This window comes from Natronosalvus amylolyticus (assembly GCF_024298845.1).
Classification (GTDB): domain Archaea; phylum Halobacteriota; class Halobacteria; order Halobacteriales; family Natrialbaceae; genus Natronosalvus; species Natronosalvus amylolyticus.
This window is the reverse complement of sequence record NZ_CP101156.1, coordinates 2569347-3024028: the sequence shown is the minus strand read 5'-3', so window position 1 is coordinate 3024028 and position 454682 is coordinate 2569347. Positions and strand designations below refer to the sequence as shown.

Below are 454682 nucleotides of genomic sequence, written 5' to 3'. Positions count from 1 at the left end.
CACTCCTAACTACGACCCCTCCACACCCCGGATAGAGCTAACTGAGCGACCACCGACGCCCGTTGGGGTTCACGGCCGCTCGGGGAATAAACCATGACCGACGACAAAATCAACACAATTGGACTGTCCCGTCGACGCGTGCTCGGCGGCATCGGCGCTATTGGCATCGCATCCGCGGGGGCGGGGATCGGGACGACAGCGTACTTCAGCGACCAGCAGAGCTTCGAGAACAACACGATCACTGCAGGGACGTTCGCGCTCACCGTCGAGCAGTCGATCCAGCACCTCGATCAGGACGATATGGGTCCGGATCAAGACGCCTACGAAAACGGTGCGGACGGTGACGGTATCTGGGTACAGTCACCAATCGACATCGAGGACGCAAAACCCGGTGACGAGTACAAGTTCTGCTGGGACATTACCGTCGACGACAACCCCGGCTACGTGGTTGTTGTCGGCGATTCGAGCGAGATGAACGGTGTGCAGGCGGAGAACGTCAGCCTGTCCGACCTCTGGGACATCGACGATATGGACGACCTTTCGACGATCGGTGAATCGGCGACCGCGGCCCTCACGACGACCGTCGGCGGTGATGACTACTCGGTACAGTACAGCTCACTCGCCAGTCTCCTGGCCAGCCTCGAGAGCGGCATCATCGTCTCGGACGACAGCGGCAACGCAGTAACCTTCCAGCCCGGCGAGACGGTGACCGTCTGTCTCGAGATCACGATTCCAACCGACGTTGGGAACGAGATCCAGGGCGCAGTCCTGACCTCGAGCATGACGTTCTACGCCGAACAGGCTCGCCACAACGACCCTGCTGGCGTGTTGGCTGCGGCGATGGACGACTGAGAGGAACCGCTATCGACCACCAATACCCATCCAGGCACCGGGCGCTCGAGCGCTCGAGGGCCTTCACGCTCCAGTGACTGCAGCCACATTTCGTGATGCAGTGGCGGTTCGACTCCGCCGGTGGGATTCCCCGGAGGGGGACATCATCATGACGAACACAAACGACAAACTAGGGCTCTCGAGACGCCAGATTCTCGGGAGCATCGGAGCGATCGGTGTCGCGTCCGCGGGAGTCGGCATCGGCACGACCGCGTACTTCAGCGACCAGCAATCGTTCAGCGGGAACACGTTGACTGCGGGGACACTCGGAATCAAGGTTGACTGGCAACAGCGCTACTGGGGTGCCGCGCCGGACGTCCGACCGCAGGACTACGCGACGAAAGGGGAAGTACCGAACTACCCGTACGTAAACGCGTTCCCGGACGACGCGGGCGACGGCGAACAGGATCTCGGTGGCGTCGTCTACGGCGGCGAGAACGCCGTCTTCAGCGCTGCCGACGTCCCAGCGTGCTGTCCCTGTGCTGAGTACGAGTACTACGTGACCTACGAAGGGCAGTCCTACTGTATCGCACCGATCATCGACGAACGCACACCCGAAGCGTTCTACGACGACGACCGCAGTTCGGTCTCCTCGAGATTCCTCGACATTCAACGGGAGAGCGCGGCCGTCCTCTTCATCTACCGGCAGGATCTGGGCGACGGCGAACTGGGCGACCCACGCCTGTTTTTCGTCCTCGACAAGTTCGGGAACGAAGACGGTGGCGGCTACGCATCGTTCGTGATCGAGGGCGATCTCACCAATGCCAACTGGGAGAGCCTGGACTGGGAAGTCGAGGACGATCCCGGAGCCACGAGCGACGACGACTACTCGATCACCGCCAGCGAAGCGACCGCCGACTGGATCTGGGGTGACGAGCGCACCGACGGTGGCGTACTCGGCTCGCTCACCGAAAATTTCGCCCTTCGAATCAATCCCAACCTCAACGGAGCAGCAACCCTCAGCGGCGGTGGACCGAACTTCGATCCCGACTTCGACACCGGCGTCACCAGTCTCGTCATCCTGGACGGCGACGCCTCCGGAGACATCGTGCTCGAGTCCGACCTTGGAGGCCCACAGGCCGACGACGACCTCTCGGACATCGTGATCCACAGCGAGTGTGGGCTGGACATGGAGGCAGCCAGCGCTTCTTTCGGTCCGAACGAAAACTCGCTGATCGAACTCGATGACGTGAAACCGGGCGACAGTGGCGAGGTGACGTTCTCGCTCCACGTCTGTGACAACCCAGCGTACATCTGGGTCGGCGCAGCAAACTTCCCGGCCGAGAGCATCCTCGGCGAGTTCGTTCGCGCGAGGGTTCGACTCGTCCCTGGCTGTCTGAACGAGCTCGATGGGTTCGACGACATCGCCGACTACGATGGCCCCGCCGTCTTCGAGGGAACGCTCAACGAAGTGTTCGCGGCTATTGGCGACGGCAGTTTCCAGGGGATGCCACTCACCAACGAGGACGGAGACGCCTGCTTCTACCCGGTCGCAGACTCGACGTGCGTAGCCTTCGAGTGGTGGTTCCCGATCGGCCAGGACGACGTCAACGATGCTCAAGGCGAGAGCGTCTCGTTCGACGTCGGCTTCTACGCCGAACAGTGCCGCCACAACGACGATCCGACGATGGCTGCCTGAATCGCGCTGAAACAATCGGCCACGTCCGCACTCACCGACGCGGCACCTTTCCCACTTGGAACACACTCCTCGAGTCGACTCGAGGAGCATGACGCGAAACCAGTTCGCGGAACGGCGGTTCGACTCCGCCGGTGGGACTCCCCTCGGGGACACACCATGACAACCAAACAACCAAACACCATCGAACTCACTCGCCGCCGCCTCCTGGCCGGCCTCGGTGCCGTCGGGGTAGCGAGCGCTGGTGCCGGAATCGGCACGACGGCGTACTTCAGCGACAATCAATCGTTCGAGGGCAACACCCTCACCGCGGGGGTGCTCGACCTGAGCGTGACCTGGCAACAGCTCTACTTCGGGGCAGATCAGTCGGTCCGACCACAGGACTACGGAGGCGTTGGTCGACCGTTCGTCAACGCCTACCCGGACCACGACGGAGATGGGCTCCAATCGTTCGAGCGCGATGACGGCGTCCACCAGTACGTCGACCTCGGAGCGTACAACGACCCGATCGATGCGGCGAAAGCCGGCACGAACCTCGCGTTCGCCTGTGCGGAGATTGCCACGTTTGACGAGCCGTCGTTCGCACCGAACCAGGAGTCGCTCATCGAACTCGAGGACGTGAAACCGGGCGACTCGGGTGAGATAACCTTTGGTATCAAACTCTGTGACAACCCCGGATACATCTGGCTTCACGGCGATCTCGTGGCGGAAGGCGACGGGGGACATCCCGAGAGCAACGGCCCCGAACTCGCCGACCTGATGACCGCGCGTGCCTGGTACGACCTGAACGGGAACAACGTGTTCGACGTTGGCGAGCCAGGAATTATCACCGGCACCCTCAGAGAGGTCCTCGAGGCACTGAACGAGGGCGTCATGCTCGCGTACGACCCCGATTCGGACCTCGGCGTTCCAAACGACGGGACGGGGGTATCGGGAGACGGCGAGACGCTCGAATCCGGTGACGAAGAACGCGTCCAGGGAAATCCGACGTGTGAAGACCTCGGCCTGTTCCGGGCGATCAAGATCGAATCGGAGGATCTGCCGGAAAACGTGGGCGACTCCGAGACCTACCCGACGCCGGTCGGTGACGTCACGGTCACGGTGACTGCCATCTCCGACGACGACGTCCGGGAGTTCGACTTCGAACTCGACGGGTTCGAAGTGAGCGCCGTCATCGTCAAAGGCGGGCCGGTTGCGAACGTGTACAGCAAATCGGACACCGATGGGTACCTCACAGCGAACTCGGGCGAAGGACTCCAGGCCCCAATAAATCAGAACAACAACCAGCCATACGGCGTGAGCCACATCAGCTTCTGCTACGACGTCGTGCCACCGGAAGAACCACCAGAAGAGGACTCGCCCTGCTTCCAGCCGTCGAACACCCGGTTCATCGCGTTCGAGTGGAGCCTCCCCGCCTTCGTCGGGAACGAAGTGCAGGGAGATAGCGTCGCATTCGACCTGTCGTTCTACACCGAACAGTGCCGGCACAACCCGGATCCGGCGAATCCGTTCGAGCAGGAATGAGTCGATTCGTTCGGGCCGGTTTCGAGAAACAGGAGGGACCCTCGAGTACAGCCCGATGATCGCCCTCGGGTGCAGTCCACCAGGGCTCGATATCACTGGTAGGATGAGCCTGTCGGCCTCGAGGGGCGTGCTTGCGCGTTCGTTCGCGGCGGTAGTATCGCCCTGTCGGAACCGTTCACAGGCGGTAAGCCGATCATCCATATCCAGCTACACGACGCAGAAGCTATCGACTGCCCTCGCACTCGAGCACGCGAAACGGCTGTGCACCGACGCGAGACCGAACATCGCGGCCCCGGCTGCGAACACTACGGAGAGGAAACAGTGAAACCACAACTAGAAACAATCAGCCGTCGACAGGTTCTTGGGAGCGTCGGCGTCGTCGGAATGGTGGGGCTCGGGTTTCGTAGACCCGGCGTCACCGACGATGGGCCGGCGTATACCGACTACACGTACGCCCGACCCGACGACGAGAACGGGCCGCGACTTCGCGTTGCCTGGTACAGCACGTACAACGGAGCCGTGAAAAATACGACACCAGGGACCGACGAGTACGTCGACGGCTACAGCGAGACGATCTACGGCCCGCTCGTCGCCGAATCCAACGTGTTACCCGGCGATTCGGGAACGATTGCACTCAGCTGCGTAGCCGAGGAGATGGATGCGCGAATACGACTGTTTCCAACGGTCGCTGGTGATCTGAGCCAAATCGTCGAGATTGCGTTCTGGCACGACACCGGCGTCCTCGGAATCGGCGGCTGTGCCGGCACCGACCAAATACCCGACAACCCCGCCTATCGAGGAACGCTGGCCGCGTTCAGCGAGGCCTACGGCGAGAACGGCTTGCTGTTGCGAAACGGCTTCAGTAACTGCCTCTCAGAGGGCGACAGACACTGTCTGGGCTTCGCCTGGTGGCTCGACGAATCGATAGGAAACGAGTGGCAAGGGCAGGGACTCGAGTTCGGGCTCACGTTCGTTGCCACGCAGTGTGGTGGGCTGCTATGAGCCGTCGTCACATGTACCTGAGTCGCCGGCAAGTCCTCGCCGCAGTGGGAACCGTCGGTACCGTCGGTGCCGTCGCCGGTGCTGGCACCAGCGCGTACCTCAGCGATCGCGAAACCTACACGAACGCAGCTACCGCCGGCACGGTCGACATCGACGTCGCGTGTGACGCGTGTTCGGCCGTCGGCGGGACACTCGCGTTCGGTTTCGACGACCTCGACCGTGGCGCAGCCGGGACGCTCGAGGCATCCATCAGCGTCGAGTCGAATCCCGCCCGACTCTGGTTGCGGACGAGCTGTCCACCGGAAACGGACCCGTTGGGCGACGCCATCGAGGGCTCCCTCACCGCCGACGGCACACGCCTCGCTACAGGAACGCTCACAACCATCTCTCGAGTGCTCGCCACGGGCGTCCGGCTGGATAGCGACTGTCTCGAGCCGGCTACGCCGTTCGACCTCGAACTCGAGTGGGAACTCCCGGAGACAGTCTCTGACACGCTGGCAGGCGAATCGACGACGTTCGTCGTCTCCCTGGTCGCCGAACAATGTCGACACGTCGACGAAGCGTCCGTGGCCGATCCCTTCGCCGGCGTCGAACCCTGTGCAGAGCCGCCGGCGTGTGTGGAGTGTCCGCGTTCGGGTGGCAAACGAATCGCGAGTGCAACGTTCGAATACGACGGCCCGGGCGGCCCAGTTGGCCTCGAGCTCGTCCGTTCCGTCGGGACGTCGGAACCGGGTCGCACGGTCGAACCCGGTGACACGTTTACCGCGCTCTTGCACGATCCGCCCGATATCAAGGGGAATGCCGACTTCGACGTCATCGTGGACGGTACCACGATCGGTGACTTCCACATCAGCTGTTCCCGCCCGTTCGGTCCCGGACTCGAGATCACGGACGGAACGCACACGCTGACCGTCCTCGAGGCGGTCGACACCGACGGGAATCGCCTCTGTGAGGTATCCAACTAATGAGTTTCAAACGAATCGTGAACGTGCTGGGATTGCTCCTGTTGATCGCCATCGTGGTGCCGTTCGCTATCTACGGCGCGCCGTGGGTGATCGGCGGCGAGTACAGCTTCGTCGTCCTCACCGGGAGCATGGCCCCAGCCATCGAACCCGGAGACGTCGTCATCGTCGGTGAAACCGATCCAGGATCGATCGGCGACGGAGACGTCATCACCTTCCTTCGGGGGGACGCTGAAGCGCCGGTGACCCACCGCGTCACTGACGTGTACGAAAGTGACGCTGGCATCGCGTTCGAAACGAAAGGCGATGCCAACAACGAGGTAGATGCCTCGCTGGTTCCCGCCGAAAACGTTCTCGGCGTCGTCATCCTCTCGATTCCGTACATCGGCTACGTGATTCAGGCGACCAATACGCCGGTCGGCTTCGCCGTCGTCGTGTTGCTTCCGGTAGCACTGTTCGTCGGTTCCGAACTCTGGCGGCTGTTCAAAGCGGCTCGAGGAAGCAAAGTGGCTCACGCAGCGCACACAGACGTGGCCTCAGTTGCGGAGCCGGATGCGTCACCATCCGGGGAGGCTGAGACGATCCCAACCGGGGAAACCGAGACGACCCCACCAAAGGATGCAGACGCGCAAATCAACGGTGGAGAGGAGAGCCTCGCGGAAGTTGTCGCCGAAAGGCCCACCAACGCCGAGGTGTTGGATGGCGACGAACCGGTGACCTCACTCGAAGACGAAGCGGCCGTCGAACCGGAGCCAGCCTCGAGCGCGAACGGCGTGTCGATCACCGCCGCCGATCTCACGCTCTCGACCGGGCTCCTGATACTCGTCGCCCCGTATGCGATCTATGTCGCTCTCGAGTTACGAACCGGGCTCGCGTTCTCGGTCGCGTTTGGGGCGACGTTCTCGCTGCTTGCCGTCGGCGCGCTCCAGGTAGGGGCCTGGTATGGGGCCTCGAGGGGAGCAACCGACACCGAGCCGGGCGACGGGTCCGACGACCAGATTTCGGACCACTCGACTGATCGAACCGAACTCGAGTCGACGACTGCGGACGGTTCGCACCGTGTCGATCGATCAGGAGCGATCGACGATGCGTTCGACGAGTTCGAACCGGCGAGCGTCCGACCCGTTCCGGAGACCGACGGCGGCGACGAGGTGATCGACCGATGAAGGCGACTCGAGGATTCGTCGTCCTCGTCTGTCTACTGGTCGTCACCACCAGCTTCCTCGGCGGACTGGCCACCGTCGCGGTGTTCTCCGATCAGGAGCGCCTCGAGGCGACGTTTACCACGGCCGATACGTTCAGCGAGCAAGCCGCGTCGAACGACTCACTCGAAGGCTTTGGCGGCAACGAGAGTCCGCAACCGGACGCCAACGACTCGAGTGGACCTGACACCGATAACGGTTCAGCTACTGAACCACCTGCGTTTGCTGACGGGCCACCCGCTGGCACGGACGGGCCGGGAGACAGCGACGCGCAAAACGACTCAGCCACCGAGAGCAAAGCTGCAGAGAATGGCGACCAGGAGCAGAACGAATCTGAGACCGACGCCGAAGCCCAGAACGATCAGGAAGCCGCTGATGACGAGGGTGACGAAGCCACCACTCAAGACGACACTGAGGGAGCCCCAGACGACGAAGGTTCGTCCGATTCCGACGAAACGGGCGAGCAGGAAGATACTGATACGAACTCGGAGAGCGAAGACGAAACCGAGGACGCTGACGCCGAATCCGACGGTGATACCGAAGCTGACGAGTACAGCCCCGGTACTGACGACGGTGATCAGGAGGAGAACGACGAACAGGACGAGGCAGACACCGACGGGGAACAGGACGAGGCAGACACCGACGGGGAACAGGACGAATCGGACACTGACGAGGAACAGGAGGAGAGCGGCGACAACGAACAGGACGAATCAAACACCGACGACTCATTCGAGTGAGTCGATTACTCGAGTGGTTTCGTCCAAGAAAGCGTGCGTTCTCACTCGAGCAGCCAGCTCAACAGTGCTTTCTGCGCGTGGAGTCGATTTTCCGCCTGATCGAAGACCACCGAGCGCTCGCTTTCGATCACGGCGTCGGTGATCTCTTCGCCCCGGTGAGCCGGCAGACAGTGCATGATCGCGGCTTCGGGCGCACCCTCGAGCAGGTCCTCGTTGACCTGGAATCCGTCGAACTTGCGCAGTCGGATCTCGCGTTCATCCTCCTGTCCCATGCTGACCCAGACGTCGGTGTAGACGACGTTTGCGTCGGCGACACCCTCGACCGGGTCGGTCGTCGTCGTGGGCGCTCGCCCGAGTTCGGCCGCCCGCTCGAGGACTTCGTCGTCGACGGCGTGGTCTTCGGGGGTGACGACCGTGAGGTCGATGCCCGCGATGGCACAGCCGAGCACGAACGACTGGGCGACGTTGTTGCCGTCACCGATCCAGGTCGCCGAGACGGACTCGAGGTCGCCAAAGCGCTCTCGAATCGTGAGCAAGTCGGCGAGCGTCTGGCACGGGTGGGCGTCGTCGGTCAGGCCGTTAACGATCGGGACCTCGGCGTATTCGGCCAGTACCTCGATGTTCTCGTGTTTGAACACCCGCGCCATCACCGCGTCGACGTACCGCGAGAGCGTCCTCGAGGTATCTTTCAACGGCTCGCCGCGACCGAGCTGGATGTCATCAGCGCCGAGGAAGATAGCGTGGCCGCCGAGTTGAGTCATCCCCGTCTCGAAGGAGACGCGCGTCCGGGTGCTCGGTTTCTGAAAGAGCATGCCGAGCGTTTTCCCGTCGAGGTCCTCGTGAGGTTCACCGCGGTGTTGAGCGAGTTTGTAATCGGCCGCCCGATCCAGGACGGTGATGAGTTCCTCGCGGCTGAGGTCGTCGATGTCGAGGACGTGTCTGACCCCATCCGAGGCCTGGCCCCCGGCTGCATCGGGGCTCACGATCCATCACCCCGCAACGAAGCGCCGACCCCCTCGAGGACGGCGATCGATCGGTCGTAATCGGACAGTGCGAGTCGTTCGTCTGGGGCGTGATCGAGGTTGGATTCGCCCGGACCGTAGGTGACCATCGGGCACGACCACGCGCCGGCATAGAGGTTCATATCACTGGTTCCAGTTTTTCTGACGAGACGTGGATCACCGCCCGCCTGGCGAATCGCCACGCGAAACGCCCTCGCGAGATCGGTTCGCGGGCTCTCCATCACCGGCGGAATCGGCTCCCGCCAGGCGACGGTGCCCGTCTCGAGTTCGGCTTCGGCCGTCTCGCGCACGCTATCGGCGTCGAGGCTCGGCGGAATGCGCAACTGCGCCTCGAGCGTCGCCTCTACCGAGAGGCCGTCATCGCTGGTGCCGCCCTCGAGGGAGACCGGCTTTGCGGTCACCTGCTCGAAGACGGGTTCGTAATCGTCACCTTCGAACGCAGTTTCGACCGCCGACCACCAGCGAATCGCCTGTTGAATCGCGTTCGGTTCCGGCCGGGAGGTGTGCCCGGACTCGCTGGTCGAGACGTACGTACCGGCCAGAAAGCCGCGGTACCCGAGGGTGATGCCGTCGACGCCGGACGGTTCGCCGTTGACGACGGCGTCGGGAGCCTCCCGGTCTTCGACGAGGTGGCGCGCACCCCTCGAGTCGGTCTCCTCGCCGACGACACCGACGAACGAGACGCCAGTGTTGACGGCGGCGACGGCCATCGCCGCCAGCGGGCCGGTCGCATCGACGCTGCCGCGCCCCCAGAGGACGTCCTCGTCGGGGTCGGCGACCGGGTCGTCCGCAGCGGCGGGTTCGACACGCACCGGAATGTCCCCAGGCACGGTATCGATGTGTGAGGTCATGAGTACGGCGTCGTCGGCCGGCGCGCGTACGTTGCCGACCGAATCCAGCCAGACCTCGCGGTCGTGGGCCTCGAAGAACTCGAGCAATCGTCCGGCCGCCGCGGATTCATCACCTGAGGGCGACGGAATCGAAACGAGGTCAATCAGCAACTCGCGGGCGGCTTCGAGCGAGACCGAACGGTCGTCGCCGTCATCCGATTCAGTCGTCGATTCGGCGTCGGCCTCCGGGTCGGTCGTCGATTCGGCGTCGATATCCGAATTGTATTCTTCGTCGCTCTCGCCGTTCATATCGGTTTCTGCGGTCATGATTCGGCTTTCGGTGCCAGGATGTCAGAGAGCGCCGCGACCAGGTCGTCGGCGTGTTCGCGCTCGAGCACCAGCGGCGGCAACAGTCTGACGACGGTTCGACCGGCCGGCAACGCCAGAATCTGGTGTTCGAGAGCCAGGTCACGGAGGACACGATTGGCGCCACGTTTGACCTCGACGCCGACCATCAGTCCCTCGCCGCGAACGTCGCGGAGGGGAATCTCGGATTCCTCGAGTTGTGCTTGCAGGTAGTTACCGACCTCTGCCGCGTTGCCAGCCAGGTCGTCGTCGACGAGGACGTCGATGGTGGCGTTTGCAGCCGCACAGACGACCGGGTTACCAGAGAACGTCGAGCCGTGTGGCCCCGCGTCGTCGGCAATCCAGTCGGCACAGAGCGTCGCGCCGAGGGGCAGGCCGCTGGCGAGGCCTTTCGCGCTCGTCAGGATGTCAGGGGTGACGCCCGCACCTGCGACAGCCTCGTGCTGGCAGGCCCAGGTCGCACCCGTGCGACCCAGTCCGGTCTGAATCTCGTCGAAGACCAGTGCAGTGTTCGTTTCTTCGGTAATCTCGCGAGCCGTCTCGAGGTAGCCCTCGGGAGCGGGATGGATGCCACCCTCACCCTGAATCGGCTCGAGGATGAGCGCGGCGGTGTCGTCGTCGACGGCCGCCGCGAGTTCCTCGCTGTCGCCGTAGGTGACGAACTCGATATCCTCGAGCAGCGGCTCGAACGGCTTTTTGTACTTTGGTTTCCAGGTAGCCGAGAGCGTCCCCGCGGTACGTCCGTGGAAGGCCCGTTTCGCGGCGACGATTTTCCGCCCGCCGGTCGCGCTGCGGGCGAATTTGAGGGCCGCTTCGTTGGCCTCGGTCCCGGAGTTACAGAGCCACACGTTCTCGAGGTCGCCCGGGGCCAGCGCGGCCAGACGCGTGTGCAAGTCGGTGCGAGCACTCACCGGATACGAACCCTGTACGTACAGCAGTTCGCCCGCTTGCTCCTGAACGGCTTCGACGACGCTCGGGTGACAGTGGCCCGTCGGGGTACAGGCGTAACTCGCTCCCGCGTCGAGATACTGGTCGCCAGCTTCGCTCGTCAGGTAGACCCCTTCGCCCGAGGCGATGGAAATCGGTTTCTCCGAGAAGACGAAACCGCTCACGTGGAATCACCTCCAGTGGGTGCGACCGCGTCCTCCGCAACCGATGCTCCCTCGAGGCCCAACGCGCCGGGGGTCATCGTCGTCCCGTCGCCCGCGAGTGCGCTCGTGACCGGTCCGTCGGCGTTCGCATCGCCAACAACGACGCTCGTGGCCCCCGTTTCGAGTGCTTCTTTCGCGGCCATGACTTTCTTCGTCATGAACCCTTCAGCGGCGTCTTCGACGGCCTCGAGTGCCGCTTCGGTCGTCGCTTCGTCGATCTTCGTCGACTCGTCGTCTGGGTCGGCATAGATGCCCGAGACGTCAGTCAGGAGCACGAGGTCGGCCTCGAGTGCCCCTGCGACGGCCGCGGCAGTGCGGTCAGCGTCGGCGTTGACGGCTGTGTAGCCACCGCCCTTTTCGGCCCCGAGGACGGGACCGCCCACAACAGGCACGTACCCGCCCGAAAACAGCGTCTCGAGCAGGTCGGCGTTGACCTCGTCGATGGTACCCGAGTGGTCGCCGCGTTTGATCTTCTTTTTGCCGTCTTCTTTGACGCGGACGGCGGATTTGCGCTTGCCCGCGAGCAACTGGCCGTCGACGCCAGAGAGTCCAACGGCGTCGACGCCCTCGTTCTGAAGGGCCTCGACCAGGTCGGTGTTGAGCTTCCCGGGCATCACCATCTTGAACACGTCCATCGTTCGCTCGTCGGTGAACCGCCCGACGACGCCGCCGGGAGTCTCCACGTAGGTGGGTTCCTCGCCCAGTTCCTCGAGCGTCTCGTCGACGGCGGTCGAGCCCCCGTGAACGACGACGACGTTCGTGCCCGCTTCGACGAGGGCAGCCACGTCAGCCAGCGCACCGGCCGGGTCGACGGCGCGAGCGCCGCCGATTTTGACGACGACCGTCTCGCTTTCGGGAGACGAGTTCGTCGCCATCTACGGCGCCCCCACGGGATGAAGTCCCGTAAACTCGAGGCCGGCCGTTTCCTCGAGGCCGAGTGCGATGTTCGCGGCGTGGACGGCCTGTCCAGCCGAGCCTTTCATCATGTTGTCGATGGCCGAGAAGACGACGATCCGCTTGTTCGAGGGGTCGAGTTCGAACCCGACGTCGCCGTAGTTCGTCCCGGCAACCGCTTTCGGTTCGGGGTAGCGGTAGACGCCCGACCCGCCGGCGGCCATGCGGACGAACGGTTCGTCCTCGTAACACCCCCGGTAGGCCTGCCAGAGGTCGCCCTTCGAAACCGGGCCCGAAGGGAACACGTGGGCCGTCGCGCTGGCCCCACGAATCATATCCACGGCGTGGCAGGTGAACGCGACCGAAGTGCCCAGAAACTGCTCGATTTCGGCCTCGTGGCGGTGCCCCGTCGGCGCGTACGGGCGTACGATGCCAGAGCGTTCAGGGTGGCTCGAGGCTTCGCCGCCGCCGGCCCCGCCTTCGGAGGAGCCGACTTTCACGTCGACGACGATTTGCTCTCCCCCATCGAGGATCCCGTGTTCGAACAGCGGGTAAAGGCCGAGGATGGTCGCCGTAGCGTTACAGCCCCCGCCGGCGATCAGGTCCGCGCCCGGCAGGTTCTCACGGTTAATTTCGGGAAGTGCGTACTCCGCACGCTCGAGGTACTCGGGCGCGCTGTGGCCGTCGTACCACTCGTCGTACTGTGTTTCGGTCTCGAGACGAAAGTCAGCCGAGAGGTCGACGACGGTGTCTGCGACCTCGAAGAAGTGGTCGATCTGGTCCATCGAGACGCCGTGTGGCGTCGCCGTAAAGAGGACGTCGACGCTCTCGAGGTCGCCGGGTTCGCTAAATCGCAGGTCGCTGCCCCGAAGCGGTGGATGTTTCGAGCCGACGCTCTTGCCCGCAGCCGAACGGCTGGTCGCCTGTTGAATCGCAAAATTGGGGTGTCCGTCGAGCAATCGCAGGAGTTCACCACCGGTGAAGCCGGTGCCGCCGACGACGGATGCCGTGACCGTCTCGTTCCCGGTGGCATCAACAGACGAACCGGCCGCTTCCGTTGCCATCAGGCACGCACCTCCATCGACGGGGTGTCGGCTTCCGCGGCCGCTTTCTCCTCGAGCCAGTCGACGACGGCACCGGGAACGTCGATGTCGACCGCGTCGTTGAGCGCCTTGAACTCGACGGTGTGGTTGACCTCGTGGACCGTATAGGAATCACCGGTCTCCATGAGGTCGACGCCGAGCAGGCCGCCGCCGACGGCGTCGCTCGCTTTCTCGACAAGGTCGAGCGCCTCGTCGTCCAGTTCGAACGGTTCGGTCTCCGCACCTTTCGCCGCGTTGGTCAGCCAGTGCTCCGAAGAGCGCGCCATCGCCGCGATGGGCTCGCCGTCGACAGCCAGCACGCGCATGTCGCGGCCAGGTTTGTCGACGAACTCCTGGACGTAGAACACCTTGTGCTCGTAGTGACCGAGCGTGGCCTTGTGTTCGAGAATAGCCTCGGCAGCGCTTTTCGAGTCGATTTTGGCCATCAGTCGCCCCCACGAACCCACGACGGGTTTCAACACGCAGGGGTAGCCGAACGATTCGATAGCCTCGAGGGCGCTCTCTTTGGTAAACGCAACCTTCGTCGCAGGTGTGGGAACGCCAGCAGCCTCGAGTGCGAGGCTGTTTTTGACTTTGTCCGCACACACCTCCGCCGTTTCGTTGCTGTTGACGACGGGGATGTCGTAGGCTTCACAGAAGCGCGTCGCGTACAGGCTACGACTCGTGGCGAGACAGCGGTCGATGACCAGATCGAGGTCGTCGAACGCCTCGCCAGCTTCCTGGATATCGAACGCCTGCTTGCGGACGTCGATCTTTTCGACCTCGTGGCCGCGCTCGCGAAGTTCGTTCAACAGGAGCTTCTCGTCCCGGCGGATTCGCGAGTAGAGGATTCCTACTTTCAAGGTCACTCACCCCAGTCCTCTTCAAGCTCGGGGGCTTTCTCGAGGACTGGCGGCTCGACATCGATTACTTCCAGCTCGGCTCCACAGGTCGTACAGTCCACGATCTCTCCCACTTCCAGATCGGCGTGCAGGGTCAGGTCCGCCCCGCACTCAACGCATTGGGTCATTGTACTCCATCATCGGCGGCGATAGCCCTTAAACCCTTCGAAAGTGTTTGTAAAATTAAGTATCCTATGGTTGCCTCTAACGGAGTTAAAATGCTTCAGGCCGCGTTTTCGTTTTCGAGTATCATCGAATAGGTAGTTTGTCCCCGGCGGGGGACGGCGGCCGTCGTCGCGGCCGCATCCGCGGCGGTTTCCGACGCGGTTCACACATACGCCATCACCGCCGTACGGAGCGCGTCGTGAGCGGCCTCGAGGCCCGATACCCGTTCGTCGACGGCGTCGGTATCCGCCTCGAGGGCGGCCGCGGCCGACTCGATCTGGGCGTGAACCGCCTCGGGGGCGGGCCCGCCAACGGAATCACGACTCGCGACGCTGTGGTCGGGATCGAGTGCCGTCTCGAGCGTCTCGCCGTCGACGTACGCGTCGAGCGGTTCTGCGAGCACCTCGCCGGCGGCCGCCTCGATTGCTGCGGCGTCCCCGCCGCGTTCAGCCGCGAGCGCGACGAGTTCGTGTGCGGTACGGAACGGGACGCCGTTCGCTGCGAGCAGGTCGGCAACGCCCGTCGCCGTCGAAAAGCCAGCGCCGGCTTCCGCGGCCAGCGCCGCCTCGTTCCAGTCGGCCGTCCCGACTGCACCCGCCGCAACGTTCGTCGCCTCGAGGACGGCGTCGACGGTCGACCACGCGTGTGGCGTCGCACGCTGTAAGTCGCGGTTGTACGCCCGTGGCAGTCCCTTGAGCGTCGTCGTCAGCCCCTGGACTCCGCCGGCCGCATCGCCCGCGACCGCGCGGACGAGTTCGAGCGTGTCCGGATTTTTCTTCTGAGGCATGATCGACGACGTCGACGAATAGTCGTCCGAGAGGACGACGAAGCCGCGGTTCGCGAAGAGTATCACATCCTCAGCCAGCCCGGAAAGCGTCGTCGCGAGCGTCGACAGCGCCTGCACGGTCTCGAGCAGGAAATCACGGCTCGAGGCGGCGTCCATCGAGTTCTCGAGGACACCATCGGAGCGAAGCCCCGACGAGGTGTCACTCGTCCGACTCGCGACACCGCCGTCGAACCCGAGCAACGCCGCCGTACGTTCGCGGTTGATGTCGAAGGTCGTCCCGCCGAACGCCGCCGCACCGAGCGGCGAGACGTTAATCCGATCGTACGCTTCGAGCAGGCGTTCGGTGTCGCGGCGAACCGCCTGTTCGTACGAGAGCGCCCAGTGACCGACCGTCACCGGCTGGGCCGGCTGCAGGTGGGTGTACCCGGGCATCGTCGTCTCGGTGTGTTCGGCGGCTACGTCAGCCAACGTTTCTCGAAGCGTGAGCGTTGCCTCGAGGGTCGCGAGGACGTCTTCGCGAAGGCGATAGCGGATACACGTCGCCACCTCGTCGTTGCGAGAGCGAGCAGTGTGCATCCTTCCGCCGTCGGGCCCAACCGTCTCGATGACGGCCGTTTCGATAGCCTCGTGGACGTCTTCGCCATCGGGCAGGTTCCCGTGGCCCTCGACTTCGATGGCGTCGAGCGCGCTCAGGATGTCGCCTGCCGTCTCGTCGTCGATGACGTCACACTCGGCGAGCATCACGACGTGTGCGCGGTCGACCGCGAGGTCGGCCTCGAAAATCCGTTCGTCGGCCGCGAGCGAGGAGAGGAACCCTCGAGCGGGGCCGCCGCTGAAGCGGTCGCGGCGGACGACACTGTCGCTGGATTCCTCGGACATGGTTATTCCTCGCTTGCCCCGCCGTCAGTGGCGAGTTCGACCTGCTGGTCTTCCTCGGCCGCTTTGGCCGCCTTTTTCGCCAGGCGACGCTGGAAGCCGTGATACTTCGCGACGCCCGTTGCGTCCTCCTGGGCGATATCGCCGACGGATTCGGTGTCGAAAGAGGCTGCCGCAGCGGAGTAGGCCGCGTAGGCGCTGTCACGCCCGACCGCGCGTGCCTGCCCACCCTCGAAGCGGATCGTGACGGTTCCCGTCACGCGTTTTTGCGTTTCGGCGATGAAGCCCTCGAGAGCGTCCACGAGCGGCGCGTCGATGAGCCCCTCGTAGGCTTTCTGTGACCACTGCTGGTCGACCTGGGCCTTGAACGAACGTTCTTCCTGCGTTAGAACGAGCGCCTCGAGCGCTTCGTGAGCGTTGAGCAGCGTCGTCGCGGCGGGGTGCTCGTAGTTCTCACGAACTTTGAGTCCGAGCATGCGGTCTTCCATCACGTCGGAGCGCCCGACGCCGTAGGCTCCGGCTTGCTCGTTGAGCGTCTCGATGAGCGTCACGGGGTCGAGTTCCTCGCCATCGAGGGCGACCGGGTAGCCGTTTTCGAACTCGATTTCGATCGTCTCGCTATCGCCGGTTGGTGCCGACGTCCACTCGTAAATCTCCTCGCCGGGGACGTAGGCCGGGTCCTCTAGTTCGTTCCCTTCCACCGCGCGCGACCAGATGTTCGTGTCGATGGACCAGTCACCTTCGTTCCCGCCCTGGACGGGCAGGTTCTTCTCTGCAGCGTACTCCTTTTCCCAGTCGCGGGTGAGCCCGAGTTCACGGATCGGCGCGATGACCTCGAGATCCGAATCACGCCAGATTGCCTCGAAACGCAACTGGTCGTTTCCTTTGCCGGTACAACCGTGTGCGACGCCCGTACAGTCGTGTTCCTGTGCAACCTCGAGAATCTTCGAGGCGATGATCGGACGTGCGAGCGCCGTCCCGAGCGGATACCCCTGATAGGTCGCGTTCGCGCGAACGCCGTCGAGACAGAGTTGAGCGAATTCCGCTCGCGCGTCGACGACGTAGTGTTCGAGACCGAGGGCTTCAGCTGTTTCTTCGGCTTCGTCGAACTCGCTGGCCGGCTGGCCAACGTCGACGGTGACGCCGATGACGTCGTCGTATCCGTACTCTTCCTCGAGCAGCGGCACACAAATCGTCGTGTCCAGTCCGCCCGAGAACGCAAGTGCAACGCGTGTCATGTGGTACTCGAGGAAAGCGGGAGTACGGACTTAAATTCATTGGTTTAGTTTTTGTAATTTAGGTGCGTGGCGGACGCTAACCGGGAAAAACAGGGTTTCCTGCAAAGTTGCAATATACTGGGGTCAGGGGATGAAGTAAGAGTGGGCCTAGCGGCCCGGCCGTGGTCGCCGCGGTCGAACGGAGGCGTCGCTGCGTCCAGCGAGAGCGAGCGCGGAGGCAGCGAAACGGGTCATCTACACAATCGTAACGTTTTGCGACTATTAAAGGCTGCTGGATGGGCAAATGTTACATTTTCAGATTCACAAACAGGTTCGAGGAGGGGAAACGGTCACTCGAGTGTGGCGGGGCAAAACCGTGACATCACATCTGAATTACCTCGGCCACCGGGGAACAGGTGTCGCGATTTGATCTCCCGATAGCGTTCGGTGTTGTGGTCAACGACCATCTCGGTTTGCGCTTGGCTGATTCACAGTGACAACAGTTCGGGGGGACTAGTTCCCTTCATCAGTGTCAGAGCCACGTTCGCTCGAGGGCGTTGATTCGTAGGGAGTCGCATCCGTCGGACCGGATTCGCTGCCCGGCACCGCTGCCTCACCCGTTTCCGTCAGCGTCAGCACGTTCTCGCGACCGATTCGAAACGCGTCGATCGATCCGTCCTCGCGTAGCCTACCGACGACCTGACTGGTCTTCGCCTCGGTCCACTCGAGCGTCGAAACAACTTCCTGTTGTTTCATCCGGCCGCCCTCTTCGGCGAGCAGTTTCAACACCCGCTCTTCGTTGCTCAACAGCTCTTCGGGTGGTCGCTGAGGACCGGTGACAGGCGGTGTCGACGCACTCGCATCCGTCTGATGCGCCCGTTCTGTCTCCGGGCGGAACACCCACCAGCCGAGTGTACCAGCAAGCACCATCACGAGCAAGAGCAAGCCCACCAGCCACGAAACAGGGACGAGTGAGTCTGGTTCCGATTCGCTCTCGGCCTCCCCTGCAGTTCGCTCCATCAGTTCGATGAACGGCTCCCCCTCGAGAAAGTCCGTTGCCTCGCCGTTCCAGATGGCCGCCCGGTCTCGGCTATCGTCGGGTTCCGGTTCGATCGTCCGATGCTCGTAGGCCTCCGGCCAGGTGACGATCAGTTGCATCCGGTCGTCCAGAGCGAACGCACCGAACGAATCACCGACTTCGATCCGGTTGAGTTCGACTCTCGCAAACTCCTCCCACTGGAAACTAAACCGGATGTAGCCCGTTTCCTGTGGTGTCGACTCCTCGTCGATCTCGAGACGGAAGTCGCTCGCACCCATCTCACGGCCCGTGGACTCGGCCGCCGCATCGACACGATCCGACCAGTTCGATTCGAAAATCTCGAGATAGCCGTCAGGGTCCGATTCGATCTCCTCGCGGGCATCTTCCCAGCGGTCGCTCGCGTTGTTGTCCTCGTCAAGCCGATAGCGATACTCGAGACTCCAGGTAGCCGAACCGTTCTCTCGAACGTCGACGCTGACGACGAGTTCGTCGTACCCTTTTGGCGTCGGCCCGATGCGCTGGCTCTCGTTCGCCGTCGACTCCTCGTCAGTACTGACGTTCCCATCAGTAACGGTATCGTTGTCACTCGAGTCCGTCTCGTTCTCCGTACTTTCGTTGTCAGTCGTCGTCTCGTTTCCGTCCTCGAGGCCGTCATCGGTCTCGTTGAGCACAATGACGGACGGCCCGCTCACGGTGACCGATTCCACCGCTTGTTCGGTCGGCTCGAATGGGGTCGTACCGGCACCAGTGGTACTTCCGTCGGCCGTCACAAGCGATGGAAATCCTGTAATGCAGCACCCGAGCACGACGAGCGCACAGAGGAGCGCTCGGTGCTCCCTCGCATCCATCGTTCACAGTTGGTATGGCCGTACAAATATGTCTTTCCGACACGGCACTCGTTGACGTGGCAGTTGTCCGACAAACTCGAGTTGGCCGATCCGCCATCCCATCGTGATCAGCAGGCGTGTTGAGACACCCCGCCGGACACAGAGACCAGTAGAGTGATACACCGCAACGCCCTAGGCTGTGGCGTGTACAGCGTCACCGTTCCCGTTCCCGGCCGGGTCCGTGCACTCGCCGGCGAACTGTACCCAGATCTGGTCGCCTTCGACACCGTTCGAGAGGACCACACCTGTCTCCTCAAACGACTCGGTGAGGCCGAACACGGTCACGCACACCTCCAGCAGCGAACCCATCGCGCACTCGAGGGTGCGCCGGCCGTCGAAGCCCAGATCACCGGGATCGACTACTTCGAAGACCCACCGCTTGGCACCGCACCCGTCGTCTACCTGGCCGTCGAGAGCCCCGGCCTGGAGTCGATTCACCAGACGCTTAGCGAGACGTTCGGACCGGTCGACGGTCTCGAAGGCGATGCGTACGTCCCGCACGTCACCCTCGCCCGTGGTGGTGACCTCGAGCGGGCACGAACGCTTTCCGAACGCGACATCGACCCGGTCACCTGGACGGTGAGCGAACTCGCGTTTTACGACGGGGGGTATCGGCTGCCGATCAGTCGAATCTCGCTGCCTGCCTGATCGGGTTCGAGAGCAGACGCACGATGGACGCCACTGGATCTTTCTTCACCGGAACAATCATTTACTGAAAGCAGAATGGAGGGTATAGGTAACACGATCGATGTCCCGCAAAACCTCCCTTCCCCACACCACGATCGAGAGTAAAGCGAGTGAAGAGGCTGCGTTATCCTCTCAGTTGACGGAGAGGGATCAACGATGAACGGACCTGGCCTCTCACGCGGGACGGCCATACTAGCGGTCGTCGGTGGGCTTGTCCTGGTTCTTTCGGCGGGACTCATCGCACAACTTGGCGGCCTCTCCGGCGATGCGCTCTTCGCGTTCGTGCTGGGTATCGCGAGTATTGCAGTCGTCGGGACCGGAGCGATACTGACAGCCCAGACCGTTCGGCCAATCGAGCAACTACAGACGGACGTCGAGCAGTTTACGACAGGGCAAAACGCATCGCTGCCGACCGATCGGGAAGACGCCATCGGTGAGCTAGCGCGGACGATCGAAACGCTCGAGCGCGAACGGGTCGAAGCCGAGGCGAAAGCCGCACAATCAGCGTCCGATCGACAGTCAGCAACTGAGCGCCTCGAAAGCATCGAAGCGACCCTCGCCGAGTATAGGGCCGTCCTCGAGGCGACGAACACTGGCGATCTGACGCGACGGATGGACCCCGACGTCGAGAGTGACGCACTGGCTGCCCTGGGAACCGAATTCAACGAAACGATGGCCGACCTCGAGCGAACGATCGAAGAGTTACAGACCGTCGCCGATGGCGTCGCGACCTCGGCCGAGACCGTGACCGAAGAGACCCACGCAATCGAATCCACCAGCACTCAGGTAAGCCGGTCGATCGAGACGATTAGCCACGGTGCAAACCGCCAACACGAGAATCTCGCGACGGTCGGTACCAGAATGGACGACCTCTCGACGACGATCGAAGAGATCGCCGCCTCCTCGAACCAGGTCGCCGAACTCGCCGGAAAAACTGCAGAAAGCGGCCGTCGTGGTCGTGTGGCAGCAAAGAACGCGATTGACGGGATCGAACAGATCGAATCGGTCAGTGAAACGGCCGTTGGCGAAATCGAGCAACTGGCGGACGAAATCGCCGAAATCGACGAACTGATCGAGTTCATTACCGAAGTCGCCGATCAAACGAACCTGCTCGCGCTCAACGCCAACATCGAAGCCTCCCGATCGGGGTCGAATACGAGCGACGGCGAAGGGTTCTCTGTGGTCGCTGACGAAGTGAAAGAGCTCGCCGTCGACACGAAAGAGGCAGCAGAAGCCATCGAGCAGCGTCTCGAGCGAATACAACGGATGACGGACACCACGGTGTCCGTCGTTCGTGATACCGGTGAACAGGTCGCCGAAAACGCCGACACTGTCGACAATGTCGTGGAAGCGCTCGACGAAATTGCGGTGTACTCCGAGAAGACGGACGATGGGATTCGAGAGATTACGACTGCGACGGAAGCGCAGGCCGCAAACACGCAGGAGGTCGTCGCCGTCGTCGACGAAGTGACCACTATCGCCGAACGAACGAGCGAGGAAGCGGCGAACGTGGCAACGGCGGCACAGGATCAAAACGCCGCGATCAGCCGCGTTGCGAAAAGCGCCAGCGACCTCACCCATCAATCGGAGCAACTCAGCAGCAGTCTCGAGGCGTTCAACACTGACGTCGAGGTCGATGTCGACCCGTTCCCCGGTGAGTGGATCGCCTCAACCGAAACCGTGCCTGCCGAACCGGACGCAAGCTCGAGTAACACCGTCGAAGACCGGCTCGAATCGGCCGTACGAGCGGCACAGACGACCGGCCACACGTCGAAACCGGCTGATCGCGAGCGTGACACCCAGGATACCGATACGCCCGCTATTGCTGCCACTCGACTCAGACAGGCCGTCATCGACGCCTACCCCGGCGATGAGCCACCGTGGCACGCACTGGCGCGAATTCAGCTCAAAACTGGCTACGACCTCGAGGACGCCGATCCCAACGAGCAATTGCGCGGTGACCGGTATCGCGAAGTCGTCGCTGCCGCGCACGAAATCACCGATGGGAAACTCGACCTCGAGTCCATCCCTTACCGTGACGAGTGATTCGCCTCGACCGCCCGAAGCCGGTTTGATGAGTGGGGGAGCTTACGGTACCGGCGGCTCGTCCGCGTACCGGTCGTGGTCGGCGTAGAAGTTGAGCATCGCAAACTTGAGTTTTTCCGGGTCGATATCGAGTAGTTCCTCGCGCTCTTCGTGGGGAAAGGTACCGTTGACGCTGTATTTCCCGAGGTCGGATTTCATCCGCCTCGAGTAGCGTCTATCGAGCAGGATTCTGACGCCGACGTCTTCGGGCGAGCGAATCACTCGGCCGAGCGCCTGGCGCGTCTTCCGCACGGTAGGGATTTCGACGGCGTACCGCCAGCCGGTATCGGTTCCCTCGAACGCACCGTCGTACGCCGCTTGCACGGCTTCGGCCCGGTCGTCCAGGTGCGGATACGGGACGCCGATGACCAACACGGTGTGTGCGTCGTCGCCATCGAAACTGACACCCTCCGCGAGGGTGCCCCACAGCGAGGTGAAACAGATCGCGTGGTCGTCGTCGACGAACGACTGGCGGAGATCCTCGGCGGCGACACCCGGTTCGTCCAGGTAGACCGACGCCTCAGTTCGCCCTTCGAGACGTTCGGCGTAGCGAGCTGCCTCGCCGTAGTTGGGGAAAAACGCGAGCGTGTTGCCGGGCGTCATCCGAACGGCGTCGTGGATGGCGTCGGCGACCGCCGACTGCACGTCGGGGTCGTCTCGAGCGGAGGCAAACAGTGCCGGCGTCTCGACGGCGTAGGTTCGTCGCCGCGTTTCGGGAAACTGCAACCCGTAGGCCATCGTGACGCACTCCTCGAGGCCGAGCACGTTTTCGGTCACCTCGAAGGGCTGGATCGTGGCGCTCATCAGGACGGTTCCGGCCACCTCCTCGAACAGCTGACCGGTCACGTGTCGCGGGAGACAGCTGTACAGTTCGGCGCGACCGTACACCTCGTCGGTCCCCGAATCCCGGCGGACCGAGACGACCGGATACAGTCCCTCGTCGTTTCCCTCGTCCATCCAGGCGCGGACGAACGCCGCCGCCTGGAGGGCCTGACACTCGGTTCGCGTCGCGGACTCACCTTCGCGATAGGCTTCCTCGTACTCCTCGTCGAGTTGCTGGCCGAGTTGTAACGCCGCCTCGAGGTCGCCGTCGATTCCCTGCCCGGAGTAAGCCTGTAAGAAGGCGAGGGTCAGTTCGTCGCGTCGGTCCTCGTTGCTGATAGGGACGTCTTCCCAGTTCTCGCCGACTCGTTCACGCCCGCCAAAGCCCAGGCCGTCCTCGTACGTGTCGACCAGCGCCGCTCGAAACGCCGCGATGACGTTTCGGGCATCCTCAGCGCGCGGGTCGCTCGTCTCGTTCAGCTCCTCGAGAGCGCTGTCGAACGTTCGTTCGGAGCACTCACGCGAGGCGTGGTCGCGGGCGGCGTCTTCGACGTTGTGGGCCTCGTCGAAGACGGTGATGACGTCTTCTGGATCACGACCGAGCCAGCGGAAAAACTGCTCGCGGATCATCGGGTCGAGCAGATGGTGGTAGTTACAGACGACCAGGTCGACGCCCTCGAGCCCTTCTTTCAACAGTTCGTAGCCACAGAGTTCCTGTCGGTCGGCGTGTTCGTAGATTTCCTCCGGCGTGCGGACGTCCTCGAACAGCCACTCGAAGAAGTTCTCGGTCGCCTCAGTATCGAGCAAGTTGTTCCTGTAGTACGAGCAGACGTTGGCGTCTTCGAGGTCGTCGATTCGGTCTTCGAGGCTCTCGAGTTCGTCCATCACGGCTGCTCGAGCATCAGCGGCCGAATCGCTGCCCTCCTGACTCGCTTCGAGCAGTTCCCGCTGTCGGGACTCGAGTTGGGCGTGGTCGCTTTCGGCGTCCACGAGCGCCCGGGTGTTATCCCGAAGCGCTTGACACTCTTCGTAACCGACGTCGATGTGACACATCGACGCTTTACCCTTGAAAACCACCGCACGAATCGGTTCCTCGCGAGTGATCGCACGGGCTTCGGCGATGAACTGGCGCATCTGCTGGTGGACGTTCGTCGAGATAACGACGGTTTTGTCCTGTTCGCAAGCCACCTCGAGGGCAGGGACCAGTGCGGAGAGCGTTTTTCCCGTCCCACAGGCCCCCTCGAAGAGAACGTTCTGTCCCCGAACGAGCGTGTTGTAGATCCGGTCCATCGCTTCCCGCTGGTTCTCGTATGGCTGCTCGTAGGGGAAAAACCGCAGATACGAAGCCAGTTCGGACACGCTCGATGATGGGTCCGCATCGGATAAAAGGATTCCCACGATTTCGAAAAGGTCGTAGCCCCCCAGAGTGTAGGGCCCGCCATGCTCGCGATCTTCTCTGATACACACAGCCCTAGAGGCCACGAACTCGAGGGCGCGGCACTGAACGCGGCCACCGAGGCCGAGGCCGTCATCCACGCCGGCGATTTTACCAGCCAGTCAGCCCTCGAGGCCTTCAAAGAACGGTGTCCCGTCTTTTATCCCGTCCACGGAAATGCCGACAACTACGACGTCATCGAGGCGTTACCCACGACCAGAACCGTCGAGTACGACGGCCTCACCATTGCGGTGACACACCGACGTGATGGCGGTGACACCGGCCTCGCGATGTTCGGTCGCGCCGGGAACGCGGATATCGTCGTCTTCGGGCATACCCATCGGCCCCGAATCCTCGACCTCGAGGACGTCGTCTTGCTCAACCCGGGCAGTCACACCCAACCGCGAGGGAACCGGCCGGGATTCGCCACGGTCGAACGGCTCGAAGGCGCGTTCGATATCCGACTTCGGACGCCCGCTGGAGAGCCCCTCGACTCGCTCACACTCGAAGGCGACCGACTCGAGTGAATATCAAAACAGGTTCGCTTGCTGGTAGACGGAGATTCCTTCCTCGGTGATCTCGTAGGGTTTTTTGTCTCGAGAGTGATTCGCATCCCGGATTTTCTGAATCTCGACTGCCATCCGTGTCTCTCTGAAATCGTCCGGCCGGACGTACTGCAAGACGAACACGGCGTCGGTCAGATACTCGACGATACCGTAGCGCGAGGCGTAGGGACTCGACTCTGAGGCCTCGCTGGTCAACAGCGAGGTGACACCAGCTTTCTTCAAACTCCGGGTGAAATCGTAGATCTCGTTGCGGCGTTTGGCCCGGTCGTCGTACATCATCTCGAGCAGGGAAACCGAATCGAGAACCAATCGACTCGCACCGAACTCCTCGATGAGGCGGGGCAGTTCGTTCCGGATAGACGTGAGACTGTTTGCCATCTCGATCGGGTCGATGTCGACGACGGCCAGTCGCTCCTCCTCGATGTACTCGTCGAACGGGAATCCCTTCTCCGTCGCACTGTTGATGACGCGACTGCGGCTTTCCTCGAGCGTGAAGTAGACGGCGCGTTCGCCCTGTGCGAGGCCGTGATTGAGAAACTGCAGGCCGAACGTCGTTTTGCCCGTCCCGGCCGACCCCATCGCGACGATCAAACTTCGCTCGGGGACTCCGCCGTGAATCATGCGATCGAGCCCGTCGATACCGAGGTCGATTCGGGGGAGGTTGGTCTCGAGTTCCGCGTCGAAATCCGACTCGCCCTGAGGGCCGAGGTCGAAATCGAGGGCTTCGAATCCGGCGATAGCGTCCCCCGAACCGTCAGCGTCGTCGAGGTCAGGCAGCTCCACACCCTCGAGTGCGCTGCCAAAGTCATCATCGAAGAGCGGCTCTGATGACGCACCCATGTCCCTCGTTTCGTCTTCGTCGGCAGCGTCACCCCGTTCTGTCTCCATCTCGGCATCAGTCGCGTCGGACTGTTCCACGTCGTCCTTCCCCTCGCTCGCCCCCTCTCCAATTGCCCGCTCGAACCAGTCCTCCTCGAGTTCCCGCGTCATGCGCTCACCCGAAGGGTTTCGACCAGTGGTCTACGCTCATCGCGGGGAACGGTGCGTTCTCGGGGGCGTATGCGCCGCGTTGTGTGCATTACTCCCGTGGCGCAGGGCAGTCGCATCGTTTGAAGGCGTCGCGTGGCGTGGTTCGGCCAGGTGAGGAAATCTCGATACATGAACTCACTCGAGGTTCGTATCGTGGCTCTCGGCGGGTGAATCGGCTCTTTCCAAGAGCACAGAAGTGAGCCTGGGGGCGATTGGTCGACGCGGTGAAACGGTGTAAGCGACATTACCGGCTGTCTACCAGCAACGAAACGTTCCACGACGATGAATGTTGTTGCCACGATACCGTGATGGGGAGTCTGGAACGAGTGGTCGAGGGCCACGGGAGGTGCCTTTTTGCGTCCTGCGAGATAACCGGCACGTGATGGCAGTCACCGTCGGTATCGTCGCACAGCGAGAGAACGAGCGAGCACAGCAACTCGCCGAGTCTCTCGTCGGACTGGTCGAGAAACGGGGAGACGACGTCCTCGTCGACAACGCAACCGCCGAAGCTATCGACTCGAGCGGGGTCCCGGTAGACGCGATGAACGGGTGTGCGTTCGTCGTCAGCATCGGCGGTGACGGCACGTTCCTGTTCGTCGCCCGCGAAGCCGGCGACACCCCACTGTTGGGCGTGAACCTCGGCGAAGTAGGCTTTCTCAACGCCGTCGCCCCGGCAAATGCCGTCGACGCGGTCGCTGCACTCCTCGAGGAAGTCCACACCCAGGGTGCCGTTTCGGGTCGCTCGGTGTCTCGACTGACGGCACGCGGGGAAAACTGGTGCCTCGAGCCAGCACTCAACGAAGTGGTCGTTCATGGTCCTCGCCGCGGACCGGCTGGCGGCCTAACCGTCGACATCGCCGTCGACGGCGAATCTTACGCCTCGAGCTGGGCTGATGGTGCCCTCGTCGCGACGTCGACGGGGTCGACGGCCTACAATTTGAGCGACGGCGGACCGCTCGTTCATCCGACGGTCGACGCGCTCGTCGTCACGCAAATGTGTGCAGCCGACGCGAGGCCGTCACTGATCGTCGACGGAGATAGCGAAATCACGTTCACCGTCTCCGACGCTGAAACGGCCTGGGCCATCAGCGACGGACGCAACCGCCAGCCGCTCGAGCCTGGCGAAACCGTGACCGTCACCCGAGCTGACAGCCCGATTACGCTGGCCGGACCCACGGTCGACTTCTTCGAGGCGCTCGAGAAACTCGAGTGACTGTTCGTCGAGACGGTATTACCGAGTGTCCGGGTGGTTCCAGGAATCGCTATGGAGCGTCGTCAACAGCGCCTCCGTCGTCCGATGAATCATCAGTATCCGGGGCACTATCGACCGGTGGCGACCCCACATCCTGCTCCTCGCGCGCTCGAGGCAGATTCGGATCACGGTTCGGTTCACGACCGAACGCCGGCTGGGCGTCCTCGAGTTGGCGTTTGACGATGCGACGAAGGCGATTCAGGTTCGTGGTGTCGAGGCCGTGGTGTGCCGCCAGTCGCTTGAACGGTTCCTCGTCGGTAATGTCGTGGGCACGGTACCGACCGAACAGTTCGTCCATCCGTTCCGGCGAGAGCGAACTCACGTCCAGATCCTCGAGGCCGAAATACGCCCGCCGGTCGCGGTCGACGACGTGACGGATGACGACGAGCGCGACGACAGGAATCGCTCGCTGGCTGCCGAACTCGCGGAGGTCGAGCACGTCCATCACGCCCAGTGCGCGGTCGCGTTGCCAGGGTGTCAGTTCGAGGGCGTTGCACAGCGCCTGCGTGGTTCGCAGGCGGTCGAGGTGGTGGGCACGCTCGGCGTAGCCGGGGGTCGCCGGATGTTGTTCGTCGTGAAGGCGGCGCACGCTGTCCGAGAGGTCGCCGTCGGGACGCTCCGGGCGACCGATGGTCGTCGCACTCGGGGTCTGGACACCCCAGCGCCGGACGGCACCGTCGCGCTGGTGGTCAGCCCGGGAGAGCGCCCCCGCACCGGGCCGGGTCTCGAGGCGAACCGGTTCGTCCGGCCGCTGTCGCACGGTCGGTCTCACAGGTGGCGATTGGGTGGGGGCGTCACTCGAGCGCTCGCGGGACATACGAACGACTCTAACGAGGACAGGGAAAAATCCTCGCTCGGGTTTCGATAGTCATCCTGGCGCTGTCGATATAGTGATTCTTGGAACTATCGAGACACTCGAGCGGAAGCGGGACAACTCGAGTGTCTCAGGACGTCCAGGAATCGGTCATACCAGTCGTCCACCGCCGCCACTGAACACGCTGTCGTTGCTGACCGCGACAGGGACGAGAGAAGAGATACTGCGCGCTCACTGGGAGCGATGGTGACTGGCCAAAATGCCCTTCATAGCTTCACCTTGTGACGAGAACGACTTAAACCAATGGTACACTGTGGCACACCCCTCGAGCGACGACCAAAACCCGACATCCCTTTACTCGAGCCCCGAAAACGGAGGGTATGTTCATCGCCCTGCGCGCGGAGGTCGAGGACGCCCTCGAAGGGGCACTCTCCTCACTCGACCTCCCCACCGACGACCTCGGAATTGAAGAACCACCCGAAGACGTTCCCGCAGTCCTGGCCTCGAGCGTCGCCTTCAGACTGGCCGGCGAACTGGGCGTGGCACCGCCACAGGCCGCCGTGCAGCTGGCTGGAGAAATCGACGTCGACGAACTCACCTACGTCACACAAATCGAGACACAGGGGCCGTACCTTAACTTCCTGCCGAGTGACGCCTACGCCGCGGAGACGGTCGCCGCCGGGGTCGACCCCGGGTACGGAGCCCTCCCCGACCGCGAGACGAGCGTCGTGGTCGAACACACCAGCGCGAACCCGACCGGTCCGGTCCACGTCGGCCGCGCTCGTAACCCGATCATCGGCGACGCCGTCTCAAACCTGCTCGAGATCGCCGGCTACGACGTCGACCGCCACTACTACGTCAACGACGCCGGTCGCCAGATGGCCGTCTTCACCTGGGCCTACGAAACCTTCGACGAGGCCGACCTCGACGACGACCCAGAGCGCGACCGAATCGAGTACGACCTCGTCCGGTACTACCGCAAGGGCAACGCCTTCCTCGAGGACGCCGACGACGACGCCGTCGAAGCCGCCGAGGCCGAAATCCAGTCCATCATGCAGGGTCTCGAGGCCGGCGACGAGGAGGCCTACGAACGCGTCAGCGAAGTGGTCGACCAGGTGCTGGGCGGGATGAAAGCCTGTCTCGCCCGGCTCCCCGCCGAGTTCGACGCGTTCGTCAAGGAGACGCAGTTCATGCGCGACGGCTCGACCGACGACGTCGTCGCCCGACTCAAGGAACTCGAGGGCGCGGTCTACGAGGAAGACGCCTGGCAACTCGAACTCGAGGAGCAGGGCATCGACAAGAATCTCGTCTTCTTGCGCTCGGACGATACCTCGCTGTACCCGACCCGCGACCTGACACACCACGAGTGGAAGTTCGACAACTACGACCGCGCGGTGACGGTCCTCGGCGAGGACCACAAACTGCAGGCCAGACAGCTTCGGGCGGCCCTCGAGTTGCTGGGCAACGACACCGACCAGCTTCGCCAAGTACTCTACTCCTACGTGAATCTGCCGGAGGGGAAGATGAGTACCCGCCGCGGGACCGGCATCGACCTGGACGACCTGCTGGACGAGGCCATCGACCGCGCCCGCGAGGAAGTCGAGAGCCGGCTGGACGACCGCATCCGTGACGACGACCTCGACGAGGACGATATCGAGCGTATCGCCCACCAGGTCGGCATCGGCGCGGTTCGCTACGACATCGTCTCCAAACAGCCCACGAAAGCAATCACGTTCGAGTGGGAGCAAGCGCTCAACTTCGAGGCTCAGTCAGCGCCGTACGTCCAGTACGTTCACGCCCGGTGTTGTGGCATCCTGGATGAGGCTGGGGTCGGCGTTGACGGCGACATGGAAACCGACGTGGACGCCAGCCTGCTCGAGACCGAGGCCGAACAACACCTCATCGAGACTATCGCTCGCTTCCCCGCCGTCATCGAGGAGGCCGCCGACGACTTAGAGCCCCACCAGGTTGCCACGTACACCCGCGAGTTCGCGGAGGCGTTCAACGGCTTCTACCGCGAGTGTCCCGTCCTCGCAGACGACGTCGATCAGGACGTTCGCGAAGCCCGCCTGGCGCTCGTGGCGGCCTCGAGGCACACCATCGCGAACGCGCTCGGCGTCCTCGGTGTCGCCGCTCCGGAGTCGATGTAGCCAGCCGAGATGTTTCGACGGTCATAGGGATCAGTGGAGTCACGACTGCCACTCGCTGATCCTATGTTAGACGATTGATGGTACAGTGTAACACTATTCCAACTCAAATTCACCGAACCCGCCCTTCCTCGAGCGAAGTTACCCTTCGAACGTGGCGGCCAAAAACGTCCACGGATAGTCGACCTCGTCTGGGTCGTCCGGATCGAGGGACACTTTCTCATCACCGTTGGATTCAACGTCCTGCGAGATGGCCCACCGTTCCGTGATCGAAAAGCCCGCGTCCTCGAGTTGCCTCCGGGTAGTCGACGCGCCGGCGATGTCCCACTCCATCTCGACGCCACTATCGAGCCAGTCGGGGTTCTCGCCCGCCCACTCGTTTGTCCCATCACAGACCAGGATTCGGCCACCGGGCGAAAGCACGCGAGCGCACTCTTCGAGCATCAGCGGCTGTGCCGCGTTCGGAACGTGAATCAGCGACCAGTAAGCGACGACGGCGTCGAAACTGCCGGCTTCGAACGGGAGGGCGGTCATATCGGCCTGAGCGAGCGCGCTCTCGGGGGCGTTTTGACTCGCCAATCGAAGCTGTTCGCGAGAGAAATCGAGGCCGACAGCCGTCGTCGACTCGGTTAGCCGGGCCAACACCGGGGTTCCCTGGCCACAGCCCGCGTCGAGGATGACCGTCGGCTCGTCGAGGCCGTCGATAAACTCCGTCAGAATCGCCAGACTGGGACCGTCTTCGGACCGCTGGGCGGCGTACACGTCGGCGAGGTCGTCGTAAGCCCGTCGAACCCGTTCGGGGGATACCATATTGGGTCGTCTCGAGGAACCCTAAATAGTGTTCGGTCAGTGTGCGTTACATCCGCACGGACCGAGAAAAATCAGGCTCGAGCCAGATCCTCGAACTCGGCGGCAGCCGTCCGAGTTCCTTTCGCGATGAGAACGTCACCAGCCGATGCGGTCTCGTCAGCATCTCCGACCAGCAACCAGCCCTCATCGGGGCGACGAATAGCGATGACCGACATCGTCGTCTCGGTGTCGGGAACGCCCTCGAGAATCGCCCGGCCGTCGAGTGTGCTGCCGGCTTCGACTTCGACACGAGAGATAATCTCGTCGCTCTCCTCGACGGCCATCCGAACGACCGGATGGACCTCGATGTCGCGCAAGACACCTTCGCTGATCCCGATTGCCGCGTCGCTGATGACCTCCGTCGCGCTGCCGAGGTGGATGAGTCCACGGAGCGTTACCGGGTCCTCGGCGTCTGCAGCCGCCTGGAGCGTCCATGCCTCGAATCGGGACTCGAGGGCGTCGACTTCGACCTCGAGGTTGCCGACCTCCTCGGCAAGCCCTTCACTGTCGAACAGCACGCTGCTGTAAGCGAGGTCGACGGCCAGTTCGGAGAGGTTTTTCATGTGGACGATGGTGTCGACGGCGCGCTCGAGGTCGGGGATGGGCTGTGCTTCGATAACTGGGGGCTCGTGGACCGTACCAGTCATTCCCTCGTACACCTCGTCGATACCGATATCCGGCCCGCGAAGGAACGCGACGTCGTCGGCTTCGATGGTCGTCTCCGGTCCGGGGTTGAGCAACCAGTCGTCACCGCGTCGCAGGGCGATAACTCGAACACCCGTTTCGGACTCGAGGTTGATGTCTTTGAGCGTGTGACCGGTGTAGTCCGATTCCGGGACGACGATGCCCCTGACGAGGGTTTCGACGGCCTCGGGGATAGCCGCGCGCATGGCTTCGGGCAGTCCGATATCCTCGAGGACCACTTTGGCGATGTCGCCGGCAGCGTCGCTGATCTGTCCCGCCGCGGCGACGATTCCGAGCACCGGCGCGAGTCGTTCGGCATCGTCGGGATTTCTGGCAGCCATCATGAGACTCATCCGGGCTCGCATCTCGAGGAGGTCCATACGCGCCTCGAGACGGACGACTTCCCTCGCGAGGTCCTCGTTTCGGTGAAGCACGGCAGAATACGCGAGATCGATCAACAGCTCTGCGGTGTCTTTCATTTCGATCAACACGTCCTTGACGCTGACCGGTTCGTACTCGATCGGCGTCGACGGTGCCTCGTCCGCGAGTGGGTCCATACCCGTACCCACCCACCCCGTGGAAAAAAACGTTTCCCGCTTGCCTGAGCGCTCCCGTCGTATTCCCAACCGTCGAGTGGTGCATCCGAATACCCGTATTCGGTTTTCACGAGTCCCTTCGGGTTTGGAGACCCCTATCGCCTCGTGGCCTGAACCGATAGCGGTTGTCGGCTTCGTGTTATGGGTTAGCGCTTGAGGAGGCACCGGCCTATCGAATGGCGACCACTGACACACATCCGACACGGTTTTTGCCCGCCACAGAGAACCCTCGGGCAATGATCGACCGGACGATACTACGCGAGAACCCCGAGCGGGTCCGTACCGCCCTCGAGAACCGAGGCGCGGACGTCGACCTCGAGCGGATTCTCGACGCCGACGAAGAGTGGCGCGAGTTGAAAGCCCGCGGTGACGACCTTCGACACCAGCGAAACGAAGTCAGCTCGAAAATCGGCGAGTTGAAACAGGCCGGGGAAGAGGAAGCCGCCCAGGAAGCCATCGAGCGCTCACAATCGCTCAAAACCGAGATCGAGGCGGTCGAAAGCCGAGCGAACGAACTCGAGGCCGAACTCGAGGAAGCCATGCTCGAACTTCCACAGCTCCCGGACGAGAGCGTGCCAGTCGGCGCGGACGAATCGGACAACGTCGAACATCGCCGCTGGGGCTTCGAGGACATCCGTGAGTTGCCGGATACCGTCGTCCCCCACTACGATCTCGGCGAGGAGCTCGACATCATCGACGAAGCTCGTGGCGCGAAGACCACCGGCGCTGGCTTTTATTTCCTCAAGGGAGACGGTGCACGACTCGAACACGCCCTCATCCAGTTCATGCTGGACGTCCACCGCGAACAGGAGTACGTCGACGTGCTCCCACCCGTTCCGGTCAAAAGCACGTCGATGCGCGGGACGGGACAGCTCCCGAAGTTCGCCGACGACGCCTATCGACTCGGCGGGAGTAACGAGGACGACTACGAGGACGACGACCTCTGGCTCTGTCCGACCGCAGAGGTACCCGTCACAAACATGTACGCCGAGGAAATCCTCCTGAAAGACGACCTCCCGCTGAAACACCAGGCGTACTCCCCGAACTTCCGTCGCGAGGCCGGCGAACACGGCACCGAAACGCGCGGTATCGTTCGCGTCCACCAGTTCAACAAGGTCGAACTCGTCAACTTCGTCGAACCGGAGACAAGCTTCGATCGCCTCGAGACCCTGCTCGGGGAGGCCGAAGAAGTCCTCAAACAGCTCGGGCTCCCATACCGCATCCTCGAACTCTGCACCGGCGACCTGACGTTCGCGAGTGCGAAGACCTACGACATCGAGGTGTGGGCCCCCGCCGACGATATGGACGACGGCCCCGACGAAGGCGGCCGCTGGCTCGAGGTCTCGAGTGCTTCGAATTTCAAGGCGTTCCAGGCCCGCCGTGCCGGGCTTCGCTACCGGCCCGAGCGCCACGAATCGGCGGAGTACCTCCACACGCTCAACGCTTCGGGGCTTGCGTTGCCCCGCGTGATGGTGGCAGTCCTCGAGTACTACCAGAACGAGGACGGGACGGTGACGGTTCCCGAAGCGCTCCGCCCGTACATGGACGGACAGGAACTGATCGACGGGCACAGCAAGGTCGGCGAAAGCGCGCTGGGTGCCGGCGAACGCGAGTAACGGGAACGAAGTTACTTTTTTCACCGGGCAAAAGAGGTGACAATGGGAGCTCCACTGTACATCTCGGCCGGCGACCTCACGACTGATGCGATTCTGGAGGCGATGCACGAGGGACGGCGTATCGTCGTCACCGTCGAAACCATGGGCAACGAACACGACGTGACGCTTCGATACGACGACGGTATCTACTACTGTGACACGCCAACGCGACTGCACCGACACGACCGTCCGGACGAGATGCGAACGTGTATTCGAAAGATGGGGTACGCGGCCGAAGAAGCCTGACCGATGGCGAGTGGTGGGCACGTTATCGCACTCGAGACAGTTCGGTTTTGTGTGACTGTATATCGGTTTCACGGGTCGAGTCCGACTCTCCAGGGCCGAGGCGGCAGAACTCGGCCAGTACACATCGTGACGACTACGGCACCGGCTCGGGGGGTGGAGTTTTGAGACCGGCACTCCAATAGCGAGCCAGCACCGATGTCTGAGAAACCACAACACCGACTCGGGGAGTTGATGGAGCAATCGAACCCGCCGTTCCGGAACGTCCTGAGCTGTGTCTTCGGGATCGAAGATCACGAGACGCGAACCTATCTCGTTTTGCTCGACTATCCGGGCAGTACCATCGAAGAACTGGCGTCGGTACTCGAGCGCGACCGGAGTACGGTCAACCGCTCGCTATCGACGTTAGTCGACCGCGGCCTCGCCACCCGCGACCGTCGGCTGCTCGACGGCGGTGGCTACATCTACCAGTACACGGCTATCGCCTTGCCCGAGGCGAAGACGATGTTACACGAGGCACTGGACGCCTGGACCGAACAGGTTCACGGCGTGATCGACGAGTTCGACGGTTCTACAGCAAATTAACGAGCGTTCGGCCCAAGACCTACCGAACCTCCAAGCACTCGAGGTCGGTTCGAATGTCCCCTGCACTCGAGGTCGGCGCGCTCGATATCGAGTCTGCTGGCAACATCCACGACAACCACCCCACTTTTGGCTCTGCCTCCCCTCCCGGCGGATAATGAGTCAGCCCGATCGTTCCCCATCCCCGCTCGCCCTCACTGGAGAGTCCCAGCCAGCACCCGCCGCTGCCGTCGACGGCACCTGGCTCGAGTGTATCGAGTGTGGCGAGACCTTCGCTCCCTTCGAATCCGTCCGGTACACCTGTGATGCCTGTGACGGCTTGCTCGAGGTCCGGTACGACGAGTTACCGACCTTCGATGACTTCTCGGGCACCGGCGTCTGGCGCTACGCCGACGCGCTGCCCCTCGAGGAAGGCGTCACCACCCAGGAGGGCGACACACCGCTGTACCGGGTGCCCCGCCTCGAGACTGACATCGGCGTCGAAGCCCTCCGAATCAAACACGAGGGGATGAATCCGACGGGGAGTTTCAAAGACCGCGGGATGACCGTCGGCGTGGCCGTCGCCCGCGAACTCGGCGTCGACCGACTCGCCTGTGCATCGACCGGAAACACGAGCGCCGCCCTGGCCGCCTACGGCTCGCGCGGTGGGATGGAGACGCTCGTGTTGTTGCCAGCGGGCAAGGTCGCCGCCGGCAAAATCGCTCAGGCCAGCTTACACGGCGCGCGCATCCTCGAGGTGGACGGCAACTTCGACCGCTGTCTCGACATCGTACAGGAACTGGCCGGCCGCGGCGAAGTCTACTTGCTCAACTCGCTGAATCCGTTCCGACTCGAGGGTCAGAAGACCATCGGCCTCGAAATCCTCGAGGGGTTCCGAGACGATTACGGAGCCTGGCCGGATCGCATCGTCCTTCCCGTGGGCAACGCTGGTAACACCTCGGCGCTGTACAAAGCCTTCCGCGAACTGGTGCAGGCGGGCGAGTTGACGCCGGAGGAGGTCCCCAAACTGACCGGCGTCCAGGCCGAGGGGGCGGCCCCGATGGTCGAAGCCGTCGAGAACGGGGCCGACGAAGTTCGGCGCTGGGAGTCAGTCGAGACGAAAGCCACGGCGATTCGAATCGGAAACCCGGTCAACGCACCGAAAGCGTTGCCCGGCATCCGCGAAACCGGCGGGACGGCGATCGCCGTCTCCGACGAGGAGATTACGACCGCCCAGCGCGACCTCGCCGAGGAAGGGATCGGCGTCGAACCCGCCTCCGCGGCGTCCGTCGCCGGCCTCCGGAAACTCCGCGAGCAGGGAGTCGTGAGTAGTGACGAGCGCGTCGCCTGCCTGACCACCGGCCACCTGCTCAAAGACCCCGACGCGGCCGCCGCCGCGGGCCGTGACCCCGAACCGGTCCCCGCCGACACCGACGGCGTGCTCGAGGTACTGCACGAGTAAAACCACAATTCGCGTGCAGAAACGACAGAAAGTGTGCCGAGTCCGTAGCCAGCACCTCAGTAGTGATATAATAGCTCAACGATATTGTGTAGCTATTAATTTAGTTGTGTTTTTAGACCAAAATAATACAGTATCGGGAGTAAATACCACAAAAGTTATAGTATATGCTACAACAGCTATATCAATTCGACAATGCCTGTAGCACAAGGAAACCGCTCGAGGAAGCCGTTCACTCGGTCAACTCGAGGTCGGTGGTGTCGTATCGTGCCGTCTGCATCCCATCGCTGTTGAACGCCGACCCCAATCGCCCGCTCGAGTCGATGGCGATGACGCCCGCGCTCGAGCCAGTCAACTCGCCGAATTCCTCGATGGCGAGGTCCGCTGCCGCCCCCGCATCCAGCCCTCGCTCGACGTGACGAGCGACGCGCCTCGAGAGGGTCACTCGAGCGATGTCTTCGCCCGCACCGGTCGCACTCACACCCGCGGCCGGACAGCAATAGAAGCCGGAGCCGACCTGTGGCACGTCGCCGACGCGGCCGGCCAGGGCGAGCCAGCGACCGCCCGTCGAGGTCGCCGCCGCGAGCGACTCGCCGTCGAAGGCGACCGCGCCCACGGTGTCGTGGTCGTGTTCGTCACCCACACCGTCGGACTCCTCGTCCCGGCCATCAGGGTCGCTCCGGCCGTACTGGTCACGAATCCACTCGAGTTGGGTCTCAACGTCGCCCTCGGGTACCTCGAGGTCGGCCCACTGCTCTCGAGTGCGATCCGACCAGAGATCGACCGCCGTCTCGACCCCGTACGCCTCGGCGAGCGCGACGGCGTGTTCCCCCGAGACGAACCCGTGTGGCGTCTCTTCCATCACTACCCGCGCGACGCTGACGGCGTGTTCGACACCTGGCATCGAGCACGCCGCGCCGACCGACCGGTCGTCGGTCATGATCGACGCGTCCGTCCTGACAACCCCGTCGCTCTGGACCGCACCGCCGACGCCCGCATTGAACCGGGGTGACGATTCGAGGACGTGAATCGCGGCCTCGACGGCGTCGACCGGTGTCTCGGCCGTCCCACCCGCGTTCGCCGCCTCGTCGAGGACGGCCTGTCGTGGTTCGGGTTCATCCGGCGTGCTCCCAGCGCCTCCGTGGACGATTACCTGCATACTCGAGGCACGTCACGGGGCCACCATGAGCGTATCGAAGGCGCTCGCTGGAGGGGCCACGCTCACGCGTCTGAAACGCAGAAAAACTGTTGCCGGGGACCGGAAAGCTAAGCCGGGGGCCGCCCGTTAGGCCGTATGGTTTCGATTGGCGACCGCGCACCCGACTTTACGCTCCCGAAAGCCGGTGGGACCACTTACAACGACATCACCGAGTTCACCCTCTCTGACGCCCTCGAAGACGGGCCAGTCGTGCTCGCGTTCTATCCAGCCGCGTTCACCAGCGGCTGTACCGACGAGATGTGTGCCTTTCGGGATTCGATGGACGCGTTCGAGGAGCTCGAGGCGCAGGTGTACGGCATCAGCGTCGACCTCCCGTTCGCCCAGAACGTCTGGATCGAACAGGAAGATCTGAACTTCCCGATACTGGCCGACTGGAACCACGAGGTAATCCACAAGTACGACGTTGTCAGACCCGACCTGTACGGCTCCATCGAGGCTGCGAGGCGGAGCATTTTCGTCCTCGACGCCGACGGTTTCGTCACCCACAAGTGGGTCCGCTCCGGCGAGAATCCGGACTTCGACGACCTCGTCGACGGCCTGCTCGAGCATCTCTCCTGAGTCCTGAAAATCGATGACGGCTCGAGGCGGCTGTCTGCTGGTCTCGAGACACGGTGTTCCTCCGGTCGCAATACGAGATGTCTCTCCGTACTCTCGAGACGTTTCGGGAAAACGCGCTGACGGGGATTCTAGCGGTCGACGGAGACCGACTCGAGGACGACATCCTGCAGCGGCTTGTCGTTGCCGTCGGTGTCGACGGAGCCGATTTCTCGAACGACGTCCATGCCGTCGGTGACTTCACCGAAGACGGAGTGACGGCCGTCGAGGTGCGGGGTCGCATCGAGCGTGATGAAAAACTGCGAGCCGTTAGTGTTGGGGCCGGCGTTGGCCATCGAGAGGGTTCCGGGGCCATCGTGGCTCAGGTCGTCGTGGAACTCGTCGTCGAAGGTGTACCCAGGGCCGCCGCGGCCGGTGCCTGTCGGATCGCCACATTGGATCATGAAGCCCTCGATGATCCGGTGGAAGATGACGTCGTCGTACAGCGGTCGGTCGGTCACGCGCTCGCCAGTCTCCGGGTCCGTCCACTCGCGCTCGCCCGTTGCGAGCCCGAGGAAGTTGCCGACCGTCCGTGGTACTTTCTCCTCGAACAGTTCGACCGTGATATCTCCCTCGCTCGTGTGCAGCGTCGCTGTGGGATTTGCCATACTGCGCCCGACGGGCGGGGAGGTGAAAACAGTGGTGGTCTCGAGACTACGAGGTCGACAGGGATCCCACTCGACCGACAACCACTCCCAGCCCTGGGCGGTGGCTCGAGCGAGAGAGGAGAAACCAATAATGGTTACTCTAAAAGTCTTGCACCAATTTTAACAACTGATAACACTTACATATCTGGCGTTGGAATGACTTGGTATGAGTTACCTTACGTCTGACGTGTACTCCGGAAGATTTCGAGAGGGGCGGTGCCAACCACGAACCCAGATAGTCGTCAGTACTGGTTGCTGGCGATCATCGAGCGGGCCACCGAAAGCAGGTGTTGAAAGGATGTGTTCGAACGGAGAGGTGGTATTTGATGCGTGAGCGTCGGTCTGTACACGGTAGGCAAGAACGAACCAAGCCATCACAGGCAAACCTGGCTGTCAGCTGTTCGGAATGTGGCGGGCCGATCGTTCACGATCCGGACGAAGCAGATCTGGTGTGTGCGGATTGTGGTCTCATCGTCGCCGAACAGGAAATCGATGCAGGACCCGAATGGCGCGCTTACACTGCTGACGAGCGTGAACAGAAATCCCGAACCGGTGCACCAACCACACAACGGATGCACGACAACGGGCTCTCGACGACGATCGGGTGGAAAAACAAAGACGTCTATGGGCAAACGATTACAGGTGAAAAGCGCCAACAGTTGGCCCGGCTTCGGACGTGGGATGAACGGTTTCGAACCCGAGATTCCCGTGATCGCAACCTCAAACAGGCGCTGGGCGAGATCGATCGAATGTCATCCGCATTGGGCATCCCGGAGCAAGCTCGAGAAGTGGCGAGTGTCCTGTATCGGCAAGCGCTGGACAACGAACTCCTCCCCGGACGATCGATCGAAGGGATGGCAACAGCGTCGCTCTATGCGGCCTCCCGACTCGAAGGAATTCCCCGTCCAATCGACGAAGTTGCCGCAGTGAGTCGAGTCGATGATCTGAAAATCAAACGGGCCTATCGATACCTGTCTCGTGAACTCGAACTCGAAATTCCGCCAACGAGCCCACTGGAGTACCTGACACGATTGGGATCTGAAATTTCCTGTACGACCGAAACCGAACGGCGGGCAAAGGAGTTGCTCGAAAACGCGATCGAACACGGCGTTCACAGCGGGAAAGATCCCGTCGGTGTTGCAGCGAGCGCCCTGTACGCAGCCGGTCGCTTGACGAACGATCACGTAACGCAGTCCGTCGTATCGGAAGCCGCAAACGTGAGCGAGGTAACCATTCGAAGCCGATATCGCGAAATACTCGACGCCGGAACCGAGGAGGAGAGTGCGTGAATGAAAGCAAACGGGTGACCTGCTTTGCCTGCGGTCATTCCTATCGGTATCTCGGTCGAGGCCGCCATCCAGGTCGGTGTCCGCGCTGTTCGTCCCACTGTGTGAGTCAGGCTGGAAAGTTGTTGTGTGTCGCCGACGTCGATATCGCTGCACCCCATCAGCCTCCCCAGGTGACAGTGATGGCGATTGATGAACGGTATCGCCACTTCCTCTATCATTTCACAACCGATGGCACTCGAGCCGTCCTGGACACCGTACAGGTAGAAGGGCACCTCGTCCGAGCCGAAGACGTCCCGCACTCGATTCCCGTTCCAGCCCCAGTCAGGGACAGCCTCGCTCAATATGGGACGTGCCTCCCGAAAGATGATGCTGCCCGCGGGAAGCGACGACGTGACCGGAGAGCGCAGCACCTCGAGGACCGGGATGGGTAACAACCAGAGAAAGTGAGCGAGGAGCGGTTCCGTCAGTGGTTCGTCGCGCCTGAACGGGTGAGACGGAGCGATTGTGGTTGCCAGATTCGACGCAGGCGTCAACGCCTGGTGGAGTACGGGTGGTTAAAACGCCCGCAGATCCTCGAGGACCGCTTCGCCACTCCCGTCAGCGATGACGTCTCGAGCGCGCTCGAGGCCCGCCTCGAGATCGGCGACGTCGTCACGAGCGAACATTCGGAAGGCGGCGTTGAGGGCGACTGCGTCGGCGAAGTGGTCGTCGCGCTCGCCAGCCAGAACGGCCTCGGTAATCGCCGCGGAGTCGGCCGTCACGTCCTCGACCGCCAGATCCTCGCTTTCCATGTCCATGCCGTACTCGGCCGTTTCGATTTCGAAGTCGTCGAAGTCACCACTCGCCCCTTCCGAGGCCCGTGGCGCCTCGCACCAGTCTGCGACTTTGGTGTAACCGGGACGGATATCGTCGTAGCCTTCCATCCCCTGGAACATCAGGACGCGGCTGTAACTGAGTGCCTCGCTCTCGGCGACGAGGTCACACATTTTCTTCGCGAACGCGAGGTGGTAGAACGAGCCGAGGTGGACGTCGGCGTTGGCCGGATTGGCGACGGTCTCGATTGTGTTGACGAACGTTCGAACGCCCATCTGGTCGCGTCGGTCGTACAGCGCGTGGATACCGGGATTGAAATTCGGCTGGTAGTAGAAGCCGAAGCCGGTTTCGTCGACCATCCGCGCCGACGATTCGGGCTCGAGTTCCGTCCGAACGCCGAGTTCGTCGAGGACGTGTTTGTACGCCGTCGCCTTCTGGGTCGGGACGCGGTCGCCCGAGTGCGTCACGACGGGAGTGCCCGCTGCGGCGGCGACGACGCCCGAGGCCACGCCGAGGACGGCTGAAGTGTGTTTGCCGTCGTAGTTCGCGCCACAGTCGACGGGGTCACAGTCGGGTTCGGCCGTGACGACGCTCTCTTCTCGCATGACGTCCGAAAACGCCGCCAGTTCCTCGGGCGTGTTCTTCTTCCACCGGTTTGCCAGCCAGAACGCGCCGAGCGTGGTGTGATCCGGCTTGCCGGCCAGAATACGCCCGAACGCCTCTCGAGCCTGTTCGCGGTTCATGTCGTCGGCCGATTTCGGGCCGGAGCCGACGAGTTCAGTCAGCAGGCGTTTCAGCGGCCACTCGCCGAATTCCTGGGTAGCCTGGGCCATATCACGGGGTTGGGACGGACGGGCCAAAAGCGTCCCGTTTGCGGTGAGGGAAATAACAGAGACTCCTCGCTACGCAGCCGACACGCGTGGCGGTAACGCGCCGATCGAGTGTGCTAACGAGTTCGTTCCAATCACGCGATGCATCCGGTTTGGTGCACCTTTTGACCAATGATTGCCCGTACCGGGTCGACACTCACCGGGAAGAAACGTCGGTAAATCGTCTCACAGCGAGGTGCTGGCCTCGTGGCGACCCGTACACTCCGTCGGATCGAGTCGACAGAAGCTAAAGTCGATTTCGCGCGGGTGCGTCCCGAAGATGTCGATCAACGGGATTTCGACCCGTTCGAGGGCGTCCAACGATTCCGTGGCGACATCCTCGTGTTCGATGTCCTCGAGGCGACCCTTCGCGATGATACTCCACCAGCCGTCGTCGACGTCGTAGGTGACGAACGACACCGCGTGACCGTCGAACTCGTCGGCGGGCCACTCCGAACTCGTCGCGAGTCGAAAGTAAAAGTTCGACGTCACGGCGTCGTAGCCGTACGAAACCGGAATCGTCCGCGGCGGTTCGTCACCCTCGGTCGAAAACGACAGGACGCCGGTTCCGCCGTTATCGAGCAGCGATGCACGCTCCGATTCGTCCAGTGTCACGACTTCAATTCGGGTCATAGCTATCGGTTCATTCGTACTGCATGGGGATAATCCCCCTGTCGAATTCGTCGTTGGTGATCGCGTTCGAGTACATGACCAACCGATGCAAAACCCGAAAGGGATAGGTAGGGACCGTCCCTAGCCCCGATAATGAGTTCCCGGACGCGGTCGGACCCAGGCGACTGGCGCGAGGGTATCGACGCGATCGACGCCGCGATCATCGACGGTTACCAGAGCGGCTTTCCGATCGAGGAACGTCCGTTTCGTGCGCTTGGTGAAGCCCTCGAGATCGAGGAAGACGACGCCCTCGAGCGCGTACAACGGCTTCGAGAGCAGGGCGTCTTTCGGCGGTTCGGTGCCGTCCTCAACCCGCCAGTGATCGGGTCGTCGACGCTAGCGGCCGTCAAAGCCCCCGAGGACCGCTTCGACGACATCGCCGAGGTTATCAACGGATACCAGCAGGTCAACCACAACTACGCTCGAGATCACGAGTGGAACATGTGGTTCGTCGTAACCGCTGGCTCTCGAGAGACGCGCGACGACATCATCGCCGAAATCGAGGCCGAAACCGGCTGTACCGTCCTCGTGCTCCCGATGCTCACCGACTACTACATCGACCTCGAGTTCCCGGTCGTCAACAGCGACAGTTTCGCCCGCGAGGGCACGGATCGACGATCCACAGAACACGAAGGCGGCGACGCCACGACCCTCCAAGGCGGCACCGACGCCTCGGCAACCCGCATCAGCGAGGACGCCGCCGGTGACCTCTCGGCATTCGACGCCGCGCTCTTACTCGAGATTCAAGACGGATTCCCACTCACGAAGACACCCTATCGAGACGTGGCTGATTCCCTCGAGAGTCGCCTCTCCGAGTCGGTCGAGGTGGGCAGGGTGATCGAAGCCATCACCAGTCTCCAAGACGACGGCTGTATCAAACGCATCGGCTGTATCGTCAATCACGTGGTCACCGGCTTCGACGCGAACTGCATGGTCGTCTGGGACGTCCCCGACGAGAAACTCGACGAGTGGGGCGAGCGGGTCGGTTCGTTACCGTACGTCACGCTGTGTTATCACCGGCCCCGTCGACCCGACCTCGAGTGGCCCTACAACCTGTTTACGATGATCCACGGCCGCGATGAGGCCGCTGTCGACGAGAAAATCGATGAACTGGCTGGCGAGTATCTCCCGGTTACCCACGAGCGACTGTATTCGACGGCCACGTTGAAACAGACCGGCGCTCGGTACGAGAATCTGGTGGGTGACGACTGATAGCGACTGATCGAGTGATGGCTGATAGCGACTGATCGGGCGACGACTGATAGCGGTTACTGTAGTCACTCGAGCGCAGACGGTATTGCTCGAGGGTATCGAGTAACGTGCGCTGCAAAGGGCGTCCGTTGTCGATCGAACCGGCTATCGATCCGACTCCGAGCGCGAGAGAGAGAGAATACGGCGACTTCGAGAAGCGAGAAGCTGAGCGCGTGCGTTATCGGCCGATGAAATACAGCATCGGACCGACCATCACCAGCGCGACGCCGATCAGCCGGAAGATAACCATGTCGCCGGTGGTGCTAACGGGCGTCAACACGAACAGTGAGCCAACCAGCATCAGATTCAGCCCCATGATTTTCATCGACTTCAGCGGCAGCGTCCCGAGAATCGCCAGCACGAGCAGCCCGATGAGCGCGTGTCCCATGTGCAACTCGAGCATGATGTTGTCGATTGTCTGGAGAGGTACCTCGATCATTCCTGTGGATAACTCCCCGCGAATCGGCCTTTAATACTTCGATTCGAGTGTTGACTCCGTTTCGACGCCGATAATCTCGAACCGTGCCCCACCGCCGACACCACGAGTGGCTTCGATTGCCCACCCGTGGGCGTCGACGATATCTCGAACGATGGCCAATCCGAATCCGGTGCCCGCTTTCCGTGTCGAATATCCTGTTTCGAAGACCGTTTCGAGCGCGTCGTCGTCGATACCGGGGCCGTCATCCTCGACGAAAAACCCGTTCTCGAGCAACCCAACGTCGACGACCACCGACCCCTCGCTGTGATCGCAGGCGTTTCGAAACAGATTGTCGAGGGCCTGTCGAAGCCGTTTTCGGTCAGCCAGAATAACGGCATCCGCCTGAAGCCGGACCTCGAGGTCGTGTTCGGAAAGGGCGTCTGCAGCGCCACGAACGACCGACTCGAGTGATATCGGCTGCGGGTCTGTCACCGTCTGCCCCTGCTGTGAAAGAGTGAGTAAATCTTCCAGAAACGTACTCATGTGGGAAACAGTCTCGTGTATTTCGTCGAAGTGTTGTGGCTCCCCAGTCTCCTCGGCCAGCCTCGCGTAGCCATCGATGATCGTCAGCGGATTGCGAAGGTCGTGAGAAACGCCTCTGGCGAAGGCGTCGAGGCGTTCGTTTTGCCGGATAAGTTGCTGTCGCTGTTGCTCGAGGACGGTCACGTCCTGGAACACGATGACCCATCCGTAGGTGGCGTCAGCGTTCGCGAGGCGCGATCTGGTCAACTGGACCACTCGATCGTTTCCGTCAGATTCCGTTACCTGCATCGAAACCGGCTCACCCGACGCCAACCGTTCGTAGGAGGGGAGCACAGATTCGGCGTCGAGACCAACGACAGGCGTACGATCCCCGAGTAGCCGTTTGGCTGCAGGGTTCAGATCGACCACGCGTTCGGCCGTGTCGAGAATCACGATACCGTCTTCCATCTGTGCCATCGCGACATCCCAGCCTATCGGTTGCAAATCCAACAGCCGGTACCGGACGACAGCAATCCCGAACAGAACCGACGAGAGGGCGAGTGAGACGGGCGTGAGGTTGATACCGACAATTCCCAGGGGCGGGAGATCCAACACGGTCAGTACGTTTACCACGAACGGCACGCTCGCACCGGTCATGAGCAAGAGACCCTGACGTTTGATCGGTCCCGGCGAACGAACCGTGTCGAATACGATCAGTGCAAGCCCAGCCAGCAACAGAACGTACGAATAGCCCAAAAACAGGAGATATAACGGCCCAGTCGTCACGGAAAGGACGGTTATCGATCCCTGCATCTCGAGCGTGACATCCGTCAACGCCAGCGAATACGGGTTCGTTGGAATCGCGATCAACAGCGACAACGGAACGACGAGCAGTCCGGCGACGATTGGCTTCGTCAACCAGTCGTCCCTCCCAGTGTACGTCATCGCGAATGCAAACCACGCCGGCGGGACGAGAACGCCACCAACGTGTAAGAGACTGTAGACGATGAGCTTACCCTCGAGAGTCGGTATCGCGAGTTGAAATCCGTAGCTCACCGCCCAGACGGCGACGGCAGCCGACAGCACGATGAACGTCGTGACGTAGGGCTTCGGGCCGTCGCTTCGACGTATTCTGAGTCCGTACAGCGCCCACAATAGCGAGGTACCGCCCGCCAGAAAGAGCAACAGGCTATACGGCGTCGACTGCCACTCCATGGAAGATACACATGCTATACGGACACATTCTATATATCATGTTTGGATGAAGAGCTGTCATTTCACTGTCTCAACTCGCACCATATCCGAACGAAGCCAGTCTCGAGAGACGCCAGGCAACGCTCACTGATTCCAGGCAGCCGCCTCGGGGTCGATGAGTCGTTCACCCCGGTCCAGCCCTTCGATGGCCTCGAGTTCGGCCTCCGTAAGTTCGATCTCGGACGCCGTGAAATTCTCCTCGATGTGTGCCCCCGTCGCTTTCGGAATGGGGACGACGCCTTCTCGAGCGTGCTGCCAGGCGAGTGCGATCTGGAACGGCGTCGCTCCATGGGTTGCAGCAATCTTTCTAAGCGTGTCGATATCGGCCACCGACCCCTGTGCGACCGGGCAGTACGCGACCGTCGTAATGTCGTGTTCGCGCCCGTAGTCGACCAGTTCGGGCTGCTGAAGTCGGGGGTGCAGTTCCACCTGATTGGCCACGATGGGTGCCTCGAGAATCGAACGGGCCTCCTCGAGTAACTCGATCGTAAAGTTGCTCACGCCGACGTGCCGTGTCAGTCCCCGGTCGACCACCTCGTCCATCGCGGGCAACGTTTCCGCAGAGTCGTAGGCGTCGGTCGGCCAGTGGACGTACAGCAAGTCGACGCTTTCGACGCCGAGTCGTTCGAGGCTCACCTCCGTCGACTCGAGGACGTCTTCGTACGCGAGGTTCGAGGGGTGTACTTTCGTCGCCAAAAAGACGTCGTCGCGGTCGAGGTCCACGCGTTCGAGGGCCTCGCCGACCAGTTCTTCGTTGTCGTACATCTGTGCCGTATCGACGTGTCGATAGCCAACCTCGAGGGCGCGTTCGACGCTTTCGACGCACGTGTCGTCGTCGTGACCGGAGGTGCCGAATCCGGGCTGTGGGATACCGTTGACTGCCATAGGTGGTTCGAGTACGTCCGGTTACTCGAGCCCCCGGGAACCGGCAATCGAGTGAGGTCGGATTTTAAATGCGATAGGGCGGCCAGAGCGTCCATGGCACGACAGCCACTGACGACGCGACGAACCGCACTCGGAACCCTCGCCACCCTCGTAACCGGTCTCGGGTTCGCCGGTGCCACGGGCGCTACCCGAGACGACACCGAGAACCCTGACACGACAGCGAGTAACCACGCATCGTCGGCGGGAAGTGATCTATCTGCTATCGACATCGACGATCACCTGCCCGCCACTCCCTACGAGACCTACATCGGCACTGTCGATCGAATCGTCGACGGTCGCCACGTCGTCATCCTGCTCGAGGAAGGTGGACAAACCGTCGACCAACTGGTCGTCGAACGTGACCGCCTCCCGAACGTGGCAGAACGCGATCACCTCCTCGTGCTCGTCAACGAGGGCAAGTTCGTCGCTGGCTGGCCACTTCCCAACAGGGTCGTTCGGGCGATCAGGGCACATCGATAATTTGGAACCCGTACTGTGACCTGATCGCTGAAACGACCACGGAATAGCTCGTTGACGCATACCCATGGGTCACGGACGACTCACTCGAGCGCGGAATCGTCCAAAACGGGTTCGTCGACGTCTACAACAAGCAGTGTCCGTACGACGTCGAAACACACATTCGGCCCAGAGTTGAAGCCCCGAGAAACTCGATCGGTGTCGAGAACGACTCGACCTCGAGAGAGAAATCCCACGACTGCAGTCGTTTGAGAAGGCCAAGCAAACGCTTTCAGCTGATACGGTCTGCTGTAACGTTTTCTCGGCGATTGCCGACCCGGTATTGGTAATCACCGGTAAGAGACGGCGGCAGACCCGATGATTCACTGCCTCGAGAGACTACGCTGTGTCCGCACAGATTTCGACGAAGTTTCGCAGAATCCGGAGTCCCGTCTCACCGCTCTTTTCTGGATGGAACTGCGTCCCGAAGACGTTGCCCGCCTCGTTTGCGACGATGGAAGGGAACTGACGGTCGTAGTCGGTCGTCGCGACCGTCGCAGCCTCGTCGTCAGGAACCGCGTAATACGAGTGGACGAAGTAGGCATGTTCCCCATCGACACCCTCGACCAGTGGATGATCGCGTTCGACCGCGAGTTCGTTCCAGCCCATGTGTGGCACCTTTTGCCCTTCGGCGAAGCGGACGTTCGTCCCCGGAATCAGATCGAGGCCGGTCACTGCGGCGTCGCCCGCCGTTTCGGCCTCCTCGGAGGTCGTCAACAGCATCTGCATTCCAAGACAGATACCGAAGAGCGGTTGGCCGCGCTCGGCGACCGCCAGCAGATCCTCGCGGAGTGGGTCGGCGTTTTCGACCCCCTCGCGAAAGGCCCCGACGCCCGGCAGGACGACGCCGTCTGCCGCACGGAAGTCATCGGGGTCTTCGGTAATTTCGACGCTCGCACCGGCGCGCTCGAGGCCGCGAGTGACGCTGCGGAGGTTCCCAAGCCCGTAGTCGACGATGGCGACGGACGCCAGTTCCTGTTCGGAAACAGCCGTAGGTTCCATACTCGAGGCTGTGCGTTCGAGGGGTAAGTCAATTACTACCGTCACAAGCGTCGCAAAAACGGGAGAAGAGTCTTATTTCATTATCGAGTCGCCCATCCGCTTGGGGAACCCGACGATCAGTTCGCGCCAGCTCATTTTCTCCTCGTCGGAGCGGAGTCGAGCACGCAGGCGCTGGCTGAACAGTTCGACAGAGATGATCAACACGAAGATACACATCAGCGTCGCCATCGTGTTCGACCAGTTGAGCAGGTTCTGTTGGACTTCGACGACCTGTCCGAGCCCGCCAGCCCCGTACACACCGACGGTGACCGCGATGCGGACGTTGATCTCGAGGATGTATAACGTCCAGGCGATAAACGAGGTCTTTACCTGGCTCAACATGCCGAAGACGATTATCTGTGGCTTACTCGCCCCGGTCGTCTGCATCGCTTCGATCGGGCCGTCTTCGATCTCCTCGAGTTCGTCGACGAACAGCCGACCCAGGTTCCCGACGGTGTCGACGGCGATCGCGAACGTCGCCGAGACCGGTCCGAGACCGGCAAGCGGGATGAAGATGAGCGTCCACACCAGCGCCGGAATCGCGCGGATGAACGACATCGAGCCACGGAAGATGAAGTTGAAGGGGAACGGCGTCACGCGCTCGGAGCCGAGGACACCGAAGAGCAGGGCGAACGGGAAGCCCATGATCGTGCCGACGGCACCCATCGCGAGCGTGACACCTGCCTGGCCGAAGATCGAAAAGAGGCCGAGCTCCTGGATGAAGAAGGCATAGAAGTCCGGCGTCCAGCTAAAGAGCAGCCCACCGATTTCCGGGTCGAACAGTAGATTTCGGTCGGTAATAAACGAGAAGTACCGACCAAAGTCGATGAACGAAATCCCGACCGCATACTCGGTCAGAGGGAAGTAGTTGCGCAGCGATTCACCGAAGAAGCCCCAGTTGAAGTATTCGGTGAAGATGTTGATCGCTGCCAGCCCCTGTACGAAGAGATAGCCGAGGAACGAGATAATAATCGCCCCACCGATCGCTCGACGCCGGCGGGTCTGTCGTATCGTCTCGAACTGTTCGACGAGTCGTGGATCCCGTTCGACAGACTGTGAACCGTCGGTGACCGTGCCACCGTCCGTGGCCGGCGACTCCTCTCGGCTCACGGTGACGCCTCCGTTGTGTCCCCGCTGGCGTCACCGTCGACGAACATCCCCTCCGTATCGATATCGCCGTAAATTTCGTCGATCACGTCGAGGGAGAGTTCGTCGCGGTAGCCGTCGAACACTTTTTGGCCATCTCGAAGCCCGATAAATCGCTCGCCGAACTTGCGAGCGATGTTGACCTGATGTAAGCTAATAAACGTCGTCAGGTCGCGTTCGACCGAAGCGGTCCGAAGATACTGCATCACGTCCTGTGCACTCCCCGGATCGAGACTCGCAACCGGTTCGTCGGCGAGTAGAACCTCTGGTTCCTGTACCAGTGCACGGGCGATGCCCACTCGCTGTTGTTGTCCACCGCTCATGCGACGGGCTTTCTGCGTCGATTCCTCGAGGAGGCCGACGGTATCGAGCGCCTCGAGGGCCCGATACTTTTCGTCGTCATCCTGCAACTGGAGCAGGCTTTCGAAGAAGCCACTGCGATTCATTCCCCCCGAGAGAGCGTTCGAATACGCCGACAGGTCGCCGATAATGTTGTGTTGCTGGAAAATCATCGCCACTTCTGGACGCGGTGCAACCATCGGCCTGTCGTCGATGCGGATCTCCCCACTGGTCGGTTGTGTCAACGCGGACATACAGCGCAACAGGGTGGATTTCCCCGACCCGGAGACGCCGAGGATGATGACGAACTCGCCGGACGGGATCTCGAAGGAGACCTCATCGAGCGCCGTCACGTCACCGTACTGTTTGGTAAGCCCGTCGACTACGACATGAGACATTGAAACTAAATCGTGAATAGGCGAGTGTCTGATTAAATATCCTCTGGACTCAGACCGAGGTCGTCGAGCAGGTCGACGACAGGCTGATAATCGTCGTGTGTCGCTGGCTCGATGCCGTTGAACCAGAGTTCGTGGTCTTCGAACGTCTCGAGGTCCTCGAGCTGTTCGTCCGTCATGTCATCTGGGTCGGCGTCGAGGATTTCTGGGTCGAGTCCGAGTTCGTCGACGAGTTCCTCGGGGTCGTGTTCGAAGTTCTCGGGTTCGGCCTCGAGCATCAGTTCCTCGAGTTCCTCGCGAATCGGGTCGTCCCAGTCCGACCGAACCACGATCGGAGCACGCGGAATCGGGTCGGAAACGCCGAGAAGCTGGAGTTCGGGATCTCGCGTTCCAGCATCGCCGTACTCGACAGAGATGTCGACGAAGTCCTGGGACATCTCGTCGAACTGTTCCTGCGGGATATGGTGAGCCAGCGAGAACGCGCCGGCACCTGCAGCATCGACGTTCGGGTTCTCGATTAGCTGTTCGCGAGCGGTGTCGTGGTCGGACGGACTCCACTCGAAATCGTCCGGGTCGCCGTCAGGTGCACCACCAGTGTCGAGTCCAGCCTGGTTGAGCATCAGCATGGGGAACAGCGTTCCCGAAACCGACGTCGAGCCAGCCGTCGCGACGTGTTTTCCTTCGAGGTCTTCGAGCGAGTCGACATCGCTGTCGGGCGTCGTCGCGATGATCGAGAAGTACTGCTCTGCACCGAAGGCCAGTCGCATCCCGACGACGTCGATGTCATCGGGAATCTGGGCCACTGCACCTGGCGAAGTGTCCGCGAAGTCACCGCTGCCACGCTGCATCTCGAGCACGGTCGAACTGTAATCGGAGGTCTGGATACCTTCGATTTCGACGTCAGCCTCGTCCTCGAGGTAATTGAAAAGCGGGCGGTACTGCGTCTCGATGTCGATCGACTCTTCGGCCGGGTTCATGACCCACGACACCGTTTCGCCGTCGTCGCCACCTGTCAGGTCACCGAGACAGCCGGCGAGTCCGGCCGTCGCCGTAACCCCTGCACCTTTCAAAAACGTCCGCCGCTTGTTCGTCCACCGCGATTGCTCGGACATGGATGAGACTATGAACGATACCATTTAGGCGTTTCTATGTTTGCTACATAGCCATCCATTGACTCGAGAAATAATGACACACCCAGTCACAGCCCGTAGGTAAAGCAGCACAATCCACCACTAATTCCACGAAATACTGGACATGATAGCTGGAATAAAAGCGGCAACAATCGCCTTTGTAATTATCTTGAATACAACTATACAATCGTTTACACGGGAACGCCCTTCAGTAGCCGTCGAGACGTGTCTGTCCCTGCGAACGGGGCTCGCCGTCGTCGACGTCAGCGAGGTCCGCAGCGGTCTCGAGCGTCTCGAGAAACGCGTCGGTCTGGCTCCGGTCGTAGAGCGTCGCTGCCGGATGCAGACAGAGAAGAACTCGTCGGGTTTTTTCGCCGATACGAACGTCTTCGACCGTTCCCGTTTCCTTCGTGACTGCGACAGAGCGCTCGAGGAGATGCTCGCTTGGCACCTTTCCGAGCGTCACGATCACCTCGGGATCCAGGCGTTCGATTTCGGTCTCGAGGTAGCCTCGGCAGTTCGTCAGTTCCTCGCGTGTCGGGTCCCGATTATCGGGTGGCCGACAGCGGACGCAATTGGTGATGCGAACCGTCTCGCGGTCGAGTCCGACGGTCATGAGCTGTTCGTCGAGGACGGAGCCACTGCGCCCGACGAACGGCTCGCCGCGTTCGTCTTCGGTCGCACCCGGCCCCTCACCGACGAACAACACGTCGGCATCCGTCGGCCCGGTACCGTTGACGATCTGGTTGCGCGAGTCGACGAGCGCCGGGCATCGCTCACAGCCCGATACCTCGAGGCCGACCATCTCTCCGTCGTTGTCGGTGTTTTCGTCCATACCCGGAGTCAGCCGCGGGGATACTAGTGCTTTTCCAAGCCTCGAGTGGGCACTCACGCCCGAACCCACTCGGACGAACGCACAAACTCGAGCTACCAAATGAATAGTATCCGAGCGACCGCACAAATGTTACTCGAGCGACCGCACGAATCCGTCACCGGCCCGTGCGAGCACGCGAGCGACCCGAATCGGTTCCGGACGACCGCTCTGACGGGCAAACGACGTGACCACGCGGGCTGCCTGTTCGCGTTCGAGATCCACGGCTCGAAAATACACCGTCTCTCCGTCGAGATCGAGCGGGTGTCTCGGGGGCAGCGCACGATACCGGTCGAGTCGTCGTGCTCGCTCCGAGCCCGAAAAGGCGTCACGAATCCCGTCCTCCAGGCCGTCACTCTCCTCGAAGGTGACCGCGATGACCGGGCGTTCGACCGCCGAGGCGATCGCCTCGAGGTCGAGGATGTTGTACCACGCGGGCGCGATAGCGCCGAGGAACAGATACTGAACGTCAGGGCGTTCGAGGCGGTCCCAGCAATCGATGATTGCTTCGGTCCCATCGAGGCCACCAACCGCACACTGGCCAAAGATTGCGCCGTCGAGAACCCCATCCGCTCGAACGACGGCACCGGCGAGCGTGCTCTGTCTCGCCTCTCTGTCGAACGATTCGGCGATTCCGAGCGCTCTGGTTCCGGGTTTCATCCAAAAGAGTGCGTTATGTGTCCGGCCCCGTGCTCGGACGGCGACGAGCCGTCACTATTCGTCTTTGATCTCCTCGAGTCGATCGAGTAACTCGTCGCTCGAGGCACCATTTTCGAACTCGATACTCCCGTTGTGGTTCGTTTCGGCGGACTCGACGGCACTATCTTCGTCAAAATCGGCGTCCACATCTCGTTGTTCGGATTCGTCGTAACTCCCGAATCCCATACGAGATCATACAGGCGCCTGGAAAATAAGTCCAACGGCGAGACCGCACAGCCAGCCCGGACGCCAGCGTTTTTGTTCCCACCCACCGACCTCGAGGTATGGACGTACACCACGTCACCGCAGACGCCGAGACGTTCACCTCTAACGCCTTTCTCGTCACCGACGGGCGAACCACGCTCGTCGACGCCGGTGCCTGGCCCGGTGTCGTCGACGCGATCAGCGCACAGACGGACGACCTCGAGGCCGTCGTCCTCACCCACCAGCACGGCGATCACGTCGCCGAACTCGAGTCGGTCCTCGAGGCGTTCGACCCCGAAGCGGTGTACGGCTACGCACCGCATCCGCTCGTCACCGAGACGATCGACGACGGCGACACCCTCGAAATCGGCACCGAAACGTTCGACGTGGTCTACACCCCTGGCCACGCCGACGACCACGTCTCGCTGGTCTCGGCAACGACGCTGTTCAGCGGCGACGTCGTCGTCCACGACGACGGGGCGTTCGACTACGGCAGTTTCGGCCGCACCGACCGGCCCGGCCAGTCCCGCGAAACCCTCATCGAGAGCATCGAGCGTTTGCTCGAGCGCATGCCTGACGGCGTGAAACGCCTGTACGCCGGCCACGGACAGGTCTTCGAAGGTGACGTTCGGGACGTGGTCGAGACGGCCCTCGAGCGCGCCGAGAAACGAGAGCCGAAGTATCCGGACGAATAATCCGATTTTCCGGGTTCGAAATGACGGACACTAGCCCACTCGACCCAGACGATTACGAGAACCGAGACGTGCCGCGGGAACAACAGACGCTCGCCCTTCCGGCACCCCACCTCGAGGCCCTCGAGCCCTGGGCAACGGACGGGACGGCACGAACCGCCGCAGCGCGGGTAACGGACGGGTCGGGTCGACTCGCCCTCATCAAAAACGGGTGGACGGACGGCTGGTTTCTCCCCGGTGGCGCGGTCGAAGGGGGCGAATCGATTCGAGACGCCGCCAGGCGCGAGGTTCGCGAGGAGACGGGGCTCGAGGCAACCATCGAACACCCGCTGGTCGTCCTCGAGCAAACGTACGTCGACGAAACCGACGAGGAACCGTGGTTCAGCGCCCAGTTCATCGTTTTTGACGCGTCAGCGACGGGCCCGATTCCAGACGTCTCGAGCCTCGGCGTTCGCGGCGAGACGATACACGACGCTCGGTGGTTCGAATCGCTCCCCGAACGGATACACGACGGGGATCTACTTCGCCCGTATCTCTGAACGGGGGTGAATCGATTGAGCCCGCCTCGACTGGAGGCGTCGCTCGAGTGAACAGGCACCCGATAGAAGGATCTCGAGAACGCTGTCGAAACGAGAGACGAGAAACCGAAAATCAGGCCGCGCGGGCTTCTTTGGCTTTGGGGCGAAGCTTCGCGTAGCCACATTTTCGGCAGCGCTTGGCTCGTTTGGAGTTGCGAGCGTTACAGCGCATGCAGATCATCTTCTCGAGCGTTCGGTTTTCCGCGGCGTCGAAACTGGCCATGCAGGTCCTTACGCACTGGACCATATAACGGCTGTGATCTGGTGCTCGGAGTCGATACGCTTACAATTGCCTCGGCGCACCCCACACGTATGAGCCAGGAAGGGGCGTCGGTCATGGATCGAGTCGTGTATCGTGGCCTGCAGATACTCGGCGTCGGACTGGTGCTATCCGGCCTTGCCATCGTCGTCCTCCTAGGCGCACAGGGCGGTCTTTCCGTCGGATTCGCGCTCGTCCCGCCGCTGTTGCTCGCCGGTCTCGGCGGCCTCACGTTGGTCGCCGCTCGAGGGCAAGGGAACGCGATAGCGAATCCATAGACGGGAACGCCTGCAGCAGACACCTGTCGTCACTCCTCGGCCAGATACTTCGGCGTCACTCCTCGGCCAGATAGTCGTCCTGTACCGCGACGACCTCGCTCGAGTCCGTACACGCGGCGTATCGACGCAACGGCTCCTCGTTGAGCGTCAAGAAAGTCTCGCCCCAGCGAAACGGCTCGAGCAGGTCGCTCGCGGATTCGCGTTCGTCGAAAATGCAGAGCGCAGCCGCCAGCGCCTCCGCGGTCGTCAGCTGGAACGGGCGACCGTAGTTGACGGGGTTGGCCGCGACGAGAAACGGCAGGGCACGGTGGATCCCGTTCATCGAAAAAGCAGCCTCCTCGGCGGATTCCCAGGAGCAATCGAGGGCGACGAGCGTATCGAGAGCGTCGGTTTTGTCGGCCGGCGACAGCGCCTGCTCGGCGTGGGGGTTGAGCACGACGCCGTAGGGGACGCCGCCCATCGAGCGATGGAGGATCGCCCGGTCGAACTTCTCGAGGCGACGCGCCGTACACTTTTTCGGGTCGTCGTCACCCTCGTAGTAGACGTGACACTCCACATTGAGTAGTTGCCAATCCCTTATAGAAATCTTTTGTTATCCGCAATAGGTGTGAGTGGGAATACATCATAGACAACCAAATGTTGGATACATAACTCGATAGTCAACCAAATTCCCGAGTTTTCTGGGGATTGGTTTGCATTTCCACCAAATGACCGATTCATTTATATACTATACTTGAGAGAGTCGGGTATAGCAATGGGAAAGAATAACACATCGCGGAGAACGGTGCTAAAGGGTGCAGGTGCAGCTGGTGTTGCAGGCGTCACGACTGGCCTCGCTGGATGCCTCGGCGGCGGCGACGATGATAGCGGAAACGGTGACGTCGACGGTGCCGACGAACTCGGACAACAGGTACCAGAGATTCACTTCCTGGTCCCGACCGCGGGCGTAAACGCGTTCCGTAACGAACTCGCCTCGATGGTTGCAGAGAACTGGGAAGAGATCGGCTTCGAGGTCAACCTCGATGAACTCGAGTTCGGTGCCCACGTCGACCAAGCGGTCGTCCAACAGGACTTCGACGCTTCGCTCCTCGGATGGGGTGGAACGCCAGAGCGTATCGACCCGCACACGTTCATTTTCGACATGCATCACTCCTCGACGACGGGAGAGGGTGGACGTAACACACCAGGATACGAAAACCCCGAGTACGACGAACTTGCGGAGTTGCAGGTCACACAGACGGACGAAGACGAACGCCAGGCGACGGTGTACGAAGCCCAGGAAATTCTTGCTCGCGATCAGCCGCGTACCTACATCGCGAACGAAGGCGGTTTCCACCCGTACGCGAGTTCGCGGGTCGAAAATGTCGATGCGACGCTCGGAGAGGGGTTCAACTCGTTCTGGAACATGATCTCAGTCACGCCGATCGACGACGACACGGTTCGTTTTGGGTACCCCTCCGAGATCATCTCGCTGAACCCGATGCAGGATCTGGCGACGCCGGATCGACAGTTCGTTCGACTCATTTACGACCAGTTGTATCGGATCGGTCCGGACGGGATGCCGACACCCTGGGTCGCCGCGGACGAACCCGTTATCGAAGACGACGGGATGACCTACACCGTCGAGATTCGCGACGACATGACCTTCCACGACGGCGAGGACCTCACAATCGACGACGTCGAGTTCACGTACGAGATGTACGCCGACTCGCCGACCTACAGCTCGCTCGTGGAGAACATTTCGGAGATCGATACCTCCGGCAACGAGATCACGTTCCACCTCGAAGAGCCGTTCGCACCGTTCACGGCGAACGTCCTGGGTCAGGTCTACATCTTCCCCGAACACATCTGGGGTGACGTCGAACCAGACGACCTTGCGGACTTCGAGGACGAGAACTGGGTCGGCAGCGGCCCGTTCCAGTTCCAGGACTGGGAGCGCCAGTCTGAACTCCAACTTCGAGCGTTCGACGACCACTTTGAGACACCGAACGCCGACACGTTCATCCGTATCCCGGGAGCCGACGTCTCACAGCTCGTCGGCGACCTCGAGGCTGGTCAACTGGATATGCTCGGTGCAGTTCCACAGCCGGCAGCTATCGACCGTGTACAGGAGGACGACAACCTCGACATAGAAGAGTTCGCCGCCGTTGGTTACGCGAAGATTGCGTACAATATGCGTCGCAACCATCTGGACGACGTTCACGTTCGTCGCGCACTGTCTTACGGTGTACCCAAGGAGGACTGGGTCGAACTCGTCCGTGACGGCATGGGAACGGTGACCCACTCGACGATTTCGGAGGCCGTCGAGTTCTGGCACAATCCCGATGTCGAGCAGTTCGACGAAGACCTCGACGCTGCACGAGCAGAACTCGCAGAGGGCGGATACGGCTGGGACGACGACGGGATGCTCCACTACGGCGCAGACCAGTAATCGCACAGACGAACCTTTTATGTACGTTTTTCATCACATGTTAACGGCGCTGTCGACCCGCTCGAGTCGGGGTGACGTATGGGACTGAGAGAGTACGTCGTCAGACGAATCTTACAGTTGATAGTCACGTTCTGGGCGTTCTTTACAATCCTGTTCGTTCTGTTTCGCATGATGCCCGGTGATCCGACGTCGATGTTTATCCTCGACGGAATGACACCTGAGCAGCGTGAACAACGGATTGCAGAACTCGGTCTCGATCAGCCACTGCACGTGCAGTACGTCGAATACGCCAGACAGCTACTGACCGGGGACTTCGGCCAGTCGTTCATCTACCGAGACCCCGTCATGGACATCATCGTCGTCCGCTTTATGAACACCATCGTGCTGATGGCCACGGCACTGTTTTTCGCCTACGTCATCGGTATTACTTTCGGGGCGCTCATGGGTTGGTGGCGAGATTCGAAGTTCGAACGCGGCGGCATCGTGGTCGCGCTCGTGGCTCGATCCTCCCCCGAGTTCTGGGTTGGTATCGTCCTCCTGTCGGTGTTCGTCTACTGGCTCGGTTGGTTCCCCTCGAGCGGGATGCGAACCACCGGTGGCGAACTCGGCGGTGGATTCATCGCCCGATACGGCTCGCTCGATTTCCTCCGTCATCTGTTCTTGCCCGCCCTCACCGGCGCAATCGTCTATCTGGCCACCCCGACGCTCCTGATGCGGAGTACGATGCTCGACGTCCTCAACGAGGACTTCATCGAGATAAAGAAAGCGGAGGGACTGCCCGAGCGAACCGTCCTGTACAAACACGCGGCCAGGAACTCGATCTTGCCGGTGGTGACGGTCGCAGCGATTGCCACCGGTGCCGCGATGGGTGGCTCCGTCGTCATCGAGACGGTCTTCAACTGGCCCGGCATGGGCCGTGAGATGGTACGCGCGGTGAACAACAACGATTATCCGGTCGCGATGGCCGCGTTCTTCCTCATGGGTTCGGTCGTGATCATTATGAACTTCGTCGCCGACTTGGCCTACGTCTACCTCGATCCGAGGGTGGAGTACGAATGAGCACTGGAACGACATCTTCCAAGAACAACGCGATGGGTAAAGTGGGAAGGAGCGTCGACTACGTTCGGGACAAACTCGGCGTATTCGAGGGTGACCGACTCGGACAGATTGGTCTGGCCATCCTGGTCGTGTTCGTATTCGTCGGCATCTTCGCCCGACCGATCACCATCGACTTCCTCAATATAACGATTCCGGGGCTCGCACCGCACGATCCGACCGAACGAGGCATTGGCGGGCGACTCGAGTCGCCGTCGACGGCCCACCCACTCGGGACGACCGACCTCGGTCGCGACGTCCTCTCACAGCTTATAGTTGGTACTCGCGTGACGCTCGTCGTCGGCAGTCTAGCGGCGTTCATGGCGGTGTTCATCGGTACGAACATCGGTCTCATCAGCGCGTACTTTGGCGGTATCGTTGACGACATCCTCATGCGTATTACAGACATCGTGTACGGCCTGCCGTTCTTGCCGTTCGCGATCGTCCTCGTCGCGATTCTGGGCAGCAGCATCGTCAACATCATCGCAGCGATCGTGTTGATCCTCTGGCGCTCGACGGCGCGTGTGATCCGATCACAGGTGTTGAGTCACAAGCAACGACCGTACGTCGAGAGTGCCCAGGCGATCGGGGCCAGCAACCTGCGGATCATGTACCGCCACATCCTCCCGAACGTCCTGCCACTGGCGTTCCTGTATGCGGCGTTCGCCGTCGCCTACTCGGTCATCGCCGAGGCGAGTCTCGCTTTCCTCGGCTTCGGTGACCCGAACATGCTGTCGTGGGGCAAGATGATCTTCGAGGTACGGACCGCAAACGCCGTCCGCGAAGCGTGGTGGTGGGTCTTCCCACCGGGCATCGCCATCATGTTGTTCGTGATGTCGGTGTTTTTCATCGGCCGAACCCTCGAGAAAGTAGTCAACCCTGAACTGAGGCATCAAGAATGAGTCTACTCGAGATATCCAATCTAAAGACGTACTACCGGGCCGGTGACGGCTGGGTTCGCGCAACAGACGACATTTCCCTGTCAGTCGAACGGGGCGAAACTGTCGGGCTTGTCGGCGAAAGCGGAAGCGGGAAAACGACGCTCGCAAAGTCGATTATTCGACTGTTTCCGAAAAACGCCGAGATCATCGACGGCTCGATAAACTTCGACGGAACCGAGATTACAGAGCTGTCGGACAGAGAACTGCGAAAGCAGATTCGCTGGTCGCAGATATCGATGATCCCGCAAAATGCGATGAACGGATTCGATCCCGTCTACACTGTCGGCGAGCAGATCGTCGAGGTGATTCGGTACCACGAAGACGGTACCTCGAAAAAGGAGGCACGAGAGCGGGCCAGACTGCTGTTCGACGACCTCGGCATCGAAGCCGACCGGGTCGACGACTACCCGCACCAGTTCTCCGGTGGAATGGCCCAGCGAGCGATGATCGCGTTGGCACTCGCCCTGGAGCCGAAAATGATTCTGGCAGACGAACCGACGACCGCGCTCGACGTGGTGATTCAGGATCGCATCCTCGAGACGATCAAGGAGAAACAACGCGAGATCAATAGCGCGATGATCATGATTACCCACGATATGTCGGTGGTCTCTGAGACGTGTGACCGGATCGCCGTCGTTTACGGCGGCCGGATCGTCGAAGTCGCTGACGCGGCGACGATCATCAAGAATCCGCGTCATCCCTATACGTTGGGGCTACGAAACGCATTTCCGGATATTAGCGACGACGACCAGGACCTGATATCGATCCCCGGCACGCCGCCGGACCTGGTCGACCCCGATGAAGGCTGCCGGTTCGCGCCGCGATGTCCGTTCGCCGAGGACGACTGCTGGAACGTGACCCCCGAACCCGAAGAGTACGAAGACGGTCACCTGGTCGAATGTCACCGCGCCGATGAGATCGAGCACCTGCAGAGAGAAGCCAGCAAGAAAGAGACGTGGCTCGAACAGGAGATCGGAAAGCCCGGCGAGTTCGCCCCATCGGAGGTGCCAACCGATGACTGAAAGTCGAGAACTACTCGAAGAACCCGAAACGGACGGCTCGTACAAACTCGAGGTTCGAAACCTCGAAAAACACTTCCCGTTGAGTACTGGAATCGTCTCTCGGATTCTCAGAGGAGAGAGCAACGACGTCGTCAAAGCCGTCGACGGCGTTTCACTCGGCATCAAAGACGGTGAAGCGTTCGGTTTGGCCGGCGAATCCGGGTGTGGGAAGACCACGCTCGGTAAGTCAGCAATACGACTGCTCGAACCAACTGACGGGAAAATATTCTTCGACGGGAAAGAGATTACCGACGCCAGCACCCGTGAGATGAACGCGTTTCGTCGTGAAGCACAGATCATTCACCAGGACCCCTACCAATCGATCAACCCCCGTTTTACCGTATTCAAGTGGGTGAAAGAACCGCTCGACGTCCACGATATCGGCTCGAAAAAAGAACGCGAAGAGCGGGTGTACGAGGTCATCGAACAGGCAGGGCTCAAACCCGCCAAAGCGTACGCACACGAGTATCCGAGTGAACTCTCCGGCGGGGAGCGCCAGCGCGTCAGCATCGCGAGAGCCCTCGCGCTCGAGCCGTCGTTCCTGTTGGCCGACGAACCGGCAAGTATGCTCGACGTGTCGATTCGTGCGAGTATTCTCGACCTGTTCAAACGGCTGCAACGCGAGTTGGGACTGACTGCCGTCTATATCAGTCACGACCTCTCCTTGCTCAAACACATGTGCGACCGGATCGGTATCATGTATCTGGGCGAACTCGTGGAGGTCGGACCGGCAAACGAGATTATCGACAATCCAACCCATCCCTACACACAAGCTCTCGTGTCCTCGGTCCCCCGTATCGATCCAGACGAAAACCGAGAGCGAATCGAACTCGTCGGCGAAGTGCCAGACGCCGTCGACGTGCCCAGCGGTTGTCGATTCAACCCCCGGTGCCCAAAACTCGTCCAGCCCAGTGGATACCAGTTCGACCAGGGCCACTGGCGAGCAGTGGCCAACTTCAGGCGGGACCTCCTCGAGGACGATGTGACGCTTCCGAGCGAGGGCACCGAAACGCCCGAAGCGATTCGAGCCTCGTACGACATTCCGACGCCGCTCAGCGATCCGAACGCTGAACGCGTCCTTGCATCGGCGCTCACTGAAGCGACCGAGGGTGACCGTGAGGCCGCTAAATCCACACTCGAGACCGAGTTTTCGACCCCCTGTGAGCAACCACCCATACGGATGCACCAGGTAACCTCGAATCAGCAGGCAAAGTGCGTCTTGTACGACGAGTAACCCCTAATCCGACGAACGGTATTCGCTCAAGCAATCGTTTTTCATCCTTCGTGAATCGATTCGCCGCGATTGAGTCGCGAGGCGATCTGAAACGTCTGCTCGGCCTCACGCCTCGTGGGGAAGTGGGCCGCGAGGTATCGCGCCGTCGCGATCATCGGCACGCGACGGGTGTGCTCGTCTACCGGTGGGCCGCTCGCACCGTCCTCGAGCAGGTCGAACTGCCGGAACGCAGCCTCGAGGTTCTGCAGGGTGTGAAAGCCAGCATCCTCACGCAAGAGAGCGTGGCCGAGGGTGCGTTTCAGGGCAGCCGGGTCGCCACCGGCGTCGAAGAACGCGCCGACGAGGCGGCCAGCCTCGTTGACGCCACCCTCACGGTCGAAGGTCTCGAGCAGCTCCTCCAGGATCGTCTCGGGGGCTTCGCCCTCGTTCGCTCCGGGTTCCGGAATCGGTGCCGGTGGCGTGTTGAGAAAGCGGTCCAGGTAGACGTTGATCGCGACGTCGAACACCGCGCGGTACAGTTCGATGGCGTCCGTACGGCGGGTGCTCTGGTGGACCGCGTTGGCGTACGTGAACGTGTGGTGGACCGTGTTCCAGTCCGAAAACTCGTTTGCGACCCCGAACTGGGCAACTCGCGTTGCGGCGGCCCGGGTGACAACGGCCGCCAGCGCTTCCGTGCTCGCCCCCGACTCGATGGCATCTGCGAGTGCGGTGACGATGGCCTCGGGGTCGTCTCCCAGCAGCGTCTCCTGAAAGCCGGCAGGTGGTTCCCATGCTCGGTCAGCCTCGAGCGCCCCTTCACCGGTGGCCGCCAGCGCCTCGAGGCCGCTCGTCTCGGTCACGTCGCCGCCGTAGACGTCCTCGAGCAGGGCGACGAGGTCAATTGGCTGTCGCCACGAGGAGCGCTCGTCGCTCCGGGAAGCAGTCACGAGCGGGTCGACCAGCGAGGCCAGTACGTCAGCAGCGAGCGTTCCGTCACCAGCGGTCGTCCCGGATTCCCAGCCGACGTGCTCGAGGCACTCGAAGGCCGTGTTGGCGAAATCGAGGACGTGTCCCGTCGAGAGGTACGGGTGGTCCGTCGCCGCGGCAAAGAGGAGTTCGGCGACGGCCGCCTCGTCGTAGCCGGCAGCGATTGCAGTCCGGAGACAGCGTTCGGCCCCGTCGGCGTCTCGTACCTCGACGCAGTCGCGAAACCAGTTCTTGAGGCGCTCGAACGGGACGTCAGTCGTCGAGAACGAGGGCTGATCGAAGTTCGGCGCTTCGCCCGCACAGTCGTTCGCAACGTGGCGGACACCGGTGTACAGCGCCCGTTTGCGGTCGTCTGGCTCGAGATCGTCCACGACGTTCGCCATACAGCCGAGAATCGTCGCCCCCGAGGACCAGCCCATCTCCCGATAGCGAGTGGCGAACTCGAGCGTCGTCGCCATGGGTTCTCGATAGTCGACGCCCGCGTCGAGGAGCCCGATCGTCGATTTGCCGATCACGAGTCGGAGGTTCTCCTCGAGGCCCGTCTCGAGTCGGTCAGCCCAGTGGTCGGCCGGGTCGCGCTCGAGCGGTGGGTTCGGGTCGACGTAGACGGTTCCGTCACGGACCTCGACTGGATACGTCTGCACGTCGTCGGCCCAGGGATCGAACGTGTCGCCACAGGAGAGTTCGAACCGAGCGTGGTGCCAGTGGCAGGTGAGGATACCGTCTTCGACGCTCCCTTCCGCGAGCGGAAACCCCATGTGCGGGCAGCGGTTGTCGACCGCGCGTACCTCGCCTTCGTGATAAAAGAGCGCGATCGCCACACCACCTCTCGAGACGAGTTCCCGCCCTTCCGCCTCGAGTCGCTCGAGCGGGACGGCTTCGACGAACCCTTCGCTTTCGGATGACATACGGGAACGATGAACGGGGAGCCCTAAAACCGTTTCCTGGCCGACACCTTCGTCCCAATAGTAGCCAGTGAAACGTCGACCGGTGAGTGAAATCGAACCGCACCACATGATTTCAACCACAGCTGCAGGTTTGGGAAGCCACTATACCGCTCGATGCTACCGATCTTCGTAGACGACCTGGCCGTCGACCAGCGTCAGGGCGACGTCAATTTCGTCGATGGCGTCCGGTTGGTCCCACGGCGACGCATCGAGTACGACGATATCCGCTGCCTTGCCGGCCTCGAGGGTCCCCAGTCGGTCCTCGTCGAAGCCCGCGTAGGCGGCCCCGACCGTGTACGCCCGGAGCGCCTCGGTGACCGACAGTCGCTGAGCCTCTGCGGGAGCGTTGACCGCGTAGTGGACGCCGAGCAGCGGGTCGAGTGGCATACAGTCCGAGCCAAAGGCGAGCGGGACGCCGGCCTCGAGCATCGACCGGAACCGGTCCACTTCCCGTCGCCGCTGCTCGCCCAGTCGCTGGTCGTACAGCCCACCATCCTCGGCCCACTGCAGGAAGTTCGGCTGGACCGACGCGACGATACCGGATTCGGCCATCCGCTCGAGGTGGTCGTCGCTCGCCATTTCGGCGTGCTCGACGCGGTGTCGCGCCTCGTCGACGTTCGGCGTCGCTTCGAAGGTCGAAATCGTCTCCTCGGCGGCCTCGTCGCCGATGGCGTGGACGGTGAGCTGATAGTCCCCATCTTCGGTCGCTCGGCTCGCAATGTCGGTGAGTTCGTCGGGATCGACGACCCACTGGCCGCGACCGTCACCCTCGTGGTCGGCCGGGAGGTCTTCGTAGGGCTCGAACAGTTTGGCCGTTCGGCTACCGATAGTCCCGTCTGTGAACGATTTGACGGCGCCCACCTGCACGAACTCGCTGCCGCCATTGGTGACCAATCCCGCATCCAGAAGACTCTCGAGATGGTCGCTCCAGTAATCGAGTCGGACCCGACAGGTCAACTCGCCGGCTGCCTCGAGGTCGCGGTAGACCCGCGGTGCGTGTGACTCTCTGACCTTGTCGTGGACGCAGGTGACACCGAGGGCGTTGGCGTAGTCGATCGCCGCCGTCACGAGGTCGCGAGTGTCCGCGTAATCGGCCTCGAGAGCGTCCCAGACCGCTTCGGTAGCTTCCTCGACGACGACGCCCGTCGGCTCGCCGTTCGCGTCGGTTTCGACGTCCCCACTCGGCATCTGCTCGCGTAATCGCTCGAGGGCGACGCTGTTGAGCGAGGCGTTGTGCATGTCGACGCGCATGGCGACGACGGGTCGGTCCGCACTGACGCTATCGAGGTCGCTCGCCCGCAGATAACGGTTCTCGGCCCACTCGCTTTCGTCGTAGCCAAAGCCCAGAATCCACTCGCGATCGGTATCCGCCTGGGCCTCGAGCGCACCGACAGCGGCCTCGAGGGAGTCGACGCTCGAGAGGTCCGCGTGCACCAGATACTGGCCCAGGTTCTCCATGTGCGTGTGGGCGTCGACGAAACCGGGGAGCACGACCCGCCCGTCACAGTCGATGACGTCGGTTTCGACGCCCTCGAGGAATCGGACCTCGTACTCGCGGTCGACCCGAACGATCTTCCCGTTTCGAATCGCCAGCGCTTCAGCAGGCTCCGGTTCGGCGGCCACACCTGCATCAGCATCCTCGGCGTCCCCAACAGCCTCGAGCGAGTACACTCGAGCGTTGACGAGTATCGTGTCGGCAGCGTCGGTCATTGTGCGACCTCGCGCAGGGAGAGGCAAAAACGGTTGGGATAGCGGGTGGTCGCGGATACTCGGTGGACGGTGACGAGGCCCCGAGTCCGATCAGCACCTGTTAAGAGCCATGCCCGACACGTCCTATCCATGACCGACACTGATCCCGAGGCGCTCGCCGACCGGGTTCGCAGCGGCGACCTTCGATTGCACGAACTCGAGGCCCAGGCCGATCACGACACGGCAGCAACGGCCCGGAGGTTGTTGCTCGAGGACGAAACCGACGCCGACCTCGAGACCGTGGGTGCTTACGCGTTCGACGCCGAAGCCGCCGACTCCGCCATCGAGAACATGATCGGCGCGGCCCAGATTCCGATGGGCGTCGTCGGCCCGGTGACGATCGACGGCGGAGCCGCAGAAGGCGACTATCACCTCCCGCTGGCGACGACCGAAGGGGCCCTGCTGGCCTCCGTCAACCGTGGGCTCTCGGTGATCGAATCGGCCGGCGGCGCAGCAGCCAGAGTTACCAAAAACGGGATGACCCGCGCCCCGGTCTTCCGCGTGGACGGCGTCGTCGAAGCCGCCCAGACGGTGGAGTGGGTGGGCGAGAACCTCGAGACCCTGCGCGACGCTGCAGAGTCGACGACCAGCCACGGCCAGTTGCTCGACGTCGAACCTTACGTCGTCGGTGACTCCGTCTTCCTCCGCTTCGCCTACGACACCAAAGACGCGATGGGCATGAACATGGCCACCATCGCCACGGGCGAGGCCTGTAACGTCGTCGAAGCGGAAACACCCGCCTCGCTCGTTGCCCTCTCGGGGAACCTCTGTTCTGATAAGAAACCCGCCGCCATCAACGCCGTCGAAGGCCGCGGCCGGTCGGTAACCGCTGACGTCCTGATACCCGGCGACCTCGTCGAGGAGCGACTCCACACCACCGCGGACGCCATCGCCGAAGCCAACACGCGCAAGAACCTCATCGGCAGCGCGAAAGCCGGCAGTCTCGGATTCAACGCCCACGCGGCGAACGTCGTCGGCGCGGCGTTCCTCGCTACCGGACAGGACGAAGCACAGGTCGTCGAAGGCGCGAACACTATCACGACAATGGACGCGCGACCGAACGAGGAGGGCTCGAGCGACCTCTACGCCAGCGTCTCGCTGGCCAGCCTCGAGGTCGGGACCGTCGGCGGTGGGACGAAACTCCCCACTCAGTCCGAAGCCCTCGACGTGCTCGGCCTGCGAGGCGGTGGCGACCCTGCGGGTTCGAACGCTGACGCGCTCGCCGAAGTCATCGCCGTCGGGGCGCTGGCTGGCGAACTGTCCCTGTTGGCCGCGCTGGCCTCGAGGCACCTCGCGAGTGCGCACGAAGACCTGGGTCGCTAGGCAGCGCCCGCCGGAACGGGGCGATAAGCAGCGCTCGTTGGAATGTGATCGAAAGCGCCGCGAAAGTAGACTGGTTCAATTAGTAGTGTTATCATAGCGTTCGGTAGTATTTTACTATTATATCGGTGTCTAATCAATAGTATTAGTCATATCTCGAGATCACTCCGGACACTGGTCGTAATCAGCGTTCAACGCACGAGCAACCACTACTCGGACGGTCCGCCGCGAGTCACTCGCCGGCTCAAGAGCGCGATGTAGGCTCCCGAAAGTACCAGCAGGACGACCCCGAGAAACACCTGGAATCCGGTCGTGCCGACGAGGACCAGGCCCCAGCCGAATGCCGCCCCGCCGTGGGCCCAGGCGAAGTTGTACTGGCCAACCCAGGCGTGTAACACCGAAATGACCGCGAAGGTGCCGGCGAGCACCCAGAAGGCGAGCGTGAGGGTGTCGACGCCGAGAACGGTCTCACTGAGGAAGGTACCCACCGCGAGCAGGGCGACGGCCGCGAGGAGCCCGACACCGATTACCGTTCCCTGCACGTCGACCAGTTCTGCCATACCGTCACTCGCTCTCGAGCGATAATAGGGGTGGCGATCCCGCGAGAACAGCCTGACCCGGCCTCGAGTTCCGGTTTAGTGGGCCTCGAGTCCGGAAACGAACAAGCCGGTACACCGACTGTCACAACAACCGGTAGACGCCGCGGCTCTCACTCGCCTGCCCGCTCCGGACCAGTTTCTCGAGTGCTTTTTTCGTATAGCCGGCGTCGACGCCCCGGTCGTTCGCGTAGGCGATCACGTCGGCTTCCGTCGGTGACTCGAGATCTTCCAGTGCCGCCTCGACGATAGACTTCTTGCTCCCCGTTCGAGTCGGCTGGCGTGGGTCGCGGTCACCTGCCGCCTCGACTTCGTCGGGGTCGAGTCCGGACGCCTCGAGGTACTCCTCCTCGCTCACGACGCCGTCTTCGACCCACTCGAGGTCGGCAAACGAGTCGACGCGAGCGAAGGTTTCGCCCTCACCCTGTCGGTTGGCGAGCATCGACGCTCGAACCTCGCGGGCGTGGTCGGCGTCTTCGGTCTCGAGGAACTTCTTTCGTTTCTCGTAGGGCTTTCGCGAGCCACAGCGAGGACACTGAGTCGTCTTGGACCGGCCTTCGATCAGCCAGAGGTGCGAACACGAACTACAGCCGACGACCGCGTACATACCCTCGAGTGCGTGGCGACCGCTGTTGAACGTTCGGAAAGCAGGGTGGAAGTGAAAGCGGCAAAACCAGGGACGAGGGAACTGCCGACGCACAAACCGTTACGGTGGTGGCCCTCCCACTCGAGCGTATGGAACACACCCCACTCGAGTCGCTCGAGACCGCAGAGGCAGCCGACGGCGTGCGTCTGGCGCTGATGGCCGGGACGGATTCGATGAACGTCCAGCACTTCGAAATCGAGCCCGGTGCGGTCGTCGAAGAACACAGTCATCCCCACGAGCAGACGGGATTCATCTACGAGGGCGAGTTGGTCTTCATGACCGACGGCGAAGAGATCGTTTGTACGCCGGGCGACGCCTACGCGATTCCGGGCGACCAGCCCCACGCGGCCGAAAACCGGGGGAAGGACACGGTTCGCGGTGTCGATATCTTCAGTCCGCCACGGGAGAATCCGAGCTGGCAAGAGTGAACCGACGGGCAGCGACCGATACTTGACTACTGGTACCGCTCGAGGGCATCCCACTCGCGAGCCATCAGTTGGCGAATCCCTTCGTCCAGAATCCCTTCGCCGAGTGAGGACGCCTGATAGTAGGAGTAGAGGCCGCTCGAGTCGGGTTCCTTCCGTTTCCGGTTTTCGACCAGCCCGACGTCCACGAGTTCGTCGAGATGGTAGTGCAGCGTGTTCGACCGAATCTCGAGGGCATCGCGAAGTTCGCTCGCGCTGTGTGGGCCGTCCTCGACGAGGCGGTTCAGGATCCGAAACCGCATCTCGTTCCCGATCGCCCGTTGCATGTCGAGATACTCCTCGAGCGAGAGGACGCTCGACTCGGGGAGGAGGTCGTCATGAACCCGGTCGTTCGCTCGCCTGGAGTGAGCCATATTACATATATCGCCCCCGATGTGTATAAGCGTTCGCTGAGTCAGTAGCCGCTGATATCAGCCATATTTATATAGCACCCGCGAACACGGCCACCATGCGCGACCGGATCATCGACGAACTGGGCGACCTCCCCCGCTCACGATTCCTCGTCTACCTTATGGGACCGTACAAAGCGTTCGACCTCGAGCGCGCCCTCGAGACGCTCGATCCCGGCAACGTGCCGGAGTCGGTCGATTTCGGGGCGCTCACCACGGCGAGTCAAAGTACCGAGCGTCCTCGTGAACTCGAGCGCGAGGAAGCCGCTCTGGACCTCATACTCGAGGTGCGCGATCACCTCCGAACCGAGGCGGGGGTCAACGCCTTCCTCGCGATCGACGTCGACGTCCCCCTCGAGGAACTGGACGCGGCCGCCCAGTCCATTGCGTTCGCCCGGGCGAGTAACGCCGTGATCTACGTCGTTCCCGCGATGGGGGACAACCTCGGCGTCGGCATCGAAGTCGGTTCGGTACTCGAGACACTGTATACGGGCGAAGACCCGGACGGACACCGCGAACGCGTCATGTTCGTCCACGAGTCCGGCGTCCGCAGCGCGATGATCGGCGCCGTCAGAGATCGCTGGGACGTGCGAATCTACGCCTACGATGACCGCGCTGAACTCGCCCGCCAGTGTCGGCTGTTCGTCCGCGATCTGATCCGGCGGGAGCGGGTCGGCGAACTCTCGGAGCTCAAGTCAGGCGGCTCTATCGAGTAGTCACATCGATGCCCGACGCCGTTATCATTTTCCAGATCGAATACCGCCGTTAGTGAGTGTCTGGGAACCTGATACACCCGAATACGTTTAAGCGCTTGCTCGTGGTGGAGGCCTCTGTTCCATGGTCGGACACAACACACTCCAGCAGATGTACAAAGAGATGGTCACCGCCCGGTACTACGAGGAACGCCTCCAGGAGGAGTACCTCGAGGGGAAACAGCCCGCGTTCGATATCTCGGCCGGGCCGATCCCGGGCGAATTACACCTCGCGGCAGGCCACGAAGCGTCGGGGGCCGGCGTCTGTGCGCACCTTCGAGACTCGGATACGGTGACGGCACCGCATCGTCCCCACCACGTCGCCATCTCCAAAGGCGTCGACCTCGAGCGGATGACCGCCGAGATATTCGGTCGCGAGACCGGCCTCTCGAAGGGGAAAGGTGGCCACATGCACCTGTACGATCCCGAGGTCAACTTCGCCTGTAGCGGTATCATCGCCCAGGGCTGTCCACCTGCCGTCGGTGCCGCACTCACGGCGAAAAAACGCAACACCGACGACGTGGCCGTCGCCTTCCTCGGTGAAGGCGCGATCAGTCAGGGTGCCTTCCTCGAGTCGCTGAACCTCGCGGCCGTTCAGGAACTCCCCGTCGTGTTCGTCATCGAGGACAACGATTGGGCGATCAGCATGCCCAAAGAACGGGTGACTGACGTCGAAGACGGCTCACGACGCGCGTGGGGCTTCGACATGCATGGCGAGCGCGTCGACGCCGACGACGCCGTAACGGTCTACGAGGCTGCCGACGACGCCATCGGCCGCGCCCGCGACGGAAACGGTCCGAGCGTCCTCGAGGTACAGGTCCACCGGCGAATGGGCCACTTCATGGGCGACCCCGAATCCTACCGACCCGAGGCAGACGTCGAGCGCGCACAGCGACGGGACTGCATCACCCGCATGGAGACCCGGCTTCGCGAGCACGGGTTCGAGGAGAGTGACCTCGAGGGGATTCGAGAGGGAGCCCACGAACGCGTCGACGAGGCCATCGAGTGGGCGAAAGACCAGCCCGAGCCCGAGCCCGAGGCAACCTACGAGGACGTCTTTACGAACAGTCCCGACAGCTGGCCGGATCGGCCGAGTCGGGAAGTTACCGCGACCGACGGAGGTGAGGAGTGATGGCACAAGCAGAAACACCCAGTGCGAGTGAGATCGACCGCGAACTGACGATGAGTCGTGCGATGGTGGAGGCGATAGCCCACGAAATGCGCGAGGACGAGGAGGTGTTTGTCATGGGCGAAGACGTCGCCGACTACGGCGGTATCTTCGATTCGACCCAGGGCCTGCTCGAGGAGTTCGGGCACGACCGCATCATGGACGTGCCGATATCGGAGACGGCCTTCATGGGTGCCGGTGTCGGCGCGGCGATGCAGGGTATGCGCCCGATCTGTGAGCTGATGTTCGCCGATTTCTTCGGCGTTTGCATGGACCAGCTCTACAACAACATGGCGAAGACCACGTACATGTCCGGCGGTTCGGTGTCCGTTCCGATGACGGTGATGACGGCCGTCGGCGGCACCTACAACGACGCCGCCCAGCACTCACAGACCCTGTACGGTACCTTCGCGCATCTCCCTGGCATGAAAGTCGTCGTTCCTTCGACCGCGTACGACGCGAAGGGGCTAATGCACACCGCCATCCGTGACGATGACCCGGTCGTCTACATGTTCCACAAACGGCTGATGGGACTGGCCTGGATGCCCGCCCCCGAGGGCCCGAAAACCGGCGTCCCCGAGGAGCGCTACGAGATTCCCTTCGGCGAGGCCGACGTCAAACGCGAGGGCGAGGACGCTACCGTCGTCACCCTTGGCCTACACGTCCACCGCGCACTCGAGGCCGCAGAAGGCCTCGCGACGGACGGCATCGACGCCGAGGTGATCGACCTGCGAACGCTCGTCCCCCTCGATACCGAAACCGTCCTCGAGTCGGTCCGCAAGACCGGCCGACTGGTCGTCGTCGACGAAGACTACCACTCCTACGGCGTCAGCGGCGAACTCATCGCCCGGGCGACCGAAGGCGCACTCGAGGACCTCGAGGCCGTCGACCGGGTGACGGCACCCGATACGCCGATCCCCTACTCGCGGCCGCTCGAAAACGAGTTTCAGCCGAATACGGACGACATCGCGGCTGCCGTTCGCTCGATCACCCAATGACAACGGCCGAGATCGACTCCGAGGTGTTCTGGCCCGACGACGCCCAGGAAGTCGACGAAGGCGTCGTCGCGACCTGGTTCGTCCGCGAGGGCGCGTCGGTCACCGAAGGGGACACCCTCTGTGAAATCCAGATCGAGAAGGTCAGCATCGACGTGCCCGCACCCGCGACGGGCACGCTCGCGGCTATTAGCGTCGGCGAAAACGACGAGTTTCGCCGCGGCGATTCGCTCGGGCGCCTCGAGACCGAGTAAGGAGGTCCTTGGAGGCGGCTATGGTCTCTCGATGGTGGGGAAGCGCCTCGAGGTCGGGAAGAAGGATCGTATATTGGAAAACCCCCTCGAGGTCGGGGAGAACGCCTCGAGAGAGGACAGGGCCGTCCCTCGAGGGGATAAAAACAGAATAGAGATGAAACGGAGGTCCGCTTGTTCGAGAAACGAGGTTACGCGAGTTTCTCGATATCGTCAGGTTCCGTTGGAACCTGACTGCTCGAAAAGCTCTCTATGAGAGCTTTTCGATGTTCTCGACGACGGCGTCAGCGAACTCGCTGGTGGCGACCTTGGTGCCGCCTTCGATCTGTCGATGCAGGTCGTAAGTGACCGTCCCGGAGGAGATTGTCTCCTCGACGGCGTCGCGAACGAGGTCGGCGGCGTCGTTCCAGCCGAGGTAGTCGAGCATCTCGCGACCCGAGAGGATCATCGCGGTCGGGTTGACCTTGTCCTCGCCGGCGTATTTCGGTGCGGAGCCGTGAACGGGCTCGGCGAGACAGCGGCCGTGGCCGAAGTTGGCACCGGGGGCGATGCCCAGGCCACCGATCTGTGCGCCAGCCGCGTCGGACATGTAGTCGCCGTTGAGGTTCATCGTCGCGATGACGGAGTACTCGTCCGTTCGGGTCAACAGCTGCTGGAGCATGTTGTCGGCGATACGGTCTTGCACGACGACCGTGCCCTCGGGCTGTTCGCCGTCGTACTCCTCCCAGAGTTCGTCCTCGGTGATGACGTCGTCGCCGTACTCCTCCTCGGCGAGTTCGTAGCCCCAGTCACGGAAGGCACCCTCCGTGAACTTCATGATGTTACCCTTGTGGACCAGCGTTACGGAGTCGCGGTCGTTGGCGATAGCGTAGTCGATGGCTTCGCGGATGAGACGCTTCGAGCCGAACTCGGAAATCGGCTTCACGCCGATGCCGACCGGTCCGTCGTGGATGACGTCTGCAACGTCCATATCCTCCTCGAGGAAGGTTCGAACCTGCTCGACTTCGTCGGTGCCGGCTTCCCACTCGACGCCGGCGTAGACGTCCTCGGTGTTCTCCCGGAACGTAATCATGTCCATTGCTTCCGGGTTCTTGACGGGCGAGGGAACACCGTCGATGTGGTAGGTCGGTCGGACGTTCGCGTACATGTCGAGCGTCTGGCGCAGTGCGACGTTGAGCGAGCGGAAGCCGGCGCCGACGGGCGTCGTCAGCGGGCCTTTGATCGCGACGCGGTGTTCGCGGATGGCGTTGACCGTGTCATCGGGCAGGTTCTCGTCGTATTTCTCTCGAGCGCTGGAACCGGCGTAGACGCGCATCCAGGCGATGGAGCGGCCGGTCGCTTCTGCAGCGGCGTCGAGCACTTTCTGGGCGGCTGGACCGACGTCGGTCCCGATTCCGTCACCGTGGATGATCGGGATAATCGGGTTCGACGGTACCTCGAGTTCGCCGGATTCCTCGTCGGCGAGCGTAATCTTCTCTCCGTCTTCGGGAACCTCGACTTGTTCGTAGTTCATGATCGTTCGTAGGTGGATGGGTCAGGGCTAAAAGAGTGCTCATTTGCGTCTCTCCGGCAATTTTCGCCCGCAGGCGGCCCCTTCATCGGGTGAACCAAGCCGATCATATGCGGCCCGATCACATCCCACTTACCGCCCATCCATCACCACGAACACCACAAATCCGGAGAGCACCAGCGCGATACCACCCCCCAGAACCACGACTCGCAACGACCAGGAGCCCAACCCGTCCTCGAGTGCCATCCAGAACGCCGCCACGAGCGTGACACCGACGGAGACCAACGCGGCACCGATCCGTTCACCATCGAGTTCCGAATCCGTCGTGAGGAATTTGGCCTTGAAAACACGTACGACGGCGATCACGCTCATCACCCCGCAAAAGAGGAAGAGAAAGGTGATCGGCGTCATAGCAGACGGATTCTCAACGATCCATCGTAAGTGTAGGTGGTTTTCGGCGCTCGTTGTCCGGGCGTGAAAACCAGGCGACTTCGGCTCGAGTGACCGACCGTAACGCGAAAGAGGGTCGGCCACCGAGAGTCGGTCATGAGCGACCGAATCGACCGCCCGAGCGATGTCGGCTCGAGTGACGGGCCACCGATCGAGGAAAAGCCCTACAAGATCATCTTCGAGGCCAACAAGTGCTTCGGGGCGGGCAAGTGCGCCGAAGTCAGCGGCAACTGGGAGATGGACATTTCGACCGGCCTCGCTCGCGTCAACGCGTACTTCATCGGAGAGGACGACCTCGAGGAGAACGTCCGCGCTGCGGAGGTCTGCCCGGCAAAAAAAGACCAGGGCTGTATCCACGTCGTCGACCGCCGGACCGACAAAGAGATCGCCCCGGACCCACACGGCGATGGGACGTTGAGCGTAGACTGGTAGCTACCGATAGGCGAACGCAACGGCGACCAACACGACGACGCTGCTTCCGATGGCAAAGAGTGCAATCGTTTTTGCGGTGACCTCGAGCCACACTAGGGGAACGAGTGCGAAGACGAGTACACCACAGGCCATCGCAACGGCCCCGAGTCTGCGGGCCGTTTTCCGGTCGACATCTGGGGTCGTCAACAGGTCGCGACGGTCACGATAGCGGACCAGCCAGCCCAGGCCGACACAGAGAACTGCGGTCGCCACGAGCGTACCCATCGCGATGTGACGGTCGGGTGCCTCGAGGGCGATAGCCGTAGCGAGTGCGAGTAATCCGAAGGCAACGATGGCAAGGACGATACCGTTTGCCCGCCCATCAGCGTCGTCGCTCGTGTGGACGAAGGACTCCGAACGAAACGCGTCTCTCGCCAGCCAAAAACAGCCGAATGCAGCCGCTGTCAGCAAACCCGCGACGATACCCGTTCCAGCCTCCATCCGTTCATATAGCTACTCGCGGTCATATTATTTCACCCGATAGCTACCCTCGAGTCACACCGAAACGCACAACCCCTGCCGGTGGTTACCCTCGAGTGCAGTTTTGCGCGAGGGTAGCCAAGCAGGCCAACGGCGGTGGGCTTACAACGCCGGGACCTTTTGCTGTGCTCGTTCACGTCGTTCACTCGCTGGCAAACGCTCCAGCAAAACTCGTCGTCACCCTCTTCGAGGGTTCCTCGAGCCGTTCACTCACTTCGTTCGTTCACGGGGAGCGACAAAGCAAGAATCAACTCCTCGAGTCACACCGAAACGCACAACCCCCGCCGGTGGTTACCCTCGAGTGCAGTTTTGCGCGAGGGTAGCCAAGCAGGCCAACGGCGGTGGGCTTAAGACCCGCTCTCGTAGGAGTCCGAGGGTTCAAATCCCTTCCCTCGCACTGGTCACGAACAATTCGTGAGTGACCAGTATGAGATGGAGGGTTTGAACGAGAGAAGTCGCAGCGCCGAGCAACGCGAGGCGACCGTCTTCGCGTTGTTCAAATCCCTTCCCTCGAGTAACGACGAACAAAATCCGTTTTCGAATGACACCCCCAACAAACGAACGCACTCCCTCGAGCCCGGCTCGGTCACTGCCCGTCCATCCACCGCCGGAGGGCGTCCCAGAGTGCTGATCGGAACGCGTCCATATCGACTGCTCCGTCGGCTCGGTACAGCTGGTGGTTCGCTTCGCGACCGATCGCCTCGAGCACTCGTTCGTGCAGTGCCTCGAGGGTCACCGCCCCGTCTCGAGCCTCGAGGGTCGCGGCGACCCCCGCGATTCGCTCGTCGGTTGCGTACCGTTCGACCAACTGTGCTGCAGTGGCCACCTCCTGGACCGGGTCCTCGAGGTCGTCACTGGTCGGATGGAGAATCTTGGCTCGTGTGCCACGTTTGTCCCGAACGATGACCCCCTCGGCGGGACCGTCGTACCAGTGAGACTGCGGGACGGTGTACGACTCCAGGTCGAAATCGCGAGCGCGACGTTCCCGTTCGAAGGCGTTCACGGGATAGAGTCCAAGGCGCTCGTAGATCTGTTCGACGGTGTCGGGCGGATAGAACCGGTCGGTGTCGTCGTTCCAGACGTCGAAGCCGAGAAACGACGGCATCCGATCCCAGTCGTAGTCGATCCGCTGTCGGTGCATCGCCTCGCCGAAGAAAACGAGCGATTCGCTGTCGTCGACCGCGTCCCGGAGTGCCGACCGCTCGAGGTTCGCTCGAACGTGACTGACGGCGTGTTGGTACGGTTGCGGGACGGCATTCGGGTCGTCGTACCAGCGATTCCGATCCCCGAACCGGAGCAGCCCTGACGAACGGACCTGGAATCGAAACGGTTCCCCGTCGACCTTCTCGAGGAGCCAGAGATGCCCCGATTCGAAGATTCGATCCGGGGCCGCAGTCGCGTGCGGGATAGCGGGGTAGTCTTTCACGGCTTCCTGAGCGTAGGCAGTCCAGGGTATTCATAGTGTTTCCTGAAACTACTGCGATTTTCGAGGGGGAAACGGTACCGCTCGAGTGTCCCAAAGCGCCCAGGAATCGCTATCAATTTGCTCGGTCGGGGGAACAGGCCCCGAGATCACGTCTCCCGACGAATCCACTGTCGGTGTCGTTCTGTAATGGTGGCTTCCCTTGCGGGTGATTTCGACGGAGCTTTTTTGCCGTCTTCCAAAGAGAAAGCGTGTCATCCCTCCAGATTCGACCCGCACGGCCAGCTGATGCAGCCCGTGTAGCGAGGCTGTACCGTCAGGCCTATGCGAGCGCAGCTGCCCTCGGGTTTCCCTCTCGTATGACCGAAATCGACGCCGAAACCGTCGGCGACTGGCTCGAGGCCGACGCACGAACCCTGCTGGCGTTCGACGAGGAAGACGAACCCATCGCGACCGTTCGGCTCCTCGAGGAACGCGAGGAACCGTATCTCGAGCGGCTGGCGGTACGACCCGACAGACAGGGCGAGGGAATCGCTTCGACGCTGGTCGGTCGAATGGAGCGCTATGCGCGAAATCACGGCTACGCCTGTATCCAGTTGACGACGTTCGACGAGCATCCGTTCTTGCTCGAGTGGTACCGCGATCGAGGATACGAACCGATCGAATACCACGAACGGCCCGAGCGATCGTACGATTTCGTGACGATGGAAAAGCCACTCGAGTGAACGTCGATTCCCCCGTGTTGCTGATCAAATATTATTATGTCAATACCAGCTATTGAAGAAGTAGTTAGTGTGGAACCTATCCCGTCCGAAAAGACAGATCGAGCGACGGCGCGGAGTGGGTGAGCGACCCCATCGAGATGATGTCGACGCCAGTGGCCGCGTAGTCGCCGACCGTCTCGAGCGTGATTCCCCCGCTAGCTTCGGTTAGCACGTGCTCGGCGACGGCTGGCTCGAGGTCGCACTCGAGGGTGTCGACGGCCTCGCGAAGCTCCTCCGGAGTGAAGTTATCGAGCAAGATGATGTCGGCCCCGGCGTTAGCGGCCCGGATTGCATCGTCGGTGGATTCGACTTCGACGTCGAGTTTGGTCGCGAACGAAGCCGTTTCCTGGAAGTGCTCGATAGCGCGCTCGAGGCCCATCTCGGCGATGTGGTTGTCCTTGATCATGACCATGTGCGAGAGGTCGAGACGGTGGGTATCGCCCCCGCCGGCGACGACCGCCCGTTTCTCGAGGCCGCGCAGCCCGGGCGTCGTTTTGCGTGTCGCGGCGATGGTGACGGTTTCGGATTCGACTCGAGCGGCGTCGACGACTGCCGCCGTCCGGGTTGCGATACCGGACGCGTGGCCGACGAGGTTGACGGCGACACGCTCGCCGCGAAGGACGTCCCGTGCCGGCCCCTCGACACGGAGAACGACGTCACCCGGTTCGATCACGGTTCCCGAGCCGACCGTTTCGAGAACCGTCACACCGAGATACTCGAAGACGGCACGACCGGCCTCGAGACCGGCGACGGTACCGGCTTCTTTGGCGACGAGTCGACCGGTCGTTTCCCCCGGCACGTCGTTCGTGACGTCGTGGTGGCCGATGTCTTCGTCCAGCCACCGTTCGATCTGTCCGTGGGTGATCATTGGGTAACATGGGTCCGCACGATGTGATAAACGACCCCCTTTCCCCTCGGTGATCGAGAATAGACGCCTCAGACACTGAGAGAAAGAGTTAGGTCACTCTCAGTCGTGAGTAAGTCATGTTCGATTCACTTATCTCCCTGTTGGCGACTCTCTTCGAGGAGGTGCCTGCCTGGCAGGCGACACTGCTCCTGGTCGGTGTCTCGGTTGGGATCGCAGTCATACTCGAGGTCGTCGTTCTTCGGACGCTGTTACGTTACACCAGCCGAACGCGGACGGCGTACGATCACATCCTCGTCGGGGAACTCCGGGTTCCGGTCGTGTTGACGGTTGCTCTCGCCGGCGTCTACTTGCTGACCCAGATTCCGGCGGTAACCCAGAACGTGTTGCTGACCAGTGAGCAGTTGAATACCTTCTTCGGACGGCCCTCGCTGTCCGTCATCATCATCGCCTGGGCATTCGCCGCCAACCGAGTCGTCAACCGGTTCGTCGAGGAGGTCAAAGACAAAGGTTCGCGCTTCGATTTCGCACCGGTGTTCTCGAACGTCTGGACGCTCGTGGTCTTCGTCGGCACTATCGGCGCGTTGCTCTCGGTCTGGGAGTACAGCATCACCCCACTGCTCGGGGCTGCGGGTGTCGCTGGCATCGCCGTCGGTTTCGCTGCTCGAGACACCGTCGCCAACTTCTTCGGCGGTATCGCGCTGTATTTCGACGATACGTACAAACTGGGCGATTACATCACGCTGGATTCCGGTGAAGCCGGCACCGTCGTCAAAGTGGGAGTGCGTTCGACGACGCTCATGATGCGCGATGAGGTGTTGATCACGGTGCCGAACGCCGCCCTGAACGCGGCGAAGGTCATCAACCAGTCGGCGCCACAGCGCCGAAAACGGCTCAAGCTCCCCATCGGCGTCGCCTACGGTACCGACATCGACGAGTTCGAAGCGCTCGTCCTCGAGATCGCCGAAGACGAATCGCTCGTGCTCGACTCGCCCAAGCCCCGGATGCGGTTTCGAAACTTCGGCGACTCCGCCCTCGAGTACGAACTCCTGTGCTGGGTCGGCTCGCCGATTCGAGCGAACAAGACCCGACACAAGCTGAACCGGGCGATCTACAAAACGTTCCTCGAGGCCGGCATCGAGATCCCGTTCCCACAACGAGACATTCACGTGGTTCCCGCGTCCGAATCGCCCGAGGGCGAGCACCCCGGTGCTCTCGCCAGCGGCGGGACCGATGCAGTCGAGAAGCCGATCACGAACGATCACAGCTGATAGCGATCCTCGAGTGGCCCCGAATCCATCACTCGAGTGGCCCCGAACCGGCGACTACACTTAACTACTCGAAGTGATATGCTCGTGGGTATACGGAACCATGATTCGTGAACGCGGTGTGCCGAATACGAGACGCCACTGGGTGCCGGCAGCCATCGTCCTCACCGCAGTGTTTTACATCGGGTTCGCGCCGGGTGACCCCCTGTGGTTGTCGCTCGCGTTCAAAGTACTCCCGATGGTGTTGATCATCGGCTACGCGATCACGCTGCTTCCGGCGGGCCGAGACCGCGTTCACACGTTCATCGTGATCGGACTCGGGTTCTGTGCAATCGGTGACGTCACCCTCCACTGGTTTCTGGTCGGTCTTACGGCCTTTCTCCTGGGACACATCTGGTATCTGGCAGGGTTTCTGACTCGAGCGCGAGTCACGAGCGCCCGTGTCGCCAGCGCACTCCCTCTCGCTGGCGTCGGCGTCGCGATTGGAATGCCGCTGCTCTCGGCGATCCAGGGGGCCGGCGACACTCACCTGTTGCTCCCCGTTGCCGGCTACATCGTCGTCATCCTGGCGATGGCCTGGGCAGCCCTGCTGACTGGCAACCGATGGGCTATCGTCGGTAGCCTCCTGTTCGTCACCTCGGACGCCATCCTCTCGTGGAACATGTTCGTCGCGGACGTGACGTACTCGGGGCTGTTGATAATGGCCACCTACTACAGCGCCCAGTTTTGTATCGCCCGCAGCGTGGTCGATTTCGACTGATCAGCGCGCGTGGCCGGCGAGCCCGTCTCGGGCCGTATCGACGACGTGATGACACCCGATCGAATCGGGGTTCTCAGCCGCCGCTCGAGCGACCAACAGGGCCGTGACACAGGCGTTCCGGAGTTCGTAGAGGTCTCGAGACGTTCGCGTCCGCCGGTAGGCGTCGACCTCGCCTTTGAGACGGCGGAAGACGGCCCCTGCTCGAGCAACCTCGTCGGGGTCGCGCTCGAGGCCGAGTGCGTCGTCCATAGTTTGTTGCAGTCGGGTGAACTTCTCGGCGGCAAATCCCGGCGGGAGTTCGGGGTCGCTGTTGCGCAGGTCGGGTGCCTCGATTGGCTCGGGATCGACTTCGAGCGAGGCTGCGTGTTCGCCCGCCCGAAGCCCCCAGACAAGGCCCTCGAGCAGGCTCGTACTCGCGAGTCGGTTCGCGCCGTGGACGCCCGTCCGGGCACATTCCCCAACGGCGTACAGTCGGTCGAGTGTCGTTCGACCATGGCCGTCGACGGCAATCCCGCCACAGAGGAAGTGTTCACACGGGGCGACCGGGATAGCGTCGCCTTCAACTCCCTGCTGGCGGCATTTCTCGGCCAGATTCGGGAATTCGCTCTCGAAGGCGAGCGGTGAGACGTCGAGGGCGACCTCGCCAGTTCGGTCGCGCTCGCTGGCGACCGCTCGAGCGACCACGTCCCGTGGGGCGAGTTCGGCGTCGGGGTGGACGTCGGGCATGAATCGCTTACCGTCGGCGTTTCGGAGCACTGCACCCTCGCCCCGAAGTGCTTCCGAGAGCAAGAACGTGGGTTCGCGCTCGTTCGAGGGGAGCGCCTCGTTCATTGGACCCGAGCCTCTCTCACTCGAGCGGGTGGCCCCATCGCTCGCGTACGCCGTCGGATGAAACTGCACGTACTCGAGGTCGGCGACCTCGGCCCCGGCGAGTGCGGCCATGGCGATGCCGTCGCCGGTCGACCCGGCAGGATTGGTCGACCGCGCATAAAGCGAACCGATTCCGCCGGTGGCGAGGACGGTCGTTCCGGCGAACACCGGCTGTCCCGTCTCGGACGCGTCGGTCAGCACGCCGTGGACCCTCCCCTCGTGGGTGAGCAACTCGAGTACGGCGGTATCGTCTCGGATGTCGACGGTATCGAGGCCCTCGAGATGGGCGAGGAAGGGGCGAAGGATGTGTGTACCTGTGGCGGCATCGACGTGCAGGATGCGCGAGTCGGAGTGGGCCGCCTCACGGGTGTAGTCGAACTCGCCGTCGTCCGTTTCGTCGAATTCAATCTCGAGGGTCTCGAGCAGTACGTCCTCGACGGCCGTATCGGCGTGTTCGACCAGCGTGTCGATGGCGTCCGGGTCGGCCGTCCCGTCGCTGGCCTCGAGGATATCCGTTTTCAACGTGGCAGGCTCGCCCCGGGTGGTCGAGATGCCGCCCTGGGCCCAGTCAGTACTCGCATCCTCGGGTCGGGACGCTTTGGTGAGAACGAGAACGTCGGCTCCCTGGCGTGCCGCTGCGAGGGCGGCCGCACAGCCGGCGATGCCCGTACCGACGACGAGGACGTCAGCGGTATCGGGTGTCTCCGCCATGGTTAGACCTCCAGCATTCGCTCGAGGGCGACCTTCGCCAGTTCCTTCTCTTCGGGAGCGACCTCGATGACGTTTCGCTCTCGGCCAGCGACGAGTTCCTCGAGCACCCAGGTCAGGTAGTTGGGGTCGATCTGGCGCATGGCGTTGCAGTCCATACAGGCATCGCCACACAGCGGGAGGACCTCGACGTCGGGGTGCCAGCGCTGGAGGTGTCGCGTCAGGTGGATTTCGGTGCCGATTGCCCAGGTGTCGCCGGGGTCTGCCTCCTCGACGGTGCGACAGATTTCGGCCGTCGAGCCGGCTTTGTCCGCCGCTTCGACGACTTCGCGACGGCACTCGGGGTGAACGATAACCCGAGCGTCGGGGTTCTCCTCCCGAATTTCCTCGACGTGTTCGACGCGGAAGCGTTCGTGGACCTGGCAGTAGCCGTCCCAGCAGATGATGTCGGCCTCGGCGACCGCTTCGGGGTCCTTCCCCTCGGGGTCCCACGGGTCCCAGGTCGCCATCTGTTCTTCCATCCCGAGGCGGTGGGCCGTGTTCTCCCCCAGATGTTTGTCCGGTAAGAAGAGGACTTTGTCGCCGCGGTCGAACGCCCATTCGAATGCGCGGTGGGCGTTCGAGGAGGTACAGACGAGCCCGCCCTGGCTCGCACAGAACGCCTTCAAGTCGGCATACGAATTCATGTACGTAATCGGGATGATGTCCGAATCGGGGGCCGCCGCCGTGATTTCGGCCCAGGCGGCGTCGACCTGGAGGGCCTCGGCCATACCCGCCATCGGACAGGAGGCCTCCATGCTCGGCAAGATCACGGTCTGGTCGTCGTCCGTGATGATGTCGGCAGATTCGGCCATGAACGTCACCCCGCCAAAGATCACGTACTCCGCGTCGCTTTCGGCCGCCTCGACCGAGAGCTGGTAGGAGTCACCGACGAAATCGGCGTGTTCGACGATCTCCCGGCGCTGATAGTTGTGCCCGAGAATAACCACGTCGTCGCCCAGTTCCTCGAGTGCGGCCTCGATTCGCTGCGTTCGGTCGGCCTCCTCGAGCTCGCGATAGTTCGCCGGGAGCTGCTCGAGCGTGTCGTATTTGAACAGGCTGAGTTCGGTATCCAGCGCCGTCGTTTCCATTGTTACCATTTACGTCACCTGTGAGTGGTTATGGGTCATAGGCCAGTATTGAAAGTCTTTTTCCTTCAATCCCATCCAGTGAAGGCTCGTTGCTTAGAATCACACTATTGGAGTTGAAAACGCGTCGATAACGACCTCGTCTCGAGTAGTAGGTGACAGAAAGACCAATCGAGTACGTTCGTTTAGCAGAACTCGAATCGACAAGTCAACCATGACTGCGAGAGGCGGTTGCAGGCGGCTACTCGAGTGTTCACAACCAGGGTGACATCCTCGCCCGGCGTGAACGCCGGGGCTTCCCTCACAGAGGGAATACCCAGACTGACTGGGATTGAGGTTTCAAGACGTGTGCGCGTCACCGGTCTCCGGCTTCGCCCCCGCTTCCACCGATGGTGAGCTAGACGAAACCTTGTCATCGGAAGCCCGCCTCTCGGACGGGAGTCCCTCCCTCGGTGACGTGTCTTCGTGGGCCTGCCACTGGCCCCCACTCCGTAGCGAGTCATCGCCTGCCGATTTCCAAGGCAGACTCTCTCCCCACGGATTCAACCGATTGGCTATATTCGCTGCTGCGTTCAAATCCGCCTGATACTCCGACACCCAGCACTCCTCGTTCGTACACTTGAACGTGCCCTGATGCGGCCTGTACCCGATGTGTTGGCAAGCGTGACACGTCTTCGACGTGTGATGCGGATACACGTATTCCACAGAAATACCGCGTTCCGCTGCCTTCTCCTCGATACGTGACTGTAACCGAGAGAACAGCCATTTGCCGAGGCGCCGATTCCAGTACTTCCCGAGGTCCTCGTCCGTGATACCGTCGAGATATTCGAGGACGATAATCGGGTTCTCGAACTGGGAGGCGTATTCAACGGCTCGTGTGGAAGCTTTCTCGATTTTGTCTTCGATGGCGTCTTGCCACGTACCCCACACGAGGTCGTCCAAGAGGTTTGAGGCATACCGCTGTTTCAAGCGGTCTTCGGCAGAGGCTTGTTTTTGTCGGAGGTGTCGGACGCAACCTCCATCCACGAACAACGGGTCGACGGGCGTGTCGTCTCGGAGGGCACAGCCCACCAAGAGTTTCGACTCGCCCACGTCGAACCCGACGGGCGTTACGTCGTCACTTTCACACGAACACGAGTGATTTGCTTCGACTTCGTAGTTCGCGGTGACGTGCAACACCCAGCGAGTCCCGTCGCGTTGCAGGCGAATCTCGCCCGCCCACACGCACTCATCATCGTCGTCGATGAGTGGATGCCACCAGTCTTCTTGCTCGGGGTTCAGTTGGAGTGGAATCCAAAAGTTCGTCCCGCGACCGGGAAGGGGAACCTCCCAGCAGATTTCGTGGTGGCGGTTTTCATCAACGTCGAAGACGGCTGCGGTGTTCGCGTAGCGAATTGGATGATCGTCTGCGAGTTGCGTCGCGCCATACGTGCCCGCATCGAGCAAGTTGGGAACGTATTGTTTGAGTGCATTTTTCGAGTGCCAGTTGAGGTCTTCACCGCTGACGACCTCGTTAACGGCACTCATCGTGTCGCATTCGTTGTTGAAACTGCGACGGAGCAATGATTCGTATCGGGCGTGTTCGTCGTGGAGCTTGCGCTGTTTGTGCTGAGTGGGTGGGGCAAGATACGCTTCGAGTGTCTTGCACTCTTCGCTCATTCTTCAGCAGCGTCAAGTCCTTGTTCGATGAGTTCGGCGTAGGCGAAGTCCATTCGCAGGCCGTTCTCACGAGAGTATTCTTTGACTCGTTCGTGGAGGTCGCTTCCACGTTCGATGGCGATGTCAACTCGCATCCGTTTCTTCGTACGATATTATGTACCTTATGTGTTCTGACTGCGTGGGGTATTCAGAGTGCTGTAGTTCGCAGTTGGCGTAGTGGAGTGACGCGATTCACGCCCGCCGTGAACGGCGGGATTCTCTCGCTGTCTAAAGATAGCCCCTCCACCCCTACAACTCGAGAATTGTTCGTGCCTGCGCTGGCGTTGCGACCGGTCGCTCGAGTTCCGCTGCCAGTCGGGCCGTCCGAGCGACCAGCTGGGCGTTACTCTCGGCGAGGTCGCCGCGTCGGTAGTAGACGTTGTCCTCGAGGCCCACGCGGACGTGACCGCCCACGAGCAGCCCCATCGTCGTCAACGGCAACTGATGCGGGCCGAACCCGAGCGTGTTGAACAGCGCCCCCTCGGGCAGGTTTTCGATTGCGTTGAGGAGATTTCGCGGGTGCGGTGGCGAGAGCGTCCCGCCTCCGAAGATAAGTGTCGCATACACCGGTTCCTCGAGGTCACGGCGCTCGAGTAAGCCACCGACCTCATTGAGGTGACCGTCGTTGAACACCTCGAGTTCGGGTTTGATACCGCGCTCTGACATTTCGTCGTACAGTTCGTCGACCATTCCGCGCGGATTTTCGCTCGTCAGGTGGTCATAGCGGTTGAGCGGCCCCATATCGAGCGAAGCTATCTCGGGAGCCGGATCGGTTTGAAGCGGTTGCCGACGGACCGACAGCGGCGCACCCGTGCCGCCGGTCGAGTGCTGGATAATGACGTCGTCGGTCCGTTCGCGGACCGCGTCCGTCACCGCCTGAAACCGTTCGGTCGAGAACGCGCGTTCGCCGGTGTCACGCCGAGCATGGAGGTGGACGACAGCTGCGCCCGCGGCTTCGGCTGCTGCGGCAGCCTCCCCGATCTCCGCGGGCGTTTCGGGAATCGCCGGGTTGGCCTCCTTCCCGTGGACGCCGCCGGTCAGCGCAGCCGTGATGATCACCGGCTCGCCAGCGAGGTAGTCGTCGTACCCCATCTCAATCGCCCCCGCCTCCGACGTGTTCGCGATAGATTTCACAGTCGCGGCCGTGCTCGAGGGCGTATCGTCCCGCACAGATATCGGCGCGCATCGGCTGAACGAAGCGCTCGAGGACGGTGCAGAAGGGGCGCTCGGTATCGAACTCGCGGCCGTCACCCGACGAGCGATACTCGAGGTACGGACAGGACATACGGGGAATGGGCGAGCGACGAGCAAAGGTGTTCGCGTCCGGGTGGCAGTTCACCGGTTTCGAAGCCGGTCGAGGACGCCCAGTCCGCCTCCGTCATCGCTCGCTCGTGATCCTGAGCGAGCGTCCGGGTTCGCCTCCTGGCCCGATCCGGCCCGACCACTCGAGACGTCCGTTCCGTTCGGGTCCGCCGTTTCGCTCGGCCTGCTCGCGTCACTCGAGCCTGACGGTTCGCTCGAGTCACGCTTCCGGCGACGGGACAGTCGGCGTTTGATCCACGCCCGCGGGCCCCCGATACGCTTGAGCAGGTAGTTCGGGGCGAACAGCGCGAACGTTCCGAAGACGAACATCAACGCACCGAAAAGCAGGTCCCCACTCCGCGTGAACTCGACGGCTACGATATACATGGGACCAGCCATCGAGAGCCCGGCAGCGACCTGCAACATCCACAGAATCCCGGGATTTCGCATCACCCAACCTACGTGGTCGACGTACTTTACCACCGTGGAACGACACTGATAGCCCAAAGGAGTGTCACTGAGCGTGTTCCTCCAGCGAGTGGCCACAGGACATACGTTACCGCCGTCCTAACGGACGGTATGCTCGAGACAGGTGCGGTTGCACCATCGTTTACCCGACCCGGCGTCGTTGGCGGCGAGATTCGCCAGCTATCGCTGGACGAAACCATCGACGACAGCGGGGTCGTTCTCCTCGCGTTCTATCCGGCTGACTTTAGTCCGATGTGTACCGAAGAGCTGTGTTCATTGCGCGATATCGACCTCTTTTCGCTCCAGCCCAACGTGCGAATCCTGGGGTTGTCGACCGACACCGCCTACAGCCACCGGCGATTTGCCCGGGAGTTCGACCTGGGGTTTCCGCTGGTCTCGGACAACGACGGTACCATCGCCGAAGCATACGACGTCCTCGAAGAGACCGGCCTCCATGGCCATCGCCGCATTGCACAGCGAGCCGTATTCGTCCTCGACCCCGACCGTACCGTCAGGTACGCCTGGGCTGCCGACGACAGCAGCGAAATGCCCGACCTCGAGGCCGTTCGGGACGCCATCGAGGGAGTTTCCGACGAGGAGACAGCACTCGGCCGGTACCGCGTCGCCTTCGAATGGTATCTCGAGGGTCGAACCGCCTACCACGAAGGGTACGACGCGTTCGAAACCGAAGACTGGCTCACCGCAGAAAGCGCGTTCGAAACCGCCAGCGAATCCTTGACGGATGCCCTCGAGGCGTTCGACGCGGCACGCCGGTACACCGAAAGCGAACGGGTTGGCGCGATTGCGGAGGACGCCAACGAACGGGCGACCACCCGTCGAAACGCGGCCAAGTGGTTCGCTCGCGCGGCGACACACTACAGCCGTGGCGAGGTCGACCAGGGGGAGGACTATCGGAACGACGCCGAACGCCAACACGACTCGCTGACCGCGGGTGACGAACCGCCAACGGCCGAAGACATCGAGGCCCTCGCCGATATCGAGGGAGCGTAAAACGGTTCGACAACGATGACGCCCACGCCACGCGAACTCGTCCGAGACTATTACGCGGCCCTCGACGAACACGCCTACGGTGCCCTCGAGGACCTGCTCGACGCCGAATTCGTCCAGCACCGGCCGGACAGGACCTTCGAAAACCGGGCGGCGTTCATCGCGTTCATGCGCGATGGACGACCGAATCCCCACACGCGACACGAACTCGAGGACATCTCCATCGAGCGAGATCATAAGGGGGTTGCAACCGTCGTCGTCCACGGGCGAGTGCTCGACGAACCGGCCGCTGAGGAGAGTGAAACGGAAGTAGCACTGTTCGCGTTCACCGACCGCTTTTCCCTCGAGGAAGGACGTATCGTTCACCTCGAGACGAGCCTTCGGTAGCACCGAGTTGCCCCCGTACATACGCCGAGTGCTGACCTCGTATCCGTGCTGGCAGTACAGCGCTACACCACTCCGTATTAGGCCGAACAGTTGTTCGGTCCGATCTCGAGTTCGACTCGTTCGTCCGGGTCGAGTGCCCGTGCCCCCCGGTTGATCGCAATGATGGTCTCGTAGTTTTCGGGTTTGTCACCGGCCGCAGCGAGACGGTCGACGAACGCATCTTCAGCCAGTGAGAGCGCCTCGATAGCCGTCCGAGCGGTGCCGACCGTCGTCGAGATCGCTTCTCGAGGGATGCCCGTCTGGAACCGTCCGTCCGTGCTGACGCCGACGTGGCCCGGCAGGACGACGACATCGTCGGGAAGCTCGAGCAACGTCCCGTGAAGGCTGTCGTACAGCAACCGTGCACCGCGTTCGGCGTCCTCGTCACCGAACTCGAGTTCCGTGCGGCCCACCGCCTCGGCGTGCAGGGTATCGGCGGTGAGAACGGCACGGTCGTCGACGAGCAGTGAAATGCCATCGCTCGTGTGCCCCGGCGTGTGCAGAACGCGGACCTCGAGACCACCGATGGCGAGCGTCTGTCCGTCTTCGAGCGGTTCGAAGGCGTGCTCGACACCCCGACTTGCAGCCCGTTCGGGCAGATAGTACGGTACCTCGAGACGTGTCGCCAGGTCCCGCCCGCCGGAGACGTGGTCTGCGTGGACGTGCGTGTCGAGCACGCCCTCGATTCGGAGGCCGTACTCGCCCGCCGCAGCGAAGACTGCCTCGAGGTCAGCCGTCGGGTCGACAGCGAGCGCCGACCCGGTTTCGGGGTCCCCGACGAGATAGGACAGACACCCCTTCGAGCGCCGCTGTAGCTGGACAATTGTGGCACCCGGAACGTCGACCGGGGCCCGATGATAGACGCGACTCCAGGCGTTCATTCCGCCCTCGACGGCCACGACGTCGTACGCGTCGGTAGCGCGGGCGAGTTTCGCTGCTAGCGTCCCCGAAGACACGCCTTTGCCACAGATGGTCAGCACCCGCTCGTGGTCGCCGACAACCTCGCGGATTTCCTCGAGGCGGTCCGAAACGTCCTCTGTGGGCTCGAACGGGACGTTTTTCGCGCCAGGGGCATGCCAGGCCTCGTAACTCTCGGGCGGTCGCGTATCGAGCAGCGCGAACGCCGTGTCTCCGTCGAGCAACTCGCTGAAGCGGTCGATGGTAATGGTCTCGATCATAGGTACCCACTCGCTTTCTACACACCTAAATCGTCTGTTGAAAATCGTCCGTGAGGCCGACTCGAGCGACCGACAAATCTCCCGAAACGAGGGTTGGGTGGAGACTGTACTCCGTCGTGCAGACCACACTACAAAAGCACCACCATTTACTATAGAAAAAGAAGTATCTGGTAGTAAAGTGGTACTAAAGCTATCGGACGCATGCGGACCACTCTCGAGCGCCATTCCCACGGACATGGGATAATGGAGACGTTCTTTTGTCTCGGCCCGAAACACACACCTACCGATGTACGACCGGATTCTCTTTGCCACCGACGGGAGCGACCACGCATCGACGGTCGCCGCACACGCCATCGACATTGCCAACACTCGAGACGCCGACCTCCACGTCATCTCCGTCGTCGACGATCGCGCGTTTCTCGTCCTCGACGACGACCGCGTCGAGAGCGTTCGCGAGGAGTTGCGAGCCAAAGCGCTCGAGGCCGCCGAGGAAGCCGTGACAGCCGCAACAGATGCCGGCGTCTCCACCGAAACCATCGTCGACAGCGGCAGTCCTGCCGAGTGTATCGTCAGCTACGCCGAAGAAAACGACGCCGATCTGATCGTGATGGGGACCAGCGGCGACGCCTACGAGACCAACGTCGTCGGCAGCGTCTCCGAGCGCGTCGTCAGAACGGCACCCGTCCCAGTGCTCACCGTCGGCCCCGAAACCGAGCGATAAGACTCGGGCGAACGGGAGAGCGCATCTCCTCGTTCGCGATATTCATCACCGGTTCGACCACTGGCGAGTGAGTGCGAGGGCAGCGACTCGAGTTGAGGCGTCTGTGTATCCACGTTCGTGGGTGGACGGTACCCCTAGATTGATTCGGTTTGCGTGACTATCAACTTGTTACACCAATGCGCCGTTCACTGGTCGTTGCCACCGCACTCATCGCGATCGCCTTCCTCTTTGTCGGTGGGCCGTCGCTGTTGCTATCGCCGTCGACCAGCGACATCGCCCCCGAGGAAACCGAGGAGCCAGAACTCGAGATGGTCGAGTTCGAAGATTCCGAGAGTTCGATCTGGGCGTTCATGAGCGCCAGAGAGGCCCACGACAAACGGAGTCCGTTGAACGTCTTCGTCCGCGGCGAAGCTGACGAAGTCGTCGTCGCGTTGACCGAAGCGGGCGACGGTGACTGGGAAGAGCTGGACGAAGACGAGATGGACGCCGAGCCTGAGACGTTCTCGTTCATCGAGGACGAGGGCCACCACGCCACGGGCACCGAGTGGGGTGACGCCACCGGGACGACCCGGTACGCCTGGGTCGACCCCGGCGACGGCGATCCCTACTGGATGACCGAAACCCGCCAACTCGACGACGGTGATTACTACGGCGAGCGAATGCACATCCGGCTGTACGAAAGCCCCAACGACGACGACCAGTGGGTTGCGATGCAGACCCACACCGAACACTTCGACTGGTTCACCCTGCGTCACCGCGTCGACGGCGTCGAGGCTGCCCAACTTCGAGTCGAACAGGAGTTCATGGACATGCCGAACGTCGATCCACAGGAAGACGTCGTCCGCATCAACGTCGATAATTCGGGACCGTCAGACGCTGACGGCTGGGCTACCAAAGTCGACACGCTCGGCATGCTGCTCTCGCCACTGCTGTTGCTCGGCATGGCGAGTGCCAGCCAGCAGGTCGCCAAGCGTACCCCCGACACGGTAGACAAACACCTCACGGACGTGGACCGCAAGCGCCTCGAGGCCGCCTTCGACCGACTCGAGGCCCGACACCTGATACTGGCGTTCACGATTTTGGCCCTGTTCCTCGGCGTGCGCATCGGGGGCATCGCCCTCGAGCGCTGGACCGACTTCCTCACCATGCACATGATCGCCGCGATGTTGTACCCGGTGATCGCCCTGGGGATTCCGATCGCGACGTACGCCATCGCCAGCGGCCTCGAGTCCCGGCTCGACGCTGCCGTCGCGGCATCGCTATCGCTCGCGCTCGCCATCTGGCTCGATTACGGGCTGATGAACGTCAACTCGTTGCCCGTCGACGTCGTCCTCCAGCGGATGTTCGTGATCGTCGCGCTCGGACTGATCGCCGCCGGGGCTGCCAAACGCGCGACTCGAGAACGCCGGCTCAACGATATGCTAATCGTCGGCATTCTGATGTGGTCGCTCGTACTGGTGGGGACGTTGTTCGGGTATCTCTGATCGAAAAGCGCTCGAGAGCTTCGGGTGGAGTCGTTGAGAGACGAACTGGCGGCAGGACGAGCGGTCACATTTCACTCGAGATACGCGAGCAGGACAACCGATCAGTCCGCGGACGATTCGGCTTTCGTGTCGGCTTCAGCTTCCGCGCTCAGCTCGACTTCAGCACGCGGGAACTGGTCGATGGTGTCAGCACGGAACGCAGCTTCGTCGAACGTGTACTCGTCGTCGAAGCAGTCGACCACGGTCTGTGCGTCTTGCATGGCGTTTTTCAAACTCGTGGAAGCACCCGGCGAAGGCGTGATGTTGAAGATGATGTCGTCACCGACGATCTTGGCTTCGCCCATGTCGAGGGATTTTCGCTTCGTGTCGACGATCTGCGGGCGGACGCCACCGTAGCCTTCAGCGCGCTCGATATCGTCGAGCGTGGCACTCGGAACGACCTTCTGTACGTGCGGGAGGAACGATTTCGGACCGACTTCGGGGACGTCGTAGGCGAGGTTGCGCACGACGTAGGGGAACAGGATTCGGTCGGCCAGGATGTTTCCATAGCTGGCCAGTGCCGCCGGGTTGAAGCCGAACACGTCGATGAAATCCTCGACCGTCGAGAGTCGCCCGCGCTCGAGCGTCGGCACGAGTTTCGCGGTCGGGCCGAATCGCGTGATGGAGGGGTCGTGCACGTCGGCATCGCCGTGGACTGCAGCGAACGGGAGTTTCTTCATCTGTAAGGTGTAAACCTTCCCGTTGAGGAAGTTTTCTGCGAGGAAGAAACTGCCCGCAATGGGGAGTAAGACCTTGTCTTCGCCGTAGCCCATCTCCTTCGCGATCTGGAGGCTGTGTGAGCCCGCCGCAACCACGGCCACCTCACAGTCGAACTTCCCGCGGGCGGTGTCGAGCGTGAACCCGTCGTACGTTTCGGTGATATCAGTGACTTCCGTCGCCGTGAACACGTCCACGTTGGCCTCCTCGTCGGCTTGCTCGACCATCGACTTGGCGACCTCGCCGTAGTCGACGACGTATCCGTCGGGAGTTTGCAAGGCGAGTAGTTCGTCGGTCGGATCGCGACCCTCGACGACCTTCGGCTCGAGTTCGGCGATTTCCTCACGGCCGATCGCCTCGAGTTTCGGGAACAGGTCGCCAAAGCCCTCCTCGTCGTAACGGGACTCGAGTTGGGCGACCTCCTCGTCGCCGACGGCAAGCACCATCTTGTTTCGCTTGGCGTGGAGCGCTCGCTCGGAATCGTAGTGCTCGAGATACCCTGCCAGCATCTCTGCTCCCTCTTTGACTTTCTCGGCCTTCTCGAGGGTGTAGTTGGTCTCGATATCCCCGAAGTGCAGCGTCTGGGAGTTGTTCGCGTGATGGGAGTTGATCGCCGAAATCTCGGCTTCTTTCTCGAGCAGTGCTATCGACTCGATATCGGTGAACTTCGCCGTGGCGTACAACAGTGACGCGCCACTGATACCACCGCCGACGATAATGAGGTCATATTTGCCAGACATAGGTGCAATTTTGGCGTTATTCGTTCGAGAGGATTTGAGCGACATAACTCATGTTCTTTCGTCCTGCCGGAATTACGATGATCGATGGCAAGTACTTCGACGATCGTTGAACTTCGGTGAAAACCACTCAGGCACGGTATCCCTCGAGCGATCAGTCTCGACCGTGTCGAGTGAGACACGTCGAGAGGCCGATCAACTCGACGGGTTCGGAGTTGTCCGGCGAGTAGACGACCATCTGGCCTTTCTCCATGTAGGGAACCTTGGACTCGAGGTCGCTCGGGATGTTGACGCTCTTGATGGCATCCTCGTCGCCCAGGTTGAGGACGACGGTGGTGTTGATCTGTTTGAACACCGCATCGTCGATATCCTGGGGATCCTGGGTGATGAGAAAGAGCCCGAGTCGCTCCTTTCGTCCCTGTTTGGCCGCTTCGGTGAACTTCTGGATTACCTTTCGAGCCTGGACGCTGTCGGCGTCGGTCAGGAAGTTGTGGGCCTCGTCCATCCCCAGAATCAGCGGCGTCTCTTTGATCCGGTCGTAGTCGGGGTCGTTCGAGAGCTTCTGATCGATCAGAAGACTCGAGAGCGCGAGGACGACGGCCTCGGTCGCTCGAGAGTCGTTGATGTGGTAGGTGGGGACGACGCTGAGTTGGCCGGGTGCGACGAACGAATCGATCAGTTCAGTGATGGGGCGAGCGTCCTGGTCGAAGACGGCGTCGAAGCCGAACACTCGCCGACGCACGGCGTCGTAGGTCGCCTCGTGGACCCGGCCCGATTCGTCGAGTTCCTCCCGAAGCGCCGGGTCGTCGAGAAACGATTTGAACTCGCGGTAGCTCCCGCCGGCGCCGTACTGGTTGAAAAAGCGGCTGATGAGATAGGTGAGGGCTCCGTACTGGTTATCGTTGAGCGACCCGCCCGAGACGAGCCAGGGCCGCTCACGACACATCGAGAACGGGATGGTGAACTCGACCTGTTCGGCCCGGTGGTGACCCGCGGCGTAACTGGAGGTACCGACTTTCGGCACGAACGCAGTCGTCTCCTCGTGGCCCCCATAGGCGAGTCCCTCTCGCTCGAGGCGTCGGGCAAACTCGGTGTCGAGGTCGGGGTTGTCGTCGTGCATCTGAGCGTACTCGTCCTGGGGGTCGAACTGGACGACGGCCGGGTTGACCGTGCGGCCGTCGGTCATCGGATACCGGCGTTCGTCGGCCAGATACTGCCTGAGGATGTTTTTCGCGCCGTGAGTTTTCCCCGAGCCCGTGCCGCCGGCGATGAGCGTGTGCCGGAAGACGAGCGGGTCGCCGGCTTCGTAATCGTCTTTGAGCCGGTAATCGATGGTCGGCGGCGACGTGTTCGTCCGGACCTTCTCACCGCCGACGGAGAGATGTCCCAGAAAAACGCCGTTTTCGGGCATCTTCAGTCCCGTTTTGATCTCCTCGGTGTCTGTCGCCTGGCTGATTACGGTCTGGGGTTTTGGCACCCGATCGGTCATCCGTCTTTTGAGTTCGCCATCGTCGGCAGACGATGTCCCGCTGTTCGCAGAACTCGGCTCCGAGCGGTCATTGTACAACACCGCAATCGGTTCGAGTTCGGCCACGAACTTGTAGTCGGCCTCCGCATCCGGGTCGAAGCCGTTTCCTCGCATCGCTCGACGCGCGTGGATCTCGGTCGCGTCGTCGGTGTGATACTGCTGGGCGTACTCGAGGCCGGCGATCTGACAGAACAGCCGTTCGCCGTCCGGATAACTGGCCAGTACGTAACTTCCGAGACGAATCGACGAGCGGTTTTCCGCGGTGACGTACGCCCGCAGGTTCGTCTCGTCGCTGTCGGTCGCCACCCGCAGTCCCTGTGAGACGCAGATGGTCCCGATACCGGAATCGGTTCCCTGTGGCTCGAGGGATACCGTCTCGAACTCATCCGTCTCCGTTTCGGGGGTGTCTGCTGGCTCGCTCGAGTCGCTCCCGCTTTCGTCTTCGATTCCGTCCTCGCCGGTCGAGAGCGGGTCGAAATCACCCAGATCCGCGTCGGTCATACACACGTCAACTGGTGGGACGTACAAACGCGTTTCCCTCCGGCACGCGAAGAGGACGAGTATCGCTGTACGGTGGCTGGCCCCTCGAGTGGAGCCCGTTCACTGCGTTCGTCGGGAGCGAGCGAGGAGTGCAACAGTCCCGAGCAGTGTGGCAAACCCAGCGAGTGTCACGAGCACGCCGAACCCGGGAACCGGTTCGGCGACGGCGTCATCGTCCGCATCCGTGCCCGACACATCCTCGTCACTCGAGTCGTTGACGACGGCTGCCTCGAGCGTCTCCCGGTCGTCCGGGTCCGGATGGTCGAACGCCGGAACCGGGTCGTCGCCGCCGTCGATCGAAACGGTGACCGCCTGATCGAGGATGGCGAGCGGAAGGTCGTTCTCGAGGATCACTGCCGATTCGCCGAAGTCGATTTCGGCCACGCCGGGCGGTGCGTCTTCGCTCACTGTTACCGTCACCGTCGCCACCCTGCCGTCGCCCGTCGCTCCGCCGTCGACCGGCTCGCGGCGCTGCTCGAGGAGTGCCGTCCCGGCTTCGTGGGCGATGCGGTGCTCCTCGACGATATCGGTCTCGTTGCCCTGCTCGAGCCAGCCCGCGCCCTCGATGTTCGTCACCTCGAGATAATCGGGATGATACTGGGCGACCAGGGTGAGTTCAGCGACGCCGGTGCCGCCGTGACCGCCACGGCTACGCATGAGTACGTCGACCTCGAACTCCTCGCCAGGTTCGGCGTCGATTTCGTTGTCAGCAGGCGCGATCACGGCGAGCTGGTCGCCCGCACTGACGACTCCGGCCCCCAGGGCGACAGCGACGACAACGAGACAGACCGCCAGACCGACGAGTGTGATGGGCGTGCACCGGAACGAACTCGATCGACCCTGTTTGCCGGCCGAGGACGACCCCTCGCATTCGGCATTCGAACGCGTCTCGGTCGACACTCGTTCCCCGGTCATCGTGACAGTTCCGTCGACATCGCAGGCATCTCGAGAAACGCGGTTTCGTAACCCTGATGGCGAGTCACCTGCGGTGGGGTGATGACCTCGAGGTCGAGGGAAGCACCGTCGGGATCACCCTCGAGTGCGGTACCGTAGTGGTGGTGCAGTGCGTCGTCCATCGTCTCGACCAGCTGGTGGGGTTCGCCGTCGACGACGGCCTCGAGGTCCATCAACGGGAGTACACACCGGTTGTACGGCGACCGCGGCGAAACCCCGAGATACCACGAATCGTCGTCGACGAACCGGGAACCGGACTCGAGTAGCGTGACTTCGAAGACGGCGTCGCCGCTCTCGAGTGACGCCTGGTGGGTGCCGGGAAGTTCGTCGGCCGGTGGGAGTGCAGAGTAGGGGATCGCGTGGTGCTCTCCGTGGTCGTGGTCATCGTGGTGGTCCCCCTCGGTATGATCCCCGTGGTCGTGGTCATCGTGGTGGTCCCCCTCGGTATGATCCCCGTGTTCGTGATCGTCGTGCCCGTGTCCACCGTGGTCCATCGGCTCGAGTGCGCCGGGTTCGCCCCACTCTTCTTCGGGGAAGTACTCGATGTCGGTGACGAGATTCCGCAACTCATCGCCCAACTCGAACTCGAAGGAAAACGAGACCGCATCGTCGAATCGCCCCGCAAAGGCACCGGTCCGTCGCACGGAAAGCGGACTAATTCGACCCTCGACGCGATAGGTGCCGTCCTCACCCAGCGCCACGTTGTCGCCAAAGTGAAAGCCCATCTGCTGGGAGATCATGAGCCACGGTCGTTCTTCCGCGATCGATTCCCCATCGTAAAACAGTTCGAACACCGGGCTCGAGTCGAGCGGGATGACGAGCCCCGTTTCCCGGTCCCAGGCAGTCACCATCAGATGGACGTCGTCGCTGGCCGACGGGTCGACACGCTGGACGTCCCGCCCCTGAGTAAGCCAGAACGGGTGCGGATAGGTCAGCATCGGTCCGAAAAGATAGGGGCCAGCCTCGACCGGCTCGAGCATCACCATCTCCTCGCGATGTGTTGGACGGTACACAACGTCCGGGGGGTTCTCGATCTCCGGAAACGCGGGCACCCCATCCTCGCCTATCGTCTCCGTGTCATCGTCGCCGTTTCCCTCCTCGGCATCCGTCGAATCACCCTCGAGACAGCCCGCAAGTGCAAGTGCGCCTGCCCCAACACATCCGCACAACAGACCGCGCCTGGAAACGTCGCCCTCACCGTACATTTGTTGGCGGCTATAGGTGACTCGAGCGTTTACACGTTACCCTCCCGACACCGTTTGACGGGAGCTATTTTTCTGCGAGGAGAGAATCCCGCCGTTTACGGCGGGAGTGAATCCGGCCACTTCCACACAGTCCACCGCCGATGGCAGGCTGGATATTCAACGTCAATCCGAACCATTAAGTAGGTTTTTTACATAGCCTATGTATGGCGATTCAGGTCACTCGTACCTACGTTGCTTCCATCAGGAACCAGCAACAGGTCAAGAGTGATTTGGATTCGCTCGGGTTCGCCGCCTCGAAACTCTGGAACATTGCACGCTGGACGTGCGACCGAATCTGGAGTGAAACAGGGACAATCCCCGAGGATGGACCGCTCAAAGCGTACCTAAAAAACCACGAACGCTACGCCGACCTCAATTCTCAGTCGAGTCAGCGAGTCATAGAAGAACTCGCTGAAGCGTTCAAAGGGTGGTACGCCAAGCGCCGAAACGGGGACGACCGCGCAAACCCACCGAAGTACCGAAAACACAACGGCGACCACCCACGCTCCACGGTCACGTTCAAAGAAGACGGTTTTAAACACGACTCGAAGAACAACCGGATTCGCCTCTCCAAAGGTCGAAATCTGAAAGAACACTGGTCGGACTTCATCCTCTGTGAAATCGAAACCCGACCAGACGTTGTTGTTGAGAATGTTCGCCAAGTTCGAGCCGTCTGGAATGGCGACGAATGGGAACTCCACCTCGTGTGCAAGCACGAAATCGAGGCCGACTCTCCCGGCAACGAAACCGCTGGTATCGACCTCGGCATCAAGAACTTCGCCGCCGTCTCGTACTCCACGGGCGACCACGAGTTGTATCCGGGGAACGCTCTCAAGACTGACGAACGGTACTTCGCCAAGGAGATAGCGAAGTGCAACTCATCTCGGTCGAACAAGGCACTCCGAATCCGCCGAAAGCGTTCCGAGCGTCGGTCGCACTACCTCCACGCCGTCACCAGACACATCGTCACAGAGTGCGTCGAACGAGGTGTCGGAACGATTGCTGTCGGCAACCTCGAAGGCGTCCGTGAAGACGACGAAACTGGCGAGGTTCGAAACTGGGGCGACCGTGGGAACGAAGGCTTGCACGGCTGGGCGTTCGACCGCTTCACGAACTTGCTCACGTACAAGGCGAAAGCCGAAGGCATTGCCGTAGTCATAGTGAGTGAACGGGATACGTCGAAGACGTGTTCGTGCTGTGGACAGAAGCGGAAGGCAAATCGTGTAGAACGCGGATTGTACGTTTGTCGTGGGTGTAACGCCGTGATGAATGCCGACTCGAATGGTGCAGAAAACATTCGGCGTCGGTTAGACCAAGCAGAAAAGGTAACTCTGAATCCCCGGTCTTCCGGGGATAGGAGTAGCGGGCGTGTGGCACGTCCTGCGGTCAACCTGTTCCGTCGTGGAGAACACGACCCGAGTAGTGGACAGGGGACGTTCGCTGAACAAGCGAGCATCTGCAAACCGTAAATATCCCAACGCGGTACGGGAAGCCCCGCCGTTCACCGCGGGGAGGATGTCACGACGTGGCTCGAGAGCGGTATTTCGCGGACGAACCAGCCGCCTTTTCCGTGCTGGAACCCTAGTCGTCTTATGTTGTTCATCCGCGGCCGCGCCGGCGGCACCGAACTCACCGGCACGCTGTACGAACGGGGCGAACAGGCCCCCTCGTTTCGCGGCGCTCCAGACGAGGACGCCGCCTACGTCTGGATCTGTGATGCCTTCTACGAGGTCGATAGTGGCGGCACGATACAGGTGATCGACGATCGGGAAATCAACGTCGCCTTCGAGTCGCCGATGCCCCGTGGTTTCGACACGAAAGACCAGGCGCTCGCAGCCGCAACCGAGCACATCGAGACGCAGTTCGCCAGAATCGGCGTCGACCCGAAAACGGTCGAGGTCGAAGTCGAGAGCGCAGAGCCGGAAGCGGAAGCCGCAGCCGACAATATATAGCGATTCGTAGCGGAATCGGTGAAAGTGCCTGTGAACCGCCTCAGGGTCAAGTGGTTCGAGACGCTCTGCGTCTCGTCATCAAGCGAAACCATCGGTTTCGCGGACATCGCGAAGCTTTGCTTCGGTCAGTCACGAGAGACGGCGTCTCTCGAACGACCTCGAGGCACTCCCCCTGTCGTTTCTGTAGACGACAAGAGTTGGCTGCTGACAGAGAGCCATCCATCCTACGAACGAAAGCACTTACAGAACACAAGGAGAAAGCCCACGACTTTAGTCGTGTGGAGGATGTCAAACTGATTGTGTAGGTGAGAACATCTATGGACGAGCTTCAAACAGTTGGGATCTTAGGCGGCATGAGCAGTGAATCCACTATCGAGTACTACCGCCGTATTGATGCGGGCATCAATGACGTGTACGGTGACCACGCTGCAGGCGATCTGCTAATTCGGAGTGTGAACTTCGCAGAGATCGAACGGTGTATCCGAAACGAGCAGTGGGACACTGCCGCAGGAGTTCTGACTGAAGCTGCCCGTGATCTCGAGCGCGGTGGTGCTGATTTTCTCATTATGGCGACGAACACGATGCACAAAGTCGCGCCCCAACTAACCGATGCACTCTCGATACCGTTCCTTCACATCGTCGACGTCACAGCCGATGCGATACTGGCCGAAGACATCCAGACCGTCGGTGTCCTTGGAACGAAGACCACGATGGAAGCACCGTTTTACCGAGACCGATTCGCGAATCATGGCATCGAGGTCGTCGTCCCGGACGCCGAGCAGCGTGAGGCAGTCGATTCCATCATATTCGACGAATTGACGAACGGCCTTGTCCGGGAAGACTCCAAAGAACGGTATCTTTCTGTGATCGATACGTTGACCGCGAAGGAGGCAGACGGGCTTGTATTAGGCTGTACGGAGATCGAAATGCTCGTAAAACAAAGCGACCGCCCCGATGTACCGATGTTCGATACGACAGCACTGCACACCGAACGCGCAATCGAGCGGTGTCTCTCCGAATGATGCGAACGAATTACCCATGTCGCATTCGCACATTGGCTGTCTCGGCTTCAGGGAGGGATTCTCTCGCTGTTTAAAAATAGACCCGCTCGAGCGCTACGAGAGACAACAAATTGCTGCGACCAAGTGTCCGTTTACCGGTCGAAATCGTCGCCCCACCGCTTGTCGTCGTAACTCCGCCGTTGTGCCGTGTCGAAGCTCTGCTCGAGGGTCTCCCGAAGCGAACGCTTTTCCGCGGCGCTAATCCGGGCGAGTTCGTCGGCCTTTTCGATGCCCGTCGGCGGGCCGTGAGCGACGGCTACGTCCTGTAGAATCTGCATCGTCAACTGCTCACGCCAGCGCTCCTCGCGTACGAACGCGTACGGTGCTTCGACCCGATACAACAAGTCGTCTCGCGGGTCGTAGGCGACGAAAAACGTCACCTCGTAGGCTTCGGGCTCGAGTTTTCGGTCGACGCCCAGCGCCTCTCCATCGACCGAAAGCGGCCGGTCCACGCCGCCGCGCGAGCGGAACCAGCCGGTGTAGGTCAGCGAGTCGGTATCGCGTTCCCAGCGGTCGCCATCGACGTCATCGACGTACGATCCCCGCTCGAGGATTCGGGTGAAGAAGGTCGCGTCGTCGGCCCACGGGGCGTCCCCATCGTTCGATTTCACGGCGCGGGTGATGACGCGGGTGGCGGGGTTCTTGACGAAGCCACACAGCGGCACGTCGCGCTCGACGAACGTCTCCACCAGTCGAACGTAGTTCTGGACGACCTGTTTCGGCCGAGACTCTTCCTCGAGGAACGTCGCTAAATCGGGATGCTGGTCCGACCATCGAAGCAGTCCTCGCGGGTACAACGGTCCGTCCAGCACGAGCAGGTCGTCGACGTCCGCGGCGTGCTCGAGGGCGTGTTCGCTCTCGGCAAGGTACAGCGCGAGGGCGTGGACGACGCCTTCGGCGAACCGTGGCAACGGTGGAACTTTGATGGCTCGGGACCGACTGAATCCCTCGTCGAAAGTGTCCCAGGTCTCGTCGACGTGGGCCGTCGGATCGGTGGCATGGACGGTCGCGATCACGGTCCTCGAGCGGTGTAAATCGAGGTCGCTCGGCGTCGCGCTCATCGCGGCCTGTGCGATGTCGATGACCAGGCCGTTTTTGAAAATCGTCGGATTGATCGTTCCCGCATCGAGACCGTGCGTGGAATCGAAAGGGGGCTCACAGAGCGCAACGTCTTGCATATCGACACGGTGGCGAGAAACACCGTCGACCGGCTCGAGGACCACGCTCCCGTCGACCGCGAGCGGGTCGAGAAACTCGTTCCAGACGGTCTCGGCGAACGCCCGGTGGTCGCGTTCGTCAGCTCCGTGGTCGATCCGATGGGCGAGCCTGGCGATCCCGTCGTAGTGTACCGGATCGAGTGTCATGTCCGACTCCACCGACGCCATCAGCAAAAAGCCAGTGGATCAGCGACCAAACGCGGTCACGCGTCCGCGCTGTTGGCCACTCGAGGAGAGCATCAGTTGAAATGTCACTTGCGGGAGCCCCGTTGAAGTGTCACTTGTGGGAGCCCCGTTGAAAAATGACGTTCGCTCGAGCGACCACCACCAACCTGACTCGAACGGAAAACGGAGAGGCGATCAGTACCGCCCTGGTCGGACAAAGCCGCTGTACAACAGTTCGAGAGACGGATTGGCGCGTTCCTCGAGTCGTATTCGGTGTTCGATAGCGGTCGTGCCGGATTAGACCGCTTCGGGGCCCGTATCGCCCGTGCGGACCTGGCAGGCGTCCTCGACCGGGAGGACGAAGATCTTGCCGTCGCCAGGTTCGCCGGTGTTTGCGCCCTCGCGAATCGCGTCGACGACGTCCGCTGCGGGAACGTCGGCGACGACACACTCGATTTTGACTTTCTGGTGGAGGTCGACGGTGTACTCCTCGCCGCGCCACTGGCCTTTCTTCGCCGGCTGAGAGCCGCGACCGGAGACGTTGGTGACCGTCAGCGACGGGGCACCCACGTCTGCAAGGCTCTTTTTGACCGCACCGAGGCGGTCCGGACGAACGATGGCGGTAACCATCTTGATCGGCGTCTCCTCGACGCCGCCGTCGGTGTACAGTTCGCCACCGTCAGTTGCGACCTCCGGGCGGCCGAACTCTGGGTAGGTGTCGACGCCGTGTTCGGAGACGTCGAGGCCGTCACGCTCGTGTTCGGGGGTGACTCGAGCCTGACCGATCGCTTTGAAGCCGCCCCAGACGGCTGCGGTTGCGAGCACCGTCCAGATGGTGAGGACGGCGACGCCCAGAATCTGTGGGCCGAAGGCGCTGGCCTCGATAGAGAGGATGCCGCCCGCGACGAGTCCGCCGCCGATAGCGGTGCCTTCGATGGACCACAGCGGGTAGATGATCAGTCCGAGCATCCCCGCACTTCCGTGGACGGGGAAGACCGCACAGACGTCGTCGATTTTCAGGGTCTTCTCGACGAAGCTGAACACGAGCGGGAGCTGCGCGCCGGCGAGCAGACCGATCATCAGCGCGCCCATGGGCGTGATCAGGTCGGTCGGACCAGTGACACCGACCAGACCGGCGAGCATGCCGTTTGCCACGTACAGCGTGTCGACTTTGCCGTTCATGTACAGCGAGACCGCGGACGCACCGATTGCGCCCATCCCCATGCCGAGTGCGGTGACCATCGCAACGCTGCCGACGTAGCCGAAGTCACCGAGCTGGAAGACGCCTTCGGCGGCCGCGCCCGGGTCGATGACCGTCGCCGCGGTGCCGACGTTGAAACCGAACCAGCCGAAACAGAGGATCAGCGTCCCGAGTACGGCAAAAGTCATCGAATGTCCGGGAATGACGTTGCTCGAGCCGTCGTCGTTGTACTTGTCCATTCTGGCACCGATGATCCAGGCCGCCGTGAGGCCAGCGACGCCGCCCACACCGTGGACGACCATCCCGCCGGCGAAATCGGCGAAGCCGAGGTCGGTGAGCAGTGGAACGGCGTTCTCACCTGGTGCGTACCACACGAGACCAGCGGCCACCGGGTAGATAACGGCCGCAAGCAAGAACGTGTACGCCACGTACGCACGGAGCTTCGCGCGACCGGCGACGGCCCCCGAGACGATGGTTGCAGCTGTCATCGCGAACACCGCGCTGAACAGCCACATGACCCAGTCGAACGATTCGGCACCGAACATGGTCAACGGAGTCGAATCGCCACCGACCAGCGCCGCACCGACGTTGTTCGAAATCCCCATCCCGATCAGGAAGAACACTCCGATACCGACCGCCCAGGTCAGCATGTTCTTCGTCAACTGGTTCGCCACGTTCTTCGAGCGAACCTGGCCCGCCTCGAGCATCGCGAACCCGGCGTGCATGAAGAAGATGAGGAAGGTAACCACGAGGGCCCACATCAGGTTCATCCCCGTGGCGAGCGTCTCGAGGTCAGATGCTGTCGCCTCGAGTGCGACGGCGTCTATCATACACCCACCCCGGAAGCACAATCAGTTATATCACTTATTACTGGACAGTCGTCTACTTCAATCGAATGTTCCGTCATATTCGTACCTCTTATCACGTCAAATCCTAAAGCAAGACCATTGTATAAGGGTTAGCGTTGACGTATGAGTGAATTGTGTGCACAAACATAGAATAGTACAGATATTTATATTCGTATAAGGGTGTGGAAGGTTACCGGTTCGCGAGTCGGTGGCCCATCGCTCGCGAAAAATGGACAAACGGGGAGGCAAATGTTGCAACTTCGTTCGATTCGTTGGTGAAAGAGTCCAATTTCCGGGGCCGATTGGCTCCTGCGCGGTAGAATTTGCGATGTGAAAATGTCAGATGTGGAGAGTATGGACGTTCGGTCACCCTGGTGGGTAGTAGCGTCTACGATGAAATTTTTCGGGCGATATCTTCCGCGAAGTACGTCAAAATCAGATCCGCACCAGCCCGTTTGATCGACAGCAGCGACTCGAGGGCGGTCGCCTCGAGGTCGAGCCAGCCCTTCTCGCTCGCGGCGTGTAACATGGCGTACTCGCCGGAGACGTTGTAGGCCGCGATGGGATGGTCGAACTCCCGGCGAAGGTCGCTCACGATGTCGAGGTACGGCAGTGCCGGTTTGACCATCAACACGTCGGCTCCCTCCTCGACGTCGAGGGCGACTTCACGCAGTGCCTCCCGGCGGTTGCCCGGGTCCATCTGGTAGTGCCGACGGTCGCCGAATGATGGTGCGCCATCCGCAGCGTCGCGGAACGGACCGTAGAACGCGCTCTGGTACTTCGCCGCGTAGCTCATCACTGGCACGTCCGTGTGGCCGCTCTCGTCGAGTGCGCCGCGAATCGCGCCGACCATCCCGTCCATCATTCCGCTCGGGGCGATCATGTCCGCACCCGCATCAGCCTGGGAGACGGCGATTTTCTCCAGCGCCTCGAGCGTCGCGTCGTTGTCGACGGTGAGGCCGTGGTCGTGGCACTCGTGGCCGTTCTCACCCCCAAGAACATCCGCCTCGAGCGGGCCACAGTGGCCGTGGTCGGTGTACTCACAGAGACAGGCGTCGGTGATCACGTAGGTGTCGGTCTCGGCCGTTATCCGCCGGGTCGCCGCCTGGACGACCCCGTCGTCAGCCCATGCCCGCGTTCCCGCCCGGTCTTTGGACTCGGGAATGCCAAAGAGCATCACCGCCTCGACGCCCGTTTCCCGGACTTCCTCGACGCGGGGGACAGCCTCCTCGAGCGGCACGCGTTCGTGGCCTGGCATCGAATCGATAGCCACGCGCTCGTCGGTCGTCGCGTCGACGAACACCGGGGCGATAAAGTCGGACGGCTCCAGACTCGTCTCGCTGACGAGAGTTCGAATTCCGTCCTTTCGAAGGCGGCGAGGGCGGTGTGTCAGGTCCATACCCTCGAGTACCGACGGGAGAGACAAAAACGAACCGCTCGAGACGGCACCGACCGTGGAAAGGACCGGACGCGTCGACGAACGGTTACAACAGGTCCGCTATCTCCTCGGGAATCTCGTCGCTACGTTCGACCAGTTCGCTGGTGTAGTCTGGCTCTCCATCGGAATCGTAGCTGGTCGCGCTCAGGAGTAGCCCCGTCTCGAGTGAGACGCGACACTCCAGAAACGCCTGGTCGTCCTCGGCTTCGTACGCCGCAAGGCGATACCCCTCGAGACCGGCTACCGTTTCTGTGCCCTCGACGACGTACCGGAACCCGGCCTGGGTATACTCCTCACCGACAGTGAACGAGCGATCGGCGTGGTTACCGATCACTTCGTACATTGTGCCGGCGACTGTCGTCCCGAGACCCTGGTTGCCGAACAACCGCCCACCGATCGAGTCGACGGTTCCCTCGATCGAGTCATCGAAGTCGTTCCCATCGAAGGTCTGGACCGTGACGGCCGACAGTTCCTCCTCGGCCGGTTCCTCGATGGCGATCTGGAGCGGGAATGCCATCCCGTCCTGTTCACGGTCCCAGCGGTAGTACCCCGGTGTGGCCAATCGAATGGAACCATCGCTCGTCGCACCTCGTTCTGCCGGGGGGTCCGGCTCTTCTAAGGCTGGCCGGTCAGCGATGTCGATCGCCGGACCGTGTTCGACGAGCGTGATTTCTTGAATGGGCCGCCGTCGGTCTTCCTCGATACCGTCGGTGCCACGGAGCACGATCGCGTGATCGACCGAGATACAGTACTCGTACTTCGGTTCGAGATCGCTCGACGGTTCGTCCATCGTGACCTGAACGACGTACCCCTCGAGACCGGCATAGGTTTCGGTGCCGATGGCCTCGACGGTGATTGGTACCTCGCCACCGAACGTCGGCATGGGGTGCTCGTAAATCTCGCCGGCCGCCAATTCTGAGAGGTCGAACCCGCTGAGGGTATCTCCCGGGAACCAGCTCCGATTCTGAAACCCGAGGTCCATGTACTCGAACCCGTTTTCGAACGCCAAACCGAGGTCGGGGTCGGCGACCGTCGAAATCGAGTGGGTTTCTTCGGTACCGTCGTCGAATCTGACGACGGCGTCGACCGTCCCATTACGCCCGTCGACTGCGGTGACGTTCCAGACGAGATCGGTGATGCCCTGCCCGCTGTTGTCGACGACGCCGTACTGATAGTACCCCGTCTGGAGCGTGTCGTGGAGGAAGATACCATCGTCGTCGTGTGGTGATTCGCCGGTGGCCCCGGAAGTCGATCCGTTTCCATCGTCAGTCGTGTCGCCGGAGTCGCCGTCTCCGTTCGTCGAATCGCTCCCGTCGTCACTTCCCATACAGCCTGCCAAACCGAAGATACCGGCCGTGAGGCCAAACTCGAGCAAGCGACGGCGACTCGTCCGCTCGGCAGTCGGCTCACTCTTCATACTCCACCAACTCGATTTCGTACCCGCGATCGTAGTTTTTCGCGCTGATGACCATCGCGTGCTCTGGGGAGATACAGTAGGTGTACTCAACATCGCCACCCATGAGGATCGCGTCGAGGACGTAACATTCGATCCCGGCGTGTGTCTGTGTATCGACTACCTCCAGGTCGAATCCACTCCCGGCGTCGAGTTCGTCGCCAACCGAGAACGAGGAAACATCGGCCTCACCGACAATGACACCCGGAAGCCACAGTTCGATGAATCGGGTATCGACATATTCACTCAGGTCTTCGTCGACGCCGATCATATATGGTTGTGTCATGGTCGGTTCGGGAGCGTCGGGTGAGGCCGTCAGCGAGAATTCCTCGAGGCCGTGTACCCCTTCGAACGAACCCTCGACCTCGGCATCGTACTCGTCGAGCGACTGGACATTCCAGACGAACGTGTCCGTGAACTCATCCGGACCCGTGCTCCCCTCGAACACGTATCGTCCGCTTTGCCTGTTGTGGCGGAGAGTAATCGGTTCCTCACCAGTCGTGTCCGCTGCATCCTGTTCGGTTTCGCCCGCCGAATCGTCGTCGCCCGAATCCGGGGCGTCAGACCCGTTTCCATTCCCATCGTCACTTCCCGTACAGCCTGCAAGACCAGCCGCCAGGCCCACGCCACACCACGTGAGCAATCGCCGCCGTGTCGAACGTTTCTCCATACAAACGGTTGGGGATCAAATAGGTATATGTCCGCGCTAACTCTGAAGTAATCCCACAGGTTACCTCTGCGTGAGTTCCCAAACCCGAGGAGAGAGTACGACGAACCAGTTCACACCATCGCGTCGGATCCGATAACCGGATTCTCCCGCACAAACGCGACGAGTTCGTCGACGTACGATTCGAACGGCGGGCACTCGATCCCCGTCCCGGCGAGCGCTCGCCGGGTGTTCGGACAGGCGTATCGCGTCGGGTGGTCGAAGTAGTCGATGGTGGCCGGTTCGGCTGGCAGGCCGACTCCCTCAAGCGCCCCCAGCATCGGCCGGGCAACGGATTTCGGCGTGGGAATCGAGTAAACGCGATGGTCCATCGCGTTCGCGAGCGCGTCGACGAACCGTGGAATCGTCAGCGGCGTCGGGTCACACAGCTGGTATACCTCGCCGACGGTCTCCTCGCGAGCGCTGAGATGTGCGATGGCGTCGATGACGAAATCGCGAGGCACGACGTTGAGTTCGGTGTCGTCCGACCCGGGCAACGAGACGGTAAGCGAGCAGGCCCGGGGTTGTTCGAGCAACAGTCGAAGCAGGTAGTACGGTCCGTCGTACTTGCCAGTCTCTCCCGTCTCGCTGTCTCCGACGACGATTGCGGGGCGATAGATGGTCGCCGCCAATCCCGCGTCCATTCGCTCCTGAACCAGCACTTCGGCGCGATGCTTCGTCGCTTCGTAGTGGTTATTGAACGACTGGCCCTCCTCGAGGTGAGCCTCCGTAAACACACCCTCGTAGCGCCCGCTGACGTAACAGGTGCTAACGTACTGAAATCGGTCGACATCGAGCGTTTGGGCTGCGTCGAGGACGTGTTCGGTTCCCCGGACGTTGACGGCTTCGGCGAGTCCACGGTCGACCGCCAGGTCGTAGACGGCGGCGAGATGATAACACGTTTCGACCGACGACACCCCCTCGAGTGCGTCGCCACAGCCGAGATCGGGTTCCGTAATGTCGCCCTCGAGCAGTTGGATCGAATCTGGCGGCACCTCGAGGCGGTGACAGAGCGTCTCGGCCCGCGTCTCCGCCTGGGATCGATACTGCGGCTGGATCAGACAGACGACCGGTTCGTCTCCGCGAGCGAGCAGTCGCTCGAGCAACGCCGAACCGAGAAAGCCGGGGAACCCGGTGAGAAAGACGGTCGGATCGCGGGATTGTTCGCTCACGGGAGCCACCCCTCGAGTCGCCGGCGAAGCCGACGGAGTCCGGCCATGCCGCGGACGATGGGGTCTGTGGGAACGCGAGACGGTTTTCGCAGCGGCCCCACTCGAGAGGCGGCTATCGTTTTCGACTCGACGAACCGCGCCAACCCTTCCGGCCCGTGGCGACGGCCCAGTCCGGAGTCCCCGACGCCACCCATCGGCGCGTCCACGGCCGCCCAGCCGGCGACGTAGGCGTCGTTGACACAGACCGTCCCGGCGTCGATCCGTCGGGCGACCTCGAGTCCGACTCCCCGGTCGCCCGTCCAGACGCTGGCGTTCAGCCCGAAAGGCGAGTCGTTTGCCGCCTCGATAGCGTCCTCGAGGGAGTCGACGGGAGCGACGCTCACGACTGGGCCGAACGTCTCCTCACAGGCGGCTCGAGACGCCGGGTCGACGTCAGTCAGAATCGTCGGCTCGTAACAGAACGGCCCGAGTTCGGGGCGGGCCCGCCCACCCGTCAGGACGGACGCCCCCCGCTCGAGTGCATCCTCGACGTGGGCCTCGACGCGCTCGAGTTGGTCGCCGTCGATGAGTGAGCCGACGTCGGCAGCGTCGCCGATGCCGGTGCCGAGCGTGAGTTTTCGGGTTTCCCCGACGAATGCCTCGAGGAAGTCGTCGTACACCGACGCCTCCACGTAGACCCGTTCGGCGGCGAGACAGAGCTGGCCCGCGTTGGTGAAACAGCCCTGAACGGCCCCGCGAGCCGTTCGCTCGAGGTCGGCGTCAGCCAGAACGATGAAGGGGTTTTTGCCGCCCAACTCGAGGGAGCAGTCGATCAGGTTGTGACCCGCCTGTTCCGCGACGACGCGCCCCGTTTCGGTGCCGCCGGTGAAGGCCAGGTAGTCCACTCGGTCGATGAGCGCGGGGCCGACGATGGGACCCGAACCGGTGACTATCGAAAAGACGCCGTCCGGAAGCCCGGCTTCCTCGAGGAGTTCGGCGAGTGCGAGCGCGATAAACGGTGTCTTCTCGTCGGGTTTACAGACGACGGCGTTGCCCGCGAGCAAGGCCGGAATCGCGTCCGTCATCGACAGCGTCAGTGGATAGTTCCACGGCGAGATAATCCCGACGACGCCGACCGGGTCGTAGGTGACACGCGCGTCGGTCGCGAACGAAAACGCTCCATCTCGAGCCTCGTCGGCGAGGACGGCCGGCCCCTCGCGAGCGTAGTACGTACACGTCGCCGGCACGTCGAGCAGTTCTTCGGCGGCGTGCGCCCGGGATTTGCCGGTCTCGAGTTGCACCAGATCCAGCAATCGGTCCCGGTGCTCGAGGACGAGATCACCGAATCGCTCGAGGACGGCCGCTCTGTCGACTGGATCGCGGGTTTCCCAGCCAGCCTGTGCCTCGTGAGCGCGCTCGACGGTGGCGTTTACGGTCGATTCGTCGCCAGCCGGCACCGACCCGATCGGTTCGTCGGTAATCGGCGTTCGCACCACGATATCGTCCGTTTCAGCCGCTGGCACCGCCACTCGATCGGCGAGCGACTCGAGATCGGCGGGTGAAAGCGCTGTCGACGAAAAACACTGCGAGTGGGAGAGAGGGGCGTGCATACACCAGCAGTAGGGCGGCGACGTTCTAAAGGTACGCCACGACTATCACTCGGCGGGAGTACTGTTCCGTATCACCAGAGCGCAGTCGGTTCGGAGCGAACCCGCGGATGGCAAATATTGCACCCAGATAGGAGGGCTTTTTACATCGTCACACGGAGACGCAACTATGCTCGATTACGTCGACCTCGAGGCAGACCTCGACGAGGAAGAACGCCTGATTCGGGACACGGCACGCCAGTTCGTCGACGAACAGGTGCGCCCCGACATCGGCGACCACTTCGAAGCCGGTACGTTCCCGACCGAACTCATTCCCGAGATGGGCGAAATGGGCTTTTTCGCGCCCAACCTCGAGGGGTACGGCTCGCCGAACGTTTCCGAGACCGCCTACGGTCTGTTGATGCAGGAACTCGAGGCGTGTGACTCGGGGCTGCGCTCGATGGCCTCGGTTCAGGGCGCACTCGTGATGTACCCGATTCACGCCTTCGGGAGCGAGGCACAGAAAGAGGAGTGGCTTCCGCGACTGGGGGCCGGTGAAGCTGTGGGTTGCTTCGGTCTCACCGAGCCAGAACACGGTTCGAACCCCTCGGGGATGCAGACTCACGCCGAAAAAGACGCCGACGGCTACGTGCTCAACGGCTCGAAAACCTGGATCACCAACTCCCCGATTTCGGACGTCGCCGTCGTCTGGGCCAAAGACCGCTCGAACGAGGACACCGTGCGGGGCTTTCTGGTCGAAACCGACCGCGATGGCGTGACGACGAACAAGATCACCGAAAAACTCTCGCTTCGTGCCTCGATCACGGGCGAAATCGGCCTGAACGACGTCCGAATTCCCGAGGAGAACGTGTTGCCCGGCGTCCAGGGCATGAAAGGCCCGCTGTCGTGTCTCACGCAGGCGCGCTACGGCATCGCCTGGGGCGCTATCGGTGCCGCTCGAGACTGTTTCGAGACCGCCCGCGAGTACGCCCTCGAGCGCGACCAGTTCGGCGGTCCCATCGCTCGCTTCCAGATTCAACAGGAGAAACTGGCGGAGATGGCGACCCAGATCACGCTCGCACAGTTGCTTGCCTACCGGCTGGCCGACCTCAAAGAGCGTGGCGACCTGCGTCCACAGCACGTCTCGATGGCCAAACGCAACAACGTCCGCATGGCACGCGATCAGGCGCGCGTCGCCCGCGAAATGCTCGGCGGCAACGGCATCACTACCGACTACTCCCCGATGCGGCACATGGCCAACCTCGAGACCGTCTACACCTACGAGGGGACCCACGACATTCACACGCTCGTGCTCGGCCAGGACCTGACCGGGATCGCCGCGTTCGAGTGAGCGGGTAACGATTATTAGCCGCTCGGGCGAATCTCCTCGAGACGACCCGTGAGCCAGACACCGAAAGAACGACTGTTCAGAGAACCCGACGGCACGCGCACTGGTCTGCTGTGGCTCGGCTTTGCCGTCGCATTTTACGCTATCCACCTGTATTACAGCGTGCTCAAAGAAACCGATTCCGTCATCGGACTCGTCCTCGGAACGGTGTTCGTCATCACCGCGATTCCGGAGGTACTCCCGAGCGACCGCCAGCGACTGGCCGGCTTTCTGCGAATCGCGAGTATCGTCGTTGCGGTGGGTGCACTGGTGTTCCTGATTACCTGAGTACCCTCCCAAACGTCGACCCCTGCGTGAAACCATCAGTTTCACGTATCCGTGCAGGGTTGGGAAGCCACTGAGTGATGGAGTGCTGCGCGAGGCCGTTCACGCCGTGTCGAAATCCCAGCCGACACCGAAACGACCGTAGGGCCTCGAGCCCTCTCTCGAGGTATGCAGACGAGCGTCATCGAGTCGATTCACGACGAGCACGGCGCGACCTTCGGCGAGCGCGACGGCCGACGCGTCGTCGACCACTACGGTCGCCCCGAACGCGCCCACCGCGCGGTGAGAAACGGCGTCGGCCTCATCGAGTACGCCTACGGCGTGATCGTCGTCGAAGGCGACGACCGCCTCGAGTACGTCGACAACGTCGTTTCGAACCGGGTTCCAGACGCCGACGGCGAGGGCTGTTATGCCCTGTTGCTCGACCCACAAGGTCGCATCGAGAGCGACCTCTACGTGTACAACGCTGGGGAACGGCTCCTGTTGTTCACGCCACCGTCTCACGCCGACACCATCGCGGCCGACTGGGCTGAGAAAGTATTCATTCAGGACGTCGAGATTCGCGACGCGACCGACGAGTTCGCCGTCTTCGGCATCCACGGTCCGATGGCGACCGAAAAGATCGCGAGCGTCCTCACCGGCCCAAGCACGCCAGACGAACGGTTCACCTTCGTCCGCGGCTCAATGGGCGACGCCGGCGTCTCCGTCGTTCGCACCGACGGCCTCGCCGGCGAGGAGAGCTACGAGGTTATCTGTCGCGCCGACGACGCCGCCCACGTCCACGACACGCTCTCTACCCAGGGCCTCAACGCGGCCCCATTCGGCTACCGAACCTGGGATTCGCTGACCCTCGAGGCAGGCTCCCCCCTGTTTCAGCCGGACCTCGAGGGGACGATCCCGAACGTGCTTGGACTCCGACTCGCGCTGGACTTCGAGAAGGGCTGTTACGTGGGCCAGGAGGTCGTCTCGCGAGTCGAAAACCGAGGCCAACCGAGTCGGCGACTCGTCGGGCTGGAACTCGAGGGCGAGGCACTCCCCGACCACGGCGCGACCGTTTTCGACGGCGACGCTACCGTCGGCGAGGTATCGCGAGCCGGCGTGAGTCCGTTACTCGAGACGACTCTCGCCCTGGCGTTCGTCGAATACGACCTCGCAACTGAGAACCTCACGGTGCGCGTCGACGGCGAAGACGTTCCCGCTCGTCGAGCCGATCTGCCGTTCGTCGACGGCTCCGAGGAGTCGGCGCGCGTGCCAGCCTACGAGTCATAGGTCTTTTCACTCAGAGCCGACTCGAGAGCATCGCCCGGACCTGCTCGAGCGACAGCGCCGACGTCGGCCGGTCCATGTGGACCCCGATTTCGCCGGACGTGGCGGCGAGGCCGACCCGTTTCACCGGCTCTGGCAGCGAGTACGCCCGGCGAAGCCAGTGGCCCAGTCGAATATCTCGCTCGAGGTCCTCGCGCCAGGCGCGTTCGTAGGCCTCGAGCGTGGCCGGACGGTCGGGGTCGATCTGGGCGATAGCGTGGTCAGCACAGGTCATCCCGTAGAGGATGCCGCCGCCGGTGAAGGGCTTGGTCTGGGCGGCCGCGTCGCCGACGAGAAAACCGCGACGGCTCGTGACCCGCTCGGGCGGGCCGATGGGAATGACGCCCGAACAGCGGTGCGATACCTCCACGTCGTAGCCGTCGATCAGGTCGTCGAAGTGAGCACCGACCTGTTCGCCCGGCGGGGCGGCAAGCCCGTACTCGACGCCGGCCTCGCCGCGAGGGATTCGCCAGGCGAAGAACGTCGGGGCAGTCAGATGAACGTCGACGAAATCGCCGTCGTCGACCTCGTCAGAGAACGCCAGCACCCCGTGTAACAACTCGTCGGGTTCCGGTATCGAGAGCGTCTCGCGGACCCGTGATCGCGGGCCGTCACAGCCGGCCACCAGTTTGGTCTCGAACGTCTCGGTGCCATCGGGTCCGTTCGCCGTCACGACCACGCGGTCGTGGCGTTCTCGAACGTCCGTCACGGTGTGGCGTTCTCGTACGTCCGCGCCCGCCTCGCGTGCGAGGTCGGCGAGATGGCGATCCAGCCCCACCCGGTCGATCACGTTCGAGACGACCGATTCCTTGTAAAACGCGTGGGAATCGGTACCGACTCGCGTCTCGTAGTCGTGTGGCCCGCGAACGTGAAACCGTGCGCCATACACTTCGTTCTGTAACAGTTCGTCTCGAGCACCCGCACCCGTAAACGACCAGATGTCCGTACTGACGTGCCCCGAACACGCCAGTGGCTCACCGATCCGGCCGCCCTCGAGTGCGAGGACGTCGTAGCCAGCCTCGGCGCTCTGCCGGGCGACACGAGCACCGGCCGGACCGACGCCGACGACGACGAAATCGTACATACTGGATGACGTTTTTACCCGCGGACAAATAGCTTGCTCGGCTTCCGGTAGTTCGTCGTACCGGAGCAAGGATCGGGCCGATGCCGACGGAAAGCCAAACTGGTAGGGCCACATCCCCTTGTGACTCGCCGGCTGACTCCCGATATGGAACTGTGCTGGCACCGCCGAGATTTGCGGACCGTCGACGCGAGCGTACTGGCCGGGGCCACGACCGACGGATCCGTCATTCCGGTCTACGTCGTCGATCCAGCCGTCGAACCCGAACTGGGCACCCGGCAGCGCGCCTTCGTCGGCCACACGCTCCAGGCACTCAGAGACCGGTATCGAGCCCTCGGCAGCGACTTGCTCGTTCGCCACGGCCCCGCCGCCGACGTGCTCGAGGAACTGGTTACGACCCACGACGCCGAAACGGTCCACTACGCTGGGGCCTACTCGCCCGCCAGACGCGACCAACAGCGGCGAGTCGACGAACGCCTCGAGACGACCCGCTACGTCGACACCGTCCTCGTCGACCCAACGGTCCTCGAAGCGAAGTACCCTAGCTACAGCCAGTTCTATCGCGACTGGCAACGCGTCGAGAAGCCGGAGCCACGAACCGAACCGGACGCCACGTCGTTGGCCGCTCTCGAGGACGAAACCCCGATTCCGTTCCTCGATCACGACGTTTCTATCCATCTCCCAGACGCGGGACAGGTGGCTGCCCGCGACCGACTGGATGCCTTTTGTGCGAACGGGATTCGAACCTATGCGGCGACCAGAGACGACCTCTCAAACGCAGTCGAACAGCCGACGCAGGCAGTCTCACGGCTCTCGCCCGCTCTCGCGGTCGGCGCACTCGGCATCCGAACGGTCTGGCGACGGGTTGTCCGATTGTACGCCGAAACCGACGGCGACATCCGGCGAAACGTCGAGAAATTCGGCTCCGAACTGGCCTGGCGCGAGTGGGCTTACCACCAGCTACAGTACCATCCGGACCTGGCGACGACGAACTACAAATCCCTCCCCGGTGAGATCGAGTGGCGAAACGACGAAGACGACCTCGAGGCCTGGAAACGGGGCGAAACCGGCTATCCACTGGTCGACGCTGGCATGCGTCAGCTCGAAGCCGAAGGCTACGTCCACAATCGGCCGCGACAGGTCGTCGCGAGCTTTCTGACGAAACACCTGCTCGTCGATTGGCGTCTCGGCGAGCGTCACTTCCGCGAACAGCTCCTCGATTACGACCCTGCGACGAATCCGTCGAGCTGGCAGTGGATCGCCTCGACCGGGACGGATTCGGTCGACGTCAGGATCTTCGATCCGGTCAGTCAGCTCGCAAAGTACGACCCCGAGGGCGTGTTCGTTCGCAATTACGTCCCCGAACTGGCCGAGGTTCCCGCCGACAAACTGGTCGACTGGCCGACGCTCTCGAGTGACGTTCGAAACGAACTCGCACCAGCGTATCCGGCCCCGATAGTCGACCGCGGCGATGCCTACGCTCGCGCACAACGCGTCTTCGAGCGAGCACTCGGCAAACGATGACACCCTCTGGCCATTCGCCGAGCGCTGAAACCACATGGGCACTCTGCAAACGCTGACAGACTCTCCGCGGCAACGCCGTCAACAGTCGCTCGAGCCCACGATCTCGAGAAGACTCTCGTCACCGTCGAATCGCTCGAGGAGGTCGCGGGCCCTGGCTCGAGTCGATTCGTCGACGACGACGTGGACCATCCCCTCGTCGGGTTGGCCGTAGACGATACTCGACCCCTCCGGCGCGGCGAGCAATGCGGGCAGGACGGCGAGGTCCTCTTCCCCTTCGACGAATATCGTGGTTGGCTCGGGACGCTCGAGTGCACTCGCCAGGGCGGTGAGCAACGATTCGGTGAGCACGGCAGGTGGATTCGTGACAGTCACGGTCTGTCCCGTCTCGACATCCCGAACGACGCGGTCGATTTCCGCGTCGACGGCCTCGCGTTTGGTCTGTCCGTCGACCAGCGCGACGTCTGGTTGTCGGTCGGCCTGGAGGAAGTGGTAGGTGACGACGTCACCGACCGCGATGAGCGGACCCTCGACGGTCTCGAGCAGCCGCTCAGCATCGGTTTCGATCGGGCCCATCGGCTCTTTGAGTTCGTGGCGAAGCGTTGCTGGTAAAGAAAGCTGTGACTCCGGGTCAGTCGGGTCGTCCGTCTCCGTCATCGGATCACCATTCGTTGTCTGCTGGGCCGGTTCGGCCGCACGAACGAACGCTCGAGTGTCGGTTACCTGACTTTGAGGGCATACGAACCCGGTTGAGTAACCTGCATCTCGCTGGCAATCTCGCTCTCTTCGGGGTGGGCGATGACCACGTAGCCCGCCCAATCTTCGGTCAGCGAGGACGACGCACACTGGTTACACGTCGTCTCGTCGGCCGGGTTGATGGCGTGACACTCTCGACAGGCCAGTCGGTTCGACGCCACGGTTATTCACCTACCGGCACGTCTTCGCGTTTCTCGAGTTCGTCGGTGAGCCAGCCGTGTTTGCCCAGGCCGGGCTGTTTGGCCGTCAGACCGATCTTCGAGTCACGCGGGTTGCGTTCGTCGATGCTCTTCGTGACGATTCGGGCTCGAACGGCGTCGTCGACGCCGAGCGCGCGATCGGACTCGCTCGAAGCCAGTCGCTGATTCTCCCGGTCGAACGAGAGGTACTCGTCCGAAATCTGTGAGACGTGGAGCAGTCCGTCGACGGGACCGATCCCGACGAAGGCACCGAACTCGACGACCTCGACGACCGTCCCGTCGACGACCTCCTGCATCTGGGGATCGAACGTGACCGCGTCGAACTCGGCCTCGTAGTAGACTCCCGGTCGGTTCGGGAGGACGGTCCCTTCACCGATGTCGTGAACGTCGGTAACCGAGACGACGCTTCCGACCTCTTCATCCATCCGACCCTCGAGTTTGTCCTGCAACAGTCGCTTCACGAGGGCCGGCGAGACGTCGCCGAGCTCCTCGGGGGGCACTTCCACCGTATCCTTTAGTTTGACCCGTTTGTACATCTATGGTTGCGTGATTGCCAATTTGTTTCTCCCGCGTAATGCAAGTACCGGTATGTCCTGTTCGAGGACCCGGTCGCGTAGCGCGAGGTCGTTCGTGACGACGTAGTCGACCATGCCCTCACGGGCGAGTTCGACCAGGGCGTCGTCTGCGTACGATGCTTCCGTATCGACCACGAGACAGCGTTCGGTTGCCAGGTCGTGTCCGACGTTCGCCGCGGTGCCTTCCGCACCGCCGCGTTCAGACAGGCGCCTGAGTTCCTCGAGTACCGGCTGTGGGACGGTCGGTTCCAGTTGTGCGTCACCGTCCGCCTCGTTCGGTTTCGACGAGACACCACCGAGCAAGCGGTCGAGTTCGTCGAACAGTCGCACGTCGAGTTCGACCGGCATCATCAGCGCGCTCGTATCGAGTGCAACCGTCGTGGTCATCGTTATCCCTGCAACGTGCCGAGGCCGATGAGCCGCCAGCGGGCACCGATACGCCGGTTGATGGCGATTTTGGCACCAGGTTCGGCACAGACTGGTCGCTGCAGCGAAACCTCACATTCGCCCTCTCGAGCGCTGGTCACCGCGCCGACAGTCGTCGACGTGCCGACGGTCATCATCAGGGGTTCGCCCGTCGAAATCTCGTCGATGGTCTCGCCGGCCTCCGCACCGACGACGCGCTCGAGCAAGTCGACGCTCATGGTGAACTGGTCCCACGTGGGTGGGAGCGATCCCGGCGGTCCGGCTACCCGGCCCGCGAGGGCGTCACCTTTCGTGAGCGATGGGTCGAGAGCGGTCCCGACACCGAGCAATCCACCCGGTGTCGCCGTGTCGACCGACTGACCCGCCGCCTGCAACGAGCGAACCGTCGTCTCGATCGGAACGTACGTCGACTGGCCGCCCTCTTCGACCTGTCGGCCAGGGCGGATCTCGATCTCGTCGCCGACCTCGAGTTCGCCGGCCACGAGGCTGCCACCGAGGACGCCACCCATGAGGTTCTCGTGGGTAGTTCCCGGCTTGTTGATGTCGAAACTCCGGGCGACGTGCATCCGAGGGTTGGTCTCCGGATCGCGCTGTGGCGTCGGAATCTCTTGCTCGATTGCGCCGATCAGGTAGTCGATGTTGACCTCCTGACCCGCGGAGATTGGAACGACAGGCGCGTCTTCGGCGACGGTTCCCTCGACGAACTCCTGAATCTGCTGGTAGTTGTCTCGAGCGGTCTCGGCATCGACCAGATCGATTTTGTTCTGGGCGATGACGATGTTCTCGATCCCGATGATGTCGAGCGCCATCAGGTGTTCTTCAGTCTGGGGCTGTGGGACGGGTTCGGACGCTGAAACGACCAGCACCGCCCCGTCCATCAGCGAGGCTCCAGAGAGCATCGTCGCCATCAGGGTTTCGTGCCCTGGGGCGTCGACGAACGACACGGTCCGCACGGGCTCGCTTGCCGAGCCGTCCGGACACTCCTCCTCAACGGTGAAACATTCGGGTTCGTCCACGTCGGGACAGCGACGGAACGTCGCGTCCGCATAGCCCAGCCTGATCGAGATGCCGCGTTTCATCTCCTCAGAGTGCTGGTCGGTCCACGAGCCACTCAGCGCCTGTACCAGGGTCGTTTTCCCGTGGTCGACGTGGCCGACGAGTCCGATGTTCACCTCCGGTTGTTCATTTTCTGCCATAAGACGGATAGTAATTGTACTAGGGATTCCGCTCTGCGATTGATAAACCTACTGTTCTGGCCGCGCCAAATCCGCCACAGTGCGGGCGAGTCCGCAGAAAGCGACCGCGACGGTGCTCCCGAGGGAATACACTCGAGCGGTACATCGACGGTACGCTCGCAGAGGCTCACGGTACGCTCGCAGAAACACAGGGCCCAGGTGGATCTGGTGGTCCGTCAACGATTGAGACGGTCGATTGTAACTAGTGGTGATCCTTATACCGAGGTGGGCAGCCACCAGCTATACCCGGTGGACAGTCCCCGGGAAGAGACGACAACCGGCCGTATGAAGAGCTTAGCTACGGGGGCGTACTCGCCCAAGGAGAGCGGCCACAAGCACAGCCAGCGCGACCATCGCCGTCACGGTGCCGAAGCCTTGAACGGCGTCGACGATCGAAGAACCGTCCGTGTCGCCCGTTTCGAACTCGTTCGAGTCGACTCCATCGTCGGTTTCGTTGGCCCCCTCACCGACGCCCGCCCCTGATTCCGTCGGGTCACTCGCTGCCTCGAGTTCCACAGTCAGCCCCGTATCCAGTGTCGAAGCATCGCCCGAACCACCCCGAATTTCCAGCTCGTAATCGCCGGCCTCGAGCGTCTCCGGAACCGATCCAGAAAGCTCGAGCGTGAGCCGTTCGCCCGCCTCGAGCGAGACCGTTCGTGAATCGATGACCGTCTCGCCGATGACCAGAGAGATGGTGTCCTCGATCGCCCGCGGGTCGTCGTTTTCGATCACTGCCGTCACCGTCAGCGACTCCCCGGCGACGGCGGTGTCGGGCACCGATCGGTCGATCACCTCGAGCGTGCCCTCTCCCGAAAGCACGATCCGCTGTGTCGCAGTATGGGTCTCCCCATCGACGTCGGCGTGGAGCGTGACCGCGGGCGACCAGTCCCCGTCGTCGGGCAGTTCGAGGGTGGTCGTTGGGCCCGTCGCGTCGATCTCGCCGTTGCCGGTGTAGTCCCAGGCAAACGTCACTGCGGCCGGGTCGTCCGCAGGATACCACGTCCGATCGAGCGCCTCGACCACCGCGGGCGTCCGGGCATCGAGCGTGATCTCGTCGCCGGGTTCGGGCTCGAGGGGGCTGTACGTAAACGCGGGCAACACTGCCCCACCTTCGAGCAGTCGGTCGCGCTGGCTCTCGAGTTGGCCGTTGAACTCCGCCCTGAGGGTAGCGTACGATTCGCCCGTTTCCGCCTCGAGTGCGTCGACGTCGCCCTCGAGATACATGGCGTCGAACGCCGAGCGGCCGTGGTTCGCGAGAACGTACTCGACGAACAGCGCCCGTTCGGCGTACTCGGTACTGCTCACGGGATACGGCGTCAACTCGATGGCGTCGGCATCGAATCTGGCGTTTCGCTCCAAGGCATCGGGGGACGCGTCGAGGTACTTCGCAGTACCCTCGATGAACGCCCCTTCTGCCGGTTCGGGTGGCGAAAGATAGCTCAGTGGCGACCAGTGTTCGCGCAACTGAATCGTGTGGACGAGTTCGTGGTGGAGCACCGACCGCTGGTCGGTCGTGAGCCACACGCGATTGAGCGGGTCGACACAGCCGACCGCGTCACACGGCTGGTCATCCCGCGGCCCGACGATGATCCGCGTTCGCTCTGCCGGCAACTCGAGGCCGAATTTCTGGTGGAGGACGACGTAGTGGTCGTCGGCGACGGCTGCAATCGATTCGGCCGCCTGCTCGTAGTCTTCGTGATAGGTGATCGTGAAGTACGTCGTCTCGATGGTGCCGTCGTCGGCGGGGTCACCGTCGTCTGGATCGGTTGCCTCGTCGTGGACCATCCTCACGAGCGGTTGACTGGAGCCGGTATCCGTCTCGAGCGCGGTGTTCGAGTCGGTTGTCGCGAGGGCGGCATCAGATTCTTGATCGGACCACACGTCCATCGGCGCCGCCGGTGTCGCCCCAGCGGTTCCCAGGAACAAACCAGCACCAAAGAGGGCGACGACCACCACGGCCACCCACAGGACCACTCCCCCGAGTCGAGTCATTCGTCCTGATACTCAGGGCTCACTACCAAAACCGTTTGTCTCGGTTCACCGCTCGAGAATCGTCACTCCCACGCAAGAGTAGTCAATCATACTTGAAAGGAGTCAATCATACTCGAGGGTAATCAATCATACTCGAGAATCGTCACTCCCGATTCAGCAGTTTTCGATGGGCAATCATCCCCGTCACCAGCGCCAGTATGAGTCCCAACCGCGGGGTCACGAGTGCACTGCCGCCGGTTGCGATGTCACCCCTGACGGCGCTTTCTGCGGGGTCGTTCCCTTCGCTGTCGGTCGAATCTCCGAACTCGTTCGCCTCGTCTGGCGGTTCATCGTCCGCCCCGTCAGTCTTCGTCTCCTCCGTACCGCTTTCGTCTCCGCCAGTGTCACCGTCGACCCCATCGCTTTCACCGCTACTCGTGTCGTCTGTCGACCCATCAGCCGTCGACTCGAGCGTGAGCGTCACCGTATCTGTCGTCGTCTTTTCGCCGGCGGTTGCCGTCACCTCGAACGTGACCGTCGCTGGCACGGCTCGCTCCGGAACAGAAAAGGCAGGAGCCACGGTCGTCTCGTCTTCGAGGTCGACCGGCGGCCCCTCGAGTTGGGTCCACGAAACAGCGACGTCCTCGTCGTCCGCGGGCGGGTCGCTCGAGACCGTCGTACCGAGGACGAGTCGGTCGCCGGGATCGACCGTAACGCTCCGGTCGTCACCCGCATCAACTGACAGCGAGTCGGGGCTCGTGGAGCCGTCGTCCCCTTCGTCTTCCTCGTCGTCTCCACCTCGTTCGTCTCCGTCATCGTCCTCTTCATCCCGGCTCGATTCGAACACGATCTGCCCGAGCTCGTCGTCGGCCTCGAGTGAGAGCCGATACTCGAGGGTCTCACCGCCCTCGCCCTCGATTTCGGGTGTGAACGTGACCGTCGTGTGCTCGCCGCCCGAGAGCGTCACCGACTGCCGGTCGGTTTCGGTTCCCTCGAGCGTCAGCGAAAGCGTCTCGGTGCGTTCGGCCGGCCCGACGTTTTCGATCGTGGTCTCGATATCGACCGACGTCGTGGACGCGTCGACAAATCGCGGGGCGTCGACGGCGGCGATCTCGAGTGGCTGGTCGCTGGCTTCGAGGGAGAACACGAGTTCGTCGCCCGCGCCAACGTCAGTTTCCCGGACCGTTTCGTAGCCGGGTTTCTCGAGCGTCACGGTCACCGATTCGTCAACGGAGAGGTCGTCTTCCCAGGGCGTTTCGCCGACCTCCCGGTCGTCGACGAGGACGGTCGCGCCGCGAGGGTCGGAGTCGACCGAGAGCGTCCCTCGCTCGGGTTCGTCGTCACCATCCTCGAAATCGGCTCGAATCGTCTCCGGCGCGGTGACGTCAGTGTACGTCTTCGACTCGCCGGAGTCGAGTTCGACACGGATATCCACCGGGTCGTCGTACTCGCCATCGTCACGCCAGGGTGTCTCGCCGACGAACTCGCCGTCGACGTACACGGACGCACCCTCGGGGCGAGAGCGGACGTCGATTTCCTTGTCCTCGTCGAACCCGGACCGATACTGAGCGACTATCCCCTCGAGAGAGGCGGCCGAGTCCGCATCCGCTCGAGTATCCAACGCCGCCCACGAACCGATCTGTGCGACCGAGTGTGTCGTCGAGACGTCGTCGGCCTCGAGTGTGACCGCGCCTGCACCACCCACCAGGAGACTCAGTACGACCACGAGACAGACGACGCTGGCGATTCCCCGACGCCCCCATCGGTTCCCCCGACACATTGGTTGTCACAACATCAGCCCCGATACAGATACATTTTATGGATTAGTTGCTAAATTGTACGCAAATACGTTTGCTCGTAACCCACCGACAACTGCACGCAAAATGCGCCACATGGGCTCGACATGGGCGATTCCGACTCGATTCGATCGACGGCAACTGACCGGTCCAGGGGCCGGTCCGGACCCGTCATCGAGCCACATCGAAGACGTTCCGAAGCGGGTGCATGCTCGGAAAACCATTTACTCACCCGCCCCTACGTGCCGGATGTGAGCGAGTTTGCGTTCGAACTCGAGTTGTGTGCCGCTCTCGAGAACGAGCGAGACGGCATCGTCGCCCGACAGCTCGGCGCGAGCGTCGCCAGCGGGGGCGGGCGTATCCTCGATATCGTCCACATCGAACCCGGCCCGGCGTTCGACCGTCGGGCCGAGATTTCGCCGTCTGCGATTCCGGCGGCCGCTATCGAATCGGACGTGGGGACCGGTCGCGCTCGCTACTGGAAATCCTGTTTCGACTGCCATCCCGAACGCGCCAGACGGGCGGTCGAGCGCGCCCTCGAGATCGGTTTTTTCGAACGCGAACGACGGGGCGGTCGCGACTACGTCCGGCAGACGACGCGCTACCCCGAGTGGGCCGGGCGCGTACTGGCCATCGAGAACAAACCCGACCTCGCCAGTCCCGGCGACCTCGAACACCAGTTACGGCTGGACGTGAGCCTCGGCCTCGTCGACGAAGTCGTGCTGGCGACCGAGAGCTACGTTACTCGAGCACACCTCAACCGACTCCCCGATCCCGTCGGTGTCTGGCGGATCCATAGCGAATCGATCGACCTCGAACGCTCGAGCCGCGGAGAAAACACTTCAAAGGGTGGAGTTAATAGTAGTGAAAGTGGACCGAATGGCACTGATAAAAGAGTAAGCGGTATTGAAAGTGTAGCACGTAGGGCGCTCGAGATCGAGGTGATTCGCGAGCCGACGCCCCTCCCTGCCGACGGCCCCGGCGTCGAACCGGTCGCGTATCACCCTGGGCGGACCGATATCGCCGTCCTCTCAGGCGAAGAAAAAGCCCGCGTTCGCCGACGACTCCTCGAGCGAGCCTACGGAAAGGGGTGGCGAACGTACGGGTTCCCGGCGTGTGGACGCGCCAGCACTGCGAGTCTTGACGGCGCAACGGTGCCCTACTGTCCGTGGCTCGGTCGGATCGTCGACGCCGAAAGCGACTGTGGTCCGACCTGTGCTGGCTTCGAAGCACTCGAAGGCGACGGCGCCGAGATCGATCTCGAGGCCGAACGCGAGAACCGAACGGCATGGGTTCGCGATCCCCGGGGAACGAAACGACGGCAGAGTGGCCTGGACCGGTTTGGGTAACCAAAGCGGAACCACCGTGTGACGCCGACGTCCCCCGATTGAATCGGACGATATAAACGCCACGACGAAAATGTAACAGCAATGGATAGTGTCACGACATCCGACACGGATTCGTCCGGTTCGAGGTCAAACCTGGGACGGTTCCTCGGTATCCGTCTGCTTGCACTCGCAACGATCCTCGGCGGTGTCTATCTCACTCGCCCGCTGTGGCACGACCTGATTTACTCGATGGTGTACTCGCCAGGTGGGCTCGTCTTTCTCGGCGGGTCAGCGCTCGCTGCACTCGTCCTCGCTTTCTTTCCGCCCTCTCGACTCGAACGCGAAAACGGTAGCGACAGACGATTTTCGGTGTTGTTCGACGACGAAGAACTCGAGACGCTCGTCATGGGTGGTGGGACTGCCAGACGAAAACTCCGCATCTTCGCCGTCGTCATCGGCGTTCTGTTCTTGCTCGCGTTGCTGGTGAGTGTTCCCGCGGGCGCACTCGAGCAACGGACGCTCGCACAGCAGACGATGGCCGACGCGACCGAACTCGAGGAGTTTCCACAGGCAAACGCCGACAATCCGCGCGTCGTCCCTCGCCAGGTTTCTGACGTGACGACTCGTGGCTCCGTCTCGTATAGACAGCACCGACTCGGGACCAGCGACATTGCCAGGATGGAAGACGGCTCGCTCGGGTGGTCGTACGCGATCGAACCCGACGGCCCACGGAACAAACTGCTCGAGAATCAGCGGGGCGTGCTGATCGCCGACATGACCTCGATGGACGACAGAGAGACCGTCGTCTACGAGGAGGATTTCGAATACGGCGAGGGGATGTACCTCCACCGTTCGGCTGACTGGAACCTCAAAAAGACGGACTACTTCTCGAGATACGACGACGACGCCGTCGAGTTCAGTTACGACGGGGAGCCGTACATGTACTACGCGAAAACGAGCCACGAGTGGCACCTGGCCCCGTTCCCACACACCACGCCCACGTGGGACGGTGGGGCACTCGTCCACCCCGACGGGACTATCGAACACCTCTCACCGGAGGAAGCACGAGATCACGAGGTGCTCGAGGGGCAGCGACTGTATCCGTTGACGCTAACACACGCCGAGATGGATTCGCTCGGCTACCGTGAGGGAATTGTCAATCAGATGCCAGTCATCGGCGCTCACGAAGGCGAGGTCGAAATGGCGAATCTCCCGGAGGGTGCCGACAACGAACAGCCGTTCGTCATCGACCTCGAGGGCGAGCGCATGAGTTACGTGACGGCTATGGAGCCCTTCGGCGCGGACACCCGGGGACTGGACGAGGTCTGGTTCGCGGACGCCGAAACCGGCGAGTACGCCTACTACGGGAGCGGCGCGCAGACCCTGACCGGTCCCGAGCGAGCGATGGGTATCGCTCGCTCGGCCGACTCGCGAACCAACTGGGGACAGAACTTCGTCGTCACGGAACCCGTTCCAGTGACCATCGACGGCAGTCTCTGGTGGCACATCAAGGTCTCGCCGACCGACTTCACCGACGTCACCCGAAACGTCTTCGTGAACGCCGAAACCGGGACCGCCGTCGAAATCCGCGAGGACGCCGCAATCCGCGAGTTTATCCGCGGGGACGTAACCGAAGACGACCTCGACGTCATCGACGACGGTGACGTCGAACCCGCACCCGACGACTCGAACGTCGCCTACTACATCATCGTCACGGACGAAAACGGCGACGAAGTGGACCGAATTGCGGTCGAACGGGGCCAGGAAGTCACTATCGTCGACCCCGAGGACGACCGCGTGGCGACAGCGAACGAGAGCGATTCGTAACTCCGTCGAGGAACTCGAGAGGACGCTACCGGCCCGACCGACGGGTCAGGAATCACGATGAGACAGCAACTTTTCCAGGTTGAGACGTGACGTAGCCTTACAGTTCGTACACTTCGCCATCCACCGCCAGCGGTTCTTCGAAGGCCTCTGAAGCGGGGTAGAAGTGTGCCATATGGACCAGCCGCGTCCGGTCGGCCTCGAGTTCGGCCGCCAGCGCGAGCGCACCCTCTCGAGTCATGTGTTTGGTGCCGAAAGTCCGGGGAACGCCGTCGGGACCCGCATCGCGACCCCCGATCGGGTGGTGCTCACACAGGTGTGCCGGGACAATGGCTTCGGCAAGCAAGAGGTCGGGGTTGGCGAGGGCGGCCCGCGATGTTTCGGGAATCGCGTAGCTGGTATCGCCCGTAATCGAGAGTTTGACCCCCGTTTCGGGGTCCTCGATGACGAGGCCATAACAGACCAACGGCGGGTGGACCACCGGCACCAGCGTCACCTCGAGGCCGCAGGTCGAAAACGGCTCGAGGGGCGTCTGTGGACGAACGGTCACGGCGTCGAGATAGTGGTAGTCCGCCTCGACTGTCTCGGCGACGCTCTGGCCGGTCTGTGGGTCGGTTTCGTCGGCGGCAAACACGTCGAGGTCACGGAGCAGTCGGAAGACGTTGCCGAGGCCGTCCAGATGGTCGAAGTGAACGTGGGTGATGATCGCCGCATCGGGGAGCGGTACTTCGTCACGGAGGAACTGATAGCGAAAGTCGGGACTGGCGTCGACCAACAGCGACTCCCCCGTCCGCTCGTTTTCGACGTGGACGGAAAATCGCGTTCGCTCGAGCTCGCGCGCTCGAGCCAGTTCGCAGGTCTCACAGTCACAGCCAACCGTCGGCGTGCCCGTCGTATCGCCGGTTCCGAGCAGGGTTACCCGCACCAGTCGCTCACCTCAGAGGGAAACGCCGGCTTCGGATGAGACTGACGACCACGGCGCATCGTCCCCAGATAGGGGCCTGGGGGTCAAGGATGTTACTCGTCACAGCTTCAGCGCGATCCATCGTACTCGTGTTCGCGCAACAGGTCCGGTTCGACGTCACGCAACACCGCTTCGTGGGTCGCCTCGAGGATAATCGGGGGAGCCACGTCGGCCTCGACGGCTTCGAGCCACCGGCCGAGACAGAGACACCACCGGTCGCCGGGATCGAGCCCCGGGAACTCGAACTCGGGTCGTGGCGTGATCAGGTCGTTTCCCTGCGCGAGACTGAAATCGAGAAACGCGTCCGTGACGACCGCACAGATCTCGTGGCGGCCGTGGTCGCCTTCGACGCGGCGACAACAGCCATCGCGAAAAAAGCCGGTTTCCGGGTCACTCGAGCACGGCTCGAGCGGGTCGCCGAAGACGTTTCGATCATCCGATGTGGTCATACCTGACGGTGGGGCGACGAAGGGAAAAGGGTGGCTGTCGACGATCTGCACCGAGATGAAACGCTCTGGTTAGTGGTCGTGTCCGTGGTCGTGGTCGTGGTCGTGTCCGCCGTCGCTGGCGGCTCCCAAATCGCCACCAGCGACGAGGGCGTCGTGGTCGCCGTCGATCATATCCATGTTCTTCAGGTTGTCCCGCTCTTCGAAGTCTGCAACGGCATCGAGTAAGTCCGCCTGGGTGAGCGTCGTCCGGTTTTCGGTCAGAGCCTCGAGGACGGCCTCCCGGAGGACCATCCGGAGGTCGCTCCCCGTGAGTCCCGAGGTTGCTTCGGCGATGACCCTCGGTTCGAACTCGTCGATGTCCATCGCGTGCGTGATGACCCGGAGGATGTCTTCACGCATGCCGGCGTCGGGTTTGGGGAAGTTGACGATTTCGTCGAAGCGACGCCAGGCGGCCGCATCCAGCTGATCGGGGTGATTGGTCGCCCCGATCAGGAGGACGTCGTCTTGAATCAGCGAGATGTTGTCGATGCTCTTGAGCAACGTGTTGACCGCGCGTTTGAGCGCCGCGTGTTCGTCACTGCGCCGGGTTTTGGCGACGGAGTCGAACTCGTCGATAAAGAGGATACACGGCGAGAGCCGTTTGGCGACCTCGAAGGTCTTGTCGACGTTTTTCGCCGTCTCGCCCAGATACTGGCTCGTGATCATCGAGAGTTTGACCTCGACGAACGGCATGTCCATGTCCTGAGCCAGCGCTCGAGCGACCGACGTCTTGCCGGTGCCCGGCGGGCCGACGAACAGGAGCTTTCCGATCTCTCGCAGCCCGATCTGTGCCAGGTAGTCGCGGTGTTCGATCGCTTTGGCGATCTTCTCGATTTCAGCCTCCTGGTCGGGCGTCAAGACGAGTTCGTCGAGCGTCATCTCGATCTCTTCGGGTGCACGCACTTCCACGAGATCGAGCATTTCCTCGTCGTCCTCGCCGTCGAAGTACTCCTCGAGCAAGCCGTCGATCCAGACCCGGTCGGCCTGTATCGGCCGGTTTTGCTCGCGAGCCGTCTCGTAATCGACGCCCTCGGGAGCGTCCTCGTGGTCCTCGAAGTGCGCCGCGAGCGTCGGATTGGCGAGCAACCGCTCGGCGTCCGTTCGCTCGAGGTACCATCGCTCGGCCAGTTTTCGTTCGGTTAGCGAGATGGCTCCCGAGAAATCGTCTCGTTCGGTGAACATGAGATCGCTGACGGCGTTCCACGGCCGGTCGACGCCGGTCGCCGCTCGAGCCGTCGTGTTCGTCGCCGTGAGCGGCCGGGAGATGCCACCGCCGTACTGGAGACGACCGCGCGGGGGGCTGGTGGCGGTGCCGGATGCGCTATTCGTTCCGGTACCTGTGTTCGATTCCGTCCCCGGATCGGTTCCTGAATCACTCGACCCATCGCCATCGTCCTCGGATCCACCGGAACCCCCACTCCAGTACACCCGGCGGATCGCTGGCGGCAGGTCGTTCTCGTCGAGCGTTCGGTCGTCGGAGTATACGCTCGTCGTGAGCAGAAACTCCACGACCTCGAGCGCCGGATTACTCATTCGTCGCACCTACTCACCACACGCTCTTAACCCCGTCGTCACGGCGTCGGCGCTCGTCTACGCACCGTTGCGGAACGAGGCTCCGAAATTCGTCTACTCGGGATTGGTTCGACGAAGCCAACGGCTCGTTCGTACGATCTCCGCCAAAATGCCCTTCATAGCTCTACCTTGTGACGAGAGGAACTTAAATGAGTGACAAGCACCACACGCGACATCACCCAGTGACATCAGAGAGGGTCAACAGAACGCACACTCGAGCGAGCGTTCTTCCCCTTCCGAAAGGCCTAATCACGTTCTGGCCCGAGTGACGGCAATGAGTCACCAGCTTCCGGACGTCCAGGCGACCGCGCCCGACGTCACCGTCGGCCTGAGTCAGGTCGGCGTCACCGGCGTCGAAAAACTCGTCAAGATCGCTCGAGCGGACAAGCGACCGCTCGTGTTCACGGCCGAATTCGAGGTGTTCGTCGACCTGCCATCCTGGCGAAAAGGCGCCGACATGAGCCGGAATATGGAGGTCATCGACGAAATCCTCGAGGAGGCCACCCGCGAGGAAGCCTACCGGGTCGAGGACGTCTGTGGACAGGCCGCAGAACGCCTGCTCGAGAAACACGACTACACCACCAGCGCCGAAGTCTCGATGGAAGCGGAGTTCATGCGCCGCGAGCAGACCCCGGCCAGCGACCGAGAAACCCAGCATACGGTCGACATCATCGCGTCGGCGACGGCGACCGAGGACGGCACTCGCGAGGAAATCGGCGCGCACGTCGTCGGCATGACCGTCTGCCCGTGTTCCCAGGGAATGTCGGAATCCCGAGCCCGCGATAAGCTCGAAGCCCTCGAGATTCCCCGCGAAAAGATCGACGAGTTCCTCGAGGAGGTTCCACAGCCGGGGCACTCCCAGCGCGGACACGCCACGCTCACCATCGAATCGTCGGGTGCGCCGGACGTCGACCTCAACGACGTCATCGACGTCGCTCGAGACGCGATGAGCGCCCACATCTACAACCTCGCCAAACGGCCCGACGAGGACCACATGACCTTCGAGGCCCACAGCGACGCCAAATTCGTCGAAGACTGCGTTCGGGCGATGGCCGACGGCGTCCTCGAGACGTTCCCCGACCTGCCGGACGATGCCGTGATTCGCATGGTCCAGTCCAACGACGAGTCCATCCACCAGCACAACGCCCACGCCGAGCGCGTCGTCGACATGGAAACGTTGCGCGAGGAAGTTACAGCCGAGTTCGAGTGAACTCACGACAATCACCGCCACGCGCACATCGATGCTGCCGACAGGCGACGAGAAAGGTGACAGTGAACCGAATGTTTTAGGCCGATTGCTCTCTCAGCCATCGGTATGTGTTTGCCCACTATCGCCAGACAGCACGGGCGTCGCGAACCGTCTCGAGCGCGACATCGCCTCGAGAGAGATGCATGATCGCTCGAAGGGAACGGATGCCCGCTCGAGGGGTACGGGTGACTGCCCAAGAGGGACGAGTACGCACTGAGGAACGATCATGACCTCGCCGGCGCTCACCATTGGGACGACCGAGTATCGGCGAAAGTTCCGCATCGTCGTCGGAAACCGGACGAAACTGCTGTTGATGCTGGCCGTCGCGGTGTTTGCGCTCGGGCCGATGCTCGTGTTTGGTTCGTTGCTCCTCCCCGCCGTGGGCGAGGCAGTCGCCGCCGGGAACGTGGTCGCCTTCGAGACGATTACGGCCACGGACGTCGCAACTGGTGGAACCGCCCTGCTGTGGTTCGGCCTGTTCGCGCTGGCGACAGTCCGTACCGTGAGCAGCGTCGGAGACCTCGATGAACCCGCGTGCGTGCTCGTCTCGAGCCCGCTTTCAGCCGTCGTCGTCGGTCTCGTGTTCGGTGAGATGCTGGCGTTTCTCACCTGGCTCGTCCCGATCACGCTCGTCCTTTCGGGGGCCTTCGCCTACGGTGCTGGAACGCTCTGGCCCGTCGTCGTCGCCCTCCCCTTCGTCGTCGTCCTCTTCTGTTCCGCTTTCCCCGCAGGATTCGTCGTCGGCATCGGTATTCGACACCTCCTGACGGTCTACGAACCGGTCGCTCGCTTCCGGACGCCACTGCTAGTACTCGTCGGCGTCGCCTACTTCGGAACGATCGCCTTCGGTCAGTTCGACCGAGTCATGACGTTCCTGTTCGATCTCTTCAGCGGGAGCCCACTCGGATGGCCCGGGCATCTACTGCTGTTCGGCGTGCCGAACGTCTCCCCCTCGGTCGTTCTGGCAGGGGGTTCGCTGGCCCTGACTGGCGTGCTCGCCGTGGTCGCCATCCGCGCCGGTACCTGGCTCACCTCGTTTCACTGGTTCGCGGATCCGTATCGCAAACCGACCGATACGGTACCCGCGAGTGAGCCGACCTCGAGTCGCCTCTCGGCTGTGCTCGGTATGGGACTCGGTCGTCCGGTCACGACCGTCGCCCTCACGGCAATCAGACGGGCGAAACGCGCGCCGATTCGACTGCTGTACGTCGCCTACCCGCTGTTCATGGCGGCGTTTTTCGTCGACGAGATTGCCCGCACCGGAACGTTACCTGCCTCGCTGGCCGTCCTCTGTTGTCTGTACGTCGTCTGGGGTGCTGGCGCACTGTTCACGCTCAATCCACTGGGCGATCTCGGCCCCGCCCTACCGACGGTTCTCACCTCGACGGTTACCGGCCGACAGGCGGTCACCGGCCACATCGTCGCCGGAACGGTCGTGAGCGTGCCAATCGCCATCGTCGTCAGCCTCGCCGTCGGTCTCCTCAGTCCGCTCTCGCTCGAGCAGACCGCCGTTCTGCTAGTCGGGACCGTGATCGGAACGATCGCCTCCCCCGCGCTGGCGACCGGCGTCGGCACCGTCTTCCCCCGGTTCGGGAGCGTCAAACTTACCAGCAAACGCGAAGCCGTCATGCCGAGTAAAACTGCCTTCGTCGTCTACACGCTCTGTATACTCATCCCGGCCGGCGCAGCCGCAGTGTTGTACGCCGACGCGGCCGAACCGATGGCAGCCACCGCCACCGCAGTCCTCTCGCTCTCGCCCGTCGGCTCGATCACCGTCGCCGCCTCGAGGATTTCGCTCGCCGCGTGGATTGCACTTCCGGCCGGCCTCCTCGCCCCGCTGGCGTCCGCCGGCTACGCCGTCGAACGGTTCGACACGTACGTGCAGTGAGCACGCGACACGGGCGCCAGCGAACGTTACTCCCTACTGGAGCGCGCGACGCCCTCGAACTCGCCGCTCTCTGGTACCCCGCCATTCTGGGTGATTTCGAGGAATGCGTCCTCGAGGCTGCGGCTCTCGCCGGTCTCCGCGCGTGATTTGAGCGCGTCGGGTTCGCCTTCAGCAACCAGCCTCCCCTCGTGAAGTACGCCGATGGTGTCGGCCAGTTCGTCGACGACCGAGAGGATGTGCGTCGAGAGGAAGATGGTCATCTCCTGGTCGGCCAGATCCGCAATCGTCTCCCGCATGGTCCGTGCCGCGCGCGGGTCGAGGCCGCTGGTGGGCTCGTCGAGGAACGCGACCGCCGGTTCGTGTAACACCGCCTGGATAACGCCGACTTTCTGGCGCATCCCTTTCGAGTAGGCGTCGATGCGCTTGTCGGCGTCTTCGAGGAGATCGAAGCGCTCGAGTAACCGTTCGATTCGCTCGCCTGCTGCCTCGCTCTCGAGGTCGCGCAAGCCGGCGACGTACTCGAGCTGTTCGCGGCCGGTGAGTTCGTCGTAGATTGGCGGCTCCTCGGGCAAGTAACCGATGTGAGGAGTCACCGCCGAACGATCAGATATGTCTTCGCCGGCAACGCGAGCGCTCCCCGACGTCGGGCGAGTGAGCGTCGTGAGCATCCGCATCGTCGTCGTCTTCCCAGCGCCGTTTGGACCGAGAAAGCCGTACACCGTTCCCGATGGAATCTCGAGATGGAGGTCGTCGACGGCGGTTTCGTCGCCATAGCGCTTGGTGAGCCCGTCAGTCTCGATGGCGAGGGCTGTCGATGAGGACATTGCTCGCTGGTCGGTCGGCTGGCCCTAAAATATTTGCCTTATTACACGTCCTCGAGCGTGTCGTCTGCTGTCGAAGTCGCCCTCGATCGACGATTCTCGGTACGAAAGGGGTCAAAACTCGAGCGGCGTCGCTTCCTCCCACCGCGGCAGGAACTCCTCGTGGACGTCGGCGGCGAACTCGGGGTCTTTGAGGTCGATCATTCCGAACGCCTCCCCGGAGCCGAGCGGGTTCGGCACCTGAATCACGACCTCGACGTCGTCGATGATGTTGAAGGAGCCGCTGACGTCCTCGTTGGTTCGCACCGAAAAGTCTTCTCGCTCTTGTAAAGCCTCCTGATAGCGTTTGCCGACGGCTGGCGACAGCGAGTTGACCAGGCTACGGCTCATCAACACGTCGACGGAGACGCCGCGGTCGAGGGCCGCCTCGAGATTCGCCAGCACCTCGTCACCGACCGTCCGAATATCGATCTGTGGCGAGGGGTCCGCGGCAACCATCACGATATCCCGATCGGCCGCCGCGAGGCGCTCGAGCAACAGGTCGATGGTTTCATCGGGGCCGACCGCTGCCGTCCAGAACTGCTCTTCGACCGGCTCGGCCGCGTCGAGTTCGTTCGCGAGGTCGTCGACGATCGACTCGTACTGTTCGGCCTTCTCGGCCAGCTCCTGTTTTTTGTCGTCGAGCAGCCGGTCGAGTGCCGTCGCCGGTTCGACAGCAACGTACTTTTTCGGCCGGCTCGCCGTCTGACTTCGGACGAGATTGTACTGTTCGATACTGTTGAGGACGTCGTAAATCCGCCCCATCGGAACGTCACTCGCACGAGACAACTCTTTCGCGGTTGTCGGACCCGTATTTAACAGTGCCCGATAGGCTCGAGCTTCGTACTCTGACAGCCCGAGATCCCTGAGTGTAGCCATATCTTGAAGAAAGTCACCACAGAAAGATAAACGCTTGGGTAGTTTGACCAGTCGGAGAGTTCTCGAAAAGAGCCGAAACCTCACTCGAGCAGGGTCGAAACGCGCTCACTCAACTCCTGCGGGGTTGTCGCCGGAGTGGTCGTGCGCTCACCACGTACCGCGACGGCCTCGCCGGCCGGCACGTCCCCAGCGTCGGGAACGATCACCTTCTCGTGGTCGGCAACTCGGCAGGCAGCTCGATGGAGATCCGACCCGGCTTCGTCACCGACACGGACGACGAGCGTCCCCTCGAGGAGGCGCGTCGCGACGCTGGCATATCGGGCGACTGGTATCGAAAATCGGTCGCTCGCCCCGGCGAAATCCTCGAGGACATCGCGAGCAATCCGTTCGTAGCGACCCTCACCGGTAATCGCCGCCAGGTCGATCAGTGCGTCCGCGAGTTCTACGTTTCCGTCGAGAGGTCGAAGCGGGCGCTCGAGGAGTCCCGGCCCGGTTCGCGGCCCGTCGACGAACGAATCGCCCACGCGCAGGGTGTCGACCGTCGCCTCGGCGACCGAAACGGCGTCCTCGACCGTCTCGGCCCCCAGCACGCTTCGGGCACTCGTCAGCGCCTGCAAGATCCGGGCCTGATCGGACAGCAGGCCACGTTCGGCTCGACCGCTCGTTTCCTCCGTCGGCGTCTCCACCCCCCTCTCGAGCGTGCAAAAGTGCGTCGTCACGCCGTCCTCGAGCAGGCGGTCACGGAGGGTCGACAGCGCTCGTTCGGCGAATCGAGCCGCACGTTCGTCGTCGGTGTATGCGTGATAGGTGCACAGCGCGTCGATAGCGAGCGCGTTTGCCCCGGCGAATACCGTGGTGTCGACCGCCGGCTCCGGGGCCTCCTCCCGCTCGCTCGCCTCGAGGGAATAGGCCGCTGGCTCACCGGGTGCCTGGCTGCCGGCGAAGGCTCCGCTGTACCCCCCAGTCGGTTCGTCTTCGTCGGCGGCGTCGCCGTCGGTCGTCCACAGCGTCGTCGTCAGATACTCGAGCGTTCGCGCTGCCGGCTGGCGATAGCCGTCCTCGCCCGTATAAAGGTACGCGTTGGCGAAGGCGCGGAGTAACGCCGCGTTCGAGTCCAGCAGTTTCTCTCGCTCGAGGCCGGACCAGTCCCGACCCGTCGCAAACCGGTGGAAGCCGCCCGCATACTCGTCGAACAGGTTGGCCGCGACCGCGTCGAACGAGCGCAACGCCATCGTCCGGTCTCGCTTGAGCGCAAACTCGAGGGCGTCTGGATGTGGGAACTTCGGCTCCTCACCCCAGCCCCCGGCGCGTTCGTCGTACCGGTCGGTAAGCTGACCGAGCATCTGGCGTTCGATATCCGGAGAAAGGTCGCCAGCTGGGGGGTCCTCACCCTGCAGCGGCCGGGGAACCCTCCCTGCGTCGGCCCCTTTCGAATCCCACATCGTACGCAGTTGCTCGAGTACCTGTCGGAAGCCATCGGGGCCGAGATACCCTGCCCCCGTCAACACCGAGCCATCGGGTGCCAGAAACACCGTCGAGGGAAAGCCACCCATGTTGTACCGGTCGCGCACCCGCGGCTGTCGGTCGACGTCGACCCGGACGGGCACGAAGCCGTCGTTGACGTTCGCCGCGAGCGTCGGCACCGCGTACGTTTCCCGGTCCATCTCGTGACAGTGATCACACCAGGTGGCCGTCAACGAGAGCAACAGGGGCACGTTCCGTTCGGCCGCCTCCTCGAACGCTTCCTCGCCCCACTCGCGCCACTCGACACGCGTGACGTCGTCCATACTCGAGTGTCGGCACACCCGTGTGTAAGCGCTTCGTTCGGGGCTCGAGACTGCCGCCGAGAGTAAAGGGTTTTGACCCTCGACAAGCTATCTCGGGGTAATGCTCCGGTGGATCCTCGCGCTGTTGGTTATCCCGTTCCTCGACGCGGTGTTACTCGCCGTCGTGGTCACCCAGTACGATCCGTTGAGCTGGGTCGGGATGATCGCGCTGGTCGTCCTCACTGGTCTGGTCGGCATGCTACTCGTTCGTGCGGAAGGTCGGCGGACCTTACGCAAGACACAGCGCTCGCTGGCAGCCGGCACTCCGCCAACGAACCAGCTGCTCGACGGCGCGCTGTTGATCGCCGCCGGCGCGTTCCTGTTGACTCCCGGTCTCGTCACCGACCTCATCGGGTTCCTGCTCGTCGTCCCACCGACCCGAATCCCGATTCGTATGGCCCTCAAACGGTTCGTGGTCGTTCCCTACCTCGACCGCAAAACCGACGGCTTCGCCAGTGGTGTCGTCTGGACCGCAGGCTTTCCCGACGAACAGGAACACCGTGCCAGCTGGTCCGGCGCGAACGGTGGCTACGGACCGACTCGAGCGCGAAGCGATGAGTCCGCTGGGGACGGCACCTCGAGCGATGGCACGGTCGACCTCGGCGAAGACGACTATACGGTCAACACGGACGACACCCGTTGACCCCTCCGCTCGGTAGCGGTTCGCACGGGTCCTCGAGAAAGAAACGTTTAAACGTCCCTCCGCGCAACCTCATGTTGCGTAGCGGGCCAATAGCTCAATCAGGTTGAGCGCCACTCTGATAAGGTGGAGGCTCTCGGTTCAAATCCGAGTTGGCCCATGCTTTTGCGGCGAGCAATTCTGTGAGCCGTAAATATGGAATCCAACTCGGATTTGAACCCTGGAAGTCACAGCCCGCACAGTGAAGCGAGCAGGAATGGCTTCTTTCGGTTCAAATCCGGGTTGACCCGCTTCTCGAGGAAAGTGTTTCGTACGCTCTTGGCTACAGGGGTGATGATACGCCCGCCTCGAGCCTCTGGTCACAACACCTTTGAACACCCAGCGAGACGAACATGTAGACGAGAATGGCAGTGTTGGACGAGTTGTCGGGGTTCGAGTTCGAGGACGTCATGGAGGACGTGTTCCGGAATCTCGGCTACGAAAACGTTCGCCAGGCCGTCAAGACGGCCGACGAGGGACGGGACGTGACGATGGAGGAGGTCGTCGATGGAACCCGTCGTGCCATCGTCGTCGAGTGTAAACACACCGGGACGGTCGGCCGGCCGGTCGTCCAGAAACTGCATTCGGCGATTGCGACCTACCAGTACGACGGCCCGAAGCGAGGAATGGTCGTTACGACGGGACGATTCACCGGCCCGGCAACCGAGTACGCGAACCGCCTCGAGCGCAACGACGACCCGTACCCGATCGAGTTGATCGACGGGCGTGACCTCCGGGAGATCGCTGACGCAGTCGGGCTCGACCTGTACAATGGCCGCATCGAAATCCTCTGTGAGGAAACGCTGCGGCCGGTCGATCCGACCGGTGACGTGGACACACCGATTCGAGAGGCGATACGCGACGTCGGGAACATCGACTCGAGCGACCTGCCAGCGACCCACGTCGAGGCGACGTTCGAGCCGGCGGTCGCGGTGGAGGCGGGAGTGGATGCCGTCTTCGAAACCTCCGTAGGCGTGATTCATCGCATCGACGAGACGAACCGGTTCGTCGTGCACGCGAGTCGCGAGCAGCCGCGCGAGTTCGAGCCAGCGGTCCGGGATCTCATCAGTGCCAACATCGACCGGACGGTTCAACTCGAGTCGGAGTCCTTCGAAACGACGTTCGATAGCGTCACGATCAAACGGTTCGGACAGACGGAGACAGGCTACAAAGAGTGGGCCGTCGAGCGGTTGCGTCGCCAGCACACGACGACGGTGACCTACACCGGGGATAACAACGTCACCTACAACAAAACCTGCGAACCGAAGGGGTCGGATATCGTCGTCCAGTCGGTCAGTGCGGTGTACGTTCCCGAACTGCAGCATTCGATCCGTCTCGGCGAATACGGGTACACCTACGAGAGTTACGTCGCTGGCCCCTCACGTGTGACCGTCGACGACGGCATCCACCGCTGTGTCCACTGTGCCGAAGAAGGTGGCCCGTTCACCTACTGCGATAACTGTGGGAGTATCAACTGTGGGGACCACAGCAAGACCGAACGCCTCGAGGGAGAACCGGTGTGTACCGGCTGTGCAGTCACCGAACGGTTCGCGTTCAAGCGGAAGTATTTTTACGACGAATCGAATCTGGAAGCGTTCCGGGAGCAGTATTCGAAGCTGCCGATTCACCGGAAAGCGATGGAGAACAAACCGCTCGTGGCTGCTATGAGCGCGTTAGTGTTGCTCCTTGGACTGGTACTGATGGGCGGGTTCCTCTGAGTGAAAATAGTAAACCCTGCAGAAATGTGAGACTTTATCCAGCTATTGTCACGAATTATACCACCATAATACACACATTAGAGAGGAAATGTGTATAAAGAGTTTGTTGAGAATATACTTACGTGCAGAGAAGGTATCCGATCGCAAACAATGAGTAAAGCTGAACGTTCCCCAGTAGCACTTTCCGCCGATTCTGCTTCGACCGTGTGGCACACCGTCCAGCCCTTCCTCGAGGAGTCGTCCCGTCCGAAATACGAAGTGAAAGACGGTGCCGAGATTTCACAGACGACGCTCGAGGACGACCTCGTCGTCGTTCGTCGCACCTCGGCACTTGATGGGCGACAACGCGAGTACACGCTGCCAAAACCCGTTCTCAGATCGATGCTCGACGTCCTCGAGTAACAGTGAAACGTTCTCAGGCCGTGTTTTCGACGTCGCTGTTGCCCTCGCTCGAAGGCTCTTCGTCCTCGCCGGCAGTGACGTATGCCAGCACGAAGCCGACGGCCAGCATGAGGAAGACGAAGCCGATGATTGCACCGACGAGTACCTCTCCGCCGTCGGCAGTGAGTGTGTCGTTGGTCGTGTAATTCTCGCCGATCAGCATCATCGCCCCGATCATCAAGAGGACGACTGGGACGGCAACGGCGATTTCGATGAGCCGCTCGCGCTCGAGCATTATGCCGTCGCTTTCGTGGCCCCAATAAAAAGCGCTTCGAAGGGGGCTCGCCCAGTCGAAAGGTTTAGTTTCGATGGCTTACAACGAGGGGTATGGACAGAGGACAGAACACTGGCGGCTTGATGTCCAGTGCCGGGCTCGTCCGGTACTTCGACTCCGAGGACTCCAACGCCATCCGTATCGACCCCAAAACCGTGATCGCTTTCGGCGTCCTGCTGGGCGTCCTCGTACAGCTACTGACGTTCGTCTCGTAGACCGCACTCCGTTTTATCGACGGCGTCCGAGGAGCCTCGAGTGTCTCCTACCGTTTTTATCGGTCCGTTTTCCCATGCCGTTTCGAATCCGTCTACATGTTCGAGCCCCTGGATCGAGAGCACCGACCCTCATCTGGTCGAGACCGTCCCACATCCCGGAATCACTCGAGACAGGAGGTGAGAGCGGTTCGGAGGGGGTGTGGTGCTGTGACGCGTGACTTTTCTACTCGCCGGCCCCTACTCCGGGTATGTCACTGGTTGCGGGCGTCATCGGCGTCCAGGGAAACGTCAGCGAACACGCGGCGGCCATCGAGCGCGCCTGCGATCGCGACGGCCGTACCGTCGAGGTGCGCGAGATTCGAACGGCCGGCATCGCCCCCGAGTGTGATCTGCTTGCGATGCCCGGCGGCGAATCGACCACCATCTCGAGACTGATCGAACGCGAGGGCATCGCCGAGGAGATCGTCGCCCACGTCGAGGCTGGCAAGCCGTTGCTGGCGACCTGTGCCGGACTGATCGTCGCGGCGAACGACGCTCACGACGACCGAGTGTCGACGCTCAACGTACTCGACGTCACCGTCGAGCGCAACGCCTTCGGGCGACAGAAAGACAGTTTCGAAGCCCCCCTCGACGTGGCCGGTCTCGAGGAGCCGTTCCCGGCCGTGTTCATTCGGGCCCCCGTGATCGACCACGTCGGCGACGTCGAGGTACTGGCGACCTGGGACGGCCGTCCCGTCGCCGTTCGAGACGGTCCGGTCGTCGCGACATCGTTTCATCCGGAGTTGACCCAGGACGACCGGATACACCGCCTCGCGTTTTTCGAGTAGGCACTGAAGCGGTCACTCGAGTGTATTGGCTTTCTCGCCGAAGGCCTCGAGTGTGAGGTAAGCGAGACGATCCCTACAGGGGACAGGTCTCCAGTAACGTCCAGACCTGGTTCGGCTCACAGGCGACCAGACTTTTCCCCTGTCCCGTCGTTACGAGAGATATGCAGGCAGCAATCGACGCGGTCCGAATCGCGGGCACGCCACAGGGACCGGTGCCGGTGGTCGTTCTGTCGGTCGACGGCGAACAAGACGTGGTGCCGATCTTTATCGGCATCGAGGAGGCAACCAGCATCGCACGGGGCCTCGAGGCCGAAGATATCGGCCGGCCGTTGACCCACGACCTGCTGTTGGACGTGATGGAGGAACTGGGTGGCCGGGTCGACAGAGTAGTCGTCAGCGACATCGACGCACGCGAGGACGGGATGGGCGGCACGTACATCGCCGACTTACACGTCCAGACACCTCGTGAAACGGTGGTCATCGACGCCAGACCGAGCGATTCGCTAGCGCTGGCCGCCCGGACGAACGTCCCAATCGAGATTACTGAGTCGGTGTTCGAGTCGGGTCGAGACGACAGGGAGAAGTTCGAGGCGTTAGAAGACCTGCGTGAAGTCGCTGGTGAACCCTGATGGATGACACACTCGAGGACCTGTTTGCAGTGATCGAAGACCGCAAGGAGACGCTCCCGGATGGCTCGTACACAGCGTCGCTTTTCGCCCACGAAAAGGGTGAAAACGCCGTCCTGGAAAAACTGGGCGAAGAAACCACCGAACTCGTACTGGCCGCCAAAGACGACGACCACGACGAAATCGCCTACGAAGCAGCCGATATCGTCTATCATCTGCTCGTCTTGCTCTCGATGAAAGACATGACCCTCGAGGACCTCTCAGAAGAACTCGACGCGAGAAAGTAGGCCGGAACCGCGACGTAGCCTGTTTTGAGCGGTTGTTGGACTCGAGTACACAAGTGGATTTGATGATGCTATCCACCGCATTGGCACACTAGTAAAAGCGTTTTAGTTTGATTTTTTGAGTGTAACAATACATGATCAATACCATGTAGAATCCCGACGTATTTCGTAGCCAATCGATAAACAATCTCGGGAACCCGGTATTCCACAGCTAGAGAAGGCGTGCAAATATCAATTCCGGTTTAAAATACTACGTGTTTTAAATATTGATTCTTTAGAACCAATCCTAAAATTTAATAGTTTCTGTAAGAACAGGGTGTGTATGGAAATACCACGGCGAAAACTGTTACAGTCTGCTGGTGCCTCACTGGGTGCCGGTGTGGGACTCGGCACAGCAACGACCACAGCGTCGGCGGCCTCGGATCCTACCGATCGGTGGCTACCGGCTCACTCGAGTAACTACTCGGCCTCGAATCGGACGAAAAGCGACATCAACTGGATCGTTATCCACTACACGGTCGGGTCGTATGCAGGGGCGATCAACTGGTTCCGTAACTCGAGTGCGAACGTTTCGGCTCACTACGTCATCCGAAACTCGGATGGCCACACGACGAAGATGGTCGACGAGTCGGACGTCGCCTGGCACGCCTCGGGGTTTAACTCGAATTCGATCGGGATCGAACACGAGTGGGTTGAAGGGCAAAACGGCTTCTCCGACGCGCTCTACAGCCGGTCGGCCCAGCTAATCGAGTTCCTCGCCGAGAAATACGACATCCCGAAAAACTACTACACCAGCCACACGGCCCCCTGTGACGCCGACGGCGGCATTATCGGGCACATGCACGCGCCGACCAACAGCTGGTGTTCGAGTTCGAACTCGACGTCCTGTCCCGGTCCGTACGACCCCGACCGACTCATGGCCCACCTCGAGGGCGACGGCGGGGACGACCCCGAGGGCCCGTTCGAACTCGAGCAACCCGTCCGCACCACTTCGACCCTCGACGTCTACGAGGCACCGCGAACGGACAGTTCGGTCGTCGCCACCGTCGATGCCAACAGCGCCGCCAGAGTCATAAACGGCCCGGAGGCTGGCGATAAGTATCGATGGTGGGGACTGCACTTCGTCTCCGAAGGGATCTGGGCCTGGGCGGGCGAACCCTGGCTCGAGGGCTGTCCCGGCTTCTGTCACGGTACCGTCGTCACGCCGACGTCGACGACCAACGTTCGCTCGGGCCCGAGCACCTGGTACAACGTGCGTACGAGCGTCGAAACCGACGCCGTCGGCACGGTAACCCAGGGGCCACAGACGAACGACCACGACGACTACACCTGGTGGCACGTCGAGTGGAACGACGGCTCGGAAGGCTGGTCAGCCGAAGGTTTACTCGAGGTGTCGACGACCGGCGAATCCGGCGAACGCGAGACGGACACCGAGGCACGGTTCGAACCCGGCGAACGCGTCTACACGACCGACGTCGTAACCGCTCGAAGCGAACCCACCGTCGGCGACAACGTCATCCACACCCAGCCCGCCGACGTGTACGGACAGGTGTCGGATGGCCCCGTCGACGCCGACGGCTTCCGCTGGTGGCGCGTCGAGTACAACAACGACGTCGATGGCTGGTCTCCCGACCGGTATCTCGCCTCCGGTGGCGATTACGAACCGCCGTTTTCCATCGGAGACGAACTCCGCGCAACCACGACGCTCAATGTCCGGGCCGACGGCTCCCTCGAGGCAGACATCGTCGGAACCGTCGACGAAACCACGACAGGGACCGTCACGAACGGTATCGTCACCCGCGACGGCTACATCTGGTGGGAAATCGAGTGGGAAACTGGCCTGCGCGGCTGGTCGGTCGAACGGTATCTCGAGGCGGCGAGCGACCGACGTGCACCCTTGCCGTTCGACGTCGAAACCGACCTGACCGAACCGGTCGAGGTTACGGGAGCCGAACTCAATGCCGCAATCGAAGCCGAGCGACCGGACAGTCCCCTGATCGGGCTCGGAAACACGTTCGTCGCTGTCCAGAACGAGTACGGTATCAACGCCATCTACCAGCTCGCACACGCGATTCACGAGTCGGCATGGGGAACGAGTGACATCGCCCAGGACCACAACAACCTCTTCGGCTACGGTGCCGAAGACGACTGCCCGTACGAGTGTGCCGAACGCTACGACTCCTTCGAGGACTGTGTCTGGGCAGTCATGGACGACGTCTACGAACTGTATCTCACCCCCGGTAACTGGCGATACAACGGCCCGACGCTCGAGGGCATGAACGTCTACTACGCGACCGACCCGGAGTGGGACCGCAAGATCGCCGACCACTACCGGACGGTCGCGAGCAACCTGTAGGTAGGCTCGAGTCTCTCGGATCAGTCGACACCCCTCGAGCAAGCGCCTCGACCGGTCAACAGTATCATTGCGGTCACCGTCGACTGCGATTGCCACCGGTGTTCGGTGGAGACAATAAAACTCAGTCTATAGCGCAAAAAAGATCTGGGGTGTTGAGGAGTGTGAAGACTGATTGCAGAGGATATGACGTCAGCAGTGACCGGCTTCACCGCCGTTCTCTCCGTGGTTGTGCCCCGCCATGTGCTCGCTGTGGTTGTGCCCCGCCATGTGTTCGCCGTGGTTGTGCTCCGTCATGTGTTCGCCGTGGTTGTGCCCCGCCATGTGCTCGCCGTGGTTGTGCTCCGTCATGTGTTCGCCGTGGTTGTGCCCCGCCATGTGCTCGCTGTGGTTGTGCCCCGCCATGTGTTCGCCGTGGTTGTGCTCCGTCATGTGTTCGCCGTGGTTGTGCTCCGTCATGTGTTCGCCGTGGTTGTGCCCCGCCATGTGCTCTGCAATTTCGCCACTGCTACTCGCTGCTGTCTCGAGGGGAGTGTTCGTTTCGGCACTGACGAGCCCTACCGCCACGATGAGGGCTACAACGACTGTGAGTGCCACGACCAGGTGAACGAGTTTGGATGTCATTTGCTTTCGCCTCAAAAAGGACTACGGCAGATGCGAGGTTATCGGTGTGGGTGTGAACTCATCTCAGAGACTGTCCGAGAACGTTTTTACACGGCACAGAACGTTTCTTTCACGCGATATCGTTTCTCGCTCGAGAATTTGCCACGTTACTCTTGGGGAAAGAACTCACGCTTATTCTGTTTGAGTTCATCAGATGGATACACTCGATACGTCCGTCCCTGTGGTTCCCGGTACAGTAACCCTCGTTTTTCGAGATCCGTCACTGTCTGACTGACCTTACTTTTCGAGAAATCGGATCGGTCTCTGAGTTCAATTTGTGTCAGTCCCGGCGAAGAGAGTACTGGCTGCAGTATACGTCGCTCATCATCCGGAAGAAAGTCGAGGATTGGGCGCTCCGTTTTGGCAGTCTGTGTCGCTTCCAGCGCGTCGTCTTCGACCGACGTTTTTGCGCCCGAACCGTCGGACGCACCTACCTGAGCGTTTGGAGAAACGATCCGTTCACGAACCCCCAGATACAGTCCGGCAATGACGCCAGCAGCCACAATCGTTCCGATCAAATACCACACTGGATGCGTACCGTGCATTGCAGTTACGGATGTCCCCATGTGGCCATCCATATCACTGAGAGCAACCCATCGCTGGTACGCCTGCCACGTCGCAAACCCGCCGATAAGGAGAATCAAGCCGACTACAAAGGCGGCTGCGCCATCAGCGTGTTTTTGTTTCACGATTCTACGCTGATCTTATGCGGGAGGCTTTCTACCTCTTCCGGTCTCTGATAACAGCGGTCCGTGGAAGTCTTCTGATACTCGAGCGATACCGTCCCCACTCGTGTGTCACAGTCGTTCCACGAATCACTTCTCTCGTTCCAACCGCTCCCGGCGTTGCTCGAATTCTTCATCGGATATGTCGCCTCGAGCGTATGCCGCTCGAAGTTCTTCGATTGCTGGGTCCGTCCGTCGTGATTGGGATCCACCAAGGACGCTGTAGAGCAGGTATCCACCCCCAAGAATCACGAGTAACGGAACGATCGACATGATGAACCCCATCCACGTGGATCCGGTCCCAGCCCACATCCCGCCGTTCCACATGTGTCCCCAACCCCACAGTCCCATCATGGGGACCATGAGTGCCATCAGAAGAATCGGCAACAAAAGAATTGCCGCGATCACGATCAGAAGCGTTCGTACCAATGAATCATCGGTTGCCATATCTACGAGTACACCGACATCAGGGTTTAAAGTGTGGGTGTGAACTCGTGTGGGAAATTGTCCTATAGCGTTTCTACTGCGCTCTAAACGTTTTTCACCGGTGTATTCGTTCCCGAGGATTCGAGAAGGGATTGAACGACGTCGTTTGTGATTGGTAGACCTATCGAGACACTCGAGTGGAGACGGTGTCGCTCGAGTGTCGCAGGACTTTCACCGATCGTTACGCAACAACAATCTCGTTCATTGGGCGACCATTGGCAGGCATCTCCTGCCGTCAAGTCGTTCTCATCTATGTGTGCTGTCAGGCAGGCATAGTTACTCGTGTTTCTTCCACGAGACAACTGTGACAGATGGACTATGCGCTGATGTCCGCTCGTCGCAAGAACTGTGCGTTGATCGCGACGATAACGGTACTTGCTGACATCAGTACTGCACCCACCGCCGGTGACAGCAGGATGCCAATCGGTGCGAGAACACCCGCAGCAAGGGGCAACGCAAACACGTTGTATCCGGCTGCCCAGACGAGGTTCTCCTGCATCTTTCGGTAGCTCTTCCGACTCAATCTGACAAGGTGAGCGACATCCCGCGGATCGTTCTCCACGAGAACGACAGCAGCGGACTCGACGGCGACGTCAGTTCCGGATCCAATAGCAATGCCGACGTCAGAGCGTGTCAATGCCGGGGCGTCGTTGACACCGTCACCTACCATCGAGACGAGTTTGCCCTGTTCCTGTAGTTCGATAATTTTCTCGTCCTTGTCCTCGGGCAACACTTCCGCAAAGTACGTGTCGATTCCCAACTCTTCGGACACCGCGCTGGCGACGTCCTCGGAATCACCCGTCAGCATCGCCACTTCCACGTCCATCTCGTGAAGTGCGTCAATCGCCTCGAAGCTCTCTTCACGGATTACGTCCGCAAGCGCAACGGCGCCGACAGCGGCCCCATCTCGAAGCAGATAGACGACGCCCTGACCGCGTTCTCCAGCTTCATCGGCAAACGCTTCGAGTGTCGCATCCGGTTCGATCTCGAGGTGACGAAGGAGGTTCGGTCCACCGACGTACACGGTTTCACCATCACGAACAGTTGTCTGGTCGACACCTGCGGTAGCTACCGGTTCGACTTCGACAGTGGCGCGAACGCCTCGGCCTTCGAGCGCTTCGAAGTCTCGTGCGTCGGGGACGGACAGAGCTCGTGCACGGGCCTCCTCACGGATCGCTTCAGCGATCATGTGTTCGGAGTCGCTTTCGACAGCAGCCATCAACGCCAGGGTTTCGTCCTCGTCCCATCCGTCGACCGTCGTTACCTCGACCACACCCTGTTCGCCTTTCGTGAGTGTCCCAGTCTTGTCGAAGACGACGGTATCGAGGTTTCGAGCCTCCTCCATGGCAATCCGGTCCCGAATAAGCATCCCGTTCCGTGCTGCCATCGTCGTGTTGATGGCAACGACTAACGGCACAGCGAGTCCGAGGGCGTGCGGACAGGCGATTACGAGGACGGTGACGACTCGTTCGATAACGGGTAATCCGAAACCAACGGCGATGGTCCAAACGACACCAGTCACGACGGCGACCGAGATCGCGGCATAAAACAGCCAGCCTGCTGCCCGGTCGGCCAAAACCTGTGTTCGAGATCGGCTCTCCTGCGCTTCCTCGACGAGTCGCATGATTCCCGAGAGCGTCGTCTCCTCTCCTGTCGCAGTGACGCGAACACGGAGACTCCCGTCGCGGTTGGTCGTCCCACCGATGACCCCATCACCGGGTTCTTTTTTGATCGGGCGGGACTCCCCAGTGATCATCGCCTCGTTGACGTTAGCTTCCCCCTCTTCGACGATCCCGTCAGCAGGAACGTTCGCCCCTGGTCGCACGAGCACGAGATCGTCTTCCTCGAGCGTGTCTACGCGCACTTCTTCTATATCTCCGTCTTCGGTGATTCGCTCGGCAGTATCCGGCATCAACTCGGCAAGCTCATCGAGAGCGCCCGAGGCGCGCCGGACGCTTCGCATTTCGATCCAGTGACCGAGCAGAAAGATAACGATCAGTGTGACTAACTCCCAGAAGAGCGGTTCTCCGATGGTGAACACGATCGCAGCGATACTGTAGACGAACGCGACAGTAATCGCCAGCGAGATCAACAACATCATTCCTGGCTCGCGCCTTCGAACCTCGACGGCACCCATCTGCAGGAATGGAACACCTCCATAGACGAATACGACAGCCCCGAGAGCCGGCGCGACGAATTCGCTACCAGGGAACGATATCGCGGTATAGCCGAACCACTCCTGGAGCATCTCGCTATAGTACAGTACCGGTAGCGAGATGACGAGACAGGCGAAAAAACGGGTCTTGAACATCGCTTCGTGCCCCGAGTGATCGACGTGTGCCTCGTGCTCGTGGCCGGAATGATCTTCGTGCGTATGCCCTGGAGAATCCTGGTCAGGTTCCGTGCGCACCCGATGGTCGTCTTGAACCGGCGATGCTGATCGATCGCCCCGTTCGCCAGTTAATCCACAGACCCGACAGCACGGGCAATCACCGTCAGTCGGCTTCTCATGCCGTATCTTCTCATCGTGGGTATGGTACGAATCGCGTACGTCCCCTGGGTCGTCCTGTGACATGAATCGTGGCTCCGTTGCAGACGTTTCCGGGATTCATCAAGTTCTTCGGCGGAGAGGTGTCCGTGGGACCAGCCAGACCGTTTGGCACCGGCGGGTGTTTTTGTTCTTCAACGTACAGTATCTAAGTAGTACGCCATGTGCTCATTTGCCATGGTGTGAAAAATACGAGAGGCGTGCTGAACGTATCCTCCCTATTCACAGCTATGTTATCAATCGCTCAGTGCACCACCGAGTGCACCAGCCAGCGCGCTCTCGAGCGCCATCACGAAGGCGACGACCGTGGCAACGAGGAAGATACTCGCGCCGATGGCACTCGAGACCAGGCCACCACCGGGGCCGAACGCGAAGCCGGCGACGCCGACGGCGAGACCGAGAATGAGGGCACCGATGAGACCACCGAGTGCACCGGCCAGGAGGCCATGCCAGAAGCCGGAGCCGAGGCCGCCGCCAGCGAGGTAGCCAGCCACGAAGCCGCCGACCAGTCCGGCCGTCAGTTGGCCGAGGACAGGCGCTGAAACCCCGATCAGGCTCAACAAAACCATGAGGATGAAGCCGATACCGACTGCTCGCCAGTTAGTCATACCGGATATAGGCACTCGAGTCAAAAATACCCGTCGCGTAACGAACGACCTTTTATGACCGAGTCACCTATGGTCCTGTATGATTTTCGAAGACCTTCCGACCACGCCCACGTCGGAAGAGCTGATCGACAAGGCGTTTTCCCGGGCGTCCCGAGCGGGTCGGGCCCAGCGAGGGCTCGACGCCCAGCAGTCGATGCTCCAGACGGCAGCCAACATCATCTCGGACAACCTCGAGAACGTGGTCACCTCGTGGCCGGATTTCGAGTACGACGTCCACCCGTTTTATTACGAACTCGCCGACGCCATCGTCGACGTCGACCGCCTGCGACAGAGCCTCTCGGAAGTGATCTGGGCGAGTCGAAAGGCCCGCGAGATTCACGAGGAGTACCAGTCGAAACTCAGGAAGACCGACGTCGATACCGCCAGAAAGTACCGCAAACAGGCGTTCGCCCGACTCGCCGACATCGTCGAACAGATCGACGACGAACTGCTGTATATCAACAAATCGCGTAACGACCTGCGCGACCTGCCCGAAATCAACCCCGACGAACCGACCATCGTCGTCGCGGGCTACCCGAACGTCGGCAAATCCTCGTTCGTCAACAGCGTGACGAACGCGCGCGGCGAGACGGCCTCGTATCCGTTCACCACGAAAGGGATCGGTCTCGGTCACTTCACCAGCGACCACATCCGTCACCAGATCGTCGACACGCCCGGACTGCTCGACCGCCCGCCACAGGACCGAAACGAAATCGAATCACAGGCCGTCAGCGCCCTCGAGCACCTGGGCGACTGTCTCCTCATCCTCGTCGACGCGAGTGAGGCGTGTGGCTACCCCCTCGAGTCCCAACTCGAGTTGCGCGATGCCATCGCCGCCCAGTTCGACGACCTGCCGACGCTGACGGTGTGTAACAAAGCCGACCGATCACGCGACGTCGAAGCGGATTACTACATGAGCATCGAAACCGGCGAGGGCGTCGAGGAGGTCTTGCAAGCCGCCGTCGACCTGATCGACTTCCAGCCGGAGTTACCCTCTCGAGACCGGTAGCCAGGGCGTTTCCTCGATCTCGAGACAGTCGTACATCGGCCTCGAGACAGTTGTTCATTCGCCACAGGAGAGTTATTCCTCGTCTTCGGAAGCGTTGGTTACCTCGAGTAACAGGTCGTCGCGGTCCCAGCCCGCGTCCACGACGAGCGAGGCTTCCCCGTTCCCTTCGGGGACGACGACGGTCTCGTTCCGGCCGTTGTCGTCAGTAACCCCCGTATCTGACTCGAGGGTGAGTACCGAGGTGTCGTTCACTGCGTAGGCGACTGGCGTATCTTCCTGGGTCGGGTCGGTCCCCATCGTAACCGGCAGAGAGTCGACTTCGTCCGCGTCGATGACACACCGCTCGCCATCGCAGCTAACACCGTCGGCGTCCGGTTCCAGCCAGAACACGACCCGGTGGGTAAACTCGAGCGTGGCGCTGACGCCGTGGGCGGTTACCATCGCCCGGTGGGTACCCCGCTCGAGCGGTTCCTCGAGATCGGTCGTAACCTCGAGGACGCTGCCGGGCCGCCACTCGTCGCCGTCGACGACCGCGCTGCTGGCCGTGACGTACTTCCCGTCGAGCAACACGTCGAGGTCTCCCGGTTCGAGCGTGCGCGACCCGACGTTTTTGACGTAGAGCGTGACAGTCTCAGTGTCGGCGTCGTAGGTCGTCCCGGCTTCCGGATCGTTGATGATCGAAAGGTCCGTCTCGAGGGTCGCTTGCTCGCGTTCGCTCTCGCCTTCGAGCGCCTGACTGTAAAGGCCCGCCTGGGTGACGAGAAGGCCGACAGCGATGGCCGACACACTCACGACCGCGATGAACAGGACGAGATGGACGACAGAGTTTCGAGCCATGAGACGTTGTCGACACGGTGAACGAGCCGCGGTGCCGGGAAGCAGGTACCGTTCCAGTGCCAGTCACTGTCATACCGTGGCAATCGGTGAAGGCTACTGCACCGATCGCCTCTTGACAGTGGCCGTTCGCCGCTGTATGGTAGCCAGGTCGGTACCCCGATAACCCTACCGGCCGGGCATAGCGATACCCACCGGTCTACCGCCCTCGAAAACGAGCGGCCCCAGAGCCGAGGGAGTCGGTATCAGGCACTCTGTTCGGATTCGATGAGTGTTGCCATCTCGAGGTCGTTTTCGGTGATACCACCGGCGTCGTGAGTCGTCAACCGAATTTCGACGGTTTTGTACTCGATAGTAATCGTGGGGTGGTGGAACTGCGCTTCGGCGATTTCGCCCACCATCTGGGCGAAGTTGACGCCCCGGAGGTAGTCGTCGAACTCGTAGACACGAACGATTTCGTCCCCCTCTCGGTCCCAGGTTTCGGGTAATCGTGCTGCCACCTCCTCGTCGGAAAGTACATCTGACATACGCACACGAACGGAAGCCAATTAAATAACGATTGTGCCCGAGGTGATGAGAACGACGACGAATGGCTATCAGTCGTCGTCGGTCGCTCCGACGGAGATGTCGGACGTGCCGGAAAACTGGCTGGTAACGGAAATCCCATCGGGGCCGAATTCTGGGTCGAACAACTGCAGGGCCGTGTTGATCGTCGACCAGTCGTCTTCGGCGGCCGCTTCGCGAAGGCTCTGGGTCGGCGGGGCGAGCAACTGTCCAACCAGCGAATCGGCCATCGCGGCGACGACCTCCCGTTGCTCGTCGGTGAACGAGTCGTCCCCCTCGAGGCGAGAGAGCGCCGTCTCGAGTTCGCGCTGTTTGACCCGCTCTGCCGACTCGTACATCGCCGCGATGACCTCGTCCGCGCGAGTGCGTTTGTACTGCTCACAGAGTCGCTCGTACTCGTGGTCGACCATCGCCTCGACGTCGCGTGCCGCGTCAGCCCGCTGTTCGCGAGTTTCGGCGGTGATATCCTCGAGATCGTCCAGGTCGTACAACGTCACACCATCGACGTCGGCCGCACTTGGACGGACGTCCCGTGGCTGACCGAGGTCCACGACGACCTGTTCGCGCTCCCCGAGGTGGGCCGGTTCGATGAGTGGGTCGTCCCGGCCGGTTGCAGCGACGATGACGCCCGCCTTCGATGCAGCTTCCGGCAGCGCCTCGAGCGGGAGTGGTTCCCCCGGGGCGTCGATGCCCGCGAGGACGTGTCCCGCGTTCTCGACCGTCCGATTTGCGAGTAAGACCGACTCGGCGCCGGCGTCGGCGAGGTTACGGGCGGCGAGTTGCCCCATCTCGCCGGCCCCCACGACGAGCGCCGTCTCGCCCTCGAGGCGGTGTTCGCGCTCGGCGAGGCGAACGGCAGCGGAACCGAGCGAGACGACACCTTCGTTGATCGCCGTCTCGGTGCGGGCGCGTTCGCCCACGCGGATCGCTTTCGTCACGGCCAACTCGAGCAGGTGGCCGATGCCGCCCGCTTCGCGCGCGTCTTCGTAGGCGGTTCTGACCTGTCCAATAATCTGATCTTCACCGAGGATAACCGACTCGAGGCCGGTCGCCACTCGAAGCAGATGGACCAGGCTTTCGTCGTGGTGCATCTGGACGACGACGTCCATATCGACGTCGGCGAAAAAGGCCCGGAGAACGGCCAGTCCTTCGGCGGGCTCTCCCGTGACGACGTAGGCCTCCGTCCGGTTGCAAGTCGAAAGGACGAACGCCTCTTCGACGGACGGGGCGGACAACAGCGTCTCCACACCAGCAGCCTGGCTCTCGGGGCTCGCAGCGGCGATATCGTCGATGCCGCCGCTGTCGTGGGTGACGCACATGCCCGTGACGACACCGCCTCGAATCACGGCGACTCACCACCGGAGACCAGTTCGTCGGCTATCACGTCGTCGATCACTTGTCGGGGCTTGGTCGTACCGGTACGTAAAGCTGTCCAAACGGTCGAGTCCTCGACGACCGACGTCACCAGCTGGCGACGCCGGTCCTGGGGCACCGATCGGGCTTTGAGCTCACGTCGGAGTTCGCCGAGCAGTGTCGCCATCTCGCCGGCTCCCGCGAGCGTCTCCTCGAGGTCTTTCCGAAGGTACTTGCTCAGTGCCGGTGCCGTCCCGCCGGTCGCGATGGCGACGGTTACCGGCGGTTCTGCGACGGTGGCCGGAACGACGACGCTGCCGGGTTCCCGCCCGCCTGCCCGATCGGCACGATTGACCAGCACGTTTTGCGCCTGTGCTGTGTCGACGATGGCGTCGTTGACGGCTTCGTCATCCGTCGCCGCGACGACCAGGGCGGGTTCGTGTCGCTCGAGCCAGCCGCCGATCTCCCCAGGGTCGGGTGCGGCCCGAACCAGTTCGCTGTCGCCGAAGTCGCTGTCGACGAACGCGGGGCTCACGACGACCGTCCGCGCCTCGCGGGCAAAGCGACGGGCTTTCCGTGCTCCGACGGGACCGCCGCCGAAGATGAGGACCGTCGCGTCCGTAAAGTCGTGAAAGAGTGGAATCATCGTCTCGAGTACACCAGTTGGCTCACTGTGTCTGCGTGTTTGCTTCGGCCCGTTCGGCCAGTCGGATGCCCGTCTTTTTCAGAATCTGGGTCGAAAACAGCGTGTCCCAGTCGTCCTCGCCCACGTCCCAGTACTCGGCCATCCGCGCTCTGACCTGCTCGACGCGCTGGTCGCTCTCGGCTTCCGTGCGCCCGTGTGTCATCGCGAAGACGTTGTACGGCCAGACGCCGTCGTGTCGCGGCCGCTCGTAACAGTGGGTGACGAAGGGGAGGGAAGCGACGTCGGGGCCGACCTCGCTCACGAGTTCGTCCGGGACGTTCCAGACGGTCATTCCGTTCTCCGTGTAGCCGAGTGCGTAGTGGTTTGGAATGACCCCGATTCGGCGAATCTTCCCCTCAAGGTCGAAGCGCTTGATCGTCGAGAGCGTCCACTCGAGGTCACGGCCGATGGCATCGGCAACGTCCGCGTACGGGGTTGCAGTAACCGGCAACCCGCCCTGAATCTCGAGGACGAGGTCGCGTTCGGCCGGCGTGAGCGTCGATTCGTCGGTTGGCTCGACGTCCGGCCCGAGGTCGGTCAGGTCGAGGCCGCCCTCGAGTGGCCCGTCGACGTAGAATTTGGCCTCGACGCGAAACTCCTGTAGTTTGGGCAGGTTGTACGTTGGCTGGCCGGTTTCGGCCTCGATTTCCTCGAGGACTGTTTCGACGCGGGCCTCGTCGGACACGCTCACGACGAACCACACGTTCAGATGTGGATGTTCGCGTTCGTAGTTGTGGGCCACCTCGCGGTGGGAATTGACCAGGTCGACGACTTCGTCGAACCGGTCTTCGGGTGCGTGCATCGCGACGAGCGTCGCCGCGCCGCCGATCTGCTGGGCGTTTACCAGTGGACCGAATCGGGAGAGAACGCCGCGCTCGTCCAGATCGCGAACCGTCTCGAGGAGTTCGGCTGCGGTGATCTCGAAACCCGCCTCGCGCATGGCCGCTGCAGCGGGTTCGAACGGCGAGTCGACGACCGGAAAGCCGCCCTGAAAGGCGTTGACGACGGCCCGCTCGCGCTCAGTGAGATCGACGTCCGTGTTCATACGTTGTTCTCAGGACGGACGGGACATAAGCGACTCGGGACCCGAGTCTCGTCCCAACGAAACGCTGGACTCGAGTGAACAACGAGGGTGACAAAGCGAGGGTGACGGTGAGAAGAGAACTCGAGGAAGTCACGGGATGACGGTGAGAAGAGAACTCGAGTTGGTGTCGAAGGCTCGAGTCAAAAATCGCCGTACAAGCTTACTCGCCTTCGACGCCGGTCACGTCGAATCCGAGGTCCGAAACTCCCTCGAGAATCGCCTCGTGGTCGGCACTCGCTTCGTAGTAGATGACGATGTCGAAGGTTCCCTGACGCAGCAGTTGCTGGCACTCCCAGACGAACGACTCGTCCTCGAGGGTTAACCCCTGATGCTGGTTCGAGGAGAAGTCGGGGTCGTCGTTGCCCGAGTAGACGAAACAGTCGTGGGGGTCGTGGCCCGCGTGTTCGGCGATGATGTCGCCCACGTCGATGGTCGTCTGCATCATCTGGACGTCATCGTCCGAGCCGTATTCGGTGTGGACAATTGCACCGTTGAGCTGGATGTCTCCTGGCTCGAGCAAGGCTTTGGTCCGTGCGTACAGGTCCGGATCGAGGATTTCGCTCATTGGTAAGTGTTTCGTGCGACGACCCAAAGCCGTCACGATTTCCCCGAGACAGTGTCGACAGAACGGACGAACGTGGATAGTGTCACCCGTTCTCACTGCGGTAGTGTGACACACAAGAGACATACCCCTCGAGTGTGTCAGTCCCGAGTAATGCGTCAGTGGCTGTTCCGGCAACTCGAGCGAGGCTACGAGCGACTGCTCGCTCGAGAGGTCTCCGGCGCGCCCACACACGTCGCCGTCATCCAGGACGGCAATCGCCGCTACGCTCGCCAGCGTGGGGACGGCGCACACGACGGCCACCGGGCCGGTGCCCAGACGACCGAACGCGTCCTCGAGTGGTGTCAGGAGATCGGCGTCGAAGAACTCACGCTGTATGCCTTCTCGACGGAGAACTTCGACCGGCCGGCCGAAGAGCGTGAGGCCCTGTTCGACCTCCTGTGTGAGAAACTGCGCGAGTTCGCCGACGCCGAGCGCGTCCACGCGAACGAGGTCTGTATTCGCGCCATCGGCGATCTCGAGCGACTTCCACCACGGGTGCGTGACGCCATCGACTACGCGGAAGGACGAACGGAGGGCTACGACCAGTTCGTCCTCAACATCGCTCTGGCCTACGGCGGCCGCGCCCAGTTGCTCGAGGCCGCCCGCAGCGTCGCACACGACGTCGAATCGGGGGACCTCGCGGTTTCTGATATCGACGTCGACACGGTCCAGGAGCGACTGTACGCCCAGCCGGTTCGCGACGTCGATCTCATCATCCGCACCGGCGGCGACGAGCGTACCTCGAACTTCCTGCCCTGGCACGCCAACGGCAACGAGGCTGCCGTCTTCTTTTGTGCCCCCTTCTGGCCCGAGTTTTCCAGACGAGACTTCCTCCGTGGCATCCGCACCTACGAATCCCGCGAGGCCTCCTGGCGGCGCACGCGAGCCCGACGTGCCCTCGCCTTGCTCCGGGCGGTGAGCGAACCCGAACTCGCCGAAGCTCGCTCGATTCTCGGTCGCTTTCGCGATTCGCTTCCGACCGCCGAACAGCCCGAGGCCGACGCCATCGGGCAACCGGCTGTCGAGGCGAGCGAGGCAGGCGACGGCGACTCGAGTCAGGTAGCCGATTAAGTACGAAGGTGCAGTGGGTGTACTTCCCGGTTTGGCATTACCCCAATAGAAATAGCATATGCTATTAGTAGTGGAGTTATTGATTCAATTTTAATACAAAATCGCTATTGTAATACAAGTCAAGGGCGGCCCTACGTTCCGAACCGCCTCGAGCGGTTACAGAACTCCCGAACCGCCCGGAGGAAGTCCCGCCGCCGGAAGTCCCGCCAGTTGACGTCGGTGAAATACAGCTCCGAGTATACCGACTGCCAGATCATGAAATCCGAGAGCCGTTCTGCGCCCGTCTTGATCACCAGATCCGGCTCGTCGGGAAAGATCAGGTTGGTCTCGACGTCCCCGTCTTCGATTTCATCGGCCGAAAGCTCCCCATCTTCGACGCGTTCGGCGAGCGTGCGGACCGCCCGTGTGAACTCGTGCTTGCCACCAAGCCCGATACCGATCTGAATTGGGGCATCCGCCGCGTCGGTATCGTCCGGACCGCGAACCGCAGCCGGTCGCGGCGTCTCAAGATCCTCGAGTTCCCGCCTGAGCGTTGGAACGGCCGCACTGTCCAGCACACTCACGTACACCGTCACGCGCGAGGCGTACTCGAAGGCCCACTCGAAGAAGGCCGCGAGCGTATCGTAGGCGCCACGCTCGAGGAGGTCACGTTCGGTGATCACCAGCGCGATGTGTGCCGGTGGCTCACCATCAGAGCGGCTGATTCGCGACCGAAGATAACGTTCGTACAGGCCCACAGCCCCAGTTCGAGGGCGGGTTCTATACCGATTACGGAGCCGACTCGAGGAAGTGAGAGAAAACGACTCGAGGGAGCGAAAAAACGACTCGAGGCTATGGGAAAAACGACTCGAGCATCGGTCAACGGGTTCGGCGAGCGTATCGATTCACCACGTATGGACCTGCAACCCGCGTGTTTCGATGGTCCAACTCGACGTGGTGGGCGCCAGCCCCGTTGACGAACCTTCAAGTACCCCCCACAGAAAGAAGCGATAACGTGACGTCACCAGCCCGGCGCGCAGGGGCCTATGCCGCACTCTCGACACTCTCTTTGGCCGTTCCGTTTCTCGGCCCGGAGCTAGCGGCCCCCATCGCCGTCGCCGCTGCCGCCCTGGCGCTCGTCGTCACCGACGGCCCGCTCTTCGAACTGTTCGCGTTTCCCGGCGACTACAAAGACGGTCGACTCTACAGCCTGCTGACATTCGTCCTCGCGATCAGCGCGCTCGGGCTACTCGCGGTCAACTGGTCGCTCCCGATGTCAGTCTTCGTCGGTGCCGTCCTCCTCGTTGGCTACGGCGGCTTCGCCGAGCACCTGGCTCGCACACGCACCGACCGCGACATCGTCCACACCGCCGCGTTCTGTGTCGTCGGCAGCCTGGCTGCCATCGCCGGCCAGGCCGCGTCGTACGTTGCGACGGACACCACGCTCGAGGGAGCGCTCCCGGTACTCGTCTTTCTCGCCGTCGCCGGCACCTTGCTCGCAGCCTTGCTCCGGGACGTGTTGATTAACTACGACGAACCCATCGTGTTGCTCAGCGTCGGCTTTGCCCTCTGGCTCCTCTGGGCCCTCGAGCCCACGGTCGACACGACCGGCATCGTCGTCGCGCTCGGGGTCACCCTCGCGCTGGGCTACGTCTCCCACGCACTGGGGACGGCCTCCATCGCCGGTATGCTCACTGGGATCCTGCTCGCCTTACTGACTATCGTGCTCGGGGGCTACGACTGGTTCGCCGTCCTGATAACCTTCTTCGCCGTCGGCAGCCTCTCGACGAAGTTCCGCTACGAGGAGAAAGCAAGCCGCGGGGTCGCCGAGGGCAACGACGGCGCACGCGGGAGTTCGAACGTCCTCGGCAACACCGCCGCTGCACTCGCCTGCGTCCTCGGCTACGCAGCTAGCAACGCGACGCTCATCGGCGTCGACCCGCACCTGTTCCTGTTCGCCTTCGCCGGCTCCGTCGCCACCGCCCTCAGCGATACGCTCTCGAGTGAGATCGGGGCAGTCTTCGACAACCCGCGGTTGATCACCACCCTCGAGCCCGTCGACCCGGGCACCGACGGCGGGATCACCTGGCAGGGCGAACTCGCGGGTATCGCCGGTGCAGGTGCCATCGCCGGGGTCGCCCTCGCGGTCTATCCCGACCTCGGCATCGGCGGTGCAGCGGTGATCTTCGCCGCCGGTTTCCTCGGGATGACCGCCGACAGCCTGTTCGGAGCGACACTCGAGGGGGAGACGATCGGCAACCAGAGCGTCAACTTCCTCGCGACACTGACGGGAGCCGTGGTGGGAGCGGCGCTGTACCTCCTGGTGTGAGTGACAGCGTGACCCTCCCCGGGTGACCGACCAGCCACGAAATTAGCCGAATCGGCGAGCGATGGCCTCTCCGTGCGACTCGACGAGCGCCCCGAACGCGAGCGCTTCTCGCTCTTCCTGAGTCGCCCGGTCTGCCCGGTCCCGAATCCGTGATTGCAAGACGGCGAGCGTATCCGTCGGATACTCGACGATCGTCTCGGCGACGGTTCTGGGCTCGTCCTCGAGTCGCGACAGGAGTCCGGCCTGCAGGGCCTCTTCGGCCTCGAGTACCCGCCCGGTGCACGCCAACTCGAGAGCAACCCCCTCGCCGACGATGCGGGGCAGTCGAACCGTCCCACCCCACGCGCCGAACAGCCCGAAGGTCACGCCAGGTTCGCCCAGCGTCGCTTCCGGCGTCCCGACGCGAATATCACAGGCCAGCGCGAGCTCGAGCCCGCCACCCCTGGCCGGACCGTCGATCCCGGCGACGACGACCGCGTCGCTGTCCGCAATCGCGTTCGCCACCCGCTGGCCCAGGCGAGCGAACGCTTCCGCCCCATCCCGATCGAGTCCCGCCACCACGTCCAGATCAGCACCCGCACAGAACGCCGGGCCAGCACCCTCGAGAAAGATCACCGAGTGGGGCGTCTCGGCCACCGCGGACTCGAGTGCCTCGAGACCGTCGGGCGTCAACGCATTTCTCCGCGTCGGCCGGTCGAGCAGAATCGTTCGAATCCCTTCCCCGTCGTCGACTTCGATCATACGCGTCGTGGGTGTTGGCTTTCCAAAGGTCTTTGCCTGCCCCGCCGTAAAGAGCAGTTGATGGATCGGGCCGAAACCTGCCGGCGAGCCGCATACGACGCCATCGCCGACGTCGAACCGGCAGCCCTCTACGAATTTATCACAACCACGCTCGAGAACGCCTCGATGGCACCCGGGGCCCTCACACTCGCTAGCGCCGGTGCCCTCACGGACCACACCTACGTGCACAACGGTTCGGAAACACACGCACGGACCGACGTCACACACGCCGACGCGAGCGCACCCGACGAGGAACGAGCCGGCAGTGAACACGCGTCGAGCGACAGGCATCTCGAGGGAATCGCCCACCACGCCGCCGGCGTCCAGCTGATCTACGAAGGCCTCCGGCTCACTCGATCGCTCGCCCACGAGGAACCCTGGACCGAATTCGACGGCGACAGTCACGCCGACCTCGAGATCCTGGCCGCCGACATCCTCGTCGCCCGCGGCTTTTATCTCCTCGCGCGCACCGACGCCGCCGACAAAGCCGTCGAAACCGTTCGCCACTTCGGTCGCGATCAGACCCTCCGCGCGAGCGCATCCGATGCCGACCGACCGGCCTACGACGCAAACCTCGAGCGCGACGTCCTCGAACTCGCGATCAGAACCGGCGCGACCGCCGTCGACGCCACCCCAACCCCCGCCCTCCTCTCGCTCGCCACCGACATCACGGCCACCCTCGAGGGCGAGTTCCCGCCCGCAGACGACTGTGTCCCGGCCCTCGAGACAGGGGCGTTCGCCGGCCCGGACGGAGAGACGCCTTCAGGGACCGACCTCGAATCACCCGCGACCGACCGTGTACCGTCGGCGAGCGACCACTGATCGGGCCTGTTGTCCGCTCACAACCGATTCCTCCCCCAGCCATACTCGTTAGCTGCTCGAACAAGCGCGTTCCGCCTCGAGGACTCCAGCACTCACACCGAGGCGTCTCTTTCAGCGACACTGTCAGCCCGACACAGTCACGGGGGTAAATCGAAACCCATAAAGACGACTCGAGTCAATCAGCGTATGCCTGCCTGGGTAGCTTAGCGGTAAAGCGCGTCCTTGGTAAGGACGAGAGCCCGGGTTCAAATCCCGGCCTAGGCTTTTTCCTCTGCATTACGGTTGGAAGTGACAGGTATCCTCGAGCCGGCCAGCCGACGATTCTCAAACTCGTAATACGCACACAGTCACGTTCCCCTCACGGCTGAAGTCGTGAGCTTCTCGCTTGTATTATTGTGAGCCAGCGACACTCGAGGGATGCCGACTGCCCTCCTCGAGCGGGTAACTACCGGCTTTCTCGGCGGTCGGGAATTGGCCAGTTACATTACTCGAGGGAGACCCTACGTGGACGTACGAGGCAACAGCCCGGAGGGAAATTCATGACACAACTCGAATCGACGCCGGCGCAGTCCAATGTCGGTGAGTCGGCGGTTACGCTACACAGTGGTCCGGTATCAGACCGAGCCGTCCGCGCGGAGCTAGAAATCGAGCGCGGCGGAAGCTGTCCGGTCGATGATCTCGAGGCGGACATCGTCGGGTTCGACATCCGTTTTCAGGGTAACCGGTGTCTTGCCGAAGCCGAGATCCGAGAGTGCGAAGACCAAACCACCACGACGAAACAGTTCTCCAGCGACGTCTGCACCCACTGTCCGGGGATTGTGTTTTCGGTCTATGACTGCATTCCACGGTTTCTCGAGGCGACCGAGGACACGTTCGTGGTCGAGACCCACCTCGAGAGTGTGGACGTGCTTTCGGCGCTGGTCAACGATATCAGAGAGCGAGCCAACCGCGTGACCGTTCGATCGATCACCCATACCGGCGTGTCCGACCAGAACGAACGGTGTTCGATCGATCTCTCGGTGTTGACGCCGAAACAGCGCGAGGCCATCACGGTTGCACAGGAAGCGGGGTATTACGACCTGGACAGTTCGGGATCGCTCGGAACGGTCGCCGACCGAATCGGCATCTCCAAGTCGGCACTCTCACAGCGGCTCAGTCGTGCGGAGGGAAACATTCTCAGACAGCTGAACTGTGCGTGTCGTTGCTGGAAAGACGACTGATCGAGCGGTTCGTTGGACCCTGTTTTTCGTGTCGGTCTGAACTGCGTCCCACGCCTCGAGAACTCGACGTCGTTGCTGAGCGTTCGAAAAGGAAGAGATAACGTCGTTGCTGAGCGCTCGAGAATCCAACGCCATTTGTGAGCGCTCGTCTCGCGGGCGGTTCACACGGTCCCTTATAAAACCTTAACCGATCCCGAGTGTCGGTGATGGCACTGTAGAATGAAGCTATATATGTGAGCGACTATGGCACCCAAAAATTCACAGGATCCGTTGCGGACACTCGAGTCTCTGGACAGCGAACCCGAGGAGAGCGAATACGACCAGGAACTCGGACGGTCCGCCGGGGAGGCTGCAAAACGTGTAGCGGCCGGTGAGTTGTCCGAAGAGCGCTTTTACGAACTGTATCACGAACAGTTCGAGGCGGAGTTCGGTGACGACTACGTCCCACCGGAGGCGATCAGCCATGAGTAAAAGCAACGCTGGAGAGGTCGCCCTCTCACGGCGGTCGTTACTGAAAGTGAGCGGGGCTACTCTCGGTGCGATGAGTCTGGGTGGCTGTCTCGGTGTTCTCGATGACGAAACGGATCGGGATCTTGACCGACTCAGCGATGCGGAGGTCGCCTACGGGAACTGCTGGATGTGTCACCACGCCTGTGGCCAGGAAGTCGCGGTCAACGATGGCACGATCGTCGACATCACCGGTGTGGATGGCCACCCGCGTAGCAGCGCCGGCCCGGGGAGGGAGGGAACACTCTGTCCGAAAGGGCTCGCAGAGATGGAGAAAGCCCACGACCCGGACAGAATAACCCAGCCCTACATCCGGGAGGATGGTGAACTCCGCCAGGCCGACTGGGACGAAGCCTTCGAGTACGCAGCCACGCGCCTGAAAGCGTTAGACGAGCAGTATGGTGCAGAGACGTTTCTCAACGCCGCGAGCTGGGCGACGACGAACCTGCACGAAATCGTCTGGGGCAACCTCTACGGAACGCCCGAACGAATCGGTCGTGGTCGGCACGTCTGTTTCGGCGGTGCGCACCTGAGCGGAAATCTCATGGGTGTCGGAGCGGACATGCGCTTCGTCGATTATCAGAACGCCGACTACATCATCGCCTGGGGGCGAAACCTCTTCGAGTCTTTCGCAGGCCAGTGGGAACCCAAGGGAGTGCTCGAAGCACTCGACAACGGCGCAAAGCTGGTCGTCGTCGACCCACAGCACACGCCAACGGCACAGAAGGCCGACGAGTGGTTGCCGATCGAGCCACGGACGGACGGCGCATTGGCACTGGCAATGGGCCACGTCATCGTCGAAGAAAACCTGTACGACGAGGCGTTCGTCGAAGAGTGGACCTACGGCTTCGAGCGCTACCGGGAGGAAGTCGCCGACAAGACACCCGAGTGGGCCAGTGAACGAACCGGCCTCGAGCCTGGCGTGATTCGACAGATCGCCGTCGAGTTTGCCGAAGCAGCACCTGCAGCTGGAATCGCCCTCTGGACAGGCGTCGGTCAGTACGCCGAGTCCCAGAAGGCTTCCCAGGCTGTCTTCGCTCTCAACGGGCTCGTCGGGAACATCGACCGTCCGGGTGGACTTCGGTTCTGGCGAGGACCGCCGTTCTCGAATCCGTTCGAGGTTCGCGATATCGACCTCCCGAACAACGCTGCGGGGAAAACGCCCGCACTCAGGAAATACGAAGAGTACGAGAAGTACCCGTTCCGGCACACCACGGGAATCGGCCACAACCAGATCCCCGAGATGGTCGAAAACGGGCACATTCGGGGCATGTACTGTCACTACGACAATCCGCTAACTGACGGAAACACGCAGGCCTGGCTCGAGGCGCTCGAAGAGATGGAGCTAATCATTACGGTGGACGCCTACTGGAACGAACTCACGCGACACGCTGACGTGGTCTTCCCCGAGGCGATCCAGCTGGAGAAAGACACCCTCATCGATTATGCCCCGGCCTGGAGCGCCTACCACGAGAATCGGTGGGTATCCGCGTCGAAAGCGGCAGTCGAGCCACAGGGGAACACAAAGCCCGGCTTCGACATCCTGAAGGGGATCGCGGAGGCGATGGGCTGGGGCGAGTACATCCCCTGGCAAAGCGAAGCCGAGTACAACGAGGATATGCTGGCGAACATCGATTACAGCTTCGAGGAGGTCGCCCAGGAAAATTTCGTTATCCTCGACGAATTCGGCTACGAACAGTGGAAAGACAGCGGGTTCTCGACGGCGACGGGGAAATTCCAGTTCTATCTCGACGAGGAAGACGGATACAGGCGATCTATCGAGGAAGTGGACGAGCAGGTTCCGGACGTCGACCTCCACACTGGCCCGCAGTGGGTGCCGCCCGGAACGTTCGGGGACACACCTGACGGCGAGTATCCGCTGCACTTCTATGACACGCGAGCCGTGTTTTTCGCCTTCGGTGCCGACCAGGTGCTCGACCATCCACGCGAGCAGTACGCGCGGAAACACGGGCTCGCCAGCGAGGAGTACGAAGGAAACTACCTCGTCATGAACACGGCGGATGCCGACGAACGTGGCATCGAAACGGGAGATATGGTCACGGTTGCCACCGAGAAAGGCGACGGAGAGGTAATGGCATACGTCAGCGAACGAACCCCGCCCGGGTTCGTCACCGCCGAGTTCGGCTTCGGTCAGGGCAATTCAAAGGAAGACGGTATGAACACCATGATAGTACACGACGGACAGACGGATCCGATCTCCTCACAGGTGGACAGGCACATCGCTGCCGAGGTGCGGAAAACAGGGGGTGACTGATCATGGGAGAACAGTGGATGTTCTACTTCGACCCGAACCGCTGTATCGGGTGTCACGCCTGTTCGATCTCGTGTAAGCAGCGACACGATCGCGATCCGGACGCCGAGGACTGGCGTACAGTGACACACCTCTCACAGGGAGAGTATCCCGACTTCGAGGAAGTACCGGTCTCGATGTCGTGTATGCACTGTCACGACGCGCCCTGTGAGAAGGTCTGTCCGCCAAACGCCATCGAAAAGCGCGAAGAAGACGGGATCGTAACCGTCAACCGAGACCGCTGTATCGGCTGTCACTACTGTGCGTGGGCGTGCCCGTACGGCGCGCCGACCTACGGCGATGACGGGCTGATGTCGAAGTGTAACATGTGTCTCGGTGAGGGGCCCGGTAGCGGTCACGGCCAGCCAGCGAAACAAAAACCAGAAGATGGCGGCGCGAAGCCGTCCTGCGTCGACAACTGTGTCGGCGAGGCTATCAAGGCCGGGCCCGTGAGCGAGATGAAGGCCGAAGCCTCGGGTGCTGCTGCAGAGCGCTTCGAAAACGGTGCCTACGAGTCCCGCGTTATCGTCGAACCGATCGCCGAGCGGGCACCACTCCACGAAGACACCGACGAGTCGAGTGACACGGTCGATAACCGAGACGAACCTGCCACAAAAACCGAACAGTCGGACACCCAGACAGCAGGGTGGCTCAACGGGTGATCACGATGACGTTCACAGTCACTGCACTCGAGGTGTTCGTGGAATTCCGCTGGCTGTCGGCGGACTACTGGGATCTCTCGATCCCGGTCTATCTCTACCTGGCGGTCGTCGCCGGTGGGGCGTATCTCACCGGTGCGTCCGCCTGGTTCCTTCGACGATGGCGCGGGTCGGATTCGAACGGTCTCGAGACCGAAATCCTTCGCTGGGGGTTTCTGGTCTCGGTACTCAGCGCGGGCGGTGCTGGATTGGCCGTCCTCTCGCACCTGGCAGTGTACTACCGGGCGATCCTCTTCCCGGTGTATCTGACGAATTACGACTCCTGGATTACCATCGGGACGTGGATACTGGTGATGCTGTCAGTGCTCGCAATCGTCTGTCTGGTGCTCCAGTTGTTCGGAGAAGCCGCTGCGGAAGGTGACGGCGCGAGTCGATGGCCTCGGTGGTTCGTTGCCAAACTCGGACTGCTGGATGTCGTCGACCGGTTCGTCGACCGCATCCGGCCACCCACCGCCGGGCTCGCCCTCTTGCACGTCGTGGGAAGTCTCTTCGCACTGGCGACCATCTACACCGGATTCGAGCTGGCAATCGTCGAGACGGTTCCGCTCTGGAACCAGCCGGTGTTGGTGCCGCTATTGTTCCTGACCAGTGGTGTGGCCGCCGGAATCGGGAGCACGCTCGCGGTCACGATGGTGTTCGAGCGAGAAATCACACCGATGTTCGGCGGATACGCGGCAGTCGGCGGCGTCCTCTCCGGCGTCAGTCTGCTGATTGCCGGATACGGCTGGACGCAACTCGCGGCGAACAACACCCCTGCGGCGGCAGCCTCGTACTCGTCGTTAACCGACGGGCTGCTTGCGTTTGGCGTCTGGGTCGTCGCACTCGGGTTCGCGCTCGCCTTGCTCGCGGGCGTCTTCCTCGGTCTCGCCGCGGCCACTGGCCGGCTTACGGCGTCCGTCGAACGGATCGGCGGACCCGTCTTGATCGGATCGTTCGGGCTCCTCTTCGTCAGCAGCCTGTTGCTCCGAGTCCTCCTGTTGCTCGCGGCCGAGCAGGATCCGGTGGTGGTCGTCGTATGACCGAATCACTGACAACACGGGGACAGGGAGGTGCGGATATGGAGCCGGAGACGGTCGCCTCGGTGTACGGGCTGCTCGCCCGCTGTTTCGAACAGCCGGATGACGCGACCATCCACGCCCTCGAGTCGGGCACGCTCGCCGAAGCGATAGCGTCGTCGGCCAGAGACATCGACGTCGAAACAGAAGCACCATCCCCGCCGGAGGAGCCACTTGAGTCGTATCTCGAAACGTTCGAGGGGTTCGATGGCCCGTCAGCACCACCGGTCGCCTCCGTCTATAAACCGTGGTGGGATGGGACAATCCGCGGAGTCCTGTCCGGGCCACCGGCACACGATATGGAACGACGGTATCAGGCGATAGACGCCGAGATTCCACCCGAGTACCAACCCGATCACATCGCGCTCTTGCTCGAGTACGGGTCGTTGCTCCTCGAGGATGGAGCCAAGGAGGCATACAGGGACTTCCATCGAACCCACTTCGACTGGATTGAGTCGTTTCGCGAGCGCGTCGAGGAGACGTGTCGTGTTCCGTTCTACGTCTGGGCGGTCCGAACACTCGAGACAGTATTGCACCGAACGGCGAGCGCGTTCGACTGTGTACCAGCGACCGGGGGTGAACCGTAATGGCTGCCTCGAAGTACACCGCTTCCCCGTGTTCAGCTGCAGACGAGAGCGACACGGCCGTGCGGATGGTGCTCGCGTTCGAGGATTTCGAGACAGCGAGTGAGGTGCTCCGGTCATTCACTGGGGGCCAGTACGGTGAAACAGCCCGCGTCGAGCATCTCAGCCGGCCAAACGCCGGATCGTGTGTTATCACGATCGACCACATTTCCGAGAAACGGCTCGAGGCCGTCCGGACGGCTATCGAGGCGGGCTACTACGAGCGGCCACGGGCTGTGTCGCTCTCTGAACTCGCAGCGACCTTCGATATCTCGTCGTCTGCGATGTCACAGCGACTGACAGCGGTCGAACACACGCTCATCAAGACCCTGTACGAACAGGGTCTCACGAGCGACACGTCGTGCACACAGGACTAACGCGTGGACACCCGGCACTATTTTCGTTGCGAGCCACGGGCTGCTCGAGGGCTCGAAAGGGGCAAATCTGAAAGAGCGGTGGGCCGAGTGGCTTGGGAGGGGACTGGTAGGGGGTATCGTAGGCAGCCAGCGGTTTCGAAGGACGGCTGTCGACGCTGTGCCTGGGTTCTTCGTCGGTATCGATGCACGCCGACGATACTCCCTATGAGTTCAGCCGACCAGACTCGAGAACGCCGTTTCCATCCACGACCAGCCCAGAGGGTTTCGAGGTCCCTACAAAAACTCCCGAACCTCCGAGTACCACATGTCGTGATAATCGAGGTGGCCCACCCGCCGAGCGATCCACACCGCCAGCACGTGCCAACAGTGTTCGGTCGGGTCGTCTGGATCGAGGTTATACTCGCTGTCCTTACACGTGCAGCCGCCGTCTTCGACGATGTACTCGTCTTCGTAGCCGACGACGATCGTGAAATCGCGGTAGACCTTCACCCGGCCTTCCGCGACGGCTTCGATGGCTCGAACCCCGCGGTCGCCGTGGACGCGAGAAATCTGCTCCACGATCGCTGGTGTCAACTTGCCGGCTTCCTCGAGGTCGGCTCGCCAGCGGTCGACGGGGTTCGGTTCGGGCACGCTCGATACTCTCGCTTGGGCCGACAAATCGGTTTGGGTGTCGAGTCGGTGAATCGAGGTGAGATCACACCGCTTTTCGCCTCGAGGCCCCGAGCAGGGGTATATGCGCGTGACGGAAGGTGGCGTCGAGTTCGAGGTGCCCGGCGAGCAGACCGAAGGCGTCGAGGAGGCGGTGTTTTACAACCCACGCCAGGAGCTGAACCGCGACCTGACGATTGCCGCGTTGCGAGCCTTTCGCGAGCGCCAGCCCGCGGCTCGCCGGTATCTGGACGCGATGACCGCCAGCGGTGTCCGCGGGCTTCGAGCCGCCGTCGACGGCTGGGACGTCACCTGCTGTGATCGAGAGCCCGAGGCGGTTTCGCTCGCGACGGAGAACCTCGAACGGGCGGGCTTCGAACTCGGTCGCGACGTGGCCGTCGAAGCCCGAAACGCGAACGCGCTGATGCACGACAACGTGTTCGACGTCATCGACCTCGACCCCTACGGGACGCCGATGCCGTTCGCCGACGCGGCCTTCGCCCGCTGTCGACATCTGGTCTGTGTCACCGCGACGGATACGGCCCCGCTGTGTGGCGCCCATTTCAACAGCGGGATGCGCTCGTACGGTGCAGTCCCCCGGAACACGGAGTACCATCCCGAGATGGGGGTCCGCATCCTGCTGTCTGCTCTCGCCAGGAGCGCCGCCCGTTTCGACGTGGGCGTCACCCCGATTCTCACCCACGCAACCAGCCACTACGTTCGGACGTTTCTCGAACTCGAGCGCAAGCCGACCGCTGCCGACCGCACCCTCGAGCGACTCGGCTTTCTCGTCCACTGTGAGGACTGCCTGTACCGCGAACACGCCCACGGGCTGGCTCCCGACGCTGGCCTTCCACTCGAGACGTGCCCAAACTGTGGCGGCTCACGAGTGCTGGTCGCAGGGCCGCTCTGGCTCGCCGGGATGCAAGATCGGCAGTTCGTCGCCGACGTGCGAGAGCGCATCCCCGACGCCTTCGGTACGGCCTCGAAGGGACGCCGCCTGCTCGAGACCCTCGAGGACGAACTCGACACGCCGACTCACTACGACCAGCACAAACTGTGCAAAAACTGGACCCTCTCGGCCAACGCCATGGACGAGTTTCTGGCCGACCTCGAGGCAGCCGGCTACGAGGCCTCACCTGCCCACTACAGCGGGACGGCGTTCAAAACGGACGCCCACGTCGACGAGATTCTCGAGGCGACGAGAGCGAACCTGCACTGAACGCCGGACTGCAGCGGAGAGGATACGCCGCTTCCGAGGGGTACGACTCGAGACAGTCCCGACGAGCGGTACGACTGGAGTGCGCTTCGGTGTCGTGTACTGTCCACTCGAGTGCGCTTCGGTTCCGGGCAATGTCGACTCGGAAGCGTTACTTCATCGTGATAACGTAGAGGGTTCACACCATTTCCGTACGATCAGTCCTCGAGGTCGGCATACAGACGCACCAGTCCGCACTCCGGACAGCAGACGGCGTCCACCGACGCCGTCGTTCCGACGCCGAGTTTGCCCAGCAACCCGTCGCGTTTGCCGGTGTTGATTTGCAATCGAAACCCGTCGGTAGAAGTGAGTTTCGTCCGTTCCATCGTCACGCCGCAGTCGGGACATCGCCGTCGGGGCATATGGCAGCGTTCGGACAGGTGCTATTTAAACGATGTCAGAGCAACACGCTCAACAGCAGGTCGCCGTAGACGAGTGCACACACCAGTCCGAGAAAGACCGGCACCAGAAACGGCGTCCCCGGCGAAACCCAGACGACGTCGCGTTCGACCAGTACCTCGAGGCCGTCCCGCAAGGTTTCGGGATCGGTGCCGTAGGCCGTCCCCTCGATGTCCTCGAGAAACGTCGCGGCACCCCAGGGGTCGTCGGACGACCGGGGACGGGTATCCCCGGAGGGAGTCAGATCGTCCTCCTCGGATTCGTCCGCTGACTGTGTCTCCACTGCCGTGCTCGAGCCACCATCGGCGGCGATGGCGTTCACGGCACCATCCGTCGGCGGATTTGGTTCTGCCGGCAGCGAGTCCGGGTCGCGATACCGCTCGGGGTCAGCGCGCAGCGACTCGAGTGAGAGTCCCCGCCAGCGAAGATACATCCGGAGGGCGTCGAGATCGAGACCGTGTCGCGTGCCGCCCTCGGGCGTCTCGAGCAGGCGGCCGTGGGTTGTGGGAATTGCCGTCCAGTCCGTTGGCCAGCCGATGAACATGACCCGGCCGAACCGACCCGCGACGGCGTTTCTGACGGCGAGGGCAACCGGGATCAACGCACCCACCAGAACCGCGTTGGTCAGGATGGTGAGCGAGAACGCACTCGCGATGGGCGGGTCGATGATGGGGAATACCGTCGACCCGATGACGTAGACGGGATAGGTCGGGAACAACAGCGCGAGGACGAGCAACGCCTTGGCGTCCGCGCCGCCGAAACCGCCGAACCACCAGAACAGGTACGCGATGGGGACGACCAACCCCAGGCTCATCGCCGCTGGAATCACGAACTCGTGAGACCAGACGACGCCACCGGTCCGATAGGCGACCCAGCCGTCCCAGACGAACAGGAGTGTCGCGAGCGCCGTCAGCGGAATCCAGAGATCGCTCGAGATACGCCGGGTTTTGATATCCCGGATCGCCGCCCAGGCGAACACCGGGACGACGACCAGACGCAACAGGTCGGGCGTCGACGCGATGGATACGAGATCGTACACGTGCGTGTTCGCGTCCGCCGGTATCGTCAGTGTTACGGCTCGCCCGAAGCGGCTCAGCACCGAATCAGTTGGTATCGGCACCTCGAGTGCCTGTGAACGTTTTTCAGTCCCGGGTGAAACGAAAAGATATGGACGAATTCGAGGGTCGCCAGGTGACACCCACTTCGAAGGGGCTGACCCTGCTCACCGGCGCGGCGAGTGGCATCGGCCGGGAACTCGCCCGAGTGTTCGCAGCCAACGGCCACGACCTGGTACTGGTCGACATCGACGAGTCGGGCCTCGAGGCGGTCGAATCGATGCTCGCAACGGAACCCGGAACGGTTAGGGACCGTATCGTCGTCGACCTCACCGACGAGGGAGCTATCGACCGCGTCGAAAATCGAGTGAGGGCACTCGAGCACCCGCTCGCAATCCTGGTCAACAACGCGGGTGTCCCGGTGTACGGCCACTTCAGTGAGACGACGTTCGAGGACGAACGGCGACTGCTCAGGCTCAACGTCGAAGCCCTCACGGCACTGACCGACCGGTTTCTCCCCGGCATGCTCGAGCGCGGTCGAGGGCGAATACTCAACACGGCTTCGCTGGCGGGTGTCGTTCCTGTTCCCACGGCGGCCGTCTACGGCGGGAGCAAGGCCTACGTTCACTCGTTTTCGCTCGCGCTGGCAGACGAACTCGGAGACACGCCCGTCACGGTGACCGCGCTCTGTCCCGGCGAAACCGAGACCGGGTTCATGGAACGTGGCGGCATGGAGCGATCGGCCGTCGCCGACGGCGAGTTGATGTCTCCCAAAACCGTCGCTCGAATCGGGTACGACGGGCTCATGGATGGCAAGCGAGTCGTGGTTCCCGGCTGGCGAAATCGGATTCGATATCGACTCTCGAGGCTGCTACCGGCCTGGCTCGGCGGGCGACTCGCAAAGCGGCTGTGGGCCGGGTCAGGATAGTGTGAACCGATAGGTTGTGTGTGCGACCATTTCGGAAAATTTGGCTCGTGAAACGGTTTAACAGCACCATAGTGAACTACCGAGTCGAAAAACTATCGCGTAATGAGTACACACCAGGCTGTCGATCAACCCCGAAACGAGCAGGGCTGGTTTTGTGCACGACCGGTGTCTCACTCGAGTCGGCACGCTGGCAGACAGCCGTCGCCTCGTGACGAAATCAGCCGATTCAACACGGATGGCCGACCGAACCTCGAGCCTGTCGTGTGGACGGAACGTTTCTAGTCACCCTTACTGCTTTGTGATCTACAATGAGCCGAAACGTCAACAATCAACGGACGAACGCCCGATCGATTCAAACCAGTGTCCAGGTGCTACTCACCGTGAGCGGCATCGTCCTCTTGGTTGCCGGATTGATACTCGCTGCGAGCGGTGGCTCTATCGCCGGTGCGCTCGGATCGGTCAGTGACGAGTTTGACGACGGTGTCGATGATAACGACACCGGCGAGCCAGACAGCGACGGTTCGACCGATTCGTCAGACGATACCGAAGAATCCGATGGAGGAGATGATCCAGTCGATGACGATAGTGGTGATGGCGACGGTACGGAAGGTGATGACCACGAAGAAGACACTGCTGATGACGGAATAGACGACAGTGACGGGGGTAACAACGGCGACGATGACGACACAGACGACGATGGCAGTGGCGCGGACGACGACGATGACGAGACCCACACGTTGACAGTGTTCGTAGAGGACGAAGACGGCGATCCAATCGACAATGGAACGGTCGAACTCAGTAACGGCATCCTCACTGGCGATGAACAGCGTATCGAAGACGGCCAGGCGACGTTCGAGGGACTCGACGACGGTGAGTACACCGTGACGACGAACGTAGACGGCTACGAGGACGCTGAAGAAACCGCCGAGATCGATGGGGAGAACGAAACGGTCACGTTAACACTCGAAGAACGAAGTGACGACGATGACAGCGACGACGATGACAGCGACGACGACAGCGACGACGACGACAGTGACAACGATGACAGCGACGACGATGACAGCGACGACGACGACAGTGACAACGATGACAGCGACGACGATGACAGCGACGACGCGGACGAGACGCACACCTTGACGGTGATCGTCGAAGACGAGGATGGGAACGCAATCGAGGACGCTACTGTCGAACTCAACCCGACCTTCCTCGGGACGGCCGATGATAGCGGCGAAACTGACGACGACGGTGAAGTACAGTTCGAAGAACTCGAGGACGACGAGTACACGGTTGCGGCCGATACTGATGGGTACGAGGATGCGTCCACAACGGTCGAAATCGACGGTGACGACGAAACGATTACGCTGACACTCGAGTCCGAGTGAACTACCCACCTTCTCGCTCGCGGCAGACACCGTTAGCTGCTCGAGGAGTCCGTTGGACCTTGGGTCTCGCTATCCGTACGACCGGGCATTTCGATCCAGTGACCAGATGGGGTCCACCCCCAATGACGTGTACAAATTCCGTCTAACAGTCCGCGAGGTGTCGACTTCCTGCCACAGCCAAAGCCGTGGGCTCTCCTTACATTTCTGTGACCTCGCGAACGCGCTTTGTAAACCGAAGGAAACGACGGTTCGATCGCATCCACATCGTGAGTATTTCTTGACACCCACACGACGGACGGTTCCTTTGTATAGGGATTGTTGTCACTGTATATCGGTTATCGACGAAGCGAGGTTCTCGCTGACTGGGAAGAGACGACGACCAACCCTGTCAGAGTCGATGATTTTTCCATCGGGGCTTCGCAGACCACAACCAGCCAGTCCACTCTTTCGGATCGGTAGCGAGGTAGTTCGAGTCTTTCACTACAGGGGTTTGCTCGAGGAGGCCGGAAAAACGTCCCTTCTCTGCTCCCCGGCTTCGAGCAGGCCCCTCGAGTTCGATCCGACCGTACATTCGAGAGCGTCGACCACTACGAGATGGACGCCCAGTGGTTCGTCACGCCTGAACGTGAGGGCCGAACCGATAACGATTGTCGGGTTCGGTTCGCACGTCGACGCCTGACGGAGTACTCAGCCTCGGCTATGAAATCCTGTGGAAAAGGACTCGAAAACGGTGTGAAGTCGGCATGGAACTCGACGACGTTGCGTCATCGGTGTTCGAGTCGTGTGGATTCCGTGTGTGGGTTCGTTGTGAGGGCTCGAGCACACACCGCACGGGTGCCCGACCAGTTTACGTGGTCGGTAGCATCGACCTCGAGTGTGGGTTTCGTCCCGTTCACCTATTGACCGGGACCGGGCCTTTTGGTGTCTTAAAGATAGTAAGAAGATAGTGAAAAGATAGTAGCGTGCAGCGAGTGATACCGGACACGAACCCCTCGAGGTGTCGTTATTCGACGGTAACACTTTTCGCCAGATTCCGTGGCTTATCGATCGGGCGGTCGAGTTGCTTTGCGGCGTGGTAAGCGAACAGTTGAAGCTGAACGTTTGCGAGCAGGCCTCCCCAGACGGGGTACGTCTCGGGAATCGAGAGGTGGGTATCCGCGATATCAGTCAACGGCGTGTCGTCCGGACCAATGGCAACGATCGGGGCGCCACGAGACTGTGCCTCGAGGGCGTTCGTCTTCGTCTTCTCGTCGTCCCCGCCGGTCGACACGGCGATCACCGGCGAACGCTCCGTAACCAGAGCGAGTGGACCGTGTTTGAGTTGGCCAGAGGCGAAGCCTTCGGCGTGTTCGTACGTGATCTCCTTAAATTTCAATGCACCCTCCAGAGCGACCGAATGGCCGAGCCCGTTCCCGATGAAGAAGTACGACTCGCTGTCGATACTCTCCTGGGCGAGGGTTTCGGCCGCATTCTGGTCGAGGATCTGCTCGAGGTGATCCGGAAGGTCAGCAAGCGTATCGAGCATCTCCGCTCGATCATCGGTGGGTGTCGCATGCGCCACGTCGTCAGCGAGACGCTGGGTGAGCAACGCGAGGGTGACCGCCTGTGAGGAGTAAGTCTTCGTCGCCGCGACACCGACCTCCGGGCCGGCCCTGATATAGACCGCTTCATCGGCTTCACGGGCTGCCGTAGAGCCGACGACGTTCGTGACAGCGAGCGTCCGGGCACCGTGGTCAGCACCTGTACGGAGTGCGTGGAGGGTGTCGGCAGTCTCACCGCTCTGGGTGACTGCGACGACGAGCGTCGTTTCGTCGACGGGTCCGGAGGCCGACTCGTACTCGCTCGCACGAACGATCTCCGTCCTGAGGTCGGCCACGCGCAACAACTGCCCGCCGTACATCGCTGCGTGATAGGACGTTCCACAGGCGACGAACTGGACGGTTTCGATACCTTCAAAGGTTCCCGCTGGAAGGGCTTCGAACGTCACCTCCCCGTCCTGAATCCGGCCTTCGATCGTATTCGAAAGCGCAGTCGGCTGACTGTGAATCTCTTTGAGCATGTAGTGGTCGTAGGCCCCTTTTCCGGCGTCTTCGGGGTCCCAGTCGACGGTATCGACCGATCGCTCGCGCGTGTTCCCCTGCAGGTCCGTGATTCGATACGTGTCCGGCTCGAGGACGACCAGGTCGCCGTCCTCGAGGTAAATCACCTGATCCGTCTGATCGAGAAACGCCGGGACATCACTCGCAAGGAACCACTCCTCGTCGTCGAGGCCGAGAACGAGGGGTGAGCCTTTCCGTGCTGCGTAAACCCGTTCCTCACCGTCGACGATGGCGGCGATAGCGTAACTCCCCTCGAGGGTGTCGACGGCCTGTCGAACCGCCTGCTCGGTATCGGAAGCGGACCCCAGGTACTCGTCGATGAGGTGTGGAATCACTTCCGTGTCGGTATCGCTTTCGAACTCGTGGCCCTTCGCCGTGAGTTCCGCCCTGAGCTCGTCGTAGTTGTCGATGACACCGTTGTGGACGACGGCAACGTCGCCCGCCATGTCCGTATGGGGATGTGCGTTTTCGTCGGTCGGCGGGCCATGTGTACTCCATCGTGTATGGCCGATTCCAACGTTTCCGTGGGGGCGAGTCTCCAGTGACGATTTGAGGTCGGACACTTCGCCAGCCGTCTTGTGAACCTTGACACCGGAGCCGTTCTGAACGGCGATACCAGCCGAGTCGTAGCCACGGTACTCGAGGTTCTCCAGCCCCGAAAGGAGCGTGTCCGCGGCTTCCCCCTGGCCAATACGGGCGATGATACCACACATTAGCCGTTCACCTCCGTTCGAGAAGCCACCGCAAACCACGTCACACTATCTACCGACGCGGAGACAGCAGGGTGATCGACAGCTGTGCCTGGTACACCGCGGCTCGAGGCTTCGTGCCGGACTGCAGTACTGGTTCGTGTCATAGTTGTTTGTCTTCCGCACCCCATCACTGGAGTCGCGGGTCGCTATACCCACCAAAACGAACAGCGTCCATTACTATAGGACGGGTAAGACTGTCGCTATCGACGGTAGAATCGGAAAGGACGGTTTCAGCGCTTGCAATTCACGGCTTCACAACCGCTCGCCATCGACGCTTGCGTTCATCACGGAGTTCGACAGTGGACAGGGTCTGCCAGTGAGACAGGTGGGTCTGTGACCTCTCCTCGAGTCGTTTATCAGGGGGTTAAATGAGACGATGTACCGGACGAGTTCCTCTCTGACTCGAAGGGATACCCCCTCACTTGTGGCGGACGTCCGTCAGGAAACCATCGTGCATCCGTCCGATGCCCGATACGACGAACTTGCGACTGCCTTCGATACCGTTGGCAATGGCTGTCACTCGAGGTGACACCACAAGCAGAACCAGTGGTCGTCGATGCCAGGGATCGTCAGAGTGCAAGGGGACCGTCACCGGTAACGGCGGTGTGGTGGTTGGATAGCCGTCGCCGGTGACAGCCCATACCCAATCATGGAAGTGGATGCTCGACGGCCTCGGAAGCGAGGCCGTCGTCGGTAATCGTGCCTCTGGTTTCGGACAGCGTAATGACGTTCTCTCGACCGATTGACTGCTTTTCGATCGTCTCGTCTTCGTGCATCTTCGAGCAGATGCGACTGACCTTCGACTTCGACCAGCCAGTTTCTTCCGTGATCTGATGCTGGCGAATTTGACCGTGGTTTTCGACGAGCAGTCTGACCACCTTCCCTTCATCGCTCAGCAGTTCGGGTGGTGTATCGGGCGAGAGGTACTGTTCGAACTCCTGGTGAGTAGTTGTTTGTGAGTGAGTCGTCTGTGCCGATTCATCGTCGGCCTCTGGGACCAGCGACTGAACGCGGTCCTCGACCTCACGTTTCGTGGCAACTGCTCGAATACGAAGCCCAACGAGGCCACTAATCAGCAAGAATAGAACCGCGATCAGGGCTACGTCCCACCCGCTGCCAAGAAAGTGGAGCCAGGAGATCCCCCCGGGAGGGTCTCGAATCCGGGAAAGGGATGTTCCCACTACGATGGCGTGTGCGTGGAGATTGCTAGCCGAAACCGAACCCGCATCGGACAGGGTGGTGGATACGATTGCGAATTCGGTTTCGAACGGGACGTTGGATACCATATGTTGTCGCGGTTCTACCGCGGCCGGCACTTGACCGAGTCACACTGGGTGAGTTCGCCGACCGCACTCGAGAGTGTGGGGTATAGTGCCTTCATTATAGACCCATACAGGTCTGTTTAATTCCGATATAAGCGCGCACGTCCTTCCCTGAGCCGATACGCCGAAATCGGGCGCGAGAACGGCCATAAAACCCCTCTATCGAACCGTCTCACGATTGCAACAGTTTATTCGAGGTATAGTAAACCGCCCCCACTGACTTGGCGAAGTCGAGGAACGCACAGCCGATCACGTGACACCGCTGCAAGCGGGCCGACGCAAGCGGTTGTGTGAACGAATCGACACACCACCCATGACAACAACACTCACTGACACCGAAAAACGAGACGGGAAACAGGATTCTGGCCAGTACGGTATCGCCGATACTGGACCCCTCGAGTACGCTGACGAAACGTCCACACGACAGGCAACGATCTGTGTCGTTGGACTCGGCTACGTGGGACTCCCGTTGGCAGTCGGGTTCGCCCAGGCGGAGTACCGTGTAATCGGATACGATATCGACGAATCGACGGTCGAGAAATTACAGCAGGGGATCGATACGACCGGTGACCTCGAGGACGACGTGATTCAGGACGGCGACATCTCGTATACGACTAACGCGAGTGCCATCAGCCAGAGCGATTACGTCATCATCACCGTTCCAACGCCAATCGACGAGGACGACCGCCCCGACATGAGCTACGTCGAAAGCGCAGCGAGGACGGTCGGGTCGAAGATGACCGCCGGCACGACAGTCATTCTCGAGTCGACGGTGTATCCTGGCTCCACGCGCAGCGTCCTCGTTCCAGCCCTCGAGGAAGCCTCCGGCCTCACCGCTGGAGAAGGATTTTTCGTGGGCTACTCACCCGAGCGGGCCACGCCGGGCGATTCCGAGCACGGACTCGAGGACGTCGTCAAGGTCGTCGGTGCGTCGAACGAGAGCGTCCTCGAGGACGTTGCGATGTTGTACGAAGCGGTGGTCGATGTGGGCATCCACCGCGCACCGTCGATCGAAGCCGCAGAGGCGTGTAAAGTCGTCGAGAACGCACAGCGCGACCTCAACATTGCTTTTGCCAACGAACTCACGAGAGTGCTCGAACAGCTAAATATCGATCCAGCGGCCGTTTTCGAGGCGGCGAGCACCAAGTGGAACTTCCACGACTACCGGCCAGGGCTGGTCGGTGGCCACTGCATCCCGGTCGACCCGTACTTCCTCGCATACCGATCGGCACAGGAAGGATACGATCCGAAACTCATCCGAACGAGCCGCGAAGTGAACGAGTCCATGCCGTCGTACGTAGCCGAGATGACGATTAAAGCACTCAACCGCTGTGGAAAGACGCTTCGAGACAGTCGTGTGCTGGTTCTTGGCCTGTCGTACAAACCCAACGTTGGAGACATTCGAAGTTCGAAGGTCGTCAACGTCATCGACGAACTCGAAGAGTACGATGTCGATGTCGAAGGATACGATCCGTTAGCCGATGACGACGTGGTTCGGGACGCGTTCGGGATCGACGTCCAAGACTCACTCTCGTTCAACGGCTTCGACGCCGTCATGCTTGCCACACCCCACTCCACGTTCGAATCGCTCGATCTCGAGGAGGTGGCCACAGCACTCGAAGCCACTCCTGCATTGATCGACGTGACCGGCGCACTCGAGGAACGTGACGCCGCCAATGCCGGCTTCGTCTACCGGAGGTTGTAAGCCGATGAGACGACCTCGAGACAACGTCGCTGGAGCGGATGAATCGACACTCCGAGTCGTCGTTACGATCCAGCATCCGGGCCACGTCCACTTCTTCAGGCACCCGATCAGTGTCCTCCGATCACGGGGTCACGACGTGCACGTCTTCGCCCGAGAGAACGACGTCGCGATCGAGCTCCTCGAGGCCTACGGTATCGACCACGAAGTGCTGGCCGGCGAGTCGAACGGTCTCTTCTCGCTGGCAGCAGTCCAGGCCACCTACGAGATGCGGCTATTGCGTCGCACCCGACGAATCGACCCACACGTGATTACGGCTATCGGCGGCGTCGCTGCTGCACACATCGCATCCGTGTTGAACACGGAGAGTCTCGTCTTCTACGATACCGAACACGCGAGTCTCATCACCAGTCTCGGCTACCCGTTTGCAGACGTTATCTGTACCCCGGCGTGTTATCGTGACGAACTCGGCTCGAAACAGGTTCGCTATCAGGGCTATCACGAGCTGGCGTATCTCCATCCGAATCGGTTCGAAACCGATCGAGCCGTCCTCGAAGCTGTCGAGCTGGATCCAGACGATCCCTTCGCTGTAGTTCGACTCAGTAACTGGGGTGCGTCACACGATGTGGGCCACGAGGGTTTCGAAAAACCTGCACGTATCGTGGACCGACTCGAGGAGGCGGGTGTCCAGGTATTACTCGCCGCAGAAGGCGAGCCACCGGCCGACCTCGAGTCCTACCAGTTCTCGACGACACCGGAACGGATGCACGATCTGCTATCCCTCGCCGACGTCGTCCTGAGTGAGGGTGCGACGACTGCCGCGGAAGCCGCCGTCCTCGGCACGCCGTCAGTGTATGTGAACCCCCTTTCATTGGGATATACGGCCGAACTCGAAGAGTACGGTTTGTGCTTCGAGTACACCGGGCGATTGCGACACGCACGTGGAGTCGAACGAGCGGTATCGGTCCTCGACGAATCCCCAGCAACGTGGGAACGGCGTCGCGAAAAGTTGCTCGAAGACCGAATCGACGTCACGGATTTCGTCGTCGACCAAATCGAAGCGCTCGCCCATCCACGAACGTTCGATCAGCCAGCCCAGTCAGTCCCAGACCATCCATGAAAGTGCTACAGCTGGTCACCTCACCACGACCCTTCTTCGACCAGCAAGTGTCGACCCTCCAGACGCGCGGTGTCGACTGTACGGTCCTGGCCGTTCCCGGCCAATACGGTGGCGATTCCGGTCGGTCGGTGACGGCGTACGCCCGATACTATCGCGACGTGCTCTCAGTGATCAGATCGGGGGATTTCGACCTCGTCCACGCGAACTACGGGCTGGTCGCACCGTTTGCCTTCGCACAGCCGATTCGTCCCGTCGTGGTGACGCTATGGGGGACAGATCTGATGAGCGATCACGACTGGTTACGGTCGGTGAGCCGGTTCGCCGCTCGGCGAGCTGACGCCACAATCGTTCCGAGTCAGGTCATGGCAAGCGAACTGGAAACCGACTACGACCTGATCCCGTTCGGCGTCGATACCGACCTGTTCAGACCGATTTCACGACAGGTTGCTCGTGAGCGCGTCGGCTGGGAAAGCGACCGCCAGATTGCGCTCTTTCCGTACGACGGGACGCGAGACGTCAAAGACTACACACGGGCACAAAAGCTCGTCAGCGGTGCCGACGCCGACCTCGAGCTTCGACCAGTTTCCGGCGTCGACCACGACGAGATGCCCAATTTCATGAACGCGAGCGACGTCCTGCTCGTGACCTCGAAACGCGAGAGCGGCCCCATGGTCGTCAAGGAAGCCGCCGCCTGTAACCTCCCTATCGTCTCGACTGACGTCGGTTTCGTTCGGGAAACAGTCGGGAACCTCCACAACTGCACCGTCAGCGACGACGACGAAACGCTCGTAGCCGGCCTCGAGCAGACGTTCGATGCGGGTAGTCGATCGAATGGGCGCCAATCGATCGACGGACTCGGTCTCGAGTCGCTGGGTGATTCCCTGCTCGAGGTGTATCGACGGACGCTCGACCGAGAAGGCAAAACGAAGTCACGAACGGAGGTCAGCCATGGTGTATAAATCGATCCAGCGGCGACGGCCGTTTCGGCTGGATACGGTTGCTGCAATCGGTGGCCTCTTGCTCGCACTTACACTGTTCCCGCTCCGATTTTTTGCGTCACAGATCTACCTGAATACCGTTCCGATACTCCTTGGAACCGCGTGTGCACTGTATCTCATCGCTCTCTACCAGGAAAACGCACGTGGACTCCCGACCCTTCCCGCAGCGGTGTCGATGACACTGCCAAGCCTCGTACTGTCTGGACTGGCGGGACTCGTGATTCTGACAGTCCTTCAGGGAACACGTACGCCCCTTTTTTTCGGGGTCGCGAGTCTTCTCGGGACGCTGTTGCTCGGACAGATTCTCTTTACGAACGACCAGACGTTCAAACCCGGACTCGTGTTGTTGCAAGTCGTCTTGTTTGCGTTCGTCTTCCGATTTACGGCCCTGTACGTCACACCGGGCTATATCGGAATCGACATCTGGACCCACGTCGAGCTGACGGCCGCAATCCTCGAAGAAGGCTCCCTGGGTGCAATCTCCGATGACAAGCACTTCGCGTCTCCGTTGTACCACCTGCTGGTAGCGTCTTCAGCACTGCTTTATGGGGTTCCAATTCGCACGGCACTGTATCTCTCCGTCGGCCTCGTGATGCCGCTGTCAGTACTGCTGGTCTATGCGGGGACGAACCTGCTCGTTGCACAGCGATGGGCGACGCTAGCAGCCACGTGTTATGCGCTTGCGAGCCACGTCGCGATGTGGGGAATGCATCTCATCCCCACGAGTCTTGGACTCGTCTTTTTCCTCGCCGTCTTGTACGCACTACTTCGAGTGATGCGAATCGAGTACACCTTTCGCGACTTCTCACTGCTGTTACTGTTGAGTGTCGCCGTTATTCTCACCCACCAAGTCTCGACGTTCATCATGCTCGTGTTGTTGCTGGCGGCGTTCATCGCACAGATCGTATTCGTGGTGGGTCCCCTCGGACTCGACCGTCTCGATACGAGCGTCTTTCGGGCAAAGAAGCCGGTCAACCTCGTTGGACTCGTCGCATTTAATTTCGGCTTCACCATCTTCGTCTGGTCGCTTACCCCGTACCGTCAGGATTCGTTTCTGGCGACTGTACTGAGCTTTTTCACGCAGACCCTCGAGGAGAGTGCTGGTTTCCTCAACATCGCGAGTGACTCCACAGCCGACTCAACCGAGACAAGCACGGAAACGACCCAGACATTGGTCGAACAGATCGTTCCGTACGTCGACGCCCTCGGATTCCTGTTTCTCCTCGGAGCTACGTTCGTCGGCTGTCTCTACGTCGTCCATCGGCGACGTGCCGAACAATCGGTGTTTACCCTCCTGTTGGCCGCAGCGTTCATGCTCGTGTTCGTCCTCGGGCTGCCCATGTTTGGCATTCGGAATTTCATTCCGACTCGCTGGTTTGCCTTCCTGTACGCACCGATGGCGATACTCGGTGCGATCGGCCTCCGAACGCTGTACGGGAAGCTCTCTCCCGCTCTCGTCGTCTCCGTCCTCCTGCTATTCGTCCTCGTCTTCCCGGGGGCGATGATCTTCGCCGCCGAAAGCAACGCCGATAACCCGGTGTTCGCCGACCAACACGAACGACTTGCCTATAGTGACGCGGAACTGACTGCTGCAGCGTCGATCGGCGAGTTGACCGGTTCACCCAGTGGCGGTGATATTCGTCCGGACCAACGACTCCACACCGACCATCCGTATCAAACGCTGATCAGTCGAACTGGTGCGTACCCATCGACGACCGCTGCGACCGTCCCCGACGGCAGTGTAGCAAACCACGACTACGTGGTGTATCGAACCACCCAATCTACGGAGGCGACGTTCTTCCGAGATGGTGATGGGGACGGTCGGATCGAACAGATCACTCGAGATCGGCTTTGTCGCCCCGATCAGGCTATCGTCTACACGAACGGTGAGGTCTCGATGTGTACACCCTCACCGGCATCGATGTAGCTGAGCCGCTGTGTATCGACCGTTCCAATCTCGACGAAATCCATTTTCAAGGTGTATGATGACGACACCACGTCCTGAATCAACAGGAACCGACGACGACTCATCTGGCCGCACGAGTACTGCCGGAGGAGCTTGTGATCGGACCAAGAGAAGCGGCTATCACACTTTCTGATAGCGTCTGGATCGAACCTCGACGAACGTCCTTGCACTGGTGACACCACAAAAACGGTGTCGAAAGGTTCCTCGAGGGAGTGTCTTACTCCCAGGAGGCGAGAAGAAAATCACTGGAGTGTGTTCCGCACGACACGCCACCCGTCACTGAGAACCGGTGCCCCGTCCGAGAGCCAGAGACCGACAACGGCCACCCCCAGCAGAAGTTGGATCCCCAGCTGGAACGTCAGACCACTTTCTACGATGGCCGTCGTATCGCGAAGAACATAAACGACGAAATGATCGACGAGTCCGCCGTGATTACCGGTTGGCGGCGACGAAAGTGGCCAAAGAACGACGCGTGGTTCGATCGGTCGTCCGTATCGAACCGGATTCAACACATCGGTCACAAGATGTGAGGCGTATGCAAGCGAAAATCCGACGGCTGGCATGACGGTATCGGACCGGATAACCACTGCAAACACGAACACACAGATGAGCGGCGCGACGAATATCGAATGCCCAATCGAATAGCCCGTCTCCGTCAGGCCAAACGTCCAGGCGAGTGGCTTATCAACGAGGTCAGGGAGTTGTGAGCCAATTGCGACAGCGATCGTTTCACGGGTCGACGGCGACCGATGTAACCACAGGTTCGTACACAACGAGTACAGCACGTACGCAACCGCAAGATGTTCCCACGGCCACATCACGATACCTCGATCGGCAGTGTTATGACACGATAGGCGTTGTCGACAGTGGGGTCGTCTGGAGGGTCACCGTCGTAAAGCAGCACGGTGAGCCGGAGATCACCGTCTTGCATCGTCGGCGTCACCTCGAGCGTCTGTTGTTGTGTCTCACCGTCGCCGACCGTCGTCGTCTGTCGATCGAGTTCGTCGGTTTCGTGCACAGTGACGTTCCCATCTTCGTAACTCACCTGCTGGATCAACAGCACGGTTGTGTACGTCTGTTGATCGTGTTCGTGGTTCGTGATCGAGGTGTTCATGGTCGTTGTCTCACCAGACGTGTACGTCGACTCGTACATCGTCTCGACGTCACCTGTGACAGCATCGGTTTGGATCGAAAACTCCGTGTATCCATCAGGCTGTGGTGGGTTTGCCACGGCAAATCCCACACTGGCGACTACCAGGAACAGACTGAGTACGATTGCGATATTGTAGAGTCGGTAACTCGAGGCGTTGAGAAGCGATGGCCGTGACTGAAAAAACAGCGATGGAAAAGAAAGTGACGGAACGTAACGTCGTTCCGGCCGACACCGGTATCGAGAAATGATCGCGATAACGGAAAGAATAACGGTGACGATTGAAATCCCGGAGAGTACCGTTTCGAGGGTGAAACCCCCAGGGGTTGCGGACGGAATAAGGGCAATCACTGGAACGAGGAAAACGCTAAATACAGATGACAGGATGAACCGTTCGATGGGTTCCAAACCACCACTCACCAGCAGTGGGTTTCCAAGTCCGGTTTTGTGTTCATCGAAGGAGTGATACGAATCGTTCGGTTTGTCCGGAAACAGCGCAGAGACCAGTGCATACCCGGGAAGAAAGAGGACTAGTGGAATAGCGAGCCCAATTCGTACGACACCAGTTATTCCCGAAAATATGCCGAATGTGAGAAGGCCTGTGGCAGCGATGACAACAGCCTGATCGAAAAACCACCAGTTCGTGTCGCTCATTGCCCACACATACGGGCCAACAGCGGTTTATTATCGTCCAGATAAGCCCCAATATCGAGGGGTGAATGACGCCGATGCATAACGGCCACGACACTAAACCCCTTAAGTAGACTTCGGTGGTTCTAGAGCGGTAAAAACATTGCATGAACTGAATTGAAACGTTAGTTTGTTTCTGTATATTTATTTGGATAATAATGGGCTCCTCTATTTCATAAAACTCCTCCTATGGCAATTTTGGCAGCCTGTATCGCAGATTTAAAATTATATGAAAGGTTATGAGTCGGTCGTGAAATGGAATAAAATGTTCCTCGAAGAAATACACGATTTCAATACTTTATTACCCCCTCCTGTTTAAGCAAAACTGGTACGATGAAAGCAGATAATATCAGTACAGAAGAACAGGATGAGCACACCACCGATAGTGCAAACGATCCTGGTGAGACAGCGAAGCGTTTTTCCATGGACGAAATCTTTCATCTGCTGCAAAACGAGCGTCGTCGCATGGTACTCCGGTATCTTCGGGGCACCGAAGGACCCGTACGCATGCGCGATGTCGCAGAACAGGTCGCTGCATGGGAACACAACACCACCGTCGAACAACTCACGTCAACCCAGCGCCAGCGCGTGTACATCCCACTGTATCAGTCCCATCTGAAGAAACTGGATAAAGCAGGTGTTATCGAGTACCAGCAAGACCGTGGCATCGTCGAGCGAAAGCCACTTGCAGACCAGGTCGATCAGTATCTCGAGATCGAACCCACGACGGAGTCCACAGATGAAAACGGCGGACAGGGGCCTGAATGGGGCGATTATTACATCGGTACCACAGTGGTGGGTTATGCGGTGGTTTTAGGAGCCGTAATGGAATTGCCTTTTACCTCGTTTATCTCGGGTATCAGCTTGGCTGCGCTGATCTTGCTCCTCTATACAGTGGTTACTATCGGGTGGAACATCAACTAAACACAACAGTTACCCATTATGGAACTACCCACAGCGTAAACAATATTGTCACGAGAGAAACCAACACAGCAGTCAGTGTCGACAGTGAGACGAACGCAATGACTGGAACCAGGAGGGTAATCGCCACTACCCCCAGAAAGGTGAATGAGTGAAGACTCCTGTGCGATGTATTAGCTACAGTGGACTGGACGGTCCCGTCCGTTTGATTGAATTCGATGTCTCCGCTCGCATCAAGTGCTGGGAGCATTTCACACTGGAGATGTTGGTGGACAGCAGCCCACGTATCAATTGGTGGTCGTGCCGGCTCTATTAACTGGTCAGCGATTTCATCAACCGTAACAGGTGTTTCCATACTTTCGATAACAGCCAGCAGACGCTCGTCGGATCGTGGAATGTACGCATCCACGCGGCTCTCGTCCTGTGAATCACTGTTCGGGAAACCGCTTCCCGAGCACTGATAGACCGTCACACCAGACACATCGTACACCCCAGTGTCGGATTCTTCCGTGGACGTGTCAGACCGAAGCCACGACGGCGTCAGACGCATGTCTCACGTTATATGTCGGTATCATATAAGCATATTCACGGTTCACCGATGATAAACGGAATATAATCACAATAAACGGGCACAGTCAGCCATCTAGAGGATGTTTTTGCTGTTATACGACGAGCGAAAACACACTCAAACAGAGATCATGTGTGGCCAGCGAAACGATTGATGCACTACCGCGACCCTGTCTTGCGGTAGGGGGGTGTACAATCGTTTTCACTGGCTACTACAATATAACGCACGAGCAAGACAGATCGGCAGTTTGTACCCAGGGCCGATACGTTACGATCAGATCGGTACCGTTTCTGGCGGTTGCAATTCCGAGAGCGCTGGTGCATCTGATCCCCGCCACCGCTCGAGCCAACCACGAAGATCGAGAAGTCTCAGTTTGTGCCTTGCTGGAAGGCTATGGACGTGTTCGAGGTCACCGAGCATACGTTGATCCAACTGATGTCGTTCGAAGAGTTGTTGTCGGTCCGGCCACGGAGGTTCGAACGAGGAAAGAAACGGCGTCTTCCGTCGGACGAAACCTTCCACCTCATTAAATAGCGTCGTTCCGTACGGACGATCCGGTGGTCGGTGTCGAAGAATGTTCGAATCCAGTTGTTCACAGGCTCTGAGGAAGGTCTCTGTCGTTCGATGTTTCGGCGGTGTCCGAAGGTGCCACTCGATCAGTTCACGATCAGTCGCCAAAAACGAGGTCAAGAAGTGATCCGACAGCTGGCTATGAAATGGGATTGACGGCTGGTTTGCAATCCCACAACAGGTGAGTGTGTTTTGCACACTATCTGTGCGATCACGATACGACTCGAACTCCGATTCGATTGCCTCGCTGACGAACGGTTCCGGATCGATACCGAAGGATGTTCGATGGGCCAGCGATTCACTCGCCTCACGGTTGTACCCGAACTTCCCGAGAAGCGTTTCGACCGGGTTCGGGTTGGACTCGAGTTGGCCGATGGGAATCCGTTTACCGAGAACGTCGATAGTCTCCTGGGCAGTGAAATGGCCGCGGAAAAACGTATCACAGAGCAATCCATGATACATCGTATCGACGTCGATCTCGTCTGTGTATCCGGCGTGGTGGATGTGGAGTGATTCTTTGATTCCCTGTGAGTAACGCAGTTTCCTCTCTTCGGGCCGAAGGTATCGTCCATCAGGTGGAAAGGCCGTGTGAGCCACGTCGTACTGGGCCGCAAGTCGATTGGCACCCCGAACTTCCTGAGCAGCAGGGCTTCCAACGGTGTAACTCTGTTCGAGGTCGGAAACCTGGGAAAGGATAATCCGTGAATCGTAGCCGGCCGAGAGCAAGACGCCTTTTTTCCCCGGTAACGTCGACCGGCGCTCGAGCGCCCGTTCGAGTCGAGCCGCAAGTTCGTCCACGTAATCGAACGAGCGTGGCTCGTAAACGAACCGGTCAAGTCGATCAACCGCAGTGGGAGTGAGCCGAGAATCCAGCGGAAGGCGGTCGAGTTCAGCGACGGACGTCTTTTCGCCGAGAACGACGCCCAGATGCAGAAACTCGAGGATTCCCTGCTGGTCGAGGGTTGGATTGGAGATCGAGCGACCAACCATGGCGGCGTCGGTGCCAAAGACCCGGACTCCCGGTTCGTCCGTGTAGAAACACGCCCGTGAACGGACTGGGTCCGTAACGACGAACGGTTCGTCACTACTCTCGAGGTGGATAACGGCGAGATACGAACCGTTGAGCGCCGATAGTACCTCACGGCCATCTTCTATGTAGGCATCGAGCAACCACTGAGCGGCGTTCCCTTCGTCAGTTGGGGGGTACACCTCCCCCCAGATAACACAGAAACCCTCGTCGTTCGCGTGCGTCGCACTCCAGCCAGGCGTGGCGAGATCGCCATCCTTGATGCCGACGGTGAGAGTCGGGCCGCTAAGCACCGTGTCGAACTCGTCGTCCGTTCTGAATCGCTCAAACGTGTCGATACCGCCGAAGACGCCGAAAAGTTCCCTGTTCATCGATAACGACCTCCGCTGGTAGTCTGCGTACGGTCGAAAGCGGTTCCGTTCGAAAAACGGAGCCGACACGTACGCTTCACTGGAGTGGGATACGATCGATATCGACATTACTATGGTATTGTTAAGCCCGAATTCCGTAGTTTTCGGACTGGTAGACAACGCTCAGATGTGAGGTCAATTTCGACTATCCTATCTATAATAATGGGCCTCCCGTCGGTAGCCTCGGGCCGAGAATGTCACAGCAACACGCAACGCGACGACGGTTTCTCGCACTGTCGGGTGCCGCCGGTATCACCGGTATTGCAGGCTGTACCAATCGGCTCGAATCAGCAACGGACGAGATCAGCAACAGTTCGGCAAACGGAAACACGGACGACCCGAACGAATCGGCACCCACCGTTTCGGATGGCGTGCCGTCCCTCGAAACCGAGTACAACAGTCGAGAACGATTTCGACAACCAGGGACGTCGTATGACGACTTTAGCGACCTCGACGGCTGGGAGATTGTCCAGGGATCGGGAGACGCGGACGAAGATATCGTCTTCGACGGCGAACAAAGCCTCAGACTCGAATCGGAAAACAGTCAGAACATTATCGCACAGCGTTCGCTCGAGGGCGAGGATCTGACAGCGACCGATCTGTCGTTTGCCATCCGAACGACGACACCGCAGAACCTGACGGTCAACCTCCGTCTCGTCGACCAGTTCGGGAGCGAAAAGGTGTACTCACTCCGTGAAGTCACGTATCGGACGCCCGAAGTCGGCTGGTTCCGTTCGAGTCCTGGTGTGTTCCAACAGAGCGAATACGAACCGGCGATGGATCATCTGGACCGACTCGAAATCCAGGTGTTGCACTCGATGGACGAGGCAACCGTCTGGATCGACGATCTGCGAACCCACGAGACACCGGACCAGGGGTACGTAATGCTGGTCTGGGACGACGGCTTTCGTGACTACTACGACGTTGCCGCACCGTTGCACGACGAATACGGGTTCCGGACAGTGCAGGCTCCGGTTCCCCGCTGGACTGAACAGGGCCGTGAAGGAATCATGTCCGTCTCTGAGCTTCAGGAGCGCCAGAACGAGGGTGATCAGATCGTCGTCCACGGGACGCACACCCCGATTCACGAGTACGAAGACGAGGCCGAAATCGAAGCCAGACTTCGACAGGACAAACAGTGGTACATCGACAACGACTTCGAGGGTGCGAACTACATCGTGTATCCACACAATAGTTTCGACAGACGAAGCCTCGAACACAAGGAAAGCTATCACCACTGTGGCGGGTTCAATCAGGCTGGTAACGTCAACACGACGAGCGTCTACGGATTCGACCCGCTCGTGCTTCCGCGGACCATCGCCCACGACCTCGAGATATCGAAACGGTGTGTCGACCTTGCCGCAACGCACAATCAGTGTACAATCCTCAACTTCCACACCTTCGATGCGGATAATACGGTGGGGGAAGACGATTACGAGGCGTTACTCGAGCACATCGATGAAACCGACATCGAGGTCATCACGTTCGACGATCTCTGGGAGCTCCGAACGAGTCAGGAGTGACGAAGGCGTCAGCTGCGTCCGGAAGTCGACAGTACCCTCAGACGGAGAAAGAACCACTGGCGTCCTCGCGGGTACAACTTGATCATCTGCATACCCCCATGCATGAACGGTATGACGAATCTTTCTTCGAGTCGTCAGAGTGGTCGCTTCGAGGAGAATCGCAATTTCGTTTCCGATTTCGAAAATCCCTCGACGCTATCTCGCCGTTCGATTCCAGACTATTGTGTTACTCCGCCGAGAGCGTAATCTGTGCGGTGTCAGTCGCTCCCTCCTCACCAGTAACCCGCAATAGGATCGAGTGGTCGCCGTTTGCGCCGATCGTCACGTCGATTGTGTCACCCGTTTCGTCGACCGTTTCATCGCCGTTGAGTTGCCAGTCATAGCTGACGATTTCACCGTCAGTAACGGTCGAACAGGTGGCATCGAGAGTGACCGTCTGGCCCGACTCGAGTGACAGTTCGTCGGCGTTCGGTGGGTCGGTTCTGATTTCTGCGCTCGGCGATACCCCCGTCTCTCCATCGTCGTCATCACCTGGATCCGTCTCGACAGGGTCGTCGTCATCGTCCGGAACTTCCTCACCAGGATCGTCATCGACCGGTTGTTCGGGAACGTCGCCGTTCTCGGGGTCGTCGACGAACACGTCATCCGCAAGCAGTCGTTCGGTGATCGCCAGATGCCACTGGACGCGCGTCTCGAGGTCGGGGCCCCTCGAGAGGGTTTCGACCAGATACGAATCCGCCCCGAGGTCGCGAGCAGCTTTGTGGACGAGTAAGCCACTCGGTTCAGTGGCCGGCCCGGAGAACGATCCGGTCTTGAACGCGAGATCCATATCGTCGACGTAGTGTTTGGTCGCGTACGTCCCAGCGCTGTCTGCGGTTTCAGCGACCGCATCCCCGTCTGAATGGAAAATTGCCTGCCCGACACCGTCGATCGGATCGCCTGCGTAGATACCGATTGATTCGTGAAGGTCAACGACCACGTCAGCATCGAACTCGGAAAGCACGTCCCAGATAGCGCTAGCGAGGTCGGTCCGTGGTTCACTGCTTTCGGGGAACTGCCTGTTGAGGTCGATTCCGTCGTCGTCAGTTCTGGTTCCGCGCTCGATTGCGACGGCGTTGGCTTCCGGTATCGTGACGAGTGTCCCCGCATCGATCGTCCAGTCGGCGATTTCCCCGGCCGCAACGTATCCCGCTACCTCGTTGCCGTGGATCCCACCAAGGACGACGACCGTCGGTCCATCCGCCTCCGCAGTCGTGACGTAGACAGTCGTCGCTTGATCCGTGCCCTCGCGAATAACGAAAGTGTCTCGAGAAACACCATCGTCCACGTCAGGTTGCTCGTCGTCGCCCGTTTCGCCGGCCAGTTGGCCGACACCAACTGTCGCGAGTGAACAGGCGCCTGTAAGTGCTAATACGGTCCGACGTGACAATCTATCGCGTCTCATTCCGGTTGCTGGGACTCACCGCACGTGTTTCATTACAGGTATGCTAACGAATGCAACGGTTACGTTTCATTTGAGAAAGGATCGTGGACGAACGTTGCTGAGCCGAAACGGTACCTGCTGGAACAACACTGCTGGCCGAAAAATGCCATCGAGAACAGCGTCCAATCAGTGTCCGGAACTATCAGAGAGCCGATGTTTTATCGCCCACTGTCCGAAAAGCATCGAGAGGACCACCAGACCGATGGTAGCGACCACTGACAGGGGGCGTCGTCGTACACCGGTTCCGAGAGCCCAACAGAGTCCAGGCACGTGTCGTGGTGACACCGCAGCCGTACGGAGATGCCACACGCCGCGAGGGAGCCGGCCTTCCGCCAGATACCGCTTTGCCAGGATGAGTTCGTGCGTCGAGCGAATTTCGTACCCTGCCGACTCGAATCGTTCGACCTCATCCTCGTAGGTCGAGAGGTACTGCTCGCTCGCGTTTCTGATCACGTCCGCCGGCGGATGCCCGGTCGGTTCACGGCGCACGAGTGGTTCGTCGACGTACGCGAGTTTGCCGTGCTCGAGAACCCGCAGACAGAACTCCGGGTCCTGAAATCGATCGAGCGTTTCGTCGAAACCGCCAGCCTCCCTGGCGACACACGCACGTACCAGTAACGTCGATCCAGCGCCCGGCTGGACGTTATCCGCCAGAATCTCGCCGATCAGTTCCTCGCCGCCTTCCCTCGTTGGTTCCGCATCGCCACGAGCCAGCACGGATGCGACGAACGATTGAATCGGACCAGCGGGCCCCGACAGTTCGAACGTCGAGTCACAGTACGTGCCGACCCACACCTCCGATCGGTCTGCAAGGGTCTCCAGCTGTCGCTCGAGTTTCTCGGGGTGCCAGGTGTCGTCAGAGTCGAGGAACGCGATATACTCGCCGCGGGCGTATTCGATGCCCGTGTTCCGAGCCACGTTGGCGCCCCGGTTCGTCGCGTGGACGATCGGTCGTACCCGCGAGTCGTCGTATCCAGCCAGCACCGATTGGGTTTCGTCCGTCGAGCCGTCATCGACCACAACCACCTCGAGGTCGTCGACCGTCTGCTCGAGGGCGCTGTCGATGGCGCGAGAGAGCGTCTCCGCTCTGTTGTACGTCGGAATAATAACACTGACGCGAGGCATAGTCGAGGATACCCATCCGGAGCGGATTATTATCGGGTGAATAAACGCAAGTAGCAGGTTGGCACAGCGGTACCGAGCGGTCCACCGACCGGCAAACAGCCAAACTGAAACGTGCAGGCGACTCACATCGTCCGTCGCCCGGACTAATATCTCTATAAGAAAGGGACCCCGAATCGTCGTCCTGGTCGATGACGAACCGAAACCGACGATCGTTTATAACTACGATTGCAGCGACTGGAACACTCGGGCTCGCTGGATGCCTTTCGGACGTGCGCGAGTTACGTCCCGGAGACGATGAGTCCACACCCACACAGTCGCCGTCGGAAAGCGACGATGGCGGTCCCGAAGCCGTCGACGGGCCCGACTTGCCTGGTACGTCCCTCGAGGATTTCGAGGATCTGGATAACTGGATAACCATGATCGACGCGGGATCGCTCGAGGCCGAAACGGACGACCCGTACGCGGGGACACAGTCGGCACATCTCACAGCCGACGAGGAAACCGACTACGCGGCAATCTACTCGACACACGACGAGGGGATGGATCTCCGTGATTCGAACCTCTCGCTTGCCGTCAAATTCACCGGGCGCGACCAGCTCCAGCTTACACTCGAGTTGTTCGCGCCGAACTCGCGTAACGTCCACACGTTGCGTCGGACGCTCACGGGACCGAGCGATCGGTGGCTTCGCGTCGACTTCGGTACCTCGCGGGTCGATACACAACCCGACCTCACTGATGTGCGTGAAATTCGACTCACTGCCCGCAGACGCGGTAATCTGAACGGGACGCTTGAGTGTTCCGTCGACGACCTGCGGGCAGTTGACCGACCCGAGAGCGGCAAGGTCGTGTTGTTGTTCGATGGGACCCTCGAGAGTCACTATACCAACGCGCTCGAACCGATGAACGAGTACGACTTCCCCGGGGTCGAAGCGGTGATGCCCGAGGCGCTCGGGGAAGACGACCGACTCACGCTCGACCAGCTTCACGAACTCGACGACGCTGGCTGGGACGTGGCTGCCCGGCCACGAACCGGCGCACAGTTCATCCACGAGTACACGCCGGAAGAACAGGAGGGAATGATCAAGCGAACGAAAGCGTACCTCGAGAATCGGGGCTTCGAAGACGGTGCGAAGCACTTTCTCACCCCACGGAACGTGCTCGGCCCCGAGACGATCGATCTTGTCAGAGAGTATCACGAACAGGCGTTCCGGTTCGGGGGCGGACCGAACGGGCTGGAACTAACAGACCCTCACAACGTCGGGTTCTTCGCCGGAGATGCCGGCGACGAGACGAAAAGCTACGTCGATTACGCAGCGGAGTATGGACAGCTCGCCGTCCTCCACTTCGAATACATCGGTGAGAACGGCATGTCCATAGAAGCGTTCGAAGCGTTACTCGAATACATCGACGAGCAAGACGTGGCGGTCGTCACGGCGACGGAACTCCTGGAGGGGCGCTAATGTACCGAGAGAAAACTGTTGGCGTCGTTCTGCCGGCGTACAACGAAGAGGGGTTCGTCGGCGACGTCATCCGTGATATGCCCGAGTACGTCGACCGTATCTACGCGATTGACGATCAGTCCACCGACGATACCTGGTCGGAGATCCGAGCGGCCGCACGCGAGGATGGGGGCAGGACCCACCGACCCAAAGGCGAGGACATCGAGCCGATGATGGCAGACGGCGGAACCACCGCCCTCGAGAATCGAGCATTCGTCGACGATGCCATCGGTCGAGTGGTCCCGATCCAGCACTGGCACAACCGAGGTGCTGGTGGTGCAATCAAAACTGGGTATCTTGCCGCCCTCGAGGATGATATAGACGCGACAGTAACCGTCGATGCGGACGGACAGATGGACCTCGGGCAGATGTCTCGGCTGCTCGATCCGCTCGTCGAGGGGCAGGCAGACTACGCCAAAGGAAACCGTCTGCTCTCGAAAGAGTACCGGGCAGCGATGCCACGGTTCCGGTTCGTCGGCAACGCGATCCTCTCGTTTCTGACGAAGATTGCCGCCGGCTACTGGAAGACGATGGATCCACAGAACGGGTACACAGCCATCTCCAACGAGGCGCTCGAGGCGATCGCTGTCGAGGACCTCTATGAGTACTATGGCTACTGTAACGACCTGCTCGTGAAGCTGAACGTCCACGGCATGCGGGTTGCCGACGTTACGATGCCCGCAGTCTACGGTAACGAAGAGTCGAGCATCCAGTACTCGACGTACATCCCAAAGGTGTCGCTGATGTTGCTACAGAACTTCCTGTGGCGGCTGAAAGCGAAGTATCTCGTGTTGGACTTTCACCCGCTCGCGTTGTTTTATCTCGTTGGCGCCGGAACGGCTGCAACCGGGTTGCTTGGCGTCGGACTCACGTTGCTTACAGCACTCGTCGCCGTCGGGAGCCCACTCTCGGGCTCGACGGGCCTGTTGCTTTTGGTAGCAGGGGTCACGTTGCTCCTGTTCGCGATGGTGTTCGACATGGCGGAGAGCGAACACCTCGAGACACAGATCCAGTAGGTCGGTCGATCATCACGAGACAGCCGTACGACTCCGCCTTTTGCTCCATCTTTGAGTAGCCAATTACTCCTGTGACACCACTCTGGAGACAGTGAACTGCCTGTAGGTAGCGTCGACAAACCCTTACACCGTTTTTGTGCGAAGCGATCGCTGTCCGGCGTGACAATCCACGAGAAATCGATGGCTGGCCCAGGGGGCGCGACAAGTGCCTGCCCGTAATCGACCCGAGAAGGCGGATATTACGGGACCAGTTGCTGGTCGGGATGCAGGAATCCCAGTAGGAGACCGGTGAGAAACAGCGACAACCCTGCCAGAAACAGCAAGCTCTGTAGCTGGCTCGGCGCCGGCCCCCGCTCGTTCGAGGCCTCGAGGCGGCGATGAATAGCGTCGGCTTTGGACCCGATCGGATCGGGAAGCATCGCCAGCAATTCGAACGCTTCCGTCAGGTCCAGGGCACCGACGAGCAGCGCAAACGCGAGGAAGATAGCGAATCCGACCGGCGGGACGATGAGAAGGGCAAACCACAAACTCCCGATTCCCGACGAGAGGGCAAAGATTGGGACGGCGGCGAGGACGGTAGTGAGTGTGACTCGCACGAATCGAGCATCCTCGAGTGGGTCAAAGCCGACCAGACGCGCACTCAGACAGTGGAAAACGAACATCGTTCCGTAGCCGACACTGGTTGCGACGGCTGCGCCGTGCATCCCGTACCGGGGGATGAGTGCAGCGTTGAGAATCACGTTCAGCAGAGCCGCTCCGCCGGTAGCAGCGATGGGATATCTGAGCGCCCCGTTTCCCTGTGACACGGCGAGAATCGGACGTGCAAGGGCAAACCCGAGTGCACCAGGGAGCAATAACAACAGCGGTTCGACCGCCGGTTCGGCGTCGGAACCGAAGTAGATGGGAACAGCGACCTCAGCCAGTGCGGCAAGTCCCACTGCCATTACGGCCGTCAGTAAGAACGTGTATCGCGTCGTCTTCGACGCCAGTCTGGATATTTTTCGATGACGGTTCTGTGACCACAGTTCCGACGTCGAGTGGACGAACACCGTCTGAATCGCGAGCGGCACGAACCAGAGGAATTCCGCGAGTGTCAGCGCTGCCCGGTAGTTCCCTACCGCCGAACTATCGGTAAACCGCTGGAGCATCACGATATCGATGTGATACAGAGACATCAACAGAAAGACGAGGACGATGTTCAGGGAGTTGAACGTAAGCATCTGCTTTCGCGGAAACCGCTTTGTCGGGCGAGTGAACACGCACGACAGCGAAACTCGTCGGTGAACGAGCGCCAGTCCGGCGATAGTAACGAGGATACTCGCCACAAGATGACCCGCGAGCGCCCCTGCAACACCGATTCCAAGGTACGTTAACGGGAGCGCAATCGCGACGAAAGCGACCTTGTCGAGAATCTTCAGCGGTTCCGAATATCGTTCGAGGCCGAACCCCATGAGCGTCTTGCGCGCGTAGTCTCGAAACTGCGCCGAAATGACCAGCAAGGCCAGCAGATAAAAGTACGGGGCGACGCCGGACCCGAAGAGGGCAGCGACGAGTCCGGATTGCGCACCGAGGGCCAGTCCGAGTGCTCCGATAACGGCCAAGAGGAAGGCCAGCCGAAAGTAAAAGCCGACAACGTGTTCGCTCCAGTCTGCCTCGTTGCGATCTTCGGCGAGGAATTTTCGAACGCCGTCGGTGATCCCGGAACTGACGAAGATCATGTAGATTGCGAAGACCGACAGCAAAAACGCGTACTCACCGAAGGCAGAGACCCCGAGGAATCGATACAGAAGCGGCGTCGAAATAGCAGTGACGACGAGCACGACGACTTTCGCACTCACCACGGAAAAGACGCCACTCCCAATGCTCCGATTCACGGTTTCACCGACAGCGCTTCGAACGGAGAGCCGGTTCGCTCGAGGTCGATACTCGAGGAATTCATCGATTCAGGCGACGACATACTCACAGTATCGAACTGGAGGAACGACCGAGGCGTTATTATACGGGCGTTAAACGACGATAACGGCGCGTAGCGTCAGTTCACGACCCGGCAGTAGTGAGATTCCAGGTCCGAACCCGTGTGGAAAATCCTCGATTTTGCGTACGGGCCGACGCCTGGAGTGGGACTAATACGTGTTTTCCCAGGTCAACACGTCGGTCGCGCCAAGGTCTCGAATCCCGTTGACGAGGCGATTCTTTTTGAACGAGGGGCTGTGTGACTCCGGATACAGACAGACAGCGTGTCTTCCACCAGAGGATTCGAGGTCGGAGTCACGAACGAGTGCATCGGAGCCGATGTCGATGTACGGATACTGACTGGCCCGGAGTTTGCTTCGATAGACCGTCAAATCAGCGGCCATGTTGACGATAGCGTTTCGATCCACGCCGTCTCGACCGTGTTGGATCACCTCGACGTGACTGAACCGACAGTTGTCCCGTTCACAGCGAATGCCGTCACGGAACCCACCTTCGTCGCCGGCCCGGCCCGAAATAGTGAGATATTCGGCGAGCACCCGCTCGCTCCGGTCACTGTTTCTGATCCACAGCGGATACCCACCGGCCGTCTCGTGAGTTATCGCCGTATCGGCGATGGTTACCTCACCAGCATCCGGTGAGATGACAATCCCGTGGTTGACCGTCGATCCCTCGAGTTGGAGACGCGTGTTTGCAATGCGTGCACTCTCACAGGAGTTCATCACCGAAATGGCGTGACTGGTCGGCATTGGAGAGGAGATTTCGACGGCCGCACCGTAAATCTCGATCTCACGCCCGTTTTCGATGCGGATACCACGCTGGGTCTTATCTTCCGGTCGCGTGTCGTCGATTTCGACCGTCGGCCACCGTATCTCGCTATTATCACCGCCGACGCGCACGTTTGCCCCGTTACTATTACTATAATAGCCACCGTGGACGATTATTTTTCCGTCACCGCCCGCCGCGTAGAGTCCGTTGTTCGGGAACGCCCCCAACGCACACCGGCGGAATTCGAGCGTGCCACGGTTCTGATTCGCTTCGATTCCGATCGGTCCACGCCAGCGGTTTCCGGCCATCGGCGTGTTATCGACCCATTCACCCCCGTCAGGTGCACGGAATCGCTCGACGATTCCCCAGCCGTTCGGCTCGGTAATATTGAACAATCCTGGCCCCCAGGTGCCGCTATCGTGTTGGCCGCGAATAATAACGTCCCGAACCTCGAGTCGCTCGGAGATGTACGTTTCAATCGTCCGGATACCGGTATCGGAAGCCGTCTGATCGACCTCGAAACCCTCGAATCGAAGCCGTTTCCCTGGACGATAGGAGACACCGAGACGAAACAGCCGGTACTGCGGGCCGTCAAAATCGTAGTAATTCGCGGGGACTAACGTCGCATTGTCCCCGACGAAACCGACGTTTTCGAAACCCGTAAACCTGAACTGCTTGTCCATGAAGTACCGCCCCTCCGGGAAGACGAACAACGTGTTGTCGGCTCGCTCGTCCTCGAGGACGGAGGTAATCGATTCGGAGCCGGTATTGTCAGCACCGGCTTCGACGACGTTAACCACGTTTTCGTACTGATCCTCGTAGTGTGTGTACGAATCTGTCGCGCTCGCAACGGACGTCAATCCGATTCCTGCCGCACACGTCGCTGCGATTCCTTGCAATACTGTCCGTCGCGACTGCGTCGAAGCCGTCGAATCATCTAGTGTCGTCCGATCGTCAACAGTATCCGCTGGCCGAGAGCACCGAGAACGTCCACACCGCATCTCACTTCGTTCCGACATTGATAGTCATTGCTTTATAGGTATAACAAACCCCAGTATCTGTGGGTTCGGATAGCAAGTTTTTAAGTTTACTATGGTACCATAATTGATAACTTACGCACAGAACGAGCGTATCTGATAGTTGTACACATTGAAACGGTCGAGAAAGAGTGAAATGAGGCGAGAGGCGATCTCAGAGGATTGTCCGTTTCGGGGCCCTAACCACGACAATTCCAAATTGTATCACAGTCAACGAACGGTCCGGTTCCGATATACACCACCTAACAGACCCAGTGCAAAGCAGGTCAACCGCGTATGTCAACTTCACGATTATTTTCGAGCGTGCCCGCTATCAACTCGGAGACGGCTCGACGGATTCGCTGAGAGACGGCCGAATCTGAAATCTCGAGGCGTTCGGCAAGATCGTCCTGTGTAATCGTCCGTGGGACCTCGAAGTAACCGGCATAGTACGCCATCATGAGTAGTTCTCGCTGTTGTTCGGTCAGGTAATAGGTTTGCTCGTCCGCAGACGAGGAATCACACAGTTGCGTCACGCGAAAAGAGATGCCGCGTTCTCGACAACGCGCCCGAAACGCCGAAAGTGCGTCTCGATCAGGAAGGTATCCACGGACGATCCATCCCCCATCCCCGCTCGTAACGGTGAATACGAACAGGCCGTCGGTCCCACATCGGCCGGGAATTATCTCGAGATCGGTTTCGGTTTCGAGACGATAGATCGTCCGATTGTCGAACGTGGCAATCGGAGTTGGGTTCGAAATGGTGGGGTCAGCCTCCAGTGACCGCTCGAGGTCAGAACGCTCCTCACAAAAGGCAGAAACGAACAACAGACGTCGGTCCTCGAGTGTTTCCCCGTACTCGTATCGAAGTATTAGATCGGGGTGTACTTCGATAGTCGGCACCAGCGGGAGTTCGTCGTGGACCAGATGGACGGTTGTAGTAAATCCCATTGACGAGTGGTGCTGAAGACCAGAGAATCGACGGCCATATTTATACCACCGATAAGTCCAGTTTCACTGCGTCGAACCGGCACCTCTCGAAAAAATGTGTCCATTTCCGGACGTTTTCCACTCCCGTTGATAGATTTCGACCCGCTATTCTCTGCTCGTTGCTGCCTCCAGCAGGTCGACCGCGATGGCTTCAATTTCGTTTGCCCGCGAATCGGTTCGCGCTTCGGCAGTGATCCGCACGACGGGTTCGGTTCCGCTCGCTCGCACGAGCATCCATCCGTCCTCGAAAGCGACGTAGACGCCGTCCATCGAGTCGACGTCGGCGTACCGCTGACGACAGCGGTCGCGTACACGGCCGATAACCGCTGCTTTGTCGGTAACGTCGATCGATTGCCGACGAATCGGGTACGTCTCGATTGCTGAAACGAGCGTCGAGAGCGGCCCACGGTCGGCGACGAGCGAGAGGAGCTTACAGGCTGCGAGTGGCCCGTCGGGACACGGCGTTTCCTGTGGCCAGATCCACGCCCCGCTCGGCTCACCGCCGAAGACGACGTCCGAGTCCATGGCTCGGTCGGCGACGAAAACGTCACCAACGGGTGTACGAGTGGCGGCGGCACCCACGCTCTCGAGGGCATCGTCGACAGCCATACTCGTGTCGACCGGAACCGCAACGACGTCGCCGACGGTTGCCGTCTCACGGGCAAAGAGTGCCAGAAGGACGTCTTTCGGAACGAACGTTCCTGTCTCGTCGACCGCGACCATCCGATCGGCGTCACCATCGTGAGCTATACCCAGGTCTGCATCGCTCAACTCGACGAAAGACGCGAGATCGCCAAGCGTCTCCCGTGTCGGCTCACTCGGACGCCCCGGAAAACTCCCGTCCTGTTGGCCGTTCAGCGTCACGACGTCACACCCCAGATCGGCGAGGACACGAGCAGTGATCCCGCCAGTTCCGTTGCCGACGTCGACGACGACGCTCGGCGACGTATCGAGTGAAACGGCCTCACTCAGTTCCCTCGAGTGACGCTCGAGTGCGTTCTCCACCGGTTCGCTCGAGCCGTGGCCGTCCCAGGGCTGGAGCGTGAATGTACCTCGTTCGAGACGGGTTGCAATCGTCTCACACTGCTCGGGATCGAACGCCCTGCCGGAGGGGTTCCAGAGTTTGATCCCGTTGTCCGTTGCTGGGTTGTGCGAGGCCGTGATGACGACGCCCGCATCGCTTTCCGTCCACGAAACTGCTCTGGCGATTGTCGGTGTGGGAGCGACTCCAACCTCGAGGACGGTGCCACCACATTCTCTGACACCGGCCATCAGCGCGTCGGCCAGCACAGCACCGCTCGGTCGGACGTCCCGTCCGACGACGACGCGTTCGTACCCCTCGGAGGCGAGGGCTCGGCCCACATCGAGGGCGAGTTCGGCCGTGACGTCGGTGCCAACAGTACCGCGAATACCGCTCGTTCCAAACATGTGAATACCCTCTCAACCCCCCGCCGGAGGATTACTATAGAGTCGATAAGCTCGATTGCGAGACGGCCGGAGATACTCGAGCGAAACCGAACTCGAGAGCAACACTCTGGGCTACCGATCGGAGAATACGCTCTCTCCGGGCACAGTCGTCTGACCCGACGACAGTCGTACACCGGGGTTGAGACTCGTATTGATACCCGTCTTGGCCTCGTCGCCGAGGACGACCCCGAACTTCCGCCGACCGGTCGAAACACGCTCTCCCGAAACGATCATTTCGATCGGTTGATCGTCGTGGCGCAGGTTTGCGATAGCCGTCCCCGCACCGACGTTGACGTCCCGTCCGAGAACGCTGTCACCGACGTAAGAGAGATGGCCGACGCTGGTCCCCGCCATCAACACGCTGTTTTTGATCTCGACGCCGTGGCCGACAGTGGCGCCCTCACCGATGAGCGTCGCCCCCCGAACGTACGCGTTCGGCCCGACGGTCGCTCCCGACCGAATCAGCGCTGGCCCCTCGAGAACCACATCCGATCGGATTGTCGCACCCGGTTCCACGACGACCGTGCCGGAAATCTCGGCGTCGTCACTGACTGTTCCGCGGATATCGCGCTCCAGTTCGGCCAGTTTCCGCTCGTTTGCCTCGAGCAGTTCCCACGGACGGCCGACGTCGAGCCACTGGCCAAATTCGACGTGACCGACGTCGATGGTCTCGTCCTCGAGCACTCGACTCAGTATATCGGTGAGTTCGTACTCGCCACGTTCGCTCCGACGGACATCGAGACACGCGAAGGCCGCTGGAGGAAAGACGTACGCACCCGCGTTTGCGAGCCTTCCGGGTGGGTCATCGGGCTTTTCGACGATGCCAGTGACCGTTCCACCCGAGACCTCGAGGACTCCGTAGTTCGACGGTTCCTCGACGCGAGTTGACCCGACGGCCGGACCGGCCGCAAACAGGGCCGAAAGTGACGGCCGGTCGAAGACTATGTCGCCGTTGATCACCGCGAACGGTTCGCTGGGGTCGAGATACTCACTTGCCGCCCAGAGCGCCCCTGCGGTTCCGTCTTGTTGATCCTGTACGGCGTATCGAATCCGAACGCCCTGGAACCGGTCTCCGAAGTAATCACGGACGACATCGGCCCCGTAGCCGACGACGAGAACGATTTCATCGGCCCCGGCCTCGATTGCCGCCTCCACAGTGTGTGCTACCAGTGGTTTGCTCGTAACCGGCAACATCGGCTTTGGCACCGATTCGGAGAGCGGGCGCATTCGGGTTCCCTGTCCGGCCGCGAGAATAACGGTTTGCATGGGTGGCGCTCGTCCCCAGCCACGTTTTCTTATACGGTCACTAAAGGCACCGACCGTCCGCTATCCCAGCCGACTCGAGGCTGTTCGAATGAGGCTTCGTCACGAGAAGATCTTCGAGGACGAGGACGTCGAGCCCCATCCCGTAGAAGTCCTTGAGCGCCTCTGTCGGCGTATTGACGATTGGCTCGGCGTGATCGTTGAACGAGGTGTTGAGGAGAACCGGAACGCCGGTGATCTCCTCGAACGCCGTGAGCAGTCGATGGTAACGCGGATTCTGCGCTTTGGTCACGGTCTGTGGCCGAGTCGTGTCGTCACCCGGATGGACGACCGCACTTACCTCGTCACGGCGCTCGGGTTTCACGTCGAACGTCTTGATCATATACGGGCTTTCCGTCGCGTTTTCGAGGTAGTCGTCGGCCGCAGATCTGGTCATCGACGGGGCGAACGGACGCCACTCTTCTCGGTGCTTGACGAAGCGGTTGACTCGGTCGCGCGAGTCGGTCGTTCGCGGGTCCGCGAGGATACTGCGGTTACCGAGCGCTCGAGGCCCCAGCTCGAGGCGACCCTGGAACCAGCCGACCAGTGCACCATCCGCGATCAGTTCGGCGACCTGTCGTTCGAGGTCGTCCGGTTCGGTGTAGGCGATTTTGTTCGTCTCGAGAAGCTGGCGAATGTGGTCGTTTTCGTACTGTGGACCGAAATATACGTCACTCATCGGGGCGACCTCGTCCGGGTGACGGTCGATCCAGCCACCGCCCAGGGCGAGACCAGCGTCGTGAGCGACCGGCTGGATGAACAGCTCGTCGACCGACGGGAGTTCCATGATGGCCTTGTTCAACTTGCAGTTGAGGATGACGCCACCAGCGAGACCGACATTGCCCGTATCGATCTGACCGGTATACTCCTGGACAATGGACGTAACCGACTCCTCCAGTAGCTTCTGGGCGGTGTAGGCGAGGTCTTTTTCGAACTGATCGAACGTTTCGGTCGTCGTCGACCGTGGGCGATCGAACAGGTCCTCGAGGGCTCGGACGCCGTGTTCGGTTCCCCAGCGCCCGGTCAGTCCGGTCACGTCGTAGTCGACGCCCGTCTCGATCGTTCGACGGAGCAAGGCCTCGATTTCGGGGTTTTCCTCGCCGTACGGAGCGAGCCCCATTACTTTCCCCTCGCCGTTGAACATCCGGTAGCCCAGATAGTTCGTGATGGCGGCGTAGAACAACCCCCAGCTGTTCGGATGCTCGTACGTCCGGACTCGAGTGAGCCCATCGAACGTGGCGTGCCAGACGACGGTCGAATCGTACTCGCCTTTCGCGTCGGCAGTCAGTACCATCGCCTCGTCGAACGACGACGGGTGGAACGCGCTCACCGCGTGACACTCGTGGTGTGGTCGACAGTCGATCGGGGGGACCGGCGTACCGATTCCCTCGAGGCGGTTTTCGACGAGACGAGTCGGCGCGAGTTGTGCCATAAACAGGTCTCTGGCGACGTTCTGAAGGTGTGAGATCTTTCGGAGATTGCTATCGAGCTGGAACGTGTTCCGCAGATAGTGGCCGAGGATCTTTCGTCGGAGTTTCGGCTGGTATGGAAGAACGATCTTCTCCACGTCGTCGAGTTCGATAGCTTCGTACTCGAGGCAGGCCCGAATCGCCTGTTCCGGGAAGGTGTCGACGGCGTGTTTCTCCCGAGTCAGTCGCTCTTCTTCGATTGCAAATAACAGTTCGCCATCGGCGAAGAGCGCTGCGCTCGGATCGTGCTGGCCGTAGAGATCGATAGCCGGTTTCAGTGAGAGAGTATACGTCATGGTGTGGGTCTTTGTCGTGCCGTTTTGGTTCGTTGTGCCATCCAAACGATTCGTCGTAAGGTCGTCGCTATCGGAACGATCACTCCACGTACCCCAGTTCTTCGAGTCGGCTTTCGACGGCCGAATCCACGGACTTCCGTTCCGTGGATACGTACGACGGGTAGGCTATGGCCTCGGTTGGTTCAACGATTGGCAGGACGCGACCATCCATTCGGTCGCTATACGGAACGTCAAGCGACGCGAGGATGGTCGGTGCGATGTCGAACAGGTGAGCAGCATCCACGGATCGTGTCTCGTCGATTCCATCGCCGGCGGCGACGAATATGCCGTCGAGTTTGTGGTTCCAGGGCTCGGTCGTCTCGACGAAGTATTGTTCGGACGGTTGGGCCGACAGGAAATGCTGGAAGTCGTTCGGGACGGTAACGATGTCGACCGCTCGGTCGGTGTACGGCCCCTCGAAAAACGCTTCCCGGGGAGCCACCTCCTGAAAGACAGGTTCGCCATCGGGAGCGGTCACCGACTCCAGTTCTTCGATGAGTTCGGCGCGAACGGTCTCGTACTCTGCCGAAGGAACCTTTCCTGCAGGATCCCGTCCCTCGACGTTCATTCGAACGCCCAGTTCGGTTCGCGCACGAACGTACGCCGTGGACGCCGGGAAGTCCACCTGTTCGTTGCCGGTGCGGACGACGCCATCGGGGACGCGTGCTTTCGCCACATCCACGAGACCAAGTCGTTCAAGCACCTGTCCTATTCGGTGGGTCGTTATCCCGACGCTCGCCAGTGAGGCCGCGAGACGCTCGGTCGTGCTCGGCTCCCACGTTTCTGCCTGTTCGCCGTCTCGAAGGTCGTCTCGCATCACGTTCCACGTCGGCATCCCCTTGCCGCCGAGAGTCGTCTCGAGGTAGCCAGCGTCCTCGAGAAATGCGTTGACACGAAATTCGGGCTTCTCGTATCGCCCCATGCCATGATCGCTCGCGACGAACACTCGTCGCGGATCACAGGCCTCGAGAACCGCACCGATCTGTTCGTCCGTCGCGGCGTACACCTGTTTGACCTTCTCCCAGTCGCCGTCGAACTCGTGAAAGACCGTGTCGGTTTTCTGAAACTGGAGGAAGCCGAAATCAGGATGGAACCGGTCGGAGAGGTACTGAAACGCCTCGCCACGCATCCGAACGAGCGTACAGTACTCGTCCATTTTTTCGGCATCCGAGAGCGAGTCGTCACCCCTGGAATAGCGTGGATAGACACGGTACTCGCTAATCGCATCGCGTACGTCGTCGAGGATGCCCTCAGGGTGACACGGTGGGTTTTCGGGGCCGATAAATCCCGGAATGATGGCCCCCTCGATCTCGTCCGGCGGGTGTGTCACCGGGACGTTGACGACGACGCTCGAGCGGTCGTGCTGATCGAGCAGCGTCCAGAGCCGGTGGGCCTTGACGTCATTGCCTTTGACGACGTGAAAATCGTAGCCGTCGAAGCCGGTGAATCCGTAGACACCGTGCTTTCCAGGGTTCACTCCGGTAAACATCGATGGCCATGCACTCGGCGTCCATGGTGGCACCTGAGACTCGAGTGGACCGGCCACGCCGTCCTCGAGCAGCGACTGGAGATGCGGAATGACGTTTTCTTCTGCGAGGCGATCAAACACCGAGAGACACCCAGCGTCGATACCGATGAGCAACGCTTCCATTCGGTCCCCGTCCTGGGTCGGGTGCTGCCCGTCGTTCGATACGGTAGCTTTCATTGAGATACTCGAGCATCGTGGCTGCGGGGTGATTATTAATATCGAGTAAAACGACTTCCTCGGAAGCGAAAGATGGCTGAGAGACGGATGGGGAGAACGGCGAGCCACGTTCTCTCGAGGGGTTTCAGCACGGTTCCCCAGCAGATACACCGTTTAATACGTCTATAAACCCGGTTTCGGCCGTGGTGAGTTCCAAACCGGCCACACCAGCCACACTCGAGTCACCGTGACGAACTGTTCTACGAGTTGAACCGGTCTTATCCAATCCATCACCAAATGCCGCGAAGTGGACCGAACGGACAACATGAGAGAAACGATTTCCAGACGACGCGCTTTGGCAACACTCGGCGTGACATCGGCCACACTGGCCGGGTGTACAGAGTATCTCCCCAACGAAACGAGCGAGATCACCGGAGAAGAGCCGAACGAAAACACCGTGAACGGAAGCGATTCGAACGGAGAGAGTACGGCCGAAAGTAGCGACGTGCGATGGCCAGCCATCGATACCGGTGAGGTCCTCTCTGACTTCGAGAACCTCGACCGATGGGAAGCACGAACTGGCCACATCGAAGCCGCCCCGGACGAGGCACGGACCGGTTCACAGGCGGCAGTCCTGAAAAGCGACGGCGAAAATGCCGAGATGCGGCGCTTCTTTCCCGAGGGACTCGACCTCGAGGGATGGGATACCTCGGTGGCGATAAAGGCCGAGGAAGTGAGTCGCGTCGTCGTCGAGTTCATCGCACCGACGCGGGACCAACGGCTGACGACCGTCCGGCCGATACCAGACGAATTCGATGGGTGGTTCCGACTCGACTGTGGGTACGAACACAAACCAGAGGGCGAACCAGTTCTTTCGGACGTGAGCCAACTGAACATCGTCGCAGTCGGTCCCGAGGGCGGCCCAACTCGAATCGTCGTCGATGACCTCCGACGTACCGAGGCCGTCGATAACGGAAAAGCGATTCTCGCGTTCTACGGCGGACACGACTCTCACTACGAGATTGCCGCAGAATTGCTCGAGGAACGCGGCTGGGCCGGTGCAGTTCCCGTCGACCCTGGACGGGTTGGTGGTGAGGGACGAGTGGATTTCCCCGAATTACGGCAACTCCGAGACCGCGGTTGGGACGTCTGTTCGTATCCACGCTCGGAGCGAGATATCACCGAACAGCCGGAAGACCGACAACGAACGGTTATTGGCACCGCCCGGAACTCCCTTGCAGATCACGGCTTTCCGGATGGGGCGCGCCACTTCTTTGCGCCCGACTGGCGACGAATGGACGACACGACCCACACCATCGTTCGAGAGCTCCACGAATCCGGTTTCCTCTTCGGGAGTTGCCCGGCCGGTGCCCCGCCAACCGGAATGCACATGACACCAGTCATCTGGGGACCCGCACTCCGCAACGGCGTTCGTCGCCACATCAACCTCTGCGATCAGTATCGTCAACTCACCGTGATTAGAATCCCCCCGATCCTCGACGAGGAAGACGTCGAAGGTGATGCCATGTCCCTCGACGACTTCGAACATCTCCTCGATCACATCGAGCACCGAGGACTCGACGTCATCACACCCTCCGACCTCGTCGACGGAATCGAGGAGAGCGACGACAGTGATGGCGAAGCGGAAAACGAGTCGCGGCCCGAGGGACAAATCCTCGAGAGCGGACACACCCACCGGTTCGAGGGAGCAGTATCTGGCGAAACCGAGCCGTTCGACCTCTCCGAAGGGATTCTCACCGCGTCCCACGAGAGCGATGGCGAACTCGTCGTCGAACTGCAAGCTATCGACGGTAAGGTGCCAAACGAACGGCTGGTTACGTCGGCGAACGGAGACAGCGGTGAGTCGATACTGGTCGTCAGTGACGGAACCTACAAGCTCGAGGTCGATACGGACGGGCCGTGGTCGGTCAGTCTCGAACAACCCGAAGTACACAGTGACGATCTCGAGGATCCGCCACTCGAGACGAGTGGCGAAGGATCGGGGTTCATCGGCCCACTGTGGGCCGAAGGCGGACTCAGTCTCGACGTGACACACGACGGTGAAGGTCCCTTCATCGTCGACGGCTACGGTAGGGATGGAAGCTGGGAGCAACTCGTCAATCAGACTGGACCGTTCGATAACTCCCGGTCGTACGCTGCGAGCGGGGTCTGCTGGATCAACGTCGAAGCGGACGGGAACTGGACGGTCGATATCGTCACTAACGAGTAATGAAACGTCCGTACGACACCAATGCGGTCCTCGTGTCCGGTCGCTGGTACCGAGACGGCAACGCCAATGAGTGGTTTCTGACGGAGGTCGGGTAATATGTCACAACGATAGTACGTCGTCACCCGTCGCTCGAGGCGTGGGCGGACTCGGAGTCGGAATACCAGTCGTGGCCCCAGGCTGGCACAAGTATCGACAATTTACACGCACCTGTTCCAGGGCGGTTCAGCGCCAGACCCCTTCGATCCGGTCCAGCAGCGTCACGACGACGACGTGAGGGAGCGTCAACACGGCGATACCGATCAGGTAGAGCCCCAGCGTCTCATCCAGACCGCCCGGTGTCCGCGGGAGGACGAGGACGAGCAACCCGATGACGGCCAGCCCACCGAAGGTGAGCGGTGCCGCGTCGCGGGCGAATCGACGCCAGGCGCGTCGGCTGTCGCCATCCTCGAGCGCCCCGCGAGCGACCGGGTCGAGCACCATCGTTCGAAGAATGTGCCGCAGCGAGTGCCACAGACAGAAGTACAGACCGATAGCGAGGATCGGTGGCACGAGAGCGAAGTATCCGACGAGGCCGAGAGTCTCGAGGGCGTCTACGAACCAGGTCCCCCTGTCGTCGGTGCGGAGGTACCCCAGCCCGAGGGTAGCGAGAATCACCGTGCCGAGGCCGAGAGCGACGACGGTCCGGCCCGTGGTCGTGAACGCCGGTTCGAGAGCCGTCACTGCGTCTGGATCGACCAGGCCGACGATGGCCGTGGCGACGCGCTCGTACTCGCCGGGGAAGGCCACGAGCGGAACGAGCATCGGAATCGAACCACGGACGGCGAGGGTACCCGTGCGATTCAGGCCGTACTCGAGATAGGGTGTCCCTTCGAAGACCCGAAGAGCGTAGACGTCCCCCTGTCCCCAGTGGAGGGCAGTCACGAGGATGAACGAGCCGAAGGCGACGGCTGGCTCGAGGAGCCACAGGACGGTATAGGCCCCACCAACCAGGAAATAGAGGATGCCAACGCCGAGCACCGACCGCCAGCGAGGGAGTTCACCGCGGGCTCTGGGGAGAACGAGGTGATCGACCGCGCCGTGAGGGAGGCCGAAGACGACGACGCTGATCGCAAACGGGAGAAACTGGATCCACATCGGGAGCGACAGCACGACGGCGACACTCGAGAGCAAGACGCCCCCGAGGACGGTCGCGAGTGCACCCCGTCTGGCCCACGACCGGGTTCGTTCTCGAGCGTTCACGCTCGTGACGGTAGGGACGCCGTCGGTTTGACGCTCCCGATTCGGGAGTTCAGCGTCCATTGGGATCTATCGACCGCTCGACCACCGCGGCGAGTGTCGGCACCTCGTGCGCTCGCTCGAGCAGCCACAGGTAGAGGACGATTCCCTGAACGAGGAAGACGTTCGTCACGAGGAAAAACAGCGCTTCCTCGATAGGGAGCCCGAGCAGGCTGAGACCGACGGTGTGGGTGCCGGAAATGACCCAGACCCCGAGGCTGATAGCGAGCCAGTCGACGGCCCAGAGGTACAGCGTCGGCACGCCGACGGCGAGCAACCAGTGACGGCGCAGCCCCCAGAGGTAGGTGATCCCGAAGCTCCACTGGATGGCGAGAATCGGGCCGGCCCAGGCCAGGAGCCACCCGAGATAGTACGTCGACGTCCCACGGGTAAGCCAGAGTCCGACGGCACAGATGGCGAGCCCCGCGAGCCCACCGACTACGCGGTGGTGGGTCGGGATCCACAGCGACCGATCATCGACGCGCGGGATCTGGAACAGCCAGAACGCCGTCAGGATCGGCTGTAAGACGAAGAAAAGGTACTCTTCGACCGGCGTGTGCCAGATCCTGGCGATGACCGCCCCCTCGCCGTACCACCAGACGTCGGCCGGGATGAGGTGGTTGGTCCACGGCGTGGTGTAGACGACGGCGAGGACGATCATGATCGCCAGGCCCGAGAGCGGCTTTGGACCCCACCAGGCCTCCTCACGTCTGTAGGCGAGCCACCCGAGGACGAGGATGGGCGGGACGATGAACAGCATATGCACCTGCAAGTACGTGAGTGGGGCAGTCATTGGGTCGGTGGTGTGTTGATGGCTGTTTCGAGGATTTCCGTCTGAATGTTACGAGAGGCCCCCGGCAAACGTGTTGCGAGGCGGTCCGTGGGAGGCGTAACACGCGTCCAGGCATCCGTGGCCCAGGTCTCGAGCGGCCTCGAGTGTGCGTTCGCGGCTCGACGACGGTCGTGGCGAGTTCGTCGTTGTGCTGCAGCCAGCGTGATCGGTTACCCGCCGGCGTGGTTCGGGATCAGTTTCCCGCCGGCGTGGTCTCGAGTGTACGATCAGTCGTCAGCCGGCGTGAATCCGGGGAGGCTCGAGCCGTAGTCGGCGCCGCCAGTGATCGCGTCGGGTTCTTTGATCACGTAGAACATCGCGACGAAGGTCACGATGTACTTGGTGATGATGTCGAGGATGCTGTAGCCCCACGAGGTGATGGCCACGTCGAGGATTGCAAACCCTTCGACGCCGAGTGCCCACAGGATCGGGTAGCCGAACCAGCCGACGACGGTGAGCAGTTTGAGGGTGTTGAACAGGTCTCCGGTTCCGGTCTTTTGGGCCTCGGCCGTCCAGTCGACGAGGATGACGTAGACGATCACGAGGAAGAAGATCGAACTGATCACGAACCACCACCAGCGCATGACCAGACTCGAGGTGGTCAACGCGGCTGCCAGGCCGGTGATACACATCGCGATGGTGAAAGCGACGGTTGTGAGGATCTTCGTCCAGTTCGAGCCAGCGATCATCCCGAGGGCGATCAGGATGAACGGTGTCGAGAACGTCCAGGTGAGGTACCGTCCCCACATGGTCAGGACGCCGTCTTCGCCGGCCGTCACCGTCCCTTCGGCGGGGTGACCGCTCGGCATCTCGATGACGCTCAGTGTGAGCCCCGATGTGAGCCCCGTATAGCTCGAGATCGAGACGACCGAGATGAGCATCAGCGAGATGGCGATCATCTTCGACCGCGGATCGGTCAGGTTCCGCCCGAGGTAGGCGATTCCCAGGATGGTGAAACCGGCGAGGGCGATGTTCAGGACGAACGACAGGGCGAGAGCCGTGTCGTCGAAGACGTACTCGAAGAGCTCAGCCTGTGTGAGCCCGTTTTCGAGGGCAATTCGCTGTGCGGCGAACGCGAGTTCGGTTGGCAGTGACATACCTAGATGTGTTGGCGGCCCGAACAAAGTTAAAGAACAGTCCATACAGGTTTGGCTGGAGAAGGGATAGAGCCCCCGAACCGGGCATTTTCGCCGGTTAATCGAATTTCCTTGTACCCCCCTCGTTTTCTGTGTCCCGGTTCGCGAGAACCACGACGAGGACACCGCCACCGAGTATCCAAAAAACTCCCAACCCGAGCAGGACGGCGTTTGCAGTGACAGCCCCGGTGGCGGCGATCGTTCCGCCGAAGAGGACGACCGCGACGAGCATCAGTCGATAAAAGCGCTCTTGCTCGACGAACCAGCGGGCATATGCGTTCATACGGAGTGATGAGATGGCGTCGTGGTAATCATTTCGCCTTCGATAGTACGTCTCTCGCCGCGACCGCCCCCCTGACCTCCCACCACATGCTGGTCAACACCACGGCCAACCCGATGCCGATGACCGAGGTGTACCAGACGTCGACAGCCGCAACACCCGACCCAGTCATGTAAATCCGCACGCCTCGGGTGTACAGCCCCGCTGCCAGTTTTGGCGCGAGGAGACCGAGCGCCGACAGCCCCACACCGATCCAGACGAACGAGATACCCGGAGAGAGCGCCAGCAGGGTTGCCGCGTCCTCAATCCAGAGGAGTCGCTTTGCCTCCTCGAGCGTGAGTTCCCCGGTCGCCGCCCAGTACTGGAGTCCGACCAGGAATACGCCAGCCACGAACGTGACGAGCGCACCTGCGAGTGCGATCAGGGCGAAGGCCGGTTCGAGCGCACCGCCCGCGACGACCTCTCCCTCGAGCGACCCGATAAGATGGCGGCGTGCGCCGGTCGCTGGCGCGACGAAGGCGGTCACGAGGAGTGTCAGAATACACGCCCGTATCCGCCAGGGGAGCGATATCGGGAACACCTGTCGGGTCGAAAGTTTTGCACGCGTGTAGGTATCCCCGGACAGAACAGCCTCGCGGATGTCACGGTCACCCGCCATAGTCGTCTCCTGTACAACGCTGATGGTGATAAACGGTACGGGGGTTTCGATGCGACGAATCCGACGTTCAGGTCGTCGCTGGTAGTCCTGTATTACTTTTCACAGTTAGGCCAAGCCGTCTAACTCGATCAATCGCTAGCAGAGTTAGATACGGACGCAGTCGTCCGATCGGTTCAAAACCGTGCCCACAGGACTCAAACGCGACCTCGGATTGTTATCGACGATGGCTATCGCGATCGGCGCGATGGTCGGATCTGGCATCTTTATTCTGCCCGGCGTGGCGTACGTCACCGTCGACGGGCCGGCCGTGGTACTGGCGTTTCTCATCGCCGGGTTGCTGGTGTTGCCGGCAGCGTTCTCTGCCGCCGAAATGGCAACCGCGATGCCCGAGGACGGTGGCTCGTACGTGTTCGTCGAGCGCGGTATGGGTCCGTTGCTCGGCACCATCGCCGGTGTCGGTAACTGGTTTATGCTCTCCTTCAAGGGTGCGTTGGCGCTCGTCGGCGGCGTGCCGTATATCGTCTTCATCGCCCCCTGGCTCACGGAGTACATCCTCGTCATTGCCGTCGCGCTCGCAATCCTCTTCACCGTCATCAACATCGTGAGTACAAAAAGTGCGGGAACCCTCCAGTTCGCGATCGTCGGCGCGATGCTCGTCGCACTCGCGTGGTTCATCGCCGGTGGCGTCCCCGACGTCTCTCCTGAGCGCACAGCCGGCGCGTTCAACTTCGGCTCCGGTGGATTGATCGCCGCAACGGCACTCGTGTTCATCTCCTATGCCGGCGTGATCAAGATCGCTGCCGTCGCCGAGGAGGTCAAAGACCCGGGGAAAACGATCCCGCGTGCGATGATCGGCTCGCTCCTTCTCACCACCGCCCTCTACGTGGCCGTCGTCTACGTCGCAATCGGCGTCATCGACATCGACGCAGCGATCGCCGCTGGCGATCTCCGGTCGGACGGGGAGGGTGCGATCATGGCACTGGCCGCGGACGCGACGCTAGGGCTTCCCGGAACCGTCGCGGTCGTGTTTGCGGCCCTGTTAGCGCTGGCATCGACCGCGAACGCAGGACTGTTGTCCGCCTCCCGATTCCCATTCGCGATGGCCCGCGACGGACTCGCTCCGGGAGCGTTCGAGCGTGTCAGTGACCGATTCAACACGCCCGTCCTCGCTGTGTCGGTTTCGGGTGCGATCATCGTCTTGCTGGTCGTCTTCGTCCCTATCGATCAGGTGGCGAAGTTCGGCAGCGCGTTTCAGATCATCGTCTTCATCCTGGTGAACCTCGCACTGATCGGCTTCCGCGAAGGAGCGATCGACAACTACAGCCCCCCGTTCACCGCCCCGCTCTACCCCTGGATGCAGCTGTTCGGCATGGCGAGTGGCTTCGTGGTCCTCACCCAACTCGGTACGGTCCCACTCGCCGGCGCAGCGCTCATCACTGGGGTTTCTATCATTTACTTTTACCTGTACGTTCGCCCGCGAACCGACCGAGAGGGAGCCGCCCGCACAGAAGTGCGTCGGAACGTCGGTGAGGCAGCCCTCGAGCGAACTCGAGAGCTATTTGCGGAAGGACGACGGTACGACACGCTCGTTGCGATTACGGAGCAAACACCGGTCGAGACACGTCTCGACATGCTTCGAATCGGATTGGACCTGTCGGCACTTCGGGAGGGTTCGGTAACGGTCACGAACTTCAAGCAGGTTCCACCTCGTGTGTTCACCGCCAGCGACACCACCTCCCGCCACGACGAACCCCCCGAGTGGGCACGCAAAGCGCACCTGTCTCCGAACGTCGAGGGTGACACGACCGTGGCGAACGGTGGCCGACAGGGTGAGGGCGCCGACGAACCGGTCGCTCGCACGGGTAACGGTGCAGCGTCGACTGCCGAAACCGTCGCCACCGGTCCCGAACCGACGCGGAGCCCACCGATCGACTTCCGAACCGTCACCACCGAAGACGTCGGCCCCGCAATCGTGGAGTTCGCCTCGTTCGAAGACCAGTCGTTCATCGTCCTCGAGCGACGGGTCGAGGAGTTACACGAACTGTACAGTGAAGGCGTCAACGAACACGTGTTGCGGAACGCGCCCTGTGGCGTGTTACTCGTCGAGGACCGCGGCTTCGACGGCGTCGAGGAAATCGCCGTCGCAACCGAGCGTGGAGTGTACGACCCGGAGAAACTACTGGTCGCCGATGCCATCGCTGAGGAGACCGGCGCCACGCTCACACTGTTACAGACAATCCCCGAAGACGCACCCTCAGGGCGCGAACAGGTCGTACAGGAGTACCACGACGAACTCCGACGGATACTCACTGTGACGGCAGATTCCCGAATCCTTCGCAGCGACGACCGCGTGGCAGCACTTGCCCGGTTTGCGAACGCCGCAGACCTCCTCGTCACTAGCACCGAGCGTCGTGGGCTTTCCGGGGCGCTCTTTGGTAGACCCGGCGACCGGCTCGTCGACGTCGTCGATGTCACCGCGGTCATGGTCCAACCTGCCGGGAAGCGCCAGGAAGGACTCGTCCAGCGGCTGGTACTCGATCGACTGTTCGGATGAGCCGATACAGGACAGACTGTACGAACCCGTTCTCAACCCCTGGGAACTGCGAGTACCGATTAGTATCGCTCGAGACGTCGGAGATCTGTCGGGGACGATTGTTGGTATTGTAGCGTAACCGAGCCGCAAAGCACCTTTCCTCAATGAGCGAGCAGGGAGAGGACCCATAGACAATGCTTCACCTTTCGTAGTGTGACGGTAATCAGACATTGTCACTCTATCTACCCCCGCTGAAATTACGAGTGAATGCTCGAGCCGGGTGAAAATCCGAGATTCCGGTTGGTGAAACAGAACGTAGGTACAACGTGAGTATACATAAGCAGGAGTCCGTTTTAGGTCGAGAAAATACTCGGGAGTGAACGACTCGAGCGGGGGGAACAGTAACTGACGGTGGTCGAACCGACGCGACCGAAACCGAGTGATCGGCGCGGCGGATTTCCACCGTCACAAAATAGGGGGGGACGATGAGATTCAAGAGGTTCGCCGAATACACCGTGGCGTTCGTGCTGGTTGTTTTAGTGGTATCGCTCGGTTTGGGCTACGTCCTTGGTCAGCCAGTGTTGCTCGCGTACGTCGAAACGGGAAGCATGGAACCGACGCTCGAGGCGGGTGACGGGTTCGTCGCCGTCCCCGCCGCACTCGCCGGAGACGTCGAACAGGGCGACGTCGTGACGTTCAAAGCCGAAGAACTGCACGGCGGTGCGCCGACAACTCACCGCGTCGTCGACGTCCACGAAAACGGGTATATTACACAGGGTGATGCCAACCCCTTCACCGACCAGAGTCGAAACGAACCGCCGGTGACGGACGGCCAGGTCAAGGCCGTCGCACTGCAGGTCAACGGCGAGGTCGTCCGTCTCCCGCACCTCGGAACAGGTGTAATGGCGCTCCAGGACGGGATGCAGACCGTCGAAGGGACGATTGCCGGCATCTTCGGCTGGCAACGGCTCGGCTCGACGGAACTGACGTACCTCCTGTTCGGCGGCGGCGTGATACTGTTCGGTGCGAGTCTACTGGCTGGGGAAGGAAACCGCGACCGGTCGGCCTCGAGAGAACGCTCACGCGATCGTTCGGGCGTTATCGATTCGCGCTATCTCCTGGTCGCGTGTGTCATCCTCCTGTGTGCCGGTGCGACTGCAGCGATGGTCATGCCGGCGGGAACCGAGAGCTACGGCATCGTCAGCACCGAAGGGAGCGGCTCTGCGAATCCGACGATTATCCCCGTCGGGGAGACCGACGAGTTCGAGTACACGGTCCACAACGGCGGGTTCGTTCCAGTCGTTACCTACCTCGAGCCCCGTAGCGGCGGTATCGAAACCCAACCCGAACAACACAGACTGGCGGCCAACGAGTCGGCCAATTCGACGGTAACCCTCCACGCCGACGACGACACCGGCTATCACGTCGAATCGATGACCGAGTACCGGTATCTGCTGATCCTGCCGCCGAGGATAATCGATTCGCTGTACGTCGTTCACCCATGGATTCCCTACCTCGCCGTGAACACCGTCATCGGAACTCCCTTGGTCGTTTTCTGGCGGCTTTTCGGCGGTACCAGTGACAGAATACGCCTCCGCCGACGGGCTCGATCTCGAACCGGCGGCTTCTTCGATTGATAAAACACATGACACGCACACATTCACCCGACGAGTTGACGACCGACGACCGACGACAGATTCGGCTCCGTGCGCTGCTCGACCGGCGATTCCTGCTCCTGGTCGGGCTGTTCATCGCGATCGTCGTCGCAGGGGGTTGGCTGGCGTACGAACCACACGTCGCACCGGCTACCATCGAGGACTCCCAGCCGACAGGTACCTGGGAAGAGCAGCCGACGCTCAGCCACCAGGCGGAGATTCAACGGGCAAACCCCGTCTTCCCCGTTGGGGAGACCCTGCGAAACCAGGGGCTGTACTACACTCGACTCTCTCCGGAGCTTCAGGGTACGTACACATACGCCTACGAAGCGCCCGACGGCGAGCTCGATACCACCGTCGACGTGTTCCTCGTGCTGCAGTCGGTCGACGACGACGGGAACGTCTACTGGAGCGAGCGAGAACGCCTCGAACGGGATAGCATCGAGGGGCTGCAACCGGGCCAGGAAATGCAACTCTCGTTCGACCTCAACGTGAGCGATGTGGAGCCACGAATCGAGGCGATCGAGAGCGGCCTCGGGGCCAGTCCCGGGACCAGCGAAGCCACCGTCGTCGTCGAAACGACCGTCTCCGGGACGGTAAACGGCGAACGGATCTCGAACAGACACGTGGGAGAGTACGTCCTCGAGCCGACTGGCTCGACGTACAGCGTCCAGACTAACACCGAGAACGTGGGCGAGCGGACCTTCACCGAGACCGTCGAAATCGACGAACGCTACGGACCCCTCCGATCGTACGGGTCGCTCGCGCTGGTGGTATTCGGCCTGGTCGGGATTGCGACGCTCGGCTACGGACGACACGCTGACTTGTTAGCCGTCACCGACGACGAGCGACGATTGCTCGAGGCCGCCAGCCAGCGCGAGGAGTTCGACGACTGGATCAGCGTGGGCCGAGTCGAGGAAGCCGACCTCGAGGGGCCGCGCATCGAAATCGCGAATCTCGAAGGGCTGGTTGACGTGGCCATCGACTCCGATCGGCGGGTAATCGAGGATCCCCAACAGGGTGCGTACTACGTCGTCGAGGGGGACGTGTATCACGTGTACGAACCGGCGGATCGGACGCCTGAAGATGACAACGAAATTGACGAAGATGAGAGAGAAGCCGCAGTCGGAGGTGAGCAGCGAAACGAAGCGGCGGACTCACTCGAGTCGAAACAGGCCTCGAGAATAAAGATGAGTGACGGTGTCACGGATGACGTCAGCGAGAACGAGCGTCGAGCGGCAGCATCGGATGATGTTGACGAGGGCGTCGGAGATGGCGTCCTGGTCGGTGGCGACCCGCCCCTCTTCGACGATGCCGGCGATCGCCCGTTCTTCGAGAACAGAGACAGCGAGGATAGCGACAACTCGACTCGAGATGAGGCTGCTTTCGACGAGTTATCCTCCATCTTCGATGACCAAGAAGCGGAAGACTACGGCGACGAACGGCGTCTCGAGGACAACCTGAACTCGAATGGCGAAACCGATCCGGGCGTCGAAGCGGTTGACGCGAGCGACGAGGAACCAGAAGAAAACGACTAGTTGTGTTCGCTTTCGATGCGATGAGTCTCGGGTAGGAATTCAGTTGCCAGAACCCTGGTCACTGTTACTCCCTGTACCACTGCTACCAACACGAGAATAGCTACTACTGCCACCGTCCCTACAACCATCGCCACTGCCCCTGTTGCAGCCACCGGTACGTGGCGACTCTCGAAGGTCGTGATCGAGAAGATATTTCGTCTCTACCCGATAGCATGCTGGCGGTTTCTGGTAGTCGTTGTTCCGATGCGGTCTCCACGCCAGCATGCGAAACGTTGGTGTGTACCACTACAGGGTTTCATAGAACGTTGACATGCTGATCACACTCCCATCCAACCCCCCATTGTTGACACCCGTTTTCAGCCCAACCTGGGCGTAAAATGGACAATATCCGGATGCTATCGGGTCGAAATGGACAATTAGTGAATACATACGACGGTTGCAATCAACGCCTCGAGCAAGGGACACGGGCGAAGCGAAACCGTGTCTCGGAGCAAGACAATGAAACGACGCAACTTCCTAGTCGGCGTTGGCGGAACAGCAATCGGCGGCAGCGCGCTCCTCGGTACGGGCGCGTTCAGCCGCGTCGAATCGACTCGCAGTGTGAACATCGAAGTGGCACCGGACGACGAGGCCTACCTCGGACTCGTGCCGCTGGACACGCCCAATTCGAACAATTACGTCGGTCTGGACGACAACGGACACCTCGAGGTCAACATCGCAGACCAGCCAGAGGGTGACGGTGTCAACTCGAACTCGACGACGTACTTCGAGGGCATGTTCGACATCTGTAACAACGGCAAGGACACCGCGACCGTGTACATCGACGTCACCGGACTCGAGTTCCACTCGAGCGCGCCCAACGGCATTAACGCCGAGGGGACTCCAGTTGCGGACGTTCGAGACGAGGACGGAAATTCGATCGTGATGGATAGTAGCGACGATTGGGAGGCACCCGGATTCCAGGCGCTGGTACTCGAAACCGGCGAGTGCGAGACGATGAAAATCGTCACGCAGACGTACGGCGTCGATGCCACGGAGGACGAGCCGTTAGTTACCGGTGACGTGACGATCGTTGCCGACGCACCCGGTGCGGGCGAAGAACCCCAGAATCCAGCCTGAGCATTCAGGAGAAAATACCGGACTTATTCAATTATGAAACGAAGACAATTCGTAATGGGGGTGGGGAGCGCATCCATAGGCGGCAGTGCCTTACTCGGTACGGGCGCGTTCAGCCGGGTCGAATCGCAACGATCGGTGACGATCGAAGTCGCCGAAGATCCGGACGCGTACCTCGGCCTCGACAAGTGTGGCGGAGATAATCCGACGCCGAACGGCAGTTACGCACACCTCGATGGGAACGGCCATCTCGAGATTCTCATGAACGATGAGAATCCGACCCACAACGGGGAGGAAGACAACTATCTCGGAGCCGGCATCAACTCGAACTCGACGACCTGGTTCGACAACGTCTTCCAGATCTGTAATCAGGGGAAAGAAGACATCTGTGTGTGGATCTCGGACAGTGAATCCTGGCCCCGCGTCGAAGGAGGAGAACCAGACGCTGGCAAACGCCGCGTCGAGTTCTACCTGGGCGCTGACGACGGCCGTTCGCTCATCGGCGAGGAGAACGCGATCGGGATTCCGCTCGGCGAGTGCGTCTGTGTCGGAATCAAGACGCGAAGCTACGGCCTCTCGGAGGAAGCCGAGTTGCTCGAGGCGCTGGATAACACGATCGAGATCGTGGCCGACGTGGATGGACTCTGTTTCTCGGATCCCGAAGAACGATGTCCGATCTACGGCATCTCCCAGGGGACCGGTGTACAACAGATCGAAGCGATCGGCATCCCGAACTTCTCGGACACAAGCCATATCGTCGACCTAGACGGCTTCGACGAAAACGAGCAGTACTATCCGAACGGCCTGGCGTTCGACGATGATGAGGGTAACTGGTACTTCACCACGCAAAACGGTGACCTTCATGTGTACGATGGCTCCGGATTCGAAACCCTGGGTCAGATAGGAACCGGAAGCGCCGTCGCTGGTGCAGCGTGGTTCATGCAGGGCCACTACTACTTCGTCCCGAACGGATCGTCCGACCTGTGGCGAGTGGACAGGAACGGCGATGACGAAGTGGTTGGTGATCTCGGAATCGACTCGATCAACCTGGGCGACGTCGCAATTGAAGGGACCACGACCTACATTAGCACGTCCAGTTCCGGCAGTCCCGCACAGTTCATCGAGGTCGAACTGAGTGCGAGTGGCTCGAGTATCGATACCGTTGACGTGGTCGCAGACGCGAGCGACTCCGATGTCGATCTGACCTCACACGCTGTCAACAAGCAGATCGCGTTCGGTCCGGACGGGATACTCTACGCCCACCAGGCTGGCTCGGGTGTTGGAACCAACGGGAACTGGTACACCGTCGACCTCGCCAACGGAGAGCTGAGTGACGTCGTTGGTGAAACCAAAGAGTACACTGACCTCGCTCAGTGTGCGTTCCCACCGTCATTCACCAGATAAAAACGTTTGACGGCTAACTTTTTTAGTTCACGCGCTAGATAGATGTAGTCACTTCTCCATGAACGCCCCACCCTACTCCGCCGTCACGAGCGCGTCTTCGTTGCGGGTGAGGGTTCCCGCCTCTCGAACGGGACTTCGTAATCAACGTACAGTCGGTCTCTGCGAAAGTACGCGGTTAGACAGAATAGCGATGGTGACGTTCACGGGGTAGTCGTAGCGGCTACGCGAACCCTTCTCTGCCATCATCGTTTCTAGCGTGCTAACAAACAAATATCGTCTCGGCGAGTCTCACTGTTCAATCATCCGAGGGCGCTCGTCGGTCAGTTCGACGGAGCCACTGACACACTCCTTCTCGAAAAAATACCAGTAAACGCCGTTCCCATCACACTTCGTGCAGTGATAGGATTCCTCGAGCGTACTCATCTCGCCGTTATCGAATTCGATGGTGCTTTCGGTGATATGGAGAAACTGAGACGTCTCACAGTGAGCGCAGATTATCACGAGTAACCACCTGCTGTCGACTGGTTTTCCCTCACCGCTGCTGGTGCCGTTCGTCTATCGTGGGCATTGATCCCGGCGTGTCGATCGTGCTGTTTCATACCCTCTAAGCCCCCAGTACCTCGAGGAACGAGCGCCCGGACTATATCTATGCAGACGGTACCATGGCTCAAGCCTTCGTTGAGCACCCCGACGCTGTGGGCTGAAACGTTCGAGAATAGTCACGGCCACGGTCGAAATTTCCGGCGCTGGTGCTGAATTGTGGCTTCGTTTGCACGGTCTTGAGACGAGCAAAGAAAGGTTGTGTTCGGGTACGATCTGGTTGGTCGGCCGACAACGAGTGAATCCATATCTGACGGGATGGCGAGAGTCCAGCACACCACGCGCTATCGTGGGGGAATACCATGGAACGACGAAAATTTTTGATCGGAGTCGGTAGCGCCTCCCTCGGCGGGAGCGCACTGCTCGGAACCGGCGCGTTCAGCCGAGTCGAATCGAACCGGAACGTCACGATCGCGGTTGCGGAAGATCGAGACGCATACCTGGGACTCGACAAATGCGGCGGCGATGAGCCGACTCCAAACGGGAGTTACGCACATCCGGACGGGAACGGCCATCTCGAGATCCTGATGAATCCGGATAACCCGACCATCGGTGATTCGCCGCTCGGGGACGGAGTCAATTCGAACTCTCGGACGTGGTTTCACAACGTCTTCCAGATCTGTAACCAGGGGAAAGAAGACGTCTGCGTCTGGATTTCGGACAGCGAAGCGTGGCCGCGCGTCGACGAGGGACAGTACGAGGGCGACCGTCGCGTCGAGTTCTACGTCGGCGACGATGACGATCGGTCGCTCATTGGCGAGGAAAATAGGCAGGTTCTCGAGCTCGGGGACTGTTTCTGTGTCGGGATCAAAACGCGAACGCACGGGTTGTCCGACGGCGACGAGTTGTTAGCGTCGCTCGAAAACGAGATCCGCATCAACGCGGACGTCGACTGTCCCGAGCCCGACAATGGGGACGAGTTACCGGATTGTAGCGTGTGTGACCCTGATGGAGATATGGGTCGGTTGACGCAGCTGGAACTCGAGAATACGGGAGGCGATAAGGAGATCAAAGTCGAACAACGAACCACTGGTGATTCTGACAACTGGGTCGTATTATTCGACGACGACGTCGATGGTGGGAGTTCGTTCATGCTGGATTTACTCACCCAGGGCGCACCGGAAACCCGGTTTTACGTCGATGGAGAGCGAATCCGCGTCGTTCAAGACGGAGAGGAAGATCCAGACGACGAGTTCCACGTCAGTTGCTCGAGAACCGTCGAAGTTGGCCAATACCTCCACCCGGATGTGTCTCCCGGGAACGAACTGCAAATCGTCTCTGGCGGGAGAGAATCCCCTGGAAGTGGGGAGTTTACACCGATCTGTTGAGCGCTATTGACAGACTGCCCGCTGTTTTTTCGACACCATCCCGTTCCGCTATTCGCCCCTTCGCACAGACGAGTCAAGCCGTGTAACACCTGCCAGCAACGAGTAACAGAAATGTAATCGATATCCAACAAAAAACGATAGAAAATCGCGAGCCCCCTCAGCAGATACCGGGTTCTTCGCTGACCGATTCGATGTCTACCTCGACAGACACTAACTCTTCGCCATCTTCGTCAGTGAACGCAACTTCGACCTCAAGCAAACCGGGCCCGTCAGCGGTTAGTTCGAGTCCGTCCTCCCACGTTTCGTCCTCACCAGATCCGAGTTCGAGTTCGCCATCCGGCAGCTGGTGATCGATCGAGACGTCACCGCTGATGACATCGATTTCGAAGCCACCCTCGATCGTTTCACCTCCTTGGTTCTCGAGTTCGACCTCGTAGGACGACGACTGACCGTCACCAAGTGCATCAACGCCGGTAATGGAAAGCGCGACTTCGCGAGGAACCTGCACCTGGTCGCCGCCGAGGGCCGCTGCATGACCCTCACCGGCCGACGTGGAGTCAGTGTTCCACGCCAACACCTCGAGGAAATCGGGGTATTCGGTGTAGACGTCGTGCCAGCAACACCAGCTCTCCCAGTTGTTCATACCACTTCCATCAGCCTCGGCATCGAGGCCAAGCTCTTCGCCGGCCTCGGTGATTTCGATGGTGCCGGGTGCATCACCGTAGCCTGCGCCATCGATCCCGAACATTCCATCGAACTGGCCAAGTGGACCAAGGAAGCCAGCCGGATCGTCCAGCCCATCCTGAGTTTTGACGAGTAGCCCGCCTCCAGCATTGACGAAGTCAGCGATGTCGTCAGAGCGATCGATCAGCACCTCGTTCTGACTGTTGGTGAGGCCGTTACCGGATCCCCAGCCGAGTTGGTCATCTCCACTGACGACCCCGAGCATAGCGTAGTTGTCAAAGTCGACCGTTTCCATCTCGTCCTCTTCGTACACGAAGTCTACGACTTCGTCGACCTGTGGATCCTTGCCAACATCGCCCTCCCAGTAATCGATGATATTAGAGTAGGAATTAGGGTACCCACCTAACACGAGTATTCCATCCTGCCCATTGGTGACATCGTCGAGTAGTGAGGCAACCATCTCGGCATGCTCTTCCGGTGGTCCGTGACCATCCCTTCCGGGTGCCAACTCCGAATCCAGCCCCATAACGATGACTGGCCCACCAGCCTCGTCCCTCTCACCGATTTCGTCCCAGGTCGCTTCTTTCGGTTCGACACACTCCGGTGGAACATCCGGATCGGGACACTCCACGTCCGCCACAAGCGTGATCGTATCCTCGAGCTCGTCGAGGAGTGCCGCTTCATCGTTCGCGTTGATCCCGTGCGTGTTCGTCCGGATCCCGATACAGTAACACTCGCCGAGTTCGACCGCTGTGGCGTTCTCTGTACCGAGTATCGACGCCTCGTCGTCGTCCTCGAGGTAAAAGTCGACGCGGGGTTCACCCTCGTACGGACCGCTCTCGACGACCGGCCAGTTATCGTCCTGATGAATCCAGACGCAGGCGTCTTCTTTCCCCTGGTTACAGATCTGGAAGACGTTGTGGAACCACGTCCGGGAGTTCGAGTTGACGCCCTCACCGCCGTTCGGGTTCTCCGAGATGTCGACGTATAGGTGTCCATTATCGTCTAATTCGACGTAGTTGTCCCCGTGCAACGTCTCACACTCGTCCAGTCCGAGATACGCGTCCGGGTCTTCCGCGACCTGGATCGTGACGGCTCTATTCGATTCGACTCTACTGAATGCGCCGGTTCCGAGCAGTGCGCTCCCGCCGAGGGAGGCGCTACCGACTCCGACCAAGAATTTTCGTCTGTCCATAGTTGGTATCCTGTTGTCACCCATCTACCGCTGTCGAGCGGTGGATGTACAGATAGCCATCTATGTACCGCCACATGTGTATTGATGATATACCAATTAGGCATGAAATATTGTATTCCTCCATTTTCTAATTGCTTGCTTCAAGAGGAGGGCAAAACCCCTTACACGGGGAACGTGTGTCGATCAAGCATGCATTTCCAGTGTGATTTCAACCGAAGTCAATGCCTCCCTCGAGAGGCAATTCACCGGGTGAAGTGTCTCCTCGTATCAGCGTCTCCGGGCACCGACTCGAGCGTGGGTCCCTCTGATACCGGCACGTCGTTTCACAGCAAGCCGGTCACGTAATTCACCGAGTCGGTTCGAGCAAATACCCCGAGTTCGATCGAGGTAATTCGAACGAAATCGTTCACTCGAGAGGGACGTTTCCGGTCTCCCTCGATACCATACTGACGTTGCCCCGAAGTGACCGCATTCAACGCCCGGTTGTACGTTTACTACGAGTTTATGGTCAAGTACCTCGAGGGAGAAGCGGTCTCAAATCGGTTGGGGAAACCGTGGAGGGGGACATGAAACGACGGAGATTCATACTCGGAACGGCGACAGCGAGCATCGGTGGGAGTGCACTCCTCGGGAGCGGTGCGTTCTCGAGGGTCGACGGTCATCGGAACGTGCACATAGAAGTCGTGGGTGACGATGACGCCTATCTTCGACTCGAGTATCCGACGGTCGAGATCGTCGATTGTGCTGGAACAGTGACGCTGCTCACGGTCACGAACCGGTTGAAGGCCGCCATCGACGAAATGGGGTTCGAGCTTATCGACGCCGACGACCTAGACGTCGAAGCTATCGAGCTACCCGATACGCCGATCGGCGTCGGCGAACAGGGCGAAGTAACGGCGGTGATAGCATGCAACGAGGACGTCACGAGTCGCGTCGGCTTCGAAATCAACGTCGACGGGACCGACCTCGCCGTCGAAGCCCATCGGACCGACGCCGACGCCATCGACGTGGAGTGTGCATGTCCCTGTGACTCAGAAACTGCTTGGAGCGACGGCGAACCGTACAATCCGGAGGGAAGAGGGAACTGGGCGACGTATACGCTGTGGGAGGACGGGATGGCATACGATCTCGTCGCCGGGCAACACATGGAGGCAGGGGTGGTCACGTTCAGCAAGGATGATGGCCACGTGGAGATCACTATCGATCTCCACGACGGCTGGTCGTTACAGGACGTCGAAGAACCGGTGAAGATCCAGGGATATGACGAACCCCCGTCCGGGAATCCAGCACCCGGACAGTTCTCGACGTACAAAGGTGGCAAAGCGAAGATCTCCGTAGAGAACTATCCCTACTACGGCGTCCACCTCGACGTGGAGAAGTGTGGAAAAAGCTGATACAGTCTACTGTAACTTTTTACCGGTTACTGCGACTCGATAGGTCAATTACCGGGAAGAAACGACAGTAAACCGTATGGAAGAATGGCACCCACACGACGGTCGACCGCCACGATGAAAGTACTCGCTGGAGACACCTCGTTCACGAGATCGGCTGTTCAGTGAACGAGGTCGGTGACCGATATCGCTAGGTGGTATTGGCTGCGGACGTACTACAGCCGTTCATAATCGGTCCGGACGCTTCGAGAATCACTCGCCGTCGACGGGAACGAGATCGGCCGGATCGACCCACTCGAATCGAGTATCCCCAGCCCGGACCCCGAACTGATCACTTGAGTATGTCCTCCCTTCGTTTTCGGCCATCGACTCGAGGGCGCCGAACGCTTCATCGAGCTCTTCGAGTTCCACATCCTTACTGCTCGACGTGGTTGGTTCCGTCTCCCCCGCGGAGTCAGGTGATACGTCCGATAGATCACCCAAGAGTGATTCAAGGGTACTATCAGCCGGCTCGAGTTCCTCGAGCGCTCTTTCCTCACTGTTCCGGTTCGGAATCGGCTCTTCAATCGTGGTCGTGTCAGTTGCGTTCCCCGTAACTGTCGTCGATTCCCCATCAGTCGAATCGCCGTATCCAATGACGGATCGGACGCGATCGAGTCTCCCCCAAGACATGGAGCAACGATCGGCCATAACGAATATAAACCCCAGTGACGGTTCAGCGATCGTTCCGGTTTGGTCGCTCCCCTCTTCGTTTCGGGTGTGACTTCCGCCAGGAACAATACGCGGTAGCGATGGATCAACGTTAGATTGGACGAACGACGACTGACAGCAACAGGTTTCTTGGCGATTGGATGTACCTGCGTCGATCCGAGGTGCGACTCGAGAACGCTGCCGGTTGCGGTGACGTAGTTCATCCATCCGTCGTTACAGGGTATCGATACCGCCAGTTCAAGTTGTGCCGTCGCGGCCATCGGGGAGTCCCTAAAACTCTGCACGCCGTCAGAAACTGGAAAACGAGGGTCAACCGATTCGGCGACGAGAGTCGCTCTATCTAACTCACTAGGAAGAGATCAGCCACACTCACCGATACGAGCCGTTGAACACGCGGGCCCCACACACGGTGCAGTCGACGTTCACCCGCACCACATCGCTCGAGCAACACGACCGTCGAGCACTTTCGACGGTGTCGAGATCTGCCTCACAGGTGGGACACGCCTCGAGAAACGCCCGGAGTCCGGCGATCAGTTCGGTTCGGTTACGGTCTCCGAGTTCGCCCCAGGCAGTAATCCGCTCGCGAAGGCACGGTTCGACGGCGAGGTCGGCATAAAAGGCGGCGTCTGATGGCCATTGTCCGATTGGATCGCCGTCGAACGAGACCACGAACCGTTCGCCGGATTCGGTGGTGAGATGTTCAGGCGATACCTCGAGTACCGCGGCAAGTCGCTCGCTCGCTTCGTCCCCGTCTCGAAGCTCTCTGATCCGCCGCCACCACGCTTCTCGAAAATTGCGAGTGAGTCGGAGGTCGTCGCCGTGTTGTTCTTCCTCGACGATTTCGGCCGTTCGTAACCGTACCTCGGTGTCGAACGGCTCCGAACCACCGTTCGTCCGGAGCGCGGTGCTATCGTCCTCGGCGGTTTTGAGATCGGCGTGTTCTTTCGACTTATCGAAGCGATCGAGAACCCGTTCAGGGAGGTATCGAGCGGTGAGTGTCGGTGTCCCCGGAACGAGATAACCACGCAGGTAAATGACGACGGCGAACGCCAAGAGGGCGATGAAACCCGCCGGAAGCCACAGGACGGCGATCGCAGCGGCAGTAGCCGTCGCAATGATTGCGTTGACGATCGTGCACGGGATACATCTGTTCGCGCCGGTGTACTCAGCGACTCGAAGGCTGTCAATCGTTCGCGCTGGTGTAACCATCAGGCGCTCCGTTGTCGTTCGTCCTACAAAGGTATAGAGAGGTTGTTCCTCGAGAACCAGGCTCTCGTATTCGCTGCTCACCAAGCGATCAGTCCAGACGCAGATCGAAAGGAACGGTTGTCTCCCTTTACTGTGGCTGCGAAGTCGAGCACGTACTCACCGGTACCGCACGACGAGTAGCATATGAACGGCCAGTATCGCCCCCATCGAGTCCAGAATCTAGACGCCTGGAATGGGTGTCGAGCAAAACCCGCTGACAACTCGAGCGAACAGGTGTGAGTGTATTTCAAATAGCTGTGCTACGAGCGATTGTATCCGTACAACTTCCCCATAACAATAAGTGCTCGGTTCGGCTGGTGGATCGGGGATCCAGTATCCACCGCGAGCGGGTAGCGGTGGGGTATCCCCAAATCACCAACGTGATGGCGCTACAATACCATCACTGTGGGGGCGTAGTCGGCCCAGGTCCCCCCTACCGGCTACGATTCGTGAGCCGGGTACCGCCAAAGTTGAAGAGACGAACGTATCGAAAAAAGCCATTGTGAAGGTGTAGATGATAAACGAGACTCGGCTGTCGAACCACATTCGGTCGCAAGTCTCGCTCGCCACAGAGTAGGTGCTGTATCGATATGTTGGGATGCGGCGTTCATCACAACAACGGGAGTATTACCATAATGATGGGGGCTATTCATCTTCTCGGGGGAAACTGACTGACCGCATGAGAACGGACCACTGGGAAACAGCGATCCGAAGCCATCACCAACCAGCTACCAACCACCACCACCATCACCATCACGATTGACATCGTGACCGAATGCTTCGAGAGCGATTCGTCTCACCGGATCGCGTCGCATTCACTTCCCGTGGAGTCGATCCCTCTTTTGACACTGAATTCGGTTGCTACTCGCAAGAAGGGATGGAAGATCACTTTCGTATAGAGTGAGTCTCTCGAGGCGATACCCGTCACCAACACCTCCCGAACCGTGGCTGATTGCCCTTATCCCGCCAGTCGAAGGTTCATAGAACGGACGTGGACCACACCGCTATCGGCCACCGGTTGAGAGCGAAGGCTGTAACAGAGTACCGCCGAGCACTCGAAAGGGGGGTCGGCACTCGATGATACGAGACTACAACGATCCTACAAGCGGGGCGTACATACTGACGTTGTTCACCCCCGATCATCGGTTGAGATGTCCCAACGTGACTATTACCATACTGCCCGAGTGACTGATTCGAGAACGGGGGGTGAACATCCCGTTCACCACACGTCACGGGGGGCCAATGCAAAAAAATAGATGGCTGCTACGGATGGAACGCCGGCCACGGGGTGTGGTCAGATGAAACGAATCACCGGGTTGCTGCTAGCTACCGTTCTTTTGGCCGCCGGTATCGGAGCGACGACTGCGGGGGTCATCCCGCTCGAGGAAACCGATACCGTCTCGGTCGGGAGCGAAGATGACCGACAGGTTGATGCACTCGAATCAGTCGACGACGTCATCGCTCTTCCCGGAACGGGTCCAAACGGTGACTACGTCGTGATCGACGAGTACGACCGACTGGCAATCGATCTGACCGGGGAGAATCCGAACGTGGCAGGCGATGGCGTTCCACCCGCAGCGCTCACGGGGATCGACGACGTACTCGTTCTCGAGTACACTGGATCAGAATCGACGGCGCTCTGGATCGAAACCGACGACGAACGCCTGGATTTTCACACCGAATCAGGGTCGATCACCGACGAGAAAAACGCGATCGTACTCACTCCTGATGAGCGCGTCAGCGTCGGATTTTCGGTAGAGGATGACGACCTCTCCGCGGGCGATCAGTTGACCGCCTCGTTCGCCGTTAGGACGACGCCTCCGACCGACGCGCTGTACGTTCCGTATCCGGACGCTACCATCGAGGTTCTGGCACCCGATAACACGACGCGGGAAGTGACGATCGAATACGCCAGATCCCACATCGAACTCACCGGCGACGCAGAGCGGTTCCGTATCGGACCGAACGCCTCGCTCGAGGAATTCACCGTGCGTTTCGACGATCGTGGCCATCCATCGTTTACGATTGACGCAGAGACGGCCAGGCGCGATGGACTCGTCGAGCGATTGCCTTCGGGTGCCGTCGGAATCGGTGCGTACGCCGTCGAAGACGTGGATGAGGGCAAAGCGATCCGAGACCTCGAGTATCGGTTCGCAGTCGATAGGTCGTGGTTCGCGAAATCCGGGGTGGATCCGACCCAAATCACCGTCTATAGCGATGATGGAGAGCGCGAGAACTGGACGGTGACTGAAACGACTGTCGTGGACGAAACGCCGGAGACCATCTTCGTCGAGGCGAGGGTCGATACGTCCTCGAGACACGTGCTGGCGGTGGAAACCGCCGTATTGGACGTGACCGAGCTGTCGGTCAAACCTGCGACGGTCACGCCTGGTGAAGAATTCACCGTTAGGGCGACAATCGAGAACCTCGGTCTAGCGAGCGGTACCGACGAGATGGCGGTGATGGTTGACGGCGACCCGATCGGGACCATGACGGCGAGCGCTGACGCCGATGAAGCGGTAACGGAGACGTTCGAGCACACGATAGACGAACCAGGCGAATACGAACTTCGAGTCGGTAACGCCGACCCGGTAACGTTGGTCGTCGGAAACGCGGACGACACGGCACACACCGATTCTTCGAGTGCCACCAGTGCCGAAGATAGCGGAACTGAAAACGCTGGAGAGGCGGAGACGAACCACGATATCGACGGGTCGGGAGAACTAATCGATGAGGCCGGCGCGTTCGGCCCGATACGGGTTACCGCGGTTTTCGTGGCGATATCGACCAGTCTCGGGACGATCTGGCTGATCCGACGCTCGAGATACTAATCGAGAGACGGATTTCGGCGGTTTTCATACTGGCGACGAATCACCGAACGGCACCGCTGGCGCTGGGAGGTGGGAACTATAGTAGCAATTGGAAGTCATTCCATATCCTATCGCATGACGGCATCGCGATAGGTGTGCGAATCGTTTCAACTGCTACTCTATCTGTTAGTCGTTGGGACAAAAAACGGAGTTTCGGGCCGCTGGTGATCGGACTACTCGGTCAGCGGAGCGAAGTCCATATCTCGCAATCGAGACCGTCGCGACTGGTATGTGTGAACAATCGACGAGACGCCGAACATCAGTACCAGAATTCCCGTGAGCGTTCCCCATCCGATACTGAACGGATAGAGTCCGAGATGAGTCGTCAGTACCAACAGGCCGCTCAGTGCGGTCAGGCCGAGGTAGTGGACGTGCCAGGGAATGTCGTTCTCCGGCACGTACTCGAGGTACATTCGTACCTGCTCGGCACGGGGCGTGAGGCGCATCTCACCTCGAGCCTTGTCGTAGTCGATGATATCGAGGTCGTCGAGTTTCGGTAGATGGGTCTGCCGTAACGCCGTATAGACGCTCTTTCGGTTGCTGTAATTACTCTCTTCCGGTGAGTCGGACGTCTCCTGGTCGGTAACGTAATCGACGACGTCTCGTAGTTCGACTATCTCTTTATCCACGTTCTGTAAGTACTGAATGACGCAAACGCGACGATAATTACTAAGTATGTCGAAGATATCGCTCCGCGATATCCTTCTCGGTTCATCCCGTTTATGGATGCCTATTCCCCCCTTTATGTCGTGTTGAAGGCTAGTTTTCATCGTGTTTCCCCCTTCTGTGTGGGCATCGACGGCAAGATCTCCCCCCTGGTAGTTAGCGCATACCCCAGTAGATGTTGCCACCCAACAAACAGTTGGCACTGGCCAGAAACATTAAGTATATCCTACTGTTCATCGATTGAACGTTGACCGGTCAGGGACCAACATAGCATAGTCAGTGTTCAGGTATGGCCAGAAAAAGCAATAGTCGCGTTAATGTCAACCTAACCCTAATTTAGACGCTCTCCAGAAGCGTCCTCGAGACTGGCGTTCAATGAACAAAAAAGTACAAATGTAAAGAACATATTGTATCGCTATTTGTTTAATATCTCAGTCACACACCACTAAGAAGGCTCAAAAGACATTTGTAAATAATATAGTCTTCTTCGTTTATTAGTAATGTCAATTTTGCATTCATAACAGAGAACCTCCTATCCTCGAACATCACCGTCAGCACCTGCTTACTTTCAGGTACGCTAACGGTTACCCGTGAGTCACCTTTGCACTTACTTGCAGGAAAGTCGTCACTTACACGCAAGTAACCTGTTTCACCACCGAAGAGAACCGATTTTCGGCACGTTCGATCGGGATATAAACTGCGTATCTTTTCTATCGACTGGCCCGTCACGTCTTCAAAACAGGTGACGTTCCCAACCTCCGGGAACAGCGAGCACCGATTAGTATCGCTCGAGACCACTCTTCAGGTATGCACTACATCGTTGCAACCGATGGGTCAGACGAGAGCGAAGAGGCCATCCGCTACGGCGCCCACCAGGCTATCGCCCTCGACGCAGGCCTCGAGGTCGTCCACGTGTTGACTCCACAGACCGAACTGATCGACGGCGAGATCGTCATGCCCGGCGGTGACAGGGCCGTCGAGTATGGCGAGCAAACACTCGAGAATGCGACCGGATTAATCGAGGATGTCCTCGAGGCACACGATACGATACTCGAGATCGAGACGACCCTGCTAGCTGGCCATCCGGCCAACGCCATCACCGACCACGCCGACGACGTGGGTGCCGACGCGATCTACGTCGGCCATCGCGGCCTCTCGAGTGAACGCCAGCGACTTGTTGGTAGCGTCGCCAAAAGCGTCGTCGATAAATCGAACGTCCCCGTCACGATCTGTCGGTGAGCGCGAGCGAGTCGCCGACCAACAGTATCTTTTCTCCACCTCCGAAAGCCACTGTATGCGCCAGCTGGTGGTATCACTCGAGCCCGTTCGTGACTCGCCTGGCGAGTGTCGGGGGTCCGTTTCGGTGGCCGGTGATCGCCCGTGACCGACGAGTCGGCGACCTACCGGACCGTCGAATCGGCGGCCACCGCCAGCTTCGTCGTACAAGGCTCGGAGTTCATCGGTCACGTTCGCCCCGTCGAGTCAGTCGAAGGGGCGGAGTCGTTCGTCGAGTCCGTCGAAACCGAGTACGACGATGCCACGCACAACGTTCCGGCCTATCGCGTCCGCGCGGACACCGAGGGCCTCCTTCGCGAGTACTCGAGCGACGACGGCGAGCCCACCGGCTCGGCGGGGAAGCCGGCACTGAACGTCCTGACACAGCGCGACATCGAGAACGTCGCCGTCGTCGTCACCCGTTACTACGGGGGGACGAACCTCGGGGTGGGTGGTCTCGTGCGGGCGTACTCCAGAGCGGTCAAAGACGCCGTCGACGCTGCCGGCGTCGTCGAAGAGCGACCCCACGAGCGGCTGTCGATCACCCTCGAGTACGACGATTCGGGAACGGTCCGTGGCATCATCGAGAGCGAGGGGCTCGAGTTCGAAGCCGAGTACACCGCGGACGTGCAGTTCTTCGTTCGCGTCCCGGTGGCCGATGTCGCCGCGCTCCGTGACCGAATCCAGAGTGCAACGAGCGGTCGAGCGGCCATTGAGCGGATTTGAATCCGGTTTTGTTCCGCGTCAGCTGTCAGCCCGTTTTCGTGAATCGGTACACTGATTTGAAGAAATACTTGCCGATAATAACTGATTACGGCGAATATTACTGTAAAATCCGAACGTTTTCCTATCCAGCCGTCGGTCAGTCAGCTATGGAATCAGATCGCGGCTCACTGCTCGAGACCCTCGCCGTGACGGAGGGTGAAGAACCGTTCCGGACCGGCAGCGAGGCCGGCGACGTCGTGTCGCCGATCCATCTCTCTTCGACGTTCGCACTTCCGGGCCTGGACACGGAGATGAGCCTCGAAGACATCGACCCCGATGCCGGCGAGTTCGTCTACTCGCGATTGTCGAATCCGACCAGACACGCCCTGGAAAAACGACTGGCGAGCCTCGAGGGCGGCGAACACGCCATGGCGTTTTCCTCGGGCACTGCAGCCATCTTCACGACGATTCTCTCGTCTGTCGAACCCGGCGACCACATCGTCGCGTTCGACGACCTGTACGCGGGAACCAGACGGATGCTCGAGGCCGTGTTCGAGGGACGACTGGGTCTCGAGGTGACGTTCGTTGATGCAACAGACACCGACGCGGTGGAGGCCGCCGTCACCGAGGACACCGAGTTCGTCTGGATGGAGACGCCGACGAACCCGACGATTGCGCTCTGTGACGTCGAAGCGATTGCAGCGATTGCCGACAGCTACGACGCGACTTTCGGCGTCGACAACACGTTCGCCAGTTCGTACTTCCAGCGCCCGCTCGAGTTAGGTGCGGACGTCGTCGCTCACAGCACCACGAAATACCTGAATGGACACTCCGATTCGGTCGGCGGCGCGGTCATCACGAACGACGACGCGCTGGCCGAGGAACTGCGTTTCCAGCAGCAAGTCGGCGTCGGCGATATGCTCGCGCCGTTCGACAGCTACCTCGTCCTTCGGGGACTCAAGACCCTCCCGCTACGGATGCGCCAGCACGAACGCAACGCGATGGCCGTCGCGGAGTTCCTCGAGGACCGCGAGGAAGTCACGGCCGTCCATTACCCCGGTCTCGAGAGTCACCCACAACACGACCTCGCGAGCGAGCAGATGGACGGCTACGGCGGCATCCTCTCGTTCGAACTCGCAGGCGAACTCGCCGACGCAAAACGCTTCCTCGAGGCGCTCGAGGAGTTCACCCTCGCCGTCAGTGTCGGCGGGGTCGAGAGCCTGATCGAACTCCCGGCAGGGATGACTCACGAACCACTATCTCCAGAGGAACGGGAATTGCTCGGTATTTCCGACACCCTGATTCGAGTGTCGGTGGGCGTCGAAGGGACCGAGGACCTGTTAGCCGACCTCGAGCACGGCTTCGAGGCCATGGGCCGCCCTTCGATGGTCGCCGAAGACGATTGAATCAGTCCTCTGTGGCCCGCTCGTCTTTTTCTGGTGTGGGGGTTTGCTCGAGCGTCATCCCGCGCGATCTGTTCCGCTGTGAGAGTACGACGAGCATGACGAGCCCGACGGCTCTGAGCGTCCCGGTGATCGAGAAGATGAGCAGGTCGGAGGGGACGCCTGCGAGCGTAAACACCCCTTCGGCAAGTAACAGCGGGATTTCGGGCACCATCAACAGCAGGGAGGCAACGGCGTACAGGGCCCGGTTGAGCCGTTTCACGCTGGCGTACTGATAGCCGATAATCGTCACACCGAGTGCGTACACGCCAAGGAACATGGAGACGACGGGAATGACTACCTCGGGAATGAAAAACCCGAGATCGAATACGTCGGTCCAGCCGATGACCTCCCATTCCCCGTTGCGTTGTCGCAAGAACATGATGCCCGGCGAGAAGACGAACGCGAAGGGAACCAGGACCTTGTTGAGCGAGAGCAAGAACGCTATTATCGCCGTCCCGAACTCGTCCGCTTTAGCGACGCCGGCACCGGCGAAGGCCGCGACGGCAACGGGCGGTGTCACGTCGGCCATCAGCCCGAAGTACAGTACGTACAGGTGAGCCGCCAGAATAGCGATGCCTGCAGCCTCGATGGGGCCGCCGAGCATGGCGATCAGGATGATATACATCGCGGTGGTTGGCATCCCCATCCCGAAGATAATCGAAGCGACACCGGTCAACACCAGCAGCGCCAGCATCGACCCGCCGCTGACCGCATCGATGAGGGCAGCGAGGTTCGGTCCGAGCCCGGAGACGCTGATGACGCCGGGAATCACGCCCGCGGCCGCGACGGCGATGACGACCGTGGTGGCCGTTCTGGCGCCCGAGTCCATCGACTTCAGAACGAACGCGCTGAACCGGTAGGCACGGTTGCCGGCAAGCGCCGGCCGCCCCATCTTATTAGCCATCCGCTTGGCTGAATCGTCGACGGCGTCGTCGAGTTCGAGCAGTGGTGCTTCGGTTCGGGGCCGGGCGAGCAAGAAGGCCAAACTCACGATGATGACGATGGTGCCGAGACCGCTCGCCGCCGCGATCAGGGCCGATTCGATACCGCGCGGTTCGCCCGCGCTCTCGAGGCCGAGTCCCACCAGAATCGCATCGGTTACACCGCCGCCGACGACGGTGTAGCTGGCTGCCTGCAAGAGAAAGAGGAGGATAATCGTGCCGATCATCGGGCCTCGAGAGCGCTCGTCGTAAGCAGCGACGAACGCGATGAGCGCGACGACGGCGACGATGGTGAACCAGCCAGCACGATTGATCGAAAATCGGGCGATGACGAGGAAATAAAGCAGGAGGACGACTGGAACCAGGTAGAACCAGCCCGTGCGCAACTTCGACCGTGGATCGGGGAGTTCCGACCGGGGAAGGCCGCCGATGCCTCCACGAACGGCTTCGAAGTGGACCATGACCCACATGCCGAAAAAGAATGCAACTGCGGGCAAGGTTGCGGCGATGATCACGTCGGCGTACGGCGTGCCGGTGAACTCGACGATCAGGAACGCGGCAGCCCCCATCACGGGCGGGAGCATTTGGCCACCGGACGAGGAAGACGATTCGACGGCTCCCGAGAACTCGGGTGAGTACCCCGAGCGCTTCATCAGCGGAATGGTAAACGCGCCCGTCGTCACCGTGTTCGCGATTGAAGACCCCGAGAGCATCCCCATGAAGCCACTCGAGACGACGCTGGCTTTCGCCGGGCCGCCCTTTCGGGTTCCCGTCAGCGAGTATGCGAGATCGATGAACCACTTGCCAGCGCCGCTCATCTCGAGGAACGCGCCGAAGAGAATGAAGATGTAGATGAACCGAACGCTGACGGTCACTGGCGTGGAGAACACCCCGGCCTCGACGGTGTACCAGAGATTGTAGACGATATTTTCCCAGTTTTCGGGCTGGATGGCGAGCGGCCCGAGCGCTGAATCCCGAGGCACGAGATACCCCCATCGGGCGTACACGATGAACATCCCGACCAGGCTCATGAGCAAGATGCCAAGCGCCCGTCGCGTTGCCTCGAGGACGAGCAATAGCCCGAGAACGCCCAGCCAGAACGCATAGGAGGCCTCGTCGACCGGAATTCCGAGCCAGGCGATGGCCATCACCGGGGGCTCGAGGAAGGGCAACACGTCGTGAATTCCCTGTGTATCCTCGAACCGAAAGAGCGCGATCGACCGGATCTCCTCCCACTGGGTAACGATGTAGTGGGCGGGCAAAATCGCGAGCACGATCATGACCACGTCGATCGGCGTTACCCGGTTCATATTGGGGTCGAGCGCGGCCCACCGGCCGAAGGCGGCCAGTTTCGAGACCACCGTACTCAGCGCGTGGTCGGGTCCCAGTCGGTCACGGACGGCCGGTTCGATTCGACCGAGTCGGCGGGTTATGGGTCCGTTGCCGCGACTTGCCGGAAAGAGCAAGAACGCGAGCACGAGTGCGAAGGTGACGTGAATCGCGTTCACTTGCAAGAGCTGAAGCGATCCCAGCCGGACGGTCCCGTACACGGGGATAGTTACGTCGAAGATGAAACTTCTGGCGGCGATCCACATCTGAAACGCCGAAAACGAGATCCCGATGAGCGCGACGAGCATCGCCAGCCGTCCGGTAAGCGTCCGCCGTCGTTCGACCTCCTGTAAAATCTGTTCTTGCTCGGCCTCCGATAACTCGTCGGTGCCGCCAGTATCTACGCTCATATGTGCACCCTTATCCTGTCTTTTCGCCGTCGGTGGACTCGCTCGAGGTCGAGTCGGTCTGTGCGTTCGCTCGAACCGTCAGCGTCACCTGTCCGTCCGAGTGTTCGACCAGATCGTAGCGCTTTCCGTCATCTTGCTCGTCACCGTGTTGGTCTGACTCGAGAACCAGCTCGTGACCAGCAATCGCTCCGGGTGCGACGCGAACCGTTTCGTAGCGGTCGTTGCGGTCGACGACGAACCACTCGCCGTCTCGCTCGACGGACTCGTCGCTCGGCAGTCCGGCCCCGTGTGATCGAAATCGCATCTCAGTCATCTGCAGTGTCGTCCCATCGACGACGTAGACGTCTTCGACCGGCGTTTTCTCGACGCTGTGGGTGTACGCGAGCGTAACGGTGTCACCGTCTTCGACCGGGGCCTCGAGTAGCGTCTCTCCGGTTTCGGCGTCGGCGACGACGAGCGTGTACGCCGGCTCGGTTTCGCCACCCTCGCCGGGCTGGCTCTCGGTTTCGATCGCACTCGTGTCGAACGGGACGCTCGAGGCAGCGCCGAATGCGGAAACGGCGACGAAGCTAGCGACGGCGACGAAGCTGACGGTGACGATGACGGCGGCTCCCAGACGGGCTGGACGACGGGTGAACACGGGTGGCGATCGATCCGTGATTAGCCGAAGTAGGCTTCGGCACCGGGGTGGAGATCGATCGGCATGCCGTCCTGTGCGGTGTCGGCACTGATGAAGTCTGCCTTGATACTGAAGTCGTCGGTGTTGTCGAAGATAGCCGTCGTCACCTCCTCGACGATACCCTCGTCGAGGCCCTCGTGCGTAGCGATCATCGCCTGGACGGAGACTGTCTCGACGTCGTCGTCGACCCCATCGTAGGTGCCGCCGGGGATGGTATCTGCAGCCATCCACTCCGCGTCTTCCATGACGGCATCGCGGACGTCCCCGTCGACCGCAACCAGCGAAATGTCCTCAGTCGAGGCGAGCTCTTCGACCGAGCCGACGGGCCAGCCACCGACGATGACGGCGGCGTCGATGTCACCGTCACGGATCTGGTCGGTCGCGGAGGCGAAGTCGGTGTTCTGTTCTTCGAAGTCCTCGACGCCCGCGGACTCGAGGATCTGGAGCGCGTTGACCTGGGTTCCGCTGCCGAGGTCACCGGTGTTGACCGTCGCGCCCTCGAGGTCTTCGACCGATTCGATGCCCGAGTCGGCCTGAGTGATGATGTGAATCGTTTCGGGATACAGCGTGGCGACGCCACGGATGTTCTCGATAGGTTGGCCCTCGAAGTCTTCGATGCCGGTTCCGTTGACGGCGAAGAAGGCGATGTCGTTCTGGATCAGCGCGAAGTCTGCCTCTTCGCGTCCGAGACTCCCGACGTTTTCGACGCTCGCACCGGTCGATTGCACCTGCAGTCCGTGTGGGGTGTTTGCTTCCACGATAGACTTCATCTCGCCCGAAAGCGGGTAGTAGGTACCGCCCGTGCCACCCGCGTGCCAGGAGAGTACCTCACCCCCCTCGTCCGGATCGGCGTCTTCGATGTCCTCTTCCTCGTCGGTATCGTCGGTGTCGTCCGTGTCGTCGGTGTCGTCCGTGTCGTCGGTATCGTCAACGTCGTCTGCGTCGTCGACGTCGTCCGTGTCATCACCGTTTGCGTCGTCGTCGACATCGTCACCGATGCAGCCTGCGATACTTGCCAGTCCAGCAACCCCTGAGACCGCAATGAAGCGGCGTCGTTTGAGTGGTCGCACCATGACAGCGACAAAACTACACCAGTTGATTAATAATCCCTGCATAAATTGAATATTATCGTGATATAGTTCGAATTTTGAGCCACATGCTCCTTGAAAACTCAACTTATTGTGAAACTCTCCGCTGCTCGAGTAACGGTCGCCACTCGATTCGGAGACGAGGCGAGTATCTCGAATCGAAATACCTAATCACCATCTCTCGAAATGGTGACTATGCACACGGTTTCGCCGACTGATTATCACGAGATTACGCAGGTTTCTGACCCACAACTGTCGCCTGATGGTGACCGGGTCGCGTTCGTCCGCACGGTTCCAGAGGACGACGAGACGCTCGAGGCGACGATTTACGTGGTTCCTTTCGGCGGGGACGATCCTACCCAGTTCACCGTCAGTGAGGGCGTCGACAGCCAGCCACGCTGGAGTCCCGACGGTTCCCACCTCGCGTTCGTCAGCACGCGCGGGGCCGACGACGATCGGCCACAGCTGTGGCTCCTTCCCACCGACGGCGGGGAAGCCCGTCAGGTAACGAGCGTCGTTGGAGGCGTGAGCGGCCTCGAGTGGAGCCCCGACGGCTCGAAGCTCCTCTTTACGCAGTCGTCGACCCCCGAGGACCGCGAGGAGGGACGAGATATGGCCGTCGAGAGCGACTACGAACCGGAGACGCCCGACCCGCGCGTCATCGACCGCATGATCTACCGGGCTGCCCAGCGTTACACCGACGGTCGGCGAAGCCACGTTTACACCCTCGAGGTAGCGAAGGCCCTCGAACAGGGTGTCGTTACCGAGGGCGACAACGACGCCATCACGCGGTTAACCGACGGTGGCGAGGACTTTACCGGGGCGACCTGGGGTGACGGGGAAACGATCTACTACGCACGAAAGCTTGGCGAGGAACCCGACGACTCCATCGAATCAGAAATCCTGGCCCACGACCTCGACACAGGCGACGTCGAGGCGGTCACCGAAACCGTCGGCTGGGTAACCTCGCTCGAGGCGACCGAAGACGGGCGGGTTGCCTATCCGCGGACCCCACGAGAGCGGTTTACGCTCCGTCAGACGAACCTCGAGGTGTACGACCGGACGACCGAGACGGCCGTGACGGTCACCGATTCGATCGATCGGACGATTACCGGTCGTTTCGAGTGGAGTCCTGACGACTCGACGCTGTATTTCTTGACGCCCGACGAGGGGTCGGTCGTCTGCTGGTCGGTCCCGGGCGACGGAAGCGAACCGCCGACGAAAGTGTACGGCGAGGGAGTTACGGTCGAAGACTTTTCCGTGGGTCAAAACGCCGTCGCCTACATCCAGAGCGAGTGGGACCATCCCGGCGATGTCTTCGCGTCCACGCGCGCGGGCAACGAAGCGACACGACTGACTCGCGTGAACGCGGACTACCTCGAGGACAGAGCCGTTGCCCAACCAGAAGAACTTCGCTACGAGAGCGAACAGGGGCCGGTACAGGGCTGGGTTCTCACGCCTCCGAACTTTGCGGAGGAGGAGTCCTATCCACTCGTCGTCGAAATTCACGGCGGGCCACACGGCCAGTGGACCGAAAGCGGCACGATGTGGCACGAGTTCCAGAGCCTCGCGGCTGCGGGATACGTCGTCTTCTGGTCGAACCCTCGCGGATCGATCGGGTATGGCGAAGACCACGCCGCAGCCATCGAACGCGACTGGGGTGCCGTCACGCTGACGGATATCCTCGCCGGCGTCGACCTCGTTTGTGCACGCGAGTACGTCGACACCGACGAGCAGTACGTCACCGGCGGCAGTTTCGGCGGCTTCATGACCGCCTGGACGGTCGGCCAGACCGACCGGTTCCGGGCCGCGGTGAGCCAGCGTGGGGTCTACGACTTCACGAGCTTTTACGGTTCGACGGACGCGTTCAAACTCGTCGAGGGTGACTACGGTGTCACCCCGTGGGAGGACCCCGAATACCTGTGGGAGCAGTCGCCGGTTGCGCACGTACCCGACGTCGAGACGCCCACGCTGGTGCTCCACTCGGACGAGGACTATCGGACGCCGGCGAACACGGCCGAACTGTTCTATCTCGGCCTGAAAAAACACGGCGTCGACACCCGCATGGTTCGCTATCCCCGCGAGGGACACGAACTCTCCCGGTCTGGCGAACCCGGTCACGTCGTCGACCGCCTCGAGCGCATCCAACGCTGGTTCGACGGCTACAGCGAGTACAGCGAGGCCCCGCCGGCGCTCGAGCGCGGCCCGAACGAGGGACTCTCGAGTGCGGAAGATGAGGGAACGGACGCGGGTGCTGAGGACGAGAACTGATCCGGTTCGATTGGTTTCTACAGTTGCCGAAGGAGCGTGCTGCTGACGGCAGCGAGGTAGACGGCGATGGCGACGATGATGATCATCGCACCGGTTGCAATGTTCCAGGAATACGAGAGAAAGATGCCACCGAATATTGCGACCTGTCCGAGGATGACGGACAATAGCATTCCACGATTGAAGCTACTCGTGAGTTGCATCGCAGCAGCGACGGGGATGACGAGCATCCCAGCGACGAGAATCGCGCCGAGGATTTGCATCGCGGCGACGACGACCAGCGCCGTGAGGACGATAAGTAACGTATCGTAGAACCAGACGTTGAGTCGGGCGAGTCGGGCGGCTTCCCGGTCGAACGTAATGAACAGCAGTTGCTTGTGGGTCAATCCGACCGTTGCCGCGACGACCATCGTGAGGCCGACCATGAGCTGGACGTTTTCGAACGGGACGAACAGGATGTCCCCGAAGAGATAGCTCTCGACGGTCGAACTGAAGACGACGCCGTAGGAAATAACCGCAATCCCGACTGCGAAGCCGCCGGTGAGCATAATCGCGATTGGTATGTCGGCGTAGCCGTCGGTTTTGACCGCGATATACTGCATCCCGAGGGCAGCAAGTGCGGCCGCGACCAGCGCGAACAACAGCGGGTAATTCACACTCGGCACGGCAGCGCCGACGAACAGACCGATTGCCACGCCGCCAAAGGCCGTGTGGGCGAGGGCCTCACCGATGAGTGCCATCTGTCGGTTGACGAGATACGCACCGACGATTGGGGCGGTAATCCCGATCAAAATCCCGGCCGTGAACCCTCGCTGGAGGAAGCCACTACAGACGAGCCACGTATCGACGGTGCTACAGGTCGCTCCCCAGAACAGGTCGTACACCGTCGGAAAGCCGACGAACACCACCGACCACTCGCGAGGGACTGGCATCTCGAGTCCCCGCTCGGAGCCGAACGGAAACTCGAGGAAGAGCGTCGGCCACTGCTGTGGCGCAAGCGCAGGAATCCACCCCAGAATAAATATCGTGGACAGAACCGTCACCGCGATGAGGGCGCCGGAAACGGCGTACTCCTCGGGAAGCCGTCGAGTCCAGTCGAGACGGTTAGTTGCCACCATCAATCACCTGCGGCGAGTTGCTGTGAACTGACGACGCGCGCTGAACTGAACGCCTGTTCGAGCGCATCGCTCTCGAGGAACTGCCCGGTTTCACAGTGTTCGTAGAGTTCGCAGTCGAGACACGCCATCGTGCTCGCGTGCTGGGTGAGCACGCCGATGTCGTGTTCGATCAGAAGAATCGTGATTCCCTGCCCGTTCAGATCGTCGAGAAGGGTGTAGAACGCTTCGACAGAGTCGGCATCGACACCGACAGTCGGTTCGTCGAGTGCCAGCAGGTCGGCTTCCGACGCAAGGGCCCGCGCGATGTATGCTCGCTGGCGCTGTCCACCTGAGAGGTGGTTGATTCGTCGGTCGGCGAGATCCGAGATTCCCACAGTCTCGAGCGCGTCGTCGATACTCTCGCGATCCGCCTCGTTGAGGGGCCCGATTCCGGCGTGTACGTATCGCCCCATCCTGACGACTTCGCGGACGGTGACCGGCATCGTCGCGTCGGCATCCGTCGAGTGCTGTGAGACGTACCCTAGACGGGCACCGTCTTTGAACGACGATGCTGGCGTCCCGAACAGTTCGACGGTACCTGAATCGGGTGATTGCAACCCCAGCATAATTTGCAACAGCGTCGTCTTGCCGGAGCCATTCGGCCCGACTATTCCGAGAAAGTCCCCCTCCTCGACTGACAGTGAAACGTCTTTCAAGACAGGCCGGTCTTCGTAGGAGAAGGAAACGTTCTCAACGGCGATTGCATAACTCATAGTAACATCGTTTGCGTTCTTGATTTCCAGTATTTGCCCTAGCTACCCAAATCTTTCGATTAAGCTAATTCTCTTCGGCTTGCAAGGCTGTCTCGAGCGATGGGAGATTGATTTCGCGGAAGTGATCGACGTAGCCCCAGTCGGACTCCATTCGAAGCCCGGTGTCGAGGTCAGGGCTACCGTCGATCTGTGTTTCGACCGGTGACAACGGAAGAATTTTCGCATCCACCTCGTTTGCGAGGTCTTCGGCGAGCGTCGCCGGTTCGCCAACGTCGTACAGGACGTGTCCGATATCGAACTCCTCGATGAGTTCTTCGATCTCCTGTACGTCCTGCGGCGAGGCGGCGTCGTCCGGCGAGGTGCCGACGGGCGAGTAGATGTCGATACCGTAGCGCCGGTTCCACCACTGGAACGAGTCGTGGGTGCCGACAACGATCTCATTGAGCTGTGCGCGCTCGACGATGGCCTCGAACTCCTCGTGAACCGCCTGGAGTTCCTCGTTGAAACGCTCGGCATTGGCCTCGTAATCGTCGGCATGGTCGGGGTCGATCTCACTGATCCCGTCTGCAATGTTGCGAACACCGTTCTGGCACTCGATAGGGTCCATCCACCAGTGTTCGTCGTTGTCCTCTGCCGGACTATCGAAGAACTCGATCCCTTCTGAAGCCTCGATGACGACGACTCCTTCGTCTTCGAGTTGCTCCGCCGCGTCGTCTTGCCAACTCGAGAAATCACGAAGATACACGAAACCATCGGCCCGATCCAGGTCTTCGACGGTTCCCGGCTCGGGATTCCAGTCGTGACCGTGTTCGCCAACGGGGACCAGATCGATAACGTCCATGTGTTCTCCTGCAACCTGTCGAACGAAGTCCCACACCGCGGGCATCGTCGCGAAGACGGTAAACTCGCTATCGCCTTCATCACCGCCCCCATTACCGCCGTTGCCGTTTTGCGGATCGTCTCCGATACATCCGGCTAATCCGGCAACCAGTCCACCGGCACCGGCAAGCGCCTTCCGTCGCGTGAGGTTCCATGAAACCGATCGTTCGGTCTTCGAATCTGTTTTCATCAACGACGTGTTTGGCGACCCCATTAATAAATGTGACGGTACGAATATGAAGATTAGACATGCCTAATCTTTGACCGAGCCGATGTGTCGGTCGCTCATAAGCACGTACGTTCGGATTCGAAACCTCGCAGGTCTTGTTCCGGTATGCTCACTCGAGTGGCTCGTTCCAGATCGTGTGGCACAGTTACGAACCGAAAATCAGGTCGTTCGGAACGCACGGTCGCCGGCGTCGCCGAGGCCAGGGACGATGAACCCGTCGTCGTCGAGACGGTCGTCGATAGCGACGGTCAGGAGATCGATTTCTGGGAACGCCTCGTCGACGCGCAGCAGTCCTTCCGGAGCCGAGACCGCAGAAAGGACGATCAGATGTTCGGGGTCGACGGAGTTCTCGATGACGTGCTCGAGGACGGCGTTCATCGTACTGCCCGTCGCCAACATCGGGTCCGCGACGATCACCGTGTCGTCTTCGGTGATCTCTGGTAGTTTGACGTAATCGACCGTGATCGGAAACGTCCCCGTTTCATCCCGCCCCGCCTCCTCGTCTCGACTGGCGCTGATGACGCCCTGTCTGGCCCGCGGGAAGGCTTTGAGCAATCCTTCGACGAACGGCGTCGCCGCTCGCAACACGTTGATGATGACGACGTCGTCTAATCCTTTGACTCGCTCGCCCATCGTCGTCTCGAGTGGCGTTTCGATTTCGACGTACTGGGTTTCCATGCGGCCGTCGATGATCTCGTAGCCACAGATACGGCCGAGTTTGACGAGTCCCTTCCGGAAACTCACCTGTTCTGTTTCGACGTCCCGAAGCCGTGAGAGCGTATCTTTCGCCAGTGCGTGGGTGACGAGGTAGGCGTCGCCCCGATCTTCGATCGGCATACCTGAAACCCCTCGCCCCGGCCAATTGACGTTATCGGTCTTTTCGTCTCGCCGTGTGCTTCGCCAGCACGAGACGGCCAAGAGTATATATCGACCGACGCCATAGAGTGCTCTCAACTAGATGGAAGAGAGTATTTCGGGGTTCAAAGTTCGCGGTGACTGGGGCGACGTCGTCGAACACGGCGAACGCATCACCCAGGCGCTTCGTGATGCCGGTGTCGACGACCCCGATATCGACCTTGGTGCGCGCTTTGCACGCGCGTTCGAGGAGTGGGAAGAGTGGCGACCGAAAGCTCACGAACGCCTCGAGAGCGACATCAGCGAGAAAACCGCCGACCAGGCGAGCGTCGAGGAGGGCGAGGGTGAAAAAGCAGGAAAAGGACCAGACGAGGATATCAAAACCGCCGGCGAAAAGCTATCAGAATCGTACGAGGCACTCGAGAACGAAGACAGCGACGAGGTCGTCGACAACTGGAAAGAGTCGGTCGACTACGTGGCTCGAGCGGCCGATACGGCAGGCCGAAAGGCCTTGCGCCGCGTCGAGGACACGGTTTACCAGAAGGTGATGACCCAGCTCGCTCCCTACTACTTCGATAACGAACTCGTCAGCGCGAACATCCAGCAGACGGGTCGCGGAAACGGCGTCTCCTTTATTTTCGAGGTGAACGTGAACGACGACGTCCTCAAAGAGGACGTTTCGGAGTCACTGGCAGCCTACGAGGACGAAATCGACCGCTGGCACGTCGAAGTGGAGAAGGATACCGAGACCGCTGAAGCCATCGAAGGCGTCGAAGCGCCACCGGAGCCTCGAGACGCCGATGGGTCGCGGTCGACGACGAACTGATCATTTTCGCCAAGGCGATTTCCCAGCCAACGCGTGACAGCATACCGTGTTCTGCTCCCCCGAGCCGCCAGCGTCGGGTCGTCACACACTTATACTGGCTGACGCAAGGGCAGGGTAGATGGTCGAGATCGCGACGCTGCTGACGTTTGCGATAGCCGCGCTCGCGAGTCTGTTTATGGCGTGGGCGATCGGTGCTGGCTCGAGCGGGTCGACGCCGTTTGCTCCGGCGGTCGGCGCGAACGCGATCTCGGTAATGCGGGCGGGATTTCTGGTCGGGCTACTCGGGTTTGCCGGTGCCGTTTTACAGGGCGCGAACGTCTCCGAAGCCGTCGGAACGGAACTGATCGACAACGTCGTTCTGTCGCCGGCGGCGGCCACGATTGCGCTCACAATCGCCGCCATCCTCGTCGCTATCGGCGTCTTTGCGGGCTATCCCATAGCGACGGCGTTCACCGTCACCGGCTCGGTTATTGGGGTTGGACTGGCGATGAACGGTGATCCCGCATGGCTCAAATACCGCGAAATTGCCACGCTCTGGATTCTGACACCGTTCGTGGGCGGCGGCCTGGCGTACGCCATCGCCCGCACCCTTCGCGATGAACCGTTGTCCGAACGTTCGCTCATCGCGGTACTGGCAGGGGTGATCGGTGCACTCCTCGCACATATCGAGTTTGCCCTGCTCGGCAGCGGCGACGAGGGGGCCTCGATCTCCCAGGCAACGAGCGAACTGCTCCCGTTCTCGAGGCTCGTCGGTATCGCACTCGTTACCGCAGTCCTCGCGCTCGCGTGGGCACTGGTGTTCTGGTTCGATACGCGCGAAAGCATCGAACGCGGGGAACGTCACTTCCTGCTCGTCCTCGGTGGACTGGTCGCCTTCTCGGCCGGTGGGAGTCAGGTCGGCCTCGCGATCGGCCCGTTGATTCCGCTTTCCGGTGATCTCGGCCTCCCACTGCTCGCGTTGCTCGTCGGCGGCGGTTTCGGACTCCTCGTCGGTTCGTGGACCGGCGCACCGCGGATGATCAAAGCGATCGCCCAGGATTACTCCTCGCTCGGACCGCGTCGCTCGATTGCGGCGTTGATTCCGTCCTTTGCAATCGCACAGGCGGCCGTCCTCTACGGAATTCCAGTCTCGTTCAACGAGATCATCGTCAGTTCGATCATCGGCAGCGGCTACGCCGCCTCGACCGGCGGCGGCGTCAGTGCACGCAAAATGGGGTACACCGTGCTGGCGTGGGTTCTCTCGCTCGTCGGCTCGGTTATCCTCTCGTTCGTCGGTTATTCCGCGCTCGCGTGGCTCCTTTTCTGATTACACAACGACGTCGTATCGACATTTCTGGGCCTGCTGAGACGCTCGAGTAACATGCCGCTTCGGTAAAATCCGCTTCACCGTCGGTCAGTTCGTTCGAGTACGGCTCGAAGCAGACCGCGGATGGTTTGGGAACGACTTCCCCCGGCCTCTCGAGCCCTCGAGACTGACGTAATTCCCTCCTCGCTGGTACAGCGACACGTAGACTCGAGTGACAGCGGTGTCACCCGGTAACTGCAATGCCCACGAACGGTTTTGGGGCTGGCGTTCGAACGATTCAGCGATGACGACTGTTACAATCGTCGGCGGCGGCCCCGCCGGATTGAGCGCTGCACTGTTCACCGCGAAAAACGGCCTCGAGACCACAGTCTACGACACGGACGGAACGTGGATGCACAAGGCTCACCTGTTCAACTATCCGGGGATTGGATCGGTCGATGGCTCGGTGTTCATGGAGAACCTTCGCGACCAGGTTGATAGTTTCGACGTCGACCGGAAACAGGACGTCGAAGTAACCGACGTCACACAAACCGACGACGGATTCACCCTCGAGACCGGCGACGGAGCGGCGACAGCTGATTACGTGGTCTTAGCGACTGGAGCAAACCGAGACCTCGCCGAATCGCTCGGCTGTGCGTTCACTGACGACGGCGTCGTCGATGTCGGCGTGACGATGGAGACGTCGGTCGAGAACGCCTATGCGACGGGTGCGATGGGACGAATCGAGGAGTGGCAGGCCGTCATCTCGGCCGGAGACGGTGCCGCAGCTGCGCTCAACATACTCTCGAAGGAGAAAGGCGAGCACTACCACGACTTCGACGTCCCTGCTGACGCCGATCAGGTGTTCGGTGGTCTCGTCGACGAGTAGGACTCGAGCAGCATCAACGGTTCCTGACGTTGTCAGGCAGTGTTCACCGACACTCGTCGTGGGTCGCCTCGAGTCGATCCTCGCTCAACGTCTTCTTCGCCCTCGAGTGCCTTCATCCGTTTGCCGAAGATACCGATGAGGCGAAGGAGACGTATCGAACGGGCTTTAGGCCCGTAGCAGTCACTGTCAGCTATGACTGGCTCAGTCCAGTGGCGACGTGACGCCTCTACCTCCCGACTGGTTCGGGTACTGTGGGCACTCGGCGTCGGCACGTTTTTCGCCGTACTTTCGATTATCGTCTTCTGGCGGCTGTTCGATCTGACCGGCGAGGTCGGCGGGCAGGTCGTGATCGTCGGGATTGGGGCCGCACTCGTCGTCACGATCTTACTCGTCGCCCTCAGCCGAAATACCGAGGGGCACGTCGCCCGAGTCGCCCAGTCGCTGTCGCTCGAGGAACCGACCGCTCGAGGAGTCAGACGTGCCGTTGACGCCGCACTGGGAACCATCGCGATGATAGGCATTATCGGCGGCCTCATGGTCGTCGGTCGATACGTCTCTCAGGAAGGGCTGCTCGAAGTCGGTGCAGGCCCGTTTACGTTTCTGGCTGCTCTATCGATACCGCTCGCACTGGTCGCACTGGTGCTTTCGTCGTTTCTGCGCTCTGTGGGCACAATCGACGCCGAGGAGGGGGCACTCTATCTCCACGACCCCGACGAACACGTCGCCCTCGAGCACCTCGAGGGAGTCAGCGTTCGCCAGTTCGGCCAGACGGCTGTCGTCACTCTCGAATACGCGACACGGGATGGGACGTACGTTCCTGGCCCACGGCGACTGGTCGTTCCCGCTGACGTGGCTCGAGAACTCGAGGGACTCATCGATACCACACAGTGACATTCTGACCCGGCCAACGGCGCCGTCTCGAACGCTCCGTCTTCCAGTAGTTGGCTACGATAGTGGCTTCTGCACGGATGCGTGAAACCGGTCGTTTCACTCACTATTCGACGTCTGGGAGGGGACTAGGCGTCGTCGACGGCTTCGGCTTCCGCACCGTCTGCCTCCGCTTCGCCGTCTTCCTCTTCTATCGGCCGTTTCTCGAGGCGAGCTTTCATAATGCGGGTGTTCTCGACTTCTTCGACCGTGATGTCGACGGCGTCTTCGTCGTAGTGCATCTCTTCGCCTTCTTCGACGAGTCTGCCGGCGCGGTTGAAGATGAAGCCGGCGATGGTCTCGAACTCTTCGCCCTCCGGAAGTTCGATGTCGAGTGCTTCGTTGACGTCTTCGATGTTGACCTCGCCGCGAACGACGACAGTGTTTTCATCGAGGTGTTCGATCGGTTCCTCCTCCCCGCCCTCGAGGATTTCTCCGACGATTTCTTCGACCAGGTCTTCCATCGTCACCAGGCCCTCGGTGGTGCCGAACTCGTCGATGACGATAGCCATGTGCATCCGATTTTCGCGCATCTCGCGCAACAGTTCGTCGACGTTTTTGGACTCGGGGACGTGTAGTGTCGGGCGAATCACGTCGTCGATGGTGATATCGGCCGATTCGCCGTAGTTGAGATCGCGAACGAGGTCGCGGATGTGAACGACACCCTGAACGTTGTCCAGACTGCCCTCGTAAATCGGCAGTCGAGCGTGTCCGCTCTGGATGCTCGTTTCGATGGCTTCGTCGATGCCGGCATCTCGAGGCACGGCCGTCATGTCCAGTCGCGGCGTCATCACCTCCTTGACGATGGTGTTGTTGAACCGGAAAATACGGGTGAGCATCTCGTGTTCTTCTTCCTCCAGCACGCCTTCACGCTCGCCGGATTCGATCATCTCCTGAATCTCGTCTCGAGTCACGTACGGTGTCTCGATAGCCCCGGAGGAGCCGGTAACTCGGTTGACCATACGAGTCAGGTAATCGAAGAGGACGACCAGTGGATACAGCATGTACTCCGTTGCCTTCAGCGGTTTGGCGATGCGAACCGACCAGGTTTCGGTGTTTTCGACGGCGTAGGATTTCGGGGCGCTCTCACCGAACAACAACACGATAGCGGTGATTCCGAAGGTCGCGAATATCACACCGTAGAGGCCGCCCAGATGGATGGAGATGACGGCGGTGGCGATCGAGGACATGGCGATGTTGACGATGTTGTTGCCGACGAGAATCGTCACGAGTAGCCGGTGTGGGTCGTCTTTGAGTGCCTTCACTCGCTCCGCGCCGGGCACTTCGTCTTCGACCATCCCTTCGACGCGGTGTTTCGGGAGCGAGAACATCGCGATCTCGGAGGACGAAAAGAAACCCGAAAGCGCGATCAGCACGAGAACGGCGGCTCCGCCCAGAATCGTTACCGTTCGTTCGTCTATTTCGAGGCCCACGAGCGGCACTTCGTACGCGAGCGCGATCATCTCCAGCAGCAAACTCACCATTGACTCCCTAATCCTTATCATCCGACCGATTAACACTTTGCCCTTTTATGTCGACGGTCGGTCAGGGACGTACACGTGAATAACTGCTCGAGGCCCACGAACCGAGGCCGGGATACTCCGCGATAATACCGTCGACTCCGGCGGCTCGAAGGGCTTCAAACTGGCACCAGGTTTCGACCGTCCAGACGTTGACCGTTCGCCCCTCTTCGTGGGCAATTTCGAGGATGTCGATAGCTGGCTCAGATCCGTCGAGCCCGGCGTAAGCTGTTGTTACCATGTCGACACCGAGGATGGCATTTCGTGGGGGATGAATCGCCGCACAGTCGTATCGGCGGGCAATCTCGAGGCCCGCCTCGAGGTCGTCCCACACCAGCGTCCCGACGGCATAGTGGGGTGCTTTCCGGTGAAGCGAGGCGATTGCCGCTTCACAGAACGACGAAAAGAGCACTTCGCCGTCGAATTCGTCACAGTCTTCGAGGACACGCTCGACGAATGGATCCCACTTCGAGCGTTGCTGGGTCAGCGTCTCGTCATCGATCGACTGGCCTGGGAAGAGTGTCGACGTCCCCGGGTTCTTTAATTCGACGTTAACTCCGACACTCGCGGGTACCGCGGCCAGCACGGCCTCGAGCGTCGGCACCGTCTGATCGGTCCCAAGTACCTGCGCTGACTGTATCGACTCGAGTGGCGTCTCCCAGATGAGGCCTGTCTCGTCGGTCATCGGTCGCCCATCACGTCGTCCTTCGAGTCGGTCGTCGTGAAAGACGACTGGCGTCCCGTCGGCTGCTGGCTGGACGTCGAGTTCGAGCATGCCTGTCTCCTCGAGGGCGGCAGCGGCTTCCATCGCCCCGAGTGTGTTTTCGGGGGCAACACCCGCGAAGCCACGGTGGGCGATGATCGCTGGATCGTTCATATCCGGACGAACACGGCCTGCCGGCGTGTAGGTTTGGGTTCGGCCGTGGTTCCGAGTGCTCGCCTGACTGCTTTCGGCGCTCGAGGATTCTGTCGTTTCTTCGCTATCGGGTGGTACGGTCTGCTGTCGCCTCTTCCTGGTCATTGCCCTCCCGGCTCAGCAATCACTGATAAAAAGTCACAACAGATCGTATGAATCGTTCGAAACGCGGCAGGTTCGTCCGAACACCCAACGGTTAATCCCTTCCCGTCCACAGACTTCGGTATGCGAATCGCATTACTCGGCGGCACCGGTGACATCGGCGAAGGATTGGCCCTGCGCTGGGCCCACGACACCGACCACGAGGTGTTGATCGGTTCTCGAGACCCCGAAAAAGCGAGAGATTCGGCGAACGAGTATCTCGAGAACATCGAGGGCCGTGGTGTCGAAGCGAACATCAAAGGCTTCGATAACGAGATGGCGGCCGACCGCGCTGATATCGCCGTTCTGGCGGTTCCGCCCTATCACGTGGGCGACACCGTCGAGACGGTCGCCGACAAACTCGACAGCGATACGGTCCTCGTGAGCCCCGCCGTTGGCATGAAAGGCGACGAAGACGGCCTGCACTATCACCCACCAGGCACCGGCAGCGTCACGGCCCTTGTCGCGCAGAAAGCTCCCGAAGGGATACCAGTCGTCGGTGCCTTCCACAACCTCGCGGCGGCAAAACTCGCGAATCTGGATGCTGAGCTGGACGTCGACACGCTGCTCGTAAGCGATGCCGACGATGCCAAAAATACCGTTCATCAGGTCGCTGAGGAGATCGACGGCCTCCGCGCACTCGATGCCGGCCCCATCGCGAACGCTGCGGAAGTCGAGAGCGTGACGCCACTGGTCATCAACATCGCCCGCTACAACGACGACATGCACGACGTCGGTGTTCGGTTCCACTGATCACTTCGGCGGACCGATTTCGGCATACGCGACACTCGAGAACACTTCTCATCTCTTCGATACGCCTCGAGACGGTCTCGACGATATACTCTCGAAACAGCGTCTCGTCGTTACAGTAGGTCGTGGTGATACCCACACCCTCGTGCGTTGGTTCGGTTTCGGTCGTCACACACTTCGGTCCTGAGGACCCATTCGTTAATCGTCCGTGTCGCCTGTGTCGTCCGACTCACCTTCCCCGGGTGCCTCGGGCGCTTCATCGTCCCCTGCGGCTTCGTTGGGCGTGTCGTCTTCATGAACGGTATCATCATCTCCAGCCTCCTCCTCGTCTCCTGGGTCGACCTCCTCGACCTCGACGTCCTCGCCGACGATACCGCTTTTCGCGATGACCGGTAGCAGGTTGTAACCGCCGTGCCCCTTCTTGACGACGTTGATATCGAAGACGAAGGTGACCGCTTCATCTGCGGTCACTTCGAACGGTTTGACGATCTGGAGCTTCTCGCTCGGGATCTTTACCTCGGCGAGTTCGCCGTCGACGATACCCTCGATATCGGCAGCATACAGTTCGATTTTGTTGTACTGGCCCGGCTCGAGTTCGCCGTCGAAAACTTCCATCGCCTTGCCGCCGACGACCTGTGTGAGATCGACGGTCGCTCCATCGAGATCGAGTTCGAAAAACCCGCGTCCGTTCCGGTCGTCCCCGTCACCTTCATCGGTCGTGTCGTCGTCAACATTATCGTCTGCCCCCGGGTCGTCAGCAACAGTATCGTTCCCGTCTTCATCGTCGGTATCGTCACCTTCGGCATCATCACCCTCGTCACCGTCAGGGGAGCCACTCGCGTCGTCAGCTTCGGTGGCACTGGCCGAACCGGTATCGTCCGCTGATTCGCCGTCGTCGACCTCACCAGCCCCGAAAATTCGGGCTCGGTCGAACGTGACCTCGAGTGAGTCAAAATCACCGATGTCGGCGGGCAGGTCGCTGATGAGCAATCTGAAGTTCCCGACCGATCCGCTCTCGTCGCTCGAGTCGTCGTCCGTGGTCGGTTCGCTATCAGGAGATTCCGAGCCGGTATCGCCCCCGTTCGGATCGCTTGCTCCGGTACAGCCAGCGAGCAGCGCTGCACCGACGCCGCTACTCGTCCCGATAAACGTCCGCCGCTTCAGTTTATCCGGTTGCTCTCGAGTCTGTGTGTCCGTTCGATCTGTCGGGGTCATTAGATACGCAGTCGAGAGGACTCACTGTATAACAGTCAGATTCTCCAGACAATTTACAAATCGTTTATTTAGTTTGTTTGGTTCGAGGGGCGTCCGGAGGTGGACGAAGAGCTAACGGCTCAAGAGGTGTTCCAAACTGGGGTTTGAAAAGGATTACGCGCCAGCGCTCTCGAGTGCGTCTTCGATGTCTTCGCGCTGGGTGACGCCGACAAACCGTTCGACGACGCCGTCTTCGTTTTCGATGATGAGCGTCGGTAGCGAGCGTACCTGGTACTCGTTTGCGACGTCCTGTTCTTCGTCCACGTTGACTTTCTCGACCTCGAAACGTCCGTCCCAGTCCTCCTCGAGTTCCTCGAGGATAGGATCCTGCGTTTTACAGGGGCCACACCAGTCCGCGTAGAAGTCTTTTAGCGTAACAGTCATGCAGTTATGCCCTCTTTCCGCCCGTTGCGCATAAGGGTTTCCCACCTGTGTACGCTTGCCGCGAAGTCGGCACTCTCGAGCGCTGTTGCTGAAAAAACTCCTCGAGACGACCGGTACGGTCGCTCTCGGGTGAGTGGAAATTGCGTAAACGACGTAGGCCGGTGCAGAGCCCGCGTCGTCGATCGCCGCGAACGGGTTCCCGGGAGGTGCAGGCCCGGACCACCGAACGCAGCGTGGCAATGGTGGGGAAGGGTGCTGTGGTGGGTTGCTGGAAGCAACGGGTCAGTTGTGGCGTGGGATGCCTGTATGGTGGATGCGCCCGTTGACCTCCATCAGTACGTATCGGCGGGGAGGACTTCAACGGGGGTGTCAGTCCAACTGCTTCCGCCCGATTGCCCCACACTTAACCACAGTTCAATCTGCCGATATCGGCGACCAGAAAGTTCATAGAGCCATTTTTGGGATCCATGGTAATTGTTGATTATATATTAATTTCACGGAATTCCGCACCTCATACAGTTCCTGGCGACGGCTCGAGACCGATGTCTGTGATCGATTCCAGTACCAGCCTGACGGTTCGAATCTGATTCACAGCCCGCTTCATCTGGCCGATGCTGACAGCTATTCGGCTCCGTTGGCAGTCAACTCCTCGGCAAGCATTTCGACCGTGATCAACTCGGGGTCGAGTGCGAGGTCGAGTTGGCCACGGATGAACTCCGGAATCGTGTTGCGGTCGTAGACGACGGTTCGAATCTCATCGGTGAGATCACGGACGATCGGAATCGTCGTGGACTCGCTCACGTCGGTCAGCACATAGAGGTCTGCATCGACGATACCGGCTTCCTCGAGGAGCGGTCTCGAGATCGGGTCGGTACCGTTGAGTCGTTCGACGCGAACGTCGTGCGTTTCGAGTGCCCCTGCGAGATCGTCCTCGTCGGGGCCGGCGATGATTGCGTACATACGTTGAAGTGGATTCGAAAGCGGTTGTGTGTGTCGATTGCTCTGATACGGCCGATTGTAACTAGATACCGACGATCGCTGTATCGGTTGGGCGATCACCGGTAAGAGACGACAACCGACCGTATGAACGGTTGGTTCCGCGTGGTGCTCTCGAGGAGACGCGGATCTGGAGTACGCGTTCGCCTCCAGGTGCTTACTCGTATTCGATCGTTGCCGGCGGCTTGTGGGTCACGTCGTAGACGACGCGGGCGACGTTCTCGTTCTGGCCGGTGATTCGAGACTGAATGCGCTGGAGGGTTTCCCAGTCGATTTCCTGAGCGCGAGCGGTCATGCCGTCGCGGGAGTCGACCGAGCGAACGGAGACGACCCAGCCGTGGACGCGGTTGTCGCCTTTGACGCCCGTCGCCTTGCCGATGACGGCGGCGAGGGCCTGCCAGGGCTCGTACTCCTCGAGTTCCTCCTCGACGACGTGGCAGGCGTCGCGGGCGACCTCGAGTTTCTCCTCGGTGACTTCGCCGATGACGCGCACGGCGAGGCCGGGGCCGGGGAAGGGCATCCGCTCGGCGACGAGTTCGTCGAGGCCGAGGTGTCTGGCGACTTCGCGAACTTCGTCTTTGTAGAGGTCACGAACGGGTTCGACGATACCCTCGAAGTCGACGACCTCCGGGAGGCCGCCCACGTTGTGGTGGGATTTGATGCCGCCTTCGGACTCGATTCGGTCCGGGTAAATCGTCCCCTGAACGAGGTAGTCGGCGTCGGCGTCACGGGCCTCGCGCTCGAACTCCCGGATGAACTGCTCGCCGATGATCTTCCGTTTCTCTTCGGGGTCGGTGACGCCCGCGAGCGCCTCGAGGAACCGGTCTTTGGCGTCGATAATACGGAGACTATCCATGAACGAGAAGGTCTCGCTGATCTGGGCGGTTTCGCCTTTGCGCATCAGGCCGGTGTCGACGTACACCGGCGTCAACTGGTCGCCGACAGCCTCGTAGGCCAGCGCTGCGGCGACCGAGGAGTCGACACCGCCCGAAAGGGCGATGACGGCGTTGGCGTCGCCGATTTCGGCTTCTATCGATTCGGTCGCGTCTGGGACGAAGGTGTCTGTGTCTACCATCAGTGGGTTACCTCGTGTTCGTCGGTTTCGCCGTCGGTGTCTGCTGTCCGTTCGAGTGCCGCTCCGAGGAGGCCCACGAACGGTGGGCTCGGCTCGCCTGGCCGGGAGCTGTACTCGGGGTGATACTGGGTCCCGAGGAAGTACGGGTGGTCCTCGAGTTCCAGGATCTCCATCCGGTTACCCGCAGTGCCCGAAAACCGTAGCTGCTCGTTTTCGAACTGGTCGAAGTACTCGGGATTGACCTCGTAGCGGTGCCGGTGGCGTTCCTGGCAGGACGTATCCTCGTACAGGTCGTACGCCAGGGTTTCGGGTTCGATGACCGTCGTGTGCTCGCCGAGACGCATCGTACCGCCCATGTTCTCGACTTCGTACTGTTCGGGAAGGATGTCGATGACGGGATGGGGCGTCTCCTCGTCCATCTCCGCGGAGTGTGCCCCCTCGAGGCCCAGCACGTTTCGCGCGTACTCGATGACGGCCATCTGGAAGCCGAGACAGAGTCCGAGGAACGGCACGTCGTTCTCGCGGGCGTAGCGCACGGCCTCGATTTTCCCTTCGGTGCCGCGCATGCCGAACCCGCCAGGGACGATAATCCCGTCGACGCCCTCGAGTTGTCCGTCGTGGCCGTCGGCGAGGTCGTCGGCGAACACCCACTCGACGTCGACGTCGGCACCGAGTTCGAACCCCGCGTGTTTCAGCGACTCGTGGATGGACATGTAGGCGTCCTCGAGGTCGTACTTGCCGACCAGAGCGATGGTGGCGTCGTCGGTCTTCTCGGTCGTCACGACGTCACGCCACTCGCGCGTTCGCTCGCTGGCCGGGAGTGCATCCTTGGCCATCTCGAAGTGCTCGAGGACGTACTCGTCGAGGCCTTCCTCTTCGACGACGAGCGGGACGTGATAGACGTCCTCGACGTCGGGGTTCGAGAACACGGCGTCGGTATCGATGTCACAGAACAGCGCGATTTTCTCTTTGGTTTCGGGATCGAGTTTCTCGTCCGAGCGGCCGACGATCACGTCAGGTTGCAGTCCGATCGAACGAACCTCCTTGACGCTGTGCTGGGTCGGCTTGGTCTTTTGCTCGCCGTTTTTCGAGTACGGGACGAGAGTCACGTGCACGAACAGCACGTTCTCTTCTGGTTCCTCGTGGGCGAACTGGCGCAGGGCCTCGAGGTAAGGCATCCCCTCGATGTCACCGACGGTACCGCCGACTTCGACGAGACAGACGTCGGTCCCTTCGGCAGCCTCTCGAATGCGGCGTTTGATGTCGTCGGTGATGTGGGGGATAATCTGAACGGTCTTCCCCAGGTACTCGCCCGCGCGTTCGTTCTCGATGACGTGCTGGTAGGTTTTGCCCGTCGTGATGTTGTGATCGGAGTGCATGTCGATCCCCAAGAACCGTTCGTAGTTCCCGAGGTCGAGGTCGACCTCGCCGCCGTCTTTGAGGACGTACACTTCGCCGTGCTGGTAGGGATTCATCGTCCCTGCATCCACGTTCAGATACGGATCGATCTTCACCGCGGTGACGTCGAAGCCTGCGTTTTTCAGGAGACGGCCCGTGCTCGCGGCCGTGATTCCCTTTCCGAGGCCCGACATCACCCCGCCGGTGACGAAAATAAACTTGCTCCCCAACGAGGAGTCATACTGGGTGTCCGGTTCCGTCGGCATACCGAGTGTCCGAGCGAGGAGTTCAAAACGATTTCGGGACTCGCTCGCCGCGCTAGCGCGTGTCAGTCTCGAGGGTGTTTTTACCTCGCCGGTGGTATTTCGGCCGATGGAGGTTCGACTTGCAAACGAAGCCGACGCCCTCGAGGTTCGTCGCCTCATCGACGGCGCGATGCTCGAGGGCGGCGATGTCGAAGCCCGCATCGAGGCTGCTGACGTCCTCGTCGCGACCCTCGAGCGCCAGACGGCCGAGGGGGACACCCGCGAGGCTATCGGCGGAGCCATCGTGCTCGAGCACCCCCACGACTCGCCGGTCGGATCCGACGAAACGGAACCCGCTCGAGACACCAAGACGTCGTCGGCCCGCCACATTAGAGCCATCGCCGTCCGCCGTCGTCGACGCGGACAGGGGCTCGGTACTGCACTCGTCGAGGCCGCACTCGAGCGATACGGGACGGTGACGGCTAACTTCGACGCGGACGTCCGGCCGTTTTACGAGGCACTCGAGTTCGACATCGAGCGCGTTGCAGGGGACCGATACCGCGGGCAGAAGAATCGGTCGTAGGTTCGAGGCCTGCAGTCGTATGTTCGAGACCTGCAGTCGTATGTTCGGGGCCTGTTGGCTCGTGACGAAGTGTTACATCGAGTTACGCAGACACTGGCTCGAGTTCCGCGCTGAAGTGACGCAGTTCGGGAATCTCCGGTTCGCTTCGAATCGTCAGTCCGGACACCGACTCGGCGCGCTCGAGGACCGCTGCGGCGGTGTCGGCGACGTGTTCGAAGTGCTCGCGGTGGTAGGTTCGTCGGGGCACGGCGAGTCGGACGAGTTCCGGGCGATCGGTGCCTGGGAAGGCGAAACTCCCGAGTTCGACGCCGCGGACGCCGCCCTCGCGGTACAGTTCACAGACGAGCACCTGTCCGGGAAACTCGCCCGCCGACAGGTGGGGGAAACAGGCTTCGGCGTCGAGATAGACGGCGTGGCCCCCGGTTGGGGTGTAGACGGGAACGCCGCGGTCCTCGAGCAGGCCCGCGAGCGTCTGTATCTGTCCGATACGGTCGGCCACGTACTCCCGTTCGACCGCTTCCCGGAGGCCGACGGCCAGGGCCTCCATGTCCCGACCGGTCATGCCGCCGTAGGTGGGAAATCCTTCGTACAGAATTGCACGCTGTTTGCAGGCGTCGGCGAGCGATGGGTCGTCGGTCGCGACGAAGCCGCCGATGTTCGAGAGGCCGTCTTTCTTGCCGCTCATGACAAGGGCGTCGGCGTAGCCGAGTTGTTCGCGGGCAACGGCGGCGACCGAGCTTTCGGCGAACTCGTCCTCGCGTTCGGTCACGAAGTAGGCGTTCTCGGCGAACCGGCAGGCGTCGATGACGAACGTGGCGTCGATTTCGTCGGCGAAGGCGGCGACGCGACGGGTGTTCTCGATGCTGACTGGCTGGCCGGCTGTCGAGTTGTTGGTGATCGTCTGGATGACGACAGGAACGCGGTCGGCACCGACCTCCTCCACGACCTCGCGGCCGCGTTCGACAGAAAAGTCACCCTTGAAATCGCCCGAAAAACCAGGATCGGCCGCCTCCGGAACTGGGCAATCGACCGGGTCTGCTCCCTGATTGGCGACGTGGGCGCGCGTGGTATCGAAGTGCGTGTTGTTGAGCGCGACGTCGCCCTCGTCAAGCAGGGTGCCGTAGAGGACGTTTTCCGCACCCCGCCCCTGGTGGGCTGGAACGACGTGGGGAAAGCCCATGACGTCGACAACGGCATCTTCCAGACGCGCGAAGCTGCTCGAGCCGGCGTAGGATTCGTCACCCCGGATCATGGCAGCCCACTGCTCGTTGCTCATCGTGCCCGTACCGCTGTCGGTGAGGAGATCGATAAAGACGTCGTCGGCATCGAGATTGAAAGCGTTGTAGCCGGCCCGCTCGAGGGCACGCTCACGGTCGGCCCGTGGGGGGAGCGTGATCCGCTCGACCATCGTCGATTTGTACTGAACCATATCCGCATAGGGGTGTTCCGGCGTGTTGAATTCATCTGCGGATTTCTGGCTATCGCTCCACCGCAACGTACATCGACGGACGAAAGCTGTGTCTGGTGTTGACTGTTCGTTTGGACGACCGCTCTCGCTCGAGGGCGCACCGACAAATCGCACGTTTCTTATCGCCGCTCGCCTACCACTCGAACGAATGCCAAAGTCTGTCCTGCTCACGGGGGCCGGCGGGCGCGTCGGGGACGCCATCCTCGAAGAACTCGCCGAAACGTACGACTGGCGGTTGCTCGACCGCGAACCGCTGACCGGTGACTATCCCGGCGAGAGCGTCGTCGCCGACATCACTGACGAAACCGCCGTGGGGCAGGCGATGGAGGACATCGATACCGTGATCCACCTCGCGGGTGACCCTCGTCCGGAAGCCCCCTGGGACAGCGTCTTGCGAAACAACATCGACGGCACCCAGACCGTGTTCGAAGCGGCCGTCGACGCCGGCGTCGATAGCGTCGTGTTCGCCTCCTCGAATCACGCCGTCGGCGCGTTCGAAACCGAAGCCCGTACGCCCGAACTGTACCGCGCTCACGACGAGTTCCGACTCGACGGGACCGAACTCCCGCGCCCAGGTAACCTCTATGGCGTCTCAAAAGCCGCCGGCGAAACGCTCGGGCGGTACTACCACGACGAGCACGACCTCTCCGTGTGCTGTGTCCGTATCGGCAACCTCACGAAAGGCCACCCGCCAATCGATTACGAACGCGGCCAGGCGATGTGGCTCTCCTATCGCGACTGCGCTCACCTGTTCGAGCGAACCGTCGAAGCCGACTACGGCTACGAGATCGTCTACGGTATCTCTGACAACGACCGCAAATACTACTCGATAGAGCGCGCTCGAGAGGTGCTCGGCTACGAGCCACAGGATAACTCCGAAGCACACGACTAGTACGCTCCCAAACCGGTCGTCCCCTCTCACGCCTCGGAGGAAGCGACTCCGAACGAGCCAGATTTACTCGAAGCGCCCTCGAGGAGCTACAGCCAAGGGATTCGGTCACCAAGTACCCCTATGCGACTGTTCGTCAGCGTCGACTGTCCCGACTCGTTTACCGACCCGATTTCGACGATTCAGGACGACTTCTCGAGTGCTCCCGGCATCACGCTCACCGACCCGGCCCAGGCACACGTCACCTTGCAATTTCTCGGCGATGTGGAGGAACCCCGCGTCGGCGCTGTCGTCGACGCACTCGAACGAGCTGTCGACAGCGTCGATCTCGAGCCGTTCGAGGTTCGATTCGGCGGCCTCGGCGTGTTTCCGAGCCTCGAGTACATCCGCGTTGTCTGGCTAGGCGTCGAAAAAGGTGACACCGCACTCCGGGTGTTGCAGGAAGCCGTCGAGGACCACCTCGAACCGCTCGGGTACGAGGGGGATGACCACGAATTCACGCCTCACGTCACCCTCGGGCGGATGAATCACGCGGGCGGGAAGGCACACGTCCAGTCGATGGTGGAAGAACGCTCCCCGACAGTGGGGACGATGACCGTCGATTCGATTTCGCTCACCGAAAGTGTGCTGTTGCCCGAGGGTGCCGAACACGCGACACTCGAGTCGATTTCACTCGAGTGAAACTACCTCTCGTGTTCTGTGGCCGTCATGAAGGGTCGAACAGACCCTCGACGTCCGCCTCTCTCGTCTGGCGTCGTTCGACGTGGGCTTCGAGTCGGTCGACGATGAGCGCCCGTCGCTCCGGTTCGCGGACGAAATCGACGACCAGGGCCAGAAACTGGCTGGTCTCGTTCCCCGCAGACAGGTCGCTGCGGGCGTACTCGACACCCTGCTCGAGAACTGCCTCCTCGAACCCCAGTTCTTCAGCGAGGATGCCCGCAGCGACCAGTGTGGCCTCCACGTCGAGGCGCTCGAGACTGAGCGCCTGTCCTTCGTACTCGAGGGTGAGGGGACGACGTCGCTCGAGCACTTCAGGGTCGGTTCCGAGCGTCGCCAAAAATTCGCGAACGGGTGCCACGGCGACGTTTCGATAGGTGTCCGGGAGTCCCTCGAGGTACTCACCGGCGCTCTCGGCGAGGCCCACCGCTCCCTCCCAGTTGCGATTCCGGGCGTGGTACACCGCCGCGGTGAACTGGATCAACCCGTGCAACAGCCGCTCGTCGTCGGTGCCGGCCTCGAGACCCAACCAGTGGTCCTCCCAGGCGTCGTGGGCGGCGTGATAGTAGCCGTCGTTGTAGATGGCGATGCCAGCACGGAGTGCGCCACGCATACACGCTAGTATCTGACTCGAAGGATCAATATCCTGTCGACACGAGCGAAGGAGACGCCCAAACTCAAATCGATATTTTACGTTAGCCAGGCCTTTAGTGATAACTCGATGAAACACGGGGTATGAAACGCAGGACGGTTCTCCTCGCGCTCGGCTCGGCGTCGGCGCTCGCCGGTTGCCTCGCTGAAAATGGTGGTGCAGGCGGGAATGGCGACGCTGGCGACGACAACGAGAACGATGACGACGGAACGGCAAACGGGACGAACGGTGCAGGGGAAAACGACGGTGAACACGACGACGGCTCCGTCGTCGACTCTTTCGACGGCGAACTGTCGCGACCGGACTGTTCAGTCGACGCCGAAACCATCGAAATCGAGGTCGAACACGACGATGAACCGCTAACCTACCGGACTGCAGCGACGAAACCCTACCCGGATCCGCCGGATTCGCTCGACGAGGACACCATCCTCGAGTATCTCGACGCGTTCGAACACGCCTACGTCTCCAAAGAGGTGTTGTGTGGTCGAAATGGCTCGGGCCACATCCTCACGATCGCCTACAGCCGCCAGGAGCGCAAGGTGTTCGACTGGGAGACGCCGGGAACGACCATTTTCCTGTTACGGGCTGCAGGCGCGACTCGAGGAATCGAGGATAGCGGTGGCGAATGGGCAGCCGAACTCGGGTTTCACGGCGTCGTCTACACCGTCGACGAAACCGGCGTCGCTCGAGCCGATTTCGACGGAGCAGGCGGGCTCGAGGCCGACGAACTCGAATCGAAAGCTCCGAACCCGCTCGAGGACGGGGAACTGGTTGCCAGGTTCGGCTAACCACCGTTCGTCTCGCTCGTCGCTATCGCTCCTCACTCGCAAAATCTGGAGTAAACGGTGTTTCACTCAGCCTTCGAATCCGTCTTCCCAGCGGAACCGTCCGTTTCGCTGAATCACCTCGCCATCCACTTCGAGACGCGACTCCTCGCTCATATCGGTAATCATGTCGACGTGGACGGCCGACTCGTTGCCCGTCTCTCCCTCGGGGAGACAGGCGTCGTAGGCTCGACCGACAGCAAGATGAACCGTGTCGCCCATCTTCTCGTCGAAGAGGATACTGTCGGTAAAGCGGTCGATGCCACGGTTCATGCCGATGCCGAGTTCGCCCAGCCGTCGGGCACCCTCGTCGGTCTCGAGGATTTCGGTGATCGCGTCCTCGCCCTGTTCGGCCTCGTGGGAAACGACCGCGCCGTCCTCGAACTCGAGGTGGACGTTGCGGACGGCCTCGCCGTTGATCGTCATCGGGACGTCGAACGTGACGGTGCCCTCGGTGGCGTGTGGTGCGGTAAACACCTCGCCGCTGGGGAGATTGTGCGAGTCGTACCTGACCGACGCCGCACTGTTGACTGCGGTTCGCCCCTCGATCGACATCGTGAGGTCCGTTCCGTCTTTGACGAGTCGGACCTCCGAACCGGCATCGAGGACGTCTTTCATCTTGGCCATCTCCTCGGCGAGCGATTCCCAGTCCCGCAAAATCGCGTCGTAGGCGAAGTCCTGGTACTCCTCGTAGGCCATCCCCGCCTGCTGGGCGAGCGAGCGAGTGGGGTGGACCGTCGAGACCCATCGCGTGTCGTATCGAGCCTCTCGAGTCGCCGAGCGAGCCTTTCGGTACGCCTGGCGCGTTTCGCTCGGGACGTCAGCCATCGCGCTCGTGTTTCGACCGCCGCCGAGCGAGAGCACGACGTCGGCCTCCTCGTACAGTTTCCGCTCGAACGCTGGGTCTTCGTCGAAGTCGCCATCGTGGGCGCGCAGGTACGCACGAGTGAGTTCCCCGGAGGCGTACGTCGACAGGAGGTTCGCGCCGCGCTCGCCGAGCGCCTCGGCGACGGCCACCGCCAGGTCGTGGGCGTCGGGACCGACCGAGAGAACCACGTCGTCCCCGTCTTCGATCTGTGCACTCCAGTCGACAAGTACCGCTGCGTGCTCGCGTACGCGTTCGTCCATATCGACTCTCACTCGAGGGGGCACTAAACGTTCGGTGATTCGCCTCGCGGACGATCACTATCACGTTTGTAGCAAGTGTTTCACCCCCTCAGACCCTTTGGTATGTGAATGATAGTGTATAATATTAATTCAATAGTGATATGTCGAACCTGTACTAATCGGAGAAATATCGCAGAACTGGCGTCGAAACCGTTTCAGACCGTAGTGGCTCCCGTTTCGTCCCTCGAGCGAACGAAGCCAACGACGGCGTAGACGACGGGCGTATCGAGGAACGCGATCAGGAGTTTCAGCAGGTACTGGCCGACGATCAGTGCCGCAAGTTCGCTCCCCGGGAGGACGGGACCGACGCCGAGTAGCCGCGGTGCGATGGCGAACGCGATGGTGACGAAAATCAGGGTGTCGATGGCCTGACTGCTCGCCGTCGACGCGATGTTTCGAAGCCAGAGCCGGTCTCCGTTCGTCGCGTCACGAATTTCGTGGAACACCCAGACGTCCCAGTTCTGGCTGACCACGTACGCCAGCAGGCTCCCGGCGACGATGTTCGTCGACGCCCCTAGCACTGTTTCGAACATCGCCGGGTCGACGCTCGCCGGGGAGGCTGGTGCGGCAATGGTCGACCAGACGAGCACCAGGAGGACGAAGTTCATCGCGAAAGCCACGTTGACGACGACCTGTGCGGCACGACGCCCGTACAGTTCCGCATAACAGTCGCTGGCGAGAAACGTCAGCGCGTACGCGAGGGCCGCACCGGGCAAGACGAGTTCTGCCCCGGTAACGGGCAACGAAAACGGGAGGTCGAACGCCAGTACTTTCGCGGCCGTCACCTGAGCGGTGATCAACGCTGTCACAAACAGCGCGATCAACGCCACCTGTGGGACGCTCGGTCCACGATCATATTCAGACATTACTCGAGTATTCTCAAGCGAAGGCTCAAAACCACAGTGGTTTCGACTGGGCCCGCTCACTTGGTCGCTGCTGAACACCGTCTCGCGATTCTCTGTCGTTCGTATCGTCGGTTGCCCCCGCTCGAGGTGGCTGTCCGGTGCTCGGGATCGATGGGGCTGATCGACCACGATGAGTGCTCATGGAATACTATTCGGGGTGAGGTCGGATCTCCCTCGAGCTCGTATTCGCCACCGTCACCATGAAATAATGTTTCAGCGGTTCGGCCCTCTCGAGTGTCCGTTCTGGTTGAAAAAGACCGAGAAAACGCTGATTCGGCGGTTTCAGGTGGCCGTCGGGCGTGAACGCGACTCACGCAAGTCTTATCTGTGTATCGGCGCTGTGTTCAAAAGCAATGGCGAAAGGAAACGTTGATTTCTTCAACGACACAGGCGGCTACGGTTTCATTTCGACGGACGACGCGGACGATGACGTATTCTTCCACATGGAAGACGTCGGCGGCCCGGACCTCGAAGAAGGCACCGAGATTGAATTCGACATCGAACAGGCCCCCAAAGGCCCCCGCGCGACGAACGTCACCCGCCTGTAACACGGCACCCGTTCAATAGCTCGGTTTTCACTTTTCAGTATTTTTACCCCGAGAGTGACGACACTCGAGTGGGTATCACAGCCCGGTTACGTCTCCTCTCGAGTCGTACATTTTCCAAGCCGATAGTCCCGCTCGAGAGTGATACTGCCGGTCAAAGAGAGTTCGCCGAACGGTAGCGGCGAGTTCGAACAATGTCTGACAGAATGAGTAGACGGCCCCTAACGGTCGCTACGGATGATATACTCTAAAACAAGAGTGTCATCGCTCGGAATAGGTTTAGACTCGTCGCAGGCACGCAGGCGTGTCTGTCGACGGGCGACCGGAGAACTATGTCGATCGATACATCCCATTCATCCCGTTCGTCTGCACTGTTCGTGACCGTACTCGTGACCCTCACCGCGGCGGTGATCGTGGGGCTGGTAGCCGGCGCTGGCGTGGCCTCGAGTGTCACCGACGTCTCGCCGCTGGCCGGGCCGACTGGCGAGAACGTGAGCGAAGACGCCTACGTCGAGGCCGTCCCCGAACCCGGCGACGAGTGGTTCGAAGCCGAAGCCGCCGACGGCAGCTGGATTAGCTACGTCAACCCACGAGACGAGTACCGAGACCCGTATCTGGGGCAAGGCTCGGGTAAAATCTGCGTGGCGCTAGTGAACGAGGCGGGCGAACCGATCACGGGCGAGACCGTTCCGGGGACGACCGTTACGGTGCCGACCGGTGAGTCTCTCGAGTGGCACTCGAGTGCTGACCCGATGGTGGTCCAGTATCCCGTTACCGACCACTACGAGCGCCCGCTCGATGCCGACCAGTTCGGCACCGCGGACCACGTCCCCCAGGGTGATGGCTACGTGGACAGCCACTGCATCGAGTTCCACGGCCTCCATCACAATGGCGACGAGATCAGCTACGGGGAAGCGTTCGTCGAGGGTGAACACGCCGACCGTATCGAAATCGTGGGCTACATCCAGCAGGACGGCCAGGCCTGGAACACCGATATCGACCCGATCGAGGACGCCGTCTCTCACGAGGAAGCCGGCGGTGGCTGGGTGTATGAACCGGACGGTTCACACGGCCAGGTGGTCGTTGTGGCCCAGTTGACGGGTACCGATTCCGCCGACGATGGGAGCAGTGACGATAGCGACGGTGAAGATGGTGATGACGGCGACAAGAGCGAGGGTGATGACAGCGACGATGGAGATGGTGATAGCGACGACTCGAGTGGGACGGACGATCCAGGCGGAACGGATCACTCGGGTGACGACCACGGCTCGGACGACAGCTCCGGTGGTGATGACACAACGTCACCGGGAGACGATTCGACCGTGACTGACTCGAGCGATACCACTGACGACACCGATGCCGTTAGAGACGACGACCTTCCAGGATTCGGGGCGCTCGTCGCCCTCCTCGCCGTGACGGTCGTCGTCGGCGTGACGCTGCGGGACCGTCGTCGATAGGACCTGATTCGTCCCTCGAGGGGCTGTAGACGCCTGCTCGTTTGTGACGCGGGATGTCCTCGAGTCGAAAGCATAGGACCTAGCAAGACCTGCCTCGAGTCAAAAGCATTCGTTTCGAAACTCATATTGGGTGGCTCTCGAAGCTAGGGCCGTGAACGACAACCGGGCACAGTTCTGGGCGCTCTATCTCTCCCGGTTTGCCGAAGGCTTCGGTTTCATCACGCTGATCACGCTGTTGCCGTTTTACATCCAGACGCTCGAGCCCACGGATACGACGGTTTTCGGGCTGACGATCAGCGCCGGGATCATCATCGGCCTCTACACCTCGGGATACACGATCGGGAAGGCGCTCTCGATCATCCCGCTGTCGTGGCTCGGCGACCGCTTCGACAAACGACTGGTCTTACTCGGCGTGCTGGGGTTGAGTATCGTCGTCTACGCGCTGTTCCCGCTCGTCGACTCGAGCGCCTCGTTCATCCTGCTTCGTGCCCTGCAGGGAGTGGCTGTCACCGGTTCCGGGCTCATGGGGCTCTCGCTGGTCGGCCAGATTGCGGACGTGGGCACGCGAGCCAACTACATCGGAAAAGCCAACGCTGCCAGCTTTGCGGCCTCGATTGTCGGGAGTTTGAGCGCCGGCGTCCTCTACGACAGCTTCGGTTTCGGTCCGATTTTCACCATCATCGTTTGCGTGCTGTTCGTTGCCTGGTTCGGGACCTACCGATACCTCGACCCCGACGAAACGCGCGTTTATGGCTTCCCGTTTACCGGCCTTGCGTTCAATCGTCGCATCCTCACGCTCTCGAGTTTTCGCGTCCAGTACGCCTTCTCGGTCGAGATGGTTCGCGTCTGGGTCGCTATCTTCGCCGGCGTCTCCGCTGCCGAGGGTGGCCTCGCCTTCGGGGCGTTTGCCGTCTCGCTCGTCGTCGCCGCCGAGAAGTTCACGAACATGGTCTGTCAACCGTTCACCGGTCGGCTCTCGGATGACTACGGCCGAGCACTGTTCGTCTTCGCAGGCGGTGGCGCGTACGGCCTGGTCGCATTCGTCGTTCCCTTCGCACCAGCTATCGGCGAGGGACTCTCGTTGCCGGCAACGTACCCCGGACTCGGACATCTCTCCCCGGCGTTCTTACCACTGCTCGGCCTCTCGGCGTTACTCGGGGTCGTCGACAGCTTCCGGGAACCGGCGAGCATGGCGCTGTTCGCCGACGAGGGGACCAGCGAGGGCGGCGTCGCCTCGAGTTTCGGTATTCGGGAACTCGTCTGGCGACCCGGCAGCATCATCGGACCACTACTGGGTGGCTGGTTGATGACCGAGGTGAGCATGGCATCGGTGTTCTACGTCGGCGGCGCGTTCGCGTTGACCGGAGCGCTGACGTTCCTCGTGGTGTTGACTCGGTTTCACGGCACCGACGCGTTACAGTCGTGGTGAATCACCCTGGGTTCGAGCGGTCGAAAAGCGAACCGTTCCAAACGATTCCGAGAGCACTTGGTTCACTTTTACATTAGAAGGGCTGAAATACACGAATTCGATATATTTGCATGCGTAGGTCGCCCTGCTAAGTGACTGACATTGTTAGGGGCACAACGGATTGGTCCACTGCCAATACGTCCCGTTGATGTCGACAGATCAAACACGCCGACGGCTCCTCACAGTCGTTGGCTCGAGTGGTGTACTGGCACTGGCTGGCTGTCTCGGTGGGGACGACGAAGATGCTGGCGGGAACGGTGAAAGCGATGACGGGATGGACGACCACGACGACATGGGTGAGTACGACGACGAATACGACGACGAGGAAGCCGATCACCAAGACGAGGACGACGGGACGGACGCCGACGTTCGCGTCGCTCACCTCTCACCGGATGCACCGAACGTGGACATCTGGATCGATGGTGAAGCCGTCCTCGAGGACGTCCCGTTCCGCGCGGTCAGCGAGTACCTCGAGTTGCCAACTGGGACCTACGAGGTCGCGATTGCGGCCGCCGACGATCCGGATACCGTCGTCTTCGAAGAAGACCTCGAGATCCCTGAGGGGACGTTCACGGTCGCTGCACTCGGCGAACTGAGCGAGGAGAACCAACCGTTCGCACCGGACGTATTCGCCGACGACGTGAGCGACCCGGGTGAAGAGGCTCGGGTACGTCTCGTTCACGCCTCTCCCGATGCGCCGGCCGTCGACGTTACGGTCGGCGACGGTGACACCGTCCTCTACGAGGACGTCGCATTCGGCGAAACCGCGAGCGTCGAAGTCCCCGCCGAGTCCTACACCCTCGAGGTTCGACCGGCGACCGCGGACAACGATGGCGATGTTGTCGCCACATTCGAGGTCGAACCCGCCGCTGGCAACGTCTACACGGCTTTCGCCGTCGGCTACCTCGACGCCGAAAACGCCCCCGCTGACGAACCGTTCGACCTCGAGGTCGTCCTCGACGCCGAGTACGATGGAGAGGCGGCAGACGCCGAGGATGATGGGTATGCGGCAGATGCCGTTGAAACCGTCGTTGTCGGCCCTGACGGCCAGAATAGCTTCGACCCCGACACCCTCGAGATCGAGGCCGGAACGACCGTTCGGTTCACCTGGGACTCGAGCGGGCACAACGTTTCACCCGTCTCGATGCCCGACGGAGCCGACTGGGAGGGCGAGCCCTCGGTCTCCGACGCCGGGCACGAACACGAGCACACGTTCGAGGTTACTGGCCGCTACGAATACGTCTGTGACCCACACGAAGGAGCCGGAATGACCGGCGAGATTCACGTCGAGTAGGTCGTTAACTCCGGTGTCCGTGCTCCGTTGTGGTGTGCCGCGGCGCCACCCTCGTCTGTTGTGCTAAGTGGTTCGTCAAGCCTGAACATGGAAGCCGAACCGATAGCGGTTGTCGGGTTCGGCTTACACGTCATCGTTTGACGGAGTACTAAGACGGAGCCTTCTGGCCTCGTCTGTGCGTGACGGCAACGGGACGGTCACCGGTCCCCGAGGAGACGGCCACCGATCGCCGTGAAAGTACGACCCCCCGTTCGTTGGACCCTCGGCGGTAACATCCTCACCACGTTGCGTGTCTGTACAGACGAATATACTCGAGGCTGGGCTGTAACTCCTCGTGAACCGCCTCGGGGTCAAGTGGTTCGAGAGACGGAGTCTCTCGTCATCAAGCGAAACCATCGGTTTCGCGGACATCGCGAAGCTTTGCTTCGCTCAGTCACGGAAGACGCAGTCTTCCGAACGACCCCGAGGCACTCGGCCTGTCTTTTCTGTAGAAGTCCGTGCGAGGCCTTTATATGCGAGGACTCTGAATCTGCTGGTAATGAACTCCGACGAAACGATCCTCGCGGGCGAAAACAAATCCGAGGTGCGAAACGCGATGTACATCCTGATCGTCTGGATACTCGTCGTTATCATCGCTGGGCTGGCGCTAATTTTCTTCCGCGACAGCTTTAGCGGACTGTTTACGCTCCTCGGCCTGTTCTAGGCACTCTCAGCACGCACCATTCGTAGACGGACGCTCAGATAGATCAGGACGAACAGAAACGCGCCGGCAAACAGATACTCTCCCTCGAGCACTGCGAACGCGAGCGCGCCGCCGTTGAGCACGATTCCACCGAGATACAGCGGTACCAGCCGTGACATACAGGGAGGTTAGCGTGTGGGTTCGTTAACCCGTCGGCTCGAGCCACCGACGCCGGGTTGGCAAAACGAGGCTGTTTTGTGGACCCGGTGACCGTCTACGCCCATGCCTCGGAGCCTCGGGGTCACCGAAGCGATTCGTGAGGTGATCCCAGAGTGGTCTATTTCAGGGTTCGAATTGCTGGCCCTCCTCGGTGATATTCTCCTACTTATCCTCACTGTTGGGGCGTTGTTTCTCGCCGACGTGACCGGTGTCCTTCGCCCAGCGGAAAATGAGGAACGGTGCTGTTCGAACCGGACCATGTTCGTCATCGCAACTATCTTTGGTGGACTGGCGCTGGTGGTGCTGGTGAAAGCTGCGTTTTCAGCTCCGCGGCCACCCGAAACCCTGCACGCCGTTCCATCCAGCGAGTACGGCTTCCCCAGCGGGCACACGATGGCGGCGACGGTGACGTGGGGAGCGCTGGCGCTCTGGGTGCCACTGGCTACTCGGCGGACGCGAGTCGTACTGGCGTCGGCTTTCGTCCTGCTCGTTGGCCTCTCTCGGCTCGCCCTCGGCGTCCACTACCTCGTCGACGTAGTCGCCGCCGTTTCGTTTGGCGTCTTCTTTCTCGTCGTGATGGGCTGGGTCACTGACCGTCGTGCAGGTCCTGCCTTTGCCGTCGCCATCGCCATCGCCGCTCTCGCCGTGCTCGCCAGCGGTGGCTCGAGTCGCTCCCTTCTGGCACTCGTCGGAACGGTTAGTGCCCCGTTCGGTTGGTGGGTGCTCGAGCGAGCCGGTCGGCCGAGACAGCGTTCGTGAGCGACCGGTACGAAGCTATCGTGAGCGACCGATTTCGTCCATCGCCTCGAGCAACTGCGACATGCTGGAGGCACGGAGCAACGGCGGTGATGCGAGGAGTTCCTCACGAGTCCAGAACCGTGCGGCTGCGGCATCGTCACCGGCGACGACGGCTCCGGACGTGTGCGCCCTCGAGGTAGCATAGTTGAACGACACCATCGATTCGCCGTCGCTGAATTCGAGAAAGCCATCACCAATGAGCGTCAGATCCGCTGGCGAAACCGACACACCCGTTTCCTCCGCCAGTTCCCTCGCAGCCGCCGCTCGTGGCGATTCACCGGCATCGATGTGACCACCAGGGAGTGCCCACGCCCCTTCGTCACCGCCGTCTCCCATCTCGATGAGCAGGGCGCTGTCTCCGTCGATGACCGTTGCACGCGCCAGTGGGATGGGGTTACGGTACACCGTGAGCGTACAGTCGGTACAGAACGGGCGGGAACCGTCGGTAGTCTCTTTGCTGGTCAGTGACGCCCCACAAACGGGGCAGAAACTGACGTCAGCCTGTTCGATGGTCCAACCCATGTCGAGTACATTTTCAAGCGGTCGAAAATAGCTACTGGTGCGGTCACTCTCGTGGGCGACACTCGAGTCAACTCCCGCTCGATCCAGTGCCAGTACATATATACCCCTCGGCTGAATCGTCGGAAACGTGTCTCAACAAGCAACTGCGGACGGTCAATCAGATGGACTGCCCGTCAAGATTGGCGCTGCGGTCGGATTCGGCGCGTTCTTCGTCGGCTACATCCTGACGTACGTCCTCGCGACGGTCGATTCGGATCTCGATTTCGGCGGTGAAGAACACACGATGGAGTTGATCGGCTTGCTGTTTTATAACAGCCATTTCGTCGACGCGGAACTCTCGTTGGCTGGAGAGTCAGAAACGGTCAACCTGCTCTCCGAGGAGAGTACACAGATTCCCGAACTCGTGTACAACCTGGTTCCCGTACTCGTGCTCATCGGCGCCGGCTATCTGGTCGCCTCGAGGGCCGCCGCGCTGGCAACCGACGGCGACGCCGCCAAAGCCGGTGCGACGGTCGTCATCGGCTACCTGCCTGCGGCGGCGGTCGGGACGGCAATCTTCGAAATTAGCGAAGGGGAGGAGATGTTCAGGCTGACGGCTGCGCCGGACTTCACGATGGCAATCGTCCTCGCCGGTTTGGCGTTCCCGCTCGTTCTCGGAGCCGTTGGCGGCTATATCGCTCGACAGAGCTGATACTGCCGGACGAAGAGAATTCGCCGGACGGTAGCGGCGAACTCTTCTAGACCTGACAGTTCGGGAACACTCGAGGATCCACTAATCCAGTTATCTTGTCGATGAAGAGACCGGCCATGCTCCCGCCGATCACGATTGCCGCTCCCGCCTTTGCCGGGTTCCGAGTCGGTGGCTGATATCTCTGAACCGTCGCTAACGTCATACTGTCTCTACTAGTCGTCGTCTGAGTTTGTTAAATGTTAGCACGCATAATCAGGAGTGTGCACTCGAGGGACAACGCTCACGGTGACACCCGCCATACCCTGGAATATGAGTATCGGATCCGTCACCGCGATCCACATCGCTCCGGAACAGGGGAGCCCCGTCGAAGCCCGTGATACCGTCGAAGCCGTCCCCGACCGCGGCCTCGAGGGCGACCGCTACTTCCGGACGGCAGGAACGTTCGCCGATCGAGAGGGCAGCGACCTCACGCTCATCGAAGCCGAAGCGCTCGAGGGGGTCGAACGTGAGTACGATATCGAACTCGAACCGGGCGTCCACCGGCGGAATTTGACGACCGAGGGCGTCGCGCTCAACCACCTCGTCGACAGCGAGTTCCGTCTCGGCGAGGTTCGGTGTCGTGGTATCGAACTCTGTGAACCCTGTTCGTACCTCGAGTCACACCTCGAGAAACGCGGCATTCGCGAGGCGCTGGTCCACCGTGGCGGGCTCAGAGCGCGCATTCTCGAGGGTGGGACGATTCAGGTGGGCACGCCGCTCGAGATGGTCACCGACGGGTAGTCCCGTTGTGGAAAACGAGGGTCTTTGTTGAAATCGTGGCCCGGGGAGAGTTATCCCTATCCGTGCTGCAAACAGGGCGCGAATAAGGGACTCAGTAGCAGTCAATCAACGAGGTGCGTCGATTGGTTAGTATAGTTGGTCTTGTGACCAGACTATTTATTTCAGTAATGGTTCAATGATCAGTATGGACACAGAGACTGGTTTGTTACTCCGTGTTGGTCTGTATTTGGCGATATTTTGGCCGGTGGTCGGAGCTGCCATCTATTCCGATGCAAAGCGCAATAATATCTCGAATCCACAGATCATTGCGATGGCATACGGGGTATTGGGACCAATAGGGGCACTGTTTTATTGGGTTCGCTATAACTCCTCGAAAAACCAATCTGATCAGTAAAGATGCAGATCTACGTTTGGATGGGTTGCTGTGATTCAGTCGGGAACACGGAAACCGGGTGCTGCACTTATTCTCCATATTCAGCACTCAACTCTTGTCGTCTGTCGAGGATTTCAACAGCCAAACGAGGTCCGTTGTCCTTGTGGAAAACCCTCTCGAGTCAGGTAACAGTTACCCGAGTAGTACGGTTCTCGAAAACGCTCCGGAGTGGAAAGACATAGCGTTCTCGAGTCCTAAAATCCATCTATGAACGAGGAAGGCGTACAGGTACTGCTCGATCAGGACACCCTCGAGGCGCGGGTCGAGGCCGGCGAGGTTCCCGACTGGGTGGCTGCCCATTACGAGAGTTTTACCGAGGGGCTGCTCGGTACGCGAAACGACAGTCCGTTCCCGTGTTACTTCGGCGTCGAATCCGTCCGCAAGGGCTGGCCACTGTACACGGCCGTCGAGTCGATGACCGACCCCGACGCACTGTTCTCGCTGGGTGAGACCATCCTCGAGTATCTCGAGGTGTACGAAGACCACAGCGAACAGGCCTCCCTGGTCACCTTTTTCAAACCGCCTGAACGCGAGTTGAGCGAGCGAGAGTATCACGAAGCGCTCTGGCACATCTTGCAGGTGCTTCACGCCCACGACCCGGAACCCTGGCCAGCGGACATCCCCACGGACACGGACACGAACACCTGGGAGTTCTGCTTCGGCGGGGAGCCGATGTTTCCAACCTGTCGGGCCCCCTTCTACGACACCCGAAAGAGTCGCTACTGCCCCATCGGCCTCGAGATAACGTTCCAGCCGCGAGCCCTCTTCGACGGTATTACGGCCGACACGAAGGCCGGACAGCGCGCTCGCGAGGTGATTCAGGGTCGACTCGAGGACTACGACGGCGTCTGCCCCCACGCCGATATCGGCGACTGGGGTGTCGAAGGCGACCGCGAGTGGGTCCAGTACATGCTCTCATCTGACGAGAGTCAGTCACCAGACAGTTGCCCGATGCGAGTGACGCGCGAGCATCCGAAAGGCCCGGTCGTTATCGGCGATTGAGACGATCCCGTTCCAAAGTATCACTGCCAAACGAGCTACAGCGACCGGGCCGAGTTGAGCACGACCAGCGTACTACTCAACGCCATCGCAATCGCCGCGAGCAACGGGTTCAACAGCCCGAAAATCGCGAGCGGAATCGCGATGCCGTTGTAGACGAACGCCCAGGCCAGGTTCTGTCGAATCCGGCGATGGGTGCCACCCGCAATCGAAAACGTGTCGGCGACGCGCTCGAGGTCGTCGGCGACGATGACGGCGTCGGCGGCGTCGGTGGCGAGCTGGGTGCCACTACCGAGGGCGATACCCACGTCGGCGGCCGCGAGCGCGGGGGCGTCGTTGCTCCCATCGCCGACCATCGCGACGGTGCCCTGGCTGCGCAGTCGACGGACGGTCTCGGCTTTCGCTTCCGGTGGCACCCCGGCGAACACGCGGTCGACGCCCTCGACGTCGAAGCGGTCGGCAGCACCGCCCTCGTCGCCCGTAATAACCACGATTTCCCGGCCCTCACCGAGCGTTTCGACGGCCTCGAGCCAGTCCGCTCGCGGCGTGTCACCGACGACGATGACGCCTCGAGCGACCCCGTCCCAGCCGACAGCCACTGGCACGTCACCAGTGGCACGCGCACGTTCGATGGTGTCTTCGAGGTCGTTCGGGACGGACAGTCCGTTTGCCTCGAGATACGCGGGATGGCCGACGAAGACGCGCATCTCGGTGTCGGTGTTCTCGTCCGTCAGGACGCCGGAGACACCTCGGGTCGCGCGTTCGAAGTCGTCGGCGGCGACGGTTCCAGGCGTCTCAGTATCGCCGTCAGTGGTCGATTCCGCCGGCGGCAGTGAGCCACCGTCGGAGCGAACGGTGGATGCTCCACTCGCGGCTCGCTCGACGATGGCACCCGCAATCGGATGTTCGGAGAGGCGTTCGACGGCGGCGGCTCGCTCGAGGACGACGTCGGCATCTTCGCCGTTTGCCACGGTAATCGAGTCGACGGACATCGACCCTTCGGTGAGCGTCCCCGTCTTGTCCAGGGCGACGATATCGACGTCCGGAGCGTCCTCGAAAATCGTCTCGGCGGCGACGACGATGCCGCGTTTCGCTGCGGTCTGCACACCGGAGGCGATCGCCAGGGGGGTGGCCAGCCCCAGCGCACACGGGCAGGAGACGATCAGGACGGTAAGGCCGACGAGCAACGCTTCCGTGGGACTCGAGCCAGTGAGAAGCATGAGCGCGGCGACGGCCGTCGCGATGACGATCACCAGCGGGACGAAAATCGTCGCGAGTTTGTCGGCCAGTCGCTGGACGCCTGGACGCGAACTCTGTATTCGCCAGATGAGACCGACGAGTCGGTCGAGCGTACTCGCCGCGTCGGGGCCGACCTCGAAGACCAGGGGCGCATCCGTAACGACGGTGCCGCCACGAACCGGGTCGCCGGGAGCCTTTTCGACTGGCAGGGATTCACCCGTCATCAGCGATTCGTCGACGGCTGCGGCACCCTCGAGGACGGTCCCGTCCAGCGGAATCCGCTCGCCGGGTCGCACTACTAACTGTTCACCGGGTTCGACCTCCTCGAGGGTGACCGTTTCGCCGGTGTCGTGGCGTCTCGCTTCGTCTACCTGCCCTTCGGTCAGGTCGCTCAGCAAGCCGGCCGCGCGGCGCTTGATCATCCCTTCGTAGTAGGTGCCGCCGGTGACGACGAGGATGATGGCCACGGAGACGTCGAAGTACAGGTCGGTTCGTCCCTCGAGCATCGCCAGCGTACTGTAGGCATACGAAGCGAGTGCCGCGAGGGCGACGAGCAAGTCCATGTTCGGCATCCGTGCCCGAAGGCTGACGTACGCCCCCCGAAGGATGGGAAAGCCGGTGTAAAATAGCACGAACGAGGTCATCAGCCAGATGTTCGCGAACACGTAGAGCTGATCGTAGTGACCGAACTCGACGACTGGGTCGAAGCCGAAGTACGTCGGATACAGAAAGAGCACGTACCACAGCATGACCATCATGCCGAACAGCCCACCACCCGCGAGGAACTTGACGGTCGCCTGGCCATCGTCATCCGTCTTCGAGCCGACGCCGCGTTCGCGGGCGGTATAGCCAGCACCGGTTAACGCGTCCCGGAGATCCTCGTCCTCGAGTGTTTCGTCGTCGTAGACCAGGCGAACGGTGTCGCTGGCGTAACTCGCCTCCGCCGCGTGCACTCCCTCCACGCTCGCCGCTCGTCCCTCGAGGAATGCCTCACAGGTCGCACAGTGCATCCCGTCGACGGTGAAGAACGCGTCTGCTCCCTCGATTGCGTCGAGGTCGACACCACCCTCGTCTTCGATGGCGTCGCGAATCGCTTCCTCCTCTTCGGCGTCGAGCGAGCCGAGGGTTCTCGTCACCTCGAGACAGCCCCGACAGCAAAACTCGCCGTCGACGTCTCCGTCGGTGACCGGCGGGCTCGGTAGCGGGAGTTCACAGAGCGAACAGCCGGTGGCTGCTTCCACGAGGTCTCCTGGTCCGGCGTCACCACTCTCGGCGTGTTGCTCATCCTCGAGTGAGGTTTTGTCGGTCATTGCTGGTTTTTGTCGGTCATTGCTGGTCCCCGTGAACGCGGTGATTCCCGTGAACGTATTGGGTATTGTAGACGGGGTCGCTCGCTAGAGCGGCTGGTAGAACGGAATATGCGGGTGTGGCAGATGAATCCCGTACAACATCAATCCGTGCTGCAGCGGGACGTAACCGAGCACCAGAAAGCCGGCTCCGAGTGCCCGATGCAGTCGCACTCGAGTGGCTGGCGAGAGCGACCCGAGCAGGGTCCCGTAGGCAAACAGCGTCGGAATCGTTCCCAGACCCAGCGCGGCCAGTGAGAGGGCACCGCGGACGGGATCACCGAGGGCGAACGCGTACAGGTACGCTGGGTAGATGATCGGACACGGGAGCAACCCGTGGATGGCACCCAGTCCGACGATACCGGGGGAGTTCGCCAGTCGGTCGATACGTCCCGTCAGGAGCCGTGAGAGCCAGCCGAAGACCGTGCCGATGATCGGTATCCCGTGTGGGATTCCTGGCTGGCCCCGGAGGTAGTACAACCCGCTCGCGATGATGGCGATCCCGACGAGAATGCCGGTTGCGCCCCGAATCGAGTTGCCGATATCGGCGACCGCGCCAGCCGACGTGAACGCGAGCGCGCCGAGGAGGCCGAACAGGCCCCCGAGAAGCGCATAACTCCCGGCACGTCCCAGGTTGAACAGGGCGTGTTGTCGGACCTCTCTGGTCGTCAGCGTCGTCTCTCGGCGGCCGCTGCTGGAACTCGAGTCACTCGCTTTACGCATTCGGTCGGCGTAGGTCGTCACCAGCGGCCCACACATGCCGAGACAGTGGGCACCTGCGAGGACGCCGATGAGCAAAAAGACCAGCAAGTCGACGTTCGCCGCCGTCACGCTCGTGCCGTGATCGTGAGTTGTCGCGACGACGTCCTGAATACCCCACTCAGGTGCTATCGCTCCTGGCCAGTGGATGCCAGCTGTTGCAAAGAGAGGATTCACGGCTTCCGGTTCAGTGACCGTGGCCCTCGTCGGCGTGGTGCGGGCCGACCGAAACAGGCCCCGTAGCTACGTACAGCGCTGCCACGATGATGAGGACGTTGATGACCGTGATAACACCGGCAGATCCCGCCCGTCCGAAGCCGTACCAGAGCGCGGGAACGATGGCCAGCAGGCCGACCATGATGGCCCACCGAACCGGCAGTCCGTCGATACTCATGCTGGTGTCTGGGGGCCAGATGTACTTAAATCATCAACCCATTCCCACAGCGTGGGAAGGGATAAAATCTTGAGGGTCGACCCCTCATTAGCGGATACCATGTCATCAGACGCGGACGCACTGGAACGACACATCGGTCACGACGAGTTCGATCCCGTCGGGACCCTTGCGCTGATCGGAATCTACTTTCTGATCCTCGTGTTGATGTGGTTGTTCATGTACTTCGTCGAGTTCCTCGGCAACGACCTAACAGTGGTGGGGATGATATGAATATTCACAACTACGAAAAGTTGTGGCTCATCGCCGCCATGTTACTAATTATTGGTTTCATCGTTACCATCACGTATGGATCGGTCGGCCTCGGTATCGCCATGATCGACGACTCCGAAGAGACGATCGATCCGAACGCTCTCGAGGACCACGAGCGATTCGGTGATCTGGGCGTCCACCAGACCGGTGATGGAGAGTACGACGTCAACATCCGGGCCTACCAGTTCAACTTCGAACCCGGCTCCTCCGCACTCGGCGTTCACGATCCGATCGTCGTTCCCGAAAACAGTGAGGTCACACTGTACGTCACCAGTCCCGACGTTATTCACAGCTTCAGCGTCGTCGGCACGAACGCGAACACGATGGTCGTTCCTGGTGAGATATCGACGATGACCGTGGAGTTCAACGAAGTCAGAGAGTACGGTATCCTCTGTAACGAGTACTGTGGCTCCGGCCACCACGGGATGGAAGGCGTCCTCAAGGTCGTTCCTGAAGACGAGTTCCACCTATTCTCGATCGCTGACGTGGACGCACCCGAGTCCGCCGAAGCCGGTGATGAACTCGAGATCACCGCAACGGTCGACAACGATGCACTCGACGCTGACACCGCCACAGTCACGCTCGAGGTCGGTGAGGAAACCGTCGAAAACGAACTCGACGTCGACGCAGAATCGAGCGCCAGCACGACCTTCACCGTCGACACGAGCGAACTCGACCTCGAGGACGCTGCCGATATCGACTGGACGGTAACCGTCGAAGACGGCTCCGAAGCGACGCTCGAAGACGGGTCGGCAAGCGGGTCGATCGCTCTCGAGACTGACGACGATAATGACGAAAGCGATGGAGGTGACCAATGAGCGCGTACATAGACCAGTTCCCTGAAGAAGCGAAGGTGATTCGATCGGCGTTTTACGCGTCGTTCTTCGCGCTCGCGCTGGGGGCGGCGTTCGGGCTGATTCAGACGCTCCATCGGACCGATTTCGTCCGTGTCATCCCGGCCGAGATGTATTACACCGTGTTGACTGCCCACGGCGTCCTGATGGTGGTGACGTTCACGATATTCTTCCTCGTCGCCATCTTTACGTGGGCGGTGACGACGAGTCTCGATCGCGGTGTCGAAGACATCCGTTTCACCTGGTCGTGGTACGGCCTGATGACGCTTGGAACGGCGTTCGCCGCAATCGCGATTCTCGCCGGCTTCACCGACCGGACCGAGATAAGTGCGGACGTTCTCTTTACGTTCTACGCGCCGTTGCAGGCTCATCCCATGTTTTACGTCGGACTGGTCCTGTTCGTCATCGGTACCTGGCTCGCCGGGGCTGACTGGTTCCGCTCGTGGTGGGCCTGGAAACAGGAGAACCCCGACGAGCGAATCCCACTACCGACGTTCATGGTCCTGACGACGATGATCATGTGGTATCTCGCGACACTCGGAGTTGCCACCTCAATCATCGCGTTCCTCCTTCCATGGTCGCTCGGTCTTATCGATACCGTCAACCCGACGCTGACCAGAACCCTGTTCTGGTTCTGGGGCCACCCGGTCGTGTACTTCTGGCTGATGCCGGCGTACATGATGTGGTACATCATGCTGCCAAAGTTCTCCGGTGGTCGTCTGTTCAGTGACCCGCTTGCTCGCGTCGTCTTCGTGTTGTTCTTGCTCCTCTCGACCCCGGTCGGGATTCACCACCAGTATCTCGACCCCGGTATCGCGGAGGGCTTCAAATTCATTGCGATGACCAACACCATGTTCTTGCTCCTGCCCAGCTTGCTGACGGCGTTCACCGTCGTCGCGAGTATGGAGCACGGCGCACGCCAACGCGGGGGTGAAGGCTACTTCGGGTGGTTGGGCGCGCTCCCGTGGCGTGACCCGGTCTTCACCGGGATGGCACTCGCCGGACTGATGTTCGCCGCCGGTGGCTTCTCCGGGATGATCAACGCCGGGATGAACATCAACTACCTCGTCCACAACTCGCTGTGGGTGCCTGGCCACTTCCACCTCACCGTGGGGACCGCAGTGGCACTGACGTTCATGGCCGTCTCCTACTACTTCATCCCACAGGTGACCGGCCGACGCCTCGCCAGCAAACAGATCGCCCTCGTACAGGTCGTCATGTGGTTCGTCGGGATGACCTTCATGTCGAACGCCATGCACCGCGGTGGCTTGCTCGGTATGCCGCGGCGAACCGCCGAACCCGAGTACGCCGGGTTCCAATTCGAGACGGCAATCGGCACCGTCGGCGAACTCAACGCCCAGATCGCACTCGGTGGCGTTTTGCTCACACTATCGACACTCCTGTTCATCGTCAACATGTCGATCACAGCGCTGAACGACCGCGACGACGACCTCCCATCTAACACCATCCCGGAGCCACTCTCCGGCCCCAACGAGGCCCCACTCGTCCTCGACAACCTCAAACTCTGGACGGCTATCGCAGTCGTCCTCGTCATCTTCGCGTACTCCCTCCCGCTCGGGAGCATCATCGAGCGCGGTGGTCTCTTCGGCCCCGGTGGCGACGCGTTCCCGATGTTCCTCGAGTTTGCCGATTCGATCGTCTTCGCCTTCGTCGGCGAGACGCTCTCGGCACTGGTATCGAGTCTGCTCGAGACGCTGCGAACTGTCGTTTAGGGCCGAATCGTCTGTAGCGACGAACGCTGTGACCCTCCCTTTTTTCTCGCAGTTTGTGGACACCCCGCTCGAGGCTGCGAATTTTGGTTCTGTATACCGTCGGACAGATGCTTTGCTATACTGTCACCGGGGGCCTCCGGTGAATCTATCAAGCGTTCTGTCTGACGGTATAATTCGTTCCAGTTCGGGGCTTTCCCATCGCGTGGGAATGTGCTGTATCGTTCTTATCTATAGCAGTGGTATATACGAGTATGACTCAGACACAACTCATCGGTCGTTCGTTCGTCGCTGCTCCGGAGGTGAGCCACTGATGCGTATCTCGAGAGGAGCACTCCTGGTCGTACTCGCGTTCAGCATCCCAATCCTCATCGAGTTGCGGACGGTGTTGGGTTTCTTCAACATCGAACTCTCGCTGACGGCGACGATGCTGATCGGGGCTGCCGTGCTCGGCCTCATCGTCTTCTGGGCGACGTTCCCCGAGCGGAATCAGAGTAACGCAACAGCGTGAGCTTTCTCCTTGTATTCTGTAACTACTCCCACAACTGAACTCGAGGCCGTCTCTTCGAAACTCTGTAGACGACGTTCGATATTTTCATGCCGGTTCTAATCACTCCGGATAGTGTACTATCTTGGTATCAAAACTCGAGTACTGCGTTATCGGCACCTCGAGGCCAGGAGCTGCGTTCGTCCAAACCAGACTCCGTGGGAGATTTGTTCTTCGAGCCATCCGTTTCCCACGCAACGGGAATCGCCTCCCGTCCTTTTTGAGGGATAGCACCTACACAGCAGTGAGACCATGACACAGCAAACACACGACATCGGAGAAACGGTCTGGTTCCGCCTCGTGACCGGCACCATCTGGCTGTTGGTTGCCGTGTTTACCGCCGTCGGTATTTATACGATCAATCCGGAAGCGGTCACCGGCATCCTCACCTCCGGGTACTTCCTGAGTACGCTGCTGTTCGGTGGCTTCCTCCTCGTGGTGGCGTACCTGATCTTCCGTCAGTACCCGATTCGAACCCCGAGCCGCGACACCGAACGGTACACCTCCTCGAGGTAGTCGAAAGCGGCCGAAACGGGCCCTCGAGAAACTCGAACGCTGGTTTTCGATACGCACTCGAGGCAACCGGTTTTCGATACGCACTCGAGACACGTCAAAACGCCCTCGTTTTTTTACAGTCGTTCCGACAGTCCACTCTGCACAACCGATTGCTCTTTACTGCCGGAGTGATTCACCCCGAGTATGAGCAGGTTCGGTGATGTCGACGACCAGTACGACCCACACGCCATCGAGGAGCGCGTGTTCGAGTACTGGAACGAGGTCGACGCCTACGAACGGACGAAGCAGCATCGTGCCGACGGCGAGTCGTTTTTCTTCGTCGACGGGCCACCGTACACCTCCGGGGCTGCCCACATGGGGACGACCTGGAACAAGAGCCTGAAAGACGTCTACATCCGCTACAAGCGAATGCAGGGTTTCGACGTCACCGACCGTCCGGGCTACGACATGCACGGGCTCCCCATCGAGACCAAAGTCGAGGAGAAACTCGGCTTCGAGAACAAAAAGGACATCGAGGAGTTCGGCGAGGAGAACTTCATCGAGGCCTGCAAGGAGTATGCCGACGAGCAACTCGAGGGGCTCCAGTCGGACTTCAAATCCTTCGGCGTCTGGATGGACTGGGAGGACCCCTACAAGACGGTCAACCCCGAGTACATGGAGGCCGCCTGGTGGGGCTTTTCGAAGGCCGCCGACCGCGGCCTCGTCGAACAGGGCCAGCGCTCGATCAGCCAGTGTCCCCGGTGTGAGACCGGGCTGGCGAACAACGAAGTCGAGTACGAAGACGTCGAGGACCCGTCGGTTTACGTCAAATTCGACCTCGTCGACCGCGAGGGGAGCATCGTCATCTGGACGACGACGCCGTGGACCATCCCCGCGAACGCGTTCACCGCCGTGGACCCTGACCTCGAGTACGCAGCAGTTCGCGGTTTCAAAGACGGCGAGGGCGAGGTCATCTACGTCGCCGAAGCGTGCGTCGAAGCCGTCCTGAAGAAGGGGCGCTACGACGACTACGAGGTCCTCGAGACGCTCGAGGGCAGCGAGATGATCGGCTGGGAGTACGAGCACCCGCTGGCCGAGGAGGTGCCCGACCACGCCGACCACGATGGTGTTCACCAGATCTACGCCGCCGATTACGTCGAAGCAGACCGCACTGGCCTCGTTCACTCCGCACCGGGCCACGGTGAGGAGGACTTCGTTCGCGGCCGGGAGCTCGGTTTCCCCATCTTCTGTCCCGTGGGCAGTGACGGCGTCTACACCGACGAGGGTGGAAAATACGCTGGCCAGTTCGTCAAAGACGCTGACGACGAGATTATCGCGGACCTCGAGGCCAACGGGGCCATGCTGGCGTCCGAACACGTCCACCACAGCTACGGCCACTGCTGGCGGTGTGATACGGGTATCATCCAGATCGTCACCGACCAGTGGTTCATCACGATCACGGACGTCAAAGACGAGTTGCTCGACAACATCGACGACAGCGAGTGGTATCCAGATTGGGCGCGTGACAGCCGCTTCCGCGATTTCGTCGAAGAGGCTCCCGACTGGAACGTTTCGCGCCAGCGCTACTGGGGCATCCCGATCCCGATCTGGACCCCGGAAGGTCGTGACGATGGGGCGGCTGCCGCCGCCAGTCATGAGCGCGCCAGCGGGCGGGCGGATGATGAGGATACCATCGTCATCAGTACGCGCGAAGAACTCGCCGAACGCGTCGATCAGGATATCGACCCGGACACGGTCGACATCCACAAGGATACCGTCGACGACCTGACGATCACCGAAGACGGGACGACCTACACGCGCGTGCCGGACGTGTTCGACGTCTGGCTCGACTCCTCGGTGGCTTCGTGGGGGACGCTCAACTTCCCCGAAGACGACAACCAGTTCGAGGAACTGTGGCCCGCTGATTTCATCCTCGAGGCCCACGACCAGACCCGCGGCTGGTTCTGGTCCCAGCTGGGAATGGGAACGGCCGCGATGGGCGAAGTCCCCTACGACAAGGTGCTGATGCACGGCCACGCACTGGACGAGGACGGCCGCAAGATGTCCAAATCCGTCGGGAACGTCGTGGAGCCACACGAGGCTATCGATCGACACGGCTCGGATGCCATGCGGATGTTCCTGCTATCGGCGAATCCACAAGGCGACGATATGCGGTTCTCGTGGGACGGCATGCGGACGATGGAGAACAACCTCCGGACGCTCTGGAACGTGTTCCGATTCCCGCTGCCATACATGCGCCTGGACGGCTTCGATCCGACGGAGACGACGCTGGACGCTGTGGACGAGGACCTCGAACTCGTCGACGAGTGGATCCTTGCCCGGCTTCAGTCCACGAAAGCCGAGATGACCGAACACTTCGAGGAATTCAGGCAGGACCGCGCCCTCGAGGCGCTCCTCGAGTTCGTCCTCGAGGACGTCTCTCGGTTCTACGTGCAGGCAGTTCGTGAACGCATGTGGGCGGAAGCCGACAGCCCCTCGAAATCCGCCGCTTACGCGACGATTTATCGCGTCCTCGAGGAGGTCGTCGTCCTGCTCGCCCCGTTCGCTCCCTTCGTCACGGAGGAAATCTACGGGGCCCTCACGGGCGACGATGGCCACCCCACGGTGCACATGCACGACTGGCCCGCAGTCGAGGAGTACTGGGCTGACAGCGAACTCGAGACCGACGTGGCCTACGTTCGGGCCGTCGAGGAAGCCGGCGCGCACGCTCGCCAGCAGGCCGGTCGCAAACTCCGCTGGCCCGTTGGCCGCGTCGTCGTCGCGGCGAACGACGAGCGCGTCGTCGAGGCGGTAAACCGTCACGAGTCACTGGTTGCCGACCGGCTCAACGCCCGCGACGTCGAACTCGTCGAACCCGGCCAGCAGTGGGGTGAGCTGGCCTATTCCGCCGAGGCGGATATGAGCAAACTGGGCCCCGCCTTCGGCGGCCGGGCCGGCGAGGTGATGAACGCGCTCAACGAGGCCCGCATCGACGAAGCCAGTCTCGAGGCACTCGAGTCCGCGGTTGATAACGTCCTCGAAGACGGTGAGGAACTGACCGAAGGCATGGTCTCGTTCGTCACCCAGACGCCAGACGACATCGCCGGGACGCCCTTCGGTCTCGAGAGCGAGGAGGCCGGGGTGGTGTACGTGGATGCGACCCTCACCGACGATATCGAGAGCGAGGGCTACGCCCGCGAGGTCATCCGTCGGGTCCAGGAGATGCGCAAGGAACTCGATCTAGACGTCGAGGAACGCATCGTCCTCGAACTCGAGATCGAGGACGACCGCGTGGCAGACCTCGTTGCCGAAAGGGAAGACCTGATTCGCGAGGAAGTCCGTGCCGACGAACTTCGCACCGTCGACGTCGATAACGGCCAGCGAAAGACCTGGGACGTCGAAGGTGTGAGTGTGGAGTTAGCGCTCGAGCCGGTGGCGGCGGACGTCTCGAACTGATCGACTCGGAGCGAGAGCGAAGCGAGCGAGCCGTCTTTTCGTTCACAACAGTTATCACGTTGGCTAAGCATCATTTCGGTATGCTCTCCAGAGAAACAGCCGTTCACGCAGTCATCGTTGCGGTCACCATCGTTTCGTTCGTCCTGTTGGACCGCGCCGGTGTGGCGGTCTTCGATGGTCCGTCGGCCGCCGTCGCCTTCGTCGCCTTCTACGCCATTTTACTCGGCGGTGCTCACCTGGTGTTCGCTCTGCAGGGAGTCGACGGCATGATCCCCGTCGACGCCAGATGGCGCTATCTCGCCGCCCTCGTGGTCGTACTCGGGGGGAGCGCGCTCGTCTTCTACGGCGAGGGACTGGCCGTCGGCCCACTCGAGTTATCGACGCTCGGCTATGCCATCGTCGCCGTGACGGTTATCGGGTACGTCGTCATCGAAGGCGTTGCTGGCTATCGGGCGACGCAGACGCAAACATCCTGATTGGGTGCCACAACAGTCAACAGGCGGCCGTTCGAACTCACACCAGTGAACGCACTCGAGGACGCGTCGGCCTCACCACCCCTCGAGGGGTCGGTAACTCCGGCCGAGGCCTCGTCGACTTCTTCGCCATGTTCGTCGATCGAGTGGACGGTCGAACCCGAGACCTCGAAAACGATTCGCTGGCTGCTGGTCGCCCAGGTGGCCCTCGTCGACGCGGCGCTCGTTCTTGGGAGCCTCCTCGGACTGGGATGGCTCGTCCGGACGGCTCCACTGTTCGGCGGCGTCGTCGGCGTTTTCGTGGCGGTCATCGCACTCCGCTATGGCTTTGCTATCTCTCCGCTCGAGCGCTGGCGACCGGGCAGCGCGATGTGGGGACTCGAGCGCGGGTTCGTCCTGCGCGGGTTCGCTCTGGGAGCAGTTTTGTACCTTCTGGCTGCCGTGGTGTTCGGCATGTGGATCGTCGTGGTCGCCGGTAGCGCGACTGTACTGGCTGGGTTCGCCAACGTGGTCATCGGAGACGGTGCCGCACGCGGGCGACTCGACCTCGAGACCGGAACGATTGCCTTCGCCGGCCGCTACGGCGACATTTCGGCGGTCTCGAGCGTCCGAACGGTCACGGTCGGCGACCTCAGTATCGTTCGCCTCGAAGGGCAGGGATTCGACGAGCTACGATGGTTTGCAGTCCCTGCTGGCGAAACGGGTAAGTCAGTGCGTGGTACCCTCCAGCAAAATACGCTCGAAGGCGACACCTCGAGCGTGGAGGGACACCGTTAATGGGACGCCACCAGTACGGACTATCGAATGCGCCGTTTCGCGACTGCCCTCGAGGTCGACCCGTCTGAGATGCCGGCACCAACCAGCCGTCTGCAGGCCGTCATAACCGACTCTCGCTCGAGATGAGTGGATCACGGCTGACGCGGCTGGTTCGTCACGTTCGTCTCATCTCGACGGTCCATCACCGGATCGAGCTTCGTCGTCGCCGGAATCATCCACAACTGGCTGCGGCCGTCTTGCTGGGGGCGCTCGCCGGGACGATGCTGATCGTCGGGGCGCTCCCGGTGCCGGTGTACGAGCACCTCTGGCCCGAACCGGGTGCGTACTACTACGGGACGCTGGTCGGTCTCGAAAGCGAGCGGGTGCTCGCGCTCTCGCGGGAACTGGCCGCGATTGCCGTCGTGACGATTGCCGGACTTGGCGGACTCGGCGCGATTACGAGCGACAACTGGGAACGACCGCCAGCGGAAATCGTGACGGCGGTCCCGCTACCGGCCGCGATTCTCGGCATGCTCGCCGACGAACTCCTCGAGAGCAGTTGGTTCGTCGCACCGGTGGTCGTTGGCGGGGTGCTGGCGTTTACGGCCGGGACGAACACACCCTCCACCCTCGTTGGTGCCGCCGTCGGTGGCCTCGCAATCCTGTTGACGGGACTGGTCGTCGGCACGGCTATCGGACTCACTCTTCGGGCCTCGATTCGACGGTCGCCACGGCTGTACCGCGCTCGCTACGCCGTCAGCGTTGGCTTTCTCTTCGTCGTCTTCATGGGGCTTGCCCTCAGTCGACGGGCGGGGTCAACGCTGGCATCCTCCCCAATCGGCTGGTACGGTGACCTGTTGCTCGTAACGACGCCGGGCGGTGGGGCCCTCCCAACGCGAGCGGCCGTCGCGCTCCTCGCCAGTTTCGTCTTGCTCCCACTGGCAATGGCAACGGTCGTCACTGCCGGCCGGTCGCTGTGGTTCGCCGAAACCACGCTCGACGACGGCACGGTGACGCCGACACGTCGTGGCCGAATCGACCGCCTGCTCGAGGCCGGATTCGGTCGGTCGACCGCAATCGCGACCCGGACGGTCTGGCGACGGATGCGACGATCGCCACGGGCGATGGTGTACGTCGTCTTGCCCCTGGCCGTTGCTGGCCCAGTGACGGTCGAACTCTCGGCGGCGATGCCCGCGCTGTTGCCGGTCCTGTTCGTGCTGTATCTCGCCTCGGCCGTCGGCCTCGGGACGACGCTCAACCCGCTCGGTAACGAACGCGTCGCGCTCCCGCTGGTTCGGACGACCCCTGGTGGCGTCGATACCGTTCTTCGCGGGCACGTGCTGGCCGCCCTGGTTCCCGGCGTGCCCTTCGTCGTCGCCGTCGGGACCGTGCTCGGTCTCGTCGTCGGCTACCCGCCGTGGGGGCTGGTCGCGTTCGTGATGGGCGCTTCCCTCGTCACCGTCGGCGGGATCGGCTGGTCGCTGGCAATCGGGGCCGCGCTGCCGAACCTCGAGGGACCGACCGAGGCTTCGCTCGCCCCGCCGGAACTGTACGCGATGGTGGCGTTTCTCTCGACCCTCCTGATCGTTGCCTTCCCGCTCCTGGTTGGGTTCGGCCTGGGGTTCGCACTGGCACCCGCTGGCGCCGTACTCACGGTAGGGGGAACCGTCGCTACCGCGGGGGCGAGTGTAGTCGGCGGCTATCGCTTCGCTCGAAGACGGCTCGAAACGTTCGAGTAACCGGAGGGGATTCTGTGCTGACGATCAGTCGTCGGCGACGAGACTCGAGTTTTCCGTCTCGAACCACTCGGGCGGAACGGTTCCATCCGCGTTCCAGCCGCGGTGGTCGTAGTACTCCTCGAGAGCCTCCTCGAAGCCGGGCAACTCGTAGGGGAGTCGGTCGTCAGCACGGTCCATCCCGCGCTGGTTGTTGAAGTGGCGTTCCATCGTGACGACCTCGCCACCGATTTCGAGCAGATCCTCGTAGGCCGCGTCGAGCAAGGTTTCGAGACGGTCGGCGTCGACGAAATCCCGCGAGAACTTACACAGGACGGCGCTGTCTTTGATCGCGTTCAGATTCTCCTTCTCGGCGACCTTCGGCGGCTTGCCCTCGAGTCCTTCCTTGTCGAGTGCGTCCTCGGGGTCGACCAGCGGGTACTCGAGCGAGTAGAACTCGGCGTACATGTGGTCGGCACCCCGGTTCGAGGTGGCAAAGCCCAGGCCCTGGCCGTGGAGGGTGCGGCCGTCGTGGGCGGGGAACTCCATACCTTTGACCGACCAGTTGTCGACGCCCAGTTCCTCGTGGAACCGCTCGACGCCTTCTGCGAGGGTGTCACCGATCCCCTCACGGCGGGCGATTTTCTCGACCAGTTCGTGAATTAAGTCGACGTCGCCGAAGGCGTCCTCGCTCGCGAGATACGCCGAGACGACGTCGCCACAGGAGATGGTGTCGAGACCGAGTTCGTCACAGCGCTTGTTCGAGTGCATCACGTCGACGATATCGTCGACGCCGGCGTTCGAGCCGAACGCCATCACGGTTTCGTACTCCGGCCCTTCGGTCTCGAGGCCCGACTCCTCGTCTCGCGTCGGCAGTTTGCAGGCGAACGCACAGGCCGAGCAGGTTCCTTTCTTGTACTTTTTCTCCTCGACGCGGTCGCCACTGATTCCCTCGGACCCCTCGAACGACAGTTCCGAGAAGTACCGCGTCGGCAGGGCGTTGACCGTGCTGGCGAACTCGGTCATCGAGGACGTCCCCTGCCGTTTCATGATGTGATCGGACTGGGCGGCCTCACGGTGGACGTCCATCTGCAGGGACGGGATCTCTACGTCTCGCGTCGAATCGCCGTCGAAGGTGATCGCTTTCACGTTTTTTGCGCCGAGGACGGCACCCAGACCACCGCGGCCGAACGCACGCTCGCGTGAAGTCATCAGAGAGGCAAACCGAACCTGCTGTTCCCCTGCCGGTCCGACCGTGACGGTGTGTTCGGCCTCGAGGCCGTGTTCGTCCTCGATATAGGCACAGATCTCGCTCGTCTCCGCACCCTCGAGGTCGGGGACGGGTTCGAACTCGACGCCACTGTCGGTGACGTGGACGATCACGAGGTCGTCGCTTTCGCCGGTGACTTCGACGGCGCTGTAGCCGGTTGCCGTAAAGTTTCGCGAGAGAAAGCCGCCCGCGTTCGAGGAGAGCAAGCCGTCGGTCAGCGGCGAGACGGCGGTCGCGGACATCCGGCCGGTGAAACTCATCCGGGCGTGCTGGAACGGCCCCGTCGCGAAGTAACAGCGATTGGCCGGGCCGAGCGGGTCGGCGTCGAACGGAATCCGCTCGTGTGCGAGGGCCGTACAGAGCGCCCGGCCGCCGATGTAGCGCTCGAGTACGTCGTCGATCGGTTCGCTCGTCGTCGAGCGTGACTCGAGGTCGATCGTCAGGAGTGGGCCGCGAGCGTGTTTCATAATCATCCCTGACACACCGTGACCCAAAATGCTACCGGTTGGCCGTATCGACGGTTCCGTTCGACCAGTGGGTCGGCCGGTCCTCGTACAAGAGCATGCATCCGGTATCGGGGCCAGAAGAGGAGGAACTGCAGGCGCTGAACGAGTTGTCGATGTACCGTTCGACCCGCATTGCATCTGCCGCGTCGGGATACGGTGCCGAGTACTCGACCCGGTAGACGATTCGACCCGGGCACGTCTCTCCGTCTTCGTCCGCTCCGTTCGATACCTCTCCACCTACTTCCGGTTCGTTCGTGTAAACGTCGACGCGATATGTCGCGACGGTCGCATCCGACCGGGAGGTTCGCCGTATCTTCGCCCCGATTTCGGTATCCGGTGACGTGTCGTTGAGCGTTCCGACGACAGTTCCACCGCTCGAGGACATCGCTCGAGCGCGAACGTCGTCGTAGCACCCGGAGTCGACGATCGACACCGAGTCGATTTCGGGATCTGGGGGTTCGTCGTGCCCGAAAAGGAGTCCGCTCGAGACGAAGATGGCGGCACCCACGGCTGCCAGGGCAAAGAAGACGAGGGCGAGTCGTTTTCGCGTTGGATCGACGGTCATCATGACCGGTACCGAACCGATTCTCGCGGTGCCTCGAAGGTGGACGTAATCGGCCGTTTTGTCGTCGTCATTGACAACTGAACGACGTTATCGTGGAGGGCAGCCATCGAACCCATGCTCTCGGGCCGACTATATTAGTTTGTTGACTTTTTTGGGTGCGCTTTCAGGGTGAGTTTCTCACCGCACCCGAGTGTATGTGTCCCCACCACCTCGACAATATACCCTTCAGTTCACTCGAGTGCGTTCGGTGGATCTGGCAGTCGGTCCTGATCTTCGGGGTCGTGGTGGACGATGACGTCCGCATCGCTCGTCCTGGCCCGGTCTTTGAGCGCCGCCAGCGAGTCCATCGACTCCTCGAGCGACCAGACGAACGAGGCGACGAGCCCCTGTTCGTAGCCGACACGGCTGTTGGCAGCGTCGGCAGCCAGAATCGTCGTTCCGGACTCGAGGGTGACCTCGAGTGACTGGTGGCCGGGACTGTGTCCAGGCGTCGGGAACGCGACGACCGAGCCGTCGCCGAAGACGTCGTACTCGCCGGTGATGGCCTTCACGTCGGCGTCGAGCCGTCGGAGGTGGTGGAAATCACCCTCGAGGTAGAACAGGCGCTGGGGGCCATCCGGCCAGAAGGCGTAGCGAAGTTCCGCCTTCTGGACGACGACCGTGGCCTCCGGAAACGAATCCAGGTTGCCAGCGTGGTCTGTGTGCAGGTGGGACACGACGACCGTATCGACGTCCGAGGGCGCATAGCCCAGTTCCTCGAGGTGGTCGACCGGCGGCTTGCCGGCTGAGGTGTCGAGCGTTTCGACGAAATCCACCATGTGGGGTGCGCCGTTTGGCCCGTACGAGAGCGGGTCGGCGGCCATCTCGTGACTGACGCCCGTATCGAATAAGACGAGGCCGTCGGAGTGCTCGAGCAAGTAACACGGACACCGGCCCGGAAACGGCTCCCCGGGCTGTTGGAGCTGGGTCGCCGCGCTGTAATCGAGCGTCCACGTCGCCGTGTTCAGACGGTAAAGCCGTTCGACTGGCATACCTTCCATTTCGGCCGCGATCGTAAGAAACTATCCCCAAACGCGATAGGTTCCGTTGAGCCCCCTACGTCGCTCACATCGCGTCCCCCCTCCACGAACCACTACGCGTCTCGTCCCTTCGCAGCACCTACGCGTCTTCGTAGGCAGCCGCCTGTGCAGCCTCGAGCGTAAACCGACCTTCGTACAGCGCACTGCCGACGACGACCGCACTGGCTCCTGCATCCCTGAGCGCGCGAACGTCCTCGAGCGTGGCGACCCCGCCGCTGGCGATGATCGGGACGTCGGTCGCCTCGACCAGCTCCCGAACGGGTTCGGTGGCGACGCCCTCGAGTTGGCCCTCCACGTCGACGTTGGTGAACAAAATCGCGGTGGCCCCGAGTTCCTCGTAGCGCTCGACGGCCTCGACGGGCGTCATGCCAGCGCCTTCGGTCCACCCCTCGACGACGACCTCGCCGTCTTTGGCGTCGAGACTGACGACGACCGAGTCCCGCTGAGCGTCGCTGATTTCGGCGACGATATCGGGGTTTTCGACGGCCGCGGTGCCGAGAATAACGCGGTCGAGGCCCTGCTCGAGCAAGGCGATGGCGTCCGTGGCGGTTCGGATGCCGCCGCCGAGTTGCGTCGGCACGTCGACGGCCTCGAGGACGGCCTCGATGGCGTCGGCATTGGCACGCTCGCCCTCGAAGGCCCCGTCCAGGTCGACCAGGTGCAAACTCTGTGCCCCAGCGTCGATCCATCGAGTGGCGGCCTCGACGGGGTCGCCGTATCGTTTTTCCGTTCCGCGTTCGCCCTGAACGAGCTGGACGACCTCACCGTCCTGAATGTCGACTGCGGGGATGACTTCGAACGACTCGAACTGGGTGTGCATACACGACTACGGGAGGCCAGGGTGAGTAAAGTCCCCGGTTTCTCGAGGGGGAGTGATTCGGTGGAGTGCCAAAATAGTCGGTCTTTTAGGTTGCTAGCCCATACTGTTGTTCGTGTCTGAAATTCTCCTCCTCGCAGGCATCGTGGTCGCCGTTTTCGTCGGCTACAACATCGGCGGGGCAACGACCGGGCCGGCCTTTGGCCCCGCTGTCGGCGCAAACGTCATCACGAAAGTCGCCGCTGCTGCCCTGATGTCGGTATTTTTCTTCGTGGGTGCCTGGACGATCGGTCCGCAGGTGGTCGACACGCTCGGTAACAGGCTCGTCACCGACAGCGCTATTTTCACGCTCGAAGCCAACGTCGCTGTCCTCTTTTTCATCGGCGGTGCCCTCTTTATCGGCAACTACGCGGGCGTCCCCGCGTCGACGTCGATGACGGCCGTCGGTGCCATCGCCGCACTCGGCCTTGCGACGGGCGAACTCGATATGGCGGTGCTGGGCGAAATCGTGATCTGGTGGTTCGTCGCGCCGGTCATCGGCTTCTGGGTTTCGGGCGTTATCGGCCGCTACTTCTATCCCCAGATCAACGCCTGGATCGCCATCGAACCGAACCGCGACGGGGATCCGATGCTGTCGATGCAACGTTCGGGACCGGTCCCGACGGTCGGCTTCAGTGAGGGGGCCTCTCGCCGGAAGAAGATCGGCGCACTGGTCGTCGTCGCAATCGGCTGTCTCATGGCGTTCAGTTCGGGAACGAGCAACATCGCCAACGCCATCGCCCCTATCTACGGCGCGGGTGGACTCGAGATGGGACCCCTCATCGTCATCGGCTCGATTGCAGTTGCCGTCGGTGCGTTTACCATCGCCCGCCGGACCCTCGATACGCTCGGGAACGATATCACGAAACTGCCGTTGACGGCGGCTATCGTCGTCGCGGTCGTCTCCTCGACCATCGTCATTTTCCTCTCGGCGATCGGCATCCCCGCGAGTTTCGTCGTCGTCGCGACGATGTCGATCGTCGGTCTCGGATGGGGACGAGCAACGCGGACGACGCGACTCTCCGACGCTGCTAGAGGGGAGGAGCCGGCGGTCTCCGTCGGTGCACTGACGAGAGACGAAGCGGGCGAGGAACCACCCGAAATCGGGGAAGAAGACGTTTCGGATATTCCACAGGCGTCGGACCTGTTCGATCCGTCGACAACTGCACGCGTCGTCCTGATGCAAAACGTCGTCCCGCTCATCTCGACGGTGGCGGCGTTTCTCACCTTTCGATTCGTCCCCCTTTTCGGCTTTTGAATCGCGTTCCTCTCTCGAGTCGGGACTGTCAGACCTGATAAACCGTTGCAAATGAACAGCAAGCTATACCAGTACGCACCTCGAAGCCCAACGTGATGCCCACGGTAGAATACCTCAACTACGAAGTGCTGGACGACCAGGGATGGGACATGGATGACGACGACCTCTTCGAGAAAGCGGCTGACGCCGGTCTCGACGGCGAGGACTACGGCAGCCTCGAGGTCAACGAAGGCGAGTACATCCTCGAGTCGGCTGAGGCGCAGGGCTACGACTGGCCCTTCTCGTGCCGTGCCGGTGCCTGTGCGAACTGTGCTGCCATCGTCAAAGAAGGCGAAATCCAGATGGACATGCAGCAGATCCTCTCCGACGAGGAAGTCGAGGACAAAAACGTCCGCCTGACCTGTATCGGTACCGCCGAGACCGACGAGGTCAAAATCGTGTACAACGCGAAACACCTCGACTACCTGCAGAACCGCGTCATCTAGACGCCGGCGCAGTACGCCCGGTAAAATTTTTAATTTATTGTCACCTGTTAGAGGCGATTGTGAAAATATAGTGTAGCGATACACCCACAAGCCCGGATGGCGACGGTTCATTAGGCTCCGTTCCATAGTGCGGTTATGGACACCCTCTTGTTGGTTTCACTCGTGGCCATCCCGGTGTTTGTCCAGGTGTTACTCGCCGCCTTCGTCCACTACGACGCGACGGACGTCGGGATGAAAAATCCGAATCGGTGGACGGCTATCGTCTTTTTCGTCCCGATTTACGGGGTTATCGTCTACATCCTCGCCAGAAGCGAACTCTCCTACGACCCGGAAACGGACCCCTACAAAGGTGGGAAAGTGAACGTCCACCCCTCGAGAGCCGACGAGGTTCCCTGGGACGTTCGCGATGGCGACGGGGCAGACGGCGAAAACGAGTGGAACGACCCCGTCGATATCGACGACCTCGAGGCCGACGAGGAGCGAGAACGAAACGGATAGGAGATGCCGACTGGCACTCGAGCGGGCGGCGTAGCCGGAAAAGCCTTGCACTCCGGCTAACACTATCGAGACGTGATACGTCGGTTTACCGTACTCCTGTTGACACTGTTGTTGATAAGTAGCCTCGGTGTGGTCGCGGGTGTTCCCGGACCGGATCGAGACACAGCAAACGCCTCGAGTGTCGACGCGGACGTGACACACAGTACGGCCAGTGTGGCCGCCACCACGACGAGTCCCGGAACCAGCGACGAAACACCGTTGATTCGAGAATCGATCGTCCTGGAGCAACGCCCGGACGAACCCGGCGTCATCGGCGCGACCGTCACCTACGAGGTCCCCGATGCGGTGACGGAACTGACCGTGCGGCCGGACGCCCACACAACGGTTACGGACTCGAGCGGGTTCGAACCCGAAGCGGGCGGGAGTTATAAGTGGGCCGCAGGCGATGGCACTCCCTCGTTGACACTCGAGATCGCCGCCAACCGGACCAACGAGGGGCGCCATATTCACCAGCAGACTGACCGACATACAGCCCCACACGCGAACGAACACACGCAAACCGGCGCTGAAGAACACGCACGGACCGACGCTCACGAACACGCACACGACCACGAGGACGGCCACACGTTCGTCGAAACGGGCGAGTGGGGAATCGTCGCGGTACCACAGTTCGAACTCGGGTGGGTCCAGCGGGCACCCGTCGGTACCGACCGAACGGTGACCGTCGACGGCCCCGGCGTCGCCGGCACTGACATCGTTTACTTCGGCGAATCGACGACCTACACGGAGACGGTTCGCGGGGAGACCATCACGCTGGTCGTCCCCGACGCAGCCGACCTCGAGGAGTCGCCAACAGACGTGCTCGCCTCCCTCGCTGCGGCCAGCGACGAACTGCGCGTCGGGGCCCGAAGTACGAACGTGCTCGTCGTCGCCGCCCCAACCGGCACCGTCGAGTGGGGAGCAAACGGGATCCAGTACGGCGACAGCGACGCCTGGGTGAGAGACGACGCCCGACTGGACGTCCCCGGCAACGTCTGGCTCCACGAGTACGTCCACACGCGACAGGCGTTCGCCAGCAGCGACATCGACCCGACCGTCGCCTGGCTCATCGAAGGACAAGCCGAGTACTACGCGGCGACGCTGACCTACGAACAGGGGCACATCGACCACCGCGAGTTCCGACGATTCCTCGAGGAAGGCCAGGAGTCACCGTACGCAGACGGCGTGCTCGCCGATCCCGGAACCTGGCAGGACCCGCTCACCGACTACGTCAAAGGCCCGCTCGTCTACGGGGCGGTCGATCGACAGCTCCGTCTCGAGAGCAATGGCGAGTACACCATCGAGGACGCGTTTCGGGCGCTCAACCGAGCCGAGAAGCCGGTGACCGAACAAGACTGGCTCGAGGCGCTCGAGCAAAGGGGTGGCTCTCCAGTCAGGGAGTACGCGATGACCTACACGCACACCGATTCGACACCGGAAAGCTGGGACGAAGCTGCACACGAGTTGGCGTTCGGTCAGCCGACGCCGGCGTTCGAGTACTCACTCGCGGCCGGCGAACCGCTGGCGTTCGAGGGCTTGCTCGAGCGGAGCACACGCACCGAACCCAGACCGCTCGTGGTCGGCGAGACGATGACCGTCCCGATCGCCGTCGACAACCGCGGCGATCGTGCGGGGACCTACCGGGCGACCCTGCAGGTCGACGGCAGCGTCGTCGCCGACGCCGACGGCACGCTCGAGTCGGGCGGTTCGACCGTCGAACACCTCACCTGGACCCCCGAGGCACCCGGTCGGTACGCGCTGAAACTCGGCGACGAACCCGCGACGGTCGACGTCCTCGAGCCAGCCGACCTGACGGTGACCGCCCTCGAGGTGTCACCCGAGTCCGTCGAACCCGGCGAACCCGTGACCGTTCGGGCAACCGTCGAAAACGACGCCGCTCGTGCGGGACAGACGACCATCCAGTTCCGGACCAGTAGCGGCGTTGCGGACGAACAGCAGGTGACGCTGGCGCCGGGTGAGATGACGACCGTCGAGACGACGATTACCTTCGAACGGGAAGCCCACCACGAAATCGCCGTCGGCGACCGCCGGGTAACGGTGGCCGTCGAACGAAGCCTCACTTCACAAGCGAGCGGTGCCACCGATTCGATCCCCGGCTTCACCGCGGGCGCAACCATCGTCGCGTTGCTGGCGCTCGTTGTCGTGGGGAGCCGCGGGTCGTACCGACGCCTCGAGTGGCGATGAGCCACCTCGGGTGACGTGTAGCAGTACGCTTGGGTATGAACTTCGAGTGAGTAAAAACCGTCTAGAACAGATCCTGGGTGATCTCGAGCGTCTGTTCTCTGTCGTCCCAGCCGACGAAGAGGGCGACGCTCGTCGCCGAGGTGATGATGTCGTGGACGTTGATTCGCGCGTCTGCGAGGGGTCCGACGATACCCTGGATGACGCCCGGCTGGTTTGGCAGTTCGCCGCCGGTAACGCGCACGACCGCAAGCGGGGAGTCGACGGTGACACTCGAGAGTTCGTCGCGGGCGATGACCTCCCGGTGGAGGATGTTCTCGGCCCGCTCGGCTTCGTCTTCGTCGACGTAGAAGGTGACCGAATCGAGGCCGCTGGCGACGGCGTCGATGTTGATATTGCTCTCTCCGAGAGCGGCAGACAGCGACTGGAAGACGCCCGGCTGATTACGGATTGCGCGACCGGCGACGGTGAGACAGGCCAGTGGCTGTTCGCGCATATCGACGAGGCTCTGGAACTCGCCTTCGATGTTCGTGCCGCCCGACAGCAGATCGCCGTGCTGGTAGTGGACGACGCGAACGCCGAGTTGCCCGTCTTTGTACGACAGCGCCGACGGAGCGACGACTTCGGCCCCGCGGAACGAGAGGTTTCTGAGTTCGTCGACCGAGATTTCGCCGACGTTGCGAGCGCCTTCGACGACGCGTGGGTCGCCGGTCATGACGCCCTCGACGTCGGTAACGATGACGACCTCGTCGGCGTCCATGTAGTTGCCGAGCATGACGGCGGACGTGTCAGAGCCACCGCGTCCGAGCGTCGTCACCGACCCTTCGGGGCCCTCGGCGAGGAAGCCGGTGATGACCGGAACCGCGTCCTCGAGGGTCTCTGAGAGCGCTGTAGCACGGCGTTTGGTCTCCTCGACGTCGACCTCCCCGAACTCGTCGGTAACGATTGGCCAGCCCTCGCTTCCTGGTTCGTAGAACGCCGCATCGACGCCGCGTGCGGAGAGGGCAGCTTTGAGCATCCGGACGGAGGTTCGTTCACCCATACTGACGATCTGTGCGCGGTCGGCTTCGTCGGCGTCGAACGTGATCTCATCGAGTAAGTCGTCGGTGGTCGATCCCATGGCGCTTGCGACGACGGCGATTTCGTGTCCGTCGGCGACCGCGGCGGCGATAGAATCTGCGGCGCGATTGATTCGGTCCCCGCTCCCGAGACTCGTGCCGCCGAATTTGGCTACGACGCGCATCGAATCACCGGTGAGAGTTCGTGGCTGTAAATGGCGTTTCTCATGTGCCACTCCGTTACCAGAGCGGGCAAATAACTGTGTCCCTCCATCGGATTATTACCCATTCCCGCCGTCATCGACTTTATGGGCCCCTGGACCGGGGACATCCTCGCCCGTTGCCGATCCAGAGACACCATCGTCCGGAGCCGAGTCCGCTTCGGCGGCGCTGGCCTCGAGTTCCGCCCGCGGATCGAACGTGACCATCCCGAGCCCACTCGTGTATTCGTAGGTGTGCCACTCCGAAATGGCGAGCACGCCCCGCAGTTTGCGAACACGAAGCCGACGAAAGAGCGTGTCCTCGAGCACCGATCCGTCGAGGGCCAGGTCGACGACCCCGTCGACGACGTAATCGAGGTCCCGCGGGAACGTATCGCGCTCCCCGGCGACCGTCGCACCCGCGATGATCGGCACGTACCGGCCTTTGCACACCTCCGCTCGCACGTCCTTGACGAAGTCGTAGGCCTGTACGGGCTGGACGAGCGAGCCGAACTCCGCGATAGAGTCGACGACCACGAGGCCGGTCTCGACCATCTCGATGGCCTCGAGACAGTTGTCCAGGGCGTTCTGGACGGCGTTCCCGTCGCTCGGGTCCCGGACGGTGGTCGTCCGCGGTTCGACGATCTGTCGTAGATGGGTGTTCCACGCCGTCATCCGGTCGTAGAGGCGCTCGGGGTTGTCCATCCGCGAGGTGAAACAGTCGACGATCCGTAACTGACCCCTCTCGAGATACGGCAGAACGTTCCACTCCATCGCGAGGAAGTTCGTGATCAGCGACGTCGGTGGCTCGGTGAACGCGACGAGCACCGCCGGTTCACCCCGCTGGAGCGCGCGCCAGACCAGTTCGGCCTGAATCGCTTCCTCGCGCGTTCCCGAATTGCCGACGAGCAAGACGAAGGAGTTTCGCGGAAATCCCTGCGGGAGGGACGCGTCCAGCCCGGCCACACCCGGCGTGAGTTTGCGGTGCCCGTTGGCCTCAGCTATTCCCTCCCCCGCCTCCTCGTATGCCGTGCGACACGCTTTCGAACAGAACGGGTCGCCGTCCGTCTCGCCTTCGGCTGCGGCTTCGACACACTCGACGTCGTCGACGCGCTCGAGCGGACAGGGCTGGCGACAGAACCCACAGCGAGGGCGTTCTGTCTCGGTGTCAGGCGTCATACAGTGACAGGTGTGGGCAACCCACATGAACGTGTTGCCCAGCTATAGTGGCCAGTGAAACGATGTACACACCTATCGCGATGGCGTCTTCCAATAGGGTGTGCACTGACGTTCACTGGCTACGAAACCCACTACACTCCGTGGGGATCGAACCGATAGCGGTTACGGCCTCGCTCTCTGTCGACACCTGAGAGAGTACTGTCGAGCGGGAGTCGTCGGTCGGATTTATGTTCGTGCGTGTCATTACCTCTCACTAATGAACGTACGGGACGCACTCGAGGCCGACGCCGACGCACTTGCGTCGATTGCGGACTCGCCGACGGACGTGATGCGAAATCTCGTCCACGACCGAACGGTCAGGGTTGCCGAGGACGGGACGCACGACCCCAACGCGGACGTCTCGAGTTCGGAGCACTCACAGTACGGCGAGTCCAATCCCGAAGACCTGCTGGGGTTCGTTAGCTTCGACGCTCAGGGCGAGACGGTGCACGTGACACAGATCGATGGCACACAGGAGGCCTGTGAGCGCCTGCTCGCCGAACCCGTCAGATTCGCCGAGTGTGAGAACATGGCCGTCGAAGTGCTCGTGCCGATCGGGCACCAGGCCGTCGAGGACGCCGCCGCGTCACTCGGCTTCGGCGAGAAGGGCTTCGGCCCGCGATTCGACGGCGCGAAGACAGTCCGGTTCCGACTCGAGCCCTGAGAAAGCAGGCCGTAGCGCTGAACGCCAGTGCATATCTCCGATTCATTACGAAGGATACCTGTCGGTCTCGAGCGACTCGAGTCGATATTACAGAGGGAAATTCGTAAAATATTGTTGTAGTTATCCACCCAGACGGGAGTCACCGATCCCCGTCACTGCTCGAGTCCCGCTCGGACACATCCCGCTCGAGGGAATCAGACTCCGTGGTCGCTTGCTCGAGCGAGTCGGGCCCCACCGGCTCCGAATCAGCCTCCAGGCCGGTCCGTTCGTCGAAGTGATGTTCGGCGTCGTCCTGGTCGTCCAGATACGAGAGTTCGCGCTGTGGGAACGGGATTTTGATCCCGGCCTCGTCGAACGCGTCGTACACCCGGCGGTTGACCTGGTCGATGGCCCGCTTTTTCGTCAACGGGTGAGAGATAAACGCCTGAAGTTCGAACAGCAGCGCAGAGTCGCCGAACTGGTCGAACAACACTCGAGGACGCGGTTTTTCCCGAATCAGGGGTGCGTCTTCACAGGCCTCGAGCACGAGTCGTTCGACCTCGGCGTAATCGGAGCCGTAGGCGGCCGAGAGCGGAATCCGGAGGCGGATATGACGCTGTGGCGAGGTCTCGTTGACGACCTGGGTCGAGTTCAACACCGAGTTGGGGACCGTCACCAGCACGTTGTCCGGCGTGAGCACGGTCGTCGACCGAATCCCCACGTCCGTCACCGTCCCGCGCATATCGCCGTCGACGTGGATGACGTCCCCGATTTTGTAGGTGTTGTCGAAGTACAATGCGACCCCGCCGATCAAGTTGCTGATTGCGTCCTGTGCCGCAAAGCCGATGATGATCCCGAGGACGCCCGCCGAGGCCAGAAACGGCGTCAACTCGAGTTCCCAGATCGAGAGCAACACGAGGAGGCTGCCGACGACGACGCCGATAGTCCAGAGGTTTTTGAACATCGGCGCGAACTCGTACTCGACACCGGTCTGGTTGAGGTACTCGATCCAGCGAGCCCCGATTCGGACGGCAGCCCGGGCCCACACCAGCACGAAAACCGTCGCGAGGATCTTCGAGACGACGGGATAGGCCTCGCTCAACTGGACCAGTTCGACGCTAACGTAGATACCGGCGAGCCCGATCGAGAGCGACAACGGGGCATAAATTTCGGCCATGACGGCCCGGGAGAACGAACTCGTCTCGAGCCGTTCGGACGCCGCGACCTGTCGCTGACTCCACCAGGTTACGGCCCGAGCGAGGACGAACGCGCCGGCGAGAATCAACGGCACCCAGAGCAAGCGGTCGGTCTCCATGACCTCGAGCAGGTCATCGATGCTCGAGCGAATCATGCCACTTTCGGCGCCGAACAGCCCCTCGAGAAACGCGATAGTCTCGAGTGGGGTGAAGGAAGTGAGCGAGAGACTGTTGACGAGGAAAGCGACTCCTTCGAGGGTAGCGACGGCCGTGAGGGTAGCTAGCGTCGCCAGGAGTGTCTCAACGCTCATCGGTAAACACGGATTAGCCGTAATCAACGGGTGATTATAACTCTTCAGCTCTGGTTCGTTCACGAATTGCTGAACGTGACACCCACCAGTACGTGAGCGTGACTAGAGTAGCCATTGAAACGATGTACACACCAATCACGATGCCGTCTTGCGATACGTGTGCACTGACTGTCACTGGCTACTAGGGGCCCAATCAGGACTCAGTCGACTCTTCGAGAACGAACACACATCGCGTCTCGCCAGCGTCACGAGTCGTCTCGAGTCGGCGGACGCGCCGGTCATCGTCGAACACGGCCGCAACACCCTCGAGAACGCCGTGAGCGAGGGCCGGATGGTCGCGGTGTGAGCGGTAGGTCACCTGTAATCCGGTGTCAGTCCTCGTGCACGTCACCAGTGGCGGGTCGTTCTCGGCGGTCTTCGTCCGCAGTTCTTCGGCGATTCCCTCGAGATTCTCGAGGAGATGGACCAGTTCCCAATCGTCGCGCCAGTGGGCTCGAAACGTCTGTAAGAGTTCGGGTGCGAGCGTTCGTCCGAAATCGCGTTCGACCGCCATACGGTCGTGTCCGGAAAGGGCCGCGACGGACTCGAGGATAGCGACCAGTTCGTCCTCGGGATAGTGCGAGACCGGCAGGTACAGACGAGGCTCGATGCCCGCGTGCTCGAGCACTTTCGCCCAACTCGCTTCGTCAGTCCGCTCGATGACGTACGTTTTGCACGTCTGGAAGATGAGTCCGTGCATCTGGGGGGTGCAGTTGCGTGGCTCGGGGTACGTCATCGCCTTTGGCCGGGTCGCTATAGAGAGTATCGATGGTTCTCGGGCGTGTCGACTGTTGTGTTAACCTATCAATCAAGGTGAACGAAAGCGGTCGAAGGGGCATGGCCCTCGAGCGCAGATTCATCCTCGAGTCACCGGTGAGTTTCGGCCTCGAGCGCAGATTCATCCTCGAGTCACTGACCAGTTCCAAGCACGTCCGCGAGGGCGGGTGCGACCGAAACCCGGCTCACGGGGCGCTCGAGCGTGTCCGTCCCGTAGATGGCTTCGACGCCAGCACGCGAGAGTCGACTATGCGCGCTCCGAACCAACAGCGGATGGACACAGGTGACGAAAACGCGGCCGACCTCCCGTTCGTGCAAGACCGAAACCGCCTCGCTCATCGTCCCACCGGTGGCGATAATGTCGTCGGTGACGACGACGTCCCGGCCGGCCACTTCGACGTCACTCGGCGTAATCTCGACGTCAGTCCCCGACCGTCGAATCTTCTGGAAGTAGTCGGTTTCACCGTCGCCGTAGGCGCTTCGGACCGTCTCGGCGAGTTCGATGGCTCCCGAATCCGGCGAGAGAAAGACCGGGTCGGTGAGGTCGGCCGGCAACGCCCCCGCGAGGACGCCGGCAGCATCGACCGGCGTCGCCCGTGGCTCGAAAAAGTCACAGACTGCGTCCTCGTGGGGATTGACGACCACGACGTCGTCGGTCCCCGTCGAAATCGCCCGGGCAACCGCTCGAGCGGAAACCGGCTGGCCCGCCTCGAAAGCCTTGTCCTGACGGCCGTATCCCATGTACGGGATGACGGTTACGACGTGCTCGGCACCGGCCTCGCGAAGGGCGTCCTGGAGCAACAACAGTTCGATATGGGCATCGCTCGAGGCTGTCGAACCGACGAGAACAACCCGTTCGTCGCGAACGACCTCCGGATCGGTGAGCGAGACGAACAGTTCGCCATCCGGAAACCGGTCGTAGTCGACGCCAGCGAGCGGTGCCTCGAGTTCACGAGCGAGCGCACCGGCCAGTGCCTGGGATGCCGAAGCGCTCACGATGGTGGTCATATTCGATGCAAGCGTCCCCCGGGTACAACCCGTTTTCGTTCGTACTCGAGGAGTCGATAACCCACTGGACGGCTTCGAGACCACCGGCTCACGCTGTCAAACGTGTCACACCGGCCATTCGACGAACAGGCGAGAAATGGCTTTCAACCGTTCGACGGCCCAGCCTGCCACCAACCGGCGAACGGAAATCGCTCGAGTGAGGTCAGTCGTTCGTATCAGCGTCTTCAGCATCCTCGAGAGCGGCATCACCCGAGCCACATGGGCCACCGTCGGTGACGCCGGCGATTCGAATCGACCCTTCCCGCTGAACGAGAATAAAGAGGTTCACACACGAGGGGTTGCTCAATCCACCCGGCGTCACGTTCGTGAACTCGCCTTCGTCGAGGCGTGCGGTCACGCGGAACGAACCGTGGTCGTCTGGCCAGTCACCCTCGAGAGTGACGCCTTCGCTCGTCTCGTCGAACTCGTGGGTCGACCAGTGTTCGATTTCGCCGTCGAACTCGACGAGCACGTCCACCGTGTGGTCCGTATCCGCGAGGTTTTCGACCGTGATCTCGCCGAGAATCGTCCCCTCGGGATTCGATTCCGACGAACCACCATCGTCGTCGGTCGCCCCAGCACACCCCGCCAGTGCCACTGCACCAGTCAGCCCCGTTGCCGCGAGGGCCTGTCGGCGCGTGATATCCGTCATAATCGGGCGAATGGAAGCCACGATAGATAACTCCCCGTCAGACGCCCGTCAGACACGTCCGAATCGGGACCGCTCGAGACCAGACTCGACCGCAGTTATCACTCCGGGTGGAGAGGGTCGGACTCGGGCCACACTCGAGGGACGGCGCCAGCCACTATACTTTTGTGAAACTACCAACTTATTAGTAATATACAATCAAGTAGTATGGTTATAGCGATTTAGTTTTGTTTCAATATCAATCTATCTCGAGGCGAGAAACCCGATGGCACGGCCTCGAGGCCAACCGTTATTTCCCCGTCTACCCGAACGCCAGTATGCAACTCTCCGCCGTCGACCTCTCACCGGTGCCCGAGAACGGGACAGCGACCGACGCGTACGCGAACACCGTCGAGAGCGCCCGACAAGCCGAAGCCCTCGGCTATACTCGTTTCTGGGTAGCAGAACATCACGGGATGGGAAACAGACTCGCGGGAACGACACCGGAGGTCCTGCTCGGCCATCTCGCCGCCGAAACCGAGACGATTCGACTCGGTTCCGGGGCCGTGTTGCTCAACCACTACAGTCCGTTCAAGGTCGCCGAACTCTTCGGCGCACTCGACGGCCTCGCACCCGGCCGCATCGACGCCGGTCTGGGACGAGCGAACGGCTCCCCTGCCGCCGACCGTGCCCTCGAGACGCCCCGGCACATCCAGAACCCCGACCGCGACCACGCCGAGAAGATCGAAGCCGTGGTGAACCACCTCTATGGTACCTATCCAGAGGGCCACGCCTACGCCGACCTCGAGGTTCCCCGCTCGGGCGACGACCCGCCAGTCCCGTGGGTGCTCGGCTCGAGCCCCTCGAGCGCCGAAATCGCTGGCAAGCTCGGGCTTCGCTACTGTTTTGCGGCGTTTATCCGGCCGCAGTTCGCCACCCACTCGTTCGAACGGTACCGCGAAACGTTCACGGCGTCGTCACTCCCCGGCGGCCTCGAGGAACCCCAGGGAATGGTCGCCGTCAATGCGCTCTGTGCCGAAACGGACCAGAAAGCCGCACGCAGGCGGGCGGTGGCGGAAGCGACGTTCCAGCGACTCCAGCGTGGCGAGGTCGGGTCGAGACCCACCGTGGAGGAGGCCATCGACGAACTCGGCGGCGTTCCGGAGCCGACGCCCGAGAGGCTGGACGACGAAGCGTGGCCACGGGCGATTTCGGGGAGTCCGGAGACGCTCTCAGGCCTGCTCGAGCAACTGGCCGACCGCGTGGGCGTCGACGAAGTGATGATCCAACACGCCGTCGGAGAGCACGAACACGGCCTGCGCTCACACGAGTTGTTGGCCGACGCGGTGGGGTTGACGCCGCGGTGAAGGCAAGGCGCACCACTCGAAGCGATTGAAAGACGAATCGCGAAAACGGGTTACATCTCCGGAGTGCACACAAAGTTTTTACAAAAACGTACAGAGTATCGGACATGAAGCGGCGAAGACTGCTCGCCAGTGGGCTGGTAGGTGTGGCCGGCATCGCTGGCTGTCTCGGCTCTGTCGATCGGCTGGGTGGAGAGGACACGGTCCGTCCGAGCGAAATCGTCGCGACCGACTTCGAAACCGGTGTCGAGACCGAGGCGTCGGTAGGTGACGACCCGAAAATCGAGACCGACGACGAGGCCGCGATGGTCACGGTCGAAGGCGTCGGTGAGTATGGCTCGTCTTCCTGTGGCTACCTCACTGACCGCCCGCCGTCGTACGACCGCGAACACGCCGAACTGTCACTCGAGGTCGGAACTGGACGAGAGGAACCGGACGAGGACGACATCTGTGGTGACGACCTCGCTGCAGACAGCTACCGCTTCGTCGTCGAGTTCGACGAGGGAGTTCCGGTTCGAATCGAGGCTGAACACCCCTTCAGTCAAACAGCGACAAAAAAGACGGAATAGCCAGCTGTGTCTACCGTAGCCGTCTCTCAAACCCCCAGAGTGACCGCCAGTTCGGCCCGGTTATCCCCAGACGACCGCCAGACTCGAGACGCCGGGTACGCCGAGAGCCTGTGAGCGCCACCCCGAGTCTGTCCCGACGAGCACGGTGCCGTCTTCGGTCACCGCATACGTCCCCTCACCGTACCCGATATCTCGAATCGAGTCGCTCGAGACGCCCGGAACGGGTTCGTCGGTCACGAGCGACCAGTCCGTGGCCGTCGGTCGACCGTCCTCGAATCGACAGCCGTAGAGGGCGTCTTCGCCGACGGCGTGCGCTCGAGTGTGGGCAGCGCTGACGACCGTACACTCCCCTTCGAGACAGCGCATCCAGCCGTTGCCGAGTACGTAGAGGCCGTCGGCCGTCGCCGCCAGCGGCGTCACCGCCGCCGACACGTCCCGAACGGCCTCGAGGCCCGCGTAGGTGAGTCGGTCGCCCACTCGACGGTAAACGCCCCGTTCGGTCCCAACGAGCGGGCCGTCGATGGCGTTGACGGTCGACGGCGTCGGACGGTCAGCGTCGTGTGCGAGGGGGTGCCACTCGCTCACCATCGAAACGGAGTCGGACCCATCCGCAGCGTCTGTCTCCGCAGACGGATTCTCGAGCGACAGTCGCGAAACCGTGCCGTCAGGGCCGGCCGCGAGCACGGTTCCATCGTCGATTCCCACGGCGACTGCTTCGCCGTGACCCGTGGGTTCGAACGCGCCGATTCCGTCCTCTGTATCCGGATCATCGCCTGAGTTTCGAGTCGCGACCAGCACGTCGTCATCGGTTCCGACCACGACCGTCCCGGACTCGCTAGCGACGTCGCGGGCGACACACCGCTGGCACAGGCCGAACTCCCCGACGGTATCGCCGGAGACGGCGACCTCGAGCACTCCAACCTCGCTGGCGACGTAGACGGTGATCGCCCCCTTTCGGTCGCCGTAGACGCGCTTTTCGTCGATCGAGAGCATATCGAGGTCTCGAGTCCGGTCGGTCAAAACCCTGTCTCTCCCTCGAGGCCCTCGGCGTCCACTCGAGGGACGGTTCACAGACTGCCTCGAAAGGGACGCTCATCACGGAAACATCCCCGTGTAGTCTGTCAGTGAAAGCGGCACAACCTTCCCCGTCCACAACATGGAAACACACCCCCTCCTAACCGCGATTCGATGAGAGAGTGGCCGAACGTCGCCTGCCCCGTGTGTGACCAGGGACTCGCCATCGGTGTTCCGTTCGAAGCGACGGTCCAAACCGTCGCCGAAAATATCGATGGTTCGCTGGCCGAACAGACCGATTCCGGCGGCCGAGAAAAACGCCGGACGATCACCTGTCCGAACGGCCATCCAGTGGCAGTCACGTTCACGTTCTGACAGCGGTAGTTGTCGTCACGTACCGCTGATCGCCTCGAGTGAGGCCAAACTGCACAATACGTTCGGAACCACTTTGAGGCCGCCCGACGGAGTATCCACCAATGAAAGTGTTCGGTTCGAGTGGGACGCGTGGGGTTGCAAACGAAGAACTGACACCGTCGTTCGTCCTGCGCGTCGCCAAAGCCGCCGGGACCGCCTGGGGGGCCGACCGCGTCGCCCTCGCCAGAGACACCCGTCACACGGGCCGGATGCTCGCCGATGCGGCCGCCAGCGGCCTGGCGAGCACAGGCACCGATATCGATCGCCTGGGTATCGTTCCCACGCCTGGCGCACAGTTTTACGCCGAGCGAGAGGGTGTCCCGACCATCGTCATCACGGCCTCGCACAACCCGCCACAGTACAACGGCGTCAAGCTCGTCGGCGCTGACGGCGTCGAACTCGCGGTCACCGACCTCGAGGAGATCGAGCAGACGCTGCTCGGCGAGACGTTTACCGTCGCCCCGTGGCACGAAACCGGCCGCGTGCGCACCGTCGACGGTGTCCGCGACGATTTCGTCGCTGAACTCCTCGCTCACGTCGACCGCGAACGGATTGCCGACGCCGAGTTGACCGTCGCACTTGACCCCGGCCACGGCGCTGGCTCGCTCACCAGCCCGGAGTTCTTCCGCGAACTCGGCTGTCGCGTCATCACCGTCAACGGTCAGGCTGACGGCCACTTCCCGGGTCGAGACCCCGAACCCGTCAGCGACAATCTCACCGACCTTGGCCGCCTCGTCGAGACGACCGACGCCGATATCGGCATCGCCCACGACGGGGACGCCGATCGGGCCATCTTTTTCGACGAGAACGGCACCTACATCGAGGGTGACGCTACCTTCGCCGCACTGGCCGAAGCCGAACTCGAGGCCGGCGACGTCACGGTCTCTGCGGTCAACGTTTCCCAGCGACTGGTCGATGTCGCCACCGACGTCGGAGCAGACCTCGAGTTGACTCCAATCGGCTCGACCAACATCATCACCCGCATCGAGGAACTGCAGGCCAACGAGAGACACGTCCCCATCGCGGGCGAGGGCAACGGCGGTATCTTCTTCCCGTCGTTCCGCCTGGCTCGAGACGGTGCCTACACGGCCGCCCGCTTCCTCGAGTTGGTCGCCGACCGACCCGTCAGCGATATCGTCGCCCCCTACGACGGCTACGCGAACGTGCGCCGAAACATCGAGTACGAGTCGACGGCCGAGCGTGATGCGATGCTCGATGCCGCGGCCAACCAGGCCCAGGCCGCCGACGCCGAACTCAACACCCGCGACGGCTACCGCCTCGATTACGGCGATGCCTGGGTGCTCGCACGACCCTCGGGTACCGAACCGCTGGTCCGCATTTACGCCGAAGCCCGGGACGAGACCCGAGCGAACGCACTCGTTCACGAGATGTACGAGGCACTCGAGACGGCGAAAACGAGCGTATAGACGATCAGAAGGGAAACTAGGAAACGATCGTCACCGGCATCGTCGCCTCACGGGCGACCGCTTCCGCCACGCTACCGAGAATCATCCGTGAAACACCGGAACGACCTTTGCTCCCGATGATGATCCCGTCGAATTCGTTTTCTTCCGCGTAGGAGACGACCGTCTCCGCGGGCTTTCCCTCGATAACGAGTGCTTCGAGTTGGCCCGCGTGCTTGGCCGTCTCCGTCCCGATGTCCTCGAAAAACTCCGGTTCGGGCGGCTCTTCGTCGACCGCCGTCCCAGCATACGCCGCCTCGAGACTGTCGACGACGTTCAACACGGTGATGTCGGCCTCGGGAAACGTCTCGAGCGCGTGGTCGAGCGCGGCTCGAGCGGGCGGCGAGTCGTCCATGGCGACGAGCAACTGGCGGGTCATGAGCGATGATAGGGGGCACGCGGCAAAAGAAGTGCCGCCATCGGTCTGACCGCGAGCCCGATGTGGCGGATGTCGCAGATGGAGAACCCGACTCGGAACGTCAATTCACGAATCAGCTGACAGTACCGTCTCGAGACGTTCACGAATTAGCCGACAGCACTGTCTCGAGGTTCACGAATCAGCTGACAGTACCGTCTCGAGACGTTCACGTTCGGCACGCAGGTCTTCGAGTTCGGTCTCGACGCGGCCATCGGCGAGACGCTCTCGCTCGTCAGCCGAGAGCTGTTCGATGGCCGTTGCCGCCGTCTGCAGGCGGTCGAAATCGACGTCGGTCTCGAGCGTTAACTTTCGGACTGCGAGCAGTCGGTCAACAAGTTCCTGCCCACCGACGCGCTCGACCAGCGGGCGTTTGTCCCGGATCGCGTGTCGGAGGACGCCGGCCTCGGTGGGCGGCCACTCGAGTTCGAGCGGGGTCGAATCCAGTCGCTCGAGGTAGGTCTGTCTGGTTGCAATCCGACGTTTGAGTTCGCCGGCGTCGTCGACGTAATGGCTCAGCTTCGACCGGGAGTACTGGGCGTACTCGAGCAGTTTTGGAATCGAGTACTCGCCGGCATCGGTCCTCTCGACGTACTCGCGAAGCTCCTCCGGCGGTTGTTCGAAAGGAACGAACGGGTGATGGCGACTCCGCTCGAGTAAGGTAAACACCGTCCGAGTGGACGCCTCGGAGAGATACGTTTCGAACGCCTCCCGAAGTGCCTCGTTGTAGGTCTCGATCGGCTCCTGGAGCCGTTCGACGGGTGCCTCGAGGTCGGCGTCACCGAGTTCCAGCAAGCGTTTTCGGTCCTCGATTTCGGCTTCGACCGTCTCGAGTCGCGTCCGAGCGGCCGTCAGCGCCGCTTTTTGCTCCTCGCGGGCGGCCTCGTACTCCTCGAGCAGGTCGGCAGCCTCACTCGCCGGCTCGAGTGCCTGCTCGGCTCGTTCGAAGTCAGATTCGGTGAGCCGGCGTTTGTCGATCGCCTCGAGCGATGCATCGAACGCCTCTCGGTGTGGCAACTCCTCGGGCAGTGACTCGATCAACGTCGAAAACTTCCCCTCGAGTTCGACGTAGGCCTTGAACGTCTCCCGGCCAGATCCCGACGCACGGTCGACGTACGTCTCGAGGAGTTTCATCGCGTTCCGATAGGCGTCAGCCCCGGTTTCGACCCGGTCGCGACCCCCAGCCTCCTCGAGGGCTCGTTCCGCCCGCTCGAGTCGGTCGCGAGCGTGCTCGAGTCGCCTCGCCGGGTCCGTTCCGTCGCCAGCCGCCGACTCAACCGTTTCCCCACCCCCCGAGGGCTGACCAGTGTCACCCATGACTACTCGTAAACGGCCTCCGGATCGAACACCTGTTCGCCGACGTTTTCACCGTCGACCGTCCGATAGAAACACGACCGGTGACCCGTGTGGCAGGCCCCGCCTTCCTGATCGACGAGATACAACAGGGTGTCGGCGTCACAGTCGACGCGAACCTCCTGAATCGACTGGGTGTGACCGCTCGTCTTGCCTTTCTGCCAGAGTTCGTCCCGACTTCTGGAGTAGTAATGTGCGACGCCGGTCTCGAGCGTCGCCTCGAGGGCCGCCGGCGACACGTACGCGAGCATCAACACCTCGCCCGAGTCGGCGTCCTGTGCGACGGCCGGAACGAGGCCATCATCACCGAAATCCACGTCGATACCGTCGGTCATGCGTGGACGAAAGACCGAGAGGGCTATGGGTCTTTTGGAGGAGACGACGATCGGCTGTGAAAATAGCGACGGTGACCGACACTCCAGACGATCAGACCGAGACGACCGCATTGACCACGTACGTCGTCGTCGCGGCGACGATCGCACCCAGCCACGTCATGAACACGAAATGAACCAGTCCGCTCACGAGGTGGCCGCGGTCGGTCAGCCGAATCATGATCGCCGACAGCATCGCGTTGATGAAAATCGTCATGATCAACAGGTACTCGATCATCGCGAGGTTGTACTGTTCGGTGCTCAAAAGGTCGCCCACGATCTCTTGTTCCAGATCCATCTCGGCGGTGATGTCCATCATGATCTCGACGACCTCGAGACCGATGAAAAAAGCGAAGACGCTCGAGGCCGTGATCCCGTACAGCACGCCGATGAGGGTCGTCGTCGCCTGCTGGCGCTTTTCTCGAACCTTCAGCACCTGGTTCTGGTTTTTGCTGATGACCTGCCCCAGCAGCTTCGGATCACCACCCATCTGCCGGCCGACGACGTACATATCGCCGAACTTCTGAATCAGGTACGAACCGGTTTCGGCAGCAAACAGCCGCCAGGATCGAACGTCGTCGATTCGCATGTTGAGTCGCTTGTACAGCGAGTCGACGTTTTTCGTAAGCGAGCCGAAATCCTTGTGTCGTAGACTCTCGAGGACGCTCCCCGTCGATGCCTGTTTGACGCTTTCGACGGCACCGAGTGCCCGAATAAAGCTGGGAAACTCGCTGTCGCGGTTTCGAACCCGGTTTTCCTCCTGGCGCATCCGCCAGCCGGGCACCAACAGCGGCGTCACCGGAATCGCAGCCATAATCGGTAGCGGGATGCGGTCGGGGGCCATCGGTGTATAGCCGAGCAACACGACGAGGACGACCGCAGCGAGTACCAGACTCCCGACCGAACCGATCGCCAGCGCTCGCGGAATCTTTGCAAGCGGGCCCTCACCGGCCGTCTCCTCTAAGTACCACAGCGGGTCGTACGGCGAGATGACGTGCATCGTATAGACGAACGCGACCTGTACGAACGCGAACATGACGATGGTTCCGGCGATGAGCAACGTCGGACTGGTACCGATCAGAATCGGCAGTACAATAGCGAAGACGAGAACGAACGCGACCGAGAGCATCATCGACAGGTACAGCTCCTTCATCAGATCGAGTTTGGTCAGGTCCGATTCGTACCGAGTGACGAACTGCTGGATGATGGTGTCCTGTTCGTCCATCAGGAAGTCGCTGATTTCCTGCCCACCACCGACGGTGTAGGCCAGTCGCTCGAGGAAATCCGAAAGCAACGGACTCCCGCTCTGTTTCGCCCGAATGCGACAGGCGTCGTCGAGGCTCAGATTCCAGGTGTCGACGAGTGCGACCAGGTGCCCCATCTCCTCGGCGATGGCTTCGTACTCGTCTTCCTCGGCGAGGATACGAAACACCTCGACCCGGTTGACGTTCGTCATCGAGAGGATCGTAATGTGTGTCAAAAACAGATGAAAGCGCTGGCGAACCTGCTTTCGTTTGCGGTCCTGTGCGATTTTCGGGTAGATGACTGCGACCACGATGGCCAACAACCCGAACAGGACCGACGGCACGATCACCAGCAGCGACATCCCGAGCATAACCGGAATGACCGTCGCCCCGATGAACAGGCCGAACGCCGGCGCGATGACGAGCAGAAGATACCGCTCGAGGGGCATCTCCATCGACTCGTAGGCCGTGTTGAGCGACGCGAGCGCCGACCGCGTCGTGATTTCCGGCCCCTGGGTATTCGTGGACATGTTCGTAGTGGTGTGTCGGTATCGATTCAGGCGAACTGCTCGAGGCCCCGTACCTGAATCGGGAGTCCCTGGACGCCATCGCGCTGGAAACTCGAGATGGCATCGTTGGTCTCGGCGTATCCGAGCACGTCGGCGTCGATGAGCTGACGGATGATCTCGGCGCGCCGGTCCAGTTCGTTGTAGATGTCCCGGGTATCTCGGTAGCCCAGTAGCGTTGCAATCTGTTCTTCGAGGACGTAGGAGTTGTTCCGCCCGGTGAAGGCGACCTCGTCGTCCCGTGGATCCCAGCTAAAGGCCTCGCGGGTGACCACACCGCCTTCGTAGTCGGAGTAGCCCTCGATTTCCTGGACGCTCGTCACCCGACGTAAGATGTCGTCACCCTGTTTGACCCGGTTCTGGAACAACGCGACATCGCAGTTGTCCATGAACGTCTCGGGGACGTTGATCGGGTTTCCGGTGAATCGCTGAATCATCGACACGATGTCGCTCGCGTGGAACGTCAGGATGACGGGGTGGCCCGTCTGAGCGGCCTGAAACGCCATCTGTCCTTCCGCACCACGGACCTCACCCACGATGATGTAGTCGGGCCGCGAACGCAACGCGGCCGCGACCAGATCGAACATATCCACGTCCGCGTTGTCGTCGCCGGTTCCCTCTCGCGTCAACAACTGCTGCCAGGTGTTGTGCGGCGGGACGACCTCCGCCGTGTCCTCTGCGGTGTAGATTTTGGCATCCCGCGGGATGAACGATAGCATCGCGTTGAGCGTCGTCGTCTTCCCCGAGGCCGTCTCGCCGACGACGAACACCGTCTGTTCGTTCTCCATACAAAGCCAGAGGTACGCCGACAGCTCCGGCGAGAGCGTCCCCCACTTCGTAATCTGGAGGATGGTCAGCGGCACTTCCTCCCCCTGTCGGATCGTGAGCGACGGCCCCTGTACGGAGACGTCGTCGGAGTAAATGATGTTGATACGCGAGCCATCCGGTAGCGTGGCGTCGATCACCGGATCGGAGTCGGATACCGGGTGATTCATCCGCTCACCCATGTTCCGGAGCCACTGTTCGAACTCCTCCGAGGAACCGAAATCGACCGTCGCCTGGAGCATTCCGTAGGTGCCGTGGTCGATGTAACACTGGTGGGGCCCGATGACGTGAATGTCCTCGTTTGCCGTGTCGACCATCACCGGCTCGAGGGGACCGAGACCGACGATATCTCGTTGCAGCTGGTATCTGAGTTTGTCGTACTGTTCGCGCGACAGACTCACCTTGCCACCACCGAGCGCTTTCAGTCTGCCAATCGATTGCCCCGTTAGCCCCGTCGTGACTTCGGCGACCTCGCCCAGGAGTTCGTCGAGATGTTCTTCGAACTCCTCGTTGTCGGTGGGGGCCGGCCGAGTGACGCTTTTGTCCAAAATGAGTCCGCGAATACGGTTGTACAGGGCTTTGTCAGCTGCCTCGAGCGTGGGCTCAACGCAGTAGTACGTGGTATCGATCCCGACGTCACCGTGAACGTGGACGAAAATCGGCGCTTCAGCCTCATAGAGGACGTTCGGCCGGTCCGATTCCCACTCGCCGGATGGCTCCTCGATGAGCGACGGATACTCGCCGTACTCCTCGTTGAACCACTCGAGGTGCTCGCGCAGGTGTGGGTGTTCACTCGCCAGGGCGTCGAGTTCGTTCGTCAGTCGCGCCGTGCTGAAATCCGCCATGTTAGGCCACCGTCCGGCTCACGATCGACAGGCCACGGCCCTGCTGGACGTTGAAGCCGATGGAGTCGTCGACCGGGTTTTTCATATTCTGGAAACGACGCACCCGAATCTGGCGTCTGATCTCCTGACCGACCGCTGCCGTCTCGATGTCCAGGTAGATGTCGGCGACGTTCCGCAGCGGGCGCAGTGCATCGTCGGCGACGCTCGTCGGGTCGATAGTCAACACGACCGTCTTCTCCTGTAAGGTGACCTGGCGCAAGAACGTGACCAACCGCTGGAGGACGTGGTCGGCGTCTTCCGGGTCGGCCGCCTCGAAGTTCGGGTCGTTTCGCAACAGTGCCGACAGCGTATCGACGAACACGACGTCCGCTCGCCAGAGCGTCTGTGCATCGGCCAACCGCGCCAGCAACTGCCGTTCTGACCCTCTGGAGTGAGTGTCGACGTTCGCGTGTAAGAACAACAGCTGTTCGTCGAGCAACAGGTCGACCACGTCGTACGATAGCGAGTGCATCTGCTGGACGAACTCCCAGGACTCGAGTTCCGTCGAGATGTAGGTGACGTAGGTCCCCTCGGTCGCCATCCCGTAGGAAAACCGTTGGCTCAGCGCACTCTTCCCCGCGCCGTCTTCGCCTTCGATGACAACGACGCTTCCCTCCGGAAGCCCGCCACCGAAGGCGTTGTTGACGCGATCAGTCTCCGTCAAACCGAGTGAGTAGTGGTCAGTCATGGCACGTAGAATTCGAACACCTCCCTGTCGCCGCCGACGTCGACGACGACGCGATGTTCGCCCGACTCGAGCGGTTCGTCGATGGTGAACTCGGCAACCTCGCCGCGACGCCAGACCTCACCGGTCACGACCTCGATGTCGACGTTCTCACTCGAGATGAACGAGCCATCGACCAGCACGTCGATGCCGGTTCCGTCGTCGGCAAGCGTCTCCTGGCCCGTGTTCTTGACCAGTACGGTGATGTTTCCGGTATCGTCATCGTACACCGCGTCGCTCCCCGCGTCGCTGATGATCTCGATGTCGGTATCGAGTTGCTGTTGGACGTTACTGCTCTGGGTGTCAATCGAGTTGCTGATGTCGTTGACATTCGTGACGAGTGTCCCCGCGATGGCGGCCGCAAGCAACATCGCCGCGATGAACAGGATCAGACTCGAGACGGATTCACTCGCCATCGCCATCACCCGACAGATCGGTACTGACCCGTGCCAGCCCGTGTTCGGTTACGACTTTCGCACGATTCGGTTCCTCCGCCACGTTCTCGACGGTAATCTCGAGGACCTCGCCCGAGTGCAGTCGTTCCCGGGTCCCATCGTCGTTCACAGCCGTCGCTGTCTCCGTCTGTAACACCCCATCGAGCAGCAGGTCGGTTTCAGTGACCGAAAGCGTCGTCGTCCCCGTGTTGGTGACGTTCACCGACACCGTCTCCGAACCGGCGTCGTAACTCGTCTCGAGGTCGAACGCCGCGTTTCGCAACTCGAGGGCACGCTCATCGCGTTCGTCGATCGCCCCTGCGCGTCGGTCGTGGGCCGTCTCGAGGGTCGGATAGACGATGCCGACGGCCACGAGCAGGCCGATGAACAGGATTGCGACGGCGCCACTGGTGCTGAATCCCATCTGTCCACCTCAGGGGGCCACTTCCTGTTTGGTCTCGTGGATCTCCTGCAGTTTCATGATGTAGGTGTAACTGTCAGCGTGATCCTCGGCGGTCAGTTCGTCGGGCGTCGATTCGGGCTCGACGTGCATATCCAGGTCCGGGCCGCTCAGCACGCTCTCGAGGTGGGCTTTGACGTCCTCGCTGATCCAGCCGATCTCGTGGTAGTACGAAATCGCCCGCAAGGTCGCTGCGGGACCACCGGTTCGCACGAGTTCGGTCAGCCACTCGAAGACCACGATATCGCTCGCGTAGGTGCTCGAGAGACGGGCCAGGGTGACGCCTTCGTCCTCATCATCCGCTTCGTCGGCGGTTTCGTCCGGTTCGTCCACGTCGTCCGGCTCGTCCACGCTCTCGGTGGCCTGCACCTCGACGTGGGTGTCTTCGACGTCGTCCTCGTCGAAGGTGATGGTCTGCCCGCGGTCGGGTTCCTCGACGCCCACCCCGCTCGCGGCCGCCGCGTCCTCGATCATGTGTTTGAGGTCGTCGAACGAGACGGTCTCCTCCTCGGGTTCGGTTTCGAACGGATTCGATCGGTCCTCGCTCGAGGACGCTGGCTGTCCCAGCCCGAATCCCTCCGGTTCTTCGTCTTCATCGAAGACGCCGAAACCGTGTTTTTCCTCGCCAGCGCCCGTAAACGGGTTGACGTCGTCAGTCAGCCGGTCGTAAATCCCGAGCAGTTGGCGAATCGTATCGTTGACTTCCTCGACCTGCGAGGAGACGTGCTGGGTCGAATCCTCGATCGAGCCAAGCTGGGCGTCCTTCTGATTCAGGTTCTCCTCGAGGGAGTCGATCCGGTGATACAGGTCGTCGATCACTTCCTCGTCGTCGAGTTCCTCCGGGTCGGGTCGATCTTCAGTTTTAGGTTCGGGCTCCTCGTCGGCTTCCGCCTCGGCTGGCTCCTCGCCGTCGTCGTCCGCACCAGCGGCTTGCCGTTGTTGCTCGCGTTCGCGTCCGCGGCGGCCACCCGTATTCCCGAGAAACCGCTCGAGGGCGTCACGGAGGTTACCGAGCCCGAGGTTCATTCACTCTCGAGTAGGCACACTGTCCGTATAGTAGTGCGCTCGAGTTCGGACGGCGATTCGGCCCGCGTATCGAGACGTGAGTCGAGTCCTGAAACTGTACGGAGGTTAATAGCCTAACTAGACCATTTCTCGCTTGGGGTACATCCCCAGATACTGTGATGTCGACCAAATCGCCGCACGCCGATATTCGACGGGACTCATCGTACACCCGTGTACGCACGGTCCCGTCGCCACGTCCCCCCAGGAAGCGACGGGCTGTGCCCGTCGAATCGGCGGCCGTTGCTCACCGGCGAGCGACCGAGTTTCCAGTCTCATGGTTGGAAGGGTGCGGCTCGAGACGACGCACAGGGTGTACGCAATTATGTTCGAAACAATAACAGACGAAGACGAACGCGGTCAGGTGGGTATCGGTACCCTCATCGTGTTCATTGCGATGGTGCTGGTTGCAGCGATTGCAGCCGGTGTCCTTATCAATACGGCTGGCTCCTTGCAGAGCCAGGCGTCTGATACTGGTACAGAGACCCAACAGGCGGTGGCGAATCAAATAGAGGTTACAAATGCAGTCGGGATTGTAAATCCTTCTCAAACAGATAATGTTAGCGAGATAGATCTCACTATAAAAAAGTCAGCCGGGTCTGATGTCATAGACATTACTGCACTCACCGTACAATACACGAGTACAACAGCTGATCGTACTCTGGAATATGAAAGTGCCAATCTTGATGCCTTTAGTGGTTCAGATTCGTTTGCCACTGCAGATGCATCTGAGGTTATATCTGGCGACACAGATGATACCGGACTCGATGAGGCAGAATCACTAACTGAAACTAGTGATCGTATCGTTGTCCGCATTGATGTCGCTGCAATCGAAGGCGATGACGGACTGGATCAAGGGTCTAGTGCGACAATAAACTTCGTTGATCAATCTGGTGCACAGTACACGTACGGAGTTACAATTCCAGCTACGTGGGATACCGACAACACCGATGTTGTGGAGGTGTGAAATATGTTTGAAACAATAACAGACGAAGACGAACGTGGTCAGGTTGGTATCGGTACCCTCATCGTGTTTATCGCGATGGTGCTGGTTGCAGCGATTGCAGCCGGTGTCCTTATCAATACGGCTGGCTCCTTGCAGAGCCAGGCATCCGATACAGGTACAGAGACCCAACAGGCGGTGGCGAACCAAATCGAAATTGTGAGTGCCTCAGGAGATGTAAGTGACGATGGAGAATCGATTGAGCAACTCAATTTTGTTGTTAAAAAATCAGCCGGTTCTGATGTGATCGATCTGACTGAGCTAACTGTTCAGTACACGAGTACTGACATCTCGGTTGGACTTGAGCATGATAATGGATTTACCACTAGCCAGATCATTGGTGATGAAGATGGTGAGTCGCTAACAAGTACCGGTGACCGAGTAAATATCTCTGTTGACCTAACTGATGGCAACGCCCGATTCACCTCCGACTACTCGCTCGGGGAGGGTGACAGTGCTACCGTCGAACTAATCGATCAATCTGGTGCTAAATTTACTTACGGAGTAACTTCACCAGCAACATTCGGAGAAAGAGAAGTTGTGGAGGTGTAAACCATGTTCGAAACAATAACAGATGAAGACAAACGCGGTCAGGTGGGTATCGGTACCCTCATCGTATTCATAGCGATGGTACTGGTTGCAGCGATTGCAGCCGGTGTCCTGATCAACACGGCTGGATCCTTGCAGAGTCAGGCGTCCGACACCGGCACAGAAACCCAACAGGCGGTAGCGAACCAAATCGAAGTTGTCCATGCTGTTGCAGAGAGACAGAATACCGACACAGAACCCGACTTTGATGAACTTCGACTCATCGTGAAAAAGTCTGCTGGGTCAGATGTCATTGATATGACCTCCGTCACAGTCCAGTACACTAGCGATAACACTAGTACGACGATAGTTCACGAAGAAGCAGACCAATCCGTTGATGCACCCACATTCATAACGTACGATGCAGGTGAATACGACGGATATGGGGATACACCTACCACTCAGGATTCCTTAACTGAGACTGGCGACCGTGTTGCACTTATTATCGATCTCAGCGATGATAATGACCTTGATGAACCTCTTGAACCCGGAGACAGTTCATTCGTCGAAATCGTGGATCAGTCTGGTGCGAAGTTCAGTTACGGTGTGACCATGCCCCAGACAATCAACGACGACGAACAAACGATCGCTGAGGTCTAACCCCAATAGACCATCCAATTCGAGTCTTGTAATGACCCCCGATCCAACACACGACGACAGCATCCTCACGCCTGACGACCTCGAGGTCACCCCAGACAACGAAACCGTCACGCAGTTGGATGAGAATCGCTACGTCGTGCGGTCGGACTCGAGCACGGACCTCGAAAAGCTCCGGATTCCGATGCCGGACCAGTTCGACGCGGTGGACGATGACGAACGCACACGTCAGCCGCCCACCGAGTCGAGTTCCAACGCAGACGGTCCGCTCGAGACAGTCGATGACGACCCAGCGGCGGCTGCCGGTGGGACGGCAGAACTCGCCGCTGCGTCCGAGGCCCACGGGGTCGATATCACGCTGAAAACCGACGGCGAACTCGCACACTTCCGGACCGATTCCAACGACGTCCGCGAGGTGTTCGCCGAGATGCTCACCTGGTACGCCAGCCAGCTCGACGACGATATGTCGCCGACTGATGCACTGCAAGTGCTGCTGGCGACTACGGACCTCGAGCAGGCGACGCCGAGTCGCTAACGCCGTCGAATTCACGCATTCTACAACTATGAGCGACAGCTTCGGTCAATGATAGTTTTGGTGAGCGATAGCCGTACCTCGAGTGATCAAACTACGGACAACCGGAACGAGCGAAACGATTGTATACGTTGTACACATAGTATACAGTATGGGAACGATATCGACGCGAGTGCCGGACGAACTCGAGCGGGAACTCGAGGCCTACCTCGAGGAAGAACGGTTAGATCGAAGTACTGGCGTCCGCAAGCTGCTCGCGGAAGGCCTCGAAGAGTGGCGTCGCGAGCACGCCCTCGAACGCCTCGCTGCAGGGGAGATTACGTTCACGAAGGCCGCTCAACTCGCGGGGGTGTCGGTCTGGGAGTTTGCTCAACTCGTCGCCGATCACGACAGTACGTGGGTGTCCGGCGACCATCTCGAAGCCGATCTCGAGGAACTGTGAATGTGGGTTTTCGACGCGACGCCGCTGGTTTATCTGGCGAAGGCTGCACAACTCCATCTGGTCGCGAATCTCGAGGGGCAGTGCTACGTTCCCCAGGAAATTCACACGGAGGTCGTCACCACCGGTCTCGAAGCAGGATATACCGATGCACGCCGCATCCAGCAGTGCATCGAGTCCGGGCTTTTCGAGGTCATCACAGCTGATAATTCGCCGTTGGAGAGCCGGTTACAACAGAACCCAAACCTGAGCGACGCCGATGTGGCAGTCCTCGAATGTGCTGGCTCACGCGATGCGATTGCGGTGATGGACGAAGCCTATGGCCGAACGACCGCAACGGTCGAGGGTATCGAGACTCGAGGAACAGCCTACATCGTCCTCCTGTGTGCCAAACGGGGCCACATCACCGTCTCCGAAGCACGAGATACGATCGATTCGATGATCGAGGCTGGCTGGTACTGTGCGCCGGATCTGTACACGAAACTCGTTCGGAAACTCGAGGCGTTCGACCAGTGAAATTCATCGTGCCAAGCACCAAGTTCGCGTCTTTTTTCCTTCGCGCCACCGAATCCGGGGTATGACCGAGACGACCACCCCAGCCCGCGAGGCGTTTCTCGCCGGCGAGCGACTCGAGGACGTCGCGCTCTTTCTGGCAACCGACTACGTGGACGACGACCGCCTCGCAGGGTACGGCGAGGCCGTCGACGATGGCGTCGTGATCGTCGTCGATGGCGAGCGTGGGCGCAACGCGTTCAAAGCCGCGACGGGCACCGACGCGATGGGATTCGCTCGCTCTGCGATGGAACACGAGGGTATCATCGACGGCGATCTGACGGGTGGCACCTGCCCGGAGGAACCGCCGGCAGACGATGAAGTGACCGAAGAAGACGACGAACACGGCGTCCAGTTCATTTTCGCGTTCGCCGAAGCACAAAACGAGGAGGTGGGCGGGATTTACGCCGACGGCGACGTCATCCACGCCTACGCCCAGTGTCGCTGTGGGACGGCGTACTCCGACCGCTGGACGATCTGAGTGGCTTCCCAAACCTGAACGAATGCGTGAAACCGATTGCTGTTGTCCGGTTTCACGCGTCCGTCGACGGTTGGAAGGGTACGGAGTGGTTCGTCACGCCAGAACGTGTGGCGGGGTACTGAAACGACAGTCGAGGACCGACGGGTCGCTCGAGCCATCGCTCACGGGAGTTGAATGCACGCGGGGATACGATATGTGGTGGTTGGTGGTGGTATCGCAGTGACGGCCGTCTATCATATGGCAACGACAGACGCCCCCCATCCCCCGCGTACCGTGGTACAGGGGCGCAGAGAACATCAATATGGTGGGCCTTCCCTCGAGCGTACTGACACATTATTCCTCGTACTCGAGGAAATCGAACAGTCGGTCGTTGACCACACGCGACCGTTCGATGGTTGCGAGGTGGCCGGCCCCCTCGAGGGGAACGAACTCCCCGCGTGGCAAGCCACCGGCGAGGGTTTTCCCGGCCGCTGGCGACACCAGTTCGTCTGCCGTGCCGTGAAACACGAGCGCGGGCTGGGTGATCTCGAACAGCCTGTCGCGAACGTCGAACGTCTCGAGCGCGCCGAGTTGGCCCTGCAGGCCCGTTTTACCGGCATCACCCTCGAGTCGCCAGTCAACGATGCCCTCGACCACGTCGGGATGGTCGGTACGGAACGGTTCCGAGAGACCGTACTCGAGGGAGTCCGCGAGTGCGGCCGTCGTCTCGTCGTCGCCATCGTCATCGACCGGCACGAGCAGCGAGTCGAGGTCGAACGCGTCGCCGTGGGCGGCCGTCCCCACCAGGGAGAGCGTTTCGACGCGTCCGGTCCGATGGGCTGCCTCGAGGGCGATTGCCCCGCCCAGTCCGAGCCCCACGAGGTGAACGCGTCGGTACCCCGCCGCCCGACAGACTGCCTCGAGGTCCGAAACCAGTGTCTCGAGGTCGTATGGGCCCGCTGGAGCGGTGGACCGACCGGTTCCCCGCAGGTCCCAGACGACGGTTTCGAACGGGCCGGCGAGCGCGGCGTGTTGCCACCCCCAGGACCAGCCACCTAGCCCGGCATCGGCAACGAATACGACGGGCGGACCTTCGGCGTCGCCATCGGTCGCATAGTAGATCGAGGCCCCGCGATTGGAGACGGTTGGCATAGAGAGCGATAGCACGTGCTGAGTGACGGGTATTTCGATCTCGAGTCTGGCCTCGGTGGGAGTTGCTGTGGCCTGGACTCCCCCTGCTCAGTTGAGCGTCGCGTCCCGGAACCGAAGGTAGCCCACACCAAGGGGCACGATAATCCAGGCCAGCACGATCACCCAGGCGAACCAGTTCTCGAGGTAAAAAGGCACCTCGCCGGCGACCCGGCCGGCCGCCGTCACGTCGATGTCCTCTGCGCCCACGAAATCGACGAGCGTGAGCGAAATCGCCGACAGCGCCTGGCCGGGACTGAGTCGCTCGAGAAACAGGTACCAGGCCGGGAGGTTCTCGAACCCGGGGAAACTGCGCTCGAGCACCCAGTAGATCGACATGGGGACGAAACTCCAGGCGATATCGACGACGACGTAGAGGGTGGCGACCACGGCCAGTGCTTTGGCTCGGCTATCGACGCTGGCGGAGATGCCGAGGGCGATGGCGACGTACACCAGCCCCATCACCACGGTGAACGCGAAGAGGCCGAGATACGCACCGGCCGCGAACCCCTCGTATAAGAGTGCGAGGACGACGCCGCCGACCGCGAAGCCGATCACGGTCGGGACCGCCACGACTGCCGTCCTCCCCACGAGTTTTCCCAGCATGACGTCACGCCGAGTGTTCGGGAGGCCGAGCAGGAAACGGATGGTACCAGATTCTCGCTCGCCGACGATTGCCCGATAGCCCACGATGAGACCGACGATCGGGATCAGAAACCCGATCGGTGAGTACAAAAAGAGGAGGCCGCTTTCGAACGCGGGGCGGCCATCACTCGCGAGGACGTAGGGAATCGCCGACAGGCCCGCGATCAACAGGACTAACAGTCCGGTCAACACCCATAGCAACCGCGAACGCCCGGCATCCTGGAAGTCCTTCCGGGCGACGTGGAGCCAGGTCATTGGCGTACCTCCACGGGATTCCCAGCACTGCGGTCGCCGGTCGTAATCGACGCGAACAGGTCCTCGAGCGAGGCCGTCTTCGTCCCGATTTCGCCGATGGTCACGCCCTGGTCCTCGATGGTCGAGAACACCGGCGCTTTCGGTGCCTCCTCCTCGAGTTCGAGGTAGATAAACCGACTATCCGTCCGGGCGTCGATGACCGACTCGAGTCCACGGAGGCGTTCGAGCACGCCGTCCGGCACCGAGTCTACGCCGACACGCAGCTTGGAGGGTGAGCTGAAGCCCGATTTCAGGCCATCGATAGTGTCCTCGGCGACGAGTCGGCCCTCGCGCATGATGCCGACCCGGTCGCAGATAGCCTCGACCTGCTCCATGCTGTGACTCGAGAAAAAGACCGTCGCGCCGCGGTCGACTTCCTCGGTTACGATCTGACGCATCTCTCTGGCCCCGTTCGGGTCGAGGCCACTCGAGGGCTCGTCCAGGATGAGCAGTTCGGGCTCGCCCGCGAGTGCCATCGCGAGCGCCAGTCGCTGGGTCATTCCGGTCGAAAAGCCCCCCGCTTTGCGGTCGATAGCGTCGCCGAGGCCCACTCGCTCGAGCAGGGCCTCGGGGTCGTCGGCCGCCTGTTTCGTGTCGACGGCGAACTCGACGTGCTTTCGGGCCGTGAGCCGGTCGTAGACGCCGAAGTCTTCCGGCAGAACACCCGTTCGCTGGCGAATCTGCAGTGACTCCGTTTCCATATCGGCGTCGAGGATGGTCCCCGAACCAGCAGTCGGTGGAACGAACCCGAGCAGCATGTTGATCGTCGTCGATTTGCCCGCGCCGTTCGGGCCGAGAAAGCCGTAGACTTCACCCCGTTGTACCTCGAGGTCGAGGCCGTCGACGGCGGCGACCTCGCCGAACCGACGGCTGAGATTGCGTGTTTGGATGACACTCATTGGGGCGAGATTTCAGCCCTCGATAAATAAATACTCAGTTGCGTTATCTCGTTCGCTAATTTCGCTTCCGTGGAACCACTGATTCCATGGCGAGAGAGATTCCCGGACACAGCCCGGTGTCGGGCCGAAAGTCGTCGCGGTTCCGCAAGCGGATTTTTATCGGGTCCTCGAGCGGGGCAGTCAGCCACGCTCGAGCGGCCAGCACTCTCCCCTGACTACCCATTCGCTGGGATTTTGTCACCGCCGCCACGAGAGGAGCTATGCACGCGATCAAAGACGCCGTTCACGACTACGTCGAAGTCGACGGCGTCGCCCGGGACCTCCTCGACACCGCGGCGATGCAACGGCTCAGACACGTCAAACAGCTCTCGACGGTGCGGCTGGTCTATCCGTCGGCGAGTCACACCCGATTCGAACACAGCCTCGGCGTCTATCACCTGGCTCGAGAGGCACTCACCCAGCTGGGAATCGACGGCGCACGCGCCGACGCCGTTCGGGCCGCAGCCCTCCTCCACGACGTCGGCCACGGCCCCTACGGCCACCAGACCGAACGGATCATCGAGCGCCGGCTCGATCGTCACCACGACGACGTGCACGAGTTGCTCGAGACGACCGACATCGCGGGCGTCCTCGAGTCCCACGGCCTGGCCCCGGACGTGGTCGCGGACCTGATCGCCGGACGAGGAAAACTCGGCCAGCTCGTCTCGGGCGACCTCGACGTCGACCGCATGGATTACCTGCTGCGGGACGCTCACCACACTGGCGTCCCCTACGGCACGGTCGACCCCGGTCGCCTGCTTCGGGTGCTCAAGTTCGTCGACGGCACCCTCGCACTCGAGGAGGGCAACGTCGCGACGGCCGAGAGCCTGCTCGTGGCTCGAGCCCTGATGAACGCGACGGTGTATCGCCACCACGTCTCCCGTATCGCGGGGTCGATGCTCGAGCGTAGCGCCGAGCGATTGCTCGATTCGACCGACATCACGCCTGAGCGATTCGCCCGGATGACCGACGCCGAGTTGCTCACGTCCCTGCAGGCGTGTGAGCAAACGAGCGAAACGGCTACGCGACTCGCCGAACGACGCCTGTACAAACGCGCCGTCTGGGCGGAGATCGAGGCCGTTCCCGATGCCGTCCTCGAGGCCGACGACGAGGCGATTCGGGCGTTCGAAGGAGAAATCGCCGAGGCTGCCGACGTCCCCGCCCGGTCGGTCATCGTCGACTGTCCGGGTCGACCGAGCATGCCCGAAACCGATACGCGAGTGGTCGTTTCGGGGACGGTTCGCCGCCTCCACGAGCAATCGCCCCTCGTACAGGGGTTGCAAGCCGCCCAGCGGGCCCAGTGGCGACTCGGCGTCTACGCCCCGGAGGCCGACCTCGAGGGAGTCGAGCGGGCGACGAAACGAGTGCTTGGACTCGAGTGAGTGTCTGGACTCGAGTGAAGGAGGGCGGAGTATCGAAGCGGAGGGAACACCGAAAAAGCGGGGAGGTCGAAACCGAGATTCGCGGTCCGGACGGTGTGACGTCGCCCGGGTGGCCCGTCGCAGGTACCCCTACCCAGTGACAGGCACCATGTCATACCATAACATGATATATGATGCTATCGGCGTCTCTCGAGTGACGCAAATATCTGAGAAACGGTGACGAAGGCGGTCCGGCGTCGAACGTTAGGCGTCGAGGACCTGTCGCAAGATGTCAGGTGCTGCCTCGAGCGCGTCGTCGAGTTGGTCCACATCTGGCCCACCGCCCTGGGCGAAGTCCGGTGGGCCGCCGCCGCCGCCGCCCACTCTCGAGGCGAGTTCGCCGACGACCTCGCCGGCGTTCACCTCGGCACCATCCGGTACGGCAACGACGAACTGCGCGCCACTCGCCCCGGAGCCGATGACGGCGATCTGGCCCTCGTCGGCGAGCGCGTTGGCCGTCGCCCGGAGTTCGTCCATGTCCGCGTCGATGCGCTGGATGATCGCCGTCGTCTCGCCGACCTCGACCTCCTCCCCGCCCGCCCCGCCGCTGGCTCGAGCGGACGCGAGTTGTTCTTTCAACGCCTCGATTTCTTTGCCGCGAGCTTTCCACTCCTCGAAGAAGCGTTCGGCAGTGTCGGGGACGTCCTCGGGCGAGACGTCGAGGGCGTCGGCCGCCTCGTACAGTGCGTCTTCGGTTCGCTGGGTGGCCTCGATGGCGGCGTCGCCGGCGGCGAAGACCAGGCGTTCGACGCCGTCCTGAACCCGTTCGGCGTTCAGGATTTTGATCACGCCGATGTCGCCGGTGCGGGAAACGTGTGTGCCACCGCAGGCCTGGACGTCCTCGGCGACGTGGATGAGTCTGATATTGGTTCCCGGCGGGATACCGCCCTGGTAGAGGTCGAAGCCGTGTTCGGCCTCGGCCTCGTGGCGGTGGGGCCACTCCTGGGTCACCGAGACGTTCTCCATGACGAGGTCGTTCGCGACGCGTTCGATACGCTTGACGTCATTTCGACTGACGCGCGCGTAGTGGCGAAGATCGATCCGCGATGAGTCGACGCCCTTCTGGGCACCGGCCTGACGGACGTGCTCGCCTAGCACCTGCCGTGCAGCGTGCATGACGATGTGCGTCGCCGTGTGGTGTCGCATGAGCCGCCGACGGCGAGTCGCGTCGACCTGTCCGTTGACGAAGCCGCCCTTTCCGGGGTCCTCGTCGGTCCGGTGACGAATGACGCCGTTTTCGATCTGGACGTCCGTCACGTCGACGGTCGTTTCGTCGGTCGAGAGCGTCCCGTGGTCGGCCGGCTGGCCACCGCCCTCGGGATAGAACATCGTCTGGTCGAGGACGACGTCGTATCCCTCCTCGCGTTCGAACACGTCCAGCACGACCGCCTCGAACTGGGTACGGCCCTGGTCGTCGTAGTACAGTTTCTCCGTCTCTGGAAGGTCGCCAAAGCGTTCGTCGTCGCTCGAGGCCGCCGCTTCGTCGGCGGCCGCTCTGTCGTGGCGGTCGGCGACCAGGCTGTAGAAGTCGTCGGGGACATCAACGTCAGTCCCCGCCTCGGCCGCGATCTCTTCGACCATATCGGGCTGAATGCCGTGGCTGTCGTACAGTTCGATCAGTTCGTCGACCGGAATCGCCTCGCCGCGCTCTGCGTACTCCTCGGCGAGCTGTTCGACGCGACGGCCGCCACGCTCGAGCGTCTCCCGATACTTCTCGACTTCGGTACGGACGATGTCGCGGATCGTATCGCGATTGTCGTACGCCAGTCGGTCCGCTTGCATGTCCACGAGTTCGTCGAGGGGTGCGTCGACGCCGACGGTGTCACAGAGCCGTTTCGTCCGGCGCAACACCATTCGGGCGAGATATCCCGTCCCGACGTTCGATGGGACGATACCGTCCCCAAACATGTACGCGAGCGTCCGACAGTGGTCGGCGATGGCGTAGATCCGCTCGAGGGGCTCGACCAGCGTTCGAAGTTCCTCGACGTCGACGCCGAGTTCGTCGGCGATCTCGCCGCGGGCGGCTTCGACGTCGTCGACGTCGTCGATGTCGAGCTGGCCCGAGAGCCGAGCCGCGCGAGCCACCACTTCGGATTCCTCGTCGGTGTACTCGAGGCCGGCGTTGTCCTTCAGGAAGTCGATCATCTCGGGATAGATCGCTTCGTACACCGTCGGGGTTCCCTGGCTCATCCAGGTCCAGCGCTCGAGGCCGTAGCCGGTGTCGACGATGTAGGTGTCCATGAACGAGTAGGTGTTCCCGTCTTTGAGTTCGTACTCGCCGTCGGGGTCTTGCTCCATGCACATGAAAACGAGCGTCGCCAGCTCGAGGCCCTTGTAGATGACTTCGATGGCCGGCCCGGCGTTACCGCCGCCGACCCACGGGTCCTCGATGTAGGTGACGTCGGTGATGTCCGCGCCCAGCGAATCGAGCAACGCATCACAGAGTTCGACGGTGCGGTCCTTCCAGTAGACCTCGCCTTCGTACGCATACTCGTCTTCGGCGTCCTCGCGCACGTTGAACGCGTGGTGGGCCATCATCTCGAAGGCCATCGTGTGTCGGCCCGTCTTGCCCACGTTGTCGATGTCCTGCATCCGGATACAGGGCTGGCTCACCGTCAGCGGGTTCGCCGGCGGCGGCGTCTGCCCGGAGGTCACCAGCGGCTGGAAGTCGTAGATCGACGCCTGGGTCAGGAGGACGTCGTCACGCCAGCGGTTTGCCGCCACGGGGTAGGGGTCGATACGCTCGTGGTCGTGGTCCTCGAAAAAGGAGAGGAACGCCTCGCGCATCTCCTCTAAGGTGTACTCCTCGGCGAAGCCCGGACTGTCGATGAAGTCGTACTGTTCACATGGCGGTTCGCCACAGGTCTCTCGGTCGTGGTCGCGCGTCCAGAAATGCGCGCCACACGAGGGACACTCCTTGCGAGCGAATCCCTCCGCCTCGAAATACTCGAGTTGATATTCCGCAGCCAGCTCGCTCATTCGTATGCTGTGTTGGCCGTGCAGGCGGTAAAACAGTTCCGAACGGTCCCACACGCCGGTTTTGACGACGGCACTCGAGGACTGGACCCCGGCGTGGATACCCCTCGAGCATCCACACGTCGAATTACAGTAGCCGGTGAAAGTCATTGGACACCCTATAGCAAAAAATAGCCGCTCGAGACCGCTATCCCTGAGCCCGTTTCGAGAGCTGTGTCGAAATCACATCAAAAAACCTATTTTTCAGAGCGTTCGACGTTTTCGTGAATGGGCTTCGGCCGTCGTGGCGTCCTGGCAGCGCTGGCGACAGGGGTGGGGGTGGCGTTGGTCCCAGCCCCGCCCAGTCAGCCACAGCTAGGTCGCGTCCAGTCGGCTGACGGCCGCCTCCAGATCGACGGCGTCGACGCCGAGGGAACGATTCGAGACGAGCGCGACTCCCCCGTGGCGAGATACCACTACAAACGGACGGACGACGGATTCGAGCCAACCTCGCCGATCAACGTCGTGTTCGACCTCGAGCGAGCACCCGGCGGCCTCGAACGGGTGATGGCCCCACTCGAGGACGCTGGCTGGGTGCGACGGCTCGAAGAGTACACCCGATACGCCTACGACGCCGACCGCGACGTGTACGTCCGACAGCAGGCGACGGCCGCCGAGACCTATTACGGAACGAGCGGCCGCCGTCACGTTCGATGCTGGCAGTTCGGTAGCGTCGTCTCGATGCAGGCCCACGTCGACACCGGCGCACGGCCGAAACACGGCATCGAGTCCTACACCGACGCCCGCGAGTATCTCTCTCGACTGTACGCTGGCGAGGGCTGGGACGTCTCGCCGCGAGCACTGACTCTCGAGAATGCACAGGATCCGGATCACGACGGCTACGCCACCGTCATCCACGAGGTGGAGCCGTGAGCGGTGATACCGACGCCACCGACCAGCCGCTAGCGGGCAATACTTCCTCGAACACGAACCTCGAGCAGACGGGTGAAGGTCATCGCGAACGGACGACCGACAACGAGCTCGAGACGCCACTCTGGCAACATCCACTCGTCGGCCTCGTCCCTCGCAGAACGGCGGTAACGGCTCTGATTCTGGGTATCTTCACCCTCCTGTTTACCATGAGCGCACTGGGCGGCGCGGTTACCGTGGACGGACAACCGCTCGATACGACGACCGGGCTGTTCGACAGCCTGAGTGCGTGGGTGATCGCCATTGCCACCGCGCTCATCGTCGCCGGACCGTTCCTGTACGCAGCGTGGAACGGCGGGCCAACGTTAGCGGCAGCGATTCCTCTCGTGCCGGTCGCCCTCGGCGAACTCGTGACGGGCCGATACGCGTTCGGACTCGACTGGGCGATTGCGCTGACAACCAGTGTGGCTGGTGGCGTCTTCGCCGTGTACGTCCTCGACGTCCGCGAAGCGGGCTCCCTTCGTCCCTGGGACGTGTCGACGGACACACCCGACCGATTGCTCGCACTGACCGTGTTCACACTGGTCGGAGCGATCGCCGTCGGACGGTTCGTCCTCGCCGCCCCCGAAACGCTGCCGACGGCCTACCTTCCGTTTGCCCTTCTCTGGCTGGTCCCGATGACGCTCGTGACCCGATACTGGGTCGCTCGAGTACGAACCCACGGGCGAACGGCGGAGTCCTCGAGCGTTCAGTCTTAATCACCCAAAAGCCGAGGACTCGAGTGGTGAGTTAACCAACAGATTATTAATCACCGTTACCCCTTACTCTCGTACGAAACGTGTGGTGCGTGACTACGCCACACACCTATGGCACCTCGAAGGAATGACTGACACCAGATCCGTCTGCTACATAGCAGCTACTACCGCTGCGGCCCACTCGGGAGCAACCGCTCTCGAGGAAGCCGCGGAGGGGCTGTCAGTCGAACCCCTCCAGTCCCCGTTCGGAGACGGGGCCCTTCCGCCGGCCATCCAGGACGCACTCGAGGGCGCCGACTGCCTCGTCTTTGCAGAGACGCCGACGACCGCGGAGGGAGCCGACCTGTTCGACCTGCTCGCCTACAGCGACCGAACGCCGGTCGTCCTGTACTCGAGTGCGAGCTACGGACCGGGTGCCGCCCAGTCGACCGACGGCATCGACGGCTACGTTCGCCAGCATGGTGAGAGATCGTTCGCTCATCTCGCTGATGAAATCGAATGGGTCTGTCGACGACGTGAGGCCGAACGAGACGCCACGAGCGCCATCCCGAAGAGCCAGAGCGGAGGCCGACATCCTCGAAAAACCATTACCGCCCTTCACGAAATGGCGACCGAAATCGTCGCCTGCCGGACGGAAGACCGGCTGTTCGAGTTAGCTATCGAGACCGCAGAAGCCGTCCTCGGCTTCGACACCTGTTCGTTCGCCATCGAAACCGACGACGATGACAGTCGACTCACGGTCGTTGCATCCTCAAGCAGCCTCGAGAGCGGGACGCTCGAGGGCGAGAAAGCCGATACCGAAGCCGAGGGGATACCGGGAATTCTCGGCCGAACCTACCGCGAGGGGCGGTCGTTTCTCATCGAAGACGCGACGACGGAGCCGGACTCGAAACCCTACGACGACGCCTATCGCTCGGCGATCAGCGTCCCGGTCGGGAACGTCGGCGTCTTCCAGGCGATTTCGACCGAGTGCAACGCCTACGACGAAACCGACCTCGAACTGGCGAAGTTGCTGGTTGCACACGTCGAGGAGACGCTCGGACGAATCCGCCTCGAGTCGGCGTTGCGCCGGCATCGTGAACGACTCGCACAGTTACACGAGGGAGCGACCGAAATTGCCGCTGCGACGGACGAAACTGGTGTGTTCGAGCACGCACTCGAGACTGCAGAGACGGTGATCGAACTGGATATCTGTGTACTGCTGTCGGCCGATACGACGACCGACGAACTCGTTCCCAGAGCCTACTCCGAGACGATGGACGAGGCGTTTGCAATTCGCGTCCCCAGCGATTATGGAATCGTCGGCGACGCCTATCAGTCCGGAAACGCGAGCCGAATCGACGACGTACGGACGGACGAGACGGTCGAAGACGACCGTGGCTATCGCTCGGCACTCACCGTTCCGATCGGCGAATACGGCGTGTTTCAGGCGGTTTCCGAGGAGACGAACGCGTTCGACGACGACGACCAGGAACTGCTCGAGTTGCTGTGTGCCCACATCGCCGAGGCCATCGCTCGAGCCCGAGCAGAGATGGACCTCGTCGACGAACGCGACCGACTTTCGGCGCTGTTCGAAAACGTCCCCGACGCCGCCGTCCAGTACGAGCTATCCGGCGATACGCCAACCGTGAAGGCGGTCAACGACCGGTTCGAAGCGGTGTTCGGCTTCGACGAGGAAACGATACTGGACGAAGACATCGACGAGTTCATCATTCCTGAGGGGCTCGAAGACGAGGCCGAACAGTTGAACGAGGCCTTGCGCGAAGGAGAGACGCTCCGGGCGATCACTCGCCGACGAACCAAAACAGAAGTCAGGGATTTCCTGGTGAACGTCGTCCCGCTGACGCTGGGCGAACGCGGCGTCGAAGGCTACGCCATTTATACTGATATTACCGATCAGAAGCGCCGAGAGCGGGCGCTAAAAGCCCAGAACGAACGACTCGACGAGTTCGCCAGCATCGTCAGTCACGACCTGCGAAATCCGCTCAACGTCGCTCGAGGCTACCTGGAGTTGTACGAAGAAACCGGCGACCGCGAACACTTCGAGGAGGTCGACGACGCCCTCGCACGTATGGGTGAACTCATCGAGAAACTGCTCTCGCTGGCCAAACAGGGCGACGTCATCGACGAGACCGAACCCGTCGCCATCCACGATACGGCCCGTCGAGCCTGGTCGGTCGTCAACACCGGCGAGGCGACGCTCACACTCGAGCGAGACGGCATCCTCGAGGCCGACCGCTCGCGGTTCGAGGAACTCCTCGAGAACCTGTTGCGAAACGCCGTCCTCCACGGCAACCCCGATGGCTCGCCCGACGAACTGACCATCAGCGTCGGCGCGTTCGAAAGCGGGTTTTACGTCGAGGACGACGGGGTTGGAATTGCGCCCGAAAACCGAGAAACGGTGTTCGAATCGGGATACACCACGGCCGACGACGGCACCGGTTTTGGACTCTCAATCGTCGAGCAGATTGCCGACGCCCACGAGTGGACGGTGCACATCACCGAGAGTGAAAGCGGTGGTGCCAGATTCGAGTTTATCGGCGCTGCCGTCGAAATCGTCATCCAGGGTGACGAGAACACGGGATCACTCGAGGACGGGGCTGACGGTGATTCGGCGACACCCGGGCACGATGACGTGGCCACACTCGAGGGTGACGATCTCGATTCCCGTGAGGTCGACACTCAGGACACCGAAGCGAGGATAGCCTCACGAGATGCTATCGAAGGTGAAGTGAAGGGTTCGCAATTGGGAGCAAATACTATCGAAGCACAACCATACACTACAGAAAGCGAATCTATATCGGGAGACAACGACCACAGTGACGAAGCGGGGGACCAGTCCATCGACCACCTCGAGCAGACACTCGAGGAAGAGACCGAACCCGACCGCGGTGAAGACCTGGGCCTCGAGTGAAACCTGGCTCTCGAGCGCCAGCGACTACTCTTCGAGCGCCAGCGACGCCAACATCGCCTCGAGCTGGAGCCGTTCGTTCGCGCCCTCGGTGATCCGGAACTCGACTTCACCCAGGCGCTCGAGCAGTCGAACCGTCGCCATGTCATCGAGGTCGAACTCCCAGGCTGAGCGATGGAGCTGGTCGATGACGTCCCCGCCGGCCAGCCCGCGGTCGGTCAACAGCGACTCGAGGGTGGCTCTGGCGGCCGTAAAATCGCCGGCGATGGCCTTCTCGACCATCTCCTCGACCTCCTCGGGCCGGGCCGTCGCGGTGATGGCAAAGACGCCTTCCTCGTCGACGGTTTCGCCCATCACAGCTGCGGCCTGCAGTCCGTTGATGGCCTTTCGCATGTCACCTGCTGCGGCGTAGACGAGGGCGTCGACACCGTCGTCGGTGACCTCGATACCTTCGGTATCGGCGATCTCTCGCACCTGTGATTCGATGGCCGCCTCTGAGAGTTCGGTGAAGCGAAACACCGCACATCGAGACTGGATCGGGTCGATGATCTGACTCGAGTAGTTACACGAGAGGATAAACCGGGTGTTGTGTGAGAACTGCTCCATCGTCCGGCGCAGGGCCGATTGGGCGTCACTCGTCAGCGCGTCGGCCTCGTCGAGGAAGATGATTCGATAGTTGTAGCCGCCGAAACTCGAGCGCGCGAAGTTCTTGATTCGGTCACGGACGACGTCGATGCCCCGCTCGTCGGAAGCGTTGAGCTCGAGGAAGTTATCCCGCCAGTCGTCGTCGTACAGTTCGCGTGCGACGGCCTGTGCAGCGGTCGTCTTCCCGGTTCCGGCCGGTCCGGAAAACATCAGGTTCGGCAGGTCGTTCTGTTCGACGTAGCTGACCAGCCGCGGGACGATATTTTCGTGGCCCTTGATCTCCGATAGCGTCTGTGGTCGATACTTCTCGATCCAGACTTCGGTGCGGCCGGCGACCGACTCTTCGCCTGCCGACTCGGTCGTGGCCGCCGACTCGGGCTCGTCTGCGCTCATACCCTCGAGGTGGGGAGCGTCGGCAATAAAACGACCGAACTGCTGACTCGAGTGTCGAGAACCTGTCCGCCTCTTTTCGTAGGGGTGGTTGTCACGGTCTACCGATCAGCGTCGGACTGGGGAGAGACGACAGCGAACCCTCTCACACGACAGCGAACCTTCTCTTAAGCCCACACGTGTGAACGTTCCCAACACCGGAAACATAGGTGTTAGTACTATGTCGTTTCGTGACGTGGAACCGCTATAATGCTGCAAACAGACTCGAGCCGTGCGCTTCTGGTGCTGGCCGTCGTCGGGTTAGTCGTCCTCGCCACCGTGCCAGCGGGTGTGCTGGCCTACTCGGGTACACACCAAGCCCAGACCGGTGGCCAGGCTGGCGGCACGATCGTCGTCGGTCCGGGCGAAACCGTCGACGAACTCACCGCATTCGGCGGCACCGTCGTCGTCGAAGGCACCGTCACCGGTGACGTCAACGCCGTTTCGGGCACGGTCGTCATCGAGGAAGGCGGAACGGTCGGTGGCGACATCAACGGCGTTGCCGGCTCCGTCGAAATCTACGGGCAGGTCGACGGCAGCGTGGCCGTCGCCAGCGGTTCCCTCGAGATCGGAGAAAACGGAGCGGTCGCCGGCTCCATCGAGGCAGGCGTCGGCACCGCCACCATCGACGGCGTCATCGACGGCGACGTGACCATCGGTGCGGATACGATCACCCTCGGCGAGACGGCGGCGATTGCCGGCGATTTGCGCTACGACGGCAGCCTCGAGGGCGACCGGAACGCGGTTGCCGGCGAGATTACCCGAGATTCGACACTCGGCGTCGACCTCGCGCCCGTGATTCAGCCGCTTGCCGCCTGGGTGTTCGCGATGTACGCGCTCGCGGCGAACCTCATCCTGGGTGCGCTGTTGTTACTCCTGTTCCCCCGATTTTCGGCTGGCGTCGCCGACCGGGTCGCGACCGAACCGCTGCGAACCGGTGCCATCGGCCTGGTCGTCCTCGGCGGGGTTCCCCTGCTCTTGCTGGGGCTTCTGTTCACCATCGTCGGCATTCCCCTGTCGTTACTCGGAGCGGTCCTGTTCGGCTTACTCGTCTGGGTCGGGGTCGTCTACGGCCGCTTTGCCGTCGCCGCCTGGGCGCTCTCGAGCGTCGGCGTCACGAACCGCTGGGTCGCACTCGTCGTCGGGCTGGTCGCCGGCGCGATACTGGGCCTCATCCCCATCTTCGGCTGGTTCCTGAATCTGGTGATTACCCTGCTCGGCCTCGGTGCGCTCGCCAGCGGACTGGTTGCACAGCGCCGAAACGTCGGCGACACCCCTCCGAGTGCCGAACGACCTTCGGGCGGGGATGGTGACCCTGGAATCGGTGCCGCCGAAACAGATGGTGGGTCCGCTAAACCCTCGAGCGAGTCCTGAACGACGCCCCTAAGGGTCGGGCCGAACAAGGGGACGTATGTCAACGGACCCGCCCATCACCGTCGATATCAAAGGTGAAGAGGTTCGGGAACTCGAGCGCGAGGCACTCGGCCCCGACCCGACCTACGCCGACGCGCTCGCCGCCGTCGACCTCAGCCCCCACGAGGTGAGCGTCCTGGTCGACGGACGGCCAGTTCCCGAAGATCAGCCACTCGAGGCCGCCGAGATGACGGTGTTGCGACTCATTAAGGGCGGGTAAAACCGCTGCACCCAAAGCCCTGGAGGCGAAGTGAGAGTCAATGGATCTCGAGTTTCTCGGCGGGGCCGGCGAAATCGGCCGGAGCGCGCTGTTGATCGACGACAGCCTGCTGGTCGATTTCGGCATGGATTCGGGCAACCCGCCTGCGTTCCCGATTCGCGACCCTGACCCCGAGGCCGTCGTCGTCTCCCACGGTCATCTCGACCACGTCGGCTCGCTCCCGTCGCTGTTGTCCGGCGACGCTCGACCGCCGATTCACTGGACGCCACCCACCGCGGACCTGGCAACGTTGCTCGCTCGAGACACGCTCAAACTCCACGGCGGAACCTACGACTGCCCGTTTACCGAGGCCGAACTGGCCCGGATGACCCAGGTGTCACACACTCACGGCTACGAGGAACCGTTCGAGGCCGCCGGCTACGAAATCACGTTTTTCCATGCGGGGCACATTCCCGGCAGCGCCCACGTCCTGATCGACGACGGGGATACGCGCCTGTATTATACCGGCGATTTTCACACCGAAACCCAGCGTCTCGTCGCCGGGACGACCGCCCGACCGGACGCCGATATCGTCGTCTGTGAGAGTACCTACGCCGACACGACACGCCCGCCGCGAGGCGACATCGAGGCGTCGTTCGCCGACCTGCTCGAGTCGACGCTCTGGGAGGGTGGGACCGTCGTCGTCCCCGCGTTCGCCATCGGCCGCACCCAGGAGGTGATGTCCATCTGTGCCGAGCACGACCTCGAGTGTTACGTCGACGGGATGGGAACGCGCGTGGCCGAGTTGTTCACACAGCCTCGGAACATCGAGTACCTCCGTGATCCGGAAGCGTTTCGTCGAGCGAAAGGGCACGCCAGGTTCGTGGACGGCCGGGACGGGCAACGGAAACGCATCGCCGAGGGGAACACCGTCATCATCACCACGAGCGGGATGCTCCACGGCGGTCCCGCCATGACCTACGTGCCCGCAATCAGACGACACCCCACGAACACCATCGCGCTGACCGGCTACCAGGTCGATGGTACACCCGGCAGAGACTTGCTCGAGACTGGAAGCGCCGAAATCGACGGACGAGTGATGCCCGTCAGCGCCCGGGTCGAGCAGTTCGATTTCTCCGCGCACGCCGACCGACGCGGCCTCGAGTCGTTCCTCGAGCCCTATCGCGGTACCGACACGCGGGTTCTCGTCAATCACGGCGACCGCTGTCACGCCTTCGCCGACGAACTCCGCGAGGATGGCTTCGACGCCAGTGCACCCGAACTTGGGGAACCGGTGACGATCGAGTAGGGCAACGTCAGGAGTGTCCGAAGATCGGTTTTCGAAGCCCATTCGTCGCCTTCCGTTCGATCCTCGAGTGTCCTCTCGAGACCAGTCATATATTCGATGAAAGTCACGAACCGGGGCATGTTTTAGCGTCGTTAACTCGCCGTATGCCGCCCGAAACAACAGTATTCGACACATACAGCGAAAACAGTAATATCGGCATTTGTTGTAACTTCCCAGGTATGATGGGGACACAACCGAACGAATTGAGCCCGGCAGTGGTCGGCTGGAAGACGGCCGCTGACGAGCGAGCGAAGCGAGATGACAGCCGGAGGCTGCTGACGCGAGCGGTGGGATGACACCAACGGAGTCGGATGACACAGCCGCGGGCGCGACAGACGTGGACACCGCCGCGGAGAGCCAGGACACCGTCACGGAGAGCCAGTTCGGAACTGCCTCGAGTGTGGGTGCTTCGAACGTCGTCACGCGCCGGGAGATGTTGGCTGCCCTCGGCGGTGCCTCTATCCTCGCTTCGCCCGCGGAATCGACGACGGACCTCGGCGAGAGCGACGTCCACGTCCGGGTGTATCCGGGTCGGCTCCCAACCTACGCCTGGGCCCGGTACGGCTGGCGAGGCGCTCGAAGCGGTTGGGCCCCGCCACACGAGGCAGCCTACAGCGCGGTCGAATCCGCCCTCGAGCAGTTCGAACGGTACCGAACGGCACGCGGCCGACTCGAGGACGTCGATATCACCGTCGAACGCGGTGGCCGCATCGACCTCACGAGGCACGCGATTTCTTCGCCACGAGAACTGGTTTCACCGACTCAACAGCAGGTGCTCGATGCATTTCGGACCGTCCTCCACGACCGCGGGGCAATTACCGGATCGTGTTGTCACCTGCTGTTGTGGTGGGGACCGCTGCATCACGACGTCGGCTACGGCGGCACTCGCTCGCCGAACAGTCACGTCGCCAAAATCGACGGCGAAGGTGCCCAGACCGTCGCCAATATCGGCGCGACAGAACTCTGGGACTCCCGCGCCGTGACCCGGAATATCGCCATTCACGAGATGCTCCACACCTACCTCAGTTCGCGAATCGCGAACGAGGTGGTGGGGTCGGCCTGCGACCACGACCTCGGGACGGCTATCCGAACCGACGACCGAACCCTCGAGGTCTCACCGATCGCGACGGCCTACGCCGGCCCGGAAGAGATGGGGGCAGGCACTCGATTTCACGGCACCGGTTGCCACGACCACGGTTCGTTCGCCCACCACGATGGCTTCGACGGCATCAAGCGCTTTCGATACACCACGACGCTGAGCCAGACGACGCTCGAGGGAATGACCCGGTATCTCGAGGCCACGCTCGAGTGAGACGGATCGGTGTAACCGTGTACCGGTGAGCGTTCGAACGGAGCCAACGCGTACCGGTTAACCGAGACACCGGTCCGTATGATCCCACCGCGGCTGTGTCGTGGTGTCGGTTCACAGGCCGTGGTGCCCGCAGATGGACAAGATTTTAAGCCAGCGTAGGCTACGTGCGGGCACTATGGGCAAAAAATCGAAGGGCAAGAAAAAGCGGCTTGCCAAACTCGAGAACCAGAACAGTCGCGTTCCAGCGTGGGTCATGCTCAAGACCGACATGAACGTCCAGCGAAACCCCAAACGGCGCAACTGGCGTCGAAACGACACTGACGAATAACCATGAGTGCCAGTGATTTCGAGGAACGGGTCGTCACCATCCCGCTCCGTGACGTCAAGAAAGGACCGAACCACGAGGCCGCGAACTACGCGATGAAAATCGTCCGCGAACACCTCGCCAAACACTTCGCCGTCGACGAAGATGCCATCCGACTCGATCCCTCGATCAACGAGACGATCTGGGCGGACGGCCGCTCGAACCCGCCGCGAAAACTCCGCGTTCGCGCCGCTCGATTCGACGACGCCGGCGAGGCAATCGTCGAAGCCGAGGTCGCCGAGTAACTTGCTCCGCGCCGCGTTTGGCGGGTCGTCGTACATCGGCGTCTTCGCCCGAACGACAGATACCCATCTGTTCGTCCGCCCCGACGCCGACGACGACCTCGTCGCTGATCTTGCCGACGAACTCGCCGTCGAACCCGTCCAGACGACCATCGCCGGCTCCTCGACGGTCGGTGCGTTAGCCACGGGTAACGAAAACGGCCTCCTCGTCAGCGCCCGCGTGCTCGAGTACGAACGCGACCGCCTCGAGGAAACCCTCGATGTGCCCGTCACCGAGTTGCCGGGCAGTATCAACGCCGCCGGCAACGTCGTCCTCGCGAACGACTACGGCGCGTTCGTCCACGCCGACCTCTCTCGAGAGGCCGTCCAGGTCGTCAAAGACACCCTCGGTGTCCCCGTCGAACGGGGTGACCTCGCGGGCGTCCGCACAGTCGGGACCGCCGCCGTCGCAAATAACGAGGGCGTGCTCTGTCACCCCAAAGCGACTGACGCCGAACTCGACCACCTCGAGGACGTCCTCGACGTTCGAGCCGACGTCGGAACCATCAATTACGGCGCCCCGCTCGTGGGCTCGGGCCTACTCGCAAACGAACACGGCTACGTCGTCGGTCGCGACACGACGGGGCCGGAGCTGGGCCGCATCGAGGACGCGCTGGGCTACATCGACTAGCGGCTTTCTGTGCCTCGAGAGCTGGCTGCTCGAGATAATGTTACTATTCGAACTGCTTTTCACGCTGGTTGCTGAAGCGGGCCTATGAGCGAACAATACTGCCCGGACTGTGGTGCGTCGGTTGACACCGGCAACCGATACTGTTCGTCATGCGGCGAACGGATCACGGAAGTGACCCAGACGCCCACGGGGAAACCCTCGAACGCCGGGGGTGGAACGAAAACCGATGGCGATACGACGTTCGCCGCGATTACGCACATCCTCGCGTTGCTCACGTGGGTGATCGGGCCGCTAATCGTGTATCTGGTGACCGAAGACCAGTTCGTCAAAGAGAACGCGCGCAACGCCCTGAACTGGCAGATCATGTTTACTATTTATATGACTGTCTCGGCGGTATTGCTCCTGGTCCTGATCGGTTTCGTCCTCATCCTGATCCTCCCGCTGCTCGACCTGGTGTTTTGTATCATCGCCGCGATCAAGGCGAGCGAGGGAGAGGCGTGGACGTATCCCGCGACACCCGATATCCTCTGATCAGTTCACACCGTTTTCGAATACTGCCTACGACTGCCGCTCGAACCGGTGTAACACGACCTCGCTGTCGTCGTCCCACTCGAAGTGATCGTGTGCACGCTCGAGCAACTGTCTGTACGCCTCGAGGTCGTCGACGCCCTCTTTCTTTGCGTCCTCGTCGGTGAGGTCGCCCAGCGTCCGCTCGGTTATCTCGACAATCTCGAACGTGGTATCCTCGACACGAAACGTATCACCCTCCTCAGCGTAGGCGTGCCCGCGGTGGATCTGTGTGACGGTTCCCTCGAGTGCCTGCTGGCGCATTCGTGGTGTGGGAAGTAGTGTGTCTGGTTCGATTTCAGCCATACGAGAAACGTCTTGCCGGTGGGTAAAAACGATTGAGCCTACATTCCACACACGATGAGTACCTGAATGGTATCCGGTGGTCGCCTCCGACCGGTCATCAAGGGTCGCTCTTCCAAAATTGAACCATCAGATGGAGAGTGAGGTATGTCAGATTTATTGATGTTTGGCGACAAATGGTGTCGAAAAGTGATTGACGATCCATTTATTATTTCTAGATAACAGCTCCAATTGGAAGTGCGGCCAACTGTTAGATAAGTTAATTGAGGAATAAGACAGGGTACTCGGTTTTGGATAAAACGATCAGTTAAGAACGTGGGTTGAAGGAGTCCAAAATGAATAACTATTAATATTGTTCAGATAGGTTGGTATGTATAGTCTTGCCATGACACAGGTAATATGGATCATCGTCGCCGTCCTGGTGACGTTCACTGTCGGATATGTTGGCTATTCGAGATACCTCACACAGTTCGTCGAACTAGACGACGACCGAGAGACACCGGCACATAAATACGAGGACGGTCAGGAGTACGTCCCCTCAAAAAAACCCGTGTTACTGGGCCATCACTACTCCAGCATTGCGGGCGGTGCACCGATCGTCGGTCCGATCACGGCGGGGGCCATCTGGGGATGGGTCCCGGCGTTGCTCTGGATCGCCATCGGGAATCCGTTGATGGGGGCCGTCCACGACTTCGTCTCGTTGTCGGGGAGTCTTCGACACGAGGGGAAGTCGATCGGGTACATCATCGGTGAGTACGTCGGCGAAAGCGGCAAAAATATGCTCCTGTGGTTCGCGTTCCTGACGATCATACTGGTCGTGGCCGTTTTCGCACTCGTCGTTGCAATCGTGTTCCACGCGTTCCCACAGGTGGTGACCGCTTCGTTCATCTACATCATGTTGGCGCTGGTTTTCGGAGTCTACCTGTACCAGCTCAACGGCCCGTTCATTCTCGGGACCATCCTGTTCGTCGCAGGCGTCTTCGGGGCCGTATGGGTCGGCATTCAGTACCCCGTCGCGCTGTTCGCCGGCGATTATCCGGCCGGAACGATAGTGCTGATCGGCGGCGAAGGAGCGTGGGTCCCCGGTGCGGCCGAATTGGAAGGTATCGGTGGCGGTAACACCGCAGCCTGGATTCCGATCATCATGATCTACGGTGCCGTTGCGAGCGCGCTTCCGGTGTGGGTCTTGCTCCAGCCCCGCGACTACCTCTCGTCATTCTTGCTGTATACGGGGGTCGGCGGTGCGATCATCGCGATCATCGTCGGTACCATCTTCGCGACGTCGTCCGAACCGCTCGTCGTCGACGAAAGTATTGGAGCGTTCGAAGGATTCTGGGGAGTCGAAGCAGCCGGACTGGCCCCGTTGTTCCCGCTCCTTTTCATTACCATTGCCTGCGGGACGATCAGCGGGTTCCACTCCCTGGTATCTTCTGGAACGACCGCCAAACAGCTGGATAAAGAGAGTGACGCGCGGCTGATTGGCTACGGGGGTATGCTTGGTGAGGGGCTGCTCGCGGCCGTTGCACTTTCGACGTTCGTAGTGTGGGGCTTCGCCGACCCGGCTGGCGGTATCGGTGCAGCACTCCCGAACTTCGCCTCGGGTGGAGGCGTCATTTTCACGAGTCTCGGCATTCCCGAGTCGGTCGGTGCCGTGTTCATGGCACTCGTACTGGTGAGTTTCCTGCTGACATCGACAGACACGGCGGTCCGTCTGGGCCGATACATGATGGAAGAAATCGTCGGAACGCCCGCTGGAATGACCACCAAAGGACTCTCGGTTGACCCCGCCTCGTTCGTACGCGGCCGGTATACGAACCCGCTCATTCAGGTTGTTCCCGCTTATTTGCTCGTCATCTCCGGTCAGTGGGTCGTCCTCTGGCAACTGTTTGGCGGTGCAAACCAACTGCTCGCAGCGCTTGCGTTGTTGACGGCGACCGTCTGGCTCGCCAACTGGGACGATAGCAAACAGCTCGTCTCGACTGGCGTCCCGATGGCAATCATGGTCGTGATCACCATCATGGGCCTCTCGGTCCTGGTGTTCTACGAGAACCTCTACCTGAATCTGATTCAGGGCGGCGCTGAGACGACCGAAGCGACGGTGTCGTCGATCGTCCAGATGGTTCTTGGCCTCGTACTCATGATACTGGCACTCGCCCTCGTCAGACTTGGCTACAAGAACATCAGTGACGTACGCGGGGAGCCGGAGACGCCCACCGCGCCAGGCGACGACTAACGGTCGCCTGCCGACGGACTACACAGACACTCGCTGCTTTTTTCGGGACACATCGTCGAGCCACCGGTTCTCGAGTTGGTGACCCGCCACTAACACGGATGCACGTTGTCGACGGAATCCAATCTGCACAGCCATTGATACGGTCTACTGTAACTGTTTACTGGTGATTGTCGACCCGGTATGGGCACTCACCGGTAAGAGACGACAGTAAACCGTACGACTCTCTCCGCCGTGAAGAGAACGAGTCGGTTGCCGGGACGAACCTCGAGTTACCGCCAGAATCGTTTCGCGAATCGCGAGAGGACGCCTTCATCGGGTTTGCTCACGTTCTCCCAGAGGACGAACGCCTCGGCGACGTCTGCCACCTCGCTGGCAACGTGCGTTTCGTCTTCGGGAACGACCACGACGAGGTTGACGTCGTAGTGGCCGTAGTAGCCGAATTTCAGTAATGTCCGATCACGAAACCCACTGACGTACTCGCGAACCGCCGCCGACAGGTCGTCCGCGATGAGGACGATACTCACGTCGGTGCCGAAGTGTTCCTCATCCGGTACGATTCGCTCGTCGGCGACGTCGTGGCCGAACTCGACGAGCCGTTCGAGGTCCGCAACGGTCGGTCGCGGCTCACGACGGGCGAACAGGTACTCCTCTGCCTCGTGGTCGGCGTAGCTCAACGCGGGATGGAAAAACTGCTTCTGGGTTACCACACGCATCTCGCCGTAGAGGTCCCATCGGTAGCCACCCGCCCGATACTCCTTCTCGAGGTCGTAGCTATAGACGAGTCGATGGGCAACGCGGTCGATGTACCCGTCTTCCCATTCGGGGACGGCCTCACGAAGTTCGTGGGGCAGCTCCTCGGGTTTCCGTGGGGCCTTGTCGGTCATTGCTCGAGGTAGGAGGAACGAAGGATGCCAGTCCGACAAATCGCTGCCCTATATCGGTTCGTGTCAGTGCCTCGGAAACGCATACCACAGCGTACCGACCGGGATAGCAAATAGGCGTCGATGAGAGCCACCACAGTAGATTGTGATAGTGCCGATTGCAAATTCCGCCGGTATGTTTTAGCCACTGGAAGTGCAGTATCGTGTTAGAGCACCATGGGAGGGAAGAAAACCGAGTCCTGCGGGCGCTGCGCCATGTCGACAGTGGTCGACGCCGTCGAGTCCAACGACGACGCAGAAAACGCTCGGCGGGATCCCTTCGGTGACGAAGCGATCGAAATCGACGAGGAGACCATCCGCCGGGTGTCGCCAGCCGCGTGGGTGGAAGGCGTCACTCGTCGCCTCGACAACGCAGTACAGCGATTTATTCACCGTCAATAGATCCCCCTCGAGCCAGTCACATCCGGCGCGCCAATCTAAGGAATCTCGATCATGTCATCGTGACGACGTAGGTGATGGTAAACAGCAGTATCGCCGCCGTCGCGACGTTGATGAACCCAAACTGGACCACGCCCAGAAAGGACAATCCCCAGACGACCGTCCAGGCGAACAGGATCGATAGCACCGCGTTCATCACGAGGAGCACGCGAGGATCCCCCTGAGAGGACTCGATCCCCTCACTGAATCCCTTGCCGTCGTAATCCGAATCGCTCATATTTGAAAACGGTTCGAGCACCACTTAGCTCTTTGCCGCTCGAGACTGTGCGTTCCAGTATGGGGCTGCAGCCGCGAAACCGCGAGGGACGCTCCGTCGACCCCGTCCCATTTCTCGTGGTTACTGGACTGGCGTTCATGATCTTGCTATCGTTTGGCCCACTGTACGGCCAGGCACTGGGCGTCGCCCTCGAGATTGCAATCGGCGTCTCGTTTGGCCTCTTTCTCGTTTTGAGTGTCGCCGCCTACTACTGGCAGGTGTGGACCGCACGGCCCGCAGATGTCTCCGCTCCGGCCAGTGTCCGTGGCGTGCGACTGTTCTATCTGATGGCGGTCCTTGCAGCACTCGGTGTCGTTCTCGCGCTTCCCTTTCTGCGATGAGCCCTCGGTAGACCGGAGGGTTGTGCCATCGGATTGATGACCTGTCGATCGCGTCGAATGCCCGGGCTGTGGCGAGGAAAAGCGATTCGAACAATCCAGCTAGAGCGGTTGCGCGTGTTGCTGTTGGGACGAATACGCTTGCCAGAATGCGCGAGCCCTCGTCCGATCACGGTGATCGAATAACGGTCTCCTCACCCTGTTCGGACGGGAACGGACCGTCTGTTGAACGGGTTGTCCCATCTGTGTTCCACTCGTCGTCGGTGACGAGCGCCTCCTCGAGCGCGTCTCGTATCGCCGCCTCGTCGTAGTCGGTCCCGATGAACACGAGTTCGGTTCGTCGATCACCGTGGTCGTCGTGCCACTCGAGGTCGGGGCGATTCGATCGATACATGTCGCGCTCGATCTCGGGAAGGCTCGCGATCCACGGTCCCTGTGCGGTGGCTCTGATCGATGGACCGGCCTGCGCGATCGCGACCCGCATCTCGTTGTCGGCGAGCCACGCGGTTCCTTTCGAGCGAACGACCTCCGCCGGGAGAGAGCGGAGGAATGCGGCGATGCGCTGGGGGTGGAACGGCCGCCGACGGCGATAGACGAACGAGGAGACGTTGTAGACCTCGTCGGGATGGAAGTGTTCGTGGTGGTGATCCTCGTGACTGTGTCCATCTTCGGCGACATCTAGCGCCCGTTTCCACCCCGGAAGATCGGCCACCCGATCAGCTTCGAACAGCCCCCTTTCGAGAAGACGGTCGGGATCGACTGCGGCGAACTCCGTGGGAATCGTCTCGGCGTCCGGTTGGAGGGCGCGGACGAGTTCGGTGGCTTCCGTTAGCTCGCTTTCGCTACACAGATCGACTTTGTTCAGGAGCACGACGTTCGAAACCTCGATCTGCTCGACCAGCAGGTCAGACAACGGCCGGTCATCTTCTTGCCCACGGCGCTCTGGGACCGCCTCACCGGCAAACGAATCGAGAAAGGCGGGCGTATCGACGACCGTAACCAGCGTGTCGACCGTATAGCGGGCGGCGACGCGAGACTCGGTCGTGAACAGTCGCGCGACGGGCGCGGGTTCGGAGATGCCTGACGATTCCACGACCAGGTGATCGAAGGATCGATCCTGCGCCAGACGTACCACCGCCGTCTCGAGGTCATCCTGTAACTCACAGCAGATACAGCCGTTCGAGAGCTCCGCAACACCGTCGTCAAGTTCCAGTTCGGAGCCCTCGGCGACCAGTTCGGCGTCGACGTTTACCGCACCCATATCGTTGACCAGAACCGCTAGCGTTCGGTCCTCGGCGTTCGACAGCAGATGATTGAGTAGCGTCGTCTTGCCGGCCCCCAGACTCCCAGAAAGAATCGTGACCGGAATGTGATCGTCCATGCCAGAAACTGGTGTCGAAGTCCCTTGAAAGGACCCCCTCGACAGTTTTTACCTCACAGAGATGGTGGGTCTGATATGGACCTGGCAGAACGGATCGAGCGTTTCCGGCAAACGCTGGACGAGTGGCTCCGTGGACTGTACCACGGGATGATCACACACCCGGCCTACGAGAAGATCGAGAAGGAAGCGGAGGACACCGAAGACGCGTTCTTGCTCGCGTGTTTCCCTGACGCGTTTGGCATTCCCTCACCGGTCTCGTACTATACTTCCGAACTGTTGCCCTACCTCGAGGCCGAGTTCGAAGCCTGGGAGCGGCGACTGTGGGATCGCGGCTCACTCATCGAACGGAAGGGACAACAGTATCACTTCTGACATGGAGCCATTCGTGTTCTTCGGCGGCAAGGGTGGTGTCGGCAAGACGACCGTCTCCTGTGCGTACGCCGTGCGCTGTGCCCGCGAGGGAGTTCGGACGCTGGTCGTCTCGACGGATCCGGCCCACTCCGTCACCGACGTGTTCGACCAGACGTTCGACGACTCCCCGACGCCGGTCGAAGGCGTCGACGGTCTCGACGCGATGCAACTCGATCCCGAGGAGGAAGTCATCCGCCACTTGGATGAGATTCGCCAGGACCTCTCCGAACAGGTGTCGGCGGCGATGGTCAACGAGATCAATCGCCAGCTCGAGATGGCCCACGGTACCCCTGGAGCGTACGAATCAGCGTTGTTCGATCGGTTCGTCGACGTGATACGAAATTCGGATCCGTACGACAGGGTCGTCTTCGATACCGCACCCTCGGGGAGTACGCTTCGACTCCTCGGGTTGCCGGAACTGCTCGAGGGCTGGATCGACCGACTCATGTACAAACGCCGAAAGAGCATCGACCTCTTCGAAAAAGCCGCAGTCGGGAGCAACGAGCCACGACGGATCATGGAAGGCGATCCCGTTCTTGCGCGCCTCCAGAACCGAAAGGAGTTCTTCGAGTTTGCTGGCAAGGCGTTGCGAGAGGACGCCGCGTTCTTTCTCGTGTTGAATCCGGACGAACTATCGCTCAACGAGACCGAACGCTCGATCGCCGACCTCCAGGACAAAAACCTCAGCGTCCGCGGACTCGTCGTGAACAAGCTCACCCCGTCCCCAGATCCCGATGAGAACGGGCGTGGCGCACGATATCTCCGTGAACGGATCGAGACCGAACAGGCACACCTCGAGCAGGTCCGTACGGCGTTCGAGCCACCACTGATCGCCGAAATCGGGTGGCGCGTTTCGGAGGTCAAAGGGACGCTGCTCGAGGAGGTTGCGGCCGAACTCGATGTCGAAACGGCCGTCGAGACGCCGACGTACGCCTGAGAGGTATTGCAAGCCCGAGCGGTTGAAATAAATCGATTTCGGGTGGCCGCTTTCACGCAGGGGCCGACGGTTGGGAAGGTACTGGGAGAAATCGTTGCAGTCAGTTATCAACTCATTCGGACGGTGAGAACCGGTACATCGCTCTTTCGGACGACTTTCTCCGTCACGCTGCCGACGACGAGGCGGTCAGCTCCAGACCGACCGTGGGTCCCCATGACGATGGCGTCGATATCGTGATCCGCAGCGTACTCGAGGATTTCCTGATTTGGCTTCCCGTGTTCGATTGCCTCCACCACGTCGACATCCTGTTCCTGGCCGCGTTGGGCGACCGCAGCGGTTGCCGCCTCACCCTCGGCCCGTTGTTTGTCGACGACGCCATCCCATTCCGCAGAAGCGGGACCTGGGCCTGCGGAAAACCCGCCGAGCGGAATCGGTTCGACGACGTACAGCGCGTGTAGCTCCGCGTCGTTTTGCGCCGCCAGCGTAACGCCCTCCTCGATCGCAGCCGTTGCCGGTTGACTCCCATCCGTCGGAACGAGTATACGGTTGTACATCGGTATCATGTAGCAAGTCAGCAGCTCGATAAATATAGATTTCGGGAACACCGGAGTCCGAATCGTCGGTCGATTCTTGGGTCTCACACTGTACGTGCCACGCCACTCGAAATCACGTTCACAGTGTTTCTCCGACGCCCCGCCTGGTAGCCCCACTCGAGAAGCGTGTGGGCCACAGAAGGGAACATTCTTCCGACTGCCTGCCGGACCCTTGGGTATGCAATCAACCAGTACCCGTGACGTGACTCGAGCGAAAACGGCCGTCGCCGCAACCGAGGTGGCTTACTAATGGGAGCCAGCCAACAGCAGTTGCAAGAGCTCTCCCAGCAGCTTCAGGAGATCGACGAGCAGATCGACGTGCTGAAAGAAGACGTCGAGGCCGTCCGCGACGAACAGGACGCCGTCGACGAGGCGACCGACGCCATCGACCAACTCGAGAGCGGTTCGACCGTCCAGGTCCCACTTGGCGGTGGCGCGTACGTCCGCGCAACCATCGAAGACATCGACGAGATCATCGTCGAGCTCGGTGCCGACTACGCCCTCGAGCGCGACCAGGAGGGAGCCATCGACACCCTCGAGAACAAGAAAGATCGACTCGATGATCGAATCGAGGAGCTCGAGGGCGACATCGACGAACTCGAAAACGAGAGCGCGCAGCTCGAACAGCAGGCCCAGCAGATCCAACAGCAGGCCATGCAACAGCAGATGCAGCAGATGGGACAGGGCCAGCAAGAACCCGACGAGTAACTGACCGGCCATGTTCGACAACCTGAAGAAGAAACTCGGGAGCTTCCGCAGTGACGCCGAAGCAGCCGCCGAAGCGAACGTCGAGGACGTCGAAGAGGACGAACTCGAAGCGCCGGTCGACGCCGACGAAGCCGACGTTGCGGAAGCCGACACAGCACCCGCTGCGGGTGAACCGAGCGACGCCGAAGCCACCGCGCCGACTGGCGACGCACTCGAGGATGCGTCGATCCCGGAAACCGACCGCGAGGGCGACAGTGCAGACGCGGACGGACGCGAAGGAGATCAAGCAGTTGACGCTGGAGCGTCCGAAGCCGAAGACGTCAAAAGTGAGCCAACGAACGAAGCTAAAAGCGAGGGAAGCGACGACGCCGAAAGTGACGATAACGGCGTCGGATTCGGTCGAAAGGCGAAATCACTCGTCCGCGGAAAGTTCGTCATCGAAGAAGACGACCTCGAGGGGCCGCTTCACGAACTCGAGTTGGCCTTGCTCTCGAGTGACGTCGAGATGGAGGTCGCGGAGACGATCCTCGATAACATTCGCGACGAACTGATCGGAGAGACGCGGACGTTCACCACCTCGACGGGTGCGGTCGTCGAAGAAGCGCTCAAAGAGGCGATCTACGACGTCATCAGCGTCGGTCAGTTCGACTTCGACGAGCGCGTCGCGATCGAGGACAAGCCGCTCGTCATCGTCTTTACCGGCGTCAACGGCGTCGGCAAAACGACTTCTATCGCCAAACTGGACAAGTACTTCGAGGACCGTGGCTACTCGACCGTGATGGCCAACGGCGACACCTACCGCGCGGGGGCGAACGAGCAGATCGCCGAGCACGCCCGTTCGCGGGACACGAAACTCATCGCACACGAACAGGGTGGCGATCCCGCCGCCGTCCTCTACGACGCCGTCGAGTACGCCGAGGCCAACGACATCGACGTCGTGCTGGGCGATACCGCAGGGCGACTCCACACGAACGAGGGGTTGATGGACCAACTCGAGAAGATCGGTCGCGTGGTCGACCCCGACATGACCCTGTTCGTCGACGAAGCCGTCGCCGGCCAGGACGCCGTCAACCGCGCCCGCGAGTTCAACGAGGCCGCCGAAATCGACGGCGCAATCCTGACGAAAGCCGATGCGGATTCGAACGGCGGTGCGGCCATCTCGGTCGCCCACGTCACCGGCAAACCGATCCTGTTCCTCGGCGTCGGCCAGGGCTACGACGACCTCGAGCGATTCGATCCCGAGGCGATGGTCGATCGATTGCTCGAGGACGAGTAACGGTTCTGGGCGACTGACAGAGAGCTTTTTTCGTCAGCGTCCGTACCCATACAGTATGAACTCCCCGTTCCCGCCACGGCTCGTGTTCGACGACGACTGTGGCTTTTGTACCTGGTGTGCCGAGTACGCCGCCGCTCGAGGCGAGTTCGAACTCGTTGGCTTTAGCGACCTGTCGCCGGACCAGCTAGCCCGGCTACCCGACGAGTACGAGTCGTGTTTCCACCTGCTCACCCAGGAACGGGTGTACTCCTGTGGGCACGCACTCGAGGAAGTCGGAGTGCGCCTCGAGACGCCCGAACGCCTGGCTGCGAGAGCGTTTCGCCAGCTACCAAATCACGAGACGCTGCGCGAACAGGGGTACCGACTGGTCGCCGATAATCGTGTGCTGGCGGGCAAGGTCGTCAGAAAAGAGCCGCCAGCCCGAAGCGGGGACTCCTGAGCCCGTTCGTCCGTGTGACCAGAGAGACATGCAACGGACACCGAACAGACGGAGATTCAAGGATACCGAACAGACCAACACTCGAGTTTTGCGCTCGAGGCCGCGTGACAGACGCTCGTCTGACAGCCCCAGTGTATTTAATAGCCACTAGTCAGTACACTCGGGTATGAGCGACATACTCGCAGAAAACCTCTCGGGAAAGTCCGTCATGGGATCCGACGGAACGGAACTGGGAATGCTCTACAACATCACCATGGACCTCAGTTCCGGTAAACTCCGGGACCTCGTAATCGACCCCGACGAACAACTGCCCGCCCACACAGTCGAGTTCGACTCGAACGACGCCGGGCAGTTTCTCGTCCCCGTGAGCCGTGTGCAGGCAGTGAAAGACTACATCGTCGTCCAACGCTAACCGTCCTGCATGTATATTCTCGACTCGTCGGCTTTTATCCACGATTTTCACACGACCGAGCAGAAGGCAACGATTCCACTCGTCCGCGAAGAACTCGAGGGCGAGAGCGTCTATCGATACGACGCCGAGGAGGGCTCGGGGATGCACATCCACATCCCGAACACCGATACGACCGAGAAGGTCAAACGGTCCGCCAAAGAGTCCGGTGACCTCGACGTCCTCTCTGAGACCGACATTCGGCTCATCGCAGCCGCGTTCGAACTCGACGGCGTCCTCGTCACCGACGATTACGCGATGCAAAACGTCGCCGAACGCCTCACCGTCACCGTCGAACCCATCGCTCGAGACGGCATCGAAGAAGAACGTGACTGGCGCTATCAGTGCCAGGGCTGTGGGCGCGAGTACGACGAGAACAAAGACCGGTGTCCGATCTGTGGCTCCGGCCTGGCTCGAAAGAACCCGCAATAGCGACGGACGCACTCGTCAGTCGACGTACCGAGATTTTCGGCCTCCTCGAGTGATATCGTCAGTACCCACATCGAGCAGCACCGATGCTGTGCCCCCTCGAGTGATGACGGGGATCGGAAAGGAACCAGTACTCACGTCGCGCGGACGAACTCGAAGCGCGCACCGCCGCTCTTGCTTTCGGTAACGCGAACGTCCCAACCGTGGGCGTCCGCGACAGCCCGGACGATTGCCAGCCCGAGGCCGGAACCGTCCTCCTCGAAGGAGACGCCCTGCTCGAGGACGGCCTCCCGACGTTCCGGCGAGATTCCCGGGCCGTCGTCTTCGACGTAAAAGCCGTCCGAAAGCGAGCCGATTCGGATGTGGACGTCCTCGCCACCGTGTTCGATCGCGTTCCGAAACAGGTTCTCGAAGAGCGTCCGAGCACGGCCAGGGTCGACCTGCAGCGTTCGGTTGTCGACGACTTCGTAGCTGGCGGTGGGCGTCTCGACGACCGACCACGCACCGGATACCAGATCGACCAGTTGCGTCGGTTCCGGGTCCTCGACGTGTGAGCCGCTTCGGGCGACAGACAGCGAGTCTTCGATCAGTTCGTCCATTCGCTCGAGGGAGTCGTCGACGGCCTGCAGGTGTTTCGGGTCGCCCGTTCTGAACGTCTCTCGAAGGCGACCCTGGGCAACCGCGAGCGGATTACGCAAGTCGTGTGAGACGACGCTCGCGAACGCCTCGAGGCGCTCGCTCTGTCGTCTGGCCTCTCGGGCGGCCTGCCGCTGTTTGATGTCGTAAATTCCGGCGACGGTGCCGGCAGCGACCCCGACAGTGCCGCTCATCAAGGTGAGATACAACGGCGTAGCGACGCCGGTACCGTGCAGTCGAAGCACGTGTAAGTGGAGCGCAGTCACGAGCGCCGCGGCGAGAAACCCGCCGAGTCCGTACGAAAACACCGTCAACCGATCACGGATTCCGACATCCTGGGCGACCAGCCAGCGATCGGCGAAGACGACGCCCGTCGCCGCGACCAGCGGGAACGTACTCTCGAGGAGCGCCTGATTCGAGAGGTTCTCGACGGCGAGCCGAAAGCCGATGACTGCCGCGAGCACGAGCCCGAGTACCGAAAGCGGGGAAACAGGCAGTTGCTCACCGAGGCTTCCGACCCAGTCGTCGTCGGCGGAAACGCGTGTCACGAGTGCCCGGACTATTTGAGCAGGTATCAATCTACGGGACGTTCTCACAGCGACGATATTCGAATCAATCCAGATAAGGAGTGAATCAAAGCCAAGGCGTCCACACCAGCGGTAACGTAGCCACGAGTCAGAGATATTGACCAGCACCTCGAGGGTCGAATACCCGCTCGCGACCACAACGTCCGGTCCCGCGAACGATATACAAAAGTGTGCCCTCACCAAACCCCATGCCATGTACGATGGAATCAAGGGGTTTCGTGATTTCTACCCCGGCGAGATGACCGCGCGTCGGGCCGCGATGGACACCCTCGAGGAGACAGCGCGTCGCTACGGCTTCCGTGAGATCGGGACGCCGGCGCTCGAGCGCGCCGAGATGTGGACGGACAAAAGCGGCGACGACATCGTCGACGAACTGTACGCCTTCGAAGACCAGGGGGGCCGCCACGTCACCCTCACCCCGGAGCTGACGCCGACGGTCGCGCGGATGGTCGTCGCCAAACAGCAAGCGCTCTCGAAACCCATCAAGTGGTTCTCGACCCGGCCGTTCTGGCGCTACGAGCAGGTCCAGCAGGGCCGCCAGCGCGAGTTCTACCAGACAAACGTCGACATCTTCGGCTCGAGCGCGCCCGAAGCTGACGCCGAAGTGCTCGCCTGGGCCGCCGACGCCCTGACCGGACTTGGACTCACTGACGATCACTTCGAGTTCCGCATCTCTCACCGTGATATCCTCGGCGGCGTCCTCGAGTCATACGACGCCGACGTCGACGTTACCGCAGCGATTCGCGCCGTCGACAAGTCCGACAAGATCGAAGCCGGCGAGTATCACGGCCTGCTCGCCGACGCCGGCCTCCCGTACGACGACGCCGTCCAGTTCGCCGACCTGATCGCGAGCGGCGACCTCGAGGCGGTCGTCGAGTTTGCCGACACCGAACGCGTGAGCGACGCCGTCGAGAACTTACAGAACGTGCTGGCGGCCGCCGCCGATTTCGGCGCGCGCGAGTACTGTACAATTTCACTCGAGACCGCCCGCGGCCTGGATTATTACACGGGCGTCGTCTTCGAGTGTTTCGACTCGACGGGGTCGGTTTCACGGTCGGTCTTCGGCGGCGGCCGCTACGACGACCTGATCGAATCCTTCGGCGGCCAGCCGACACCAGCGGTCGGCGTTGCACCAGGCTATGCGACGCTCCCCTTGCTCATGCAACGAGCGGGCGTCTGGCCCGAGGAGACGGTTTCGACCGACTACTACGTGCTTTCGGTGGGCGACACCCGAACCGAGGCAACCCGGATTGCCCGCGACCTGCGAGCCAACGGTCACATCGTCGAAACCGACGTCGCCGGCCGTTCGTTCGGTGCACAGTTGGGCTACGCCGACTCGATAAACGCCGAAACGACGATTATCGTCGGCGAGCGCGACCTCGCGAACGACGAAATTACAGTCAAAGCGATGGATTCGGGCGAAGAAGTCCAGGCACCCGTCGATGCGTTCCCCGGTGGCCTCGAGCGGCCGACGGTCGACGATTTCGAGTAACGCCGTCGCTCGCGTGCACCAACGCTTGGACACTCGATCATCCACCCTGCACGCGACCAGCTACCAGACGACCGGCCTCGAGGGCGAAACGAAGCTGTGACTTTTTTGTGAGGTCAGTCGTAGAGCGGGTATGGCGACAATCGCTGCCTTCCAGCTACCACGGAATGGGTTTCCACTCGGTGTCGGCATCGCCGGGGATCCCTCGAGTAGCGTGGAACTCGAGCGAGTCGTCCCGACCGAGGGCGGCAACATCCCGTTTTTTTGGGTCTGGAACTGCGCTGATTTCGACGCCTTCGAACGCCGTGTCCGCGATTCCGACGCCGTTCGGTCGGTGACGGTGTTGGCCGAAGCCGAGGACGGACAGCTGTATCGCGCTCGATGGGGTGACGACCTCGAGGGCTTTCTCTCCGGAATGACGGAACTCGGGGCGACACTTCTCAACGGCACAGGCACCCGTGATGGGTGGCGATTCGAGCTTCGGTTCGACGAGCGCTCGAGCGTCCGTACGTTTCTCGAGTACTGCCAGGAGCAGGCGGTTCCAATCGAACTGACGCGCCTTTACACCCCTCAAGAAGCATCCGCCCGTGACCGCTATTCGCTCACCGACGAACAGCGAGAAACTCTCCGGCTAGCGTACGAACGGGGCTACTTCGACGAGCCCAGAGCGATAACGCAGACGGAGCTGGCCGACTCCTTCGACATCAGCCAACGGGCAGTCTCGAGACGACTCCAGCGAGGGCTCTCCCGACTGATCGGCGAAACGATTGCGATCGATGCCGACTCGAGCGAGCAATAAGACGTCGTACCGACGAGGGTGTATCGGTTCCGAGGCGAGAGTGTGTGACCCCTATTCAACGGGTTCTATTGAGACTGGGTACGGTCACATATGCGGCTGGCATCGAAACAGGTAGATGCCAAAACGAAGTCTGTTGGCAGTGTCGACGCCGTCCGATAGGGGGGACGGGAACGAAGCCATCGCGACCGTAGTACTGGAACGGGTGACCGAGCCGTGATTTTTCCCGGTGACGAATCCGACGATACCGATACCGAAGACGGAACGATCAGTTCGACATACGTCGCCGAATCGCTATCGCTCGAGTTGAGTCCCGAAACGGAGGGGCTCGCGACCAGCATCGTCGAGGCAACCGCGACGATTACCGACCAGTCGATACTTGACCTCGAACCGCTGTACACCGTGATCGACCCGGACGCACTCGAGACGCTGTTTTGTGATCGGACCGACGGGAGGAGACAGGGCGAAGTATCGTTCGCCTACAGTGGGTGTGCGGTCACCGTCACCGACGGTGAACGGGTTACGGTTAGGCGACAGCCGGGTGACGTAGCGGCCGACGATTGAGAGACGACAACGGCCCCTGCGACTGGAAAACTCTCTCCAGGAGAGCCTAGAGCCTTTTGCCACCGGTTCGCGTAGCTATCGGGGATGGCACAGACCAGACCGAACGTCCTCTTCGTGCTGACCGACCAGGAACGCTACGACTGTACGGCCCCGGATGGCCCCGCGGTCGACACTCCCGCGTTCGACCGGCTGTCAGCGTCCGGCGTCCACTTCACCCAGGCGTTTACGCCGATCAGTATCTGTACCAGCGCTCGAGCCTCGCTGCTCACCGGACAGTTTCCCCACGCTCACGGGATGTTGAACAACTGCCACGAGGACGATGCGATACAGGCGAATCTCGACCCCGACGTGCCCACATTTTCCGAAGGCCTTCGAGCCGGTGGCTACGAACTGACGTACACGGGCAAGTGGCACGTCGGCCGAGACGGTACCCCGGAGGGCTTCGGGTTTCGGTATCTGGGCGGGAGTGACGTCCACCACGATGACCTGGATACGGCCTTTCGCGAGTATCGAAACGCCAGAGGGACCCCACTCGAGGAAACCGAACTCGAGGAGGAAATACACACCCACGGCGACCAAGAAGACGGCACGCTCGTCGCCGCGAAAACCCCGGTCGACGTCGAGGATACGCGGGCGTACTTCCTCGCCGAGCGAACTATCGAGGCCCTCGAGGCACACGCGAACGGGGCCGTGAGTGAGAGGGACGACGGGGCCGAGGCACGTGGTGACGACAGGGGGACAAACAGTCCGTTTTTCCACCGTGCGGACTTCTACGGACCACACCACCCCTACGTCGTCCCGGAGCCGTACGCCTCGATGTACGACCCCAGCGACATCGACCCCTGGGACAGCTACGCCGAAACCTTCGACGGCAAACCCGCAGCCCACGAGGAGTTCCTGTCCTATCGCGGGGTCGGTGACTTCGACTGGGACACCTGGGCGTCGGCCGTCGCGAAGTACTTCGGGTTCGTCACCCTGCTCGACCATCAGTTCGGTCGTATCCTCGACGCCCTCGCGGACCTGGGGCTCGAGGAAGACACCGTCGTCGTTCACGCATCCGACCACGGCGATTTCACCGGCTCACACCGCCAGTTCAACAAGGGGCCGCTGATGTACGACGAGACCTACCACATCCCCCTGCAGGTTCGCTGGCCCGGCGTCACCGAGTCGGACACCACCTGTGACCTGCCCGTCCACCTGCACGACCTGGCCCCAACCTTCCTCGAGTTGGGCGACCAGCCGATTCCGGACACGATGCAAACCCGCAGTCTGGTACCGCTCCTCGAGGGCGAGCGACCGGACGATTGGCCGGATTCGGTGTTCGCCCAGTATCACGGCGACGAGTTCGGTCTCTACACCCAGCGAATGGTCCGCACCCCCGCGTACAAGTTCGTCTACAACGGCCCCGACCGCAACGAGTTATACGACCTCGAGGCCGACCCCGACGAACTCCAGAACCTTGCCGACCACCCCGGCTACGAGGACGTCCGAGAATCGATGGCCGAGCGGTTGCTCGAGTGGATGCACCGAACCGAGGACCCGAATCGAAAGTGGGTGCCGGATACGTTCGTCTGAGGCGAAAAGCGGTGTCGAAGACAGAGATCAGCGATCCCTCTCGAGGACGTCACAGATACCCGAGACTCGCCAACCGATCTTTCGTTCCCGGCCGCATTTCCCGTTCTGGCGCTGCCCGCTCGAGCGTCTCGAACGGCCCGAAGTGTGACTCGAGTCGCCGTCGGAGGCGACGCGCGTGTTCGGGTTCGTCCTCACTCACGTCAACCAGTTCATCCGGGTCGGTTTCGAGGTCGTGCAATCGCTCGAAACCGTCGTCGCCGCAGACGTAGGCGAATCGATCCGTACGAATGGTCCGTAACCGACGGTCGTACCGGTAGACGTGCTCGGGCAACGTGCCGAATCGAGCCTCGAGGCGTTCGATCGAGGGCTGTGGGGAGACGTACTCGGCGAAGACGGCGTCACGACTGGTTCGGGCGTCCACCTCGAGCATCGACTGCCCCTCCTGTTGGCGGGCGAACGTTGGATCGTCGATGCCGGCCACCTCGAGCAGCGTCGTTGGCAGGTCGAGCAACGAGACGAGGTCTCTGCGACGGACGCCGCCGGTAAACGGGCCGCCGTAGAAGACCAGCGGAACGTGCAAGACGGTGCCGTACAGGGTGTACTGGTGGCCGAAGAAGCCGTGATCGCCGATGTTCTCGCCGTGATCGCCACAGACGACGAGGATGGTGTCGTCCCAGTGCCCGGTGACCGACAGCGCCTGACACAGTTCTCGCAGGTGTCTGTCGACGTAGGCGAGTTCCCCACGGTACAGTCCCTCGAGTGCCGCGAACTCCGCCGGTGAAAGCTGGTAATCCTCGCAGTCGTAGGCTCGTGGGTCCTGGCGGAGTGCCAGTGCCTCATCGACGGTCCAGCCATCCGGGAGAAACGCCTCCGCGAACGCTCTCGGCGGGTCGTACGGAATGTGTGGCTCGATGTAGTTACAGAACAGAAAGAACGGCCGGTCGTCCTGGTGCTCGAGCCAATCACTGAGCCAGGATGTGGTACGGGCCGCGCCGTCGTCGCCCGCCGGTTGCAGAAACTCGCTGTAACAGACGTTCGCCAGGTTCACCAGCGGGTTCCCTTCGAACAGACGGTGCCGCGTCGCGATGAGTTTCTCCCGGCGGTCCTCACCGCGGACGACCGTCCCCATGTCCACGTCGGACTGGAGATACTGCCAGCCCCGCCGAAGGGTGTCGAAGCCGCGGTCGAACCCGAACTCCTCGGTGATCCAGGTGTTGTTCGAGACGCCGACCGTGTCGTAGCCGGCGTCACGAAACGCTTCTGCGAGGGTACGAAGACCCGTGTCGAGAAACGGGTTGCCGCCGTGGGTACCGTGTGTCGCGGTTTCGGTCCCCGTGAACAGCGAGGCGTGCGAGGGAACCGTCCACGGCGCGGTCGCATACGCGCGCTCGAAGGACGTACCTGCATCTGCCAACCGACACAGCATGGGCATCGTTTCGGATGTCACACTCGCCTTGCGAGCCGTGTCGAGGACGACGAGGACGACGTTCGGTGGTCGTGAACCGGTAGCGGGACGCGACGTCGAATCGCCCGGCGGGACGCTCATACCCCACCTGCAGCATACACCGGTAAGGCCGTCAGCCCGGCGTATGCAAGGCGCAGATGGGGTCGAACTCGAGGATGACCCCCGAAAGGACGTTTTATCTGTTTGCCCTCGAATCATCCCCCAATGCGAGCCTATCGAGTGGCCTACGATGGGACCGACTACGCCGGCTTCCAGCGCCAACCCGACGTCGAAACCGTCGAGGACGCGCTCTTCGACGCGCTCCGTGCGCTCGAGGTCCTCGAACCCGGCGAGCGAAAGCCGGCGGGCTACGCCGCCGCCGGACGGACCGACGCCGGCGTCTCAGCCGTGGCACAGACGATAGCCTTCGAGGCCCCGGACTGGCTCACGCCTCGAGCCCTGAACTCACGACTCCCCGCCGACGTGCGAGCCTGGGCCAGTGTCGACGTTCCCGAGGGCTTCCACGCGACCCATCACGCCACTCGACGGACCTACACCTATCATCTGTATGCGCCTCGAGACGGTGGGTTCGTCCCGGGGATCGAATCTGAACGGATCGCTGAAAACGACCGCACACGCTTGGACGACAGCCGCTTTCGAGATGCACTCGAGACGCTCTCCGGCCCGCACGATTTCGCGAATCTGACGCCAGACGACGACGGGACCGAACGCGCCCCGACCCTCGAGGCAACCCGCGATGGCCCGTTTCTCGTCGTCAGGGTCAGTGCCGGCGGCTTCGCCCGCGAACTCGTGCGGCAACTGATCGCCGTCGCCCGAGACGTCGCCACCGGCGTCCTGTCGTACGAGGGTCTCGAGCGAGCGCTCGACCCCGAGCCACTGCCCGGTCACGAGGGGATCGCCCCGGAACCACCCGAGCCGCTGGTCCTCTCTGCCGTCGAATACGGCGATCACGACCTCGAGTTCGAAATCGACGAGCGAGCCGCGACCGGCGCCAGGGCGACGCTCGAGCGGCGGCGAATCGAGCGACTGGTCGGCGCTCGAGTAGCCGAACAGATCCGAGATGGTATAGACGAGTGACGGCGCACCGACGGGCGAGAGTGTCAGGAATCGATACCAGTGTTTAAGCGGTCGGCCTCGCCATCTCGAGTATGGACATCTCGCCTGAGGAGTACGGCGCGTACTGGCAGTCGTCGCTCCGTATCGCCGCCGGCGTGCTCGTCATCGGGTTTGGCGACTGGTTCGGCTCGTTCTTTTTCGAACAGTCGGCGCTTGGAGCCGTCGGACTCGGCCTCGTCATCTACGCCGGGCTGGTCGTCGTCGGCTGTTTTCTCATCACACTGGGCGGCGCTCGAGCCGTCAGGACAGCTGTCGGTGCAGAGAAGCGTCGGTGAGTGGGGCCGCCTGGGCCAAAAGTCAGTTTTCCTGTTCGAGGATTCGTTCGATTAACGCCGAGTCGTCACCACCCATCGCCGACCGGACGAGCAAACTCCCGCCGATGACGGCCGGGCTCAGGACGGCATCCGCGCCGGCGCGCTCGAGTTTGGCCTGGTTTTCCCGGTCAGTTACTGCAGTGACGATTCGAACCTCGGGGGCGAGTTCGCGGGCGGTCAACACCGCCAGCGCGTCTTCGGCGTCGTTGTTCGTCGCGACGACGACCGCGTTCGCCCGCTCGATGTGGGCTCGCTCGAGCGGGGCTTCGTCGCTCGGATTGCCGACGATGGTCGTGAACCCGCGCTCGTTCAGGTCGGCTGCGACGTCGCGTTTTTTCGTGACGACCGCGAACGGGACGTCGCTGCGGCCCAGTTCGTCGATGATCGGTTCGGTCAACTCGCCGTAACCGAGGACGAGGACGTGATTTTCGAGGAGTTCTAACTGTGAGTCTGTCATTTTTCCGAGTGTCTTCGTAATTCTGGCCTGAATCGCCGGCCCGACCAGTGCCCCGATGGCGATACCGAAACTTGCCACGCCCAACACGACGACCGACATCGTAAACAGCTGTGCCTGGGGCGACGTGGGACCGATATCGCCGTAACCGACGGTGCTCGAGGTGATAAGGGTGAAGTAAAACGCATCCAGAATGTGATCGATGCCGTCGAAATCTTCTTGCAGGGCGAACGCGCCGAAAGTGCCGTAGGCCTGAACGCCGACCAGGGCACCCCCGGCAGCTAGCTGGGTCGTCGACAGCTGTATCGATCGGGAGAACTGTCGGTGAGTAATCAGCAGCGTCGGCAACGAAATCAGCGAGAGGACGACGAGCGGAATCGAGTACGGACTCGCCTGCAACAGGCCCTGAATCGCCGTCACCGGCATCAGGAGGACGGTCGCATACCAGCCCGCACGGAGTCCTCGGCGCAAGGCCAGCGCGCTGGCGAGCATGAGAAAGCCCGTGAGCGCTCCCGTGAAGCCGACCGTCTGCTGGACGACTTCCGGAACGTATCCCACGAACGGGCCGAAATCGGCGTGTGGCTGCTCGATATTGACGATACCCGTCGCAACCGACAACAACGCGACAGCGAGCGAGAGTAAAACCGCCGCTCGGGTCGTCACCACCCACCGCCAGTTTTCTGGCAACTGCTCGACCACGCGTTCGCCGACCATACGCAGACAGTCGAAGCCGAACGGGTAAATCCCAACGGTTCGCTCGAACGATCCAAACAGGATTACAGAGATCCGAGGACCGCGATTTCAGTCGTGGGAGTACTCACTCGAGCGGTAGCTACTTGGCTTCGGGGACGATATCGGCGACCATGACAACGGCGACCGCAATCGAGTGGAAACTGTTCGCCGACCTGGCCGAACACGCCGGCACGCGAACGGTCACGCTCGAGATCGATCCCGAAACCGACACCGTGGGTGACGCGCTCGATGCGCTGCTCGAGGACCGGCCGGATCTGGCCGAGCGCGTCCTCGACGGTGGCGAACTGCGCTCACAGATCAACGTGCTTCGAAACGGAGCCGACGTCCGGAGTCAGGAAGACGGCCTCGAGACGCCACTCGAGGGCGGTGACGAACTCGCGCTGTTCCCGCCGGTCAGCGGCGGATGAGAAACGGGACGCTCAGAACGCCAGATACAACAACACACGCAGCGCGGCCCCAAGTACGAGGATAGCGATCAGGATGATCGTCGTCAGAACGACGATTGGGGGCAGTTTCTCTTTCTCGAAAGTGAACAGCTGGTCGCCGATGGACATACTCGAGGGTCCGGCCCTCGAGAGTTAATCCTTTCGTCGTGGCGCTGGCGCGCCGCCCGTGAGGTCGATACCGAGCACGAAATCCGGATGTTCGGAGATGTGACCGGCCGCGAGCGAGGCGTCACTGATCCACCGGACCGTCTCCGGAATCAGGACGCGCGTTTGGTCAGCCTCGAGTGCAGCGGCATCGCGGGAAATCGCGCCGAACAGTGAGCGGGCGGCCTCGGTGTCCTCCCAGGCACTGACGCCGTACTCGGCCCACAGTTCGGTCTCACCGTCGTCGGTCTCGCGCTCGTACGTCCGGTTCCGATAGCTCATGCCGGCCACGCCATCGGGTCGGTCAACGGTGAACACCGTCGACTCGTCGACGAATCGCTCGAGGTCGGCTCGAGCGAGTTCACGCAGCGCCCAGGATTCGTCCGGGTCGAGCGCCAGCCCGCGGAGGTGTTCGCGAGCCTCGCTCGTCGTCCAGTAGCGCCAGGCACGGGCAGCGTTTCCCGACGTGGCGACCGGATCCGGAATCGAAGTGTCGGCGTCGGGCGTCGGATGTGCCCATCGGAACTCCGTACTCGGGCCGTAGCCGGCCGAGCGTGAAGCCCCCAGGGCTGCGGCGTTCCACGAGAAGATCATCAGTCGGCCGACGGTCGCCCCCTGCTCGCGAGTCCAGTCGAAACAGGCCTCGTTGAGCCGGCGGCTCAGCCCCTGTCGTCGATACTCGTTACCGACGCGCATCCCCTGGAACCACGCCTCGTCCGCCGAGAGCATGACCGCCTGCACGATACCGGCGACCTCGTCGCCAGCGTCGGCCAGAAAGGTCCGTTTGTGGTCGTCGTCGGGCCCCTCGATCCAGTCGGGATAGACGCGCTGGAGGTAATCGCCACCCCGATCGGTCCAGATCTGGCTGGTTAGCTCCCTGACGCCCGGTTCGTCCTCGAGCGTTGCCTGCCGGATCTCGATATCGCTGTCGGAGGGGACCTCGTACGTCCCGTTCGTGGAGTGTTGGTTCGCCACGAAAATCACCGACCAGCGGTCCACGGCACGGACCGTTCTTGAATCTCACCCGCCAGTGACGTTCGAATCGCTTCCTCGGTATCGTCGGCGTTGGCGAGCGCCCACATCAGTTTGACTTTCGCCGTTCCGGGCAGCATGTCCTCGCCCTCGATGACGCCGGCCTCGAGCAGGTCCCGCCCGGTGTCGTACACCCGGTCACAGACCCGGCCCTCGAGACACTGGCTGGTCATGACGACCGTCGTCCCGTCGTCGATCAGCGACTCGATTTTCGGAATCAGATCGGTGTGGACGTGACCGAGTCCCGTTCCCTCGATGATCAGTCCGGCCGACCCCTCGACGACGTCGAAAAACGCCGGGTCCATCCCGGGAGTGAACTTGAGCAGTTCCACGTCCTCCTCGAGTGCCTCGGTGACGGCGAGATCGGCCGCGCCCCGCTCGCGGTACTCGCCATGGAAGGTGACCGACTCGTCGTCGTAATCGACCGCGCCGAGGGGCTGGGCACCGACAGTCTCGAACGCGTCCCGTCGCGAGGTGTGGTTCTTGCGGACGCGCGTGCCCCGGTGAAGCGCACACGTCGTGTCGCTCTCGGTCGCGTGCATACAGACCAGTACCTCCGCGCAGTCGCTTTTGGCCGCCTCGACGGCCGAAACCGCGTTCATCACGTTGTCCGAAGACGGCCGGTCCGCCGAGCGCTGGCTCCCCGTGAACACGATGGGGACCGGCGTCTCGAGCATGAACGCCAGCGCCGACGCCGAGTACTGCATCGTGTCGGTGCCGTGCATGACGACGACGCCGTCGGCACCGGCTTCGATCTCCTCGGCGACGGCGCGAGCGAGATCCTGCCAGATAACGGGTTCCATATTCTCGGACAGTATGTTTGCGACGACCCGGCCGCGGTAGTTCGCCCGACCCGCGAGGTCAGGCACCGCACGCAACACGTCCTCGGCGTCGAACTGTGCCGTCACCGCACCCGTTCGGTAGTCGACCGTCGACGCGATGGTGCCGCCGGTCGAAATGAGCGAGATCGTGGGCAGCGAGTCGTCGAACTCGACTTCGGAGGCGCTGTCTTCGGCCTGGGCCGTTTCCACGTCGTAGACGTCCGTCTCGAGCACCTCGAGGGAAGCTTGCTCGCGGTCGATGCCGACGTTGTAGCCACCCTCGAGTTTGATGACGAGCTGGCGCTCCGTACTGGAGGGGAGCAACACGCCTTCGTAGGTCCGGTCCGCGCGCTCGACGCGGACGCGGTCGCCTGGGGCTGGGGTCTGTGTCATGCCGAGCAGTTGCGCGCCGGCAGACTTGAAAGCACGCTTTCACCGTCGACAGGAGACACTCAGCGTACGTACGCCACGACGGCGTACGCGAGAAAGATGACACCGAGTGACAGACTCGCCAGACTGATCAGCGAGCCGATGAGCCGCATCGCATCGGTCAACACCGTTGGATACTCCGGCTGGCGCTCGAGGTTACTCGTCAACACGGCGATGAACACGCCCGTTCCGAGCGCGATCAGCCCGAACGTGAGCGCGGCGAGCGTCGCCATAGGTCGACTCCGGAGGGGAACCCCATACGTGTTCTGGCGTCTCGCGTCCGCTACGTGTGCTGGCTCTTCCTCGAATTCCGGTGCGGGTCGCCGTCCCTCGAGAGCGACAGTCTTGCACTGGCTGTACCTCGAGAACGGCAGTTCTGTCGACGAAAAAAGCCATACGTTTGCCGACCCTCGAGTAAGCTATGAGCGAGCGCTCGGACGAGGTGACGAAAGACACCGATAGCGACGGGCGCGAGTCCAAGTCGACTGACGAGCTACTGGCGGAAACCGAACGCCTGCTCGAGGACGTCTCCGGGGAGCCACCGGCATCCGGTCCGGAAAGCCATGCGCAGTCGGCGGCCGACACCGGTTCAACGACCGACACTGAACCGCCGGCAGACACGGATACCGAATCCGAGTCGTGGTTCGATTTTTCCCCGGGTAGTGCCTCGAGCGATGGCGACTCGTCGCCAGCCATGGACGAGCGAACGACGGTTGATCCGGACCGTGACTCGAGTTCGGGCCGGTTGTCGTCGTTTCGCCGCCGCCTCTCGCCTGGAAAGTATCTCTCGCCGAAGGCACTGCTGGCCGTCCTCCTCACACTCACTGCCGGAATGCTGGTCGGTGGGACCGTCCTGCCGTTTTCGGGCATTGGGCGCGTCATCGGGCTCGCTCTGGCCGCGTTCACCGTCGGTCTGGTGACGAGTAAGCGTCGGTATCTCGAGCTCTCGGCCGCTGGCGTCGGCGTCGGCGTCCTGGGTGCCCTGCTCGATTTCGGAATTCTGTTGCCCACCGACGCCGGTCAAACCATCCTCGCAGTCGGTGCCGGCGCTGGCTTGCTTGCGAGCGTCGTCGGTTACTACTTCGGACGCGACCTTCGGGACGGGCTCTCTCGAGATATCGAATGAGCCCGAATCGCTGGTGAAGGGAGTGATTAATCAGTCAGTTCCCAGCCCCGGGCTGTTCGCCGGACGACGCCCTCGTCTGCCAGCACCTCGAGCAGGTCGGCGACCACCTCTCGGGGGACGCCAACGTCTCGACTGAGCGCACCGATCCCTTTCGGTTCCGAGCGAATGCTCGCTAACAGATCGGCGTGAACGCGGCTCTCCGCTCCGTTGCCGACCGACTCAGAGATGTGGTCGAGGACGTCACACAGACGACCCTGTACCCAGCGCTGGGCCAGTGAGAGTTCGTTTTCGACCTGTTCGAGTTCCTCGAGGGTTCCGAGCAGAGTCTCCAGGTCGGCATCCTCGTCGAGGGTGATATCGAGCGAGAGGTGCCGACAGCTGGTAATATCGAAGGAGTTGTTCGCCGGGTAGGCGCTCTTGCTCGCGAAGCCGTACGGCGAGACGTTTACCTCGAGGCGGACGTTGCGAGCGATATGAAAGTACTTCCGGCGCTGGTCGTCGACACGGCTCTCGATCAGTCCGGCGTCCTCGAGTTTGCGAAGGTGGCCGATGACGGCCTTGGGGCTCACGCCCAGGTATTCAGAAATTTCAGTTACGTAACAGGGTTTGCGCGACAGCAGACGGAGAATCCGCCGTCGGTTCTCGTTGCCGAGGAGGTCCAACAACCCTGCAGAGTCCATCGAGCGAGGGTTAGCGACCGAGATTGAAAAGGGTGTCTGCTCGAGGGGGTTCCTGGCCCGGGCAGAGAGTCACTGGAGCAACAGAACGAGCCCACAAACAACGGGCCACGAAACAGGGAGAACGAACTGGTGGGAACGGTAGCCACTGAAGGCCAGAAACAACAAAAAAGACGACACAGGAACGTTCAGCCAACTGATCGTCTCACGGGCCTGAAGACGTGGGTATGCGCTCACACCACGTGTCAGGCCTAGTCCGCTGTGTCGTCACTCTCGTCATCATCGGTTGTGTCCTCGTCAGTCGTCTCCGCCGCTTGTTCGTCGTCACCGTCGTCCGAGTCCTCCGTTTCGCCCGGTTTCGCCTGGTCTTCGTTGCCGGCGTTCGGTCGATTCTCCGTCGGGGTCCGCTCTTCGTCACTCTTTCCGGATTTTGTATCGTTCTGACTCCCCTGGTCGCCACTGGCGTTACTCGCCTGTTCGGGCGTCTCGCCGCCAGCCGATGGTCCGTTGGCACCCGCCTCAGCACCAGGCGTCGTGTTGTTCGTCGGCCCAGCGTGGTCCGGTGGTCCGCGTGGCGGGTCCACGCCGGCAATCTGCTGTGCGCGTTCGGCAACCTCTGGCCCCGTCAGCTCGGATGCGTTCGCTCGCAACTCCCGAACCTTGCTCATGTCGGCACCCACCGCCTCAGCACGTTGTTCAGTCACGTTCAGCGAGGAATCCAGTGCCGAAAGCTGTACCGCGAGTCTGGTGAGCCGCGTATTATACTCGGCAGGGTGTAACTCGTCGCGTTGCTCGAGTAACGCCTCGTACTCGGCCTCGAGCTCCTCGAGCGTTGCCGCCGAGTCGGTCGTTTTACTCGCGATCAACGCTCGTTGTTCCTCCGGCGAGGCGTCTTCGAACGCTGCCGAGAACATTCGTTCGTCGACGCTCGAGGACGTTTTGACGTCGTTGGTCTGCATGAACGTCGAAATCTCTTCGCCCATCGACGGACTCGCGGCCGACTCGTTCGTGACCGACGAGAGCTCGCCGTCCGTGCTGGTTGCAACGGAACTACCGCCCGCTGCAGCCAACGCTACCGGGGCAACGAGGAGCCCGAGGGTTGTCAAGACGACGAGACACACCACGGAACGGGTCGCAGTCATTATCGGAACCATAGCGGGTTTGGGGTAAAAAGGCGGACTTTCGTTCGGCACCGTTCATCCGTCGTGCGCGACCGTTTGTATCGTTTTGAGCGTTCAAATCGGGAGCCGGCGACGACTCCCGGAGAAAACGTACCGCCACTGCCGTCGAACGTTTCTCACCGGTTACCTGATGAAAAACGGTTTTCTCTGTCGACCGAAAGGAGTCCTTTCTCGCAACCCAGGCAGATCAAAAAACGCCGGCAGGGAGTTCACTGAAAGCGGATGCATATAAAAGTACTCGCAGAATAGTTATGTGTGTCACACCCATGGGTGCTAGTGACATGTTCGAGGTCTTCTCGCGGAGCTACTATCTCGGCCGTCTCTACGTGACGCCAGCCGACGGCGAGCACGCCCGAATGCACCGAACCCAGCACGAACGAATCAACGAAGCCGTCTACGCAACCGGCGACGGTATCGAACGACTCGACACCCCACTCGTCATGAAACTCGAGTCCGGCCACTTCCCGGTCCACGGCGACGACGCGGTCCCTGCAAACACCCTGGCCGTCCCGGAGTCGATGCTCGAGGGAACACGAATCCGGAACCCGCCCGCCCTCCGCGAAGTGTTTTTGGCCCGTAAAGAGCGCGCAAAACAGTTGCTCGGCCTGGGTGGTGGCCATCCACAGACGCTCTCGACTGGGACGATGGGCAACGACGACGACGGGACCAACTGGACCGGGACATAAAAGTAGTCGCCACCCACCGGTGTAGGGTATGCTCGACAAACTGCTCGGGCGAGCCGCCCTCAAATCGCGTCTCGCAGAACTCGAGGACGAAAACGAGCGGCTGCGAAAACGGTACGAGGCTGAATCCGAGCGTCGGTCGGACGCGGTCACCGACAAACAGGAAGCCGAACGAGAGCAGAACAAACTCGAAGATCGAATCGCCCAACTCGAGGGCGAACTCGATCGACTGCAAGAGCAGTCACGCGAGGGCACGGGAGGGTCGACCCTCGAGTTCCGCTGCCGCGAGCGCATGGGCCTCGTCGAAACCGAGGGGGCGCTCGAGCGGCTCGAATCGGTTCGGACGGAACCCGAAGGAGCGTTGACGACACTCGCCGGCAGCGACCATCCGCGCCCCGACGCCCTCGAGTCAGTGCTGGGCGAGCGAGCCTCGCTGGTAGCTGACCTCGAACCCTGTGTCGTCTGTGCCGACGACATGGGACTCGTCTCCGTGGCGCTGGTCCCGCCGGTCGAACCCGAACTCGAGGCGTCGGCCGTCTGGGACGACCGGTTCCGCCTCGAGCCGCGCTGGTTTCTGCCACGCGGTCGCTTCACGCTCGCGCTCGTTCGCGCCGACCTGTTCGCCCTCGGGGTCTACGAAGCCGACGAGCGCGTCGAGTTTCACGGCTTCGAGAGCGACGTCAAAGGGAGCCACTCCAAGGGTGGGTTCTCCCAGGGTCGGTTCGAACGAATCCGCGACGGCCAGATCGCCGACCACCTCGAGCGAGCGCGCGACGCACTCACCGAGGGAGTCGAGGGGCCGCTGTATCTGGTTGGCCAGCGCGAGGCGATCGACCGACTGGCCGAGAAAAGCGGTATCGACCCGACCGAGACGGCAACCGTCGATGCGACGGGGAAACCGCGGGAGGCGCTCGAGGACGCCTACAGCGACTTCTTCACGACGGAGTTACTCGTGTTGTGAATCCGATGGGCGAATACCGATGATCGGTGCCTCAATCAACAGACGAATACCGGTAATCGCTGCCCCGAATCGGTATGCAGCGTTAAGTCCCCACTACTCTATGGATCACGTATGCGACTGGCAATCCTCGCCCACGAGAAGTTCCCCGAACGCGCCAAAACCGGCCTCGGCGTGCTCCGGTACAGTGACGACGAGATCGTCGCTGTCCTCGACCGTGACAATCCCGGCCGGGAAGTCACCGACTTCGTCGCGGACGTACAGAACGCCCCTATCGTCTCGAGTATGGCCGACCTCGACGTCGAGCGCATCGACGCCCTCCTCATCGGTATCTCTCCGATCGGCGGTGCGTTCGACGAAAGCTGGCGCGAGGACGTCCGGACGGCGCTCGAAGCGGGCTGTGACCTGATCGCCGGCCTCCATTATTTCCTGAGCGACGACGAGGAGTTCGCCGCGCTGGCAGACGAACACGGCTGTGACATCTGGGACGTGCGAAAACCGCACGACGAGTTGACCGTCGCCGAAGGCGTCGCTCGCGATCTGGACGCCGAAATCATCCTGACCGTCGGCACCGACTGCTCGGTCGGCAAGATGACGACGACGATGGAACTCGCTCGAGACGCCCGCGAGGCGGGCTACGACGCGGCTGTGATTCCAACCGGACAGACCGGCATTATGATCGAAGGCTGGGGGAACCCCGTCGACCGGGTCGTCAGCGATTTCACCGCCGGTGCGGTCGAGGAGATGCTGATCGAGAAAGCCGACGAGTACGAGTATCTGTTCGTCGAGGGACAGGGGAGCATCGTACATCCGGCCTACTCCGGAGTGACCTGTGGCATCCTCCACGGCGCGATGCCCGACTCGCTCGTGTTGTGTCACCGGGCGAACCAGGACGTGATTCACAGTTACGAGTCCTATTCGATGCCACCACTGCAGACCTACGTCGATATCTACGAGAGCCTGGCCGCACCTGTCCATCCGGCGAGTGTCCGCGCGGGGGCACTGAACACTGCCGGCCTCGAGGAGGAGGCCGCACGCGAAGCGATCGAAGACTACGGTGCGGCCCTGGGCCCGGACGTTCCCGTTACCGACGTCATTCGCGAGGGCACCGACGACCTGCTCGAGGTGTTGCTATGAGTCTCGAGACTGCCTTCGAGCGCGTGACGATGCCCCTCGAGTTCCCGTTCACGATCGCTCGCGGGACGGCGACCGAAGCCGAGAACGTTATCGTCAAAATCGAAGACGACGAGGGGAACGTCGGCATCGGCGGGGCCGGTCCGTCATCGCACTACGGCGAGACTGCGGCGACGGTCGAGGCCGTCTTGCCGGACCTGCTCGCGGTCGTCGAAGACGTCGGCGACCCACACGAACTCGAGACCATCGAACGGCGATTGTGCGGGACGGTCGAGCGAAATCCGGCTGCCCGCTGTGCGGTGAGTATCGCGCTTCACGACCTGGTCGCAAAACGACTCGAGGTACCGCTGTATCGCTACTGGGGACTCGACCCCGCCGAGACGGTCGAGAGTTCCTACACCATCGGCATCGACGACACCGAGACCATGCGCGAGAAGACCGAACTCGCCCTCGAACGCGGCTACGGTACCCTGAAGGTCAAACTCGGCACCAACCGCGACCTCGAGATTATCGAGACGATTCGTGACGTAGCCCCCGACGTTCGCCTCTACGTCGACGCGAACGAGGCCTGGACGCCGCGGGAAGCCGTCACCAAAATCGACCGACTGGCAGCGTACGACCTCGAGTTCGTCGAACAGCCGGTTCCCGCGGAACAGCCCGAGGGCCTCCAATACGTCTACGAACGGGCGGCGCTGCCGATTGCAGCCGACGAGTCCTGTCTGACGGCGGCCGACGTGCCACAGATCGCCGACCGATGTGACATCGCTAACCTCAAACTCATGAAGTGTGGCGGCCTTCGTGAGGCAATTCGACTGATTCACACTGCCCGTGCACACGGCCTCCAGGTCATGTGTGGCTGTATGTCCGAGTCGAACGCCTCGATTGCCGCCGCTGCCCACCTCGCGCCGTTGCTCGATTACGCCGACCTCGACGGGTCGCTGTTGCTCGCCGAGGACCCATACGACGGCGTTCCCATGCCGGGCGGCGTGATCGACCTCGAGAATCTCGAACGGGTCGGGACCGGCGTCAGAGAGCGATAACGGACGCGATTGCAGTACAGGCAAGTGGAGTGATAACATTCGACAAGAATTTACCCGTAGAGATACAAGGACACGGGTATGTCACTCGACTGGGTTCACACCGAGACGGACAGAACCGATCGGTGGGACCGGGTGTTCGAAGCGCTCGCTGCCACACCCCGGCGACATCTCGTCGCCAGTCTCACCCGAGCGGAGCCGAGCACGGCCGTTGAGCTCCCAGACGCAGCACTGCCGCCGAATTACTCGGGTGACGAGCACTCGTTTCGAATCGCATTAGAGCATCGACACCTCCCGAAACTGGCCGATTGTGCGTACATCGAGTGGGAACGCGACCCCTTCCAGACCTGGCGTGGGCACCGCTTCGATGAAATCGCACACGTCTTGGGCGTCCTGACCGAAGGCGGGGCCGATATGCAGAGACAGACTTCGTCACCGTCCGAGGACGACTGAACTCCGTCGATCGCCGTTTGTCGCCAGTCTCGAGAGTTCTACGGGTTACTGTCGTCTCTTACCGAGGATTGCTGGCGTCGAGAGGGCAATCCTCGGTGACACGTCACAGCGAACCGTATCGGCTGTATCGATATCCATTTGTCTCGTCCGACCCTACCCCGAGTATGAACCAGCCACAACTACTCATGACGATCGCCGTCATCGTCGTGGTTCTGGTCTGTCTGGCGGCACTGATGTACATCTCGATTTACTGGGACTGATCCGAACCCGACTCCAGACGGCCGCGGGCCGGTCACCGCTCGCTTCGGTCCACCCGTAGCGGATACCGTTTTCCGTACGTGAGTACCCGCCAGAGCCACTCGAGCGGGCCGTATCGGAAATACCGCAGCCACAGGAGTGAGGCAGCGACCTGTACCAGCCAGATAGCGACGACAACGCCGAGAATCTCGACGCGCGAGACCTGTCCGAACAGACCGAGGCCGTGTCCGTAGAAGATCGCCGTTGCAAGCACCGTCTGGAGAATGTAGTTACTGAAAGCCGTCCGGCCGACGGCAGCGAGCGCTCGAGTGAGAGGGCCCTTGGGACGCCATCGACTGTACAGCATCACGCCCCCGACGTAGGCACCGGCGAGTGCGAAACTGCCCCAGTAGTTGAACTGGCGCCAGAACAGCGCCGCTTCGGGAGCCCAGTTCGCGGCTTCGATGTACCAGACGCCTGTGAGGATAGTCGCGAGGCCAACGCTGGCGCCGCCGAGTACGAGCCAGCCGTAAAATCGCGAGGAACGCCTGTTGGTCAACACGCCCCACCTGTACAGTGCCATTCCAAGGAGCATGGTTCCGCTCACCCGCAAGCCCGTGTAGCTGAGTAATCCCGTCGTCTGTCGCTGAAAAGCGGTCGGAACCCGATGCTCGAGTTGGTCGGCCCAGCTCCCCTGATAGGCCGCCACTTCTCGTTGTAGGGTTTCGGGTGCGGGCTGCCAGCTACTCGCGATCGTCGCCGGATCGACGACGAGCCCTGCCACCCCTTCGACGAGGGATGGAACGGCAACCAGAGCGATCCCCGTCACCGTCAGCGCCCACGCCGGTAACGGCCGGAGGAGAACGACGGCGAACGCACAGAGCCCGTATGCGACCAGAATGTCACCGTACCAGAGCAGGTACGCGTGGGCGAGACCGAACACGACGAGCAGGCCCATTCGTCGAACGTACAGCATCGCCGGCGAGTAGCCTCCTTTGTCTCCCTCGAGAAAGAGGATGATACCCGCCCCGAACAACAGCGTGAAAATCGTGATGAACTTCTGCTGGGCAAACACGTGACCGACGAACCAGGCCCAGTAGTTCACGCCCGTGAAGTCACCGTACACCGTCGGATTTGCCAGCGTCGCTTCCGGCATCGCGAACACCCAGCTGTTGACGACCAGAATGCCGAGCAGCGCGAATCCTCGCAACGCGTCGAGACTCACGAGCCGCTCGGATGGCGGCGTTGGCCGGGTCTCGCCACTCATCGATACACGAGCGGAGAAGCGATACGGCTCAGAACGGTTCGTCGGCGTTTCGAGACACGAAAATCACACACCCATCGCCCATCGTTGTAGAAGCGATAGCTGCCCCCTCTCAGACACCCCAGCCACGGGCGAACGAACACGATCAGGTGTCTTCTTCTTCCTGTAACTCCGCCAGTTCCGCTTCGACGTCCGCGTCGCTGACCTCGGTCTCGAGGTCCTCGGCCTCGGGTTCAACGTCAGCGTCAGCTTCGGTCCCCTCACCGCCGACTTCGGCTTTGATCGTCTCGAGTTCAGCCTCGACGCCACTGTCGGTCGACAGCGCCTCGAGTTCGCGGTCGATACTGTCTTTATCCGACAGCACGTCGTCGAACGCTCCGCTTTCGTGGAGTTCGTCGAGCGCGGCGGCGCGTGCCTCCATATCCTGGGTGCGCTCCTCGGCGCGCTCGATGGCCCGTCCGACGTCCTCGAACTCCTCGCCCGTGGCAGTCATCGCCTCCGAGACCTGCGAGCTGGCTTCGGCGGCCTGGTAGCGGGCTTTCATCGTCTCCTTTTTCGTGCGGAACTCCTCGATGCGGGCCTGCAGTTCGTCTTTCTGGTCGATGAGGCTGTCCTGCTGGCTCTGGAGGTCCGAAATCTGGCGATCTAACTCCTCGATCTGGTTCATCTTCGCCTTCTTCTTCTCGAGGGCGCGTCGAGCCAGGTCTTCACGACCCTGTTGGACCGCCGTGCGTGCCTGGCCGTTGTGTTTCTCGACGTTGTCCTCGAGACGGCGTTTTTGCATCTCGAGTCGTTTTTTCTGTGTGGTCAGGTCAGCGATACCGCGTTTGACCTGCTGGAGTTGATCGCGCATCTGCTCGTAGGAGTAATCGAGCGTCTGCGTCGGATCCTCCGTGCGGTCGAGAAAGGAGTTTATCTTCGACCGGATAACGTACGAGGTCCGCGAGAGGATACCCATACATAGTACGTGTTGCTCCCGACTCTTAAAAACTTCACATCGATTACAGGCGTAGCGAATTTCGTGGTAAGTCAGACAGCGCGGTGATGGAGCAGATCCGTTGGACAGTAGCGGCGAATTCTCACACTGTCCGGAAGTATCAGTAACGCCAATCGACGAATCCAAGCCCGGCCCGTTCGAACCCCCGATGAACCCGTGTCATCCAACATCGCTATACCGGGCGCTCGAGACGTACGGGCAACGCTCGATGAGCCCCCTCAGGAGACCGACGCCGTCGTCGTCGCCTGCCCGCCACACCCCCAACACGGCGGCAATCGAACCGACCGGCGGCTGGTCGCCGTTAGCGACGCACTGACGAGTAACGAAGACCGGCCAATCGCCTGCCTTCGAATCGATTACGGTCCCTGGGACCAGGGTCGTGGGGAACTCGAAGACGTCACACAGGCGGTTTCGTGGGCGAGCGAGCGCTACGATCACGTCGGCCTCTTTGGCTTCAGTTTTGGGTCTGCGCTGGCACTCCTCGCGGCCGCGACTATCGAAATCGAAGCCGCAATCGACGCCGTCGCCGCACTCGCACCGCCCTCGCGTCTCGGGCCCGACCTGGACGTGCTCGCTGCACTCGAGGAGCTGTCGATGCCCGCGCTCATCGCCTACGGGGTGCGTGATACGACCGTCGACTGGGAACCGGTCGTCGAACGGGCCGGAGAACTCGGACACCGACGCCTCGAACTCTCGGCCGACCACTTCTTCGTCGGCCAACACGAGTCGGTGGCCGACGAAATCCGCTCGTTTTTCATCGAGACGGTCGCCCTCGAAGGACGTGATCGGGCCTGACGGACGTTCGCCGGTTGTGCTCTCCTCGAGTCCCAGAGACCGAAGCGAGAGGTCCCTGCACAACGGCGAACTGGGGGTAGTGCACCGGCGACGTGGAATCCAATAGGGCGGCAAAGTCAGGAGCCTTATAGTAACACGGCTGCTCGAGACCAGATAGACAATGTGGCCGCTTGGACACGCCGCCGTCGCCTATCTGCTCTACTCGCTGTGGACTCGAACGACGCAGAACGGAGCCACGTTTCGCCAGCCGGGTGCCGAGGGATCGGCGTCGATTGCCGTCGTCTTTTTGCTCGTCGGCAGCCAGTTTCCCGACCTCGTCGATAAACCGCTGGCGTGGTATCTGGGCGTGTTACCGACGGGCCGGACGCTGGCACACTCGCTGTTGTTTTTGGTCCCACTCGTGCTGGTGGTCGTCGCGGCCACGGCCCGACACGACCGTCTCGAGCGCGAGTACGGGTTCCTGTTCGGACTCGGCGCCATCTCACACGTAGTAGTCGATGCAGTGCCGGCGCTCTGGGGCGGCGGCGACTGGTACCATCTCCTGTGGCCACTGACGTCCGTCGAAGCGTACGAAAGCGGCGCACCGAGCGTGGTCGACCTGTTCGTGGCCTCGCTCGGCGACCCGTACTTCCTTCTGGAGTTCGTTCTCGCCGGCATCGCCCTCGTCGTCTGGTATCGAGACGGTCGCCCCGGTCTCTGGCTGCTGAAGCGAACGGTCACTCGAGAGTCACCAACCCACGGCGACGACTAACCCCCTCTTACCCGTCGGCCGCTGGGGGAAACTGGATACGACTATTTTTCATCCACGGTGCAGGTTTGGGAAAGTGCACAGAAGATGACGGTTCGGTAGGTGAGACACCGTTTCGCTGGCGACTATCGACCCGTTCGTCGAGGGGCGCGCTCGCCCACTCGTCACAGAGACAGCGACCACTCTGGGACAACGACAACGGTTTTCCCGTCTGCGGTCACAGGGGAACACATGCACGTCTTACTTGGCCTCGAGGGCAGCGACGAATCGCTGAAGACCCTCGAGAAAACCCTCGAACGGGTCCAGGAGGTCGGCGACGAGTTGACCGTCGCCGTCGTCGGAAAGCCCGAAGCGAAACGCTCCGTCGAGGAGATGCGCGACCTGACACAGGATCACCTCGAGACCGAAGGCGTCGACGCCGATATCGAAATCCTCGACGGTGACCCAGGCAGCGCGCTCGTCGAGTATGCGGAGGCCGAAGGCTTCGACCAGCTGGTCATCGGCGGCGGCACCCGAAGCCCGATGGGGAAAGTCAGGCTCGGGCCGATCACCGAGTTCGTCCTGTTGAACGCCACGGTCACCGTCAAACTGGTTCGATAACCATGCGACCAACACGAACGCGCGTCTACCCCGACGAACCGGCCGGCCCGTTCCCGAGTCCGCCAACCACCTACGAGGACCCCGAGGGACGGGAGATCGTTCTCGAAACACCCGAGGAAGACGCCGAGACGTCCATCGACGCGTTGACCGATATGTACGTCCAGTTCGATCCGGCCGATCGCGCCCAGGGCATCCCACCGACCGGCGAAGACCGAATCAGGCAGTGGCTCGAGCCGATCGTCGCGAACGGCCACAACGTCGTCGCCCGCCACGGCGATGACTTCGTGGGCCACGCCACGCTGGTCCCCGACACCGACGACCCCGACTCGGTGGACGAGGACAGCGACATCGAGTGGGAACTCGCCATCTTCGTCCTGCAGGACTACCAGCGCGGCGGCATCGGTACCCAGTTGCTCGAGAACCTGCTCGGGGCCGCCTGCGACGCCGGCGTGGGTCGTGTCTGGCTCACCGTCGAACGGTGGAACGGCCCGGCGATTGCCCTCTACGAACGCGTCGGCTTCGAGCTCTGTGGGAGCGAGAGCTTCGAACAGGAGATGTCGATCCGACTTCAGTGACCGACTCGCGGTTCGAATCGGACACAACCTTGATGAGTCCTGTCCCGAAGGATACCGTGTGAGTCGTGCGAAAGGCCCTTCGGTCGCAATCACCACCGATTCGACGGTTATCGCCAGATACGAGTCGGCACCTGCGGTCGATATCGTCACACCCGGTGACGTGAGCAACGGTGCGAGTTTGCCTACCGACGTATCAGTAACACGTACAGCAACCGATACCGTCCAGGAACCCGCTGGTTCCTCGGCGAATCGCAATCCCTACGACACCCCCGGCCGCACCAACGCGTATGCAACTCGGCGTAATCGGACTGGGACGAATGGGACAGATCGTCGTCGACCGCGTCCTCGAGGCGGGACACGACGTGGTCGCCTTCGACCTCGATGAAGGCGCAGTCGAGCGAGCCGCGGACGCGGGTGCCACCCCCGCCTCGTCACTCGAAGACTTCTGTCAGACGCTCGGCGACGAGAAACGCATCTGGCTGATGGTCCCCGCTGGTGACCCCGTTGATGCCACCCTCGAGTCGCTCGATTCGTATCTCGGCGCCGATGACGTGGTCGTCGACGGCGGCAACTCGTATTTCGAGCACACCGTCCGCCGCGCCGAGGCCTGTCCTGCTGCCTACCTCGACTGTGGAACGTCCGGGGGCCCCGCGGGTGCCGAACTCGGCTTCTCGCTCATGGTCGGCGGTCCCCAGTGGGCCTACGAGGCACTCGAGCCGGCGTTCGACGCCGTCGCCACCGGCCCCGATGGCCACGCGCGAATGGGGCCATCGGGCTCCGGCCACTACGTGAAGATGGTCCACAACGGCGTGGAGTACGCGCTCATGCAGACCTATGGCGAGGGATTCGAACTCCTCCACGAAGGACGGTACGACCTCGACCTCGAGGCCGTCGCCTCCGTATGGAACAACGGCGCGGTCATCCGTTCGTGGCTGCTCGAGTTGTGTGAGGAAGCGTTCCGCGAGGAGGGAACCGACCTGGGTGACGTCGCCGACCGCATCGAGGGCGGTTCGACGGGCACCTGGACCGTACAGGAAGCCCTCGAGCAGGAGGTCCCGTTGCCGCTGATTTACACCGCGCTTGGCGAGCGATTCGGTTCGCGGGCCGACGACGGCCGATTCTCGCGACGACTGGCCAACCGACTGCGTTACGGTTTCGGCCGCCACGAAGTGCAACGGCGCGACGAATAGGCCGCCGAATCAATATAACTGCGAACGCCGGCCAAAGAGCAACACAAATAAATCACTGCACCCAAATCCCACACATATGGATTACAGTCAGATGGGGCTTCTCATCGGGATCGCCCTGACGGTCGGGGCGGTCGTCCTTCATTTCACCAGGGGGACGCCCTGGCGTGCCAGCGAGGACATCTCGAAAGAGGTCCTCGAGCATCGCGCAAAGAGTGTGCCGGAAACCGACTTCCCCGAGCCGATGAACCGAGCCATCGGTGGCGGCGGTGCCGTTGCGGCCGTCGGCGGCGGCGAAGGCGGGGCCGAACTCGAGGGCGGCGAGGAAGCCGAAGCCGAGCCCGGGCCTGGCGATATTCCCGAAGACGAAATCGAGTACTACGAGGTCGAGTTCGTCAAAGAGGGCGAAACGATCGAGGTCGCGAACAACGAACCGCTGCTCGACCAGGGCGAAGATCAGGGCTGGGACCTGCCGTATGCCTGCCGAGAGGGCAGTTGTGTCTCCTGTGCCGGGAAGATTTCCGGTGACGCGAACGAACTCATCGAACACGACAACCAGCAGATGCTCGACGAGAACGAGATGTCCGATGGCTACGTCCTGACCTGCGTTGCCTATCCACGCGGCGAGTTCTCTATCGAGACGAACGAAGCGCCCTGACCTGGCGGAACTATCACTCCGACCGTCTCCGTACTGTTTTCACACGCTCGAGGTGATCGCTCGAGTCCGAGGACCCGTTCTCACACGCCCCTTGCTACAGTATTCAAATCGTATCGAACAGTATTTGATTCGTATCGAATTGGTATACTAAATATAGCAAATAGTTGTTAGCTAATAGTAAGTTGCTATTAAATTTATAGTCAGGGTTTGAGACCGGGTCCCGGCTCAGGCGTCAGCCGTTGGCTCGGGATCTGTCTCGAGCACCGCTTCGAACGCCTCGATAATGACGCGCTTTGCGACGGCGCCTCGCGTGGTCCAGTGTTGGGCGTAATCGAGCATGTCGTCGTAGATATCGGGTTTACAGCCCGCCGCCTTTGGATGGCCGCCACCGTTGATGCGGCCGGCGACCTCGTGACAGCGCTGGAATGCGTCGGTTCCCCGGATGGAGGCCGATCCGGCCGGTTTGACGATGACCGAGGCGTCAGCACCCTGTTCGCGCATCGCTTCGGCCACCTCGTTCTGTGAACACCGGCCGTAGGTGATACCGACCGTATACTCACCGATTTCGCGCAGTTCCGACCGCCCGATGGCTCGGTCGATGAGGGCCTGTTTCTCGACGCGTCGCTCGGTCAGGAAGTCCTGTACCCACTCGGGAAGGTCGACGCCGTACTCCCGGACGACCTCGACGTATTCAGCCGGGTCGGTCCAGTAGGCGTAATCGGCCAGATCGTCACTGCGCGGGTCCTCGCGCAACCAGAGGTCGTGATCGCGTGTGACGGCAGCCAGGGTTTCGAAACGTTCATCGAAGTCGTACTCGAGCGAGCGCAGGGCGACGTCGGCGGTACACTCCTCCTCGGAGTCGCCGACGACGAGGTCGACGCCGGCTTCTCGAACGGCCGCGGCGACGTCCTCGTCCCACTGGTGATGGTCGTACCACGACACCGAGTCGGCGGTCTCGAGCAGCGCCTCGAGTTCCTCCTCGACGTACTCGTACCGGTCGGGACAGAGGTCACAGACGTAACAGTCGATACCGGGACGGCCGTACTCGGCGACGCGGTCGAGGGATTCCTCGACGTCGTGTGGGCTGGCGGGTAACAGCGCCACCCGGTGTGGCGAGGGCTCGATTTCGTCTATCGCCTCGAGCGGGTCGTCAGTTCCCGGTCCGTCGTCCGAATCCGCCTCGTCTTCGTCGTCGGGTTCCGGCACAACCTGTACGTCGTCGTAGGCTTCCCGAAGCAACGCGACACAGGCCAGGCCGTCGGCGTCGGCGTCAGCGACGACCGCGATGTCGGCCCCCTCGAGGGCTGCCTGTGCGGCTTTGGCCTCGAGTTCGTCGTCGACGTCGTCCGGGAGGAAAAATCCGGTACCGGGAATCACGGATTTGCGTGCGATCGGGAGATCGCGACTCGAAATGAGAGCGTCGTCCATACGGAGCGTGTGTGGCCCGTAAGGAAGAAAGCGCCGGTCGGCGTTCGTCACGTGGAACGGAGAGAGGACAGCGAGACTGTGTTAGCCGGTGGTCGACACAGCGTCGGCGCCAATCGCGTCATCGTCCGCACTCGACTCGAGCTGGCGGACCGTCAACACCGGAACCGGTGCCGTCCGGACGAGTCGTTCGGCCACACTCCCCAGCAGCAGGCGGTTTTCGCCGTGACGACCACGCGTCCCAGAGACGATCAGGTCGGCATCGACGTCGCGCGCATAGCTACTGATTTCGGGAGCGGGTCGGCCCTCACGGACGGCCGTCGTAATGCCCTGGCCAGCCTGCTCGAGAATCTGTGAGAGGGCGCTTTCGGCGTGCGTCTCGAGGGCGGTTCGAAACTCCTCGCGGAGTTGTTCGGGCGAGGCGTCGACTTCGCCCGCGTCGACGACGGAGATAGCGTGGACGTCTGCGCCGAACCGGCCAGCCAAATCGACGGCGACGGTGACCGCCCGCTTGACACTTTCAGACCCATCGGTTGCGACGACGACCGTATCGAACATAGGTGCCGATAGGCGGGGCCTCATCAAAAAGACGAGGGATCCAGACGATGACAGGAGACCGCCGCCGGAAAGAGGTTCCCTCGAGGTTCCTGAACGAACACTCCGAGAATACTATTGTGACGAATTCACGCTATACATATAGTGTAGATTTTTCTAGAGCGTATATAGATTGTCACTATCCTTACCATCATCCTCGCTGAGTAACAGGTGAGGGGTATGTCAGAGGCACCGGGTGCCGGCCCTCGTTCGCGGACGGACTCCACTCGAACGAAGCCGCGTTTCGTGACCGTGGGTCCCGCTTTCCCGTCGGACCCCCAAGCGACGGGATGACACACGTTCGCGAACGAGACCGCAGTCCACCTATCACGTCACACGGCTGCTGTCACCCCACCGACAGCACCACACTCCATTGACACACCACCATTTGCGGCCCCAGTGGGACCTCCCTGACGCCGGCGCCCAAACCCCCTCTTTTCATCGCTTCTCGAGCGTTCCCACCCATGGCGGAAAGCCTTTATGCCAAATCGCCACCCAACTGCGAGCATGGACGTTAGTGAGTCGTTTCAGGTCGACACCGTTCTCGCTCCGGTCGACGGTAGCGAGGAATCAGAGACCGCCGTCGAGTACGCCGTCGCTATCGCTGACCGCTACGACGCGTCTGTGCACGTCCTGTTCGTCCTCGGGCGAGAGGTCGTCCAGGGAATGGATTCGGGCGTCGTCCCGGTAGACGACGTCGCCGAGAACACGCAGGGCTTTCTCGAGGAACTCGCTGGCGTCGCCGAGGCCTACGACGTCGAGGTCTCGATGTCGACCGCACATGGGTTTTCGCCGTCGGTCAAAACTCGCCATCCGGGGAGCGTCGTCCTCGATTCGGCCGACGCCGTCGACGCCGATTTTATCGTGCTTCCCCGTGAATCGGTCGCAGAGGCCCCGACCGAAGTGCTCGAGAAGGCCGCCGAGTACGTTCTCTCGTATGCGAGTCAGCCGGTATTATCGGTATGATACCGTTCCCGGCGTGACCGCCAGGATCGTTCCGGCCAGCGACTGGCCACGCCCAACGACGTGGCGAAATACTGACGATACTCGCGGAGAAAACACGCTTTATGCCCTCGATTCGAAACCTGCTCTCGTCGCTGTTGCTCATCGTCATCGGTATCGTCGCGATGGTCGTGCTGGCTACCGTCGTCTTTTTCGTAACCATCTTCGTCGTCTCCACGGGCTCGAGTCTCGCCGGCTACGACCCGAGCGCCGATTTCGTCGTCCTTTCGTCGGCGCTCATCGTCGTCGCCGTCATCCTGACCGGCGGGTTCACCCCGCGACTCTCGGGCTCTGAACCAGCCGAAGACGAACCTTTCGACGACCGCACGTATCGGTGATTCGAGTGCAGTTCATTTCGGACAAGTAGTCGCTCGAGCGAGGGAGCCCCCGAGACGAGCCGCCCAGTTTAATATCGGGAACCCCCAATCGCGGGGCATGCTCGGTATACTCTTCTTGCTGGTACTCGCGGGGATCGCCCTCGCCGGTGCCTGGCGGTTCGAGGGGCGCTACGAACGACGCAGTTCTCTCGTCGTGTTCGCACTGGCGATGTATCTCCTCGTCCTCGAGGGCGCACCCGTGATGCGATCTCCTATCTCGGACGTATTCGTCCCGATGGGATTTTTGTTGGGACTGCTCTACTACGCACTACTCGACGCCACAGCACCCGAAAAGCACGGGTTCGTTCGGGTCGTCTTCGCCGGCGCGAGCCTGATATGGATGGCGTATCTGCTGTTCGTCGTTATCGGATGAAAATCACCTCGAGTGAGAACCGATCACCGGTAGGCTTCGAACTCTTTGCCAAAGAGCAGGAAGTAGCCGGTGCCGACGAGGCCGATAGCCGTCGCGATGGTAAACGCCAACACGGGGTCGCCCGTGATGAGCGTCTCGCCGGTGAGTGGGTTTGAAACTCCCTCCCACAGGATACCGCCGAGTGCCGCACTCGGAATAACCAGCAGGTTGCGAACCAGGTAGTACGAACCGGTGACGCGACCGCCCGCCCCCATTTCCGCCGGGCCGACGATCAACGCCTTGTGCGCGGGAAGCCCGGCAAATCGAAGCCCGGAGAACGCAAACAAAAGCGCGAGGACGCCAGCGGCTCCGAACGGACCGACCCCACCATCGGGGACCGAGATGAGCATAATCGGAAAGACGGCATAGACGAGAAAGCCGAGCGCGACGATCGGCTTCAATCCGACCCGTTCAGCGAGTTTCGCGGCAGGAATCATCACGAGCAGCGCGATGGCCATCTCGAGGCCCAAGAGGAGGCCGAAAAAGGCAGGTGGGGAAAGAGTGTCACCCGCGAGCGGTACCGATGTCGGTAACGAGAGTCCGACGGCGAGAAAGTCGGTCACGACGAGGACGAAAAAGATGTAGACCATGCCGTTGGCGAATCGCACCAGCGTATCCCCGATTAACAGCGGACGGAGCGGTTCGGGCAGCGAGCGCAGATCGGATGTGAGTTGGTCGATTCCCTCGAACTGTTTCCCGAAGGAGTCCTCGCTCGAGTCGTACAGTCGGTGCTGGACGAGCGTACCGAAGACGCCGAAGACGATGGCGACGAGCAAGATCAGTTGAAAGGCGAGCACGACATCGTCAGCAGCCCCGGTAAACGGGGCGAAGATGGCGGCAGCAATGAGGGGACCGACCAGAAACGCCGTCCGGCGGAAGCTCTCGGTGCTGGCGAAACCGGCAGCCAATCGCGACGGCGGAACCGACTGTTTGACGATGGCGTAGGTGGCTCCGAGGCCGAACGATTTCCACGCCTGGGCGAAAACCAGACCGACGAAAATCGCCACGATCGAGAGTTCGACGGGCCCGACGGCGACACCTGCAAGCAAGGGAGCCCCGAGCCAGATACCGAAGCCGACCGTCGCGAGTAAGCCGAAGACCGTCAGCGCATACCGTGAGCCGATTCGGTCGGAGATGGCTCCACCAGGGTACGGATACACCGCACTGATCACGTTCCCGAAGGTACCAAAGAGGCCGACGGCGATCCCGGTCGCACCCAGCGCGACCATATACTCGGCCATGTACCGATTCGTCATCTGAAAGCCGAGGCTGAACGCGAACATCGCCAACGAGAGGACGATCACGTCGCGCTCGAGGGCAAAAAACTGCCGCCAGGCGTCGAAGGGGTCGACCTCCTCGGTCGTGCCTTCCTCGAGAGACATATACTCACGACACCAGTGAACACACAAGACTGTTTTCGTCGGCGATGAGTCACAATCGTGTCCGTACGAAAGTACCTCCAGCACACCGCCAGCACGTCGAAAAATCGAACCAGTAAAGGCGAGGGCACCCCTCGTCGATGATATGACGACGACGCTCGGGACGGCAAGTGCCTCACCCGGCGAGATGGACACGGGCCGACTCGAGATCGGCGAAACACGAGATGGGAGCTCCTTCAGCCTCCCAGTTGCGGTGATCAACGGGGCACAGGCGGGGAAAACGCTCTACATGCAAGCGGTCAGTGACGGCGACGAACTCAACGGCGTCGGCGTGCTCAACCGCGTCGTTCCCCAAATCGACCCTGGAACGCTGTCGGGAACGATTCTCATCGTTGGCATCGTCAACTATCACGCCTTCCAGGTGGCCGAACACCGAAATCCGATCGACGACACGAAGATGAACCGGGCCTATCCCGGTAACGAGTCGGGCACCTCGAGCGAGCGAATCGCCCACGCCACCTTCCAGGCGGCGACCCGTGCGGACCTGATTCTCGACCTCCACCAGGGGTCGACCAGCCGCATGATCGACGAGGTGCGCGTTCGCTGTGGCCGTCGCCACCGGGTCCACGACGAGTGTCTCGAACTCGCGAAGGTCTTCGGCGTCGAGTGTGGCCACGTCCTCGACCAGAAAGGTCCCGACGGCCAGCTCGCTCGAGCCGCACCGGACGAAGGGATTCCGACCATCGACCCCGAACTCGGCGGCTGTGTTGGCTGGGACGAGACCAGTATCGAGAAAGGCGTCGCCGGCGTGTTGAACGTGTTACGCTACTACGACTTCCTCGAGGACGACGGCGCCGCAGTCCGACAGACGCGCGCCTCCGGCTTCGAACAGCACGGCTCGCCCTGTGGCGGTCTCGTCCGCTTTCACCCCGAACTGGGCGACCGCGTGGCCGCCGGCGACGTCCTCTTCGACGTGACGACCCCCTTCGGCGAACGGAAAGCAGAGGTGACCGCCGACGCCGACGGAATTTTCTGGCGGACCCGACGCCTCCCCCAGGTCGCCACCGGCGAATACGTCTGTTCGGTCGGTACCGACATCGACACCTACTAGCGGTTGGTTCGACTGGTGTGCCCCCCATACCCTGAACGGTCCCCGAACGTCGCTTCCCATCTCGAATCCTGACGATCACCCTCGAGCCCTGGCCGCCCAATGGCCATAAATACAAGTAGGCTGGGGGCCGAACGAATGGACCAGCGACGTATTCGACCCTGTCGTCTCACGTTGCGACATCGAAACTGAACGCCGCGAGGGCCACCGAACGTCCTCGAGGCGAACTGAGTATATCACCTATTCCCCCAACGTATGCCAACCTCACTCATCTGCCCCGACTGTGACGCCGAGTATGCTGCCGGCCCGGACGAACCCTGGCGCTGTACCTGTGGCCACGCCCTCGAGTTCGCCGCTGAACCACACCCAAACGGCAATCCGCTTCCGCTCTCGCAACTGAACACCACCGAAGGCCTGTGGACGTTCTTCGAGTTCCTCCCCATCGAGAAACACGTCACCTTCCACGAGGGGTTCACCCCGCTCGTCGACGCCCCCGAGTGGGACGCCCAGTTCAAACTCGAGTACGTGTTCCCGACCGGCTCGTTCAAAGACCGTGGCGCGACGACGACGCTCTCTCGAGCCGTCGAACTCGGCGTCGAGAAGGTGATCGAAGACTCCTCGGGCAACGCCGGCGCGGCCATCGCCACTTACGCGGCCCGGGCCGGAATCGAGGCGGACATCTACGTGCCGGCGGACGTCAAGCAGTCGAAGCTGATGGCCATCCAGCGCGTCGGGGCACGACCCGTTCGGGTCGAGGGAACCCGTGAGGACGTCACCGCTGCCTGTCTCGATGCCGTCGAAGACGGCGAGGGCTGGTACGCTTCACACGCCTGGAACCCAGCCTTTTTCGCGGGGACGATGACGTTCGCGTTCGAGGTGGCCGCCCAGCGAGGATGGACCGTTCCGGACGCCGTCGTCTTGCCACTCGGCCACGGAACGCTCTTTTTAGGAGCCTACCGCGGCTTCAAGCGTCTCAACGACGCGGGAATCGTCGACGGGATGCCCCGGCTACTGGGGGCACAGGCCGCCGGTTACGCACCTATCGTGAGTGCACTCGGTGGAAAGGCCTCCAACGGCGACGGCTCGAACGACATCGCTGACGGCATCCAGATCGCCGAACCCGCCCGCGGGACCCAGATCCTCGAGGCGATCGAAGCGACCGACGGCGACGCGATTGCCCTGGGCAGTGATCCGGTCGAGACGGCCCTCGACAGGCTCCACCTCAACGGCTTTTACGTCGAACCGACCTGTGCAGTCGCGCCAGCAGCCCTGCGCCGATATCGCGAGGAAGGCGTTCTCGATCCGTCGGACGACGTCGTCGTCCCGCTGACCGGCAGCGGGCTGAAAACGATGTGACCTGACTCGAGATGCCACCGGGGAAACCACTCTCGATCGCCACAGACGAAAGAGCCAACATCGAGACACGATACGACTTTGAGGGTGGCCCGTGAGTACTCACCTGATGACTGCCACTGAGGACGATGCGCGAGTACCAGTCGAATGCGAGGCGTGTGGCACCCGGACGCGGGTCGCGCTGTCCGAACTCGCCGATTCTATCGAGCGCCACAACGAAACGGTCCACGACGGCGAGCAGATTGCACAGGTCGACCCCGACCTGAAGGCACAGCTCGCAGACCTGATCGTCGACGATATGGGACTACTCGAGGAGGATGGCTGATCCGGAAGGCAACGAAACGAAGCGACAGCAGCCTGGGACCCGATTACGTGGCTCGGTGCCAGTGGACTGGCGAGTCGGCCTCTGTTATGCCACGAGTGGGTTCATCGCCCTCTCGCTGCTCGTCGACGTGCTGGCCAGTGGTTCGATTCCCTGGGCGTCGATACTGGTTGTCGCTGTCGCTATCGTGGCCTGTTTCGGCCCGCTTGCCTGGTTCGCTCGCGTTCGAATCGCGCCGACGAGACGGGCAACGCTTCGTCTCGTTGCCGGCGGCGTTTCCCTGCTTGCCCTGCCGTTCGCCCTCACCGCACTGTTACGCTTCTCGCCCTGGCCCGGCTCGTTCCAGGGGATCGTTCTCGGCGTCTTTATCGGCTCACTCGTCGTCGTTGCGCTCGAGCGCACGGCGGTTCCCGAACTGGTCGTCGCGGTCACAGGGTGACCAACCACCGTACTGCCGTTCCGCCGAGTACCCGGCCCCAACGGCGAATCCACAACCGCCAATACCCACACTCAACACGTCTCGAACGCACCCGACTCGACCGCTCGAGCGACCGACTCGAGTGCGGCCACAGCTTCGTCTTCGAGACTGGTGTTCGCTCGAAGCGTTTCGAGCGCGCAATCGACTGAATCCGCAGTTCCAGTCGCGACCCTCGGATTGGACGCCCGACCGAGCGACCGTCCGAACGACTCGAGTGAGTCGTGTGTTCGCTCTGGAACGTCCGCAGCGAGCGCGCCAAACGCACAGCCGAGTTCGGCGAGTATCGCTTCGGATGTCCCCACAGCAGGAGCGTCACCATCGGAGTGAGTACTACTCACAAAGGAAGCTACGAGAGCGCTCGAGGTCGAGGTTAGCCGTCTTTGACAGACCAGTTCGGGGCCTGAGCCCATAGCAGCCGCGGCGACTGCACCGTGCGCGCGGGCGAACAGGTAATCACTGGCAAGCAAGCGAGTCGTTCGTTTCTCCGCGAGTCCGGGACGACTTGCCGAGAGTGACTTTCGTCGAATCCGGACGTAGCCCTCGAGGGCCGTCAGAGAACCGACGAGGGCCTCGAGCGAGCGGGCACCAGTCGCTGTGGAAGAACACTCGGCCCCCACCGTGTGACAGAGCGTTGCCGGGAGTGACGCCTCGCGTGTCGGTCTGGCCTCCTCGACGACGGCTCGAGCGGCTGGTGAGAGCGTCGATACGTCGACTGTGTGCGAGCGAGACGGATGCGTGAAGGGGTCATCAGCGTGCATCTTAATCACCTGCTGGCGAAGGCGATGGCTCGTCGGTGACGACGTTTTCGGTCCAGGTACCCCGGAGGAACCAGAGTACAGTCGTCGCGGCCGAGAGGACGTACGAGAGGGCAATCGCGTACCAGACACCGTAGATCCCCATCCCGAAATAGAGGATGGCGATCGCAGAGATGGGAATCCGGAACAGCCAGAGTTCCTGAATCGAGAGCACCATCGCAGCGCGGGTGCTGCCGCTGCCCCGGAGGCCACCGAGCAGGACCTGGAAAACGCCCATAAAGACGTAGGAGGGGCCGGCGATGAGGATAAACGCCGCCCCGTAGGTGACCACCTGTGCGCTGTCTTCACCCTCGATGAAAAACGCCGTAATCGGCTCCGCCAGGGGATAGGCGACCGCGATCACGACAATGAAGATGGAGACGATCATGATCGAACTCAGTTTGACCGCGCTCCAGGCGCGGCCGACCTGTTCGGCACCGAGGTTCTGGCCCACGACGGCTTCCGTTCCCCGGGCGAGACCGAGTGCCGGCAGGAACAACAGCGAGGAGATTCGGTTGGCGATGCCATAGGCAGCCACGGCGTCGGTGCCGGCCAGCGCTACCAGCGCCGTCAACAGCGCGATACCCGAGGCGCGAAAGCCCTGCTCGGTCGCGATCGGCGCCCCGATCTCGAGGATTTTCTTCACCGTCGGCAGGTCGAGCCACAGGTCACCGAGCGTTGGCTCGAGGCCGACACGACCGCTGAAGAGCAGATACAGCCCGGCGATGGCGGCGACACCGCGAGCGAAGACCGTCGCGATAGCCGCGCCTTCGACACCGAAGCCATCGAAGCCGGTCTGGGCGTACAGCGAGGCCTCGAGGCTCGTCGCACCGACCCAGACGAACAGTGGATTGTCGGTAAATCCGAGGATCAAGATCGGATCGAGGAGGACGTTAATCGTGACGCTCAGCCCCATGAGATACAGCGGGGTGCGGGTGTCACCCCAGCCTCGAGAGAGCGCGTCAAAGATGAAAAACCAGAACATGAAGCCGACGCTGACGAAGATGATACGAGTGTAGTTGACGGCGTAGACGTACGCGTCGGTACCCGGTTCGGCTCCAACGAGGCGAATCAACCACGGCGAGAGGGCGAAACCGATCACCCCGAAGACAAGTGCAACGATGGTGACAAACGAGAGCGTCTGCCCGGCGACGTGGTGTGACCTGGTGAAATCGTCCGCACCTTTGTACTGTGAGACCAGCACGGTTCCGGCGACCGTGAGCCCGCCGCCGATGCTCACCATGAGAAAGACGATTGCCCACGAGTACGAGAGGGCGGCGACCGCGTCGCTCCCCAGGCGGCCAACCCAGTAGGTGTCGGCCAGGTTGTAGCCGACTTGTAACACCTGAGAGAGGACGATCGGTGCCGACAGGACGACCAGCGGTTTGAACAGATCGTCGTCGGTGACGTTTACCGCCCGGTCGGTTTTCTTGCTCATTCGCTGTCGTCACCAGCCATCGAACCGTCCGCTCGCTCTCCTGCGGTCGTGTCGGTATCGTTCCCGTCAGTGACAGTGTCGGTATCGTTCCCGTCAGTGACAGTGTCGGCTGCTGCGTCATTTTCGGCTTCGCTCGAGGTTGTCGACGTATTCGAGTCCCCGTCAGGTTCTGAATCCGCATCGTCTGGCGACTCCGAATCACTCGACGACTCCTGATGTATCTCCGCTCGCGCCGGGAACTCGACGCCTTCAGCGAGGAGTCCATCGACGATCGTCGCGATAATGCCGGCACGGACTTCCTCGAGGTAGACGTCACGGTCCATCGTCAGTTGCCGGATACGTGCACCGTCGAGGGCGGCGATCAGGAGGGCCGCTGTTTCGGTCGAATCGTGTTCGACGAACGCCCCGGAGTCGATACCTGCCTCGAGGATTTCCTCGAGCGTCGACCGGAGCGCGTCGTCGCTGCGTCGAAGCTGTTCCTGAAACCGGTCGTTATACGGCGCCTGGGCTCGGAGTTCGAGCATCGCCGTGTGAAAAGACGTGCGCTCTTCGTCGTCGGGATCGTAGAGGAACCAGTCGACGTACGTCGCCAGTCGTTCGACCGGCGCCAGATCACGGCTTTCCTCGACACGTTCGGCAAAGTGCTCGAGGAGAAAGTCGAAAAAGGCGGCGACCAGGTCCTCTTTTGAATCGTAGTGGTAGAATAGCAGGGATTTACTCTTGTCAGTCCGGTCGGCGATTGCCTGGGCAGTCAGCTCCGTGTAGCCGTGCTCACACAGTGCCTCGTACGTCGCGGTCATGATCGCCTCTCGAGCGGTTTCGTCGGTCACTAACTAACCAGTTAGTCAGCGGTATAAATGGGTATTACGGTTCGAAACAGAGTTGCCGTCAGTCGGGAGATGGACTGCCGTAATCAATACATAGTTAATAGCGATTTAGTTTTGAGTTGGTAGTATGGATGAAGCGGCTCAATCATCCCGATACCGACGAATACCAAACTGTCCGTAGCCGCCGTAAGCGACCTCGAGCGAGCCGATCCACCAGTTCCACCGATCGGGGGGCGTGCCGTGGGGCGCATCCGAGAGTTCCTCGATGACGACGTCGTTGGTCAACTCGTGGCCGACGTCGGCTTCGTACAGCCCGGAGTCGTCGAGGTCGACGGCCTGCCGGACGACGACACGCGACTGGCCCATCGTCCCGCCGAACTCGCGCCTGAGACGCACCTCGAGCGGACCTGGTTCGAGTGACACGCTCGAGACTACGAGCGAGACGTATTTGAGTGTTCGAGAAAAGGTCGATCGACGTATTTTTCACCGCAGACCGTTTTTCCCCGCCCATGGCAACTTTCACAGTCGTCGTTGGCGATCCCGAAACGGGGCTCGCACACCAGCTCGAGGCAGAGGGACAGGACGCAAACCGCTTTATTGGCAAATCGATCGGCGAGGAAGTCGATGGCAGCGCCGTCGGCCTCGATGGCTACACGCTCGAGATTACCGGTGGCTCGGACAACGCTGGCCGCCCGCACAACAAGACGGTCGCTGGCTCGCGCCTCCAGGAAGTGCTGATGAAAGAGCGACAGACCGGCTACAAGCCCGGCCGAGACGGTGAGCGACGCCGAATCACCGCGCGCGGTCGTGAAATGTCGGACGAAACCGCACAGATCAACGTCACCGTCGCCGAAGCGGGCGACGAGAGCGTCGCGAGCCTGCTGGGCCTGGAAAGCGACGACGAGGACGAATAACCGCCTCTTCTCTCTGATACGCGAATGGCAGACCGAATTAGCAGCGACAATCCGTCAGTGCAGACGATTCGAGCGACGCTCACCGAAACCGCGACCGGCACGCGCGTCGAACTGCCCGCCGACGCAGCCGACGATCTACTGACGGACCCGGAGACAGTCGTCCGAATCGTCCTCGACGGACACGAGCACTTCGCCCGCATTGGAAAGGACGTGATGGGCGAGACCCGCCACATCTCCGGCGTATACGACTCTCCGGAGCATGCCCGAAACCCTCGAGACGGCGTCGACCGACTCCCCGAGTGGGTCGACGAACACGGGGTTCGCGTGAACGGCTCGGTGCTGGTCGACGTCATCGAACCGGAGTTTCTGTATGGGTTTCGCGCCCCCGGTGAGACGGCCGTCTACGACGCCCGCGAGCCGCCAAAATCGAGCCTCCAGGATATTGCAAAAGGGCTCGAAGAAAGGTAAGCGAAGGCTCGAGACGGCCCCGAGTATACCACTACTCCGGTGGCGTCGCTCGAGGACAGTGAGATGGACGATGGAAGGGAACCCTGAATCGACTAGAGGCGGGGCAAAAAGGCGTACAGCAGCAAGCCGAAGGCCAGATGCTGGACCATCGTCTGCTCGACGGTCGCCCGGACGAAGTCCTCGTCGTCGATCGCGTACTCTTTGGTTCGGACCTTCGCGTGCATCGAGAGGACGTCTTCGTCCTCCAGTGAGTGCAAGCTCGGATACACCGTTCCGGGGCTAAGCTGGGCACCGAAGAGGTGGGTTAGATCCGAGAGGAGCTCTTTACCGTGTGTTTCACCGTGCAGCGAGATGAGCATCAGCAAAATCTCGTCGAGATTCTCCTTGATGATTGCCTCGTCGAACTGAACGTCGTCGGTTGGTAGCGCCCCGTTGACCTGTTCCATGAGTTCGTCGAGTTCGCGCTCGACGTCACGAGTCGTGTCCTGGCTTGCACCGATCGTAATTTCGTACTGTTCCGACTGCCCGTTGGCAGCCGCCGTGCTCGTGAACTGCTCGAGCACGGACTTCGTATTGGGGGGGTTTTCACGCATTTCCGATCACCGTTGGGGGGATTCGCGTCGACGCCGGTCAGACTTGCCCTCTCGCACAAGAGGAGAGAAGCATACCACACATACTTCCTGGCTAACCAGTCCGAAGTCGCGAATTACTCGTGAAGATGAACTACTGCCTAATAAACAACATGGCCGATTCCCGTGGAGTTAGGACAGTAGAGCCGCTGAGCGGGCCGAATCAGTGTTAAAGCGCTAACATTGGTTTATCGATTTGTTGCAACTGTGTACCGGTCAGCGACCACCGCGGTTCGTCCTCCAGGAAGCGATGACAACCGACCGTATCACTCCAGAAGGATGGGATCGATCCACGTTCCACCAGGTACAATCGAGAAACGGGGAAAACAGCTCGAGTCACACGCAGTGACACCAACCCGGATCAAGAGAGATTCGACGGACCGTCTCTGATGATGCTGACCATCTCGCTTGGCTGGTCGCTTCCGTCGTCGTCGCTTTCCTCGTCGAGACGGCGTTCGACACGACGTTCGGCCATTCGCGCGACCATCACGTGCTCTTCGATGTCGTCACCGGCAATTTTCGAGATGTACTCGAGGCTCTGGGCGTGTGCACCAAAGAGCGTGCCCGAGAGCGACTCGAGCGGGTACTCGAGGGTCGCCGGTTCGTCGTACCGACGGTTGTGAATCTCGCCGAGGGAAAGCCCGCGGAGGTACGACGTCATCTGCTTTCGCACGAGCGGGCTGATCCAGCCGAGATCCTGGTAGTACCGAAGGCAGTTGAGCGCGCCGGTCGTCCCGAAGGTCTCGCCGAGATAGCGAGCCCACTTGATCGTCGCGTCGGTCCGGCCCGTCGATTGTTCGAGTGACTCGAGATAGGGGGTGTCTGTTGGCATGCGTGGGGGGGATCGCTGCAGACACAGCGTCTGCGCTAGAAGAGTGGTCGGCTCGGGCACCCTTGAACGTTCACGTCGTTTCGAACGCTGAGTCGTGCGGTGAGTTCGGGCGTCTCGAGCGACGAAAACGCCACGATCCGACCGCCCAGCCGGCTCCGTGCCCGCCGACATCAACCCAACATCTGCACACTTCGGAAGGGTTTACCCCCTCGAGCGGGTTCACTCGCCCATGCAAGTGCTGGTCACAGATCCCATCGACGATGCGGGTCTTGACGTCATTCGTGATGCCGGTCACGAGGTCGAAACGGGCTACGAACTCGAGGGCGAAGCGCTCCTCGAGGCGGTCTCGAACGCGCACGGCCTGATCGTTCGCTCCGGGACCGAAGTCACCCGCAGCGTCCTCGAGGCGGGCGAGAACCTGGTGATCGTCGGCCGCGCCGGCATCGGCGTCGACAATATCGACATCGAGGCCGCGACCGACGAGGGCGTCATCGTCGCCAATGCGCCGGAAGGCAACGTCCGGGCAGCCGCCGAACACACCGTCGCGATGACGTTCGCCGCGGCCCGTTCGATTCCACAGGCCCACGGTCGCCTCAAAGTCGGCGAGTGGGCCAAAAGCGACTACCTCGGCGTCGAACTCAACGGCAAAACGCTGGGGATCGTCGGCCTCGGCCGCGTCGGCCAGGAAGTCGCGAAAAAGCTCGATTCGCTGGGAATGGACCTCGTCGCCTACGACCCCTATATCTCCGAGGAGCGTGCCGATCGCATCGGCGCGGAACTGGTCGACCTCGAGGACTGTCTCGAGGCCGCGGATTTCCTGACGATTCACACGCCCCTGACGCCGGAAACGGAGGGATTGATCAGCGACGAGGAACTCGAGACGTTCGGCCACGGCCACCTGGTCAACGTGGGTCGCGGCGGCATCGTCGACGAAGACGCTCTCGCCGCGAAGGTCGAAGACGGTACGGTCGCCGGCGCGGCACTCGACGTCTTCCACGAAGAACCCTTGCCCGAGGACTCCCCGCTGTTGTACGTCGACGACATCATCGTCACGCCCCACCTCGGCGCATCGACCGAGGCCGCCCAGGAGAACGTCGCGACATCGACGGCCAGTCAGGTCGTTGCCGCACTGGCTGAGGAACCGGTCGCCAACGCGCTAAACGCCCCCTCGATCGACGAGAGCGCGTTCCCCCGCCTCGAGCCGTACATCAACATCGCCGAAACCGCAGGCAAGATCGCCGCCCAGCTACTCGACGCCCGCATCGAATCCATCGAAGTGCGCTACGAGGGCGACATCGCCGCCGAAGACGTCGAATTCGTCACCGCGAGCGCGCTCAAAGGTGTGTTCGAGCCGCTCGAGTGGCATGTCAACGCGGTCAACGCCCCCCAGATCGCCGAGGACCGCGGGGTCGAGGTGACCGAATCCAAGAGCCACCAGAGCGAGGACTTCCAGAGCGTCATCTCGGTGACGGTCGCGAGTGCCGACGAATCGATCACCGTCGACGGCACCCTCTTTGCGGGTGACGATCCCCGCATCGTTCGCATCGACGACTACCGCGTCGACGCCATCCCCCACGGCAAGATGGTCGTCACGCGAAACACCGACGAACCGGGCGTCATCGGCCTCATCGGCTCCGTGATGGGTACCCACGACGTCAACATTGCCGGGATGTTCAACGCGCGTGAGACCATCGGTGGGGAGGCCCTGACCGTCTACAACGTCGACGACGACGTTCCCGAGGCGGCGAAAGCCGAACTCGAGGCCGACGAGCGGATCATCGGCGTGCGCTACATCACGTTGAACGGCCAGTGAGCGAGTCGGCTTTCGCCTCGTTATCGCTGTAAGACGGCCAAAGGTGTTCGATTTTATTTTGCCCGCTCGAGCCACGCCGGTTCCTCGAGTTCGCCACCCTCGATCGGCTCGAGCGTGATTCGTATCGTCACCGATTCGTTGTGGCTCACCCCCTCGAGTCGATACGATTCGACGTAGCCCTCCGCGTGCACGACGACCGTTACCGTCGCGTTCGTGATTGCGCCGATGTCGACGTTTTCACCCTCGAGCACGTATCGATCGCCACCGTCGGATTCGGTGATAGTGTCTATCGAGTCGTACGCCGCCTCCAGATCGGGCGTCGTAGCGAGATCGGTGAACTCGAGGGACTCGTCGGTCCAGGCGGTCGTCTCGTTGCCAGCGTGCTGGTGCAGGTGCACGGTCCCGTCCTCGAGCCACCAGTTGAGCGTCGTTCGGTCGGCCCCCGCCTCGGTGTGCTCGACGCTAGTCGTCTCACCCGTCGCGCTCGAGCACAGGCTGGCGATCGTGTGGGTTTCCGTTCGCTCGAACGCGACCGACCCGTTCGCGTCCGCTCGGACCACCGTTGCGTTGTACCGGAAGGACATGGTCTCGAGCGCGTCGAAATGGGCGTCCTGTAATGCGGAGGCGTTCGTTACCCCAGATGTGGCCAACCCGGGAACCGGTTCGGGGTCGGTCTCCGAATCGACCCCGTAGGGCTCCCGGTCGTCCGTCACGTCGGCCCCGCCACAACCGGCTAGCACCAGAACGAGGGCGACGACGATCGTGGCGATCAGTTGTCTCACAAATATGTTTATTTAAATGATGGTTTCTCATAAACCCTCGGACGTGTTGCCGGGAGCACGCCGCACTCGAACAGTTGCTCGAGGTTAACTGAACTTCTGCACCGTCACGTCGAGCGTGTCCAGATCGACGATCGGTGCGTAGCCGGAGTCGGGATCGATGTTGACGCTCTTCTGGAAATCGGTCTGGGACTGCCAGCACCCCGAGTTGATCGCCAGCACGTTGTGGTACTTGCCGAAGCCGAGTTTGTGGACGTGACCGGTGTGGAAGATGTCCGGCACCTCGTCGATCGTCAAGTAGTCTTTCTCCTCGGGAGCCAGTCGGGTGTGACCGCCGAACTGGGGAGCCACGTGACGCTTTTTCAGCAGCTGGTACATCGCCTTGTGTGGCTCGTCGTAACTCGCCTTCTCGGCCGGCAACTCGGCGATAACCTCGTCCAGACTGACGCCGTGGTACATCAGGACGGAGACGCCCTCGAGCGTGACCACGGAGGGATTGCTCACGATGCGGGCGTCGTGTGCGTCCATGATCCCCCGCAGACGCTCGTCGAATCCCGGCTGGGGCTCGGCGAGGCGAACGGCGTCGTGGTTCCCCGGAATCATCACGATCTCGAGGTCGCCGGGCACCTGCTTCAGGTACTCGTTGAACAGTTCGTACTGGTCGTAGATGTCGACGACGTCGAGTTCTTCGTCCTGATTCGGATAGATACCGACGCCTTCGACCATGTCCCCGGCGATCAGCAGATACTCGACGTGCTGGGCGTCTTCGGTGTGGAGCCAGTCGGTGAACCCGTTCCAGGCGTCGTGCATGAACTCCTGGCTGCCGACGTGAACGTCACTGATGAGTGCGGCCTGCACGTGGCGGTCGGCCGTCGACGGCTTGTGCGTCCGCGGCACGTCGGGGAAGTACATCCCGTCCACGAAGGCGATACCCGAATCGTCAGAGAGCGTCCCCTCCATCGCGATCACCTCGTCACACAACAGTTCCTCGACGAGTTCGGCGTACTCCCGGTCTTTCATCACCAGCCACGGGAACGTACCGGTCGCGTCCTCGAGTTCGACCAGCCAGTGGCCGCTGGCGGTCGAGCGGACGTCGTTGACCAGGCCGACCATCGCCACCTCGCTCCCGCTGGGCATCGACGCAATCGAGGTCGCCGGGCGATGGTTGACCCGCCCCCGGAGTTTCGAACCCAGTCGCTCGAGGCGGTCGCGAAACACTTTCACGAAGTCCTTGTACTCGCCCGTCCCGGTACTCTGGCCGGTCATGTCGTTGGCGATATCGACGACCTGGTGACTGGTATCGATCGGGCCTCTGGTTCCCGCCCCCTTCGTTTCATCTGCAACGACCCCACCATCTGGAGTCGAAGAGGGGATGTCATCTCCAGTTGAAACGGAGGGGTCTTGGCTCGCGGCAGGTGACGACGAATCAGTCCCCGCCGATGGCGGTTCCGAAGGCGTCCCAGAACCGGTATCAGCCGACGATTCCCCGCTCTCGAGCGCCGTTCGAACGTGTTCGGTTCGTAAAACGAGAGCGTCCTCAGGCGCGGTCTCGAGCGCCGCTTCGAGCGTTTTCGAGGGGTGTTCTGCACTCGCGATCAGCGTCACGGCCTCGCGTTCGGCGTTGTAGCCACGGCTCGTGAGTTCGCTCACGATTCTCGCAGGCCCCTCGAGTGGCACGTCAGAGCAATACCGCGGAGTCGATAAAAACGTGGCGAGTCCCCGTTCGCCGGAACAGAAAATTGATTGCCACCCCTCCCAAAGCCGCATGCGATGAGCGGTGACGGCGCGGATGATTCCCCCGAAACGGAGGCTGGCGAGCGCGCCGACCGCACGGAAGAACGCACCACAGGCGACTCGAGCACCGAGCAAAGCGACTCGAGGACGACCGATGACGGCCGCGTCACCGACGAGAGGCCGGTGACCGACACCGGTCCAGACGAACGGACCACCGACAGTTCGGACGACACTGCCCAGGAGAGAAACGACGATCCCGAAACCACCGACCAACCGGGCGATGGGACGACGCCTCCCGAAAACGAGACCGAACAGTCAGACGACCTCGAGGAGACAGCTGATTCGGCGTGGGCAGAGGAACGGTCGCCAAGTCGCGACGGCCGAGACAGCGAGTCAGCCGCAACTGACCGACCGAACGGGGATGCCTCGGGTGCGCCCGAGAGAACCGTTGCTGAACGGCCGGATGCACCAGCCGACTCGTCGGCGCCCCCTCGTCCACGCCCTGAACGAGAAAAACCCGACGTAACCATCGAAGACGACGGCGTCATCCGGTGGTTTCTCAAGACGAACGACGGAACGGTCGTCGCCGTTCGCGATATTCTGAGTAGCGTGGCGCTGGTCGCCGTCATCGGCTTGATTCTCTTTGGCGTCAGCGGCATCTGGCCACCGCTAGTGGCCGTCGAAAGCGGGAGCATGGAGCCGAATATGGAGATCGGCGACATGATCTTCGTCGTCGCTCCCGACCGCTTCGTTGGCGACGACCCGACCGGCGATACCGGCGTCGTCACCCTCGAGAACGGCGAAGAAAGTGGGCACGACAAGTTCGGCAAACCAGGCGACGTCATCATCTTCCTCCCGAACGGGCAGAACCACCAAACGCCGGTTATCCATCGCGCCCACTTCTGGGTCGAAGAAGGCGAGAACTGGGTCGACGAGCAGGCGAACCCGGACTACGTCAACGGCGCGAGTTGTGCCGAAATCTACACCTGCCCAGCTCCGCACGCCGGCTTCATCACCAAGGGGGATGCGAACAGCGGCTACGACCAGGTCACCCGCAGCGTCGGCGCCGATACGAGCGTCGTCAAACCAGAGTGGACCACCGGCAAGGGCATGTTCCGGATTCCGTGGCTCGGCCACGTCCGACTGCTTTTCGAGCGGATCATCCCAACGATGCTCGGGCTCGGTTCCTCGAGTCTGTTCACGCCGAACCCCCTGCTCGCCGGGTTCCTCGGCGCAGTGAGTTTCGCTGGGGTACACCAGTGGCACGCTCGTCCGTGAACGACCGACGCGAGTGAAATCCCCTCGAGTTGAACATGCTCGATTGAGAACCCTCGAGTTCCGAGTGCAGGCTCAAATATCTCGTCTGACGAAGAGAGCGATCGCGAGTCCGACCAACACGACGAACGCGAGGAGCAAAATCCCTGCATCCACAAACGCGTACTCCTCGTGCACCAGGATGGCGGTTTCGTCGTAGTATCGGGTCGGCGCAATCGCCCCGACCCACTCGTAATCCTCATTCAGCGTGGAGACGGCCTCGAGCAGCCAGAGGAACACGACGAGACTCAGGGCGACGGCTCGGGCGCGGCGAGCACGGTCGGCGAGCACGGAGACGACGAGACCCAGAGCCGCACAGACCAGCAGGTAGGGCACACTGAGCAAATGAACCATCGCCACGGCAACGGGATTCATCGCTTCGCCGATGACGACCGACCCAACGTAGACGATGAGCGCCACGCCGACGTTCAACACCACCAGCGGTACCCACAGCGCACCGATCTTCTGCACCACGATAGACTCCCTCGAGACGGGGTTCGACAGCGTCAGATCCATTCGCCGACTGTCGACATCTGCAGCGATCATGTTCGCCCCCATGTACGCGAAGTAGACCCCGATCAGGACGACCCAGAAAAACGAGTACATCTCCGCCGCGATGAAGCCCTCGACGGTGTGGAGGGCATCGATACCGAAGAACTCGAACATCCACTCGGGAAAGGCCTCAGCGATCGCTTCGGCGTCGTCGGCGAATCCGGGATAGACGGAGAAGTAAAACGCGGCCAGGACGGCGAACACGCCGGTCAAGACGAGCAGGCTTCGAACTCGCTTGCGTGATTCGACGCGCAAAATGGCGGTCATCAGATATCCCTCCGAACGAAGTACACGGTCGCAATAGCGAGCAGGACGACGAACGTCACCAGCAAAATCGCGGCATCGCCGAATGCGTACTCCTCGTGGATGAGAATCGCGGCGGGGTCGTAGTACCGACTCGGCGTGAGGTCACCCACCCACTCGAGGTCCGGGTCCATCTCCGAGAGTCCGTCGAGCAGCCAGAGCATAAACACGGCACCGAGACCGGCAGCCTGCGCGCTCGTCACCCGGTCGAGGACGACAGACATGAGGACGCCGATAGCAGCACAGACGAGCAAGTACGGGACCGAAAGCAGGTGGGCCATCGCCAGGGCGACAGGATCGATCGACTCCTCGAGGACGAACGATCCGGCGTACAACAAAACGAACAATCCGACGTTGATAGCGACCAGTGGCACCCATATCGCTCCGATCTTCTGGAGGACGATCGACTCACGCGAAACCGGATTCGACAGGAGCAAGTCCATCCGACGCTCTCGAATGTCTCCCGCAATCATCCCGCCACCGAGGTAAGCGAAGTAGATGCCGAGAAAGAGCGTCCAGATGAACGGAAACATGTACGATCCAAGAAAGCCCTCGAGCGTGTGTAACTCCTCGAATCCGAACAGACCGGCGACGTGCTCGGGGAAGGCCTGCTCGATGGTTTCGGCTTCGGCAGCCATCCCGGGAAAGACCGCGAGCATGAACACCACGAGTAGCCCGAAGACGCCGGTCAAGACGAGCGTCCCGCGAACCAGGTTTCGTGACTCCATTCGGACGATTGCGGTCATGACTCCTCCGAGATGGGGTCCTCGCCGTAATAGTGTTTGAAGATGTCGTCGAGTTGCGGGTCCCCGATGTCGACGTCCCGGACCTCGAACTCGACGAGGTGCTCGAGCAGTCGCTGTGGCTCGCCCGTATACGTGAACTGGGCGGTGCTGTCGATCAGTTCGACGTCGATCATCGACTCGGTCACGAACCGCTCTTCGACCACCGGTTCTCCGAGGTGCACCCGAACGCGTTTACCGCCGCGAGAGAGCAACGCCTCGATGTCCTCGAGGGCAACCAGTTCGCCCGACCGGATGATCCCAACCCTGTCGGCGATTCGCTGGACTTCGCTGAGAACGTGTGATGAGAAGAAGATGGTCTTGCCGGCGTCACACTCGGCTTCGAGAAACCGATGGAGGCGATCCTGTTTGAGCGGGTCGAGGCCGGACGTCGGCTCGTCCATGATGACGAGGTCAGGGTCGTGCATGAACGCCTGGACGATACCGAGCATTCGCCGGTTCCCGGCGGAGTAGGTCTCGATTGACTGGTCCAGCGGTGGCGTGAACAACTCGAGCAGTTCCTCACGACGCTCGTCGCCTCGCATCCGGGCGAAATAGTCCAGTGCCTGGCGGCCAGTCAATCGGTCGTCGAAGCCAAGCGTATCCGGCAGATACCCGACGTTCGCCTTGGCTTCGGTGAGCGCTCGCCGGTCACGGATATCCGCGCCGAGAACCGTCGCCGTCCCCGCCGTCGGCTTGATGAGACCGAGCAAGAGACGAATCGTCGTCGTTTTGCCAGCCCCGTTCGGGCCGAGGTAGCCGAACACCTCCCCCGACTCGACGTCGAAGGTGACGCCGTCGTTGGCCGCGATATCGCCGTAGCGCTTGGTGAGCCCCTCGAGGTGAATTACTGACACACGCTAACAACGTAGAAAGATTACATAAATATGGGTGACAACACCCATCTGAAGGGAGAGCAAAATAGGCAACGGAACCGAATCAGTTCTCGAAACGAGCCTGAACGAACGGCTGGACGTCGTCGATGTCAGAGAGACGCGAGTCAGAGATCAACACGGCTTCAGTTTCCTCGAGCGGGACCGAGAGGCTGATCTCTTTGGTTCGGCCGTACCGACCTTTCGAGACGACGACGGCGTTGACGATACCGAGCATGTCGAGTTCGCTGATGAGGTCGGTCACGCGCCGTTGTGTCAGAATGTCCGCGTCAATCTCGTCACACAGGCGCTTGTAAATGTTGAATACCTCACCCGTGTTGATGCTGTGAACGCCGTTTTTCTCCAGTGAGATGATAGCAAAGAGGACGAGTTTGCTCTGAGTCGGTAGTGTCCGAACGACCTCGACCACGCGATCGAGTTCGATCTTATCCTGGGCCTGTCGGACGTGTTCTTCGACGATCGTTTCCGATTGAGAGCGCTCGGCGAGTTCGCCCGCCGTGCGAAGCAAGTCGAGGGCACGCCGTGCGTCACCGTGTTCCTGGGCGGCAAAGGCCGCACACAGCGGGATGACGTCGGGCGACAGGGCTTCGCCTTTGAACGCGACCTCCGATCGGTGCTGAAGGATGTCCCGCAACTGATTGGCGTCGTACGGCGGGAAGACGATCTCTTCCTCGCCGAGGCTCGATTTGACTCGCGGGTCGAGAAAGTCGGTGAACTTCAGATCGTTCGAAATGCCGATGATCGAGACACGGGAGTTCTGCAATTCGGAGTTCATCCGCGAGAGATTATAGAGCGTGTCGTCACCCGATTTCTCGACCAGTTTGTCGATTTCGTCGAGCATGATCACGACGACGCGCTCGGAGTAATCGACCGCATCGAAAAAGACGCTATACACCCGGTCGGTCGGCCACCCGGTCATCGGTACCTCCTCGAAGTTGTCCCGGTCTTCCTCGAGTGACTCGATTCGCTCGTCGATCTCTTCGACGGTAGTCGGCCCGTCGGTAAGCGGATCCTCGTTCGTCTCATCCTCCCCGTCGGTATCCACACCTTCGGCCGCGCCCGACGATTCGAGAGACGGTGGGAACTCCTCTTCTTCGGACTCGAGCAGTTCGCGCCGGGTCTCGAGCGTCTCTATCTTGTCGTCGATACGGCGCTCGTTTTCCTCGATGAACTTGTTTGCGAGCTGTGCGAGGACGCGATACTGAGTGTCGGTTACCTCGCAGTTGATGTACTCGACGTCACAGGGGACGCTATATTTTTTCGAGGTGCTCTCGAGTTCCTTGCTGACGAACTTCGCACTGGCCGTCTTGCCGGTTCCCGTCTTGCCGTAGATGAGAATGTTCGAGGGCGTCTCCCCGCGGAGCGCGGCGACGAGGATCGTCGCCATCTTGTTGATCTGGTCGCTCCGGTGTGGGAGTTCGTGTGGTGTATACGACGGGCGCAACACTTCCTTGTTTTCGAAAATCGGTTCCCCACTGAGCAGGTCGTCAAACAGGCCCTGGTTCGACTCCTCGTCACCGTCAATCCCCTCGAACCTTGCCGCAAAGCCCGCGGGCGTGCTCGGTGAGCGATCCGCAGCGTTCCCCGAACCTGTCGTATCTGAGTCCTCGTCTGACATTCGTCGTACGCATACCCCATCGTTTCGTGTGGAACGCACCCTCGAGAACGCCGAATTCGGGAATCAGCTGCCGTATTGGCGACGTTGTGCGTTCAGTGTGTTCACGACCGATTCCAGTTGATGCAAACGAACCAGAGGAACACGGAGGTAATAAACGCTTCCCTTCAATCCGAGTGAATCTTCGACGTCAACACCGCTTCGACGGACCGGGAACGGTTTTCGATTGCTGTGGAGAAGCCCATATAACGACCCCGAGAACCTGGAATTCCCTCGATAAGTAGGTGCACAGATCCGGGGGATCGAACGTCCGATACGTCTCGAGTGGCGGCAAATCCTACCAACACAGCTCTCACACGCGCAGGAAGACACCGGAAGACCACCGCTTCACATGGAACAACTGGACAGTCTGCCGGACACGTATATACTGGGAGGGCGTACCCGCCAACGAGATGAAACCGGTTCGTGTGGCTATCGGGGGACTCACAGCCCTCTGTGTCGGACTCATTGCACTCCCGCTGTTGTACGCCTTTCCGATCGCTGGTGTCGGTTCGTTGCCGATGGTAAGCGACGATCGGGCGTTCGACCTCGTTATGCTAACACCGGTGTTGTTGCCGATCGCAATTATCTCGGCCGTCGGCCTCATTAGTTTCGAGTACGTCATTCGCGGCTCGAGCGACCGTGGAGAGAGCGTGGCCAGCGGAGTTGCCGATCGCTCGACCGGAGTTCGTACTGAAGGCGACGAATCAGAGTGGACGGCCTCACAGAGCGATCCCCTCGAGGTACTCAAAGAGAGCTACGCCACCGACGAGATCACTCACGAGGAGTACGAACGACGGCTACAGGTGTTACTCGACGTGGACAGCAGCGACGAACTGCAACAGCGACTCGAGGAGGTGACCAATGACGCTCGGACCCGGTGAGTCCCGTCGTCGGACGCTCGGCATCGTCGGACTGGTGTCCATGTTTATGCTTCCGGTGGTGTTGTTTCCGCTGTTCTGGTTCGTTCCGAGCGCACGCTTTTATGCAGGTCTGCTTGTGCCGCTGTTCATCGTGTTCGTCATCGTGGTACTCGTCTCGAGTGTCGGCACGCTGTCGAGCACGACTGTCGAAGGAACCGACCGAACGGACGACCGCGTCGAGGCCCTCAAGCGCCAGTATGCGAGCGGCGAGATCGACGAGTTCGAGTTCAAGCAGCAACTCGAGACCGGGGACCCGGAGGTCGAACGCGGTTTCGAACGGGGCGCGACGACGTCCACCACCGAGTGGGCTACGAGCGAAACGCCAGAAGAGCGGCTCAGACGACGCTATGCGGCGGGCGAACTGGACGAAAAGGAGTTTCGTCGACGGTTAGCCGTCCTCGATGAGACGGCTACCGAGCGCGCCGAGGCCGGAGAGCCCTGAGCCGAACGAGGCGTGGCGATCACCCACCAGCGCTGGCTCCCAGAAAACGCACCCCTCTCACTCGAGCGTTCTGAGACCGGTCTGCGGTGGCAAAAAGTACCTCGCCCCCTCGTCGGTCACCTCGAGGAGTTCCTCCTGTCCGAGATACCCCCACTCCGTTTCGACGCCCAACTCGAGCGTGTACACCTCGCCTGCCGACACCGTTCGCTCGGGTCGGTCGCCGTAGCGGTCCCACCGTGGCCCCAGCAGCGGTCCGGCATCGTGGGCGTTCCGGCCGACGGTGTGGCCGGCTGCGTGTTCGAACGCCGACCATCCACGGTCGGTGATCGCCTTCCGGACCGCGGCGTCGACCTCGTGGCCGGGCACGCCAGGTTCGAGGACGGCTTTCCCGGCCTCGATTGCGGCCCGCACGTCGTCGAACGCGGCCTGTAAGTCGGCTGGTGGCGCCTCGTCTTCGTGGGAACGGTAGTACAATCGCTGGATGTCCGATGCATACCCCTCGTAGCGCACCCCGAAATCGACGTGCAACACTTCGCCCGGTGGCACCGTTCGGTCACCCGGATGGGTGTGCCCGACGGGGGCCGCCGCACCCGCATCGACGGCTGGGCAGCCGTCCCAGCTCCAGGCGCTCTCGAGGCCGTCCTCGCGCATTCGGTCGTGGAGGAAATCCGCGAAACGGGCTTCGGTCCAGTCGGGTTCCCACGCCTCGACCGCCTCCGCAAGCAACTCCTCGGTCAGTTCGGCCGCGCGTTTCATCCGTGTCCGCTCGAGGTCGGTCAGCGAGTGGCGGAGAGAGCCCATAACCGGCGCGCTCGACTCGAAGCGCCCCGGATAGTCGGTTCCCTCGAGGAGCGAACAGAGTCGCCGATACATGCCGTGGGTCAGTCCGTCTGCCACCTGTTCGTTTTCGGCGTAGTTGACGGCGATTCGATCGGGGTCGAGCGCCTCGAGCGTGTCCCGAAGCGGGTCGCGTATCGATTCGTCGTACGTGTGGACCTCGTAGCGACCGACCGCCTCGACGGGGTCGGCGTCGTAGCGACCGACGATCGCGTGGTGATCGCCGCTAGCGGTGACGAGAAAGGCGCTCTCCCAGACGACGTCCGCGCCGAGAATCAGCGCCAGCGCCGGTTCGGGTATTTCACTCGTCTCGCGGGCGAAGGTGAGCCAGCAGTCGATATCGAGCGCCTCGAGTCTCGACTCGGCCTGATCCAGTTTCGTTTCCACCAGTTCGACGGTCTCCGCGTCCATACGGACAGCTCACAGCGATTACAGAAATCGATTGTGGGTGCCCGGTTTCACGCACGGAGACCGGGGACTCGAGTGGTGCCCTACAACTGGGAATCATCGATCGGTTTCGTGTACCACCAGGCCCACGCGACCAGCACGGCCTGGAACGGCAATCGAACCAGCGCGACGAGTCGAGCGAGGCGTGCCACTCTCGGTGGTAAGTCCTCATCGAGAACGTCACTCGTCGCGATGTGGACGTTCGCGGGAAACACCGCAATCAGGAGCGCGACGATTCCCCAGGCCGACACCTGTCTCGTTCGTCGACACAACACGCCAACCCCCAGGACAATTTCGATGATGCCGGAGAGATACACTAGCTCGAGCGGTCGCGGAAACTGCGGTGGGACGGCACGTTCGAACGGCTTCGGAGCGAGAAAGTGGGCGACACCGGCAACGAGATACACGGTGCTCATGACGTACAGCAGCGGTCGCTTGTACCGGTCGAGTGAACGGCTCATCGGGTGAGAAATCTGCTGCCCGCCACATGAGCGTTCGGCCTACCGTTGTCGCTCGAGAGGGTAAATACACCGTCAGTGTTCGACCGACTGTATCGTCGACAACGTTACCTGCAGGTAACCGTTCCGTTACTTTTCGGTCACCGAAAAGATATCGTATGTCCGTCTTTCTTACCAGTATGCACGGACGTTCAGGTGTTTTGACGGGGAGTAGTGTTCGTACTGTCGAGAGGTTTACATGAGTGTCGGGGGCCGACACCCGAACTCGAAAACAGTACTTCTGTTGGTAGCCGGCTGTCTCCTGGCTGTCGGCCTGGCCGGCGTCGTGGTCGCGGACGCGGCTTCCAACCCGCCGAGCGCCGACCCCGCCAGTATCGAAGACGGACTGCTCGAGGCCGACGGCGAACAGACTGTACTGGTCGTCTTCGATTCGACCCTGGTAACGGCCGACCCCGCAGATGTCGCTGCCCGACAGGAACAGACGGCTCGCACACAGCAACCCCTGCTGACGTACGCGGAAGCGAACCCGGCCGTGACCGTCGACCGGCAGTTCTGGATACGGAACGTCGTCGTCCTCACCGTCGACCTCGAGCACACCACGCTCGAGCCGATTGCGGCGCTCGAGGGCGTCGAAGCCGTTCGGGAGAACGGCCACCTCAAGGGTGAGTCAGTGACGTTCGGACCGGCGACGACCGGCGTGGCCGATTCGAGCACCGCGAACGCCGTTTCAGGGACCCAGCGTGCAGGTGAGATCGAGGCCTCCTACGGATTGAATCAGATCAACGCGCCGGACGTCTGGACGGAGTACGGCACCCGTGGCGAGGGAATCACTGTGGGCGTCCTCGACAGCGGCGTCGACCCGAGCCACCCTGACATCGAAATCGCCGGCTGGGCCGACTGGGACGTCGACGGGACACCTCGAGACACCGACCCACAGGATTACGACGTCCAGCGGGAACCGAGCGGCCACGGCACCCACGTCGCCGGAACGATCATCGCCGAGGACCGAAGCGGTATCCACCTCGGAGTCGCTCCCGACGTCGACCTGCTCGTGGGTGCGGCGCTGACCGACTGTGACGCAAGCGGCTGTGACGCCCGCGAGGCCCAGATTCTGGCCGGCCTCGAGTGGGCCGTCGAGCAAGAGCTGGACGTCCTCACGATCAGTATCGGACTCGACACCAAGGCAGGACAGTTCATCGAGCCGATTCGAAACGCCGAGGCCGCCGGCACACTCGTCATCGCGTCGGTCGGTAACGAGGGGCTGGGGACCAGTAGCGCCCCGGGCAACGAGTACGACACCGTCAGCGTCGGGGCCTCGGATGCCTGGGGCGAAATTCTGGACATGTCCGGCGGTGAAGTCGTCTTCACCGACCTCGAGTGGAGCGACCCACCCGAAGACTGGCCGGAGACCTACGTCCTGCCGACGGTGTCGGCACCGGGCTGGGACATCCCGAGCGCCGTCGTTGGCGGCCAGTACTCCCGCGCCTCTGGAACGAGTTTCGCCGCCCCGCACGTCGCCGGCGGTGCAGCACTCCTGCAGGCGGCGACCGACGAACACCTGACGCCGGCCGAACTCGAGGCCGCCCTGATCGAGACGGCAGGGAAACCCGACGGCAAGAACGAAAACCAGGACGTCCGGTACGGACACGGCATCATCAACGTCTACGCCGCCGTCGAACTGGTCGCCGAGGGCGACCTCGAGGTCGACGACGGGGACGGTGACACGAGCGGCGACGGTGACGGACCCGACGGGGACTCGAGCGACGCCGACGACTCGAGTACCGACGACGCAAGCGACACCGACGAGCCGGGTGACGGCGATCAGGAACACGACAGCGACGGAACGACTGACGATGCTACGGATGGTGACACGACGAGCGATGACGGTGCTGGGCCAGTAGCCGACGACCAACGTGAAGATTCGAGCGACGACCAGGGTGATGGAACGGCAGCACTCGAGGACGACGAAAGCCCAGGTTTCGGTATCGGTCTCGCAATTGGAACGCTCGTACTCGTTGGCGTACTCGGGGCGAGAAAACGGCGTCAGACTCGAGTTTCCTGAACGTGGACGGAGAGCGTACCGTTTCGCTCTGGTGGCCAAACACCCTTGATTTGGATTGTGTAGCTGTTTGGTAGTGTATTACTACTCAAGGGAATCCAGCGATCGTAGCCATGTTGGCGAATCTCGAGACCCAGTCGCTGCCCGGGATCTGGTCTTCGGCCGCATCCCTGATCACGTCCGAAGCCGTGCCACCGGCGACACCGCCAAGGCCGGCCATTCCAGGACCAGTCGACGGGTCGCCGCCACTGATGCTTCCCACGATAGCCGTGACCTTCGCATACAGATCAGCAAGGTGGGCGTAGTAGGCGGCGACCACGCCGAGTGCCGCACCACCTGTTTTCGAGAGCAGATTGGCCTCCTCGAGGACGTCCAGGTAGAGATCGAGTGCCGCCTCAGCCCGATCGCGGTCCTGCATGGAAGCCAGCCGCCGCCGACGAACTGCCCCGCCGGTTCCGTCAGGCATGATGCCGAGTAACGTGCCGGTTCGACGATTGACGTTCCACATGGCGTACGATGAACCGTCTCTCGGAGCGAGTTGATAGCTTCGACGGTCCAACCCAGCGTGTCGTCGGAGGTCCTCGTACTGATCCCGATCGGCCTCATACTCGTCGAGGTCATCGGTGTCGGCGAGCGGGCTCCCCTCGAGCAGGCTGAGTGTCGAGGAGTCGAACCGTGCGTCTTCCATGATCGACATCCGGGCCGTGCGCTCGAGCGTCCGATAGAAGCCTTCGTCCGGGTCCTCCGTCGCCGTCGTCGCCCGCGAAATCGGGAGAATGTCGAGCGATTCCTCGAGGTCGAGATTCCCGTTTTCGATCACGGGTTTGACCTGGTAGGCGACCGTACGCGGCCCCAGGAAGTAGGTCAGTCCGTCCTCGTTCTGGCGGTTGGGAAGCGGTGTCTGGACGAACAGCGGGTCCCAGGCCACCTCCATTCGTCCTTTCTTGTAGACCGCCAGCAGTTCGTGGAACTCCTCGTCTGTCATCTCACCCGAGGCGTCGGCACCGATCTCCTCGACCAGAGCGTGGAGTTCCCGATAGGAGTGACGCGCCTGCATCATATCGTCGAGCAGGACCGACAGCGGGACGCCGTCCCCCTCGAAGGAGATGTCGACGCCACCGAGCATCGCCATCTTCGTATCTCGAGCGAAGTCCGCCAGCCCCGGCATGCCGAAGCCGGCTTCCTCGTCCGGGTCGTCGCTGTAGGGGTCCCAGCTGTCGTCCTGTAAGGGGTCCCAGCCACCCAGCGTTCGCGTGACCGAGTGGCCGTCGTACTCGACGGTCAGGTAGAGGCCGACTAACGAGCGAATCACTCCCGTCGAGCCACTGGTCTCGTAGCTCGTGGTCGCATCGGCGACAGCCGTCACGTCTGGCGGTTCGGTTTCGTCGTCGTTCCCAGTGTCTGCATCTGCGTCGTCACCGGTTGTCTCGTCCTCTGTGCCCGGTTCCGCACCGATTGACAGTTCGACCTCACGAGTCCCCAGTCCGTCGTCGGGAACGTGATAGTCGAACCGATAGGTCGGTACCGATTCGACCACGTCGTCGACTGCCTCCGCGACCCGCTCACGAACCAGTTGCCAGTCACCCATCGGCGCGACCGTCGCGCCCGTCAACTCCGCCTGGTGTAAGACGACTTCGTCTTCGACCGGGGCCGACTCGTCGTACGCACTGAGCAATACTGTGCGTGGCGCCACCTCGAACAGCGGGTCTGCCCGCTCGTCGTAGGAGTTCGCCGGCTGGCCGTCGTGTGCGAACACGATGAGGTCGGGATTGTCGGCGATCGCATCGGGCAAGTGCGTCCACATCGCCGAGTCCACGTACCGGCGTTCGATGGTCGCCCCCGGAGCCGTCTCCACCATCAGCGCCTCGAGTTCGTCGTACTTCTCGTCGTCCGTCGCTGCGTCGACCCCTCGACCCATACTGCCGGACTCGTCTATCACATACAGGATTTTCGGCACCGGTCGCGTGTCGACGAGACTCGGGTGTACTATCTGGCCCTCGTCCGTTGCCGAAAACACCGGCCCGGGAAGGCCAGCGACGTGATCGCCGCTCGAATCCAGCACTGTCGCCTCGAGACGAATTCTCGGATAGTTGGTCGAATCAGCGTCGACCTCGACTGACTCGATCGTCTCGAGGTCGGGAACGTCGTCGGGGTCGAAAAACACCTGGCCGTCTTTCATAATGCGTTCGCTCGAGAACACGACCTCGCCGTCTTTGAATTCGAAATCGGCCGACAGGCGGTCGCCCGAGAGCGTAATCATGTCACCGAACTCGCTGAGTTCGGCTTGTTCGGCGTCGGTCATATCCGGCCCCTGGAGGGTGAGCGACGGGGTGAACATATTCATGTCGTCGATGCCAACCGTCGGGAACTCGACCGGGTCGGTCAGCGTCGGCGTCCGAACGAGGAGTTGTCGTCCGACGAGGTCCGGCACCGCCCACTCACCCGAGACGAGTTCGAACGGTTCCTCGATGGTATTCGAGGTCGCCGCCGAGAGCGTAACCCGAACCGTCTCGACGTCCGTCTCCGGTTCCTCGATGCGGTTGTCATCACCAATCACTCCAAACGGCACGTCTCCGAAGAGGTTCGCATAGTACCGGTTCTGGTCGTCGTCGAACACCTCGACGACCGGTATCGACTGGCTCGAGGACCGAGCGGAGTTCCATCGCCAGTCGAACTCGCTCGGCCCGCTACGACTCTCCGATGGCTCCGCCGGTAACAGGTCTCGGAGCGAATCCGCGAGCGCCAGACTGTCACCACCACCCTCGTCGACGACCGTCATGTCTTCCGCCGGTTCTCGCTCGAGGCGGTCGGCCCACGCCTCGAGTTGCTCGTCGGTGATGTCAGGTTCGTCCTCGACTGCTGGCGTCTGCAGCCACTGTGTGCGGATTTCCTCGGCAGTCAGCCCCTGCTCCTCGCGGTCGACCCTCGTCTCACGAACCGTCGCCGAGTAGCCAGCCTGGTGATAGAGGTTCGCGAGTGCCTCAGCTTTGTCACGTGGCGTTCCCATCCCACACCGAAGTGCGCCCCGGCCGCCCCACCGAAGCACCTCGGCCACGTCGTCGATATCCGACCGAGACGTCGGCACCGTCTGTATCCCGTCTCTGACGAACTCGAACAGTGCCTCGAGGATGTCGACGTCGTCCACAACCGGACCGAGGTCTGGGTCGGGTTCGTCGTCACCGACCGTATCGGATGGTGTCTCGTCGTCGCCGTCTTCCTCGATCTCGTCGTCCGTCACCGCCCCTGGAGATCGCAACGTGGCGGTACCGCCGTAGAACCGGTGACCATCGCTGCTGCCAGCGCCGGCGGTGATCAAAGACACGCCCTCGTCCTCCGAGGTCGATTCCTCGGCTACTCGTGCAGTGACACCGTCGTCGTCTACGGCCGCCGCCCGCCGTTCGTGGCGTTCGTTCGCCCAACCGACGAGCGTCGTTGCCCGGCCTGGGAGATGGTCTGGGCTGGTTCGGAGTCCGTGCTGCATCTCTTCCCAGACGTCGAACGGGAGGTGTTCGTCCGCATCCGCCCCGCTGACGACTCCATCCTCACCGTCGCCACGGAGGTCCGACGGCGAGAACCCGCTTCCGAGCAGGTAGCCGAGGGTCCCAGAGCCGAGGCCAACGGCTGCTCCGCCAAGCACGTTCCGGCGACTCACCGGGAGGCCACCAGCCAGGAGACCATCCGAATCCCCCTCCCCTGCCGATGTCGATGCCGAATCGCGTTGACTCGTGGCTCCGGCATCCGAAGCGCCAGGTTCGTCTCCAGTGTTCACAGCACCCCCAGGTTCGGCCGGGGATTCCTCGTCCGATGTCTCGGCTGTCGAGTCCGCAGCTGGCACTGCGTTCTCGTTCACACCCTCGTCTTCCGAGGCCCCATCCGCACTCGAGTCCGCCGCTTCTGGCGTTGCACCCGCACTCGAGTCCGCTACACCCTGCCGGCCCACATCGCTGTCGTCCCGGTCGTCAGTCATTACACCCCTCAGGGCCGGAGACCGTATGGGTTTTATTTGACTTTCAGGTAAGTTGGTTAGTTACCTCGTGGTAAGTTTGTGGTGAATCTGGAGACCGTTCAACGACACCCGGAGTCCGACCGATAAAAGTGCAGTCACAGCCAGACAGGTCGCGCCCGCCTACCGTTCGGTTGCCGGGCGTGGCTCAGCCTCGAGGTCGACAGACTCCGAGTTGGCCCTGTTTTTCGCGATTGTCTCGAGCGTCCGGCGCTGTGAGTCGTCGTAGGAAGCCCCCAGAGCGATCAGGAAGCCGGTAATTGCGGTGACGACCGCAATCGCGCCGACAGCAACGACCGCAATCGGGAGGATCGACCCCGGAAGCGCCTGTGCTGAGGTCAACAGCGCCACAGCGGTTACCGCCGCGATCAACGCGAGTAATCGGCCGAATCGGCCGGTGTCGAATCCGTCGTCGGCACCGTCGTTGGTGTCGAACAGTTCGTTCAAGATACCGGCGTACTCGTCGTCAGTCGTCGCGTTTCCGAGCGAGTGAATCGAGTGGGCAACCCACAGACCCGCGGTGAAGTTGAGCAGGGCGACGAACGAAACGAGGCCGAGTTGCCCCTCGACGAACAGACCGACCAGAACGGCGTTGGCGAACGCGAGAACCATAAATCCGTGGACGACGAGCGAGCGCGTCCCGAAATCCTCGAGCAGTGATACGTGTGCTAATCTCATACCACTAGTTGGCACGCTGCGGGTATAGCACTGGTCCCTAACCGAACAAAGTACTCGGAGGAAGGTGGATCGGTCGATCGGGCTAGAGGGTGACGTTTCGAGCACACTCGAGAATCGTGCTGAACGGTGGCCAGTGGGTCTCGGGGGTTCGTTGCCACCGCATACCGGTCACCCTCGGATCGGCGTGGTCGCTGGCCAGCACACTGTGACAACGAACCCTATCAGTCCTCACACTCCATATCCGGAGGCGAGATCGGGCTCGTCTGATTCCACGAATCGAACTCAGCCGTAATTCGCTCGGAATCGAACCGAACCGGATATCCCGTGTCTTTCTCGAGGTACCAGAACGTGTTCGCCGGGCTTGCCGGCATCTCATAGACGTACACCGACTCGCCATCGATCGTGGTTTCGGCTGCCGGTTCAGTCTCCGGAAAGATCGCATCAGGCCGCCGGTTCGGATCGAGAGCGTGTGGCTCGATATCGTCCACGTCGCCCCGGCTACAGTACCCATCGTGGACGTAGTATCCCACGTCGCCGAAGCCGTAGAATTCGACGTCGCCACCCTCCGTCTCGATTGTGTGATGAAAATCACCCTCGTAGGCGACCTGCTCGCCAGGCCCGGCAAACTGTCCCGGGTTGATTCGGCGCATCTCGAACTCGAGGGTGTAGGACGTGTCCCATGTCAACAGCGATCCAATAGATGGGCCACCGTCGACTCGGTCGTACTCCTCGAGCGGGTCGTCGCTTTCGTCAACTGAGTCGTCGTCCGTCCCGTTCGGTGAATCACCCTCGTCGTCCGTGACGTCGGCTCCGTCATCCGTCGCGTCCGTGGAATCGCCACCGTCGTCCGAAGACTCGGTGCTCGAGGATTCGTCATCACCGCTTTCCGTGGCAGGTTCGTCAGAGCCGCTCTCGTCTCCTGAACCGCTATCGCTCGTCCCCGACACCTGGGTATCACCCACCCCATTTTCGTCCGTTGCGCTCTCGTCTGTACAGCCCGCCACGGCGATCGTCCCACCTGTCGCACATACCGTGAGAAATCGGCGTCTGCTCGCCAGTTCGTGCATAGTCTCCCTATCGTGTGGCTCCGTTAATATGTTCGGTTACTTTAACATAATCTCGAAACGAACCTGGAGGTAAGTTGGGATCGAAACGAATGACTCGAGCGATTAGACCTCGCTGCCGAAGGCGTGTAATGGGCCGTCGGATTCGTTGAAATACATCGTCTCATCGGCAATCGCAATCGATCCTGGAACGCTCGAGCGAACGGCTCTGGACCACAGTCGTTCGCCCGTCTCCGTATCGAACGCGTAGATCGTTCCCCGCTCGCTGTTGACGAGGACTTCGCCAGCACTCACCGACGGCGGCCCAAGCACGCCGTCAGTGTCCCCGGAAACCCACTCGACGTTGCCGGTTTCGGCGTCGATAGAGACGATTCGGTAATCCCGTGCAGTCTGTGCATACACCGAACCGTTTCCGACGGCCAGTCGTTCCCAGTGGAACGGGCCGGGTGCAAACCACCGGGTCCGCCCCGCCTCGATATCGAGCGCTATCAACTGTGATCGAGTGAGTGCAAAAACCGTCTCGTGTGCGACAGCCGCGGCCTCGACCGGCTCTTCAGCGGCGAACGTCCACCGAACGGAGCCGTCGGTGGTCTCGATTGCCTGGAGCGGGTCACCACCCGAGACGACGACACCATCGCCGACGGCCGGTGGCCCCTCGAGCGAATCGTCGGTATCGACCGTCCAGTCGACCTCGCCAGACGTCAGGTCGATTGCGTGGAGTTCGTCGTCAACCGCGTACGCATACCCGTCAGCGAGAGTCGGGTCACCGCTCCACATCGCTCCAGCCGGAACGCTCCACCGTCGTTCGCCCGTTTCGGCCTCGAGTGCACGGAAATCCTCGGCTGTCCCGAAGACGACCGCGTCGCCGTCGGTTGCCAGCGTACTGGTACGTACGGGCTCGTCGTGAACCCACTTTTCTGCTCCATCGTCGACCGACAGCGCCCGAACCGTTCGCCCGGCAAACACGGTTTCGCCTGCGACGACCGGTCCGGAGTCTCGATGGGCGAACGAGACCGCCGACTCGGACCAGACCGTCGTCGGGTCCGCTCGAGGTGCCCCAGTCCCGGGGTTGTACGCGGTCCCGCCAGCGTCGTAGCCGACCGCGGGCCACGCACGTCCGTCATCTATCGGATCCGGCGTCGTGACTGGCACGAGCCCCGGGTAGGCCTCGTAGACATCGACGTTTCGAAAACTCGCGTCGAATTCGAACTCGCCCTCGTCCGGTTCGGCAAAGCCCTGGTCGCTCACGAACTGTGGCCGGAACGTGATGACGACCGTCCGCTCGAGGGCAGCCGCAAGCAGTACCGGCCGCTGTCGCTCGATCGACCCCTCGGCTCCTGTGTGTGAGAGCGCCAGGACGAGATCGGCCACTCGCGCTTTGTCGCCGGTGTTTTCGACGGTGACTTCGACAGTTATCGTCTCCCCGCCGTCGTCGACGCGCTCGATTACGTTCGCTTGCAACACCGCACTGCCCGCAGACTCGTCAGAGGAGCCAGTGGAGTCTGTCGAATCGTCTGCTCCCGGTTCGTCGTCAACTGAATCGAATCGATCGAGACACCCAGCAACACCGCCGAGCAGAACACCGGTCCCCGTCAGGAGAAATTGTCGGCGACCGCTCAGCTTGCCATTATCATTCATGCCAACACGGTTAGAATATTTGCTATTAAAAGTCACCGGAAAACGCGTTGTCGAAAATCAGTGAGGGCTCGAGAATTGGTCACATACCTTGACGCGAGCAACGCTGTGATAGAACTCGATCTACCTGACGCACCCAGACGCGCCAACGGTCACCCACGGCGAGGGTTACACAGCGAGCGGATTTCGCTGTCACCGGGCTGTCTGACTGCCTACGATCTTCCTCTGTTCACAGCGAGCCAAGACGCCACGCGCGGGCTGTCGGTTCGAGCAGCCGATCAGGACCGTCACTCGAGCAACCGCTCGTATCGCGTTCCGGTCTGTTTGAGTCGTTCAACCGTCTCGAGACGTTGGTGTGGATGGGGCACGATATCCGCGCCGAGTTCCTCGATCGTTTGATCGACGAGACCTGCTTTGCGGGCGTGTATCATCGTAAACAGCGTGTACTCCCAGTCCTGTTCCGGTCGACGTGGGCGATGATAGCACTTGGTGACGAAGGGATGTCGGCCCGCCCGTTCACCGACGGCATCGATCCGGTCTTCGGGAACCGCCCAGACGACCATGCAATTGTGACGGAATCCGACAGTATGGTGGTCGATAATGAGTCCGAATCGCTTGATGAACCCCTTCGACAGACAGTCCTTGATCCCCGAAACGACTGCTGACGGCTCGAGTTCGAGTTCATCCGCAAGGTCCGTATACGGCTTCAGCGAGAGCGGGACCCCATCTTGAATCGCCTCGAGGATCGTTGCGTCTCGAGCTGTCATCTCCGGAGATTCGTCGTCTTCATCCACCGGCGACGTCGGTTCCAGCTGCAGTTCCGCACGGCGATTGCGTTCGCCACGCTCTATCCGGTCACCAACAACCGGGAACTGCAGATCGAGGCGGTATTCGGTTCGCTTTGGCAATACGAGCGGCTCAAGGCCGGTTTTCGTTGCAATCTCCTCGAGGATTTCGTCCCGGCGGCCCCTGGAGGCGGCAGTCAGGACGAACCACATGTTCCACTCGTGGGTACGGCGATAGTTGTGACTGACTTCAGGATGGCCGTTGACCGCCTCGGCGGCCGCCGCGAATTCGTCCTCCGGAACGGCAAGGGCTGCGAGGGTCGACGACCCAATCACCGAGGGATCGAGGACCGGACCGAGCCGTCGCACGATACCCGCCTCGTGATGGGCACGAACACGTTCCAGCACCGCCGCGGCCTCGAGGCCCGTGACCGCTTCGAGCGCCTCATACGGTGCTTGTCGGACCGGAAACCCACATTGATACTCGTCGAGCAGGATCGCATCCACGTCCTCGAGACCTTCTCGCCACTCGCTGTTAGCGTCTGTCACTGCAGATCCTCACCCGCTGCCAGGCGTCTCTCCGCCTTCATACGGTCGTTTCCGGAATCGTTTCGGCTTGGCTCTCGCGTTTGGTCAGTTGCCATGAGGTTGTTGTGTCCCGTTATTCGGTGTTATAATTCAGTCGGCTCAATCGAGTCCGTCCAGGCGGACGTACGGTGTGCTTGGCAAAAAGTCACTCCCTGTCGCACCCTTCTGGCGCGACGTGTTCTCTTGAGCGGAGCGAACGAGAACGAGGCCCGCTCGATGGTCAATCGAGTGTTCTCACTCGAGTGTAAACCACGTGGAAAAGGCATGCCACCTCCCGGATTTGAACCAAAATCAGACGTGCTCGCTTCGCTGCGCGCGACTGATAGGGTTCAGAATCCGGTCGTGGCAGTTTCGCGGACGACGGCTCACTCGCTTCGCTCGGTCACGTGTCGTCCGCAGAAACATGCCGCCTCCCGGATTTGAACCGGGGACAGCTCGATCTTCAGTCGAGTGCTCTCCCAGTCTGAGCTAAGGCGGCCTACTCCAACATCCGCCGATCATATAAAAAAGGATTTCGAATCCGTCCCGCGGTTCCGACCGGCGACAGTAACCCATTACCCTCACGTTACAAACATCTCGAGTCTCGAGACTCACACCGAAGCCGATAGTCTGAGGTTACGCCGCTGTATGTTGGAATTTCGGATATTCAAGACACCCTTTTCAGGTCGCCTCGCCAATGGTATCGTATGGAAGCGCTTTCCACGGGTGAGGCATCCGAGCAGCTAACAGCCGACGTGATCCTCGAGCTGCTCGCCAATCGCCGCCGCCGATACCTCCTCTATGCGCTTCGCGGCCGGGAAGACCCCATCGAACTCTCGAAGCTCGCCGAGCAGGTCGCCGGCTGGGAACACGACGTCCCACCGGACGAGGTCGCACAAAACGAGTACAAAAGCGTCTACGTGTCCTCCGTACAGTGCCACGTCCCGAAACTCGCTGACGCGGGTGTCGTCGACCACGATGACGAAAACCACACCGTCGTCCTCGCCGAGAAGTTCAGCCAACTCGAGCCCTACCTGCAAGTGGTGGTCAAAGACGAACCCGAAAACTCGACGCTGTACGAGGCACTCGACAGCGGTGCCGACGAAGGGTTCTTCGGACGCGTTCGCCAGCGACTGAGTTCCTAACTTCGCTCGAGGAGGGCATCATCGCGGCGAATAGCGACCTGCACGTACGCCCTTATGAAATATCATCGTCTCGAGTAGTAACCTCGAATTGCCCGTTGTCACAGCGCGTTTGCCCGATATTGATCCACGTTCGAGACCGCTGTCGTCGGTGCCTCGAGTCCCAACCGAGCCAGAAACTCGAGCGTGAGTCCTCCGGGGGTGGACACCCGCCTCGAGTGAATCTCGGGTGCGCTCGAGCAACGATGTGACGAGGTCCTCGAGGGCTCGGGCGGGTTCGAACCGAAATCAGACGTGCTCGCTGCGCTGCGCGCGACTGATAGGGGTCGAACCGCCTGAACTTCGCTCGCTCGTTCCGTCGTTCAACCCACCCTGCGTGTAGTTCTGTGGCGAGCAATAGCGCGAGCCACAGAAATGGCCTCGGGCGGGTTCGAACCACGGTCGCAGCGAAGCTGCTCCCTGATTCGAACCCGCCACTCGCGTCACAGTGCTGGCGCTCACGAATTTGTTCGCGCCAGCAATAGTGGGCTCGGGCGGGTTCGAACCACCGGCCTCGGCCTTGTAAAGGCCGCGTCATAACCAGCTAGACCACGAGCCCGTACCCCACCAAAGCCGGTCCGTGCGAATAACCTTTACTTTCTCGTCTCGAAACCCGGGTATGTGGCCGTCTCGCAAACGGATCTATGCTGGACTTGTTGTGAGCATCGTCGCTCTCATCGTCGGATTCGGGCTGATCCAGCTCTCGATTCTCCCCGTACCATGGACCAACGACCACGGCCAGGTCACCGTCTACGGGGACGACGGCACCGAAAAGCTCACTGTCGAGGTCGAAGTCGCTGACACCTGGGAACAACGGTATACGGGCCTGAGCGATCACGACTCCCTCGAGCCGGGCACCGGAATGCTGTTCGTCCACGGGAGCGAGGGCGACCGAACCTACGTGATGCGAGACATGGATTTCGATATCGACATCATCTTCATCGACAGCGACCGCGAAATCACGGCCATCCACCACGCTCGAGCGCCCGAACCCGGTGAGGACGGCGAAGACCTGCGCTACTCCGGACGCGCACAGTGGGTCCTCGAAGTGCCCCGCGGCACCGCAAACGACAGCGCGCTCGAGGAAGGCGACACCGTCGAAATCGAGTACGAGTGATCGGTTTCCGACTCTGGTGTCGTCATCCCCACCCGAACCAGCAAGACCAGCCGGTTTCGTCGCTCACTGGACAACGATATTTCGATTCGTAGGAAACGCTTATTGCTGACCAACCATTCAGCCCGAGCAATGAGTAGTGTCGACTGGGACGAAGACGACCCGTTCGAAGCACAACGGGAAAACATCGAAAGCCCGATGTGGCGGCTTCTCTCGGAATACGGCCGCCCCTACTGGTTTTCGGTTACCGCCGGTATTTCGGGCAGCATCTTCGCACGCTTGCTCGATCTGATTCCACCCGTATTGCTTGGCATCGCTATCGACGCCATCTTCCTCTCGACGGAGCCGTTCTCACTCCCCCTCGTTCCTGACGCCTGGCTGCCAGCGGAACCGGACCAGCAGTTCGCATTGACCGTCGTGATTATCGCCTTCTCGTTCCTGATTGGAGCCGCGTTCCACTGGATACGAAACTGGGGGTTCAACTCCTTTGCCCAGGATATCCAGCACGACGTGCGTACCGACACCTACGACAAGATGCAGCGCCTGGATATGGAGTTCTTCTCGGACAAACAGACCGGGGAGATGATGTCCATCCTCTCGAACGACGTCAACCAACTCGAGCGGTTTCTCAACGACGGGCTGAACTCGGCGTTCCGACTCGGTGTGATGGTCATCGCTATCGCGGGCATCTTGCTCTGGCTGAATCCACAACTCGCGCTCGTGGCGATGTCGCCAGTCCCACTGATCGCGGTTTTCACCTACATCTTCGTCAAGAAAATTCAGCCGAAATACGCCGCCGTTCGATCGAGCGTCGGCAAAGTCAACTCGCGCCTGGAGAACAACCTCGGTGGCATTCAGGTCATCAAGGCCGACAATACCGAGGACTACGAGTCCGGCCGCGTCGATGACGTCTCGCGAAAGTACTACGATACCAACTGGGGAGCGATTCGCCTGCGGATCAAGTTCTTCCCCGGCCTGCAGATTATCTCCGGCATCGGCTTCGTGTTGACGTTCCTGGTCGGTGGCTACTGGGTGTTCCAGGGCGCGCCTGGCCCGTTCACCGGTTCGCTCAACGAAGGCGCGTTCGTGACGTTCATCCTGCTCACCCAGCAACTCGTCTGGCCGATGGCGCAGTTCGGCCAGGTCATCAATATGTACCAGCGCGCGGAAGCCTCGAGCGAGCGAATCTTCGGCCTGATGGACGAACAGGGCCGTATCGAAACCGATACCGACGCTGAACCACTCGAGGTTCGTGACGGCCGCGTCGAGTACGACCACGTCACCTTCGGCTACAACGACGAGGAGACCATCGTCGACGATATCACCTTCGAGGTTCCCGGCGGTGACACGATTGCGCTCGTCGGCCCAACCGGTGCCGGAAAGTCGACGGTGCTCAAACTCCTGCTTCGTCTCCACGACGTCGACGAGGGGGCGATTCGAATCGACGACCAGGACATTCGCGAGGTCTCACTGCCGAGCCTGCGCCAGTCGATGGGCTATGTCGGCCAGGAATCGTACCTGTTCTACGGGACCGTCAAAGAGAACGTTACCTACGGCACGTTCGAGGCCTCCGATGAGGAAATTGTCGAAGCAGCGAAAGCTGCCGAAGCACACGACTTCATCCAGAATCTGCCCGACGGCTACGACACGATGGTCGGCGAGCGCGGCGTCAAGCTCTCAGGTGGCCAGCGCCAGCGACTGTGTATCGCCCGCGCGGTGCTCAAAGATCCGGACATCCTCATCCTCGACGAGGCGACGAGTGACGTCGACACCGAGACCGAGATGCTGATCCAGCGCTCGATCGACAAACTCACCGAGAATCGGACGACGTTCGCCATTGCCCACCGACTCTCGACGATCAAAGACGCCGACAAGATCGTCGTCCTCGAGGGTGGACAGGTCGTCGAACGCGGCTCTCACGAGGAACTACTGCAAAACGACGGGCTCTACGCTCACCTCTGGGGCGTTCAGGCGGGCGAAATCGACGAGTTACCCGAGGAGTTCATCAAACGCGCCCAGCAACGAACCGCACGGACGCAGGCCCGGCAAGACGACGACTGATCCGTTTCAGTCAGCGCAAGTACTGAACGACTTCGATCAGAACGACTCGGCCTCGCCCTCGAGATCGTCCCCCGAGGGGGTTTCTTCATCACGGTCCTCGCCGGGCGCCGGCGGCGTCCGGTCGCTGTAGTTTTTCCGTCCGATTGCGTCGTCGCTCACCATGTTCATCACGGACCCCTCAACCTCGTCGTAGGAAGCGTACTCGTCCTCGTTCAACGGAGCGATGAGTTCTTCCACCGACGCCGTTTCTTCTCCCATCTCGACTTCGATGTCGCCATGTTCCTCGAGAAGATGGTCCTGTGAGATCGGATAGTCGTGATCTTCGAGGTCGGCCTTCAGGGATCCGAGTTCGACGCCACGTTCGCGCGATTCGTTGCTCATACCTGACGTTTGCTGTAAACGCCGGTAGTTCTTGAGCCTGCGATTGCACCCACCTACAAGAGGATTCGCCTCCCACCAGTCGGTATGGAACTCACCGGCGCGACCTGGACCGACGTCGACGACTGCGAGACCGACCTCGCCGTCCTTCCGGTCGGGAGCACCGAACAGCACGGCCCGCACGCGCCCCTCGGCACTGACGTCCTCGCGGCCGAGGCAGTGACAGATGCCGCCCTCGAGCGATACGACGGCGACGTCATCTGCGCTCCCGCGATTCCAGTCGGGGTGGCCGAAGAACACCGCCACTTCGCTGGGACGATGTGGGTTTCACCGGATACCTTCCGGGCGTACGTCCGCGACTGCGTCGCCAGCCTCGCCCACCACGGCTTCGACCGCGTGGTCGTCGTCAACGGTCACGGCGGTAACGTCGATGCTCTCGCGGAGGTCACCGCCACGATAACCCGCCACGACGAAGCCTACGCCGTCCCGTTCACGTGGTTCGACAACGTCGGCGAGCACGCAGACGATATGGGCCATGGCGGCCCGCTCGAGACCGCCCTCTTGCGACACTGTCATCCGGACCTCGTTCGCGAGGACCGACTCGAGGACGCACGTGCAGGGGCCGCCGAGCGATGGGGTGAGTGGGTCAGCCACACGAACCTGGCCGTCGATTCAGACGAATTCAGCGAGAACGGTGTCGTCGGCGACCCGGGAGCGGGCGACGCCGACCGGGGAGAAGTCCTACTCGAGTTGGCGGCTGCGGCGCTCGAGCGGTTGCTCGAGGCGGTTGCCGAACGCGAGATATCGACTTCGAAAGAGCCGTCCGGAGAAACCGATAACTGACAGAACTGACGTTACTCGTCGTCGGCTTCCTCGTCGTCGCTCGAGGCCTCCTCGAGCGTGCCTTTCAGGGCGGGAATCGTCGAAGCCAGTTCGCCGACCTGTTCGCCAGCACCGGAGATGTCGGTCAGCGCGTCTTCGACGGCCTCGATCTCGGCCTCGAGGTCGTCGGCGTCCTCGAAGGCGTCTGCGCGCTCGCCCATCGTGTACCACTTTTTGGCGTCGCGAAGGTGTTCTTCGGCGTCACCCGCGTCGAGTGCAGATTTGAGGCCGTTGAGAACGCCCAGCACGTTTTCGGCGTCGGTTTCCCAGATGTCATCGGCTGCTGGCAGCGCATCCCAGGCATCGGCGAGCGAGGACTCGACGTCAGAACGCATCTCGTTCGCGGCTTCCCCGAACAGTTCGTCGTCATCCAGTGAGGCTTGGCTCATACACCTCTCTTCTCGGGCACAGGGGTTAAAAGATAGCCCAAAAGTGAAAGTGAAATCCTATGATTTGGACGCTCTAAAAGCAAAATAGCGCCCTCGTTTCGAAAGGTTCCCACGATCGGTGACTGTGCGAACGGGGCACTCGAATTGCGAGTGGGTTGAACGCCAGCCGTAGCTCCCGATGGGATGTTAGTATTGTTAAGATTTTACAAAAGCACAGCTCGAGCGAACCGCACTCGAGACGGGAACTCCGAGAGTAGTCTCCCTACCCGATCGTGAGAACCCGGTCCGAACTCGTCACGACCTCGAGCAAATCGGTCATCGTCGAAATGGGACAGAGTTCGCTCCCATCGTCGTTTCGAATCTCGAGACAGGTGCCACAGGCGAGCAGTTCACCGCCTGCATCCACGAACGCCTCCATGCGGTCGCGGACGTCGAACTGCTCGTCTTCGATTACTTCCGCCTCGACGCCTTCGCCGAGGAGGAACGCCGAGACGTCGTTGCCGTCCTCGAGGGCGGTAATGCCGAGCCGAAACGCATTCCAGACCCGTTCGGGATCGCTCGTTTCGACGACGAGTCCGAGCGTTTCGACGCCATCTGTCCGTGATTGCTGGACCATGGTTGTGTTCTATACCCCCAATACTGATAAGACTATTGTCCCAGATGTGCAACGACGGGAACTCGTCTCACTCACGTACCGACTCGAGGGCCATCAACGGATAGCCGTCTTCCATCTCCATGCGGGTGACGACCTCGATTTCCTCGTAATCGATGACGATTTCCACCTCGAGAAACCGACCCGTGAGTTCCGTGTAGGAGGCGGTCGATTCCTCGAGGGCCGCCTCGAGAGCGTCTCGCTGGACCTCGACGGTGACAGACCGACAGTAGGGCTGGTTTTCGATGGCCTCCTCGATCGCCCGCTCGAGGCTGTCGGCGCTCTCGAGGCTGAGGGGCGTCCCGGCGAACTGGTGATACAGCGAGCCGAATTTGATACCGGCTTCGAAACACGCCTGTTCGACATCCATCGGTGGTCTGGAAGCGTTCGACGGCGAGTCGCTGGCGTCCGAATCGGGTGACATACTCGAGTGTTCGACCCTGGTGACGTGACCGTTGCGGTCGCGAGCGCTATGATAGCAAAATCGAACGAATCGGTCGTTTCCGGAATGCTGAGAGTCCACCATTTTTATCCGTGTTAGGTCTCACTTTCGTGGTACACATGGGAGTACTCGACTCGTTTGGCACGCTCGCAAGCGCCGTGATCGCCGCAGTTGTCATGCTCGCGTTCTCGATACTCAGCCTGTTCGTAATGGTGTTCATCGTCGACGTGGCGGCGGCAATCGGCAATATCTCGCCTGCAGATGACTACGTCATCCTCAGCGCCTCCATCATCGCAGCGGCCGCCATCATCGCCGGCAGCACGGGTTTTGCCACCCCCGAAGAGGAAGCGTAGAGACCGCCCCGGTGGGAGATTGACCCGCGCAGTGATGACCCCTCGAGTTGTAATATCCTCGCTCGAGCGAACCGATCTATTTTATCATAGCCCGCCGTCGTTCGGTCGTCACCGGACGCGTCGGACGCATTGGTATCTATTCCGTAGTGGGTTAGTATTAGTTCGATACCAGGTTCTCACACGCCTTCTACCCCCACGAGCGACCCGTCGAAAGCCGGAGAGGTGAGCAGTGTTTCCAAGTGTTAATATTCCTGTAGTATGAGAGGCCGGTATGAGCGAGTCTATCGAGACCGACGTCCTCGAGGAACTGGCACGATTGCCGACGATGGCACACCCCACGGTGAGCCCCGACGGCGACGAAGTTGCCCTCTACTACGACATTTCGGGTCGCAACGAACTCCACGTCCTCGATATCGAGAGCGGTGACCTCGAGCAGTGGTCGGCTGGCGAGGTGCCGCGAAACGCCCGCTGGTACGTCTCCTGGGGTGCCGACGGCGACCGCGTATTCTTCCACCTCGACGACGACGGCAACGAGCAAAACGATATTTACGCGCTGTCTCGAGACGGTGACGTCGAATCGGTCGTCGAGATGGACGGACAGGTAGCGATTCAGGACGTTGGGGACGACGGCGAAACCCTCGTCCTCGGCTCCTCGAGAGACGGCCAGATGAACCTGTATCGCCACGACCTGCCGACCGGTGAGACGACGAAGATCACGAACTACGAACGTGCCGCCGGCGGAGCGACCATCTCCCCCGACGGCGAACGCGTGGCGTTCACGACCAACGAATCGGATGACTACAACAACAAGGACGTCTACGTGATGGATGTCGATGGTTCGAACCCGCGGAACCTCGAGATCGGTGACGACGGTGCAGAGGCCGGCGCGGACGACTGGAGCCCGGATGGCGAACGATTGCTGGTGAGCGACAACTCGGCCGACCTCGGCCGTGCCGGGGTCTACGACCTCGAGAGCGAGACGGTCGAGTGGTACGGCACCGGCGAGTTCGAGGAGAGCGCCAGCGCGTTCCTCCCCGACGGCAAGCGAATCCTGGTGATGCGAAGCCGCGACGCGGTCGCCGTCCCCGTCGTCTACGACCTCGAGACCGGCGAGGGACGCGAGTTCGACGTTCCGGACGGCGTCGCCTCCCTCGGCGGCTACGGCCCCGGCACCGTCGTCATCGACGACGACCGCGTGCTCCTCCAACACACGACGCCGACGAGCCGATCCGAACTGCTCGTTTACGACCTCGAAACCGACAGCTACGAGACACTGCTCGAGGCCGAGTACGGCCCGTTCGATCCCGAGGACTTCGCCGACGCCGAGTATCTGCGTGTCGACTCCGACGGGATTCCGGAAACGCCACAACGCGCCGTCGAACACGACCCCTACGACGAACTCGAGATCGGAGCCCTGTTTTACGATTCGGGTGAACGACCGTCGCCGCTCATCGTGAACCCTCACGGTGGCCCGCGAGCGCGGGACGTCAAGCGCTTCAATCTCTACACGCAGGTACTGGTCTCACAGGGCTTTTCGGTGCTTCAGATCAACTACCGCGGTTCGACCGGCCGCGGCCGCGAGTTCGTCCGCGAACTGTACGACGACTGGGGCGGAGCCGAACAGGGCGACGTCGCCGTCGCCACCGAAGCCGTCCTCGAGCGATACGACTGGCTCGACGAGGATCGCGTCGTCGTCTTCGGGGGCTCCTACGGCGGCTACTCGGCGTACTGGCAGATGGTCCAGTACCCCGAATTGTACGACGCCGGCGTCGCCTGGATCGGGCTCACCGACCTCGAGGACATGTTCGAGAATACGATGCCACACTTCCGCACCGAGTTGATGGAGACCTACCTGGGAACGCCCCAAGAGAACCCCGACCTCTATGGCGAACGGAGTCCTGTCACCCACGTCGACAACGTCGACGCGCCCCTGTTCATGGTCCACGGCGTCAACGACCGCCGGGTTCCCGTCTCACAGGCTCGAATCTTCCGAGAGGCCATGCTCGAGGCGGGCTACGAGGAAGGGAAAACAGGCGACGAGTTCGAGTACGAAGAACTCGGCGAGGAAGGTCACGCCTCCTCGGATCAGGAACAGAAACTCCGGATGTTCGAACTGCTCGCTGACTTCCTCGAGCGACGCGTGAGCGGCGAATAACCGCGGTTGGCGAAACGCCCCTTCGGTCAGGAACGCATCGTGGCGCCTCAGTTCCCGTTGTACCGCCTCGAGACCGTTAGTTCATCCCCTCGGTCCCGAACACGTCGTTGGGCAATCGAACCGACGTCGGGCCCGAGCCGCGTAGCTCGAACGATGGACGGCCCTCCGTGCGCGCCTCGAGGTCGGCGAAGACCAGTTGTACGCCGCCCGTATCGGCTGCCTCGGACGTCGATGGCGACGGCTCGTCGACCGCGAACGAGACGTCCAGTTCGGTCCAGTCGGACGGTTCCTCGTCCGTGGTCGGCGTCGCTTCGACCGGTTCGACGGGCTCACTCTCGAGCGCTCGAGCGGCGTCCGCGAGATCGGCGAACAGGTCGCTGGCGAGGGTGTCATCGCCGTCGACTGCAGGATCAGTGGTCGGCGTGTGGTCCGGTTCGACGGGCGTGTCGGACTCCGCCTGTGTAATCACGTCTTCTGGCGTCTCGATACCGAACGCATCGAGTACGGCGTCCGGGTCCGGCTCGATCTCCGGAAACAGGTCCGCTGTCGTGTCAGTGTCGTCTCCCATACCCGCCATGTTAACGGCTACCACTATGGTTACGATCCGATTACCGATCGGTTGGCAGCCCCTTCCGGCCGACAAACGACCCGTTCGAACCGTCTGGAGCGCAAGGATTTACTGCCTCGAGGGCCTGGACTGTGGTAATGACACAGATGCGGATCGCATTGTTGAACGCCGCGTACGACGGCGAGGAAACCCGGCGGAACTTTCGACGCGAACTCGACGCCTCGCTGGCGGAATTCGATATTACTGACGGCGAGTTACCCGAGACCTTCGCCTACGACGGCGTCGTCGTCACCGGTTCTCGCGCTTCGGTGTACTGGGACGAAGACTGGATTGAACCGGCGAAGGATTGGGCGAGAAAGGCTATCGACCGTGGACTGCCGTGTCTCGGCATCTGTTGGGGTCACCAGTTCCTCGCCGACGTCCTCGGCGGCACCGTCGACGACATGGGCGAGTACGAAGTCGGCTACAGCGAGATCGAACACACCGGTGACTCCCGACTGTTCGAGGGAATTGACCGTCGGTTCACCGCCTACACGAGCCACTCTGACGCGGTCTTCGAGCTTCCGCCCGGTGCGACCCCGATTGCCGAAAACGCCTACTCGAACCACGGCTACCGTCTCGAACACGTCTTTGGCGTCCAGTTTCACCCCGAGTTCGATCAGGCGACGATGCACAAACTGCTCACGAACAAAGAGCTCGAAGCAGAGACACGCGAACGATTACTCGCCGAACTAACCGACGAAAACCACGCAAAAACGCGACCCTCGAGCCTCGTGTTCGAGAACTTCACCGAGTACGTGCGAGAACTGCAAGCGGCCAGGAATTCGGAGCCGCGAGACGTTTCGGCCTAACGACCTGTGTCCCTATTTCGATCCATCTTCCTCCGTAACGACCCGTTTTGCCCGAACATATTCACGCAATTCCCAACCCCTTAGATTCTGCGCGGTCGTTTAGAATAGGTCCCCCATAGCTGGGAACGTAATGAAGCATTATCGCTCGAGCGACGAAGGCATGGTTTCCCGTCGGCGCTTGTTGTCGACTGTTGGCGTCACCGGACTGGCTGCACTCGCTGGCTGTACGTCCCCGACGCCGCAACCAGATACTGGAGAGGAGACGTCGACACAGTCCACAGGAAGCAACTGGCAGGGAAGCGACGCCACGGACGTCGAAACCGACCACCCATACACCTCACCACCAGAAGTTTTCGACCTCGACGAAACGAACGGTGACGTCACCCTCTCGACGGTAGCCGCGCGCCACCAGTTGCTCGGCGACGAAACGAGTGGCGGCCCCTGGGAACTCCCCGAGGTATGGGCGTGGAAAACCGCCGACGGCGAGCCAAGCGTACCTGGCCCGGTCCTCCGCGTGACCGAAGGGACGGAGATGGAGATTACCTACGACAACACCAACCACACCCGGCCACACACGTTCCACGTTCACGCCCTCGAGAAGAGCTGGATGGACGACGGCGCGCCGACGACAACCGGCCAGCAGATTGCCGGCGGCGAGACTGGAACCTACGAGATCACCGCGAACGTGCCGGGAACCCACCTCTATCACTGTCACTTCCAGACCCAGAATCACCTCGATATGGGGATGTACGGCATCCTCCGCGTCGACCCGGTCGATTACGAGCCGCCGGACAAGGAGTTCTTCATGACGGTCAAAGACTGGGATAGCCGCCTCTCGGCCTCGATGGCCGGCGGCGACGTCGACTTCAGTCACCGCGACCGCAATCCGGACGTGTTCACCGTCAACGGCCGGGCAGCACCGTACAGCCTCCACCCCGAAGAAGGCTCCCCGATGATCGTCGAACAGGGCGACCGCGTCCGCGTTCACCTCACCAACAACGGGTACGAATCGCACTCGATGCACACCCACAACCACCGGTTCGAAATGGTGGAAAAAGACGGGAGCGTCATCCCCGACGGCGCTCGATACAAAGAGGACGTCATCCCGGTCTCACCCGCCGAACGCAAGACCATCGAGTTCACCGCCGACGCCGACCCCGGCATCTACGCCATGCACTGTCACAAAGTGAACCACGTGATGAACGGTGACCGCTATCCCGGCGGAATGCTCACCGGTATCGTTTACGAGGACGCCCTCGAGACCGAGCAGTTCGCCGACCTGATGGCGAACGCCGGCTACGAGGGATAAGCGAGCGAAAACGGCATCCTCGAGCCAACCCGACCCGAAGTATTTGTTTCGAGACGTCCAAGCGATGCTATGGGCGAACGAGCCTGTTACCGGACTAGCTGTCAATCGTGTGCCGCTATCGTCACGATAGTCGACGAGACGTGCCCCGACTGTGGCAGTCACCTCGAGCATCACGGATCGGACTCGAAAACGACGGAGAGCGAGCCTTCGTGACGACCTCGAACCTGACGGTGCTCGAGCGGACCACGCCAGCCGAGTGAAAGAGCTACCCTTACCCCTCGAGCGAAAGAGCTACCTTTACTCCTCGAGCGCGTCTGCCAGCACTTCTATCGGCGTCGGCGGTTCCTCTGTCGCTCCGGGTCGGTCGCCGAGTTGGGTTCGACAGGACGCGCCGGGGGTGACGACGCGGTCGCCGTCGCTCGCTGAGACCTGATCGTACAGCACGTCGGCGATGGCTTTGCTCATCGAGTAGTGTTCGGCCTCGTAGCCGAAACTGCCGGCCATCCCACAGCAACTCGAGTCGAGCGGGTCGACCCGATAGCCCGCCCGGCGGAGGACGCCAACTGCGTGGTGGTCTTTCGCGTGGGCCTTCTGGTGGCAGTGGCCGTGATAGACGAGATGCTCCTCGGGTGCGTCGAAGTCGATCTCGGCATCGAGGTCGAATCGGTCCAGATACTCACAGATTCCGTAGGTGCTGTCGGCGACGGCGTCGACGTCGTCCCCGACGAGCAAGTCGCGGTAATCCGACTGTACCATGACCGCGTCGGAGGGCTCGAGCAAGATCACGTCCCAGCCGTTCTCGACGTACGGTTCGAGGCCGTCGACGGTCCCTCGAGCCTTGTCACCCGCCACGTCGAGCATCCCCTTCGAGAAGGCGGGCCGACCGACGTCGCGAGGAGTGGCAACCTGCACGTGGACGCCTGCGGCCTCGAGGACGGCCAGCGCCGCCTCGCCGGCCTCGGGATACTCGTGGTTGGTGTAAACGTCGGGAATCAACAACGCTCGGCGGACGGCCTCGCTTTCCGGAACGGCCGGCTCGTGGTCGGCAGTGCGCTTGGCGAACGTTCGGCCCTGGAATTCCGGGAGGTCGCGTTCGGCGGAAATCCCGAGAGCCTTCTCCGCGAGCAGGTCAGCACCCGGTAGCGCCGACAACCAGTTCGAAACCGGCGCGGTCGCGCTGCCGAGGGCCGCCAGCCGATCGAAGTTCGCGAACACCCGGTCCCGAAGCGAAATGCCGTTTCGTTCGTGGTACTCGTGGACGACCTCGGCTTTCAGCTTCGCCATGTCGACCCCGCTCGGGCAGTCGTGTTTACACCCCTTACAGCCGATACAGAGGTCGAGCACCTCCTCGACGAACTCGTCGTCGAACTGGCTCTCCGGGTCTAGCTCGCCGCTCATGGCCCCCCGGAGCGCGTTCGCCCGCCCGCGCGTCGAAAGGATCTCCTCGTGGCTGGCACGGAAGGTCGGACACATCACGCCGCCGGTCGTCGACTGTTCGCCCCGGCAACCGCCACAACCGTGACAGAGTTCGGCCATACCCTGGAAGCCGTTGTCCTCGTCCCACTCGAGGACGGGGTCGAAGCCGGCGTCGAACGCGTAGTCAGGACCGAAGCGGTGGTTCTCGGTCATGTCGGTCGGGTCGTCGTCCCGGAAGACGACCTGGCCGGGATTCAAGAGCCAATCCGGGTCGAAAGCGGTCTTGAGTTCCTGGAAGGTCTCCCAGAGCGTCTCGCCGTAGAGTTTACGGTTCCACTGGGTTCTCGCCCGACCGTCGCCGTGTTCGCCCGAGACGGAGCCGTCGTACTCGACGACGAGGTCGGTGACGGCGTCCGCGATAGACTCCATAGCATCGAGGCCCGCCTCGGTTTTCGTGTTCACCAGCGGTCGGATGTGGAGGACACCGGGCCCGGCGTGAGCGTAGAAACTGGCGTAGGTATCGTGGTCCTCGAGGATTTCCTGGAAGTCGGCGACGAACGCCCGCAGGTTCTCGGGCGGGATACCGGTATCCTCGATGAAAGCAACGTGTTTCTCGTCGGTCGTTCGCGAGAGCAAGATCGGGAGCCCCGACTTGCGGAGTTTCCAGATCTTCGCCCGTTCGGCGTCGTCGTAGGCCTCGACCGCGTCGAACGCGAAGACGTCCGCGCCGGTCACGGTCCGTTTCTCCTCGGCGGCAGGGGCCTGCTCGGTATCGACGGTCGGACAGCGGTCTGCCACCAGGTTCGCCACCTTTTGTTTCCCTTCGGCCACGTCATCAGCGTAGAACTCGACGATCAACACGGCGGCCGTTCCGTCGGGCAGCAGTTCGGTCGTCGGGGCGAACTCCGCTGTATCCCGTGCGAGATCGATCATCACGTCGTCGATCACCTCGACGGCGGCCGGATCGTGCTCGACGATCGCCTGAACGTCGTCCATTGCCTCGAGTACGGACTCGTAAGCGAGCAAGACCATACTCTTCTCGGCCGGCACCGGTTCGAGTCCGACCGTCGCTTCGGTGACGATGGCGAGGGTTCCTTCGCTCCCACAGAGCAGTTTCGCGAGGTTGATCGTTCCGCCCTCCGCGTTGGGTTCGCCGATGCCGCGCTCGACGCCCCGGGCATCGTCAACGAGCCAATCGAGATTGTAGCCGGAAACGTTGCGCTTCAGGTCGGGGTACTGTGCTTCGATCAGGTCACCCTGTTCCTCGAGAATGCGAGCTACCTCGGCGTAGATCGCCGCCTCGAGGTCGTCGCCATCGGCGAGTTCCGGGAGATCCTCGAGGGTGACTTCGCCGAAGGTAGTGACGGTACCGTCGGCGAGGACGACTTCGACGGATTCGACGTACGCGTCGGTCTTGCCGTACTGCAGGGAGTGTGCACCCGTCGAGTTGTTGCCGATTGCACCGCCGAGTGCACTCTTATCACCCCAGGCGGGGTCGGGCGCGAACTTCAGGTCGTGTGGCGCGAGCGCCTCGTTGAGCGAACCGAGGTAGATTCCCGACTGGACGCTGGCCCGTCGACCCTCGGGGTCGACCTCGAGGACGCCGTCCATGTGCTTCGTGAAATCCAGGACGACAGCCTCGTTGACCGTCTGGCCGGCGAGGCTCGTGCCGCCGCCGCGAGGTAAGACGGGAATCTCGTGGTCGGCACAGTAGGTGACGACCGCAGCGACGTCGTCGGTCGATTTCGGGAAGACGACCGCGATCGGCGTCATCTCGTAGATGCTCGCATCGGTCGCGTACAGCTGTCTCGAGTAACCGTCACCGCGGACTTCGCCCGCTATCCGTGCCTCGAGTGCAGTGACGAGGCTCGGTTGCTCGACGTCGTCGCTCCGATAGTCGTAGTTCGCCTGCGAGTCGGTTGCAGGGTCCGGTGTGAGTGTCGTTCGTGACCGTGAGTCGGTTGGATCGGTTGCCATTGGATTTCGGAATTCGCCGCAGTTTGGTTGTCTGTCTGTACTCTCTCGATACTCAAAACACGTCGGGGAAGAACACGTACGTAAAGAGGACTGTCCACACCCCGACGAACACCGTGTAGTAGACGAGCGGAATGAGATTGAGCCGAATAACGCGACCCTCTTCGCCGATGAGGCCGACGGTGGCGAGCGCGGCGACGACGTTGTGGATCGCGACGAGGTTGCCGATTGCTCCGCCGACAGTCTGGGCACCGACGATGAGTTCGCGTGACAGGCCGAGTCGTTCGGCCGCGACGAACTGGAACGGACCGAAGGTGATGTTCGAGACGGTGTTCGAACCGACCAGTGCGGCCCCCAGGGCACCGATGAGCGCCGCAACCATCGGATAGGCCGGGCCGAACGCGTTCGCCGTGGCAGTTCCGAGGACGACGATCATGCTGTCCAGACCGTCGGCGTGTGAGCCCGACTGCAACATCACCTGCGCCATCGCGAGGACGAACACGAGCGCGATCAGCGGGGCGAGCAGCTTCGAACCGGCGCCCACCCAGGCTTCGCCGACCTGTCGACGGTTCATCCCGAACACGCCGACGGCTGCTATCGCACTCACCAGCAGCCAGGTGCCGGGAACGTAGGTGAAATTGACGCCAGTCTCGAGACTCGTTCCGAGGATGTTCGTCCACTCGAAGAGGAACAGACCGACGGTGAACTCGCCGGCCCCGGTTGCGACCGTCCCTAGAACGAGCGAAACCTGCCGTCCGAGCAGCGACACCTGTTCGCCGCGAAGCAGCGCCGAAAACGGGTCGTAGACGCGAGTCAACAACAACAGCACGACCAGCAAGACGTACGGCGACCAGGCACGGGCCAGGGAGATGTCGTGGTTCCGGGTCAGGACCGTGTTGACGTCGCTCGGCTGAATCGATCCCAGCCAGTGGTCGGGCCACTCGTCCTGGTCGGGGAACGTCCACTCGTCATCGGGCAGGAAGTAGCCAGCCCGCAGTGCAGCCACGGTAATTCCTGCGCCGACCATCGACCCCACCAGCGACGGAAACTCCGCGCTGATAAACCAGGCCGACAGCCAGTACGGCACCACGAAACTGAGCCCAGCGAACAGACAAAGCGGCACCACTGCGAGGGCCGGTTGTATCGATCGATCGGCCGGATCACCGAAGAAGTAGACGACCATCCCCACCGCGAACAACGGCATGACGAAGCCGACGAGCAGGTGATAGGTCGCGGCCCACGCGGCGACGTTGACCGCGAACTCGGTGGCAGTCAGGCCTTCCGCTTCGATCGCCTGATTGATCTCGAAGACGCTTGCCATGGGTTCTCTGATGCCGACGATGATCGGCGTCCCGACCGCACCGTAGGTGACGGCGATGATGTGTCCGATCAACGCAGCGACCACGGCGGCCAGCGCCGGAAAGCCGAGGCCGAGCAACAGCGGCGCGACGACCGCGGCGGGCGCGCCGAAACCGGCCGCGCCTTCGATAAATGTCGAGAGGAAGAACGCAATCAACACGACCTGTACGCGGCGGTCCTCGCTAATCATCGCAAAACCGCTATTGAGAACGTCGAATGCGCCCGCACGCAACATCGTATACAGCAAGACGAGCGCCCCGAAGACGATAAAGAGAATCTGAATCGCGATAACGATACCTTCGATGGTCGCCGCGGCCAACCATCTAACTGGCATCCCCCAGACAACGAACGCGACGAGGAGTGCCGAAAGCCACGCGATTGGCATCGCTCGCGTTGCCGGCCAGAGAAAGCCCACGAGTAAGACGCTCACGACGAGCAACGGTATCGCAGCGAAGGCCACGGTCGCCACATCACCCATCATTGACCCCGCCACTCTCCCGTCCTCGAGCGTTCCCCCGCCACAACCCTGTCACGATACACCATGGGTAGATTGACGGTGTATAGTTAGTGTCCCCTTTAATAACCTTGTGTACCGCCCGGGAGCCATCGCAGGAGGCTACCAACGAGGTGATACTTTCTTCCGTTCTCGACCTGACACACCGATCCTTCACAGACGAGTGTAAAGGACTATACGGTGCTTTGCACTGCCATAGACTATGGCGAACGATCGTGAGCGAAACAGCCACGGCCAGTACACGGATCGCATCCCGCCGGAGGCCGCCCTCGAGGCGTTCGACGAGCGGGATGATCTCGGCCGCCCACTCACCGCGGACGACGTCATGGACCACCTGGAGTGTTCGCGCCGGACCGCACACAACAAGCTCACCGACCTCGTCGACGAGGGCGTTCTCGAGACGCGCAAAATCGGCGCACGGGGTCGCGTCTGGTGGGTACCGATCGAAACGGAACCGGAGGAGCGAACGGCGACGGGACGAGAGACGAGAGAGCCGACCGAACGGACACCACCGGCCGTACAGCAGGCGATTCGGGACGTCGACCTCCCCGGTTCGGGATCGGCACTCGAGGCCCGACGGGAGGCCTTGCTCGCGTCCTATCAGTACCTCATCGAACACCCAAGCGCAAAGAAATCGGACTTCCTCGAGAACGTGTATCCGGACAACCCGGCGGCGTTCGAGACCGACGAAGGCTGGTGGAACGCGATACAGCCAGCGCTGAAGGAGTTGCCCGGCGTCGACCCGCCCGAAGAACGCGGGCACATCTGGAACTTCCTCGGCAGCGATCGGTTCACGCCGACGCTCGGGTGACGCCAGCGGGGTTGCAGGGCCCACACTCACAGGTTCGGACAGCCCCCCACGGACGGTTCCCCCTCGGCCGCGGCCGAGCCACAATCTCCTGATGTGTTCGTGTCGCCCACTCCCTCGAGAGCGTCGGTAACGGGCTCGAGCGAAAGTTCGATACGTTCGACGTAGACACGTTCACGTCCGATCCGTTCCGGACGAGTACGTACACGGCCGATCGTGGCGTTCGAGCCGACGACCATGGACGAGTGCCTCGAGCACCTCGAAGCCATCTGTGACCGGATTGGCGTCAGCAACGAGGGCGCTGTAGCGACGGCTGGCACGCCCTCGTCACTGCGGTCACAGGCGATGTGGTCTTCGATCGGTATGTAAATGCCCAGATTGTCAGTCGTCATTGGATCGAAACGCGCCCTTCGGACCTCAGAACAGGCCCGGGAAGAGGACGTAGCTGAACAGTGTCACGACGATTCCGACGCCGACTGCGTAGTACAGCAGCGGGATCAGGTTCAACCGCATCACGCGACCTTCCTGGCCGACGAGACCGACCGTGGCGAGTGCGGCGACGACGTTGTGGATCGCGACGAGGTTACCGATAGCCCCGCCAACGGCCTGCGCACCCACGATAATTTGCGTGGGCAAGCCGAGCTGGCTCGCGGCTTCGAACTGGAATCCGCCGAACGTGATGTTCGAGACGGTGTTCGAACCGGCCATTGCTGCTCCGAGTGCACCGATGAGTGCGGCGATGAACGGATACGCTGGGCCGGCGGCGTCGGCGGTCGCCTGTGCGAGGACGAAGATCATGCTCTCGGTCCCCTCGGCGTGGGCACCGGACTGGAGCATCACCTGCACCATCGCAATGACGAACACGAGCGCGATCAGCGGCGCGACGAGTTTCTCGACCGTTTCGTTCCAGGCTGCACGAACTTGCGTTCCGTCCATATTGTAGAGCGGAATCGCGATCAGCGCACAGATGACGAGCCAGAAGCCGGGAACGTAGACCCAGCTAATGCCGCCACTGAGGGTGGTGCCGAAGATGTTCGGCCAAGAGGTGTCGAACAGGAGCGAAAACTGGCCAATTCCAATTAGTTCCTCCTGCAGGAGTTCCGGCAGCGGATCGAGCACGCGCGTGACGACCAGCAAGACGACCAGCAGGATGTACGGCGTCCAGGCACGGAGCAAGGACAGTTCCTGGGCAGGACCCCCGTCAGCAACTGCTGGCCCGTCGCCCGTTCCCGACTCTACGCTCGCGTTGTTCGTCTGTCCGGGTTCGATCGTACCAACCCAGTGATCCGGCCACTCCTCCTGGTCCGGGAAGTCCCACTCCTCGTCCGGAACGAAGTAGCCAGCTTTCAGGGCTCCGACGACGATAGCCCCGCCGACCATCGCGCCCATGAGGGCAGGGAACTCCGCGCTGATCTGTGCAGATAGCCAGTAGGGAATCACGAACGCGATTCCGGAGAACAGCGCCAGGGGCGCAACGTCCCACGCCGGCTGGAGACTGCGCTCATCCGGGTCGCCAAAGAAGTAGACGACCATCCCCACCGCGAACAGCGGCATGACAAAGCCGATGAGGGCGTGGTAGGTCGCCGCCCAGACTGCGACCTCGACCGAGTAATCCTGCACGGTGAATCCGGCGTCGGTAATCGCCTGATTCGTGGCCGCCGTATCCGCAAGCGGGTTCTCGATTCCGATAATGATCGGCGTCCCGACCGCGCCGTAGGTAACGGCGATAATGTGGCCGATCAACGCGGCAATCACCGCGGCCAGTGCCGGGAATCCAAGCGCCAACAACAGCGGGGCGACGACCGCGGCGGGTGTCCCGAAGCCGGCCGCTCCCTCGATGAACGTTGCGAGGAAGAAGCCGACCAGAATCACCTGCACGCGGCGGTCGTCGCTGATCTTCGCGAATCCTTCGTTAATCCGGTCGAAGGCACCCGCCTGCATCAACGTATACAGTAACAACAGCGCACCGAAGACGATCCAGAGGATCTGTATCGCCGTCATGACGCCGACTATGGACGCCGCCGCGATCCATTCGACGGGCATCCCCCAGACGAAAAAGCCGACCAGGACCGCTACAATCCACGCAAGCGGCATTGCCCGCGTCGCAGGCCAGAGGAAGCCGACCAGCAGAACGCCAGCGAGAAGCAGTGGCGTCGCTGCGAGCAACAACTCGAGTGTACTAACCATGTCTTTCACCTCGTCGTGACCCGCTCAGGGTGCCCAACGAGTGACCGGTGCCGATGCCATGTGGAATCAACGGTGGCATGGGTCGAGAATTATCAAACGTGTATATATAATTGTCGACCGTTTGTATTTTCTATCCGCTCGAACGACACGTTCGACTTCCACGAAGGATTATCACAGGCAGGAATTCTCGAGATAAACCTAAATCAACGGATTACCCCACGATACGGCCACTCACACCGGAGTATAGCATGCTGTCTGACTGGTGATGGGTCCAGTGCACTCGTGTATTCTGGACTACTGCACGGGGTTTTGGTTCCTGCTCGACGAAGATCGCTGGCGCCCAAGCCGCACCACCGACAGCAAGGCACAGGAAACTGACCGAGATCGTTCCCAGTGCAGACGTATTTACAGGGAGTACAGTCGTAGATACTGGCCAGTATCTTCGTGTGAACTGGTGTCCGGGTCTGGTGCGCGGTTCCAAACGACGGGATTCAACGAGACGGTTCTGAACGAAAACTCGATATCGGCCGTACAGTCGGTTCCGCAGGCGGCGCAGCGGCGTCTCTCCGAACAGTTCCTCGAGTGGAAACACTGTTTCTCGATTGCCGAACCGTGTCGGACCTCGGTTTTCGCATGTGAACGAACAGAACAGGTAAATAGAGACGGTCGTAGCATCGGACCATGAGCGTCGAGACAGCCACGGATAGAGGTCGGTTCGAGGCCGCACTCGAGAACCTCGAAGTTCCCGTGACGGCGACCGACCCGGCCACGTTCGACAGTACCCTCGAGTCCATCGTCGACCAGCCAGTTGTGGGAACACCGCTCCCGTTCGAAGGCGTGTCGCTCCCCGACTGGGTGGACCAGGAACCGACACCAGCAACCCTCGAAACGGCGACAACGGGAGTTACTGCCGCCTCGTTCGCCATTGCCGACTACGGCAGCGTCGTCCTGCCTTCGACGCCCGAAGGCGCAGAGCAGGTGAGCCTCTTTTGTGATCTCCACGTACCCGTGCTCCGGGCGTCCGATATCGTCCCGGACATGCCGAGCGCAATCGAGCGCCTCGGGCCGACCCTTCGAAACGGCGCGAGCGCGATCATCGCAACCGGCCCGAGCGCGACCGCGGACATGGGCGCGCTCGTCAAAGGCGCACACGGGCCGAAAGACGTCCACGTCGTCGTCCTCGAGGACGACGGAGCGCTCGAACGTGAGGAGATGGGTGAGGACGATGAGTAAAACCGACCGTGAGACGAAAGCCGACCACATTCGCCACCTTCTCGAGACCGAAGGTCCCGCCGTCGAGGCGAACACCCTGGGGTTCAATCAGGGACGATACGACTCGGTCGCGGACCTCGAGGACTACGAGCGGTTGAAAGACGAGGCGCGGACGATCAAAGAAGGGGCGATCGAGCGCCTCCCAGAACTGATCGACGCGGTAACCGAGACCGTCGAGGAAAACGGCGGGACGGTCTATCTGGCCGAAGACGCCGCCGACGCCAACCGCTACATCAGTGAGATCGCGAGCGAGAACGACGCCGAACGACTCGTCAAGTCGAAGTCGATGACCAGCGAGGAACTCGAGGTCAACGAAGCGCTCGAGCGCGACGGTGTCGACGTCGTCGAAACCGATCTCGGCGAGTGGGTCTTACAGGTCGCCGAGGAAGCTCCCTCCCACATCGTCGCGCCGGCGATTCACAAATCTCGTGAAGAGATAGCCCGCCTGTTCAACAGTCAGTTCGACCCGGCCGAACCCCTCGAGACGGCCGAGGAACTCACGATGTTCGCCCGCGATCGACTGGGCGAACAGATCGCTGGAGCCGATATCGGCATGACAGGGGCGAACTTCATTACGGCCGACTCGGGGTCGCTCATGCTCGTGACGAGTGAAGGGAACGCCCGGAAGACGGCCGTCGTGCCCGATACACATATCGCCGTCGCTGGCGTCGAGAAAATCGTTCCCACCGTCGAGGACCTGGCACCGTTTATCGAACTGATCGGGCGGTCCGGTACTGGGCAGGATATCACCTCGTACGTCTCGCTTTTGACGCCACCAGTCGATTCCCCGATCGTCGACCCCGACGACCCCGAGACGCCGTTTGCCGATCGCGACGACGGCCGCGAGTTCCACCTCGTGTTGATCGACAACGGCCGCATGGCCATGCGCGAGGACGACCAACTTCGGGAGACGCTGTACTGCATCCGGTGTTCGGCGTGTGCCAACACCTGCGGGAACTTCCAGTCCGTCGGCGGCCACGCCTTCGGCGGTGAGACCTACACCGGCGGCATCGCCACGGGCTGGGAAGCCGGCGTTCACGGCTACGATTCGGCCGCCGAGTTCAACGACCTCTGTACCGGCTGTTCACGGTGTGTCGAAGCCTGCCCCGTGAAAATCGATATCCCCTGGATCAACACCGTCGTTCGCGACCGGCTCAACCGCGACGGGGAGGCCAGCCGATTCGACTTCCTCTACGACGAGCTCGTCCCCGACGAGGAAGCAACGGGAACCATCGACCGGCAAAAACGGCTGTTCGGGAACTACGAGACGCTGGCGAAACTCGGCTCGGCGACCGCACCCTTCTCGAACTGGGTCGGTGGTCTCGAGCCCGTTCGCTCGCTCGTCGACCGATTCGTCGGCATCGACAGCCGACGACCCCTGCCCTCGTTCCAGCGCGAGACGCTCGTCGACTGGTTCGACGCTCGCGGCCCCCGAGTTTCGGCAGCTGACGCCGACCGGGAGGTCGTCCTCTACCCCGACACCTACACCAATTACGTCGACGTCGAGCGGGGGAAAGCAGCGGTCCGCGTCCTCGAGTCCCTCTCGGTCCACGTCAAGATTCCGCCGGTCCCCGGCAGCGGTCGTGCCCCGCTCTCCCAGGGTATGATCGACACCGCCGACGCGAAAGCCAGCCGCGTGTACGCTGGCCTGGCCGAGCACATCGACGCTGACCGGGACGTCGTCGTCATCGAGCCGAGCGACCTCGCGATGTTCCGTGGCGAATACGAGAAACTGCTCCCCGAACGCTCGTTCGAAAGGCTTCGGGACAGCAGCTACGAGATCCTCGAGTACGTCTACGGCTGCCTCGAGAACGGAGCCGACCCGGCGGCCCTTCGGACGGACGGACCGCCTATCGCTTATCACGCTCACTGCCAACAGCGGACCCTCGGTCTCGACCGGTACACACGTGCGGTCTTCGACGACCTCGGATACGACGTCCTCGAGAGCGACGTCGAGTGCTGTGGCATGGCCGGCAGTTTCGGCTATAAATCACAGTACTACGAACTGAGCATGGACGTCGGTGACCGACTCGCCGAGCAGTTCAGCACCCCCGAGGCACACGACCGCGTCGTGGTGGCCAGTGGCACCTCCTGTGAGGATCAACTCGAAGATCTGCTCGCTCGAGAAGCCACACATCCGGTGGAGGTACTGGATCCGAACACGCGACTTCCCCGCTGAAGGCCCTCGAGACGAACTCGCGGCTCCCCAGGTAAAAGCAGACGTCCCGGAAAGAGATCTGGCAACGAAAAACGAGCTTCCAGCGTCGAAAAAGGATCTGTTCGAGACCAGCCGTCTACTCGGGGATCGCCGTCTATTCGAGGCCGGCCGTCTCCTTCTTGCCGAGCGCCTCGACGATGAGTTCGGCGATGTCGACGATTTCGATGTCGTCCTCGAAATCACCCGTCTTGCGACCGTCTTCGTACATCGTCATACACATCGGGCAGGCGACGACGAACTTTTCGACCGAAGCGCCGGCGTCGGTGTCCTCGAGTGCCTCCCGAAGCCGTTCTTCGCTGGGTTTGGGCTCCTCCTCGAAGTCCATCCAGAGCCCGCCACCACCGCCACCACAACAGAACGAGTCGGCACGGTTGCGCGGCATTTCGTACAGCTCACAGCCGGTGACTTTCACGAGTTCACGCGGTGCCTCGTACTCGTCGTTGTACCGACCGAGGTGACATGGGTCATGGTAGGTGACGGTGTACTCGAGTTCGGTACCCGAGAGTGCCAACTTGCCGTCCTGGACCAGTTCCTCGACGGCCTGGGTCCAGTGGAGGACCTCGACCTCGTCGTCGGCGTTCCAGTACTCGTCGTACTCGAAGGGCATCATCGGGTCGTCGGCGAACTCCTCGAAATCGACCTCCGGATACTCGTTTTTGAACGTGTTGTAGCTGTGTGGGTCCGTACAGACGATCTTCTCGAACTCACAGGCCTCGAACGATTCGACGTGGTGGCCCGCCAACTCGAGGTAGAGGAACTCCTCGCCGATCCGGCGGATGTCGTTGCCGTCGTACTTCTCGTCCTCGAAGAGGATACCGAAGGTGACGTCGGCCTCGTCGAGGATGGTCGCGAGCGAGCGCGCAACCTGCTTGTTTCGCTCGTCGTAACTCGGGTAGTCACCGACGTACCAGAGATAGTCGACTTCCTCTTCGCGGGCGTCGGCGACCTCGACGTCGACGTCTTCGGTCCAATCGGCGCGGTTGCGCGGGGAGTCACCGAACGTGTTGCCGTTTTGCATCACGTTCTGGAAGACGTCCTGCATGTTCGAGTCGACGTCACCCTGGTCGACCATCTGGCGGTTGAGTCGGGTGAACGAGTTCAGGTGCTCGATTTCGACTGGACAGGCGTCCATACAGGCCATACAGGCCATACAGGACTCCATGGTTTCCGTGTGAATCACGCCGCCACCGTCGGCGACCAGCGGTTTGGGTTCCTCTCCGGCATCCAGTCCCTCACGGTACGTTTTCAGGTCGAGGATAACGTCACGCGGATCGAGCGGCCGTTTCGACGCCTTCGCTGGGCAGACCGACGAACACCGACCACACTTCGTACAGGCGTCCTGGTCGAGCATCTCCTTCCAGGTGAAGTCGTCGATGGATTCGGCGTTCGTCGCGTCCAGATCAGCCGGAATGCCTGGCAGTCGCGCACCGGCCTTCTCGTCACGGGTGACGACGTTGGCGAACGACGAGAGCATGTGGAACGGTTTCGCGTAGGGAATCCAGGCGATGAAAAACAGCGCGAACAGCGAGTGTGACCACCACGCCCACCAGTGCATCGAGTCCGCGAGCGACTCGCTCATACCCATGGGCTCGAGCGCCACGAGCGCCATCGCAATCCCGTAGCCGACGAAACTCACGACCTCGAACTCGGGCATTCCGGTCGCGTAAATCCGGATCCCCTCGAGAGCGAAGCCGCCGACGCCGAGGATGAACAGCAGCCAGATGAACAGGTTGTCCTCGAACGAAGTGTGTCGTCCCCAGAGTCGCTGGTTACGAACCCAGTAGCGCCGATACATCGCCATGCCGATACCCACGACGAACAACAGCCCCATCGCGTCGACCATGAACTGGTAGGCCAGATAGAAATCACCGTACCAGAACGAGGCGTCCATGACGATGCCGTAGGCGTATTCGTCGAACGCGAGAATCGAGGTCGCGATGAACAGCGAGAGAAAGCCCCAGAAAATAAACGAGTGCATCAATCCGCCGTACAGGTCGCGATTGAACTGCTTCTCGTTCGTCAGCACGATTTTGGCGGCGCTCACCACGCGTCCGGGGAGCTCGTCGACGCGGGGGAACGAATCCTCGTCACCCTCCGTGTAACGGGCGAACCGCGCGTACAGACCGTACAGGAAAACCAGGATGGCGACGGCAGCGAGGAAGTAAAATAGGACCTTCTCCACCGAGGAGATGCCGTAGTACGTTTCCCGCGTCACCTCCGTCTGGACTGGATTTATCATGTTCTATGTCGGGGAAGGTGATCACTTAACTCTTGTCACACCACGCAATATCGACCCCTGCGCAGTCACGCAAGAATTTATATGTGGTTGAAAGTTTATCGTAACAGTCAGGCATCGATGGCTGGCAACAGAATTAAATACTCACCCACCGCCAGTGTGCAGTCATGAACGAAAAAACCGCGGAGCTTCGAGATATCTTCACCAGTGTCACCGACGGCGAGGATACCGTCACGGAATCACAGGAGGACACACGAGGGTCCCTCGAGAAAGACGAACGCACGGTCGAACAGCGTTTGAAGACCGTCGTCGGCCAAATGCAAGAGCGCTACGGCTTCGAGACCCCGCTGTCGGAGGACGAACTCCTGACCGTCGCGAAAGGGTACTACGACGACAAAAGCGACGGGGAACTCGCCGACGACCTCGAGGTCGACGAAACCGTCGTCTTCGAGGCCCGCGTCGAGTTGCACCTGGTCGACGACGAGGACGCCGAGACCGTCGACCTCGTGGCGATTCGTGACCGTGAAGAAGACGACGCGACGCTGGCCGCCGAGTACGACGTCGACGAGGCGACCATCCGCCGGGCTCGGCAGGTTGCTGCCGGGAAAGCCGAATCGCGAGCAGCCAACGATCGCTACCGCGACGAGTTCGACAGCATCCTCGGCGACTCTGAACTCTCCGCGCGAATGGCCAGTGACGTTCGCGAGGATGGCCTCGAGGACGCCACCGAAGGGATGGAGACGGACGTCTCGCTGTAGGACCCACAGAACGCACGAAAACCGGACCGAGGTCGATTTTTATATACCATGGTGCGGCCAGAGCGCCCATGGCACTCGTTCCGTTCAGCGATCTCCGGATGGCGACCTACTGCCCCCGGAAGCTGTACTACGCCCGGCAGGAAGACGACCGGGAGCCACCGCCACACGTCGGCGATATCCGAAACCTGGCGTTTCGATACGACGCCCTCCTCGCCATGAGCGACAGCGCGCTCGAGGCCGAACCCATCGGACTCGAGCCAGCAGCCTACCGCGCCAGATTGGCGCGGGCGCGCGACCGACTCCGGTGCTGGTGTGACGACCGGGGGGACCGTACGGAAACCGCCGACTCGAGTGGTGAAAACACGGAGGGAACCGGACACGCTCGAGACAGCGGCCAGGCTACGCACGCCAGCCACGGCGGCCAGGCTACTCACGCCAGCGACGCTACCGCCGCAACCACCCATGCACGCGATCGCTGGGCAGCCCTCTGTGCACCCGCCGAAACCGACCTGCTGGTGACCGGCCGCGAGTGCCGGGGTGTCGTCCACAAACTCGTGACCGACCCGCTCGAGCCGGTGCTCGTCGCCACCGGGAAGCCACCGAAAAACGGTGTCTGGAAGCCCCAACAAGTTCACGCCGTCGCTGCGGCCAAGGCCGTCGCCTGGGAGTTCGAAGAACCAGTGGGCGGGACCTGGCTCGAGTATCCAGCGTACGGCGTGATTCGGCACGTCCCGATGACGACCCGACGCAGAGCAGCCTATCGCCGGTCGATCCGAACGATCGCCGACCTCGACGGGCCGCCAGCACGGCTCAAGAATCGGGACAAATGCGAGCCCTGCGAGTACGTCGACCGATGTGGCGTCAGAACGCGGAGCCTGCGGTCGTTGCTCGGCTTTGGGTGATTATAGTGGCCAGTGAAACAATGTGCACACCGACCGCGACACCCGCTTGCGAGCGGGGTGCACTGACGTTCACTGGCTACTATAGCTGAGCCGCCATCAGCGAACCTGTTCCTCGAGCCAGTGTTCGATTTCGTCGGCCATCGCCCCGCGCCGAACGACCGTGGCCGACTCCACGTCGACGACCGTGCTTTCGGTCCCTGGCGTCTCTCCATCGTCGAGCACGACCGCGACGGCGTCGCGAACGCTCGCGTCCAGGTCCCCGACTCGTGTAACAGAGCCATGCCCGCTACGGTTTGCACTGGTCGCCGTGATGGGCGTGCCGGCCCGTTCACAGAGTCTGAGTGCAACTGGCTGGTCAGGGATGCGAACGCCGACGCGGTCGCGGCCAGCCGTCAGTTCCTCGGGAACCGCCTCACGTCGGCGACAGAGCACCGTTACGGGGCCGGGAAGGAATCGCGCCATGAACTGTCGTTCGGCCGAGCTCGCTCGGACGTACTCGAGGGCCGCCGGCACCGACGGGACCGCAAACGAAAGCGGATTCGTTCGGTCGCGGCCTTTGATCTCGAAGACCCGTTCGATGGCCTCGGGGTCGAGGGCGTCGGCCCCCAGCCCGTAGACGGTTTCGGTCGGATAGACGACGGCGTCGCCGTCCTGTATCGCTTCGGCCGCTCGCGCGAGGTCCCGTGCTTCCATACTCGGCGGGAAGTCGGACCCTCGACGGCAAAAACGTACCGCGTTCGGTCACCAGGCGGGCAAGCGGTCGTTCACGGATACTCACCCCTAAACAGGTTCACTCGAGCGAGCGCGGCGGGAGATCGGTTCCAGCAGGCCCCTCGATCACCGTTCCGTCTGGGGTGAATCGGGAGCCGTGGCAGGGACAGTCCCAAGAGCATTCGGCGTCGTTCCAGGCCAGCAGGGCATGGCAGTGGGGACACCGCCCCGAGACCGTGTGCAGGTCGCCCACGTCGTCTCGAGCGACGGCGACCGGTGAGATTCCCCGGCGACGAATCCGGCCCTCACCTGGGCGAATCGGCCGCTCGTCTCGCTCGAACAGCGTCCGAAGCCAGTCGGTCGCAAACTGGCTCGCCGCGTCGGCGTTCTCGGCCGCTGCTTTCGGCGCAGACGCGATCGGCGTGAATCGGGTCGGGTCGAACAACTCGAGTTCGGATGGTCGCTCGCGGCCCAACGACCGTGCCAGCAATTGGCCGGCCACCGTCCCCATTGTCAGCCCCCAGCCGCTAAAGCCGGTCGCGACGTGGACGTTCGGCGTGGCCGGGCCAACGGGGCCGATGAACGGCAGTCCGTCGACGGAGACGTAGTCCTGTGCCGCCCAGCGAAACGCGATCCACTCGAGCGGGAAGTGAGTTCGTGTCCAACGCTCGAGGCGACGATACCGGTCGGCAATCGACCCGCCCTGGCCAGTCTTGTGGCGCTCGCCGCCGACGAAGACGAGTGGTCCGTGTGCGTCGTGGGACGTGCGGACGAATCGGCCGTCGTCGTGATGGTAATACGTGCCCCTGGGCGGGTCGCCATCGAGGCGAATGCCGAGAACGAGCGAGCGTCGCGGGTACAGTCGTGTCGTGTACCCGGCCCGATCGAGGAGGGGAAAGCCAGTGGCGAGGACGACGTGGTCGGCCGAAACGGTTCCCTCGTCCGTTTCGACAGTCGGGTCGGTACCGGGATGGACGTCGGTCACGCGAGAGCGTTCGAAGACGGCCGCCCGTCCGTCGTCGTGCAGTGTCTCGGCGATCCCGAGGAGGTATCGCTGTGGGTGGAAGACGGCCTGCTCGTCGAAGCGAATTGCCGCACTGGCTCGTTCGAACGGCGGGACAGACCGGACGAGAGAGGCCGAGAGCCCCGCCGATCGAGCCGCCTCGAGTTCCCGTTGAAACGGGTTCGGGTCGTCGCCGTAGCAGTAGGCTGGCCGGCGTTCGAATCCGGCATCGATAGACAGCGACTCGAGACGAGTCTCGACGGTATCGATAGCAGCCTCGGCGAGCGTGGCATACGTTGTGGCCGCCTCGGAGCCGAACCGACGTTCCAGATTTGCATAACACAGCCCGTGCTGGCTGGTGAGGACGCCGGCAGATTTTCCCGTCGTCCCCGACCCCACGCGATCACGCTCGAGGACGACGACCGAGAGCCCGCGCTCGAGGCACTCGATAGCCGTCGATAGCCCGGTGATCCCCGCCCCCACGATACAGACGTCGGCCGACACGCGCCCTTCGAGTCTGGGATAGTGTCCCTCGAAGGTGCTTGCCAGCCACGGGGAAACAGGGTCGCCAGGCAGGTCGTCGGTATGGCGGATGAACGACCCGGACATAGCTCGAGATTGGGTCGGAGCGACAAAAAAGGACGCGGGCTCCAGTGGTCAGCACGGTAACCGCGGGCTTCAGTGGTCAGTACGGTAGCTCGAGGACGTCCGGCAACTCGTTGATCAACTCGAGGACCGCACTCGCACCGGCCTCCTCGAACAGTTCTCGCCCCGATCCCCCGGTCAAGCCACCGGTAAGGACCCCGACGCCGTGATAGGTTCGCTCGTCGTCGGCCGCCTCGGCGTTGACCGCCGTCTGGACGTCGTCGAGCGTGTCCCCAACGAAGACGACCGACTCGGCGTCGAAGCGCTCACCGAGCGTCGTCAGGGCGCGAGGGTGTGGTTTGCCTTCGGCCCAGTCGTCCATCGTGAACCGGTGTTCGAGCGGAATCTCGAGGCCGACGCGAGCGAGCGCGATTTCGGCTTCGGCCGCCGGTCGTCCGGTGACGATTCCGACGTCGTAACGCTCGAGGAGCGCCTCGCGCGTCTCATCCTCCAGCAGGACGGGTTCGGCCTCGATGTATCCGGCCCCTTCCAGTTCGGCGTCCGGGTCGGCGTCCTCGAGGACGGCGTACCGCTCACTCCCGAGGTACAGTTGCTGGAAGACGTCGCGAAGCCGCTCGGTGTCCCACTTGCCGCGAACCCGCTGAGTGGCCTGCCCGCCGAGTTCGTCCATGACGACCGACTCCGCCGCCTCGAGTCCGCCGCCTTCGGCCGCGATGGCATCGGTGAACGCCTCGAGCGAGCGATCGAAGCCCTCGCCGGCGGCCAACACGTAGAGCGCCCCGGCGTAGGTGAGTTCCCAGTCGTTGTTGAACCCGCCAGCGTTTTTGAACAGTTGGATGTCTTCGCGGCGGATGGTCCGGCCGTAGACGTATTCGATCGAGTCGACGATTGCGCGACGATAGGAGTCGGCCACGTCGACGAGCACGCCGTCGATGTCGAGGACGACCGCATCTGCGTTCATACGCGAGCCCTGGGGGGCCGTCGGTATGGGCGTATCGACTCGCGTGGAACCTCGAGTACCAACCACGGAGATTCCTCGAGCCCACTCGAGGGGGTCGCGGGACGAGAGGTGGGAGTGGATTAGGCGTGGGTGCTGGGGCGAGAGGTGGGAGTGGATTAGGCGTGGGTGCTGGGGCGAGAGGTGGGAGTGGATTAGGCGTGGGTGCTGGGGCGAGAGGTGGGAGTGGATTAGGCGTGGGTGCTGGGGCGAGAGGTGGGAGTGGATTAGGCGTGGGTGCTGGGGCGAGAGGTGGGAGCGGGGTAGGCGTGGATGGTGGGACGAGAGTCGGCGAACGAAGAACGAAAATCAAACGAGCGTCACGACACCGACGAACGCGCCGACGGCCAGCGCCGCCGCGTAAAAGACGTGCAGATACGCCCACGAGAGCAGGTTGACGAGATAGATCAGGAACACGAACGGGAGCCCGGCGAGGACGAGGGGGGCCGACCGCCACTCGCCTCGAGTGCGTGTCCAGAGCGTGTTCGCGTCACCCGTACTCGGGAACGCCTGCAATCCGATGACGAAGCCGAGCCAGGCGAGAACCACGAGTCCGGCCTGCGTTTCGAGTGGAGCGTCGATAACACCCTCGAGGAGGACGCGCTCGAACTCGAGCGGGCCGAGCGTTCCGAGCAGGTGCCAAAAGCCCGTGAACAACACCAGCGCGAGGATGGTGTTGACGAAAAACGGCGCGACGCTGATCAGAAACGAGGTTCGGTACGTCGAGGGCTCCTGGTGTCTGACGTAGCCGGCAGGGTCCCCGAACCGGAAGTACGACACGTCGACGACGGGAACGCCCGTCAGGTCACAGACCACTTTGTGGGCGAACTCGTGGACGACGACACCCGGCGCAGTGAGCAAACTCGAGAGATGGCCCATAGCCGGACTCTCGAGGGAGGCGTTGTAAGCGTATTCGTTCACGAGAAGGTTCGAAGAGGTAGACAGTACGGTGACATGACATGGACAGTACAGTTGAATGATGTGAATAGTACAGTTGCGTGACGTGACCAGGGTGACCGCGTGACCTGAACAGCACGGTCGACGAATGGCTATCGCGAGGTGTCGATCCCTGCTTCGGCGACGAACAGCGTCTCTCGAGGCAGCGAGAGCCGACGGACGGGGACCAGGGGCGAGTCACCGCCCAGCGTGGTAAAACGGAACCCGGCGTCGACCTCCCGAGCGAGGTCCCAGACTGGACGGTGGAGTTCGGGCGGGAGATTCAGGGCATAAAGGGTGTCTGCGTCGGTATACACCTCGAGGCTCGGCTCGAGAACGTCGTCTTCGACAAACGTGACGGTGTCCGGAACGTCTCGCGGGCTGATGTCGGTCGCGACGACCCGACAGCCTCGGTCAGCAAGCCCTTCGGCGACGTCCGTTCGGCGACCGATCCCGATCTCGACGAGGTGGTTCGCACTCGAGAGAGCGTCGACCAGAGCGGCGGTGTTCCGACGAGAGTGTGCCACGGCGGGACGTTTATGATGTGGGCGGGCATAGACGTTGTCATGCTCGTCGACATCGTGCCGGTTGGGTCCGTCTCCGCAACAGTCAAGCGGGAGGCCTCCGCGGCACTGCGATCGGTATACGACTGTGACGTCACGGTCAACGACGCCCAGTCAATCCCCAACGGCGCGTACGACTCCGGGCGCAACCAGTACTGTGCGGAGACGTTCATCCAGCTGGCCGAGCGCGTCGGACGCGGCGACAAAAATATTGCCATCACCCCTCACGATCTCTTTTATCGCCGACGAAACTACGTCTTTGGCCTCGCCTATCTCGATGGCAGCGGCAGCGTCGTCTCAACCTATCGGCTCCAGACCTCGAGCGACGGCGGCTTCTCGAACAAGTCCGCGAGCGATATCTTCGAGGATCGTGTCCGCAAGGAAATCGTCCACGAGATCGGCCACACCTACGGCCTCGAGCACTGTGACAACCAGCGCTGTGTGATGAACTTCTCGCCCACGGTCCGGGAGGTCGACATCAAAGAAGAACACCTCTGTGGGAGTTGTCAGCGGCTGATCGACTGATGGCGAAGCGAACCAACACCGCCTACTCGAGCAGTCGGTTACGAAACCGGTAGTGACCGTTGAACGATCGAGACACTCGAGTGAGCCGGGGATCGAGTATCACAGGACTTCCACGGATCGCTACAAGAGAACGATTTAATCCGCCGGAAACGGTAGGTACCGTACAACTCGTGTCCCACTCGAGCGTGCCACGTCGTGAACGCCACTCGAACGCCCAATCTGCAATCGGAGCGACGGCGCTGTTAGTCGACTGTACCGTGAACGGCATATCAATGGGCAACCGAGGCCGGCGAGGTGAGCGTCCGTGAGCGACCGAGAGATCGATGTCGAGGTCGTCGACGACGTGAACGCCGACCACGACAGGGAATCGTCCAGAGGAGCGGAAGACGGCCCGGATTCGAGTGATCGGCACGAATCGCAACCACACGAGAAGACCGGCAGTGGGACTGGGGCGCGAAACCGCACGGAGACGACAAACGAGACGGAGTCGGCCACTGCAACCGAGGCGGATGGGACCAAAACAGCCACCGCGACCGGACCAACCGACGGACCGGCAGCCGTGGGCGACGAACTGGGGCGACTCGACCTGCGTACGACGCCGGAAGGGTACGTCGAAGCCACCGTGACTGATCTGCGGTCGGTCGACGAAACGACGGTCACCCTCGAGGTTACCCTTCCACACGGAACGACGACCGAGTTTCGACTCGAGAAGCCGATCCCCTGGTCTCGAGAGTTCCTGCTGGCCCGCATCGTCGAGGACGTCGGCTACGAGGCAGCCTCGATAGAGTACATCGTGGGCGAGTCGGTCTACGTCGAGCGAATCGATCGCCTCGAAGCGACCCAAGAAGATAGCTGGGGGTGGGCCGAGTGGCGCGACGGAATCGTTCGCACGAGTGGGGACGCACTGCTCACCGCTCTCGGCGGTCGGTTTCGCCTCGAGGAACGACAGACACCTGAATGGCGACTCGTCGACCCGCTCGAGCGCGAAACGGCTCCCAGCGAAGACACCGAAGGAGGGAGGATTGCTGCGCTGATCGTCGTCTTTGGCGCTCTCTCCGCTATCGTCGGCGGTCTCGTTGCTGCCGGTGTCACGACGATTGCACCCACCCTGGTCGCCGCCGTACTCCCCGGCCTTGTGCTCGTCGTTCTCGGGAGTTACTGGCTGCGTCGGCAAGCGTGACCGACAGAAGGAACAAGCGACGAAATCGAGCCCATCGGGTATCGATTTCCCCGTGCGGGTCGCTCCCTCCGAGGCCCTGCTATGGGACGCACTGAAGTCAACAACCCCGACCGCAAGGGTCGGGGTTCTCGTCCTGCACCGCCTATAGAGACCAGCACGAACTAACCGGTTCGGTTCACAACCGTGTCAACAACCGTGACATCGTCGTCTCACTGCCCCCGGATCCCGATGGCTCGAGCGACGAGTTCGCGTCGACGGGGTCGTGCGCGCCGTCACTCGAGGGGCACCTCGAGTGGCGACCTATCCAGGCCACGCCTGGGGTGGTGGCGATGACCGACCCGCGTCCGCTCGCCGCTATCGCCATCGCGTTTCTCGCGATCGCCGTCATCGTCGCCGGCCGGCGTCGTCCAGCGGTTCGTGACGGGACACCGATCGTCGCGAGCCTGCTGACCGTCGCGGTCGTCGCAAGCATGGTCCCAGAGGTTCTCGCGGGTCGGCAGCCGACGACGAACCTCGGGGCACTCGTGGCGGGCATCGATTTCTCGGTACAGGCCGATCCCCTCGGAACGATCTTTGCCCTGGTTGCCAGTTGCCTCTGGGCCGTCACCGCGGTGTACAGCGTCGGGTACGTCCGGGGGAAAGGACTCGACCATCGTACCCGGTATACGGCCGCACTGTGTCTCTCGGTCGGCTCCGGGATCGGCGTCGCATTCGCCTCCAACCTGCTGGTGCTCGTCATATTCTACGAGTTGACCACCGTGGGGACCTATCCGCTGGTCGCCCACAGGGGAACCGAGCGCGCCCGGGAAGTCGGCTACGAGTACGTCGCCTACGTCATCGGCGGCGGGACGCTCGTCGTCGGCGGCGCAGTGATCGTCCACACCCTCGCGGGGAGCGTGACGTTCGCTCCCGGCGGAATTCCGGGTCTGGCCGACGCGGCCGCCGGCGCCCCAACGGCCGCACGTGTCGCCATCGTCGCCATGCTCGCGGGATTCGCCGTCAAGGGAGCCATCATGCCCCTGCACGCCTGGCTCCCGCGAGCGATGGTTGCCCCGACAACCGTCTCCGGAGTGCTCCACGCCGTGATCGTCGTAAAATCGGGCGTCTTCGGGATTGCGCGCACTGTCCTCGAGGTATTCGGCCCCGAAACGACGGCCGATCTGGGTGTTGGGACACCGCTCGCCATCATCGCGGCCGCGACGATCCTGCTGGGAAGCCTCCTCGCGCTTCGACAGGACGATCTCAAGCGCCGGTTGGCCTACTCGACGGTAGCCCACCTCTCGTACGTCGTCCTCGGGATCGCCGTCCTCGTTCCCGCGGCCGTCGTCGGCGGCCTGTTTCACATCGCGGCCCACGCCGTCGCCAAGCTCGCGCTGTTCTTCTGCGTCGGCGCGCTCGCCATCGAAACCGACGTGAAGAAGGTGTCCGAGATCGCCGGCGTCGGTCGACGAATGCCACTCACCATGGCCGTCTTCGCCGTCGGCGCCTGCTCGCTGGCCGGCCTTCCGCTCTTCGTCGGTTTCGCGAGCAAGTGGTACCTCCTCGTGGGCGGTGCGGAACTCAGTCCCATTGTGCCGGCCGTACTCGTGGTCTCGGGGGCTCTCAACGTCGCTTACTTCTGGCCCATCGTCTACGGTGCGTTCTTCGAGACGCCCGAGAGAGCAGATCCGAAGCCGTTGCTCGAGGGGCCGATGGGTGGCACTTCAAGTAGCGACAGGCTGGACGAGCAGGCTAACGTTACGACGGACCGGCGCTGGAAACGCCTCCCGCCCACCGGTGTCGAAGCAAGTCCAGCGCTCGTGGTCCCCCTGCTCGCCCTCGCCCTCGCGATCATCGCGCTTGGTATCTGGGCCGACCACCTGGTCGTCCTCGAGCTGGCGCGAGCGGCTGCCGACGCGAGTTTCGGGGTGATCGTCCGGTGATCGATCCTGCCACGATCTCGCCGGCGTTCGTCGTCTGGCTCGCGGCCGCCCTCGCCCTGCTGGGTCGGCGTGTCGGTGCCGTGGCCGGGATCACCGCCTGCGGGGTCGCCACCTGGTGGGTACTGACTGTGCCCGCGGGCACCTCTGGGGAGTGGACGTTCCTCGAGTTCGCGATAATCCCCGTCGCGGTCGACCCTGCCTCGCGGGTGACGGGACTAGCCTTCGTGGCATTCGGTGTCGTGGCGGTGGGCTACCTCTCGGTGACGGGAGCCGACTGCTGGCATCTCACGGCCGCCCTGACGTACGCCGGAGCCGCGCTCTGGGCCGTCTTCGCCGGCGACTGGCTCGGCCTGCTCGTCGGCTGGGAACTGATGGCGCTCGCGAGCACCCTCCTGGTCTGGCTCCACGGGGGCGACGCCGTGCGGGTCGGGTTTCGGTACGCGCTGGTCCACGCCATCGGCGGTGCACTGCTCGCAGCCGGCCTCGCGATGCACGTCGTGGCGCAGGGTGGCGCAGACGCCCTTCACTTTGGCGACGGAATCGCGGGTGGGCTCCCTGCGCTCACCGTCGCCGCCGGCGTCGGGATCAACGCTGCGCTGATCGGCGTGCACGTCTGGTTGCCCGACACCTACGCCAGCCCCCACGTCGGCGCGTCGGTCGTCCTCTCGGCGTACACCACGAAACTCGCCGTCTACGCCGCCTACCGGGCGTTCCCCGAGGGAAACCTCGCGCTCGCCTACGTCGGCGGCGTCATGGCTGTGTTCGGCGCGAGCTACGCCCTGGCCCAGAAGGACGCCCGTCGGCTACTCGCCTATCACATCCAGGCCCAGGTGGGCTACATCCTCGCAGGTATCGGCATCGGTTCGGCCCTCGGGATCGCGGGCGCGTTCGCTCACCTGTTCAACAACGTCCTGTTCAAGGGGCTGTTATTCATGGTCGCCGGGCTCATCGTCATCCGGGCGGGCACCGGCAAACTCGACTCTGGTGGACGGCTGGGTCGCTCGAGCCCCCTCCTCGTTGGGGCGTTCCTCGTCGCGGCCGCCTCGATCACCGCCGTCCCGGGCACCAACGGCTTCGTTAGCAAGGGTATGGTGCTCGACGCCGCTCTCGAGGGTGGCCACACGCCACTGCGGTGGCTCCTGCTGATCGGGGCCGTCGGCACTATCGTCTCGTTTTGTAAGTTCGGCTACTACGCCAGTCGCCGGGGCGAGGACCACCTGCTGTCGGACGCAACCCCGGCTCAGGCCATCACGATGATCCCCATCGCCGTCGCCTGTCTCGCCATCGGACTCTGGTACGACCCGTTCTTCGACTTGCTCCCCGCGAGGGGCGACTGGTCGACCGACCCCTACTCACAGCGTCACCTCCTCGAGAAGGTCGCCCTCTTTGCCGTCGGTGTAATCGCGTTCGTCATCGGCCGGCCCCTGCTCGAGCGCCTGGAGGGTGGGGTCGACGTCGACGCGGTCCGTGATCCGCTGATCTTCGAGGGGACGCGAACGCTCGCGGCCGGCGTCGCCCTCGTCTTCAGTGCAGTGAGTGCCGCCGACCATGGTCTCCGGCGACGGGCGTTCGCCGCCGCGACCGACCCCGTCCACGTGATCGCCCGTCGCCTGCCGGACGAGGCAGGTGAACGGTACCGCGAGCGGTCGCGCGAGATCGCCGGGACGATCGGGATCGGCCCCAACCGCCGGTACCGATACGCCGCGCTCGTGGTCTGTCTTGCCGTCGCCCTGCTGATCGGAGTTGGTCCCAGATGAGCCTCGCCGTCGTCCTGCTGTTCGCCGTTTTGTTGATTCCCACGATCGGTGTCCTCGCCGTGTGTCTCGACTCGAAGCGAACGCCCTGGGCCGTCGCGACCGTTTCGCTGGGCCTGACCGCCGTCACCTCGACGCTGCTCGCGACGCTCTTGATCCTCGACGGAGCAACCGTCTATCGCCTGGGAATCCAGGGCGGTCCGGGGCTCGTCTTCCGCTCGGACGCTCTCTCGGTGACGGTCGGATTGCTGGACGTGGTGTTGACCCTCGGGATCCTCGGCTACACCCGAACAGCTGGCCCGCACGGCCGCGAGTTCTACGTCCCCTACCTGCTCTTTACGACGGCCGTCTTCGGCGTGGTTCTCTCAGGAGACCTCCTCGGCATCTACGCCTTTCTCGTGCTGTTGATCTGGGCCACGGGCCGGCTCGTCGAGTGTAGCGAGAAAGCCGGCGTCGAAGCGACGGCACGGGGCTACCGTCGGACGGCTACGCTGGGTGCGAGCGTCTACCTCGTCGGCGTCCTCCTCGCGGTGTGGCTCGGCGGCTCGAGTGACGGACAACGCCTCGGATTCGCACTGGCAGAAGTGGGCTACACCGACTCGCTCGTCGTCACGTCTTTCGTGTTCATGACCGTCGGACTCGCCCTGCTCGTCGCGCTCGTTCCCCTACACGGCTGGCTCATCGAGACCCACGCGAGGGCGACAGATCCCGTCAGTGCACTGATCTCGGGAGTACTCCCGGCAGCCGCAGTGTACGCCTTCTTTCGGGTCCTCTTCGACGTGTTCACGCTCGAGTTCCTGACGGCGAATCCGGCCGTCACGAACGGCATCATCTACGGGGCAATCGGGAGTCTGCTCGTCGGAAACCTCCTGGCCTACGGCCAGCGGGACATCAAGGGCATGCTCGCATACTCGACGATCTCTCAGTTCGGGCTGATCGTCGCCGGATTGCTCGTCGCCACCGAGACGGCCGTCTTCGGTTCGGTCATCCAGCTTTTCGGCCACGGCATCGTCAAGGGCGCGTTCTGTCTCGTCGCCGGGCTCATCGCTATCCGCTTCGATGCCCGCACCATCGACGAGTTCGGCGGCCTCGCCAACCGCGCTCCGCTCGTCGCCGCCGCCTTCGCCGGCCTCGCCATCGCCATGATCGGCCTCCCGCCGACGGTCGGTTTCGTCGGTAAG

At 61.6% G+C, this 454682-nt stretch carries 431 protein-coding genes, 5 tRNA genes and 2 pseudogenes (1 of these 438 only partly in view); 218 read left to right on the top strand and 220 right to left on the bottom strand.

Translation table 11 applies throughout. The features are described 5' to 3' along the window. Nucleotides 1-93 precede the first annotated feature (93 nt). The 7 genes from NLK60_RS14165 (at nucleotide 94) to NLK60_RS14135 (ending at nucleotide 7954) form a co-directional block, all read left to right on the top strand. Nucleotides 94-852, top strand: a complete 759-nt coding sequence (locus NLK60_RS14165; protein WP_254808424.1) for a SipW-dependent-type signal peptide-containing protein — start codon at nucleotides 94-96, stop codon at nucleotides 850-852. A 148-nt stretch (nucleotides 853-1000) separates the two neighbouring features. Beyond that, nucleotides 1001-2530 carry a SipW-dependent-type signal peptide-containing protein gene (locus NLK60_RS14160; RefSeq protein WP_254808423.1) on the top strand — a complete coding sequence of 510 codons (1530 nt, stop codon included), beginning with the start codon at nucleotides 1001-1003 and terminating at the stop codon, nucleotides 2528-2530. 156 nt (nucleotides 2531-2686) lie between these two features. Further along, nucleotides 2687-4051 (top strand): SipW-dependent-type signal peptide-containing protein, encoded by a 1365-nt coding sequence (locus tag NLK60_RS14155; RefSeq protein WP_254808422.1) that lies wholly within the window; start codon nucleotides 2687-2689, stop codon nucleotides 4049-4051. 321 nt (nucleotides 4052-4372) lie between these two features. Next, on the top strand, nucleotides 4373-5053 hold the full coding sequence (locus NLK60_RS14150) for a hypothetical protein (protein WP_254808421.1): 681 nt from the start codon (nucleotides 4373-4375) through the stop codon (nucleotides 5051-5053). Further along, nucleotides 5050-6018, top strand: a complete 969-nt coding sequence (locus tag NLK60_RS14145; protein WP_254808420.1) for a SipW-dependent-type signal peptide-containing protein — start codon at nucleotides 5050-5052, stop codon at nucleotides 6016-6018. The genes NLK60_RS14150 and NLK60_RS14145 overlap by 4 nt, the downstream gene beginning before the upstream one ends. After that, entirely contained in the window at nucleotides 6018-7181 is a 1164-nt protein-coding gene (locus tag NLK60_RS14140) for a signal peptidase I (protein WP_254808419.1), read from the top strand. Before NLK60_RS14145 ends, NLK60_RS14140 begins: the two co-directional genes overlap by 1 nt. After that, on the top strand, nucleotides 7178-7954 hold the full coding sequence (locus NLK60_RS14135; RefSeq protein ID WP_254808418.1) for a hypothetical protein: 777 nt from the start codon (nucleotides 7178-7180) through the stop codon (nucleotides 7952-7954). Before NLK60_RS14140 ends, NLK60_RS14135 begins: the two co-directional genes overlap by 4 nt. Before the next feature lie 41 nt (nucleotides 7955-7995). Here NLK60_RS14135 and argF read toward each other — a convergent pair whose 3' ends face one another. The 10 genes from argF to NLK60_RS14085 all read right to left on the bottom strand — a co-directional run bounded on the left by argF (nucleotide 7996) and on the right by NLK60_RS14085 (nucleotide 19133). Continuing rightward, nucleotides 7996-8937 (bottom strand): ornithine carbamoyltransferase, encoded by a 942-nt coding sequence (argF, locus tag NLK60_RS14130; RefSeq protein WP_254808417.1) that lies wholly within the window; start codon nucleotides 8935-8937, stop codon nucleotides 7996-7998. Then, complete coding sequence (locus NLK60_RS14125; protein WP_254808416.1) at nucleotides 8934-10133, bottom strand: [LysW]-lysine hydrolase; 1200 nt, start codon at nucleotides 10131-10133, stop codon at nucleotides 8934-8936. The genes argF and NLK60_RS14125 overlap by 4 nt, the downstream gene beginning before the upstream one ends. After that, nucleotides 10130-11284, bottom strand: a complete 1155-nt coding sequence (locus NLK60_RS14120; protein ID WP_254808415.1) for an aspartate aminotransferase family protein — start codon at nucleotides 11282-11284, stop codon at nucleotides 10130-10132. Before NLK60_RS14120 ends, NLK60_RS14125 begins: the two co-directional genes overlap by 4 nt. Further along, nucleotides 11281-12198: an acetylglutamate/acetylaminoadipate kinase gene (locus NLK60_RS14115; RefSeq protein ID WP_254808414.1), complete on the bottom strand. Its 918-nt coding sequence runs from the start codon at nucleotides 12196-12198 to the stop codon at nucleotides 11281-11283. Before NLK60_RS14115 ends, NLK60_RS14120 begins: the two co-directional genes overlap by 4 nt. Continuing rightward, entirely contained in the window at nucleotides 12199-13281 is a 1083-nt protein-coding gene (gene argC / locus NLK60_RS14110) for an N-acetyl-gamma-glutamyl-phosphate reductase (protein WP_254808413.1), read from the bottom strand. Then, nucleotides 13281-14168 (bottom strand): lysine biosynthesis protein LysX, encoded by an 888-nt coding sequence (lysX, locus tag NLK60_RS14105; RefSeq protein ID WP_254808412.1) that lies wholly within the window; start codon nucleotides 14166-14168, stop codon nucleotides 13281-13283. Before lysX ends, argC begins: the two co-directional genes overlap by 1 nt. Further along, nucleotides 14165-14329 carry a lysine biosynthesis protein LysW gene (gene lysW, locus NLK60_RS14100; RefSeq protein ID WP_254808411.1) on the bottom strand — a complete coding sequence of 55 codons (165 nt, stop codon included), beginning with the start codon at nucleotides 14327-14329 and terminating at the stop codon, nucleotides 14165-14167. The genes lysX and lysW overlap by 4 nt, the downstream gene beginning before the upstream one ends. 200 nt (nucleotides 14330-14529) lie before the next feature. Next, nucleotides 14530-16032 carry an argininosuccinate lyase gene (argH, locus tag NLK60_RS14095; protein ID WP_254808410.1) on the bottom strand — a complete coding sequence of 501 codons (1503 nt, stop codon included), beginning with the start codon at nucleotides 16030-16032 and terminating at the stop codon, nucleotides 14530-14532. A 2-nt stretch (nucleotides 16033-16034) separates the two neighbouring features. After that, a complete protein-coding gene (locus tag NLK60_RS14090; RefSeq protein ID WP_254808409.1) occupies nucleotides 16035-17267 on the bottom strand; it encodes an argininosuccinate synthase in 1233 nt (410 codons plus the stop codon). Nucleotides 17268-17759: 492 nt separating this feature from the next. Continuing rightward, entirely contained in the window at nucleotides 17760-19133 is a 1374-nt protein-coding gene (locus NLK60_RS14085) for a helix-turn-helix transcriptional regulator (RefSeq protein ID WP_254808408.1), read from the bottom strand. Nucleotides 19134-19316: 183 nt separating this feature from the next. On the opposite strand from NLK60_RS14085, the gene NLK60_RS14080 reads away from it, so the two are divergent. Beyond that, complete coding sequence (locus tag NLK60_RS14080; protein WP_254808407.1) at nucleotides 19317-19820, top strand: 2'-5' RNA ligase family protein; 504 nt, start codon at nucleotides 19317-19319, stop codon at nucleotides 19818-19820. Between the two features lie 195 nt (nucleotides 19821-20015). Further along, on the top strand, nucleotides 20016-21905 hold the full coding sequence (locus tag NLK60_RS14075) for a methyl-accepting chemotaxis protein (RefSeq protein ID WP_254808406.1): 1890 nt from the start codon (nucleotides 20016-20018) through the stop codon (nucleotides 21903-21905). Nucleotides 21906-21947: 42 nt separating this feature from the next. Here NLK60_RS14075 and NLK60_RS14070 read toward each other — a convergent pair whose 3' ends face one another. Next, the gene (locus tag NLK60_RS14070; protein ID WP_254808405.1) at nucleotides 21948-24125 is read right to left on the bottom strand and encodes an ATP-dependent DNA helicase; all 2178 of its coding nucleotides are present in this window, start codon (nucleotides 24123-24125) and stop codon (nucleotides 21948-21950) included. A gap of 81 nt (nucleotides 24126-24206) precedes the next feature. Here NLK60_RS14070 and NLK60_RS14065 point away from each other — a divergent pair, with 81 nt between their 5' ends. Next, the gene (locus NLK60_RS14065; protein WP_254808404.1) at nucleotides 24207-24728 is read left to right on the top strand and encodes a metallophosphoesterase; all 522 of its coding nucleotides are present in this window, start codon (nucleotides 24207-24209) and stop codon (nucleotides 24726-24728) included. 3 nt (nucleotides 24729-24731) lie between these two features. Here the strand turns inward: NLK60_RS14065 and NLK60_RS14060 are convergent, their stop codons facing one another. Beyond that, nucleotides 24732-25757: a KaiC domain-containing protein gene (locus NLK60_RS14060; protein WP_254808403.1), complete on the bottom strand. Its 1026-nt coding sequence runs from the start codon at nucleotides 25755-25757 to the stop codon at nucleotides 24732-24734. Nucleotides 25758-26178: 421 nt separating this feature from the next. Between NLK60_RS14060 and NLK60_RS14055 the strand changes: the two genes are divergently transcribed. After that, on the top strand, nucleotides 26179-27009 hold the full coding sequence (locus NLK60_RS14055; protein ID WP_254808402.1) for an NAD(+)/NADH kinase: 831 nt from the start codon (nucleotides 26179-26181) through the stop codon (nucleotides 27007-27009). Nucleotides 27010-27058: 49 nt separating this feature from the next. Here the strand turns inward: NLK60_RS14055 and NLK60_RS14050 are convergent, their stop codons facing one another. Next, nucleotides 27059-27865, bottom strand: a complete 807-nt coding sequence (locus tag NLK60_RS14050) for a DNA-directed RNA polymerase subunit epsilon (RefSeq protein WP_254808401.1) — start codon at nucleotides 27863-27865, stop codon at nucleotides 27059-27061. Nucleotides 27866-28242: 377 nt separating this feature from the next. On the opposite strand from NLK60_RS14050, the gene argS reads away from it, so the two are divergent. After that, nucleotides 28243-30012, top strand: coding sequence for an arginine--tRNA ligase (argS, locus tag NLK60_RS14045; protein WP_254808400.1), 1770 nt, complete (start codon nucleotides 28243-28245; stop codon nucleotides 30010-30012). A gap of 138 nt (nucleotides 30013-30150) precedes the next feature. Here argS and NLK60_RS14040 read toward each other — a convergent pair whose 3' ends face one another. Together NLK60_RS14040 and NLK60_RS14035 are read right to left on the bottom strand one after the other, a co-directional pair. Beyond that, nucleotides 30151-30819, bottom strand: a complete 669-nt coding sequence (locus NLK60_RS14040) for a class I SAM-dependent methyltransferase (RefSeq protein ID WP_254808399.1) — start codon at nucleotides 30817-30819, stop codon at nucleotides 30151-30153. A 71-nt stretch (nucleotides 30820-30890) separates the two neighbouring features. Continuing rightward, complete coding sequence (locus NLK60_RS14035) at nucleotides 30891-32099, bottom strand: potassium channel family protein (protein ID WP_254808398.1); 1209 nt, start codon at nucleotides 32097-32099, stop codon at nucleotides 30891-30893. Between the two features lie 275 nt (nucleotides 32100-32374). Between NLK60_RS14035 and serS the strand changes: the two genes are divergently transcribed. From serS to thrC, 4 genes are all read left to right on the top strand, one after another. Next, nucleotides 32375-33754 (top strand): serine--tRNA ligase, encoded by a 1380-nt coding sequence (serS, locus tag NLK60_RS14030; protein WP_254808397.1) that lies wholly within the window; start codon nucleotides 32375-32377, stop codon nucleotides 33752-33754. Between the two features lie 42 nt (nucleotides 33755-33796). Next, nucleotides 33797-34039, top strand: a complete 243-nt coding sequence (locus NLK60_RS14025; protein WP_254808396.1) for a DUF8001 family protein — start codon at nucleotides 33797-33799, stop codon at nucleotides 34037-34039. Nucleotides 34040-34234: 195 nt separating this feature from the next. Beyond that, a complete protein-coding gene (locus NLK60_RS14020) occupies nucleotides 34235-34621 on the top strand; it encodes a helix-turn-helix domain-containing protein (RefSeq protein ID WP_254808395.1) in 387 nt (128 codons plus the stop codon). A gap of 154 nt (nucleotides 34622-34775) precedes the next feature. Then, on the top strand, nucleotides 34776-36059 hold the full coding sequence (thrC, locus tag NLK60_RS14015) for a threonine synthase (protein WP_254808394.1): 1284 nt from the start codon (nucleotides 34776-34778) through the stop codon (nucleotides 36057-36059). 229 nt (nucleotides 36060-36288) lie between these two features. Here thrC and NLK60_RS14010 read toward each other — a convergent pair whose 3' ends face one another. Beyond that, entirely contained in the window at nucleotides 36289-37215 is a 927-nt protein-coding gene (locus tag NLK60_RS14010) for an isoaspartyl peptidase/L-asparaginase (RefSeq protein ID WP_254808393.1), read from the bottom strand. A gap of 135 nt (nucleotides 37216-37350) precedes the next feature. On the opposite strand from NLK60_RS14010, the gene NLK60_RS14005 reads away from it, so the two are divergent. After that, on the top strand, nucleotides 37351-37833 hold the full coding sequence (locus NLK60_RS14005) for a redoxin domain-containing protein (RefSeq protein ID WP_254808392.1): 483 nt from the start codon (nucleotides 37351-37353) through the stop codon (nucleotides 37831-37833). A 128-nt stretch (nucleotides 37834-37961) separates the two neighbouring features. On the opposite strand, the gene NLK60_RS14000 is transcribed toward NLK60_RS14005, so the two are convergent. Further along, nucleotides 37962-38477, bottom strand: a complete 516-nt coding sequence (locus tag NLK60_RS14000) for a peptidylprolyl isomerase (RefSeq protein WP_254808391.1) — start codon at nucleotides 38475-38477, stop codon at nucleotides 37962-37964. Between the two features lie 365 nt (nucleotides 38478-38842). Between NLK60_RS14000 and NLK60_RS13995 the strand changes: the two genes are divergently transcribed. Both NLK60_RS13995 and NLK60_RS13990 read left to right on the top strand, forming a co-directional pair. Continuing rightward, nucleotides 38843-39805, top strand: a complete 963-nt coding sequence (locus NLK60_RS13995) for a transcription initiation factor IIB (RefSeq protein WP_254808390.1) — start codon at nucleotides 38843-38845, stop codon at nucleotides 39803-39805. A 179-nt stretch (nucleotides 39806-39984) separates the two neighbouring features. Beyond that, complete coding sequence (locus tag NLK60_RS13990; protein WP_254808389.1) at nucleotides 39985-40236, top strand: hypothetical protein; 252 nt, start codon at nucleotides 39985-39987, stop codon at nucleotides 40234-40236. 123 nt (nucleotides 40237-40359) lie between these two features. Here NLK60_RS13990 and NLK60_RS13985 read toward each other — a convergent pair whose 3' ends face one another. Both NLK60_RS13985 and NLK60_RS13980 read right to left on the bottom strand, forming a co-directional pair. Continuing rightward, nucleotides 40360-41451, bottom strand: a complete 1092-nt coding sequence (locus NLK60_RS13985) for an anthranilate phosphoribosyltransferase (RefSeq protein ID WP_254808388.1) — start codon at nucleotides 41449-41451, stop codon at nucleotides 40360-40362. A gap of 222 nt (nucleotides 41452-41673) precedes the next feature. Then, nucleotides 41674-42120, bottom strand: coding sequence for a pyridoxamine 5'-phosphate oxidase family protein (locus tag NLK60_RS13980; protein WP_254808387.1), 447 nt, complete (start codon nucleotides 42118-42120; stop codon nucleotides 41674-41676). 132 nt (nucleotides 42121-42252) lie between these two features. Here NLK60_RS13980 and ahbB (NLK60_RS13975) point away from each other — a divergent pair, with 132 nt between their 5' ends. Beyond that, on the top strand, nucleotides 42253-43371 hold the full coding sequence (ahbB, locus tag NLK60_RS13975; RefSeq protein ID WP_254808386.1) for a siroheme decarboxylase subunit beta: 1119 nt from the start codon (nucleotides 42253-42255) through the stop codon (nucleotides 43369-43371). Nucleotides 43372-43588: 217 nt separating this feature from the next. On the opposite strand, the gene NLK60_RS13970 is transcribed toward ahbB (NLK60_RS13975), so the two are convergent. From NLK60_RS13970 to NLK60_RS13960, 3 genes are all read right to left on the bottom strand, one after another. Continuing rightward, nucleotides 43589-43849: a DUF8006 family protein gene (locus tag NLK60_RS13970; protein ID WP_254808385.1), complete on the bottom strand. Its 261-nt coding sequence runs from the start codon at nucleotides 43847-43849 to the stop codon at nucleotides 43589-43591. Nucleotides 43850-43879: 30 nt separating this feature from the next. Beyond that, nucleotides 43880-45565 carry a histidine kinase N-terminal 7TM domain-containing protein gene (locus NLK60_RS13965; protein WP_254808384.1) on the bottom strand — a complete coding sequence of 562 codons (1686 nt, stop codon included), beginning with the start codon at nucleotides 45563-45565 and terminating at the stop codon, nucleotides 43880-43882. Between the two features lie 123 nt (nucleotides 45566-45688). Continuing rightward, nucleotides 45689-46489, bottom strand: a complete 801-nt coding sequence (locus tag NLK60_RS13960) for an aldo/keto reductase (protein WP_254808383.1) — start codon at nucleotides 46487-46489, stop codon at nucleotides 45689-45691. 93 nt (nucleotides 46490-46582) lie between these two features. Between NLK60_RS13960 and NLK60_RS13955 the strand changes: the two genes are divergently transcribed. Beyond that, a complete protein-coding gene (locus NLK60_RS13955) occupies nucleotides 46583-47008 on the top strand; it encodes a DUF3006 domain-containing protein (protein ID WP_254808382.1) in 426 nt (141 codons plus the stop codon). A 375-nt stretch (nucleotides 47009-47383) separates the two neighbouring features. On the opposite strand, the gene hisH is transcribed toward NLK60_RS13955, so the two are convergent. From hisH to NLK60_RS13920, 7 genes are all read right to left on the bottom strand, one after another. After that, nucleotides 47384-48046 carry an imidazole glycerol phosphate synthase subunit HisH gene (hisH, locus tag NLK60_RS13950; RefSeq protein WP_254808381.1) on the bottom strand — a complete coding sequence of 221 codons (663 nt, stop codon included), beginning with the start codon at nucleotides 48044-48046 and terminating at the stop codon, nucleotides 47384-47386. A gap of 72 nt (nucleotides 48047-48118) precedes the next feature. After that, complete coding sequence (gene phnE, locus NLK60_RS13945; RefSeq protein ID WP_254808380.1) at nucleotides 48119-49195, bottom strand: phosphonate ABC transporter, permease protein PhnE; 1077 nt, start codon at nucleotides 49193-49195, stop codon at nucleotides 48119-48121. Further along, nucleotides 49192-49968 (bottom strand): phosphonate ABC transporter ATP-binding protein, encoded by a 777-nt coding sequence (locus NLK60_RS13940; RefSeq protein ID WP_254808379.1) that lies wholly within the window; start codon nucleotides 49966-49968, stop codon nucleotides 49192-49194. The genes phnE and NLK60_RS13940 overlap by 4 nt, the downstream gene beginning before the upstream one ends. Before the next feature lie 32 nt (nucleotides 49969-50000). Then, on the bottom strand, nucleotides 50001-51077 hold the full coding sequence (locus NLK60_RS13935; RefSeq protein ID WP_254808378.1) for a substrate-binding domain-containing protein: 1077 nt from the start codon (nucleotides 51075-51077) through the stop codon (nucleotides 50001-50003). A gap of 226 nt (nucleotides 51078-51303) precedes the next feature. Continuing rightward, nucleotides 51304-51930, bottom strand: a complete 627-nt coding sequence (locus NLK60_RS13930) for a uracil-DNA glycosylase (protein WP_254808377.1) — start codon at nucleotides 51928-51930, stop codon at nucleotides 51304-51306. 129 nt (nucleotides 51931-52059) lie between these two features. Then, the gene (locus NLK60_RS13925; protein ID WP_254808376.1) at nucleotides 52060-52626 is read right to left on the bottom strand and encodes an endonuclease dU; all 567 of its coding nucleotides are present in this window, start codon (nucleotides 52624-52626) and stop codon (nucleotides 52060-52062) included. Nucleotides 52627-52680: 54 nt separating this feature from the next. Continuing rightward, a complete protein-coding gene (locus NLK60_RS13920; RefSeq protein WP_254808375.1) occupies nucleotides 52681-52851 on the bottom strand; it encodes a DUF5786 family protein in 171 nt (56 codons plus the stop codon). 98 nt (nucleotides 52852-52949) lie between these two features. On the opposite strand from NLK60_RS13920, the gene NLK60_RS13915 reads away from it, so the two are divergent. Together NLK60_RS13915 and NLK60_RS13910 are read left to right on the top strand one after the other, a co-directional pair. Further along, nucleotides 52950-53564, top strand: a complete 615-nt coding sequence (locus tag NLK60_RS13915; RefSeq protein WP_254808374.1) for an MBL fold metallo-hydrolase — start codon at nucleotides 52950-52952, stop codon at nucleotides 53562-53564. Between the two features lie 20 nt (nucleotides 53565-53584). Next, nucleotides 53585-54100: an NUDIX hydrolase gene (locus tag NLK60_RS13910; protein ID WP_254808373.1), complete on the top strand. Its 516-nt coding sequence runs from the start codon at nucleotides 53585-53587 to the stop codon at nucleotides 54098-54100. Nucleotides 54101-54212: 112 nt separating this feature from the next. Here the strand turns inward: NLK60_RS13910 and NLK60_RS13905 are convergent, their stop codons facing one another. Then, nucleotides 54213-54362 carry a 50S ribosomal protein L40e gene (locus NLK60_RS13905; protein ID WP_254808372.1) on the bottom strand — a complete coding sequence of 50 codons (150 nt, stop codon included), beginning with the start codon at nucleotides 54360-54362 and terminating at the stop codon, nucleotides 54213-54215. An 89-nt stretch (nucleotides 54363-54451) separates the two neighbouring features. On the opposite strand from NLK60_RS13905, the gene NLK60_RS13900 reads away from it, so the two are divergent. Beyond that, entirely contained in the window at nucleotides 54452-54676 is a 225-nt protein-coding gene (locus NLK60_RS13900) for a hypothetical protein (RefSeq protein ID WP_254808371.1), read from the top strand. Between the two features lie 55 nt (nucleotides 54677-54731). Here the strand turns inward: NLK60_RS13900 and NLK60_RS13895 are convergent, their stop codons facing one another. Next, a complete protein-coding gene (locus NLK60_RS13895; RefSeq protein ID WP_254808370.1) occupies nucleotides 54732-55232 on the bottom strand; it encodes a DUF367 family protein in 501 nt (166 codons plus the stop codon). A 198-nt stretch (nucleotides 55233-55430) separates the two neighbouring features. Between NLK60_RS13895 and NLK60_RS13890 the strand changes: the two genes are divergently transcribed. The 5 genes from NLK60_RS13890 to NLK60_RS13870 all read left to right on the top strand — a co-directional run bounded on the left by NLK60_RS13890 (nucleotide 55431) and on the right by NLK60_RS13870 (nucleotide 61438). Further along, nucleotides 55431-57107 carry an ABC transporter substrate-binding protein gene (locus NLK60_RS13890; RefSeq protein ID WP_254808369.1) on the top strand — a complete coding sequence of 559 codons (1677 nt, stop codon included), beginning with the start codon at nucleotides 55431-55433 and terminating at the stop codon, nucleotides 57105-57107. A gap of 78 nt (nucleotides 57108-57185) precedes the next feature. Next, nucleotides 57186-58166, top strand: a complete 981-nt coding sequence (locus NLK60_RS13885; RefSeq protein WP_254808368.1) for an ABC transporter permease — start codon at nucleotides 57186-57188, stop codon at nucleotides 58164-58166. 32 nt (nucleotides 58167-58198) lie between these two features. Beyond that, nucleotides 58199-59104, top strand: a complete 906-nt coding sequence (locus tag NLK60_RS13880) for an ABC transporter permease (RefSeq protein WP_311136945.1) — start codon at nucleotides 58199-58201, stop codon at nucleotides 59102-59104. Beyond that, nucleotides 59101-60165, top strand: coding sequence for an ABC transporter ATP-binding protein (locus NLK60_RS13875; protein WP_254808366.1), 1065 nt, complete (start codon nucleotides 59101-59103; stop codon nucleotides 60163-60165). Before NLK60_RS13880 ends, NLK60_RS13875 begins: the two co-directional genes overlap by 4 nt. Further along, on the top strand, nucleotides 60158-61438 hold the full coding sequence (locus NLK60_RS13870; RefSeq protein ID WP_254808365.1) for an ABC transporter ATP-binding protein: 1281 nt from the start codon (nucleotides 60158-60160) through the stop codon (nucleotides 61436-61438). The genes NLK60_RS13875 and NLK60_RS13870 overlap by 8 nt, the downstream gene beginning before the upstream one ends. 41 nt (nucleotides 61439-61479) lie before the next feature. On the opposite strand, the gene NLK60_RS13865 is transcribed toward NLK60_RS13870, so the two are convergent. Together NLK60_RS13865 and NLK60_RS13860 are read right to left on the bottom strand one after the other, a co-directional pair. Beyond that, a complete protein-coding gene (locus NLK60_RS13865) occupies nucleotides 61480-63312 on the bottom strand; it encodes a Rieske (2Fe-2S) protein (RefSeq protein ID WP_254808364.1) in 1833 nt (610 codons plus the stop codon). Nucleotides 63313-63468: 156 nt separating this feature from the next. Then, nucleotides 63469-65061 (bottom strand): amidohydrolase, encoded by a 1593-nt coding sequence (locus NLK60_RS13860; protein ID WP_254808363.1) that lies wholly within the window; start codon nucleotides 65059-65061, stop codon nucleotides 63469-63471. A 129-nt stretch (nucleotides 65062-65190) separates the two neighbouring features. On the opposite strand from NLK60_RS13860, the gene hmgA reads away from it, so the two are divergent. Continuing rightward, nucleotides 65191-66423 (top strand): hydroxymethylglutaryl-CoA reductase (NADPH), encoded by a 1233-nt coding sequence (gene hmgA, locus NLK60_RS13855; protein ID WP_254808362.1) that lies wholly within the window; start codon nucleotides 65191-65193, stop codon nucleotides 66421-66423. Nucleotides 66424-66629: 206 nt separating this feature from the next. Here hmgA and NLK60_RS13850 read toward each other — a convergent pair whose 3' ends face one another. Both NLK60_RS13850 and NLK60_RS13845 read right to left on the bottom strand, forming a co-directional pair. Then, a complete protein-coding gene (locus NLK60_RS13850; protein ID WP_254808361.1) occupies nucleotides 66630-66980 on the bottom strand; it encodes a hypothetical protein in 351 nt (116 codons plus the stop codon). Between the two features lie 121 nt (nucleotides 66981-67101). Next, nucleotides 67102-67623, bottom strand: coding sequence for a DUF5817 domain-containing protein (locus NLK60_RS13845; protein ID WP_254808360.1), 522 nt, complete (start codon nucleotides 67621-67623; stop codon nucleotides 67102-67104). A 128-nt stretch (nucleotides 67624-67751) separates the two neighbouring features. On the opposite strand from NLK60_RS13845, the gene NLK60_RS13840 reads away from it, so the two are divergent. Then, nucleotides 67752-68090 carry a cupin domain-containing protein gene (locus tag NLK60_RS13840; protein ID WP_254808359.1) on the top strand — a complete coding sequence of 113 codons (339 nt, stop codon included), beginning with the start codon at nucleotides 67752-67754 and terminating at the stop codon, nucleotides 68088-68090. 26 nt (nucleotides 68091-68116) lie between these two features. On the opposite strand, the gene NLK60_RS13835 is transcribed toward NLK60_RS13840, so the two are convergent. Beyond that, nucleotides 68117-68500 (bottom strand): ArsR/SmtB family transcription factor, encoded by a 384-nt coding sequence (locus tag NLK60_RS13835; protein WP_254808358.1) that lies wholly within the window; start codon nucleotides 68498-68500, stop codon nucleotides 68117-68119. A gap of 95 nt (nucleotides 68501-68595) precedes the next feature. Here NLK60_RS13835 and NLK60_RS13830 point away from each other — a divergent pair, with 95 nt between their 5' ends. The 4 genes from NLK60_RS13830 (at nucleotide 68596) to NLK60_RS13815 (ending at nucleotide 71705) form a co-directional block, all read left to right on the top strand. Next, nucleotides 68596-69252, top strand: a complete 657-nt coding sequence (locus NLK60_RS13830; protein WP_254808357.1) for a DUF7509 family protein — start codon at nucleotides 68596-68598, stop codon at nucleotides 69250-69252. 148 nt (nucleotides 69253-69400) lie between these two features. After that, a complete protein-coding gene (locus tag NLK60_RS13825; RefSeq protein ID WP_254810492.1) occupies nucleotides 69401-70420 on the top strand; it encodes a thiamine pyrophosphate-dependent dehydrogenase E1 component subunit alpha in 1020 nt (339 codons plus the stop codon). Continuing rightward, entirely contained in the window at nucleotides 70420-71454 is a 1035-nt protein-coding gene (locus NLK60_RS13820; protein ID WP_254808356.1) for an alpha-ketoacid dehydrogenase subunit beta, read from the top strand. The genes NLK60_RS13825 and NLK60_RS13820 overlap by 1 nt, the downstream gene beginning before the upstream one ends. Next, nucleotides 71451-71705 carry a lipoyl domain-containing protein gene (locus NLK60_RS13815; protein WP_254808355.1) on the top strand — a complete coding sequence of 85 codons (255 nt, stop codon included), beginning with the start codon at nucleotides 71451-71453 and terminating at the stop codon, nucleotides 71703-71705. The genes NLK60_RS13820 and NLK60_RS13815 overlap by 4 nt, the downstream gene beginning before the upstream one ends. A 247-nt stretch (nucleotides 71706-71952) precedes the next feature. Here the strand turns inward: NLK60_RS13815 and icd are convergent, their stop codons facing one another. Both icd and NLK60_RS13805 read right to left on the bottom strand, forming a co-directional pair. Further along, a complete protein-coding gene (gene icd, locus NLK60_RS13810) occupies nucleotides 71953-73215 on the bottom strand; it encodes an isocitrate dehydrogenase (NADP(+)) (protein ID WP_254808354.1) in 1263 nt (420 codons plus the stop codon). Nucleotides 73216-73344: 129 nt separating this feature from the next. Beyond that, the gene (locus NLK60_RS13805) at nucleotides 73345-73623 is read right to left on the bottom strand and encodes a hypothetical protein (RefSeq protein WP_254808353.1); all 279 of its coding nucleotides are present in this window, start codon (nucleotides 73621-73623) and stop codon (nucleotides 73345-73347) included. A 135-nt stretch (nucleotides 73624-73758) separates the two neighbouring features. On the opposite strand from NLK60_RS13805, the gene NLK60_RS13800 reads away from it, so the two are divergent. Beyond that, the gene (locus NLK60_RS13800; RefSeq protein ID WP_254808352.1) at nucleotides 73759-74094 is read left to right on the top strand and encodes a ferredoxin; all 336 of its coding nucleotides are present in this window, start codon (nucleotides 73759-73761) and stop codon (nucleotides 74092-74094) included. On the opposite strand, the gene NLK60_RS13795 is transcribed toward NLK60_RS13800, so the two are convergent. Next, entirely contained in the window at nucleotides 74095-74574 is a 480-nt protein-coding gene (locus tag NLK60_RS13795) for a hypothetical protein (RefSeq protein WP_254808351.1), read from the bottom strand. A 352-nt stretch (nucleotides 74575-74926) separates the two neighbouring features. On the opposite strand from NLK60_RS13795, the gene NLK60_RS13790 reads away from it, so the two are divergent. Then, nucleotides 74927-75010, top strand: a tRNA-Leu gene (locus NLK60_RS13790). Nucleotides 75011-75199: 189 nt separating this feature from the next. On the opposite strand, the gene NLK60_RS13785 is transcribed toward NLK60_RS13790, so the two are convergent. Next, the gene (locus NLK60_RS13785) at nucleotides 75200-76039 is read right to left on the bottom strand and encodes an RNA ligase family protein (RefSeq protein WP_254808350.1); all 840 of its coding nucleotides are present in this window, start codon (nucleotides 76037-76039) and stop codon (nucleotides 75200-75202) included. Nucleotides 76040-76287: 248 nt separating this feature from the next. On the opposite strand from NLK60_RS13785, the gene NLK60_RS13780 reads away from it, so the two are divergent. Beyond that, entirely contained in the window at nucleotides 76288-76761 is a 474-nt protein-coding gene (locus NLK60_RS13780) for a GNAT family N-acetyltransferase (protein ID WP_343233720.1), read from the top strand. Between the two features lie 76 nt (nucleotides 76762-76837). Here NLK60_RS13780 and nadC read toward each other — a convergent pair whose 3' ends face one another. After that, nucleotides 76838-77668: a carboxylating nicotinate-nucleotide diphosphorylase gene (gene nadC / locus NLK60_RS13775; RefSeq protein WP_254808348.1), complete on the bottom strand. Its 831-nt coding sequence runs from the start codon at nucleotides 77666-77668 to the stop codon at nucleotides 76838-76840. Between the two features lie 116 nt (nucleotides 77669-77784). Here nadC and NLK60_RS13770 point away from each other — a divergent pair, with 116 nt between their 5' ends. Then, nucleotides 77785-78936 carry a mechanosensitive ion channel family protein gene (locus tag NLK60_RS13770; protein ID WP_254808347.1) on the top strand — a complete coding sequence of 384 codons (1152 nt, stop codon included), beginning with the start codon at nucleotides 77785-77787 and terminating at the stop codon, nucleotides 78934-78936. Between the two features lie 118 nt (nucleotides 78937-79054). Beyond that, entirely contained in the window at nucleotides 79055-79693 is a 639-nt protein-coding gene (locus NLK60_RS13765) for a lysoplasmalogenase (protein WP_254808346.1), read from the top strand. Here the strand turns inward: NLK60_RS13765 and NLK60_RS13760 are convergent, their stop codons facing one another. The 7 genes from NLK60_RS13760 to NLK60_RS13730 form a co-directional block, all read right to left on the bottom strand. Then, nucleotides 79694-81274 (bottom strand): L-aspartate oxidase, encoded by a 1581-nt coding sequence (locus NLK60_RS13760; protein WP_254808345.1) that lies wholly within the window; start codon nucleotides 81272-81274, stop codon nucleotides 79694-79696. It lies immediately after the preceding gene. Between the two features lie 2 nt (nucleotides 81275-81276). Then, nucleotides 81277-82410 carry a quinolinate synthase NadA gene (gene nadA / locus NLK60_RS13755; protein ID WP_254808344.1) on the bottom strand — a complete coding sequence of 378 codons (1134 nt, stop codon included), beginning with the start codon at nucleotides 82408-82410 and terminating at the stop codon, nucleotides 81277-81279. A 327-nt stretch (nucleotides 82411-82737) separates the two neighbouring features. Further along, nucleotides 82738-84057 (bottom strand): IS200/IS605 family accessory protein TnpB-related protein, encoded by a 1320-nt coding sequence (locus tag NLK60_RS13750; RefSeq protein WP_254808343.1) that lies wholly within the window; start codon nucleotides 84055-84057, stop codon nucleotides 82738-82740. Next, a complete protein-coding gene (locus NLK60_RS13745; protein ID WP_254808342.1) occupies nucleotides 84054-84191 on the bottom strand; it encodes a hypothetical protein in 138 nt (45 codons plus the stop codon). Before NLK60_RS13745 ends, NLK60_RS13750 begins: the two co-directional genes overlap by 4 nt. Before the next feature lie 154 nt (nucleotides 84192-84345). Further along, on the bottom strand, nucleotides 84346-85188 hold the full coding sequence (locus tag NLK60_RS13740; protein ID WP_254808341.1) for a beta-keto acid cleavage family enzyme: 843 nt from the start codon (nucleotides 85186-85188) through the stop codon (nucleotides 84346-84348). Between the two features lies 1 nt (nucleotide 85189). Further along, the gene (locus NLK60_RS13735; protein ID WP_254808340.1) at nucleotides 85190-85381 is read right to left on the bottom strand and encodes a hypothetical protein; all 192 of its coding nucleotides are present in this window, start codon (nucleotides 85379-85381) and stop codon (nucleotides 85190-85192) included. Between the two features lie 50 nt (nucleotides 85382-85431). Beyond that, the gene (locus tag NLK60_RS13730; RefSeq protein ID WP_254808339.1) at nucleotides 85432-85881 is read right to left on the bottom strand and encodes a hypothetical protein; all 450 of its coding nucleotides are present in this window, start codon (nucleotides 85879-85881) and stop codon (nucleotides 85432-85434) included. A gap of 96 nt (nucleotides 85882-85977) precedes the next feature. Here NLK60_RS13730 and NLK60_RS13725 point away from each other — a divergent pair, with 96 nt between their 5' ends. Both NLK60_RS13725 and NLK60_RS13720 read left to right on the top strand, forming a co-directional pair. Continuing rightward, a complete protein-coding gene (locus tag NLK60_RS13725) occupies nucleotides 85978-86877 on the top strand; it encodes a redoxin domain-containing protein (RefSeq protein WP_254808338.1) in 900 nt (299 codons plus the stop codon). A 15-nt stretch (nucleotides 86878-86892) separates the two neighbouring features. Next, complete coding sequence (locus NLK60_RS13720; protein ID WP_254808337.1) at nucleotides 86893-87261, top strand: nuclear transport factor 2 family protein; 369 nt, start codon at nucleotides 86893-86895, stop codon at nucleotides 87259-87261. Between the two features lie 77 nt (nucleotides 87262-87338). Here NLK60_RS13720 and NLK60_RS13715 read toward each other — a convergent pair whose 3' ends face one another. Next, nucleotides 87339-88478: an MBL fold metallo-hydrolase gene (locus tag NLK60_RS13715; protein WP_254808336.1), complete on the bottom strand. Its 1140-nt coding sequence runs from the start codon at nucleotides 88476-88478 to the stop codon at nucleotides 87339-87341. A 286-nt stretch (nucleotides 88479-88764) separates the two neighbouring features. On the opposite strand from NLK60_RS13715, the gene NLK60_RS13710 reads away from it, so the two are divergent. Continuing rightward, nucleotides 88765-89199, top strand: coding sequence for a universal stress protein (locus NLK60_RS13710; protein WP_254808335.1), 435 nt, complete (start codon nucleotides 88765-88767; stop codon nucleotides 89197-89199). Nucleotides 89200-89375: 176 nt separating this feature from the next. Further along, complete coding sequence (locus NLK60_RS13705; RefSeq protein ID WP_254808334.1) at nucleotides 89376-90683, top strand: hypothetical protein; 1308 nt, start codon at nucleotides 89376-89378, stop codon at nucleotides 90681-90683. A gap of 101 nt (nucleotides 90684-90784) precedes the next feature. Here the strand turns inward: NLK60_RS13705 and NLK60_RS13700 are convergent, their stop codons facing one another. From NLK60_RS13700 to NLK60_RS13685, 4 genes are all read right to left on the bottom strand, one after another. After that, nucleotides 90785-92179: an FAD-dependent oxidoreductase gene (locus tag NLK60_RS13700; protein WP_254808333.1), complete on the bottom strand. Its 1395-nt coding sequence runs from the start codon at nucleotides 92177-92179 to the stop codon at nucleotides 90785-90787. Between the two features lie 151 nt (nucleotides 92180-92330). Continuing rightward, nucleotides 92331-94205 (bottom strand): ATP-binding protein, encoded by a 1875-nt coding sequence (locus NLK60_RS13695; protein ID WP_254808332.1) that lies wholly within the window; start codon nucleotides 94203-94205, stop codon nucleotides 92331-92333. 99 nt (nucleotides 94206-94304) lie between these two features. Continuing rightward, nucleotides 94305-95159, bottom strand: a complete 855-nt coding sequence (locus NLK60_RS13690; protein ID WP_254808331.1) for a hypothetical protein — start codon at nucleotides 95157-95159, stop codon at nucleotides 94305-94307. Further along, nucleotides 95156-96403, bottom strand: a complete 1248-nt coding sequence (locus tag NLK60_RS13685; RefSeq protein WP_254808330.1) for a DUF7350 domain-containing protein — start codon at nucleotides 96401-96403, stop codon at nucleotides 95156-95158. Before NLK60_RS13685 ends, NLK60_RS13690 begins: the two co-directional genes overlap by 4 nt. A gap of 203 nt (nucleotides 96404-96606) precedes the next feature. Here NLK60_RS13685 and NLK60_RS13680 point away from each other — a divergent pair, with 203 nt between their 5' ends. From NLK60_RS13680 to NLK60_RS13670, 3 genes are all read left to right on the top strand, one after another. Continuing rightward, a complete protein-coding gene (locus NLK60_RS13680; RefSeq protein ID WP_254808329.1) occupies nucleotides 96607-97911 on the top strand; it encodes an RNA-guided endonuclease InsQ/TnpB family protein in 1305 nt (434 codons plus the stop codon). A gap of 123 nt (nucleotides 97912-98034) precedes the next feature. After that, nucleotides 98035-98394, top strand: coding sequence for a DUF7113 family protein (locus NLK60_RS13675; protein WP_254808328.1), 360 nt, complete (start codon nucleotides 98035-98037; stop codon nucleotides 98392-98394). 317 nt (nucleotides 98395-98711) lie between these two features. Further along, nucleotides 98712-99416: an aspartate/glutamate racemase family protein gene (locus NLK60_RS13670; protein WP_256530375.1), complete on the top strand. Its 705-nt coding sequence runs from the start codon at nucleotides 98712-98714 to the stop codon at nucleotides 99414-99416. A gap of 131 nt (nucleotides 99417-99547) precedes the next feature. Here NLK60_RS13670 and NLK60_RS13665 read toward each other — a convergent pair whose 3' ends face one another. From NLK60_RS13665 to NLK60_RS13635, 7 genes are all read right to left on the bottom strand, one after another. Next, a complete protein-coding gene (locus NLK60_RS13665) occupies nucleotides 99548-100819 on the bottom strand; it encodes a DNA double-strand break repair nuclease NurA (RefSeq protein ID WP_254808326.1) in 1272 nt (423 codons plus the stop codon). A 315-nt stretch (nucleotides 100820-101134) separates the two neighbouring features. Then, on the bottom strand, nucleotides 101135-102868 hold the full coding sequence (locus NLK60_RS13660; protein WP_254808325.1) for an ammonium transporter: 1734 nt from the start codon (nucleotides 102866-102868) through the stop codon (nucleotides 101135-101137). A 406-nt stretch (nucleotides 102869-103274) separates the two neighbouring features. Next, entirely contained in the window at nucleotides 103275-104285 is a 1011-nt protein-coding gene (hemB, locus tag NLK60_RS13655) for a porphobilinogen synthase (protein ID WP_254808324.1), read from the bottom strand. Between the two features lie 85 nt (nucleotides 104286-104370). Then, the gene (locus NLK60_RS13650; protein ID WP_254808323.1) at nucleotides 104371-105741 is read right to left on the bottom strand and encodes a hypothetical protein; all 1371 of its coding nucleotides are present in this window, start codon (nucleotides 105739-105741) and stop codon (nucleotides 104371-104373) included. Then, nucleotides 105731-106447, bottom strand: coding sequence for a hypothetical protein (locus tag NLK60_RS13645; protein WP_254808322.1), 717 nt, complete (start codon nucleotides 106445-106447; stop codon nucleotides 105731-105733). The genes NLK60_RS13650 and NLK60_RS13645 overlap by 11 nt, the downstream gene beginning before the upstream one ends. Nucleotides 106448-106557: 110 nt before the next feature. After that, entirely contained in the window at nucleotides 106558-107655 is a 1098-nt protein-coding gene (locus tag NLK60_RS13640; RefSeq protein ID WP_254808321.1) for an SDR family oxidoreductase, read from the bottom strand. Then, entirely contained in the window at nucleotides 107652-109244 is a 1593-nt protein-coding gene (locus NLK60_RS13635; RefSeq protein ID WP_254808320.1) for a succinic semialdehyde dehydrogenase, read from the bottom strand. Before NLK60_RS13635 ends, NLK60_RS13640 begins: the two co-directional genes overlap by 4 nt. Nucleotides 109245-109410: 166 nt before the next feature. On the opposite strand from NLK60_RS13635, the gene NLK60_RS13630 reads away from it, so the two are divergent. From NLK60_RS13630 to ygfZ, 3 genes are all read left to right on the top strand, one after another. Next, nucleotides 109411-110571, top strand: coding sequence for an acyl-CoA dehydrogenase family protein (locus NLK60_RS13630; RefSeq protein WP_254808319.1), 1161 nt, complete (start codon nucleotides 109411-109413; stop codon nucleotides 110569-110571). 48 nt (nucleotides 110572-110619) lie between these two features. After that, nucleotides 110620-110895 (top strand): DUF8011 family protein, encoded by a 276-nt coding sequence (locus tag NLK60_RS13625; RefSeq protein ID WP_254808318.1) that lies wholly within the window; start codon nucleotides 110620-110622, stop codon nucleotides 110893-110895. A gap of 165 nt (nucleotides 110896-111060) precedes the next feature. After that, complete coding sequence (gene ygfZ, locus NLK60_RS13620; RefSeq protein ID WP_254808317.1) at nucleotides 111061-112161, top strand: CAF17-like 4Fe-4S cluster assembly/insertion protein YgfZ; 1101 nt, start codon at nucleotides 111061-111063, stop codon at nucleotides 112159-112161. Nucleotides 112162-112171: 10 nt separating this feature from the next. Here the strand turns inward: ygfZ and NLK60_RS13615 are convergent, their stop codons facing one another. After that, a complete protein-coding gene (locus NLK60_RS13615; protein ID WP_254808316.1) occupies nucleotides 112172-113281 on the bottom strand; it encodes a geranylgeranyl reductase family protein in 1110 nt (369 codons plus the stop codon). A 144-nt stretch (nucleotides 113282-113425) separates the two neighbouring features. On the opposite strand from NLK60_RS13615, the gene NLK60_RS13610 reads away from it, so the two are divergent. Beyond that, nucleotides 113426-114802, top strand: coding sequence for a cryptochrome/photolyase family protein (locus NLK60_RS13610; RefSeq protein WP_254808315.1), 1377 nt, complete (start codon nucleotides 113426-113428; stop codon nucleotides 114800-114802). 78 nt (nucleotides 114803-114880) lie between these two features. Here the strand turns inward: NLK60_RS13610 and NLK60_RS13605 are convergent, their stop codons facing one another. From NLK60_RS13605 to NLK60_RS13575, 7 genes are all read right to left on the bottom strand, one after another. Continuing rightward, a complete protein-coding gene (locus NLK60_RS13605) occupies nucleotides 114881-115456 on the bottom strand; it encodes a GTP-dependent dephospho-CoA kinase family protein (RefSeq protein WP_254808314.1) in 576 nt (191 codons plus the stop codon). A 62-nt stretch (nucleotides 115457-115518) separates the two neighbouring features. Continuing rightward, nucleotides 115519-115716 (bottom strand): transcription elongation factor subunit Spt4, encoded by a 198-nt coding sequence (gene spt4 / locus NLK60_RS13600; RefSeq protein ID WP_254808313.1) that lies wholly within the window; start codon nucleotides 115714-115716, stop codon nucleotides 115519-115521. A gap of 2 nt (nucleotides 115717-115718) precedes the next feature. Continuing rightward, nucleotides 115719-116291 carry a DNA-directed RNA polymerase gene (locus tag NLK60_RS13595; protein ID WP_254808312.1) on the bottom strand — a complete coding sequence of 191 codons (573 nt, stop codon included), beginning with the start codon at nucleotides 116289-116291 and terminating at the stop codon, nucleotides 115719-115721. Continuing rightward, nucleotides 116292-116717 (bottom strand): type II toxin-antitoxin system VapC family toxin, encoded by a 426-nt coding sequence (locus NLK60_RS13590; RefSeq protein ID WP_254808311.1) that lies wholly within the window; start codon nucleotides 116715-116717, stop codon nucleotides 116292-116294. Between the two features lie 2 nt (nucleotides 116718-116719). Further along, a complete protein-coding gene (locus NLK60_RS13585) occupies nucleotides 116720-117952 on the bottom strand; it encodes a translation initiation factor IF-2 subunit gamma (protein ID WP_254808310.1) in 1233 nt (410 codons plus the stop codon). Between the two features lie 333 nt (nucleotides 117953-118285). After that, a complete protein-coding gene (locus NLK60_RS13580; RefSeq protein ID WP_254808309.1) occupies nucleotides 118286-119983 on the bottom strand; it encodes a COG1470 family protein in 1698 nt (565 codons plus the stop codon). A 142-nt stretch (nucleotides 119984-120125) separates the two neighbouring features. After that, on the bottom strand, nucleotides 120126-121742 hold the full coding sequence (locus tag NLK60_RS13575; RefSeq protein WP_254808308.1) for a PEGA domain-containing protein: 1617 nt from the start codon (nucleotides 121740-121742) through the stop codon (nucleotides 120126-120128). Nucleotides 121743-122009: 267 nt separating this feature from the next. Between NLK60_RS13575 and NLK60_RS13570 the strand changes: the two genes are divergently transcribed. Next, entirely contained in the window at nucleotides 122010-123107 is a 1098-nt protein-coding gene (locus NLK60_RS13570) for a DUF5787 family protein (protein WP_254808307.1), read from the top strand. A gap of 81 nt (nucleotides 123108-123188) precedes the next feature. After that, a complete protein-coding gene (locus tag NLK60_RS13565) occupies nucleotides 123189-124913 on the top strand; it encodes a hypothetical protein (protein WP_254808306.1) in 1725 nt (574 codons plus the stop codon). A gap of 97 nt (nucleotides 124914-125010) precedes the next feature. Here the strand turns inward: NLK60_RS13565 and NLK60_RS13560 are convergent, their stop codons facing one another. From NLK60_RS13560 to NLK60_RS13550, 3 genes are all read right to left on the bottom strand, one after another. Then, nucleotides 125011-125835, bottom strand: coding sequence for an MBL fold metallo-hydrolase (locus NLK60_RS13560; protein WP_254808305.1), 825 nt, complete (start codon nucleotides 125833-125835; stop codon nucleotides 125011-125013). A gap of 107 nt (nucleotides 125836-125942) precedes the next feature. Then, nucleotides 125943-126323: a DUF2237 family protein gene (locus NLK60_RS13555; RefSeq protein ID WP_254808304.1), complete on the bottom strand. Its 381-nt coding sequence runs from the start codon at nucleotides 126321-126323 to the stop codon at nucleotides 125943-125945. Nucleotides 126324-126392: 69 nt separating this feature from the next. Further along, a complete protein-coding gene (locus NLK60_RS13550; RefSeq protein WP_254808303.1) occupies nucleotides 126393-127895 on the bottom strand; it encodes an ATP-binding protein in 1503 nt (500 codons plus the stop codon). 313 nt (nucleotides 127896-128208) lie between these two features. Here NLK60_RS13550 and mptA point away from each other — a divergent pair, with 313 nt between their 5' ends. After that, nucleotides 128209-129144: a GTP cyclohydrolase MptA gene (mptA, locus tag NLK60_RS13545; protein WP_254808302.1), complete on the top strand. Its 936-nt coding sequence runs from the start codon at nucleotides 128209-128211 to the stop codon at nucleotides 129142-129144. Nucleotides 129145-129409: 265 nt separating this feature from the next. Then, complete coding sequence (locus NLK60_RS13540) at nucleotides 129410-131071, top strand: hypothetical protein (protein WP_254808301.1); 1662 nt, start codon at nucleotides 129410-129412, stop codon at nucleotides 131069-131071. A gap of 26 nt (nucleotides 131072-131097) precedes the next feature. Here the strand turns inward: NLK60_RS13540 and NLK60_RS13535 are convergent, their stop codons facing one another. The 3 genes from NLK60_RS13535 to NLK60_RS13525 all read right to left on the bottom strand — a co-directional run bounded on the left by NLK60_RS13535 (nucleotide 131098) and on the right by NLK60_RS13525 (nucleotide 134597). Beyond that, the gene (locus NLK60_RS13535) at nucleotides 131098-131895 is read right to left on the bottom strand and encodes an ABC transporter ATP-binding protein (RefSeq protein ID WP_254808300.1); all 798 of its coding nucleotides are present in this window, start codon (nucleotides 131893-131895) and stop codon (nucleotides 131098-131100) included. 111 nt (nucleotides 131896-132006) lie between these two features. Continuing rightward, a complete protein-coding gene (locus NLK60_RS13530) occupies nucleotides 132007-132810 on the bottom strand; it encodes a TrmB family transcriptional regulator (protein WP_254808299.1) in 804 nt (267 codons plus the stop codon). Between the two features lie 80 nt (nucleotides 132811-132890). Next, entirely contained in the window at nucleotides 132891-134597 is a 1707-nt protein-coding gene (locus tag NLK60_RS13525) for a DUF255 domain-containing protein (protein ID WP_254808298.1), read from the bottom strand. Nucleotides 134598-134697: 100 nt separating this feature from the next. On the opposite strand from NLK60_RS13525, the gene NLK60_RS13520 reads away from it, so the two are divergent. From NLK60_RS13520 to NLK60_RS13505, 4 genes are all read left to right on the top strand, one after another. Beyond that, nucleotides 134698-135279, top strand: coding sequence for an FxsA family protein (locus NLK60_RS13520; protein WP_254808297.1), 582 nt, complete (start codon nucleotides 134698-134700; stop codon nucleotides 135277-135279). 83 nt (nucleotides 135280-135362) lie between these two features. Then, a tRNA-Ile gene (locus tag NLK60_RS13515) sits at nucleotides 135363-135436 on the top strand. A gap of 244 nt (nucleotides 135437-135680) precedes the next feature. Next, complete coding sequence (locus tag NLK60_RS13510) at nucleotides 135681-137033, top strand: restriction endonuclease (RefSeq protein ID WP_254808296.1); 1353 nt, start codon at nucleotides 135681-135683, stop codon at nucleotides 137031-137033. 150 nt (nucleotides 137034-137183) lie between these two features. Further along, nucleotides 137184-137435: a hypothetical protein gene (locus tag NLK60_RS13505; RefSeq protein WP_254808295.1), complete on the top strand. Its 252-nt coding sequence runs from the start codon at nucleotides 137184-137186 to the stop codon at nucleotides 137433-137435. A gap of 13 nt (nucleotides 137436-137448) precedes the next feature. On the opposite strand, the gene NLK60_RS13500 is transcribed toward NLK60_RS13505, so the two are convergent. Continuing rightward, nucleotides 137449-137709: a DUF7472 family protein gene (locus NLK60_RS13500; RefSeq protein ID WP_254808294.1), complete on the bottom strand. Its 261-nt coding sequence runs from the start codon at nucleotides 137707-137709 to the stop codon at nucleotides 137449-137451. A gap of 92 nt (nucleotides 137710-137801) precedes the next feature. Between NLK60_RS13500 and NLK60_RS13495 the strand changes: the two genes are divergently transcribed. The 5 genes from NLK60_RS13495 (at nucleotide 137802) to NLK60_RS13475 (ending at nucleotide 142056) form a co-directional block, all read left to right on the top strand. Next, nucleotides 137802-137963 (top strand): preprotein translocase subunit Sec61beta, encoded by a 162-nt coding sequence (locus NLK60_RS13495; RefSeq protein WP_254808293.1) that lies wholly within the window; start codon nucleotides 137802-137804, stop codon nucleotides 137961-137963. Between the two features lie 248 nt (nucleotides 137964-138211). Next, the gene (gene pdxT / locus NLK60_RS13490; protein WP_254808292.1) at nucleotides 138212-138790 is read left to right on the top strand and encodes a pyridoxal 5'-phosphate synthase glutaminase subunit PdxT; all 579 of its coding nucleotides are present in this window, start codon (nucleotides 138212-138214) and stop codon (nucleotides 138788-138790) included. A 161-nt stretch (nucleotides 138791-138951) separates the two neighbouring features. Further along, complete coding sequence (locus tag NLK60_RS13485) at nucleotides 138952-139419, top strand: bifunctional nuclease family protein (RefSeq protein WP_254808291.1); 468 nt, start codon at nucleotides 138952-138954, stop codon at nucleotides 139417-139419. Continuing rightward, nucleotides 139419-139703, top strand: a complete 285-nt coding sequence (gene hisE, locus NLK60_RS13480) for a phosphoribosyl-ATP diphosphatase (protein ID WP_254808290.1) — start codon at nucleotides 139419-139421, stop codon at nucleotides 139701-139703. Before NLK60_RS13485 ends, hisE begins: the two co-directional genes overlap by 1 nt. A gap of 319 nt (nucleotides 139704-140022) precedes the next feature. After that, entirely contained in the window at nucleotides 140023-142056 is a 2034-nt protein-coding gene (locus NLK60_RS13475; RefSeq protein ID WP_254808289.1) for an N-acetylmuramoyl-L-alanine amidase, read from the top strand. Between the two features lie 189 nt (nucleotides 142057-142245). Here NLK60_RS13475 and NLK60_RS13470 read toward each other — a convergent pair whose 3' ends face one another. The 5 genes from NLK60_RS13470 to NLK60_RS13450 all read right to left on the bottom strand — a co-directional run bounded on the left by NLK60_RS13470 (nucleotide 142246) and on the right by NLK60_RS13450 (nucleotide 147083). Then, complete coding sequence (locus tag NLK60_RS13470; protein ID WP_254808288.1) at nucleotides 142246-142677, bottom strand: hypothetical protein; 432 nt, start codon at nucleotides 142675-142677, stop codon at nucleotides 142246-142248. A 146-nt stretch (nucleotides 142678-142823) separates the two neighbouring features. Continuing rightward, entirely contained in the window at nucleotides 142824-143405 is a 582-nt protein-coding gene (locus NLK60_RS13465) for a helix-turn-helix transcriptional regulator (RefSeq protein ID WP_254808287.1), read from the bottom strand. A gap of 126 nt (nucleotides 143406-143531) precedes the next feature. Beyond that, nucleotides 143532-143888: an SHOCT domain-containing protein gene (locus tag NLK60_RS13460; protein WP_254808286.1), complete on the bottom strand. Its 357-nt coding sequence runs from the start codon at nucleotides 143886-143888 to the stop codon at nucleotides 143532-143534. Nucleotides 143889-144243: 355 nt separating this feature from the next. Next, entirely contained in the window at nucleotides 144244-146502 is a 2259-nt protein-coding gene (locus tag NLK60_RS13455; protein WP_254808285.1) for a heavy metal translocating P-type ATPase, read from the bottom strand. 209 nt (nucleotides 146503-146711) lie between these two features. Further along, a complete protein-coding gene (locus NLK60_RS13450) occupies nucleotides 146712-147083 on the bottom strand; it encodes a DUF5518 domain-containing protein (protein WP_254808284.1) in 372 nt (123 codons plus the stop codon). Nucleotides 147084-147162: 79 nt separating this feature from the next. On the opposite strand from NLK60_RS13450, the gene NLK60_RS13445 reads away from it, so the two are divergent. After that, nucleotides 147163-148131 (top strand): NOG1 family protein, encoded by a 969-nt coding sequence (locus NLK60_RS13445; protein ID WP_254808283.1) that lies wholly within the window; start codon nucleotides 147163-147165, stop codon nucleotides 148129-148131. Between the two features lie 72 nt (nucleotides 148132-148203). Here the strand turns inward: NLK60_RS13445 and arlG (NLK60_RS13440) are convergent, their stop codons facing one another. The 6 genes from arlG (NLK60_RS13440) to NLK60_RS13415 form a co-directional block, all read right to left on the bottom strand. After that, a complete protein-coding gene (gene arlG / locus NLK60_RS13440; protein WP_254808282.1) occupies nucleotides 148204-148968 on the bottom strand; it encodes an archaellum stator protein ArlG in 765 nt (254 codons plus the stop codon). Between the two features lie 242 nt (nucleotides 148969-149210). Beyond that, nucleotides 149211-149492: a 4a-hydroxytetrahydrobiopterin dehydratase gene (locus NLK60_RS13435; protein ID WP_254808281.1), complete on the bottom strand. Its 282-nt coding sequence runs from the start codon at nucleotides 149490-149492 to the stop codon at nucleotides 149211-149213. 69 nt (nucleotides 149493-149561) lie between these two features. Next, nucleotides 149562-150875, bottom strand: coding sequence for a glutamyl-tRNA reductase (gene hemA, locus NLK60_RS13430; RefSeq protein ID WP_254808280.1), 1314 nt, complete (start codon nucleotides 150873-150875; stop codon nucleotides 149562-149564). Beyond that, a complete protein-coding gene (locus NLK60_RS13425) occupies nucleotides 150872-151528 on the bottom strand; it encodes a precorrin-2 dehydrogenase/sirohydrochlorin ferrochelatase family protein (protein ID WP_254808279.1) in 657 nt (218 codons plus the stop codon). Before NLK60_RS13425 ends, hemA begins: the two co-directional genes overlap by 4 nt. A 22-nt stretch (nucleotides 151529-151550) precedes the next feature. Beyond that, complete coding sequence (ahbB, locus tag NLK60_RS13420) at nucleotides 151551-152612, bottom strand: siroheme decarboxylase subunit beta (RefSeq protein WP_254808278.1); 1062 nt, start codon at nucleotides 152610-152612, stop codon at nucleotides 151551-151553. A gap of 199 nt (nucleotides 152613-152811) precedes the next feature. Beyond that, nucleotides 152812-153216: a DUF5778 family protein gene (locus NLK60_RS13415; RefSeq protein ID WP_254808277.1), complete on the bottom strand. Its 405-nt coding sequence runs from the start codon at nucleotides 153214-153216 to the stop codon at nucleotides 152812-152814. Between the two features lie 150 nt (nucleotides 153217-153366). Between NLK60_RS13415 and uppS the strand changes: the two genes are divergently transcribed. Next, nucleotides 153367-154326 carry a polyprenyl diphosphate synthase gene (gene uppS, locus NLK60_RS13410; protein ID WP_254808276.1) on the top strand — a complete coding sequence of 320 codons (960 nt, stop codon included), beginning with the start codon at nucleotides 153367-153369 and terminating at the stop codon, nucleotides 154324-154326. A gap of 131 nt (nucleotides 154327-154457) precedes the next feature. Here the strand turns inward: uppS and NLK60_RS13405 are convergent, their stop codons facing one another. Next, the gene (locus tag NLK60_RS13405; RefSeq protein WP_254808275.1) at nucleotides 154458-155063 is read right to left on the bottom strand and encodes an undecaprenyl diphosphate synthase family protein; all 606 of its coding nucleotides are present in this window, start codon (nucleotides 155061-155063) and stop codon (nucleotides 154458-154460) included. A gap of 257 nt (nucleotides 155064-155320) precedes the next feature. Here NLK60_RS13405 and NLK60_RS13400 point away from each other — a divergent pair, with 257 nt between their 5' ends. Then, nucleotides 155321-156634, top strand: a complete 1314-nt coding sequence (locus NLK60_RS13400; protein ID WP_254808274.1) for a DUF92 domain-containing protein — start codon at nucleotides 155321-155323, stop codon at nucleotides 156632-156634. Between the two features lie 42 nt (nucleotides 156635-156676). On the opposite strand, the gene NLK60_RS13395 is transcribed toward NLK60_RS13400, so the two are convergent. After that, nucleotides 156677-157375, bottom strand: coding sequence for an enoyl-CoA hydratase/isomerase family protein (locus tag NLK60_RS13395; protein ID WP_254808273.1), 699 nt, complete (start codon nucleotides 157373-157375; stop codon nucleotides 156677-156679). Nucleotides 157376-157435: 60 nt separating this feature from the next. Between NLK60_RS13395 and NLK60_RS13390 the strand changes: the two genes are divergently transcribed. From NLK60_RS13390 to NLK60_RS13350, 9 genes are all read left to right on the top strand, one after another. After that, nucleotides 157436-158236 (top strand): DUF7114 family protein, encoded by an 801-nt coding sequence (locus NLK60_RS13390; RefSeq protein ID WP_254808272.1) that lies wholly within the window; start codon nucleotides 157436-157438, stop codon nucleotides 158234-158236. A 192-nt stretch (nucleotides 158237-158428) separates the two neighbouring features. Next, nucleotides 158429-158500, top strand: a tRNA-Thr gene (locus NLK60_RS13385). A 275-nt stretch (nucleotides 158501-158775) separates the two neighbouring features. Beyond that, nucleotides 158776-159456 carry a helix-turn-helix domain-containing protein gene (locus tag NLK60_RS13380; RefSeq protein WP_254808271.1) on the top strand — a complete coding sequence of 227 codons (681 nt, stop codon included), beginning with the start codon at nucleotides 158776-158778 and terminating at the stop codon, nucleotides 159454-159456. 243 nt (nucleotides 159457-159699) lie between these two features. Next, entirely contained in the window at nucleotides 159700-159927 is a 228-nt protein-coding gene (locus NLK60_RS13375; RefSeq protein ID WP_254808270.1) for a 4Fe-4S ferredoxin N-terminal domain-containing protein, read from the top strand. Beyond that, nucleotides 159920-162238 carry a molybdopterin-containing oxidoreductase family protein gene (locus NLK60_RS13370; protein WP_254808269.1) on the top strand — a complete coding sequence of 773 codons (2319 nt, stop codon included), beginning with the start codon at nucleotides 159920-159922 and terminating at the stop codon, nucleotides 162236-162238. The genes NLK60_RS13375 and NLK60_RS13370 overlap by 8 nt, the downstream gene beginning before the upstream one ends. 2 nt (nucleotides 162239-162240) lie before the next feature. Continuing rightward, the gene (locus tag NLK60_RS13365; RefSeq protein WP_254808268.1) at nucleotides 162241-162936 is read left to right on the top strand and encodes a 4Fe-4S dicluster domain-containing protein; all 696 of its coding nucleotides are present in this window, start codon (nucleotides 162241-162243) and stop codon (nucleotides 162934-162936) included. A 5-nt stretch (nucleotides 162937-162941) separates the two neighbouring features. Continuing rightward, entirely contained in the window at nucleotides 162942-164012 is a 1071-nt protein-coding gene (nrfD, locus tag NLK60_RS13360) for an NrfD/PsrC family molybdoenzyme membrane anchor subunit (protein WP_254808267.1), read from the top strand. Further along, entirely contained in the window at nucleotides 164009-164635 is a 627-nt protein-coding gene (locus NLK60_RS13355; RefSeq protein ID WP_254808266.1) for a TorD/DmsD family molecular chaperone, read from the top strand. The genes nrfD and NLK60_RS13355 overlap by 4 nt, the downstream gene beginning before the upstream one ends. Beyond that, nucleotides 164635-165048, top strand: a complete 414-nt coding sequence (locus NLK60_RS13350; RefSeq protein ID WP_254808265.1) for a helix-turn-helix domain-containing protein — start codon at nucleotides 164635-164637, stop codon at nucleotides 165046-165048. Before NLK60_RS13355 ends, NLK60_RS13350 begins: the two co-directional genes overlap by 1 nt. Nucleotides 165049-165321: 273 nt before the next feature. Here the strand turns inward: NLK60_RS13350 and NLK60_RS13345 are convergent, their stop codons facing one another. Continuing rightward, nucleotides 165322-165678: a hypothetical protein gene (locus NLK60_RS13345; RefSeq protein WP_254808264.1), complete on the bottom strand. Its 357-nt coding sequence runs from the start codon at nucleotides 165676-165678 to the stop codon at nucleotides 165322-165324. A 103-nt stretch (nucleotides 165679-165781) separates the two neighbouring features. Here NLK60_RS13345 and NLK60_RS13340 point away from each other — a divergent pair, with 103 nt between their 5' ends. After that, entirely contained in the window at nucleotides 165782-166918 is a 1137-nt protein-coding gene (locus NLK60_RS13340) for a tRNA (guanine(26)-N(2))-dimethyltransferase (RefSeq protein WP_254808263.1), read from the top strand. A 194-nt stretch (nucleotides 166919-167112) separates the two neighbouring features. Here NLK60_RS13340 and NLK60_RS13335 read toward each other — a convergent pair whose 3' ends face one another. Next, nucleotides 167113-167316, bottom strand: a complete 204-nt coding sequence (locus NLK60_RS13335; RefSeq protein ID WP_254808262.1) for a hypothetical protein — start codon at nucleotides 167314-167316, stop codon at nucleotides 167113-167115. 35 nt (nucleotides 167317-167351) lie between these two features. Then, a complete protein-coding gene (locus tag NLK60_RS13330; RefSeq protein WP_254808261.1) occupies nucleotides 167352-168392 on the bottom strand; it encodes an A24 family peptidase C-terminal domain-containing protein in 1041 nt (346 codons plus the stop codon). A 128-nt stretch (nucleotides 168393-168520) separates the two neighbouring features. Here NLK60_RS13330 and NLK60_RS13325 point away from each other — a divergent pair, with 128 nt between their 5' ends. Both NLK60_RS13325 and NLK60_RS13320 read left to right on the top strand, forming a co-directional pair. Beyond that, the gene (locus NLK60_RS13325; protein ID WP_254808260.1) at nucleotides 168521-169336 is read left to right on the top strand and encodes an SDR family NAD(P)-dependent oxidoreductase; all 816 of its coding nucleotides are present in this window, start codon (nucleotides 168521-168523) and stop codon (nucleotides 169334-169336) included. A gap of 308 nt (nucleotides 169337-169644) precedes the next feature. Then, nucleotides 169645-170718: a carboxypeptidase-like regulatory domain-containing protein gene (locus NLK60_RS13320; protein ID WP_254808259.1), complete on the top strand. Its 1074-nt coding sequence runs from the start codon at nucleotides 169645-169647 to the stop codon at nucleotides 170716-170718. 1003 nt (nucleotides 170719-171721) lie between these two features. Here the strand turns inward: NLK60_RS13320 and glmS are convergent. Together glmS and NLK60_RS13310 are read right to left on the bottom strand one after the other, a co-directional pair. Next, nucleotides 171722-173530, bottom strand: coding sequence for a glutamine--fructose-6-phosphate transaminase (isomerizing) (glmS, locus tag NLK60_RS13315; RefSeq protein WP_254808258.1), 1809 nt, complete (start codon nucleotides 173528-173530; stop codon nucleotides 171722-171724). Nucleotides 173531-174216: 686 nt separating this feature from the next. Next, nucleotides 174217-174855, bottom strand: a complete 639-nt coding sequence (locus tag NLK60_RS13310; protein WP_254808257.1) for a helix-turn-helix transcriptional regulator — start codon at nucleotides 174853-174855, stop codon at nucleotides 174217-174219. 349 nt (nucleotides 174856-175204) lie between these two features. Here NLK60_RS13310 and NLK60_RS13305 point away from each other — a divergent pair, with 349 nt between their 5' ends. The 4 genes from NLK60_RS13305 to NLK60_RS13290 are packed head-to-tail and all read left to right on the top strand — an operon-like array spanning nucleotide 175205 to nucleotide 180638. Beyond that, nucleotides 175205-176596: a nucleotide sugar dehydrogenase gene (locus tag NLK60_RS13305; protein ID WP_254808256.1), complete on the top strand. Its 1392-nt coding sequence runs from the start codon at nucleotides 175205-175207 to the stop codon at nucleotides 176594-176596. A 4-nt stretch (nucleotides 176597-176600) separates the two neighbouring features. After that, entirely contained in the window at nucleotides 176601-177713 is a 1113-nt protein-coding gene (locus NLK60_RS13300) for a DUF354 domain-containing protein (RefSeq protein ID WP_254808255.1), read from the top strand. Further along, complete coding sequence (locus tag NLK60_RS13295) at nucleotides 177710-178672, top strand: glycosyltransferase (RefSeq protein ID WP_254808254.1); 963 nt, start codon at nucleotides 177710-177712, stop codon at nucleotides 178670-178672. The genes NLK60_RS13300 and NLK60_RS13295 overlap by 4 nt, the downstream gene beginning before the upstream one ends. Then, nucleotides 178662-180638: a hypothetical protein gene (locus NLK60_RS13290; protein WP_254808253.1), complete on the top strand. Its 1977-nt coding sequence runs from the start codon at nucleotides 178662-178664 to the stop codon at nucleotides 180636-180638. Before NLK60_RS13295 ends, NLK60_RS13290 begins: the two co-directional genes overlap by 11 nt. A 281-nt stretch (nucleotides 180639-180919) precedes the next feature. On the opposite strand, the gene NLK60_RS13285 is transcribed toward NLK60_RS13290, so the two are convergent. Both NLK60_RS13285 and NLK60_RS13280 read right to left on the bottom strand, forming a co-directional pair. Continuing rightward, complete coding sequence (locus NLK60_RS13285; protein ID WP_254808252.1) at nucleotides 180920-181495, bottom strand: metal-dependent hydrolase; 576 nt, start codon at nucleotides 181493-181495, stop codon at nucleotides 180920-180922. Further along, nucleotides 181495-182481: a DUF1616 domain-containing protein gene (locus NLK60_RS13280; RefSeq protein ID WP_254808251.1), complete on the bottom strand. Its 987-nt coding sequence runs from the start codon at nucleotides 182479-182481 to the stop codon at nucleotides 181495-181497. The genes NLK60_RS13285 and NLK60_RS13280 overlap by 1 nt, the downstream gene beginning before the upstream one ends. Nucleotides 182482-182850: 369 nt before the next feature. Between NLK60_RS13280 and NLK60_RS13275 the strand changes: the two genes are divergently transcribed. Next, on the top strand, nucleotides 182851-183441 hold the full coding sequence (locus tag NLK60_RS13275) for a DUF7344 domain-containing protein (protein WP_254808250.1): 591 nt from the start codon (nucleotides 182851-182853) through the stop codon (nucleotides 183439-183441). 16 nt (nucleotides 183442-183457) lie between these two features. Here the strand turns inward: NLK60_RS13275 and NLK60_RS13270 are convergent, their stop codons facing one another. Together NLK60_RS13270 and NLK60_RS13265 are read right to left on the bottom strand one after the other, a co-directional pair. Further along, on the bottom strand, nucleotides 183458-183988 hold the full coding sequence (locus NLK60_RS13270; RefSeq protein ID WP_254808249.1) for a hypothetical protein: 531 nt from the start codon (nucleotides 183986-183988) through the stop codon (nucleotides 183458-183460). A 291-nt stretch (nucleotides 183989-184279) separates the two neighbouring features. Then, the gene (locus NLK60_RS13265) at nucleotides 184280-185974 is read right to left on the bottom strand and encodes an asparagine synthetase B family protein (protein WP_254808248.1); all 1695 of its coding nucleotides are present in this window, start codon (nucleotides 185972-185974) and stop codon (nucleotides 184280-184282) included. 233 nt (nucleotides 185975-186207) lie between these two features. Here NLK60_RS13265 and NLK60_RS13260 point away from each other — a divergent pair, with 233 nt between their 5' ends. Then, complete coding sequence (locus tag NLK60_RS13260; RefSeq protein WP_254808247.1) at nucleotides 186208-187536, top strand: polysaccharide deacetylase family protein; 1329 nt, start codon at nucleotides 186208-186210, stop codon at nucleotides 187534-187536. A gap of 226 nt (nucleotides 187537-187762) precedes the next feature. Here NLK60_RS13260 and NLK60_RS13255 read toward each other — a convergent pair whose 3' ends face one another. Further along, complete coding sequence (locus tag NLK60_RS13255) at nucleotides 187763-188980, bottom strand: PKD domain-containing protein (protein WP_254808246.1); 1218 nt, start codon at nucleotides 188978-188980, stop codon at nucleotides 187763-187765. A 165-nt stretch (nucleotides 188981-189145) separates the two neighbouring features. Continuing rightward, nucleotides 189146-190144 carry a glycosyltransferase family 2 protein gene (locus tag NLK60_RS13250; protein WP_254808245.1) on the bottom strand — a complete coding sequence of 333 codons (999 nt, stop codon included), beginning with the start codon at nucleotides 190142-190144 and terminating at the stop codon, nucleotides 189146-189148. A gap of 188 nt (nucleotides 190145-190332) precedes the next feature. Between NLK60_RS13250 and NLK60_RS13245 the strand changes: the two genes are divergently transcribed. Beyond that, nucleotides 190333-191604 carry a polysaccharide deacetylase family protein gene (locus tag NLK60_RS13245; protein ID WP_254808244.1) on the top strand — a complete coding sequence of 424 codons (1272 nt, stop codon included), beginning with the start codon at nucleotides 190333-190335 and terminating at the stop codon, nucleotides 191602-191604. Continuing rightward, a complete protein-coding gene (locus NLK60_RS13240) occupies nucleotides 191604-192659 on the top strand; it encodes a glycosyltransferase family 2 protein (RefSeq protein WP_254808243.1) in 1056 nt (351 codons plus the stop codon). Before NLK60_RS13245 ends, NLK60_RS13240 begins: the two co-directional genes overlap by 1 nt. Before the next feature lie 239 nt (nucleotides 192660-192898). Here the strand turns inward: NLK60_RS13240 and NLK60_RS13235 are convergent, their stop codons facing one another. The 7 genes from NLK60_RS13235 to NLK60_RS13205 form a co-directional block, all read right to left on the bottom strand. Continuing rightward, nucleotides 192899-194533, bottom strand: coding sequence for a flippase (locus NLK60_RS13235; protein WP_254808242.1), 1635 nt, complete (start codon nucleotides 194531-194533; stop codon nucleotides 192899-192901). A 249-nt stretch (nucleotides 194534-194782) separates the two neighbouring features. Then, complete coding sequence (locus NLK60_RS13230; protein ID WP_254810491.1) at nucleotides 194783-196399, bottom strand: right-handed parallel beta-helix repeat-containing protein; 1617 nt, start codon at nucleotides 196397-196399, stop codon at nucleotides 194783-194785. 302 nt (nucleotides 196400-196701) lie between these two features. Next, a complete protein-coding gene (locus tag NLK60_RS13225) occupies nucleotides 196702-197364 on the bottom strand; it encodes a helix-turn-helix domain-containing protein (RefSeq protein ID WP_254808241.1) in 663 nt (220 codons plus the stop codon). A 144-nt stretch (nucleotides 197365-197508) separates the two neighbouring features. Next, nucleotides 197509-198831 (bottom strand): phosphoglucosamine mutase, encoded by a 1323-nt coding sequence (gene glmM / locus NLK60_RS13220; protein ID WP_254808240.1) that lies wholly within the window; start codon nucleotides 198829-198831, stop codon nucleotides 197509-197511. Nucleotides 198832-198942: 111 nt separating this feature from the next. Further along, nucleotides 198943-200136, bottom strand: coding sequence for a bifunctional sugar-1-phosphate nucleotidylyltransferase/acetyltransferase (gene glmU / locus NLK60_RS13215; protein ID WP_254808239.1), 1194 nt, complete (start codon nucleotides 200134-200136; stop codon nucleotides 198943-198945). 40 nt (nucleotides 200137-200176) lie between these two features. Next, on the bottom strand, nucleotides 200177-201937 hold the full coding sequence (locus NLK60_RS13210; protein ID WP_254808238.1) for a carbamoyltransferase family protein: 1761 nt from the start codon (nucleotides 201935-201937) through the stop codon (nucleotides 200177-200179). A gap of 79 nt (nucleotides 201938-202016) precedes the next feature. Beyond that, entirely contained in the window at nucleotides 202017-203681 is a 1665-nt protein-coding gene (locus tag NLK60_RS13205; protein WP_254808237.1) for an alkaline phosphatase family protein, read from the bottom strand. Between the two features lie 304 nt (nucleotides 203682-203985). Here NLK60_RS13205 and NLK60_RS13200 point away from each other — a divergent pair, with 304 nt between their 5' ends. Further along, nucleotides 203986-205890, top strand: coding sequence for a polysaccharide deacetylase family protein (locus NLK60_RS13200; protein ID WP_254810490.1), 1905 nt, complete (start codon nucleotides 203986-203988; stop codon nucleotides 205888-205890). Nucleotides 205891-206112: 222 nt separating this feature from the next. Here NLK60_RS13200 and NLK60_RS13195 read toward each other — a convergent pair whose 3' ends face one another. The 5 genes from NLK60_RS13195 to NLK60_RS13175 all read right to left on the bottom strand — a co-directional run bounded on the left by NLK60_RS13195 (nucleotide 206113) and on the right by NLK60_RS13175 (nucleotide 210071). Next, nucleotides 206113-207189, bottom strand: a complete 1077-nt coding sequence (locus NLK60_RS13195; protein WP_254808236.1) for a Brp/Blh family beta-carotene 15,15'-dioxygenase — start codon at nucleotides 207187-207189, stop codon at nucleotides 206113-206115. After that, entirely contained in the window at nucleotides 207179-207958 is a 780-nt protein-coding gene (locus NLK60_RS13190; protein WP_254808235.1) for a lycopene cyclase domain-containing protein, read from the bottom strand. The genes NLK60_RS13195 and NLK60_RS13190 overlap by 11 nt, the downstream gene beginning before the upstream one ends. A 266-nt stretch (nucleotides 207959-208224) precedes the next feature. Next, nucleotides 208225-209094, bottom strand: a complete 870-nt coding sequence (locus NLK60_RS13185) for a bacteriorhodopsin (protein WP_254808234.1) — start codon at nucleotides 209092-209094, stop codon at nucleotides 208225-208227. Between the two features lie 97 nt (nucleotides 209095-209191). Continuing rightward, nucleotides 209192-209416, bottom strand: coding sequence for a hypothetical protein (locus NLK60_RS13180; RefSeq protein WP_254808233.1), 225 nt, complete (start codon nucleotides 209414-209416; stop codon nucleotides 209192-209194). A gap of 28 nt (nucleotides 209417-209444) precedes the next feature. Further along, on the bottom strand, nucleotides 209445-210071 hold the full coding sequence (locus NLK60_RS13175; RefSeq protein WP_254808232.1) for a hypothetical protein: 627 nt from the start codon (nucleotides 210069-210071) through the stop codon (nucleotides 209445-209447). Between the two features lie 181 nt (nucleotides 210072-210252). On the opposite strand from NLK60_RS13175, the gene NLK60_RS13170 reads away from it, so the two are divergent. The 5 genes from NLK60_RS13170 to NLK60_RS13150 all read left to right on the top strand — a co-directional run bounded on the left by NLK60_RS13170 (nucleotide 210253) and on the right by NLK60_RS13150 (nucleotide 218317). Beyond that, on the top strand, nucleotides 210253-212625 hold the full coding sequence (locus tag NLK60_RS13170; RefSeq protein ID WP_254808231.1) for an APC family permease: 2373 nt from the start codon (nucleotides 210253-210255) through the stop codon (nucleotides 212623-212625). A gap of 464 nt (nucleotides 212626-213089) precedes the next feature. Beyond that, nucleotides 213090-214241: a signal peptidase I gene (locus tag NLK60_RS13165; protein WP_254808230.1), complete on the top strand. Its 1152-nt coding sequence runs from the start codon at nucleotides 213090-213092 to the stop codon at nucleotides 214239-214241. Between the two features lie 8 nt (nucleotides 214242-214249). Continuing rightward, nucleotides 214250-215797 (top strand): DUF5305 domain-containing protein, encoded by a 1548-nt coding sequence (locus NLK60_RS13160; RefSeq protein ID WP_254808229.1) that lies wholly within the window; start codon nucleotides 214250-214252, stop codon nucleotides 215795-215797. A gap of 498 nt (nucleotides 215798-216295) precedes the next feature. Next, on the top strand, nucleotides 216296-216916 hold the full coding sequence (locus NLK60_RS13155; protein ID WP_254808228.1) for a hypothetical protein: 621 nt from the start codon (nucleotides 216296-216298) through the stop codon (nucleotides 216914-216916). Nucleotides 216917-216949: 33 nt separating this feature from the next. Further along, entirely contained in the window at nucleotides 216950-218317 is a 1368-nt protein-coding gene (locus NLK60_RS13150; protein ID WP_254808227.1) for a DUF1102 domain-containing protein, read from the top strand. Nucleotides 218318-218605: 288 nt separating this feature from the next. On the opposite strand, the gene NLK60_RS13145 is transcribed toward NLK60_RS13150, so the two are convergent. Continuing rightward, complete coding sequence (locus NLK60_RS13145; RefSeq protein WP_254808226.1) at nucleotides 218606-218818, bottom strand: hypothetical protein; 213 nt, start codon at nucleotides 218816-218818, stop codon at nucleotides 218606-218608. 401 nt (nucleotides 218819-219219) lie between these two features. Here NLK60_RS13145 and NLK60_RS13140 point away from each other — a divergent pair, with 401 nt between their 5' ends. Then, nucleotides 219220-220245, top strand: a complete 1026-nt coding sequence (locus NLK60_RS13140) for a DUF1102 domain-containing protein (protein ID WP_254808225.1) — start codon at nucleotides 219220-219222, stop codon at nucleotides 220243-220245. A gap of 157 nt (nucleotides 220246-220402) precedes the next feature. On the opposite strand, the gene NLK60_RS13135 is transcribed toward NLK60_RS13140, so the two are convergent. Beyond that, nucleotides 220403-222124 (bottom strand): DUF1102 domain-containing protein, encoded by a 1722-nt coding sequence (locus NLK60_RS13135; protein ID WP_254808224.1) that lies wholly within the window; start codon nucleotides 222122-222124, stop codon nucleotides 220403-220405. Between the two features lie 566 nt (nucleotides 222125-222690). Here NLK60_RS13135 and NLK60_RS13130 point away from each other — a divergent pair. Further along, nucleotides 222691-223518: a hypothetical protein gene (locus NLK60_RS13130; protein WP_254808223.1), complete on the top strand. Its 828-nt coding sequence runs from the start codon at nucleotides 222691-222693 to the stop codon at nucleotides 223516-223518. A gap of 249 nt (nucleotides 223519-223767) precedes the next feature. Here the strand turns inward: NLK60_RS13130 and NLK60_RS13125 are convergent, their stop codons facing one another. Then, entirely contained in the window at nucleotides 223768-224187 is a 420-nt protein-coding gene (locus tag NLK60_RS13125; protein ID WP_254808222.1) for a hypothetical protein, read from the bottom strand. A 408-nt stretch (nucleotides 224188-224595) separates the two neighbouring features. Next, the gene (locus tag NLK60_RS13120; protein ID WP_254808221.1) at nucleotides 224596-225435 is read right to left on the bottom strand and encodes a DUF8054 domain-containing protein; all 840 of its coding nucleotides are present in this window, start codon (nucleotides 225433-225435) and stop codon (nucleotides 224596-224598) included. A gap of 1337 nt (nucleotides 225436-226772) precedes the next feature. Between NLK60_RS13120 and NLK60_RS13115 the strand changes: the two genes are divergently transcribed. Further along, nucleotides 226773-228305, top strand: coding sequence for a CARDB domain-containing protein (locus NLK60_RS13115; RefSeq protein ID WP_254808220.1), 1533 nt, complete (start codon nucleotides 226773-226775; stop codon nucleotides 228303-228305). Between the two features lie 212 nt (nucleotides 228306-228517). On the opposite strand, the gene NLK60_RS13110 is transcribed toward NLK60_RS13115, so the two are convergent. Further along, the gene (locus NLK60_RS13110) at nucleotides 228518-229114 is read right to left on the bottom strand and encodes a DUF7344 domain-containing protein (protein ID WP_425499051.1); all 597 of its coding nucleotides are present in this window, start codon (nucleotides 229112-229114) and stop codon (nucleotides 228518-228520) included. 703 nt (nucleotides 229115-229817) lie between these two features. Here NLK60_RS13110 and NLK60_RS13105 point away from each other — a divergent pair. From NLK60_RS13105 to NLK60_RS13095, 3 genes are all read left to right on the top strand, one after another. Then, the gene (locus tag NLK60_RS13105; RefSeq protein ID WP_254808218.1) at nucleotides 229818-230249 is read left to right on the top strand and encodes a universal stress protein; all 432 of its coding nucleotides are present in this window, start codon (nucleotides 229818-229820) and stop codon (nucleotides 230247-230249) included. Nucleotides 230250-230390: 141 nt separating this feature from the next. After that, nucleotides 230391-231011, top strand: a complete 621-nt coding sequence (locus tag NLK60_RS13100; protein ID WP_254808217.1) for an IMPACT family protein — start codon at nucleotides 230391-230393, stop codon at nucleotides 231009-231011. Nucleotides 231012-231157: 146 nt separating this feature from the next. Next, the gene (locus tag NLK60_RS13095; RefSeq protein WP_254808216.1) at nucleotides 231158-232396 is read left to right on the top strand and encodes a trans-sulfuration enzyme family protein; all 1239 of its coding nucleotides are present in this window, start codon (nucleotides 231158-231160) and stop codon (nucleotides 232394-232396) included. Nucleotide 232397: 1 nt separating this feature from the next. On the opposite strand, the gene NLK60_RS13090 is transcribed toward NLK60_RS13095, so the two are convergent. The 3 genes from NLK60_RS13090 to NLK60_RS13080 are packed head-to-tail and all read right to left on the bottom strand — an operon-like array spanning nucleotide 232398 to nucleotide 236867. Continuing rightward, nucleotides 232398-235115: a TRAP transporter permease gene (locus tag NLK60_RS13090; protein WP_254808215.1), complete on the bottom strand. Its 2718-nt coding sequence runs from the start codon at nucleotides 235113-235115 to the stop codon at nucleotides 232398-232400. 10 nt (nucleotides 235116-235125) lie between these two features. Next, complete coding sequence (locus NLK60_RS13085) at nucleotides 235126-235755, bottom strand: DUF1850 domain-containing protein (protein ID WP_311136934.1); 630 nt, start codon at nucleotides 235753-235755, stop codon at nucleotides 235126-235128. Nucleotides 235756-235775: 20 nt separating this feature from the next. Then, entirely contained in the window at nucleotides 235776-236867 is a 1092-nt protein-coding gene (locus tag NLK60_RS13080; RefSeq protein ID WP_254808214.1) for a TAXI family TRAP transporter solute-binding subunit, read from the bottom strand. 210 nt (nucleotides 236868-237077) lie between these two features. Here NLK60_RS13080 and NLK60_RS13075 point away from each other — a divergent pair, with 210 nt between their 5' ends. Further along, nucleotides 237078-239153, top strand: coding sequence for a S9 family peptidase (locus NLK60_RS13075; RefSeq protein WP_254808213.1), 2076 nt, complete (start codon nucleotides 237078-237080; stop codon nucleotides 239151-239153). Nucleotides 239154-239170: 17 nt separating this feature from the next. Here the strand turns inward: NLK60_RS13075 and NLK60_RS13070 are convergent, their stop codons facing one another. The 4 genes from NLK60_RS13070 to upp all read right to left on the bottom strand — a co-directional run bounded on the left by NLK60_RS13070 (nucleotide 239171) and on the right by upp (nucleotide 242965). After that, nucleotides 239171-240082, bottom strand: coding sequence for a metal ABC transporter permease (locus tag NLK60_RS13070; protein ID WP_254810488.1), 912 nt, complete (start codon nucleotides 240080-240082; stop codon nucleotides 239171-239173). A gap of 185 nt (nucleotides 240083-240267) precedes the next feature. After that, nucleotides 240268-241020: a metal ABC transporter ATP-binding protein gene (locus NLK60_RS13065; RefSeq protein ID WP_254808212.1), complete on the bottom strand. Its 753-nt coding sequence runs from the start codon at nucleotides 241018-241020 to the stop codon at nucleotides 240268-240270. Nucleotides 241021-241084: 64 nt separating this feature from the next. Next, nucleotides 241085-242089: a metal ABC transporter substrate-binding protein gene (locus NLK60_RS13060; RefSeq protein WP_254808211.1), complete on the bottom strand. Its 1005-nt coding sequence runs from the start codon at nucleotides 242087-242089 to the stop codon at nucleotides 241085-241087. Nucleotides 242090-242287: 198 nt separating this feature from the next. After that, complete coding sequence (gene upp, locus NLK60_RS13055) at nucleotides 242288-242965, bottom strand: uracil phosphoribosyltransferase (RefSeq protein WP_254808210.1); 678 nt, start codon at nucleotides 242963-242965, stop codon at nucleotides 242288-242290. 121 nt (nucleotides 242966-243086) lie between these two features. Here upp and NLK60_RS13050 point away from each other — a divergent pair, with 121 nt between their 5' ends. The 4 genes from NLK60_RS13050 to NLK60_RS13035 all read left to right on the top strand — a co-directional run bounded on the left by NLK60_RS13050 (nucleotide 243087) and on the right by NLK60_RS13035 (nucleotide 246874). Beyond that, nucleotides 243087-243809 (top strand): DUF5828 family protein, encoded by a 723-nt coding sequence (locus NLK60_RS13050; RefSeq protein WP_254808209.1) that lies wholly within the window; start codon nucleotides 243087-243089, stop codon nucleotides 243807-243809. Between the two features lie 118 nt (nucleotides 243810-243927). After that, on the top strand, nucleotides 243928-245115 hold the full coding sequence (locus NLK60_RS13045) for an inorganic phosphate transporter (protein WP_254808208.1): 1188 nt from the start codon (nucleotides 243928-243930) through the stop codon (nucleotides 245113-245115). 283 nt (nucleotides 245116-245398) lie between these two features. Then, nucleotides 245399-245983 carry an FAD-dependent oxidoreductase gene (locus NLK60_RS13040; RefSeq protein WP_254808207.1) on the top strand — a complete coding sequence of 195 codons (585 nt, stop codon included), beginning with the start codon at nucleotides 245399-245401 and terminating at the stop codon, nucleotides 245981-245983. A gap of 192 nt (nucleotides 245984-246175) precedes the next feature. Then, entirely contained in the window at nucleotides 246176-246874 is a 699-nt protein-coding gene (locus tag NLK60_RS13035) for a hypothetical protein (protein WP_254808206.1), read from the top strand. Nucleotides 246875-246999: 125 nt separating this feature from the next. On the opposite strand, the gene NLK60_RS13030 is transcribed toward NLK60_RS13035, so the two are convergent. Beyond that, the gene (locus NLK60_RS13030) at nucleotides 247000-248394 is read right to left on the bottom strand and encodes a hemolysin family protein (RefSeq protein ID WP_254808205.1); all 1395 of its coding nucleotides are present in this window, start codon (nucleotides 248392-248394) and stop codon (nucleotides 247000-247002) included. 61 nt (nucleotides 248395-248455) lie between these two features. After that, nucleotides 248456-249307: a glycerophosphodiester phosphodiesterase gene (locus NLK60_RS13025; protein ID WP_254810487.1), complete on the bottom strand. Its 852-nt coding sequence runs from the start codon at nucleotides 249305-249307 to the stop codon at nucleotides 248456-248458. A gap of 264 nt (nucleotides 249308-249571) precedes the next feature. On the opposite strand from NLK60_RS13025, the gene npdG reads away from it, so the two are divergent. Next, nucleotides 249572-250240 carry an NADPH-dependent F420 reductase gene (gene npdG / locus NLK60_RS13020; RefSeq protein WP_254808204.1) on the top strand — a complete coding sequence of 223 codons (669 nt, stop codon included), beginning with the start codon at nucleotides 249572-249574 and terminating at the stop codon, nucleotides 250238-250240. 195 nt (nucleotides 250241-250435) lie between these two features. On the opposite strand, the gene NLK60_RS13015 is transcribed toward npdG, so the two are convergent. The 5 genes from NLK60_RS13015 to pyrG all read right to left on the bottom strand — a co-directional run bounded on the left by NLK60_RS13015 (nucleotide 250436) and on the right by pyrG (nucleotide 255610). Further along, the gene (locus NLK60_RS13015; protein WP_254808203.1) at nucleotides 250436-251452 is read right to left on the bottom strand and encodes a DUF4382 domain-containing protein; all 1017 of its coding nucleotides are present in this window, start codon (nucleotides 251450-251452) and stop codon (nucleotides 250436-250438) included. A 153-nt stretch (nucleotides 251453-251605) separates the two neighbouring features. Then, nucleotides 251606-251875, bottom strand: a complete 270-nt coding sequence (locus NLK60_RS13010) for a thioredoxin family protein (RefSeq protein WP_254808202.1) — start codon at nucleotides 251873-251875, stop codon at nucleotides 251606-251608. Nucleotides 251876-252496: 621 nt separating this feature from the next. Next, nucleotides 252497-252835, bottom strand: coding sequence for a DUF7126 family protein (locus NLK60_RS13005; RefSeq protein WP_254808201.1), 339 nt, complete (start codon nucleotides 252833-252835; stop codon nucleotides 252497-252499). Between the two features lie 193 nt (nucleotides 252836-253028). Further along, nucleotides 253029-253946, bottom strand: a complete 918-nt coding sequence (gene guaA / locus NLK60_RS13000; RefSeq protein ID WP_254808200.1) for a glutamine-hydrolyzing GMP synthase — start codon at nucleotides 253944-253946, stop codon at nucleotides 253029-253031. Beyond that, a complete protein-coding gene (pyrG, locus tag NLK60_RS12995; protein WP_254808199.1) occupies nucleotides 253946-255610 on the bottom strand; it encodes a glutamine hydrolyzing CTP synthase in 1665 nt (554 codons plus the stop codon). The genes guaA and pyrG overlap by 1 nt, the downstream gene beginning before the upstream one ends. 106 nt (nucleotides 255611-255716) lie before the next feature. On the opposite strand from pyrG, the gene NLK60_RS12990 reads away from it, so the two are divergent. Next, entirely contained in the window at nucleotides 255717-256172 is a 456-nt protein-coding gene (locus NLK60_RS12990; protein ID WP_254808198.1) for a GNAT family N-acetyltransferase, read from the top strand. An 82-nt stretch (nucleotides 256173-256254) separates the two neighbouring features. On the opposite strand, the gene NLK60_RS12985 is transcribed toward NLK60_RS12990, so the two are convergent. Further along, nucleotides 256255-257601: a tryptophanase gene (locus NLK60_RS12985; RefSeq protein WP_254808197.1), complete on the bottom strand. Its 1347-nt coding sequence runs from the start codon at nucleotides 257599-257601 to the stop codon at nucleotides 256255-256257. A 187-nt stretch (nucleotides 257602-257788) separates the two neighbouring features. On the opposite strand from NLK60_RS12985, the gene azf reads away from it, so the two are divergent. Both azf and thpR read left to right on the top strand, forming a co-directional pair. Beyond that, the gene (gene azf, locus NLK60_RS12980) at nucleotides 257789-258532 is read left to right on the top strand and encodes an NAD-dependent glucose-6-phosphate dehydrogenase Azf (protein WP_254810486.1); all 744 of its coding nucleotides are present in this window, start codon (nucleotides 257789-257791) and stop codon (nucleotides 258530-258532) included. Between the two features lie 120 nt (nucleotides 258533-258652). Beyond that, nucleotides 258653-259210, top strand: coding sequence for an RNA 2',3'-cyclic phosphodiesterase (thpR, locus tag NLK60_RS12975; RefSeq protein WP_254808196.1), 558 nt, complete (start codon nucleotides 258653-258655; stop codon nucleotides 259208-259210). Between the two features lie 25 nt (nucleotides 259211-259235). Here the strand turns inward: thpR and NLK60_RS12970 are convergent, their stop codons facing one another. Next, nucleotides 259236-259859: a DUF309 domain-containing protein gene (locus NLK60_RS12970; RefSeq protein ID WP_254808195.1), complete on the bottom strand. Its 624-nt coding sequence runs from the start codon at nucleotides 259857-259859 to the stop codon at nucleotides 259236-259238. Nucleotides 259860-259981: 122 nt separating this feature from the next. Here NLK60_RS12970 and NLK60_RS12965 point away from each other — a divergent pair, with 122 nt between their 5' ends. Next, nucleotides 259982-260686 (top strand): hypothetical protein, encoded by a 705-nt coding sequence (locus NLK60_RS12965; protein WP_254808194.1) that lies wholly within the window; start codon nucleotides 259982-259984, stop codon nucleotides 260684-260686. 66 nt (nucleotides 260687-260752) lie between these two features. Here the strand turns inward: NLK60_RS12965 and NLK60_RS12960 are convergent, their stop codons facing one another. Then, nucleotides 260753-261850, bottom strand: coding sequence for an aminopeptidase (locus NLK60_RS12960; protein WP_254808193.1), 1098 nt, complete (start codon nucleotides 261848-261850; stop codon nucleotides 260753-260755). Nucleotides 261851-262044: 194 nt separating this feature from the next. Next, entirely contained in the window at nucleotides 262045-262755 is a 711-nt protein-coding gene (locus tag NLK60_RS12955; protein ID WP_254808192.1) for a queuosine precursor transporter, read from the bottom strand. A gap of 392 nt (nucleotides 262756-263147) precedes the next feature. On the opposite strand from NLK60_RS12955, the gene NLK60_RS12950 reads away from it, so the two are divergent. From NLK60_RS12950 to NLK60_RS12925, 6 genes and pseudogenes are all read left to right on the top strand, one after another. Next, nucleotides 263148-263342 (top strand): cold-shock protein, encoded by a 195-nt coding sequence (locus tag NLK60_RS12950; protein ID WP_049922404.1) that lies wholly within the window; start codon nucleotides 263148-263150, stop codon nucleotides 263340-263342. 329 nt (nucleotides 263343-263671) lie between these two features. Further along, nucleotides 263672-264796 carry a PGF-CTERM sorting domain-containing protein gene (locus tag NLK60_RS12945; RefSeq protein WP_254808191.1) on the top strand — a complete coding sequence of 375 codons (1125 nt, stop codon included), beginning with the start codon at nucleotides 263672-263674 and terminating at the stop codon, nucleotides 264794-264796. A gap of 151 nt (nucleotides 264797-264947) precedes the next feature. Continuing rightward, nucleotides 264948-266225: an MFS transporter gene (locus NLK60_RS12940; protein ID WP_254808190.1), complete on the top strand. Its 1278-nt coding sequence runs from the start codon at nucleotides 264948-264950 to the stop codon at nucleotides 266223-266225. 187 nt (nucleotides 266226-266412) lie between these two features. Beyond that, a pseudogene (locus tag NLK60_RS12935) lies at nucleotides 266413-267237 on the top strand (DUF4397 domain-containing protein); the annotation flags it as partial. 69 nt (nucleotides 267238-267306) lie between these two features. Next, a pseudogene (locus NLK60_RS19705) lies at nucleotides 267307-267558 on the top strand (plastocyanin/azurin family copper-binding protein); the annotation flags it as partial. 538 nt (nucleotides 267559-268096) lie between these two features. Continuing rightward, nucleotides 268097-268261 carry a hypothetical protein gene (locus NLK60_RS12925; protein ID WP_254808189.1) on the top strand — a complete coding sequence of 55 codons (165 nt, stop codon included), beginning with the start codon at nucleotides 268097-268099 and terminating at the stop codon, nucleotides 268259-268261. Here the strand turns inward: NLK60_RS12925 and NLK60_RS12920 are convergent. Continuing rightward, nucleotides 268258-268419: a hypothetical protein gene (locus tag NLK60_RS12920; protein WP_254808188.1), complete on the bottom strand. Its 162-nt coding sequence runs from the start codon at nucleotides 268417-268419 to the stop codon at nucleotides 268258-268260. The genes NLK60_RS12925 and NLK60_RS12920 overlap by 4 nt on opposite strands. Before the next feature lie 103 nt (nucleotides 268420-268522). On the opposite strand from NLK60_RS12920, the gene NLK60_RS12915 reads away from it, so the two are divergent. Further along, nucleotides 268523-269218 (top strand): phosphatase PAP2 family protein, encoded by a 696-nt coding sequence (locus NLK60_RS12915; RefSeq protein WP_254808187.1) that lies wholly within the window; start codon nucleotides 268523-268525, stop codon nucleotides 269216-269218. A 15-nt stretch (nucleotides 269219-269233) separates the two neighbouring features. Here the strand turns inward: NLK60_RS12915 and NLK60_RS12910 are convergent, their stop codons facing one another. After that, complete coding sequence (locus NLK60_RS12910; protein WP_254808186.1) at nucleotides 269234-269779, bottom strand: NUDIX hydrolase; 546 nt, start codon at nucleotides 269777-269779, stop codon at nucleotides 269234-269236. A 127-nt stretch (nucleotides 269780-269906) separates the two neighbouring features. Here NLK60_RS12910 and NLK60_RS12905 point away from each other — a divergent pair, with 127 nt between their 5' ends. Next, nucleotides 269907-270470, top strand: a complete 564-nt coding sequence (locus NLK60_RS12905; protein WP_254808185.1) for a DUF7978 family protein — start codon at nucleotides 269907-269909, stop codon at nucleotides 270468-270470. A gap of 46 nt (nucleotides 270471-270516) precedes the next feature. Here the strand turns inward: NLK60_RS12905 and NLK60_RS12900 are convergent, their stop codons facing one another. Then, complete coding sequence (locus NLK60_RS12900; protein WP_254808184.1) at nucleotides 270517-270672, bottom strand: hypothetical protein; 156 nt, start codon at nucleotides 270670-270672, stop codon at nucleotides 270517-270519. Between the two features lie 107 nt (nucleotides 270673-270779). Here NLK60_RS12900 and NLK60_RS12895 point away from each other — a divergent pair, with 107 nt between their 5' ends. Both NLK60_RS12895 and NLK60_RS12890 read left to right on the top strand, forming a co-directional pair. Then, nucleotides 270780-271250: an MOSC domain-containing protein gene (locus tag NLK60_RS12895; protein ID WP_254808183.1), complete on the top strand. Its 471-nt coding sequence runs from the start codon at nucleotides 270780-270782 to the stop codon at nucleotides 271248-271250. A 640-nt stretch (nucleotides 271251-271890) separates the two neighbouring features. Continuing rightward, on the top strand, nucleotides 271891-272685 hold the full coding sequence (locus tag NLK60_RS12890; RefSeq protein WP_254808182.1) for a YqcI/YcgG family protein: 795 nt from the start codon (nucleotides 271891-271893) through the stop codon (nucleotides 272683-272685). A gap of 35 nt (nucleotides 272686-272720) precedes the next feature. Here NLK60_RS12890 and NLK60_RS12885 read toward each other — a convergent pair whose 3' ends face one another. From NLK60_RS12885 to NLK60_RS12875, 3 genes are all read right to left on the bottom strand, one after another. After that, a complete protein-coding gene (locus tag NLK60_RS12885; protein WP_254808181.1) occupies nucleotides 272721-275231 on the bottom strand; it encodes a heavy metal translocating P-type ATPase in 2511 nt (836 codons plus the stop codon). A gap of 84 nt (nucleotides 275232-275315) precedes the next feature. Then, nucleotides 275316-276140 carry a sulfite exporter TauE/SafE family protein gene (locus NLK60_RS12880; RefSeq protein WP_254810484.1) on the bottom strand — a complete coding sequence of 275 codons (825 nt, stop codon included), beginning with the start codon at nucleotides 276138-276140 and terminating at the stop codon, nucleotides 275316-275318. Between the two features lie 73 nt (nucleotides 276141-276213). Next, nucleotides 276214-276420, bottom strand: coding sequence for a DUF8131 family protein (locus NLK60_RS12875; protein ID WP_254808180.1), 207 nt, complete (start codon nucleotides 276418-276420; stop codon nucleotides 276214-276216). A gap of 99 nt (nucleotides 276421-276519) precedes the next feature. Between NLK60_RS12875 and NLK60_RS12870 the strand changes: the two genes are divergently transcribed. The 9 genes from NLK60_RS12870 to NLK60_RS12830 all read left to right on the top strand — a co-directional run bounded on the left by NLK60_RS12870 (nucleotide 276520) and on the right by NLK60_RS12830 (nucleotide 286779). Then, nucleotides 276520-276690, top strand: coding sequence for a hypothetical protein (locus NLK60_RS12870; RefSeq protein ID WP_254808179.1), 171 nt, complete (start codon nucleotides 276520-276522; stop codon nucleotides 276688-276690). Beyond that, on the top strand, nucleotides 276687-277547 hold the full coding sequence (locus tag NLK60_RS12865) for a cytochrome c oxidase subunit II (RefSeq protein WP_254808178.1): 861 nt from the start codon (nucleotides 276687-276689) through the stop codon (nucleotides 277545-277547). Before NLK60_RS12870 ends, NLK60_RS12865 begins: the two co-directional genes overlap by 4 nt. Next, nucleotides 277544-279316, top strand: a complete 1773-nt coding sequence (locus NLK60_RS12860) for a b(o/a)3-type cytochrome-c oxidase subunit 1 (RefSeq protein ID WP_254808177.1) — start codon at nucleotides 277544-277546, stop codon at nucleotides 279314-279316. Before NLK60_RS12865 ends, NLK60_RS12860 begins: the two co-directional genes overlap by 4 nt. A 310-nt stretch (nucleotides 279317-279626) precedes the next feature. Continuing rightward, entirely contained in the window at nucleotides 279627-279824 is a 198-nt protein-coding gene (locus tag NLK60_RS12855) for a CbaC protein (protein ID WP_254808176.1), read from the top strand. 288 nt (nucleotides 279825-280112) lie between these two features. Next, nucleotides 280113-280376 carry a hypothetical protein gene (locus tag NLK60_RS12850; RefSeq protein ID WP_254808175.1) on the top strand — a complete coding sequence of 88 codons (264 nt, stop codon included), beginning with the start codon at nucleotides 280113-280115 and terminating at the stop codon, nucleotides 280374-280376. A 183-nt stretch (nucleotides 280377-280559) separates the two neighbouring features. Beyond that, a complete protein-coding gene (gene ileS, locus NLK60_RS12845; protein WP_254808174.1) occupies nucleotides 280560-283811 on the top strand; it encodes an isoleucine--tRNA ligase in 3252 nt (1083 codons plus the stop codon). Nucleotides 283812-283891: 80 nt separating this feature from the next. Further along, nucleotides 283892-284287, top strand: coding sequence for a hypothetical protein (locus NLK60_RS12840; RefSeq protein ID WP_254808173.1), 396 nt, complete (start codon nucleotides 283892-283894; stop codon nucleotides 284285-284287). Nucleotides 284288-284332: 45 nt separating this feature from the next. Next, a complete protein-coding gene (locus NLK60_RS12835) occupies nucleotides 284333-285061 on the top strand; it encodes a hypothetical protein (protein WP_254808172.1) in 729 nt (242 codons plus the stop codon). A gap of 122 nt (nucleotides 285062-285183) precedes the next feature. Next, nucleotides 285184-286779 (top strand): hypothetical protein, encoded by a 1596-nt coding sequence (locus NLK60_RS12830; RefSeq protein ID WP_254808171.1) that lies wholly within the window; start codon nucleotides 285184-285186, stop codon nucleotides 286777-286779. Between the two features lie 24 nt (nucleotides 286780-286803). On the opposite strand, the gene NLK60_RS12825 is transcribed toward NLK60_RS12830, so the two are convergent. From NLK60_RS12825 to hisA, 4 genes are all read right to left on the bottom strand, one after another. Beyond that, a complete protein-coding gene (locus NLK60_RS12825; protein ID WP_254808170.1) occupies nucleotides 286804-288492 on the bottom strand; it encodes an aldehyde ferredoxin oxidoreductase family protein in 1689 nt (562 codons plus the stop codon). A 31-nt stretch (nucleotides 288493-288523) separates the two neighbouring features. Further along, nucleotides 288524-289099: a hypothetical protein gene (locus NLK60_RS12820; protein ID WP_254808169.1), complete on the bottom strand. Its 576-nt coding sequence runs from the start codon at nucleotides 289097-289099 to the stop codon at nucleotides 288524-288526. Between the two features lie 227 nt (nucleotides 289100-289326). Continuing rightward, on the bottom strand, nucleotides 289327-290127 hold the full coding sequence (locus NLK60_RS12815; protein ID WP_254808168.1) for an N-acyl homoserine lactonase family protein: 801 nt from the start codon (nucleotides 290125-290127) through the stop codon (nucleotides 289327-289329). A 127-nt stretch (nucleotides 290128-290254) separates the two neighbouring features. Continuing rightward, on the bottom strand, nucleotides 290255-290995 hold the full coding sequence (gene hisA, locus NLK60_RS12810) for a 1-(5-phosphoribosyl)-5-[(5-phosphoribosylamino)methylideneamino]imidazole-4-carboxamide isomerase (RefSeq protein ID WP_254808167.1): 741 nt from the start codon (nucleotides 290993-290995) through the stop codon (nucleotides 290255-290257). Between the two features lie 112 nt (nucleotides 290996-291107). On the opposite strand from hisA, the gene NLK60_RS12805 reads away from it, so the two are divergent. The 4 genes from NLK60_RS12805 (at nucleotide 291108) to NLK60_RS12790 (ending at nucleotide 295516) form a co-directional block, all read left to right on the top strand. After that, nucleotides 291108-292289: an inorganic phosphate transporter gene (locus NLK60_RS12805; protein ID WP_254808166.1), complete on the top strand. Its 1182-nt coding sequence runs from the start codon at nucleotides 291108-291110 to the stop codon at nucleotides 292287-292289. Between the two features lie 95 nt (nucleotides 292290-292384). Further along, on the top strand, nucleotides 292385-292774 hold the full coding sequence (gene fer, locus NLK60_RS12800; RefSeq protein WP_254808165.1) for a ferredoxin Fer: 390 nt from the start codon (nucleotides 292385-292387) through the stop codon (nucleotides 292772-292774). A 135-nt stretch (nucleotides 292775-292909) separates the two neighbouring features. Beyond that, complete coding sequence (locus NLK60_RS12795; RefSeq protein WP_254808164.1) at nucleotides 292910-293272, top strand: hypothetical protein; 363 nt, start codon at nucleotides 292910-292912, stop codon at nucleotides 293270-293272. Between the two features lie 72 nt (nucleotides 293273-293344). Beyond that, nucleotides 293345-295516, top strand: coding sequence for a CARDB domain-containing protein (locus NLK60_RS12790; protein ID WP_254808163.1), 2172 nt, complete (start codon nucleotides 293345-293347; stop codon nucleotides 295514-295516). 61 nt (nucleotides 295517-295577) lie between these two features. Here NLK60_RS12790 and NLK60_RS12785 read toward each other — a convergent pair whose 3' ends face one another. Continuing rightward, the gene (locus NLK60_RS12785; RefSeq protein ID WP_254808162.1) at nucleotides 295578-296756 is read right to left on the bottom strand and encodes an aspartate kinase; all 1179 of its coding nucleotides are present in this window, start codon (nucleotides 296754-296756) and stop codon (nucleotides 295578-295580) included. Between the two features lie 96 nt (nucleotides 296757-296852). Continuing rightward, complete coding sequence (locus tag NLK60_RS12780) at nucleotides 296853-297950, bottom strand: RAD55 family ATPase (protein WP_254808161.1); 1098 nt, start codon at nucleotides 297948-297950, stop codon at nucleotides 296853-296855. A gap of 256 nt (nucleotides 297951-298206) precedes the next feature. On the opposite strand from NLK60_RS12780, the gene NLK60_RS12775 reads away from it, so the two are divergent. Continuing rightward, entirely contained in the window at nucleotides 298207-298653 is a 447-nt protein-coding gene (locus tag NLK60_RS12775; protein ID WP_254808160.1) for a hypothetical protein, read from the top strand. A gap of 139 nt (nucleotides 298654-298792) precedes the next feature. Here NLK60_RS12775 and NLK60_RS12770 read toward each other — a convergent pair whose 3' ends face one another. From NLK60_RS12770 to NLK60_RS12760, 3 genes are all read right to left on the bottom strand, one after another. After that, entirely contained in the window at nucleotides 298793-300139 is a 1347-nt protein-coding gene (locus NLK60_RS12770; protein ID WP_254808159.1) for a mechanosensitive ion channel family protein, read from the bottom strand. A gap of 193 nt (nucleotides 300140-300332) precedes the next feature. Next, nucleotides 300333-300914: a heme NO-binding domain-containing protein gene (locus tag NLK60_RS12765; protein ID WP_254808158.1), complete on the bottom strand. Its 582-nt coding sequence runs from the start codon at nucleotides 300912-300914 to the stop codon at nucleotides 300333-300335. Nucleotides 300915-301087: 173 nt separating this feature from the next. Then, a complete protein-coding gene (locus tag NLK60_RS12760; protein WP_254808157.1) occupies nucleotides 301088-301963 on the bottom strand; it encodes a ribose-phosphate diphosphokinase in 876 nt (291 codons plus the stop codon). A gap of 5 nt (nucleotides 301964-301968) precedes the next feature. Here NLK60_RS12760 and NLK60_RS12755 point away from each other — a divergent pair, with 5 nt between their 5' ends. Next, nucleotides 301969-302163 carry a hypothetical protein gene (locus NLK60_RS12755; RefSeq protein ID WP_254808156.1) on the top strand — a complete coding sequence of 65 codons (195 nt, stop codon included), beginning with the start codon at nucleotides 301969-301971 and terminating at the stop codon, nucleotides 302161-302163. 2 nt (nucleotides 302164-302165) lie between these two features. Here NLK60_RS12755 and NLK60_RS12750 read toward each other — a convergent pair whose 3' ends face one another. Next, complete coding sequence (locus NLK60_RS12750) at nucleotides 302166-302654, bottom strand: hypothetical protein (RefSeq protein ID WP_254808155.1); 489 nt, start codon at nucleotides 302652-302654, stop codon at nucleotides 302166-302168. Between the two features lie 314 nt (nucleotides 302655-302968). On the opposite strand from NLK60_RS12750, the gene NLK60_RS12745 reads away from it, so the two are divergent. Together NLK60_RS12745 and NLK60_RS12740 are read left to right on the top strand one after the other, a co-directional pair. Then, nucleotides 302969-303997: an LLM class flavin-dependent oxidoreductase gene (locus NLK60_RS12745; RefSeq protein ID WP_254808154.1), complete on the top strand. Its 1029-nt coding sequence runs from the start codon at nucleotides 302969-302971 to the stop codon at nucleotides 303995-303997. Nucleotides 303998-304101: 104 nt separating this feature from the next. Next, on the top strand, nucleotides 304102-304563 hold the full coding sequence (locus tag NLK60_RS12740) for a hypothetical protein (protein WP_254808153.1): 462 nt from the start codon (nucleotides 304102-304104) through the stop codon (nucleotides 304561-304563). A 60-nt stretch (nucleotides 304564-304623) separates the two neighbouring features. On the opposite strand, the gene NLK60_RS12735 is transcribed toward NLK60_RS12740, so the two are convergent. Continuing rightward, entirely contained in the window at nucleotides 304624-305556 is a 933-nt protein-coding gene (locus NLK60_RS12735) for an HVO_0234 family beta-propeller protein (RefSeq protein WP_254808152.1), read from the bottom strand. Between the two features lie 195 nt (nucleotides 305557-305751). Here NLK60_RS12735 and NLK60_RS12730 point away from each other — a divergent pair, with 195 nt between their 5' ends. Both NLK60_RS12730 and glmM (NLK60_RS12725) read left to right on the top strand, forming a co-directional pair. Next, nucleotides 305752-305952 carry a hypothetical protein gene (locus NLK60_RS12730; RefSeq protein WP_254808151.1) on the top strand — a complete coding sequence of 67 codons (201 nt, stop codon included), beginning with the start codon at nucleotides 305752-305754 and terminating at the stop codon, nucleotides 305950-305952. Between the two features lie 101 nt (nucleotides 305953-306053). Beyond that, nucleotides 306054-307418 (top strand): phosphoglucosamine mutase, encoded by a 1365-nt coding sequence (glmM, locus tag NLK60_RS12725; protein ID WP_254808150.1) that lies wholly within the window; start codon nucleotides 306054-306056, stop codon nucleotides 307416-307418. Between the two features lie 16 nt (nucleotides 307419-307434). On the opposite strand, the gene NLK60_RS12720 is transcribed toward glmM (NLK60_RS12725), so the two are convergent. The 9 genes from NLK60_RS12720 to NLK60_RS12680 form a co-directional block, all read right to left on the bottom strand. Next, nucleotides 307435-307833 (bottom strand): universal stress protein, encoded by a 399-nt coding sequence (locus tag NLK60_RS12720; protein WP_254808149.1) that lies wholly within the window; start codon nucleotides 307831-307833, stop codon nucleotides 307435-307437. Nucleotides 307834-308004: 171 nt separating this feature from the next. Next, nucleotides 308005-309186, bottom strand: a complete 1182-nt coding sequence (locus NLK60_RS12715; RefSeq protein WP_254808148.1) for a DUF7118 family protein — start codon at nucleotides 309184-309186, stop codon at nucleotides 308005-308007. A 2-nt stretch (nucleotides 309187-309188) separates the two neighbouring features. Next, nucleotides 309189-309557, bottom strand: a complete 369-nt coding sequence (hisI, locus tag NLK60_RS12710) for a phosphoribosyl-AMP cyclohydrolase (protein ID WP_254808147.1) — start codon at nucleotides 309555-309557, stop codon at nucleotides 309189-309191. Between the two features lie 91 nt (nucleotides 309558-309648). Continuing rightward, nucleotides 309649-311367: an archaellar assembly protein FlaJ gene (gene flaJ / locus NLK60_RS12705; RefSeq protein WP_254808146.1), complete on the bottom strand. Its 1719-nt coding sequence runs from the start codon at nucleotides 311365-311367 to the stop codon at nucleotides 309649-309651. Nucleotides 311368-311393: 26 nt separating this feature from the next. Then, on the bottom strand, nucleotides 311394-313073 hold the full coding sequence (locus NLK60_RS12700) for a type II/IV secretion system ATPase subunit (RefSeq protein WP_254808145.1): 1680 nt from the start codon (nucleotides 313071-313073) through the stop codon (nucleotides 311394-311396). Between the two features lies 1 nt (nucleotide 313074). Further along, complete coding sequence (gene arlH, locus NLK60_RS12695) at nucleotides 313075-313800, bottom strand: archaellum protein ArlH (RefSeq protein WP_254808144.1); 726 nt, start codon at nucleotides 313798-313800, stop codon at nucleotides 313075-313077. Further along, nucleotides 313797-314252 carry an archaellum stator protein ArlG gene (arlG, locus tag NLK60_RS12690; protein ID WP_254808143.1) on the bottom strand — a complete coding sequence of 152 codons (456 nt, stop codon included), beginning with the start codon at nucleotides 314250-314252 and terminating at the stop codon, nucleotides 313797-313799. Before arlG (NLK60_RS12690) ends, arlH begins: the two co-directional genes overlap by 4 nt. After that, nucleotides 314242-314694, bottom strand: a complete 453-nt coding sequence (gene arlF / locus NLK60_RS12685) for an archaellum stator protein ArlF (RefSeq protein ID WP_254808142.1) — start codon at nucleotides 314692-314694, stop codon at nucleotides 314242-314244. Before arlF ends, arlG (NLK60_RS12690) begins: the two co-directional genes overlap by 11 nt. A 9-nt stretch (nucleotides 314695-314703) precedes the next feature. Continuing rightward, complete coding sequence (locus NLK60_RS12680; RefSeq protein ID WP_254808141.1) at nucleotides 314704-315756, bottom strand: FlaD/FlaE family flagellar protein; 1053 nt, start codon at nucleotides 315754-315756, stop codon at nucleotides 314704-314706. A gap of 361 nt (nucleotides 315757-316117) precedes the next feature. Between NLK60_RS12680 and NLK60_RS12675 the strand changes: the two genes are divergently transcribed. The 7 genes from NLK60_RS12675 (at nucleotide 316118) to NLK60_RS12645 (ending at nucleotide 319984) form a co-directional block, all read left to right on the top strand. Continuing rightward, entirely contained in the window at nucleotides 316118-316759 is a 642-nt protein-coding gene (locus NLK60_RS12675; protein WP_254810483.1) for an archaellin/type IV pilin N-terminal domain-containing protein, read from the top strand. 3 nt (nucleotides 316760-316762) lie between these two features. After that, nucleotides 316763-317347: an archaellin/type IV pilin N-terminal domain-containing protein gene (locus NLK60_RS12670; RefSeq protein ID WP_254808140.1), complete on the top strand. Its 585-nt coding sequence runs from the start codon at nucleotides 316763-316765 to the stop codon at nucleotides 317345-317347. A 3-nt stretch (nucleotides 317348-317350) separates the two neighbouring features. Continuing rightward, entirely contained in the window at nucleotides 317351-317983 is a 633-nt protein-coding gene (locus tag NLK60_RS12665; protein ID WP_254808139.1) for an archaellin/type IV pilin N-terminal domain-containing protein, read from the top strand. Nucleotides 317984-318014: 31 nt separating this feature from the next. Next, nucleotides 318015-318515, top strand: a complete 501-nt coding sequence (locus tag NLK60_RS12660) for a DUF7500 family protein (RefSeq protein ID WP_254808138.1) — start codon at nucleotides 318015-318017, stop codon at nucleotides 318513-318515. A 148-nt stretch (nucleotides 318516-318663) separates the two neighbouring features. After that, nucleotides 318664-318954 carry a UPF0175 family protein gene (locus NLK60_RS12655; protein ID WP_254808137.1) on the top strand — a complete coding sequence of 97 codons (291 nt, stop codon included), beginning with the start codon at nucleotides 318664-318666 and terminating at the stop codon, nucleotides 318952-318954. Further along, entirely contained in the window at nucleotides 318955-319467 is a 513-nt protein-coding gene (locus NLK60_RS12650) for a PIN domain-containing protein (RefSeq protein ID WP_254808136.1), read from the top strand. A 61-nt stretch (nucleotides 319468-319528) separates the two neighbouring features. Beyond that, on the top strand, nucleotides 319529-319984 hold the full coding sequence (locus NLK60_RS12645) for a DUF5807 family protein (RefSeq protein WP_254808135.1): 456 nt from the start codon (nucleotides 319529-319531) through the stop codon (nucleotides 319982-319984). A 333-nt stretch (nucleotides 319985-320317) separates the two neighbouring features. Here NLK60_RS12645 and NLK60_RS12640 read toward each other — a convergent pair whose 3' ends face one another. From NLK60_RS12640 to NLK60_RS12630, 3 genes are all read right to left on the bottom strand, one after another. After that, nucleotides 320318-321115 carry an alpha/beta fold hydrolase gene (locus NLK60_RS12640; protein WP_254808134.1) on the bottom strand — a complete coding sequence of 266 codons (798 nt, stop codon included), beginning with the start codon at nucleotides 321113-321115 and terminating at the stop codon, nucleotides 320318-320320. Nucleotides 321116-321202: 87 nt separating this feature from the next. Then, on the bottom strand, nucleotides 321203-322051 hold the full coding sequence (locus tag NLK60_RS12635) for an ABC transporter permease (protein WP_254808133.1): 849 nt from the start codon (nucleotides 322049-322051) through the stop codon (nucleotides 321203-321205). Further along, on the bottom strand, nucleotides 322048-322989 hold the full coding sequence (locus NLK60_RS12630) for an ABC transporter ATP-binding protein (protein WP_254808132.1): 942 nt from the start codon (nucleotides 322987-322989) through the stop codon (nucleotides 322048-322050). The genes NLK60_RS12635 and NLK60_RS12630 overlap by 4 nt, the downstream gene beginning before the upstream one ends. A 260-nt stretch (nucleotides 322990-323249) precedes the next feature. Here NLK60_RS12630 and NLK60_RS12625 point away from each other — a divergent pair, with 260 nt between their 5' ends. Beyond that, on the top strand, nucleotides 323250-324410 hold the full coding sequence (locus tag NLK60_RS12625) for an HD domain-containing protein (RefSeq protein ID WP_254808131.1): 1161 nt from the start codon (nucleotides 323250-323252) through the stop codon (nucleotides 324408-324410). Nucleotides 324411-324653: 243 nt separating this feature from the next. On the opposite strand, the gene alaS is transcribed toward NLK60_RS12625, so the two are convergent. Then, nucleotides 324654-327428: an alanine--tRNA ligase gene (gene alaS, locus NLK60_RS12620; RefSeq protein ID WP_254808130.1), complete on the bottom strand. Its 2775-nt coding sequence runs from the start codon at nucleotides 327426-327428 to the stop codon at nucleotides 324654-324656. A 264-nt stretch (nucleotides 327429-327692) separates the two neighbouring features. Between alaS and NLK60_RS12615 the strand changes: the two genes are divergently transcribed. The 3 genes from NLK60_RS12615 (at nucleotide 327693) to NLK60_RS12605 (ending at nucleotide 332003) form a co-directional block, all read left to right on the top strand. Next, nucleotides 327693-328337 carry a hypothetical protein gene (locus NLK60_RS12615; protein WP_254808129.1) on the top strand — a complete coding sequence of 215 codons (645 nt, stop codon included), beginning with the start codon at nucleotides 327693-327695 and terminating at the stop codon, nucleotides 328335-328337. Then, complete coding sequence (locus NLK60_RS12610; RefSeq protein ID WP_254808128.1) at nucleotides 328334-329092, top strand: hypothetical protein; 759 nt, start codon at nucleotides 328334-328336, stop codon at nucleotides 329090-329092. Before NLK60_RS12615 ends, NLK60_RS12610 begins: the two co-directional genes overlap by 4 nt. 124 nt (nucleotides 329093-329216) lie before the next feature. Beyond that, entirely contained in the window at nucleotides 329217-332003 is a 2787-nt protein-coding gene (locus NLK60_RS12605) for a GAF domain-containing protein (protein ID WP_254808127.1), read from the top strand. A 24-nt stretch (nucleotides 332004-332027) separates the two neighbouring features. Here NLK60_RS12605 and NLK60_RS12600 read toward each other — a convergent pair whose 3' ends face one another. Beyond that, a complete protein-coding gene (locus tag NLK60_RS12600) occupies nucleotides 332028-333038 on the bottom strand; it encodes a replication factor C small subunit (protein WP_254808126.1) in 1011 nt (336 codons plus the stop codon). A 246-nt stretch (nucleotides 333039-333284) separates the two neighbouring features. On the opposite strand from NLK60_RS12600, the gene NLK60_RS12595 reads away from it, so the two are divergent. From NLK60_RS12595 to NLK60_RS12560, 8 genes are all read left to right on the top strand, one after another. Continuing rightward, nucleotides 333285-334448, top strand: coding sequence for a bactofilin family protein (locus tag NLK60_RS12595; protein ID WP_254808125.1), 1164 nt, complete (start codon nucleotides 333285-333287; stop codon nucleotides 334446-334448). A gap of 37 nt (nucleotides 334449-334485) precedes the next feature. Beyond that, nucleotides 334486-334707, top strand: a complete 222-nt coding sequence (gene samp2 / locus NLK60_RS12590; RefSeq protein ID WP_254808124.1) for a ubiquitin-like small modifier protein SAMP2 — start codon at nucleotides 334486-334488, stop codon at nucleotides 334705-334707. Nucleotides 334708-334747: 40 nt separating this feature from the next. Beyond that, complete coding sequence (locus NLK60_RS12585; RefSeq protein WP_254808123.1) at nucleotides 334748-335995, top strand: MBL fold metallo-hydrolase; 1248 nt, start codon at nucleotides 334748-334750, stop codon at nucleotides 335993-335995. 331 nt (nucleotides 335996-336326) lie between these two features. Then, nucleotides 336327-337346 (top strand): hypothetical protein, encoded by a 1020-nt coding sequence (locus tag NLK60_RS12580; RefSeq protein WP_254808122.1) that lies wholly within the window; start codon nucleotides 336327-336329, stop codon nucleotides 337344-337346. A gap of 175 nt (nucleotides 337347-337521) precedes the next feature. Beyond that, complete coding sequence (locus NLK60_RS12575) at nucleotides 337522-337674, top strand: 50S ribosomal protein L39e (RefSeq protein ID WP_252701300.1); 153 nt, start codon at nucleotides 337522-337524, stop codon at nucleotides 337672-337674. 2 nt (nucleotides 337675-337676) lie between these two features. Further along, nucleotides 337677-337955, top strand: coding sequence for a 50S ribosomal protein L31e (locus NLK60_RS12570; protein WP_254808121.1), 279 nt, complete (start codon nucleotides 337677-337679; stop codon nucleotides 337953-337955). A 1-nt stretch (nucleotide 337956) separates the two neighbouring features. Continuing rightward, the gene (locus NLK60_RS12565) at nucleotides 337957-338622 is read left to right on the top strand and encodes a translation initiation factor IF-6 (RefSeq protein WP_254808120.1); all 666 of its coding nucleotides are present in this window, start codon (nucleotides 337957-337959) and stop codon (nucleotides 338620-338622) included. Between the two features lie 84 nt (nucleotides 338623-338706). Then, nucleotides 338707-339153, top strand: coding sequence for a DUF4870 domain-containing protein (locus NLK60_RS12560; RefSeq protein WP_254808119.1), 447 nt, complete (start codon nucleotides 338707-338709; stop codon nucleotides 339151-339153). A gap of 27 nt (nucleotides 339154-339180) precedes the next feature. Here NLK60_RS12560 and NLK60_RS12555 read toward each other — a convergent pair whose 3' ends face one another. Then, the gene (locus tag NLK60_RS12555) at nucleotides 339181-339495 is read right to left on the bottom strand and encodes an ASCH domain-containing protein (protein WP_254808118.1); all 315 of its coding nucleotides are present in this window, start codon (nucleotides 339493-339495) and stop codon (nucleotides 339181-339183) included. Nucleotides 339496-339877: 382 nt separating this feature from the next. Here NLK60_RS12555 and NLK60_RS12550 point away from each other — a divergent pair, with 382 nt between their 5' ends. Further along, nucleotides 339878-341725, top strand: a complete 1848-nt coding sequence (locus NLK60_RS12550) for a carbon starvation CstA family protein (RefSeq protein WP_254808117.1) — start codon at nucleotides 339878-339880, stop codon at nucleotides 341723-341725. 269 nt (nucleotides 341726-341994) lie between these two features. Here the strand turns inward: NLK60_RS12550 and NLK60_RS12545 are convergent, their stop codons facing one another. Beyond that, nucleotides 341995-342609: a DUF8052 family protein gene (locus tag NLK60_RS12545; protein WP_254808116.1), complete on the bottom strand. Its 615-nt coding sequence runs from the start codon at nucleotides 342607-342609 to the stop codon at nucleotides 341995-341997. A gap of 213 nt (nucleotides 342610-342822) precedes the next feature. Here NLK60_RS12545 and NLK60_RS12540 point away from each other — a divergent pair, with 213 nt between their 5' ends. Then, nucleotides 342823-343047, top strand: coding sequence for a DUF8007 family protein (locus NLK60_RS12540; protein WP_484555223.1), 225 nt, complete (start codon nucleotides 342823-342825; stop codon nucleotides 343045-343047). Nucleotides 343048-343096: 49 nt separating this feature from the next. Here the strand turns inward: NLK60_RS12540 and NLK60_RS12535 are convergent, their stop codons facing one another. Beyond that, the gene (locus tag NLK60_RS12535) at nucleotides 343097-343321 is read right to left on the bottom strand and encodes a DUF8107 family protein (RefSeq protein ID WP_254808114.1); all 225 of its coding nucleotides are present in this window, start codon (nucleotides 343319-343321) and stop codon (nucleotides 343097-343099) included. A gap of 59 nt (nucleotides 343322-343380) precedes the next feature. Between NLK60_RS12535 and NLK60_RS12530 the strand changes: the two genes are divergently transcribed. Continuing rightward, nucleotides 343381-343701, top strand: coding sequence for a hypothetical protein (locus NLK60_RS12530; RefSeq protein ID WP_254808113.1), 321 nt, complete (start codon nucleotides 343381-343383; stop codon nucleotides 343699-343701). A gap of 166 nt (nucleotides 343702-343867) precedes the next feature. Here the strand turns inward: NLK60_RS12530 and NLK60_RS12525 are convergent, their stop codons facing one another. Beyond that, nucleotides 343868-345079 (bottom strand): CobW family GTP-binding protein, encoded by a 1212-nt coding sequence (locus NLK60_RS12525; protein ID WP_254808112.1) that lies wholly within the window; start codon nucleotides 345077-345079, stop codon nucleotides 343868-343870. A 75-nt stretch (nucleotides 345080-345154) separates the two neighbouring features. Between NLK60_RS12525 and NLK60_RS12520 the strand changes: the two genes are divergently transcribed. Both NLK60_RS12520 and NLK60_RS12515 read left to right on the top strand, forming a co-directional pair. After that, on the top strand, nucleotides 345155-345451 hold the full coding sequence (locus tag NLK60_RS12520) for a DUF7990 family protein (RefSeq protein WP_254808111.1): 297 nt from the start codon (nucleotides 345155-345157) through the stop codon (nucleotides 345449-345451). Nucleotide 345452: 1 nt separating this feature from the next. Continuing rightward, on the top strand, nucleotides 345453-346427 hold the full coding sequence (locus tag NLK60_RS12515; protein WP_254808110.1) for an ArsA family ATPase: 975 nt from the start codon (nucleotides 345453-345455) through the stop codon (nucleotides 346425-346427). Between the two features lie 107 nt (nucleotides 346428-346534). On the opposite strand, the gene NLK60_RS12510 is transcribed toward NLK60_RS12515, so the two are convergent. Next, complete coding sequence (locus NLK60_RS12510) at nucleotides 346535-346981, bottom strand: universal stress protein (RefSeq protein ID WP_254808109.1); 447 nt, start codon at nucleotides 346979-346981, stop codon at nucleotides 346535-346537. 288 nt (nucleotides 346982-347269) lie between these two features. On the opposite strand from NLK60_RS12510, the gene pfdA reads away from it, so the two are divergent. From pfdA to NLK60_RS12485, 5 genes are all read left to right on the top strand, one after another. Next, nucleotides 347270-347728, top strand: coding sequence for a prefoldin subunit alpha (pfdA, locus tag NLK60_RS12505; RefSeq protein ID WP_254808108.1), 459 nt, complete (start codon nucleotides 347270-347272; stop codon nucleotides 347726-347728). Nucleotides 347729-347738: 10 nt separating this feature from the next. After that, nucleotides 347739-349004: a signal recognition particle-docking protein FtsY gene (gene ftsY / locus NLK60_RS12500; protein ID WP_254808107.1), complete on the top strand. Its 1266-nt coding sequence runs from the start codon at nucleotides 347739-347741 to the stop codon at nucleotides 349002-349004. A gap of 55 nt (nucleotides 349005-349059) precedes the next feature. Further along, nucleotides 349060-349443: a thiol-disulfide oxidoreductase DCC family protein gene (locus tag NLK60_RS12495; protein ID WP_254808106.1), complete on the top strand. Its 384-nt coding sequence runs from the start codon at nucleotides 349060-349062 to the stop codon at nucleotides 349441-349443. Between the two features lie 166 nt (nucleotides 349444-349609). Further along, nucleotides 349610-349855 (top strand): PRC-barrel domain-containing protein, encoded by a 246-nt coding sequence (locus NLK60_RS12490; RefSeq protein WP_254808105.1) that lies wholly within the window; start codon nucleotides 349610-349612, stop codon nucleotides 349853-349855. Nucleotides 349856-349864: 9 nt separating this feature from the next. Beyond that, nucleotides 349865-350323: an NOB1 family endonuclease gene (locus NLK60_RS12485; RefSeq protein ID WP_254808104.1), complete on the top strand. Its 459-nt coding sequence runs from the start codon at nucleotides 349865-349867 to the stop codon at nucleotides 350321-350323. 131 nt (nucleotides 350324-350454) lie between these two features. On the opposite strand, the gene NLK60_RS12480 is transcribed toward NLK60_RS12485, so the two are convergent. Beyond that, entirely contained in the window at nucleotides 350455-351504 is a 1050-nt protein-coding gene (locus NLK60_RS12480; RefSeq protein ID WP_254808103.1) for a sensor histidine kinase, read from the bottom strand. 232 nt (nucleotides 351505-351736) lie between these two features. Here NLK60_RS12480 and hisS point away from each other — a divergent pair, with 232 nt between their 5' ends. The 4 genes from hisS to NLK60_RS12460 all read left to right on the top strand — a co-directional run bounded on the left by hisS (nucleotide 351737) and on the right by NLK60_RS12460 (nucleotide 355967). Next, nucleotides 351737-353035, top strand: coding sequence for a histidine--tRNA ligase (gene hisS / locus NLK60_RS12475; RefSeq protein WP_254808102.1), 1299 nt, complete (start codon nucleotides 351737-351739; stop codon nucleotides 353033-353035). Nucleotides 353036-353165: 130 nt separating this feature from the next. Beyond that, nucleotides 353166-353831: a helix-turn-helix domain-containing protein gene (locus NLK60_RS12470; RefSeq protein WP_254808101.1), complete on the top strand. Its 666-nt coding sequence runs from the start codon at nucleotides 353166-353168 to the stop codon at nucleotides 353829-353831. 213 nt (nucleotides 353832-354044) lie between these two features. Continuing rightward, a complete protein-coding gene (locus tag NLK60_RS12465; protein WP_254808100.1) occupies nucleotides 354045-354392 on the top strand; it encodes a HalOD1 output domain-containing protein in 348 nt (115 codons plus the stop codon). Nucleotides 354393-354476: 84 nt separating this feature from the next. Next, on the top strand, nucleotides 354477-355967 hold the full coding sequence (locus NLK60_RS12460; protein WP_254808099.1) for a sulfatase family protein: 1491 nt from the start codon (nucleotides 354477-354479) through the stop codon (nucleotides 355965-355967). Between the two features lie 49 nt (nucleotides 355968-356016). Here the strand turns inward: NLK60_RS12460 and NLK60_RS12455 are convergent, their stop codons facing one another. Then, entirely contained in the window at nucleotides 356017-357513 is a 1497-nt protein-coding gene (locus NLK60_RS12455; protein WP_254808098.1) for a sulfatase, read from the bottom strand. A 123-nt stretch (nucleotides 357514-357636) separates the two neighbouring features. On the opposite strand from NLK60_RS12455, the gene truA reads away from it, so the two are divergent. Both truA and NLK60_RS12445 read left to right on the top strand, forming a co-directional pair. Beyond that, on the top strand, nucleotides 357637-358509 hold the full coding sequence (gene truA, locus NLK60_RS12450; protein WP_254808097.1) for a tRNA pseudouridine(38-40) synthase TruA: 873 nt from the start codon (nucleotides 357637-357639) through the stop codon (nucleotides 358507-358509). 71 nt (nucleotides 358510-358580) lie between these two features. Continuing rightward, nucleotides 358581-358823 carry a hypothetical protein gene (locus tag NLK60_RS12445; RefSeq protein ID WP_254808096.1) on the top strand — a complete coding sequence of 81 codons (243 nt, stop codon included), beginning with the start codon at nucleotides 358581-358583 and terminating at the stop codon, nucleotides 358821-358823. Nucleotides 358824-358845: 22 nt separating this feature from the next. Here NLK60_RS12445 and NLK60_RS12440 read toward each other — a convergent pair whose 3' ends face one another. Then, nucleotides 358846-360030 carry an NAD-binding protein gene (locus tag NLK60_RS12440; protein WP_254808095.1) on the bottom strand — a complete coding sequence of 395 codons (1185 nt, stop codon included), beginning with the start codon at nucleotides 360028-360030 and terminating at the stop codon, nucleotides 358846-358848. A 149-nt stretch (nucleotides 360031-360179) separates the two neighbouring features. Between NLK60_RS12440 and NLK60_RS12435 the strand changes: the two genes are divergently transcribed. Then, on the top strand, nucleotides 360180-360476 hold the full coding sequence (locus tag NLK60_RS12435) for a ubiquitin-like small modifier protein 1 (protein WP_305880181.1): 297 nt from the start codon (nucleotides 360180-360182) through the stop codon (nucleotides 360474-360476). A gap of 12 nt (nucleotides 360477-360488) precedes the next feature. On the opposite strand, the gene NLK60_RS19545 is transcribed toward NLK60_RS12435, so the two are convergent. Genes NLK60_RS19545 through NLK60_RS12420 form a run of 4 tightly spaced genes read right to left on the bottom strand, consistent with a single transcriptional unit; the run spans nucleotide 360489 to nucleotide 363174 of the window. Next, a complete protein-coding gene (locus NLK60_RS19545; RefSeq protein WP_256530374.1) occupies nucleotides 360489-360623 on the bottom strand; it encodes a hypothetical protein in 135 nt (44 codons plus the stop codon). A gap of 24 nt (nucleotides 360624-360647) precedes the next feature. After that, a complete protein-coding gene (locus NLK60_RS12430; RefSeq protein WP_254808094.1) occupies nucleotides 360648-361634 on the bottom strand; it encodes a GNAT family N-acetyltransferase in 987 nt (328 codons plus the stop codon). 5 nt (nucleotides 361635-361639) lie between these two features. Further along, a complete protein-coding gene (gene gatD / locus NLK60_RS12425; RefSeq protein WP_254808093.1) occupies nucleotides 361640-362905 on the bottom strand; it encodes a Glu-tRNA(Gln) amidotransferase subunit GatD in 1266 nt (421 codons plus the stop codon). 59 nt (nucleotides 362906-362964) lie between these two features. Beyond that, nucleotides 362965-363174 carry a hypothetical protein gene (locus NLK60_RS12420; RefSeq protein ID WP_254808092.1) on the bottom strand — a complete coding sequence of 70 codons (210 nt, stop codon included), beginning with the start codon at nucleotides 363172-363174 and terminating at the stop codon, nucleotides 362965-362967. Between the two features lie 188 nt (nucleotides 363175-363362). On the opposite strand from NLK60_RS12420, the gene NLK60_RS12415 reads away from it, so the two are divergent. Then, nucleotides 363363-364067, top strand: a complete 705-nt coding sequence (locus NLK60_RS12415; RefSeq protein ID WP_254808091.1) for a DUF456 domain-containing protein — start codon at nucleotides 363363-363365, stop codon at nucleotides 364065-364067. Between the two features lie 26 nt (nucleotides 364068-364093). Here NLK60_RS12415 and NLK60_RS12410 read toward each other — a convergent pair whose 3' ends face one another. Further along, the gene (locus tag NLK60_RS12410; RefSeq protein WP_254808090.1) at nucleotides 364094-364747 is read right to left on the bottom strand and encodes an ArsR/SmtB family transcription factor; all 654 of its coding nucleotides are present in this window, start codon (nucleotides 364745-364747) and stop codon (nucleotides 364094-364096) included. A gap of 248 nt (nucleotides 364748-364995) precedes the next feature. Continuing rightward, a complete protein-coding gene (locus NLK60_RS12405) occupies nucleotides 364996-365886 on the bottom strand; it encodes a hypothetical protein (protein WP_254808089.1) in 891 nt (296 codons plus the stop codon). 320 nt (nucleotides 365887-366206) lie between these two features. Here NLK60_RS12405 and NLK60_RS12400 point away from each other — a divergent pair, with 320 nt between their 5' ends. The 5 genes from NLK60_RS12400 (at nucleotide 366207) to NLK60_RS12380 (ending at nucleotide 370190) form a co-directional block, all read left to right on the top strand. Beyond that, entirely contained in the window at nucleotides 366207-366611 is a 405-nt protein-coding gene (locus tag NLK60_RS12400; RefSeq protein WP_254808088.1) for a DUF5802 family protein, read from the top strand. 28 nt (nucleotides 366612-366639) lie between these two features. Continuing rightward, the gene (locus tag NLK60_RS12395; RefSeq protein WP_254808087.1) at nucleotides 366640-367569 is read left to right on the top strand and encodes a Vms1/Ankzf1 family peptidyl-tRNA hydrolase; all 930 of its coding nucleotides are present in this window, start codon (nucleotides 366640-366642) and stop codon (nucleotides 367567-367569) included. Nucleotides 367570-367680: 111 nt separating this feature from the next. Continuing rightward, nucleotides 367681-368703 carry an N-acetyltransferase DgcN family protein gene (locus NLK60_RS12390; RefSeq protein ID WP_254808086.1) on the top strand — a complete coding sequence of 341 codons (1023 nt, stop codon included), beginning with the start codon at nucleotides 367681-367683 and terminating at the stop codon, nucleotides 368701-368703. After that, nucleotides 368700-369740, top strand: coding sequence for a dipeptide epimerase (locus tag NLK60_RS12385; RefSeq protein WP_254808085.1), 1041 nt, complete (start codon nucleotides 368700-368702; stop codon nucleotides 369738-369740). The genes NLK60_RS12390 and NLK60_RS12385 overlap by 4 nt, the downstream gene beginning before the upstream one ends. Nucleotides 369741-369818: 78 nt before the next feature. Beyond that, a complete protein-coding gene (locus NLK60_RS12380) occupies nucleotides 369819-370190 on the top strand; it encodes a hypothetical protein (protein WP_254808084.1) in 372 nt (123 codons plus the stop codon). 292 nt (nucleotides 370191-370482) lie between these two features. Here the strand turns inward: NLK60_RS12380 and NLK60_RS12375 are convergent, their stop codons facing one another. After that, entirely contained in the window at nucleotides 370483-371694 is a 1212-nt protein-coding gene (locus tag NLK60_RS12375) for a DUF418 domain-containing protein (protein WP_254808083.1), read from the bottom strand. Nucleotides 371695-371836: 142 nt separating this feature from the next. Beyond that, nucleotides 371837-372649, bottom strand: a complete 813-nt coding sequence (locus tag NLK60_RS12370; RefSeq protein WP_254808082.1) for a PspA/IM30 family protein — start codon at nucleotides 372647-372649, stop codon at nucleotides 371837-371839. A 195-nt stretch (nucleotides 372650-372844) separates the two neighbouring features. Here NLK60_RS12370 and NLK60_RS12365 point away from each other — a divergent pair, with 195 nt between their 5' ends. The 6 genes from NLK60_RS12365 to NLK60_RS12340 all read left to right on the top strand — a co-directional run bounded on the left by NLK60_RS12365 (nucleotide 372845) and on the right by NLK60_RS12340 (nucleotide 377251). Beyond that, nucleotides 372845-373483, top strand: a complete 639-nt coding sequence (locus tag NLK60_RS12365; protein ID WP_254808081.1) for an alpha/beta hydrolase — start codon at nucleotides 372845-372847, stop codon at nucleotides 373481-373483. Between the two features lie 160 nt (nucleotides 373484-373643). After that, a complete protein-coding gene (locus tag NLK60_RS12360; RefSeq protein ID WP_254808080.1) occupies nucleotides 373644-374234 on the top strand; it encodes a metal-dependent hydrolase in 591 nt (196 codons plus the stop codon). A 228-nt stretch (nucleotides 374235-374462) separates the two neighbouring features. Continuing rightward, the gene (locus NLK60_RS12355) at nucleotides 374463-374831 is read left to right on the top strand and encodes a universal stress protein (protein WP_254808079.1); all 369 of its coding nucleotides are present in this window, start codon (nucleotides 374463-374465) and stop codon (nucleotides 374829-374831) included. 2 nt (nucleotides 374832-374833) lie between these two features. Continuing rightward, a complete protein-coding gene (locus tag NLK60_RS12350; protein WP_254808078.1) occupies nucleotides 374834-375406 on the top strand; it encodes a GNAT family N-acetyltransferase in 573 nt (190 codons plus the stop codon). 287 nt (nucleotides 375407-375693) lie between these two features. Continuing rightward, entirely contained in the window at nucleotides 375694-376596 is a 903-nt protein-coding gene (gnd, locus tag NLK60_RS12345; protein ID WP_254808077.1) for a phosphogluconate dehydrogenase (NAD(+)-dependent, decarboxylating), read from the top strand. Between the two features lie 76 nt (nucleotides 376597-376672). Continuing rightward, nucleotides 376673-377251: a 2Fe-2S iron-sulfur cluster-binding protein gene (locus tag NLK60_RS12340; protein WP_254808076.1), complete on the top strand. Its 579-nt coding sequence runs from the start codon at nucleotides 376673-376675 to the stop codon at nucleotides 377249-377251. Nucleotides 377252-377476: 225 nt separating this feature from the next. Here the strand turns inward: NLK60_RS12340 and NLK60_RS12335 are convergent, their stop codons facing one another. Together NLK60_RS12335 and NLK60_RS12330 are read right to left on the bottom strand one after the other, a co-directional pair. Then, nucleotides 377477-378679: a DHH family phosphoesterase gene (locus NLK60_RS12335; RefSeq protein ID WP_254808075.1), complete on the bottom strand. Its 1203-nt coding sequence runs from the start codon at nucleotides 378677-378679 to the stop codon at nucleotides 377477-377479. Between the two features lie 81 nt (nucleotides 378680-378760). Further along, complete coding sequence (locus NLK60_RS12330; RefSeq protein WP_254808074.1) at nucleotides 378761-379234, bottom strand: universal stress protein; 474 nt, start codon at nucleotides 379232-379234, stop codon at nucleotides 378761-378763. Between the two features lie 543 nt (nucleotides 379235-379777). Here NLK60_RS12330 and NLK60_RS12325 point away from each other — a divergent pair. From NLK60_RS12325 to NLK60_RS12315, 3 genes are all read left to right on the top strand, one after another. Further along, nucleotides 379778-380236 (top strand): universal stress protein, encoded by a 459-nt coding sequence (locus NLK60_RS12325; protein WP_254808073.1) that lies wholly within the window; start codon nucleotides 379778-379780, stop codon nucleotides 380234-380236. Nucleotides 380237-380337: 101 nt separating this feature from the next. Further along, nucleotides 380338-380610: a hypothetical protein gene (locus tag NLK60_RS12320; protein ID WP_254808072.1), complete on the top strand. Its 273-nt coding sequence runs from the start codon at nucleotides 380338-380340 to the stop codon at nucleotides 380608-380610. Between the two features lie 97 nt (nucleotides 380611-380707). Beyond that, a complete protein-coding gene (locus NLK60_RS12315; RefSeq protein ID WP_254808071.1) occupies nucleotides 380708-381022 on the top strand; it encodes a hypothetical protein in 315 nt (104 codons plus the stop codon). A 23-nt stretch (nucleotides 381023-381045) separates the two neighbouring features. Here NLK60_RS12315 and NLK60_RS12310 read toward each other — a convergent pair whose 3' ends face one another. Beyond that, nucleotides 381046-382443, bottom strand: a complete 1398-nt coding sequence (locus NLK60_RS12310; protein WP_254808070.1) for an MFS transporter — start codon at nucleotides 382441-382443, stop codon at nucleotides 381046-381048. Between the two features lie 142 nt (nucleotides 382444-382585). On the opposite strand from NLK60_RS12310, the gene NLK60_RS12305 reads away from it, so the two are divergent. From NLK60_RS12305 to NLK60_RS12290, 4 genes are all read left to right on the top strand, one after another. Beyond that, complete coding sequence (locus tag NLK60_RS12305; protein WP_254808069.1) at nucleotides 382586-383551, top strand: succinylglutamate desuccinylase/aspartoacylase family protein; 966 nt, start codon at nucleotides 382586-382588, stop codon at nucleotides 383549-383551. 252 nt (nucleotides 383552-383803) lie between these two features. Further along, nucleotides 383804-384904: a pyridoxal-phosphate dependent enzyme gene (locus NLK60_RS12300; RefSeq protein WP_254808068.1), complete on the top strand. Its 1101-nt coding sequence runs from the start codon at nucleotides 383804-383806 to the stop codon at nucleotides 384902-384904. 106 nt (nucleotides 384905-385010) lie between these two features. Further along, complete coding sequence (locus NLK60_RS12295) at nucleotides 385011-385226, top strand: DUF8149 family protein (protein WP_254808067.1); 216 nt, start codon at nucleotides 385011-385013, stop codon at nucleotides 385224-385226. Beyond that, nucleotides 385219-385662, top strand: coding sequence for a hypothetical protein (locus NLK60_RS12290; RefSeq protein ID WP_254808066.1), 444 nt, complete (start codon nucleotides 385219-385221; stop codon nucleotides 385660-385662). Before NLK60_RS12295 ends, NLK60_RS12290 begins: the two co-directional genes overlap by 8 nt. Nucleotides 385663-385733: 71 nt before the next feature. Here the strand turns inward: NLK60_RS12290 and NLK60_RS12285 are convergent, their stop codons facing one another. From NLK60_RS12285 to NLK60_RS12270, 4 genes are all read right to left on the bottom strand, one after another. Then, nucleotides 385734-386459: a hypothetical protein gene (locus tag NLK60_RS12285; RefSeq protein ID WP_254808065.1), complete on the bottom strand. Its 726-nt coding sequence runs from the start codon at nucleotides 386457-386459 to the stop codon at nucleotides 385734-385736. A gap of 1 nt (nucleotide 386460) precedes the next feature. Further along, nucleotides 386461-387933, bottom strand: coding sequence for an MATE family efflux transporter (locus NLK60_RS12280; protein WP_254808064.1), 1473 nt, complete (start codon nucleotides 387931-387933; stop codon nucleotides 386461-386463). Continuing rightward, nucleotides 387930-388763 (bottom strand): TetR/AcrR family transcriptional regulator, encoded by an 834-nt coding sequence (locus tag NLK60_RS12275; RefSeq protein WP_254808063.1) that lies wholly within the window; start codon nucleotides 388761-388763, stop codon nucleotides 387930-387932. Before NLK60_RS12275 ends, NLK60_RS12280 begins: the two co-directional genes overlap by 4 nt. A gap of 138 nt (nucleotides 388764-388901) precedes the next feature. After that, nucleotides 388902-389183 (bottom strand): WNWW family protein, encoded by a 282-nt coding sequence (locus tag NLK60_RS12270; RefSeq protein WP_254808062.1) that lies wholly within the window; start codon nucleotides 389181-389183, stop codon nucleotides 388902-388904. Between the two features lie 86 nt (nucleotides 389184-389269). Here NLK60_RS12270 and NLK60_RS12265 point away from each other — a divergent pair, with 86 nt between their 5' ends. Both NLK60_RS12265 and NLK60_RS12260 read left to right on the top strand, forming a co-directional pair. After that, nucleotides 389270-389674, top strand: coding sequence for a 30S ribosomal protein S6e (locus NLK60_RS12265; protein ID WP_254808061.1), 405 nt, complete (start codon nucleotides 389270-389272; stop codon nucleotides 389672-389674). Between the two features lie 24 nt (nucleotides 389675-389698). Next, nucleotides 389699-390142, top strand: a complete 444-nt coding sequence (locus NLK60_RS12260; protein WP_254808060.1) for a DUF7112 family protein — start codon at nucleotides 389699-389701, stop codon at nucleotides 390140-390142. A 92-nt stretch (nucleotides 390143-390234) separates the two neighbouring features. Here NLK60_RS12260 and NLK60_RS12255 read toward each other — a convergent pair whose 3' ends face one another. Next, nucleotides 390235-390735, bottom strand: coding sequence for a helix-turn-helix transcriptional regulator (locus NLK60_RS12255; protein WP_254808059.1), 501 nt, complete (start codon nucleotides 390733-390735; stop codon nucleotides 390235-390237). Between the two features lie 397 nt (nucleotides 390736-391132). Next, nucleotides 391133-391603: a FlaD/FlaE family flagellar protein gene (locus NLK60_RS12250; protein ID WP_254808058.1), complete on the bottom strand. Its 471-nt coding sequence runs from the start codon at nucleotides 391601-391603 to the stop codon at nucleotides 391133-391135. 229 nt (nucleotides 391604-391832) lie between these two features. Between NLK60_RS12250 and serA the strand changes: the two genes are divergently transcribed. Further along, the gene (serA, locus tag NLK60_RS12245) at nucleotides 391833-393416 is read left to right on the top strand and encodes a phosphoglycerate dehydrogenase (RefSeq protein WP_254808057.1); all 1584 of its coding nucleotides are present in this window, start codon (nucleotides 391833-391835) and stop codon (nucleotides 393414-393416) included. Between the two features lie 53 nt (nucleotides 393417-393469). Here serA and NLK60_RS12240 read toward each other — a convergent pair whose 3' ends face one another. Further along, the gene (locus NLK60_RS12240) at nucleotides 393470-394198 is read right to left on the bottom strand and encodes a hypothetical protein (protein ID WP_254808056.1); all 729 of its coding nucleotides are present in this window, start codon (nucleotides 394196-394198) and stop codon (nucleotides 393470-393472) included. Between the two features lie 84 nt (nucleotides 394199-394282). Beyond that, nucleotides 394283-395872 carry a DNA-directed DNA polymerase II small subunit gene (locus tag NLK60_RS12235; protein ID WP_254808055.1) on the bottom strand — a complete coding sequence of 530 codons (1590 nt, stop codon included), beginning with the start codon at nucleotides 395870-395872 and terminating at the stop codon, nucleotides 394283-394285. A 93-nt stretch (nucleotides 395873-395965) separates the two neighbouring features. Here NLK60_RS12235 and NLK60_RS12230 point away from each other — a divergent pair, with 93 nt between their 5' ends. Next, on the top strand, nucleotides 395966-397207 hold the full coding sequence (locus NLK60_RS12230; protein WP_425499050.1) for a S26 family signal peptidase: 1242 nt from the start codon (nucleotides 395966-395968) through the stop codon (nucleotides 397205-397207). Between the two features lie 72 nt (nucleotides 397208-397279). On the opposite strand, the gene NLK60_RS12225 is transcribed toward NLK60_RS12230, so the two are convergent. The 4 genes from NLK60_RS12225 to NLK60_RS12210 all read right to left on the bottom strand — a co-directional run bounded on the left by NLK60_RS12225 (nucleotide 397280) and on the right by NLK60_RS12210 (nucleotide 401391). Then, nucleotides 397280-398062, bottom strand: coding sequence for an ABC transporter permease subunit (locus tag NLK60_RS12225; RefSeq protein WP_254808054.1), 783 nt, complete (start codon nucleotides 398060-398062; stop codon nucleotides 397280-397282). After that, nucleotides 398062-398844 carry an ABC transporter permease subunit gene (locus NLK60_RS12220; RefSeq protein ID WP_254808053.1) on the bottom strand — a complete coding sequence of 261 codons (783 nt, stop codon included), beginning with the start codon at nucleotides 398842-398844 and terminating at the stop codon, nucleotides 398062-398064. Before NLK60_RS12220 ends, NLK60_RS12225 begins: the two co-directional genes overlap by 1 nt. Next, nucleotides 398841-399737, bottom strand: coding sequence for an ABC transporter ATP-binding protein (locus NLK60_RS12215; protein WP_254808052.1), 897 nt, complete (start codon nucleotides 399735-399737; stop codon nucleotides 398841-398843). Before NLK60_RS12215 ends, NLK60_RS12220 begins: the two co-directional genes overlap by 4 nt. Before the next feature lie 82 nt (nucleotides 399738-399819). Next, entirely contained in the window at nucleotides 399820-401391 is a 1572-nt protein-coding gene (locus tag NLK60_RS12210; RefSeq protein WP_254808051.1) for a Cdc6/Cdc18 family protein, read from the bottom strand. A gap of 449 nt (nucleotides 401392-401840) precedes the next feature. Between NLK60_RS12210 and NLK60_RS12205 the strand changes: the two genes are divergently transcribed. Then, complete coding sequence (locus NLK60_RS12205) at nucleotides 401841-402311, top strand: SHOCT domain-containing protein (RefSeq protein WP_254808050.1); 471 nt, start codon at nucleotides 401841-401843, stop codon at nucleotides 402309-402311. Further along, nucleotides 402292-402792, top strand: coding sequence for an SHOCT domain-containing protein (locus NLK60_RS12200; RefSeq protein ID WP_254808049.1), 501 nt, complete (start codon nucleotides 402292-402294; stop codon nucleotides 402790-402792). The genes NLK60_RS12205 and NLK60_RS12200 overlap by 20 nt, the downstream gene beginning before the upstream one ends. Before the next feature lie 57 nt (nucleotides 402793-402849). On the opposite strand, the gene NLK60_RS12195 is transcribed toward NLK60_RS12200, so the two are convergent. Then, a complete protein-coding gene (locus NLK60_RS12195) occupies nucleotides 402850-404040 on the bottom strand; it encodes a M24 family metallopeptidase (protein ID WP_254808048.1) in 1191 nt (396 codons plus the stop codon). A gap of 80 nt (nucleotides 404041-404120) precedes the next feature. Next, complete coding sequence (locus NLK60_RS12190) at nucleotides 404121-404537, bottom strand: DoxX family protein (RefSeq protein ID WP_254808047.1); 417 nt, start codon at nucleotides 404535-404537, stop codon at nucleotides 404121-404123. Between the two features lie 235 nt (nucleotides 404538-404772). Between NLK60_RS12190 and NLK60_RS12185 the strand changes: the two genes are divergently transcribed. Then, nucleotides 404773-406596, top strand: a complete 1824-nt coding sequence (locus NLK60_RS12185; protein ID WP_254808046.1) for a S8 family serine peptidase — start codon at nucleotides 404773-404775, stop codon at nucleotides 406594-406596. 85 nt (nucleotides 406597-406681) lie between these two features. Here NLK60_RS12185 and NLK60_RS12180 read toward each other — a convergent pair whose 3' ends face one another. The 6 genes from NLK60_RS12180 to NLK60_RS12155 form a co-directional block, all read right to left on the bottom strand. Continuing rightward, nucleotides 406682-410560 (bottom strand): hypothetical protein, encoded by a 3879-nt coding sequence (locus NLK60_RS12180; protein WP_254808045.1) that lies wholly within the window; start codon nucleotides 410558-410560, stop codon nucleotides 406682-406684. A 159-nt stretch (nucleotides 410561-410719) separates the two neighbouring features. Next, nucleotides 410720-411274, bottom strand: coding sequence for a hypothetical protein (locus tag NLK60_RS12175; protein ID WP_254808044.1), 555 nt, complete (start codon nucleotides 411272-411274; stop codon nucleotides 410720-410722). 221 nt (nucleotides 411275-411495) lie between these two features. Next, nucleotides 411496-412341, bottom strand: a complete 846-nt coding sequence (locus NLK60_RS12170) for a hypothetical protein (protein WP_254808043.1) — start codon at nucleotides 412339-412341, stop codon at nucleotides 411496-411498. Between the two features lie 102 nt (nucleotides 412342-412443). After that, nucleotides 412444-413976, bottom strand: a complete 1533-nt coding sequence (locus tag NLK60_RS12165; protein ID WP_254808042.1) for a PQQ-binding-like beta-propeller repeat protein — start codon at nucleotides 413974-413976, stop codon at nucleotides 412444-412446. A gap of 284 nt (nucleotides 413977-414260) precedes the next feature. Then, nucleotides 414261-415307 carry a siroheme decarboxylase subunit beta gene (gene ahbB / locus NLK60_RS12160; protein ID WP_254808041.1) on the bottom strand — a complete coding sequence of 349 codons (1047 nt, stop codon included), beginning with the start codon at nucleotides 415305-415307 and terminating at the stop codon, nucleotides 414261-414263. 443 nt (nucleotides 415308-415750) lie between these two features. Next, nucleotides 415751-415824 (bottom strand) — tRNA-Phe (locus NLK60_RS12155). Between the two features lie 208 nt (nucleotides 415825-416032). Here NLK60_RS12155 and NLK60_RS12150 point away from each other — a divergent pair. Then, nucleotides 416033-416470 carry a DUF7344 domain-containing protein gene (locus NLK60_RS12150; RefSeq protein ID WP_254808040.1) on the top strand — a complete coding sequence of 146 codons (438 nt, stop codon included), beginning with the start codon at nucleotides 416033-416035 and terminating at the stop codon, nucleotides 416468-416470. 521 nt (nucleotides 416471-416991) lie between these two features. Here the strand turns inward: NLK60_RS12150 and NLK60_RS12145 are convergent. Then, a tRNA-Val gene (locus tag NLK60_RS12145) sits at nucleotides 416992-417065 on the bottom strand. Between the two features lie 60 nt (nucleotides 417066-417125). On the opposite strand from NLK60_RS12145, the gene NLK60_RS12140 reads away from it, so the two are divergent. Next, the gene (locus tag NLK60_RS12140) at nucleotides 417126-417623 is read left to right on the top strand and encodes a DUF192 domain-containing protein (protein ID WP_425499049.1); all 498 of its coding nucleotides are present in this window, start codon (nucleotides 417126-417128) and stop codon (nucleotides 417621-417623) included. Between the two features lie 129 nt (nucleotides 417624-417752). Beyond that, nucleotides 417753-419681, top strand: coding sequence for an ABC transporter ATP-binding protein (locus tag NLK60_RS12135; protein WP_254808038.1), 1929 nt, complete (start codon nucleotides 417753-417755; stop codon nucleotides 419679-419681). Nucleotides 419682-419717: 36 nt separating this feature from the next. Here the strand turns inward: NLK60_RS12135 and NLK60_RS12130 are convergent, their stop codons facing one another. Further along, entirely contained in the window at nucleotides 419718-420062 is a 345-nt protein-coding gene (locus NLK60_RS12130; protein ID WP_254808037.1) for a DUF5789 family protein, read from the bottom strand. Nucleotides 420063-420146: 84 nt separating this feature from the next. On the opposite strand from NLK60_RS12130, the gene NLK60_RS12125 reads away from it, so the two are divergent. Then, nucleotides 420147-420902, top strand: coding sequence for a creatininase family protein (locus tag NLK60_RS12125; RefSeq protein ID WP_254808036.1), 756 nt, complete (start codon nucleotides 420147-420149; stop codon nucleotides 420900-420902). Nucleotides 420903-420913: 11 nt separating this feature from the next. On the opposite strand, the gene NLK60_RS12120 is transcribed toward NLK60_RS12125, so the two are convergent. From NLK60_RS12120 to NLK60_RS12110, 3 genes are all read right to left on the bottom strand, one after another. Further along, entirely contained in the window at nucleotides 420914-421330 is a 417-nt protein-coding gene (locus tag NLK60_RS12120; protein WP_254808035.1) for a DUF5790 family protein, read from the bottom strand. A gap of 262 nt (nucleotides 421331-421592) precedes the next feature. Beyond that, entirely contained in the window at nucleotides 421593-421946 is a 354-nt protein-coding gene (locus NLK60_RS12115; protein WP_254808034.1) for a DsrE family protein, read from the bottom strand. A 67-nt stretch (nucleotides 421947-422013) separates the two neighbouring features. Beyond that, complete coding sequence (locus NLK60_RS12110) at nucleotides 422014-422406, bottom strand: dihydroneopterin aldolase family protein (RefSeq protein ID WP_425499048.1); 393 nt, start codon at nucleotides 422404-422406, stop codon at nucleotides 422014-422016. A gap of 137 nt (nucleotides 422407-422543) precedes the next feature. Here NLK60_RS12110 and NLK60_RS12105 point away from each other — a divergent pair, with 137 nt between their 5' ends. Together NLK60_RS12105 and NLK60_RS12100 are read left to right on the top strand one after the other, a co-directional pair. Next, nucleotides 422544-422777, top strand: coding sequence for a hypothetical protein (locus NLK60_RS12105; RefSeq protein ID WP_254808033.1), 234 nt, complete (start codon nucleotides 422544-422546; stop codon nucleotides 422775-422777). A gap of 271 nt (nucleotides 422778-423048) precedes the next feature. Then, nucleotides 423049-424932 carry a S9 family peptidase gene (locus tag NLK60_RS12100; RefSeq protein ID WP_254808032.1) on the top strand — a complete coding sequence of 628 codons (1884 nt, stop codon included), beginning with the start codon at nucleotides 423049-423051 and terminating at the stop codon, nucleotides 424930-424932. Nucleotides 424933-425008: 76 nt separating this feature from the next. On the opposite strand, the gene NLK60_RS12095 is transcribed toward NLK60_RS12100, so the two are convergent. Further along, on the bottom strand, nucleotides 425009-425500 hold the full coding sequence (locus NLK60_RS12095) for a hypothetical protein (RefSeq protein WP_254808031.1): 492 nt from the start codon (nucleotides 425498-425500) through the stop codon (nucleotides 425009-425011). Between the two features lie 137 nt (nucleotides 425501-425637). Between NLK60_RS12095 and NLK60_RS12090 the strand changes: the two genes are divergently transcribed. After that, the gene (locus NLK60_RS12090) at nucleotides 425638-426351 is read left to right on the top strand and encodes a type 1 glutamine amidotransferase (RefSeq protein WP_254808030.1); all 714 of its coding nucleotides are present in this window, start codon (nucleotides 425638-425640) and stop codon (nucleotides 426349-426351) included. Between the two features lie 130 nt (nucleotides 426352-426481). Next, complete coding sequence (locus tag NLK60_RS12085; RefSeq protein WP_254808029.1) at nucleotides 426482-427660, top strand: multicopper oxidase domain-containing protein; 1179 nt, start codon at nucleotides 426482-426484, stop codon at nucleotides 427658-427660. Between the two features lie 297 nt (nucleotides 427661-427957). Here NLK60_RS12085 and NLK60_RS12080 read toward each other — a convergent pair whose 3' ends face one another. Both NLK60_RS12080 and NLK60_RS12075 read right to left on the bottom strand, forming a co-directional pair. Next, on the bottom strand, nucleotides 427958-431053 hold the full coding sequence (locus NLK60_RS12080) for an FAD-binding and (Fe-S)-binding domain-containing protein (protein ID WP_254808028.1): 3096 nt from the start codon (nucleotides 431051-431053) through the stop codon (nucleotides 427958-427960). Nucleotides 431054-431105: 52 nt separating this feature from the next. Then, nucleotides 431106-432887, bottom strand: coding sequence for an L-lactate permease (locus NLK60_RS12075; protein ID WP_254810479.1), 1782 nt, complete (start codon nucleotides 432885-432887; stop codon nucleotides 431106-431108). Nucleotides 432888-433125: 238 nt separating this feature from the next. Here NLK60_RS12075 and NLK60_RS12070 point away from each other — a divergent pair, with 238 nt between their 5' ends. Further along, nucleotides 433126-433734 (top strand): ArsR family transcriptional regulator, encoded by a 609-nt coding sequence (locus NLK60_RS12070; protein WP_254808027.1) that lies wholly within the window; start codon nucleotides 433126-433128, stop codon nucleotides 433732-433734. Between the two features lie 26 nt (nucleotides 433735-433760). Here NLK60_RS12070 and NLK60_RS12065 read toward each other — a convergent pair whose 3' ends face one another. Then, nucleotides 433761-434123, bottom strand: coding sequence for a hypothetical protein (locus tag NLK60_RS12065; RefSeq protein ID WP_254808026.1), 363 nt, complete (start codon nucleotides 434121-434123; stop codon nucleotides 433761-433763). Nucleotides 434124-434148: 25 nt separating this feature from the next. Then, nucleotides 434149-435918 (bottom strand): L-lactate permease, encoded by a 1770-nt coding sequence (locus NLK60_RS12060; RefSeq protein WP_254808025.1) that lies wholly within the window; start codon nucleotides 435916-435918, stop codon nucleotides 434149-434151. Nucleotides 435919-436599: 681 nt separating this feature from the next. On the opposite strand from NLK60_RS12060, the gene NLK60_RS12055 reads away from it, so the two are divergent. After that, nucleotides 436600-437151 (top strand): LutC/YkgG family protein, encoded by a 552-nt coding sequence (locus tag NLK60_RS12055; protein WP_254808024.1) that lies wholly within the window; start codon nucleotides 436600-436602, stop codon nucleotides 437149-437151. Next, a complete protein-coding gene (locus NLK60_RS12050) occupies nucleotides 437144-439369 on the top strand; it encodes an LUD domain-containing protein (protein WP_254808023.1) in 2226 nt (741 codons plus the stop codon). Before NLK60_RS12055 ends, NLK60_RS12050 begins: the two co-directional genes overlap by 8 nt. Nucleotides 439370-439502: 133 nt before the next feature. On the opposite strand, the gene NLK60_RS12045 is transcribed toward NLK60_RS12050, so the two are convergent. Then, on the bottom strand, nucleotides 439503-441647 hold the full coding sequence (locus NLK60_RS12045; RefSeq protein ID WP_254808022.1) for a 4Fe-4S dicluster domain-containing protein: 2145 nt from the start codon (nucleotides 441645-441647) through the stop codon (nucleotides 439503-439505). A gap of 164 nt (nucleotides 441648-441811) precedes the next feature. On the opposite strand from NLK60_RS12045, the gene NLK60_RS12040 reads away from it, so the two are divergent. Together NLK60_RS12040 and NLK60_RS12035 are read left to right on the top strand one after the other, a co-directional pair. Next, nucleotides 441812-442402, top strand: a complete 591-nt coding sequence (locus NLK60_RS12040; RefSeq protein ID WP_254808021.1) for a conditioned medium-induced protein 4 — start codon at nucleotides 441812-441814, stop codon at nucleotides 442400-442402. A gap of 68 nt (nucleotides 442403-442470) precedes the next feature. Next, nucleotides 442471-443304: a hypothetical protein gene (locus NLK60_RS12035; RefSeq protein ID WP_254808020.1), complete on the top strand. Its 834-nt coding sequence runs from the start codon at nucleotides 442471-442473 to the stop codon at nucleotides 443302-443304. 96 nt (nucleotides 443305-443400) lie between these two features. Here the strand turns inward: NLK60_RS12035 and NLK60_RS12030 are convergent, their stop codons facing one another. The 5 genes from NLK60_RS12030 to NLK60_RS12010 all read right to left on the bottom strand — a co-directional run bounded on the left by NLK60_RS12030 (nucleotide 443401) and on the right by NLK60_RS12010 (nucleotide 448084). Beyond that, on the bottom strand, nucleotides 443401-443997 hold the full coding sequence (locus NLK60_RS12030; protein WP_254808019.1) for an L-threonylcarbamoyladenylate synthase: 597 nt from the start codon (nucleotides 443995-443997) through the stop codon (nucleotides 443401-443403). A 97-nt stretch (nucleotides 443998-444094) separates the two neighbouring features. Then, complete coding sequence (locus NLK60_RS12025) at nucleotides 444095-445627, bottom strand: FAD-dependent oxidoreductase (RefSeq protein WP_254808018.1); 1533 nt, start codon at nucleotides 445625-445627, stop codon at nucleotides 444095-444097. A 76-nt stretch (nucleotides 445628-445703) separates the two neighbouring features. Then, complete coding sequence (locus NLK60_RS12020; protein WP_254808017.1) at nucleotides 445704-446585, bottom strand: TIGR01548 family HAD-type hydrolase; 882 nt, start codon at nucleotides 446583-446585, stop codon at nucleotides 445704-445706. Nucleotides 446586-446930: 345 nt separating this feature from the next. Then, nucleotides 446931-447542 carry a metalloprotease family protein gene (locus NLK60_RS12015; RefSeq protein WP_254808016.1) on the bottom strand — a complete coding sequence of 204 codons (612 nt, stop codon included), beginning with the start codon at nucleotides 447540-447542 and terminating at the stop codon, nucleotides 446931-446933. A gap of 128 nt (nucleotides 447543-447670) precedes the next feature. Then, nucleotides 447671-448084, bottom strand: a complete 414-nt coding sequence (locus tag NLK60_RS12010; protein ID WP_254808015.1) for a UPF0146 family protein — start codon at nucleotides 448082-448084, stop codon at nucleotides 447671-447673. Nucleotides 448085-448123: 39 nt separating this feature from the next. Between NLK60_RS12010 and NLK60_RS12005 the strand changes: the two genes are divergently transcribed. The 5 genes from NLK60_RS12005 to NLK60_RS11985 form a co-directional block, all read left to right on the top strand. Next, the gene (locus NLK60_RS12005; protein WP_254808014.1) at nucleotides 448124-448645 is read left to right on the top strand and encodes an archaemetzincin family Zn-dependent metalloprotease; all 522 of its coding nucleotides are present in this window, start codon (nucleotides 448124-448126) and stop codon (nucleotides 448643-448645) included. 304 nt (nucleotides 448646-448949) lie between these two features. Then, entirely contained in the window at nucleotides 448950-449825 is an 876-nt protein-coding gene (locus NLK60_RS12000) for a hypothetical protein (RefSeq protein WP_254808013.1), read from the top strand. 329 nt (nucleotides 449826-450154) lie between these two features. Continuing rightward, the gene (locus tag NLK60_RS11995) at nucleotides 450155-451747 is read left to right on the top strand and encodes a proton-conducting transporter transmembrane domain-containing protein (protein ID WP_254808012.1); all 1593 of its coding nucleotides are present in this window, start codon (nucleotides 450155-450157) and stop codon (nucleotides 451745-451747) included. After that, nucleotides 451744-453504, top strand: coding sequence for a proton-conducting transporter transmembrane domain-containing protein (locus NLK60_RS11990; protein ID WP_254808011.1), 1761 nt, complete (start codon nucleotides 451744-451746; stop codon nucleotides 453502-453504). The genes NLK60_RS11995 and NLK60_RS11990 overlap by 4 nt, the downstream gene beginning before the upstream one ends. Further along, nucleotides 453501-454682: the 5' portion of a proton-conducting transporter transmembrane domain-containing protein gene (locus NLK60_RS11985; RefSeq protein ID WP_254808010.1), read on the top strand. The gene runs 285 nt beyond the window's last position; only the first 1182 of its 1467 coding nucleotides appear in the window; its start codon is at nucleotides 453501-453503; the stop codon falls past the right edge of the window. The genes NLK60_RS11990 and NLK60_RS11985 overlap by 4 nt, the downstream gene beginning before the upstream one ends.

Excerpts from the sequence above, each read along its gene's own strand:
- NLK60_RS13580 (WP_254808309.1), bottom strand. The coding sequence starts at position 119,983 with ATGACTCGACTCGGGGGAGTGGTCCTGTGGGTGGCCGTGGTGGTCGTC.
- arlG (WP_254808143.1), bottom strand. The coding sequence starts at position 314,252 with ATGGCGAGTGAATCCGTCTCGAGTCTGATCCTGTTCATCGCGGCGATG.
- NLK60_RS14155 (WP_254808422.1), top strand. The coding sequence starts at position 2,687 with ATGACAACCAAACAACCAAACACCATCGAACTCACTCGCCGCCGCCTC.
- NLK60_RS12495 (WP_254808106.1), top strand. The coding sequence starts at position 349,060 with ATGAACTCCCCGTTCCCGCCACGGCTCGTGTTCGACGACGACTGTGGC.
- NLK60_RS13390 (WP_254808272.1), top strand. The coding sequence starts at position 157,436 with ATGGATCGGGCCGAAACCTGCCGGCGAGCCGCATACGACGCCATCGCC.
- NLK60_RS12315 (WP_254808071.1), top strand. The coding sequence starts at position 380,708 with ATGCTCGGTATACTCTTCTTGCTGGTACTCGCGGGGATCGCCCTCGCC.
- NLK60_RS12310 (WP_254808070.1), bottom strand. The coding sequence starts at position 382,443 with ATGTCTCTCGAGGAAGGCACGACCGAGGAGGTCGACCCCTTCGACGCC.
- NLK60_RS13635 (WP_254808320.1), bottom strand. The coding sequence starts at position 109,244 with ATGCACGCCCCTCTCTCCCACTCGCAGTGTTTTTCGTCGACAGCGCTT.
- NLK60_RS12955 (WP_254808192.1), bottom strand. The coding sequence starts at position 262,755 with ATGTCTGAATATGATCGTGGACCGAGCGTCCCACAGGTGGCGTTGATC.
- NLK60_RS12325 (WP_254808073.1), top strand. The coding sequence starts at position 379,778 with ATGGACGTTAGTGAGTCGTTTCAGGTCGACACCGTTCTCGCTCCGGTC.
- NLK60_RS12715 (WP_254808148.1), bottom strand. The coding sequence starts at position 309,186 with ATGGGTGACACTGGTCAGCCCTCGGGGGGTGGGGAAACGGTTGAGTCG.
- NLK60_RS13880 (WP_311136945.1), top strand. The coding sequence starts at position 58,199 with ATGGGTAAAGTGGGAAGGAGCGTCGACTACGTTCGGGACAAACTCGGC.
- NLK60_RS12545 (WP_254808116.1), bottom strand. The coding sequence starts at position 342,609 with ATGACCGACAAGGCCCCACGGAAACCCGAGGAGCTGCCCCACGAACTT.
- NLK60_RS13135 (WP_254808224.1), bottom strand. The coding sequence starts at position 222,124 with ATGGACAGACGAAAATTCTTGGTCGGAGTCGGTAGCGCCTCCCTCGGC.
- NLK60_RS13260 (WP_254808247.1), top strand. The coding sequence starts at position 186,208 with ATGTCACAGCAACACGCAACGCGACGACGGTTTCTCGCACTGTCGGGT.
- NLK60_RS13015 (WP_254808203.1), bottom strand. The coding sequence starts at position 251,452 with ATGACCCCGACAGATCGAACGGACACACAGACTCGAGAGCAACCGGAT.
- NLK60_RS13980 (WP_254808387.1), bottom strand. The coding sequence starts at position 42,120 with ATGACCCGAATTGAAGTCGTGACACTGGACGAATCGGAGCGTGCATCG.
- NLK60_RS14055 (WP_254808402.1), top strand. The coding sequence starts at position 26,179 with ATGGCAGTCACCGTCGGTATCGTCGCACAGCGAGAGAACGAGCGAGCA.
- NLK60_RS12680 (WP_254808141.1), bottom strand. The coding sequence starts at position 315,756 with ATGAACCTCGGGCTCGGTAACCTCCGTGACGCCCTCGAGCGGTTTCTC.
- NLK60_RS12925 (WP_254808189.1), top strand. The coding sequence starts at position 268,097 with ATGAACTCCGACGAAACGATCCTCGCGGGCGAAAACAAATCCGAGGTG.
- NLK60_RS13885 (WP_254808368.1), top strand. The coding sequence starts at position 57,186 with ATGGGACTGAGAGAGTACGTCGTCAGACGAATCTTACAGTTGATAGTC.
- NLK60_RS13205 (WP_254808237.1), bottom strand. The coding sequence starts at position 203,681 with ATGAAAGCTACCGTATCGAACGACGGGCAGCACCCGACCCAGGACGGG.
- NLK60_RS12395 (WP_254808087.1), top strand. The coding sequence starts at position 366,640 with ATGCTCGACAAACTGCTCGGGCGAGCCGCCCTCAAATCGCGTCTCGCA.
- npdG (WP_254808204.1), top strand. The coding sequence starts at position 249,572 with ATGCGAATCGCATTACTCGGCGGCACCGGTGACATCGGCGAAGGATTG.
- NLK60_RS13565 (WP_254808306.1), top strand. The coding sequence starts at position 123,189 with ATGGATAGTGTCACGACATCCGACACGGATTCGTCCGGTTCGAGGTCA.
- NLK60_RS12640 (WP_254808134.1), bottom strand. The coding sequence starts at position 321,115 with ATGCCAACCGTCTCCAATCGCGGGGCCTCGATCTACTATGCGACCGAT.
- upp (WP_254808210.1), bottom strand. The coding sequence starts at position 242,965 with ATGCCGATCGAAGATCGGGGCGACGCCTACCTCGTCACCCACGCACTG.
- NLK60_RS13180 (WP_254808233.1), bottom strand. The coding sequence starts at position 209,416 with ATGAACGCATATGCCCGCTGGTTCGTCGAGCAAGAGCGCTTTTATCGA.
- NLK60_RS13335 (WP_254808262.1), bottom strand. The coding sequence starts at position 167,316 with ATGCCCCGACGGCGATGTCCCGACTGCGGCGTGACGATGGAACGGACG.
- NLK60_RS14040 (WP_254808399.1), bottom strand. The coding sequence starts at position 30,819 with ATGGTATCCCCCGAACGGGTTCGACGGGCTTACGACGACCTCGCCGAC.
- NLK60_RS13650 (WP_254808323.1), bottom strand. The coding sequence starts at position 105,741 with ATGAAGAGTGAGCCGACTGCCGAGCGGACGAGTCGCCGTCGCTTGCTC.
- NLK60_RS12200 (WP_254808049.1), top strand. The coding sequence starts at position 402,292 with ATGACGCTCGGACCCGGTGAGTCCCGTCGTCGGACGCTCGGCATCGTC.
- NLK60_RS12230 (WP_425499050.1), top strand. The coding sequence starts at position 395,966 with ATGAGCGGTGACGGCGCGGATGATTCCCCCGAAACGGAGGCTGGCGAG.
- pyrG (WP_254808199.1), bottom strand. The coding sequence starts at position 255,610 with ATGCCGACGGAACCGGACACCCAGTATGACTCCTCGTTGGGGAGCAAG.
- NLK60_RS13445 (WP_254808283.1), top strand. The coding sequence starts at position 147,163 with ATGATTTTCGAAGACCTTCCGACCACGCCCACGTCGGAAGAGCTGATC.
- NLK60_RS13395 (WP_254808273.1), bottom strand. The coding sequence starts at position 157,375 with ATGATCGAAGTCGACGACGGGGAAGGGATTCGAACGATTCTGCTCGAC.
- NLK60_RS13095 (WP_254808216.1), top strand. The coding sequence starts at position 231,158 with ATGGAATCAGATCGCGGCTCACTGCTCGAGACCCTCGCCGTGACGGAG.
- NLK60_RS13530 (WP_254808299.1), bottom strand. The coding sequence starts at position 132,810 with ATGGCTACACTCAGGGATCTCGGGCTGTCAGAGTACGAAGCTCGAGCC.
- NLK60_RS13955 (WP_254808382.1), top strand. The coding sequence starts at position 46,583 with ATGGCACGACAGCCACTGACGACGCGACGAACCGCACTCGGAACCCTC.
- NLK60_RS13960 (WP_254808383.1), bottom strand. The coding sequence starts at position 46,489 with ATGGCAGTCAACGGTATCCCACAGCCCGGATTCGGCACCTCCGGTCAC.
- serS (WP_254808397.1), top strand. The coding sequence starts at position 32,375 with ATGATCGACCGGACGATACTACGCGAGAACCCCGAGCGGGTCCGTACC.
- lysW (WP_254808411.1), bottom strand. The coding sequence starts at position 14,329 with ATGACCCAATGCGTTGAGTGCGGGGCGGACCTGACCCTGCACGCCGAT.
- NLK60_RS13380 (WP_254808271.1), top strand. The coding sequence starts at position 158,776 with ATGACACAACTCGAATCGACGCCGGCGCAGTCCAATGTCGGTGAGTCG.
- NLK60_RS13195 (WP_254808236.1), bottom strand. The coding sequence starts at position 207,189 with ATGGACGCTGAACTCCCGAATCGGGAGCGTCAAACCGACGGCGTCCCT.
- NLK60_RS13240 (WP_254808243.1), top strand. The coding sequence starts at position 191,604 with ATGTACCGAGAGAAAACTGTTGGCGTCGTTCTGCCGGCGTACAACGAA.
- NLK60_RS13185 (WP_254808234.1), bottom strand. The coding sequence starts at position 209,094 with ATGTCACTGCCAACCGAACTCGCGTTCGCCGCACAGCGAATTGCCCTC.
- NLK60_RS12350 (WP_254808078.1), top strand. The coding sequence starts at position 374,834 with ATGCGACCAACACGAACGCGCGTCTACCCCGACGAACCGGCCGGCCCG.
- samp2 (WP_254808124.1), top strand. The coding sequence starts at position 334,486 with ATGTCAACGGACCCGCCCATCACCGTCGATATCAAAGGTGAAGAGGTT.
- NLK60_RS12250 (WP_254808058.1), bottom strand. The coding sequence starts at position 391,603 with ATGCCAACAGACACCCCCTATCTCGAGTCACTCGAACAATCGACGGGC.
- NLK60_RS13270 (WP_254808249.1), bottom strand. The coding sequence starts at position 183,988 with ATGCGTCTGACGCCGTCGTGGCTTCGGTCTGACACGTCCACGGAAGAA.
- NLK60_RS13485 (WP_254808291.1), top strand. The coding sequence starts at position 138,952 with ATGCAGGCAGCAATCGACGCGGTCCGAATCGCGGGCACGCCACAGGGA.
- NLK60_RS12615 (WP_254808129.1), top strand. The coding sequence starts at position 327,693 with ATGGGCTTCGGCCGTCGTGGCGTCCTGGCAGCGCTGGCGACAGGGGTG.
- NLK60_RS12035 (WP_254808020.1), top strand. The coding sequence starts at position 442,471 with ATGGCACTCGTTCCGTTCAGCGATCTCCGGATGGCGACCTACTGCCCC.
- NLK60_RS13735 (WP_254808340.1), bottom strand. The coding sequence starts at position 85,381 with ATGTCCTGTCCGTACCTCGAGTATCGCTCGTCGGGTGACGGCCGCGAG.
- NLK60_RS13850 (WP_254808361.1), bottom strand. The coding sequence starts at position 66,980 with ATGGCAGAACTGGTCGACGTGCAGGGAACGGTAATCGGTGTCGGGCTC.
- NLK60_RS12470 (WP_254808101.1), top strand. The coding sequence starts at position 353,166 with ATGGCGACAATCGCTGCCTTCCAGCTACCACGGAATGGGTTTCCACTC.
- NLK60_RS14065 (WP_254808404.1), top strand. The coding sequence starts at position 24,207 with ATGCTCGCGATCTTCTCTGATACACACAGCCCTAGAGGCCACGAACTC.
- NLK60_RS12220 (WP_254808053.1), bottom strand. The coding sequence starts at position 398,844 with ATGACCGCAATCGTCCGAATGGAGTCACGAAACCTGGTTCGCGGGACG.
- NLK60_RS12085 (WP_254808029.1), top strand. The coding sequence starts at position 426,482 with ATGAAGCATTATCGCTCGAGCGACGAAGGCATGGTTTCCCGTCGGCGC.
- NLK60_RS13300 (WP_254808255.1), top strand. The coding sequence starts at position 176,601 with ATGAGACGACCTCGAGACAACGTCGCTGGAGCGGATGAATCGACACTC.
- NLK60_RS12110 (WP_425499048.1), bottom strand. The coding sequence starts at position 422,406 with ATGTCACCCGATTCGGACGCCAGCGACTCGCCGTCGAACGCTTCCAGA.
- NLK60_RS12965 (WP_254808194.1), top strand. The coding sequence starts at position 259,982 with ATGAAACGCAGGACGGTTCTCCTCGCGCTCGGCTCGGCGTCGGCGCTC.
- NLK60_RS12960 (WP_254808193.1), bottom strand. The coding sequence starts at position 261,850 with ATGGACGAACGCGTACGCGAGCACGCAGCGGTACTTGTCGACTGGAGT.
- NLK60_RS12735 (WP_254808152.1), bottom strand. The coding sequence starts at position 305,556 with ATGCTCTCGATCGACGAAAAGCGCGTCTACGGCGACCGAAAGGGGGCG.
- mptA (WP_254808302.1), top strand. The coding sequence starts at position 128,209 with ATGAGTCACCAGCTTCCGGACGTCCAGGCGACCGCGCCCGACGTCACC.
- NLK60_RS12285 (WP_254808065.1), bottom strand. The coding sequence starts at position 386,459 with ATGCACGCTGATGACCCCTTCACGCATCCGTCTCGCTCGCACACAGTC.
- NLK60_RS12630 (WP_254808132.1), bottom strand. The coding sequence starts at position 322,989 with ATGAGTGTCATCCAAACACGCAATCTCAGCCGTCGGTTCGGCGAGGTC.
- NLK60_RS13210 (WP_254808238.1), bottom strand. The coding sequence starts at position 201,937 with ATGACGTATACTCTCTCACTGAAACCGGCTATCGATCTCTACGGCCAG.
- NLK60_RS13340 (WP_254808263.1), top strand. The coding sequence starts at position 165,782 with ATGCGCGTGACGGAAGGTGGCGTCGAGTTCGAGGTGCCCGGCGAGCAG.
- NLK60_RS13535 (WP_254808300.1), bottom strand. The coding sequence starts at position 131,895 with ATGTCCTCATCGACAGCCCTCGCCATCGAGACTGACGGGCTCACCAAG.
- NLK60_RS13325 (WP_254808260.1), top strand. The coding sequence starts at position 168,521 with ATGGACGAATTCGAGGGTCGCCAGGTGACACCCACTTCGAAGGGGCTG.
- hisE (WP_254808290.1), top strand. The coding sequence starts at position 139,419 with ATGGATGACACACTCGAGGACCTGTTTGCAGTGATCGAAGACCGCAAG.
- NLK60_RS12660 (WP_254808138.1), top strand. The coding sequence starts at position 318,015 with ATGACCCCCGATCCAACACACGACGACAGCATCCTCACGCCTGACGAC.
- NLK60_RS12555 (WP_254808118.1), bottom strand. The coding sequence starts at position 339,495 with ATGGCTGAAATCGAACCAGACACACTACTTCCCACACCACGAATGCGC.
- NLK60_RS13550 (WP_254808303.1), bottom strand. The coding sequence starts at position 127,895 with ATGAGTAATCCGGCGCTCGAGGTCGTGGAGTTTCTGCTCACGACGAGC.
- NLK60_RS13795 (WP_254808351.1), bottom strand. The coding sequence starts at position 74,574 with ATGGAGGCTGGAACGGGTATCGTCGCGGGTTTGCTGACAGCGGCTGCA.
- NLK60_RS13040 (WP_254808207.1), top strand. The coding sequence starts at position 245,399 with ATGACGACTGTTACAATCGTCGGCGGCGGCCCCGCCGGATTGAGCGCT.
- NLK60_RS12095 (WP_254808031.1), bottom strand. The coding sequence starts at position 425,500 with ATGGGAGACGACACTGACACGACAGCGGACCTGTTTCCGGAGATCGAG.
- NLK60_RS12060 (WP_254808025.1), bottom strand. The coding sequence starts at position 435,918 with ATGGTTAGTACACTCGAGTTGTTGCTCGCAGCGACGCCACTGCTTCTC.
- NLK60_RS12870 (WP_254808179.1), top strand. The coding sequence starts at position 276,520 with ATGTCATCAGACGCGGACGCACTGGAACGACACATCGGTCACGACGAG.
- NLK60_RS12665 (WP_254808139.1), top strand. The coding sequence starts at position 317,351 with ATGTTCGAAACAATAACAGATGAAGACAAACGCGGTCAGGTGGGTATC.
- NLK60_RS13905 (WP_254808372.1), bottom strand. The coding sequence starts at position 54,362 with ATGGCCAGTTTCGACGCCGCGGAAAACCGAACGCTCGAGAAGATGATC.
- NLK60_RS13245 (WP_254808244.1), top strand. The coding sequence starts at position 190,333 with ATGACGAACCGAAACCGACGATCGTTTATAACTACGATTGCAGCGACT.
- NLK60_RS13820 (WP_254808356.1), top strand. The coding sequence starts at position 70,420 with ATGGCACAAGCAGAAACACCCAGTGCGAGTGAGATCGACCGCGAACTG.
- NLK60_RS14090 (WP_254808409.1), bottom strand. The coding sequence starts at position 17,267 with ATGACACGCGTTGCACTTGCGTTCTCGGGCGGACTGGACACGACGATT.
- NLK60_RS13500 (WP_254808294.1), bottom strand. The coding sequence starts at position 137,709 with ATGCTCGAGCGCGAGCGGCTCATCGAAATCGCCGTTGCCGTCCCAGTC.
- NLK60_RS12100 (WP_254808032.1), top strand. The coding sequence starts at position 423,049 with ATGAGCGAGTCTATCGAGACCGACGTCCTCGAGGAACTGGCACGATTG.
- NLK60_RS14010 (WP_254808393.1), bottom strand. The coding sequence starts at position 37,215 with ATGCAGGTAATCGTCCACGGAGGCGCTGGGAGCACGCCGGATGAACCC.
- NLK60_RS13050 (WP_254808209.1), top strand. The coding sequence starts at position 243,087 with ATGGAAGAGAGTATTTCGGGGTTCAAAGTTCGCGGTGACTGGGGCGAC.
- NLK60_RS12050 (WP_254808023.1), top strand. The coding sequence starts at position 437,144 with ATGAGTAAAACCGACCGTGAGACGAAAGCCGACCACATTCGCCACCTT.
- gnd (WP_254808077.1), top strand. The coding sequence starts at position 375,694 with ATGCAACTCGGCGTAATCGGACTGGGACGAATGGGACAGATCGTCGTC.
- NLK60_RS13435 (WP_254808281.1), bottom strand. The coding sequence starts at position 149,492 with ATGTCAGATGTACTTTCCGACGAGGAGGTGGCAGCACGATTACCCGAA.
- pdxT (WP_254808292.1), top strand. The coding sequence starts at position 138,212 with ATGTCACTGGTTGCGGGCGTCATCGGCGTCCAGGGAAACGTCAGCGAA.
- NLK60_RS12815 (WP_254808168.1), bottom strand. The coding sequence starts at position 290,127 with ATGCCAGTCGAACGGCTTTACCGTCTGAACACGGCGACGTGGACGCTC.
- NLK60_RS12865 (WP_254808178.1), top strand. The coding sequence starts at position 276,687 with ATGAATATTCACAACTACGAAAAGTTGTGGCTCATCGCCGCCATGTTA.
- NLK60_RS13110 (WP_425499051.1), bottom strand. The coding sequence starts at position 229,114 with ATGAAAACTAGCCTTCAACACGACATAAAGGGGGGAATAGGCATCCAT.
- NLK60_RS12910 (WP_254808186.1), bottom strand. The coding sequence starts at position 269,779 with ATGGGTTGGACCATCGAACAGGCTGACGTCAGTTTCTGCCCCGTTTGT.
- NLK60_RS13455 (WP_254808285.1), bottom strand. The coding sequence starts at position 146,502 with ATGTCACAGGACGACCCAGGGGACGTACGCGATTCGTACCATACCCAC.
- NLK60_RS12020 (WP_254808017.1), bottom strand. The coding sequence starts at position 446,585 with ATGAACGCAGATGCGGTCGTCCTCGACATCGACGGCGTGCTCGTCGAC.
- NLK60_RS12720 (WP_254808149.1), bottom strand. The coding sequence starts at position 307,833 with ATGACCCGCCAGTTGCTCGTCGCCATGGACGACTCGCCGCCCGCTCGA.
- NLK60_RS13750 (WP_254808343.1), bottom strand. The coding sequence starts at position 84,057 with ATGAGCGAAGAGTGCAAGACACTCGAAGCGTATCTTGCCCCACCCACT.
- serA (WP_254808057.1), top strand. The coding sequence starts at position 391,833 with ATGCAAGTGCTGGTCACAGATCCCATCGACGATGCGGGTCTTGACGTC.
- pfdA (WP_254808108.1), top strand. The coding sequence starts at position 347,270 with ATGGGAGCCAGCCAACAGCAGTTGCAAGAGCTCTCCCAGCAGCTTCAG.
- NLK60_RS12850 (WP_254808175.1), top strand. The coding sequence starts at position 280,113 with ATGACACAGCAAACACACGACATCGGAGAAACGGTCTGGTTCCGCCTC.
- NLK60_RS12355 (WP_254808079.1), top strand. The coding sequence starts at position 374,463 with ATGCACGTCTTACTTGGCCTCGAGGGCAGCGACGAATCGCTGAAGACC.
- NLK60_RS12170 (WP_254808043.1), bottom strand. The coding sequence starts at position 412,341 with ATGCACGAACTGGCGAGCAGACGCCGATTTCTCACGGTATGTGCGACA.
- NLK60_RS12455 (WP_254808098.1), bottom strand. The coding sequence starts at position 357,513 with ATGAGCGTCCCGCCGGGCGATTCGACGTCGCGTCCCGCTACCGGTTCA.
- NLK60_RS13025 (WP_254810487.1), bottom strand. The coding sequence starts at position 249,307 with ATGAACGATCCAGCGATCATCGCCCACCGTGGCTTCGCGGGTGTTGCC.
- glmM (WP_254808240.1), bottom strand. The coding sequence starts at position 198,831 with ATGTTTGGAACGAGCGGTATTCGCGGTACTGTTGGCACCGACGTCACG.
- NLK60_RS13370 (WP_254808269.1), top strand. The coding sequence starts at position 159,920 with ATGAGTAAAAGCAACGCTGGAGAGGTCGCCCTCTCACGGCGGTCGTTA.
- NLK60_RS13685 (WP_254808330.1), bottom strand. The coding sequence starts at position 96,403 with ATGTACGGTGAGGGCGACGTTTCCAGGCGCGGTCTGTTGTGCGGATGT.
- NLK60_RS12135 (WP_254808038.1), top strand. The coding sequence starts at position 417,753 with ATGAGTAGTGTCGACTGGGACGAAGACGACCCGTTCGAAGCACAACGG.
- NLK60_RS12005 (WP_254808014.1), top strand. The coding sequence starts at position 448,124 with ATGCTCGTCGACATCGTGCCGGTTGGGTCCGTCTCCGCAACAGTCAAG.
- NLK60_RS13355 (WP_254808266.1), top strand. The coding sequence starts at position 164,009 with ATGACCGAATCACTGACAACACGGGGACAGGGAGGTGCGGATATGGAG.
- NLK60_RS13670 (WP_256530375.1), top strand. The coding sequence starts at position 98,712 with ATGGACGAGCTTCAAACAGTTGGGATCTTAGGCGGCATGAGCAGTGAA.
- glmS (WP_254808258.1), bottom strand. The coding sequence starts at position 173,530 with ATGTGTGGTATCATCGCCCGTATTGGCCAGGGGGAAGCCGCGGACACG.
- NLK60_RS13815 (WP_254808355.1), top strand. The coding sequence starts at position 71,451 with ATGACAACGGCCGAGATCGACTCCGAGGTGTTCTGGCCCGACGACGCC.
- NLK60_RS13290 (WP_254808253.1), top strand. The coding sequence starts at position 178,662 with ATGGTGTATAAATCGATCCAGCGGCGACGGCCGTTTCGGCTGGATACG.
- NLK60_RS13835 (WP_254808358.1), bottom strand. The coding sequence starts at position 68,500 with ATGGCTCACTCCAGGCGAGCGAACGACCGGGTTCATGACGACCTCCTC.
- NLK60_RS12655 (WP_254808137.1), top strand. The coding sequence starts at position 318,664 with ATGGGAACGATATCGACGCGAGTGCCGGACGAACTCGAGCGGGAACTC.
- NLK60_RS14005 (WP_254808392.1), top strand. The coding sequence starts at position 37,351 with ATGGTTTCGATTGGCGACCGCGCACCCGACTTTACGCTCCCGAAAGCC.
- NLK60_RS13510 (WP_254808296.1), top strand. The coding sequence starts at position 135,681 with ATGGCAGTGTTGGACGAGTTGTCGGGGTTCGAGTTCGAGGACGTCATG.
- NLK60_RS12165 (WP_254808042.1), bottom strand. The coding sequence starts at position 413,976 with ATGAATGATAATGGCAAGCTGAGCGGTCGCCGACAATTTCTCCTGACG.
- NLK60_RS13595 (WP_254808312.1), bottom strand. The coding sequence starts at position 116,291 with ATGTACAAACGGGTCAAACTAAAGGATACGGTGGAAGTGCCCCCCGAG.
- NLK60_RS12755 (WP_254808156.1), top strand. The coding sequence starts at position 301,969 with ATGCAAGCGTCCCCCGGGTACAACCCGTTTTCGTTCGTACTCGAGGAG.
- NLK60_RS12130 (WP_254808037.1), bottom strand. The coding sequence starts at position 420,062 with ATGAGCAACGAATCGCGCGAACGTGGCGTCGAACTCGGATCCCTGAAG.
- NLK60_RS12260 (WP_254808060.1), top strand. The coding sequence starts at position 389,699 with ATGGCAGACCGAATTAGCAGCGACAATCCGTCAGTGCAGACGATTCGA.
- NLK60_RS12985 (WP_254808197.1), bottom strand. The coding sequence starts at position 257,601 with ATGGTTCAGTACAAATCGACGATGGTCGAGCGGATCACGCTCCCCCCA.
- NLK60_RS13680 (WP_254808329.1), top strand. The coding sequence starts at position 96,607 with ATGGCGATTCAGGTCACTCGTACCTACGTTGCTTCCATCAGGAACCAG.
- NLK60_RS13970 (WP_254808385.1), bottom strand. The coding sequence starts at position 43,849 with ATGATCGAGGTACCTCTCCAGACAATCGACAACATCATGCTCGAGTTG.
- NLK60_RS13365 (WP_254808268.1), top strand. The coding sequence starts at position 162,241 with ATGGGAGAACAGTGGATGTTCTACTTCGACCCGAACCGCTGTATCGGG.
- NLK60_RS12190 (WP_254808047.1), bottom strand. The coding sequence starts at position 404,537 with ATGAGCCGTTCACTCGACCGGTACAAGCGACCGCTGCTGTACGTCATG.
- arlF (WP_254808142.1), bottom strand. The coding sequence starts at position 314,694 with ATGGGATTCAGCACCAGTGGCGCCGTCGCAATCCTGTTCATCGGCCTG.
- NLK60_RS13070 (WP_254810488.1), bottom strand. The coding sequence starts at position 240,082 with ATGCCAGTCCCTCGCGAGTGGTCGGTGGTGTTCGTCGGCTTTCCGACG.
- NLK60_RS13320 (WP_254808259.1), top strand. The coding sequence starts at position 169,645 with ATGAGCCGAAACGTCAACAATCAACGGACGAACGCCCGATCGATTCAA.
- NLK60_RS13125 (WP_254808222.1), bottom strand. The coding sequence starts at position 224,187 with ATGTCTTGGGGGAGACTCGATCGCGTCCGATCCGTCATTGGATACGGC.
- NLK60_RS13915 (WP_254808374.1), top strand. The coding sequence starts at position 52,950 with ATGGACGTACACCACGTCACCGCAGACGCCGAGACGTTCACCTCTAAC.
- NLK60_RS12485 (WP_254808104.1), top strand. The coding sequence starts at position 349,865 with ATGTATATTCTCGACTCGTCGGCTTTTATCCACGATTTTCACACGACC.
- NLK60_RS14050 (WP_254808401.1), bottom strand. The coding sequence starts at position 27,865 with ATGTCCCGCGAGCGCTCGAGTGACGCCCCCACCCAATCGCCACCTGTG.
- thpR (WP_254808196.1), top strand. The coding sequence starts at position 258,653 with ATGCGACTGTTCGTCAGCGTCGACTGTCCCGACTCGTTTACCGACCCG.
- NLK60_RS12040 (WP_254808021.1), top strand. The coding sequence starts at position 441,812 with ATGAACGAAAAAACCGCGGAGCTTCGAGATATCTTCACCAGTGTCACC.
- NLK60_RS12770 (WP_254808159.1), bottom strand. The coding sequence starts at position 300,139 with ATGAGCGTTGAGACACTCCTGGCGACGCTAGCTACCCTCACGGCCGTC.
- NLK60_RS12330 (WP_254808074.1), bottom strand. The coding sequence starts at position 379,234 with ATGTTCGATACGGTCGTCGTCGCAACCGATGGGTCTGAAAGTGTCAAG.
- NLK60_RS13860 (WP_254808363.1), bottom strand. The coding sequence starts at position 65,061 with ATGACCGACGCTGCCGACACGATACTCGTCAACGCTCGAGTGTACTCG.
- hmgA (WP_254808362.1), top strand. The coding sequence starts at position 65,191 with ATGACCGACACTGATCCCGAGGCGCTCGCCGACCGGGTTCGCAGCGGC.
- NLK60_RS12300 (WP_254808068.1), top strand. The coding sequence starts at position 383,804 with ATGCCAACCTCACTCATCTGCCCCGACTGTGACGCCGAGTATGCTGCC.
- NLK60_RS13060 (WP_254808211.1), bottom strand. The coding sequence starts at position 242,089 with ATGAAAACAGATTCGAAGACCGAACGATCGGTTTCATGGAACCTCACG.
- ileS (WP_254808174.1), top strand. The coding sequence starts at position 280,560 with ATGAGCAGGTTCGGTGATGTCGACGACCAGTACGACCCACACGCCATC.
- NLK60_RS13525 (WP_254808298.1), bottom strand. The coding sequence starts at position 134,597 with ATGGACGACGTCACGCGTGTCGAGTGGCGCGAGTGGGGCGAGGAAGCG.
- NLK60_RS12045 (WP_254808022.1), bottom strand. The coding sequence starts at position 441,647 with ATGATAAATCCAGTCCAGACGGAGGTGACGCGGGAAACGTACTACGGC.
- NLK60_RS13760 (WP_254808345.1), bottom strand. The coding sequence starts at position 81,274 with ATGGCGGAGACACCCGATACCGCTGACGTCCTCGTCGTCGGTACGGGC.
- NLK60_RS13660 (WP_254808325.1), bottom strand. The coding sequence starts at position 102,868 with ATGATAGACGCCGTCGCACTCGAGGCGACAGCATCTGACCTCGAGACG.
- NLK60_RS13505 (WP_254808295.1), top strand. The coding sequence starts at position 137,184 with ATGAGTAAAGCTGAACGTTCCCCAGTAGCACTTTCCGCCGATTCTGCT.
- NLK60_RS13175 (WP_254808232.1), bottom strand. The coding sequence starts at position 210,071 with ATGGCGGGTGACCGTGACATCCGCGAGGCTGTTCTGTCCGGGGATACC.
- NLK60_RS12580 (WP_254808122.1), top strand. The coding sequence starts at position 336,327 with ATGACACCAACGGAGTCGGATGACACAGCCGCGGGCGCGACAGACGTG.
- NLK60_RS13475 (WP_254808289.1), top strand. The coding sequence starts at position 140,023 with ATGGAAATACCACGGCGAAAACTGTTACAGTCTGCTGGTGCCTCACTG.
- NLK60_RS13200 (WP_254810490.1), top strand. The coding sequence starts at position 203,986 with ATGAGAGAAACGATTTCCAGACGACGCGCTTTGGCAACACTCGGCGTG.
- NLK60_RS14025 (WP_254808396.1), top strand. The coding sequence starts at position 33,797 with ATGGGAGCTCCACTGTACATCTCGGCCGGCGACCTCACGACTGATGCG.
- NLK60_RS12860 (WP_254808177.1), top strand. The coding sequence starts at position 277,544 with ATGAGCGCGTACATAGACCAGTTCCCTGAAGAAGCGAAGGTGATTCGA.
- NLK60_RS13285 (WP_254808252.1), bottom strand. The coding sequence starts at position 181,495 with ATGTGGCCGTGGGAACATCTTGCGGTTGCGTACGTGCTGTACTCGTTG.
- NLK60_RS13935 (WP_254808378.1), bottom strand. The coding sequence starts at position 51,077 with ATGTCCGAGCAATCGCGGTGGACGAACAAGCGGCGGACGTTTTTGAAA.
- ahbB (WP_254808386.1), top strand. The coding sequence starts at position 42,253 with ATGAGTTCCCGGACGCGGTCGGACCCAGGCGACTGGCGCGAGGGTATC.
- NLK60_RS12895 (WP_254808183.1), top strand. The coding sequence starts at position 270,780 with ATGAGTATCGGATCCGTCACCGCGATCCACATCGCTCCGGAACAGGGG.
- NLK60_RS13190 (WP_254808235.1), bottom strand. The coding sequence starts at position 207,958 with ATGACTGCCCCACTCACGTACTTGCAGGTGCATATGCTGTTCATCGTC.
- NLK60_RS12535 (WP_254808114.1), bottom strand. The coding sequence starts at position 343,321 with ATGAGCGATTCGGATTACGACGGCAAGGGATTCAGTGAGGGGATCGAG.
- NLK60_RS13615 (WP_254808316.1), bottom strand. The coding sequence starts at position 113,281 with ATGTACGATTTCGTCGTCGTCGGCGTCGGTCCGGCCGGTGCTCGTGTC.
- NLK60_RS13065 (WP_254808212.1), bottom strand. The coding sequence starts at position 241,020 with ATGAGTTATGCAATCGCCGTTGAGAACGTTTCCTTCTCCTACGAAGAC.
- NLK60_RS13540 (WP_254808301.1), top strand. The coding sequence starts at position 129,410 with ATGACCTCGCCGGCGCTCACCATTGGGACGACCGAGTATCGGCGAAAG.
- uppS (WP_254808276.1), top strand. The coding sequence starts at position 153,367 with ATGCGTCAGTGGCTGTTCCGGCAACTCGAGCGAGGCTACGAGCGACTG.
- NLK60_RS12420 (WP_254808092.1), bottom strand. The coding sequence starts at position 363,174 with ATGGCGACGCTCGCCGCGCTCACGTTCGGGCTGATCGCGCTCGGAACG.
- NLK60_RS12390 (WP_254808086.1), top strand. The coding sequence starts at position 367,681 with ATGCGACTGGCAATCCTCGCCCACGAGAAGTTCCCCGAACGCGCCAAA.
- NLK60_RS12530 (WP_254808113.1), top strand. The coding sequence starts at position 343,381 with ATGGGGCTGCAGCCGCGAAACCGCGAGGGACGCTCCGTCGACCCCGTC.
- NLK60_RS12990 (WP_254808198.1), top strand. The coding sequence starts at position 255,717 with ATGGAGGTTCGACTTGCAAACGAAGCCGACGCCCTCGAGGTTCGTCGC.
- NLK60_RS13225 (WP_254808241.1), bottom strand. The coding sequence starts at position 197,364 with ATGGGATTTACTACAACCGTCCATCTGGTCCACGACGAACTCCCGCTG.
- NLK60_RS14160 (WP_254808423.1), top strand. The coding sequence starts at position 1,001 with ATGACGAACACAAACGACAAACTAGGGCTCTCGAGACGCCAGATTCTC.
- NLK60_RS12150 (WP_254808040.1), top strand. The coding sequence starts at position 416,033 with ATGGAAGCGCTTTCCACGGGTGAGGCATCCGAGCAGCTAACAGCCGAC.
- NLK60_RS13710 (WP_254808335.1), top strand. The coding sequence starts at position 88,765 with ATGTACGACCGGATTCTCTTTGCCACCGACGGGAGCGACCACGCATCG.
- NLK60_RS14035 (WP_254808398.1), bottom strand. The coding sequence starts at position 32,099 with ATGGACCCACTCGCGGACGAGGCACCGTCGACGCCGATCGAGTACGAA.
- NLK60_RS13250 (WP_254808245.1), bottom strand. The coding sequence starts at position 190,144 with ATGCCTCGCGTCAGTGTTATTATTCCGACGTACAACAGAGCGGAGACG.
- NLK60_RS13900 (WP_254808371.1), top strand. The coding sequence starts at position 54,452 with ATGAGCCAGGAAGGGGCGTCGGTCATGGATCGAGTCGTGTATCGTGGC.
- NLK60_RS13965 (WP_254808384.1), bottom strand. The coding sequence starts at position 45,565 with ATGGAGTGGCAGTCGACGCCGTATAGCCTGTTGCTCTTTCTGGCGGGC.
- NLK60_RS14115 (WP_254808414.1), bottom strand. The coding sequence starts at position 12,198 with ATGGCGACGAACTCGTCTCCCGAAAGCGAGACGGTCGTCGTCAAAATC.
- NLK60_RS12920 (WP_254808188.1), bottom strand. The coding sequence starts at position 268,419 with ATGTCACGGCTGGTACCGCTGTATCTCGGTGGAATCGTGCTCAACGGC.
- NLK60_RS12410 (WP_254808090.1), bottom strand. The coding sequence starts at position 364,747 with ATGGACTCTGCAGGGTTGTTGGACCTCCTCGGCAACGAGAACCGACGG.
- NLK60_RS12340 (WP_254808076.1), top strand. The coding sequence starts at position 376,673 with ATGGATTACAGTCAGATGGGGCTTCTCATCGGGATCGCCCTGACGGTC.
- NLK60_RS13745 (WP_254808342.1), bottom strand. The coding sequence starts at position 84,191 with ATGCGAGTTGACATCGCCATCGAACGTGGAAGCGACCTCCACGAACGA.
- ahbB (WP_254808278.1), bottom strand. The coding sequence starts at position 152,612 with ATGAACACGGACGTCGATCTCACTGAGCGCGAGCGGGCCGTCGTCAAC.
- NLK60_RS13910 (WP_254808373.1), top strand. The coding sequence starts at position 53,585 with ATGACGGACACTAGCCCACTCGACCCAGACGATTACGAGAACCGAGAC.
- NLK60_RS12405 (WP_254808089.1), bottom strand. The coding sequence starts at position 365,886 with ATGACTGCGACCCGTTCCGTGGTGTGTCTCGTCGTCTTGACAACCCTC.
- NLK60_RS13115 (WP_254808220.1), top strand. The coding sequence starts at position 226,773 with ATGAAACGAATCACCGGGTTGCTGCTAGCTACCGTTCTTTTGGCCGCC.
- NLK60_RS12265 (WP_254808061.1), top strand. The coding sequence starts at position 389,270 with ATGGCAACTTTCACAGTCGTCGTTGGCGATCCCGAAACGGGGCTCGCA.
- NLK60_RS12775 (WP_254808160.1), top strand. The coding sequence starts at position 298,207 with ATGAACGTACGGGACGCACTCGAGGCCGACGCCGACGCACTTGCGTCG.
- NLK60_RS13080 (WP_254808214.1), bottom strand. The coding sequence starts at position 236,867 with ATGGTGCGACCACTCAAACGACGCCGCTTCATTGCGGTCTCAGGGGTT.
- NLK60_RS13030 (WP_254808205.1), bottom strand. The coding sequence starts at position 248,394 with ATGGTGAGTTTGCTGCTGGAGATGATCGCGCTCGCGTACGAAGTGCCG.
- azf (WP_254810486.1), top strand. The coding sequence starts at position 257,789 with ATGCCAAAGTCTGTCCTGCTCACGGGGGCCGGCGGGCGCGTCGGGGAC.
- NLK60_RS13585 (WP_254808310.1), bottom strand. The coding sequence starts at position 117,952 with ATGGCAGAAAATGAACAACCGGAGGTGAACATCGGACTCGTCGGCCAC.
- ygfZ (WP_254808317.1), top strand. The coding sequence starts at position 111,061 with ATGCAGACGAGCGTCATCGAGTCGATTCACGACGAGCACGGCGCGACC.
- arlH (WP_254808144.1), bottom strand. The coding sequence starts at position 313,800 with ATGACTGACCACTACTCACTCGGTTTGACGGAGACTGATCGCGTCAAC.
- NLK60_RS12075 (WP_254810479.1), bottom strand. The coding sequence starts at position 432,887 with ATGGGTGATGTGGCGACCGTGGCCTTCGCTGCGATACCGTTGCTCGTC.
- NLK60_RS14140 (WP_254808419.1), top strand. The coding sequence starts at position 6,018 with ATGAGTTTCAAACGAATCGTGAACGTGCTGGGATTGCTCCTGTTGATC.
- NLK60_RS12360 (WP_254808080.1), top strand. The coding sequence starts at position 373,644 with ATGTGGCCGCTTGGACACGCCGCCGTCGCCTATCTGCTCTACTCGCTG.
- NLK60_RS13140 (WP_254808225.1), top strand. The coding sequence starts at position 219,220 with ATGGAACGACGAAAATTTTTGATCGGAGTCGGTAGCGCCTCCCTCGGC.
- nadA (WP_254808344.1), bottom strand. The coding sequence starts at position 82,410 with ATGGTAACAATGGAAACGACGGCGCTGGATACCGAACTCAGCCTGTTC.
- NLK60_RS12765 (WP_254808158.1), bottom strand. The coding sequence starts at position 300,914 with ATGACGTACCCCGAGCCACGCAACTGCACCCCCCAGATGCACGGACTC.
- NLK60_RS12205 (WP_254808050.1), top strand. The coding sequence starts at position 401,841 with ATGAAACCGGTTCGTGTGGCTATCGGGGGACTCACAGCCCTCTGTGTC.
- NLK60_RS12875 (WP_254808180.1), bottom strand. The coding sequence starts at position 276,420 with ATGAGTATCGACGGACTGCCGGTTCGGTGGGCCATCATGGTCGGCCTG.
- NLK60_RS13875 (WP_254808366.1), top strand. The coding sequence starts at position 59,101 with ATGAGTCTACTCGAGATATCCAATCTAAAGACGTACTACCGGGCCGGT.
- NLK60_RS12560 (WP_254808119.1), top strand. The coding sequence starts at position 338,707 with ATGAGCGAACAATACTGCCCGGACTGTGGTGCGTCGGTTGACACCGGC.
- NLK60_RS12740 (WP_254808153.1), top strand. The coding sequence starts at position 304,102 with ATGAAGCGGCGAAGACTGCTCGCCAGTGGGCTGGTAGGTGTGGCCGGC.
- NLK60_RS12080 (WP_254808028.1), bottom strand. The coding sequence starts at position 431,053 with ATGGCAACCGATCCAACCGACTCACGGTCACGAACGACACTCACACCG.
- NLK60_RS12605 (WP_254808127.1), top strand. The coding sequence starts at position 329,217 with ATGACTGACACCAGATCCGTCTGCTACATAGCAGCTACTACCGCTGCG.
- NLK60_RS12305 (WP_254808069.1), top strand. The coding sequence starts at position 382,586 with ATGACGACGACGCTCGGGACGGCAAGTGCCTCACCCGGCGAGATGGAC.
- NLK60_RS12730 (WP_254808151.1), top strand. The coding sequence starts at position 305,752 with ATGAGAGAGTGGCCGAACGTCGCCTGCCCCGTGTGTGACCAGGGACTC.
- NLK60_RS13155 (WP_254808228.1), top strand. The coding sequence starts at position 216,296 with ATGAAACGACGCAACTTCCTAGTCGGCGTTGGCGGAACAGCAATCGGC.
- NLK60_RS12105 (WP_254808033.1), top strand. The coding sequence starts at position 422,544 with ATGGGAGTACTCGACTCGTTTGGCACGCTCGCAAGCGCCGTGATCGCC.
- NLK60_RS13045 (WP_254808208.1), top strand. The coding sequence starts at position 243,928 with ATGGTCGAGATCGCGACGCTGCTGACGTTTGCGATAGCCGCGCTCGCG.
- NLK60_RS12210 (WP_254808051.1), bottom strand. The coding sequence starts at position 401,391 with ATGTCAGACGAGGACTCAGATACGACAGGTTCGGGGAACGCTGCGGAT.
- NLK60_RS12780 (WP_254808161.1), bottom strand. The coding sequence starts at position 297,950 with ATGACGCCTGACACCGAGACAGAACGCCCTCGCTGTGGGTTCTGTCGC.
- NLK60_RS14125 (WP_254808416.1), bottom strand. The coding sequence starts at position 10,133 with ATGACCGCAGAAACCGATATGAACGGCGAGAGCGACGAAGAATACAAT.
- NLK60_RS13165 (WP_254808230.1), top strand. The coding sequence starts at position 213,090 with ATGAGATTCAAGAGGTTCGCCGAATACACCGTGGCGTTCGTGCTGGTT.
- NLK60_RS12950 (WP_049922404.1), top strand. The coding sequence starts at position 263,148 with ATGGCGAAAGGAAACGTTGATTTCTTCAACGACACAGGCGGCTACGGT.
- NLK60_RS12550 (WP_254808117.1), top strand. The coding sequence starts at position 339,878 with ATGACACAGGTAATATGGATCATCGTCGCCGTCCTGGTGACGTTCACT.
- NLK60_RS12025 (WP_254808018.1), bottom strand. The coding sequence starts at position 445,627 with ATGTCCGGGTCGTTCATCCGCCATACCGACGACCTGCCTGGCGACCCT.
- NLK60_RS13990 (WP_254808389.1), top strand. The coding sequence starts at position 39,985 with ATGGCGATTGATGAACGGTATCGCCACTTCCTCTATCATTTCACAACC.
- NLK60_RS14075 (WP_254808406.1), top strand. The coding sequence starts at position 20,016 with ATGAACGGACCTGGCCTCTCACGCGGGACGGCCATACTAGCGGTCGTC.
- NLK60_RS12460 (WP_254808099.1), top strand. The coding sequence starts at position 354,477 with ATGGCACAGACCAGACCGAACGTCCTCTTCGTGCTGACCGACCAGGAA.
- NLK60_RS12445 (WP_254808096.1), top strand. The coding sequence starts at position 358,581 with ATGGACATCTCGCCTGAGGAGTACGGCGCGTACTGGCAGTCGTCGCTC.
- ftsY (WP_254808107.1), top strand. The coding sequence starts at position 347,739 with ATGTTCGACAACCTGAAGAAGAAACTCGGGAGCTTCCGCAGTGACGCC.
- NLK60_RS12595 (WP_254808125.1), top strand. The coding sequence starts at position 333,285 with ATGCTGCAAACAGACTCGAGCCGTGCGCTTCTGGTGCTGGCCGTCGTC.
- NLK60_RS12675 (WP_254810483.1), top strand. The coding sequence starts at position 316,118 with ATGTTCGAAACAATAACAGACGAAGACGAACGCGGTCAGGTGGGTATC.
- NLK60_RS12520 (WP_254808111.1), top strand. The coding sequence starts at position 345,155 with ATGGACCTGGCAGAACGGATCGAGCGTTTCCGGCAAACGCTGGACGAG.
- NLK60_RS12295 (WP_254808067.1), top strand. The coding sequence starts at position 385,011 with ATGACTGCCACTGAGGACGATGCGCGAGTACCAGTCGAATGCGAGGCG.
- NLK60_RS14000 (WP_254808391.1), bottom strand. The coding sequence starts at position 38,477 with ATGGCAAATCCCACAGCGACGCTGCACACGAGCGAGGGAGATATCACG.
- NLK60_RS13310 (WP_254808257.1), bottom strand. The coding sequence starts at position 174,855 with ATGGTATCCAACGTCCCGTTCGAAACCGAATTCGCAATCGTATCCACC.
- NLK60_RS13605 (WP_254808314.1), bottom strand. The coding sequence starts at position 115,456 with ATGACGGAGACGGACGACCCGACTGACCCGGAGTCACAGCTTTCTTTA.
- NLK60_RS13890 (WP_254808369.1), top strand. The coding sequence starts at position 55,431 with ATGGGAAAGAATAACACATCGCGGAGAACGGTGCTAAAGGGTGCAGGT.
- NLK60_RS12585 (WP_254808123.1), top strand. The coding sequence starts at position 334,748 with ATGGATCTCGAGTTTCTCGGCGGGGCCGGCGAAATCGGCCGGAGCGCG.
- NLK60_RS12945 (WP_254808191.1), top strand. The coding sequence starts at position 263,672 with ATGTCGATCGATACATCCCATTCATCCCGTTCGTCTGCACTGTTCGTG.
- NLK60_RS13350 (WP_254808265.1), top strand. The coding sequence starts at position 164,635 with ATGGCTGCCTCGAAGTACACCGCTTCCCCGTGTTCAGCTGCAGACGAG.
- NLK60_RS12090 (WP_254808030.1), top strand. The coding sequence starts at position 425,638 with ATGACACAGATGCGGATCGCATTGTTGAACGCCGCGTACGACGGCGAG.
- NLK60_RS13830 (WP_254808357.1), top strand. The coding sequence starts at position 68,596 with ATGCGCGACCGGATCATCGACGAACTGGGCGACCTCCCCCGCTCACGA.
- glmM (WP_254808150.1), top strand. The coding sequence starts at position 306,054 with ATGAAAGTGTTCGGTTCGAGTGGGACGCGTGGGGTTGCAAACGAAGAA.
- NLK60_RS13415 (WP_254808277.1), bottom strand. The coding sequence starts at position 153,216 with ATGAGCGAAATCCTCGATCCGGACCTGTACGCACGGACCAAAGCCTTG.
- NLK60_RS13120 (WP_254808221.1), bottom strand. The coding sequence starts at position 225,435 with ATGGTTACACCAGCGCGAACGATTGACAGCCTTCGAGTCGCTGAGTAC.
- NLK60_RS13305 (WP_254808256.1), top strand. The coding sequence starts at position 175,205 with ATGACAACAACACTCACTGACACCGAAAAACGAGACGGGAAACAGGAT.
- NLK60_RS13940 (WP_254808379.1), bottom strand. The coding sequence starts at position 49,968 with ATGTCTCATGTCGTAGTCGACGGGCTTACCAAACAGTACGGTGACGTG.
- NLK60_RS13920 (WP_254808375.1), bottom strand. The coding sequence starts at position 52,851 with ATGGGATTCGGGAGTTACGACGAATCCGAACAACGAGATGTGGACGCC.
- NLK60_RS14060 (WP_254808403.1), bottom strand. The coding sequence starts at position 25,757 with ATGACGCGGGAACTCGAGGAGGACTGGTTCGAGCGGGCAATTGGAGAG.
- NLK60_RS13450 (WP_254808284.1), bottom strand. The coding sequence starts at position 147,083 with ATGACTAACTGGCGAGCAGTCGGTATCGGCTTCATCCTCATGGTTTTG.
- NLK60_RS14085 (WP_254808408.1), bottom strand. The coding sequence starts at position 19,133 with ATGGATGCGAGGGAGCACCGAGCGCTCCTCTGTGCGCTCGTCGTGCTC.
- NLK60_RS13280 (WP_254808251.1), bottom strand. The coding sequence starts at position 182,481 with ATGAGCGACACGAACTGGTGGTTTTTCGATCAGGCTGTTGTCATCGCT.
- NLK60_RS12370 (WP_254808082.1), bottom strand. The coding sequence starts at position 372,649 with ATGGGTATCCTCTCGCGGACCTCGTACGTTATCCGGTCGAAGATAAAC.
- NLK60_RS13715 (WP_254808336.1), bottom strand. The coding sequence starts at position 88,478 with ATGATCGAGACCATTACCATCGACCGCTTCAGCGAGTTGCTCGACGGA.
- NLK60_RS12915 (WP_254808187.1), top strand. The coding sequence starts at position 268,523 with ATGCCTCGGAGCCTCGGGGTCACCGAAGCGATTCGTGAGGTGATCCCA.
- NLK60_RS12065 (WP_254808026.1), bottom strand. The coding sequence starts at position 434,123 with ATGACGACTGACAATCTGGGCATTTACATACCGATCGAAGACCACATC.
- NLK60_RS13005 (WP_254808201.1), bottom strand. The coding sequence starts at position 252,835 with ATGTACGCAATCATCGCCGGCCCCGACGAGGACGATCTCGCAGGGGCA.
- argS (WP_254808400.1), top strand. The coding sequence starts at position 28,243 with ATGTTCATCGCCCTGCGCGCGGAGGTCGAGGACGCCCTCGAAGGGGCA.
- NLK60_RS13825 (WP_254810492.1), top strand. The coding sequence starts at position 69,401 with ATGTACAAAGAGATGGTCACCGCCCGGTACTACGAGGAACGCCTCCAG.
- NLK60_RS12900 (WP_254808184.1), bottom strand. The coding sequence starts at position 270,672 with ATGACGTTAGCGACGGTTCAGAGATATCAGCCACCGACTCGGAACCCG.
- NLK60_RS12255 (WP_254808059.1), bottom strand. The coding sequence starts at position 390,735 with ATGCGTGAAAACCCCCCCAATACGAAGTCCGTGCTCGAGCAGTTCACG.
- NLK60_RS13575 (WP_254808308.1), bottom strand. The coding sequence starts at position 121,742 with ATGTGTCGGGGGAACCGATGGGGGCGTCGGGGAATCGCCAGCGTCGTC.
- NLK60_RS14165 (WP_254808424.1), top strand. The coding sequence starts at position 94 with ATGACCGACGACAAAATCAACACAATTGGACTGTCCCGTCGACGCGTG.
- NLK60_RS13130 (WP_254808223.1), top strand. The coding sequence starts at position 222,691 with ATGAAACGACGGAGATTCATACTCGGAACGGCGACAGCGAGCATCGGT.
- NLK60_RS13995 (WP_254808390.1), top strand. The coding sequence starts at position 38,843 with ATGCGTGAGCGTCGGTCTGTACACGGTAGGCAAGAACGAACCAAGCCA.
- guaA (WP_254808200.1), bottom strand. The coding sequence starts at position 253,946 with ATGGTAGACACAGACACCTTCGTCCCAGACGCGACCGAATCGATAGAA.
- NLK60_RS13985 (WP_254808388.1), bottom strand. The coding sequence starts at position 41,451 with ATGGCCCAGGCTACCCAGGAATTCGGCGAGTGGCCGCTGAAACGCCTG.
- NLK60_RS13255 (WP_254808246.1), bottom strand. The coding sequence starts at position 188,980 with ATGAGACGCGATAGATTGTCACGTCGGACCGTATTAGCACTTACAGGC.
- NLK60_RS13725 (WP_254808338.1), top strand. The coding sequence starts at position 85,978 with ATGCTCGAGACAGGTGCGGTTGCACCATCGTTTACCCGACCCGGCGTC.
- NLK60_RS14145 (WP_254808420.1), top strand. The coding sequence starts at position 5,050 with ATGAGCCGTCGTCACATGTACCTGAGTCGCCGGCAAGTCCTCGCCGCA.
- NLK60_RS13035 (WP_254808206.1), top strand. The coding sequence starts at position 246,176 with ATGACTGGCTCAGTCCAGTGGCGACGTGACGCCTCTACCTCCCGACTG.
- hisS (WP_254808102.1), top strand. The coding sequence starts at position 351,737 with ATGTACGATGGAATCAAGGGGTTTCGTGATTTCTACCCCGGCGAGATG.
- argC (WP_254808413.1), bottom strand. The coding sequence starts at position 13,281 with ATGGCAACGGAAGCGGCCGGTTCGTCTGTTGATGCCACCGGGAACGAG.
- NLK60_RS12185 (WP_254808046.1), top strand. The coding sequence starts at position 404,773 with ATGAGTGTCGGGGGCCGACACCCGAACTCGAAAACAGTACTTCTGTTG.
- NLK60_RS12840 (WP_254808173.1), top strand. The coding sequence starts at position 283,892 with ATGCTCTCCAGAGAAACAGCCGTTCACGCAGTCATCGTTGCGGTCACC.
- NLK60_RS12335 (WP_254808075.1), bottom strand. The coding sequence starts at position 378,679 with ATGGACGACGCTCTCATTTCGAGTCGCGATCTCCCGATCGCACGCAAA.
- NLK60_RS13150 (WP_254808227.1), top strand. The coding sequence starts at position 216,950 with ATGAAACGAAGACAATTCGTAATGGGGGTGGGGAGCGCATCCATAGGC.
- NLK60_RS13800 (WP_254808352.1), top strand. The coding sequence starts at position 73,759 with ATGAGCGACCGAATCGACCGCCCGAGCGATGTCGGCTCGAGTGACGGG.
- NLK60_RS13930 (WP_254808377.1), bottom strand. The coding sequence starts at position 51,930 with ATGGACGAAAACACCGACAACGACGGAGAGATGGTCGGCCTCGAGGTA.
- NLK60_RS12515 (WP_254808110.1), top strand. The coding sequence starts at position 345,453 with ATGGAGCCATTCGTGTTCTTCGGCGGCAAGGGTGGTGTCGGCAAGACG.
- NLK60_RS12825 (WP_254808170.1), bottom strand. The coding sequence starts at position 288,492 with ATGAAACACGCTCGCGGCCCACTCCTGACGATCGACCTCGAGTCACGC.
- NLK60_RS13105 (WP_254808218.1), top strand. The coding sequence starts at position 229,818 with ATGCACTACATCGTTGCAACCGATGGGTCAGACGAGAGCGAAGAGGCC.
- NLK60_RS13275 (WP_254808250.1), top strand. The coding sequence starts at position 182,851 with ATGAAAGCAGATAATATCAGTACAGAAGAACAGGATGAGCACACCACC.
- NLK60_RS13720 (WP_254808337.1), top strand. The coding sequence starts at position 86,893 with ATGACGCCCACGCCACGCGAACTCGTCCGAGACTATTACGCGGCCCTC.
- nrfD (WP_254808267.1), top strand. The coding sequence starts at position 162,942 with ATGACGTTCACAGTCACTGCACTCGAGGTGTTCGTGGAATTCCGCTGG.
- NLK60_RS12375 (WP_254808083.1), bottom strand. The coding sequence starts at position 371,694 with ATGAGTGGCGAGACCCGGCCAACGCCGCCATCCGAGCGGCTCGTGAGT.
- NLK60_RS13675 (WP_254808328.1), top strand. The coding sequence starts at position 98,035 with ATGTTGTTCATCCGCGGCCGCGCCGGCGGCACCGAACTCACCGGCACG.
- NLK60_RS13870 (WP_254808365.1), top strand. The coding sequence starts at position 60,158 with ATGACTGAAAGTCGAGAACTACTCGAAGAACCCGAAACGGACGGCTCG.
- NLK60_RS13470 (WP_254808288.1), bottom strand. The coding sequence starts at position 142,677 with ATGACATCCAAACTCGTTCACCTGGTCGTGGCACTCACAGTCGTTGTA.
- NLK60_RS12290 (WP_254808066.1), top strand. The coding sequence starts at position 385,219 with ATGGCTGATCCGGAAGGCAACGAAACGAAGCGACAGCAGCCTGGGACC.
- gatD (WP_254808093.1), bottom strand. The coding sequence starts at position 362,905 with ATGACACAGACCCCAGCCCCAGGCGACCGCGTCCGCGTCGAGCGCGCG.
- NLK60_RS12400 (WP_254808088.1), top strand. The coding sequence starts at position 366,207 with ATGTTCGAGGTCTTCTCGCGGAGCTACTATCTCGGCCGTCTCTACGTG.
- NLK60_RS13090 (WP_254808215.1), bottom strand. The coding sequence starts at position 235,115 with ATGAGCGTAGATACTGGCGGCACCGACGAGTTATCGGAGGCCGAGCAA.
- NLK60_RS12435 (WP_305880181.1), top strand. The coding sequence starts at position 360,180 with ATGACAACGGCGACCGCAATCGAGTGGAAACTGTTCGCCGACCTGGCC.
- NLK60_RS13645 (WP_254808322.1), bottom strand. The coding sequence starts at position 106,447 with ATGGAGAAACGTTCGACACGGCGGCGATTGCTCACGTGGTGTGGCGTG.
- NLK60_RS13925 (WP_254808376.1), bottom strand. The coding sequence starts at position 52,626 with ATGAAACCCGGAACCAGAGCGCTCGGAATCGCCGAATCGTTCGACAGA.
- NLK60_RS12070 (WP_254808027.1), top strand. The coding sequence starts at position 433,126 with ATGGCGAACGATCGTGAGCGAAACAGCCACGGCCAGTACACGGATCGC.
- NLK60_RS13690 (WP_254808331.1), bottom strand. The coding sequence starts at position 95,159 with ATGACCGGGGAACGAGTGTCGACCGAGACGCGTTCGAATGCCGAATGC.
- NLK60_RS12855 (WP_254808176.1), top strand. The coding sequence starts at position 279,627 with ATGCGTATCTCGAGAGGAGCACTCCTGGTCGTACTCGCGTTCAGCATC.
- NLK60_RS12140 (WP_425499049.1), top strand. The coding sequence starts at position 417,126 with ATGTGGCCGTCTCGCAAACGGATCTATGCTGGACTTGTTGTGAGCATC.
- NLK60_RS13495 (WP_254808293.1), top strand. The coding sequence starts at position 137,802 with ATGGACAGAGGACAGAACACTGGCGGCTTGATGTCCAGTGCCGGGCTC.
- NLK60_RS12490 (WP_254808105.1), top strand. The coding sequence starts at position 349,610 with ATGAGCGACATACTCGCAGAAAACCTCTCGGGAAAGTCCGTCATGGGA.
- NLK60_RS12570 (WP_254808121.1), top strand. The coding sequence starts at position 337,677 with ATGAGTGCCAGTGATTTCGAGGAACGGGTCGTCACCATCCCGCTCCGT.
- NLK60_RS13460 (WP_254808286.1), bottom strand. The coding sequence starts at position 143,888 with ATGGCAACCGATGATTCATTGGTACGAACGCTTCTGATCGTGATCGCG.
- NLK60_RS12670 (WP_254808140.1), top strand. The coding sequence starts at position 316,763 with ATGTTTGAAACAATAACAGACGAAGACGAACGTGGTCAGGTTGGTATC.
- NLK60_RS12120 (WP_254808035.1), bottom strand. The coding sequence starts at position 421,330 with ATGAGCCAAGCCTCACTGGATGACGACGAACTGTTCGGGGAAGCCGCG.
- NLK60_RS13665 (WP_254808326.1), bottom strand. The coding sequence starts at position 100,819 with ATGACACTCGATCCGGTACACTACGACGGGATCGCCAGGCTCGCCCAT.
- NLK60_RS12890 (WP_254808182.1), top strand. The coding sequence starts at position 271,891 with ATGAACGAGGAAGGCGTACAGGTACTGCTCGATCAGGACACCCTCGAG.
- NLK60_RS13865 (WP_254808364.1), bottom strand. The coding sequence starts at position 63,312 with ATGTCATCCGAAAGCGAAGGGTTCGTCGAAGCCGTCCCGCTCGAGCGA.
- NLK60_RS13295 (WP_254808254.1), top strand. The coding sequence starts at position 177,710 with ATGAAAGTGCTACAGCTGGTCACCTCACCACGACCCTTCTTCGACCAG.
- thrC (WP_254808394.1), top strand. The coding sequence starts at position 34,776 with ATGAGTCAGCCCGATCGTTCCCCATCCCCGCTCGCCCTCACTGGAGAG.
- truA (WP_254808097.1), top strand. The coding sequence starts at position 357,637 with ATGCGAGCCTATCGAGTGGCCTACGATGGGACCGACTACGCCGGCTTC.
- hemB (WP_254808324.1), bottom strand. The coding sequence starts at position 104,285 with ATGGACCTGACACACCGCCCTCGCCGCCTTCGAAAGGACGGAATTCGA.
- alaS (WP_254808130.1), bottom strand. The coding sequence starts at position 327,428 with ATGAGCGAGCTGGCTGCGGAATATCAACTCGAGTATTTCGAGGCGGAG.
- hisH (WP_254808381.1), bottom strand. The coding sequence starts at position 48,046 with ATGGAACCTACGGCTGTTTCCGAACAGGAACTGGCGTCCGTCGCCATC.
- NLK60_RS12320 (WP_254808072.1), top strand. The coding sequence starts at position 380,338 with ATGCCCTCGATTCGAAACCTGCTCTCGTCGCTGTTGCTCATCGTCATC.
- NLK60_RS12820 (WP_254808169.1), bottom strand. The coding sequence starts at position 289,099 with ATGATGACCGTCGATCCAACGCGAAAACGACTCGCCCTCGTCTTCTTT.
- NLK60_RS12415 (WP_254808091.1), top strand. The coding sequence starts at position 363,363 with ATGAGCGAGCGCTCGGACGAGGTGACGAAAGACACCGATAGCGACGGG.
- NLK60_RS13610 (WP_254808315.1), top strand. The coding sequence starts at position 113,426 with ATGGAACTGTGCTGGCACCGCCGAGATTTGCGGACCGTCGACGCGAGC.
- NLK60_RS13075 (WP_254808213.1), top strand. The coding sequence starts at position 237,078 with ATGCACACGGTTTCGCCGACTGATTATCACGAGATTACGCAGGTTTCT.
- NLK60_RS12525 (WP_254808112.1), bottom strand. The coding sequence starts at position 345,079 with ATGGACGATCACATTCCGGTCACGATTCTTTCTGGGAGTCTGGGGGCC.
- NLK60_RS12635 (WP_254808133.1), bottom strand. The coding sequence starts at position 322,051 with ATGACCTGGCTCCACGTCGCCCGGAAGGACTTCCAGGATGCCGGGCGT.
- NLK60_RS12830 (WP_254808171.1), top strand. The coding sequence starts at position 285,184 with ATGAGTGGATCACGGCTGACGCGGCTGGTTCGTCACGTTCGTCTCATC.
- NLK60_RS13770 (WP_254808347.1), top strand. The coding sequence starts at position 77,785 with ATGTTCGATTCACTTATCTCCCTGTTGGCGACTCTCTTCGAGGAGGTG.
- NLK60_RS12625 (WP_254808131.1), top strand. The coding sequence starts at position 323,250 with ATGCACGCGATCAAAGACGCCGTTCACGACTACGTCGAAGTCGACGGC.
- NLK60_RS12510 (WP_254808109.1), bottom strand. The coding sequence starts at position 346,981 with ATGTACAACCGTATACTCGTTCCGACGGATGGGAGTCAACCGGCAACG.
- fer (WP_254808165.1), top strand. The coding sequence starts at position 292,385 with ATGCCCACGGTAGAATACCTCAACTACGAAGTGCTGGACGACCAGGGA.
- NLK60_RS12540 (WP_484555223.1), top strand. The coding sequence starts at position 342,823 with ATGGGAGGGAAGAAAACCGAGTCCTGCGGGCGCTGCGCCATGTCGACA.
- NLK60_RS12575 (WP_252701300.1), top strand. The coding sequence starts at position 337,522 with ATGGGCAAAAAATCGAAGGGCAAGAAAAAGCGGCTTGCCAAACTCGAG.
- NLK60_RS13705 (WP_254808334.1), top strand. The coding sequence starts at position 89,376 with ATGCGCCGTTCACTGGTCGTTGCCACCGCACTCATCGCGATCGCCTTC.
- NLK60_RS13695 (WP_254808332.1), bottom strand. The coding sequence starts at position 94,205 with ATGACCGACGCGGATCTGGGTGATTTCGACCCGCTCTCGACCGGCGAG.
- icd (WP_254808354.1), bottom strand. The coding sequence starts at position 73,215 with ATGAACTACGAACAAGTCGAGGTTCCCGAAGACGGAGAGAAGATTACG.
- flaJ (WP_254808146.1), bottom strand. The coding sequence starts at position 311,367 with ATGTCCACGAATACCCAGGGGCCGGAAATCACGACGCGGTCGGCGCTC.
- NLK60_RS13010 (WP_254808202.1), bottom strand. The coding sequence starts at position 251,875 with ATGACTGTTACGCTAAAAGACTTCTACGCGGACTGGTGTGGCCCCTGT.
- hisA (WP_254808167.1), bottom strand. The coding sequence starts at position 290,995 with ATGCACACCCAGTTCGAGTCGTTCGAAGTCATCCCCGCAGTCGACATT.
- NLK60_RS12750 (WP_254808155.1), bottom strand. The coding sequence starts at position 302,654 with ATGACGGATATCACGCGCCGACAGGCCCTCGCGGCAACGGGGCTGACT.
- NLK60_RS13845 (WP_254808360.1), bottom strand. The coding sequence starts at position 67,623 with ATGTACGCGGTCGTCGGCTGTAGTTCGTGTTCGCACCTCTGGCTGATC.
- NLK60_RS13520 (WP_254808297.1), top strand. The coding sequence starts at position 134,698 with ATGCTCCGGTGGATCCTCGCGCTGTTGGTTATCCCGTTCCTCGACGCG.
- NLK60_RS14135 (WP_254808418.1), top strand. The coding sequence starts at position 7,178 with ATGAAGGCGACTCGAGGATTCGTCGTCCTCGTCTGTCTACTGGTCGTC.
- glmU (WP_254808239.1), bottom strand. The coding sequence starts at position 200,136 with ATGCAAACCGTTATTCTCGCGGCCGGACAGGGAACCCGAATGCGCCCG.
- NLK60_RS12600 (WP_254808126.1), bottom strand. The coding sequence starts at position 333,038 with ATGAGCGCAGACGAGCCCGAGTCGGCGGCCACGACCGAGTCGGCAGGC.
- NLK60_RS13160 (WP_254808229.1), top strand. The coding sequence starts at position 214,250 with ATGACACGCACACATTCACCCGACGAGTTGACGACCGACGACCGACGA.
- NLK60_RS12745 (WP_254808154.1), top strand. The coding sequence starts at position 302,969 with ATGCAACTCTCCGCCGTCGACCTCTCACCGGTGCCCGAGAACGGGACA.
- NLK60_RS13840 (WP_254808359.1), top strand. The coding sequence starts at position 67,752 with ATGGAACACACCCCACTCGAGTCGCTCGAGACCGCAGAGGCAGCCGAC.
- NLK60_RS12125 (WP_254808036.1), top strand. The coding sequence starts at position 420,147 with ATGGAACTCACCGGCGCGACCTGGACCGACGTCGACGACTGCGAGACC.
- NLK60_RS13375 (WP_254808270.1), top strand. The coding sequence starts at position 159,700 with ATGGCACCCAAAAATTCACAGGATCCGTTGCGGACACTCGAGTCTCTG.
- NLK60_RS13700 (WP_254808333.1), bottom strand. The coding sequence starts at position 92,179 with ATGTCTGGCAAATATGACCTCATTATCGTCGGCGGTGGTATCAGTGGC.
- NLK60_RS12760 (WP_254808157.1), bottom strand. The coding sequence starts at position 301,963 with ATGACCACCATCGTGAGCGCTTCGGCATCCCAGGCACTGGCCGGTGCG.
- NLK60_RS14020 (WP_254808395.1), top strand. The coding sequence starts at position 34,235 with ATGTCTGAGAAACCACAACACCGACTCGGGGAGTTGATGGAGCAATCG.
- NLK60_RS13265 (WP_254808248.1), bottom strand. The coding sequence starts at position 185,974 with ATGAACAGGGAACTTTTCGGCGTCTTCGGCGGTATCGACACGTTTGAG.
- arlG (WP_254808282.1), bottom strand. The coding sequence starts at position 148,968 with ATGGCTCGAAACTCTGTCGTCCATCTCGTCCTGTTCATCGCGGTCGTG.
- argH (WP_254808410.1), bottom strand. The coding sequence starts at position 16,032 with ATGTCCGAGGAATCCAGCGACAGTGTCGTCCGCCGCGACCGCTTCAGC.
- NLK60_RS12440 (WP_254808095.1), bottom strand. The coding sequence starts at position 360,030 with ATGGTCGGCGAACGCGTGGTCGAGCAGTTGCCAGAAAACTGGCGGTGG.
- NLK60_RS12115 (WP_254808034.1), bottom strand. The coding sequence starts at position 421,946 with ATGGTCCAGCAATCACGGACAGATGGCGTCGAAACGCTCGGACTCGTC.
- NLK60_RS13630 (WP_254808319.1), top strand. The coding sequence starts at position 109,411 with ATGCTCGATTACGTCGACCTCGAGGCAGACCTCGACGAGGAAGAACGC.
- NLK60_RS13555 (WP_254808304.1), bottom strand. The coding sequence starts at position 126,323 with ATGACCACATCGGATGATCGAAACGTCTTCGGCGACCCGCTCGAGCCG.
- NLK60_RS12885 (WP_254808181.1), bottom strand. The coding sequence starts at position 275,231 with ATGACCGACAAAACCTCACTCGAGGATGAGCAACACGCCGAGAGTGGT.
- NLK60_RS12385 (WP_254808085.1), top strand. The coding sequence starts at position 368,700 with ATGAGTCTCGAGACTGCCTTCGAGCGCGTGACGATGCCCCTCGAGTTC.
- NLK60_RS12785 (WP_254808162.1), bottom strand. The coding sequence starts at position 296,756 with ATGCGCGTCGTAGCCAAATTCGGCGGCACGAGTCTCGGGAGCGGGGAC.
- NLK60_RS13230 (WP_254810491.1), bottom strand. The coding sequence starts at position 196,399 with ATGCGGTGTGGACGTTCTCGGTGCTCTCGGCCAGCGGATACTGTTGAC.
- NLK60_RS13425 (WP_254808279.1), bottom strand. The coding sequence starts at position 151,528 with ATGATTCCACTCTTTCACGACTTTACGGACGCGACGGTCCTCATCTTC.
- NLK60_RS11995 (WP_254808012.1), top strand. The coding sequence starts at position 450,155 with ATGACCGACCCGCGTCCGCTCGCCGCTATCGCCATCGCGTTTCTCGCG.
- NLK60_RS12055 (WP_254808024.1), top strand. The coding sequence starts at position 436,600 with ATGAGCGTCGAGACAGCCACGGATAGAGGTCGGTTCGAGGCCGCACTC.
- NLK60_RS19545 (WP_256530374.1), bottom strand. The coding sequence starts at position 360,623 with ATGTCCATCGGCGACCAGCTGTTCACTTTCGAGAAAGAGAAACTGCCC.
- NLK60_RS12225 (WP_254808054.1), bottom strand. The coding sequence starts at position 398,062 with ATGACCGCCATTTTGCGCGTCGAATCACGCAAGCGAGTTCGAAGCCTG.
- NLK60_RS12795 (WP_254808164.1), top strand. The coding sequence starts at position 292,910 with ATGGACACCCTCTTGTTGGTTTCACTCGTGGCCATCCCGGTGTTTGTC.
- NLK60_RS12180 (WP_254808045.1), bottom strand. The coding sequence starts at position 410,560 with ATGACTGACGACCGGGACGACAGCGATGTGGGCCGGCAGGGTGTAGCG.
- NLK60_RS13740 (WP_254808341.1), bottom strand. The coding sequence starts at position 85,188 with ATGGGGTACGACGACTACCTCGCTGGCGAGCCGGTGATCATCACGGCT.
- NLK60_RS12700 (WP_254808145.1), bottom strand. The coding sequence starts at position 313,073 with ATGGCGGATTTCAGCACGGCGCGACTGACGAACGAACTCGACGCCCTG.
- nadC (WP_254808348.1), bottom strand. The coding sequence starts at position 77,668 with ATGATCACCCACGGACAGATCGAACGGTGGCTGGACGAAGACATCGGC.
- hisI (WP_254808147.1), bottom strand. The coding sequence starts at position 309,557 with ATGACCGACGGTATCGACGTGGATTTCGGTGATGATGGCCTCGTTCCG.
- NLK60_RS12645 (WP_254808135.1), top strand. The coding sequence starts at position 319,529 with ATGACCGAGACGACCACCCCAGCCCGCGAGGCGTTTCTCGCCGGCGAG.
- NLK60_RS12195 (WP_254808048.1), bottom strand. The coding sequence starts at position 404,040 with ATGGACGCGGAGACCGTCGAACTGGTGGAAACGAAACTGGATCAGGCC.
- NLK60_RS12380 (WP_254808084.1), top strand. The coding sequence starts at position 369,819 with ATGTCACTCGACTGGGTTCACACCGAGACGGACAGAACCGATCGGTGG.
- NLK60_RS13805 (WP_254808353.1), bottom strand. The coding sequence starts at position 73,623 with ATGACGCCGATCACCTTTCTCTTCCTCTTTTGCGGGGTGATGAGCGTG.
- NLK60_RS13590 (WP_254808311.1), bottom strand. The coding sequence starts at position 116,717 with ATGACCACGACGGTTGCACTCGATACGAGCGCGCTGATGATGCCGGTC.
- NLK60_RS12970 (WP_254808195.1), bottom strand. The coding sequence starts at position 259,859 with ATGCGTGGCGCACTCCGTGCTGGCATCGCCATCTACAACGACGGCTAC.
- NLK60_RS12280 (WP_254808064.1), bottom strand. The coding sequence starts at position 387,933 with ATGAGCAAGAAAACCGACCGGGCGGTAAACGTCACCGACGACGATCTG.
- NLK60_RS12175 (WP_254808044.1), bottom strand. The coding sequence starts at position 411,274 with ATGAGATTAGCACACGTATCACTGCTCGAGGATTTCGGGACGCGCTCG.
- NLK60_RS12030 (WP_254808019.1), bottom strand. The coding sequence starts at position 443,997 with ATGGAAGCACGGGACCTCGCGCGAGCGGCCGAAGCGATACAGGACGGC.
- NLK60_RS12650 (WP_254808136.1), top strand. The coding sequence starts at position 318,955 with ATGTGGGTTTTCGACGCGACGCCGCTGGTTTATCTGGCGAAGGCTGCA.